A 374960-nucleotide genomic window follows, 5' to 3' on the forward strand; every position below is an offset into this window, starting at 1 on the left:
CCGATGTGCACGGCACGATCGGCAATGCGGCCGAGCGCACCGCGGCCTACCGTGCAGTGCTGGCTGAGCACGGCGTGCCGGTCGCGGATGACCTGCTCCTGTCCACGCAAGGCTGGACCGCGGCCGATGGGGCGGCGGCGCTGGAGGACGCGCTCGCGGAGGGGACGCGCTTCGACGGGCTCCTCGCTCTCAGCGATTCGCTCGCCCTCGGCGCGCTCTCGACGCTGCATCGTCGGCGCGTGGCCGTGCCCGATGAGGTGGCCGTGGTCGGCTTCGACGGGATCGACGACTCCCGGTTCGCGGTCCCGCCCCTGACCACCGTCGGCGTCGATCGACGCCGCACGGCGCGCGCCGCGGTCGAGCTGCTGCTGCGACGCCTCGACACGGGCGGCGCCGATGCTCCCCCGGCCGCGGTGGAGATCGAGACCGAGCTGATCGTCCGCGGCTCCACGTGTCCGGCGAGCTGACTCGCCGGCCGGTCCGCGGCCTCGATCACCTGCTCTGCGCCTCCGGCGCGGTCACCGCCTTCTCGAGCGCCGCGAGGGACTCCTCGATGAAGCTGGGCGGGAAGGGCGGCAGCCCGAACTCCTCCCGCAGCGGGACCGGCACCGCGCTCCAGTCGTAGGTGATGGTGACGCGGGTGCCCTCGCCGGCGGGGGCGAGGTCGTAGCGCCAGGTCCAGCCGCCGGTGCCGAGCTCGCCGTCGGGGCCGTACTGCCCGGGCTCCCAGGCGATCACGCGCTCGGGCTCGAAGGCGATGACCCGGTTGTGCATGTCGTAGCGGCCGCCGGCGTTCTCGTGGAACATCTCGATGCCGAACACCTGCCCCACGGCCGTCACGCGCGCCGGCTCGGCGTCCAGGGGGCCGCGCACCCAGTCCGTCGGCTCCGTCTCGTGGTGCCGTGACGGGTCCGTGAGCAGCGCGAACACGGCGTCCGGCGGGGCGGCGACGGTGCGGGTGACGACGTAGCGGGTCTCCTCGGTCCCGGCGCTCATGCCCGTGCCTCCGTCCCGTACAGTGCCGCGACCTCCTCGGAGCCCAGCCACTTCTCGTAGGTCGGCGACTGCGGCCAGCCTGCGGGGGAGTCCTGCCAGACCTCCTGGCGACCGTAGGGGAGGATGTCGACGAAGGGGAAGGTGTGGCTGAGCTGCTCGGTGCCGCGGCCGTTCGTGTGCCAGGTGCGGTAGGCCGTCTCTCCGTCGCGCAGGAAGACGTTCAGGGCGAAGCCGCCTCCGGGCGGGGCGCCGACGTCGGCCCCGAAGGCGGAGTCCGCGGTCGAGTACCAGTCCAGCTGGTTGCCGACCTTCTCGCGATAGGCGAGCGCCTCGTCGATCGGTCCCTGGGTGACGATCACGAAGCGGGCGTCGTACTTGCGCAGGAAGTCGGTGCGGGTGAATTGGGCGGTGTAGCCGGTGCAGCCGCCGCACTGCCATTCGGCGCCCGGGTGCCACATGTGGTGGTAGGTGATCAGCTGCGAGGCGCCGTCGAAGACGTCGATCAGGCGCACGGGGCCGTCCGCGCCCTGCAGCATGTAGTCGGGCAGCTCGACCATGGGCAGTCGCCGGCGCTGGGCGGCGATCGCGTCGAGCTCACGGGTGGCGGCCTTCTCCCGCACGCGCAGCGCGTCGAGCTCGCGCTGCCAGGTCTCGGGATCGGCGACGAGTGGGAGGGTGGAGGTGGTCATGACGTTCCTTCCGGGGGTGAGGCGGGTGCGGGGGCCCAGCGGGTGTAGGTGACGCCCGAGCTGAAGGCGCGCTGCTCGAGCAGGTGCAGCGGGGTGCGGTGGCCCTCCGGGAAGAGCCGGCGACCGCGCCCCTGGACGTACGGGTAGGTCCAGATCCGGTACTCGTCCACGAGGCCGGCGGCGATGAGGGTGTGGCACAGCGTGATGCTGCCGGTCAGGGAGATCTCCCGGCCCTCGGTGCCGGTCAGGGCGCGCACCGCCTCGACGGGATCGCCGGTCAGGATCGTGGAGTGCTGCCAGGCGGGGTCGGTCATGGTCGAGCTGACGACGTACTTCTCGAGCCGGTCCAGCTCCTCGCTGATGCCGGTGCGGTCGTCCTCCTGCAGCGGCCAGTAGCCGCGGAAGTCCTCGAAGGTCTGCCGCCCCACCAGCAGCGCGTCGCAGGCGGCGCTGTCGCGCTGGAGGATCTCGTGCTGGTCGGGCGGGGAGGCGGTGGGGTCGAACCAGTCGTCGAGCATCTCGATCGAGCCGTCCACCGTCATGTTCTGCGTGACCACCAGCGGTCGCATCGGCACTCCTCGAGCAGCTGGGCTATCGTGGATGTGAACACCGTCAACTTCGTCTCCACAACGTAGACCTCACCGCCCGGAGGGTCAAGAGTGCCGACCGCGTCCCGCCCCTACCATCACGGCGACCTGCGCTCCGCGCTCGTCGCCGCGGCCCTGGAGCTGGCGCGCACCGAGGGTCCCGGCGGCGTGTCCCTGCGCGAGGCGACGCGGCGGGCCGGTGTCTCCCCGTCGGCCGCCTACCGGCATTTCCGGGACCGCTCGCATCTCCTGGACGCCGTCGCCCGCGACATCCAGGAGCGCATGGCGCAGCGGATGCGGTCGGCGATGGAGGAGCTCGGGGCCGAGACCACCGCGATGATGCGGGACGGAGGCGCGGAGCTCAGCGAACCGGGTCGTCGCGTCGCGGACGCCGAGCGGGCCCTGCAGCGACTGCGTGGGGTGGGGCTGGGATACATCGGCTTCGCCCTCGACGAGCCCGGATGGTTCGAGACGGCCTTCTTCGGCCGGATCCCGGACGATCCGCCGAGGGCCGACGGGGCCGACGGGGCCGACGGGGCCGACGGAGTGGATCCCGGGGTCACGGACGGGCCGTCCACCCCGCCGCCCTTCGCCCTGCTGGCCGAGGCCCTGGACGACTGCCGGCGCACGGGCGTGCTCAGCCCCGCCCGTCGCGCGGGTGCGGAGTTCGTGTGCTGGTCCGCGGTGCACGGCTGCGCCGAGCTGGTGCTCCACGGCCCGCTCCGCGGCGCCGAGCGCGCCTTCGTCCAGCAGCTCGCCGCGCGCGTGGTCGAGGACATCGTCGCTGGGATCCGCTGACGTTGTGCCGTGGGGTAGTCACCGCGGACAAGGGGCATGGGGAGTTGTCCCCGGGCAGTCCGCCCCATCGCGTTTCTGGGCAGATGTTCGTAGATTCTCTGCCGAGGGTGCGGGCCCGCGAAGGGATGCGGGGCCGCGGCGCGGACTCCACGCGCCGCGGGAGCCGGCCGGGGCGGTGGGGGCCGCCCGGCCGGCGTCGGGGGAGCGAGGCTCCCGGCGCCGCCGCGGACCGATCGGCCCGGACCGCCCTCAGACCGTCCGGCGCAGCAGGCCCAGCACGGCGCTGGTCGCGGCCTCGGCGGCGATGGTCAGCGTGGGCTGGAGGTCCGGGGCGAAGCGGGGGCTGTGGTTGGGGAAGACCTCGCGCCCCTCGGCGAAACCGCCCACGCCCCAGTAGCAGTACGGGGCGCCGAAGGCGTCGGGCACGAGCGAGAAGTCCTCGGAACCGGTCGCGCGACCGAACTCCTCGACGTGCTCGGCGCCCAGCTGCTCGGTCAGCGCACGGCGTACCGCGGCGGTGACCTCCGGATCGTTGTCCGTCAGCGGGAAGCGGTCGCGGACCTCGATCTCCGGGGGCTGCGGGGAGCGGGAGGCCTCGCACTCGGCGCGCACGATCCGCTCCACCCCGCTGATCAGCTGCTCCATCACGCCCGAGTCGTAGGCGCGGAGGTTCAGCAGCAGCGTGGCGCGGTCCGGGATGATGTTCGCGGCGGATCCCGCCTGCAGTGAGCCGACGGTCACCACCGCCAGCTCGTCCGGAGAGGTCTCCCGGGCCACCAGGGTCTGGAGCCGGAGGACGATCGACGCGGCGAGCACCACGGGATCCACGCTCAGCTGGGGCATCGAGCCGTGGGAGCCGATCCCGTGCACCACCACCCGCATCGACGCGGCGGTGCTCATCACCGGCCCGGCGCTGACGGCGACCTTCCCCGCCGCGGGGGCGGGGAGCACGTGCTGGCCCAGGCACACGTCCGGGGCGGGGATCTTGTCCGTGAGCCCGTCCTCGACCATGGCGCGGGCCCCGGCGGCCTTCTCCTCCCCGGGCTGGAACAGCGCGACGTAGGTCCCGGACCAGTCCGCGCGGTGCTCGGCGAGCAGCCGTGCGGCGGTGAGTCCGGCGGTGATGTGGACGTCGTGACCGCAGGCGTGCATCGTCGGCTGCTCGGTGCCCTCGGCGTCGACCTGGGTGTGTGTCGAGGCATAGGGCAGTCCCGTGGCCTCCTGGACCGGGAGGCCGTCGATGTCGGCGCGGAAGAGGACCGTCGGCCCCGGACCGGCCTCGAGCACGCCCACCACCCCGCCGCCGATCTCCTGGACCGCGTAGCCGAAGCTCGTGAGCTGCTCGGCGATCCGGGTTCGGGTGCGCTGCTCCTGCATCGACAGCTCGGGATGGCGGTGGAGGTCGAGGTACAGCTCCTCCGCCCAGGCCCGGTGCTCCGCCAGGGACGCGGTCATCGCCTCGCTGAGAATCGTCATCGCACTCCTTCCCTCGGGGCTGCTGCGGGTCAGCGCCTGCTGCTCAACCTACTCCCGGAGGAGCGGCTCGCACCGGGGCTGACGACCTTCGGGCCGGGGCCGTGGCGAGGTCCGGATCCGCCGGTGTGATTCGCAGGGCACCGGGCCGGCGGCTCTTCCCCGCGGGGTCTCGGCGACCCTAGTCTGATCCCGAGCACGCCGGACGCGAGAGAACGACGTCTGATCAGGCGGTACATGCCCTGAGCGAGGTGCTCCCACCACGGCATGAAGGAGGGACACGGGATGGAGTCGCGCCCTGAGACGACCATCGGCCACGAGCTGCGAGACACGGCCGGAACAGAGACCGCCGGCACCACCCCGGAGGTCCCTCGCGGCCCCGAGCGCGGCGGGCAGGACGGCACCTGGCGCAGCAGCCTGGGAGTGGCCGCGGCCCTCCTCGCCGCTTTCGCGCTGGTCACGATCGCGAGCCTCTGAACCGGTCGGTTCAGCACGCGAGCCTGTCGGATGAGGCGATCAGCCCGGGCTCACCGAGTCATCCGACAGGCTCGCCTCGAGGGTGAGGTCACCGCCGCGCCGTGCGCGCGCTGAGCACCCACGCCAGCACCAGCGCCACCACGATCCCGTTCAGCGGCGCGATGCCGATCCCGAGCGCGTTCGAGCCCCATGCGGTCAGCGAGCCCAGCGCGTAGGGCACCAGCGCCTGCCACCGCACCTTCTCGGTGAGCGTCTCGAGCGGCGGCTGCCCGGCGCGCCAGCGGGCGATCCAGTCGCCGATCAGCACGCCGCCCAGCGGCGGGATGAAGATGCCCAGCAGGCTCAGGTAGCCCACGATGTGCTGCTCCACCCCGGCCAGCGCCAGCACGGTGCCGATCGCGACGCCGCCGATGATGAAGGGGGCCTTGCGGGTGGAGTTGGCGATCTCCGCCCCGGCCACGCCGAAGGCGTAGGCGGCGTCGGCGTTGGACTTCCACAGGTTGCCGAAGAGGAAGAACAGCCCCCAGCCGATCATCCCCATGCTCAGCAGCAGGGTGGTGAAGTCTCCCTCCCCGAAGGCCAGCGCCGCGACCGCGCCGAAGAACACCATCAGGCCGTTGCCGATCACGAAGCCCATGGCGCAGGCGATGACGGCGTCGCGACCGGTCCGCGCGAAGCGGGTCCAGTTCGCCGCCTGCGTGCCGGCGGAGGCGAAGGTGCCCACCACGGTGGTCACTGCGGCGGCCCAGCTCATGGTGGCCGTCGGCGCGATGTCGAACAGGCCGCTCACCCCGCCCACCTCGGTGAGGGCCTTCCCGGTGATCCAGAAGGCGAGGATCAGGATCAGCGGCGTGGAGATCAGGGAGACCCAGTACATGCCCTCGTAGCCGTACAGGGCCGTGAGCATCATGAGCACGGAGACGCCGATCATCACCAGCCCCGGCGCCCAGGCGCTCTCCCAGCCGAAGGCGAGGGCCGTCATCTGTCCGATGGAGCCGACGGCCACCCCGTACCAGCCCACCTGCGTGCCGCCCAGCAGCAGGGAGACCACCTTCGAGCCGGCGGTGCCGAAGCTGTAGCGGGACATGACCACGGTGGTCAGGCCCGTGCGGGCACCGAGGAATCCGATCGCGGCGACGTACGCGCCCAGCACCACGGAGCCCACCAGCAGCACCGCGAGGAACTCGGAGAAGGGGAAGGCCGCGCCGATGCTGGCGCCCGCCATGAGCGTGGGCGCGAAGACGGTGAAGCCCACGAGGACCACGCTGATGGAGACCACGCCGCGCCGCGCGGAGCGGGGGACCGGCGTGACCGGGTAGTCGGGGTCGACGGGGGCCTCGGCGACGTCGACGCTCGGGTCGGCGGCGGTCACCGCGCCCCGTCCTCGGTGCCCAGCTCCGCGGTCTCCACGCCGATGTCCTCGCTCCAGATCTCCGGGCGCTCGGCGATCATGCGCTCCATGAGGGCGATGCACTCGGGGTCGTCGAGCACGTCGAGCTTCACACCGCGGTCCAGCAGCAGGGCCTCGGCCATCTCGAAGGTGCGGTTCTCGCCGATCACGATCCGCGGGATCTCGTAGAGCAGGGCGGTGCCGGTGCACATGATGCAGGGGGAGAGGGTCGTGTAGAGCACGGACTCGCGGTAGACGCGTGCGGGCAGCCGGCCGGCGTTCTGGATCGCATCGGTCTCGCCGTGGAGGATCGGGGACCCGCTCTGGACGCGCCGGTTGTGGCCGGCGGCGAGCACCTTCCCGTCGTGGACGAGCACCGCGCCGATCGGCACGCCGCCCTCGTCCCAGCTCAGGCGCGCCTGCTCGATGGCGAGGTCGAGGAACCGGCGATCGTCCTCGGGGGTGGGTGTCCAGGTCATGGTGGCGCTCCTGCGATCGGCGGTGGGGTCGGAGGCATCGTAGGAGGAAACTCGCCACCAGCAGGCCCCGGTGCCGGCGGAGAGACCCTCATGTGACCAACCTTCCGCGGAGCGTGCGCCGATCGTCCGGGCCCAACGGTCAACCCCGGGTATCGATAGGGTCCTCATCCGGGAAAAGCGCTTGAGCTCACCTGCGAGAACAGGTTCCCTCGAGTCCATGACCCACATCACACGACGACATGTCCTCGGCGCCCTGACCGCCCTCCCGATCGTCATGGCACCCGCCGCCGCCCAGGCGGTGGGCAACGGCCCGGAGTGGGACGGGAACGGGAACATCACCACCGCCCACCTCTCCACCTACGAGGACGTCGCGGCGTTCCTGCAGAAGCAGGCGGAGAAGCAGCCGGCGATGGAGCTGAGCGTGATCGGTCAGTCCGTCAAGGGCAGGGACCTCTACCTCGCCTCCTGGATCAGCGACCCCGAGAACCCCACGATCCTGTTCCTCACCCAGCAGCACGGCAACGAGCAGCTCACCACCGAGGGGGCGCTCGAGTTCATCAAGCATCTCGGCACCGGCCGCAACAGCGGCGTGCTGGACGGCGTGAACGTGCTGGTGGTCCCGATGCTCAACCCCGACGGCGCGATGGGTGACGTCGACTTCTCCCTCGAGGGGTACATCGCCCACGGCGACCGCCACCTCACCCGCTACAACGCGGTCGAGGTGGACCTCAACCGCGACCACGTGGACCGCCTCCAGCCCGAGACGCAGGCCCTGCACGACAACGTGCTGGGCGCCTACGACATCGACTACATGATCGACCTCCACCATCAGGGCGCCTACAGCGCGATCGGCGACGAGTGGGTCTCCGGGTCGATCCTGCACCCCACCACGCCCAATGCCGATCCCGAGCTGGTCGAGCGCTCCAAGCGGCTGGGCGCGGTCGTCCACGACGCGGTCGACTCCACCGGCTGGGGGCTGATCGGGAAGTACGCGGGCGGCTCCGCGGAGACGATCAGCCGCAACGGGCTCGCGGTCGAGTACGGCATCGCCACGCTGCTGTTCGAGATGCGCGGGATGGCCGATCACTCCAACGAGGACTACGTGCTCGGGGCCCGCAGCAGCGGTTACCTGATCCGCCAGACGGTGATCACTCTCGAGGAGACGACCCGGGCCCTCGCCGACGGCTCGATCGACGCGGCGGACACCTCCCTGTGGGACACCCTCCCCACGCAGGAGTGGAATCCCGGCGAGTGACGCGAGCGGGCCCGCCCGCGCCGGTGGCGGCGGGCGGGCCCGGCGGCCTCGCCCCGGTCTGGGAGACTCGGTCCTGATGCCGCCCGCCCCGGGGCGGCCGGAGGAACAAGAGGTCGATGATGTCCATGCAGTACCGCACCCCGCAGCGCCTGGGCCGTCCGCTGTCCGTGATCGGTCAGGGCTGCTGGCAGATCGGCGCGGACTGGGGCGAGGTGAGCGATGACTCCGCCCGCGCCGTGCTCGACGCCGCCCTCGAAGCGGGGGTCACCTTCTTCGACACGGCCGACGTCTACGGCGACGGCCGCAGCGAGAACCTCGTGGGCGCGATGCGCGAACGCGTCGCGGCCGACGGGCCCCGGCCGCTCTTCCTGGCCACCAAGGCCTCCCGCCGCGCCGACCCCTTCGCCCCGGAGTCCTTCACGGAGGAGAACCTGCGCGCCTGGGTGGAGCGCTCCCGGGCGAACCTCGGGATGGACACCCTGGACCTGGTGCAGCTGCACTGCCCGCCGCCGGCGATCTACCGCGACGACCGCGTCTTCGACGTGCTCGACGCCCTGGTGGAGGAGAAGAAGCTCGCCGCCTGGGGCGTGAGCGTGGAGACCTGCGAGGAGGCCCTGATCAGCCTCGAGCGCGAGCACCTCGCCTCGATCCAGATCATCCTCAACCCCTTCCGGCTCAAGCCCCTGGACGAGGTGCTGCCGACGGCGCAGGAGCAGGGTGTCGCGATCATCGCGCGCGTCCCCCTCGCCTCCGGGCTGCTGACCGGCAAGTTCTCCCCGGACACCCGCTTCGCGGAGAACGACCACCGCCGCTTCAACCGCCACGGCGAGGCCTTCGACCAGGGCGAGACCTTCTCCGGCGTCGACTTCGCGACGGGCCTGAGCGCCGTGGCCCGGCTCGAGCAGGCGCTCGACGGCGCCATGACCCTGCCCGAGGCGAGCCTGCGCTGGATCCTCGGCCGGCCCGGCGTCACGGCCGCGATCCCCGGCGCGAGCTCGGGCGATCAGGCGCGGTCCAACGCCGCTGCGGGCAGCGCCCCCACGCCGGAGCAGGCCGCGATCCTGGAGCGCTTCGACCGCGCCGTCCACGAGACCTACGAGGAGCTGCTGCGCGCGGAGATCCACCCGCGCTGGTGACGCCGGGTCCGCCGGGCCAGGGGCGCCGCCGCCCCCGGCCCGGTCGTCACTGCGGCTGGTACCAGAACCCCTCGAAGCTGTCCTTGTAGACCCGGTAGGCCATCGACGGGGCGTCGTAGCGGTAGGTGCCCAGCACCGTGCCGTCGGCGGCATGCTCGGTGAACACGGCGGACATGCCCGCATTGGCCACGAAGGGGTCGGCGATGGTGCCCTCGCCCAGGCGCTGCACGTTCGAGACCACCGAGGAGTAGGCGAGGTCGACGCGGTCCGCCTCCGTGAAGGTGCCGGCGTTCTCGTCGACCAGGTAGCGCAGCGCATGGCTGACGCCGTTCTTCTCGGACATCGAGGTGCCCTCCGGCTGCAGCCCCTCCCAGTCCTCCGTGTCCCGGGTGGACAGGTGCCAGTAGTTGTTGTTGAACATCTCCAGGTAGTACTGCCCCTCGGGCAGCGCCTCGTCATCGATCCGGATGGCGCTGTGCTGACCGGCGTTGACGGTCGGGCTGCCCTCCGGGGCCAGGAACTGCTCCTCGTGGCCGGTGCCCTCCCACAGGCCCTCGACCCCGATCATCCAGCGCACCGTGGTCTCCTCGTCGGCCGAGAGCGCGCCGTCCAGGGCGATGACGGTGGAGGTCTCGCGCGCGGAGACGTACATGACCCCGTCCGTCACGTCCACCGAGTTCAGGTGGATCCAATCCTTGCCCTCGGCGGTGCTGCCGCCGCCCACCTCCTCCTGCTCGTGCGTGAGCTCGTGGTAGGCGGACAGGAGCTCGGTGAGGTTCACCGTCTCCTCCACCGCCCCAGAGGCCAGGTCCACGCGCGCCACCCGGTCCATCACCTGGTCCTCGCCGTCGCGGGAGGTGAGCACGTAGACGGCGTCGCCGTCGACCTCCAGGTCGTGATGGGCCAGGTGCTCGCCCAGGTCGATGATCGTCCCCGCATGGCCGAAGTGGTCGATCACGCTGATCTGACGGGCGCCCGTGGTGGTGACGATGCGCCCGTCCTCGACGACGAGATGATGGCTGGGGTGGTCGGTGGAGGCGATCTCCCCGCGCATCGCCCCGTGCTCGTCGTAGAGGAAGGTGTTGTTGGTGTGGGAGCTGACGCCGCTCAGGGCGAACAGGCCGGGGGAGATGGCGCCGGGATCGGGCACCTCGGCCGCCAGCTGCGAGCTGTAGTCGGCGGCGGTGACGGGGCTCCTGAGCGCCGAGGTGATCTCGCGCGGCGCGGCGCCGTCCGCGGTCCACTGCAGGACCAGCTCGTTGTGCGCCGCGGGGATCAGGGCCACGACCAGGGCCTCGAACGCGCCGTCCTCCCCGTGGTCGACGATCGCGCGGGTGAAGTCGGGAGTCGCGGCGGCGGTGGCCGTGGCGGTGAGGGTCCCGCCCTCCTCGGCCCCGGTGAAGTGGACGTACAGCCCGGTGCGGGTGGTGCCGTAGGGATCCAGCACCAGCAGCGGGTCCTCGAGGGTCCACTCCTGCTCGGCCTTCTTCGCCTGCAGCGCCTCGTGACGGGCGGCCTGTGTCGCGGCGCTGTACAGCGGAGGTGCCTCGGCGTCCTCGGGCAGGTCGTAGCGCACCGCCCAGACCGTCGGGCCCCGGGAGGTGCCGGAGTACTCGACGAGCTCGACGACCGGCGCGCCCTCGTCCTCGGTCGCGCCCCCGTCCTCGGGGGCGTCCTCCTCCGGTGGGGACTGGATGCCCTCCGGCGGGTCCTCGGTGCAGGCGGCGAGGCTCAGCGCCCCGAGGCCGGCGCCGGCCAGCAGGCTGCGCCGGGCGAGAGCGGGTCCGCGGGCGGTGCGGCGTGACGTCATGGGGTGGGTCCTTCTGATCGGCGGCGTCGTGAGTCTAGGCGACCGGACCATGGCGGGCACGGCAGGGCGCGGGCTACGCTCGAGCCACCCCACCGCCCAGGAGGAGCGTTCATGCGCCGCAGCATCGTCAACGACCCCGGTGATCTGGTCCCCGAGGCCCTCGAGGGGCTCGTGCTCAGCCATCCCCGATTGCTCGCGCTGCAGGAGACGCATCGCCTCGTCACGCGTCGGGAGCGGGCCCGGGACAAGGTGGGCCTGGTCTCCGGCGGCGGCTCCGGCCACGAACCGCTGCACGCCGGTTTCGTGGGTCGCGGGATGCTGGACGTCGCCGTGAGCGGTGCGGTGTTCGCGAGTCCCACGGCGCTGCAGGTCCTCGAGGGCACGAAGGCGGCCGATGCGGGCCGCGGCGTGGTCCAGATCGTCAAGAACTACACCGGCGACGTGCTGAACTTCCGCATCGCCGGCGAGATCAGCGGCGACGACGCGATCGAGACCGAGATCGTGCTGGTGGACGACGACCTCGCCACGGACACCGGGGACGAGCGCGGGCCCGGCCGGCGCGGCACCGCCGCCACCGTGGTCGTCGAGAAGGTCTGCGGCGCCGCCGCCGAGGAGGGGGCGGACCTGCAGCAGGTCGCCGCCGTCGGCCGACGGGTCGCCTCCGCCGCGCGCACCATGAGCCTCGCGCTCGAGGCCGGCACCCACCCCGGGGACTCCGCGCCGCAGTTCACCCTCGGCGAGGACGAGGTGGAGCTGGGGGTCGGCATCCACGGGGAGCGCGCGGCCCGCCGGGTGCCCTTCCGCGACGCCGACGCTCTCACCGACCTGCTGCTGGACCCGCTGTTGGCCGAGCTGGGACTCGCCCGCGGCGACCAGGTGCTCGCGATCGTCAACGGCCTCGGCTCCGCCTATCCGCTCGAGCTGCAGCTGGTGGCGCGGCGCCTCCACCATCGCCTCGCCGACGCCGGGATCGCGATCGACCGCTCGCTGGTGGGCAGCTACGTCACCAGCCTCGACATGCACGGTGTCTCCCTGACCCTCGTGCCGCTGGACGACGAGCTGCGCCGGCTCTGGGACGCCCCTGTCCGCACCCCTGCCCTGACCTGGTGAGGAGCACCGACATGACGGCCACCACCCCCTCCGCCCCGCTCGGCGACGACGTCGGGCGCGACCTCGTCCGCGGCGTGTGCGAGACCCTCGGCGCCGCCGCCGACACCCTCGGCGACCTCGACCGTCGCGCCGGGGACGGCGACTTCGGCACCAACATCCGCACCGCCCTCGCCCTCGTCGACGAGAACATCGCCGCCGACGACCCGCAGACCTACCGCCAGTGGCTCACGGCCCTGTTCATGGGCTGGCTCGGGGTGGGCGGGACCAGCGGCCCGCTGTTCGGCATGTTCTTCCGCGATCTCGCCCGCGCCGCCGACGACGCGCCGCCCACGGCGGCACAGCTCGCCGAGGCTCTCGCCGCCGGCCAGGCCACCGTGCAGAGGTACGGGGAGGCGGAGGTGGGGGACAAGACCATGATCGACGCCCTCGAGCCCGCCGTGACCGCACTCCGCGGCGCCCTCGAGGACGGACGGGAGGCGGCGGACGCGCTGCGGGCCGCGGAGGAGGCCGCTGTCCAGGGGGCGCGGTCCACCGCGCGGATCACCGCCCGGCGAGGGCGGGCGAGCTACGTCGGCGACGCCTCCCAGGGCGTCATCGACCCCGGTGCCGCGGCGGTCGCCCTCGTGATCGGCGCCGCGCGCGCGGCAGTCGCCGGAGGCGGGTCGCCGGACACCTCCTGGATCGCCTGACCGGCGCTCCCGCCCCGACCGGGCGGCGCTCCCGTCCGCCCCGGACCGGATCCCGTGCGCTCCGCGGCGCTGATAGGTTCCCGTCCATGCCCCAGGTCCTCGCGCAGCTCCCTGATCTGGGTCTCGTCCCCTGGCTGTTGGTGTGCGCGGGTGCGCTGGTCGTCGGCCTGTCCAAGACAGCCCTGCCCGGCGGCGGCACCATCGCCGTGGGCCTGTTCGCCCTGGCGCTGCCGGCGAAGGAGTCCACTGCCGCACTGCTGCTCCTGCTGATGGTGGGCGATGCGACCGCGCTGTGGGTCTACCGGCGCGAACCCGATGTGCGCACCCTGGTGCGGCTGATCCCCAGCGTGCTGGTCGGCGTGGTGCTGGGCACGATCTTCTTCGCCACGGCCGGCGGGGATGCCGTGCGCGGCACGATCGGCGTGATCCTGCTGGCGCTGGTCGGTGTGACCGTCTGGCGCCGTCGCGCGGCCCGCAGCGGCGCGGCGCGCAGCGCGGGCGCCGACGGGGACCTCGACGGCCCGCCCTCGGGGGTCGGCGCCCAGCTGGGACGTACCGGCTACGGCCTGCTGGGCGGATTCACCACCATGGTCGCCAACGCCGGCGGACCGGTGATGAGCATGTACTTCTACGCCATGCGGATGCCGGTGCTGACCTTCCTGGGCACCTCCGCCTGGTTCTTCGCCGTCGTCAACGTGCTCAAGCTGCCGTTCTCCGCGGGCCTGGGCCTGATCACGCGGGACACCCTGGTCATGGACGCGGTGCTGGTGCCGCTGGTGCTGATCGGCGCCGCCCTCGGGGCGCGGGTCGCGCGGCGGCTCCCGCAGGGCGTCTTCGAGAACGCGGTGCTCGTGCTCACGGTGGTCTCGGCGCTGGCCCTGCTGGTGCTGTGACGGCCCGCGGTGCCGCGGAGGCCCTGCGAGTCAGGGGCCGACCTGCTGGCCCTCGTCGAACTGCTCGAGGTCGGTGCCGTCGATCCTGCCGTCGACCGTGATCGTGCCCGGCTCCGCGGCGACGTTCCAGTACCAGGCGGTGCTCGGGGTGTTGCCGCCGGTGCTGGCGATCGCGACCGGCGCCCGCAGCACGACGCGGGTGGGCGTCTCCTCGAGGGGCACCCAGTCGTTGAGCCCCGGCTGGTCGTCGGCCCGGTCGATGAGGGAGAAGGCGGGGTCGTCCCCGATGTAGGAGATCGTGATCTCGATCCAGTAGGTGTCGTCGGTGAATATCTCCGGATAGGACCAGGCGCGGGGATTGGCCTCGACGTCGTTGGGGTGGATGCCGGTGTTCGCGTTGAGCCCGTAGTTCGTCGGGGTGCCGTTCGAGGCGGCGACAGCGGGGGCCGAGGTCGCGACGACGGCGACCGGTGCAGCCCAGGCGGCGGTCAGGAGGGTCCTGCGGGTCGATCGGGACGACGGGGAAGACATCCTTCGACCGTACAAAGGCGAGCTGATCGCGTCCTACAAGGATGTGAGGTGGGCTACCCGTGATCGGGGGATGTCACACCCCGGGCCGCGCCTCCTGCGCCCAGGCGCCGATCGCCCGGATCTCCTCGAGCAGCTGCGGCGGGTCGATCACCTCGATCGGCGCTCCCAGCAGGGCCAGGTGCACCGCGAGCCAGCGCAGGTTCTCGGCGCCGGCGTGCAGGAGGCAGGCGTCCTCGCCGTCCGGTTCGATGCGCGCCGTGCGGCTGGACAGCTGGCCGGCGACCTCCTGGGCGGGGCGCAGGACGCGCACCGTCGCCGCGATCGGATACCCGGCCACCGTGATCGACTCGCGCACGGCCCGCTCGATGTCCGGGGTGGGCCGGGGCGTGATCGGGAAGGTGCTGGGGTGCACCGCGTGCATGCGGTCCAGGCGGAAGGTGCGCCAGTCCTCGCGGCCCAGGTCCCAGGCGAACAGGTACCAGTGCCCCTCGACGCTCAGCACTCGGCGCGGTTCGAGGCGACGCTCGGAGCGCTCGCCGTCGCGCCGCTCGTAGTCGACCCGGATCCGCAGCCCGTCCCGCACCGCCGTGGCCAGGGCCAGCAGCACCTCGGAGCGGGCACCGGGAACGGGCCGGGCCACCACCCCCATCGCCTCGCTCACGGCCGAGACCTCGGAGCGCACCGACGGGGGCAGGATCCGGTCCAGGGCCGCGAGAGCACGCAGCGCCTCGGCGTCCAGGCCCTCGATGCCCGAGCCCGCGGTCAGGCGCAGGCCCACGGCGACCGCGACGGCCTCGTGCGGGCCCAGCAGCAGGGGCGGCAGCTCCCGTCCCGCGCCGAGCTGGTAGCCGCCGCCGTGTCCTGCCGAGGTGAGCACGGGGTAGCCCATCTGCCGCAGCCGATCGACATCCCGGCGCACCGTCCGCACCGTGACCTCCAGCTCCTCCGCCAGCTCCGGTCCCGTCCACACGGTGCGCGACTGCAGCAGCGCCAGCAGTCGCAGGGCCCTCGTGGTCACGTCGCTCATGGTCACAGTCTGCCGGAGTTCGAGGACAGGAACTGTCCTCGTAGGGCGGAAGAGTGTGGTCCGAGCGCAGAGCTCGCCCCCACCACCGCCAGGAGAGTCCGATGCCGTTCCTGACCGCCGAGACCACCGACGAGCGCGATGCGCTGGCCACCTTCGCGTCCCAGCAGATCCGCCAGACCGCGACCGCCCTGCACGGGCTCACGCCCGAGCAGATCCGTGAGGTGCCCAGCGCCTCGGCCATGAGCCTGGGCATGCTCGCCCGCCACGTGCTCCTCATGGCCGAGGGCGGGGCGCTGACGATCGCCGCGGCTCCGGAGGCCGCGCCGCCCGCGCAGCGCACGCCGGAGCAGCTCCAGGCCGAGGGCGCCATCACCCCCGAGGCGGTCCGCGCGGAGGACACGGCGGAGTCCCTCGTCGCCGCGCTGCACGCCGCCGCCGACGCCCTCGAGGCCGCGATCCGCGCCGCGGACCCGGACGAGCGGGGGCCGGTCCCGGACGCGCCCTGGTTCGAGGGCAGGTCCACCTGGACGATGCGCTGGTACGCGATGCACCAGGCCGAGGAGCACGCCCGCCACGCCGGTCACGCGGACATCCTCCGCGAGAGCATCGACGGCAAGGGCACCTACGAGCTGAACGTCCTGGCCGAGGGCGGCACCTGGCCGCCGGAGGGCTGGTGAGCGATCACGCCCCCGTGAGGTGCCCCCGCAGGGTGGAGGCCGTGTACTCCCGGCGGAACCGGCCGCGCTCCTGCAGGATCGGCACCACCTGGTCGATGACGTCCTCGAGGCTCTCCGGGAGGGCCGGCGGCATGAGGTTGAAGCCGTCGGCCGCTCCGGCGTCCACCCAGGCGATCATCTGCTCGGCGACCTGCTCGGCGGTGCCGATCATCGTGGCGTGCCCGCCGCCGGCGGCGAGCAGTCCCAGTAGCTCGCGGACCGTCGGCCGCACGGACTGGGACTCCAGGATCCGCAGCACCGTCGCGTACCGCCCCTGCGGGCCCGTGAACTCCGCGAGCGGGGGCAGCGGCGGGACGGGGGCGTCCAGCGCCCAGGCGCCCGCGTCCTGCCCGGTGAAGAAGGACAGCATGCCCAGCGCCTGCTCGGTGTCCAGCAGCGCGTCCAGCGCCGCCTTCTTCTCCCGCGCCTCCTCCTCCGTGCGGCCCACGTAGGTCACCAGCCCCGGCATCACCACGATCCCGTCGGGATCCCGGCCGGCCCGCGCGGCGCGTGCCCGCACATCGGTCCGGAACTCGCGGGCCATCTCCCGGTCCCAGGCCACGGCGTAGATCCCCTCGGCGTGCCGGGCGGCCAGCTCGCGCCCGGGCCCGGAGCTGCCGGCCTGGAAGATCACGGGTCGGCCCTGCGGCGGGGAGGGGATGTTCAGCGGCCCCGCGACCTCGAAGTCGGCGCCGCGGTGGTCGATCGGGAGGATCCGGGAGACGTCCGCGTACTCGCCCGTGCCGGGCAGGAGCGCGTCCGCGGGGAAGGAGTCCCACAGGGCGGTGAGCACCTCGGTGAACTCCTCGGCCCGCGCGTAGCGCTCGGCGTGGGCGGGCAGGGCGGGCAGCGAGTGGTTGCGCGCCTCCTCGTCGGTCATGGAGGTGACGACGTTGATCCCCGCGCGACCGCCGCTGATGTGGTCGAGGCTCGCCAGCATCCTCGCCGCGTGGAAGGGATCCCAGAAGGTGCTCGAGATCGTGGTGACCAGGCCCAGGTGCGCCGTCGCCCGGGCCATCGCGGTCAATGCCGTGACCGGCTCGAGGAACCAGCGGGGGGAGCCGGCGATCCCGGGCACCCCGGCGGACTGGCCGTCGGCGAGGAAGAGCGCGTCGAGCCGTCCGCGCTCGGCGAGGCGGGCGAGCTCCTCCCAGCGGGTGATGTCGCCCAGGCGCTCGACATCGGAGCCGGGCCGCCGCCACGCGGCGGAGTGATGCCCGCAGGCGTGGGCGAAGAGGTTCAGGTGGATCGGGCGTCCGGTGCCGGTCATCAGTCCTTCACCAGCCCGCCGTCGACCACCAGGTTCTGCCCGGTGATGGCGCGCGCCCAGGGCGAGGCGAGCAGCAGCACGGCGTCGGCGAACTCCTCCGGGGTGGTCACGCTGCCCAGCGGGGTGCCCGCGGCGATCGCGTCGAAGACGGCCTCCGGGGTGGCGGCGCTCGCGTCCGTGGTGCGCAGCAACCCGCCGCTGAGCATGTTCACACGCACCCCCAGCGGCCCCAGATCGACGGAGAACGTCCTGGTCAGGGAGAGGAGGGCGGCCTTCGCGGCGGTGTAGTCGTGGTAGGGGACCACGGGGTTCTGGAAGAGGTTGGTGCCGATGGTGAGCACCTGACCGCCGCCGGCGTCCCGGAAGTGGGGGAGCGCGGCCTGCACCAGGTTGAGGGTGCCCTGCACGGAGCCGGCGAACTGGGCGGTGAAGTCCTCGTAGCCGATGTCCGGGGCGGCGGCGCGGCCGTCGCCGTCGAAGGAGAAGTCCGCCAGGGCGTTGGAGACCACGGTGGTCACCGGCGCGCCGAAATGCCGACGGGCCTGCTCGAGGAGCGCGTCGAGGGCGGCGCGGTCGCGGACGTCGGCCTCGATCGCCAGGGCCCGCTCGCCCAGCTGCTCGGACAGGGTGCGGGCGGCCTCGGTGCTGCGGTGGTAGTCGATGACCACGCGAGCACCCTCGCGGTGGAACGCCTCGGTGATCGCACGGCCGAGCCCGCGGGCTCCGCCGGTGACGACGACGACCTGCTCGGACAGGGAGGGTGTGGTGTGCATCAGTGCCTCTCGAGCGGTGGCGCGAGGGCAGGGCGGCACGCGGCCGCGGTGACATTCCCTCCGCCAGCATGAACTGGATCAGGTGCGACGGGTGTTCTCTCAGCCGCGTGAGGCGGCACCCCGTGTCACGGCGCACCCTACCCGACCGGCGCCGCTCCGTCCGTCGTCATCCACCGGCCTTCGCGGACAGGATCTGTCCTCACCGGGCGGAAGAGTGAGGGTCGAGCACGGAGCTCGACACCGAGCAGAGCACGCCGACCGACGAAGGAGAGCGCCATGCCGTTCCTGACCCCCGACATCACCGACGAGCGCGACGGCCTGGCCGTCTTCGCCCAGCAGCAGATCCGCCAGGTCGCCACCACCCTGCAGGACCTGAGCCCAGAGCAGCTCGCCGGGAGACCCACCGTCTCCGCGTTCTGCCTGGGGGATCTCTCCCGTCACGTCATCGCCGTGGCGGGCGGGATCGCGGGGGAGATCCGCGGGGCCACCGCGGTCGCCGGCGGCGGCGCGGCGGTCGCCGAGGAGGCGGCGGAGGTGCTGCGCGGCGAGGGGGCGGAGGTCCTGCAGCCCGAGGACACCGCCGAGTCCCTGATCGCCGAGCTCGAGGCCGCCGGCGCCGAGCTCGCCGCCGCGATCCGCACCGGTGCGCTCGAAGCCCCCGTGCCCGTCCCGGAGGCTCCGTGGTTCAGCGGCGAGGAGCGCTGGACCGTGCGGTGGATCGCGCTGCATGCCGTCGAGGAGGTGGCCCGGCACGCCGGGCACGCGGACCTCCTGCGCGAGAGCATCGACGGCCAGTTCGCCTACGCCCTCAACGCCCGCGCCGACGGCGAGACCTGGCCCCCGCCGGGCTGGTGAGGTCCAGCCGTCCGCTCCGACCCCGCGGGCCCCGATCTCCCTGACGCTCCTGTGACCCTGACGTTCCGATCGAACCCTGGAGGACTGCGATGACCAGCAACGACACCACTCCCGCTCCCGCCCTGGACGGACAGGGCGGCGATCTGTCCGCCGTCCTGCACGAGCAGATCGACTACCACGTGCGCGAGTTCCTGCGCCCGCGCCTCGAGGGCCTCACCGACGAGGAGTACGTCTTCGACCCTGGCGCCACCGGCCGGGCCTGGACCGTCCACCCCCGGGTGCCCGAGGGGACGGAGCCGCCCACGGCGATGCAGGGCGGCTCCGGGGAGATGGTCATCGACTTCGCGTACCCCGAGCCCGATCCCGCGCCGCTGACCACGATCGCCTGGCGGCTGGGCCACCTCGTCGTCGGGGTGCTCGCGGTGCGCAGCCACTCGCACTTCGGTGGACCGCCTGCGGACTACATGACCTGGAACTACGCCGCCACGGCGCAGGGGGCCCTGGAGCAGTTCGACCGGGAGTACGCGCGCTGGATGCGCGGCGTGGAGCAGTGGTCGGCGGAGGACCTCCAGGTCGCCGTGGGCGAGGCCGAGGGGCCGTGGGCGCAGCACTCCCGCGCCACCCTCGTCGCCCACATCAATCGCGAGCTGATCCACCACCTCGCCGAGATCGCCCTGCTGCGCGACCTCTGGGCGCACCGGGGCTGACGCAGCCGTGCGGCGCACCGGGTCGCCCCTGCGTCCCCCTCGCGCCCACGCCGACCGCCCCGTCGGCACGGAGGCCGGAGCGGTCGCGCGGTGCTGAGGTCGCGTATCGCGGTTGGGGCGTTCGCGAATGTGCGTATCCGCAAATACGCGAACGCCCCGACACCACACCGTCGCCCGCGTGCAGGTGCACGACATCGGTGACCTGACCGCTGCCGGGTCGGGCGGTCGGGCAGCCAAGAGCGCTGTCGTTCCTCGCCGCCGCACGGGAGCGCGGACGGGATCGCGGTGCTCCCCGGTCGCGCCGTGTCACCCGGCGGCGGGCTCCGTCGGCCGACGGTCCGTCCAGCGCGCCACGACCAGGTGCAGCGGAATGGTCAGCGCCAGCACGGCGGCCGCGAGCAGCGGCAGCCGCTCCGGCATCGCGCCCGTGGACAGCACCAGTCCGCCCAGCGCCCCACCGAGCGCGCTGCCCAGGGAGATCGCGCTCGCGTTCAGCGCCATCACCACGGACACGGACCCCGGCGCCAGCAGCGCGAGACGGGCCTGCTGGGGCACGGCGTGGCCGCCGTTGCCGACCCCCGCCACCAGGAACCACACCAGACTCAGCACCACGAGCGCCGCGGGAGCGGCCACGGCGAGGGCCAGGGCCCCGAACAGGGCGTCGACCAGCAGCACCGCGAGGACCACGGTGAGCACCCGCACCGGGGAGAAGCGGTCCACGAGCCGTCCCGTCACCGCATTGCCCGCCATGCTCGCCAGGCCGTAGGCGCACATGATCGCGATGATCATCCACGGGGCCTCGTGGATCGGGGCGAGGATGAGCACTGCGTAGGTGAAGCAGGCGTAGCTCGCGCACAGCACCCCGGTGGAGACCAGCAGGCCGGCCACCAGCTGCGGCCGGGCGAGTGGGCGCAGGCGCTCGCGCAGGGTCTGGGTGGGGAAGCGCAGCGGGGGCAGGCTCCGCCAGATCCCCAGCAGCGCGATCGTCCCCACCACCGCGACCATGATCAGCGGCACGCGCCAGCTGGACTGGCCCAGGATCAGGCCCACGGGGACTCCCAGCGCCGTCGCGGTCATCCACCCGCCCAGCACGAAGGACAGCGCCCGCCCGCGGTGCCGCGGGGAGACCAGGTGGACCGTGTAGCCGGTGACCGCCGCTCCGAGCAGGCACGCGCCGAGGGCGGCGACCACTCGTCCGCCCAGGGCCAGCGCGTAGCTCGGGGCGAGCGCGGTGAGCAGGTTGCCCACCACGAAGGTGCCCAGCGCGGCGACGATGGTGCGCCGCTGCTCGCCGCCGCTGGTCGCCGCGCCCAGCAGCGGCCCGGCCAGTGCCGAGGTGAGCGCGAAGACCGTCACCAGCTGGCCCGCCAGCGCCGCGGTGACGTCGAGGTCCGCGGCGATGTCCGGCAGCAGCCCCGCCAGCACGTATCCGTCGATGCCGGTGGTGAAGGTGGCGACCGCCAGCCAGATCAGCGTGCGATAGGGGACACCGCTGGTCATGGAGGCTCCTCGGGGATCGGGGACGGAGCGCGAGGGGCTCGGGATCCGGCCGGACCGCGTCGGTGCGGTCGGGGCGGAGGGAGTCCTCGCGATCCAGGGCGGCGAGCGACGGGCGCGCAGGGCGGACGGCCGCAGATCGACTGCCGGCCAGCCTATCGAGGATCGGCGCCGACGGGTCAGCCTGCTGCGGCGGAGCCGGTGTCCATGAGCCGGCGCAGGGCGAGCACGGCGGCGCCGACGGACCCGGGGTGCGGCTGGATCTGCGAGATGAGCACGGAGAGATCGGGGCCGGCCCCGGTCGCGCGCGCGGTCAGCTGCTCCTCGAGGGTGGTCCGCGCGAGGCCGGGCGCGGCCTGGAGGAAGGCCCCGGAGAAGACGACCGTCCCGATGCCGAGCCCGGCGATCACCGTCCCGCTGACCTGGGCGAGCGCCCGCAGAGCGGTGTCGAGGATCGCCTGGGCCCCGTCGTCGCCGCGGGCCGCGGCCAGGGCCACCACCACGGCGTCGGCGCCCTCCGAGCGCGCCGCGGGGTCCAGGCCCAGCCGGTCGGCGAGATCGCCGGCGTCGTGGGCGGCGCGGACGATCGCCCGTGGTGAGGCGTAGAGCTGCAGGCAGCCCCGGGCGCCGCAGGGGCAGGGCGGACCGGCGGGGTCCACGCAGGCGTGGTCGAGGGTGGCGCGGGGGGAGGTGGGCAGCGGCTCGCCGTCCGCGAGCAGGGCGATCCCGGCGCCGGTGTCGAGGTGCACGGTGGCGGTCAGCCCGCGCTCCGGCTGCTCACCGCTCCAGAAGCTGCCCAGCGCCGCGCAGACGGTGGACCCGGCGCTGACCGTCGGGAACGGCAGGGCGGCGCGCACCTCCTCGAGCAGGTCGGTGGTGGCGGCGTCGGCCCCTTGCGGGATCGCCATGCCCACCTCGGTGGCGCTGTGGCGGTTCCGGTCCGGCTCCATCCGCGCCAGCGCCTCGCCGATCGTCGCGGTGATCGCCGCGGCGTCCGCCCCGGGAGCGAGCGGGAGCACGGCGCGCGAGCGCAGGGCGCCGGTCATGTCGACGCCCACCAGGGAGATCCGGTCCGCGTCGACGGTGCAGCCGATCGCCCAGCGGGCCTCGTCGACCAGCCGCAGCAGCGAGGCCCGCTTGCCGCCCGTGGAACGGGCGAAGCCGTTCTCGGCCAGCAGGCCGGCCGCCATCAGACGCTTGACGGAATAGGTGACGGTCGCGGCGGTGACCCCCAGCTCGCGGGCGAGGTCCACGCGGGTGGTCTCGCCCCGCCGGCGCACGGTCTCCAGGACGGCGGCGTCGGTCGCGGAGGCGCGTCGGGGCCCGGTGCCGGCCATGGTCCACCTCCCGTCCCGTTCTCGCTCGCGGTGCCGACTGTGCCCGGAGACGCCGGCCGGCGCGAGCGTTCGTGATCGTTTCGTCATCCGCGGGAGCTCGGCGCGCTCTTGACGGGCCGTCCCCGGATCAGGAGACTACTCCTACTTCATTAATGCAATGAAGTAAGTTCGCCGAGGGAGGCGAACCCACTGCGCGATGACGCGTGACCAAGGAGAGCAACGATGCACCTCAGCCGCCGTGACCTGTACAAGCTGTCCGCCCTCGGAGCTGCCCCGCTGGCTCTCGCCGCCTGCAGCCGGGCCTCCAACCTCGACACCGGATCGGGGGAGGGCGGCGACGAGCGTCCGATCGCCACCACCTTCACCGGCTCCGGGGAGTTCACCGCGAACTTCAACCCGCACTCGCCCTCGGTGGTGTCCCTGGTCCAGGGCGTGCTCTTCGAGCCGCTGTTCTACTTCAACCCGCTCGAGGCGATCGACCAGGAGCCCAAGCCCCTGCTCGGCGAGACCTTCGCGTGGAACGAGGACGGCACCGTCCTCACCGTCACCGTCCGCGGCGGCGTCACCTGGCACGACGGCGAGCCGTTCACGGCGAAGGACGTCGCCTTCACCTTCATGAAGATCCGCGACACCGAGGCACTGAACCCCGCCGGGACCGCCCCGTCGGCCGAGGCCCCCGACGACACGTCGGTCGTGATCACCTACGACAAGCCCTCCTACACCGAGGGTCCCAACGCCCTGGGGCGCACCTGGATCATCCCCGAGCACCTCTTCACCGACGTCGAGGATCTCTCGACGTACGCCAACGAGGAGCCGATCGGCACCGGCCCCTTCCGCTTCGACTCCTACTCGACCGAGTCCTATCTCAGCGTCGCCAATGACGACTACTGGGAGGAGGGCGTGCCCGCCATCGGCGGTGTCCGCGCGATCGCGCTGACCGGCAATCAAGCCGCGACCGACAAGTGGCTCGCCGACGAGATCGACTACATGTCCGTCGCGATCCCCGACCTCGAGACCCACGTCGAGGCGAACGAGCACCTCAGCTTCACGAACACCGGCATCTCCCAGGCCGCACTGATGGCCGCGAGCAATCCGGATCTCGGCTGCGAGGGGCCCCAGACCGATCCCGCCGTGCGCAAGGCGCTCTACTACGGCATGGATCGCGAGCAGCTCTCCACGCTCGCCTTCTTCGGTCTGGGCACGGACATCTCGCCGTCCTTCGCGCTGCCCGAGCGCGACGCCGACTTCATCGACCCCTCCATCGAGAACGCCCCGTGGAATGCCGATCCCGACATGGCGCGGACGGTGCTCGAGGACGCCGGCTACGCCGAGGGTGAGGACGGCATCTATGCCAAGGGCGACGTCAAGGTCTCGATGACCGTCAGCTGCCCCACCGGCTGGTCGGACTTCGTCACCGCGCTGGACACCCTCGCCGAGCAGTACCGCGGGATCGGCATCGAGCTGATCCCCCAGCAGGTCTCCGTCAACGAGTGGAACGACGCGAAGGCCAAGGGCACCTACCAGCTGGTGATCGACTCCATCGGCCAGGGCCCGGCGCCGGACCCCTACTACGCCTATTCCAACCACTTCTCGACCGACACCACCGTTCCGGTGGGGGAGAACGGCAACCCGTACCAGAACGTCACCCGCTTCTCCGATCCCGACGTCGATGCGGCGCTGCTGGCCGCCGCAGCGACCGATGATCCCGAGGAGAAGAAGGAGCAGTACTTCATCATCCAGCAGCGTCTGGTCGAGGTGATGCCCGCGATCCCGCTGCTCATCGGTTCGAGCCTCACCGAGTACAGCGACACGAGGATCACCGGTTGGCCCTCCCAGGAGGACCTCTACGTCTACCCGATGTCGTGGTCCGCCCCGGACAACGCCGAGGTGCTCAAGACCGTGGTCCCTGCGGACTCCTGAGACCTGACGTCCCCGCGCCCCCGGGCGCGGGGGCGCCCGAGCCTCCGTCCCGTCCCCGGAAGGATCCATCGCTGTGCACCTGGTGCGAAAACTCGGCTTCTACCTCGTCGCCCTCTGGGCCGCCGTCACCCTGAACTTCTTCATCCCCCGGGCCCTGCCCGGCTCCCCGGTGGATGCCGTGCTCGCCAAGCTCGCCCTGCGCGGACCGGTCCCGCCGGAGACACGCGACGCCATCGCGATCATGTTGGGCGCCGACACCGACCAGCCCCTTCTCCAGCAGTACGTCGCGTACCTCCAGGGGCTCTTCGCCGGTGACCTGGGCATCTCGGTCACCTACTTCCCGCAGCCGGTGACCGAGGTGATCGCCCAGTCGCTGCCCTGGACGCTGGTCCTGGTGGGGATGTCCACGGCGTTCACCTTCCTGCTGGGCGTCTCGCTGGGCATGGTCGCCGGGTGGCGGCGCGGGACCTGGCTGGACTCTCTGATCCCCTCCACCACGATCCTGCAGGCGGTGCCGTACTTCTGGCTCGCCCTGCTGTTCATCTACGTGTTCTCGGTGAACCTGGGCTGGTTCCCCGTCTCCGGGGGCTACGACGTGACCCTGGTGCGGCCCGCCCTCGACTACGCCTTCCTCTCCGATGCGCTCTACCACGCCTTCCTGCCGGCGCTCACGATCGTGCTGAGCTCCCTGGGCGGCTGGCTGCTGGGGATGCGCAACATGATGGTCTCGACCCTCAGCGAGGACTACATCCTCACCGCCGAGGCGAAGGGGCTCTCCCCGCGGCGCGTCATGCTCATGTACGCCGCGCGCAACGCGGTGTTGCCCAGCGTCTCCGGCTTCGCCATCTCGCTCGGCTTCGTGGTCTCCGGCTCGATCGTCGTCGAGACGGTGTTCTCCTATCCCGGGATGGGCTTCACGATGCTGCAGGCCGTCAACAACAACGACTACGCCCTCATGCAGGGTCTGTTCCTCATCATCACGGTGTCCGTCCTCGCGGCGAACCTCGTGGTGGATCTCCTGTACGGCGTGATCGATCCGCGGACCAGGGTCCGGGGCTGAGGAGGCGACATGTCCACCATCGAACCCACCGCAGAGCGGGTCGCTCCCGAGCGCGCCGTCCCGGCGGCCCGCCCGCGCCCGTCCCGCCGACCCGCCGTGCTGACCCCCTCGCTGCTCGTCGGCGGCGGCCTGGTCCTCGTCATCACGCTGTTCGGCCTGATCGCCCCCTTCTTCGTCCAGGATCCGCTCGCGATCTCGGACATCGGCATGGCTCCGCCCAGCGCCGAGCACCTGCTGGGCACCACGCAGACCGGCCAGGACGTGCTCGCCCAGCTGGCCTACGCCACGCGCGGCTCCCTGCTGGTCGGCATCATCGTCGCCTCCCTCGCCCTGTTCCTCTCCGCCTTCTTCGGCATCCTCGGCGGATACCTGGGCGGCTGGCTCGACGAGGTGTTCTCGCTGTTCACGAACGTGGTGCTGATCCTCCCGGGGCTGCCGCTGATGATCGTCATCGGCTCCTACGTCCAGCAGCGCGGCCTGCTGCTGATCTCCTTCATCCTCGCGATCACCTCGTGGGCGGCCGCGGCGCGGGTGCTGCGCTCGCAGACCCTCTCGATCCGCACCCGCGACTACGTCCACGCCGCTCGCATCGCGGGGGAGAAGGCGCATCGGATCATCGCCGTGGAGATCCTGCCCAACCTGCTGCCGGTGATGTCCAGCGGCTTCGTCTTCGCGCTGATCACCGCGATCCTCGGCGAGGCGGGGCTGAGCTTCATCGGCCTCGGCGTGGTGGGCACCCAGACCTGGGGCTCGATGCTCTTCTACGCGCAGAACGCACAGGCCCTGACCCTCGGGGCCTGGTGGTGGTTCGTCCCGCCGGGGCTGCTGATCGCCCTGCTGGGCGGCGGTCTCTCGCTCATCAACTTCTCGATCGACGGCATCATCAACCCTCGCCTGCGCTCCGCCCCCAAGGCCGCGCGGCAGGTGCGACGGGCCGAGGCCGCCCACGCCCACGACGCCCCCGAGAGCTCCGAGAGCGCGGAGGGCACCGATGGCCCCGACGGCACCGACCCCGAGACCGCAGCGACCCGTCAGGAGCAGTCCGCATGAGCGACCCCACGACGAACAGGGACCCCGAGGATCTGCAGGAGATCCTGCACGACACGCTCGAGGCGGACCGCACCGGCGGCGGCTCCCCGGTCCGCGACGAGCCGGTGCTCACCGTGGAGGGGCTGAACGTCGTCTACGAGGTCGAGCAGCCCGTCCACGCCGTCAAGGACGCCTCCTTCGAGCTGCGGCGCGGAGAGGTCCTGGGCCTGGCCGGGGAATCCGGCTGCGGGAAGACCACGCTGGCCTACGGTCTGAACCAGCTGCACCGCCCGCCGGCCCGCATCTCCTCCGGCACGGTCACCTTCCACGACCACGTGACCGGCGAGCACGTGGACGTGCTCGCCCTCGAGGGGGACCGGCTGCGCAGCTTCCGCTGGTCGAAGGTCGCGATGGTGTTCCAGGGGGCGATGAACTCCCTGAACCCGGTGCTGAACGTGCGCACCCAGCTCGGGGACGTGTTCACCACCCATCTGCCGCACCTCGGTCGCGAGGAGCGCGCGCGGCGCGGCGCCGAGCTGCTCGAGCTGGTGGGCGTGGACCCCTCCCGGCTGGACGCCTTCCCGCACGAGCTCTCCGGCGGCATGCGTCAGCGCGTCATGATCGCCATGGCGCTCTCCCTCGACCCGCAGCTGATGATCATGGACGAGCCGACCACGGCCCTGGACGTCGTGGTCCAGCGGGAGATCCTCCAGGAGGTGCTCCGGCTGCGCCGCGAGCTCGGCTTCGCGGTCGTGTTCATCACCCACGACCTGCCGATGCTGCTGGAGATCGCCGACCGCATCGCCGTCATGAAGGCAGGGAGGATCGTGGAGCTCGAGACCGCGGAGGACCTCTACTTCGCGCCACGGCACGCCTACACCCGCACGCTCCTGGGCTCCTTCCCGTCGCTGACCGGTGAGGCCGGGGACTTCGTGCGGGCGGGCTTCGACCAGGATCCGACGAGGAGCTGACCCGATGACCGCACTCTCCGTCCGCGAGCTGACCAAGACCTACACCCTCCGCAGCGGCCTGAAGTTCTCGACGCTGCAGGCCGTCAAGGGGGTCGACTTCGACCTCACCCCCGGCCGGACCGTCGCCCTGGTGGGGCAGTCCGGCTCCGGCAAGTCCACCATCGCCAAGCTCATCGCGCAGCTCGAGCGGCCCACCTCGGGGACGATCACCCTCGACGGCGCGCCGATCGGTCGCCGCGGTGCCGCGCTCGCCCGCTACCGGGACGAGGTGCAGATGGTCTTCCAGGACCCCTTCGCCTCGCTGAATCCGTACCACAGCATCGGCCACCACATCGAGCGACCGCTGCTGCTGCACGGGAAGGCGACGCGCTCGACCGTGCGCGAGAAGGTCCTCGAGCTGCTCTCGCGCGTCAATCTCACCCCCGCCGAGGACTACGTCGACCGCAAGCCCCACGAGCTCTCCGGCGGCCAGCGCCAGCGGGTCGCGATCGCCCGGGCGCTGGCCCCGGGGCCCAGCATCCTCATCGCCGACGAACCGGTCTCGATGCTCGACGTCTCGGTGCGCCTGGGCGTGCTGAACCTCCTGGCCCGCTTGCAGCGCGAGGAGAACCTGGCGATGCTCTACATCACGCACGACCTCGCCACCGCCCGGCACTTCTCCGACGAGATCCTCGTGATGTACCGCGGGGACGTGGTCGAGCAGGGACCGGCCGACGACGTCATCCTCCGCCCCCAGGCGGAGTTCACCCGGCAGCTCCTCGTGGCCGCCCCCGAACCCGGCACCAACCCCCGTTTCCTCGCCGAGGCGAAGCGGCGGGGCGTGCCGATGCCCGACCACCTCGCCCCCTCGGAGGACACCCCGTGACACCTTCCCCCGCCGCCCCCGGCCCGCTCCGCCGCGACCTCCACGAGGACTGGACGCTGAGCATCGTCGACGGCCCCGCGCCGCTGAGCGCCCAGGACATCCCCGCCGAGGTGCCCGGCACGCTGATCACGGATCTGCTGGCCGCGGGCCTCATCGAGGATCCGTACCTCGACCGGAACGAGCACGATCTGGCCTGGACGGGGGAGTGCGACGTCGTCTATCGCACCCGCTTCACCGCCGAGGACCCCGGCGGGGACCGGGTGGACCTGGTGGCCGCGAGCCTGGACACCGCGGCGACCGTGGTGCTCAACGGGCAGAGGGTCGCCACGGTCCAGAACCAGCACCGCTCCTGGCGCTTCGACGTCACGGACCTGGTGCGCGCGGGCACGAACGACCTCGAGATCCGCTTCGCCTCCCCGCTGCGCACCGCGCGGGAGAACCAGGCGGTGCTGGGCGATCTGCCGGTGGTCGGCAATGACCTGCCGTACAACGCGATCCGCAAGATGGCCTGCAACTTCGGCTGGGACTGGGGGCCGGTACTGGTCACCAGCGGGATCGCCGGCCCGATCGGGCTCGAGCAGTGGTCCGTGGCGCGGATCGAGCAGCTGCGCCCCCGGGTCACCGTCGACGACGGCCGGGGCGCTGTGGCGCTCCACGCCCGGATCGAGCGCGCGGAGGCATCGGCCGAGGTCCCGCTCGAGCTCGCGGCCCGCGTGCTGGACCCCGCCGGGACCGAGGTCGCCGCCGCCCGCGTCACCGATGCGCGCGATGCCCTCGACCTCGCCCTCGCGGTCGAGGATCCGCAGCGGTGGTGGCCGCGCGGCTACGGGGAGCAGCCGCTCTACACCGTCGAGGTCACGCTGCGCGAGGCCGACGGCACGGTGCGCGACCGCCGCGAGCACCGGATCGCGTTCCGCACCGCGGGCGTGGTCGAGGAGGCCGACGAGATCGGCACCTCCTTCACCGTCGTCGTCAACGACCGCCCGATCCTCGCCAAGGGCGCCAACTGGATCCCCGACGACTGCTTCCCCACCCGCCTCGGCGCCGCGGACTACGCCGCGAGCGTCGCCGATGCGGTCGACGCCGGGATGAACATGCTGCGCATCTGGGGCGGCGGGCTGTACGAGTCCGATCTCCTCTACGACCTGTGCGACGAGCTGGGTCTGCTGGTCTGGCAGGACTTCACCACCGCCTGCGCCGCCTACTCCGAGCTCGAGCCGCTGAGGAGCGAGTTCGAGGCCGAGGCACGGGAGAACATCGTCCGCCTGGCCTGGCATCCCTCCCTCGTCCACTGGAACGGCAGCAACGAGAACGTCGAGGGCTACTACCACTGGGGCTGGAAGGAGACGATCGAGGAGGGCACCGGCTGGGGGCTCGGCTACTACACCGAGCTGTTCCCCGCCCTGCTGGCCGAGCTCGATCCCACCCGCAGCTACACGCCCACCAGCCCCTACTCCCGGCCGCTGCCCGAGGACCCCCGCAACCCCGATCACGGCACCGTGCACAACTGGGTGGCCTGGGCCTCGGAGGGGGACAACGACTACGAGCGCTATCGCGACACCGTCCCGCGCTTCTCCGCCGAGTTCGGCTACCAGGGCCCCGCGAACCACGCGACCCTCGCCCGCGCCGTCACCGAGCGGCCCCTGGACCCGGACTCGCCCACGATGCTCTCGCACCAGAAGGCGGTGGGCGGTCAGGACAAGCTGCGCCGGGGTTTCGCCCGCCACCTCCCGGCGCCGGAGGGCTTCGACGACTTCCACGCCACCACCCAGCTCAACCAGGCCCGGGCCCTGATCTGCGGGATCGGCCACTACCGCTCCCACTGGCCGGTCTGCGGCGGCACCATCGTGTGGCAGCTCAACGACTGCTGGCCCGTGGTCTCCTGGGCCGCGGTGGACGGCGACGGTCGCCGCAAGCTGCTCTGGTACGCGCTGCGCGACCTCTACGCCCCCGTGCTGCTGACCGTCCAGCCCCGTCCGGACGGCCCCGCCATCAGCCTCGGCAACGACACCGACGAGGAGATCACGGGCCGGGCGCTGCTGCGCCGCCAGGACCACGCCGGGACGGTGCTGGCCGAGACGGCGCTGGAGGTGCACGCGGCCCCGCGCACCGCGGTGACGATCCCCGTGCCCGCCGCGCTCGCCGAGCCGGCCGATCCCGCGGACGAGGTGCTCGTCGTCGCGCTCGAGGGACGGCCGGAGCGGACCGTGCACTTCTTCGCCGAGGACGTCGACTCGCACCTCCCGGACGGCGCGCTCACCGCCACTGCGCGGGCGTGCGAGGACGGCGTCGAGCTCGGACTCGCCGCGAGCGCGACGGTGCGCGACCTGTGCGTGCACGCCGACCGGGTCGCGCCCGACGCCGTCAGCGATCGGCAGCTGGTGACCCTGCTGCCGGGGGAGCGGACCACCGTGCGGGTGCGCACCGCCGCCGCCGTCGACCCGGCCGCCTTCCTCGACCCCACCGTCCTGGTCAGCGCCAACGACCTGCTCGCGCGGGCGCAGGCGCGGGCCGGCTGACCGGGAGCGGTGGGCATGGGCACGATCGGCGTCGCGATCCCGGAGTCGGTGTGGTCGGCGCGCTCGGAGCAGTTCTACACCCAGGTGCTCCACGGCCTCGAGGACACCGTGGTCCCGCGCGGGCACGGCGTGCTCAGCCACGTCGCCCGGGGCGTCCAGGAGGAGGTCGAGGTGCTGCACCGCTGGGCCGAGCGGGGTGCGGCGGACATCGTCATCCTCAAGGACCTGCGCGAGGGGGACCCGCGGCCCCTCGCCGTGCGCGAGCTGGGCCTGAGCTGCCTGGTGATCGGGGACGTGCGGCAGCCCAGGATCGGCTCCAGCGTGAGCATCGACAACGCCGGCACCATGCGCAGCGTCCTGGAGGACCTGCACCGCCGCGGGCACGAGCGGATCGCGCACGTCGGCGGGCCCGTCGAGCTGCTGCACAGCACCTGGCGCCGCCGCGCCTACGAGGAGTTCCAGCGCGAGCACGGGTTCCCGGTGCTGGTCGCGGAGGGGGACTACGGCGCCCCGAGCGGGGCCGAGGCCACCCGGCGGCTGCTCGCGGCCCCGGTGCGGCCCACCGTCGCGGTCTACGACAACGACGCGATGGCGATCGCGGGCTACGGGGCCGCCGTCGAGGCCGGACTGGACATGCCCGCCGAGCTCTCGATCCTCGCCTGGGACGACTCCCCGGCCTGCCAGATGCATGCCCCGCCGCTGGCCGTGATCGATCGTCAGCCCCATCAGCTGGGGGTGGATCTGGGCCGGGCGGCGCTGACGATGCTCGCGGACGCCGGCTGCGAGGTCAGCGTCGCCCAGGCGCTGCCCCGCCTGCTGCCCCGCGGGACGCTCATCTCCCCGCCGACCGGTGCGCGCGGGACCGCAGGTCCCGCATCGGTCCCGATCCGCTGAACTCCTCGCCGGGGAGCCTCGGTTCGGGTGACCATGGAGCATGTCCTTCGATCTCGAGCCCGTCGAACTCCTCGCCTGTGCGCTCACGGCCGTGATGCTGGCGATCCCGGTCGCCTTCCCGCTCGCCGCGGGCGTGATCGCCGCCCCGCGCCGGTCATGGAGCGCTCCGGGGCTGGCCACCGGCCTGGGACTGCTGCTGGGCGTCGTGCTCGCCGCGGCCGGCTATCTCGCCGTGGGTCCCGGCACGGTGGCGACCTTCTCCGCCGTGGCGATGCTGCTGGGGCTGCTCGGGGCGCTCGGTGCCGCGGTGCTGGTCATCGTGCAGTCCGAGGGCAGCACCCTGAGCACCGCCGTCGGCGTCGTGTCCTGTGCGCTGATCGGGCTCGCCGAGCCCGGTCTGACGCTGCCGGCGATGCTGGGTCTCAGCCGATCCGTGCTCGTGGTGCTCTCCGCCGTGGTGATCGAGGCCGTCACGATCGCCGTGCTCGTGGCCTTCCTCGTCGCCGCCGGCGGCCGGGTGCGGGCGCTGCAGATCGGCGTGGCCGTGGCCGGGTTCGTCACAGCCGTGCTGCTCGGCGTCGGGGTGCTCGCCCGCGCCGCGGCGAGCGCCGACCCGCCCTCGGCGTCCCAGCCCGCCCTGCTCATCACGGTGCTGGTGGCCCTGGCGCTCGGGAGCATCGTGGGCGGCGTGCTCGAGGTGATGCGCGAGCGCCGGCGGGCCCGGGGCGGGAGCCCCACCACGAGGCGCTGAGGGGCGGGGCGCCGAGGGCCGGCGCCGCAGGTCTCAGGGCAGGGGAGCGAGCGAGAAGCCCGCGGGCGCCAGGTGGCCGAGCTCGGCGCGCAGCAGCTCGCCGACCTCCGCGCGGCGGTCCTCGTCCATCCGCTCGATCGGTCCGGTGACGCTCACCGCGACCGAGCGGCCGCCGGGGCGGGTCAGCGCGATGCCCACGCAGGCGATGCCGGCCTCGTTCTCCTCGACCTCCGTGGACCAGCCGCGCCGCGCGGTCTCCTCGACCACCCGCTCGAGCCGATCCGCCGTGACCACCGCGCCGGGCTCGACGACCTCCCCGACGGTGGCCCGGGCGTACGCCGCGAGCGCGGCGCCGCGCACCCCGTCGGCGGCGAGGAGCGCCCGGCCCATCGCCGTGCGCGCGGCCGGTGCCCGCTTGCCCACCCGGGACCAGACCCGCACGGTGCGCTCGGGCTCCACCTTGTCCAGGTAGAGCACGCCGGTGCCGTCGAGGCGGCCCAGATGCACCAGCTCCTGGGTCCGCTGCGAGACCGCCGCGAGCGCCGGGGCGAAGAGCAGGGCGAGGTTCTCGGTCCCCTCGAGGCGCCGCGCCAGCTCCGGCACCGCCCCGCCCAGCCGGTAGCGCTGGTCGTCGGGCAGCTGCTCCGCGAAGCGGCGATGCATGAGGGCACGCAGCAACCGGTGCACCGAGGCCTTGTTCAGCCCGCTGGCCTCGGCGATCTCCCGCAGAGCGAGCCCCTCGGGGCCGGCCTCGGCGAGCACCTCCAGCAGCGCCAGCGCCTTGTCGACGCTGCCGACGGGGGAGGCGGCGGGTTCCGGATGCGGCGGGCTCGTGGTCATGGCGTCCATTCTCTCCGAGGCGTGCGTGCCGGGGCTGCGTTGCCCCGCGGACCGATCGGGTCTACTCTAATCGCGCATTGCGAAACATGCGTTTCGACAGGCAAAACTTCAGACCGTCGGGCCGACCACCCGACACCGCTTGCAGTCCGCCCCCGCGGTCCGCGACGTCGCGCGAAGGAGCACGATGACCACGCACACGACGACCGACGCCCGGGACGAGGGATCCCCGGGCACCGCCTCGGCCCAGCCCACGCGCAGCGTGGGGGACCTGGTCCGCGCCTCCGTCTCCGGCTGGCTCGGCACCGCGCTGGAGTTCATGGACTTCCAGCTGTACTCGCTCGCCGCGGCGCTCGTCTTCAGCGAGATCTTCTTCGCCTCGGAGGACGCCGGCATGGCCGTCATCGGGGCGATGGCGACCTATGGCGTCGGGTACGTCGCCCGGCCCGTCGGCGCCTGGTACTTCGGACGCATGGGCGACCGCATCGGGCGCAAGAAGGTCCTCTTCTACACGATCGTCCTCATGGGCCTGGCCACGACGCTCATCGGCGTGCTGCCCACCTACGAGCAGGTCGGGCTCCTCGCCCCGGCCCTGCTGGTCGCTCTGCGGATGGCCCAGGGATTCGGCGCGGGCGCGGAGATCTCCGGCGCCGGCGTCATGCTCGCCGAGTACGCCCCCGTGTCCCGCCGCGGCCTGGTCGCCTCCCTGGTGGCGCTGGGCACCAACTGCGGCACCCTCTTCGCCTCGGCGATCTGGGCCGTCCTGCTGGTCGCGGTCACGGAGCAGCAGCTGTACGACTGGGCATGGCGCATCCCCTTCATCGCCAGCGCGCTGGTCATGGTCTTCGCGGTGTGGGTGCGGCTGAACCTCAAGGAGAGCCCCGTCTTCGAGGCCCGCCAGGACGTCGTCGACGGCCAGGTCGTCGACGCCGAGGAGCTCACGGACGGCGCCGCGCCCGCCGCGACCGAGGAGTTCCAGGAGGCGCCCTCGTGGACCGTGAAGTCGGTCGCGGTCGCCTTCCTGCTCCGTTTCGGCCAGGCGGGCAACTCCGGAATGATCCAGACCTACCTGATCACCTTCATGACGGTCTTCCTGATGCTCGACAAGCAGCTGTCCACCGAGGTCGTCATCATCTCCTCGCTGGTCGCCTTCCTGACCGTCCCCGTGGTGGGTCTGCTGGGCGACCGCTTCGGACGCAGGACGATGTACGCCGTGATGAGCACGGCCGGCCTCGTCGTCGCCCTGCCCTGCATCCTCCTGATCGTCTCGGGCGGCACCGCGCAGGTCATCCTCGGCTACGTGGTGCTGCACAACATCGGCGTGATGTCCCTGGCCTCGATGGAGAACCTGACGCTGCCCGAGATCTTCGGGGCGAAGAACCGCTACCAGGCCACGGGCGTGGTCCGCGAGGTCGCCGCCATCGTCGCCACCGGTGCGACCCCGGTGATCGCCGCCGCCCTGGTCGCCGCCACCGGGTCCTGGATCCCGGTGGCCGTGATCATCATGTTCTTCAGCGGCTGTGCGCTCTTCGCCGCCCTGTGGATGAAGGAGGTCGCCGGGCGCGATCTCACCGATCCGAACCCGGCGATGTGACCTCCGGGCCTGTGCCACGCTCAGCGGTACGGGCCCGAGCAGCGCTCGTCGTCCTCTCCTGCGACACCCCGACCCGCTCCTACTCCCCTGGAGGACCTCCCCATGGCCATCGACCGCGTCGACGTGAACGTCACCAGCCCGGGCCGCAACTTCGTCACCGTCAAGATCACCACCTCCGACGGGGCCGTGGGATGGGGCGACGGCACGCTCAACGGCCGCGAGCTCGCCGTCGTCTCCTACCTGCGCGACCATGTCGCCCCCACCCTCATCGGCCGGGACGAGTCCGCGATCGAGGCGACCTGGCAGTACCTCTACCGCAGCCCCTACTGGCGCCGCGGGCCGGTGACCATGGCCGCGGTCGCCGCGATCGACATGGCGCTGTGGGACATCGCCGCGAAGAAGGCCGGAGTCCCCCTCTACCAGCTGCTCGGCGGCGCCTCGCGCACCGGCCTGCTCGCCTACGTCCACGCCTCCGGCACCACGATCGAGCGGCTCAACGAGGCGGTCCACGGATACGTCGAGCAGGGCTTCCAGGCGGTGCGCGTCCAGGCCGGCGTCCCGGGGCTCGACCATATCTACGGCGTGCACGACGCCGCCCCGGGCGGGAAGTACGAGTACGAGCCCGCCGGCCGCCCGGCCGCGGGGGCGCCGCTGCGGCCGACGGAGGAGACCTGGGACACCCGCGCCTACCTCCGCCACCTGCCCGCCGTCTTCGAGGGCGTGCGCGAGGAGTTCGGCCCCGAGCTGCGCCTCCTCCACGACGGCCACCACCGCATGACCCCCATCGAGGCGGCACGGCTGGCACGGTCGCTCGAGCCCTACGACCCGTTCTGGCTCGAGGACTGCACGCCCGGCGAGGACCAGTCCGTGCTGCGCCTGGTGCGCCAGCACTCGGTGACCCCGCTGGCCATCGGGGAGGTCTTCAACTCGGTGCACGACTACCAGACGCTGATCACCGAGCGGCTGATCGACTACGTGCGCTCCTCCGCCACCCACGCCGGGGGCATCACCGGGCTGCGCCAGATCATGACCTTCGCGGGGATCTACGGGATCCGCTCCGGCTTCCACGGCCCCACCGACGTCTCGCCGGTGGGCATGGCCGCGCATCTCCACCTGGGCCTGGCGATCCACAACTTCGGCATCCAGGAGTACATGCCGCACTCGGAGCAGGCGCTGCAGGTGTTCCGCACCGGCTACCGTGTCGAGGACGGCCTCCTCCACCCGGGCGAGGCCCCGGGCCTCGGCGTCGAGCTCGACGAGGAGGCCGCCGCCGCCCACGAGTACGCTCCCGCCTACCTGCCCGTGAACCGCCTCCGCGACGGCACCGTGCACGACTGGTGAGAGCGGGGGCCCGCGCCCCGCCCCGTGCCCTCGAAGGAGATCACCGATGACCGCCTCCGCGCCCGCCGGCCCGTCGTTCCTCGTCCCGCCCGGACCGACGACGCGACCCACCCTCGAGGGCACCTTCGGGATGTCCGCCTCCACCCATTGGATCGCGACCGCCACCATGCAGAGCGTGCTCGAGCGCGGCGGGAACGCCTTCGACGCCGCCGCGGCGGGAGCCTTCGTCCTGCACGTGGTCGAGCCGCATCTCAACGGCCCCGGCGGCGACGTGACCGCGGTGCTCGCGACCGGCGAGGACCCCACGCCCCGGGTGCTGATGGGGCAGGGGCCCGCGCCGGCCGGCGCCACCATCGAGCACTACCGGTCCGAGGGGCTGGACCGGGTGCCGGGCACCGGGGCGCTCGCCGCCGCCGTCCCGTTCGCGGTGGACGCCTGGCTGCTCCTGCTGGCGGAGCACGGCACCTGGGAGCTCGCCGACGTCCTGGAGCACGCGATCGACGGCGCCGAGAACGGTCACCCCGTCCTCGAGCGGGTGTGCGCGCAGATCGCGACGGTCTCGGAGACCTTCACCGAGCACTGGCCCAGCTCCGCCACCCTGTGGATGCCGGACGGCCGCCCGCCGACTCCCGGCGCGTTGCTGCGCAATCCCGAGTACGCGGCCGTGCTGCGGGACCTCGTCGCGGCCGGCGAGGGCATCGGGGCCGACGGGCAGGAGGGCCGCGTGGCCCGCATCGAGGTGGCCCGCACCCGGTGGCGCACCGGCCCGGTCGCGCAGGCGATCGCCGACTTCCTCCGCACCCCGCATCGCCATTCCGACGGCGCGGACCATGCGGGGGTGATGACCCTCGAGGACCTCGCCGCGGCCTCCGCCTGCTTCGAGCCCGCCGCCACCGCCTCCTTCCGCGGCGTCACGGTCGCGAAGACCGGGCCCTGGGGGCAGGGCGCCGCCCTGCTGCAGGCCCTGCGCCACCTCGACGGCCTCGAGGACGACCGGCTGGACCCGTCCACCGAGCGCGGGGCGCACACGATCCTCGAGACCCTGAAGCTGGTGCTCGCCGACCGCGACACCCATTTCGGGGACGGGTCCGTCGCCCTCGACGACCTGCTCTCCGAGGAGTACCTCGCCGCGCGCCGGGCGCTGGTCACGGACACGGCCTCCCGGGAGTTCCGGCCCGGCCTCCTCGGGGACGCGTCGCCGGTGCATCCCCCGCTGCGCACCGACGACGATCACGCGGCCTCCTCCGGCGGCGCGGCCGCCACCGCGCACGGCTCCGGGGAGCCGACGGTCCGCGCCACCGGCGAGGCGCGCGGGGACACCTGCCACCTCGACGTCGTGGACCGGTGGGGGAACATCATCAGCGCCACCCCCTCGGGCGGCTGGCTGCAGTCCTCGCCCGCGATCCCCGGGCTCGGCTTCTGCCTGGGGACCCGGCTGCAGATGATGTGGCTGGACGAGGCGCTGCCCTCCGCCCTGCGGCCCGGGGCGCGACCCCGCACCACCCTCACCCCGACGCTCGTGCTGCGCGCGGGCGAGCCGGTGCTCGCCTGCGGCTCCCCGGGCGGGGACCAGCAGGACCAGTGGCAGCTGCTGTTCCTGCTGCGGGTGCTGGTGGGCGGGCTCTCGCTCCAGGAGGCGATCGACGCGCCCGCCCTGCACACCCTGTCCGCGCCCAGCTCGTTCTGGCCGCGCACGTGGTCCCCGGGGTCGGCGGTGCTCGAGGATCGGATCGGAGAGGACGTGATCGCCGGTCTTGAGGCGCGGGGCCACCGGGTGACCCGCGCCGGCGACTGGTCCCTCGGGAGACTCTCCGCCGTGATGCGGGATCCCGACACCGGGGTCCTCCGCGCGGCCGCGAACTCCCGCGGGGCACAGGGGTACGCCGCGGGGCGCTGATCGCCCGGGGGGAGGAGAATCCCAGGCCGCTGCGGAGACAATGGTCCCGTGGATGATTCCTCCGTGACCGTCGATTCCGTCCTCGCTCTGCTGCGCACGTCGCCGCTGGACGAGGCGCAGCTCGAGCAGCTCTCCCGCGAGGCCCATCAGCTGCCGAGGGCGGAGCTGGTGTACCTGGTCGGGACCCGGCCGGCGACCGAGGCCGCGCTGCTGTTCCGCGTGCTCGAGAAGGACGCCGCCCTGGCGGTCTTCGAGGCGCTGCCCGCGCACCACCAGGCCGAGCTGATCTCCGCGCTGCGCACGCAGCAGGTCGCCGACTTCATCGGGGATCTCGACCCCGACGACCGGGCTCTGCTGTTCGACGAGCTCCCGGCGACGGTCGCCGAGCGGCTCATGAGCGGCCTGGGCGCCGCGGAGCGCGCCATGACCACCGCCGTGCTGGGCTATCCGCGCCACGCGATCGGCCGCTACATGTCCCCGGAGGTGCTCGCCCTGCGCCCGGGATGGACGGCCGGCGAGGCCCTCGCGCACGTGCGCGCCCACGCCGACGAGCCCGAGACCATCTACCTGCTGCCGGTGGTCGACGGATCCCGGCGGCTGCTCGGAGTGGTGGGGCTGCGCCGCCTCCTGGTCGCCGACGCCGGTGACCGGGTCGAGGACCTCGCCCACGAGGCTGTCCGGGCCACGGCGACCGAGGACCGGGAGGAAGCGGTGCGCCGCTTCTTCGAGGCGAAGCTGCTGGCGATGCCGATCGTGGACCACGAGGGCCGCCTGGTCGGGATCCTCACGGTGGATGACGCCGTGGCCATCATGGAGAAGGAGAACGCGGAGGACTCCGCCCGCACCAGCGGCTCCGAGCCGCTGCCGCGCGCCTACCTCTCCACCCCGATCCTGGGGGTGGTGCGCAGCCGCATCGTCTGGCTGCTGGTGCTCGCGGTCTCCGCGGTCCTCACCGTGCACGTGCTCGAGATCTTCGAGGACCGGCTCGACCAGGTGGTGATCCTGGCTCTGTTCATCCCGCTGCTGACGGGGACCGGCGGCAACACCGGCAACCAGGCGGCGACCACCGTCACCAGAGCGCTCGCCGTGGGGGAGGTGAGGTTCCGGGACCTCCCGCGGGTGCTCTGGCGGGAGCTGCGGGTGGGGGCGACTCTCGGGGTGGTGCTCGGCGCGCTGGGCCTCGTCGTCGCCGGTCTCGTCTACGGCCTGGCGATCGGAGCGGTCATCGGGCTCACGCTGCTGTCGATCTGCACCATGGCCGCGATGGTGGGCGGCCTGATGCCGCTGCTCGCCAAGAAGCTCGGGGCGGACCCGGCGGTGTTCTCCAACCCCTTCATCTCGACTTTCTGCGACGCCACCGGCCTCATCATCTACTTCACGATCGCCACCGCCGTGCTGGGGCTGTGAGCGGCGGGCCGGGATGCCGCCCGGCCAGCTCCTGCGGGGCTCAGCCCTCGTCGCCGACGGTGATCGCCTGGGCCTCCTGCGCCGCGGAGAGGTGGTGCTGCCCGACCGCGGAGAGGTGGCGCCGGCCGGACACCAGCACCACCATGCCCACGACGATCGAGGCGGCCGCCAGCAGGTACGGCGCCCCGGCGGAGGTGGCCGCGGCCAGCGGACCGGCGACGGCCGGGGCGATGGCGCCGCCCAGGAAGCGCACGCCGGAGTACGCGGAGCTGGCCACGCCCCGGGGCAGGTCGGTGGCCTCCATGACGGTCTCGGTGAGCGCGGTGTTCATGATGCCCAGCAGCAGCCCGCCGATCACGATCAGGACGATCAGGGCGGTCATCGAGGAGTGGACGGCGGCCAGGGCCAGCATCAGCACCGTGAGCAGACCCAGCGTCCCCAGCAGGGTGGGGATCAGGCCCAGGCGCCGCGTGAGGACCGGGGCGACGAGCACCGAGGTGATCGCCAGGCCGATGCCCCAGCCGAAGAACACCCCGCCGATGCCCAGTGCGCCGAACTCCAGGCCGTGCGCGGCGGCGGCCGCCTCGAGCGGGAACGGGGAGTAGGCCAGCAGGATGAAGAAGGCGACGTTGTAGAAGACCGCGGTGAGCGCGAGGGTGCGCAGCGCCGGATGGGCCAGCGCGCGCAGCGCGGCCGTCGGCGCGACGGGCGCGGGGCGCGGCTCCTTCTGCAGCAGCACCGCGATCGCGAGGAAGCCGATGCCCATCAGCACCGCCGTGCCCGCGAAGGGAGCGCGCCAGGAGACCGAGCCCAGCAGCCCGCCCAGCAGCGGGCCCAGCGCCATGCCGATCCCGAGCGCCGTCTCGTAGAGGATGATCGCGCCGCCGCTGGGGCCCGCGGTGGCGCCGACGATCGCGGCCAGCGCGGTGGAGATGAACAGGGCGTTGCCCAGCCCCCACCCGGCGCGCAGTCCGATGATCTCGGTGACCGAGCCGGCCGTGGCGGCGAGCGCCGCGAACAGGACCACGAGCGCGAGCCCCACCAGCAGGGTGCGCTTGACGCCCACGCGCGCGGCGAGCCAGCTGGTGAAGAACATGGCGATCGCCGTGACGACGAGGTAGCTGGTGAACAGGAGCATCGCCTGGGAGGGCGTGGCCTCCAGCTGCGTGCTGATCGCGGGGAGGATCGGGTCCACCAGGCCGATGCCCATGAAGGACACGGTCGCGGCGAAGGCGATCGCCCACACCGCCTTCGGCTGGTGGAAGGCCTCGCGGAGCGTGGGCGCTGCGGGGGCCGACGGGGCGGCGAGCTCGGTGGCAGGAGCGGTCATGCGGAGGGGACCTCGGATCATGCAGGGGGTGGGATGGTGGTGGGCGGGGGCGGGTCACCCGTCGTGGGCGTCGACGATCCCGGCGAGGATCTGCGCGGCGGCCTCGAGGGTCTCGAGGTCGCGGGCGGGGAGCTGCTCGAGGAGTCCGCCCACGCCCACGGCCAGCTGTTCGCGCCAGAGCGCGAGCTGCGCGGAGCCCTCCGGCGTGGTGCTCACCAGGGCGGAGCGCGCATCGCTCGGATCGGGAGCGCGGCGCACCAGGCCCTCGTCCTCGAGCCGGGTGATCACCGTGGTGGCCGTGGGGCGGGAGACCCGCTCGCGGTCGGCGATCTCGCTGAGGCGCAGCGGGCCCAGCCGGTCGATGGTGGCGACCACCCGCCAGGACACCGAGCCGACGCCCACCTCGGAGCGCCGTGCGGCGAGCCGCGAGAACTGGCTGCACACGAGGGCGAGCTGCTGCGGGAGCTCGCTGGGGGAGGGGTCGGTGGGCGTCATGCCGGCCCACAGTAGTGAGCAATGCGAACTATTTCAAGCGAGGGTGGCCCGGGCCGCGGGGCCGCACCGCTCACGGGAGCGGGAAGCGCACCCCCGTGAGCTCCTCCGAGACGTCCCAGAGCCGCCGCGCCGTCTCGACGTCGCGGGCCCGGCGGGAGCGGCTCACGAGCGCCGGCGCACCGCGCATCTCGAGCAGCCCGCCGGGGCCCACATAGCTGTCGCCGGGCAGGTCCGCGGCGGCCGCGGCCAGCGTGGGCTGGGCGCCGACCTCCGCGGGCTGCGCGATGAGGGGCGCGAACCGCGCCGAGAGCGTCGGGCGCTGTCCGCGGTGGAACAGCGCCGTCGAGGAGACGCCGGGATGGGCGGCGAGGGCGCGCACCGGGGACCCGGCTGCGCCGAGGCGCCGCTGCAGCTCGGCGGTGAACAGGAGGTTGGCGAGCTTGGACTGCGCGTAGGCGGGCATCGCGCGGTACGGGCGCCGCCGCCAGTTCAGGTCCTCGAGGTCGATCCGGCCCATCCGATGGCCGATGGAGGAGAGCGTGACCACCCGATCCCGGAGGCGGGGCAGCAGGAGGCCCGTCAGGGCGAAGTGCCCCAGGTGGTTGGTGCCCATCTGCAGCTCGAAGCCGTCGGCCGTGCGGCCCAGCGGCGGCACCATGAGGCCCGCGTTGTTGACGAGCACGTCGACCGGGCCCTCGAGCTCCTCGGCGAAGGCGCGGACCGAGGTGAGGTCCGCGAGGTCGAGCCGGCGCACCTCCACCGTGCCGGGCATGCTCGCCGCGGCCTGCTCGCCCGTGGCCGGGGTGCGGACGGCGAGGACCACGTGCGCGCCGGCGTCGGCCAGGGCGCGCGCGGTCACCAGGCCGAGGCCGCTGTTGGCGCCGGTGACGACGACGGTGCGTCCGGCGAGGCGGGAGAGGTCGATGTGCAGCGGGGTGCTCATGACGCCCAACGTAGTCGGCGGCGCCCGGAGAGGGCGGGTCAGCGGCTGACGGGGTCCCCGCCCTCGCCGGCCAGGAGAGTCGCGATCTCCGCGAGGCGCGGCGCGCCCTCCCAGTCCCCGGGCGTGGTGCAGGCCAGGGCGCCGCAGGCGTTCGCCCGCGCCAGGCGCTCTCGCACCTCGCGGCCCTCGAGGAGCGCGCTGAGGTAGCCGGCCACGAAGGCGTCGCCCGCGCCCACGGTGTCCACCACGTCGACGCGGTGCCCCGGCGCGGTGACGACCTCGTCCCCGGACAGGGCGGCGGCACCCTCGGCGCCGAGCTTGACGACCACCTCGCGGCGGCCGCCGTCCGCGAGCGCCCGCAGCAGCGCCTCGGGATCGTCCTCGGCGACGCCGGGGGCCAGGATCGAGAGCTCCTCCGGCCCGCCGAAGAGCACGTCGACGTGCTCGAGGATCTCGCCGAGGCGCTCGGCCAGCAGCTCCCGCGAGCCCAGGCGGGAGCGGTAGTTCACGTCCAGGCTGATCCGCACCCCGGCCCCGGCCGCGCGCCGGGCCGCGGCGACGTTGGTGGCGTGGGCGGACTCCGAGAGCAGCGGGGTGATGCCGCTGAGGTGCAGGATCTCCGCCTGCTCGATGAGGTCCTCGGGGAGGTCCTGCGGGGTGATCGCGGCGGCCGCGGAGCCGGCGCGGTAGTAGTCCACGCGGGTGGTGGTGCCGCTGGGGCGGGACTTGATCATCAGGCCCGTGGGCCGCTCCGGATCGACGTCGCAGCGCACCTCGACGCCCTCGGCGCGGATCTCCCGCGTCACGCGCACGCCCAGCGGGTCGTCGCCCACCCGGCTCACCCAGGCCACCGGCACGCCCAGCCGGCGCAGCCCGATCGCGAGGTTCGACTCCGCCCCGCCCAGGGAGATGTCCACGCTCGGCAGGTGCGCGAGGGAGCCGATCGCGCCGCTGCGCAGCATCGCCATGGTCTCGCCCACGGCGACCACACGGGGGCGGGCGGTGCTCGTGGAGCTCATGCCCCCGCCTCGCGCGCGGCGACGCCCACGAACGCCCGGGCCCGCTCGGCGAGCTGCTCGAGGCTGCCGCCGCGCAGGGCGTCGCCCAACAGCGGACCGCCCACGGAGACCGCCTCGGCGCCGGCGCGCAGCCACGCCTCGGCGGCCTCGAGGTCGACTCCGCCGGAAGGGATCACGCGGATCCCCGGGAAGGGCCCGCGCAGGTCCTTGACGTAGCCGGGGCCCACCACGCTCGCGGGGAACACCTTCACCGCGGCGGCGCCCGCCGCCCAGCCGGCGTGCAGCTCGCTGGGGGTGAGGCCCCCGGGGACGATCGCGACGCCGGTGGTGGTGGCGGTCGCGAGCAGGTCGGCGCGGGTGATCGGGGTGACGATGTAGTGCGCGCCGCGCTCGGCGGCGGTGCGCAGGTCCGCGGGGTCGGTGACGGTGCCGACCCCGATGTCGAGCCGGTCCTCGAAGCGCTCGCGCAGCGCGGGCAGCTCCTCGAGGGTGCCGGGGGTGGACAGCGTCAGCTCGACCGAGCGGATGCCGGCGCCGGCGAGGGTCTCGAGCACGGGAGCGTACTGATCGGCGCGCTCGCCGCGGATGACGACGATGAGGCGCGAGGCGGCGGTGCGCTCGGGCAGCGCGGGGCGGTCGATGGCGGTCATGGGGGCCTCCTGGGTGAGGGGACGGGATGGGGGTGTCGACGGCGCCTCAGAGCGCGAGCAGCACCTTCGCGGAGCGGGAGGCGGCCTTCGCGGTCGCGAAGGCCTCCGTCGCCTCGGAGGCGTCGATGACCTGGGTGATCACGCTGTCGAAGCGTTCGTCCTGAGCGAGCAGCTCGATCGCCTCGTCGATCTCGCCGTCGAAGCGCTGGGTGCCGCGCAGCTGGACCTCCTTGGCCACGAGCGCCGCGAGGTTCACCGGGATCTCGGTGTCCGGCAGGATCGCCACCTGCACGATGATCCCCGCCGGACGCACCGCGCGCACGGCGGAGGACAGGGAGACGGGCGCGGAGGAGCACTCGAGCACCACGTCGTAGGCGCTGTCGTCGAGGTCCTGCTCGGTCACCAGCACCGTCCGGTCCGCGCCCAGCGCGCGGGCGCGCTCGAGGGGCTCGGGCCGCACGTCGGTGACGTCCACGCTCGCCGCGCCGCGGTGCAGCAGCGCCGCGACGGCCAGCAGGCCGATCGGGCCCGCGCCCAGCACCAGGCAGCGCTTCCCGGCCACGTCCCCGGCGATGGTCACCGCGTGCAGGGACACCGCGAGCGGCTCGGCGAGGGCGCCGCGGCGCAGCGGCAGCGAGGCGGGCAGCACGCGGACGCTCTCGCGCGGGACCACCAGCTGCTCGGCCGCGGCGCCCTGGCGGTGCGGTATGACGCTCGCGCTGCCCAGGTAGTCGCCACCGGGCCACAGGTGCGGACGGTCCTCGAGGCCGGGGGTGCTGCGGCCGTAGCGGGCCGGGTGCACGGTGACCGGGGTACCGGGGGCGAGCTCGCCGCGAGGGTCGAGGTCGATCACGGCGGAGAGCTCGTGGCCGGGGACCAGCGGCTCGCGGATCACGAAGGCACCGTTCGCGCCGTGGAAGTAGTAGTGCAGGTCGGAGCCGCAGATGCCGACGTAGGCGATGCGCAGGCGCACCTCGTCCGCGGCGGGCTCGACCGCGGGGACGTCCTCGTAGCGGATGTCGCCTGCGGCATGGATGGTCAGGGCCTTCATCAGTGGTTCTCCTTCAGGGACGCGGCGACGGCATCGGCGGCCGCGGCGCGCGGACCCGAGCGGACGATGGTGGTCAGCAGCTGCCCGACGGCCTCGATGAACTCCGCGCGCTCGGCCAGCGGCGCGGAGAGGCAGCCGCTCTCGAGCAGCGCCCGGGCGTGCTCGGCGGGCGTCGTGGCACCGGAGGTGGCCCGGACCAGCTGCTCCTGCGCAGGGTCGGTCATGGCGCGGGCCTGCTCGCCGGGCTCGAATCCGCGCGGCGGCACCACGCAGGCGAACCAGGCCGCGACGGTCAGCGCCAGCAGGGCCGGCATCCGTCCCCGGTCGAGGTGGTGCAGCGCCGGGGCGGGGATCCGCTGGGGCAGGCGCATCGACCCGTCGGATCCCACCTGGCGGGTGCGGTGGCCGAGGTCGTGGTTGCGCCAGCGGTGGGTGAGGTCCTCGAGGTAGCCCTCGACGTCGAATCCCTCGGGCAGGTCGATGGTGGGCAGGTTCTCCTGCCGGATCAGCGTGAGCGTCGCCTCCGCGATCCAGTCCCGGGAGAAGGACTCGGGGATGGTGACGGCGCCGTCGAGGGCGCCGAGGTAGGCGATCAGCGAGTGCGGGCCGTTGAGGATCCGCAGCTTGACCTGCTCGTACTTCTCGACCTCGGCGGCATCGGCGGGCATGATCGCCCCGCCGCGGTCCCAGGCGGGGCGGCCGGCGGGGAAGTCGTCCTCGATCACCCACATGGAGAAGCGCTCGGTGCGGACCGGGGCGCGGTCGGTCACGCCCAGCAGCTCGGCGACCTGCGCGGAGGTCGCGGGAGTGGTCGCCGGGACGATCCGATCCACCATCGCGTCCGGGAAGGAGACCTGCTCGCGGAGGTAGGAGAGGACGTCGTCCTCGGCGCCGGAGAGCTCGAGGAACTCCGTGACCATGGCGCGTGCGGTCCGTCCTGCGGCGGAGACGTTGTCGCAGGGCAGCACGGTGAACGGCTCGCCGTCGCGAGAGCGCTCGGTGAGGCCGCGGGCCAGCAGTCCGATGACGCTGCGGGCCGCGGCGGGATGGTCGAGGTCCCCGCGGATCGCCGCGGAGTCGACGTCGAGCCGGCCCGTGCGCGGCGAGACCGCGTAGCCGCCCTCGGAGACCGTCAGGGTGAGGATCCGGCGTCGCGGGTCGGCGATCTCGCGGACCACGCGCTCCGGCTCCTCGGCCATGACGCCCATCCCGCGGTGGACGTCGACGACGTCGGCCCGGGAGCCCTCGTCGGAGAGCTCGAGCACGCTGTACAGGCCGTCCTGTGCGGCGAGGGGGTCCACCACGGCCCGGGAGCGGTGGGCGAAGCCGATGATCCCCCAGTCGCCCTCCTCGGCCGCGAGCGCGCGGGCCGTGTGGACGGCGGTATGGGCCCGATGGAAGGCGCCGAGGCCCAGGTGGATGATCCCGGCGCGGGCGGGGTCCGCGGGAGCGGGAGCCCCCAGTCGCGGCAGGGATCCGGCAGTGCCCCGCGCGAGGTCGGGATGAGGGGACGACGGCACCGGGGCCTCCTGACGAGACGGGCGTTTCGGGTTGCGGAACGGCAGTTCCGCTTTCCGGTACAGCCTAGCAAGGCCCTGTCGCGTCGCAGGGCTGTGTCCGAGAGGTCACGCGCTAGAGGTCCGACCATAGGGGCGTGTGGCGCACGGGAGGTACGCGGCATTTCCACAGTGGCACGGCAGCTGCCCGCCGCTCCGGCCACGCACCCCCTTGACTCATCGGATGTCTCGGCGGCACAGTGGCATCCACCGCCCCCGGAGGAGGAACTCCGGCGGCCGACGGAACGGCATGGCCCACCCTCGCGATCCGCTCGCGCAAGGAGACGATATGACGGCCTGGACGGCGAAGTCCCCGCACCCCCGACGCAGATCCGTCCTCGGCGCCGGTGTCGTGCTCCCGCTGGCGTCGCTCACCGCCTGCGGGACGCCCGCCAGCCCTCCCGAGACGACCCTTTACACCTGGATCTCCAACGAGAACGACCGGGCCCAGTGGGAGGCTTTCATCGCCGCGGCGCAGGAAGCCGATCCCGACTTCGAGCTCACTCTCGAGGGGCCCAGCTTCGAGGACTACTGGACCAAGGTGAAGACCCGGATGTCCTCCCGCGGCACGCCCGCCCTCCTCACCACGCAGGCCGCCCGCGCGCAGGAGCTCTCGGCGCTGCTGCTCCCGCTGGACGAGCTGGCCGCCGAGGCCGGCGTCTACCTCGGGGCCTTCAACGCCCCGATGATCGCCGGCATGACCGTGGAGGGGACCGTGCGCGGGATCCCGTACGACGCGGAGCCCATGGCCCTGTTCTACAACCGGGCCCACTTCCGGGACGCCGGCCGCGAGGTGCCCGGGCCGACGTACACGCTGGACCGGTTCCTGGACGACGCGCAGGCACTCACCACCGCCGAGCGCTACGGCGTGGCGCTGACCTCCGGGCTCGTCGGCCTCGGGATGGCGATCGGTGTGGCCGAGGGCGGGGCCGCCGTTCGGGACGAGGAGCTCACGCTCACCGATCCGGCACTGGTGGACGCCATCCAGTTCACCTTCGACCTCTCGGCCGAGCACCAGGTGGCGGCGCCGCCTCCGGCCGTCGACGCCGACCCCGCTGCCCAGCAGGCCCTGATGAACGGGCAGGTCGCCATGCATCTGGACGGCCCGTGGATGTACCAGGCCTACGCCGATGCCCTCGGCGAGGACCTGGGGGTGGCGATCGTCCCCTCGACCGGCGGCGAGGCACGCGGGATGCTCCAGGGCTCCGGCTTCGGGATCGCCTCGAACGCCGAGGACCCGTCGGCGGCATTCGCGACGCTCTCGGCGATCATCACCCCCGAGGTGATCGGGGAGGTCGCACGGACCCGAGGCACCTTCCCCTCGCTCGCGGGCCAGGAGGAGCGGTGGACGGAGGGCAAGAACCCGGACAACGCGAGGGCCATCACGGCTCTCGCCCACGACGGGGACCCGCTGATCACGACGCCCAGCTGGAACGAGGTGCTCGCCCAGTTCGGACAGTACGCCCCCGAGGGCTTCCGCGGTCATCGCACGGCGCAGGACATCCTCGCGCAGGTGCAGAAGGTGGGTGCCTGATGGCCACCGTCGCACCCACCGGCAGCGGCTCCACGATCGCCTCCCCGACCACCGCGCGCACGGCTCCCGGCGCCGCCCGGCGCCGGCGCCCCCGCTGGCCCCTTGCCCTGTATCTGGGGCCGGGGATGCTCGGATTCTCCGTCTTCATCGTCCTGCCGCTGCTGTTCTCCCTGGTGATGAGTCTGTACGACTGGCCCTTGTTCGGACAGGCCGAGTTCGTCGGTCTCGAGAACTACCGACGGATGCTCACCGGCGACCCGGCGTTCTGGGCCAGCCTCTTCACCACGGTCCTCTTCGCGATCGTGTACACCGCCGCGAACCTCGCGGTGTGCCTGGGACTGAGCTACTGGCTGATGTCCCTGGGCAGGCGCTGGGCCTCGTCCTTCCGGGTCCTCTTCTTCATCCCCGTGGTCACCCCCATGATCGGCAATGCGCTGATCTTCCGGCTGATGCTCAACGACGACGGGGTCGTCAACCAGATGCTCGCCCGCCTCGGCATCTCCGGTCCCTCGTGGCTCAGCACCCCGGGCTGGGCGATGGTCTCGCTCGTGCTGATGTCGCTGTGGCAGGGCATCGGCTACAACATCATCGTGCTCGGCGCCGGTATCGCCGGGATCAGCCCGAGCGTCCTGGAGGCCTCGCGCATCGACGGTGCGGGACCGATCCTCCGCTTCACCCGGGTCATCTTCCCGATGCTCTCGCCCACCGTCTTCTTCTGCACGGTGATGACCGTCATCGGGGCCTTCAAGGTGTTCGCCCAGCCCTACGCCCTCACCGAGGGCGGGCCGGCGAACTCCACCACCACGCTCGTGCTGCTGCTGTACCGCAACGGCTTCTCCTACGACCGCCTGGGCTATGCCTCAGCCCTCGCCTGGGCGCTGTTCGTGGTGGTCATGCTGATCACCGCCTTCCAGTTCAGCCAGCAGAAGAGGTGGGTCTCCTATGACAGCTGACACGCTCCCCCGCACCACCGCGCGCCGCGCCTCCGGTGGAGGCCAGCTGCTCTCCAAGGTGCTGCTGGTCGTGGTCGGCGTGGTCTTCGCCTTCCCGTTCCTGTGGATGCTGGCGACCTCGCTGAAGCCCACCGACGAGGTCTTCGCGACCGGCACCAGCCTGATCGGGTCCCGGATCGCCTGGGACAACTACCAGATCGCCTGGACGGCCGTGCCCTTCGGTCGGATCCTCCTCAACAGCCTTCTGGTCGCGCTGCTGGGTGCGGGCCTGACGGTGACGGTCTCGGTGCTCAGCGCCTACGCCTTCACCCGCTTCACGTTCCGGGGCCGGGCCGCCCTGTTCGGCGGCTTCCTCGCCACCATGGTGCTGCCCCAGGAGATCCTGGTGATCCCGCTGTTCTTCATGATGCAGCAGCTGCAGCTGGTGAACTCCTTCCCGGCGCTGATCCTCCCCTTCGCCTTCGGCGCCTTCGGCACCTTCCTCATCCGGCAGTTCCTGCTCAGCCTGCCTCCGGACTACGAGGAGGCCGCCACGATCGACGGCGCCGGCCGGCTGCGAACCCTGGTCAGCGTGATCGTGCCCCTGCTGCGCGCCCCGATCGCCGTGGTCTTCGTGTTCTCCTTCATCGAGTACTGGGGCAGCTTCCTGTGGCCGCTGATCATCGTCAACGACGCGTCCATGGCCACCGTGCCGATCGGGCTCCAGATGTTCTCCGGCGAGCGGGGCACCGACTGGGGGCCGATGATGGCCGCCGTGACACTGGTGGTGATCCCCAGCCTGGTGATCGTCGTGCTGCTGCAGAAGCAGCTGCGGCAGGGCGTCGCCATGAGCGGCTTCGGGGGCCGATGAGCACCGATCCCACGCACCGTCCCGTCGACCGACCCCGATCCCCGATCCCCGATCCACCCACCACCTGAGGAGCACCACCGACGATGACCGAGCCCGCACAGGCCACCGCCCCCACGCGCTTCGACGAGCTGCCGCAGCGGTTGCCCGACTGGTACCGACACGCACCGCTGGGGATCTTCATCCACTGGGGCGCCTACTCCGTGCCCGCGTGGGCCGAGCCCACCGCCGAGCTCGGAGCCATCGACAACGACCTCGGCTGGTTCGCGCACAATCCGTATGCCGAGTGGTACTTCAACACCATCCGCATCGACGGCTCTCCCGCACAGCGTCACCACCGGGAGGCGCACGGCGACGCCCCCTACGACGACTTCCTGGACCGATGGGACGCCTCCGCCTTCGACCCCGACGCCTGGGCGGCGCTCTTCGCCCGCGCCGGCGCCGACTACGTCATCCCGACCACCAAGCACCACGACGGCATCGCGCTCTGGGACGCCCCCGGCACCGGGGACCGCAACACGGTCCGCCGCGGCCCCAGGCGCGACCTCGTCGGCGACATCGCCCGCGCCACCACCGCGGCCGGCCTGCGGTTCGGCGTCTACTACTCCGGCGGCATCGACTGGCACGTGCGTCCCACCGACCCCATCACCTCCGGCGAGGCGATGCATCTGCCGCACGACGAGGAGTACGGCCAGTACTGCTCCGCGCACATGCGCGACCTCATCGACCGCTATGCCCCCGACGTCTTCTGGAACGACATCGCCTGGCCCGAGGAGAACCACCACTTCGGCCCCGGCGGGCTCGGCGACCTCCTGGACCACTTCTACACGCAGCGCCCCGAGGGCCTGATCAACGACCGCTTCAGCGGCGCACACCGGGACTACACGACGCTCGAGTACCAGGCCGGCGAGATCCCCGAGCACGGCGCCTGGGAGCACAACCGCGGCATCGGCCTCTCCTTCGGGTACAACCGCGTCGAGGGTCCCAAGCAGTACCTCAGCGGTGGACAGCTCGCCCGGCTCGTCGTGGCCGCAGTGAGCCGCGGCGGGCGGGCCCTGATCAACGTGGGGCCCGCGGCCGACGGCACGATCCCAGCGATGCAGGTCGCCGCGCTCGAGGAGCTCGGCACCTTCATGGCCGCGCACAAGGCGCACCTCGCGGGTGCCGAGGGGCTCGGCGAGCTCGAGATCCCCGGCGTGTCGTGGGCGCGGGCCGTGGCCCAGGGTGACGAGTGCCGGGTGTACCTCGCGGGCGAGGGCTCCGGGGACGAGGTCGAGGTGGCGGCGGAGCATCTGCCGTCCGGCTTCGCCTGGCCGGAGCGGACGACCGTGCGCCTGCCGGGGGAGCGGGAGGCGCCGATCGCCGTCGGCGCACCGCGCGCCTGAACGCGCCCCGGCCCCGGGGCGCGCGTCCCCGGGGCCGGCGCGGACTACTTGCTGAAGCCCGCGGTCAGCCCGCTGATCAGCTGGCGGCGACCCAGGATGTAGAGCGCGAGGATCGGCAGCGCGGAGAGCATCACCGCGGCGAGCACGGCCGGGATGTTGGTCGTGAACTCGCCCTGGTACGCCCACAGCGACAGCGGCAGCACGCGCTTCTCCGAGCTCTGGGTGAGCACCAGCGGGAACAGGAAGCCGTTCCACACCTGGAGGGCGTCGTAGATGCCGACCGTGACCACTGCGGGCTTGGCCAGCGGGAGCACCAGCGAGCGGAACATCTGCCAGTCGCTCGCGCCGTCCACGGTCATCGACTCGTACAGCTCACCGGGCACGTCCCGCAGGAAGTTCGTCAGGATCAGCACCGTGATCGGGATGGCGAAGGCGACCGAGGGCAGGATCAGCGCCCACAGGGTGTCGTACAGGCCCATCTGCACGATGAGGTAGTAGATCGGGATGATCGTGGCCTGCAGCGGGATCGCGATGCCCAGCAGGAACAGCTTCTGGCTGAAGCGCGCCAGGCGGGTCCGGCTGCGGACGATCACGTAGCTGGCCAGCAGCGAGGAGGTCACGACGGCGATGACGGTCACCACCGTCACGACGGTGCTGTTGGCGAAGTAGCGCAGGAAGTCGTTCTCCAGCACGTAGCGGAACGGCTCGAGGGTGAGCTCCGAGGGCAGCGACAGCGGGTTGGAGCTGAAGTAGTCCTCGCGGGGGCGCACGCTGGTGATCACGATGTAGTAGATCGGCACCAGGATGACGAGCAGCCACAGCGTGCCCAGGACGCCGCCGAGGAGGTTGGGATTGCGGTGTCTCATCTCAGGCGCCCTCCATCTGGCTGTCCATCGTGTCCGAGCCCGAGATCTTGTTCAGCCCGAGGGACAGCAGCAGTCCCACCGCGATGAGGAGCACCGCGATCACGCTGGCCGGTCCCATCTGATAAGAGCGGAATCCGGTGAGGTACATGTCCAGCGGCAGCACGCGGGTGGCGTTGCCGGGTCCTCCTCCGGTGAGGATGAAGATCAGGTCGAAATAGGTCAGCGATCCCACCAGCATCAGCGTGGAGCTGGTGACGATCGTGTACTTCAGCTGGGGCAGGGTCACGGTGAAGAACTGCCGCACCCTCCCGGCGCCGTCGAGCATGGCCGCCTCGTACATCGAGCGCGGGATCTGCCGCACCCCGGCCTGGTAGAGCAGGGAGTGGAAGGGCACGAAGGACCAGGAGATCACCATGATCAGCGTGTAGAACGCCAGGTTCGGCGAGCCCAGCCAGTCCAGCCGCAGCCAGTCGACGCCCACGGCGCGGGAGATGCCGAAGTTCGGGTCCAGCAGCGCCTTGAAGGCGATGCCGGTGGCGGCGGCGGAGAACAGCAGCGGCAGGAAGTACAGCACCGAGTACGCCTCGCGGTAGCGCTGGTGGCCCGCCATGAAGGTGCCCAGCAGCAGGCTGAGCGGGAACTGCACGGCGAAGCTCAGCGCCGTCATCGCCAGGGTCAGCCACATCGCGTGGAGCGTGACGGGGTTCTGGAACACCGAGATCCAGGCGTCGATCCCGGCGAACCGGGGCGTGCCCAGGCCGTCCCAGGCGAAGAAGGTCAGGACCACCACGCCGCCCAGGGGCAGGAGGGCGAAGACGCCGAAGAAGGACAGCGCGGGGGCCAGCAGCCAGTTGCTCGGGGCGGTGCGCAGGCGGGAGTGTCGAGCAGTCGTCATGAGGCGAGCGTGGCGTTCATGGCCGCGACGAAGTCCGCGGGCGTCGTCTCGCCGAGGAAGATCTGCGAGAGGTTCGTCAGCAGCTCCTGCGCGGGTGCCGCGGGCAGCGCCTGGTCCCAGGAGAGCTGGAAGTGCGGCGCGGCCAGCACCATGTCATAGGCGAAGGAGAGGAACTCGCCGTCGTCGAGCGCGGCCAGCTGGTCCTCGAGGCCGGTGACGGCGGGGATCGCGCCCATGGCCAGGAAGTCGCCGACCATCTCCTCGTTGAGGTTGAACTCGTTGAGATAGCGGATCGCCAGCTCCTGGACCTCCTCCTCGGCGTCCGCGGAGACGGACCAGAAGTTCGCGGGGTTGCCGACGACGTTGGCGGGGTCTCCCGTGCCGCCGTCGACCGCCGGGAAGTTCAGGAACCCCAGCGAGCCCTCGGCCACGAAGTCCGGGGCGTCCTGCTTGAACGTCCCGTAGACCCAGCTGCCCTGCAGGATCATGGCGGCCTGGCCGGTGTGCACGAGGGCGACGTCGGCCCCGGCGTCCGCGGAGACGGAGCCGAAGGCGTCGCCGAAGGCGCCGGCGTCCACGAGCTCGACGATCCGCTCGAGCGCCGTGGTGAAGGCCGGGTCCGACCAGGCGTCGGCCTCGCCGTCGAGCACCTTCTGGAAGGCGCCCTCGCCGCCGATGCGGTCGGTGAGGTACTGGATGTACATCAGCTCCGGCCAGACGCTCTGCCCGGCCAGGGACAGCGGGGTGATGCCCGCGGCCGAGAAGGTCTCCACCGCGGTCATCAGCTCGTCCCAGGTGGTGGGCGGGGTGACGCCGTGCTCCTCGAAGAGGCCGGTGTGGTAGTAGAGGATCACCGGCTGGGTGTCGTTGTTGGGGACGGCGTACTGCGCCCCGTCGACCTGGCCGACGGAGTTGATCGACTCGATGGAGCGCGACAGCGTGTCGTCGACCCTGCCGCTGAGGTCCACCACGGAGTCGTTGTCGACGTAGTCCGCCAGGGTGCCGCCGGCCCAGCTGAAGATCAGCGTGGGGGCGCTGCCGGAGCCGATCGCGGTGCGGATCTTCTCCTTGTAGGAGTCGTTGGCGAAGAACTCGACGGCGAAGGGGTCCTCCGGGTTGGCCTCCTCCCAGGCGTCGAAGGAGGCCTGGTAGGTGTCCTGCTTGGCGCCCGTGAGCGCCCAGACGGAGAGGCTCGAGGGGGAGCCGCCGCCCCCGGTGGGCTGGGTGCCGCCGCCGCAGGCGCTGAGGGTGCCGAGCGCGGGGGCGGAGAGTCCGAGGGCGGCGAGCGTGGCACGGCGGGTGACGGGCTTCATGGCGGGGCTCCAATGCACGCGGTCGGCTACTTTGCCGAAACTTTTCTGAAAGACCAGAGGGTGATGCCACGGTAGATCTCGTCAGCCGGATCGTCAAGCCCAGGTGGGCGCGCGTCAACGTGGTCGAAACCAGCGGGAGAGGTTCCGACGAGCGGTGGGGGAGCGGTGACGCGGCGGGCGGCGTCGCGTCAGCGGTCCGCGGGCCCGCCGCCCCGCGCTGTCGCGGCGAGGTCCGAGGACGGAGCGGGCACGGGCACAAGGGCGTTCTGCACGCCGGCGATCAGGCCCTCGAGCGGACCGCGGGACCAGGCGGCGGTCGCGGGCCGGGCGGCGACCGGGGGCCGACGGCGCGGGAGGAGGCCGGCCAGCGCCCGCCAGGCCAGGGGCACCACGAGGCCGAGCGCCAGCAGGAGCGCGAGCATCCACCAGTGGTCGTCGCGGGTGAAGGGGTGGCGCACCTGGTACCCGTGCAGCACCAGGACCTGCAGCGAGTACAGCGTCAGGGCCATCGCGCCGGGCGCCGCGAGCGCCTCCACGAGGCCCGTCGGCAGCGCGCGTCCCGGCGGGGAGGACAGCAGGGCCCACAGCGCCAGCAGCACGCCGAGCGCCCCGAGCGCCACCCCGAGCTGCTCCGAGGGGGTGCCGTCGTAGGCGTGGACCCCGTACAGCCCCAGCAGGTTCGGGGCGACGAGCAGGGCGAGCATCCCCGCCAGGGACAGCCCTGCGCACGCCGCGACCCGCGGCCATCGCCGTGGCGGGGCTCCGCGCAGCGCCCGGATCGCGAGCATCCCCAGCAGTGCGCACAGCAGGAATCCGGTCAGGCGGTAGCTGCCGGTGCCGCCCACCAGGCCGAGCACCCGCAGCCCGAGCTCCTCGTCGCCGGGCGCGGTGCGGCCGGCCAGCTGGGCGTGGGCCGCCGGGACCAGCACGGCGAGGCCCGCCGCGAGGGCGGCGGCCAGGGCGAGGTGCCGGGTGCGCAGGCGCGCCAGCGGCAGGCACAGGACCATCAGCACCGCCAGAGGCACCAGGACGATCAGCACCTGGGCCTGGGAGCGGGCCAGCAGCAGCCCGAGGCCGAGGACCAGGACCGCCCGGATCAGCTCGCGCAGCACGAAGCGCCGGCCCGTCTCCCGTGCGCGGTCCCGGGCCAGCTGCGCCCCCGCCCCGACCAGCAGGGCGAACAGCGGCGCGGTGAGGAACTCGCTGACCAGCAGGATCCGTGCCGGGCCGTCGCTCGGAGCGACGTGGGCGATCACCATCAGCACGTAGGCGGCGCCGCGCGCCCAGTCCACGAACGGCAGACGCGCCGCACCGTCCCCGGAGCGGTCCGGGACGGGGCGGCGCATCGGGGGCTCCTCCGCGATCAGGCCGGCGGGGCGGCGGCGAGCACCCGTGCCTGCTCCTGGGCGCGCACCGCGAGCTCGGCCGCCTTGAAGGCGTGCGCCTGGGTCATCGCGTTCTCGGTCCGGTGCAGCACGTCGAGGATGAGGTCGCCGAAGAAGGGATAGCCCACCTGCCCGGAGGCGTTGATGCGGTGCTCGCCCTCCCCGTCCACGAGCAGCACCTGGCCGCCGCCGTTGTCGGTGGTGACGTCGATGTACTTGCGCAGCTCGATGTAGCCCTCGGTGCCGAGGATGAAGGTGCGGCCGTCGCCCCAGGTGCGCAGCCCCGGGGGCGTGAACCAGTCCACCCGCACGTAGCCGGAGGCGCCCGAGCTCAGCGCGATGTGGGCGTCACCGAAGTCGTCGAGCTCGGGATAGGCGGGGTGGCCGAAGTTGCCGATCGCGCTGGAGAGGATCTCCGCATCGGTGGAGCCGGTGAAGGCGAGCATCTGCTCGAAGTTGTGGCTGCCGATGTCGGTGAGGATGCCGCCGTAGCGGCTGCGCTCGTAGAACCAGTCCGGACGGGTGGTGGGGTCGCCGATGCGATGCGGGCCCATGCCCATCACCTGGATGACCTCGCCGATCGCGCCGCGGTCGATGAACTGGCCGGCGAGCACCGCGGCCTCGACGTGGATCCGCTCGGAGTAGTACACGGCGTACTTCTTCCCCGTGCGCTCGACGGCGTCCTTCGCCGCGGCCAGCTGGTCCAGGGTGGTCAGCGGGGTCTTGTCGGTGAAGTAGTCCTTGCCGGCCTCCATCACGCGGATGCCGAGCGCCGCGCGGTCGGCGGGGACCGCGGCGGCGGCGACCAGGTGCACTGCAGGATCGGCGAGCACCTCCTCCTCGCTCGCGGCGACCTTCACCTGCGGGAACTTCTCGGCGAAGGCCGCGGCGCGCTCGGGCTGCGGGTCGTAGACCCACTTCAGCGTGCCGCCGGCGCCCAGCAGGCCCTGGGTCATCCCGCCGATGTGCCCGTGGTCCAGGTGCATCGCGGCGAAGACGAACTCGCCGGGTTCGACCACGGGCTGCGGCATCGGGGCGGGGGCGTAGTCGGCGCCTTCGGAGACGGCCATGGGGTGTCCTTTCGACAGAGGGGAGGGGAACGCGGGGGTGTCTCAGGCGCCGGCGGCGCCGCCGACGGTGATCGGGCCCTCGAGCCCGCCCACCGACGCGGTCTTCTCGAAGAAGTGCGGGGCGCGTTCGACGAGGGTCCCGGTGCGGTAGTACGGGTCCTCGGGCGTGAGCGGGAGGTCGACGGTGCGGCGCTCGATCGCGGCCTGGTAGATCGCCGTGACCAGCTCGACGGCGGCCCGGCCGTCCTCGCCGGCGATCAGGGGCCGGGCGCCGGTGCGGACCGCGGTGATCACGTCGCGCAGCTGGGCGGCGTGGCCGGTGTGCTCGAGGGAGGGCAGGGTCGAGACGAAGTCCTCGAGGTCCTGGCGCACCGCGGCCTCGCCCTCCGCGGTGGGGAAGCCGTTGGGGCGCGAGGACTCGGCGAGCACCTCCCAGGGCTGGGAGACACGGGCGTGCTGGCCCTGCACCTCGATCTGCTGGCGCTGGCCGTGGTGGACCACGGAGCTGGTCAGCTCGGCGAGGCCGCGCTCGTACTGCAGGATCGCCACCGAGAGGTCCTCCACCTCGGCGTTGTCGTGCTGGGCGTTTGTCATCATCGCGACCACGGCCTGCGGGGAGCCGAGCAGCCACAGCAGCAGGTCGATGTGGTGGATGGCGTGGTTGAGGGTGCAGCCGCCGCCCTCCGAGGCCCAGGTGCCGCGCCACCACAGGTCGTAGTAGGACAGTCCGCGCCACCACTCCGAGGCGATGCGCGTGTGGGAGATGGTGCCGAGCTTCCCGGAGTCCAGCACCGCCTTGAGGCGCATCATCTCGTCGCGGAAGCGGTTCTGCGCGATGACCGAGAGGATCTTCCCGCTGCGGCGCTGCGCGTCGATCATCGCGTCGCAGTCCTCGAGCGAGGGTGCCATGGGCTTCTCGACGATGACGTGCACGCCCGCGTCGAGCACCTGGACGGCGTTCGGGCGGTGGGCCGACGGGGGCGTCGTGATCGAGACCAGGTCCAGGTCCTCGGCCTCGAGCATCCGGGTCACGTCGTCGTACACGCGCACGCCGTCCAGGCCGAAGGCCTCCCGCTTCGCCTCCGCCGTCTCGAGGTCGAGGTCGGCGAGCGCGACCAGCCGCACCTCCTCCCCGGCGTCGAGATATGCGGACAGATGCTGGTCGGAGATGGCGCCGGTGCCGATCACCGCGACGTTGAGCATGGGTGCCTTTCGAGCTGGAGGAGGGACGGAGGGGTGGGATGCATCGACGACGACGGACCGCGTCCTCGCGGGTCGGGCGCTCCGGGCCCGGGCGGGGCCACGTGGCCCCCGGTGCCGGGTCCAGGGGGATGCCCTGGAGCCCTAGAAGTGTCCTGCACCACGCTCATGGTGGCAGGGGAGTGCCGCCTGTTGCCAGGCTGCCCAGCAGATGGGCGGTCCCGGGCGCGGGACGCGGGTTGCTAGCGTGAGCGCGTGGACCTGTTCGCGCTGACCTGGTCGGCCCTGCGCTCCGCGGTGGCCGCGTTGCCCGACTCCGCCTTCGCCGAGCCCTCCGGATGCCGGGGCTGGCTGGTGCGGGACCTCGTCGCGCACCTGGTCATCGACGCCCAGGACGTGCTGATCACGCTGGCCACACCCGCGGAGACCGCCCCCACGGACGACGCCCTCAGCTACTGGCGACCGACGCCCGAGCCCCCGGACGGCCAGGATCCGCACGATGCGCTGACCGTGCGCCTCGCCGCGGCCTACGAGGACCCCGGCCTCCTGCGCGACCACCTCGAGGACCTGGGAGCGGCCGCCGAGCGCGCCGCCCGCCTCGCCCACCCGGACCTGCCCGTGACCACCCGCGGCATGACCCTCACGGTCCGCGACTACCTGGGCGCCTATGTGCTCGAGTGGACGTTGCACCACCTCGACCTCGTCGCGCACCTCCCGGCGGGGCTCCGCGCCGAGGCCCCCGAGCCGCCCGCCGAGGGGCTCGCCGCCGCCCGGGACCTGGTCGAGCGGCGCCTGCGGGTGCGCCTGCCCGCCGCCTGGGCCGACGCCGACGCGCTGCGCGTGGCGACCGGCCGCCGCGCCGCCACGGCGGCCGAGCGTGCCGAGCTCGATGCCCTGGGCGTCCGGGGCCGGATGCTCCCCCTGTCCTTCGGCTGAGCGCCGCGGCCCCGGCGCCCGCCTCGAGGTCGGATGTGCCGGGATGCGTGCAGAGAGCGGCACATCCGACATCGGTGCCCCTCGCCCCATCGCCGGGAGCGCCTGCCGCCGTGACCTCGGACAACTCCGCGACCGCACCGCCGGTCCCGGGACTATCGTGGAGCCACGTTCCACACCGCGGTGCCCGCGCTCGATGCGCGCCAGCACGGTGCGAGGTCGCGGGCCCGGGAAAGGCTGAGAGTGATCGACGTCCTCGAGGGGAGCCCTCTGCTCACGCTGTTCCTGGTGGTGGCCACCGGGGCGGTGCTGGGAGCGATCCCCTTCGGCCGGGTCCGCTTCGGTGCCGCCGGGGCGCTGTTCACCGGTCTCGCGCTCTCGGCCCTCGCGCCCGGTCTCGGCGCCGGCATGGACTTCGTGCAGACGCTGGGTCTGGCCCTGTTCGTCTACACCGTCGGCGTCTCCGCCGGAGCGGCGTTCTTCGGCTCCCTGAACCGCCACCTGCCGCTGCTGCTCGCCGCCACGGCGGGGACGGTGGTCGCGGCGATCACCTCCATCATGCTGGGCCACGCGCTGGGTCTGGCCGAGGACCTCACGCTGGGTCTATTCACCGGCGCGCTCACCGCGGCACCGGCCCTGGACGCCGCGGGCCGCCTGACCGGCACCTCCGCCCCCTCGGTGGGCTACGCCTTCGCCTACCCGATCGGCGTGATCATCGGGATCGTGCTGGTCTCCGCCGTGGTGAACCGCCGCTGGCCGGGGCGCCGCGACACCCCCGCGCTCGCCGGGCGGAGCCTGTCCTCGCGCACCGTGCACGTGCTGGATGCCGTGAACCTGCGGGACGTGCCGCCCTGGCACGAGCAGAGGGTGCGCTTCTCCTATCTCCGCCGCGACGGCCGGGTGCGGGTGATCGTGCCCGGAGAGGACCTCCTGGCCGGGGACGAGGTGGTCGCCGTCGGGATGCCGGAGGACGTCGACGCCGTGACCGAGGAGCTCGGCGAGCGCAGCGAGCACCACATCGCCCATGACCGCTCACTGGTGGAGTTCACCCGGCTCACGGTCTCCAACCCGGATCTCGCCTCCCGGTCGATCGCCGAGCTGAACCTCCCGGTGCGCTTCGGCGCGGTCGCCACCCGCGTGCGGCGCGGCGACCTCGAGCTGCTGGCCCGCGACGACCTCGTGCTCGAGCCGGGCGACCGGCTCGCGGTGGTGGTGGACCGGGCGCAGCTCGATGCCGTCCACGACTTCCTCGGCGACTCCGACCGCAAGGCGAGCGAGCTCGACGTCCTCTCCCTGGGCCTCGGGCTGGTGCTGGGTCTGGCCCTGGGCCTGGTCACCGTGCCCATGCCGGGCGGCGGCAGCTTCTCCCTGGGCCCGGCGGCCGGACCGCTGCTGATGGGCATGATGCTGGGCGCGCTGCGCCGCACGGGGCCGGTGGTGTGGGCGCTGCCGGGCACCGCCACCGTGACGCTGCGCCAGCTGGGCCTGCTGCTCTTCCTCGCCGGGCTGGGCCTCACCGCGGGCCCGGATGTCGCCTCCGTGCTCGCCTCTCCGGTTGCGTGGCGCGCGGCGGTGCTCTCCGCGACGGTCGCGGTGCTGGGCTGCGTGACGGTGCTGCTGGCCGCGCGCTGGGCGCTGAACCTCTCCGCCCCGCGCGCGGCCGGCGCCGTCGCCGGCTTCCTCGGGCAGCCCGCCGTCCTCGACGCCGCGAACTCCAAGCGCGCCGACGAGCGCATCGAGGCCGCCTACGCGACCCTCTTCGCCTTCTCCATCGTCGTCAAGATCGTGCTGGTCCCGGTCATCTGGACCCTGTGACGGGCTCGCCCTCGTGGGCCCCGCCACCAGCACGAGGAACGCGACCACCGGCTAGGACTTCTCGCTCGTCGGGCACGGCCGAAGCGAAACAGAGCCAATATTTGAGCCGATGAGGCTTCTCCGAGGTCCACCTGCACGAATATTGGCTCTGAACACCCTGAGCCCGCGCCCCACCGCGGTGAGAACGGTCGTCGCTGTCCCCTGGAGGAGTGCCGTTGCACGGCCGCGGAGGACGACACCACCGCGGGAGGGCCGACAAGACGCCGCGCCGGCGCGAACGCCCCGGCGCGGCCCCCGGAGAGGTCGCTCAGCCCTGCGCGGGCACGCCCTCGGCGGCGACGGCCTCGGGCCGCTCCACCGTGCTCGCGATCTCCACGCGGTGGCCGCTGCGGGCGGAGTCGAGCACCGCATTCATCACCTCGAGCACGTGCTGGCCCAGCTCGCCGCTGGCCCGCAGGCCCTCTCCGCGCGTGGCCATGTCCTGCAGGCCGATGCCGCGTCCGGCCTCGCGGTAGCCGCCGGTCACCGGCAGCGTCTCCCAGTCGGCGCCGCTCAGGCGCCGCACCGCGACGTCGCCGTCGAAGCGGTTGGGGTCCGGGACCGCGAGGGTGCCCTCGGTGCCGTGGACCTCGATCGGGTGCGCCGAGGAGGCGACCGCGTCGAAGCTCATGACGAGGGTGGAGAGGGCACCGCTCTCGTGCACCAGCACCCCGGTGACGTGGGTGTCGGTGGTGACCGGGATGGTCTCGCCCTCGCGGGGACCGGAGCCGATGGTGCGCTCGGAGCGCAGGCGGCTGCCCGCGCCGATCACGGCGGAGACCGGGCCCAGGAGCGTGACCAGGGCGTGGATGTAGTACGGGCCCATGTCCAGCAGGGGCCCGCCGCCGGGCACGTAGTAGAAGTCCGGCTGCGGGTGCCAGCGCTCGTGGCCGGGCGTGACCATGGTGGCCATGGCGGCGACGGGGGCGCCGATGACGCCCTGGTCGATCGCGGTGCGGGCGGTCTGGGTGCCGGTGCCGAGCACGGTGTCCGGGGCGCTGCCGACGAGCACCCCCGCCTCCCGCGCAGCGGCGAGCACCTGCGCGCCCTCCTCGGTGGTCACGGCGAAGGGCTTCTCCGAGTACACGTTCTTGCCCGCCGCGATGGCCTTCAGGTCCACCTCGGCGTGCGCGGCGGGGATGGTGAGGTTCAGGACGGTGTCCACCTCGGGATCCACCAGCAGCTCCTCGACGCTCAGCACCCGCACGCCCTCCCGCCCCTCGACCGCGGCCTCGGCGCGGGAGCGGTCCAGGTCCGCGACCGCGACGAGCTGCACGTCCGGCAGCACGTCGAAGCTGGCCAGGTACTGCTTCGAGATGACGCCGCATCCGATCATGCCGATCCTCATCGGGTCACCCCCTGCGCGGTCGCGGCGTGACCCGGCGCGCGGTGGTCGCCGTAGGGCTGCTCGCTGCCGCGAGCGGCCCACAGCAGTCCCCGCTCGATGATGGTGCGGACGTTCGGATCCTCGAGCACCTCGACGCGGTGGCCGGGGGTCGCGACGAACAGGCGCCCCTTGCCCCACTGGCGGGTCCAGATCGCCGGGGAGGTGATCTCCCGGTCCCAGGCGTCCCAGTCGCGGACCTTCTGCGTGGTGGTGGCGAGCACGTCGATGTAGTCGTCGCACAGCACCCAGTACTGCTCGGTGACCAGGTCGAAGTCGCCGATCCCGGCCGTGATGGGGTGCTCCGCCGCGGCGGGCAGCATGGTCACGGTGTAGGGGACGTAGTTGTCCGACTGCTCCCCGGTGCGCTCGTCCGGGTGCTTGCCCGGGTGGCAGCCGAACTGCCCGCCGATGAGGGTGAGGTAGTCGGAGTTGTTGCGGTAGGAGTCCGCGATGCCGCCGTGCCAGCCAGCCAGGCCGGTTCCGGCCTCGACGGCCGCGCGCAGCCCCTCGAACTCCTCACGCTCGATGGTGTTCATGGTGTTGCACTGGAGGATCAGGTCGACGGTCGCCATGTACTCCGCGTCGGCGTAGATCGCGGGCGACTCCTCGACGCGGACGGTGAAGCCGCTGCTCTCGAGGAAGGGGATGAAGAGGTCCGTGGCCTCGACGGGCTGGTGCCCGTCCCAGCCGCCGCGGACGACGAGTGCGGTGCGGGAGGTGGTCATCGGGTGGCCTCCTGGGAGTCGGTGGTGGTCCATCGGGAGCCGTCGGACGCGGAGGACTCGACGGCGGCGAGGACGCGCTGGACCTGCAGCGCCTCCTCGAAGGAGGGGGAGGGGTCGGTGCCCTCGCCGATCGCGGTGACGAGGTCCGCGATCTGGTGGGTGAAGGTGTGCTCGTAGCCCAGGCCGTGGCCGGTCGGCCACCAGTTGGCGGCGTAGGGGTGCTCCGGCTCGGTGGTGAGGACCCGGGTGAAGCCCTGCCGGCCGGGTGCGGCGGTCGCGTCGTAGACCTCGAGCTCGTTCATCCGCTCGAAGTCGAAGGCGATCGACCCGTCGGAGCCGTTGATCTCCACGCGCATGGCGTTCTTGCGACCCTGCGCCACGCGGGTCGCCTCGAAGGAGCCCAGCACGCCCGACTCGAAGCGGGCCGTGAACAGGGCGACGTCGTCGACCGTGACCGCCTGGCGCTCGCCGGAGGCGTCGCCCTTGCCGCCGAGTCCCTGCGCGGTGCCCGCCGCGGGGCGGGTGGGGACGACGGTCTCCAGCGTGCCGGAGACCTGGGCGATCCGCTGGCCGGAGAGCCACTGCGTGAGGTCGATGATGTGGGCGCCGATGTCTCCCAGCGCCCCCGAGCCGGCCAGCTCCTTGTCCAGGCGCCAGGTCATCGGAGCATCGGCGTCGGAGAGCCAGTCCTGCAGGTACTGGGCGCGGATCTGCCGGATCTCGCCCACGGCGCCCTCGGCCACCAGCTGGCGCGCGTAGGCGAGCGCGGGCGTGCGGCGATAGGAGAACCCGCACAGCGAGCGTGCTCCCCGGGCGCTGGCCGCGGCGGCGGCCTCCGTCATCCGCGCCGAGTCCTCGACGGAGTTCGCCAGCGGCTTCTCGCACAGCACGTGCTTGCCGGCCGCGAGGGCGGCCAGGGCGATCTCGACGTGGGTGTCGCCGGGGGTGCAGATGTCGACCACGTCGATCTCCGGGTCCTCGACGAGGTCCTGCCAGCGGGTGGTGGACTGCGCGAAGCCGTAGCGCTGCGCGGCGTCCTGGACGGCCGAGGCGGTGCGGCCGGCGATCGTGCGCAGCTCGGGCGTGAGCGGCAGGTCGAAGAAGCGGTGGGCGGTGCGCCAGGCATGGGAGTGGGCGGCGCCCATGAAGCCGTAGCCGACCATGCCGATCCGCAGCGGACCGGAGGGAGGATGCGTCGTGGTCATCGGTGAAGCACTGCTCCTGAGAGAAAGTTTCGGTAGAGGGGTCGGGGCGGGCCTCATCGTCCGGGCTGTGGTATCCCTGCTCTCGCGGTCGCCTCATGCCTCCCCGACCAGCAGGTGAGCGCGCGGGGCACCGCTTTCCGGCAGTCCCCGACGATGCGGCGTGCCTCCGGTGCCCACCCTATCGGACCGGATCGGTTGACCACGTCATCCCCGTATCGTACGCTCCCACCACCGAAAGTAGTCGAAAAGATTGCTGAAACTGATCTGGCCCAGCTGCTGCGGAGTGCCGTCGCGAGCGGTCCCGACGTCGTCGTCGGCACCGCTCGCACCGCCGGTCTGGGCCCGCGCGAAGGAGCATCATGACCCTTCCCCTGTGGAACGACCGGGGCCGCAGCACCGACGAGCGCGTCGAGGCGCTGCTCGCCGCGATGACGCTCGAGGAGAAGACCGCCCAGCTGGGCAGCTACTGGAAGCGCCCTGCTCTCAGGGACGCCGAGGGCTTCGCTCCGATGCAGTCCACCTTCGAGGAGGGCCGTGATCCCTTCGAGGCGGCGGTGACCACCGGGCTGGGGCACCTCACCCGTCCCTACGGGAGCGCGCCGATGACCCCGGAGGAGGGGGTGGCGAACCTGCGCGGCATGCAGCAGGCAGTGGTCGACGGCTCCCCGCACGGCGTGCCCGCGCTGGTCCACGAGGAGTGCCTGACCGGGCTCATGGCCCACGGCGCGACCACCTATCCCGCCGCGATCGCCTGGGGCGCCAGCTTCGACCCCGCCCTGATCGGGGAGATGGCGCGGCGGATCGGGGCCGACATGCGGGCGATCGGCGCCCACATGGGGCTCGCGCCGGTCCTGGACGTGGTGCGCGACTACCGCTGGGGACGCATCGAGGAGACGATGGGGGAGGACCCCTATCTCACCGGCACGCTGGCGACCGAGTACGTGCGCGGGCTGCAGTCCGAGGGCGTCATCGCCACGCTCAAGCACTTCGCCGGCCACGCCGCCTCCCGCGCGGGCCGGAACCACGCCCCGGTCTCCATCGGGCAGCGCGAGCTGCAGGACGTGGACCTGGTGCCCTTCGAGATGGCCGTGCGCCACGGCGAGGTGGGCGCGGTGATGAACTCCTACGCGGACCTCGACGGCGTCCCGCCCGCCGCGAATCGCTGGCTGCTCACCGAGCTGCTCCGGGAGGCCTGGGGCTTCGAGGGCACCGTGGTCGCCGACTACTGGGCGGTGAGCTTCCTGCAGTCGATGCACCGCGTGGTCGAGGACGATCGGGCCGCGGCGATCGCCGCGCTGAGCGCGGGCCTGGACATCGAGCTGCCCGAGGCGACGGCCTTCCCCCACCTCGTCGAGGCCGTCCGGGACGGGGGTCTCGACGAGGCGCTGCTCGACACCGCCGTGCGCCGGATCCTGCGCCAGAAGGTGGAGCTGGGACTGCTGGACCCGGAGTTCGACGCCTCCCGGACCGGCGAGGCGATCGACCTCGATCCCGCCGACGCTCGCGCGCTCGCGCGCCGCATGGCGGAGGAGTCGATCATCCTGCTGGACAATCCCCACGGCCTGCTCCCGCTGGGAGATCCATCGGCCGACGGGCGGGCGCCGTCCTCGATCGCCCTGATCGGCCCGGCCGCCGTGCAGCCGCGGAGCTTCCTGGGCTGCTACAGCTTCACCAACCACGTGCTCTCGCGCCTCGAGGACGCCGGCACCTCCGTCGCCGTGCCCTCCCTGGCCGAGGCGCTCGCCGCCGAGTTCCCCGGGACCCGTCTGGCCACCGTCGCCGGCACCGGCTTCACCGACCCCGGCACCGAGGGCATCGCCGAGGCGGTGGAGGCGGCCCGCGGCGCCGAGCTCGCCGTGCTCGGGGTCGGCGATCTCGCCGGCCTGTTCGGCGCCGGCACCTCCGGGGAGGGCTGCGATGTCGAGAGTCTCGCCCTGCCCGGGGCCCAGCACGAGCTCGTCGAGGCCGTCCTCGCGACCGGTACGCCGGTGGTGCTCGTCGTCCTCAGCGGACGGCCGTACGCGCTGGGCGCGTACCACGGCCGAGCCCGCGCGATCCTCCAGGCCTTCATGCCGGGGGAGGAGGGCGCGAGCGCCCTGGCCGGAGTGCTCTCCGGCCGCGTGAACCCCTCGGGGCGCCTCCCCGTCGGCATCCCGGACGGGGTGGGCGGCCAGCCGGGCACCTATCTCTCCCCCGTGCTGGCCTGGGAGAGCGACGGCATCTCGGCCCTCGACCCCAAGCCGCTGTTCCCCTTCGGCCACGGGCTCGGCTACGCCCGCATCGAGTGCTCCGACCTGCAGCTCTCCGCGACCTCGATCCCCGCCGACGGGACGGTCGAGGTCTCGGCGACCGTCACCAACCACTCCGCCCGCGGCGGCAAGGAGGTCGTCCAGCTCTACCTCAGCGACCCCGTGGCCAGCGTGGTGCGGCCGCTGAAGCGACTGGTCGGCTTCGCCAAGGTGGATCTGCCCGCCGGCGCGAGCGCGCGCGTGACCTTCTCGCTGCACGCCGATCGCACCTCCTTCACGGGCGCGGACCTCCGGCGCATCGTCGAGCCGGGGGAGCTGCGCGTGCGCGTGGGCACCTCGAGCGAGGACACGCGGCTGGAGGGGGTCTTCCATGTCCAGGGGCCGACGCGGACGATCCCGCCGGGCGGTGCCGAGCTGCGGACCCCGGTGCAGGTCGCCCCGATCGATGCCCCGGCGCCGGCCGCGCCGCAGGGGGCGACCGTGGGCGCCACGCCGAGCGGGAGGCCCTGACCACGGATCGACGTGGAGCGCCCGGCCGGAGGACCCTCCGGCCGGGCGCTCAGCGCTGCGTGCGGGGAGCCTCGGCGTCGGCGCTCGCGGCCACGACAGCGGTGGCATCGCTTTCGGCCCCGCCCGGAGCGGCGACGAACTGCTCGGTGATCAGCTGGGCGACAGGCCGCTCGGAGGCCCACAGGGCGAGCGCCAGCAGGGACGCCGCGACCGGGAGCAGGAACTCCCCGACGACGAGGAGGATCCCCAGGGTCAGCACGCCCAGAGAGAGCAGGGCGAGGGTGCTCAGCGGTCGCGTGAGCAGTGTGAAGACGGTCAGACGGTAGACGTCGCGGACGCGGAAGGTGAAGCGGGAGACGATCGACAGTCCACGGAGCAGGATCAGCAGGCTCAGGCCCCCCAGGACGAGGAGCGTCGCGCGGAGCGCTCCGGCGCCGGCGGGCTCCCACGAGGCGAGCTGGAGGGAGACGAGCGCGAGGAGGGCGAGGAGCGGGCCCCCGACGCGCAGGCTCTCGAGCACCGTGGCCCGATACCCGCGGAGGTACTGCCGGGCGGGCTCCAGCTCGCCCTCGGGCTCGGCGCGCCAGCGGTGCACGGCGTGCAGGGCGGCCGTGGCCGCCGGCAGCAGCGGCAGCGCGGCGAGGACGAACAGCACCGGGCTCAGGGGTCCGGGCTGCAGCAGCAGCCACACCACGACCGTCGGCGTCGCGCTCAGCGCGATCATCACGTCGACCACCAGGAACCAGTACAGGCCCTCGGCGATCTCGAGGAAGAAGCCGCGGCGGCGAGAGGCGGGCGTCATAGGTCCTCCTGGGGTGATGCCGGGCAGGAGCCGGCCGGCGGTGACACCCATCCTGGCCGAAAGTTTCGAGCTCTGTCCAGGGGATGTTGCAGGACTGTGACCTCTCCGGAGGAGGTCGCATGGTGGCAGGCGTGACGACCCGGGCAGGGTATTGCCAGGTCAGACACGAGAACGAGTATCGCGGTCGGTTCTCTGGCGTTGCTCAGGGGAATGCTTGACCCGGACCACAGTGCCCGCTAGGTTGAGCGACAGAACGAAAGCTTGACGAAAATTGCGGCAACTCGAGCAGCACAGTCGCTCGCTCGAGAGCCGCGGTGGACTCCCGTCCTCGGGAGCCCCGGGCCGTCGGCGTCACAGGGTGAGCGCCGGGGGCCGCGGCCTTCCCGGAGGGTCTCCTCGACCGAGGGGACGCCGAGCTCCCTCGGCTCCCGGAGGCCCCTGCAGCACCGATTCCCCCGCTTCGCCCTTCGCCGCACCATCCGGTCCGGCACCGAACTCGATGAGGAGACGGCCATGTCGATGCCCCGCCCCTTCCCCTTCACCACCACCCGACGGAGCTTCGTCGGCCTGTCCGCCGCCGCCTTCAGCACCGTGGCGCTGGCCTCCTGCAGCTCCGGCGGGGCCTCCGGCTCCGGCGAGGACGTGGACCTGGAGACGCAGAACGTCGGCGCGATGGAGGACTACGCGGCCGATACCCAGTTCACGGCCACCGAGCCCATGGAGGTCGGCATCCTGTGGACCGACTGGCCCGACGTCCCGGTCGAGGACACCTGGCGGATCTTCGAGCACATCAAGGAGCTGACGAACGTCGAGCTGACGCTCACGCACATCCCGTTCAGCGATCACACGGAGAAGCGCAGCCTCCTCATCAGCGCCGGCGACGCCCCCACCCTCATCCCGCTGGTCTACACCGGGGAGGACTCGCCCTTCGTCTCCTCCGGGGCGGTGGTGCCCATGAGCGACTACGTCGAGCACATGCCGAACTTCCAGAAGTACGTCGAGGAGTGGGAGCTCGGCGAGATGATCGACAACATCAAGCAGGCCGACGGCAAGTACTACATGCTGCCGGGCCTGCAGGAGGTCTCCGTCCCCGTCTTCAGCCTCGTGGTCCGCAAGGACGTCTTCGACGACGTCGCCGGCGGCGTGCCCACCACCTGGGAGGAGCTGCACGACGCGCTCCTGCTCATCAAGGAGGAGTACCCCGACTCCACGCCGCTGGCGGACGGCTTCGAGGCCCAGTCGATGCTCAACTACGCCGCCCACGGCTTCGGCACGATCGCCGGCTGGGGCTTCGGTGACGGTCGGATCGACGGCGACGGCGACGAGCTCGTCTACGCCGCGACCACCGACGGGTACAAGCAGCTGGTCGAGTACTTCCGCACCCTCGTCGAGGAGGGCCTGCTGGACCGCGAGTCCCTCACCGCCTCGAACGACGGCAGCGGTGCCGCGGGGGTCGACGAGAAGTTCGCGAACGAGCTCTGCTTCGCCGCCTCCGGCTCCTCCGGCACCGCGATCGAGTTCGCCCAGGCGCTGAACGAGACCGTCGGTGAGGGGAACTTCGAGGTGACCCTCATCCCGCCGCCGGCGGGCATCGCCGGCGAGGTGGTCGAGCCGCGGAACTTCTGGCACGGCTTCATGCTCAGCTCCTCGATCCTGGAGTCGGAGAACTTCCTGGCCACGCTGCAGTTCGTCGACTGGCTCTACTTCAACCCCGAGGCGCGCGAGATGCTGCGCTGGGGCGAGAGGGACGTGAACTACACCAAGGCCGAGGACGGCACCATCGAGCTGATGGACGAGTTCTCGCTGGACGACATGTCGATCAACTCCGGCGCGGAGACCGATATCAAGATCGACCTGGGGTTCTCCACCTTCCCGTCGGAGTCCACCGAGTCCCGCGCGCTCAAGGAGTCCTACAACACCCCCGCCTTCGTCCAGTACATCGACGACGTGCTCACCACGCGCACCCCGCGCGACCCGATCCCCCCGGCACCGCTGGACCAGACGGAGCTCGAGCAGGCCTCGCTCATGGCGACGCCGCTCAAGGATGCCGTGGACACGGCGACGCTGCAGTTCATCATGGGCGAGCGCGACATGGAGGAGTGGGACGCCTTCCTCGGCGAGCTCGACGCCGCCGGCCTGCCCCGCTACATGGAGCTGATCAACGGCGCCCGCCAGCGCTTCGTCGAGGCGAACGGATGAGCGCCCACCCCGCGGCGCCCGGGAGGGAGGTGCGCCCATGACCACGACGGAGACGACGCCGACCCCCGCGGCGACGTCACGCTCGCGGCCGGCCCTGACGCGCCGGCCAGGCGGGTGGCGACGTGCCCTCAAGCGCGACTGGCCGCTGTACTCCCTGGCCGTCGCGCCGCTGATCTTCCTCGCGATCTTCCGCTACATCCCCATGCTCGGGAATGTCATCGCGTTCCGGCGCTTCCAGCCGGGCGGGAGCATCTTCGGCGAGGAATGGGTGGGGATGCTCTACGTGGACATGTTCATCCACGACCCCGCCTTCTGGCACGTGTTCGCGAACACCGCGATCATCGGCGGGCTGACCCTGGTGGTCTGCTTCCCGCTGCCGATCATCCTCGCGCTCATGCTCAACGAGGTGCGCCGCACCCACTTCAAGCGGGTCGTCCAGTCGATCAGCTATCTGCCGCACTTCCTGTCGGTCGTGATCGTGGTGGGCATGGTCTATCAGCTGCTCTCCCTGCACGGCACGGTGAACCAGATCGTCGAGGCCTTCGGCGGGGACCCCGTCCTCTTCCTCCAGCGCCCCGAATGGTTCCGCTTCATCTATGTGGCCTCCGAGGCCTGGCAGACGGTGGGCTGGGGCACGATCCTGTACCTCGCGGCGCTCACCGCGGTGGACGACGCCCTCTACGAGGCGGCGCGGATCGACGGGGCGAACCGCTGGCAGCAGACCTGGCACGTGACGATCCCGGGGATCCGGCCCACGATGGTCACCCTGCTGATCCTCAACATCGGCAACTTCCTCAACGTCGGGTTCGAGAAGGTCCTGCTGCTGTACAACCCCATGACCTATGAGACGGCGGACGTCATCTCGACCTACCTGTACCGGGTGGGCCTGGTGTCGAACAATCTCAGCTATGCGGCGGCCATCGGCCTCTTCCAGGCGATCATCGGATTCGCCATGGTCATGACCGCCAACTACATCTCGAAGCGATTGGTGGGGACGAGCCTGTGGTGATCGATGCGATGGCGCAGGACGCGCCCCGGCGGGCGCCGGTGACGCCCAAGGGCTCCAGGATCAAGGACTCCACCGCGTACAAGGTGTTCACGGTGGTCAACACCGTCGCGCTGCTGCTGCTGTGCGCGACGATGCTCTACCCGTTCCTCATGCTGCTCGCGCAGTCCTTCAGCTCGGCGGCGGCGATCAACGCCGGCCAGGTGAACCTCCTGCCGGTGGATGTCAACCTGGACACCTATCGGGCGGTCGCGAACAACGGGGCCTTCTGGCGCAGCTACGGCAACACCGTGGTGTACACGGTCATCGGCACCGCGATCGCGATGACGCTGACCACGACCTACGCCTTCGTGCTGTCGAAGAAGCACCTGCGGGGGCGCGGTCTCCTCATCGGGATCGCGGTGTTCACGATGTTCTTCAACGGCGGCATCGTGCCCAACTACGTACTCATCTCCTCGCTGGGGATGAAGAACACGATGTGGGCGGTGATCCTGCCGCCGGCGCTGTCGGTGTTCAACCTGCTGGTCATGAAGGCCTTCTTCGAGAACCTCCCGACGGAGCTCGAGGAGGCGGCGCACATCGACGGGCTCACCTGGTTCGGCATCTTCTTCCGGATCGTGCTGCCGCTGTCCAAGGCGGTCATCGCGACGATGGTGCTCTTCTACTCGGTGCAGTACTGGAACGACTGGTTCGGGGCGTTCCTCTATCTCACCGAGACGGACCTGTTCCCGGTGACGCTGTTCCTGCGGAACCTCATCGCGGGCGCCTCGACGGCGGCCTCCGAGGGGGCGGCGGCCTCCGGCGGCAGCGCCGCCGATCTCAACGCGAACATCCAGTCCGTGACGATGATCCTGATCCTGATCCCCATCCTGTGCGTGTATCCGTTCGTGCAGCGGTACTTCGTCTCGGGGATCATGCTCGGCTCGGTCAAGGGCTGAACCGGCTGACGCGACCGACGGTCGGTCACGAAAGTTTCTGGACTAGGCTGGAGCGCGACCGGACGTGCGCTCCGGCCGTGCCCTCGTGCGCGTGCCGAGGGCGGGAGGACGAGGTGAGGTGATGGCGATGAGCGAGCCGGGTGGGACGCAGAACCGCGTCACCCTCAAGGACGTCGCGGAGCGGGCCGGGGTCTCCATGGCCACCGCGTCCAAGGTGATGAACGGGCGGGCCGACGTCCGCGACAGCACGCGAGCCACCGTCTCCGAGGCGGCCAGCGAGCTGGGATACCAGCCCAAGCGCCGGGAGGAGGACCGGCGGCGTGCCGTGCTCATCCACTTCGACACCCTCACCAGCCCCTACTCCCTGCAGGTGCTCGAAGGGGCGGAGAAGGCGGCGCACCGGGCGGACGTGGACCTCGTCGTCGTCAGCGGCGACCAGACCTCCGAGGGCGTCTCGCGGGCGTGGATGGTGGAGGCCGCCTCCCGCGGCGTCGAGGGGGTCGTCCTCGTCACCACCCCGATCAACGCCCGCCATGCCCGCTGGAGCCGCGACCTCTCGCTGCCGCTGATCGCCATCGACCCCGTCACCGTCGAGCCGGACGTCCAGGGCATCGTCACGATCTCCGCCACCAACTGGGAGGGCGGCAGCACCGCCGTCCAGCACCTGGTGGACCTGGGGCACCGCCGGATCGGGGTGCTCGCAGGGCCGGACGACTCCGTCCCCGCCCGGCAGCGCCTCCACGGATACCACTCCGCCCTCGGCCAGGCCGGGATCCGCCCCGAGCGGGCCCTCATCGAGCACGGCAACTTCTCCTACGAGGACGGTCAGAGCGGTGCCGAGCGCCTGCTGGCGCTGCCCGAGCCGCCCACGGCGATCTTCGCCGTCGCGGACACCCTCGCCGTCGGCGCGCTGCGCGCCGCCCGGCAGCGCCGGATCGAGATCCCCGAGCAGCTCAGCGTGGTCAGCTTCGACGACACGATGATCGCGCAGTGGACGCACCCGCAGCTCACGGCCGTGCGGCAGCCGCTGTTCTCCATGGGGCAGGTCGCCATCGAGCGGGTCCTGGCCCTGTCCTCGGACGCGGGGCTGTTCGCCCATCCCTTCAAGCTCGAGACCCACCTCATCGAGCGCGAGTCGACGGCCCCGCCGGCCTGATCCGCGTGATGGCCCGCCGCGCTCAGCGCAGGCGCGGGATCCAGGCGCCGGGATCCTCGAACACCGGCTGCAGGGCGGCGCGCGCCGCCCCGTGCAGGGCCGGGTCCGCGAGGCCGTCGGAGCGTTCGATCGCGATCGGTCCGATGTCCGCCGCGAGGGCGTGGGCCTCGACGGTCTCCCGGACCACCGGGGCGATCTCCTCGGCGATCGGGGAGAGGTAGCCCGAGAGCACCACGGTGGACAGGTCCAGGACGTTCAGCGCGTTCGCGATCGCGATCCCGAGGCTGCGGCCGATGGTGCCGATCACCTCGGTGCGCGAGGCGCTGCGGGCCAGGGCGTCCACGAGGCCCTCGAGGGGGACCTCGGGGCCCAGCCCGGCCTGGCTGCGCAGGGCGTGCGCGGAGATATAGGCCTCGAGGCAGCCGCGCCGGCCGCAGCGGCACAGCGCACCCCCGGGGGCGACCACCGTGTGCCCGAACTCGCCCGCCCAGCCGTGCAGGCCGTCCAGGAGCGTGCCGCCCAGCACCACGGCGCCGCCCACGCCCGTCGAGCCGCGCACGTAGACGAAGGACTCGCCGGGCCGGTGGTCGATCTCGGTGAGCACCGAGAGCCGGTTGTCGTTCTGGGCGCGGACGCCCACTCCGGCCAGCTCCTCACGCTCCGCGAGCGCGCGCAGGAAGGGGACGTCGACCCAGCCCAGGTTCGGTGCCGAGAGCACCCGCCCGTCCCCGGGGGAGATACGGCCGGGCACCGCGGCGACCACCCCGGTCAGGGGCAGGCGGGGCACCTGGGCGCGCAGCGCGGCCACGAGCTCGGCGCACTGCGCGACGACCTCCGCGGGGCGCTGCGCGGCGACATCCGCCCGGACCTCGCGCCGGGCGATCTCCCGGCCGGCCAGGTCGGTGCCCAGGCAGGAGAGGCGGTCGGCGGCGATCTCGAGCCCGATCGCGAGCAGGGTCCCCTCGGCCGGCTGCAGCGGGACCATCGGCCGTCCGGTGCCTCCGGAGAGGGGCGTGCCCTCCTGGACGAGCTCGGCGTCGATGAGCTCCTCGACCAGCTTCGACACGGTGGGTTTGGTGAGCCCGGTGAGCTTCGCCAGGCCTGCGCGGGAGGTGGGCGCCGAGGAGGTCGCGAGGGCGCGGAGGATCGCGGAGAGGTTGTGCTCTCGCAGATGGGTGGACTGCATCGGGACTCCTGACGCCGAGGGGGATCGACCCGTCGGGCTGTGCAGGACAGGGTGGCACGTCCCGGTTAGTAACGGAAACTTACTAAGGGTGCTAGGCTCGGTGGCGACCCTGGCACACCACCAGCCGCGGGCACCGCCCGCGCGATCCTCCGACGAAGGAGTGCACACCATGACCGCACCCACCCCCACCCGCGACGACAAGTTCTCCTTCGGCCTGTGGACCACCGGCTGGGAGGCCCGTGACCAGTTCGGCCTCGCCACCCGCCCGCCGCTCGAGCTCTCCGCCCACATCCGCCGCCTCGCCGAGCTGGGCGCCTGGGGCTTCACCTTCCACGACAACGACGTGGTGCCCTTCGACGCGACCCCCGCGGAGCGCCAGCAGATCATCGACCAGCTGAAGAAGGTCACCGAGGAGACCGGTCTGGTGATCGAGATGGTCACCACCGACACCTTCGCCCACCCCGTCTTCAAGGACGGCGCCTTCACCTCCAACGACCGCTCGGTGCGCCGCTTCGGCCTGCGCAAGGTGCTCGCCAACGTCGACCTCGCCGCGGAGCTCGGCGCCTCGACCTTCGTCATGTGGGGCGGCCGCGAGGGCTCGGAGTACGACGGCTCCAAGGACCTCCACGCCGCCCTCGAGCGCTACCGCGAGGGCCTGGACACCGTGGCCGGCTACATCAAGGACCAGGGCTACGACCTGAAGATCGGCCTGGAGCCCAAGCCCAACGAGCCCCGCGGCAACATCTTCCTGCCCACCGTCGGCCACGCCCTGGCCTTCATCGAGCAGCTCGAGCACGGCGACATCGTCGGCATCAACCCCGAGACCGGGCACGAGCAGATGGCCACGCTGAACTACACCCACGGCCTCGCCCAGGCGCTGTGGAGCGACAAGCTCTTCCACATCGACCTCAACGGCCAGCACGGCCCGATGTACGACCAGGACCTCGTCTTCGGCCACGGCGATCTCATCAGCGCCTTCTTCACCGTCGACCTGCTCGAGAACGGCTTCCCGTCCAAGCCCGGCGCCTACGAGGGCGCTCGCCACTTCGACTTCAAGCCCTCGCGCACCGAGCACGAGCAGGGCCAGTACGACTCCGCGGCCGCGAACATGGAGATGTACCTGATGCTCAAGGAGCGCGCGCTCGCGTTCCGCCAGGACGCCGAGGTCCAGGAGGCGCTGAAGTACTCGGGCATCGACGAGCTCTCCCAGCCCACCATCGCCGAGGGCGAGTCCCTCGCAGACCTGCTCGCCGACCGCTCCGCCTTCGAGGACTTCGACGCGGACACGGCCGGGGAGCGCAACTACGGCTTCGTGAAGCTCCAGCAGCTGGCCATGCAGCACCTGCTCGGCTTCCGCGCCTGAGTCACCCCGGGGAGGCGGGGCCCTGCTCCGCCTCCCCTCCCGTGGTCGGGGCGCGTTCGCTGTGGTATTCCTCGGAGTGCCCACGGTGAGCGCGCCCCGACCGTCGGCCGCCCCCTTCTCGACGCAAAGGACCCCGCCATGGCCCCCACGGTTCTCGGAATCGACTCCTCCACCCAGTCCACCAAGGCCCTGCTCGTCGATGCCGAGACGGGACAGGTCCTCGACGAGCGCCGCGCCGCGCACCCCGACGGCACCGAGGTGGACCCCCGCGCCTGGCTCGCGGCGGCCGACGAGGCCGCCGGGCCGCTGCTCGAGCAGGCCGACGCCGTGGCCGTCGGCGGCCAGCAGCACGGCATGGTGCTGCTGGACCGGGCCGGCGAGGTGGTGCGCGACGCGCTGCTGTGGAACGACACCCGCTCCGCCCCGCAGGCCGCGGCGCTGATCGAGGAGATGGGCGGGGCGGAGGCCTCGGTGGCGGAGATCGGCAGCCTCATGGTCGCCTCCTTCACCGCCTCCAAGCTGCGCTGGGTGCGCGACGAGGAGCCGGAGAACGCGAAGCGCGCCGCGAGCGTGCTGCTGCCCCACGACTACGTCTCCCGGCACCTGGCCGGCGGGGGCGAGGCCTTCACCGACCGCGGCGACGCCTCGGGCACCGCGTACTACTCCACCGCCACCGAGGAGTGGAAGCCGGAGCTGGTGCAGCTGGCGCTCGGCACGGAGCTCGAGCTGCCCCGCCTGCCCGGCAGGGCGCAGGAGATCATGGCCCGCACCCCCGCCGGCGCCGCGATCGCCGCCGGCACGGGCGACAACATGGGGGCGGCGCTGGGCCTCTCGCAGGGTCCCGGGGACGTCTCGGTCTCCATCGGCACCTCCGGCGTGTGCGCGATGGTCAGCGAGGCGCGCCCGAACGACGCCTCCGGCACCGTCACCGGCTTCGCGGACGCCACCGGTCGCTTCCTGCCGATGACCACCACCATCAACGCCGCCCGCATCCTCGAGGCCGGCCGCGCCCTGCTGGGCGTCACCCACGAGGAGATGGCACAGCTGGCGCTCGCGAGCGTGCCCGGCGCGCACGGCGTGACGCTGCTGCCGTACTTCGACGGCGAGCGCACCCCCAACCGTCCCGACGCCCGCGCCACCCTCACCGGCATGAGCACCTCCACCACCCGCGAGGACGTGGCCCGCGCCTACGTCGAGGGGTTGCTGTGCTCGCTGGCCGACGGCATCACCGCCCTCGAGGAGCGCACCGGCACCACCGCCGCACGGATCACCCTGATCGGCGGCGCCGCCCGCAGCGAGGCGGTCCGGCAGCTGGCCCCGGGGATCTTCGGCCGCGAGGTCACCCTCGCCCCGCCGGCGGAGTACGTGGCGCTCGGCGCCGCCCGCCAGGCCGCCTGGGCGCTCGCCGGCACCGAGGAGCCGCCGGCCTGGGAGCTGACCGGCTCGCGGACCGTCGGCGCGGAACCGACGCCGCAGGTGCTGGGTGCCTACCGCGAGCTCAAGGAGCGCACCGAGGGCTGGTGAGGCGCGGCACCTCCGCCGCGCCGGCAGCGGGACGTTCGGTCGAAGAAAGCACCGCCTGGCGGGGGCGTTCTCCGACCGAGCTCAGGGTGCGGGGGACACGGTGAGCCGCAGCTTCAGTGGCGCGGCCGTCGAGGCGGGGATCAGGAGGACGGGCCCAGCGGGCTCGTCGGTCGCGCCGAGGAAGGTGTACGCCTCGCCGGGGTCGTAGAACGCCCGCCCGCCCAGCGCGCCGGAGGCCTCGACGCTCAGCGCCTCCCCGTGACCGGTGAGGACGCAGCGCGCGCTCCGCCGTGGACCCTCGGTGGCTGCCGGCGGGCCCAGCACGTACCGGCCGGCCGCGTCGCGCCGCAGGTCGGGCTGGCCCTCGAGACCGTCCAGAGCGAGCAGGAGGCAGATCGCGGTCTCGGGCCCGTCGAACGCCCAGGTCAGTGTGAGCTCCCCCGGGGAGAGGTCCGCACGCTGGGTGGTGCGCAGTCTCGTGACCTGGGCAGGGCGGCGGGAGAAGTCCATGGCGGCGGCGAAGCGGCCGTTGAACTCCAGTGCGTAGCGGCCCTCGGGGTCCCGATCCTCAGCGGCGAGCGGGTGGAAGTACTCCGCGCTGACCTCCTCCTCGCTCACGACGCTCAGGGTCCCCGGCTGGTCGGCGCGGGGGCGGCCCGGCCGCATCGGCCCGAGGGAGAAGAAGTCGCGGGAGAGCCGCAGCTCCCGCACCCCCAGCTCCCGGCCGCGGAAGCGGGCGAGCACGGGCTGCGAGGACGCGCCGGAGGTGATGCGGCCCAGGTGTGCCGTGTCGGTGCCGCCGAAGAGCACGGTCGAGGACACGCCGTGGTCCGCACGCACCAGACCCGACTCCGCCAGATCGATGACCTCCGGGCGCTCCGGTGCGGGACCGTTGGCCGCCGGGGGGAGGGGCCCGAGCGCAGAGGGCTCCTCCGAGCCCAGGGCCAGCAGGGTCAGCACGGCGTCCGCGTCCGCGCGCGGCTCCGTGCGCCGGGCGGCCCGGGCGCTGACCGGATCGCCGGTGCGGGCCGCGTGGGCACGGAACCACGGGAACAGCGCCCCGCCGTCGAAGGGCGCGAACTGGTCCTGGCGGCGGGAGGCGAGAGTCTCGACCAGGCCGCGGGCATCGGTGAGCTCCGCCTGCCGACGGGTCGCGACATCCGCGGCGCTGATCAGGTCCGCCCGCTGCAGGATGCGGCCCATGGCGAGCAGGGCCGGCACCGAGACGTGGGCGGCGTAGTTGGCGCTGCGCTCGGAGAACAGGCCGTCGGCCTGGAGGTCCACGCCCTCGGCCAGCCACTGCTCGGCGCGGCGCCGGGTGGCATCGTCCCCACGCGCCTCCCACAGCCGGGCCAGCGCCGAGGCGATCTCCCAGCGGTGGTTGGGGGTGTGGACGCCGCCGTGGAGGAGGGCGGGCGCGACGGTGTCGAGCAGGCCGTCGAGGCGGGTCGACAGCTCCGGCACGGGGTCACCGGAGCGCTGCAGCGCCGTCCGCGCCCAGGCCAGATCGTTGATCGTGAAGGCGGTATCGGGCGGGGAGTCGACGTTGTCCCCGCCGCGGAAGGTGCCCGAGGGGTGCTGCAGCGAGGCGAGCAGCTCGAGCGCGTCCGCCGCGGCAGCGACCAGGGAGTCCGCGGGGGTGTCGTGGGCGGGGCGTCCGGGCAGCAGGAACAGCACCGCATCGCGCACCACGCGGCCCGCGGCCCGGTGCGTCGGCCGCTCGAGGAGGCTGCGGGTGCGGGCGGGGAGGTCGGCAACTGCCCGAGAGGGCTTGCAGGAGAGAGCCAGAGGGAGGGGATGTGCGGCGTCGGTCGACGACGAGCGGAAGATGGCGGGCACAGCGGTCCTCTCAGGGGGCGGCTCGGCACGAGGGGCCGGAGCCCCGATGGGGCTCACAGCACACCACACGGAGGCCCTGCGCGAGGATCCCGCGGCACGGAGCTGCGCCGCCCGTCCGGCTCGCAGAGCGAGCAGGCTCCCCGAGCCGCGCACCCCGACCGGATAGGCTCGCGATCGGAGCGCCGCACGACGGCGTCACGGCGCTCCGGAGCGCACCCGAGGTCGTGTGCGCGCGCCGCGACGACGCAGGCGCCTCCATGACGACGCCGAGGATCACCAGGGGATCACCCATGAAGAGACGGACACTGCTGGCCATGTCGGGAACCGGTTTCTTGGGGTCGGTGCTGGCCACAGCGCCGGCCCAGGCGGCAGGTGTCGGCACCGCCCCCGCGCCGGCCGCGCCCGCCGGCGCCGCGGGGGAGCCCGTGGCGAGCACCTGGTTCGAGACCGCGCATGCCACCTGGAGCGGCGACGTGGACGCGGAGTTCGCAGTCCACGTCCGTGGCCGCGACATCGTGGACTGGCGGGACGGCAGCGCGATCACCGGCTGGCTCGAGGACTGGACGCTGGTCAACGACGCGCAGAACGCGCCGCTGGTCCGCGTGGTCGACCCCGCCCGCGGGACCTGGCGGGCCGATGTCCTGGGCCTGCCGCAGGGCACCTACGAGATCCAGGTCCGCGATGCGGGCGGCTCGGTCCTGCACACCGTCACCGGGCTGCGCACCACCGCCTTCCCCCGCCTCGGCGCCGCCTTCCTGCCCTCGGACGAGGGCTACGGCTTCGCCGGCAGCACGGACGTCGCGCTCGAGGGGACGGTGGGCGGGTACCTGCCCGACGGGCGCCTCGACCCGTCGGCCGACGTCGTCTACGTGACCCACGAGAGCATGGACCAGGCTCTGGCCGGTCCCTCTCGCGGCGAGCCGGACGTGGTCTCCTCCCGCGAGGGCGCCGCAGGGCACAGGACCCCGCTGGTGATCCGCTTCCTGGGGACCGTCGGCTCCTTCGAGACCGTGGACCGCAACATCGAGCGCTCCGGCTCCGTGGTGCCCCCGGTCTGCGATTCCAACAACCGCATGCTGAAGCTGGGCTCCGGCAGCGGCAACATCACCTTCGAGGGCGTGGGCCCGGACGCGGTGATCAACGGCTGGGGCCTCAACACCGGCGGCGCCTCGAACCTCGTCATCCGGAACCTGAGGTTCGACAACAACTACGGCAAGGCGCTCGAGATCAACGGCGGCGGCTTCGACCTGCGGGCCTCGAACCTGTGGATCGACCACAACACCTTCGGCGTGGGCCAGAACCGCCATCTCTTCCTGGGCCACGACCCGGACAACGCCAAGGGCGACGGCTCGACCGACATCGGCAACAGCGCCCGGCACTACACGGTCTCCGCCAACCACTACGCCGGCAGCAGCAAGGCGATGCTGATCGGCGGCAACGCGGCGGAGATGGACCCGCACTACGGCACCATCACGGGCAACTGGTTCCACGGCTCCGAGGAGCGGACGCCGCGGGTCCGCGGCGGCCGGATCCACGTGGCGGGCAACCTCTACCAGGACATCCAGGGGCACGCGAACCACAACTCCCTCCTGGAGCGGAACACGGGCTACGGCATCGGCGCCGGCCACAATGCGACCATCTGGGCCGAGGGCAACATCTTCGACAACGTCAACTTCCCCTTCCTGCGCAGCCGCCAGGGCCATGCGCGCGGCTTCCAGGCCATCGATTACCAGCCGGGACCGGAGGAGACCGAGAGCGCCAATGCGGGCCTGAACCAGTTCTTCGGCGACCAGCCCGGCTTCGTCCTCACCCGAGAGGTCGTCACCGACGGCGACTTCCCGGACTCCGTCGAAGGGTTCCGCCGACCCTCGGACGTCATGACCGACGGCTCCGCGTCGATCACGGAGGAGTCGCTCGAGCAGCTGCGGCAGGCTCTGCTCGCCCTCCAGCCCAACATCATCCACGACACCGGCAGCACGCACTTCGACCCGCAGCTCGACATCGGTGCGGTGGTGGCCGAGGGGTCCACCACGACGAACCCGGAGATGACCCCGACGGGCGGTGACGTCCTGCCCGCCCAGCTGGACTGGGTCTTCCGCCCCTCGGTGGAGCATGCCGTCGATCCCACGGAGTCCCCGGAGGCGGTCGAGGAGCTGCGCGCCCGGATCGAGGGGACCGCAGGCCGCCAGGCCGCCGGTGCCCCGGGCGAGGCCCCCGTGGCCCCCACGATCACCGGGCTCGCCGTCAACGAGGAGGTGCTGGGCGCCAACGCGCTGATCGCCGTCCACGGCGGCACCTTCACCCTCGAGTGGCAGGACGACGACGCCCTGACCGGAGAGCACGAGCTGCAGGTCGATCGGGGCGACGGGGAGTGGAGCGCCCTTGCCACGATCCCGCGCGGCGCCGACCCCACCCGCTTCGTCACCCAGGCAATCGACCAGTTCGCCCGCGTGAAGGAGGGGGAGCCGGCCTGGGTGCGGGCCACCAACGGTCTGATCTACCGCTTCCGGGTGCGGGCGGTGAACACCGCGGGGGCCAGCCCCTGGTCCGAGGCGCATCGCTACGACACGGTCGCCGCGGCCACGGCGACCGCGACCGTCGAGCAGCTGGCCGGGAAGGAGAACGCCCTGACCATCACGGTGACCGAGGAGTACGTCGACGGCACCAGTGGCGAGCGGACCGAGACCGTTCGGATCCGCAACAACGCCGAGGGCACCTACCGGGTGGGCAGCAACGACGTCTTCGTGGACACCGAGGACAACACCGCCGTGGTCGCGATCGAGGTGACGCGCGGCTGAGGGGCCGAGGCGCGGCGGCCCGCTCAGCCCGCGACCAGCGGCAGCGTCTCCCGCAGCCAGGCGATCTGCCGCATCTGCTGCAGCGCGCCGCCGCCCTCGTGGCCGTTGAAGGGGTAGACCTCGATCTCCGTGGCGGGGCTCGCGCCGCCGGCCCCGGCCCAGTGGTTGTAGGCCGCGAAGATCGTCGAGGGCGGGCAGACCATGTCCCGCAGCGCCACGGAGAACAGCGCATCGGCGGTGGCGCGCCGGCCCAGGTGCATCCCGTCCACGTAGCGCAGGGTGTTCTCCGCAGCCGCCACCTGCTCGCGGTTCACCGACAGGTAGCGGACGATCTCCTGGTACGGGTCCGCGTCGGTGATGTCGAGGGCGCGGCGGATGTGGCAGAGGAAGGGCACGTTGGCCATCACCGCGTCCACCTCCGGCACCAGGCCGGCCGCGGCGATCGCGAGGCCGCCGCCCTGGCTGCCGCCGTTCACCGCCACGCGCCCGTCGCCGCCGGGCAGGGCCCGGGCCGCGTCGACGGCGCGCGCCGCATCGGTCATCAGCCGGGTCAGGTAGGAGGTCTCCGGGGAGGTGATGCCGCGGGTCATGACACCGCTGGCCGCGGGCCCGGAGCCGACGGGATCCGGCGTCTGGCCGCCCGCGCCCCACCCGCTGCCCTGACCGCGGGAGTCCATGACCAGGTGGTTGTACCCGGCGGACGGCCACTGCAGGTGGTCGACGGGCAGGGAGCGCCCGCCGCCGTAGCCGACGTACTCGACCACGGTGGGCAGGTCGCCCGCGACCCCGGCCGGGCGCTGGTACCAGGCGCGGATCGAGGCGCCGTCGTGCCCGGCGAAGGTCACGTCCCAGGTGTCCACCCGGGACAGGCCGGTCTCCACCGGCTCCGCCGCGATCAGCACCTCGTGGCGGCGGGCGCGGGAGAGGGTCCCGGCCCAGAAGACGTCGAAGTCCGCCGGCTCGTCGAGCTCGGGGCGGTACTCGCGCAGCGCGGGCAGGGGCAGGTCGAACAGAGCCATGGAAGGGCCTTTCAGCGAGTGGGAGGGGGCGGAGAGTGCCGGGGGAGAGGGGCGCCCACGGGCCGGTCGCAGGTCACCTCACCGTGGAATCGGGGGCGTATTCCACGGTGAAGTGACCTGCATTGCTGACTGCCGAGGCGGCGCTCAGCCCCCGGCCGGCATGGCCGCGGGCCCCGTGGCCAGCGACGCCTCGGCATCCGGCGCGAGGGCCAGCACGGCGACGCCGCCCGCGGCGATGACCAGACCCTCCGCGGCAGAGACACCGGTGAGCAGATCCGTCCCCTCGGCGCGGACGGTCACCTCCTTGTCCCCGTGGTGCAGCAGGAACAGGTGATCCGCTCCGGCGCCCCGTCGGCGCACGGCCTCGAGACCCCGCTCCGCGGCACCGGCCACGGTGGCCGCGATGCCGAGCCGGGTGCAGAGATCGGCGAGGAAGCGGTCCCGGGAGTCCTGCCGCAGCCGCGCCGAGAGGTACACCGCATGCCCCGCGCCGCGCGCCGAACGGGTGATCGCCGGGCGTCCGCGCAGGTCACCATGGGTGTAGGCGGCGAGGACCTCGGCGCCCGGCGCCTCGAGCAGCTCGGCCCACTCCTCGATGACCGAGCCGTCGTCCAGTCCCTCCTGGACGCCGGCGGGCAGCGGCCGCATCTCCTCGACCCGCACGCCCAGCAGCTCCCGCAGCGCGCCCGGGTAGCCGCCCGGAACGATCCGCAGCGAGGGATCGGAGAGGCCGCTGAGGAAGGTGACGACCAGCTCGCCTCCACCGGCCACGTACTCCTCCAGCCAGCTCACCTCCTCCTCGGACAGCGGGTACAGGCAGGGCACCACCAGCAGACGGTACCCGCTGACGTCGCTGCCGGGCCGCGCGAAGTCCGTGGGGATCCCGGCGCGCCAGAAGGAGCGATGGATGGCCCGGACCTCCTCGGCGTAGCGGATCCCGTCGTGGGGCAGGTGCGGGGTCTCCAGCGCCCACCAGCCGTCCGCGTGCCAGGCGATGGCGACCTCCGCCGCGACCAGCGGCCCGTCGGCCGGGAGCGCCGTCACCGGCGCCAGGCGCTCGAGCGTCTCCCCGAGCGCGCAGACGGCACGGAAGTGCTCGGTGTCGTCGCCGGCGTGGGGGACCAGACCGCTGTGCCACTGCTCGGAGCCGCCCAGGGAGGCCCGCCATTGGAAGAACAGCGAGGACTGCGACCCCCGGGCGATGTACCCGATCGAGTTCCGCAGCATCCGCTGGGCAGACTTCACGACCGTGCGATCACCCAGGGAGATGCCCCGCGCGTTCTGCTCCATGAGCACCCACGACCCGCCCGCCCAGGAGCGCGTGAGGTCCGCGCCGTAGGCCACGTGCGTCTCCGCATCGGGCGCCGTGGTGTCCAGGTAGTGGTCGATCGAGACCACGTCCTGCTGCTGGGCCCAGGACCACTGCTCGAGGTGGTTCCAGGTGGGCAGCATGAAGTTCGTGGTGATCGGGGCCCTCGAGCCCGTCGCCCGGATCGCCTCGCGCTGCTCGACCATCGCCGCGAGCATCTCGTCGCTCGAGAAGCGGCGGAAGTCGATGAGCTGCGCGGGATTGTGCAGGTACTGCGTGTCCTGCGGCGGGGTGATCTCCTCCCAGTCCCCGTAGCGCTGGGACCAGAACGCGGTGGACCATTGCGCGTTGAGCGTCTCGAGGTCGCCGTAGCGGGCCTGCAGCCAGGTGCGGAAGGCGCGCGCCGCATGCGGGCCGTGGTCCAGCGTCCCGTACTCGTTGTGCAGGTGCCAGCCGCGCAGCCCCGCGCGGCCCCCGAAGTGCTCACCGAGCACGGCGGCGATCCGCCGGGAGGCCTCCCGGTAGGCGGGGGCGGAGATCGCATAGGTGTCCCGCGAGCCGTGCGTGAGTCGCACCCCGTCGGGCCGCACCGGCATCGCCTCGGGATGAGCGCGGGTGAACCACGGCGGCGGGGAGGCGGTGGGAGTGGCGAGGAAGTAGCCGATCCCGGCCTCCTCGAGCAGGTCGATCACCTCGTCGAGCCAGGCGAGGTCGTACTCGCCCTCGCGCGGCTCCAGGCAGGCCCAGGAGAACACCCCGAGGGTCACGGTGTTCACGCGGGCGCGGCGCATGAGCTCCACGTCCTCGCGCCAGGTGGCGCGGTCCCACTGCTCGGGGCTCCAGTCGCCGCCGAAGAGGAGCTGCTCGGGGGTGAACGGGACCGGCGCCCCGCGCTCGGGCAGCGGGGCACCGGGGACGATGCCGCCGCTCACGCCGCACCCCCGCGGGCCAGCTCGAGGGCGCGCGAGCCCGCCCGCGCGAAGACGCCCAGGGAGTGCACGTCGTAGGTGCGGTCCAGGAAGCGGCCGCCGCGCGCCTCCTCGCCGTCGATCAGGTGCACCCAGTCCCCCGCGGGGAGGTAGAACTCGACCCGGCCGGAATCCCGGAAGACCGGCGCGACCAGCACGTCCGGGCCCAGCATGTACTGGGTGTCCAGCGGCCGGCAGGCCGGGTCCTCGGGGAACTGCAGGGCCATCGAGCGCATCAGCGGGGCGCCGGTGCGGGTGGCGTCCTCCGCCGCGGACAGCAGATAGGGCAGCAGACGCTGCTTGAGCTGCGTGAACTCGCGCATCACGTCCACCGCCTCCTCGTCGAACAGCCACGGCACCCGGTAGGAGTTCGAGCCGTGCAGGCGCGAGTGGGAGCTGAGCAGGCCGAAGGCCACCCAGCGCTTGAAGACGGTGGGATCCGGGGTGCCCTCGAAGCCGCCGATGTCATGGCTCCAGAAGCCGAAGCCCGAGGAGGTCAGCGACAGCCCGCCGCGCAGGGACTGCGCCATGGCGACGTAGGTGGACTCGCAGTCGCCGCCCCAGTGCAGCGGGAAGCGCTGACCGCCGGCGGTCGCGGAGCGGGCGAAGACGACCGCCTCGCCGGCGCCGCGGCGTCGCTCGAGCAGCTCGAAGACGGCCTGGTTGAACTGTGAGGCGTAGTAGTTGTGCTCGCGCAGCGGGTCGGAGCCGTCGTGCCACACCACCCCATCGGTGGGGATGCGCTCGCCGAAGTCGGTCTTGAAGGCGTCCACGCCGTCGTCCAGCAGCGCCTCGAGCTTCTCCTGGTACCAGGCCGTGGCCTCGGGGTTCGTGAAGTCGACCAGGCCCATCCCGGCCTGCCACAGGTCTGTCTGCCACACCGAGCCGTCCTCGGTGCGCAGCAGGTAGCCCTTCTCCGCGCCCTCGGCGAACAGCGCCGAGCGCTGGGCGATGTACGGATTGATCCACACGCAGACCTTCAGCCCGCGCTCGTGGAGCTTGGCGAGCAGACCGCGGGGGTCCGGGAAGGTCGCCGGATCCCACACGAAGTCCGACCAGTGGAAGCCGCGCATCCAGAAGCAGTCGAAGTGGAAGACGGTCAACGGGATGTCCCGCTCGGCCATGCCGTCCACGAAGGACAGCACCGTCTCCTCGTCGTAGTCGGTGGTGAAGGAGGTGGACAGCCACAGTCCGTAGGACCACTCCGGCAGCGCCGGCGGGCGGCCCGAGCGGCCGGTGTAGCGCTCGATCACCTCGAGCGGCGTCCCGCCGCCGAAGACCTCGTAGCGCAGCCGCTCACCGGGCACCGAGAACTGGGTGGCCGAGACGTTCTCGCTGCCCACCTCGAAGGACACCGGCCCGGCGTCGTCCACCAGCACGCCGTAGCCGCGGGAGGAGAGGTAGAAGGGGACGTTCTTGTAGGCCTGCTCGGAGTTGGTGCCGCCGTCGGCGTTCCAGATGTCCACGCTCTGGCCGTTCTTCACGAAGGCGCCGAAGCGCTCGCCGAGGCCGTAGATGTGCTCGCCCACATCCAGCGAGAGCTGCTCGTGGACGTACGGGTCCTCGCCCTCGACCTGCGCGTAGCCGATCGAGCGGGCGGTGGAGGAGGTGAGCACCTCCCCGTCCCACAGGTAGTCCACGTGCCACGGCCCGCGCAGGGCAGCGCGCGCGGTGAGGCGGCCGGAGGTGAACTCCGCGCTCTGCCCGTCCTCGCTGATGGTGATCTGCGGCGTGACCTGCTCCGAGAACAGCTCGTAGCGGGGCAGCGACTGCTTCGCCCCGGCAAAGTGCTCGATCTGCACGGCGATCACATCGGGCCGCGGCGCGGTGAAGGTGATGGTGATGACGGGCTTGTTGAGGGTGTCGCCGCGGGAGAGGATCCGCGTGACCGGCGCGTGGAGGACCAGGGAGCCCTCCCGGATCTCGGCGTCGTGGACCTCGGCGGGGCGCTGCAGCGTGACGCCGTCGCGGACCAGCCAGTAGCCGTTGGTGAACTTCACGGGGTTCCTCCTGGGGTGGGGATGGGGATCAGGGGCGCTCGACCCGGACGCCGGTGAGCGCGATCGGGCCGGTCATGCGCACGCGCACGCGGCCGGTGGGCCGCTCGCCCTCGGCGGCGACGGTGTGGGGCAGGGGGAGCGCGGGGGCGGCCGACGGGTCGGCGGCCCCCGGATCGATGAGCGCGGCCGTCCCGGCCGGGACCTCGAGCGCGCCGAGGTCGATCGCACGGGTGAGCAGCTCCGTGACCTCGGTGCCCGCGGGCAGCACCAGGTCCGCCGTGCCGGGCGCGCCTGAGGTGGGGCGCAGCTCGGTGCCCTCGAGCAGGGTCGCTGCGGCGTAGGAGAGGCCGCGCAGGTCCTCTGCGCGGTGGGCGGGGATCTCGCGCGCGTCGGGTCCGGTGGGAGTCTCCCGGGCCGACGGGGGCACGTGCACGGTGGCGCTCGCGACGGTCTCGGTGGCCGAGCGGGCCAGACGCACCGTGACGGGGCCGTCGGGCAGCTCCCACGCCTCGAGGTCCGGGGCGTACAGCGCCAGGCGCCGCCAGGGGATCTCCAGCGCGGCCCGCGTCCCGCCGGCGGGGACCTCGAGGGTCGTGAAGCCGATCAGCCGGGTCTCGGGCACTCGGTAGGGCCGACGGGAGAAGGAGGTGGCCGGGACATCGGCGTAGACCTGCACCACCTCGTGCAGCGGGCCCGCGGTGCGGCGCCGCGCGGGCGGTGCGAGCGAGAGCTCGACCTGGAGCCCGCTCTCGACGGCCTCGATGCGGACCCCGGACCATGCCGGGGCATCGAGCGCCAGCCCATGCCCGAGGGGGAACCGCGCGCCCTGCCCGTAGAGGTAGGTGGAGCCCGCGGTGATCACGTCGTAGTCCAGCACCGAGGGCAGCGGTGAGGAGTCCGGCCAGGTCTGCGCCAGGCGCCCCGAGAAGTCCCGGGCCCCGGTGAGGAGGTCCGCGAGTGCCTCGCCCTCCGCCTCCCCGGCGTGGGAGGACCAGACCACAGCCCCCACGCGCTCCTCGAGCCCCTCGAGGTCATAGGGATAGGAGGAGGTGATGACGAGGACCGTCGCGACCTCCGCGCCGAGCCCGGCCAGGCGCTCGGCGGCCTCCTGGTCCGGTCCCATCAGCCGCACGTGCGGCCGGTCCTCGGTCTCGCGGCCGTGGACGTGGGGCTCGTTGCCGATCACCAGCACCACCGCCGCGGCGCCCTCGGTGGCGCGGGCGAAGGCCTCCTGCGCGCCGGTCAGGACCCGGGGGCGGAAGCGGGCGGCGCCCGGCACGGTGCCGTCGGCCGACGGAGTCGCCGCGCGCAGCACCAGCGCACCGGTGTGGTGCTCGAGCCCCACCACCCGGCCGCTGCCCAGGTGGCGCAGCTGCCAGGTGCCGTCCCCGCCGGCCACGCGGTGGAAGGTCTCCTGGACGATCCAGCCGCCCACCCGCTCCGCGGAGGCGACGAGCTGTCCGCGGTCATCGACCGTGACCAGGAGCTGCGTCGAGGTCTCGCGCAGCGCGACGACGTCCTCGCCGAGGTCCAGCACCTCGAAGGCCGCCGCGCCGGGGAGGGCGGAGCGGGGGACGTCCGCCGCCGGCCGGGAGCAGCGCAGCGAGGCATCGGTGGCCAGCAGCACCGGGTCCGGGGCGACCTCGCGCCCCGGCACACCGGGGACCGCGCCGGTGCTGACGAGGTCCAGGGCCACGGTCTCCAGCAGCGAGGAGGTGCGCACGCGCTCGCCGGACTCGTCGCGCTCGGCCAGGGCGCGGGCGAGCGGCACGGGATCGTGGAGCTCGCCGCTGTACCAGTCGCGCAGCACCGTGTGCGCCTGCTCGCCGAGCACCGCGATCGGCCCGTCGGGCAGCGGAAGGGCGGCGTCGTCGCGCCGGGCGAGCAGCACCGCGGAGCGCGTGGCGACCTCGCGGGACAGCGCCCGCCGCTGCGCGCGGGTGGCCGGGACGGCGGGCGGCGGGGCGACGGGCGTGGAGCCGTCGGCGGCGTCGGGTCCGAAGCCCGGCAGGGCGTCGAGCTCGCCGGTGCGCGCACGGGCCACCAGCTGGCGCACCGCCGCGCGGTCGACGTGGGAGGCCTCGATCAGACCGCGCTCGAGCGCCTCGGTGACGGCCCGGACGGTCTCGCTCGCGTCCTCGCCGTGGTCGGTGAAGGAGTCGGCGCCCGCGCGCAGCATGGCCGCGTGCGCGCTCGCCGCGTCCGGCACCACCTTCTCGGCGCGGAACAGGTTCGAGGGGGCGCCGGCATCGGTGACCACGAACAGCAGGTCCGGATCCGGCAGCCGGGAGCGCAGCTGCGAGGCGAGCAGGTCCGTGATGTGCGCGGGCCGGCCGCCCACCAGGTTGTAGGAGAGCATCACCGAGGCCGCGAGGCCGCGCGCGACGGGCTCCACGAAGCCCGGCAGCTCGTACTCGTGCAGCACGCGGGACGAGAGCTGGGAGTCGGTCACACAGCGGTCGGTCTCGTTCGAGTAGGCGAGGAAGTGCTTGAGCGTGGGCAGGACCTGCCAGGTGTCGCCCTCGCCGCGCAGCCCGCGGGAGAAGCCGCTGGCCAGCTCCGCGTTCAGCAGCGGGTCCTCGGTGTAGGCCTCCTCGGTGCGGCCCCACAGGGGATGGCGCAGGGTGTTGACCACCGGGGCCCACACGCTGAGGCTCACCGCGGGGTCCGCGGCGTGCCGCTCCCGCACCTCGGCGGCGGTGACGGCCGCGGCCGCACCCAGCAGTGCGGGGTCCCAGGACGCCGCCATGCCCACGGGCTGCGGGAACTGGGTGGCGAGGCCCTTCCAGGCCACGCCGTGCACCCCCTCGGTGCCGGTGACGAAGGGGCCCACTCCGAGGCGCGCGACGCCCGGGGAGCGCTGGTGGAGCAGGGCGATCCGCTCGGGGAGGTCCATCCGCGCCACGAGGGCGCGCGCGGCGTCGAGGCGTCGCTGATCGGCGGGGGAGGGACGCCCGACGGCGGTGGGGGCGTGCGGTGACGAGCTCATGGGTCCTTCATCCTGCATCGTCGGCGGTGAGGTCATGCATGGTGGGGCGCCACGAGCGCCGGGCGTCAGTGCCCGCACGGCCCCGGAGCGTCAGCGCCCTGGCGGAGCGGCCCCGCGGAGCCTGGCCGCGACCCTATCGAACCGATTCGACGAAATCCAGGACGCTCCGAGCCCTGTCGTTCCGTCCTGCCTCTCACCCGCGGGTCGTCGCGCGGGGGGTGAAGCTGGGGCTGAGCAGGCGCGAATGCGCAGGCAGATCGGGGGAGGCGACCCGATCGAGGGCCATGGCGACCCCGGTGCGGCCGATGGCGGGGACGGGGAGGTCCACGGAGGAGAGCTCCCAGGGGCCGCTCATCGCGGCATCGGTCGGGGCGAGGGCGACGACCTGCAGGTCGTCGGGGCAGCCGACGCCGTGGGCGAGCAGCGCGCGGCCCAGCATCGCGAGCGCCGGCTCGTGGTGCACGAACAGGGCGTCGACGGACTGCTTCTCCACCAGCTCCTCGCGGACCAGGGCGGAGATCGCCTCCGTCTCCGGGGGCACCTCGAGGATCCGGTGCTCGATGCCGAGCTCCGCGCAGGCCATGGTGTAGCCGAGGCGCGCGCGCCGGGCGTAGGTGGGCACGGGACCCTCGGGGCCGGCCGACGGCGGCTTGAGCATGCCGATCCGCGTGCAGCCGCGCCGGTGGAGCTCGCGGACGGCGAGCATGGCCCCGGCCATGAAGTCGAAGTCCACGCAGGCCAGGCCGCCGGCGTCCTGCGGGTTGCCGATGAGGACCACGGGGCGGGGGAGCCGGGCGAGGGCGGGGATGCGGTCGTCGTCCTCGACGATGTCCATCACCATGAGGGCATCGACCTTCCCCTCCTCGACGATCCGCAGCGTGCGCTCGCGGTCCTCGGCGGTCACCAGCACGACCTCGTAGTCCTGCTCGTGGGCGGCGGTGAGGATGGAGCCGACGAAGTCCATGATCACGTGATTGTCGATGTCGGGCCGCTGGGGGACCGCCAGCCCCAGCAGGGAGGTGCGCTGCAGGGCCAGGGCGCGCGCGCTGGCCGTGGGGTGGTACTCGAGCTTCGCGACGGCACGCTCGATCCGGTCACGCGTGGCGCTCGAGATCGGACGCTTCCCGCTGAGGGCGTAGCTGACGGTGCTCAGCGAGACGCCGGCCTCCTTCGCGATGTCGATCATCGTCGCCATGTCCGCTCCTGTCCGCCGCATCGCCGTGCGCCGAGGAGGCGCCGGCTTCCCTGCCGTCTGCGGAGCTGCTCCGCAGGCGGTCCATTGTCCCGTCTCGCGGCGCCCGGGGGAACAGATTCGACGAATTCTCGCAGAAGCGCTTCGACGAGGGTGCCCCGTTCACCGAGTCCTGTGGCGTCAGCGCCGGGCGGGGCAAGATATCGATGCGGGACGGCGAGGTCAAGGGGTTTAGTGCCGCCGGCGCCACCGTTCTCCGAGATAACGATCCAAAAAGCATCGGCGCAGGTCAGATTGTCGTTTCGGACAAGATCGAGACGGCGGATCTTGACGGTGCGCGGTGGTTTCTGTAGCTTTCTCGACATTGTCGACGACGCCGAAGTGCCGGACGGCGGCGTCGACCGTCCCGGAGGGCACGCCTCCTTCCGTCGACGGTCCCGTCCCGCCGCTCCTCATCGTCGAGGGCGGAGCGTCGGGCACCCCGCTCCGGCGCTCGCGGCACCACCGACGGAGGCTCCCCGTGATCTCTCGACGACACCTCCTCGGCGGGTCCGCCGCGGCGGGACTGGCCCTGTCCTCCTGCGCCCGCGCTCCCGCCGCCGGGGATCACGTCGTCCGCTACTGGGGGATGGGGGCCGCGGACGCGGACAAGGACGAGGCGGTCCGTGACGCGTTCCTGAGGACCGAGGCCGGCAAGGACGCCCGGATCCACATCGACCAGGTGCCCTCGAACGGCGCCGCGGACATGAGCCCCATCATCACCGCGGTCCGCGGCAACACCGCCCCGGACGTGTGGTGGATGGGACGCTTCACCGCCGTCCAGTCGGCGTCCATCGGACTGCTCGAGCCCCTCGATCCGCTGATCGAGGAGTTCGAGGGCGTCTCGCCGGAGGAGTTCATGAGTCAGTGGGTGCAGTTCGCCGTCGACGAGGTGACCTACGACGGCGGGATCTACGGGCTGCCGACGGACACCGACGCGCGTGCGCTCATGTACAACGAGGACGTGATGATCGACGCCGGCGTCGATCTCGACATGCTCGATCCCGATCAGCACGTGATGACCTGGGGCGAGCTGCGGGAGGCGGCGCGGAAGGTCATGACGGTGGACGGCCGCGGCAACTACACCCGCTTCGGCTTCGCGCCCTGGCTCGATGAGGGGTGGCCCTACACCTGGGGGTTCGGCCTCGGCGCGGAGGTCTACGACAACGACACGGCGACGGTGACCCTCGATTCTCCGGAATGGGCCGCGGTCTACGAGCTGTACGCGGACTGGGCGGAGGAGTTCCCCTACGCCTCGGTCGACACCTTCTTCGCGACGTACCAGCCGCCGAACTCCCCGCCCAGCCAGTCCGCGATGTTCAGCGGCCGTCTGGGATTCACCACGACGGGCCCGTGGTCGATTCAGGGGAACGAGAAGTACGCCCCGGACCTCCCGCTGAAGTTCACCTGGCTGCCGGTGACCTCGAGCGGCGACGAGACCTACACCTGGTCCGGCGGATTCTCCCTCGCGATCCCGAAGGGAGCCAACATCACCAGGACCCTGTGGGAGTACATGACATTCCATGCCGGGTTCGAGGGGCAGTCGATCATCCAGCCGGCGATGGGCAATCTCCCCACCCACCTGCGGGCGATCGAGGAGAAGAAGTACAACCCTGCGGCGGAGATCTTCCGGCAGATGCTCCCGACCTCCATCGCCCGACCGCCGCTCCCGGCGGGCCAGGCCATCTGGGACACCCTCGACCGCACTCGCGTGGCCGTCCCGATCGGCTCCGAGACGCCCGCGGGAGCGGCCGAGGTCAACCAGGACTACGTCGAGCCGAAGATGGACCTGTTCTCCGGATACCGAATGCCGGATTCCTACGGTCAGCCCAACGAGATCCCCGGCTGATCCCGGTCGGAGCTGACCGCGCTCCGGGTCACCACCACCACGCCGGGGGACGAGCGCCAGGAGTGGGTCGTCGACGGCGAGCTGTGGCTGGAGGAGCGGGGCGACGGTCCTGAGCGGAGCGGGCACATCCAGCCCGAGGAGTTCGCGAGCAGCTGGGACTGGGCCCAGGTGCTCGAGGACCTCGCCGACGCGGCGAGCTCGCTCGAGGAGGTCGGCTCCCGCGAGATCGACGGAGCCTCGACGGATGGCTACGAGCTCACCTCCGAGGAACGGACCGAGACGTGGTGGATCGACGGCGACGGCCGACTGCGCGCGTTCGAGTTCGTCTATGCCGACGGCTCCACCGGCGGCGGGACGCTCTTCGGCTACGGCGAGGAGTCCCGCGTCGACGCTCCCTGACCTGACGGGGATCGCTCAGGAAGGCCTCGTCGGAGCGCTTTTCGGCGGCTCTCGATGCATCGCCATGCAGTCGGGCCGCTGGGTGCTCGAAAACGGGTTGTCCGACAATCAGGAGAAGCTCTGTGCTCTGCAGGGATGAGCAGCCTCGCCGACGGTCGATTGGTCAACCGGTGCAGAGTATGCAAGCATCACTCCGGCTCCCTGTGCGATGACGCCGCGGACCGACTGCTCCGGTCGGACGTCCGCGGCCGCCGTCCCGTCCCCCGGAGCAGGTGCGAGGCACCGCTCGGGTCGACGGCGACAGGCCTGCGTCACGGGAGCACGGATCCGGTCGGCCCGAGGACGGGCGCAGCCCTGCGCGGGGTGCGCCCTGTGCAGCGCGCGCAGGACCGGATCGACACGATCGGTCAGTCCGCGACGAAAGGAAGTCCAGTGCCGCCAGCAGGCGAGATCGCCCAGCTCGGAATCATCGGAGTGCTCCTGCTCCTGCTCCTGTTCTACGGGGGCACGATGTGGATGTCGGTCGTGATCTCCCGCCGGAAGGAGAACGCCGACGGCTACATGACCGCCGGCAACACCATCGGCTTCGGCATCTCCGCGGCCTCGATGACCGCCACCTGGATCTGGGCGTCCTCCCTGTACGCCTCGGTGACCGCGGGCTACACCTACGGCGTCTCCGGCCCCATCCACTACGGGCTGTGGGGCGCCCTGATGATCCTGTTCATCTACCCCTTCGGCAAGCGGATCCGCGCCGTGGCGCCCAAGGCGCACACCCTCGCCGAGGTCATGTACGCCCGGCACGGGCGCTCCTCGCAGCTGATGCTGGCAGGCTCCAACGTGCTGGGCTCGGTCATCTCGCTGACCTCGAACTTCATCGCGGGCGGCGCGATCATCGCGATGCTCTCCCCGCTCTCCTTCGGCGCCGGCATCCTCATCATCGCCGGCGGCGTGCTGATGTACACCCTGTGGTCCGGCTTCCGCGCCTCCGTGCTGACGGACTTCGCCCAGGTCGTCGCGATGCTGGGTGCGGCCGTCGTCATCATCCCGGCGGTGTTCTTCCTCGCGGGCGGCCCCTCGATGTTCACCGCCGGCGTCGAGGCCGGCAACGTCACCCCGGAGCAGGAGAGCTTCTTCTCCTCGGACGCCTTCATGAACCAGGGCGCGCCGTACATCGCCGCGGTGCTCGCCTACGCGATCGGCAACCAGACCATCGCCCAGCGTCTCTTCGCCGTGCGCGAGGACCTCATCAAGCCCACCTTCGTCACCGCGACCGTCGGCTACGGCGCGACCGTGATCGGCGTGGGCATGCTCGGCGTGATGGCGCTCTACCTGGGGGTCGAGCCCGCCGGCGGCGACGTCAACAACCTCATGCCGCAGATGGTGGGCACCTACCTGCCCGTCGTGCTGGTGGCGCTCGCCTTCATCATGATCGTCGGCTCGCTGTCCTCCACCGCGGACTCCGACCTCTCGGCGCTCAGCTCCATCGTCATGACCGACATCTACGGCCAGTCCGTGGGCCGGGAGAAGGCGAACCCGAGGGTCATGGTGCTCATCGGCCGGATCACGATGATCGTGGCCACCGCCGCGGCGCTGTTCTTCGCCACCGCGCAGTTCAACATCCTCGACCTGCTCGTGTTCGTCGGCGCCCTCTGGGGCTGCCTGGTGTTCCCGGTCATCGCCTCCTTCTACTGGAAGAAGGTCACCAATGCGGCGTTCACCGTCTCCGTGCTCGCCGCGCTCGCGGTGTTCCTGCCCGTCCGCTTCACCCTGTTCCCGCTGACCGGCGCCTGGGGTCTGGTCGTCGAGCTGCTCTCCGTCGTGGGCATCGGCGTGGTGCTCGGCATCATGGCCTTCGGGTTCTTCGGTCTGCGTCCCGCGGTGATCGTCGGGGCGATCGCCACGGTCGCCGCGCTGCCCCTGGGTCTGGGGTACCTGCGGGACTTCGAGACGCTCTCCGGCTCCCTCGTGGCCTACGCGGTCTCCTTCCTCGTCTGCTACCTGATGAGCGTCCGCTCGCGCCAGGACTTCGACTTCGCCGTGATCCAGCAGGTCACCGGCGACTTCGAGGGCGACGACGAGGCCGTCGGGGCCGCCGACGAGATCCCGCCGACCGGGGCCGCCGAGCCCGCGCCCGCCGGCCGCTGACGAGCCCGCCGCCACCGACCGGGCACCGCCCGGCCCGACCACCACACACCCCTCCAGGAGGAATCCCATGACCGCACTGCTGACCGCCTACGTCCTGATGTGGCCCGTGCTCGTGCTCGGCGTCCTGGTCACGATCACCGGCGCCTTCGTCAAGGACGTCAGGAAGGCCCGCGCGGAGGGCCGCCCGGTCATCTGACCGCCGCCGTCCGTCGCTCTCCTCCGATGCCGCCGGGCAGAGTGGGGTGCGATTCCGAGCCGGAAACCGCCCGCGGACGGTTCGGATCCGCACCCAACTCGTCGGGAGGCGCCGGGTGAGCGCCGGGCGCGCGACGCGCCCGGCGCTCGCGGGCTCAGGGCACGATCCACCCGGCCGCGCGGAACCGTGCAGGCGGCAGCGGTCGAGGATCCCGCCGCCTCGGGATCCTGTGCCCGTGCCTCGTGGCCTGCTTCCCGACCCGCGGGACGGGAATGACCCGACCTCTGCCGCCTGCCTAGCATGGACCCGGTGACCACGCCCTTCCCCGCCTCCCATGTCCCGACCCTCCCGGAGCGACCCCGCAGGGCCGGCGCCCGGATCACGATCACCCTCGCCTCGCTCGCGATGATCGGGCCGTTCACGATCGACACCGTGTTCCCGGCCTTCACCCGCATCGGCGAGGAGTTCGCGAGCGACGAGGTCGCCCTCCAGCAGCTGGTCTCCGCCTATCTCGCCGCCTTCGCGGTGATGTCGATCTTCCACGGCCCGCTCTCCGACGCGCTGGGGCGCAAGAAGGTCATGATCGGCGGTCTGATCATCTACCTGATCGGGATGTTCGGCTGCGTGCTGGCCCCCAGCCTGGGCAGCCTGATCCTGCTGCGGGTGCTGCAGGGCATGAGCGCCGGCGCGGCCACCATCGTCTCCCGCGTGGTCATCCGCGACATGTTCTCCGGCTCCGAGGCGCAGCGGCTGATGGCGCAGGTCATGATGATCTTCTCGGTCGCGCCGGCGATCGCCCCGATCCTCGGCGGCTGGCTGCTGCTGCTCGGCGACTGGCGCTGGGTGTTCGCGGGCGTGGGGGTGTACGGCCTGGTGGTCCTCGCGCTCACCGTCCGGCTGCCCGAGACCCTCCCGCCCGAGGAGCGCACGCCGCTGCAGGTGCGCTCCCTGCTGGGCTCGCTGGTGCACGTGGGCCGGTCCCCGGTGATGCTGCGGATCGCCGCGGCCTCCGCCTTCGGCTTCGCCGCCCAGTTCCTCTTCATCGCCGCCGCCTCGATCTACGTGGTGCGCCTGCTGGGCCTGGGGGAGCAGGACTTCTGGGTGCTCTTCGTGCCCCTGATCATCGGCATGATGTCCGGCGCCTGGGTGGTGGGGCGCGCCGCGGACCTCATGGACCGCGCCCGGTTGATCACGATCGGCTTCGCCGGCACGGTGCTCGCGGCCGGTCTGAACATCGTGCTGGTCTCCCTCGCCCCCGAGTTCACCGGCGCCATCACCTGGTCGCTGCTGCTCGCGGTCATCGGACCGATGGTCATCGCCTTCACGGTCGCGCTGGTGTTCGCCCCGATCCAGCTGGAGGTGCTGGACCTGTTCCCGCACGAGCGCGGCGCCGCCGCCTCGCTGGGCACCTTCTTCGCGCTCGTGCTCAACGCGCTGCTGGCCGGGGCGATCGCCCCGATGGTCGCGACCAGCCTGCTCTCCCTGGCCCTGACCTCCCTGGCCTTCGCGGTGCTGGGCGGGGCCTTCTGGGCCTGGCACCTGCACGCGCTGCGCTCCCGCGCCTGAGACCGGTGGCGGGAACGGGCCCCCTCCCGCGGCGGCGCCGGTAGAGTCGCCAGTGCACGTCAGGCGATGATCGGCCTGTCGCTCCGGCAGCCGAGCTCCGTCGCCCCCAGCCGCGCACGACGAGGGAGCCTTCCATGACCGCATCTGCCCCCACCTCCTCCGCCCCCGACCGCAACCTGGCCCTCGAGCTGGTCCGCGTCACCGAGGCCGCCGCCATCGCCGGCGGCCGCTGGGTGGGCGCGGGAGACAAGATCCGGGCCGACGGCGCGGCGGTCGACGCCATGCGCTCCTTCATGGACACCGTCCGCATGGACGGCACCGTGGTGATCGGCGAGGGGGAGAAGGACGAGGCCCCGATGCTGTTCAACGGGGAGCAGGTGGGGGACGGCACCGGTCCGCGGGTCGACGTCGCCGTGGACCCGATCGACGGCACCCGCCTGACGGCGCTCGGGTACAACAACGCGCTGGCGGTCTTCGCCGTCGCGGAGCAGGGGAGCATGTACGACCCCTCCGCGGTGTTCTACATGGAGAAGATGGTGGTGGGACCCGAGGCCGCGGAGTTCGTGGACCTGCGCCTGCCGATCGAGCAGAACGTCAAGCTGGTGGCGAGGGCGCTGGACAAGCCGGTCAACCAGGTCACCGTGTGCGTGCTCGAGCGGGCCCGCCATGAGGGCCTGGTCCGCGAGATCCGAGCGGCCGGGGCGCGGGTCAAGTTCATCATGGACGGTGACGTGGCCGGGGCGATCGCCGCCGCCCGCGGCGCCGGCGTGGACATGCTGCTGGGCACCGGCGGCACCCCCGAGGGGATCATCGCCGCCTGCGCGGTCAAGGCCACCGGCGGCATGATCCAGGGCCGGCTGGCCCCCACCGACGAGGCGGAGCGGCAGCGGGCGGTGGACGCCGGCCACGACCTCGAGCGCGTGCTGACCACCGATGACCTGGTCACCTCCGACAACTGCTATTTCGCCGCCACGGGGATCACCGACGGCGACCTGCTGCGCGGGGTGCGCTACCAGAGCCACCGGATCGTCACCGAGTCGATCGTCATGCGCTCGACCTCCGGGACGGTGCGGATCGTCGAGGCGGAGCACCGGGCGGAGAAGTGGGGGCGCTGGATCTCCGAGTGAGGGGCGAGGGGATCGGCGCTAACCTGGAGATATGGCCAGCTCCGCGCCCGCGATCCACGTCGCCGTCGATCTCACCGTCCTCACCCTGCGCGAGGGCCGGCTCAGCGTCCTGCTGATCCGTCGCGAGGAGGATCCGCACCGCGGCGCCTGGGCGCTGCCCGGCGGCTTCATCGCGGTCGGCGAGGACCTCGAGGACGCCGCGTACCGGGTGCTGGCCGACGAGGCCTCGCTGGGCAGCGGGGCGGTCCACCTCGAGCAGGTCCGCACCTTCGGCGCCCCCGGGCGCGATCCCCGCGGCCACGTGGTCTCGGTGTCCTTCATGGCCCTGGGTGCGGACCTCCCGGACCCCCAGCGCGGCGACGACGTGGCCGATGCCCGCTGGTGGGCGCTCGGCGACCTGGCCGCGGTGCCGCTCGCCTTCGACCACGCCGCGGTGCTCGAGTGCTCCCTCGAGCGGGCCCGCAGCAAGCTCGAGTACACGACCCTCGCGATCACCTTCCTGCCCGCGGAGTTCACGATCTCGCAGCTGCGCGGGGTCTACGAGAGCGTCTGGGGCGCGAACCTGGACGCCGGCAACTTCCACCGCAAGGCCACGCGCACCGAGGGCTTCCTCGTCGAGCTCGACCGGCACGCCCCCACCACCGGGGGCCGGCCCGCCCGCCTCTACCGGGCGGGCCCGGGCACCTCCCTGGTCCCGCCGCTGCTGCGCGTGGGCGACGGGGAGGCCGGGGGCCGGTGAGCGTGGCAGGATCGTCCCGTGACCACTGATCCTGCAGCACCCGCCGCCCCCTCAGCACCCGCAGCCTTCGCCGACGACGCCCGCGCGGCCCTCGCCGCCGCGTACGCCGCGGCGCGCACGAGGGTCCACGCCCTCGCCGACGCGCTCCACGCCGATCCCGAGATCGCCTTCGAGGAGCACCGCGCCCACGACCGCTGCGCCGCCCTGCTCGAGGGCGCGGGCTTCGTGCTCGAGCGCGGGATCGCGGAGCTGCCCACCGCCTTCCGCGCCCGGATCGGCTCCGGGTCCCTGGTGGCGGCCCTGTGCGTGGAGTACGACGCCCTGCCCGGGATCGGCCATGGCTGCGGGCACGACCTCATCGCCGGCGCCTCCCTCGGCGCGGCGCTCGCGCTCGCCGGCGCGGTCGACGAGCTCGACCTGACGCTGCTGGTCATCGGCACGCCGGCGGAGGAGCACGGCGGCGGCAAGCAGCTGCTGCTGGACCGCGGGGTGTTCGACGGGGTGGACCTGGCGCTGATGGCCCATCCCACCGGGCACACCGACACCTACGACGTGCTGGGCTCGACCAGCCAGGCCGTCGGCCGCTGGCGAGCCACCTACACAGGCCGCGGCGCGCACGCCGCCGCCAACCCCACCGAGGGGGTCAACGCCAACGACGCCGCCGTCATCGCGCAGGTCGCCGCCGGGCTGCTGCGCCAGCGGGTCGAGGACGGCCAGCGTCTCGCGCTGGTGCCCCAGCAGACCGGTCTCACCAACATCGTGCCCGAGCGGGCGGTGGTGGACTTCGAGTGCCGGGCCCTGACGATGCCCGCGTTCGAGCAGCTGCGGGACCTGCTGATGGCCTGCTTCGAGGCCGGCGCGGTCGCCACCGGCGCGCGCCTCGAGATCGAGGCCACCGAGCCCGTCTACGAGCCGCTGCTCCAGGACGAGGTGCTCGGCGCGGCCTGGAACGCGGCCATGGAGCGCCTGGGCCGACCGCTGAACGGCTCCCTCGGCGTCATGGCCGCCTCGACGGACATGGGCAACGTGACCCAGCGCGTGCCGGGTCTGCACCCCTTCGTCGGCATCACCGGCGCGGACGCCGCCCTGCACACCCCGGCCTTCGCCGAGCACTCCGCGAGCGCGGAGGGCCGCCGCCTGCTGGACGACGCCGCGGTGGCGATGGCCTGGGTGATCCGGGACGTCGCCGCGGACCCCGCCGCCCGCGCCGCAGTGCGCGAGCAGGCTGCCCGCCTCGCGGCCGCCGGCGGGTTCGCGGCCGGCGGCGCCGTGCCCGCGCCGCGCTGACCTCGCGGCGCCGGATCCGCGCCGACGAACGGTCGCGGGACCGCCCGCTCCGCTCCACCGCGGGGTCACCCGCCCGTCACCTGGGAGCGGGAGGCTGGGGCCACTGTCCGAGCCCCCGCGGGGTTCGTCGGCCGATCCGGTGATCCTCCCGGGGCAGCGCGAGAAAGCTGGTCCACGATGAAGCTCTCCGTCATCGGTGTGGGATACCTCGGCGCGGTGCACGCCGCGAGCATGGCCGAGCTCGGCCACGAGGTGATCGGCCTGGACGTCGACGCCGCCCGCATCGCGAGCCTCTCCGCCGGGGAGCCGCCCTTCCACGAGCCCGGCTTCGCCGAGCTCCTCCGCCGCGGCCTGGACTCCGGCCGGCTCCGCTTCACCACCGAGCACGCGGAGATCGCCGGCGCCGAGATCCACTTCCTGGGCCTGGGCACGCCGCAGCGCGCCGACGGCTTCGGCGCCGACCTGCGCGCCCTGCACGCCGCGGTCGAGGCGCTCGCCGCGGTGCTGCCGGCCCGCGAGGGGGCGCCGACCCTGGTGGTCGGCAAGTCCACCGTCCCCGCCGGCACCGCCCGGGAGCTCGCCGCGCGGATCGAGCGGATCCCCGGCGCCCGTCTGATGTGGAATCCCGAGTTCCTCCGCGAGGGCTTCGCGGTGCAGGACACCCTTGCCCCGGACCGGCTCGTCTACGGGGTGCGGGACCCGGAGGCCGAGCCGGCGGGCATGGAGGTGCGGATGCTCGATGCGGCCTACGCCCGCATCCTCGAGCGCGAGGTGCCGCGCCTGGTGATGGGCTTCGAGACCGCCGAGCTCGTGAAGGTCTCCGCCAACGCCTTCCTGGCCACCAAGATCTCCTTCATCAACGCGATCTCCGAGCTGTGCGAGGCCACCGGCGCGGACGTCACCGACGTCTCCCGCGCGCTGGGCCTGGACGAGCGCATCGGCGGCCGGTTCCTGCGCGCGGGCGTCGGCTTCGGCGGCGGCTGCCTGCCCAAGGACATCCGCGCCTTCATCGCCAGCGCCGAGGACCTGGGCGTGGGGCAGGCGCTCGGGTTCCTGCGCGAGGTCGATGCCATCAACCAGCGCCGACGGGTGCGCGCGGTGGACCTGGCCCGCGAGATGCTCGGCAGCCTGCGGGGCCGGCGCATCACCGTGCTCGGCGCCGCCTTCAAGCCCGACAGCGACGACACCCGGGACTCGCCCGCCCTCGAGGTCGCCACCCGCCTGATGGCCGCCGGAGCCCACATCACGGTCACCGATCCCGAGGCGCTCGCGACCGCGCGCCGGCGCTTCGAGGGCCTGACCACCGTCGAGGACACGGCGGAGGCGCTGCGCGGCGCCGAGCTGGTGCTGCTGCTCACCGAATGGGAGGAGTACCGCCACCTCGATCCCGTCGCCACGGCGCGCCTGGTCGATGCCCCGCGGATGATCGACGGCCGCAACGTGCTCTCCCCGCCGCGCTGGCGCGAGGCGGGCTGGGAGATCCGCTCCCTGGGCCGGGCGGATCCCGCGGGCCGCCCGCAGGCCCCTGCGGCCCGGGCGGGCTTCGCCTCGGCCTGAGGCGCGACGCCCCGTCCGGCCACGGCGAGTCCACCCCGGCGCCTCAGATCGTGCGTCCCTCCGCGAGCGCCCGGCGCCGCGCCGCGGCGGCGCCGCCCAGCCCCAGCGCGACCCCCACCGCCAGCCAGGCGAGCAGCCACAGCAGGTCCTGGCGCGGATCCACCCAGCCGCCGCCGATCGCCCCGCGGAAGGCGTCCACCGCGTGGGTCATCGGCAGGAACTCGTGGATCGCCCGGAAGAACCCCGGCAGGGTGGCGGTGGGATAGGTGCCGCCGGCGCCCGAGATCTGCAGGGCCACCAGCACGAGGGCCACGAACTTCCCGACCGGCCCGAACAGCGCCCCGAAGCCGTGGTTCAGGGCCACGAACACGAGGCTGGTCAGCCCCGCCAGCCCCAGCATCAGCGGCAGGTCGTCGATCCGGATCCCGACCGCCCGGTGCAGGGCGCCGACGGCGATCGCGGCCTGCACCAGGCCCAGGGCGGCGGCGGGCAGCAGGCCGCCGGCGAGCAGGCCCAGCGGGCGGCGGCCGCGGGCGACGGCCTGCGCCGAGAACGGCGGCATCATGAGGAAGATGGCCATGCCGCCCACCCACAGGCTGATGGCGAGGAACAGCGGGGCCAGGCCCTCGCCGAAGCGGCTCAGCTCGTTGTCGCGCTGGAAGGTCATCTGCACGGGGTCGGAGGCGGTCCGCGCGAGCGCCCCGGCCTCGTCGTCGGTGTAGGCGGGGACCTGCTCCCGGGCGTCCTCGAGGCCGTCCCGCAGCTCGGTGGAGCCGTCCGCGAGCTGCCCGGCGCCGTCGTCCAGCGCGGTGGCGCCGTCCGCGAGCTGCCCGGCGCCCTCGTCGACCTGCCGGGCGCCGTCGGCCAGCTGCGCCGAGCCGCCGGCGAGCTCCCCGGCACCGCCGGCGAGCTGCTCCGCGCCGCTCCGGGCCTGCGTGGTGCCGCCGGCGAGCCGCTCGGCACCGGTGGCGAGATCACCGGAGCCGCGGGCCAGCTCGACCGCCCCGTCGCGGGCGGTGCTCACCCCCTCGGTGTACCGGACGACGCCGGTGGACAGGTCCTGCGCGCCCTGGTCGGCCGCGTCCGCTCCGGTGGCGAGGTCCTCCGCTCCGGTGGCGAGGTCCTGCGCGCCGGTGGCGAGGGTGTGGATGTCCTCGGCGCCGGTGGCGAGGCTGCCGTACGCCTCGGGCAGGGCGACCGCCGCGGTGCGGGCCTGCTCGGAGAGCTCGCCCGCGAGCTCCGCGGCCGTGGGCTCCCCGGAGCCTCCCGATTCCGAGGAGGGGGCCGCGGCGTCGCCGCGCAGGGTCTCGAGGTCCTCGCCGAGGGTCGAGGCGTCGCTCGCCAGGCTCGAGCTGGAGCCGCTCAGGGTGGAGGTGTCCTCGGCCAGCGCCCCGGTGGTCTCCGAGAGCCCCTCGAGGTACGGGGTCAGGGAATCCGCGGCCCCGGTGACGGACTCGGCGGTCTCGGCGATGTCGGTGGAGACCCCGGTGGCGTCCGTCGCGGCCTCGTGGGCGCCGATCGCGTCGGTCGCGGCCTGCGCGGCGGAGTCCCGGGTGGTCCCCGAGGTCTCCGCGACGGCGCTGAGCTCCTCGCAGAAGGCGGCATCGGCCCCGGAGTCGGCGCAGCGAGCGGCGAGGTCGTCGACCGCGGAGGTGTAGTTCTCCACGTCCTGGGAGGCGGTGGAGGCGCTGGTCTCGGCCGTCCCGGCCGCGGTCTCGGTGTCCTGGGCCGCGGTGTCCAGGGCGCTCGCGTCCTCGCCGAGGCCGGCGGTCCCGTCCCGCACCGTGCGGGCATCCTCGGCGCGGTCCTCGGTGGTGGCGGCGAGGTCCTGGGCGTCCTGGTCCACGGCGGTGGCGGTGCCCTCGAGGGAGGAGGCGTCCTCGGCGAGGGTGCCGGCGGCCTGCGCCGGCTGCTCGAGGCGCTCGCCGATCTCGCCGCTGACCTGCTCGAGATCGTCGATGGCGGTGACCAGGTCCTCGCTCGTGGTCCGGACGCTCTCTTCGGTGACGCCGAGCTCCTCCGCCGTCTCCTGGGCGTCCGTGACGGTCTCGTCGAGCTGCGCGGTGCCCTCGGCGATCTGACCCGCGCCCTCGGAGAGCTCAGCGGCCCCGGCGGACAGGGTCGAGGTGCCCTCGGCGAGCTGCTCGGCGCCCTCGCGCAGGGGGACGCCCTGCTCGTCGAGGGTGGTGAGCCCGTCGCCCAGCCGCTCGGCGCCGGTGTGGAGGGTGGCGGTGCCGCCCTGCAGCTCGACCGCACCGTCGTTGAGGTCCCGCAGCCCCACGACCAGGTCGAGGCTGCCGTCATGGAGGGTGGAGGCGCCGGCGGCGAGCTCGCCGCTGCCGCTCGCGAGCTCTCCCGTGCCCGCGGTGAGCTCGCCGGACCCGTCGACCAGCTCTCCGGTGCCGTCGGCGAGCTCGGAGGCGCCGCCGGCGAGGTCGGTGGCGCCGTCGGCCGCGTCGCCGATCCCGTCGTGGATGCTCGTGAAGCCCACGTAGACGGAGTCGAGGTACTCCTCGAGCACGGAGGCCCGCAGGGAGTCGGTCAGCGCGGTGCCCACCGACTTCGTGAAGTTGCCGCCCACGTAGTTGATGGAGTCGTTGGTGGTGACGGTGAGCATCGCCGGGGCGGTCTCGGCGGCCGCCTCGCCCTCGTCGGCGAGGGAGGCGATGTGCGCGGAGAAGTCCGCGGGCACCTCGACGGCGGCCCCGTAGGTGCCGTCCTCGAGCCCCGCGCGCGCCTCGTCCGCGGAGACCTCGACGAAACTGAAGACGTTGTCCTCCTCGGTCTCGAGCAGGGTGTCGGTGAACTCGCGACCCACGTCGATCCGGCGCTCCTCGCCGGTGGGGGAGCTCGCGATCGCGCCCTCGTCCTCGTCGACCACGGCGGCGGTGATCTCGTGGAGCTGGTGGGAGGGGTCGCGGAACGACCAGGTCATGTTGCCGGAGTAGATGACCGGAACCAGGGCCAGGCCCACCACGAACAGCGCCGCGATCGGCTTCTTCCACTCGGCGGGCAGCAGGGAGAGGGCCACCGAGCCGGTGGTGGCCAGGCCGCGGCCGACGGCGCGCACGGCGCCGCCCGCGGCGGCGAGCAGGGCGTGGAGCGCGGACTGGAGGGCGGCGAGGAGCGCACGGAGGATTCCCATCACGCCGCACACGATACGCTCGTGTATCGAGATTGGTTACCCATGGGTAACAAGTGTGGTGCAGGGAATAGCTCAGCCGGGCAGGTCCACGACCCAGGGATCGGCGGGCAGGGTCGCCGGGTTCCAGCGCCGCAGCAGGTCCGCGGCGGTGCGGCAGCCGGCCACGCCGAGCGAGTCCCCGAGGCGCCCGACGACGTCCTCGGCGCTCTCCCCGTGCGCGAGCCGGTCCCGCAGGGTCACCGCGCCGTCGCGCTTGGCGAGCCGCGCCCCCTCCCGGTTCACCGCGAGGGGGACGTGCGCGTACCCGGGCTCGGGCAGGCCCAGCAGGTGGGCGAGATGGGCCTGGCGGGGCGCGGAGCTCAGGAGGTCGTCGGCCCGCACCACCTGGTCCACCCCGGCGGCGGCGTCGTCGACGACCACGGCGAGGTTGTAGGCGATCACGCCGTCGCCGCGGCGCAGCACCAGGTCGTCGACGCTCCCGCGCACCTCGCCGGCCCACAGGTCGTGCACGCTCCAGGTGGCGACCTCGGCGCGCAGGCGCAGCGCGGGCTCCCGGCGCAGCTCCCGGCAGCGCGCCCGGCCCGCCGCACGCTCGGCGGGCGAGAGGTCGCGGCAGGTCCCGGGATACGCCCCGGGCGGGGCGTGCGGAGCGCTGGGCGCCTCGAGGATCTCGCGGCGGGTGCAGTAGCACTCGAAGACGGCGCCGGCCTCCTGCAGGTGCTCGATCGCCCGGCCGTGCGCCGTGCCGCGCTCCGACTGGCGGACCACCTCGCCGTCCCAGTCCAGGCCCAGGGCCGCGAGGTCCTCGAGCTGGCGCTGCTCGGCCCCGCGGCGCACCCGGTCGAGGTCCTCGACGCGGAGGTGGAAGGTGCGCCCCGTGCGCCGGGCCAGGACCCAGGCCAGCAGTGCCGTGCGCAGGTTCCCCAGGTGCAGGTCGCCGCTCGGGGAGGGGGCGTAGCGGCCGGCCCCGGCGGGGGCGGGAGGTGCGGGGGTGTCCATGGCGGGGCAGTCTACGGACGGCCCGTCGCGCCGGGAGGGAGCACCAGCAGCACGTCCCCGTCCCTGTCACCGGGCACGGGGCGGTCCACCGGGGCGGGGAGGAAGCCGAGCCGGGCGGCGAGCGCGCGGGAGGGTGTGTTGCGCGCGGCCGTCACCGCGAGCACCTCCTGACCGCGCGGTCCGTGCAGGGGGTCGGCGAGGACCGCGCGCATCGCCTCGCTCGCCACGCCCCGTCCCGTCGCCGCCGGGTCCAGCCGCCAGTACGCGCTGAGGGCCGGAGCCTGCTCGGTCTCCAGCTCCATGAGGCCCACGACCCCCAGCAGCCCGGGCGGCAGCGCGGCCCCCGGGGCTGCGCGGAGGGTGAGGTAGCCCCGGCCGGTCCGCTCCCGCCGCTCGATCCAGTGCGCGAGCACCCGGCGCATCTGCTCGGGCTCGGTGAGAGGCTCGGTGAGGTCCTGTGCGAAGGCGCGCGGGTCGCTGTGCAGGGCGAACAGCGCCTCCAGGTCCGGAGGGCCGACGGGGCGCAGGAGCAGCCGCGCGGTGCGCACGGCATCGGACGCGACGACGGCGCGGCGATCATCGTCCGGGGACATGATCGCCGCGCCGTCGGGCACCAGCCGGTGCGGTGCGCCGTCGTTCTCAGGCGTCGCCGCGGTGGCTCCCGCGCTTCTCGTCGTCGGAGCCGGTGGCCTCCGGGGTGGCGGAGGTGCCCTCGGCCGCGGTGGTGTCCTCCTCGCCCTTGAGGGCGGAGGCGACGTCACCGGCATCGGCCGCGCCGACGGTGTCCGAGACGGCCGAGGAGTCGTCCTCGGTCGCGGCGGAGGCGGGGTAGTGCGCGCGGGCGAAGTCCGCCGGCGGGGCCCACGGGTCCTCGACCGGACGGGTCTTCTGCCACACCACGTAGCCCGCGGCGGCACCGGCGGCGGCCAGGCTCAGCAGGAGCAGGACGCGACCGGCGCGCCCCTTCTTCTTCGGGCGTGCGGTGGGCTCGAGGATCGCGGCACGGATGAGGACCTGGCCCTTGTCGAGCTCCTCGTAGGCGGCGTCCGCGGCGGACCGCACTACGGTGCCGGTGGTCGAGGCGGTCTTGCGGGCGCGCGGGAGGTAGTCCTCCTGCACGTCCGTCCGGAGCTTCTCCGCACGGGGGCCGACGGTCGAGGAGAGCCGGTCGGACTGCTCGCGCAGCCGCTGCTGGGCCTCGGGCACGTACTGGTCGTACAGATCAGCGGCCCGGCTGCGCACCTCGCGGGCGCTCTCCGAGATCACGGGGCCCACGGTGGCCGCGACCTTCTGCAGCTCCTCGACGGCCTTCTCGGCCTTGCGGGAGATCGACGTCTCCGCCTGGGCGGCGGCCTCGGCCGCGGCCTGCTCCGCGGCCCTCTTGGCCTTTCGGGTGGTGATCAGCGCCATCTGGTTCCCCTTTCGGTGGTATCCGCCGGGTCGGGCCGACGGTGGTCCCTGGGCCGGGACGTCCGGGCGGACGTCGGGACCCGTGTGGCACAACTCTAACGCGAGCCGGTGACAGGAGCCCCGGGGGAACGTTCAGGGGAGCGACGGACCTGTCCGCTGTGGGCGGACGCGAGGGGCGCGGGGGTCTGTGCGAGGATGTCGCCATGTTCGCAACTCTGCACACCAACCACGGGGACATCCGCCTCGAGCTGTTCCCCGACCACGCCCCCACGACCGTCGAGAACTTCGTGGGCCTCGCCGAGGGCACCCGGGAGTTCTCCGACCCCGAGAGCGGGGAGAAGGTCACCCGTCCGTTCTACGACGGCGTCGTCTTCCACCGCATCATCTCCGGCTTCATGATCCAGGGCGGCGACCCGCTGGGCACCGGCACCGGCGGCCCGGGCTACACCTTCGACGACGAGATCTCGGAGAAGAACTTCAACGAGCCCTACGTCCTGGCCATGGCCAACGCGGGCACCCGCCGCAACGCCCTGACCGGCCGCCCCGCGGGCACCAACGGCTCGCAGTTCTTCATCACCGTCGGCCCCACCCCGCACCTGCAGGGCAAGCACACCGTCTTCGGCGCCGTCGCGGACGAGGAGTCGAAGAAGGTCGTCGACCAGCTCGGCGCCGTGAAGACCGACATGCGCGACCGCCCCCTCGAGGACGTCGTCATCGAGTCGGTGACCATCGAGCGCTGAGGACCGGGGCGCCCCGCCCCCTCAGCGACCGAGCGCCGTCGGCGCCGCCGCAGCCCCCGGGCTGCCGCGGCACCGGCGGCGCTCCGCTGTGCACGGGGCCGGGCGGGGAGGGGTCAGACCGTCGCGAGGCCCAGTGCGGTGCCGATCCCGTAGGTGACCAGGAGGGCGAGCATCCCGCCCGCGATGGTGCGCGCGGTGGCCCGGCCGGCCTGCGCCTGACCGAGTCCGGCGCTCGCCACGCCCAGCAGCGCCAGCGCGGCCACCACCGCGACCATCGTCGCCGGCAGGCGCAGCATCGGCGGCGAGAGCAGGATCGCGGCCATCGGGATGAGGCCGCCGAGGGCGAAGGAGAGCAGGGACGTGACCGCGGCGCCCCACGGGGAGACCACGGCCTCGTCCTCGACGCCGTGGCGGAAGCGGGTGTGCGCCGCGAGCGCGTCGTGCCGCTCCAGCGAGTCCGCGACGGACTCCACCACCTCGTCCGGGATCCCGGCCTCGCCGAGGGCGTCGACCAGATGGTCGTGCTCGGCCTCGGGGTGCGCGGCGAGGGCGCTGCGGGTGCGGGCGATCAGCGCGCGGTCGGTGTCGCGCTGGGTCGAGACCGAGACGTACTCGCCCATCGCCATCGAGAGGGCGCCGGCGATCAGCGCCGCGAGCGAGGTGATCAGCAGCCAGCGGGTGTCGGTGGTGGCGCCGGCGACGCCGACGGCGAGGCCCGCGACCGAGACGATGCCGTCGTTCGCGCCGAGCACGCCGGCGCGCAGGCGGTTGACCCGCTCGGAGCGGGAGGAGCGATCGTCCTCGACGGGCGCCGGGGCCGGGAGTCGGGACGGGGAGGAGAGGGGGGAGTCGAGGAGTGCCATGCCCTGAGAGTATTATCTGGAAATAGTCCAGACAAGCGAGGTGAGGCTTCGCTGACCTGCAGTGATGGCAGCCTTACCTGACTTCGGGGCCCCGGCGCCGTACGCTCCGTGCATGACGCCCCGCCATCTCGCCGGTGCCCGGATCCGCGCCCAGGGCCTCGCCGGCCCCGTCGGCGCCACCCCCGTCGAGGTGGCACGCTCCTTCGTCGCCCATCAGGGCCAGGACGCCCCGGGCGTGATGGCCTCCCTCGCCCTGCGCAGCGCGGGGGGTCTCGAGGAGGTGCTCGCCGCCGTGGACCGCGGCGAGGTGGTGCGCGGCTACCCGATGCGCGGCACCGTCTTCGCCGTCGCCGCGGACACGGTCGCCTGGCTCACCGACCTCTGCGCGGCGGGGCCGCTGCGCGCGGCGATCGCCCGCCGCGGCGCCCTCGGGATCGAGGAGCGCGACGTGGACCGCGCCGCCGAGGTGCTCGCGGAGCTCGCGGCCCCGCACTCGGAGCGTGGCCGCGGGCGGGGCGTGCTGCGCCGGGACCTGCTCGCGGCGTGGGAGGAGGCGGGGATCGCGACCGGGCAGGGGCGCGGATACCACCTGCTGGTCGAGCTGATCATGCTCGGGCACGCCGTCTACGGCCCGTGGCGCGAGCAGGAGACGGCGGTGGTCCTGGCCGACGCCTGGCTCCCGCCCGGGACGGACCTCGAGGGCGCCTTCGGCGGGGACCGCACCGCTGCCGCCGCCGAGCTCGCACTGCGCTATCTCACCAGCCACGGCCCGGCCTCGGTGCAGGACCTGGCCTGGTGGTCCAAGCTGCCGCTGCGCACACTGCGCCCCGCGATCGAGCAGGTCCGGGGGCGGCTCGAGAGCGGCTACGCCGGGCGCGACGGGCGCCTCCACGCCACGGCGGACCGGGCCCGCGGAGGCGACGGTGAGCAGCTCTGGTGGCGACCGGGCCTGCTCGAGGAGTACGCCGCGGCGGAGAAGGAGAGCATGCGCGAGCTGCTCCTGCCGGGCTTCGACGAGCTCGTGCTCGGCTACCGCGACCGGCTCTACCTGATGGACCCGGAGCGCCATCGGGCACTCGTGCCCGGCAACAACGGCGTGTTCCAGCGCGCCGCCCTCCGCCGCGGCGAGGTGGTGGGGACCTGGACGCGCACGGGCCGGCCCGGTCGGCGCTCCGTCGCGCTGACGCCCCTGCGGCCGATCAGCGAGCGGCAGCACGCACGCTTCGAGGCGCTGTTCGCGGCCTTCCCGTACACCGCGCCCTGAGCCCCGCCGACCCGGTCCCCGGTGGGGCGCAGGCGGCCGTGATGGAATGGCGGACATGGAACGCCCCAGCTACGGCTACAGCGCCGAGGACGGCCACGACCCCCAGGGGTCGCCGGGCCCCCAGAGTCCGCCCGTCTGCCCCCGCCATCCCGACCGGGTGAGCTACGTGCGCTGCAAGCGCTGCGACCGCCCGGCCTGCCCGGAGTGCCAGCGCCCCACCTCGGTGGGCGTGCTCTGCGTGGACTGCGAGCGCGAGATCTCGCGGCAGCAGGCCTCCGCCCGCCCCCGCAATGCCATGGGCGGCGGCGTGGGGAGCCGCACCCCCTACGTCACCTACACGATCATCGCGCTGTGCGTGCTGGGCTATCTGGGGCAGATGGTCGCCCCCGGCATCGTCGAGCAGCTGGGGCTCTTCGCGCCCTTCCGCGCGCTGGCCATGCCGTGGACCTTCTTCACCGCCGCCTTCCTCCACGGCGGGATCCTGCACCTGGGGCTGAACATGTACGCCCTGTGGATCGTGGGCCAGTACCTCGAGCCCACCCTCGGCCGCGCCCGCTACGCGGGCATCTACTTCGCCTCGGTCCTGGGCGGGCACACCGCGGTGTACGTGCTGGCCGATCCGATGAGCCAGGCCTGGGTGACCGGGACGCTCGGGGCGAGCGGCGGCGTGTTCGGCCTCTTCGCCGCGATGCTCATCGTGAACCGGCACATGAACCGGGACACCGCGCAGATCGCCGTCCTCATCGCGATCAACATCGTCATCACCTTCACCGTCCCCAACATCTCCTGGCAGGGGCACCTGGGCGGCCTCGTGGTGGGCGCCGCCGTGACCGCGGCGATGTTCGCGCTGCGCCCCCGGGCCACGCCCGGGGCGGACCGTCAGGCGCTCGCCCGGCGCTCGGCGCTGCTGCACGCCGCGGTGATCGCGGCGGCCTTCGGGCTGTGCATCGTGCTGATCACGCTGAAGGCGCTGAGCGTGCTGGCCCTCTGAGGGAGGGCCGATCAGGGGACGGGCCGGGGCGGCGGGAGCTGCCCCGGCCCGTTCGTCGTCGGGGGTGGAGCGCCACGGCGCGAACTACACGGCTGTGCTTTTCCCCAGATGTGGACGGAGATGGGGATAACTCGTGGCCCTGATGGGGATAGTGCCATCTCGCTGTGGACAACCGGGCGTCCGATGTGGACGGACGGTGGGGACAGCGAGAGGGTGAGGGTCGGGTCGACGGCGACGCGCTCCCCGCGCGGATCTCGCTCCAGCCAGCGGGTTCTTCGGACTGCGGAGGCATCGACGACGGCGCGCCGTGTCTGCGCAGGCCGCTGACCTGCAGTGATGCCTGGCGCGTCGGGGAGCCTTCGGCGCGCGGCGACCCGCCGCGGCGGACGGCCGGGATCACGGGGAGGTCACGACGACACGCCCGGGACGAGCCTCGCACCTGCGGAACTACACGGCTGTGATTCCTCCACCGATGTGGAGTGCGTTGTGGATAACTTCTGTGGACGGAGCGCCGGCACCCCTGCCGGGCCGCCCGCAGGCCGGTTGTGGACCGCGCTTGTGCACAGCGCGATGCGGCGCGGCACCGGCATGCCTCAGCGGGAGATGCGGGCCGGTGCCGCGCGGCGATCGATCAGCGGATCAGGGTCGCGAGATCGCGGGCCGCGCCGGGTTGTCCACCGACGGGCCGGCGATGCGCACGGACCCGTCCTCGACGGTGACCGGGCTCAGCCAGATCTGACGGCCCGGGTCCTCGCCGATGTGGTCCGGGTGCCAGGCGTGGTAGACGTACCAGATGCCGTCCTCCGCGCGCACGGGCATGCCGTGGCCGGGTCCGGCGGCGACGTCGTTCACCGAGAGCACGGGCTGGTCCGAGAGCTTCACCCAGGGGCCCTCCACGGCGTCCGCGACGGCGACGCCCACCCCGTAGGTCTCGTTCCAGTACTCCCCGGCGGAGTAGAACAGGTAGTAGCGCCCCTCGTGCGCGATGATCGCGGGGCCCTCGATCGTGTAGATCTCCCAGTCCTGGTCGCGCTCGAGGACCTGCGTGCGCTCGCCCTGCAGCGAGAGGCCGTCCTCGGTGAGGCGCTGGGCGAACAGGAACGAGTCCTGGTCCGCGGCGTTGCCGTCGTTCTTCCACAGCAGCCAGAGTGTGCCCTCGTCGTCGCGGAAGGGGGAGGCGTCGATGCAACCGCCCTCCTCCGGGGTGGACAGCAGCGGGGTCTCCGCCGTGTCGACGAAGGGGCCCTCGGGTCGCTCCGCGACGGCGACGCCGATGGACTGCCGATCGGTGGCCCGCTCCCAGGCCGTGTAGTAGGCGTGGAAGCGCCCGTCCACCTCGATGACCTCGGGCGCCCAGTGCCGACCGCTCCGGGACCAGGGCGCGATCACGGGCTGTCCGTCGCCCGCCAGTCTCCAGTGGACGAGGTCGGGCGAGACCTGGACGGGCATGTTCCCCGCTGCGCCGGCGGTGGAGTAGAGGTAGTAGCGCTGGCCGACGCGCAGGATCCCCGGATCGGGGTGGTTGGCGGCGATCACCGGGTTGCGGAAGCCGGCCTGGGCGTGTGCGGGCGCGAGGCCGGCACCACCCGCGAGGCAGAGGGCGCCGCCGGCGATCGCGGCGCGGCGGGAGGGGCGGAACGGCAGAGGGGACATCATCATCCTGAGGGTCGTCGACATCGAGCGGCTCTGCCCGACCTGTGCATTCCACGTGAGAATTCTGGACGTGTCAACGGTGTCCCACGGGGCCGGGGAGCCCGCGGCGTCAGTGCTCGGCGCCGCCGGCGAGCACGGCATCGACCTCGGTGCGCAGCGCCACCTCGACCAGGCCCGCGAGCGCGGCGGCGGTCACGGGGACCTCGATCTGCGCGGCCGCGGGGACGTGGACGAAGCCGCCCCGGATCCCCGCTCCGGCGAGCGACGGGTCCGTCGCCAGCAGATGCTGCAGGCGGTAGAAGACGTCATTGCACACGTAGGTGCCCGCGGTCTGCGAGACCGCGCCCGGCACCCCGTCGGCCGCGAGGGCGGCGACCATCGCCTTGAGCGGCAGGGTCGAGAAGTAGCCGACCGGGCCGCCCGGCACCACCGGCTCGTCGACGGGGCTCGCCCCCGCCTCGTCCGGGATCCGCGCATCGCGGAGGTTGATCGCGACCCGCTCCGGGGTGATGGCCGTGCGCCCCGCGGCCAGGCCCGTCGCCAGCACCACGGCGGGGCGCAGCGAGCGCACCGCCTCGGCCAGGGCATCACCCGCGGCGCCGAAGACCACGGGCAGCTCGAGCACCTCGACCCGGGTCCCGCGCTCCCGCAGCGCGGGCGCGGCGCGGGAGACCGCCTCCCAGGACTCGTTGCGCTCCGCGCCGTCGAAGGGGGAGAAGCCGGTCAGCAGCACGTCGGTGGTCATGGGGACAGCCTAGGGAGCGAGCGTCTACCCTGGGGCGATGTCGTCACGCCTCGACCTCGCCCCCGACCTCGCCGCGGTCTATCCGCCCTTCGGGCTCGCGGTCCGCGCCGGTGATCTCACCCTGCGGGTGATCGCCGACGCGGACCTGCCCGAGTACGCCGAGCTGCTGCGTCGGCCGATCTTCGAGGACCCCGCGTCCCCGCAGGTCTTCGGCTGGTACGGCACCGATGCGGAGGCCCGCGTGCAGGGGGCGCTGCAGTTCCAGTGGCGGCTGCGCAGCGCCCTGGGGCCCGAGTCCTGGTCGATGCCCCTCGGGGTGTGGGCGCACGGGCGGATGATCGGCTGCCAGGACGTCAGCGCCGACCGCTTCGCGGAGCTCCGCACCGTGCGCTCGGGCTCCTGGCTCACGCTGGACGCGCACGGCCACGGCTACGGGAAGCTCATGCGCCAGGCGATGCTGGTCCTCGCCTTCGACCACCTCGGGGCGACGCGCGCGGAGTCCGCGGCGGTGATGGGCAATGCCCCGTCCTTCGGTGTCTCGCGGGCCTGCGGCTACGTCGAGAACGGCACCCAGATGTCCACGGAGCGCGGTCAGGTGGTCCCGGAGCAGCGCTTCCTGGCCACCCCGGAGACCTTCCGCCGGCCGGAGGTGCCCGTCGAGGTCGAGGGGCTCACCCCGGCGCTGCGGGCGATGCTCGGCGCCTGAGCGCGTCTCACATCGAGTCCTGCCACGCCTGGTACAGCGCGGCGAAGCGGCCGCCGGCGGCGACCAGCTCGGTGGGCGAGCCGTCCTCGACCACCTCGCCGCCGTGGACCACCAGCACCCGGTCCGCGATCATCACGGTGGTCAGGCGGTGGGCGATGATCAGCGAGGTGCGCTGGCCCAGCAGGCGGGTCAGGCCCTCCTGGACCATGCGCTCGGAGGGGATGTCGAGCGAGCTCGTGGCCTCGTCGAGGATCAGCACCCGCGGATCGGCGAGGAAGGCGCGCGCGAAGGAGATCAGCTGGCGCTGACCGGCGCTGACCCGGCCGCCGCGCTTGTTGACGTCCGTGTCGTAGCCGTAGGGCAGCTTCTCGATGAACTCGTCGGCCCCGATCGCGCGGGCGGCCCGCTCGATCTCCTCACGGCTCGCCCCGGGCTTGCCCAGCGCGATGTTGTCCGCGACGGTCCCGGAGAAGAGGTACGCCTCCTGGGTGACCATGACGATGTTGCGGGTCAGGTCCTCCATCGAGAGGTCCCGCAGGTCCACGCCGTCCAGCGTCACCCGGCCCTCGGTGGCGTCGTAGAAGCGCGCGATGAGCTTGGCGACCGTGGACTTCCCGGCACCCGTCTGGCCCACCAGGGCGATCGTCTGCCCCGCCGGGATGTGCAGATCCATCGGCTGCAGGACCAGCGGGCCGTCCTCGGTGTAGCGGAAGGAGACGTCCTCGAAGTCGACCTGCCCGTCCGAGGAGGGCAGCGCCGTGGGCTGCTTGGCCTCCTTGACCGTGGGCTGCACGGCCAGCAGGTTCGCGATCTTCTCGAGCGCGGCCACCGCGGACTGGAAGGCGTTGTAGAAGTTCGCGATCTCGTCGATCGGCTGGAAGAAGCGCCGGGAGTAGAGCACCAGCGCCACCAGCACGCCCACCTGCAGGTCCCCGTTCAGCACGCGGAATCCGCCGACGACGAGCACCGCCGCGATGGTCACGTTCGCCAGCACGCGCAGCGCGGGCTGGTAGATGCCGAAGACGTTGATCGAGCGCATCGAGGCGTCGCGGTAGTCCTGGGCGAGGGTGTCGAACTCGGCCTGGTTGCGCTCCTCCTTGCGGAAGGCCTTGACCGCGCGGATGCCGGCCATCGCCTCGACGAAGTGCACGATGAGCCGCGCCGAGTGGGTGCGGATCGCGCGGTACTCGATGCGCGAGCGCTTCTGGAACCACATGGTCAGCACCACGCAGGGGATCAGCATCGCGAGCATGACGAGGCCCGTGACCGGGTCCATGGACACGATCAGCACGATGGTGAACACCATCGAGAGCGAGGCGCCCACCATGACGTTCACGCCCGAGTCCAGCAGCTCCCGCAGCGCCTCCATGTCCGAGGTCTGCCGCGAGACGATGCGGCCCGAGGTGTAGGACTCGTGGAACTCGAGGTCCTGGCGCTGGGTGAAGCGGAAGACCTTCCGGCGCAGCGCGAGCAGCATCCGCTGGCCCACCACGACCGACTGGCGCACGTACCCGAAGGTCAGCACACCGCCGACGATCGCCGCGCCCACCGCGAGCGCGGAGGCCTGGATCGCCTTGGAGGGGTCCCCGTCCTCGAGCGCGGGGAGCCCGACGTCGATGCCCCAGGCGATGATCGCGGGACCGGCGACGACGGCGAGCTGGGCGATGACGACCATGATCGCCATCAGCACGAACTGGCCCTTGACCGGTGAGATCAGCTCGCCGAGCAGCGCCATGGAGCGCTTCGAGGAGGCCTTGTTGTCCGCCGCGGTGTAGGTCTCGTCCTCGGGGTCGTTCTGTGCCGGCTGGGCGGTGACGGTGCTCATCGGCCCTCCTCCTGGATCGCGCGCAGCTCGAGCTCGCCGGTGAGCGTCTCGATGTCCTGGTCGCGGCGCTTCTCCTCCTCCTGGTTGGCGATCACCCAGCGATAGCGGGCGGAGGTCCGCATCAGCTCCGGATGGGTGCCGACGGCGACCACGCGCCCGTCCTCGAGCAGCGCGACGCGGTCCGCGAGGGCCACGGTCGAGGTGCGGTGGGCGACGATCAGCGTGGTGGTGCCGGCGAGCACCTCGCGCAGACGGGCGGTGACGGTCTCCTCCGTCTTGGTGTCCAGCGCGGAGAGCGGATCGTCCAGCAGCAGCACGGCGGGTCGCGCCGCGATCGCCCGCGCCAGGGCCAGGCGCTGGCGCTGGCCGCCGGAGAGGCTCATGCCCTCCTCGCCGATGCGGGTGTCGACCCCCTCGGGCAGGTCGTAGGCATAGGTCGCGTCCGCCGTGCGCAGCGCGAGGTGCAGCAGCTCCTCGGCGTCCTCGGCGGGCAGGGACTGATCGGCGCCCAGCAGCACGTTGTCCCGCACCGAGTCGGAGAACAGGGTGGCGTCCTCGAAGGCGACCGCGGTGAGGGTGCGCAGGGCGATGAGGTCCATGTCGCGCACGTCGACGCCGTCGATGGTGATCGAGCCGCCGGTGACCTCGTACAGCCGGGGCAGCAGCTGCAGCATCGTGGACTTGCCGCTGCCGGTCACGCCCACCAGGGCCATGGTCTCGCCCGGGCGGATCTCGAGGTCCACGCCGTCGAGCACGTCGGGGACGTGGTCGGGGGCGTCCTCGTAGCGGAAGTGCACCCCGCTGAGGCTCACGGCGCCGCGGGACGCGGCGGGAGACACCTCGACGGGGCTCTCCGGCGAGGTGATGCTGTTCGCGTCGTCCATCACCTCGTAGTGGCGGTCCAGCGCGGTGGTGGCGTTGACGGCCTGGCCGAACAGCATGCCGAGCATGCGCACGGGGCCCACCACGAGCGTGGCGGTCGCGAAGTAGGAGGCGAGCTGGCCGGTGGTGATCTGGTCGTTGGCCGTCAGGTTCAGGCCCACCAGCAGGGCCACGCCGAGCGCGAGCTCGGGCAGCATGAACATGAACATGTCGAAGCGGGCGATGGAGGTGGCCTTGCGGACCTCGGTCTGCCGCAGCTCCTCGGCCTGTTCGGTGAAGCCCTCGAGCGCCGTGGGGCCGCGGCCGAAGGCCTTGAGCACGCGGATGCCCTGCACGGACTGCTCGATGGTGGTGGCCAGGTCGCCGTTCTGGTCCTGGGAACGACGCGAGAGCACGGAGAACTCGCGGTTGAAGCGGTAGGCGATGATCGAGACCGGCACCGCGGCGACGAAGAAGATCAGCGCCAGGATCGCGGAGGAGCGCACCAGCAGCACCATGCCCACGATGATGGTGACGGAGCTGGTCACCGCCATGATCATGCCGAAGGCGATCCAGCGGCGGATCTGGTTGATGTCGCTCATCATGCGCGAGAGCAGCTGCCCGGAGCCCCATCCGTCGTGGAAGGAGACGGGCATGTTCTGGACCTTCTCGTAGAAGCTCACGCGGATCTGCTTCTCCACCATCGTGGAGGGCGCGACCGCGAAGGTGCGGCGCAGCCAGATGAGCGTGGCCTCGACGATGCCCAGGGCGAGCACCACCGCGCCGCCGGTCCAGATGGTGGCGGCGGTGGCATCGGTCTCGAGGCGGTTGACGATGAACTCGAGGACCTGCGGGATCATCAGCGCCACGATCGACGCGGTGAGGGCGCTGAGCAGGCCGAGGTAGAGACGGAAGCGGATCGGACGGACCGTCTGCCAGAGACGGCGCATGGTGCCGAGCATGGGGAGTGGACCTCAGGGGATGAAGGGGGCCCCGACGTTCGGGGCCGAACCCTTAGCCTAGTCAACTCATCGGACGATTCCTACGGATATCGCGGAAACCGCGTGCCGCTCTCCGGCGCGCGGCCCGGCGTCAGCCCTCCGCGTCGGCCGGGGACCAGTCGTCGTAGGCGGCGTCGGAGAGCAGCGCGGCGGCGCCGGCGGCCGCGGCGGTGACCGTGAGGACCGCCGGCCAGGGGCCGATCCGCTTCGCCAGCGGATGCGAGAGGCCGAAGCCCAGCACGTAGGTGGCGCCCAGCGCCGCCGTGGTGGCCGGCCCGCGCCGGGCCAGCCAGGTGCGTCCCGCGTAGAGCCCGGCCGCCGCCAGCACCACGCCGCCGAGGGGCCGCACGCCGGTCTCGCGGGCGGTCAGCCACCCGCCGATCAGCCCGGCGGCGACGACGGGGGCGGTGCTGACGGACTCGGCGGGCTTGATCGCGATGCTCATGCCCCCGAGCCTACGACGAGGGCCGCGCCGTGCGCGGGGACCGTCCCGGGCTGCGCGGGGCCGACGCCGTCGAGCAGGTCCGCGCCGCTGACCGCCTCGAGCACCTCGCCCGGAGCCGGCCGTGCCTGGTCGGAGAGGTTCAGCACCAGGATCAGCGCCGCCGCGTCCTCGCCGTCCGAGGGGCTCAGCACGACCTGCGCCCAGGTGTTCTCGAGCGCATCCTCGTCCACGTGCACCGCGGCGGTGGCCAGCCACGGCAGGCGACGGCGCAGGCCCAGCAGGCGCCGATGCGCCTCGAGGATGCGGGGCGCGGCGGAGGGCGCGAGGAGGGTCAGGTGGTGGGGATGTGCCGCGTCGTCGTCGGCGGCGAGCACCTCCTCTGGGCTGCCGGGGAACCAGGGGCGCACGGCGTCGTCGCCGCCGGGGCGCTCCTCCTTGACGCCGATGGCGCCGAACTCGTCCCCGGCGTAGACGGTCGGCACGCCGGGCAGCAGGGCGAGCAGGGCGTACGCGACGGCCAGGTCGCGGCCGTCGGACAGCTGGGAGGCGATGCGGGTGGTGTCGTGATTGCCCACGAAGGTGAGCGGATGGGCGCCGCCCGGAGCCGCGAGGGCGTCCTGGTGGCGGCGCAGCGCGTGGGCGAGCTCGAAGAGGTTGTGATCGTGCAGGGAGGACCAGATCGCCTTCCACAGCTCGTACTGGGTGATCGAGTCCGCCCCGGAGGCGGCGGCGAAGGCCGGGCGGTCGCCGTGGATGACCTCCCCCAGGATCCAGGCCTCGGGATGCGCGGCCCGCACCCGCTGGAGGATCGGCGCCCAGGCCTCGGCCCCGGCGGCGTACATCGCGTCCAGCCTCCAGCCGTCGACCCCGCGGTCCAGCCAGAGCGACATCACCTCCACGATCCGGTCCTGCACGACCGGGTCGGCGAGGTTCAGCTCCACCAGGTCCTCGTTGCCCTCGAAGCCGTAGGGACTGCGGCCCGCCCAGCGCAGGCGAGCGCCCTCCTCGCTGTCGGGCCCGGCGGCGATCGCGCGCCGCGCCACCGGGTGCAGCGGGGAGATGTGGTTGAACACCCCGTCCAGCACCAGGCGGATGCCGCGCTCGTGGCAGGCGGCGATCAGCGCGTCGACGTCCTCCTCGTCGCCGAGCCGCGGGTCCGGCCGGCGGTGGTCGAGGGTGTCGTAGCCGTGGGAGACGGAGTCGAAGATCGGGTTCAGCAGCAGAACGTTCGCGCCGAGGCTCAGCAGATGGTCGAGCCAGCCCTCGAGGCGGCGCAGCCGGTGCACCACGTTCTCCCCGTCGGCCCCGCCGTAGCCCTCGCCGCCCAGGTCCTCGCGGTGCCGTGGCGCGCCGCAGAACCCCAGCGGGTAGACCTGCCAGCAGATCGCATCGCGGATCCAGGACGGGGCGGCGTGGTGGTTCATGCCGTCATCGTAGGGGCGACGGTGTTGAATGGGCCCGAGATGTCCCGTCGCACCCCAGGAGTGATCGCCGATGATCCGCATGCGCACCGACCTGTTCGCCGAGTCCCTCGGGATGGGCATCTCGATGGTGGTGCTGATGCCCCAGGCCGCCGCCGGGATCGGGATGGAGGGCGCGCCCGCGGCGCCGTCGGACGGGGTGCCCGTGCTCTACCTGCTGCACGGCCTCAGCGACGACTGCACGATCTGGGAGCGCCGCACCTCCATCGAGCGCTACGCCGCCCAGAAGGGGATCGCCGTGGTGATGCCGGAGGTGCGGCGCTCCTTCTACAGCGACGAGGCGGTGGGCGAGGACTACTGGACCTTCCTCTCCGAGGAGCTCCCGCAGCTGGTCACGCGCACCTTCCACGTCTCCTCGACGCCCGAGGACACCTTCGTGGCGGGACTGTCGATGGGCGGCTTCGGCGCGTTCAAGCTGGCCCTGCACCACCCGGACCGCTTCGCGGCCGCCGCGAGCCTGTCCGGCGCGATCGACCTGACCTCGATGGACATCGAGTGGACGGGCACCCTGGGCCGCCGGGTCTGGGGTGGTGAGGAGATCGCCGGATCGGGCGATGACCTGGTGGGGCTGCTCGCCGCGGCCGATGCCGAGCAGCTGCCCGCGCTGTTCCTGGACTGCGGCACGGAGGACCAGCTGCTGGCGCAGAACCGCCGCTTCCTCGACGTGGCCGAGGAGCACGGCGTGGAGGTCACCGCGCGGTTCCGGCCGGGCGCCCACGAGTGGGGCTTCTGGGACGAGGGCATCCAGGACGTCCTGGACTGGCTGCCGCTGCGCGCTCAGCGGGAGGCGTCGGCGTAGACCCGCTGGGCACGCTCGCGCGTCACGGGCCGGGCGAGCGCCACGATCGCCATGATGACGCAGGTCAGCGGCCCGGCGACGACCACCCAGACGGCCAGCGGCACCATGAGCGCCGCGCTCCACGCGGAGGAGTCGGCGATGACCCCCGCGTCGATCAGCGCCGGGGCGATCACGAAGATCATGAGGAAGAAGAACACCGTCACGAGCAGCGACAGCGCGCCGAACACCGCCGCGCGCCGCCCGACGGCACGGGCCACCGGGTTCTTGCCCTGCTGGAGGATGCCGAGGACGAGCATCGCGGCGGACGCGGCGATGATCGCGAGCCCGGGGAAGCCGATCGCGGCCGCGAAGCCCACCACCCAGGCCACCCGCCCGTCCCGTCCGATGCTCGTCGGGAAGTGCTCGGGCCGCATCTGCTGCGCCGGCGGGAGGGGCGGCGGAGCGTGGCCGGGGGGAGTGGTCATGGCGTCAGCGTAGAGCCGCGGACCGCACTCGGGCACTCCCCGCGGATGAGGCACGATGTGGGCAGCACCGCGGGCACCCGCCCGTTCCACCGCACCCGCCAGGAGAGACCGTGGCCGAGTCCGTCTTCGCCGTCCAGTACACCTACACCGACGATGTCGATCGCGTCGCGACCTTCCGGCCCGAGCACCGCGCGCATCTCGCCGAGCTCCATGCCGAGGGGACGCTGCTGCTCTCCGGCCCGCTCAGCGGGGGCCCCGCGGCGCTGCTGGTGGTCCGCGCGGAGTCCGAGGAGGCCGCGCTCGCCGCGCTCGAGGGCGATCCCTTCCTCCGCGAGCGCGTCATCGTGGACCGCGAGGCGCGGGAGTGGACCGTCGTGATCGGCGAGCTGCCCGGGGCCTGAGCCCAGCGGCCGTCAGGCGCCCTCGTCGTCGGCGCGGCGCCGGGCCTGCTCCTGCAGGTCCATCAGCGCGCCCGCAGAGGCGACGGTCGTCGCGTCCTCGCCGAGGACCACCAGCGGCAGCGCCGCGGTGCCGCCGTGGGCCTCGAGCAGCTCCCCGGCGGACGGGTCACGGTAGACGTTGACCCAGATCAGGTCCTCGCGCGGAGAGCGGAAGGCGGTCTGGAGGCGGGCGGAGACGGGATCGCCCGGCGCCCACAGCACGATCGCATCCGCGCCGCCGGCGCGCTCGCGAGCCTCGGCCAGCGAGGTGTGCGGCCCGGAGCGCAGCGGGCTGGTCCAGTACGCCATGAACACGGTGAACAGCGCGAGGGCGATGGCGCCGATGCGCTGCTCGACCAGCAGCAGCACGACGGTGAGCACCGCGCCGCCCAGCAGGAGGAGCAGCGGGCGCATCCAGGCGCGGGCCGGGGCGTTCAGATCATCACCGCCGTGGCCAGGCGGTCGTTCGTCTCGGCGACGAGCGCGTCCCGCAGTGCCTTGACGGCGGGGATCGCCAGGGCCCCGCGCCGGTTGAGCAGCCCGATCATGCGGTCGTCGAGGTCCGGGATCTCCCGCACCACGACGTCGGCCGACGGCGCGGCCTCGAGCGCCGTCTCCGGCATCAGCGCGACGCCCCCACCGTGCATGATCAGCTTCTGGACCACGATCGTGTCGTCGGTCGAGTGGCGGATCGTCGGCGAGAAGCCGGCGCGGCGCGCGCTGGAGAGCAGGTTCGCGCGACAGCGCTCGCAGCCCGCGATCCACGGGTCCTCGGCGAGGTCGCCGAGGGTCAGGTCGGGATCCGCGGCGCGGGGATGGTCCCGGGGCAGGACCGCCATCACGCGATCCTCCATGAGCGGGGTCCACTCCAGGGTGCCCTCGTCGCCGATGTCGCTGCAGGGGTAGCGGAAGACCAGCGCGAGGTCGAGCTCGCCCTCGCGCAGCGCGACGACAGCATCCGGCGGCTCGAGCTCGTCGAAGGTGACGTCGAGATCGGGGGCCGTGGTGGCGAGGTGCTCGAGCACCGGCGGCAGCAGCATCGCCGCGGCCGACGGGAAGGTCCCGAACTTGACCGAACCGCGGCGCAGCGCCGTGATGTCCGCGAGCTCCTCCTCCGCGGCGTGCAGCTGTGCCGCGATGGCCTCGGCGTGCGCGGCCAGGCGCGCTCCCGCCTCGGTGGGGGTGATCCCGGCGGAGGAGCGCAGCAGCAGCTGGGTGCCCACCTCCTTCTCCAGCGCCGCCAGGTGCTGGGAGACGGCGGGCTGGGTCCAGCCCAGCTCGCGCGCGCCGGCGCCGATCGAGCCGTTGCGCACCACGGTGCGGAAGATGAGCAGCCTGCGGGGGTCCATGGCCTCCATGGTAGGCGCCGAACGCAAGCTGTGCTTATGGGGTTGTGCACGTCGAGGTCGATCCGCAATGGCGTGGGGAGCCGGCTGGTGGGGCGGTGATGAGGGAATTCGTCGGTCGCACAGGAATGCGCGACCGGGAATTCTCGCGGAGTGTTCGTGGGTCCGCGCGGTCCACCGTTCCTCCCCACAGGCTGGTCGTCCACAGGCTCCTCGCCGTCCTGTTCGATTGTCGGGCCCCTTCATAGGGTGGTGGGTATGGACGAGAATCCCACGGCGAGCAGCGGACGCCCCGGACCGGATGCCTCCGGTGCCGGGGGTCCCGCGCCGCGGGATGCGCTGGGCGCCGCCGCGGAGCGGATCACGGCGCTCGAGGCCGGGCCCGCGGCGCGGGACGTTCTCGCGGGGTTCCTCACCGCGGTCCTGGCCGCGTTCACCGCCACCCGCTCGGTGCGGGACCCGTTGCCGGACACGGCACCGGGCAGCGTGGAGGAGTCCCTGGCCGTCCTCGCGGGCATCGAGCAGCTGCGCGCGAGCCTCACGGCGGTGGATGCGGCCTGGCAGGTCGCCGCGCAGCAGCGGATCCGCCGCAGCGAGGCGGAGGGTGACCTCCCGGACCGGCACCAGGGCCGGGCCGCGGCGCAGGAGATCGCGCTCGCCCGCCGTGTCTCGCCCCAATCCTCCTCGCAGTCCCTGGCGGCCTCGCGGCGGATGATCGAGCACCTGCCCGCGACCCTGGCCGCGCTCGAGCGCGGGACGGTCACCGCGCAGCAGGCCACCACCATCGCCACCGCCCTGGACGGCGCCCGGCCCGAGACCTGCCGGAGCATCGACGGGATGATCGCCGAGAACCCCGAGATCCTGGAGGGCGCGGGAGCCCGCCACGTGCGCTCGCGGGTCCGGCAGATGGTCCAGCACCTCGAACCCGGCACCTCCCGTGACAGGGCGGAGCGCGCCGCCCGGGCCCGGCACGTGACGATGACGCCGCTGGAGGACGGCATGGCCCGCCTCACCGGGGTGCTGCGGGCCATCGACGCCGCCGGTGTGCTGGGGACCCTCCGCACCAGGGCTGAGTCCCAGCGCGCCGCCGGGGCGAAGGACCCGGTCTCCGCGCTCGAGGCCGACGCCCTGGTCGCCGCGATCCTCCACCCCGGGACCACGGAGAACACATCGACCACCGGCGCGCGACTGCGCACCACGCCGGGCCTGGACGTCGGGATCGTCTTCACGGACACCGCCCTCCTGGACGGCGACGAGGGCGAGAGCGCGACGCTCGAGGGCTACGGGACGCTGCCGGCGCACATCGTGACCGACACGCTGCTGGGCACCCCGCCCGGGCGCCTCCGTCGGCACGACGAGGACCGCCACCCCGACGAGGAGGTCGGTGCGCTGTTCCGTCGCCTCTACACCCATCCCACCACGGGACAGCTGGTGGGGATGGAGTCCCGGTCCCGGGTCTTCCCGACGGGCTTGGCGCGGATGATCCGATGGCGCGACGAGACCTGCCGGACCCCGTGGTGCAACGCGAGGATCCGCCACATCGACCACGTGATCCCCGCTCACCAGGGCGGACCCACCAGCTACGCCTCCGGCCAGGGACTCTGCGCCCGCTGCAACTACCTCAAGGAGCACGGCTGGACCCTCACCGAGGCCGGCATCACCACGGGACCGGCGAGGTCCTCGCCGCGCCTCCCGCCCAGGGCCTGGCAGTGGACGAGCCCTCATGGAGCCCGCGGAACCTCCGTCACCCCGCGCCTGCTCGGCCCTCGGCCCCGCCGCGCGGCCGGCCCCGGGAGCAGCGATGGCCCGCCGACGCCCGGCGCACATCCCGGAGAGCCCGGCGACGAGCCGCCGTGAACGGGGTGAGACGATGCGCCGATGACCGCCGCTCTCGTCGATCGTCTGCTGCCCGCCCTCGGCGAGAACGGGGTGCTGGGCCTCGGCGAGCCGACCCATGGCAGCGCCGAGGCCGTCGCGTGGAAGTTCGAGATCATCCACGATCTGGCGCGCCGGGGACTGCTCGCGACGCTCGCCGTCGAGGAGTCCTATGCGGTCGGGCGCCGTGTCGATGCGGCGCTGCGCGGTGAGGGCGATCTCGACGCCGCCTGGGATCTGGGCAGCTCGCTGTGGAACACCACCACGATCCGCAAGGGGATGCGGAGGCTGCGGCGCATCGGAGGGGGAGTCGGCTTCGTCGGGTTCGACGTCTCCAAGCCCTACCTCACGGCCCGTGCCCTCCTCGCGCTGGGGCACGAGGGTCCGGTGCTCCGAGCAGTCGCCGCGCGCACCATGCTCGGTGGCGAGGACGTCGCGGCGCTGGAGAACCTCTGCCGGGCCATCGAGGCCGACGAGGACCGTTGCTCCGCCCCGCTGGCGCGCCAGCTGCGCCGCTATGCCGACGCGTACCTCGCCGCCCCGGATCTCGCCCGGCTGCACCGGCGAGACGTCCACATGGCCCGCACCCTGCTCGAGAACCTCCCCGCGCAGGGGATCACCGTGGTCTGGGCCCACAACGAGCACCTCGCCCGCACGCCCGACAGCTTCGGCGGGCCCGCGATGGGGTACGTGCTCCACGACGTGCTGGGGGATCGCTATGTCCCCGTCGGCGTGCTCTGCGGCGAGGGCGAGTGCCGGGCGGTCGATCCCTCCACGGGAAGCGACGACTACTCCGCGGTTCCCCTGCCGTCGATCCGACCCGGCACCACCGAGGATGCGCTGCGTGCGCTCGGCACCGGATTCGTCACCACCGAGGAGTTCACTCATCCCGGCCCTCGCCGGTTCCTGGGCTGGGCCATCGACACCTCGCTCTTCGACCAGCCGGAGGCGTCGCGGGCGACCTTCGAGGTGAACCGTCCCTCGACGGACTTCGCCGCCCTCGCGTACCTCCCGTGGAGCACGGCGGATGTCACGGCGCCCGCGAGTGCCTAGAGTGTCCGCATGGGGATCTTCGGAGGGCGCAGCGAGCGGGGGCCGGGCGGCGACCCGTCCTGGCTGGGCGGCAAGGATCGGGACCGGCCGGAACCACCGGTCGCGGGCTCGGGGGACATGCCCGCCTTCGAGGCGCCGCCCTCGGAGCAGAATCAGCAGGTGAGCTGGGCGCCCTCCTTCGGCGAGCCGGACGGCGAGGCCGCGGAGAGTGCGGAGAGCACGCCACGGACACTCTCGACGGCGCAGGTCCTGCGGCGGATCGCCTTCGCGGTGATCCCGATGGTCATCATCATCGTGGTCGCCGTCCGGATGGATGTCAGCTGGTGGTGGGTCCTCGTGGTCATGGGCGCCCCGTTCATCCGCCGGGGGAAGCGTCTGCTCGAGGAGGTCCTGCGGCGCTGACGTCCGCGGGTCGGTGTCTCAGGGACGCGGCGCGAGCCGGTATTCGGCGCCGTCGGCCGAACGCAGCAGCACCCCTGCGTCCACGGCGTCTCTCCGCACCAGCGCGACGTCCTCGGCGACCATCGCGATCGCCGCGTTGAGCTCCGGCTCGCTGAGCGTGCGCTCCGCGCCGAGGCGCTCGAACACCGTGCGGGCGATCCGGCCGCACACCGCGCGCGACTCCTCGGCCCGGGCCGGGATGCCGTCCAGCCGGCCCACCTCGAGGATCACCTGGTCCGAGCGCAGCAGGGACAGTGCCTCGGCGATCTCTCGGACGGCCGCGGTCTCCTCGGGCCCGTCGGCCCCGTCCGCCGGCAGCCAGTCCAGGCGCGCGAGCGGCCCGCGGACGCTCGGATCCTCCGGCAGGTCCTCACCCGCGAGCACCGCGGCGACGCCGCGGCGGAGCTTCGGGACGGCCAGCAGTGAGAAGAGCATGCGGGCACGGCTTAGGGGAGTGTCGAGGTCGTGATCAGGGGAGGAGGGCACGGGTATCGGTGCTTTCGTCGGGGTCGGCTCGATGGCCAGAATGGCATGGTCCGTCTGATCATGCCGTCGCCGGCGGGATCCGCACGCTGATCTGCAGGGTGCCGGCCTCCGGGTCGTGGCGGGCCCGGGCCCGGCCGCCCAGCTGCCCGGTCAGCACCTCGACGATCGACAGTCCCAGACCGCTGGTGCGGCCCGAGCGGGATCGGTCCGCGGTGTAGAAGCGCTCGAACACCCGCGCGGCGTCGATCTCCGCGCCCGGCGCCACACCGTTGGTCACGCGGAGCTCGACCCCGCCCGTCCCGTCCTCCGTGACCTCCACCGCGAGGGTGTCGCGGCCGTGCTGGACGGCGTTGCGCAGCAGATTCTGCACGATCCGGGTGAGCTTCTCGCGATCCGTGGCCAGGCGCAGACCCGTCGGCGGCGCGGCCTCGACCGCGAGGCCCGCTCCCTCGATCGGGCCGGTCATCCCCAGCAGGCATTCGGCCACGAGCACGCCGACGTCGACGGGCTCCACCGTGAGGCTCTCGTCCACCTCGAGCAGGTACGCGTACTCGTACAGCCGGTCCACCAGGACGCCCAGCTCCTCGGCCTGCCGCTGCGCCGCCTCCAGCTGCTCGCGCTGGGAGTCGTCCAGTGCGGTCCGCTCGAGCAGCTGCAGGTAGCCGCGCACGGTGGTCAGCGGGGTGCGCAGGTCATGGGAGATGTCTGCGATGAAGGAACGGATCCGGCGCTCCTCCCGCCGGGTGCGCGTCGACGCCTCCTGCGCCCGGCGCACGGCGTCGTTGACCCGCGCGGCGAGCTGCTCGAGAGGAGGGACCACGAGCGCGAGGGTGACGGGGCGGTGGGCATCCCCGTCCAGCTGCTGCTCGAGCTGCCGCCGCATGGCCGTGATCTGCCGCAGGACGACCACCAGATATCCGGTGACCACCAGCAGCAGCACGGCCAGCGCGAGGGCGAGAGGGCTCACGGGCGGAGGCTACTTCACGTCGGCCCGCCGGAACAGCAGCCAGGAGACCACGCCCATCAGGGCGATGAACACCGCGGAGACCGCGAGGGTGGTCCACAGCTCCGCAGCGGAGGACTCCACGCCCGGCAGGCGCTCCGCGGAGAAGGGCGTCAGGCGCAGCAGCGCCTCGAGACCCGGGATGTCGTCCAGGGCGCCGGCGAGCAGGTCCGCGACGAAGGACCACAGGAAGCCGGCAGCCATCACCACCAGGGGGCGCTTGACGAGGATCGCCAGCGGCAGGCACACCGCCAGTTTCGCGGCCATCAGCAGCGCGCTGGCCAGGGTCACCGCGATGATGGTTCCGGCCCCGGCGCTCTCCGCGGCGAGCAGCTGCGAGAAGGCGGTGGGCAGCGCCGCGGCGAACTCGGCGCCCGTGGCCCGGCCGATCAGCACCGCGACTCCGTAGGGCAGCGACAGCGCCGTGACCAGCAGTGCGCCGATCAGCGTGGTCGAGGCGATGAAGGCGCCCCGCCCGGAGGACAGCAGCGCGTCGTGCACGGACCGGGTCTCGAAGGGCTGGGAGACCACCACGCCGTACAGCAGCGGCCCCAGCAGCGAGACCAGCAGGATGTCGCTGAGCCCCTGCACGCCGCTGGCAGCGTTGGCGCTGAGATCGCCGACGGCCAGGCTGTGCTGCAGGGCGGTGTATCCCGTGGCGGCGAGCACGGCGGCCAGCAGGCACAGCGCCGCGGTGCCGCTGTGCCGCAGGACGTAGAGATCAGCACGCAGCTGGTTGATCATGACCGGTCACCTCCGACGACGGACAGGAAGAAGGACTCGAGGCTCTCGCCCTCGCGGGCCAGGCGGGTGGGCCAGACCTCGGCGCCGACGAGAGCGCGCAGCACCTGCTCGGCGCGGTCGGCGTGATGGGGGAGCCGCACGGTGCCGTCCGGCATCAGCCGGGCGTCGGCCCCGGGGAAGGTCTGCTCGAGGACGGTCAGCAGGCGTGCCGAGTCCTCGGCGGCGACCTCGAGGTACTGCTGGGTCCGCGCCTCCAGCTCCTCGAGCGTGAGGGTGGCCCGGACCTCGCCGGCCTCGACGATCAGGTAGTCGGTCGCGGTCTGGAACAGCTCGGGCAGGTTGTGGCTCGAGATCAGCACGGTCATGCCGTGCTCGGCGGCGAGCTCGCGCACCAGCGTGCGGACCTCGACCACGCCGAGGGGGTCCAGGCCGTTGACCGGCTCGTCGAGGACCAGCAGCTCGGGCCCCGCCAGCAGCGCCAGTGCGATGCCGAGCCGCTGCCGCATGCCCAGCGAGAAGTTCCGGACCTTCTTGGTGCCGGTGTCGCCGAGTCCCACCTGCTCCAGCAGTCGCTGCTCGATCCCCGCGTCGGGCACCCCGCGCAGCAGCCGATGCAGGTGCATGTTCTGCCGGGCGGTCATCGCGCCGTGGAGGCTGGGGGACTCGATGAGAGTGCCGATGCGGGCGAGATCCTGCTGGCGGGGGGCGTCGGCCCCGGAGCCGAACAGCGCGATGCGGCCGGACGTGGGGATCGAGAGCCCGGAGATCAGCCGCATGAGCGTCGTCTTGCCGGCGCCGTTGCGGCCGATCAGCCCGTAGATCCGCCCGCGCTGCAGGCGGAGGCTCATCGAGCGCACCGCGGCGTGGCCGCCGTAGCGCTTGGTGAGATCCTCTGTGACCAGGATGTCCTCGTTCATGACCCTGACGCTACGGGCCGATGGTCCAGCACCGGTCAAGGGTGGGCGGGGAGAGGTCAGGAAAGTGTGGAGATCACGGGACCTTCGGTGCGCGCAGCCGATAGCCCAGCCCCCACACGGTCTCCACCACGTCCTGCTCCGGCGCGGCCTCGCGCAGCTTGGCGCGCAGGTTGGACAGGTGGGTCTTGACCGCCGCGTCGTCGCCGACGAAGGGCTCCTCCCACACCTCCTCGTAGATCCGCGGGCGGGAGAACACCTGGCCGGGCCGCTGCAGGAGCAGCTGCAGGATGCGCAGCTCGGTCGCGGTGAGCGGCACCTCCTGCCCGGCCAGGACGACGCGCGCGCTCGCCGGCTCGAGGGTCAGGTCGCCATGGGTGAGCACCGCCGGAGCCGCGGCCGCGGGGGCGGAGCGGCGCAGCAGCGCCTCGACGCGGGCGGTGAGCTCGGTGAGGTCGAAGGGCTTGGTGACGTAGTCGTCGGCGCCCAGACGCAGCAGGTCGACCTTCGTGAACACCGCATCCTTCGCTGAGAGCACCACCACCGGGACCTGGCTGGTCCGGCGCAGCTCCGCCAGCAGCACCGAGCCGTCGACATGGGGGAGCATCAGGTCCAGCACCACCAGGTCCGCGTCCAGCTGCGGATCGGCGAGCAGCCGTCGCCCCTCGATCCCGTCGTGGGCACCGGTCACCGTGTGCCCCTCGGCCTGCAGGGTCTCGCGCAGCAGGGCATGGACGTCCGGGGAGTCCTCGATGACCAGGAGGTGCGCCATGGGTCAGGCTCTCGCGCGCAGCAGGTGCCGGGTGGAGTGGGCGACGAAGGAGCCCTCGCGCCGGATCAGCGCGTCCATCGCCAGCAGCTCCTCGCTGTACCGCTCGACGGAGAAGTCCGGGACCCACCACACGCACTTGCGCAGGATCCACACCACGGCGCCCACGTCGAAGAACTCCATCCGCAGCCGGGCGGTGCGCAGCTCGACGATCTCGAGCCCCGCGGCCCGGGCACCCTCGGCCTCGTCCTCGGGATGGCGGCCGCGCCGCTGCGCCGCGGTGGTGGGGCCGATGAAGTGCTCGATGAGCTCGAAGGCGGAGGCGGGGCCGACGTGCTGGCCCAGGTACTCCCCGCCCGGGGCGAGCACCCGCGCGATCTCCGGCCAGTCCGGGGCGACAGGATGCCGGGAGGTCACCAGGTCCGCGGTGCCGTCCTCCACGGGGATCCGGGCGCCGGGCGCGACCTCGTGCACGATGACGCCGCGAGGACCGAGCCGCTCCCGGGCGCGGGCGGCGTTGGGCGCCCAGCCCTCGGTGACGTGCTGCTGGGCGGCCAGGCGCGGGCACCGATCGAGCACCTCGCCGCCGCCGGTGTCGAGGTCGATGGCGACCTGTGCCGCGGCGACGGCGCCGGCGAGCAGGCGGGAGTAGCCCCACGGCGGGCGCTCCTCGGTGGCCCGGCCCTCGAGCCAGCCGAAGCCCCAGCCGTCCACATCGGCCGCCGCGGCCTCGGCCATGAGCTGCTGCGCCGGGACGCGGCGGCGGTCCGCCTGCTCCAGCCGTTCGCGCAGCGTGTTCCTCTCCGCGGCCGGCCAGGGGCCCGATTCCGTCAGCGGGATCTCGGTGAGGAAGCGCCGCTGATGCTCGGGGATCGTGGCGACGAAGAGGTCGGGGGAGCGCTCGGCCATCGCGTAGAGGTTCGGGCCGTCGGCGTAGAAGGGGTCGATGAGCACCAGGTGCCCGTCGGCGGCGCGCATGACGTTGGACGGATTGGTGTCCAGCGGCCCGCACCAGGGCAGCTCGCGCAGCGCCGCGTCGTGGACGTGCCGGACCACCTCGGCGAGCGGGGCCAGGGCGGGATCGGGACGGGAGAGGCTCTCCAGGAAGGCCTCCGCCTCCTTCGGTGGGGCCTCCGTCAATCGCTCCATGACCTGCAGGTCCCCGCCACCGGCGAGGCGCCGATGGGCGAGCAGTCGGGGCACCGGATCGCTGGGGGCGGCGAGGTCGTACAGGCGCGCGGTGAAGGGGCCCACGGGATCGAAGGGGCTGATCCGCGCCGCGAGCTCGCCATCGGGGGAGGCCAGGGCGATCGCCCAGTCACCCGCGCCGCAGCGGCTCCACCCCGCCGCGAGCAGCAGCTCCTCGACCTCGCGATGCGTGGCCTCGGGGTCGAGCGTCGCGAGCACCGGGGGCAGGGGAGGGGCGGACATGCTGGGACCGTACCGCGGAGCCGGCAACGGGGCCACGGGATATGCCCGGCCGGCCGTGATCACCGCCGCGCCCGCGGGAGCACGGCACGGATCCGGCGGACGCTCTCGTCGATCGGCGTGGCGGTGGTGTCGAGGTCGAGGTCGACGGGCAGGTGGGACCGTTCCGCGCGCCATGCCTCGTGGGCGCTGCGGAGGAATCCCTCGTCGCGGGAGAGCCCGCGCGTGGGGTCCGCCAGCGCGCGCTCGAGCGCGACCTCGACGTCGCAGGCGAGTGCGACGGTGAGGACGGGCGTTCCCGCGGGAACGCCGCGGAGGACCAGGTCCAGCTCCGCCCGGCCGCTCACGGACTCGGCGATCACCAGGTCCAGATCCGCGTGCAGCCACTGAGCGGTGACCTGGGCGAAGATCCGGTGGGCTGCCGCCCAGTCGGGCAGCGTGGGGCGGGCCATGTCGGCGATGGCGTCGAGCTCCACCAGCGCCAGCTGGATGCCGTCGGCGCGCAGCTGTTCGGCGAGGGCGCGCGTCACGGCGCTCTTCCCGGCCGCGAGAGGGCCGGTGATCAGCACCAGCGCGGTCAGATGCGGTGCCATCGCTCAGCCGCCCAGCTCGAGCACGCGGATCGCCAGCTGCACCCGGTTGCCGACCTGCAGCTTGTGGTAGAGCCTGCCCAGGTGGGTCTTCACCGTCGCCACGGACATGAACAGCGCCTCGCCGATCTCGGGATTCGCGAGGCCCTGCGCGACGAGCCGTCCCACCTCCCACTCGCGCTCGGTGATGCCCGCGGGGGCGGCCGACGGGGCGGCGTGGGGTTCCTCGGCGACCTCGGCGCCGGCGGGACCGGCCGCGGCGAGGGCGACCAGGCGGGTGAGCACGTCGGGCGAGAAGCGGGGACGGTCCTCCGCCGCATCGAGCACGGCCTGGACCACCTCCTGAGGCGGGGCGTCCTTGAGCAGGAAGCCCACCGCCCCGGCCCGCAGGGCGTCGAGCAGGAACTCCTCGGTGTCGAAGGCGGTCAGCACCACCACTCGCGCGGGAAGGCCCTCCTCCTGCAGCGCGCGCAGGGCCTCGAGGCCGGTCATGCGCGGCATGCGGATGTCCAGCAGCACCACATCCGGGGCCAGGGCCCGGATCTGCTCCAGCGCGGCCCGGCCGTCGGCCGCCTCGCCCACCACCTCGATGCCGTGCGCGCCGTCGATCATCAGCGCGAGCCCGGCGCGCATCAGCGCCTCGTCGTCGACCAGCAGCACCCTCACCATGGCATCCATGCTGTCACCTCGAAGGCGTCCCCGTCGCGGCCGTGGACGGCGTCCCCGCCCAGCAGCCGCGCCCGCTCCTGCACGCCGATCAGGCCGTGCCCGGTCGAGGTGGGCGTGGTGGTCTGCTCGGGCAGCGGGTTCCGGGCCCGCAGCTCGACCCGGTCCCCGGCGCGGGCGAGGCGGACCCGCAGCGGCTCGCCCGGGGCGTGCTTGGCGGCGTTGGTGGTCACCTCGGCGAGGATGCGGGCGAGCGTCACGACGGTCGAGCGGTCGCGCTCGGCGAGCTGCGCGGCGTCGAGCCCGTCCCACACGAGCTCCACCTCCTGGCCCTCCTCCTGGCAGCGCTCGACGATCGCCCCCAGAGTGGGGGCCGTGGCCAGCGGGGCGTCGCCGTCCCCGGTGCGCAGGGTGACCAGCACCGTGCGCAGCTCGCGATTGGCCTGCTGGGCCGCGTCGCGCACGATGCCGGCGCTGCGCCGCAGCGTCTCGGGCGGGAGATCCTCCCGGTAGGTCATCGCCCCGGCGTGCATGGCGATCGTGGCCAGGTGATGGGAGATGCTGTCGTGCATGTCGCGGGCCAGCGCCGCGCGCTCCTCGGCCCGAGCCCGGGCCGCCTCCGCGCCCCGCTCCCGCATCAGCGCCGAGGCCTCCCGCTCGGCGGAGGCGGCCCGCCCGCGCAGCGTCTCGACCAGCTGATGGCGGGTCCCCACGACATGGCCCATGAGCAGCGGGATCAGGCCGCCGGCGGCCGTCACGGCGAGGGCCGCGGCCAGCTCCCACTCCCACACCGTGCCGGTGATCGTCGCCTCGACGGCCATGGCGGCGGTGGACGTGGCGAGGAGCAGGGCGATCGCGAGGACGTCGAGCGGGACCCGACGCCGCAGTCCCAGTCGGTACAGGGCGATCGCCCCAGCGGGCAGCGACCAGACGCTGCCGCCCCCGACGGCTGCGATCAGCAGATGCGCGGCGCTGCTCACGCGGCCGGGCCGCAGGAAGCGCAGCGGGCCGATGGCCGTGGTCGCGGCGATCCCCAGCAGGGCGTCGAGACCGAACATCGCGACGGTCAGGTCAGGAGGGTCGTCGGCGTGCTCCTCGAGCGTGAAGCCGAAGACGATGAGGAACAGCAGCAGTCCCACGGCGAGGCAGGCGAGGGACTGCCCCGCCGCGATCGCCCACTGCCGGAGGCTGCGCACGGAGGGCGGAGCGACGGCGACGGGAGCGGGGGCGGTCATGGGGTCAGCGTAGGGACGCGGCGCGGATCCCGGATCGTCCGTGCGGTTGACCTCCGGATGCTGTGCATCGTCCGCGCGATGGGGGCGGGACTCTATGGCGCGTGACGGTGCCGGTCCGGTGATGGGGGCGATCCGCAGAGTCCACGGAGGACGAACGCCGTCCGGCGGTCGTAGTCCTCCCGGGGTGGCCGGCCCCCGTGCTTGAGGACGAGCGCAGTGTCGATGGTCAGAGCGTGGAGATCCTCCGGCGTGACGTCCCGGGCGAGGACGCCGGCAGCGCGTCCGTCCTCGATCAGCTCCGCGTGGATGGCCTCTCCGCGGTGGCACAGGGCCATGAGCTGCTTCGAGTCCGGGAACTCCTGGAGCAGGACGTCGTTGACCGCGGGGATCCGGTACTGCAGATCGCGGAGGGCACAGACGTAGTCGGTGATCCGCTCGAACGGGTCGGGAACGGATCGCGTGGACTCGATGACGTCCAGCAGCTCCGCCGCGACGACCTCGTCGACCACGGCGTCGATCAGCCCGATCCGTCCCCCGAACCGGTTGAAGATGGTCGCTTTGCTCACCTGGGCGGCGGCGGCCACCGTCTCCAGGGATGCCGAGAGGCCCTGTGCGCGGAACACCTCCACCGCGGCGGCACGGATCCGGTCGACGTTCCGCCGCGCGTCCGTGCGCAGTCTCGGCGCAGTCCCGGCCTCGGACACCATCTCTCCTCCGTGCTCGACGAAAAACTTGACCACCCGGGTCAGCTTAGTGCAGGCTGGCGCCCTCGAGAAGTTGACCATCGGGGTCAAGTTCTGGCCGGGGGTCTCCCGTCAGCGCAGAAGGCCCTGGCCGCCGCGACGAAAGGGCAGCACCATGATCATCGTGACCGGAGCGACCGGTGTGCTCAACGGAGCCACCGTCGACCACCTCCTCGCGCGCGTCCCGCCATCCCGCATCGGTGTCAGCGTCCGCGACCCCGCACGCGCCGAGCACCTGGCCGCCCGAGGGGTCCGCGTGCGCCAGGGCAGCTACGACGACCCGGAGGCGCTGCGGCACTCGTTCGAGGGCGCCGAGCAGGTGCTCCTGGTCTCCTCCAACGACGTCACCGCCGACGTCGTCGCGCAGCACCGGACCGCCATCGACGCGGCGGTCCAGGCCGGGGCCGGGCGGATCTTGTACACCAGCGCCCACGGGGCCGGCGTCGACACGCCGTATCCGCCGCTGGCGATCCATGCCGCCACCGAGCAGCACCTCGCGGAAGCCGACGTCGCCTGGACCGCCCTGCGCAACGGCTTCTACGGGGACCTCGGCCAGCTGCTCGGATTGTGGCAGGAGACGGGGGTGATCGCGAAGCCCGCCGATGGTCCCTTCTCCTGGATCGACCGCCGCGACGCCGCCGAGGCGGCCGCGGTGATCCTCACCGGTGAGTCGCCCGTCGACGGCCCGGTCGACATGACGCTGGCGTCCCCGGTCACGCTGGCCGACATCGCCGCGGCGGCCTCGGCGCTCACCGGGCGCCGCATCGACCGCGTCGTCGTCGACGACGAGGAATGGGTGGCCTCCGAGGTGGCGCACGGCATGCCCGAGGCGGTCGCACGCTTCACCCTCTCGATGTTCCGGGCGACGCGGAGCGGCCACTTCGCGGGGACCGATCCCGCACTGTCCGAGCTGCTGGGACGCGAGCCCCGCAGCGTTGCCGATCAGCTCGCGGACCACGTCGCCGGTTCGGCGAGGGCCCGCGGCTGACCAGCCTGCTCAGGCAGGGCTCACGTCGACCTGGAAGAGGACGCCGAAGCGATCCTTGACCTGGCCGTAGTGGCTGCCCCAGGGCGAGGGCTCGAAGGGCATCTCGACGCTCCCGCCGGACGCGGTGATCTTCTCGATCAGCGCCTTCGCCTCCTCGACCGTGCCGGGCATGACCAGGAGCGAGTAGGCGGTGCCGTCCAGCGACTGCGGGGACTCGCCGATGTCGTCCCCGCCGGCGAGGGTGAGCAGACCGCCGTCGAGCTGGGCATGGGCGACGGCCTCCGGCGGCGGCGTGAAGGGCATGCCCTCCATGGGGTTGTCCCCGTAGGTCATGAGGTCGAGCGTGCCGCCGAAGACGTCCCGGTAGTACTCGAGGGCTTCCTTGGCGTTGCCGGGGAACGAGATGTAGGGGGTGGAGCCGGTCATGATTCCTCCTGGGGGGTGGGGGCCCGGTGCCGGGCCCTGTGTCGCCCATCATGGCGGCGGGTGCCGACAGACGAGGCGCGGTTCTGGGGGGGGGGGCGGGGGTCTCAGGCGGTGCCGGGCGGGACCTCGACGGCCCAGAGCACGCCGAAGCGGTCCCGGACCGCGCCGTGGAGGTGGCCCTCGGGCGTCGCCCGGAGCGTCCGCTCCGCGGTGCCGCCCTCCTCGAGCAGGCGGTCCATGAGGGTGTCGGCCTCGTCGGGGGTGTCCAGGGTGAGGACGAGGTGAAAGGGGGCGTCGTCCAGGGGGCGGGGTGGATCGGCCCGTTCGTCGCCGCCGTGGAGGGCGACGTAGCCGCCGCTCAGCTCGGCGTGCGCGACAGAGCCCGGAGGGATGTCCGCGGGGAGGTCCTCGAGGACGGGCGGGGAGACCTGTCCATGGCTCCAGAGCATCAGCTCGCCGCCGAAGATCTGCTGGTACAGCGTGAAGGCTTCCGGGGTGCAGCCCGGGAAGGTCAGGTACGCAGAGAATCCGGCCATGGAGGTCCTCTCGACGGGGAGCGCGGCCGCGCCCGCCCGAGCGCCATGCTTCCACGCCCACGGCGTGAGGGGAACAGCCCGGGCGCTCTAGAGTGGGGGTGCCATGCCACGACGCTCTGCCCTCCCCACCCCGTACCACCGCCTCGCGACGCTCCGGCCCGCCTGGTCGGCCTGGTCGAAGCCGCTGCTCACCCTGGGGTCGGCGTTCGTCGCCTACGTGCTCCTCGCCTCGGTGCTGCTGGTCCTGGTGATCCTCGTCCTCGCCCTGCTGCCCGGGGTGAACATCGCCCTGGGCGTGACCAGCGGTGACCCCCGCAGCGGGCTCGACGTGCTGCTCGCCCTCGCGATGGGCGCCCTCTGGCTGCCGGCCGGGATGGTCGGCGTGCGCGTGGGCGGTTGGCGGCCGCTCGGACCCACCTGGTCCGTCGCCGCCCGTCTCCGCCGTGAGCTGCTGCGGCCGGCGGGGCTCCGGGGCGCCGCGGCCGGCGGCATCGTCGTGGTCGCGGCGAGCCTCGCCGGCGCGATCGCCGGCGGTGGGGCCGACGGGGCCGGGGCGGGCGCCACGCTCCCACAGCTCCTGCTCATCGCGCTGATCGTGGTGGTGCTCGCGCCGTTGCAGGCCGCAGGCCTCGAGCTCGCACTGCGCGGGGTGGTGCTGCAGGCGCTGGGCACCTGGCTGCGCCGGCCGCTCGTGCCCGTGCTGAGTGCGACGGCCCTCGCGCTGGTGGGGCGCGAGCTCAGCGCCCCGGTGCTGCTCCCCGCCCTCGCGCTCGCGCTGTGCGCGGCAGTGCTCGCCTGGAAGAGCGGCGGGCTCGAGCTCCCGATCACTCTGACCTTCATGATCACGGCGCTGACGGCCCTGGTCTCCGCGGCCGGCGCGGGGACGGGAGCAGGGGCCGGGGCGGCCGCGCTGAATGCCGGGGCCGCCGCCCCCGGTACCTCCGCGGCCGCACTCGCCGCCACCGCAGCCGGGGCCGAGCAGGCGGCGCTCGCCGGGGGGATCGCGGCGGCCGTCGCTCTGCTGCTGGTCACAGCGGCGCTCTGCGCGCTGATCGGTCGGCGCGAGGGCGTCCGGCCGCTCGAGGCCGTCGGCCGCCCGGCGAACGCGCCCGTCCCCGAGGCCGTGCCCTTCTAGCGGTCGCCGTCCGGCCGCCCCGCGACCAGGGCGTCGCGCACCGCGAAGTAGGCGGGCTTGCGGGTGTACTCCGCATCCAGCAGGGTGGCCGCGCCCTCGCCGGGGAACTGGTGGGAGATCCAGGAGTGGGCGTCGGTGAAGCCCCACATGGTCAGCGACTCGCAGCCCGGGACCGACAGCGCCGCCTCGGTCACGCGGCGGTAGTACTCGGCCTGCTGCGCGAGCTGCTCCTCGGTGGGCTCCGCGCCGCCGGGCAGCTCGATGCGCACGTCCAGCTCGGTGATCGCCGTCGCCAACCCCAGGTCCGCGAAGCGCTGCAGGTTCTCCGCCAGGGAATCGGGGAAGGGGTGCGCGGTCGAGAGGTGCGCCTGCGTGGAGAAGCCGTCCACGGGGACGCCGTCGGCGAGCAGGTCCTGGACGAGCTGGTAGTAGGCATCGGACTTGGGGCCGAGGGCGTCGACGTTGAAGTCGTTGAGGAACAGCTGGGCCTGCGGGTCCGCCGCGCGCGCCCAGCGGAAGGCGTCGGCGACGATCTTGATCCCCAGCTCCCGGATCCAGAGGTTCTGCTCGGCGCGCAGCGAGCCGTCCTCCTCGAGGATCTCGTTGGCGACGTCCCACTGGTGGATGCGTCCGGCATAGCGGCCGACGACGGTCTCGATGTGCTCGCGGAGGATCGCCCGCAGCTCCTCGGCGCTGAAGCTCCCCTGCTCGAGCCAGTCCGGGTTCTGGTTGTGCCAGAGCAGGGTGTGCCCGCGCACCACCTGGCCGTTCGCCGCGGCGAAGTCCATCACCGCGTCCGCGCCCTCGACGTCGAAGGTCTCGCGGTCCGGCCGCAGCAGGAGCCACTTCATGTGGTTCTCCGCGGTGAGGGAGCTGAACTCGGAGGCGGCCGACTCCCGGTAGGGACCGGCGGCGAGGAAGGGCGCCGGGGTGGACGCCCCTGCGCCGTTCCCGCCGCCGCTCACCGCCGTGCCGATGCGGATCCTCGGACCGGCGGCGCGGGCCAGGGTGTCACGATGCTCCATGCTGTCTCCTCAGAAGGGGCGGGGACGACGCCCACCGTCGCCGAAAGTTTCCGGGAATCTCGATCCTCGGTGTCAGTGCGTCAGTGCGTCAGTGCGTCAGTGCGTCAGCGCGTCAGGGCGGGATGGCCGGCGCGGCCGCTCGCCGCCGCGCACTGCGTAGTACGCGGGCTTGCGCCGGTACTCCTCGTCCAGCAGGGTGGCCGCCCCCTCGCCGGGGAACGTATCGGGGACCCAGGAGTAGGCGTCCGTGAACCCCCAGACCGTCAGGGACTCGCAGCCCTCCACCGCCAGCGCGGCCTCGGTCGCGCGGCGGTAGTACTCGGCCTGCTGCGCGAGCTGCTCCTCGGTGGGGGCGGCGCCGTCGGGCAGATCCATGCGCACGTCCAGCTCGGTGATCGCGGTCCTCAGCCCCAGGTCCGCGAAGCGCTGGAGGTTCTCGGCCAGATCGCCGGGGAACCCGTAGCGGGTCGAGAGGTGCCCCTGGGTCGAGAAGCCGTCGACGGGCACGCCGTCGGCGAGCAGGTCCTGGATCAGTGCGTGGTAGGCATCGGACTTGGGATTGATGCCGTCGACGTTGTAGTCGTTGAAGAACAGCTGGGCCTGCGGGTCCGCCGCGCGCGCCCAGTGGAAGGCCTCGGCGACGATCCCGATCCCCAGCTCGCGGATCCAGAGATTCTCCTGCGCCCGCAGCGCGCCGTCCTCGTGGAAGATCTCGTTGGCGACGTCCCACTGGTGGATCCGCCCCGCGTACCGGCCCACCACGGTCTCGATGTGCTCGCGGAGGATCGCCCGCAGCTCCTCGGCGCTGAAGCTCCCCTCCTCCAACCAGTCCGGGTTCTGGCTGTGCCAGAGCAGGGTGTGCCCCCGGGCGACCTGCCCGTTGGCGGCGGCGAAGTCCATCATGGAGTCCGCCTCGGTGAAGTCGAAGGTGTCGCGGTCCGGGCGCAGCGGCTGCCACTTCATGTGGTTCTCCGCGGTGAGCGAGGTGAACTCGCCGCCGGCGATGTCGCGGTACGGGCCCTCCTGGAGGTAGGGCGATGTCTCGGGAGCCCAGGCGCCGCTCAGCGCCGTGCCGATCCGGATCTCGGAGCCGGCGGCGAAGGCCAGCGTGTCCTTCTTCGCGAGGCCGGGAGCCGCCGGCGGGCGACCCGCCGCCGGCGCCGCCGTGGCCGTCCCGGTGCCCAGCGTCAGTCCGGCGATCGCTCCGCCGGTCGTCATCGCTGCGGTGAGGATCTCGCGTCGCTTCATGTCGTCTCCTGTGACGGGAAGTCGACCACGACGTCCACGATGACGTCGCGCCTCGACTCCGGTGCGAAAGATTTCGGGAATCTTGCGGTTCGCTCGGAGCCTAGAGTGGTGCGTCTCACGCGTCAAGCAGGCGCTGGCCCTGTCGATGCCCGCCAGATCACCCGCGAGAGCGCCCGCTCCTCGGGCAGCGGCTCCGATCGCAGCGCCGCGATCAGCCGGCTCATCGCGGTACGGCCCAGCTGTCGACGGTCGTCCTTGACGGTGGTGAGCGTCGGCTGCAGGAACGACCCCAGGGACAGATCGTCCCAGCCCGTCAGGCTCAGATCCTCCGGGATCCGCCACCCCCGCTCCCTCGCCCCGTTCAGTACGCCGGCCGCGAGGGCATCGCTGGCGGCGATCACCGCCGTGGGGCGGTCCCGCTCGGTCAGTGCGAGGACGGCCCGGTATCCCGATGACGGGGACCAGTCCCCGTCATGGATGTCAGCGCGGGGGAGGGCGAGCCGCTCGGCCGTCTCGAGGAAGACCCGGCGGCGGTTGCGGGCGGAGGCGTAGGTCTGGTCGCCCGCGACGTGCAGGAAGCGCCGATGCCCCAGTGCGTGCAGGCCCTCCATGAGGTCCGCGATGCAGGAGCCGTCGGCCATCGCGCCGATGGATCGCGCGTCCTCGTCGTAGTCCGCCGAGGCCACGATCGCCGCTCGGCCCGGGTAGCTGTTCTCGGTCTCCGGCGGCAGCGGGGCCAGTGCCAGGATGCCGTCCACCTGGCCGGAATCGGCGAGCTGGTGCACCTTCTCGAAGCTCGCCCGTGCGCCGCCGTCGACGCTGAACACCTCCACGGCGTAGCCCTCCGCGGTGGCGACATCGATCGCGCCGCTGAGGGCGGAGGCCTGGAAGGCGCTGTCGGCGGGCAGCAGCACGCCGATGCGCTGGGTGCGTCGAGTGCGCATCGAGCGCGCGGAGAGGTTGGGCTGGTAGCCGAGCTCCGCGACGGCGGCGGACACCTTCTGCTTGGTCACCGGTTTCATGCCCGGGTCGCCGCGCAGGAAGCGGGAGACCGTCTGGTGCGAGACCCCGGCCCGCTCCGCCACCTGCCAGATGGTGGCTCGACGCTCTCCGGCGGCGGGCGTCGGCGGCATCGGCGGCTCCTGTCGTCGGCGGGGCGGGCACGTCCCGTGCTCCGGCTGATCCTGGCACAGTTCCGCTCCGCCGGGAGCGGAGCGGGGCAACGATCGGATGACGGGGACCCCTTGCATAGTGATCGATCACCATCTAGCGTCTCCCTTCGAGTGATCGATCACAAAGTTGTGGACATCGGCACGAGGTCTGGGACCTCCGGCCCGCACCGACGCACCGCAGCGTCCCTCCGCCCCCTCCTGTCCGAGAGGACCCCTCCCATGGCAGTCATCGAGGCGTCGCCGCGCGCCGCCGAGAACACTCCGCGGCTCGCACGACGACAAAGACCCTCCCTCTGGCGACGCATCCTGCGCGATCGCACGGTCCTGCTGCTCGCCCTGCCCGGCATGCTGGTGCTCATCGGCTTCCAGTACTACCCGCTGCTGGGCAACGTCATCGCCTTCCAGGACTTCCAGCCCTATCTCGGGATCAAGGAGAGCCTGTGGGTGGGGTTCGAGAACTTCTCCATCCTGGTCACCGGCGATCCCGAGTTCCTCAACGCCCTGAAGAACACGCTGATCCTCACGCTGATCCAGGCCGTGCTCGTGTTCCCGCTGCCCATCATCCTGGCGCTCATCCTCAACAGCCTGATGTCGAATCGGATGCGGCAGATCGTCCAATCGGTCCTCTACCTGCCGCACTTCCTCTCGTGGGTGATCGTGGTGGCCGTCTTCCAGCAGATGCTGGGCGGATCGGGCCTCGTCAACAACTTCCTGCGCTCCCATGACATGGCGACCCTGGACATCATCGGCAATGCCGAGGTGTTCCGGGCGCTGCTGACCAGCCAGGTGATCTGGAAGGACACCGGCTGGGCCACGATCCTGTTCCTCGCCGTGCTCGCCGGGATCGACAAGTCCCTGTACGAGGCCGCCGCGGTCGACGGCGCCACGCGGTTCCGTCAGATGTGGCACGTGACGCTGCCGGGCATGCGCCCCATCATCATCCTGCTGTTCATCCTGCAGCTGGGCAGCTCCCTGACCGTCGGCTTCGAGCAGATCATCCTCCAGCAGCAGGCCGTCGGGATCGAGGCCAGCGAGGTGCTGGACACCTACGTCTACAACGAGGGCATCTCCGGCGGCCAATGGGGCACGGCGGCCGCCGTGGGCCTGGTCAAGAGCGTCGTCGGACTGGTGCTCGTCCTCACCGCGAACAAGATCGCTCACGCCTTCGGTGAGCAGGGGGTGTACAAGGCATGACCGCGACCACCGACCGCGCCGCCCGCCCGTCCCGCAGCGCCCGCGCCGCCAGCCTCGGCGACACCGCAGGACCCTTCGAGAGGGCATTCAAGGGCATCGTCCTGACGATCGCCTGCGCGCTGGTGATCATCCCGTTCATCGGGATCGTCTCGACCAGCCTGGCTCCCGCGGACCAGGTCAACAGCGCCGGCGGCTTCGTCCTGTTCCCGCGCGAGATCGACCTGACCGCCTACCGCTCGATCCTCTCCGGCGGCGTCGTCGCCCGTGCTCTGCTCATCAGCATCGGTGTCACCGCTGTCGGCACCGCGCTGAGCCTCGCGCTGACCACCACTCTCGCCTGGGCGCTGTCCCGCCGCGGCACCGTGGGCAACAGGCAGATGCTCCTCCTGGTGCTCATCAGCCTGCTCTTCGCCCCGGGTCTGATCCCGACGTATCTGGTGGTGAAGCAGTTCGACCTCATCGACAGCCTCTGGGCGCTGATCATCCCCACCTCGGTGAGCGCCTTCAACGTGATCGTGGTCCGGGCCTTCTTCGCGAACATCCCCGCGGAGCTCATCGACGCCGCGAGCATCGACGGCGCCACGGAGTGGCAGATCTTCCGGCGCATCGGGCTCCCGCTGTCGAAGGCGGTGCTCGCGGTGGTCGGGCTGTTCTACGGCGTCGGCTACTGGAACGCCTTCTTCAACGCGCTGCTCTACCTCAACGACGCCGCGAAGTGGCCGCTGCAGATGGTGCTGCGCACCTACGTCGTCAACGGCACCGAGATGGGCGCTGCGGACATGGGGCAGGTCGTCGAGGCGGCGCCGCCGCAGTCGACGATCCAGATGGCGATCCTCGTCATCTCCATCATCCCGATCCTCGTGGTCTACCCGTTCCTCCAGAAGCACTTCGCCAAGGGGATGCTCACCGGGGCGGTGAAGGGATGACCCGCTCCCTGCCCTCCGTCCCCGCCCCGACGTCCCACCTCCCGGAGGCCCACCGATGAGCCCGAAGCACCTCCTCTCCCGTCGATCCGCCCTCGCCGCCGGTGCCGCCGGCTCCGCGGCCCTCCTGGCCGCCTGCAGCAACGAGGGGCGAGGGGGCGTCCCGGCCGAGTTCGCGAACGCCCCGGTCGAGCTGCCCGAATACCTGCCCTACGAGGGCGTCGCCCCGGATCTACCCGGGGACCCCGAGACGGGGCTGATGGACGCCTTCTTCGAGTACCCGGCGGAGCCGGTCGCGGCGACGTCCTCGGCCCCCGGCGACGGGAAGGAGATCGTCTCCCTGGTGCGCACCGACTCCCCGGTCCCGCCGGGCGAGCGGCGCAACAGCTTCTGGCAGGAGCTGAACCGCCGGCTCGGCTCGGACCTGCGGATCAACATCGTCCCCGGTGCCGACTGGGGGCAGAAGTTCGCGACCACCGTCGCCGGGGACGTGCTCCCGGAGCTGTTCTGCGTGGACGGCGGCATGCCGCAGCTGCCGCAGTTCATGGACGCATCGGCGCTGGATCTGACGCCCTACCTCTCCGGCTCCCGGATCGCGGACTACCCGTTCCTGGCGAACATCCCCACCGAGACCTGGGGCCCCACCGCCCTGAACGGCAAGATCATGGGGGTCCCGATCCCCCGCGGCGTCATGAGCACGTCCCTCTTCTACAAGCGGGTGGACCTGCTGGAGGCGAAGGGCATCACCGAGGATCCGTCCAGCTTCGAGGAGTTCCTCGACCTCTGCAAGGAGCTCACGTCACCGCGAGAGAACGTCTTCGCCCTGGGGTCGCTGCCGCTGGACTTCATGCGCCAGATGCTCGGCATCCCCAACGGCTGGGTGGAGAAGGACGGCTCCCTGACCCGGAACTTCGAGCTCGACGAGCAGACCGAGGCGCTCGAGGCCGCCCGGCGGCTCGTGGAGGCCGAGGTGCTCAACCCCGACACCTTCGCGGCCAAGGGCAACGACGTGAAGAACTGGTTCGGCGCGGGCCGTTCCTACTTCACCTTCGACACCTTCTCCGCCTGGCCGCAGTTCCACCGCGAGCAGTCATCGGGCGAGGATTTCGCGATGGCGATGATGCGCACGCCGGACTTCGACGGCACCGCGGGGACAGCCTGCTCCTGGCTCGGCAACCCCACCTACGGGATCTCCGCGATCCGGCAGGACGCCGAGGACCGGGCCGAGGCGCTGCTGCAGGTCCTCAACTGGCTCGCCGCCCCCTTCGGGACCGAGGAGTACCTGTTCCGCGTCTACGGGAACGAAGGGGTCCACTACGACCTCGCCGGCACGGACCCGGTGCCCACCGACCGCGGCGTCAGCGAGACCCCGCTGGGCTTCCGCTACCTCACCGACGCCCCGTGGCCGATCTACGTCCCCGGCAATCCGGACTCCACCCGGGCCTGGTACGACGGGCAGAAGATCGCCGTCGAGTACGGCAGCGCCGATCCCACCCTCGGGCTCTACTCCGAGACGAAGTCGCAGGTGGGCGGAAGCATCGACGGGAGGATCGACGACCTCACCAACGACATCCTGCAGGGCCGAGCGCCGGTCTCCGACTGGCCGGCCGGGGTGGCCCGGTGGAAGGCCGACGGCGGCGACCGGATCCGCGACGAGCTGGAGCAGGCGCTCGCGGACCGCGAGGGGTCGCTCACCTGAGGTCCGCCGCGGCGACGAGGTCCTGATGCAGCGGTGACGCGTGGCCAGGAGGCTCGAGGAGCTCCAGCAGACGGCTCGCCGAGGCGTCGGCGTCGTGGGCGGTGACGGCGGAGACCACCCATTCGGGGGTGGTCTCGCGCGGGAGCCGGATCGTGGCGAGGCCCGCGGCCTGCGGCTTCTCGGCGACGTGCTGGGGGACGAGGGCGATGCCGAGCCTGCGGTGGATGAGGTCGAGCAGGGTGTGGATGTCGTCGACGGTGCAGCGCACGCGCCGCGATGCTCCGCGCGCCGAGCAGGCCGCCTCGTTGAGCGATCGCACGCCCCAGGAGTCCCGGAAGTCGATGAACTCGTGATCCCGCAGCTCCGCCCACTCCACGGTCGGTCCCGCCGCGAGCGGATGGCCGGGCGGGGCGAGCAGCACGACCGGCCGCCGGCCGAGCTCCCTGCTGTGCACGGTCGAGAGATGCTCGGTGGTGGCGACGAACGCGACGTCGAGCGCGCCCGCGTGGATCTGCGTGACGAGGTCGTGCGATCCGGCCTGGGTGAAGTGGATGTCGACGAGCGGGTAGCGGCGGTGGAACCGTTCCAGCAGCGGCGGCACGTCCACGACGCCGAGGCACTGCTCCGCCCCGACATGGAGGCGGCCCGACAGCGAGGCGGTGGCACGGACCACCGCGTCTCGGCCCGCCGCCGCCTGGGCGAGAGACGCCCGCGCGAAGGGGAGCAGGGCGAGCCCGGCGTCGGTGAGGTCCACCCGGCGGGTGGTGCGGGTGAACAGCGGCGTGCCGAGCTCGTCCTCGAGGCTGCGGATCGCGGCGGAGAGCCCGGACTGCGAGACGCGGCAGACGGCGGCCGCGCGGGTGAACTGCTGCTCGTCCGCGAGGGCGACCACGTACTCCATCTGTCGCAGATCCATTGATCGACCTCATTTCTCAATCGCATGACGGGCAGTTGTTTTACTTATAGCACGCCCGTGTCTAGCGTGACGGCACGTCCCCGAGAGCCCTGGAAAGGACCATCCCCCATGAAGACCTTCACCCTGCCCGGAACCCAGATCCTCGCCCCGAACGTCGTGCTCGGCCTGATGCGCATCGCCGAGAAGACCGACGACGAGGTGCGCGAGCTGGTCCGCACCGCCCGCGATGCCGGCATCGACTTCGTCGACCACGCGGACGTCTACGGCGCGGACCTGCACGGCTGTGAGCGCCGCTTCGCCGAGGCGATGCAGCTGACCCCTGCGCAGCGCGACGAGATCACGATCCAGACCAAGGCGGGGATCGTGGGGGACGGCCCGTACTTCGACTTCTCCTACGAGCACCTCATCGAGTCCGTCGAGGGGTCTCTCGCGGCCCTGGGGACGGACCGCATCGACATCCTGCTGCTGCACCGCCCCGATGCGCTCGTCGAGCCCGAGGAGGTCGCCCGTGCCTTCGACGAGCTCGAGGCCTCCGGCAAGGTCCGCGCCTTCGGCGTCTCGAACCACACGCCGTACCAGATCGAGCTGCTGCGCAAGCACGTGCGGCAGCCGATCGTCGCCAACCAGCTGCAGCTGTCCGTCACCCATCAGCCGATCATCGCCCAGGGCGTCGCGGCGAACATGCTCGACCAGCAGCAGTCCATCACCCGTGACGGCGGCGGGATCCTCGACTACTGCCGCCTGCACGACATCACCGTGCAGGCCTGGTCCCCGTTCCAGGCCGGGTTCTTCAACGGCACCTTCCTGGGATCCCCCGACCATGTGGAGCTCAACGCGGTGATCGACCGCCTCGCCGCGAAGTACGACGTCCCCGCGATCGCGATCGCCACCGCCTGGATCACGCGCCATCCGGCCCAGATGCAGGTCGTGCTCGGCACGACGACCCCCGAGCGGGTCGCCGGCGCGGCCCTCGGATCCGAGGTGCCGCTCACCCGCCCCGAGTGGTACGAGCTCTTCCGCGCCGCCGGGCACCTCGTGCCCTGACCCCGTCCCCGCCCACCCCTCCCAGGAGAACCCCTCATGACCCAGCACACCCTCACCCACCGCACCCTCGGCCGCAGCGGCGCCGTGGTGTCCACCCTGGCTCTCGGCACGATGACCTTCGGGTCCGAGGCCGATGAAGCCACCTCCCACGCCCTCCTGGATGCGTACGTCGGCGCGGGCGGCACCTTCCTCGACACCGCCGACGTCTACAGCGGAGGCGCCAGCGAGGAGATCATCGGACGCTGGCTGGCCGCGCATCCCGCCGAGGCCCAGCAGATCGTCCTCGCCACGAAGGGCCGCTTCCCGATGGGGGACGGTCCCAATGACCTCGGCACCTCGCGCCGCCACCTGCGCACGGCCCTCGACGCCTCGCTGCGACGGCTCGGGGTCGAGCACATCGACCTCTACCAGCTCCATGCCTGGGACGCCTTCACCCCGCTGGAGGAGACCCTGCGCTTCCTCGACGACGCCGTCTCCGCCGGGAAGATCGGCTACTACGGCTTCTCGAACTTCACGGGATGGCAGCTCACCAAGGCGGTCCACGTCGCGCAGCAGCACGGCTGGGAGCTGCCGGTGACCCTGCAGCCCCAGTACAACCTCCTCGTGCGCGGGATCGAGCACGAGATCGTCCCGGCGTCCCGCGACGCCGGGATCGGCCTGCTGCCCTGGTCGCCGCTGGGCGGCGGCTGGCTCAGCGGGAAGTACCGCCGCGATCAGCGACCCACCGGGGCGACCCGCCTGGGGGAGAACCCGGAGCGCGGCATGGAGGCGTGGGCCGGGCGCAACGCGGACGAGCGCACCTGGCGGGTCCTCGACGCCGTCGCCGCGGTCGCGGAGCAGCAGGAGGCCAGCTTCTCGCAGGTGGCCCTGGCCTGGCTGACCGCGCAGCCGGCCGTCACCTCCGTCATCCTCGGGGTCCGGACCCTCGAGCAGCTCAGCGACAACCTGGGCGCCGCCGGCCTCACGCTGACCCCGGAGCAGCTGGAGCTGCTGACGACCGCGAGCGAGCCGGTGGTCGAGGACTACCCCTACGGCCCCGGCGGCGTGCAGCAGCGCCACCGCAGGCTCTCCGGGGGTCGCTGAGCTCGCCGGGCGGACCGGGCGGGAGGCGGCGGGCGGTGCGCGCTACGGTCGGCGCATGAGCACCGTCGCCCCCGCCGCCGTCCCGGACCACCTCCTCCTGCTCCCGCTGCGCCAGCGGATCCTCGAGAAGGACCTCGGCGTGCGGGCGCTGCACCTGCACCGCCGCGGTCACGAGGAGATCAGCCACCGCTTCGTCGACGACACGACGGAGAACGTCTGGTCGGTCTCCAAGACGGTGACCGCGCTCGCCGTCGGCATCGCCGCGAGCGAGGGACTGCTGGACGTCGAGGACCGCGTGGTCGACCACCTGAGCGCCCCCGAGGGCGGCTACGGGCAGGGCGTCGACCAGGTGCGCCTGCGGCACCTGCTGACCATGACCTCCGGCTCCCCGGTGCTCGGCTTCCTCGACGAGGAGCGCGATCACGAGGACCTCACCGCCCTGATCCTGAGCACCGACCTCACCGCTGCGCCGGGAGAGCGGTGGGAGTACTCCAACGGTTCGATCTTCCTGCTCTCCCGGATCATCGCCGAGCGCACCGGGCAGTCGATGCGCGACTGGCTCCTGCCCCGTCTGTTCGAGCCGCTGGGGATCCTCAATCCCCAGTGGCACACCACCCGCGACGGGCACACCTGGGGCGCGACCGGCCTGCACCTCAGGAGCGGGCAGCTCGCGCGCATCGGTCGGCTGCTGCTGGACCGCGGCGAGCACGAGGGCGACCAGCTGGTGCCCGCGACCTGGGTCGATGCCCTGCACGCGGACAGCACCTGGATCGCGACCGGGGACGGCGAGCCCGAGGGCGCCCGGTACGGGTACGGCGTGTGGCGGTGCACCCCCGAGGGTGCCTGGCGGGCCGACGGCGCCTACGGCCAGCTCCTGCTGGTCCTGCCCGAGCAGGAGGCGGTGCTCACCGTGACCTCGCGTCTCGAGGGCCGCTCCGCCGCGGAGATCATGCGGGCCGTGTGGGAGGAGCTGCTGCCGCTGCTGTGACAGCGGTGCCGTAGCGTAGGTCCATGGACTGGACCGCGCTCGCCAATCTCGCCCTGGTGCTGCTGTTCGTGCTGATCGGAGGCCTGTTCGCCGGCACGGAGATGGCGATCGTGAACCTGCGCGAGGCGCAGATCCGGCAGCTGGAGGAGTCCGGCAGCAGCGGCGAGAAGACCGCCCGCCTGGTGCGCGACCCCAATCAGTTCCTCTCCGCCGTGCAGATCGGGGTGACGGTCGCGGGCTTCTTCTCCTCCGCCTACGGCGCCTCGACGATCGCGCCGTCCCTGGTCCCCGTGCTGGTCGGGGCGGGAGTGCCGGAGAGCTCGGCGTCCACCGTCGCCCTGATCGGCATGACGCTGGTGATCGCCTATCTCTCCCTGGTGCTCGGCGAGCTGGTCCCCAAACGGCTGGCGATGCAGAACGCCCTGGGCATGACGAGGATCGTGGGCCCGCCGCTGCGCCTGTTCGGCGCGCTCATGCGGCCCGCGATCTGGCTGCTGTCGACCTCCACCAACCTGGTGGTGCGCCTGCTGGGCGGGGATCCCCACGCCAACACGGAGGCGGTCTCCGCGGAGGAGATCAAGTCGATGGTGCGCCATTCCGAGGCGCTCGACCAGGCCGAGTCCCGGGTGCTCGCCGACGTCTTCGACGCCTCCGAGCGCACCGTCGTCGAGGTCATGCAGCCCCGCCACCAGGTGCTCTTCCTCGCCGGCGACCAGACGGTGGTCGGCGCCCGCGAGCAGATCCGCGACTCCGGCTTCTCCCGCTATCCGGTCATCGGCGAGGATGTCGACGACGTGCTGGGGTTCGTCCACGTGCGGGACCTGCTGCTGGTCGAGGAGCCGGGCACCACGCCCCTGTCCGCCCTGGTGCGGTCCATCGAGCACATCCCCGGCACCGTCCAGGTGCTGCAGGCGCTGAACCGGATGCGCGCCCATGCGGACCAGATCGCGGTGGTCGTCGACGAGTACGGGGGCACCGACGGCATCGTCACCCTCGAGGACCTGCTCGAGGAGCTGGTGGGCGAGATCTACGACGAGTTCGACCGCGACACCGTGCGCGAGCCCGGCGACCTGGACCGGATCGTCGAGGACGACGGCACCGTCGACGGCGGCCTCATCCTCCAGGAGTTCGAGGCCGCCACGGGCATCGCCCTGCCGGACACGGGTGGCTACGAGACGGTGGGCGGCTTCCTCATGGCGCACCTGGCCCGGATCCCGGAGGCGGGGGACGCGGTCGAGGTCGAGGGGGCGCGCCTCGAGGTGGTGGAGGTCGACGAGCGCCGTGTGCAGCGGGTCCGTCTGGTGCCGGCCCTCGACCAGGAGACCGCGGAGGCGCCGGCCGAGGGGTCGCGGGAGGCGTAGCCGGCGGAGAGGAGCACGGCCACGGCCACGCTCGACGACTGAGGGCCGCAGGACTCCCGCACCTCACCTCCCGGGGCTAGGCTCGGAGGGACGCCCCGCGCCGGGACCGCGCTCCCGGCGCTCCACATCCCCCGGGAGGCACACCGATGGCCCGCACCAGCTTCGCCCAGCTCCTCGTCACCCAGCTCCGCGACCTCGGCGTCGAGCGCATCTACGGCGTGGTCGGCGACTCGCTCAACCCCGTCGTCGACGCCATCCGCACCACCGAGGGCATCGAGTGGGTGCACGTGCGCAACGAGGAGGCCGCCGCCTTCGCCGCCGGCGCCGAGGCCCGCCTGACCGGGAAGCTCGCCGTCTGCGCCGGTTCCTGCGGCCCGGGCAACACCCACCTGATCCAGGGCCTGTTCGACGCCCACCGCGACAACGCGCCCGTGCTCGCGATCGCCTCCCACATCCCCTCGGGGAACATCGGCACCGGCTTCTTCCAGGAGACCCATCCCGAGATCCTGTTCCGCGAGTGCTCGCACTTCTGCGAGATGGTCACCTCCGGCGACCACGGCGCGCGGCTGCTCCACATCGCCGTGCAGACCGCGATCGCCCGGCAGGGCGTCTCCGTGCTCGTGCTGCCCGGCGACGTCGCCGACGAGCAGGCCGACGGCCCGCTGACCCGCGATCTCGCCACCGACCTGGGTCGCGTGCAGCCCGCCGCGGCGCCCGTCGGCCGCCTCGCCGAGCTGCTCGACGAGGCGGGCACCGTCATGCTGTTCGCCGGCGCCGGGGTGCGCGACGCCCGCGAGGAGGTGCTCCAGCTCGCCGAACGGGTCAAGGCACCGGTGGGCCACGCCTTCGGCGGCAAGGAGTGGATCCAGTACGACAACCCCTACGACGTGGGCATGAGCGGCCTGCTGGGCTACGGCGCCTGCTACGACGCGATGCACGAGGCGGACCTCGTGGTGCTGCTGGGCACCGACTTCCCGTACACCGATTTCCTGCCCACCGGCGGCAAGCGGCCCCCGAAGATCGTGCAGATCGACGCCGACGCCGCGCGGCTGGGTCGCCGCATCCCGCTGGACCTCGCGATCCACGGCGACGTCGCCCTCACCCTGCAGGCCGTGCTGCCGCTGCTGAGCAGCACGAAGAGCCACCGCTTCCTGCACCGCATGCTCAAGGCGCACCACAAGGCGCTCTCCGGCGTGGTCGCCGCCTACACCCGCAATGTCGAGCGGATGACGCCCATCCATCCGGAGTTCGTGGCCGCCACCCTCGACGAGCTCGCCGACGACGACGCCGTATTCACCGTGGACACCGGCATGTGCAACGTGTGGGGCGCCCGCTACATCACGCCCAACGGCTCACGGCGCGTGTTCGGCTCCTGGCACCACGGCACCATGGCCAACGCCCTCCCGCAGGCCATCGGCGCCTCGATGGCCCACCCGGAGCGCCAGGTGATCGCGATGAGCGGCGACGGCGGGCTGGGGATGCTGATGGGCGAGCTGCTCACCGTGAAGCTCCACGACCTCAACGCGAAGATCCTCGTCTTCAACAACTCCAGCCTGGGCATGGTCAAGCTCGAGATGCTCGTCGAGGGCCTGCCGGACCACGGCACCGACCACGAGCAGGTGGACTTCGCGGCGATCGCGGAGGGCGTGGGCCTCCCGGCGGTGCGGATCACGGATCCCAAGCGGCTGCGCAAGGACCTCGAGAAGGCCCTGGCCGCCCCGGGCCCGATGCTCATCGACGTCGTCACCGATCCCGATGCGCTCTCGATGCCGCCGCACATCAGCGGCGAGCAGATCCGCGGTTTCGCGTCCGCCTCGACCAAGATCGTCCTCGACGGCGGCGTCGGGAAGATGCTCGACATGGCGGCCTCGAACCTGCGCAACATGCCCCGCTGAGACCTGCCCTCACCGTCCCGGCCGGCCGCGCTCGCCTAGGATGAGCGAGCCCCTCGGACCGACATGATTGGTGACCCTTCGTGACGATCGAAGACTTCCTCAGGATGCTCCTGCGCCACCTGCTCCTGCTGGTGGTGGTCACAGCGGCGGGGGCCGGCGGCGGGTACGGCCTGTCCTACACCCAGCCGGAGGTCTACGCCGCGGACGCCCTGGGCTACGTCTCCTCCACCGGGCAGAGCGACGAGGACGGCAACCCCATCGCCCAGGCGAACGGCAACATGGAGCTGCAGTACACCAAGGCGCAGAGCTACCTGCCGCTGTTCAGCACCCGCGCGGTCGGGCAGCGGGTGGTGGACGATCTGGGGCTCGAGGCCGCCCCCGACGACGTGGCCGGATCCCTCCAGGCCTCCCTGGACCCCAACGCCCCGATCATCACCGTCACCGCGCAGGCGGGGAGTCCGCAGGAGGCCTCGGACATCGCGAACGCGGCCGTGGCCGCCGTCGCGGAGGAGGCCGCCTCGCTCGAGACCGGCGGCACCGAGGGCGCCACCCCGCCCGTGCAGCTGGTGCCGTACCAGAGCGCGCTGGTGCCCAGCGGTCCGGTCTCCCCGGACCGCATGAAGTACCTCGCCGCCGGCGGCGCGGCAGGCCTGCTCATCGCGCTCGCGCTGGCCTGGATGCGCGATCGCAACGACTCCCGGATCCGGACGGCGCAGGACGTCGCCGCCGCCGCGGACACCGCGCTGCTGGGCACCCTGCCGGACCACAAGCAGCTGGTGCGGCGCAAGGACGGCACGCTCCCGGAGCCGCGGGCCTTCGCCCCCCGCGAGGGCTTCCGCACGCTGCGCACCAACCTGCGCTACGCCGACGTCGACAGCCCGCCGCGCTCGATCGTGGTCACCTCGAGCGCGCCCGGCGAGGGCAAGACCACCGTGGCCTCGAACCTCGCGCGGGTCATGGCCCGTGCCGGACAGCCCACGATCCTCATCGACGCGGACCTGCGCCGCCCGATGATCGCCGGCGAGTTCGCCGTCGACGGCGAGGTGGGCCTCTCCCAGCTGCTCGCCGCGGCGGTGAGCCTCGAGGACGCCCTCCAGCCCACCGACATCCCGCACCTGACGCTGCTGCCCTCGGGCCAGGTGCCGCCGAACCCCTCGGAGCTGCTGGGCTCGCGGCGGATGCAGGAGCTCGTCGAGGAGCTCTCGCGCACCCACTTCCTGCTCATCGACGCCCCGCCGGTGCTCGCCGTGACCGACGCCCAGCTGCTGGCCCGCCACGCCGACGGGGCGCTGCTGGTGATCCGCGCCGGCGCCACGCGCCGCCTCGCGCTCTCCCGCGCGGTCGACGCGCTGCGCGGCGTGGGCGCGACGCTCTACGGCGCCGTGATGAACGGCGTCTCCGGCAGCCGCTTCACCCGCCTGGCCTACGGCGATGGGGCCTACGGCTACGGGGCCTACGGCTATGGGGCCTCGACCGAGTACCGGGCGGCGGTGGAGCGGGCGCTGGGCGAGGAGGTCGACGTGGACGACGCCGGCGGCCCCGCCGAGGTCCACACCGGGCACGAGACGGATCGCCCCGGGAGCGGGCCGTCCCCCGACGGCGGACGCGGACGTCGCGCCGGCCCGTCGCAGGGCGAGGGATGAGGCGCCGGCGGCTGGGCGCGATCGTCCCGGTCCATGGCGGGATCACCCCGGTGCTGCCGCTGCTGGAGATGCTCTGCGGCGACGAGGACGGGGCGCCCGCACGGGTGATCGTGGTCGACGACGCGAGCCCGCGGCCGGTCCCGGCCCCCGCCCTCCCCGCCGGTGTCGAGCTGCTGCGCCGCGAGCGCAACGGCGGCTTCGGGGCCGCCGTGAACACGGGCCTGGCCGCGCTCGCCGGGGACGGGGAGATCGACCTGGCCCTGGTGCTGAACTCGGACCTCGAGATCCCGCCGGGCCTCTGCCGGGACCTCGTGGAGCACGCCGCGCCCTGGATGCCGGCGGTGGTGGGCTGTCGCAGCGTCGGGGCGGACGGTGCCTCCGGCCACGCCGCGCGGCGCTTCCCGACCATCGGCCACCAGGTCGTCGAATGGCTCGTCCCGCTGGCCTCCCAGCGGCACCGGGACCTGCTGCACCGCGCCGTCGGCCACGATCTCGCCGCCGAGCGCGGCACGGGGATGATCCCCGTGGACTGGGTCTCCGGGGCGGTGCTGCTCCTGCCCCTGGCCGCGGTGCGCGCCGCCGGCGGCTTCGACGAGGGGTACTTCATGTACACCGAGGAGGTGGACCTGCAGCGGCGCCTGCGCCGGGCCGGCATCCCCTCCCTGCTCGACGCCGACCTCACGGTCCGTCACGCCGGCGGCGGCTCCGCCGGCTCGGAGGCCCGACGGCGCCGCTGGCTGGTGGGCGCCCGGATGCGCTACGCCCGCCGGCACGGCCACGTGCACCTGCTGCGCGCCGCGATGACCGCCGCGACGGGCGCGAACCTGGTGTGGAACACCGGCCGTCGCGCCGCCGGCCGGGAGGTGCACCCCCTGGCCGTGGCCCGCGAGGAGCTGCACCTCATCCACCGCGCCGGGGCGGAGCTGCCGCGATGAGCGCGCGGACCGAGACCCTGCTGCTGGTCACCCCGGCGTTCCACGGCTACTGGCGGAGCATCGCCGACGCCCTCGAGCGGCGCGGCTACACGGTGCGCACCATCCGCTACGACGCCTACGACACCCTGCCCCGGAAGGCGTGGCTCAAGGCGCGGGTGGAGCTCCCCGAGCGTCTGCACCTTCCGGGCGACCCCCGGGCGGGGGAGCGGGCGCGCCTGACCGATCGGTTGCTCGCACAGATGCGCGAGATCCGGCCCGACCGGGTGATCGTCATCAAGGGCGACGGACTGGACGCCCGGTTCTGGGAGGCGCTGGGGGCACGGCCGCGGATCCTCTGGCTCTACGACGACCTGCACCGTCACGACTACACCGACGACTTCCTGCGCGCGGTGGGGCCGGTGGTCGACTACTCCCGCACGGAGACCGCGGCGCTGCGCGCGCGCGGCGTGGACGCCCACTTCGTGCCCAACGCCTTCGATCCGCACCGGGCCGTGCCCACCGGACGGCGCCGTGACGAGCTGGTCTTCATCGGCGCCGGCTATCCGGAGCGGTCCGCGACCCTGATGGAGCTCGCCCGGCGCGGTCTGCCCGTCCATGCCTGGGGCCGGGACTTCTCCCGGCACCCGGTGGACCGCGCCCGCACCTTCTCCTGGCGTCGCCCTCCGATCGCCGCCTCCCGCGAGGTCCCCCTCGAGCGCGCGTACCAGATCCACGCCGAGGGAGCGGCGGCGATCTCCCTGCACGGCCGGCAGAATGGCCTGGCCATGCGCACCTTCGAGATCCCCGGGATGGGCGGCGTGCAGCTCGTGGACCGGGAGGACGTGGCATCGTTCTACGAGGTGGGCACCGAGGTGGCCCACTTCCGCGATCTCGACGAGCTCGAGGATCTCGCGCGCCGTGCCCTCGTCGACCCCGCCTGGGGCGAGAGGATGAGGGAGGCGGGCCGGGCCCGCACCCTGGCCGAGCACACCTTCGATCATCGCCTCGAGGAGGTCGACGCACTGTGGCACTGATCCACCCCCGCAGCCTGGAGCGCTGGCAGCACTGGCAGAACTCCCGCCACCGGCCCCGGCAGGTGAAGCAGGCGGTCGCCGGTGCCGTGCGCTCGCGGCGCGGCGGCGAGGAGCCCGGTGCCGATCTGGTCCTCCACGCGCGGGAGGGGGAGGGGCCCCGCCTGCTGGTCGCCCTCGACACCGCGACCCCCACCTCCCGGGCGGCGCTGCTCACCGCGCTGCCGTACCTGCGCATCGGCGTGGACGTGCTCGCCCCCGCCGGCCTCGCCCCGCCGGAGCTCGCCGGCGCCGAGTGGGAGCGCGAGGACGTCGAGGACCTCCCGGCGACCCTCGACGGCCGCGGCATCACCTCGGTGATCAGCGCGGGCTGGCACCTGCGGGTGGGACGCCGCGTGCACGACTGGGCGCACGAGGCCGACGTCGCGGCCGCGGTGGTCCAGCACGGGGCCCTGACCCCCTACGCACCCCCGCTGCCGCCGGACACCACGCTGCTGGCCTGGAGCGACGCCGACGCCGCGTTCTACCGCTCCGGGCGGGAGGACGTGGTCACCCGCACCGTCGGCTCCCAGCTGCTGTGGCAGGCCGCCCACGACGCCGCCGGCCCCGAGGACGACGGCCGGCCCGTCGTCGAGCCCGGCGCCGGACCCGTCTTCCTCGGCCAGATGCACGGCGCCGAGCTGCCGCGCCGGACCAGCGCCCGCACCGCCTACCGCTTCTGCCGCGAGCAGGGGGCGCAGTACCGGCCCCACCCCGCGGAGACCGATGCCCTCTCGCGCGCCGCCCATGCGCTGATGCGGCGCCGCGGCATCACCCTCGCGGATCCCGCGCTGCCGCTGCGGGACCTGCGCGCCCCGGTGGTGGGGATCTTCTCCACCGGGGTGCTCGAGGCCGCCGTCCGCGGGTTGCCGGCCTACGTGTACGGCCCCTCGGTCCCGGCCTGGGTCCACGAGCTGTGGGACCGCTACGACCTCCGGCGCTGGGGCGGGGATCCGACGCCCGCTCCTGCCATGCGGCCCGACGAGCCGGCCCGCCTGCTGGCCCAGATCCTCGAGGGCGCCTCATGAGCGTGCTCGCCGTGATCCCCGCCCGCGGCGGCTCCAAGGGGATCCCCCGCAAGAACCTGCTGCCCGTCGGCGGCAAGCCGCTGATCGCCTGGACCATCGCCCAGGCCCTCGCCGCCCGCGGCACGGAGGACGTGCTGGTCACGGTCTCCACCGAGGATCCGGAGATCGCGGCCGTGGCCCGCGAGCACGGCGCCCGCGTCATCGAGCGCCCCGCCGAGCTCGCCACCGACACCGCCCCCACGGAGCCCACGGTGCTGCACGCGATGGACGTGCTCGAGGCCGAGGGCGCCCGCCTCGACGCCGTGGTGCTGCTGCAGGCCACCTCCCCGGTGCGTCGTCCCGGGACCATCGCGCGCGCGATCGCGCAGTTCCGGGAGGGCGGGGCGGACTCCCTGGTGGGCGTGGTGCCCCTCGCGCCCTTCCTGTGGCGCCTGCCCGCGGCGCCGGGGGAGAGCGCGGCCGCCGACTACGACGTCGCCGCCCGGCCCCGCCGCCAGGAGCTGCGGCCCGAGCAGCGCCGCTACTTCGAGAACGGCTCCCTGTACGTCACGGCCCCGCACGTCTACCGCGCCCTGGGCAACCGCCTGGGCGGGAGAACGGACCTCTTCGTGCTCGACGAGGTGGAGGGCGTGGACATCGACACCCTCACCGATGTCTCCCGCGCCGAGTCCATGCTCGCGACGCTCGCGGCGACCGAGGAGGGCGGCGCATGAGCCCCGAGGCCGGCACGCTGAGCATCGGCCGCCGCACCGTGGGCGCGGGGCACCCGGCCCTGATCGTCGGCGAGATCGGGAACAACCACCAGGGGGACGTGGAGCTCGCGCGGCAGCTGGTCGACCACTGCGTCGAGGCCGGGGTGGACGCCGTGAAGTTCCAGCTGCGCGACCTCGGGGCGCTGTACCGCTCCGGCGGCGCTGCCTCCGCCGCCGAGGACCTCGGCCCCCAGTACACGATGGCGCTGCTGGCCAAGTACTCGCTCTCGGTCCCGGACATGTTCCGGGTGTTCGACCACTGCGCCGCCCGCGGCGTCGACGTGCTGTGCACCCCCTGGGACCTGCCCAGCGCGGACGCCCTGCACCGCTACGGCCTGGTGGGCTACAAGATCGCCTCCGCGGACCTCACCCATCACGACCTGCTCGCGCACGTGGCCGGCTTCGGCGCGCCGATGATCGTCTCCACCGGGATGAGCACCGAGCAGGAGATCGTCTCCGCCGTCCGGGTGCTGCGCGAGCACGAGGCGCGCTTCGCGCTGCTGCAGACCCAGTCCACCTACCCGGCGCCCTACAAGGACCTCCACCTCGCCCAGATGGACCGCCTCGCGGCGCTCGGCGACTGCCCCGTGGGGTACTCCGGGCACGAGCGCGGCTGGCACGTGCCGATCGCGGCGGTGGCCCGCGGTGCCTCGATCATCGAGAAGCACGTCACCGTGGACCGGACGCTCGAGGGCAACGACCACCCCGTCTCTCTGCTGCCCGAGGAGCTGGCCGCCATGGTGCGCCAGATCCGGGAGGTGGAGGAGGCCCTGGGCGGCGACGGCCCCCGCGAGCTGTCCACGGGCGAGCGGATGAACCGGGTGAACCTCGCCCCTTCGCTGGTGGCGACCCGCGCCCTGCACGTCGGGGACCGGGTGGCGCCCGAGGACGTCGAGATCAGGAGCCCCGGCCGCGGCCTGCAGCCGGACCGGCGCGACGAGCTGCTGGGCGCGGTGCTGACCCGCGACGTGCCCGCCGGGGACTTCTTCTATCCCGGCGACCTCGAGGAGCGCACCCGTCGCCGCCGCGCGTACCGCTTCCGCCGCCCCTGGGGCCTGCCGGTGCGCTTCCACGACGCCGCCGCCCTGGTGGAGGCCTCCGGGGCGGAGCCGGACTTCCTCGAGTTCCACCAGTCCGCGCAGGACATGGACCTCGACCCCGCGGACTTCCTCGACACCGGCCGCCGCCTGCCGCAGTTCCACACCGTCCACGCCCCGGACCTCTACCCGGGGGACTTCCTCATCGACCTCGCGGCGGAGGATCCGGCGATCTGGGAGCGCTCGATCCACGAGGTCCAGCGGGTGGTGGACCTCGCCCGCCGCCTGCGCGAGCACTGCACCACCGAGCAGGACCCGATCGTGGTGGTCACCTTGGGCGGATTCCTCGCCGAGGGGCACCTGCGCCCCGAGCAGCGCTACCCGCTGTACGAGCGCGTCCAGCAGGGCCTCGAGCGCGTCGACGAGGAGGGGGTGCGCCTGACCGCCCAGACCCTCCCGCCCTTCCCCTGGCTGAAGGGCGGTCAGCACCACCACAACCTGTTCGTGGACCCCGAGGACACGGTGTGGTTCTGCGAGCAGACCGGACGCCGCCTGACCTTCGACGTGTCCCACACGCAGCTCGCCGCGACCTTCGCGGGCCGTCCCCTCTCCGAGTACGTCGAGGCGATGGGCCCGCACATCGAGCACCTCCACCTGGTGGACGCCACGGGCGTGGACGGCGAGGGCGTGCAGATCGGTGAGGGGGACGTGGACTTCGCGGATCTCGCCGCGCGCCTGGACCGCCTCGCCCCCGAGGCCCCGTTCATCCCGGAGATCTGGATGGGGCACGTGGACCGCGGCGCCGGCTTCCTCACCGCGCTCGACCGGCTCCAGGAATGGTTCTGAGCCCGCCCGCGGCACCCGCCGTCCTGCCCGCGGCGCCGCTCGCGCTGTGGGCGGTGCCGGTCGCGGAGCTCGGCGGCGTCGCCCGCCACGTGCTCGACGCGACCGCTGCGGGGGTGCCCGGCTGGCGGGTGGCGGTGCTGTGCCCGCCCGGCCCTCTCGCCGAGCGCCTGCGCGAGCGCGGCGTCCCGGTCGTCGTCGGCCCCGTCTCCCCGGCCGACGGCGCGGCCGTCGCGCGGTCCGCCCTCCGGCGCACCCTCCGGGCGCTGCGCGCGGACCTGCTGCACACCCATCTCGCCTTCGCCGACCTCACCGGCGTCGCCGCGGCGGCCGGCCTGCGGTCGGCCCGCGGGGCGCGGCTGCGGGTGGTCTCCACCGAGCACGGCATCTCCGGCGTCCGCGGCCTCTACCGCTCCGGCGCCCTCGAGCAGCGGGCGCTCGCCGCCGCGCACCGCGCCCGGCTGGGGCGCACCGACCGCGTCATCGCGGTCAGCGCGTCCACCGCCGGGCAGGTCGCCGCGCAGTGGGGGAGCCGGGAGCGGATCACCGTGGTCCGCAACGGCGTGGACCGTCCCGAGCCGGCGCCCGACCCGCGCGCGGGGCTGCGGATCCTGTCCCTGTCCCGCCTCGCCCCGGAGAAGCGGATCGACCGGGTGCTGCGCGCCTTCGCGGAGGTGGCCGCCGCGCACCCCGCGGCCCATCTGACCCTCGCCGGCACCGGCCCCGAGGAGCCGGCCCTGCGGCACCTGCGCGCCGCGCTGGAGCTCGAGGACCGGGTGAGCCTGCCCGGCCATCTCGAGCCCGAGCAGGCGCTGCGCGCGCACGACGTGGTGGTCCAGCTCTCCGCCTGGGAGAACCTCTCCTACACCCTGCTCGACGCCGTCGCCCACGGGCTCGGGGCGGTCGCCACCGACGTGGGCGGCACGCCGGAGATCCTCCCGCCGCGCTGCCTGGTGGACCCCGAGGACCTGCCGGCCGTCGCCGCCGCGATGGTGGCCCAGGGCACCTCGCTGCCGGCTCGACCGCTCCCGGCGGCGCAGGGAGAATCGGTCGCGTCGATGTGCCAGGGCATCGCGCGGGTCTACGGGGAGGTCATGAGGTGAGCACGCACGGACTGCGCGCGCCCGCGCCCGGCGGGGTCGGCGGGAGCGCCCACGCGGCCGTCCGCACCGTCGGCGCGCTCCGCCTCCCGGAGTTCGTGCTCTTCGCGCTGCTGATCATGGAGGGCTCCTGGTTCTCGCTCCCGCTGCCGCTGAACCAGGTGGCGATGATGGGGATCATCGCGCTGGCGGTGACGCGCCGCCCGCAGGTGCGGCCGGTGGGGATGGAGCTGCTGGTCCCCGCGCTGGCCATCGGGCTGTTCTACCTCGGCATGATCTCGATGTTCACCGACACCAGCGAGTTCGCCTCGGACTGGACGCGGCGGCTGATCCGGCTGGCCCTGACCTCGCTGCTGATCCTCGTGCTCGCCTCCGGCCGCATCGACTGGCGCTCCGGTCTCGCAGGGCTCGGCACGGCGATGATCGGCAATGCCGTCGCGTTCTACGCCGGGCTCGCGCCGGACACCTACGGCGGCGCGCTGTCGGGATTCTTCGAGGACAAGAACGTCGCCGGGCTGACGTACTCCGTGATCGGCGTGCTGATGATCGGGGCGGTGGATCGGCGGTGGCTGAAGGTCGCGCTGGTGATCACCTTCGCCGCGCTCGTGTGGCTGACGGGATCACGCACCTCCATCACCGCCTTCGCCGCCGGGGTGCTGTGGCTGGTGGCGGCCCCGCGTCTGGCGGTGCTGGGGCGCATCGTCCTGGGGCTCCTCATCTACTTCGGGGTGGGCCTGCTCGCCGAGGACTACGCCCGGATCGGGACCTTCTCCGACCGGGAGGGCTCGGACCTGCTCCGCCACCGGATCGATGCCGCCTCGCAGCTCAAGGTCGAGGAGGCCGGCTTCTTCGGCACCGGTCTCGGTGAGGCGTACGTGGTCTTCGAGGACCAGCCCGGCCGGATCTGGTACTTCCACAACTCCTTCTGGACCGCGCTGGTCGAGGGCGGCTGGCCGTGGCTGCTCCTGGTGCTGGGCATCACGGTGATCGTCGCCCTCCGCCCCCTGACCCGGACCCTGGGGAGCCGGGAGATCGCCGCCCAGGCCGCGGCGGTCGCGCTGCTCATCTGCGCCTGGCGGCTCGGCGAGGTGCTGTTCACGATCCAGTGGGCGCTGGTCATCGCCTTCGCCCTGTACGCCAGGGCGCGCGCGGAGGCCCCGCCGGGAGGGTCCGGATGAGCGGGCCGACGATCGCGATCGCGACGAATCAGGGCACCCTCGGCGGCGGCGAGGTGATGCTCCTGAGCATCGCCGCGGCCCTCGAGGAGCTGGGCCACGAGGTGCTGGTCATCGGCCCGGCCGTCCCCGGCGACCTGCTCGATCAGGCCCGCTCGCGCGGGCTGCGCATCCTCGCGCTGCCCGGAGCGTCCCGTCGCCGCTACGCCGCCGCGCTGCTGGCCTGGCGGCTGCGGCACCGGGGAATCCCCCTGTGGTGCAACGGGCTGCTGCCGTCCCTGGCGACCGCCGGGCTCGGACCGCGCATCGTCCACCTGCACCGCCGGCCGACCGGCGCCGGCTCCGCCGCGGCGCGTCTCGCCGGTCGGGGCGCGCGGTGGGTCCTGGTGCCCTCCGAGGACCTCGCCCGGGCCGTCCCCGGCGCGAGGGTGCTGCCGAACTGGACGGAGGAGATCCCCCGCCGCGCGCCCCGCGACGCGGGCGACGGCCCGCTCCGGGTGGGGTTCCTGGGCCGCCTCACCCGGGAGAAGGGGGCGGATCTCCTGCTGCGCGCGATGGCGCCCGTCATCGCCCGGTCCGAGCGCGGGATCACCGTGGTCCTGGCGGGGGAGAACCGCTTCGGCCGGGCCCGGGACGACGCGGCGCTCGCGGCGGCGCTCGCGCCCGTCGCCGCGCACGTCGAGCGTCCGGGGTGGATCGCCCGCGACGCCTTCCTCGCCGATGTCGACCTGGTGGTGGTCCCCTCGCGGGGCCCGGAATCCTTCGGCCTGGTCGTCGCCGAGGCGATGGCCGCAGGGGTGCCCGTCGTGGTGACCGATGCGGGGGCGCTCGGTGAGGTGGTCGGGCCCGAGCACCCATGGATCGCCCGCCGGGACGACGCCGCGGACCTCGCCGCCGTGATCGAGCGGGCGCTGTCCGAGATCGCCGCGGGGGACGAGCAGCGCGCGGCGCGGGCCCGCCGCCGCTGGGAGGCCGAGTACTCTCCCGCCGCGGGCTCCGGGCGGGTCGCGGCGCTGCTGGGCAGCGCCCCGGCCGTCGCCCGACCCACCGGCGAAGAGGCGCCATGATCCCGGCGGCGAGCATCGTCGTGCCCTCCTACCGGGGCGCGGCGCGCCTTCCCGCCCTGCTCGACTCCCTCGCCGCGCAGGAGGCGGGCGGGCCGGAGTTCGAGGTGATCGTGGTGCTGGACGGCGAGGACGACGGCTCCGGCGCGCTGCTCGCCGCGGAGGACCGCGTCCCGGTCCGCATTCTGACGCTGCCGGAGAACCGCGGGCGCGCCGGGGCGCTCAACGCCGGCTTCGCGCAGGCGCGCGGGCGCGTGCTCATGCGCTGCGACGACGACCTGGTGCTGCCCGCCGTCGCGGTCCGTGCACAGGTCGCAGCCCACGCGGGGGAGCAGCCGGTGGGGGTCGTGGCGCCCACCCGGGACGTCCACACCCCGAGCCCCTATGCCCGGGCCTACGGCGAGGACGCCGCGGCCCGCTCGCTCGCCCACGCGCTCAGCCGACCCGCCGCACAGCGCTGGCGGCTGTGGGCGGCCTGCTGCTCGATCACCCGGGACACCTGGGAGCGGATCGGCCCCTACGACACCCGCTACCGCGGCTACGGCTGGGAGGACGTCGACTACGGGTACCGCCTCCACGCCGCCGGGATCGACCTCGTGGTCCTCGCCGAGGCGGTCGCCGAGCACCACGGGCCCGCCCGCTCCGCTCGGGAACGGGCCCGCCGGGCCTATGCCTCGGGCGCGGCCCGCGCCCGCTTCCGCCGCCTCCACCCCCGCGCCCCGCTGCCGGAGACCACCCCGGGGACGGGACCCTGGGGCACCGCGGTCGGCGCGGCCGCGCGGGCGATGCGCTCGCCGGACGCGGCGGCGCGCCTCGGCGGCGCCGCCGACGCGCTGCTGCCGCGGGTGCCGCGGCCCGTCGGCCGCAAGCTCGTGGCGCTCGCCGTCGAGGGCGCCGGGATCGCCGGTGACCGCGCCGCCGCGCGGGACGGGGCGGACGGATGAGAGAGCCCCGCATCGCGATCGCCCACGACTACCTCACCCAGCGCGGCGGGGCCGAGCGGGTGGTGCTCTCCCTGGCCCGCGCCTTCCCGGAGGCGGAGATCCACACCCTCGTCCACGCCCCCGAGCAGACCTACCCGGAGTTCGGGGACCGCACGATCCGCACCAGCCCGCTGCAGCGGATCGGTCCCTTCCGGCGCGATCCGCGGCTCGCCCTGCCCCTGCTCGCCGCCGCCGCCTCGCGGATGCGGATCGAGGCGGACGTGGTCCTCGCCTCCTCCTCCGGCTGGGCCCACGCCGTCCCCACCACCGGGCGGAAGATCGTCTACTGCCATTCCCCGGCACGCTGGCTGTACCTCCCGGACGACTACCTCGGCGAGGCCGGGCCGCTCTCCCCGCAGCGCCTCGCGCTCGCCGTGCTGGGACCCTCCCTGCGGCGTTGGGACCGCCGGGCGGCCGCCACCGCCCAGCAGTACCTCGCGAACTCGACGGTGGTGCGCGAGCGGATCGAGCAGGTCTACGGGATCGACGCGCCCACCCTGTTCCCCCCGTTCAGCCCCGATCTCGCCCACGGGCCGCAGGCACCGATCCCCGCCCTCGCCGGCTGGGCGGGGTCCGACGGCACCGACGGCGGCCACCACCTGGTGGTCTCCCGCCTGCAGCCCTACAAGCACGTGGACCGTGTCATCGAGGCCTTCCGCGACCTGCCCGAGGAGCGCCTGCTGGTGGTGGGCCGCGGGCCCGAAAGGGAGCGGCTGCGCACCCTGGCCGGACCGAACGTGCGCCTGGTCGAGGGGCTCGACGACGCCCAGATGCGCTGGGCCTACGGCCATGCGCGCGCCCTCGTCGCCGCCAGCCACGAGGACTTCGGGCTCACCCCGCTCGAGGCCGGTGCGCACGGCGTCCCGACCCTCGCGCTGCGGGCCGGCGGGTACCTCGATACCGTCAGCGAGGGCGTGAACGGGCTGTTCTTCGCGGCGCCGACCGCCGCCGCGATCCGTGACGGCGTCGCGCAGAACCGACGCGCGACCTGGGATGCCGCCGCGATCCGGGGCCACGTCCAGGCGTTCTCCGAGGAGCGGTTCATCGCGCAGCTGCACCAGGTGGTCGAGGACGCCCGGCCCCGCTGAGCTCCTCGCGCTCAGCTGCGGAAGCCGCGGCGCCGGCGGTCGCGGATCCGGGTGATCGTCCCCCGCAGCTCCCGCCAGGTCGCCCGCGGGGCGCGCAGCGCCGATCCCAGCAGGCCGAAGCCGCGGTAGGACGGGACGCGTCCCACCAGCAGGCGGGTGCCCAGGAGGCGGCCGAGGAGCAGGCGGCGGCGGGCGCTCTGGTACGGCTGCCGCGCGACCGCGGAGCGTGCGCTCACGGGCTCGAGGGCGATCACGCCGGCGGCCGCGGCGCGCAGGACGATGTCCCGTCCCCGGGCGGTCCGGGCGACGAGCACGCTGCGCCCCGGGCGCTCCGCGAAGTCCGGGTCGCCCTGTGCGTCGAGCTCCCAGTAGTCGCCGGCGGAGATGTCGGCGGACTCGCCCACACCGTCGGCGCAGACCCGGCAGCGCCACTGGACGGTGGGACCGAGCGCGGCGCCCCAGGAGGCGCTGTAGCCCGTGCGGACCCGCCGGCCGTCCCGGGCGACGGCCGTGAACTCTCCCGGCCAGCCGCGACCGCGGTACCACAGGTCCTCCAACGGGGCCCCCTCCGGCAGACCCAGCTCCTCGACGAGGGCGTCCGTGGCCCCCTGCTGCGGGGTGCCGGCGCAGAAGAAGCTCAGGATCACGGGGGCGTCCGTGCCGGCAGCCCGGGCATGCGCCCGCAGCGCCGAGGCCTCGCAGGGCTTCCCGGTCACGGCCTGATCGGCGCGCAGCGGCGCCGCCTGCGCCGAGAGGGTCGCGGTGGGTCCGTAGCGGGACCCCGCCGCCTGCAGCGCCTGCTCGCGGGACATGATCGTCACCGGCACCGTGCGCCGGGGGTCAGCGGCATCGGCCCGGGCTCCGAGCACGCTCGTGGCCTCGCCCTCGGCGAGCAAGAAGGTGTTCAGCGCGGTCAGCACCCCGCCGCTGCTGCCGCGGAAGCGGGTCGCGGGATCCGTCGCGTGCGCGGCCCAGAGGCCCTGGACCGGCCCCAGCGTCGCATCGCGGTGGGAGCCGGCGGGCCGCTGGGCCCGCACCTGCACACCCGGGCAGGCGGCATGGAACTGCCGCGCGAGCTCGCGGTCCCGCGCCGGGGGCAGCGGCTCGTCCGTGACGCGGACCGGGCGCTGGAAGCCGTTCACCTCGCGCATCCGCAGACGCGGGTCCATCGCGGCGCACAGCCCGCACCCCGAGCACATCTGGGCCCGCACCACCGCGTCCACGGCACCCAGGAAGCGCTCCCCGTCCTGCCCCGTCCTGTTCACCCGGTGCACGGTACAGGCCGCGCCGCGACCGGGGTGCCCCGGTACCCTGGCGGAGCGCCGGTCCGGGACACCCGGCGGCCCCGTCCCGAGGAGAGAGCGTCGATGCGTGCACTGGTGCTGTGGGCCCGGCCCGATCACCCCAATCTGGGGGTCGCCGCTCTCGCGACCGGCTCCGCGGCACTGCTGCGCCGGGCCTTCGGCGAGGATCTCGACGTGCGCTTCCACGCGACCGGCGGCGCCGATCTGCCCGGGAACGACGGGCCGGTCAACCTCTCCCATGCCGGACCGCTGCTGCGGACCCGGATCCGCGATCCGCGGCCGCTGCGCGAGTGGCTGCGTGGCTTCGACCTCGTCCTGGACACCCGGGCGGGGGACAGCTTCACCGACATCTACACCCTCAAGCAGCTGGCCAAGATGACGCAGGCGGGCCTCTATGCGCGGCAGTGGGGCGTCCCCCTCGTGCTCGGCCCGCAGACCGTCGGCCCCTTCGGCACGCGCCGTGGTCGGGCGCTGGCGAGACTCTCGCTGCGCGCCGCGACGGGTCTGATGGTCCGTGACACGGCCAGCGCGGACGCCGCCCGGGCGCTGGGACGACCGGCCGACGTGGTCTCCACCGACGTCGTCTTCGCGCTCGCCGAGGTGCCCCGCGAGCAGCGGCACGACGTGCTGCTCAACGTCTCCGGACTCCTCTGGCACCCGAACCCCCACGTCGACCACCGGCACTATCGCGACGTGGTGCACGGCCTGCTCGACGGTCTCGCCGCGCAGGGGAGGACCGTCTCGCTGCTGGCACACGTGGCGCGCGGCAGCGGCCGCGGGACGGACAGCGACGCGGCCGTCGTCGCCGCGCTCGCCGATCGCGTCTCCGGCGAGGCGGTGATCCCGGACGATCTCACCGAGGTCCGCGCAGCGGTGGCCGCATCGCGCCTGGTCATCGGGTCGCGGATGCACGCCTGCCTCAACGCGCTCTCGACCGGGACCCCGGCGGTGGCCCTCGCCTACTCGCGGAAGTTCGCACCCCTCCTGGAGCAGGTGGGGTGGCGGCACACGATCGATCTGCGCCCCGGCGACGTCCGGCCCGCCGATCTGCTCGCCCTCGCCGAGCAGCAGGACCTGCTCACGTCCGAGGCGACGGCGGTCCGCGCGCGGGCGGACGTGCTCGTCGAGCGGGCCGTGCGCGGTCTGCGCGGGATGCCGTGACCGAGCCGGAGGCACCGCAGGAGGAGCTCGCGCCGGACGGGCTGGGAGCACGCGGCGGGCGCGGGGCGCTGCTGGGGGTGGCCGGGAAGCTTGCGAAGCTCGCGGTCAACCTGCTTTCGCTGATCGTCTTCGCGCGACTGCTCACCCCGGCGGACTTCGGCCTGGTCGCCATGATCACCGCGGTGGTCGGCGCGGCCGAGCTCGTGCGGGACCTGGGACTCTCGACCGCCGCGGTGCGGGCACCGTCCCTGTCCCGTGCCCAGCGGGACAACCTCTGGTGGGTCAACACGGCTCTCGGCGCCGGAGCCGCCGCCGTGGTCTGCGCCCTGGCGCCCCTGCTCGCATGGTTCTACGGCGATCCCCGGCTGGTGGCGCTGACCCTCGTGTACTCCACGGTGTTCCTCCTCAGCGGCATGGCGACCCAGTACTCGGCGGACCTCATGCGCTCGATGCGGTTCGGGCGGCTGGCCCTCGCGCAGATCGTGGCCGCACTCGCCGCCTTCGGCGTCGCGCTGCTCGCCGCGCTCGGCGGCTGGGGGTACTGGGCGCTCGCCCTGCAGCAGGTCCTCGGCGGCGCGCTGACCCTGATCCTGCTGGCGGCCGTCGCGGGCTGGCTGCCGCGGCGGTTCCGGCGCGGTGTCCCGCTGCGGGAGTTCTTCCGCTTCGGCCTGCCGCTGTTCGGGTCCCAGCTGCTGACCTACGCGAGCGGGAACCTCGACCAGGTGCTCGTCGGCCGGTTCTTCGGAGCCGCCGACCTCGGCCACTACAGCCGCGGCATCCAGCTGGTGAGGATGCCGATGAACCAGGTGCGCGGTCCGCTGTCGAACGCGGCCCTCAGCACGCTGGCGAAGGTCCGGGAGGACCGGGAGAGCTATGCCCGACTGCTGGCGAAGGCACAGCTGGGGATGCTGTATCCCCTCGCGATCCTCTCCACCGCCGTCGCGGTCGTGGCCCCTGACCTCGTGCCCTTCCTGCTGGGCCCCGAGTGGACGGCGGTCGCGGCGTTCGTGACGATCTTCGCGCTCGGCGACATGATCTCCTCGCTCGCGGCCGCGGGCGGATGGCTGTACCTGTCCGAGGGGAAGAGCGCCGCGCTGCTGCGCTACACCGCGCTCTCGGCGGCCGTGCGGATCGTGATGTTCCTCGTCGCGGTGCCGCTCGGGATCCACGCGGTGGCCGCGGTGTACGTCCTCGCTCCGCTGCTGCTGTGGCCGTTCTCGCTCTGGTACTGCCAGCGCGCGACGGGGCGGCCCACCCTGCCGCTGCTGCGCGGATCGCTGCGGGTGTTCGTGGTGACCATGCTCAGCTTCGTCGCCGGGTACGGCGTCCAGCTGGCGATGGACGCGCCGGGACCGGGACGACTCTTCGCCTCGGCGGGAGCGTACCTGGTGGTCCTCGGCCTGCTCGCGCTGATCCCGGCGATCCGCCGCGATCTGCGGGAGGTGCTCGGCATGGTCCGCACGGTGCTGGGCCGACGCCCGGCTGCTTCAGGCGCCGGGACCGGCCAGGAGGCCTAGCTCCGCCTCGAGCGCGGGGAACGGGCCGGCCTCCAGCACCTCCGCGATCCCCGCGATCCGATGGCGCCAGTCCAGCCGCTCGCGCGCCAGGGCGCGGTGACGCGCCGCCGTCGCAGGGCGCCACGCCGCCACGTGCTCCTGCAGCTGCGTCAGTCCCGCCCTCAGGTCCTCGGGGTCCAGGTCCACCGTCGCCCCGGGCCAGAGGATCTGCGCGGCAGAGGGCGGGGCGACCCCGGCGACGGTGGCGCCCTGGGCGAGGGCGTCGGTCCAGCGCCCCGTGAGGTACTCGCGCGTGGGATGGGTGTACGGGGCGGGGGAGACCCGGTTGGTGAAGGCGAGGGCGAACTTGGAGCGCCCCAGGGCGCGGCGCACGGCGGCCTGGTTCTGCGCCGGATCCCGTGCCAGGGGCGGTCGCCCCTCGACGACCAGGCCGAGCTCCGCGGCCGCGGCACGGGTGTCGGCGTCGTCGGCCCAGGCCGCGGGCTGGCGGCCGATCCGCACCAGATCCGTGGGTCGCTCGGCCGTCGGAGCGGTCGCGGCGAGGGTGTCGGCGCCCCACGGCGCCCAGTGCACCGGCGCGCCGGTGAGCGCGGACCATTCCTCGATCAGCTCGGGGTCGGTGATGAAGACGTGGTCGAAGTGCCCGCGGTGCGCCGCCATCCCCGAGAGGCGATCGGTCCAGAAGGAGTCGATCACCCAGGCCGCGGTGCGGTGATAGCCGGGCATCCAGTGCGCGCGCCGCGCGGCGTAGGCGAGATGCGCCGGGCTGGGGGCCAGCACCAGGAGGGCGCGCCGCCGTGCCCGTCGCCGCGGCGCGCGGCCGGCGAGCTTGCGCGGCAGCGACACCTCGCCGCGGTCGTCGACGGTGAGCAGCCGAGCTCCCAGCAGGCGGGCGCAGAGCGTGGCGAGCTCGTCGATCGGGCCCCATCCGAGGCCTGCGGCGCGCACGTGGAGGAGATCGACAGCGGTCACCGGTCCAGACTAGGCGCCGAGGGAGCCCCGGGGATCCCTAGGATGAGGGCCGGCCCGCGCGGAGGCCGGGACAGCGGACGGGGGAGCGCGGTGCTGCAGTCGGTGGACGTCGCCGGGGTCGAGGTCCTGCACTGGAACCCTCGCACGCCCCTCCCGCTGCGGCCGCGCCGCGCCTTCCGCTGGACGCGGCACCTGCCGCTGGCGCCGCGCGTCGACAACGTCGGCGACCTGCTGGGGCCGGAGGTCGTCCGGCAGCAGGTCCGCGCGCGCGGCCTGCGCGCCGCTGACGGCTCGTCCGTCGCACCCCTGGGCGCCGTCGGCTCCGTGCTGCACATGCTCCCGCCCGGTGCGGTGGTGTGGGGAGCCGGGGTGAACGGCAAGCACCGGGACCTCGAGCTGCCGGCGGACCTCGACCTGCGTGCCGTGCGCGGGCCGCTGACCGGTCGGTATCTCACGGAGAACGGCCGCACCGATCCGGGCGTCTACGGCGATCCCGCCCTGCTCCTCGACCTCGGCCCCCTGCGAGGGCGCGGCGCGCCGGGACCGGCCGCGCCGGGGGAGCGCAGCGGCGTCCTGTGGATCGACAACCTCAACGAGAGGCGTCCCGGGGTGCCGCCTCCCGGCGTCCGGAGCCGATCCCCGAGGGAGCGCATCGCAACGCTGATCGAGGCCATCGACCGCAGCGAGCTGGTGATCGGCTCGAGCCTCCACGCCCTCGTCCTCGCCGAGGTCCTCGGCGTGCCGGCGCGCGGGATCCTCTCGGAGGCGGAGCCGCCCCTGAAATACCTCGACTACTACGAGGGGTCCGGACGTGCCGGGGTGCGACTCGCGCACGACGTCGAGGAGGCGCTCTCGCTGGGCGGCGTCCCACGCGGCCCGACGATCGATCCTGCGCTGCGGGAGAGCTTCCCGGCGGATCTGTGGCGTCGGTGAGGCCGTCGCGACGGCGGAGCTCGGCGACGGACGCTACGGTGTGATCAGCACCCGCTGCGCCGAGGCCGGGCGCGGGAACTCCCGCCGCGCGCGACGCGCGGGTCGACCATCGAGGAGCAGATGTCGCTGTCAGAGGAAGCGAGGCAGGCCCGCCGGGACGCGGCCGGGCACGGGACCGCCGTGCCCCGGGACCTGCCCGCGGGCGGCATCGGCATCAGGAGACTGCGGCATCTCGGCGTCGCGGCGATGGTGGCCGGGGACATGCTCGCGGTCGGGCTGGCCATGCTCGGCGCCTACCTCTTCCGACAGTCGGTCCTGAGCGCCGCCGGTGACCTCAGCGGCTACGTCCTGGACGCCGCCTGGATCATCGCGATCGGGTGGATCCTCGCGATCTACCTGTGGGGCGGATACAACCCGCGCCTGCTGCCTGCCGGCACCGAGCTCTACAGCAACCTGCTGCACGCCTCCGTCGCGGCGGCGGGCATCGTGGGCACCGTCGTGTACCTCGTGGACATCGAGCTCTCCCGTGCCTTCTTCCTCGCCTTCTTCCTGCTGGGGCCCCCACTGCTGCTGGGGGTCCGCCTGCTGCTGCGGCGGTCCCTCGGCGCCGCCCGGCTGCGCGGGCATCTGCGCGAGGGCGTGATCGCGATCGGGTCCCTCGCCTCCGTGGAGGGCATCGCCCGGACCCTGCACCGCGAGCGCTGGCTGGGCTACGACGTCATCGGCGCGGTGACCCCACCGGGCAGCGGGGCCACGGAGACCGCGGACGGGATCCCCGTGCTGGGCACCGAGGAGGAGCTGCTGCGGATCGCGGCGGAGGTGCGGCCGGCGGTGCTGCTGTTCACCGCCGGCGCCTCCGCCAGCGCGGAGGAGTTCCGCCGCACCGCCTGGAAGCTCGAGCAGGAGGACGTCCACGTGATCGTGGTGCCCGCGCTCACCGAGATCTCCGCGGATCGGGTGGAGATGCGTCCCGTCGCCGGGCTGCCGCTGGTCCACATGGACCTGCCCCGCTCCCGCGGGGCGCTGCGCTGGACGAAGCGGGCCTTCGATCTCGTCGCCTCGGCGCTCGCCCTGGTCCTGCTCGCCCCGGTGCTCGCCGCCATCGCCCTGCGCATCCGGCTCCACGACGGCGGCCCCGTGATCTTCCGTCAGCAGCGGATCGGCCGTGACGAGCGCCCCTTCGAGTTCCTGAAGTTCCGCTCCATGGTGACCGACGCGGAGGCGGAGTCCGTGGAGCTGGTCGAGCGGGCCGTCCAGGACCGCGGCAACGACGTCATGTTCAAGATGCGCGACGACCCGCGCATCACCCGCCCCGGACGGTTCCTGCGCCGCTACTCCCTCGACGAGCTGCCGCAGCTGTGGAACGTGCTGCGCGGCGACATGAGCCTGGTGGGACCGCGCCCCGCCCTGCCCCGTGAGGCGGCGCGGTACGACGAGGACGCCCGGCGCCGGCTCAGCGTGCGCCCCGGCATCACGGGCCTGTGGCAGGTCTCCGGGCGCAGCGACCTGGCCTGGGAGGACACCGTCCGCCTGGATCTCTACTACGTCGACAACTGGTCCTTCCTCCGGGACCTCCAGATCCTGCTGCGTACCGTCCGCGCCGTCCTGGCCGCCTCCGGGGCGTACTGAGGATGGCGCCTCGACCCTCGGAGCGCGCCGAGCGCCTGCCGTGGCCGCTGACCGTGCTCGCCGCCGTGGTGCTGGTGGGGATGCCGATCGCGGCCGGTGCCCTGCTGCTGACGGCCGACGGCTGGTCCGTCAACCGTGCCAACGTGCTGGTCTGGAACGCGGTCGCGGGAACGCTCGGCCTGCGCGGCGCGATCACGCCGGAGCAGTTCGCGGTGGTCGCGAACGTGCTGCTGTTCGTCCCCTTCTTCGCCGCCCTCGCCCTGCTGGTGCCCCGCTGGTGGTGGGTGGTGCTGGGGGCGGCGCTGTCCGCGGCGGTGGAGCTCCACCAGGGCACCCTGGGCTCGCGGGAGGCGTCCCTCGGCGACGTCGCCGCGAACACCGCGGGGGCCGCGATCGGGGTGGCGCTGGGCCTCGGGGTGCGGCGGCGCGCGCTCAGGGCCGCAGCAGCCGGCCCCAGCGCGCGAACCACTCCCGGCGGAGCTCTCGACGGGTCGGCGTCCGGCCCAGGCGGAGGCTCAGATGATCGCGATTGACCGCCGCGGCCTCCGCGAGGATCCGCACCCGCGCCCGCGGCGAGCGGGCGTCGCGCCAGCGGGCTCGCCACACCTGCCGCGGCGGGGCACCGGCGTGCAGCGCGCGCCACAGATGCTCGTCCGGACCGCCGCGGGCGCGCTCGGGCCGGCCCGCGACGAGCGCCAGCGGCACCGTCCCTCCGAGCTCGCCGGCGAGGTCCTCCAGCCGCGCCCGCTCGGCGGCGTCGGCCCGGGTCCAGGACTCGCGGACGTCGTGCGCCGCGCGCGCCGAGCGATCCCGGGCGGCGTGGACCAGGAGCAGCAGGCGCTGGCCCAGCAGGTCCGGCACCGGGCAGGGGACGCCGCCCAGCACCCGCTCCTCCCGCGCCCGCCACAGCCGCGCGAAGGTGGTCTCCGGCGAGCGGTCCACGCCCGGGAACGCGCGGTGGACGTCGGCCGTCCCCCAGCGGGGGTGGTGGAAGGCCGCCGCGTGACCGAACACGCTGCCGCGATCGAAGGTGGTGATCTGCTCCCAGCCGTGCGCAGCCAGCACCTCCCGCAGCTCCTCCACCTGGTCGGGGGCCACCAGCAGGTCGCAGTCGCTCGAGCCGCCGCGCCCCGCGGCGAGCCGCGGGTCCAGGGCGACGCCCTTGAGATGCAGGATCCGCAGCCCGGCACCCTCGGCCAGGAGCTGCAGGCACCCGTGGGCCATCCGCAGTCGGACCGCGGTCGGCACCTGCACGGGGGAGTCCATAGGGTGGAGTCTAGGAGAGCGCCCCTGGTCGGGGCCCGACGGCGAGGAAGGATGCGGCATGTGGCAGCTCGATAGCCGGATCCACCACTACGGCTGGGGGTCCGAGACCGCCCTGCCGGCGTTCCTGGGCCGCGAGGCCGACGGCCGTCCCTGGGCCGAGGCCTGGTACGGCGCGCACCCGCTGGCCCCCTCCACGCTGGAGACCGGGCAGGGTCTCGACGCGGCGATCGCCGCGGATCCCCGGGCCCTGCTGGGCGACGCGGTGGCGCGCACCTTCGAGGGCCGCCTGCCGTACCTGCTGAAGGTCATCGCCCCGCAGCGGCCGCTCTCCCTGCAGGTGCACCCCACCCGGGAGCACGCCCGCGAGTCCTTCGCGGCGGAGGACGCCGCCGGCCTCGCGCTGGACTCGCCGCTGCGCAACTACCGCGACGACAACCACAAGCCGGAGATGCTCATCGCGCTGACGCGGTTCACCGCGCTGTGCGGCTTCCGCACGCCCCGGCGCGCGGCCGGGCTGCTCGAGGGGCTGGGCACGGATCTCACCGACCGCCTCCACCACCTGCTGGTCCACAACCCCACCGCGCACGGCATGCGCGCCGCCTTCCGCACCCTGGTCTCCTCCTCGATGCGGCCCTCCGCCGGCGCGGTCGCCGAGGTGGTCGCCGCCTGCCGGGCCCGCGGGGACTCCGGCGCCTCCCCGTCCCCGCGCATCGACCACATCGTCACCCTGCTCGCCGACCATCACCCCGCGGATCCGGGCGTGGTGGCCGCGCTGCTGCTGAACCCCGTCACCCTGCAGCCGGGGGAGGCGATGTTCGTCCCCGCGGGGGCGCTGCACGCCTACCTCCACGGGGTGGGGCTGGAGGTCATGGCCTCGAGCGACAACGTGCTGCGCGCCGGGCTGACGGACAAGCGCATCGACGCCGAGGAGATGCTCCAGTGCGTCAGCGTCGCGGCAGCCCCGCCGCTGCGGGTGGCGCCCGAGCACCAGAGCACCGCCACCGTCGCCTACTACGCCCCGGTGGACGACTTCGAGCTGTCGATCACCACTCTCGAGGACCGTCCCGGCATCCCGCCGCGTCACCGCCTGCGCGGCGGCGGACCGCGCACCCTGCTGGGCCTGTCCGGCGAGGTCCGGGTCGAGAGCGAGAGGAGCCGGCACCTGCTTCCCGCCGGGAGGGCGCTCTTCGTCCCGGCGTCCGACGGGCAGCTCCGCGCCGGCGGGACCGGGCGCTTCGCCCAGGCGAGCGTCCCGTGACGCGCCTCCGCCTCGCCCGCATCGTCCGCGAGGTCGACGGGGACGACCTCTGGATCGGCGCGGTGCCCCACGGGCCGATCCTGCACGTGGAGGGCGCCGGCGCGATGGTGCTCGCCGTGCTCGAGGGAAGGGATCCGCTGACCGTGACGGACCCCGCCGTCGGGGCGCTCCGGGAGGCACCCCTGCCCGCTCCCGGGGACCGTCCCGTCCTGACCGCCGCGCAGATCGTGGACGCGCTGGCGGCCGACATCCCCGACCTGCCCGAGGAGGCGGACGCGTCGATCCGGGACTTCCTCGCCCAGCTCCGCGCCGCCGGGATCCTCGAGGTGCTCGTCGAGGCCGACGGCGGCCGCGCATGAGCGGCGGCCACCGGCCCCGTCCCCTGGTGCTCGAGCTCCCCGGGGTGGGCCTCGAGCTGAGCTTCGGGCCCGGCCACGAGGCGCTCGCCGCGGAGGCCGCCGCCCTCTGGGCGCATCGCGCGGATCCCGCGGCGACGGTCACCGCCCGCCGCGCGGTGCGCGTCCCGGGGGACACGCCGGACCCGGGCGCGCTGGTGATCCCACCCGGCCCGTCGGCCGCCTACCAGCTGTCCGGGCGGATCACCCGCGTGGTCATCGAGGCGCTGATCGGCACGCGGGTGCTGCTGCACGCCGGGGCGGTCGACCACGAGGAGCTCGGTCCGGTGCTGCTGGTGGGGCCCAGCGGGGCCGGGAAGTCCACGGCGGTCGCGGTGCTCGGCCACGGGGGTGGCTACCTCTCCGACGAGCTCGCGATCATCGACCCGACCTCCCGGGCCGTCACCGGATTCCCCAAGCCCGTCTCCCGCATCGGGCCGGACGGCGTGAAGCGGGACGCGGCGCCGGCCGCGCTCGGCCTCCGCCCCACGGTCTCCGCGGACGCCCCGGAGCGGATCGTGCTGCTGGACCGCGGGCCGACGGCGACCGGGACCGTCCGGCGGCTGCCGCTGGGGGAGGCGATGCCGCGCCTCATCGAGCAGACCTCCTCGCTGTGCCGGGTCCCCGGAGGCCTGGCCGCCCTCGCCGCGCTCGTCACCCGCAGCGGCGGCGCGCTGCAGGTGGGCTACCGCGAGGCCGAGGAGCTCCCCGCTCTGCTGGCCGACCCGCCCGCCGCGCACGACGAGGACTGGGAGGAGCTCCCCGCGGGGCCGGCGCGCCCGGCGGCGGAGCCGGCGGGGGCCCTCACGGCCGCCCCGTACGACCAGGCGCTCGTGCTGGAGAACGGGGTGCTGGTCCTCGCCAGCACCCGCGCCGGCCACCTGCCCGGACTGGCCGGGCTGGTGTGGGAGCGACTGCGGGACGCCGGCGGGCTGGATCCGGACCAGCTCGAGAGCGTTGTCGCCGCCGAGCTCGGCGCGCACCCGCAGAGTCGCACGCTGCTGGCCAGCACCGTGGACGCGCTGGTGCGCGGGGGATGGGTGGTCAGCGCTCCCCGGTCGCCGTGAGCAGCACCGCGAGCTGGTCCACGAGGCTCTCGATCCGCCGCGCCGTGGCCGCGGCGACCTCCGGCGGCCGGCGGTAGGGGTCCGGCACGTCCCGCCCCGGCGGCAGGGCCTGCCGCGTCCACCGGTCGACGGCGCCGGAGTCCAGCCCCGGACCCTGCCGGGCCGCGATCGCCGCCAGCTCGGGGACGTGACCCAGCAGCCCCAGCCGGCGGACCACGGAGGGATCCTCCTCGCGGAGATGGCTGCGCTGGCGCTCGGACATCACCAGGACGAGATCCGCCGCGAGGTCCTCGCCCCTCACCTGCCGCGCCCGGAAGCCCGCCGGGTCCGCACCGCGCCGCCGGGCCTCCTCGGCCATCCGGTGCTCCATGGGATCTCCCCCCAGCGCGTCGATGCCGGCGCTGGCCACGGTGATCCCCGGGACGCGGGTGCGCAGCAGCAGCTCGGCGAAGGGGGAGCGGCACACATTGCCCGTGCACACCAGCAGCACCGAGGAGACGGGCCGCGTCATGGCGCCTCCGGCAGCTCGCCCTCGGCGCGGGCGATCCGCAGCTGCTCCTGGATCTCCTCGACGAATCCGATCACGGCATCGCCGCCGGTGACCGGCCCGCCCGCGAGCAGCCCGTCGGCCCCCAGCAGCACCGCCGAGGGTGCGCCCCGGCCGCCGAGCGCGGAGCGGGCCACGAACTGCAGGTCGTGCAGGGCGCTGTCGCCCACCCGGGCGATGGTGCGCTCGCGCAGCTGATCCAGCGGGCGGGAGAAGACCGGTATGACCTGCAGGGAGGGGGAGAGCGTCTCGAGCCAGCCGGGGATCTCGTCGAGCACCCGCTCGCACGGTCCGCAGCCCTCGGTGACGAAGATCAGCAGCGCCGCCTGCTGGGCGGTCAGCTGGTTCAGCGTGATCAGGCGGCCGCCCGGCCGCTGCAGCACCGCCCCCGGGATCGGGTCCCGCTCGTAGTCCAGCAGCTCCTCGTCCTCGGCGGAGTCGGCCTCGGAGGGGAGGCCGGGGACGCCCTCCCCGTCGGCGGGATTCGGGGTCGCCGTCGAGGCACCGCCGAGCGTGAGCACCGTCAGCACGATCGTCAGCCCCAGCGCGATCCCGAGCCCCACCAGGGCCAGCGGGGTCAGCTCGAGCGTCCTGGCCAGCAGCCCGGCGCTCGCGGCGGGCACCGTCAGCAGGGCGAGCAGGGCGAGCACGAGGTTGCGGGCCAGGGTGCGGCGGGAGACCGTCGGCGAGGCGAGGGAGCCGAAGCAGGAGCATTCCACCGGCTCCTCGAAGGTCAGGGCGCGGGCGATGATCACCAGGTACACGATCATCAGGGCCGCGATCAGAGCGGACACCGCGACCTGCAGGGGCACCACGGGCACCCACAGCACCAGGGCCAGGACGATCTCGAGCACGGGCAGAGCGTTCGCGACGGCGCGATGCAGACCGCGGCCGGGCAGGCGCAGCGAGGTCATCGCGTCCACCGTTCCCCGGCGCGCACCGAGCTTCGCGAGCCCGGAGACCAGCAGCGTCAGCGACAGCAGGATCGGGGCGGTCAGCAGCACCATCATCGCGCGGCGGCCTCCGGGCCGGCGCCGGCCCTCGCGCGCGGGGCCGTCCGGTCGGGGAGATGCGCTGTGTCCATGCCCCGAGAGTAGTCACCGCGACGAGATGGTGGGCGACAGCGGCCGCGACGGGGACCGGGCGCGGGACCTACGCTGGGCGCATGCCGACCCCTCCCGCCGACGACGCGCTGCGCGCGCACCTCCAGGCCGACGTCTCCGCACTCCGCGACTCCTTCGACGCCGGCACCACCCGCGGCCTCGACGCGCGCCGCGCCCAGCTCGAGGCGCTCCGGCGCGGCCTGCGGCACGAGGAGCCGGCCCTGGTCCGCGCCCTCGCCGAGGACCTCGGCAAATCCCGCACCGAGAGCCTGCTGACCGAGATCGGCGTGGCGCGCCAGGAGATCACCGAGGCCCTGAAGCACCTGCGGTCCTGGCTGCGCCCGCAGCCGCTGCGCCTGGGTCCCCTGCTCGCCCCGTCCACCGGTCGCCTGCACCGCGAGCCCCTGGGCACCACGCTGATCATCGCGCCCTGGAACTACCCGGTGAACCTCACCCTCGCCCCGCTCGTCGCCGCGATCGCCGGCGGCAACACCGCGGTGCTGAAGCCCAGCGAGGTGGCGCCGGCGACCTCCGCGGCGCTCGCCCACCTGGTGCGCACCCACCTCGACCCCGCCTGGGTGCGGGTGGTCGAGGGCGGCGTGGAGGAGACCACGATCCTCCTCGAGCAGCGCTTCGACCTGATCTTCTACACCGGCAGCGCCCGGGTGGGGCGGATCGTGGCGCGCGCCGCCGCCGAGCACCTCACGCCGACGATCCTCGAGCTGGGCGGGAAGTCCCCCGTGTTCGTCGACGACGGGGTGGACCTCGCCGCGGCCGCTCGCCGGATCGTCTGGGGGAAGTTCACCAACGCCGGGCAGACCTGCATCGCGCCGGACTACCTCATGGCCACCCCGGAGACGGCGAGGGCGCTGGTCCCGCACCTGCTGCGCGCCGTGCGCTCGCTGTACGGCCGGTCCCCGCGGCGCGCGGCCGACTACGGGCGGATGGTGTCCCGGCGGCACCTCGAGCGGGTGCTCGCCCTGATCGACGACGAGCGGTGCGTGCTGGGCGGCACCGCCGAGGCCGATCCCGACGCGCGGTACCTCCCGCCGACGATCATGACCGACGTGGACTGGGATGATCCGGTGATGGCCGAGGAGATCTTCGGCCCCGTGCTGCCGATCCTCACCGTCGACGGCCCCGACGAGGCGATCGCCCGGATCCGCGCGGGGGATCAGCCCCTGACTCTGTACCTGTTCTCGCGGGACGCCGACCTCGAGGAGCGCTTCGCCGCGGAGACCTCCTCCGGGTCCCTCGCGCTGGGCCTGACCCTCGCGCACATCGGGACCCCGGGGATGCCCTTCGGCGGAGTGGGGGAGTCCGGGACGGGCGCCTATCACGGCCGCGCGGGCCTCGAGGCCTTCACCCATGCCAAGCCCGTGGTGCGCAAGCCGCTGCGGCCGGACACGCTGCGCCTGGTCTACCCGCCGTACACCCGTCCCCGCAGCGCCCTGCTGCGGCGCCTGCTGCGCTGAGGCCGGGGCGCCGCGCTACCGCGGCGCCGAGGCCGGGACGGAGCCGTCCGCGCTCGGGGTGCTCGCCCCGCGGCGCATCAGCTGCCCCGCGGCCAGCGGGAAGATCAGCACCGTGACCGCACCGGCGGTGACCAGCACCGAGGCGATGGTCTCGGAGATCAGCTCCGAGGAGACGGCGATCTGGGTGACGGCGACGATCATCGGCAGTCCGGTGGCGGCGTAGAGACCCAGTGCCGCGCGCTCGGGCCTCGTGGCGAGCCCCGAGTCCGTGGAGGTCCACTGCTCGCGGAGGAACACCGGCAGACCCCGCACCAGGAGGATCGTCGCGGTGAAGGCCAGCAGCATCGGCCACCGGGCGAGGACCGCGGCGACGTCGATCTCCATCCCGCTGGTCACGAAGAACACGGGGATCAGCAGGCTGAAGCCCACCACCTCGATCTTGTGCATGACCTCCTGGGCGTGCTCGGGGTTCTTCGCCCGCAGCACGGAGCTGACCAGCAGCCCGGCGGTGAAGGCGCCGAGGGCGACGTCGAGCTCGAGCACCGCCGTGAGCATCATGAGCGTCACGAGGATCAGGAAGGTCACCCGGACGGTGGTCTGCATCGTCGTGTTCGCCGCCGCGGCGAAGGAGCGCCCCAGCAATGGCACGTGCCGGAAGAAGCGGGAGGGGATCGCCACGGTCGCCACGGCGGCGACGGCGAAGACGATCAGCACGATCGCCGCCTGCCACGATCCGCGGGTCGAGAGCAGCAGGGACATCGCGACGATCGGCAGCAGCTCGCCGAAGGCCCCGTGCACCATCACCGAGCGTCCCAGCGGTGACTCGATGACGCCGGAGTCCTTGAGGATCGGCAGCAGGGTCCCCAGCGCCGTCGAGGTGGAGGCGATCGCGAGGACCACCGCGATCTGCACGTCCCCTCCCACGAAGAGCATCGCCGCGCCGAACCCTAGGGCGGCGCAGAGCAGCCAGGTCAGCGCCGCCTGACGGCCCTGCCGCGAGCGCATGTCCCGGGGGTTCACCTCGAAGCCGGCCAACAGGAACAGCAGTCCCAGTCCCAGCTCGCGGAGGAACTCCACCGACTCGGTGGGCTCGGCGAGGCCCAGGGCGTGCGGGCCGATGAGGGCGCCGAAGGCGAGCAGCCACACCGCGTCCGGCACGGTGCGACGGGTGACCAGGGCGAGGATCGGGGCGAGGACGGCGACCAGCGTGATCCACCACATCGAGATCAGGTTCTCCAGCAGCATGCCGTCTCCGTCGTCCCCGGGACCCCGCGCCGGACGGTGCGGGGGAGGGCGGCCCGCTCGCGGGCTCCCGCACGGAAGATACCAAGACGTCGCGTCCGCGCCCTCGGCTCCCTCGTCCACCGCCGGGACGGGATGAGACGCGGGACACCCTGCAGGGATATCCTCTGCGGAGGCCCGATCCCGGCTGATGGACTCAAGGAGCGCACGACATGGCCCAACCGCCCTCAGGACCCCCGCAGTTCCCCGGCTCCCCGCCGTCGGGCGGTCTCCCCTCCGGGCCGGGCTCGCCCGCTCCCGGCGCCCAGCCCGGCGGCGGGCCGAACCCCGCGGGCATGCAGGGACCGACCCTGGTCAACGGTGCCACCACCCACGGCATCATGGGCCGCAAGGGCATCCGGCACCCGTGGGAGCTGCCGCTGCTGTGGACCGGCGTGGTGCTGACGATCCTCGCCTACATCGCCTGGGCCGTGCTGATGATCTCCACCCTGGTGCTGCGCATCGTCGAGGGTCAGGAGACCGTCGACAGCCTCTACCAGTACGTGGGCATCATCCCGCTGTTCATCCAGCTGGTGCTCATCCTGCCGGCGTTCCCGCTGCTCGCCTTCTGGGCGCGCGCCATGATGTACGCGCAGCTGCGCGCCACGTCGGTGCGGATGAGCCCCACCCAGTTTCCCGAGGGCTACCGGATGGTCGCGGAGGCCGCCCAGCAGTACGGACTGCGGCGCGTTCCCGACGCCTACGTGCAGATGGGCAGCGGCTCGGTCAACGCCTTCGCCGCCGGCCACGGATTCCGCCGCTTCGTCGTCGTCTACTCGGACCTCTTCGAGGCCGGCGGCGAGAACCGGGATCGCGAGGCGCTGCGGTTCGTCATCGGCCACGAGGTCGGCCACATCGCCGCCGGCCACGTCTCCTACTTCCGCCTGGTGTTCACCAACGTGCTGAGCTATGTGCCGATCCTCGGGTCGGCGCTCTCCCGCGCCCAGGAGTACACCGCGGACAACTTCGGCTACACCGTCGCCCCAGGCGGAGCCGCCGGGACGATGGGTCTGCTCTCCGGCGGGAAGTACCTCAACGCCGAGGTCAACGTCAACGAGCTGGCCGATCGTGCCGCGACCGACCCGAGCTTCTTCGTGCACGTCGTCAACTGGTTCTCCTCCCACCCGGTGACCACCTGGCGCGCCCATGCCCTGCGTGACCGCTCCAAGCCCGGTGCCCTGTGGATCCGCCCGCAGGGTGCGCTGTTCACCTCGCCCCTGCCCCCGGGCAGCGCCTGGTCCTCCCAGTACCCGACCCCGAGCGACGCCCTGGCGATGCTCGGTGCGGCGGACCGGATCCGTCCCGCCGGGTTCGCGAACCAGTTCGGGCGCTTCGCCGGCGCCGACTACAGCGCCCGCCCGGCCACGCGCGAGGTCCAGCTGGCGGCGCCGCTGCTGGCCGAGCGGACGTCCTACGTCATCCCCACCGGTCCGTATCGCGACGACGCCCGCGGTCCCCTGACCGGGGCCGGGATCAGCCCCTTCGGCGGGCCCCAGCAGCCCCCGCCCCCGCCGCAGAGCTGAGCCCGTCGGGCGCGGCCCGGCGTGCCCACCGGCACACCGGCGCCGCGCCCGAACTCTGCAGTCCGTGCATATCCTGCTGAGGTGATCCCCGACCCCAGCGCGCCCGCCCCCCAGGTGCGGCGCCGACCCCTGCTCGCCGTCCTCCTCGCCCCGCTGTTCATGGCGCTCATCGCCGTGAGCGTGATCAACGTGGCGCTCACCGCCATCGGCGAGGGCCTCGAGGCGGACACCGGCTCCCTGCAGTGGGTGATCTCCGGCTACGCGCTCGCCTTCGGGATGCTGCTGGTGCCCGCAGGGCGGGCCGGAGATGCCACGGGGCGGCGCCGGATGCTGATCGTGGGCGTCGCCGTGTTCACGGCCGGCTCCCTGCTCAGCGGTCTCGCGCCGAGCGTGGAGGTGCTCAACGTGGCGCGGATCCTGCAGGGCATCGGCTCGGGGCTGCTGAATCCGCAGACCGTGGCGCTCATCCAGCAGCACTTCCGCGGCCAGGACCGCGCCCGCGCCTTCGCGCTGCTCGCCACCACCGTCGCCGTCGCCACCGCGATCGGGCCCGTGATCGGTGGCGCCCTGATCCAGATCCTGGGTCCGGACCAGGGCTGGCGCTGGATGTTCCTCATGAACGTCCCGATCGGCGTGGCCGCGATCGTCGGCGCGCTGAAGTACATCCCCGACGACCGGGCGCGCGGGCGCAGCCGGCCCGATCTGGACCCCGTGGGCACGCTCCTGCTGTGCCTGGCCATCCTCGGGATCATGCTGCCGTTCCTCGAGCGCGGCGCGAGCGCGCTGGTGTGGCTGTCCTTCCCCGCGGGCCTGCTGGTGCTCGGCGCGTGGTGGGCCTGGGAGCAGCGCTACAAGCGCCACGGCCGCCCGCCGATGGTGGACACCGCCATCTTCACCAACCAGGCGTTCCGCAACGGCATCCTCATCGTCTCGGTGTACTTCCTCGGGGCCACCAGCGTGTGGATCATCATCCCGCTGTTCCTGCAGATGCACCTGCACCACACGGCCTTCGAGGCCTCGCTGATGGGCCTGCCCTCCTCGGTCGCCGCCGCGATCACCTCCCAGGTCGCCGGCCGCTACGTGCTGACCATGGGGCGCCGTATGGTGATCATCGGCTTCGGGGTCTCCTTCGTGGGCCTCGGGGCCACGGGGGTGCTGGCCGGATTCGTGGAGACCGGGGCGGTGCCCTTCTGGCTGCTCGCGGTGCCCCTGACCCTGATGGGCATCAGCCAGGGCATGACGATCTCCCCGAACCAGACCCTCACCCTGAACTCCGTGGACCCCCGTTTCGGCGGGGTGGCCGGCGGCATCCTGCAGCTGGGCCAGCGCACCGGCGCGGCGATCGGCACGGCGATGATCCCGGGCATCATCTTCTCCCTCACCGAGGGCGGCCACGCCTGGTACGAGGCGTTCATCATCGCGATCACCATCATCATGGCGCTCACCCTGGTCGCGATGGGCGTGAGCGTCGCCGACCGCGCGCGGGAGCGGTCCGCGCCGGGCGCGCGCTGAGGGCGGGCGCCCGGCGCCTGCCGCTCCGAAGGGCTATGGCCCCCGTCGGCCGACGGCGGTAGCCTGGTTCCACGGGGCCGCGACGGCGCATCGCCCCTCGGTCCCGCGCCACCATGAGCCCGTCCCCGCGCAGCCAGGCCGCACGGACCCTCCCCCGGGGATGGTCCGCGGCGCAGCCCGGCACCGCCGAGCTGAGGGCGCCCCTGGCCGAGCCCCCGCCCGCCGCCGCCGGCCGATCGCGTGCCGCGCGGCCCGCGATCGCGCTCTTGGGGAGCCTCGCCCTGCTCCTGGCGCTGGTGACGATCCTGCCCCGGGTGCTCATGACCGGCGGCGGCCCCGAGCAGGCGGTGCGCGACTACCTCGACGCGCTCGTCGCCGGCGACGCGCAGGTGGTGCGCGCGCACCTCGAGGCGCGGGACCGGGCCAGCAGCGCCGCGATCACCGACGAGATCCTCGCCGGAGCCACCGAGCGGGTCATCGACTACCGCATCACCGCGGTGGAGCGCAGCGGCGACGCGGCCGTCGTCACCGCTCTGCTCGAGACCGGCACCGCCGCCCGGACCAGCACCTTCACCCTCACCGCGCGCTCGGCGGGCTCCTTCTCCCCGGTGACCTGGGAGCTCGATCCCGTCATCATGCCCCTGCAGGTGGTGCTCACCCCCACCGCCCCCGAGGAGCTGATCATCAACGGCGTGACCCTTCCGGTGGCGGACCTGGCCGGATTCGGCAGCGGCTACGGGCGCTCGGGGGTGCTCCTGCAGCTTCCCCCGGGCGCCTACGTGCTGTCCCTGCCGGAGGCGGACGCCCTGCGCACCCCGGTGCCGGCACGCCTCGAGGTCCCCCCGACGCTCGAGCACGGCCGCCACGTCGAGACCACGCTGTCCTACGACCTCAGCGCCTCCGGGCGGAAGGAGGTGATCGCGGACCTCGAGGCCCAGCTCGAGGAGTGCGCCCGCAGCACCTCGCCGCAGCCCGTCGGCTGCCCCTTCGGCGTGGTGGACGAGCAGGGGGCGGTGATCCGGGCGGGCGAGGGGACCTGGACGGTCACGCCGCCCGACACCTACCGGTTCACCCCCTGGGTGGCCGATGCGTGGTCCGTCGCCGGCGAGGACGGTCGCGCCGTGTTCACCCCGAAGTCCGCCTCCGCGGGGGAGGAGGTCGAGGCCCGGATCGTCACCTTCCCGATCGGGGCCGTCAGCCGGCCGGACGGCGGCGGCGCGCTGCGGACCGAGCTGCTGCACGTGGGCCGCGGCGCGGGCAGCGGCTGCCACGGCACGGTGATCGAGGTCGAGGACCCGCAGTCCGACGGCACGATCAGCGTCTGCGAGATCGCCCGCTGACCCGGCGGCGCAGGGCCACCGGGAGCCTCTCGAGCGGCAGGAACGCCGCCCAGCACACGACCGTGGGCAGGAAGTGGATGCCCAGCAGCACGAGGGTCGCCAGGTGGAAGCCGAGGTACAGGGCGACCGCGACGTACAGCGCCCGGCCCCGCAGCAGCAGCACCACGGGCGAGAGCAGCTCGAGAGCCAGGCCCGCCCATTGCGCCGGCACGAAGATCCAGGGCATCGTCTCGACCAGCCAATGCGCCACCACGCTGCCGCGACGGATCGACGCCCAGGTGAGGATCGCGCTGTTCCCCCAGGCCGCGAGCGAGCCCGAGTAGAGGATCTTGGGGATCACGGAGAAGAAGTAGGTGCAGACCACCGCGATCTGGATCGCCCGCAGCGCCCATCCGGCCGCCTCGCTGGATGCGTCCGGACCGTCGCCGCGGCCGTCGGTGCGGGGGAGGGGGACCGTCGGCAGCACCGCGACCGCGACCATCAGCGCCAGGTGGTCGTGGGCGACGTAGCCGTAGGAGTTGCTGTAGAGCATCCAGAGCGTGAAGGCGACCGCGACCACCGCGCCGGCGGCGCGCGGCCGGCGTCCCGCGAGGGCGACGGCGCAGCCGCCGAGGATCAGCGCCAGCAGCGTGTACGCCACCAGCGGGGTCACCGCCGGCAGGTGCAGCCACCGTGCGAACAGCACCGGGGCGTAGTACCCGGGATTGCGGGCATGGGAGAGGACGTCGGAGGACAGCGTCAGCACGTCCAGGGCGACCATCGCGTACACGATCACCCGCATCACCTGCACCCGGGCGAGCGGGAGGGCCGGGAAGAGGAGCGCCCTCACGGCGCGCTCCAGCGGACGACCACCACGAACTCCTCCTCGCCGGTCGCGGTGCCGTCCTCGAGCGAGGTGATGCGCTGGCACAGGACGAGCTCGGTGAGCGGCTCCTGTCCGGCGTGGCGGCGGTCGTACTCGGCGGCGAGCGGGGCGAGCAGCTCCGGGTCCTCGCGGATCTGCTCGAGGGTGTTCTCCACCTCGGCCCGGCCGATGCCCACGCTGCGCGAGCCGAAGGGAATGTCGAACCACTCGCCGGTCCCGCGCCGGCCCTGCAGGCAGGTGTTGACCACCTCGCCGGCCGGATCGGTGCCCTTGGAGAACTGGTCGAGCACGCCGAGCGGGAAGAGGTCGTTGGAGCGCGTCAGGGCACCGGTCAGCAGAACCCCCAGGCAGAGCAGCACCGCGAGCGTCCGCCAGAGGACGGGGAGGGCGCCGAGGCGACGGGGGGTGGGCACCTGGGAAGGATAGCGTCGGCACCGGCGACCTCCGGGCCGCGGCGCGGGAGAGGATTGTCCTCAGTAGTTCCGCGGATGTCATTCATGGGCTCACCGTTTCCGGTAAAGATTCCCCCAAATCGCGGGTCCGAACTGGTATTGCGACCTGGCCCGCACGGCGCAGGCACGGCACGGTGGAACCGTGACCTGCGCAGGCGCGCAGGTCATCGTCCTGTTCCGAGGCGCCGGGCCCGACCGCCGGCGCATCGTCCTCCTCCGCTCGTCCCGGGCCTGCCCGTGCACGTCCCCCGTGCGCACCGTGCTCGTCGATGTCCGTCCCTTCCTCCAGGAGTTCCCCGATGTCTGCATCCCGTCGAACCCCCACCCACCGTGCCGAGGGCACGGCCACCTACTTCCGCGGTGCCCGCATGGCCCCCAAGATGGCCGCTGCGACCGGCGGTGCCGCGCTCGCCGCGGGCCTCAGCGTCGCCGGCGGCGGCGTCGCGAGCGCCGAGGGCACCGTGTGGGACCGGGTCGCGCAGTGCGAGTCCGGCGGCAACTGGTCGATCAACACCGGCAACGGCTACTACGGCGGCCTGCAGTTCTCGCGCTCCACCTGGGCGGCCTTCGGCGGCACCTCCTACGCCTCCACCGCGGACAAGGCCTCCAAGTCCGAGCAGATCGCCGTCGCGAAGCGCACCCTGGCCCAGCAGGGCCCCGGCGCCTGGCCCACGTGCGGGAAGCGTGCGGGCCTCACCCGGGACAACGGCGGTGCGGACAGCAGCGCCCAGCCCGGAGGCTCCACCGCGGGCGGCGCGGCCTCGCGCGACGACGATCGCACCAGCGCCCCCTCGAGCCTCGTGGTCGACGGCAAGTTCGGCCCCAAGACCGCCGCCTCCCTCCAGCGCTGGGTGGGCGTGAGCGAGGACGGCTCGCTGTCCACGAGCGACATCAAGGCCCTGCAGACGAAGGTCGGCGCCGTGGCCGACGGCAAGATCGGCGCGGAGACCACCGGCAAGCTGCGTCAGGCCATCGGGCTGAGCAGCAACGGCACCTGGGACTTCCGCAGCAGCTACTCGACGGTCAAGGCGCTGCAGCAGTTCCTCAACAGCGGCGCCCCGGCCGCCCCGGCCCCGGGTGCGAGCTCCTCGGGCTCCTCGAGCTCCGCCGCCCTGGTGGTCGACGGCAAGTTCGGCCCCAAGACCACCCGCGCCCTCCAGGCCTGGGTGGGGGTGAACCAGGACGGCTCGCTGTCCACGAGCGACATCAAGGCCCTGCAGGCCAAGGTCGGCGCCGAGACCGACGGCAAGATCGGTGCGGAGACCACCGGCAAGCTGCGCGAGGCCATCGGGCTCAGCAGCAACGGCACCTGGGACTTCCGCACCTCCTACGGCACGGTCAAGGCGCTCCAGGAGCACCTCAACGCCCGCTGACCCACCGCTTCTCCGCAGCACTCCACGACGCGTCGGCCCTTCGGGGCCGGCGCGTCGTCGCGTGTGGGCGCCGCCCCGGCGACACGGCACTCTTTCTAAGCGGGCATATCGTGTGTATAGTCCCAAAGCGTACAGAACGTGCAAAACGGACATACAGGACGCAAGGCCCGGTCGTCGGGCCGCGCGGCGCCGGGGAAGGACGCCATGACCATCTTCTCGCTGCGGGACTCCTCCCGCGCGGCGAGGCCGGCACCTCCGGCCCAGGCCCCGTCCCCGCCCGCCGCGCCCCGACGGGAGCTGCAGCCGGTGACGCTGCCCTTCGCCCTGTTCGACGCGCTGCTGTGGTGCTTCGGCCTGTGGATCGCCTCCGGGCTGCGCCTGGAGACCCCGGCGCTCACCGCAGGCCGCACCCTCGAGGCCGGCGGCACCCCGATCCTCGGCCTGCTGCTCTGCGCCGCCATCGCCGCCGGGGTCCATGTCCTCGTCGCGCGGCTGTTCGGGCTCCACCAGGGCCGCCATCTGGTGGGCAGCTTCGACGAGCTGCTGCCGCTCGCGCTCGTCGTGGGAGCCACCGCCCTGGTCCTCACCGCGCTGGGCGCCGTGGCGGGGGAGCGGATGCTCCCGCTCACCGCGCCGCTCATCGCCGCCCCCGTGGTGCTGGTCCTCGCCGGCATGCTCCGGTACGCGGTGCGCCGGGCGGCGACCCGCGCGGTGCCGGACCCCCGTTCCGCGTGCACGGCCCGGGCGCTGATCGTCGGCGCCGGCGAGGTGGGCCGCTCCCTCGCGGACTCCATGCGCCACGACCCGAGCTCGCGCTGGGAGCCGGCGGCCTTCCTCGACGACGACCCGCGCAAGCGGAACCTCCGCCACGCCGGCGCCCCCGTGCTGGGCGCCACGGGCGACATGCGGGCCGCCGCGATCGCCTCCCGCGCCGACGTCGTCGTGATCGCCACGACGGTCATCAGCGCCGAGGCCCTGAGCGCCCTGACCGCCCGTGCCGGGGAGATCGGGCTGCCGGTGAGGATCGTCCCGGCCCTCCCCGAGATGCTCGACGGGGATCGCCGCACCATCCATGACCTGCGCGAGATCCAGCCGCAGGACCTGCTGGGCCGGCGGGCCGTCGCCACCGACCTCAGCACCATCTCCGCGATGTTGGCCGGGAGGACTGTCCTGGTGACCGGGGCGGGAGGGTCCATCGGCGCCGAGCTGTGCCGGCAGATCTCGACCTTCGCGCCGCGGGAGCTGGTGATGCTGGACCGCGACGAATCGGCTCTGCACGCGCTGCTGCTGAGCATGGGCGGCACCGCTGATCTGGGCCGCGAGAACATGGAGCTCGCGGACATCCGCGACGCCGAGCGGCTCGAGGCGGTCTTCGCCGCCCACCGCCCCGAGGTGGTCTTCCACGCCGCCGCGCTCAAGCACGTCAACATGCTCGAGAGATCCCCGGACGAGGCCTACAAGACCAACGTGCTGGGCACGCACAACGTGCTCGCCGCGGCCCGGCGCCACGGCGTGGAGCGCTTCGTGAACATCTCGACCGACAAGGCCGCCGATCCCCACAACGTGCTGGGCCTGAGCAAGCGGATCGCCGAGGGGCTCACGGCCCGGACGGCGCTGACCGCCCCGGGCGGCTCCTGGGTCAGCGTGCGCTTCGGCAACGTGCTCGCCACGCGCGGCTCGGTGCTGCACACCTTCATCGCGCAGATCGAGCGCGGCGGCCCGGTCACCGTCACCGACCCCGAGGTCACGCGGTACTTCATGACCGTCTCGGAGGCCGTGCAGCTGGTGCTGCAGGCCGCGGTCGTGGGCCGCAGCGGCACGGCGATGGTGCTGGACATGGGGGAGCCCGTGCCCATCGCCCAGCTGGCCCGGCAGCTCATCGAGGCCTCGGGCCGCACGGTCGAGATCGTCTACACGGGGCTGCGGCCCGGCGAGAAGCTCCACGAGGTGCTCTTCGCCCCCGGCGAGGACAGCGCCGCCACGGGGCATCCGCTGATCTCCGGGGTCCCGGTGGCGCCGGTGGACCTCCGGGACGTCCCGGCGCCCGTCGCGCCTCGCCGCGCCTCGGAGTACCTGACGGCGATGTCCCGCGTCTGCGACGCGATGGACCTCCCCGTGGCCGTGGGGCTCTGAGCCATGGCATCGATCCTCCTGTCCGGACCCGACGTGACCGCGCTCGAGCGCTCGGCGATCTCCGAGGCCTTCGACTCCGGCTGGATCGCGCCTCTCGGCCCTGCCGTGGACGCCTTCGAGCAGGAGATGGCCGCGCGCCTGGGCCGGCGGCGCGCGGTCGCCCTCAGCTCGGGGACCGCGGCGCTCCACCTGGGCCTGCTGGCCTGGGGCGTCGGTCCCGGGGACGTCGTCCCCACCGCGACCATGACCTTCGCGGCGACCGCCAATGCGATCACCTACACCGGGGCCACCCCGTACTTCGTCGACGTCGACCCGGCCACCGGCCAGATGGACCCGGCGCTGCTCGAGGAGGTCCTCCTCGAGCTCGCGGACGCGGGCCGCTCCGTCCCGGCGATCGTGCCCGTGGACCTGCTGGGGCGCTGCTCCGACCACGGACGCCTGCGGGAGCTCGCCCGCCACGCCGGGGCCCGTGTGCTCGTCGATTCCGCCGAGTCGCTCGGCGCGCACCATCGCGGCGTCCCGGCCGGGAAGCTGGGCGACGCCGCGATCCTCTCCTTCAACGGCAACAAGGTGATGACGACCTCCGGGGGCGGCATGTACCTGACCGACGACGAGGCCGCCGCGGACCGCGTGCGCTTCCTCGCCACCCAGGCCCGCGAGAGCGTCGCCCACTACGAGCATCGCGAGGTCGGGTACAACTACCGGCTCTCGAACCTGCTGGCGGCCGTCGGCCGGGCGCAGCTCTCGCGGCTGGACGGGATGCTCGAGCGGCGCCGTGCGCGCCGCACCGCCTACGCCGCGATCGTGGCGCCCGTGCCGGGGATCGAGGTGTTCCAGCGCGCCGGGGACGAGCAGGACAACTGCTGGCTCACGGCCGTCGTCGTCGACGCGCCCATGGCGGGCTTCACCGCCGCGGAGCTCGGCGCCGCCCTGACCGGCGCCGGCATCGAGTGCCGGCCGCTGTGGAAGCCGATGCATCTCCAGCCCGCCTTCTCCGGCGTCCCGGCACGCGTCACGGGCGCGGCCGAGCAGCTCTTCGCGACCGGTCTCGCGCTGCCCAGCGGCTCGGTGCTGACCGCGGAGGAGTGCGCTCGGGTGGATGCGACGCTGGCCGATGCGCTCGAGCGCCTCGGCGGCAGGGGCGCGGGCGCGGGTCCCGTCCCCTCACGACGGGATCAGCGATGAGCGGGGCGTGCCCGGTGCAGATCGCCCGCGCCTGGATCGAGGACTATCTGACGCGGGAGCATCCGAGCATGCCGCGACCGGGAGCCGTCTGCCCCTTCGTGCGACCCGCTCTGGCCGCGGACGCGATCGAGGTGCGCGCCGTGCCCGTCGTCGGCACCGATCCGGTGGCGGAGGTGCTCGAGGTGGCGCGGCAGGGACTGGCCGACTTCGCCGCGAGCACCACCACCTCGCGGGCGGACTCCCTGCGTGCGCTGGTCCTCGTCATCCCCTCGGCGACGGGCCGGGTCATCGACGATGCGCACGCGCTGGTGAAGTCCGAGGCGGTGGACGCGGGCCTGATGATCGGCCAGTTCCACGAGATGTGCGAGGAGGCCTCGGCGCGCAACGAGGGATTCCCGGTCAACCGTTCGCCGGTGCCGCTGCTGGCCATCCGGCGGATGACCGTCCACGACATCCTCTTCCTCCACGGAGACGACACCTGGTTCCGTGCCTACGCGGAGCGCTTCGGGCACCTCTACGAGTGCCGCCGCCGGATCGATCCCGCGTTCCGGGAGCTGTACGCCGCCGCCATCGCACGCCGGCACCCCGTCGTGCCGCTCGGCGCCGGCTCCTGAGGGCGTCCTCAGCGGCCGGGAGCGCGCAGCAGGGCGTCCGGGTCGGGGATCTCATTGAGGAAGAAGCGAGCCTTCCCCGACTGGGAGAGGGGCACCTCGGGGACGAACTCGACCTGGCAACGGCGGATGTCTCCGATCTCCTCGGCGAGGAGGCGCCGGACAGAGGCTTCGATCTCTGCCGTGGGCTGCGCGTTGAGCACCCAGGTGAACTCGCCGATCGCGTGCTGGCGCAGCTGGAACTGCCGGATGCCCTCGAGGCGGTCCACCTGCATGAACAGGCGGTAGCACGAGGCGCGCACCGGCGCCTCGGGAGTTCCGCCCAGGGGGATGTCGCTGCGCCGGCCCACGAGCTCGGCCAGCACGTTCGGCACGGCGCTCCCGGACGCGTCCCGCGCCAGGCGCCCGAGGTCGCCGGTGTCGTAGCGGAGGAAGGGCATGGCGCGGTTGTGCAGGTCCGTGACCACGATCCGGCCCACGGCGCCGGGGGCGGCGGGCGCATCGGAGTCCGTCTCCAGGATCTCCACGTGATAGGTGCTGGTGTCCAGGTGATAGTGCTCGTCGGCGCCGCGAGCCAGGCCCATGATCCCCAGCTCCATGCTCGAGTAGCGCCGCGAGAGGGGGACCCCGGTGGCGCGCGGAGCTCGGTGCAGGAGGTAGCGGGACGCGGGCTCCCCGACGCCGAGCACCGCGCCGACAGACCCGTCGGGAATCTCGATCTCCTCCTCCTCGAGGGCGCGCAGGAGGATCTCGACGAACGAGGAGAGGCCGACGACGAGCGCGCCGCGCGCGCGGGAGAGGCGACGGACCAGCCGGCGCAGCGTCGCCTCCTCCCGCTCTCCGGCATAGAGGATCTGGCCGCGCAGGGAGGAGGAGAGCCTCTGGCTCCGGGTGGCGTGGATCCAGGGGCGGCAGTGGACGACCGGCCCGAACGGATCGATGCCGAGGTGGCGGTACCCACCCACCAGCTGCGACCGGTGCCGTGCCAGGCGATCGGGATCGAGGTAGGAGGTGAAGGGGATTCCCGAGCTCCCCGAGGACATCCGGGACGGAAGGCGGCCGGGACGGGCGCCGGTGGCGAGGAAGTCCTCGGGGCTGCGGACCATCATCGTCTTGTCCACGACGGGCAGCTCGAGCAGCGGCCGGTTCCCGAGGCGACGATAGAAGGGGACGGTGGCCGCGGCGCCGTCGATGATGCCCTCGATCCGGGCGGGTTCGGCGGACGCTCGGGAGGCGGCGAAAGCTCCCCGCACCTCGGCGGAGGTCGTCTCGGAGACGCCATGGGGCATGGCGCGGGCGGCGAGTCGTCGAGCGGTGCTGAGAGTCATGACCGGTCGGCCGTCGCCAGCAGCTGCTCCACATCCGGCATCTCGTTGACGAAGGTCTGCCGCTTGCCGGCACCGGAGTGGAGCTCCCCGTCGGTGTACACGACGTCGCAGCGGACGATGTCGCCGATCTCCTCGTCGAGGATCCTGCGCAGGCGGGCTTCGAGGCCGTTGGATCGGGGTGCGGTGAGGATCCAGCTGAACTCCCCGAGAGCGTGCTGACGCAGCTGGAACTGGGTGATCTCACGGATCTGCTCGACCGGCTCGAGGATCGTGAAATGCGTGGCCCGACGGGGGGATGCCGCGGTGCCGGCGAGCGGGAAGTCCCGGACCCTGCCGGCGAGCTCGCCGAGGGTCCCGGGCAGGACCCGGCCCGCCCCGTCGAGCGCGAAGCGGCCGAGGTCGCCCGTGTCGTAGCGCAGGAACGGCATCGCGCGGTTGTGCAGGTCGGTCACCACGATCCGTCCGAGCGCGCCGGGCGCCGCCGGCCGATCGGCATCCTGATCGAGGATCTCGATGTGGAAGGCGCTGGTGTTGAGGGAGTACGTCGTCGAGCCGGCGCGCGTGAAGCCCAGCAGGCCGTTCTCGGTGTTCGAGTAGCGCATGCTCAGATCGACCCCGAGCTGGCGGCGGCTCGCCGTCCGGAGGGCCTCGGTGGCGGGTTCTCCCACGCCGAGGACCACCGAGACGGTGCCGACGGGAACGGTGATGCCGAGGTCATCGAATCGCGCCAGCAGCGTCTCCAGGTAGGAGCACAGGCCGATGAGGACGGTTCCGCGGCGACGGCGCAGCCAGGCCGCCGTGCGGCGGATGGTGGGCTCGTCGACCGCGGCGGCGTAGAGGCGCTGCCCGCGCAGGGCATGAGCGGCGCGGTCGCGGCGGGTGACCTGGAACCACTCCCGGCAGTGCAGGTAGGTGCCGAAGGGGTCGGCGCCCAGGTAGCGGTAGGCGCCGACGAGCTCTGCGCGATGACGGGAGATCCGGCGCCGGTCGAAGGTGGAGCGGAAGACGATCCCGGAGGTCCCCGAGGAGAGCCGAGAGGGGAGACGGTCCACGTCGGCGCCGTCGGCCAGGAAGTCGGCGAGGGACCGGACCATCATCGGCTTCGAGACCACGGGCAGGTCCTCGTGCTCGAGAGGGCCGCGGCGGCGGTAGAAGGGGACGGTGCGCGCCGCGTGCTCGACGATCCGCTCGAGATCCCGGGGGGAGGCCGGATCGGAGGCGGACTCCAGTGACCGCTGGACATCGGCGGCGAGGCGCAGAGAGGCCCCGTCGGGCAGGGTGCGGGCGGCGATGCTGCGGAGGGTCGAGAGCATGGCGGGTCACTCGTCTCGTCGTCGGGGCGGTTGGGATGTACTATATGTCCGAAATGACCGCATGTCGCGACTCGGGGTCACCGAGATCGCGCGGACGGTCCGGGGCGAAGGGGTGGAGCATGGTGCGGAGGCACGCGGGGGCCCGGCAGGGCTACCTGATCGTCAAGCGGATCGGTGACGTCGTGGTCACCGGGGCCGCGCTCGTCCTGCTCTCCCCGGTGCTGCTCGCGACCGCCCTGGTGGTGCGCGTCGGCCTGGGCAGCCCGGTGCTCTTCCGCCAGGAGCGGCCGGGGCGGGGCGGGGAGACCTTCGTCCTGCTCAAGTTCCGCACCCTGCGTGACGTGGATCCGGCGCGCGGGCTGGTCAGCGACGAGCAGCGGATCACGCCGCTCGGAGCCCGGCTGCGTGCCAGCAGCCTCGACGAGCTCCCCAGCCTCCTCAACGTGCTCCGTGGGGAGATGAGCCTGGTCGGCCCACGGCCGCTGCGCACGCGCTATCTCGAGCGCTACTCGGCGGAGCAGGCCCGTCGCCACGACGTGCGACCGGGCCTGACGGGAGCGGCGCAGGTGGCGGGGCGCAATGCCCTCTCGTGGGACGACCGCTTCGCGCTGGACCTCGAGTACGTGCGCACCTGCGGCGTCGCGACGGACCTGAGGATCCTGCTGGCCACCGTGCCGAAGGTCCTGGGGCGGGAGGGGATCGCCGAGGAGGGGCGGGTCACGATGAGCGACTTCTTCGGTCCACGGCGGATCGGCGGGGACGTGATCCGGGAGGCGGGCGGGGGCCCCGAGGGCGCCGCCTGGTGGGTCGTCGGTCGAGAGGGAGGCGAGCTCCGCGCCCGAGCCCACCTCGCGCTGGACGGCGAGGGAGTCGCCGGGATCGACCTCGAGGTCGAGGCGGGGGTCGAGGAGCCGGCGCGGGTACGGGCACGCGGTGTCGAGATGCTGCTCGGGATCGCGCGGGAGCAGGGCGCCCGCCGTGTCCGCCTCCCGTCCCGGCCCGGTGACGAGGTGCTCGCGGCGCGCCTCGGCCTCCGTCGCGAGCCGGTGCCGGCCGGTGGCCCCGGGAGCGTCCTCGTGCGCGACCTGCCGGAGGTCCGCGGATGACCGACGCGGCGACCATCGTGATCGGCTCCGCGGGCCGGCGTCTGTATCTCGTCGACTGGTTCCGCGACGCGCTCGCCGCGCTCGGCCTCGAGGGACGGATCGTGGTCACCGAGAACGACCCCACCAGCGCCGCCGCGTCCTACGGCGATCTCGCGCGTGCGATGCCGCGGTACGGCGACCCCGCCTACGGCGAGGCGCTGATCGCCCTGGTCGAGGAGCTGAGGCCGTGTCTGTTCCTCACGGTCAACGACTACGAGCTGACCCACCTCCACGTCGAGACCGATCTGGCGGAGCAGCTGCGGGCGCGGGGCGTCCTGGTCCCCGGCGTCTCGCGGGCCTGGCAGCACGGGTGCGCCGACAAGCTCCGGATGGCCCGCCTGCTGGACTCGCTCGGCGTGCCCACGCCTGCCACGGTCCTCGGCGACGACGCCGAGGGGATCGCTGCACTGGCCGGATGCGCCGAAGAGCTCGTCGTCAAGCACCGCCTCGGCAGCGGATCCTCGGGACTGGCGATCGTCGCCCCGGAGGCCGCCGTCGCTGCTGTCGCGGCAGCCGCCGAGAGCGCGCCGGGACGCCGGAGCGGAGCACCGACGCGCCGGGACGTGGTGGTCCAGCCGCGCCTGCCCGGCATCGAGCACGGCGTGGACATCGTCGGCGACCTCGTGCGGCCCGGGCGCTTGAGCGCCGTCCTCGCCCGGCGCAAGGTACGGATGCGCGCCGGCGAGACCGACCAGGCCGTCACGGTCGACGCCTCGCCGTTCCGGCACAGCGCCCAGCTCATCGCCGACGCCGCGGAGCTCACCGGTCTGATCGATGTCGACATGTTCCTCGACGAGCACGGGGAGGCCTCCGTCCTCGACATCAATCCCCGGTTCGGCGGCGGGTACCCGTTCGCGCACCTCGCCGGCGCCGATGTCCCGCGGTTCTACGTGGCGCGGGCCCTCGGGATCGAGATCGCCGAGGACTGGGGCGACTACGCCACCGGAGTCACCGCGGCCAAGTACGAGAGCGTGCGGGTCACCGCGCGGGGGTCGTGAGGCGCGAGGGCGTCGCCGTCACCGGCGCAGCGGTCGCGTCGGCGCCGCTCCGGGTGACCCACAGCAGCGCCGCGAGCGCCTCCGCGACCGCTGCGGACCAGATCACCGCGCCCGGCCCGAGGACGAGCACCCCGGAGGCGGTGACCCCGAGCACCACGGCGGTGTTCGCGATCCGTCGGCCGAGGAGCCGCCGTCCGCTGAGGCTCCCGCGCCCGACGAACTGCAGGAAGGACGAGACCGCCATGGTGGACAGCCAGGCGCCGACGGCGACGGCATGCGGGGAGAGGGCCTCCACGATCGTCCCGTCCACCATCGGTGTCCAGGCGGTGAGGAGTCGGAGTCCCGTCGCCACCGCCGCGCCGGCGAGCAGTCCGATCGCCCCGATCGCGAGCACCTGTCGCACGCCGCCACCGATCGCGCCGCTGATGATGCGCGAGCGGAGCACCTCGACGGCGAGACGGACCGGGTAGGTCAGCGAGGAGGCCGCGCGGTGCAGGGCGAGCGGCAGCGCGCCGCTGACCGCGCCCACGAGGAACGGCGTGCCCACGGTCTCGAGCGTCTTGATGGCCGCCTCCGCCGAGAGCAGGCCGATGTCGCGGCGGTGGTCGCGGAACCAGGCGGCCGCGGCGCGCGGGCTCACGACCACGCCGATCCCTGCGGCGAGCGCCGCGCACAGGGCGCCGAGGCTCCAGCTCATCAGGGCTGCCGAGGTGGTGAAGCCACCCGTGGCCAGGAAGGCGGCGGCTGCTGAGCCGGCGACCGCCGCCCCCAGCAGCTCCGACACCCCGGCCCGCCGGATCCGGCCGGAGGCGACCAGGCGATAGGTGAGCCCCGAGCGATACATGGCCAGGGTCGTGGCAGCTCCCCCGGTGAGCCCGAGGAGCGCGTGGCCGGAGATCGCCAGGACGAGGAGGCCGACCACCGTCCCGCCACCGAGGGCCAGGGCCGTGAGCGCCGCCTGGAAGGAGTGGAGGTGCTCGCCGGGGACCTCGGAGCGGCGCAGCATCCGCGCCCAGACGTCGCACACGGTCGCGTACTGGAGCGCGAGGAGCGCGGCGAAAGCCAGGTAGACGACCGCATAGACCGCGTAGTCGCGCACCGGGAGCGCGACCATGGGGATCACCTGGATGGCGAGGGTCGAGGCGATCTGGCCGACGGCGACCCAGAGGTACTCCGTGGATCTCATGAGGCCCTCGCCACGCCCGGATCCGGCAGAGAGACGGCGGGGAGATCGATGCCCCGCTGTGCGGCGGCGTCCTGGTAGAAGGCGAGGTGGAGAGCGCGGACGACGGATCGGTCGAACTCCCGTAGCGCCCTCTGACGCCCGGCCTCGCCCATCGCGGCCAGGCGCAGCGGATCGGAGAGCAGCTCGATGAGGCCGTTCGCGAGCGCCCGGTCGTCGTGAAGAGGGACGAGCGCCCCGGTGACCCCGTCCACCACGGCGTCGCGCACGCCGGGGACGTCGCTGCCCACGACCGGCACCCGCATCGCCGATCCCTCGAGGAGCGTCTGGGGGAAGCCCTCGCGCGCCGAGGGCAGGACCAGCACCGAGAAGGCGGCGTAGCAGGCGCGGATGTCGCCGCGGAAGCCCAGGAGGTGGACCCGGGGGTCCTGCTCGAGCTGGGACATGGCCCCGGGGTCCACCGGATCGTTCTCCTCGGTGGAGCCGACCAGGACCAGGTGCGCGTCCGGGCGGGCGGTGCGGACCCGGGCCCAGGCGCGCGCCAGGTCGGCGACTCCCTTGTCCGCGGCGAGCCGGCCCACGAAGCCGATGACGGGAGCGCCGGGCGCGATGCCCAGCTCGGCGCGCAGGGCGCGGCCCTTCTCGCCGAAGGCCGCGGGATCGAAGGCCTCCAGGTCCACGCCGTTGATCGTGCCCGAGCCCAGCACCGCGCCCTTCCCGCGGGCGATGACGTGCTCCTCCTCGGCCAGGGCCAGCACCGAGGGGCTCACGCACAGCACGCGGTGCGCGCTCGCCGTCGAGACCCGCTCCGTGAGCTTGAGGATCCGGCGCTGAAGGCCGTGCGTGGTGAGGAAGCGCAGGCCGTGGATCTGATAGATGCACAGCGGCACCCCGGCGAGGCGGCCGGCGAGCGTGACCAGAAGGCCCGCCTTCGGCGTGTGGGCGTGGAGGATGTCCGGGCGCTCCCGGCGCAGGATCGTGACCAGGCGCCGCAGCGTGGCGAGGTCGGCCCTCACGGAGAAGCCCCGGTGCATCGGCACCGCGATCGCCCGGACCTCCTCCGTGGCCGCGAAGCGCTCGAGCTCCTCGCCGGGGGAGGAGAGCACCACCACCTCGATGCCGTGCGCCGCGAGATGGGCGGGCTGGGTGCGCAGGAAGTTCAGGGTCGACGGGACGGTGGTGGCATGCAGGAGCTTCATGACGGGCCTCCTCGGCGCGTGGTGGACAGCAGATGGGCGGCGGCCGTCATCCCCAGGAGGATCCAGAGCAGACGCGAGTTGTTCAGCGACAGGCCCATCGAGCCCACCAGCATCACGAGCAGGGCCGTCGAGGCGGCGGCCCACAGGGGGCGCAGCGCAGGGTTCTCGGGACGGCGCATCGTCACCCGCGCGGTCCAGACGAGGAACACGAGGGCGAGCGGGAGCCCCCACTCCGCCATCACCTGCAGATACGTGTTGTGCGCGAGCACGGGCACCCCCGTGATCTCCACGGCGACGTCGAGGTACGTGCCCACCCCCACGCCGAGGATCGGGGAGAACCAGATCAGGGAGAGCGCCGTGGCCCAGGCGCTCTCCCGCTCCGAGCCGCTGCCGGCGATCGCCGTGTCGAAGCTCGTCAGCAGCGTCGAGGTCCGCTCGAGGGCCGGGAAGCGGGCCACGAGCTCGGACAGGGTGCCGCCGACCCCCGTCGCCGGCGCGATCAGCAGGACCAGGGCGGAGAGAGCCAGGACGCAGGTCACCGCCAGCAGGTGACGCCCGCGCGAGGACTCCTCCTCGCCGTGGGGAGAGCGCAGGCCGAACCCGCGCCAGATCACGAGCAGCAGCAGGGCGATCGCCCCGGTCTTGGAGGCTGAGAGCAGGATGCCGATGATCAGGAGGGTGGAGGCGGCGATCCGCAGCGGAGGGCGGGCCCCTCGGTCGTACCACAGCGCCGCGAGCGCGGCGACGGAGAGGACGGCGAAGTTGTTCGGATCGTTCGTCAGCCCCTGGAAGCGGAAGCCGCCCAGGAACAGCGTCCCGGCGCCGTGCAGTGCCGGGACCACGATCGAGAGCGCGCCGATCGCGCTGACCACCACCGCGCCGGCGACAAAGGCCCGCAGCAGCAGCTCGGCACGGCCCAGGCGCACCACCTGCACCCCGAGCAGGAAGCAGAGGAAGGAGACCACCAGCTTGGCGTACTCCTGTCCCGTCCCGGCCACGGGGAGGGGGACGGACGTCCAGGTGGGCACGAGCAGCGTGGTCACGGCCAGCAGCTGCACGGACAGCAGCAGGAAGAACACCAGCGCGCCGACGGGGATCCACAGCCGTCCCCGCACCAGCAGGACGATGATGAGCACCGCCACCACCGGGTCCGCGAGGGAGAGGTTCAGCCCCAGGATCACGCTGGAGTGGTTCAGGGCCAGGCCCAGCAGCACCAGCAGCACCAGCGTCAGGAGCTCCGGCAGCTCGATCACGGGGACGGGGCGCCCGGCCGAGAGCTGATACGTGCCCTGCGGCCGGAGGGCCGCGGCCCGCGGGGCGGGGGGCGCTGCACTCATGGAGGTCTCCGTTCGTGGTCCGGGCCCCGGAGCGGGGTCGGGCGGGCGGTGGACCACCGCCGCGACGCGAGACCGAGTCGACGAAGCCGACAGAAAGGGCGAATCGGACATAGACTATCGGTCGGAACGGGATCACGGAACCACCGTCGCCGGTCCGAGATGTCCGTTTTGAGTAGTTCGGTGTACGGTGGGCTTCCACCGCGGACGTCCCGCCGAACCGGATCGAGGTCTCGTGGATCTTCAGCACATCCTTCACAGCCTGCGCGAGCGCTGGCGCTCCGGGCTCCTGTCCGCCCTGCTCGTGCTGGGCACCGTCGCGGCTCTCGCCCTGACGCAGACACCCGACTATCGCGCGACCAGTCAGGTCTACGTCCAGGTGCGCACGGGCGAGGGCATCGCCGATCTCAACAGCGGTGCCAGCTTCGCCAGCCAGCAGATCTCCAGCTATGCGGAACTGGCCACAACCCCCTTCGTCCTCGACGAGGTCATCGAGGAGCTCGGACTCGAGGCGACGGCCTCGGAGCTCGCACGCGACCTCACCGTGACAGCGGAGGAGGGCTCCTTCCTCCTCGAGATCACCGCGACGTCCCCGGACCCTGAGGGCGCCGCGGCCGTCGCCGATGCCACCGCCATCCACCTGCAGGAAGCCGTCGCCTCGCTGGACGGCGGCACCGGGGCCTCGAGCGTGGAGCTCCGGGTCGTCACGCCCGCCGCGGTGCCGGCGGAGCCGTACTCCCCCGACCACGTGCGCATCGGAGTCCTCGGTCTCCTGCTGGCGCTGCTCGCGGGGGTCGCCACGGCGCTGATCCGTGCGCTGCTGAACACCCGCGTGCGCGGCGTCGACGATCTCCGGACGGGGGAGGGCCGGATCGTGCTGGGCACGATCCCCGCCGTCCGCGGCGCGGAGAGCGCCGCGCGGGTGCTGCTGGAGCATCCCCACGGCGCCGCGGCGGAGGCCTATCGGGAGCTGCGCACCAACCTGCAGTTCGTCGAGCTCGTCGAAGGGCGGCGGAGCATCCTGGTGACCTCGTCCCTCATGGGTGAGGGCAAGTCCACCTGCACGGTGAACCTCGCCCACGCGCTGGCGAGCTCCGGCTCGCGCGTCCTGCTGATCGACGCCGATCTGCGATCCCCCTCCGTGCACGAGCTGCTCGGGATCGAGGGCGAGGTGGGGCTGACCACGCTGCTCATCGGCCGCGCCGCACTGGCCGAGGTCACCCAGCCCGGAAGCACCGGCGGGCTCGACGTCATCACCTCCGGGACCATCCCTCCCAATCCCTCCGAGCTCCTCGGCAGCGCGGCGATGGAGAAGCTGCTGCATGAGGCGTATCGGCGTTACGACGTCGTCCTGATCGACGTGCCGCCGGTGCTCCCGGTGGCCGATGCGGCCGTCCTCTCCCGGATCGTCGGCGGTGTCCTCGTCGTCGCGCAGAACGAGCGCGTGCGCCGCGCGGAGCTCGAGAGGGCGATGGCGAAGCTGCAGGCCGTCGACGCGCCCGTGGTCGGCATGATCCTCAACCGGGTGCGCGGCGCCGGGCAGGGCGCGTACGCGGCCTACGGGAGCTACGGGGCCCCTGGGGCCGAGGCGGGAGCCGAGCTGCCCGCTGGGGAGGGCGACACCCTCGGCGCGCCCTGGGCGGTGACGCCTCGGCAGGAGCCGCCCGAGACGGCGACCGAGGGCGAGAGCGCCCGTGACCGGGATCGCGGGCTCGCCCGGGCCGGCTCCCGCCGCGGCCACCGGTGAGCGGGCGCCCCGCCCCGACGCCGGATCGGGCAGCGAGGATCCTGGTGGTCTGCACCGCGAACATCTGCCGCTCACCGGTCGCCGCCGCGCTTCTCGGGGACGCCCTGACCGGCTCGGGCCTGACCGTCACGAGTGCCGGCACGAGGGCGCTGGCCGGCGCCCCCACCGTGCCCGAGGCGCTCGAGTACGTGGCCCGCCGCACCGATGTCGCACCCTCGCTCCGCGCGACCCCGCTCACGGCCGCCCGCACCCTGGGCGTCGGCCTGGTGCTGACCATGACCGGTGCGCAGCGGGCCGAGGTGGTGCGGACCGCCCCGGCGATGCTGCGGCGGGTCCTCACCCTGCGCCAGCTCGTCCGCGTCGCGCCGCATCTCCCGTCCGACGCCCGCTTCGGGTCGGTGCAGGAGTGCGCCGAGGCGCTGGCGCGCTGCCGGCCCCTGGCCCCGCCCGCGGCCCCCGGCGAGGACGACATCGCCGATCCCTTCGGAGGGCCGCCCGCCGGCTATGCGCAGAGCTTCGACCTCATCGCGCGGTCCTGCTCGCTCGCGGCGGAGGTCCTGCTCAGCACGGTCTCGGCGGGGACCCATGGGTCCGGCCGCGGCTAGCCGGCGCAGGACCATGCGGGGGGACGGAGGCGGGGACCGATCCACGCGCACCCCGTGGGGGAGCGCGTGGGGAGATCGTGCGCTGCTGGTCGTGCTCGGGCTCTGGATGCTCTGGGTCGCGCTCGCCGCGGTGCGGCACGGCCATCTGGACCCCGCGGGAGGGCACTACCTCCTGATGCCGGCGGTCCTCCTGCTGGGCGTCCTCCTCGGTCGGCGCGGCGGGGGCGGGATCACGGTGGTGGCCTCGGCCGGTGCGCTCGGAACGATCCTGCTCGTCCTCGACCCGATCTACGCCAACGCCCAGGCGGCCTGCGGGGTGCAGATGGTGGCGCTCGCCGGGCTGCTCCTCGTCCAGGACGCGGACGAGGAGCGTGTGTCCCGGAGCAGGACCGTCGTCGCCGTCGTGACCGGCGCGCTCGGCCTGCTGCTCGCCGCCGGCGCGCAGGCGGCGTCCGTTCTCGCCCTCGTCGTCGCCGCCGCGGTCGCCCTCGCGGTCACGGCAGCCCCCGCGCGGCCCGTCGTCGCGCGCCCGGTCGTCCTCGTCGTCGGCCTGGCGAGCATCGGCACGGCCCTGCTCGCCGTGCTCGTGCTCGCGGCCCTCCCGACGTGGCCGGAGGCGCTCAGCAGCCCCGAGAGCCTCAGCGGGGCGCGCCACGACCTGTGGCGCGACGCCGGTGAGCTCTGGCGCCGCCACCCGATCGCGGGTGGAGGGCCGGGGTCCTTCCTCGAGGCCTCGGGCACGGCCCGCTCGGCCCCTCACCTCTATGCGGCGCACTCCTCGATCCTGCAGGTCGCCTCCGAGCTCGGCACCGTCGGGGCGCTGCTCCTCGCAGGCCTCCTCGCCGCCGGCGCCCTCGCCGCGCACCGGGCGGGTTCCTCGCGCGGCCTGATCGGAGTCACCGCGTGGTGCGCGCTCGCCGTGCACTCGATGATCGACCACCTCTACGAGTTCCCGGCCGTCGTGCTCCTCGCAGGAGCAGTGATCGGAAGCGCCGGGGTGGCAGGGCGCGGCCGTGCTCCGGCGGAAGGACGGGGTGTCCCGGCGCCCTCGCCGCATGACCCCCTGTGAACCCCCGCGACCCCGCCCCGGTCTCCCCGTCGCACGGGTTCATCCACGAACACGATCCTTCCGCCGGGCGCGGCCCGGTGCGTAGCTTGCGGGCCATGTCCACCACCACGACGCTGCCCGAGCTCGAGCGCTCCGCGCCGGTCCGTCATCGTCCCGCGCTCAGCTACGAGCTCTTCCCGGCGCGCTCGGACGTCTCCTTCGACCGGCTGCGGGAGACGGTCCGGCACCTCGAGGCGACCGGCCCCGACTACGTCTCGGTGACCAGCCGCACCGGGCACGGGAACCTGGACCGCGTCCTCGAGCTCACCGAGCACGTGCTCGCCGAGACGAGCCTGCGCCCTCTGGTGCACCTGACCTCCGTGGGCTCCACCCGCGCCCAGCTGGTCACGATCATCCACGCGCTCCTGGACCGTGGCGTGCGCGGCCTGCTCGCGCTGCGCGGCGACCTGCCCGAGGGGCACCGGCTCGAGGACGACGAGATCCCCTTCGCGCGTCCGCTCGTGGAGCTCATCCGGGACATCGAGCGCGAGCGCACCGCCACCCTCGCCGGCGGCCGCGTCAGCATCGGGGTGGCCGCCTACCCGCATCGCCACCCCGAGTCCCCCACCACCAGCCACGACACCGAGGTGCTGGTCGCCAAGGAGCGCGCGGGAGCGGACTTCGCGATCACCCAGGTGTTCTTCGACGCCCCCGTCTACTGCGGCCTGCTCGAGCGGGCCCGCGCCGCCGGGGTGCGCCTGCCGCTGGTGCCCGGCTTCGTGCCCGCCACCAACCCGCGCCGCCTCGCGCGTCTGGCCGCCCTGAGCGGCGTCGCCCCGCCGCGCGATCTGCTCCACCGTCTCGAGATCGCCGCGGACGACGTCGAACGGCGCCGGATCGGTGTGCGCTTCACCGTGGACCTCGCCACCCGCGTCCTCGACGCCGGCGCCCCCGGACTGCACCTGTTCACCTTCAACTCGCACGCCGAGGCCCTCGACGTGCTCGACCACCTCGACCTGGACCGCTGGTCCACCGCCTCCCAAGGAGAGACCCGATGACCACGCAGACCACCCCGCACGCGCTCGCCTCCCTCCCGGCCGCGACGCCCGTCGGCTATCCCCGCATCGGGCCGGCGCGCGAGCTGAAGAAGGCGGAGGAGGCCTACTGGGCCGGCCGCATCGACCACGAGGAGTTCGCCTCCCGCACCCGCGCCCTGCGCCGCGCCACGCGGCAGCGCCTCGCCGCGCTGGGCCTCGACGCCGCGGCCGCCGCGCCGGAGTCCTTCTCCCTCTACGACCAGGTGCTCGACGCGGCGCTCGCCACCGGCATCATCCCCGACCGCTTCGCCGGCGTGCTGGACCAGGACGGCACGGTCGACGACGACGGCCTGTTCGCCCTCGCCCGCGGCACCGCCGAGCAGCCCCCGCTCGAGATGACCAAGTGGTTCGACACCAACTACCACTACCTGGTGCCAGAGATCGGCCCGGGGACGGACCTCCACCTCGCCTCGCGTCGCGTCATCGAGCTCTACACCGAATCCCTCGAGGACGGCGCGGGCACCCGTCCCGTGCTCGTCGGCCCCCTGACCCTGCTGCTGCTCGCCAAGGCGCAGGACGGCGCCCCGGAGGGCTTCGACCCCCTGGACCGCCTCGACGAGCTCGTGGACGTCTACGCCCAGCTGCTGGCCGAGCTCGCCGCCGCGGGCGCTCCCTGGGTGCAGCTGGACGAGCCCGCGCTCGCCGCGGACCAGCGCGTGGACGCCGCCGCGCTCACCAGCGCCCTGGACCGCTCCCTCGGCGTGCTCGCCGCCCGGACGGACCGTCCGCGGATCCTCGTCACCACCCCTTACGGCGGGATCGGCGACCTGCTCCCGGCCCTGCTGGCCACCGGCGCGGAGGCCGTCCACCTCGATCTCACGCGCGGCGAGCTGCCCACCATCGAGCAGCTCGCGGGCATCGGCACCACCCAGGTCGTGGCGGGCCTCGTGGAGGGCCGCTCCGTGTGGCGCACCGCGCTGCCCACCGCCGCGGCCCGCCTGGCGGTGCTGCGCGACCGCGTGGCCGCCGCCGGCGGGGACGCGGACTCCGTGGTCGTCTCCACCTCCGTCTCCCTCCAGCACGTGCCCCACACCCTGGAGCTCGAGACCTCCCTGCCCGCCGCGCTCGTGGCCACCCTCGCCTTCGCGGACGAGAAGATCGCCGAGCTCGTGGAGCTCGCGAGCGGGAGCATCACCCCCGGTGCGGCCGACGGGCCGCGCTCGGTGCCCCGCGACTTCGCCGGCGTCCGCGACCAGGCGGTGCGCTCCCGCGCCGCCGCGACCACGCCCGCCGACGCGCAGCGCTCCGACTACGCGACCCGCGCCGCGGCGCAGCGGGCGGCGCTGGGCCTTCCGGACCTGCCCACCACCACCATCGGCTCCTTCCCGCAGGTCCCCGAGGTGCGCGCGGCCCGCGCCGCCCACCGCCGCGGTGCGCTGGACGACGCCGGCTACGAGCAGGCGATGAAGGACGAGATCGCCCGTGTCATCGCCCTCCAGGAGGAGCTGGGCCTGGACGTGCTGGTCCACGGCGAGCCCGAGCGCAACGACATGGTCCAGTACTTCGCGGAGAACCTCGACGGCTTCGCGACCACCGAGCACGGCTGGGTCCAGTCCTACGGCTCCCGCTGCACCCGCCCCTCGATCCTCTTCGGCGACGTCTCCCGTCCCGCCCCGATCACCGTGGGCTGGGCGACCCACGCCCAGTCGCTGACGCCCCACCCGGTCAAGGGCATGCTCACCGGTCCGGTCACCATCCTGGCCTGGTCCTTCGTGCGCGACGACCAGCCCCTCGGCGAGACCGCCGCTCAGGTGGGCCTGGCCCTGCGCGACGAGGTCGCCGACCTCGAGGCCGCCGGGATCCGCATCGTCCAGGTTGACGAGCCGGCCCTGCGGGAGCTGCTGCCGCTGCGCGAGGCCGACCACGAGGACTACCTCGACTGGTCCGTGCGCTCCTTCCGCCTGGCCACCAGCGGGGTCGAGGACGCCACCCAGATCCACACCCACCTCTGCTACAGCGAGTTCAACGTGGTCGTGGGCGCGATCGACGCCCTGGACGCGGACGTCACCTCGATCGAGTCCGCCCGCTCCCGCGGCGAGATCCTCGAGGCGATCGACCCGGACGCCTTCCCCCGCGGCATCGGCCCGGGCGTGTGGGACATCCACTCCCCGCGCGTCCCCGCCGGGGAGGAGATCTCCGAGCAGCTGCGCCGGGCCCGCGCGATCGTGGACCCGCAGCGGCTGTGGGTGAACCCCGACTGCGGGCTGAAGACCCGCGGCTACGCAGAGACCGAGGAGTCCCTGCGCCGCCTGGTCGCCGCGGCCCGGGAGGTCCGTGCCGAGGCGGAGGTCCCCGCCGGGGCGTGAGCCACCGGCCGCGGCGCCCGGCCCGGCACCCTGCAGCAAGGGCGCCGGGCCGGGCGCTTCGCGGTCTGGACGGTGGTGTCCTCCACGCCGCGCCCGCCCACCCGCGCTGCAGGCACCTCTGCCGGGATGCTCCACCCCGGTGACACGGCGGCGACGCCTGCCCCGCCCGCACTCCGCCGAGAACGGGAGCGGGAGGTGCTCCCCTGTGTAAGGCTAGGCTCTGAACAAATCCCTGACACGGTGGACGAGGAGCTGAGATGCGCGCACTGCGCAAGGTCGCGCCCCGCGCGGGCCTGGAGTGGACCACCGTCCCCGAGCCCGACTGCGGTCCGTTCGAGGTGAAGATCCGGGTGCTGCGCACGGGGCTGTGCGGCACCGACCTGCACCTGCACGCCTGGGACGCCGCGGCGCGCGCCATGACCGACGCCGTCCCCTTCACCCCCGGCCACGAGTTCTACGGCGAGGTCGTAGAGGTCGGGGCGGAGGTCAGCGACGTCCGGGTGGCCGACCGCGTCTCCGGGGAGGGGCACGTGGTGTGCGGGACCTGCCGTAACTGCCGCGCCGGCCGGCGCCAGATGTGCATCCGCACCCGCTCCGTGGGCGTCCAGCGCGACGGCGCCTTCGCCGAGTACGTGACCCTCCCGCACGAGAACGTCTGGGTGCACGAGCACGACGGCGCCACGGCGCTGATCAGCCCCGAGCTCGGCGCCGTCTTCGACCCGCTGGGCAATGCCGTGCACACGGCGCTGAGGTTCCCGCTGGTGGGTGAGGACGTGCTGATCACCGGCGCGGGCCCGATCGGCCAGATGGCCGCCGCGGTGGCCCGCCATGCCGGCGCCCGGTACATCACCATCACCGACATCTCCCCGCAGCGCCTGGAGATGGCGGAGGGCTCCGGGGCCGACGTCGTGCTGGACGTCTCGAACCAGAGGGTGCGCGAGGCTCAGCAGCAGCTGGAGATGCGCGAGGGCTTCGACGTGGGACTGGAGATCTCCGGCCAGGCCCGCGCCCTGCAGGAGATGATCGAGAACATGAACCACGGCGGGAAGATCGCGCTGCTGGGCCTGCCGGCGGAGTCCTTCGCGATCGACTGGACCGCGGTCGTCACCCACATGCTCACCCTGCAGGGCATCTACGGCCGCGAGATGTACGAGACCTGGAACGCGATGTCCTCGATGCTCAGCACCTCCGAGGTGCTGCGCGCGGCGATCGCCCGCACCATCACCGACGTGCTCCCCGCGACCGAGTGGGAGCAGGGCTTCGCCCGCGCCGCGGCCGGCGCCGCCGGCAAGGTGGTGCTGGACTGGAGCGTGGTGGAATGACCCCCATGGACACCGCCCTGAGGACCCAGCTGACCGCCGAGCTCGCCGCGATCGAGGAGGCCGGCACCTTCAAGCGCGAGCGCGTCATCTCCACCGCGCAGAGCAGCCGCATCACCGCCGGCCCCGTCGGACGCGAGGGCGCCGAGGTGCTGAACTTCTGCGCCAACAACTACCTGGGCCTGGCCGACCACCCCGAGCTCGTCGCCGCCGCGAAGGACGCCCTGGACCAGCGCGGGTTCGGGATGGCCTCGGTGCGCTTCATCTGCGGCACCCAGGACCTCCACCTCGAGCTCGAGCGCGCGCTGTCCGCCTTCCTGGGCACCGAGGACACGATCCTGTTCTCCTCCTGCTTCGACGCCAACGGCGCCGTCTTCGAGCCGCTGTTCGGCCCGGAGGACGCGATCATCTCCGACGCGCTGAACCACGCCTCCCTCATCGACGGCATCCGCCTGTCCAAGGCCGCCCGCTTCCGCTACCGCAATGCGGACCTGGACGACCTGCGCACCCAGCTGGAGGCGGCCGCGGCGCTGCGCGAGGGGCGCGGGGCGCGCCGCATCATCATCGTCACCGACGGCGTGTTCTCCATGGACGGCTATCTCGCCCCGCTGCCGGGCATCTGCGACCTCGCCGAGGAGTTCGGGGCGCTGGTGCTGGTGGACGACTCCCACGCCGTGGGCTTCCTGGGGGAGAGCGGGGCCGGCACCCCGGAGCACTTCGGGGTCGCGGACCGGGTGGACCTGTACACGGGCACCTTCGGCAAGGCGCTCGGCGGCGCGAGCGGCGGCTACGTCTCCGGCCGTGGCGAGATCGTCGCGCTGCTGCGACAGAAGGGCCGCCCCTACCTGTTCTCCAACTCGCTGGCCCCCTCGATCGCCGCAGCCACCCTGCGGGCGCTCGAGCTGGTCGCCGGCAGCGGGGAGCTGCGCGCTGCGCTGCAGCGCAATGCGGCGCTGTTCCGCCGGCGCATGGGAGAGGAGGGCTTCGACCTGCTCCCGGGCGAGCACCCGATCGTGCCCGTCATGCTCGGCGACGCCGCGCTCGCGGGGCGGATGGCCGATGCCATGCTCGAGCGCGGCGTGTTCGTGACCGCCTTCTCCTACCCGGTGGTCCCGCGGGGGAAGGCGCGGATCCGCGTCCAGCTCTCCGCCGCTCACTCCGAGGCCGATGTCGAGGCTGCGGTACAGGCCTTCGTCGGCGCCCGCGCCGCCGTCGGCGACTGAACGGCTGAGCGGCTCAGCCGCCGAGGCGCATCCAGGCGTCGATCCGCACCCGCAGCCCCAGGCTGACCGCGCGCAGCACCATGAACCAGAAGGTGCAGGCCAGCCACAGCAGCGCGAGCCCCAGCGGCCCCGGCGGCGCCGTCCACGCGACGAGCGCCGCACCGGGGAGCACGGCGAGCGCGACGATCACGCCCGCCTTCGCGAGGTACGGGGCGTCGCCGGCCCCCATGAGCACGCCGTCGAGCACGAAGACGTATCCGGCGATCGGCTGGGTGACCACGAGCGCCCAGAGCGCCGCGCGCAGGCTCTCCTGCACGGCGACATCGGGCGTGAACAGCTCCGGCACCACGTAGCTCGCCCCCAGCAGGGCGAGGGCGACGACCGTGCCGCCGCCCACGCCCCAGACCATCAGCCGCCGCGTCACCGCCCGCACCGTGGTGGGGTCCGAGGCGCCGAGGTAGCGGCCGGTCAGCGCCTGGCCGGCGATCGCGAGCGAGTCCAGTGCGAGCGCGAGGACGCTGAAGACGGTGGTCGCGAGCTGGTGCGCGGCCAGCTGCACCTCGCCGAGCTGCGTGGCCACCACGGTCCCGGTGATCACCACCGCCCGCAGGCTCAGGGTGCGCACGAACATCGGCACCGCGTCCCGTCCCACCGCCACCAGGTTCCGCGGCGTCAGGGCGAGGGCGATCCGCTCCCGCCGGGCGCGGCGCACGATGACGCCCAGCAGCACCAGGGCCATCGCCCACTGACACACCACCGTCCCGATCGCGCTGCCGGCGATCCCCAGGTCCATCCCGAAGATCAGCACCGCGTTGAGGGGGATGTTCGTGAGCGCCCCGCCGGCGGCCACCGCGAGCGGCAGCGTCGCGTTCTGCATCCCGCGCACCAGCCCGGTCGCCGCCTGCACGGCGAGCATCGCCGGCAGACCCAGGGCGCTGAGTCGCAGGTAAGTGGTCGCCTCGGCGAGCACCTCCTCCGAGGGACCGAAGGCGGCCAGCAGCGGTTCTCCGGCGACCACCAGCACGGCCGTCGCGAGCGCCCCCACCACCAGCGCGAGCCAGCAGGCGTCGACCCCGCGGGAGATCGCCTCGCGGGTGCGGCCGGCGCCGAAGGACCTCGCGACCGCGGCGGTGGTCGAGTAGGCGAGGAACACCGAAAGGCCGACGACGGTGGTGAGCACCGTCGAGGCGAGGCCCAGGCCGGCCAGCGAGGTGGTCGAGACGCGGGCGATGAAGCCGGAGTCGACCAGGACGAACACCGGCTCGGCGATGAGCGCCCCCAGGCTGGGGATCGCCAGGCGCAGGATGTCGCGGTCGACGGTGCGCCGGGCGCGCTCCTCGCGCGGACCCTCGGCGGCGCTCATCGAGGGACGCGCGCGGTGAGCGGGGTCACGGGGCGCGGGGAGAAGGGGTCGTGCACTCCTCCATTGTGCGGTGGGGCCCTCGACCTTTGTCGGGTCCGTCCGCGCAGCTTCGCGTGAGAGAGTTCCCGCGGGGCAAGCGCGGACGCGGCCTCCCGGCTCGGCGGGCGTCCGTGCCGGAACCCGTCGGACCGTCTTCCCGAGGAGCACGATGCATCGCCTCGCCACCCTGAGCCTGAACAACCGCTCCTTCATCGCGCTGGTCTGCATCGCGGTGTCGATCATCGGCGTGTTCACGATGACGACCATGCGTCAGGAGCTCATCCCCTCGGTCTCGCTGCCGCAGATCCAGGTGGTGACCTCCTCCCCGGGCTCCTCCTCCGAGCAGGTGCGCGAGCGGATCACCGCCCCGGTCGAGCAGTCCCTCAGCGGGCTCGAGAACGTCGAGGGCACCTCCTCCAGCACCTCGGCGGGGCTCTCGATGGTCACCGTCGAGCTCGACTACGGCACCGACGTGGCCCGCGCCTCGAACCAGGTGGACGCCGCGCTCACCCGCATCGAGGACCAGCTGCCCGAGGACGCGGACCCGCAGGTCATCTCCGGTGGCACGAGCGACCTGCCCGCCGTCGTGCTCTCCGTCTCCTCCGATCTCGAGCCCTCCGAGCTCGCCGCCCGGCTCGAGGCCTCGGTGACCCCCGAGCTCGAGCGCGTCGACGGCGTCTCCTCCGTCGCGGTGATCGGCGCCCCCGAGGAGATCGTGCAGATCACCCCCGACGAGGACGCCCTGGCCGAGAACGGCCTCACCGACGCCGACATCACCACCGCCCTGGACGCGAGCGGACTCTCCCTGCCCGGCGGCTCCGTCACCGACGACGACCGCACCCTGGACGTGGTGCTGGGCCAGAGCATCGACAGCATCGAGAGCCTCGAGTCGATGATGCTCCTGCCCTCCGAGGAGGACGCGGGCGCCGAGGAGGGTCAGCAGGCCGCGCCGCCCGCCACCCCCGTGGCCCTCTCCGAGGTCGCGACCGTCGAGCGCACCACCGAGGAGCCCACCTCGATCTCCCGCACCGACGGGCGCGAGTCGCTGGTCGTCATGGTCACCGCGACCGTCGACGGCAACGTCGTGGACATCTCCGAGGACGTCGAGAGCGTGCTCGCCGACGCCCTGCCCGGCGTCGGCGGCGGTGCCGAGAGCGCCGTCGTCTTCGACCAGGCGCCCTTCATCGAGGAGTCGATCCTCGCGCTCGCCGAGGAGGGCCTGCTGGGTCTGCTCTTCGCCGTCGGCGTCATCCTGCTGTTCCTGCGCCGGGTGCGGCCGACGGTCGTCACCGCGATCTCGATCCCCACCTCGCTGCTCATCGCCTTCATCGGCATGTACGTCACCGGGTACACGCTGAACATGCTGACCCTGGCCGCGCTGACGATCTCCATCGGCCGCGTGGTCGACGACTCGATCGTGGTCATCGAGAACATCACCCGCCACATGGCCTACGGGAAGACCAAGCGGCGCGCGATCCTCGACGGCGTCCGCGAGGTGGCCGGCGCCATCACCGCCTCGACCCTGGCGACCGTGGTCGTGTTCCTGCCCATCGCCGTGGTGGCGGGCATGGCCGGGGAGCTGTTCCGGCCCTTCGCGCTGACCGTCGGCATCGCGATGCTGAGCTCCCTGCTGGTCGCGCTGACGATCGTCCCGGTGCTCGCCTACTGGTTCCTCAAGCCCCCGAAGGGCCAGGAGGAGGTGGACCCCGACGACGTCGCCCAGGTCCAGCAGATCCGCGAGGCCGCCGAGGAGAAGGAGGAGCGCGGCTGGATGCACCGCGTCTACGCGCCGCTGCTCCACGCCGCGCTGGACACCCTGCCGCGCCGCCTGATCACCGTGGGCGCCTCGGTGCTCGTCCTGGTGGGCACGGTCTTCCTCATCCCGCTGGTGAACATCAGCTTCCTGGGCGACACCGGACAGAACATCGCCTCGCTCAGCCAGTCCCTCCCCGCGGGCACCAGCCTCCAGCAGTCCTCCGAGAAGGCGGCCGCCTCCGAGGAGGCGCTGATGGAGATCGAGGGCGTCCAGACCGTCCAGACCACCATCGGCGGCGACCAGTTCGGCGCCGGCGGCGGGGAGAACGAGGTCAGCTACTCGATCACCACCGACCCCGACGCCGATCAGGAGGCGCTGACCGAGGAGATGGTCGCCGCACTCGAGGAGCTGCCGGAGCCGGGCACCGTCGAGGCCGCGGACATCGCCTCGCCCACGGGGTCCAGCTCCGTGGACGTCCTCCTCACCGGCCCCACCGCCGAGGACCGTCAGGCCGCCAACGACGCGCTGCTGGCCGAGCTGGACCCGCTGCCCGAGGGCGTCTCCGAGGTCACCAGCGATCTGCAGGCGGACCAGCCCACCGCGGTGGTCACGGTCGATCGCGAGGACGCCGCCGCGCTGGGGCTGACCGAGGAGGCCGTGATCGGCATGGTCGCGCAGCAGCTGTACCCCGGTGCCATCGGCACCGTCACGCTCGAGGACGACGAGCTCGACATCTACGTCGAGACCGGCGAGAGCATCGGGACCCTCGAGGAGCTGCAGGACATCACCCTGATGGGCGGCATCCCGCTGCAGGACGTGGCCACCGTCTCCGAGGAGCTCTCGCGCCCCTCGATCGCCACCCGGGACGGCCTCGAGACCGTCACCGTCTCCCTCACCCCGGCGGGCGAGGACGTCTCCGTGGCCACCCGCGCCGCGAACGACGCGATCGAGGCGGCGGACCTGCCCGAGGGCGTCCAGGCGACCGTGGGCGGCACCGCCGCGGACATCGACGAGACCTTCGGCCAGCTCGGCATCGCCATGCTCGCCGCGATCCTGCTGGTGTACGTGCTGCTGGTGTGGATCTTCAAGTCCCTGATCCAGCCGCTGATCCTGCTGGTCTCGATCCCCTTCGCCGCGGTCGGCGCACTGGGCCTGCTGATCATCACCCGGGTCCCGCTGGGCCTGCCCTCGATGATCGGTCTGCTCATGCTGGTGGGCATCGTGGTCACCAACGCGATCGTGCTCATCGACCTGGTCAACCAGTACCGGCGTCAGGGCATGGCGCTCGAGGAGGCACTGCACGAGGGCGCCGCCAAGCGTCTGCGACCCATCGTCATGACCGCCGCCGCGACCATCTTCGCGCTGTTCCCGATGGCGCTGGGCATCACCGGCAACGGCGGCTTCATCGCGCAGCCGCTGGCCGTGGTGGTCATCGGCGGCCTCGTCTCCTCGACCCTGCTGACCCTGGTCATCGTCCCGGTGCTGTACCGCATCGCGGAGGGCCCGGGGGAGCGGCGCCGGCTGCGCGAGGAGGCCCGCGTGGCCGAGCAGCGCGAGGCCCGCGAGAGGGCGCTCGCCGAGCAGCGGGAGCAGGAGGCGGCCGAGCGGCGCCGCCAGGAGGCCGTGGAGCGCGAGCGGGAGCTCGCCGCGCAGCGCGAGATGGAGCTGCGGCGCGAGCAGGAGCTCGCCGCGCAGCGCGAGACGGTGCGGCGGTCGGCGCAGGACGCCGCGGGCCGGGCCGTCGCGGAGCACCCCGAGGCCCCGTCCGTGCCGGACCACGGGAGCCGTCGCTCCCTCAGGGAGCGCGGCGGCATCGTGGGCATGATCCGGCGTCGCCTCGGCCGGGACTGACGCGCGCCCGGTCCGGCGCCATCGGGCTCGAGGGTGCCCCCGGGGTCCGCGGCTGCGCGGGGCGCCCTCAGCGGGCGGGGCGTCTCACGACGGCGGGGCGCCGCAGGCCCGGGCGATGGCCGCGTGGAACCGGTCCGGGTCGTGCCGGCGCCGGGCGCGGTCACGGCTCGCCGGCAGCTCCGCGATGATCTCGGGCCAGTGCTCGAGGAGATGCTCGAGCGCGCGCGCGATCTCCGCGGCGTCGTCGGGCCGCACCAGGCGGGCCGTCCGGTGCTCGCCCACCGCCTCGCGCAGCGCCGCGGTGTCGCTGGCGATCACGGGGCGCAGGGAGAGGACCCCCTCGACGGCGGCGAGGTCCTCCTCCCCGTGCCGGGTGGGGACCAGCAGCACATCGGCCCGGGCCAGGTGGTCCCAGCGCTCGCGCGCCGCCTCGGCCCCCGCGTCGAGGAGCTCGACCTCCACCTCGGCCTCGGCGGCCTGGTCGCGGAGCTGCTCCGCGAACCATCCCTGGTCGGTGCCGATCCTGCCCACCAGCGTGACCTGCGCGCGCCTCCCGCCGCGGCACAGCAGGGCGGCCGCCTCGATCGTGAGATCGGCGCCGCGCCGCGGGGTGATGGGCCCCAGATAGAGGATCCGCAGGGCGCCCTCGAGCGGTTCGCGGGGCGGGAGCGGGCTCGGCGGGGAGGGCACGGCCGCGGGGACGATCTCGGCGCGGCGCGCCAGGGCCGGGAGCATGTCGCGGAGCAACTCCAGATCGGCCCCGCCGCCGACCAGCGTGTGCCGGGAGGCGAGGTGCGCCCGCAGGGTCAGCCGTCCGACCATCCGGCTCGCCGTCGGCTGCGGAGCGCGCAGATGACTGACGGTGGGGATCCGGCGCAGCCGGGCGACGAGGGGCCACTGGGGGATCGCCGCGGTGGAGACGTACACGGTGTCCGGCCGCACCCGGGTCACGGTCCGCCAGGCGCCGACGAAGCCCCAGGGCGCTCCGCCCACGAGCGCCGACCAGCGCAGCTCCCGGCGCAGCAGGACCATGGGCACGATCAGCACCTCGGCGCCGGTCCGGCGCAACCCCGCCACCAGCGGGCCCGCCGACGGGAGGGCGACGACCACGCGGCAGCGCGCCGCGCGCAGGGCGAGGACGCTGTGGAGGAGCCCGGCGGCGAGGTCGCCGAGCTCGGCGTCGGGGTGCGCCACCAGCACCGTCCGCACGGGGATCGTCATCTGCCCAGTATGTCCAGTTTATACCGCATTGTCCAAAATTTCGCGGCGGGGGATGCCGCGGCCCCGGCCCGGACCCTCCGCCGCCGCGCCGAGGAGCCGGCGCAGGTCCGTCCCCTACGATGCGCTCCATGAGGACGGCAGAGCGCGGCGAGCGTGCGGGCACCGCGCGGGGGCGCACCGTCCGCACCCGGATGCTCGCCACGATGCTCGCCTTCATGGCCGTGGGTCTGGCCGTCACCGGGGTGCTCACCTATGCGGTGCAGTTCCGCGCTCTCGAGCAGCGGGTGGACGCCGAGCTCCTCCAGGAGTACGACGAGCTCGACCTCATCGCCCAGAGCACCGAGGACGACGGCTCCCTCACCCACACCACCGTCGACGCCCTGCTGCTGCGGGCCACGGAGTCCGCGGCCCCCTCCGACTACGAGGCCGTGGTCGCGATCATCGACGGCGAGAGGGGGTACAAGCCCACCCAGCAGGACTTCGAGCTGCTCCCCGAGGGCTCCGCGGAGGCCGAGGCGCTGCTCGAGGAGATCCTCGCGGTCCATCAGCCGGGCGGCACGGTCACCGTCACGATGGACGCCTACGGCCGGGAGCTGAGGGTCCTGATCGCTTCCGTCGCCGTCGCCGACGACGACACCGAGGGCATCTTCGTGGTCGCCAACGACATCGGGGCCCAGAAGCGGGACATCTGGCGCAGCGCCCTCACCTTCGCGGTGCTCTCGATGGTCACGCTGCTGGTCGCGGGCTGGGTGGGGTACGTGGTCACGGGGCGACTGCTGCGCCCGCTCGAGGACCTCCGCGTCGCGACCGCGCAGATCACCGCCGCGGACCTCGAGCGACGGGTGCCGGTCCCCGCCGGGAAGGACGACATCGCGGCGCTGGCCCAGAACTTCAACCGCATGCTGGCCCGGATCCAGGAGGGCTTCGCGGAGCAGCGCCGCTTCATGAGCGACGTCGGCCACGAGCTGCGCACCCCGCTGACCATCGTGCGCGGCACCCTGGAGACCACCGATGTCGAGGACCCCGAGGACGTGCGGGAGTCCCGGGACATCGCGGTCGACGAGCTGGACCGGATGGGGCGCGTCGTCGGCGACCTCTCCGAGCTCGCCGCGTCCACCCGCCCCGACTACGTGCGCCGCCGGCCGCTGGAGCTCGAGGAGTTCGCGCGCTCGGCCTTCGCGCGCCTGACCCACATCGCCGAGCGCGAGTGGATCCTGGACCGCACGGTGGACGCCGTCGCCGACGCCGACGAGCAGCGCCTCACGCAGGCCGTGGTCCAGCTCGCGGCGAACGCCGTGCGCTACAGCGACGAGGGCAGCGTCATCCGCATGGGCGTGGACCGGGTCTCCGGCCCCGACGGTCCGGAGATCCACGTGAGCGTCCAGGACGAGGGGGTGGGCATCGCGATCGAGGACCAGCGCCGCATCTTCGAGCGCTTCACCCGCGTCGACGGGGACCGCGGCTCCGGCTCGGGGCTGGGCCTGCCCATCGTGCTCGCGATCGCCGAGGGCCACGGCGGCGTGGTCCGCGTGCTCTCGGCGCCGGGGCGCGGCTCCACCTTCACGATCGTGTTCCCGCAGTCCAGCACCGCGTCGTCGGCCGACGACGAGGCCAGCGACGCTGCGGACGATGCCTCCGGGCGCGGCACGGCAGGACATACTGGAGGGGGTCGGGACGGACACGGCACCAGGACGGGGAGAGGCGACGGATGAGGATCCTCATCGCGGAGGACGAGGCGCGGATCGCGCGGTTCATGGAGCGGGGGCTCAAGGCCCATGGGTACGCGTCGACCGTCGTCGAGGACGGCATCGGGGCCCTCGACCTGGCCTCGAGCGGCGAGTTCGATCTGCTGATCCTCGACGTGGGGCTGCCCCGCATGGACGGCTTCCAGGTGCTCCGGACCCTGCGGTCGATGGATGTCCAGATCCCGATCCTCATGGTCACCGCCCGCACGGGCGTGGAGGACACCGTGCAGGGGCTCGAGGGCGGCGCCAACGACTACATCGCCAAGCCCTTCCGCTTCGAGGAGCTGCTGGCCCGGGTCAAGCTGCGCGCCCGCGAGGCCTCCTCCGGCGCCGGCACCGTGAGCAGCGACGTGCTCGAGCTGGGCGATCTCTCCCTGGACCTGCGCACCCGCGTGGCGACCTGCACGGGGGAGGAGCAGGAGCGCCAGGTGGAGCTCTCGGGCCGAGAGTTCACCATGGCCCGCGTGTTCCTGGAGAACCCCGGGCAGATCCTCACCCGGGACCTGCTGCTGTCCAAGGTGTGGGGCTACGACTACGACGGCGCCTCGAACGTGGTCGACGTCTACGTGGGCTACCTCCGCTCCAAGCTCGGCGCGGCCCGCATCGTCACCGTCCGCGGGGCGGGCTACAAGATGGTCGATCCGGCCTCCTGAGTGGCATCTGCACAGGTCGCGGCGTTCATGAGAGGCCTCTCATGAATGGTTCACCGGCATCTCATCGCCCCCGTCGAGGATGCCCGGCATGAAGACGATGAGGACCCTGGTGATCATCGTGGCGGTCGCGCTCGCCGCGGTGGGCCTCGCCCTGCTCCCCACCGTCGAGGACGTTCCCACGGTTCAGCCGGGCATCACCGTGGGCGGACCGTCCGACGCCGGCGGCGAGGCCGCCGCGCGAGGCGGCGCCGGGAGAGCTGTGCCGCCGGCAGATGCCTCCGGGGCCGGAGCGGCCGAGGAGGGGACAGCCGTCGCGCTGCCCGAGCACACCGCGGCCGCGGACGCCGGGGCCGGCCTCGACTCCGACTCCGGCGCCGCCGCCATGCGGACGGTCCCGTCGCCCACGCCCACTCCCACCCCCGAGCCTGCCGCGGACCCGGCCCCGCGCGCCGCGAGCGGCGGCTCGGGATCGTCCTCCGGCGACTCCTCGGGGGGTTCCTCGTCCGGCGGGTCGTCGTCCGGCGGATCGTCCTCGGGCGGGTCGTCCTCCGGTGGATCCTCGTCGGGAGGGTCCTCGTCGGGCGGATCCTCTTCGGGTGAGTCCTCCGGCGGGGGATCCGGCTCCACCCCGCCCCAGCCTGCCGGCGCCTGCGAATGGGACGACGACGGCTGGGAGTGCGATGACGACGATGACGACGATGACGACGGCGATGACGATGACGACGACTGAGGCGGCCAGCCGTCGCTGAGTCGGCCCCCGACGCCCCGCGCCCCCCCCGCCACGAGTGTGCTCACCTCGGGGTGGGCCCCGCGCACCCCGCCCGCTCTGTCTCGAGGCGCTGAGGTCAGGTGTGTCGGTATGGGGCCTGATAGCGGCACGGGTGACGTCCGTGGTTTTGTCCTTGGCCTGCCCGGTGTTGCTCCGGTGGGGCGCTGAGGTCAGGTGTGTCGGTATGAGCCCGGATATCGGCACAGGTGACGTCCGTGGTTCTGCCCTTGGCCTGCCCGGTGTTGCTCCGGTGGGGCGCTGATGTCAGGCGTGTCGGTATGAGCTCGGATAGCGGCGCGGGTGACGCCCGAGGCTCTGCCCGCGGCCAGCCCAGCGCCGCCCCGGTGGGGATGCGGAGGTCAGGTGTGCCGCGGAGACGTGCCTGCGCGATCCGGGGAGATGCAGCGGTTCGATGCCTGCCGCGTTCCCGGACCGGGTCACTCGTCGTCGGCGTCCTCGCGGACCCGCGCACTGCGACGGGCCAGGGCGCCGGAGCCGACCGTCACGGACAGGTCCTGGGCGTCCTCCGCGGACGGGGCGGGGAGCACGTGCTCGCGGGCACCGATCCGGGCGGCGAGATCGGCGGAGCCCACCATGACGACCACTCCGGGATACGTGTCCAGCACCCGCTCGAGCATCCGTCGGCCCCCGTCGTCGAGGTCTCCCTCGAGGCCGTCCAGGAGCAGCAGCGGTGGGGTGCCGTACAGCGCGCGAGCCAGGGCCAGGCGCGCCCGCTCCGAACGGCTCAGCGGATCGCCGCCCCGGCGGAGGGTGGTGCGCGCACCGCGCGGCAGCGTCGTGAGGTCCAGGCCCACCAGATCCAGGATCTCCTGGTCGTGCGCGGCGTCGAGGTCAGGTCGCCGGTAGTGGAGCGCGCGGGCGACGGTGCCTCGCTCGAAGACGGTCCCGGCGCTCGCGGAGCCCACCAGCACCCGGCCGCGCTTGGAGGAGACGGCCCGCAGGTTCTCCCCGGCGATCCACAGCGCATCGGGCTCCCGGACGGACGGGCCCGGGGAGAGCTCCAGCACGCGCCGCAGCAGCTCCTGGGGGGCCAGCGGATCATCGCAGCTCACGCGCACGCGCTCCCGGGGACGCAGACGCAGTGGTGCGGCGGGATCGGTGAGCCCGGGAAGGGCCAGATGCACGGCCACGGATCCGTCGGCCACCTCGCGCGGGGCCGGCGCCGCGGCGGAGAGACGGCGACGCTCCTTCGCCTCGCGGCGGCGCTGCTGGGCGCCCGCGATCGCGGGGCCCAGCACCATCCGGGCGGAGCGGTAGGTCTGGCGGTACTCGACGATCCGGCCGATCTCCAGCACCGGGGTGGAGGCGATCCCGGCCACGGCCATCGCGGCCATGATCAGACCCGCATCGAGCCCCAGATAGGTGCCGGTGGCGGCGACCAGGAGGGTGGTCAGAGTGGAGGCGACGATGCCGCCGGCGCGGATGGTGCCCACGGTCTCGGCGCGGTCCACGGCGATCTCCACCAGGGAGTCGGAGGCCTCGGCGATGTTGCGCAGCTCGCGCTTGGTGCCGCCGGAGGCGAGGATGCCGTCCGAGGCGGTGACGGTGTCCGCGATGCGGGAGGCGAGCTTGCCGCGGGTGCGGCGCATCCGGCGCGTCTTGATCAGCGCGGTGCGCGCCCAGAACAGCAGGCACAGCCCCAGCACCAGCAGCGGCAGCGCCATCGCGAGGGCCAGGAAGGGGCTGAGCACCGCGAGGGTGACCAGGCTGCCGCCGATCAGCGGCACCGCGACGGTCAGCGGGGCGATGCCCTGGGAGACCCAGTTGCGCACCCCGGAGAGGTCGTTGGTGGTGCGGGCGACGGTCACCCCCAGCGAGGTGGAGTGCCCGGGCGTGAGCGCATCGCCCAGCAGCGTCAGACGCAGCTGGTGGACGTAGTCCTGGCCCAGCTTCTCGGCGATCACCCGCTCGTGGATCTTCAGCGCCCCGATCGCGAGCGCGGCGAGGACCAGCAGCAGCAGGGCGCGCAGCAGGAGCTCGGAGGCACCGGCCGGCGCGGCGCGCAGCTGGACCAGGGCCCAGGCGGAGAGCGCGCCCAGGCCGGCCTGTCCGAGGCCCAGCAGGACCAGCAGTCCCAGCCAGACCCGCCGCTTCCCGCGCAGCAGCGGGGGGAGCGGCGGGGCGTTCTTCAGCAGACCGTTGGCCAGCTGGACCGGCTCGCGATCACGCGGCATCGGTCACCGACCTCTCCAGCAGAGCGGTCACCAGCTCCCGGGCCACCTCGGCGGTGCCGAGCTCGTCGGTCGGCACGACGGGCACCTCGAGGGCACGGCGGGCCTCGGCAGTGGCCAGCGGCGAGCTGGTGAGCACCCCGGAGACCGCGGCGGGCTCCCGGCCCAGCGCGCCCAGGGCGCCCACGCCCCCGACGGCCCCGAGGGCGTCGCCCGCGGCGAACAGGATGCCGTCCACCACGCGGCCGAACTCCGCCTCGCCGAGCAGACGGGAGGTCTCGCCCTGGTAGAGGCCGTCGGCGACCTCGAGCAGGACCACGTCGGGCCGCTCCGCACCGCCGGCGAGCTCATCGGCCATCGAGAGGAACAGGTCGCGCACCTCCTCGAACCCGACCTGGAAGGTCGAGGAGTAGCCGAAGTCGGTGAAGTCCAGCACGCGGTGCGCGCCGGCGTCGAGGAAGAGGTTGTAGTCATTGCCCGCGCCGGTGCCGGTGGCCTTGCCGGCGGCCACGCGCAGCCCTGCCGCGGCCAGGCCGTGGGCGAGGTGCGCGAGGACCGTGGACTTGCCGGAGTTCATGGAGGTGCCGAGCACGGCGATCACGGGGACCTCGTGCGCGGGGCGGTGCGCTCGGGCGGTGATCCCGGTGACCACGGGGTGCGCGGCGGCGCGGGCGAGGGTCACGGGGCCCTGCTCGTCGCGGAGCACCCCGATCACCTCGAGGGCGGTGGGGGAGGAGACCGCGGCGTGCTGGTCGACCACCCGGGAGGCGAGGCCGCCGGCGGCCGCGAGGTGGAGAGGGCCGAGGTCCTCGGGGATCATCGCGAGGAACTGGTCGGCGGCGTAGCGGCTGCCGTAGGCGACGACGATCTCGTCGCCCTCGAAGAGGATCTGCCGGCGCGAGACGGGGCTCTCGAGCCGCTTGTGCTGGCCGATCGAGGTGACCCGCGCCAGCAGCACCTCGCCGGGCTGCGGGGTGTGGTCCTCGGTGATGAGGTCCACGCCCTCGGCGCGGCGCAGGAAGGCGCCGACGGTGCGGGTCGAGAAGGCGTGCTTGGCCCGCTCGAGGCGGGAGCGGACCTCGCGGCTGCGGGCCGCATCGACGGCGGGGGCGGGGGCGGCGACGGCGGCGGGTTCGCGGTTCACGATCGTCATCGGGGGACTCCTCGGGAGTGTCTGTCTCGGGCAGGACCGGGGCGGTCCGTGCCGTACGAGAAGCAGTGAACTCCGTGGGGATGAAGTCGCGATGAGCCGTCGATGAGGGGATTCTCAGAGAGGTGAACCCCAGGTCAGGGAGGCGTCAGGCGGGCACCCCGAGGCGGGCGAAGGCATTGCGGAAGATGGTCAGGCCGTCCAGCCCGGGCAGCTTCTGGACCCGCTTGTCGAGCTTGTCCAGCTCCCCGGCCTTCCCGGCGAAGAGGTGGCTCATGACGTGGAGGACCTCGGACTCCTCCATCATCCCGCTGCCCACGGGCTTCCACACCCGGGACATGACCAGCCGCACGATCTTCTGGGCGGCCTCGGAGGCCTCGAGCCGCTCGCGGCCCTGGGTGGTGTAGAAGGCGACGTGCCGGGTCTCCTGCTGGGCGATGCGCCGCAGCAGCGGCGAGAGCACCGGGTGATCGGTCATCGCGGAGAGCCGACGGTAGGCCGCGACCGCGGAGAGCTCGTTGGCGGCGCCCCACACCATGTGCACGGCCACGAAGTCCTTGCCGGCGAGGTTGGAGAGCACGGACTGCTTGAGCGGGCCGAGCGCCCCCACCCAGCCCAGCTTGAGGCGCTTGGCCTTGATCTCGTCGTAGTCGACGATGATCCCGTGCCGGGCCAGCACGGCCGCGAGCGCCTCGCCGTGCCAGAACTCCTCGCGGTTCCACATGGTCATGAACCCGCCGGCGCTCTCCTCGCGATGGGAGGGGGTGACCAGCAGGTCCCGCAGGAAGCAGGAGGTGTGGTACTCGACGTCGCACATGTAGCGCAGCGAGCGCAGGGTCTGGGCGTCCAGCGGCTGGGACTCGAAGACGTCGAAGTCGAGGTCCTCGTACTGGACGGGGACCGAGGTCTGCGCGAACTGGTCGAGGTCGAAGGCCATGTCACACTCCTGGGCCGGGAAGGGCGAGCAGGTACGGGTCCGGGAGATCGGGGCCGGGCAGCAGCCTCGTGATCTCGTACCGGGCCCGCCGGAGCGCCGCGCGGTCGCGGACGTCGGCGCCGAGGACCGCGAGCGCGGGGCGCAGGTCGGCGTCGACGATGCCGCCGCCGTCCAGCGGCGAGTCCAGCGAGAGCAGGAGGCGGGCGGTGGCGGCCTCCCGCCGCGAGCGCGTGATGCGACCGATCGCCTCGGCGGTGAAGAACCGGGTCGCGGCGTCGTGGCGGGCGACGACGCGGTGCACGGCGTGCGCGGCCTCCCCGTCCAGCCGGCGGGCGAGGGCGCGGAGCATGATCTGCAGGGAGGCCTCCTGGATCGCCATGCGGGCCATGTGGCCCGCCGCGACGGCCTCGCCGGCCAGACCGATCCACAGCGGGGTCACCAGCGGCTGGACGCGATCCACGTGGATCCGGCGCAAGGTGCCCAGGGGGCCGACGCGATGGCGGGGGAGCGGGCGGGACTCGGGGTGGTCGCCGGTGAGCACGTCCCGCAGGGCGCGGGCCTGCCAGTAGCGGTCCACCATCCAGGTCGCGAGGAAGGCGGTGATGCGGGCCTCGTTGCCGGTGGGGGTGGCGAGCATCGCCCGCGACTCCGCGAGGGCCGAGGACTCCAGGCGCTGCAGCACGCCGAGGGCGAGGAGCACGTCCTCGGCCGGTTGCTCCTGGGCGGCCAGGCGCGCGGTGTCCACGGCCAGGCGCGAGCTGCCGCGGCGCACGTAGGCGGCGACGTCGACCTCGGTGCGCAGCACCGGCGTGATCGTCGCGTCGAGGTGGAGGTGCCCGGCGAAGCGCTCACCGGCCGGGCTCGGGGTCCCGGCGTCCCCGGGTGCGGGGTCGCGAACAGCGGAGCAGTGGCTCCCTGCCAGGTCCGCGGTCACCTCTCACCTCTTCTTCCGGGATCGTCGTCCGGTCCGGGGCCGTGCGGCCGGGAGGGGCGCCGTTCGTGCGCCGCCCGGGCGGGCCCTCGCCATTGTACGGAGCCACGGCGGTCGTGAGGTGCTCAGGCGGCGCTTGATACGTTCTCGCGTGTGATCTTCTCCGGCGCCGCCTCGCTCCCGGAGGCTCGGGGCGCTGCCGACGGGGCCGATCTGCCGGATCTCGACCGGCTCCGCGTGGTGCTGCGCCCGGCGGAGCTGCCCCTTCGCCGCCCCCGCGACGTGCGCGAGGCCGCCGGCAGGGTGAGGGATCTCGTGCACTCCGGGCGGCACCGCGAGGCGCGAGCGCTCGCCGAGGCGTTCCGCACGCTGCCCGCGGACCCGCCTGATCGCCTCGCCCTGCTGCGCGCCGCCCTGCACGGCGCGCTCCTGCTCGCCGAGGAGGACGGGGTCCGGCACGACGCGGCGGACATCGTCTCCCTGCTCCGCCGCAGCGGCCGCCCCGAGCAGGCGGCCGCCGTCGTCGAGGTGCTCCTGGCCGATCGTCCGCCCGCGGGCGGACCGTCGGCGGAGGCGGCGCAGGGACGACGCCGGGGCCGCGCCCCGCAGGCCGGTCCCGAGATGCTCCTGGTGACCCGTGCCCTCGAGCAGATCTGGCTGCTGGGGAGCGAGGGGAGCGGGCAGGCCGCGACGGATCTGCGCGGCGTCGTGGCCCGCCTGCGGGCCGCGCTGGCCGCCCTGCCCGCCGTGCGTGGGGCCCTGCTGGTGGACCCGGAGGCGGAGCTGCTGCTGCGCCTCGCCCAGTCGCTCGAGGGCCTCGGCGACGGCACGGGGGCCACCACGGCGGCCCTGGACGCCCTCGAGCGGATCGAGCAGCAGGGGGCGGAGGCCGGCGCACCCGGCGAGGACCCGGCCCGGATCGAGCTCGCCGCCCATGCGGTGCTGGCCCGCGCCCTGGGCGCCGAGCATCCGCACCAGGCCGTCCAGCACGCCCTCGCGGCGCTCGACGCCCTGCCCGGGATCGAGGACCCGCCGCTGAGGGTCGGCCTGATCACCGCGCTGCTGCAGGCCCTGGTGACGGCCGGTGCTCATGAGCAGGCCAGGTACACCGCGGACCGCCTCGCGTCCCTCCAGCGCACGGTGGAGAGGGACGATCTGCGCACGGCGCCGCTGCTGGCCGTCGCCGCGCAGCGTGTCCACGCCGGACGCGTCGAGGCCGCGCAGGGCCCGCTCGAGCAGGCTCGCGCGCTCGCGCGTGCCCAGCGCGACCACCGGGCGCTGATGGAGGCCGCACGGCTGGGGGCGGGACTGCACGAGCGCACCGGGGACCGCGCCGCCGCGCTCGTGGAGCTGCGGCGCCTGGCCGCGGAGGCTCGGCATCTCGTGGACGACCTCGCGACCCCCGCCGCCGCGCTGGGACCGCTCATGCGGACCGAGCTGGAGGCGAACGCGCTGGCGATGCGCCGCGCCCTGGACCTGGGCCGGCTGGACACCGTGGCGGCGTCCGTGCGGGCGATCGAGCGCCGGACCCGGCGGGACGTCGGCCGCCCCCGCCTGCCCGTGGAGTTCCTCTGGGATCACCGGGTCGATGCCCGGGTGGGGCTGTTCATCGCCACGGGGGACGCGCTGCTCCGGGGTGTCGAGGGGGTGGACGAGGCGCTGTGGGAGGCGCGTCGCCGGTCCGCGCAGCAGGCCGTGGAGGAGAGCCCGCCCGGTCACGCGGCGCGGGCCCGCTACTGGACCGCCTATCTCGAGGACCGTCATGCCCATCAGCTCGCCGAGCACGGGCTGGTCGAGGAGGCGCGGGCGGCCGCGCTGCGGGCCCGCGAGGGGTGGCGGGGCCTGGGGCGCGGAGACGACCTCGCGCGCACTGAGGCCCTGCTGCGGCGTCTCGCGGCCGGCTGACGGCACCTGCGCCGGGTCCTGACAGGGGTGCCGGGGCTGCCGTACGGTGGCTCCAGCGGCCGGAAGGAGCCCCGGGATGTCCCCCGACGTCGACGAGCACGTGCACGGCCCCGAGGAGCGGATCGCCGTCCGGGACAACACGGTCGCCGGACGCTACGAGGCCGTCCGGTCCGGGCAGGTCGTCGGCATCGTGATCTACGAGCGCGGCCGTCGGCGGATCGAGCTCGTCCACACGGTCACCGATCCCGAGCATCGCGGCGAGGGCGTCGCCTCGGTGCTGGTGCGCACCGTGCTCGCCGAGGCCCGTGCGGCCTCTCTGCAGGTGCTCGTGATCTGCCCCTTCGTCGAGAGCTGGCTCCAGCGCCACCCCGAGCAGGCCGAGGGCGTGATCATCGACGACTGAGCGGGTAGCGTCGGCCGCATGGATGCTCCTGATCTGCTCCTCGACCTCGCCTCCCGCCCTCGCGACGCGGCCGCGCGGCTGCGCGGCCGGCTCGATCCCGCGACCCTCCGGGCTCATCCCGGCGGCCACGACAACTCCCCGGCCTGGCTGCTCTGGCACACCGGGCGGGAGGTCGACGTCCAGCTCGCCGCGCTGAGCGACGCCGAGGAGGTGTGGACCGCACAGGGCCACCGCGACCTCCTCGCGCTCGGGGAGGCGGGGGACGAGGTGGGCTACGGCCACACTTCCGCCCAGGCACGCCGCCTCGTCGTGGAGGACGGCGACGCCCTGCTGGACTACGTCGACGCCGCGCTGGCGGCCCTCGAGGACTACCTGGGCACCCTCACCGCGGCCGATCTCGCCGAGGTCGTCGACTCCCAGTGGGACCCGCCGGTCACCCGCGGCGTGCGCCTGGTGAGCATCGTCGACGACGCCGTCCAGCACCTCGCCCAGGCCGCCTACGTGCTCGGGATGCCGCAGCCGGTCTGACCCGGCTGCCGGCGCTCAGCTCGTCGCGGCGCGGCGGCCGGCGGACCTCCGGCCGAAGAGGGCGCGGTCCACCGACCAGCTCCCGGCGCCGACGGCGGCCAGGGCGAGCGCGCCCGCGCCGAGGGCGCCCACCAGCTCCCAGCCGCCGGCGTCGATGAACAGGCCCTGCGGCAGGTGGACGAGGAGCGCCGCACCGAACATGTCGATCGCCAGCGCGATCCCGACGATCGCGGTGAACGCCCCGAGGATCAGCAGGATCCCGCCCACCAGCTCGAGATAGGCCACGACGGGGGCGACGATCTCCGGCGCGGGCACGCCCATGCCGCGGAAGCTCTCGGTGACACCGTCGAGGCCGAACTGGACCACCTTCTGATAGCCGTGGGCCGTGAAGATCACGCCGAGCACGACGCGGGCGATGAGCAGTCCGAGGTCTCGGACGGGTCCGGTGGAGCGCGCGGGGGCCATGATGGTCCTTCCGACAGGGGAACGGTGCCGCCACGGTAGGTGAAACGTCAATCAGCATGCAAGGGCGGGGCATCACGTCGCGACCGTCAGGTGCGGTTCCTACACTGGTTCGGTGACATCCACCGAAGCCTACGAAGCCGGACCCGACCGCGGCCTGGAGCGCACCCCTCCCCAGGACCTCGCCGCCGAGCGCGGCGCGCTGGGCGGCATGATGCTGTCCAAGGACGCCATCGCCGATGTCGTCGAGACCCTCCAGGGCAACGACTTCTATCGCCCCGCGCACGAGATGATCTTCGAGGCGATCATCGACCTCTACGGCCGCGGTGAGCCCGCTGACCTGGTCACGGTCTCCGACGAGCTCTCCAAGCGCGGCGAGCTGGCCCGGGTGGGCGGCGGCGCCTATCTCGCGGACCTCATCGACATGGTCCCCACCGCCGCCAACGCCGGCTTCTACGCCGAGATCGTGGTCGAGCGCGCCCAGCTGCGCCGCCTGGTCGAGGCCGGCACCCGCATCGTCCAGCTCGGCTACGCGGCCGACGGCGGCGAGGTCGACGAGGTCATCAACGAGGCGCAGGCACAGGTCTACGCGGTCACCGAGCGCGGCGCGAGCGAGGACTTCGTCCCGCTGGGGGAGGTCATCGACGAGACCCTCAACACCATCGAGGCCACCCAGAACCGTGGCGGCCAGGTCACCGGCGTCCCCACCGGCTTCGCCGAGTTCGACGACCTCACCCAGGGACTCCACGGCGGCCAGATGATCATCTTCGCCGGCCGCCCCGCCATGGGCAAGACGACCCTGGGCATGGACGTGCTGCGCTCCGCCTCGATCCACAACGGCATGGCCAGCGTCATCTTCTCTCTGGAGATGGACAAGACCGAGATCACCATGCGCCTGCTCTCCGCGGAGTCGCAGGTGCCGATGAACCGCATGCGCGACGGCTCGATGGACGATCGCGACTGGCAGGCGATGGCGCGCGCCATGAGCCGCATCGCGGATGCGCCGCTGTTCATGGACGACAGCGCCAACATGTCCCTGATGGAGATCCGGGCGAAGTGCCGCCGCCTCAAGCAGAAGCACGACCTCAAGCTCGTGGTGATCGACTACCTGCAGCTGATGAGCTCGGGCAAGAAGGTCGAGTCCCGCCAGCAGGAGGTCTCGGAGTTCTCGCGCGCGCTGAAGCTGCTGGCCAAGGAGATCGAGGTGCCGGTGATCGCGATCTCGCAGCTGAACCGTGGCAGCGAGCAGCGCACCGACAAGACGCCGATGATGAGCGACCTGCGCGAGTCCGGCTCGATCGAGCAGGACGCGGACCTCATCCTCCTCATCCACCGCGAGGACTACTACGAGAAGGAGTCCGCCCGTGCCGGCGAGGCGGACCTGATCATCGCCAAGCACCGCAACGGCGCCACCAAGACGATCCCGGTCGCCTTCGAGGGGCACTACTCGCGGTTCAAGGACATGGCCGGCTCCGGAGGGTTCAGCGGCTGAGCGGTCGGCGGCGGCCGGGGCTCACCGGTACTCCGTGACGTCGAGCTCCGCGGCCGGGGTGGTCTCCATCGCCGTGATGAAGCTCCAGGCATCGGGGCGGGATCCGTCGAGGTCCGTGACGTCGTAGTGCTCGGCCAGCTCGAAGGAGCTGGTCGATCGTGTGTTCCAGCGCGATCGCTCCGGATCCGCCGCGAGCGCGACGAGGCCGCGGGCGAGCATCGTCGGCGTCTCGGAGATCACGAACTCGTAGGGCGGCATCGCATCGGCCGTCCCGCGGTTCGCGGCGGCGGCCTCGCGCCAGGTCTCCTCGGAGACGCCGAAGGCATCCAGCATCATCTCCGAGCGCAGCCACCCGGGGGAGACCGAGAGCGCCGTCCCGCCGTGGGGTGCGAGCTCATGGCCCTGGGCGTAGGCGAGTCGGTCCACGGCCGTCTTCGTGAGATCGAGGAAGACCGTCTCGCGGTAGTGAGTGCGGTTGTACTCCCGGGTCCCGTCGGTCACCTCGATCACGAGGCCGCCGGGGCGGCGGATCAGCAGAGGCAGCGCGCTGTGGCTGGTGTGCAGGTGAGTGGTGAACCCGGTGTCGAAGAGCTTCGCACCCTCGGCGAGGTCGTACTCCCACAGGGGGATCCCGAAGCGGACGTAGGCCTCCCCGCCGATGTCGTTGACGAGGATGTCGAGCGCCCCCTGCTCGCGGTCGATCCGCTCGACCAGGGCGCGGACGGCACCGACGTCGAGGTGGTCCACGACCACCGCATGGGCGCGTCCGCCGGCGTCCGCGATGAGCCGGGCCGTCTCCTCGACCGTCTCGCGGCGGTCGTAGTCCGAGGGGGAGTCGTCGGTCGAGCGTCCGGTGCAGTACACCTCGGCGCCGGCACCGGCGAGCTCGCGGGCGATCGCCCGGCCCGCGCCGCGCGTGGCTCCGGTGACCAGGGCGATCCTGCCCTCCAGCGGCTGTTCGTGCGACATGCGTGCTCCTCCTGCGGGTGCGGCGTGATGATCGATGACCCCGAGCCTCCCAGGGATCGGCGACAGATCATGTCGCCGATTCGATACGCTCTCGCTGTGCGCACCTCGCGGATGCTGATGCTCCTCATGGAGCTCGGCCGTGCCCCGCGCACCAGCGTGGCCGCGCTGGCGGAGCGGCACGGTGTCACCGCCCGCACGATCCAGCGAGACATCGCCGCACTGCACGAGATGGGAGTGCCGGTCTGGACGCGCTCGGGCCCCGGCGGGGGCGTGGGGCTGGTCGACGGCTGGAGGTCCCCGATCACCGGCATGACCGCCACCGAGCTCCAGGCGCTGCTGCTCGGCGAGACCGGCGCCCACGGCATGGGCCTGCTCACGGAGTACGAGACCGCGCGCCTGAAGATGCTCAGCGTGCCCACCGCCGATCGGGCCGGGACGGATCTCCTCCACGAGCGGTTCGTCCTGGACAACGAACGGTGGTTCAGCGATCCGGAGCGTCCGGCGGCGCTCCCCGACGTGGCTCGTGCGGTGCGATCGGGACGTCGCCTCGCGATCCGGTATGCACGCTCGGATCTCGAGCGTCCTCCCCGCCGGCGACTCGTCGATCCCCTCGGACTCGTGCTGAAGACCGACACCTGGTATCTGGTCGCCGCCCACCGCGGGCGTCCGCGCACCTACCGTCTCTCCCGCATCGTCGGGGCCCAGGTGCTTGAGGAGCAGGCCCACCGCCCTGCGGAGTTCTCCCTCCGGGAGCACTGGCATCGCTCCCGCGCGGAGTTCGAGTCCTCGGTGAGGACGCTGCCGGTGCGCCTGTCGATCCCGGAGGGCTCCCTCGCTCCGCTGAGGGCCGCTCTTCCCGGGGTCGATGTCCAGGGCGCGCTCGAGACCGCGGCCCGCCGTGGGCAGCGCCTGGAGCTCGCACTGCGCGCGGAGAACCTGGAGATCACCGCCGCACAGCTGCTCGCGGTCGACGGCGTGGAGGTGATCGAGCCTCCGGAGCTGCGCCGGAGGCTCCACGAGCGAGGCCGGGATCTCGCCGCCCGCCATGCGCCGCGGCAGGATCCCACCGTGGCCCCCTGAGGCCCTCCGTCGCGACGCGCCGACAGGAGGCCACGGCTCCCGGAATCGCCCGTATGGCCGCCGTCACTCCTGCTACCGTCGGCGGAGTCCCGGGGCCACCCTTCCCGGGTCGACAGGCCAGAACGAAGGAGTTGTGCCCGTGACCTCCCCTCCTCAGGGAGCGCCCGGACCCGCGCCGGATGCCGTCCCCACCCACCGCGAACCCACCCCCGAGCAGTTCCTCGCCGTCCAGCGGTCCGAGGAGTTCCAGGGCCTGCGCCGCGCCTTCCGCGGCTTCGCGATCCCCATGACCGTCGCCTTCCTGGTCTGGTACCTCGCCTACGTGCTGCTGTCGACCTTCGCCGAGGGCTTCATGTCCATCCCCGTCATCGGCTATCTGAACGTCGGGATCCTCCTCGGTCTCAGCCAGTTCCTCATGACCTTCCTCATCACCTGGGCGTACATCCGCCACGCGAACCGGTCCCTGGACCCGATCGCGGAGAAGCTCCGCCACGACCTGGAGGGTGATCTCTGATGGAGTTCGGCAACCCGGTCCTGAACATCGCGATCTTCCTCGCCTTCGTCATCGTCACCCTCGTGGTGGTGATCCGCGTGTCGCGCACCACCACCAGCGCGAGCGACTTCTACCACGGCGGGCGCGTCTTCTCCGGGCGCCAGAACGGCATCGCCATCGCCGGCGACTACCTCTCCGCCGCCTCGTTCCTCGGCATCGTCGGCGCGGTCGCGCTGTACGGCTACGACGGGCTGCTGTACTCCGTCGGCTTCCTCGTGGCCTGGCTGGTGGCGCTGCTGCTGGTCGCCGAGCCGCTGCGCAACACCGGCAAGTACACGATGGCCGACGTCCTGAGCTTCCGCATGCGCCAGCGCCCCGTGCGCACCGCCGCCGCGACCTCCACGCTCGCGGTCACCTTCTTCTACCTGCTCGCCCAGATGGCCGGCGCCGGGGCCCTGGTCTCCCTGCTGATCGGGATCGAGGGCCGTGTCAGCCAGTCGATCGTCATCGCGGTGGTGGGCGTGGTGATGATCGCCTACGTCATGATCGGCGGGATGAAGGGCACCACCTGGGTGCAGATCATCAAGGCGGTCCTGCTGATCACCGCCGTGGGCGTCACCACGATCTGGATCCTCGCCCTGAACGGCTTCAGCGTCTCCGCGGTGCTCGGCCAGGCGGTCGCCTCCCACCCGGAGGGCGAGGCCATCCTCGAGCCGATGCTCCAGTACGGCACCTCCGGCGCCACCAAGCTGGGCTTCGTCTCCCTTGCGATCGCGCTCGTCTTCGGCGCGGCGGGGCTGCCGCACGTGCTGATGCGCTTCTACACGGTGCCCACCGCGAAGGAGGCGCGCCGCTCGGTGGTCTGGGCGATCGCCCTGATCGGCTTCTTCTACCTGTGCACCCTGGTGCTCGGCTTCGGCGCCGCATACCTGGTGGGGGTGGACACCATCGCGACCCTGCCGGGCGGCTCGAACTCGGCGGCGCCCGCGCTCGCCTACGCCGTCGGCGGCACCGTGCTGATGGGCATCATCTCCGCGGTCGCCTTCGCGACCATCCTCGCGGTGGTCGCGGGGCTGACCATCACCGCCTCCGCCTCCTTCGCCCACGACATCTACAATGGCGTCATCAAGCGTGGCGAGGCGGATCCGAAGAAGGAGGTCGCCGTCGCGCGGCGCACCGCGCTCGTGATCGGCGGCGTCTCGATCGTCGGCGGCATCCTCGCCGCGGAGCAGAACGTGGCCTTCCTCGTCTCGCTCGCCTTCGCGATCGCGGCCAGCGCCAACCTGCCCTCGATCCTGTACTCCCTGTACTGGAAGCGGTTCAACACCCGCGGCTCCGTGTGGAGCATCTACGGCGGCCTGGCCAGCGCCCTGATCCTCATCACCTTCTCCCCGGTGGTCTCCGGCTCCGAGACCGCGATGATCCCCGGCGCGGACTTCGCCTGGTTCCCGCTGACCAACCCCGCGATCATCTCGGTGCCGCTGGGCTTCTTCCTCGGCTGGCTCGGCTCGGTGACCTCCTCGGAGCACGATGAGCTCAAACAGGCGGAGATGGAGGTGCGCTCGATGACGGGAGCCGGGTCCGAGAAGTCGACCGTCGCACACTGAGAGACCGCACCGACGGCCGGCGACCGGCCTGCGAGAGACTGGAGCCATGACCTTCTGGGAGGAACTGTGGTGGCAGATCGGGATCTCGTGGGCCGGAGTGCTCGGCGTGCTGATCTCCTGCGTGGTGCTCTACCTGCTGTTCACCGTCATCCTGCGGGTCGCCGGGCCACGCCTCAGCGGCAGCCCGTCGGTGCTCAGCGTCGCGGTGATGGCGCTGCTGGCGGCGCTCATCGCCCGGTCGATCCTCGGCAACTCGCCCACCCTCCTGGGCGGACTGGTCGCGATCGGCACCCTGATGGTCCTCGAGCACACGCTGGGTGGCCGCCACATCACCGCCGCCCGCCGCGTCCTGCGGGGCCCGCGGCCGACGGTCGTGATGGTCCACGGCCACGTGCTCGCCTGGCAGCTGCGGCACCTGGGGATGCACGAGGAGCTGCTGCTCACGCAGCTGCGACGCGAGGGCGTGCACCACGTGGTCGACGCGGACCTGGTGATCCTCGAGGCCCGCGGCGGGCTGACGATCGTGCGGCGGGGTGAGCGGATCGACCGGCGCCTGGTGGGGGACGTCCGGGGTGCCGGGATGATCCCGGACTCGGTGCTCCTCTGACCCGCCTCAGCTCACTGCAGGGACTCGAACTTCCGCGCCCAGGCGGAGCCGACCGGGTTGGCGTCGGCCACCATGATCCCGAAGCGGTCGCCCGCGATCTCCACCACCTCGCCGAGCGCCACGCGGCGCTCCTGCGCGACGGAGTGGTCCAGGCGCCGCACCCCGTCCTCGATGATCTGCCGGAACGAGTCGGTGCGGCCCAGGAAGGCGACGAAGGGGAGGCCGAACCGCTCGGCGTAGCGCGCCGAGAGCTCCCGGATCTCCTCGACGTCCCCGTCGGTGAGGTTCTCCAGGGCGAAGGAGCCCACGTCCTGGCTGATCGCGCCGGCCTGCGCCTCGTCGGCGGTGAGCAGCGTGGCCATGTCGGGGTAGGCGGCCACCAGCGCATCCTGTGCGGTGGGCTCGGCCGCGAGCACCGCGTCCTCGATCGCGGCGCGGAGCGCGGGGGCGTCGGCGAAGGGGCGGGACTCCCAGGCGTGATCGAGCGGCCAGCTCGCCCCGTTGAACAGCGAGCCGAAGGTGGTCACGAAGGTCTCCCGGTCCATCGCGTTCACCTCCTCGATGCCGATCCGCTCGCCGGCGGTGGTGGTGGCGACCTTCGCCCCGTGCTGGCGGCCGATGTGGAAGAACACGAGGTTCAGCACGATCGCGGTGATCGCGCCGACGGTCACGCCCGAGGAGACGAAGACCTGCGCCCAGGAGGGGAAGACCGCGGCGATGTCCGGCTTGAAGCTCACCAGCATCGCCAGCCCCAGCGAGGTGCCGACGATGACCGAGTTGCGGTTGTCGGTGAGGTCCACCCGGGAGAGGGTCTGGATGCCCACCAGGGCGACCGAGGCGAACAGCGCCAGGGACGCACCGCCCAGCACCGGGGCCGGGATCGCGGCGACCACGGCGCCCGCCTTGGGCAGCAGCCCCAGCACGATCATCAGCGCACCGGCGCCGGCGACCACCCAGCGGGACTGCACGCGGGTCAGCCGCACCAGGCCGATGTTCTGCGCGAAGCAGGTGTAGGGGAAGGAGTTGAGGACCCCGCCCAGCAGGGTCGAGAGGCCGTCGGCCCGGATCGCCTCGGAGATGTTCCTCCGCCGGATCCGCTTGCCGACGATCTCGCCGGCGGCGAAGACGTCTCCGGTGGTCTCGACCATCGTGATCAGCATGACGATGATCATCGAGAGGCAGGCGGTGAGGGAGAAGGTGGGGATGCCGAAGTAGAAGGGCGTGGTCACGCCGATCGCGGAGGCCTCGGAGACGCCGGAGAAGGAGGTGTCGCCCAGCAGCACGGCGACCCCGGTGCCGACCACGAGGCCCAGCAGCACGGCGATGGTGCCGAGGAATCCGCGGAAGAAGCGCTGGACCACCACGATGATGCCGAGGGTGCCCAGCGCGTAGGCGATGTCGCGGGTCGCGGGGGCGCCCTCGGCGTAGTTCGTGATGTCCCCGGCGGAGACCCCGAGCAGCGTGATGCCCATGGTGGTCAGCACCGTCCCGATCACGACCGGCGGGAAGAACCGCAGGAACCTCGCGAAATAGGGGGCGACCAGGAAGGTGAACAGGCCGGCGACGATCACCGATCCGTAGATCATCGGCAGGCCCTCGCGCCCGCCCTCGCCGCCGGTCGCGGCCAGGCCGATCGCGATGATCGGGCTCACCGCCGTGGTGGTCACGCCCTGGATGATCGGCAGGCGCACGCCCACCTTCCAGAAGCCGACGGACTGGATCAGCGTGGCGATGCCGCAGGTGAACAGATCCGCGTTGATGAGGTGGATGGTGTCCTCGGCGGACAGCCCCAGCCCCGAGGCGATGAGCAGCGGGACGATCACCGCACCGGCGTAGAAGGCCAGGACGTGCTGGACCGAGAGCACCGTGAGACGGCCGGGTGGGGGAACCTGGTCGACGGGATGCGTCCGGGGGGCGGGCGCGTCGAGCGCCGGGGCGGCGGAGGTCATGGTCGTCCTTCGTGGATCCGTCGTGGTCAGGGGGGGCACGGGCCGCGACAAGAGTAGGCCCCCGGACGGAGGCGCGGGACGCCCGCCGCGGCGCCCGGGGCGACCCACCACCCCGCGGCCTGCACGGGAGCGTGAGATCCCCGGCATGGGCTGGCGAACATCACACGGCGAGGAGTAGAAGGGAGAGGTGAGCGCCTCCTCCTCCCCGGGCACCGCCGTGCCCGCCACCGATCCCACTGCCGGCCCGGCTCGTCCCGCTGCGGTCGGCGGGGTCCTCGCGCTGATCGCGATCGCGGCGGTCGCCCTGAACCTCCGCCCCGGTGCCACCAGCCTGGGCCCCGTCATGGAGCCCCTGGTGGACTCCTACGGCCAGGGCGCGATCGCCTCCGGTCTGCTCACCGCGCTGCCGTGCCTGGCCTTCGGCGTGCTGGGCCTGCTCGCGGTCCCGATCTCCCGGCGCCTGGGCCTGACCGGCACCGTGGTGGCCTCCTTCGTGCTGGTCGTCGCCGGGCTGCTGCTGCGCCCGATGACCGGGTCGTTCGGGATGTTCCTGGCGCTGTCGGTGCTGGCCCTCATCGGCCCGGCCCTGGGCAACGTGGTGGTGCCGGCCTGGATCAAGCAGCACGGGGGCGTGCGGACCGTCGGCCTGATGACGCTGTACAGCGTGACCCTGGCGATCGGCGGTTCCCTCGGCTCGGCGCTCGCGGTGCCGCTCTCCGGCTCCGGGGCCGACGGGTGGCGGGACTCCCTGCAGTTCTGGGGCATGGTCGCCGTGGTCCCGGTGATCGTCTGGGCGGTGGTGCTGACCCGCACCGGCCACGACTTCCCGCCGGCGCCGCCCGCGGGACGCCTGCGCGGCTCCCTGCTCCGCTCGCCCACTGCGATCGCCCTGACCATCGCCTTCGCCCTGCAGTCCCTGAACGCCTACACGCAGTTCGGGATGCTCCCGCAGATCCTCACCGACGCCGGCGTCCCGCCGGCCCGGGCCGGCCTGCTGGTCGCCGTGATCGCCGGCTGGGGCATGGTGGGCGGCCTGATCATGCCCACCGTCATCGCCCGGGCGCCGCGCCTGCCGTGGATCGTCGGCGGCTTCGGCGTGCTGACCACCATCGGCTATCTGGGACTCCTCCTCGCCCCCGGCGCGAGTCCCGTGCTCTGGGCCTGCGTCCTGGGCATCGGCGGCTTCGCCTTCCCGACCGCGGTGGCGCTGATCCCGGCGCGGAGCCGCTCGCCGCTGATCACCGCCCGGCTCTCGGGGATGGCGCAGCCCGTCGGCTACCTGCTGGCGGCGATCGGCCCCGTGGTCGCCGGTGCGCTGCTGGGCGTGACCGGCTCGGCGACGACGGTGCTGTGGTTCCTCGCGCTGACGGGTCTGGGGCTCGCGGTCGCGGGGTTCCGGGCCGCGCTCCCGCGGATGGTCGACGACGAGATCTCCGACTGACCTCCGTCCCCGCCGGAGCGAGGACCCCTCGGACGGGGAGGGGATCCGTGGGAAGATGCCCCCATGAGCATCGTCCGCACGCTGCGCATCCTGGCCTCCCAGCGCCCGTCCCGTCCTCCGAGCTCCCTCGCCGCCCCGGCCCGCGTGGCCCGGCACCGGCACGGCCAGGTTCCTGTGACCTGGATCGACGAGGAGCTCGCCCGTGAGGCGACGATCGTGCACCTGCACGGCGGCGCCTACGTCGCCGGGGAGTCCCGCGCCCACTGGAACTGGCTCGAGGAGGTCGCGCGGCGCTCCGGCGCGGCGGGCGCGATGGTCCACTACCGGCTCGCACCCCGCCATCGCTTCCCGGTCGCGGTGGACGACGTCCTGCACGCCGTCGACGCACTCGTCACCGGGGCGGTCGTCCGCCCCGGGCGCTGGGTGCTCTCGGGGGACAGCGCCGGCGGAGGGCTCGCCCTGGCCGTCGCGCAGATGCTCGCCGGGAGCGGTGCCGGCTCCCCGGCCGCGCTGCTGCTGGAGTCCCCGTGGACGGACCTGCGGCGGCGGGACGGCGCCGTGCGCGCGACGGATCACGACGAGCACGGTCTGAGGATCGCTGCCGAGCTCTACGCCGGGGCGTTCCCGCGCGAGGACCCGCGACTGAGCCCGATCCTCGGGGACCTCGCCGCTCTGCCGCCCGTGCATCTGGTCAACGGGTCGCAGGACGTGCTGGTCGAGGGCTCCCGAGCCCTGGCGGCGGCACTGGAGGCGGCGGGCACCGAGCACGAGTACCTCGAGGTCCCCGACGCCGGTCACGACGTCGCGGTCGCCGGCGAGGGGCCCGCGGCCCAGGAGGCGCGTCGCAGCCAGATCGTCGCGATCCGGAGGGCCACGGGCAGGGACCGGACCCCACTCAACCGGTAAACGTTGTACAGGTCTCAATCGGACTTCTTCGACAGGCGTCAGACGGCCTGCATAGGGTTACTCTATGCCGCATGACCAGTTGTGACCGATCGGTCGACATGCCCGTGACCTGGACCGGCAGTCCCCGAACCGTCCAGGCCATCCGCGATCTGCTCATCGTGCACGCCTCCCCGGGAGTGCTGCGGCTGGTGCTCCAGCAGCTGACCCTGCGCGAGGACGGACGGGCGGTGGGGCGTCACGAGATCATCGACGCGGTCTCCGACGTCGGCGGGAACCTGGTCTCGATCCCGATCGTGGCCGCCGTGCGCGCGGACCCGACGGCCTCGTCGCAGCTCGATGCCGCCCTCGCCGCGCTCCGCGCCGACATCGCCGCGCAGATCGGCTCCGAGGTCGACTCCCTCGAGGTGATCACGACCGCGGACGGCCGCCGCGAGGCGCGCTTCACCGCCTGCGTGGAGGTCAGCCCCGAGGACCTCGAGCGGCGCCCCGCGCACCCGGCCCTCCACGGCGGGCCCCACCAGATCACCCACCAGGCCCCCGAGCTCGACGCGCTGCGCGACCTCCTCGCCGAGCCGGAGCACGGCCGACTGCGGCGGACGTGGGACGGGACGTGCGAGCGCGTCCGGCGCCTGCTGTTCCCGGGTGACTGACCCTCAGGCGCGCCCGAGGGGCGCTGCGCGGTGCATGCCCTGCGCCGTCGCGCCGGACAGCTCGAGGTCCAGGGCATGGGCGAGGGTGACCCCGAGATCGGCCCAGGACCCCTCGACCGGTGAGGACGGCAGGCCGGGTCCCCGCACCAGAGCCGCGGCGGGGGCGGACGGGTCGCTGACCGCGCGAGGGCCCGCATAGTACGGATCATCGCCGTCGACCAGCGGGCGATGGGTGGGGGAGAGGCCGACGACGGTGCCCGGCGTGCCCTCGAGCACGGCGATCACGTCGGTCGCCTCCGTCGCGCCGACCCCGTCGTCCACCGTGCGCAGCTGCAGCCGGGAGTGCGCGGCGATCTCGGCGAGAGCCTCCAGGGCCGCCGTCCTCAGGGCGTCCCCCTCCTCCCGCCGCACGTGAAGCACCCCGCGCGGGCCATCGGGCCAGACCAGGGCGCGGAAGCCGTCCAGGCGCGTGCCGTCGGTGCGGAGCAGGCCGGCCGCGGCGAGCGCGGCATTGGGGTGGACCAGCAGCGCGGCGGGGACCAGGCGGCGGCCCGGGACCAGCAGCACCCGATCCTCCGCATCGGGGGCGAAGGCGCACTGGATCTGCCGCAGGGCGTCGGCCGTGTCGAGCAGGGCGCGCTCGGCGGCGGCGCCCGGACCGGACTCGCGCCGCACGATCCCCAGTCCCGTCAGGCGCGCGGCGAGGAGCTGGACGGGGCCGCGGATGAGGGCCTCGGCGGCGATCTCGGCGACCAGGTCGTCGGAAGGGACCTGCGAGAGCTGCACCCCGGCCTCGCGGCGGGGGACGAGGTGCTCGGCGACCATGCGCGGCGAGCTGGTCCGCTCGGCCATGTCCCAGCGAGTGCGATAGCGGCGCAGGTCCTCGACCAGCGGCAGGCACAGATCGATCTCGGCGCCGGCGGTCGCCGGCCAGTGCAGGGCCGCGGTGGTCAGCCCGCGCTCCCGCGCCGCCTCGAACAGGGTGGGGGCGGTCACCGAGGAGGCGTACCAGGTCGAGCGGCTGTCCGGGAGGTCGGGGCGGAAGGGGACCTGGGTGGCGACCCCGGTGTGGGCGACGGAGGCTCCCGTGACCAGGCTCGCGAGCGCCGGGGCGGGCTCCGAAGGACCTCCGGCCCGGATCTGCAGCGCGGTCAGGTCTCCGCTCAGCGCTCCCTCCCGTCGGAGCGTGGCGAGGTCCTGCTCGTCCAGTCCGTCGACGGCGAGGAGCAGGGTGCGGCCGATGGTCATGGGGTCCCCTCCTCCGTGCACGGTGTCCCGGCACCCTAGGGGCACCGTCTGGCCGGGGGGCGAGGCGAGGGTGAGCGGAGAGCTTCCGCGAGGTGAACAGGGTGTGCGCGGCGGTCCTGACCGCCGTCAGCGGAGCTCGGGCTCGGAGGGGTCGGCCCGGCCGGCATCGGCCTCCAGGCGCCGGCGGACCGTGTCCGCCCGGCGGCGGTCCCGGCCCGTGGCCCGCTCCACGAGGGCGCGGGAGCGGGAGCCGGTCTCGGGCTCGTCGGGCTGGACGACCAGCCACACCACCACGGCGATCGTCAGCAGGGCGCACACCGCCAGCAGGATCAGCGCGACGGGCCAGGAGAAGGGGATCGGGTTCCAGAACGCGCTGTCCTCGAAGGGGGCGGCGCTCCCCGCGACGATGCCCATCGGCTCCCCTCCCTCGAGGCTCTCGGATGGCGCCCAGCATAACGCTGTACCGGCCGCCCCCGTATGCTGGGAGAATCATGGCAGACGTACTAGTGGGACGCTTCGCGCTCATCGACCTGATCGCCAAGGGCGGCTCCGGGTCCGTGTGGCGCGCCTGGGACTCCAAGACCAAGGAGCTCTGTGCCGCGAAGGTCCTGCGCCAGCGCGATTCCGCGGATCTCATGCGCTTCGTGCGGGAGAAGGGCGTCAGCTTCGATCATCCGCATCTGCTGACCCCCTACGGCTGGGGCGCGGAGGACGAGCACGTCGTCATCGCGATGCCGCTGGCCTCCGGCGGCACCCTGGAATCGGTCGTCAAGACGCGGGGGAAGCTCGCCGAGCCCGCCGCGGTGGTGATCCTCGACCAGCTGCTGGACGGACTCGCGCACGTCCATGCCGAGGGCTGGATCCACCGCGACGTGAAGCCGGCGAACATCATGTTCGAGCCGCGGGGTCGGGCCTTCCCGGTCTCCCGGCTCGCCGATTTCGGCATCGCGGTCCATGAATCCGACGTCCGCTTCACGCATGTCGGGATGGTCAACGGGACCCCCGGCTACATGGCCCCGGAGCTGTTCGCCATGGCCGAGCCGGCGCCCTCCCACGACCTCTACGCCGCCGGGGTGGTCGCGCTGGTGGCGCTCAACGGGAAGATCGCCCTGCACGACGGCGCCTTCCGGCCCGATGAGCTCAGCCAGCACCTGCGCGGTGTCACCCCCAAGCTCTCCGCCGTGATCCGCAAGCTGGTCGCCCCGCAGCCCGAGGACCGCTACCAGAGCGCGGAGGAGGTGCGGCGCGACCTGCCGCGCGTCCCGCAGGGCTACCCGCTGACGCATGCCGACGGCGCCCCGCTGGACTTCCAGGACACCCTGGATCCGCTGCCGCCGGACGCCCCCGGGGCGGAGCGGCCGGAGCGCCCGGCGCCGCAGGTGGCCTCCGCCTCGATGGAGGCGATCCGGGCCGGCCAGGTGCAGCAGGGCTACACCGCCGGGTCCCCGTCCCCGCACACGGGACCGCAGTGGGCCGGACAGACCACGCCGGGCTCGCCGCCGCCGCAGTACACGCCCTCGACCTATCCCGTCACCACGACCCAGTCCGGTCCGGGCGGCCCGGGGCCCGGCGGCGGGGGGCGGGGCTCCAGCGGCACCCTCATCGCCGTGGGGCTCGGGATCGGCGCCGCCGTGGTGCTCGGAGCGATCGTCGCGATCGTGCTGGTGATCGTGTTCAACCAGAACCCCGCCTCCGCGAGCGACCTCGGCGCGACGCTCACCGCCCTCGAGGCGGCACCGCCCGGCGCGCCGCCGGCCGACGCCGCCCCCTGACGACCCGTCGCCGGATCAGGCCCGCCGGGCGACCGCCGTGGTCTCGAGCGCCTGGATCCGGGCCGTGCGGCGCGGATCCATGAGCAGGTCGATCCGCAGCGCCGGGGCGCCGTCCCCGTCCCCCGGCACCGTCCAGCGCAGCTGCGCCGGTGAGAGCACCTGCGCGTCCTCGGGCCGCAGGGCGTCCAGCGCTCCGGCGGGCAGGCCCGTCGCGGCGAGCGCCGCCTCCAGCCGGCGCCGTCGCTCCGATCGCGGGGTGTCAGGATCCATGTTGCCGGCGAACCATGCCGTCTCGGGGGATTCCTCCGGAGCCCCGGCACGCAGCCAGGCCAGCGCCGCTCCGGCCGCCTCGAGGGTGCGCGGGGCCGCGGCGGGGGCGCGCCGGGCCAGCAGCTCGGGCCGCTCGCTGCGCAGGATCCGCAGCGCCTGCATCGACAGGGCGGTGGCGGGGGCGTACTTCGAGTTCGCGAGCGCCACCACCCCCACGCCGGAGTCGCGGTGCCAGACCATGAAGGAGCCGTAGCCGGGGTAGCCGCCGGAGTGGGAGACGACCTCGCCGAGGTCCGGGAACTGCTCGACGACCAGGCCCAGGCCGTAGCCGCGCACGCGGTCGAAGCCGGGGGAGCGTCCGTCCTCGCCGGCGGGCAGGGCAGGCATCGGGTGGTGGCGGTGCAGCTGCTGCATCTCGCGACGGGAGGCGGTGGACAGCCCGCCCACCTCGCGCTGCGCGGCGTCGGGGGCATCGGCCGCGGCGAGGAAGCGCACCCAGGCGGCCACGTCCTCGACCGTCGAGAACAGCCCGGCCATCGCGCCGTACACGCCCGGGGCGTCCAGCGGCACGGCCTCGAAGCGGGTGGCGTCGGCGCGGTCGGCCAGCCGGTGCCCGGTCGCCAGGCGCGAGGCGTCGATCTCCTCGATGCGGAAGCCCGTCGACGCAAGACCCAGCGGGGTGAGGAAGCGGCGGCGGATCTCCTCGGGGTAGCTGCTGCCGGTGACCTCGTCGATGACCCGGCCCAGCAGCGCGTAGCCGGTGTTGGAGTACTCGAAGCCGGACCCGGGACGGTGCACGCGGCCGAGGCCGCCGCGCAGGACCTGCGCGAACTGCTCGCGGGTCAGGGACTCCTGGCGATCGCCCCAGGGGTTGTCGGTCACCAGGCCGCCGCTCATCGTGAGCAGGCTGCGCAGGGTGGGCTCGCGGTCGTCGGCCTCGAGCGCGAAGGCGCCGGCGGCCTCGGGGACGTGGACGGAGACCGAGTCGTCCAGGCGCAGCCGGCCCTCGTCGCGCAGGGCCAGGATCGTGGCGGCCGTGAAGGACTTCGTCATCGAGGCGATGCGCGAGACGGTGCCGCGGTCCATGGGGGCGGAGCCGGGGACCGGCCGGCCCTCCTGGAGAGCGCGGTGCCCGGCGGCGCCGTGGGCGAGGATCGCCTGCTCCTGCGCATGACCGCCGATGACCGCCCAGGTCACGCCGGCGGTCCGGTGGGCGGTGACGGCGTCCTCGAAGAGCGCGGTCAGCGCGGCGGCGGTGGAGGTCTCGGACAGGGGAGCGAGTGTGCTGGTGGTGGGCATGATCCTCACTCTAGGACGTCCTCGGGCCGGGTCCCGCCCGCACGGCGCGCGCCCGTCACTGCGGCGTCGGCGGCTCCGGCGTCCCCGTCGGAGCGCCCCGCGAGCCGTAGAAGCTCGCGATGATCCCCGCCGGGCCGTCGCCGATCACCTCGGCGAGCAGGTCCGGGTTCGTCAGGGTCGCGTCAAAGGCCTCGGAGCGCGGGGCGGCGTCCTCGGTCTCCGCCGGAGGGGCCACGAGGTCCTCGAGGGCCAGCCCGCGCAGCTGCAGCAGCAGCACCGGCTCCGCGTCCACGGCCTCCACCAGGACGTAGACGAGTGCGGCGACATGGCGGCAGGGCCCCGGCCAGTCCAGGCACGAGCAGTCGTGGGTGAGCTCGGAGGCCTCGCGCGGCAGCAGGGAGAGCGCGGAGCGGGCCAGCTCTGTCTCGACGTCCCGCGGGTACTCCCCGCTCGCCAGGCGAGCGGGCAGCTCCGGATGCGCATGGGCGACGCGCAGCAGGTCGCGGCGCTCGTCGGCGCGCAGGACGGGCAGCTCGAGGCGCGCGTGGTACAGCGCGCCGTCGGCATCCAGGACGTCCCCGCGCGCGAGACCGGCGGCGACGTCGAGCCACTGCACGCGGCCGGCGCGGGCGTCGGCCCTGCCTCCGCCGGCGCGTCCGGTCCCCAGCAGGGCCTCGGCCGCCTCCCGCAGCGCGACGGCGTGCCAGGCCACCCCGATCGGCCCTCGGCGCGAGCGCAACGTGATGCTCATGCGCGCTCCCCTCCGTCCTCGTCGAGCGTGAGCAGGTTCAGCAGGTCGTCGTCCTCGAGAGTGGCCAGCCAGTCCTCGCCGGGGCCCACGGCGAGGTCCGCGAGCGCCTGCTTGTCCCCGAGCACGGTGTCGATCTTCTCCTCGACGCTCCCGGCGCTGACCAGCTTGTTCACGAGGACGTCGCGGCGCTGGCCGATGCGGAAGGCGCGGTCGGTGGCCTGGTTCTCGACCGCCGGGTTCCACCAGCGGTCGAGGTGGACGACGTGGTTGGCCGCGGTGAGGGTGAGGCCGGTGCCGCCCGCGCGCAGGCTCAGCAGCATCAGTCCGGGCCGGTCGCGGTGCTCCTGGAACTCGGCGACCATCTGGTCGCGGTCGTGCTTGGAGACGCCGCCGTGCAGGAAGGGGACGCTGAGCCCCAGGGAGGCGAACTTCTCCTCCCAGTAAGGCACCAGCAGGCGCCCGAACGCCGTGAACTGGGTGAACAGCAGCGCCTTCTGTCCCTCTGCGAAGGCGGTCTCCAGCAGGTCGTCGACCAGCTCGAGCTTCCCGGAGCGGTGCTGCCCCTCGCGCACCAGGGGCGAGCCGTCGCCCAGATAGTGCGCGGGGTGGTTGCACACCTGCTTCAGGCGCGTGATGGCCGAGACCACCAGGGTGCGGCGGGCGCTGCGGTCCGCCTCGGCGAGCTGGCCCTTCAGCTCCTCGACGATCGCCTCGTACAGCCCCGCCTGCTCCGGGGTCAGGTTCACCACGCGGGTGAGCTCGATCTTCTCCGGCAGGTCCGCGATGATCGAGCGGTCCGTCTTCAGCCGTCGCAGGATGAAGGGCGAGGTGACGAGCTTGAGACGGCGGAGCGCGGTCTCGTCGCCCGCGTCCTCGATGGGCGATGCCACCCGGTCCTCGAAGGTCGTGGCGCTGCCCAGCAGCCCGGGATTGACCACCTCCATGAGGGAGTGCAGGTCCGCCAGGCGGTTCTCCACCGGGGTGCCGGTCAGGGCCAGCTGGTGCGGGGCGTGGAGGGAGCGGGCGGCACCGGTGACCTGGGTGCCGGGGGTCTTCACGTGCTGCGCCTCGTCGAAGACCAGGCGGTGCCAGGGCACGGCGGAGAGCACTCCGAGGTCCCGCGAGAGCAGCGAGTAGGTGGTGATCACGAGGTCGAGGTCGGCGGCGCCGGCCACGAAGGACTCGTCCCGCAGCCGGCTGCCGCCGTGGTGGACGTGCACGGCGAGGTGCGGGGCGAAGGTCGCGGCCTCGCGCTGCCAGGCGCCCACCACGGACATCGGGCAGACCAGCAGGGTCGGGCCGACCCCGCCGTCCTGCTCCCGCTCACGGCACAGCAGGGCGAGCACCTGCATGGTCTTGCCGAGCCCCATGTCGTCGGCGAGGATCCCGCCGAGGTTCTGCCGGTCCAGCGCCCACAGCCAGCTCAGGCCCTCGAGCTGGTAGGGGCGGAGGGTGGCCTGCAGGGTGCTGGGCGACGGCAGCGGGTCCGGGCCCTCGGCGCCGGGCAGCAGCCGCGCCAGGCCGTTGCGCCCTCCGGCGGTCAGGGCGGCGACCCCGAAGTCCACGTCGGCGGCCTCGGGGGAGAGGATGAGGGAGAACATCTCCAGCCAGGGCGCCCGTCCCGTGACCTCGACCGGCAGCGGTGCGGGCTCGAGCGGCGCCGGGCCGGGCCGGGGGAGAGGACGGGCCGGCGGGCGCGCGCCGGGCTGCTCCCGGGTCCGGCGGCCGAAGGCGTCGAGGAACTTCTCGGCGGCGCGCAGGGTGGTCGCATCCAGCCGGACCCATTGCCCGCGCAGCTGCACCAGCTCGGACTGGGCCTCGCGGATCTGCTCCATCTCCTCCTCGGTGAGCTCGGTCTCGCCCACGGCGACGCGCCAGCGGAAGGAGACCATCGCCCCGAGCCCCACCGCGGAGCCCGTGCGCTCCGCGGAGGGATCCTCCTCGACCTCCTGGGGGCGCAGGGTGGTCCGCTGCTTCGTCCAGTCGCGGGGGAGCAGGACGGTGACCCCGGCCTCCTCGAGCGCGGGGGTGTCATGGCTGAGGAAGGCGGAGGCCTCGGCCGTGCTCAGCAGCCAGTCGGTGCCGGTGTCGTCCACGGCCGCGCCGCGCACGGTGGGGGCCAGGCGGAGCACCGCGGCGGAGGCCTCGGCGGCGCCGGCGGCGGTGAGGTCGCCGACGGCCCGCAGGTCGGCGACCGGATGGACCGCCCCGTCGGCCTCCCGCAGGCAGGTCTGGAGCGGCCAGGCGGTGCCCAGCGGGGGCTCGAACAGTCGCACCACCAGCTCGGAGCGCGTGGAGGTGAGCTGCACTCCGGGCCGGCCGGAGTCCACGAAGGCGTCGAAGGCGGCGGTGAGGCGGCGGCGGACGGGCAGCTCGGCATGGAGCTCGCCCTCGTCGGCCAGCGCCCACAGCACCCCGAGCCTGTCCTCGGCCGGCGGGTCCGCCTGGCGCAGGTGCGCGGCGAAGGCGGCCCGGGCATGCGCATCGACCAGGGCGTGCAGCAGCTCCGGGGCGTCCCGCTGCGGGGCGCGCCACTGCATCACCGGACGGCCGTACCGCTCGCCGGCCCGGGCGCGCAGGTGCCGCTGCTCGACGAGCTCGAGGGCCCTCAGATCCAGCACGGTCGCGGCCACGAGGTCCGGCATGGCGATGAGGTCCTCGTCCAGGCGTGCGGCGGCGCCCTCGCCGATCAAGGTCGTGACCTGCTCGGCGAAGGCGTCGCCGAAACGCTCCTGGAGGCGGTCGGTCACCGCTCCCACCAGCGCGGTCAGGGCCGTGCCCTCGAGCGGCAGGGCGGGGACGCGCCGGGTGCCCTCGCGGCCGGGGACGCGCACACGGTGCCGGAGACGATCCGGTGCCTCCTCCAGGGCACGGGCGAGGCCCGGCGGGGCCGCGCGGCGCAGGTCAGCAAGCTCCTCGAGCGCGCGCGAGCGGCCGGGAGCGGTCTGCTCCCGGACCCACAGCGCGGGGCCCAGGTCCTCGTCGAGGACGAGGTGGAGACGGCGTGCGGGCATGGGCCCCAGACTAGGCCCCGGCGCCGACATCCGCCCGGGAGGGGCCGGGCCTGTGGACGGCCGGGCGGGGGCTCAGAGCCCGTCGACGATCAGCGCCGTCGCGTCGAGCCAGGCCTCCTTGGTGGCCGGGGAGACGCGCGACCAGTCCAGGTGGGAGCCGTCGACGAACTGGGGCTCGTAGGGCACCTCGGTGACCGCCCGGGTGTGCGCGCCGAAGTGGGCGAGCAGGCGGCTGCGCAGGGACTCGTCGAACCTGCCCTTCGCACCGTGCGACAGGATCGTCACCGCGTGCTCGACCTGATCTGCCAGACCCGTCGCCCGCAGCTCGTCGATCATCCAGGCCGCGGCGTTGAAGGTGTCCTCCCGGACGGTGGAGACGATCACGAGCTGGTCCGCGCTCCGCACGGCCGCCAGCCAGTTCGAGGCGCGCACGTTGTTGCCGGTGTCGATGACCTTGATTCGGTAGAAGCGCGAGAGCGCGTCGTCGAGGCCCGCGAAGGCCTCGCCGTCGATCGAGGCGGCGGAGCCCGGGTCCTCGTCGGAGGCGAGGATGTCGAAGCGCATCTCGCCCTGCGGGCGCACGTACGGGTCGAGGTCAGCGCTGCTGGCCTCCGGGGCGCGCAGACGGTCGATGTCGTGCAGCAGGTCCACCGCGGTGCGATGGTGATCGGTGGGGATGCCCCGCCATCCGAGCGTTCCCCGTGTCTCGTTGTTGTCCCAGGCCAGCACGTTGCCGCCGCGGGTCACGCCGAGTGTGGCGCCGACCATCAGCGAGGCCGTGGTCTTGTGGGCGCCGCCCTTGAGGTTCACCACGGCGATGTTCCGCGGGCCGTCCAGCGGCCGACGGATCCGCTCCAGGCGCTCCGTGTCCGAGCGCTCCTTGCGGCCCGGCGGCGGGGAGATCAGGCCGCGCGTGAGGCGGGTGAGGACTCCCTGCCATCCGCGGGTGGCCCGCACCGACGTCGGACGCGCGGTGGACCTCTGCAGGTCCTGCAGGGTGGGCCGGCCGTCGTCGGCGGCGGCGGGCGCGGTGCGCGCGGGCAGCGGGCGCTTCGGCGGAGCCGCGTCGCTCTCGGCCTCCTCGGCCGGGGCCGGGGAGGCGGACGATGCCGACGGCGCCGAGGACGCCGAGGGTCCCGAGGGGGCCGACCGCGCGGACCCGGAGGAGGCGGCGGCCCAGGCGCTCCCGGAGACGGGGGCGGGAGCGTCGGTGCTGCCTGCACCCCCGGGATCCGGCATCGCGGCCGCCCGTCGGCGGTGGGTGCGGGCGGGGCGCAGCCCCGTGATCTCCCCGGTGGCGGTCCCGATCGCCTCCTGCTCCGCGGTGCTGTCGGCGGAGGCGGGCGAGAGCGGGTCCTCGAGCGCCGGGCCGAAGGGCGGGCGGTCGTCGCCGGTGCGGCCCGTGATCCGACCGGAGGGCTCGACGCGCAGGTGGTGGTGGACGTCGGGCTCCACGATCACCACGTCGATGGCGTGCTCGACCTCTTTCGCGGAGGCGATGAACGCCTGCTTCACCTGATCCCGGATCTCCGCCAGATCGGCCCCGGTGATCTCGAGGGTCTCGTCGGCGAGGTGCACTGCGGCCGTGGTGTCGGAGGTGATCCGCGCCTGGGCGATCATCGGTGGTGTCCCTTCCGCATCCTGAGCGCCGCCGACGTCCGGGGAGGCCGACGGCAAGGTCGGCCCCACTCTACGGGGAGCTCGGCGCCGTCTGCGTACAGTGGCGCCGTGCACACCACCCTGCTGAGCGACCCTGCGATCCCCGGCGCCGACGAGGACGCCGGCGGCGTCCTGGGAGAGGTCGCCGTGGTGCTCGACGGCGCGGGCGTGCCCCGGCGATACCGCGCCGGCTGCCATCACTCGGTGGCCTGGTTCTCCCACACCCTGGCCGCGCATCTGCTGGCCGGGGCCCAGGACCCGCAGACCCCCCTCGCCACGGCGCTCGCCGGGGCGATCACGACGGTGCGCGCGCTGCACGCGGGGGAGTGCGATCTCGAGGCCGGCGGGCCCTCGGCGACGGTCGTGGCGGTGCGGCGTCGGGAGGACCGCCTCGAGCATCTCGTGCTGTGCGACTCCTCGCTGCTGCTCGAGCGGCGCGACGGTGGCGTCGTGCGGCTCACCGATCCTCGGGTCGAGCAGGTGGTGCGCTCCGAGCGCAGGGCCGAGGCGATCGAGGCCCGGCGCAACGTCCCGGGCGGCTTCTGGGTGGCGCGGCACGAGCCGGAGGCGGCCCAGCAGGCGATCGTCGGTCACACCCCGCTCGCGGAGCTCGCCCGTGCGCACCTCGTCTCCGACGGCGTCACCCGGGCCGTCGATCTGCTCGGGATCACCGACGAGGAGGGGCTGGTCGCGGCGCTGGCCACGGACCCGTGCGCGCTGCTGAACACGCTGCGCGCGGCCGAGCGGGCGCTGCCCGAGGACCGGCGCCCGAGGAAGCCGCACGACGATGCGACGGTGCTCACACTTTCGCCGACCGTTCCCTGACGGGGCGGTCCGACGCTGGGAGACGCCTGCACGGCGGCGCGGCGGGATGAGGGTGCGACGGCCGTCGCGGGCCCGATGGGGAAGCGGTTGTCTCCTCGTGTTTTGGTGTGCGGATGACGAAGCCTTGGGGCCGCGACAACCGAGTGCCTCCTCCCAGAACCCTGCATGTCACCTGCGAGAACACGCCAACGGCCTCGTTTACAGAGGGACGGGGAGGGCCTAGACTCGACCGCATCAGGACGTGCTCCCGACGGGGTCCGATTCTGGTGATAGTCTCCGAGCAGTCGGAGAACGTTGAAAACTTTATAGATGTGTCGCTTCCCAAGACCCCCCTCCTGGGGAGCGGCCAGACGGGCACAACGCCAGGTTCCCCCACCTATGGCAGCCCGTCCCGCCTGCTCGCCCGCACCCACCCCTGACGGACGACAGGCCTGATGAGCGGTCCGTGAGCCCCCGACACCGTCGAGGAGAGCTCCGGGCCGCTCATCGCTTTCCCTGCCCCCTTCGCGCCGCACGCCGACGCGCGGGGAGAGCGCGTCCGTCCACGGTGCAGGCACCTTCACCGTGGAATCCGGCGGTATTCCACGGTGAAGGTGCCTGCGCGCGCCGCGAGGTCCTCGCAGCTCAGGCGGTGTTCTCTGGCTGATCTCCTGCCGCTCGTTCCTCGCAGCTCGTCGATCAGCCGAGGATCGCGACGTCGCTGCCCGGGTCCAGGCGGTAGCCGGCGCCGCGGACGGTCGAGATGAGGCGGCGGTAGCGGCCCAGCTTGGTCCGCACCCGGCGCACGTGCACGTCGACGGTGCGCTCGCCGGTGTCCTCGGGCGCCTCGGCCCACACCGTCTCCATGAGATCCGTGCGCGAGAGGGTGCGACGCGAGTTGCCGGCCAGCTGGGCGAGCAGCTCGAACTCCTTGTAGGTGAAGTCCACATCCTGTCCGTCGATGCGCACGCGGCGCCCGAACAGGTCGATCACCAGGCTGTCCTCCGGGGCGGAGGAGGGGCTGGAGGGGCTGACCGCGGTCGCCTGGAGGGCGCGGCGGCGAGCCGCCTCGGCGTCCCGGCGCGCCGGCGAGTTCGGGGAGACGACTCCGCCCCGGCGCGGGCGCAGCGGGCTCACCGCGGCGGCGCCCTGGGTGCGCGGGGGCAGCGTGCGGGACCCCGGGCGGGCGGTGCTCGCGAAGGCGCTGGGGCTGTTGACCGAGACGGTCGTGCGCCCGTCGCGGGCGGCGACCAGGCGGGTGGCGTGGGTGCGCAGCTCGTCGGCGACCAAGGCGGCCTCGACGTCCCCGGTGCCGGCGGGGAGGGTGACGGACACGGTGACGGTGACGGCGTCGTCCGCGACCCGGGGGCGGGGTCGGGGCGCAGCGCCTCCCACCCGGTACAGCGGGCGGGCGGGGGTGTGATCGGCGTGGGGGGCGGTGGGGCGATCCAGGGCGATGGTCATGATGCGAGTTCTCCGAGGGGCGGCGCGTTCTGCGCGGCGGCTGGTGGACCCGGGATCCCTGGGAGATCGACGCCGTGCGGCGGATCGTTCAGGGGTGTGCTCCCGGTAGCACCTGGAGCCCGCGCCTTCCGGCCGGCTCCTGTCAGCCGACCTCGGTGGAGTCGTGAGCGCTCAGAGGCTCGGCTGACGATGCATCATCGGCATCATCATCATGGACATCATCGAGCACATCACGGAGCGGAGCACCCGGCGGGTGCTCTGGCTGCGCGTGGCGATCGACGTCATGGCCGAGATCCTGCCCTGCCGCGCCCCGCGGGACAAGAGCGGGTTCGCATTCTGAGACGTGCGGGGCTGTCCGTGCAGGTCACAGCGATCCGGCAGGGGTTCGAGCCACATCGTGCCCGTCATCCGGCGCGGTGAGCGCCATCTCGTCGGCCCGACCGGGTGATGCCGTCCTGCCCGATCTCCTGCCGCTCGCGCCCCGCAGCGCGTCGATCAGATGATCAGTCGACGACGCCGAAGAGCCGATCGCCGGCGTCTCCGAGGCCCGGAACGATGTAGCCCTTCTCGTTGAGCTTCTCGTCGACCGCGGCGGTGACGACGGTGAGGTCGATCGCCGCGTCGATCTGCTCCTCCAGGGCCTTCAGGCCCTCGGGTGCGCACAGCAGCGTCACGCAGGTGATGTCCCGGGCGCCGCGCTCGTGCAGGTACTCGACGGAGGCGATGAGGGTGTGCCCGGTGGCCAGCATCGGGTCCAGCACGAAGCACTGGCGGCCCGAGAGGTCGTCGGGCAGGCGGTTGGCGTAGGTGGTGACCTCGAGGGTCTCGTCGTTGCGGACCATGCCCAGGAAGCCCACCTCGGCGGTGGGCAGCAGCCGGGTGAGCCCGTCGAGCATCCCGAGACCGGCGCGCAGGATCGGCACCACGAGCGGCGCGGGCTTGGTCAGGCGCGTGCCGGTCATCGTGGTCACCGGGGTGTCGATCTGCACCGGGGCGACGGCGACGTTGCGGGTGGCCTCGTAGGCCAGGAGGGTCACCAGCTCGTCGGCGAGCTGGCGGAACACCGAGGAATGGGTGGCGCTGTTGCGCAGCACCGTCAGCTTGTGGGCCACGAGGGGGTGATCGATCTCCAGGACGCGCATGGGGCGAATCTACCGGACGCCACCGGTGCGCCCGGTCGCGCAGGGGGTGCCCGGTCCCGTGAGTTCCGTGAGATCGAGCAAGATCCGTCCAGAGCGCCCTGCCCGGAGGTGCCGACGGCGGCCTGCTCGAGGCGCGTCGCGCCGTGCTCGGCGAGAGGCTCCGAGCGGAGCGGGCGAGAATGGGCCCATGACCCACCCCCTCACCGACGACGCGCTGATGGGCCTCGCGCTCGAGCAGGCCCGCGCCGCCGCGGACCGCGATCCCGCCGACGTCCCGATCGGCGCCGTGGTCCTCGCCGCCGACGGACAGGTGCTGGCCGCGGCCGGGAACCGCCGGGAGGTCGACGAGGACCCCACCGCCCACGCCGAGATCCTCGCCCTGCGCGAGGCCGCCCGCGTCACCGGCCGGTGGAACCTCTCGGGCGTGACGCTCGCGGTCACGCTCGAGCCGTGCACCATGTGCGCCGGGGCGATCGTCCTGGCCCGGGTGCAGCGGCTGGTCGTCGGCGCCGCCGACCCCAAGGCCGGCGCCGCCGGCTCCCTCTACGACCTGGTCCGCGAGCCGCGGCTGAACCATCGCGTGCAGCTCACCACCGGGGTGCGCGCCCCGGAGTGCGGTGACCTCCTGCGGGAGTTCTTCCGCGCCCGCCGGCGGCGCTGAGGCCGTCCGCTCCGCGGGCGCGGCCGGTGGTGCGGTGCCGCTCTGCCTACAGTGGTGGGTCTGCCCGAACCCGAGGAGTTGCCCATGAACGCCGCTGCGCCCCCTCCGGCGCCCGCCGAGCAGGCGGCCGTCGTCGCCGAGGACGTCTCGAAGGTCTTCTTCGCCGGGGGCGAGGCCGTCTGGGCCCTCGAGGACTTCTCGCTGACCCTCGAGCCGGGCTCCTTCACCTGCATCGTGGGCCCCTCGGGCTGCGGGAAGTCCACCTTCCTGCGGATCCTCGGGGGGCTCGAGGAGCGCACCGTGGGCACCGTCTCCCTCACCGACGACGGGCAGCGGATCCCCGCCGCCTTCGTCTTCCAGGAGCACGGGGTCTTCCCCTGGATGACCGTGCTGGACAACGTCGCCTTCGGGCTGCGGATGAGCGGCGCCGGGAAGGCCGAGCGCGAGGCCACCGCGCGCGACTGGCTGGCCCGCGTGCGCCTGACCGATTTCGCGGGCTCCTACCCCCATCAGCTCTCCGGCGGCATGCGCCAGCGCGTCGCGATCGCCCGCGCCTTCGCGACCGGCTCGCCGGTGCTGCTCATGGACGAGCCGCTGGGGGCGCTGGACGCCCAGACCCGCATGCTCATGCAGGAGGAGCTCATCGCCCTGTGGGAGCAGGAGCGCAAGACGGTCCTCATGGTCACCCACGACATCGACGAGGCGATCCTGCTCAGCGACCGGGTGATCGTCATGTCCGGCCGGCCCGGCACCCTGCGGGAGGACATCACCGTCCCCTTCGAGCGCCCCCGCTCCTTCGACATCGAGCGCAGCCCCGCCTTCGGCGAGCTGCGCGCCCGCATCTGGAACCTGCTGCGCGACGACGCCCGCACTGCCGAGGAGAGAGCATGACCGCCCCATCGCCCGACGTCGCCGCGGCCGACGCCGCGACCGAGCGCGAGCAGCGCACCCTCGCGGCCGCCTCCGCGCATCGCGCCCGTGAGAACCGCCTGCGCACCCGTGACCTGGTGCTCTCGATCGGCACCCCGGTGGTGCTGGTGCTGGCCTGGGAGATCTGCGCCCGCGCGCTCATCATCGACCCGCGGTTCTTCCCGCCGCCCACCACCATCCTCGCCGCCGGCTGGGAGATGGCCCTCAGCGGTGAGCTGTGGGAGCACACCGGGCCCACGCTCCTGCGTCTGCTGGTCGGCGGTGGGCTGGGCGCCCTGGGCGGCATCGTCATGGGCCTGCTGATGGGGTCCTCGCGGGCCCTCAACGCGGCGCTGGGCCCGCTGTTCAGCGCGCTGTACCCGCTGCCCAAGATCGCGATCTTCCCGATCCTGCTGATGATCTTCGGGCCCACCGAGCTGCCCAAGCTCATCGCCGTGTTCATCACGACCTTCTTCGTCATGCAGATCGCGACCGTCTCCGGCGTGTGGGCGATCGACCGCAAGCTCCTCGAGGCCGGCTCCGCCTACGGAGCCAGCGGATTCTCCCGCTTCCGCCACGTGGTGCTGCCCGGGGCGATGCCCTTCGTCTTCTCGGGTCTGAAGACCGCCACCGGCACCGCCGTCGTGGTGGTCACGGCGGTGGAGTTCACCGGCGCCTCGACCACCGGGCTCGGCTACCTGATCTGGAACTCCTGGCAGTTGTTCATCCCGGAGAAGCTGTACGTGGGCCTGCTGGTGATCGGCATCATCGGCGCCACTCTGACCGCCCTGCTCAGCCGCAGCGAGAAGCTGCTGCTGCCCTGGCGCCGCTCCTGATCCCCCTCCCCACCCCGCACCCCAAGGAATCCCCCATGCGACGACGCACCCTCCTCTCCCTCGCCTCCGCCACCGCGGCCGGTGGCGCCCTGGCCGCCTGCGGCCCCGCCGTGACCGGCGAGGACTCCGGCTCCGGTGCCGGTGACGCCTCGGGCACCGTCCGGGTGGGCCACCTGCCCTCGGCGCTGTTCGCGCCCCTCTACGTCGCCGACGCGATGGGCTTCTTCGAGGACGCCGGCATCACCGTCGAGCTGACCCCGCTGAAGTCCGGCCAGGACGGCATCCCGATGCTCTCCAACGACCAGCTCGACGTCATGGTCGCCGGATTCAGCGCCGGCATGTTCAACGCCCTCGACCAGGGGCTGGCCTTCAAGATCGTCGGCTCGATGGGCATCTCGCCGGGCGACCTCGAGAACTCGCCCACCGCGCTCGAGGTCGAGCAGTCCCTCCTCGACGACGGCACCGTGACCTCCGTGGCGGACCTGAAGGGGCGCGCCATCGGCGTCGCCGGCGGCCCGGGCGCCACCGGCGGCTACCTGCTGGCGGCCATGCTCGAGGAGGGAGGCCTGACCCTGAACGACGTCGAGGTCTCCAACCTCGCCACCCCCGATCAGCAGGCCGCGCTCGAGAACGGCTCGGTGGCCGCGGCCACCCCGTCGGCCCCCTTCTCGACCGCGATCGAGGAGGCGGGGATCGCCTCGCCGCTCGCCGTGCCCGCCCAGGGCACGACCGGCACCGGCGTCATCTACTCGGAGACCTTCCAGGGCGGGGACCTCGCCCAGCCCTTCTTCACCGCGCTCGCCCAGGGAGCGCAGGAGCTCTCCGCCGACGGCACGCAGACCGACGAGGTCTACGAGATCCTCGCCGAGACCCTGGGCCAGGAGATCGACGTCCTCAAGGCCTCGCCGATGTACTCCTACCTCGAGGACCTCGCCCCGCAGCCCGACCAGCTGGAGAGCATGCAGGCGGTCTGGATCGAGGCGGGGCAGATCACCTACGCCGAGCCGATCGACGTGGCCACCGTCGTCGACGCGAGCTTCGCCGAGGGAGCCTCCTCCTGAGTCAGATCCAGCCCTGCGCCCGCGCGATGGACACGGCCTCGTGCCGATTGGCGGCCTGCAGCTTCGCCTGAGCGCTCGAGAGGTAGTTGCGCACCGTGCCCTCCGCGAGGTGGGCACGGCGCGCGATCTGCTCGATCGGGGCGCCGTCGGCCGCGTACTCGAGCACGTCGGCCTCCCGCGGCGTCAGCGGCGAATCGCCGGAGGCGATGGTGTCCGCGGCGAGCTCCGGGTCGATGGCCCGCCGGCCGGCGGCGACCGAGCGCACCGCCGCCGCGAGCGCCTCGGCGCTGACGGTCTTGGGCAGGAAGCCGAGCACACCCTGGGCGAGCGCCCGCTTGAGGTAGCCCGGGCGGGCGTGCGAGGTGAGGATCAGGCAGCGGGTGGCGGGGGAGACCTCGCCGATCCGCGTGCACACCTCGAGGCCGTCGCCGTCCGGGAGCTGCAGGTCCACGATCGCGACCGTGGGCTGCTCCGCGCCGGCCAGGCGCACGCCCTCGGCGGCGGTGCCCGCCTCGCCGCGCACCGCCAGGTCCTCCTCGAGCGAGAGCATCGTGGCCAGCGCCGAGCGGATGAGGTGCTCGTCGTCGATGAGGATCACGGACAGCGGGGACGGCGAGGGGACGGCGGCGGTCATCGGGGGTCTCCAGAGGTATCGAAGCGGACATCGAGGGTGAAGCGGCCGTCCTCACGGCGCGTGGTGAGCGACGATCCCGGGCCGAGGCGCTCGCGCATGCCGGTCAGGCCCGCGCCCTCGTGCACCGCGCCGTCCTCGTGGACGCCGTCGTTGACCAGGCGCAGGCCCTCGGCGCCCAGGGCGATGCTCGCCTGGCGCGGCGCCGCGTGGCGGAGCATGTTCGTCCCGCCCTCCCGCAGCACCCAGGCGGCCTGCTCGGCGCGGTCTGCCGGCACGACCTGCGCGCCCCCGTGCACCTCGACCTCGACCTGGGCGGAGCGCAGCAGGGAGACGGTGCCGCGCAGCTCGGCCGCGAGATCCGCCTCCCGATAGCCGCGCACCAGCGCGCGGATCTCGGCGAGGGAGCCGCGGGCGATCTGGGCGACCTCGCGGCCGTGCTCGACCGCCCGGGGGTCCCCGCGCTCGGCGAGCTGGGCGACGAGCTCGGACTTCACGGCGATGACGGAGAGATCCCGACCGGTGACGTCGTGCAGATCGCGCGCGAAGCGCAGCCGCTCCTCGGCGACGGCGAGCTGCGTCTGGGCCGCGCGGGCGTCGTCGAGCTCGCGCACCACGGCGGCGAGCCACAGGGTGGCGCGGATCGTCGTCACCGCGGCGACCCCGACGGCCACGCCCACGGCGACGAGCGGCGCCGGAGCGCCCAGGCGGATGGCAGCGATGCCGACGGCGAGCGCTGCGGCGGAGCTGATCCACCACGGGGCGCAGATTCCCACGGTGCCCATCACCACGGTGGTCGCGGAGGCCAGCAGAAGGGCGTCGGATCCCGCCGTGAACGTGGCCACCGCGATGGCGGCACCGAGGGCGAGGACGATCACCACGCTGCGATCGGGCGCGATGCGGCCCAGCTGGGGCAGGTCCCAGCGTCCGTGCCGGAAACCTGCCGCTCCGGTGGACCAGGAGCGCATGGTGCGCCAGGTGGACCATGCCCCCGCGGCGATCTGGGCCACGAGCATCGCCGTGACGACCGGATCGGAGGACGCGAGCCCGGGAAGGCGGGCGCCCAGGAGCAGCAGGACCCCCAGCGGGGCCATGACCACCATCGTGAGCACGGAGTAGGCCGTGTAGGCGAAGAAGATGCCCCACTGACGGCCGCTGGTGGTGGTCACTGGTTCCCTTCCCGTCGGTCCTGGCGAGCTTAGCGGAGCCCGCCCCTCACTCTCTCCGACCAGCGGCACCGACCAGCAGGGCCGCAGCTCACCGAGCGCCCATGAGAAATGTCAGGGTCCGGAAATCCCATGACGGCGTGCCGCGGCGGGCCTAGCCTGCGGGCATGGCGGAGCAGATCACGGGAGCGGAGCTGGCGCGGAGCCTCTACGAGGAGGTGATCGCGCCCGTGGTCGAGGTCCCGCATGCGGCCTGTCTGATCGGCGAGGGCTCCGAGGTGCAGGGATTCGACGACGCGCGCTCCCGGGACCACGAGTGGGGGCCGCGGCTGCAGCTGTTCGTGGACGCTGACGACGTCGACCGCACCGCCCGCACGGTCCGCTCCGCGCTGCCCGTCCGGCACCGCGGATACCCGACGCGCTGGTTCTCCCTCGAGGCGGGGGAGGTGGCCGACCACCTCGAGATCATGACGCTCGCCCAGTGGATGGCGGCCCGCCTGCCGACGATCCCCATGGCCCCGGCGGACGCCGCGGACTGGCTCGCCATGCCCCAGCAGCACCTCCGTCAGCTCCTCGCCGGGCCCGTGCTCCACGACGACATCGGCGAGCTGACCGCGCTGCGCGGCGCCCTGGCCTGGTACCCGACCGACGTCTGGCGATGGATGCTGGCATGCCAGTGGCACCTCATGGGACAGGCGCACGCGCTGCTGGGGCGCACCCTCGAGACCGGGGACCGCCGCGGCGCCGCGCTGCTCTCCGCGCGGCTGGACGAGCTGATGATGGAGATGGCCTTCCTCCAGGAGAAGGTGCACCGGCCGTACGCGAAGTGGTTCGGCCGCGCGTTCGACGAGCTCGAGGTCGCCGCCGAGCTCGGTGCGCTGCTCGACGAGGGGGCCGGCGGCAGAGAGGCGGCGCTGCTGCTGCTCGCCCGGCGCCACGACGCGCTGGGCCTGGCAGAGCCCGTCGGCGGACGCATCGAGCACTTCGCCGTCGGTGTGAACGACGCCGTGCGCCCCTACCGGGTGCTCAACAGCGGCGAGCACATCGAGGCGCTGCTCGCGGCGATCGAGGATCCCGCCCTGCGCGCCCTGCCGCGCGTGGGATCGATCGACCAGCTCACCCACGTCGACGACACCCTCATCACCTTCACCACCTGGCCCGCCGCGCTCGCCGCGGACTATCGCCGCCAGCTCTAGCGGGGATCGTCGGCCATCACGTAGGCGCCCGCTTCGAGCCTCCCGATCAGTCCCTGCGTCCAGGCGATGGCCTCATCGGCCGACTGCGCCCAGAAGCGGATCGCCTCGATGTGGTGGGCCCAGTCCTCCTCCGGATGGCGCTCGTACTCACCGACCACCCGGGAGCGGCGCGCACGGTACGCCTCGATGCGCCGGTGCAGCAGCTCCACGGCGCGAGCCCGGGTGAGCACGGGCAGGAACCCGATGCCGGCCATGGTCTCGGCCATGTCGCGGCCGTCCGCGGACAGGGCCTGCTCGAGCAGCTCGACGAAGGCCGCGCGTCCCGCCGGGGTGGGGGAGTACTCGGTCCGCGTGGGCCCGGACGCTCCCGGGACGGGATCGGCGGTGACGATCAGGGCGTCAGCCTGCAGACGGCGCAGCGCGTGGTAGACGGAGCCCTGACCGAGGTTCCCCCACAGATCGGCGCTCCAGGACTCGAGGTCCTTGCGGATCTGATAGCCGTGCGCGGTCCCTCGCTCGATGATCGCGCCGAGGATCAGCAGTTTCGTGGCGGACATGCGGGCCTTCTCCCTCTCCGGCGGTGGGCGGCAGAGCGTTGACGTCGGTCTCCGAGTACCTTATGGTCTTCGTACAACTGTACTACCACGGGGAGCGTCCATGCATATCGTCGTCGCCGGGGCCACCGGGGCCACCGGCTCCCTCGTGCTCGAACGGGCCCTCACCGCCGGTCACCGCGTGACCGCGCTGGTCCGGGACGCCTCCGCCGCTCAGCTGCCACCCGGCGTCGAGGTCCAGCAGGCACAGGTGGTCACGGACCCCGACCTCACGCTCCCCGCCGACACCGACGCGGTGATCTCCGCGCTCGGCTCGCGCACCCCGAAGGATCCTCAGCCGGTCTGCGCGCCGGGCACGGCGCATCTCGTCGAGGCCCTGGGACGCCTGGGCGGCCGTCGCCGCCTCGTGGTCGTCTCCGCCTCGCCCGTGCACACGACGGGGGCGGGGGAGCCGTGGTGGTTCCGGTACATCGCCCGCCCGCTGGTGCGCCGGGTGGGCGGACCGCTGTACGACGACATCGCCGCGATGGAGGACGTGGTCCGCGCCGCGGGGCCGGACTGCGCCTGGACCATCGTGCGGCCCGGATATCTCGTCGACGCGGGGCCGACGTCGTACGAGCTGCTCCCGGAGCGGAACGCGAGCACGAGCGCCTGCCGGATCGATCTCGCCGACGCCCTGGTGACGCTCGCCGCCGACGACGGCGCAGCGGGTCGCTCCTTCGGTCTGACGCGGGGGACGGCCCGATGAGCGCCGGAGGGCCGGGAATCCTCCGTCTCGGCTTTCTGGCCGACGGTGCCTTCAAGCTCCTGGTGGCCGCGGCCCACCTGCTGCTGCTCCCGACGCTCGTCGACCTCCTGGGTGCTCCCGCCGGGATGATCGCCCTCACCGCGGCGATGGTCGCCCTGAGCGCGATCGCCGAGATCGTCTTCGCGCTCCGCAGCGGCGAGGGGACCCACACGAAGTACCTCATCGCCTACGACAGCGGATGGGTGCTCGCGACTGTGCTCGCGCTGATGCTCGGTTCGGGACCGGGAGGGTGGGTCTGGCTGGCCTTCCAGGCGGCGGCCTCCCCGGTGCTCGCCCTTGCCTTCCTCCGCGGCCGCGAGCAGCTCGTGACCTCGTCCACATCTCTGTGAGGTTTGTTGCCCCGGATGAACCAATGCTTCGGTCCGGGCGGGCCCGGGTGCTTGACTGCCGGGGTGATCACTCTCGACGGCCTCACGAAGGTCTTCCCCGCACCCGGCGGGGGAGACCCCGTCACCGCGCTCGAGGGCATCGACCTCCATCTCGACGAGGGGCGCGTGCACGGGATCGTGGGCCGTTCCGGCGCCGGGAAGTCCACCCTCATCCGCTGCCTCACCGGGCTCGAGAAGCCCACCGCGGGGCGCGTCGAGGTGGACGGCACGGACATCGCGGCCCTGGACGGCGCCGCCCTGCGCGCCGCCCGCCGCAACATCGGCATGGTGTTCCAGCACGCGAACCTGCTGGACTCCCGCACCGCGGCGCAGAACATCTCCCACCCGCTCGAGATCGCCGGCGTCCCGCGCGCGCAGCGGGAGGCCCGTGTCGCTGAGCTGGTGGAGCTCGTGGGGCTCAGCGGGCGCGAGCACAACCATCCCGCCCAGCTCTCCGGCGGCCAGATCCAGCGCGTGGGCATCGCCCGCGGCCTCGCCGCGGAGCCCAAGGTGCTGCTGTGCGACGAGCCCACCAGCGCGCTCGACGGCTCCACCACGCGCCAGATCCTGCGCCTCATCGCGGACCTGCGCGAGCGGCTGGGCATCACGGTCGTGATCATCACCCACGAGATGGGCGTGGTCCGCGAGGTCTGCGACACCGTGACCCTCCTGCAGGACGGGCGGATCGCCCAGAGCGGTGACCTGCTCGAGGTGGCCGGCGACCCGCACGGGCCGCTCTCCGGCGAGCTGATCCCGCTGCCGCCGGCGCCCACCGGCATCGACGCGGTGCTCGTCAACTGCGACTACGGCAGGACCGGCCGCTTCCGCACCAGCGAGGACCTGGTGCGCCTGGCCGACGAGCACGGCGCCGAGGCGCACATCGTCGCCGGCATCATCGAGACCATCAGCGGCACCCAGGTGGGGCGCGTCCAGCTGGCGCTGCAGAACCGCACCGGGGAGCCGATCAGCCGGGAGGGCCTGGCGGCCTTCCTGCACGAGCTCGACGCCGAGGGCGTCGTGGCGACGGAGGTGAGCGCCTGATGGAGTGGCTCCAGAACCCCGTGTTCACCACCTGGGACTCCAACACCAGCCTGTGGTCCAACGCGCTGATCACCCTGTACATGACCGCGGGCACGATGCTGTTCGGGACGCTGGTGGGCCTGCCCCTGGGCGTGCTGCTGTTCGAGACCGAGAAGGCCCAGGGGCGACTCGCCGGCTGGATCAACCGCACCGTCGGCTTCGCCGTGAACGTGGGGCGCTCCTTCCCCTTCATCATCCTCATCATCGCCCTGATCCCCCTCACCCGCCTGGTGGTGGGTCGAGTGACCGGGCCCAATGCGGCGATGTTCGCGCTGACGATCTCCGCGATCCCCTTCCTCGCCCGGCTCATCGAGATCAACCTCCGGGAGATCGCCGCCGGCAAGATCGAGGCGGCGGAGATGATGGGCGCCTCGCGCTGGCAGATCATCCGCCAGGTGCTCATCCCCGAGGCACTGCCCGGCATCATCGGCTCCCTGACCACCACCACGATCACGGTGATGGGCTACACCGCCATGGCCGGGGTGGTGGGCGGCAAGGGCCTCGGTGACCTCGCCACCCGCATGGGCTACCAGAGCTACGACAATGTGGTCATGGTCGCGACCGTCGTGCTGCTGGTGGTCATGGTGATCGCCGTCCAGGCGCTCGGCTCCGCCCTCGCGCGCTCGGTCGACCACCGCGCCCGTCAGTCCTGATCCCCGTCCCTCACATCCCTGGAGACTCCTCATGACCGCATTCCCCCGCCGCACCCTGCTGTCCGCCTCCGGCGCTGGTCTCGGCGCCCTCGCCCTCGCCGCCTGCGGCGGGGGCGCTCCCGAGGGCCCCGAGGAGGTGGACGGCGTCACCGAGATCACGGTGGGCGCGTCCCCCGCCCCGCACGCGCAGATCCTGCAGTTCGTGCAGGACAACCTCGCCGCCGATGCCGGCCTCGACCTGACGATCACGGAGTTCACCGACTACCAGATCCCCAACCAGGCGCTCAACGACGGCGACCTCGACGCGAACTTCTACCAGACCCCGAACTTCCTGGAGTCCCAGGAGGCGGAGAAGGGCTACGAGTTCCACGGCTTCGCGGGCGTGCACATCGAGCCGATGGGCCTGTACTCGGACAAGATCGCGAGCCTGGACGAGCTCAAGAACGGCGACGAGATCGCGATCGCGAGCGATCCGGCCAACCGCGGTCGTGGACTGAGCCTGCTGGCGGACAACGAGCTGATCGTCCTCGCCGAGGGCGTGGAGTCCGTCGACGCGACCACCGCGGACATCGACTCCAACCCGATGAACCTCCGCTTCACGGAGCTCGAGGCCGCGCAGATCCCCCGCTCCCTCGCGGACTTCGCCGCCGGCGTCGTCAACGGCAACTACGCGCTCGAGGCGGGGCTGAACCCCTCCGAGGAGGCCCTCGTGCTCGAGGCCGGCTCCGACAGCCCGTACTCGAACATGCTGGTGTGCCGCGAGGCGGACAAGGAGAACGCCGGCATCGTGGCGCTCGACGAGCTGCTCCACAGCGACGAGGTGCGTGCGTTCATCGAGGAGACCTACACCGACGGCTCCGTCCTCCCCGCGTTCTGATGGCTCCGAGCAGCGAGCAGCCGGCCTCCCGCCCGCTCGCGGGCCGTCGCGCGCTGATCACCGGGGCCAGCCGGGGGATCGGGGCGGACCTCGCCCGCGCCTTCGCGGCAGCCGGCGCCGATCTGGTGCTCACCGCCCGGGACGCCTCCGCCCTCGAGGACCCGGCGCGGCGCCTCGGCGAGGAGCACGGGGTGGCCGTCGAGACGCTCGCCGCGGACCTCGCCGACCCGGACGTCCCGGACCGGCTGTGGGAGCGGGCCTCGGGACTGCTGGATGGCCCGGGGACGCTGGACGTGCTGGTCAACAACGCCGGCATCTCCCACCCGGAGACCGTCGCCCAGCTGCGCACCGACCGCTTCGACGAGACGCTGCGGGTGAACCTCCGCGCCCCGAGCCTGCTCGCGGCGCGCGCCGGGGCGGCGATGGCGGAGCACGGCGGCGGGGCGATCCTCACGATCGCCTCCGCCGCCGCCCTGCGCCCCCTGGCCGAGCACTACGCCTACTCCGTGGCCAAGGCCGGCCTGGTCATGGCCACCCGCACCCTCGCCCTCGAGCTGGGGGCGAGCGGCGTGCGGGCCAACTCCATCTGCCCCACCGTGGTGCTCACCGACATGGGTCAGCAGGTGTGGGGCGATCATCCGGAGAAGTCCGCGCCGATGCTCGCCCGCATCCCGGCCGACCGCTTCGCGCAGCCGCGCGAGGTCTCCGACGTCGCCGTCTGGCTCGCCTCCGATGCCGCCTCCATGGTCAACGGCGCGGAGATCCCCGTGGACGGCGGGTACCTGATCAGCTGAGACGGCCGCTCAGATCCGCTCGGTCGCCCCCAGCTGGTCCAGCAGCCAGGCGAGCTCGTCGGCCCGCTGCTCCCACTTGCGGTAGCGGCCCGAGCGGCCGCCGTGGCCGGCCACCATCTCGCAGCGGAACAGGATCGGACGCTCGGCCTGGTCGGAGGCGACCTGCTCCCGCAGCCGCGCGATCCACTTCGCCGGCTCGACGAAGAACACGCGGGTGTCGTTCAACGAGGTCGAGGCGAAGATCGCGGGGTACTCCACGGAACGCACGTTCTCGTAGGGCGAGTACTCCTTCATGTACGCGTAGACCGCGGGGTCGTGCAGCGGATCGCCCCACTCCTCCCACTCGCCGACGGTCAGCGGCAGCGAGGGGTCCAGGATCGTGGTCAGCGCGTCGACGAAGGGCACCCCGGCGATGATCGCCCGGAAACGCTCCGGAGCGAGGTTCGCGACGCCGCCCATCAGCAGCCCGCCGGCGCTGCGGCCCTCGGCGGAGAGCCGGTCCGGGGCCACCTGGCCGGTGGTCACCAGGTGCTCCGCGGCGGCCACGAAGTCGCTGAAGGAGTTCTTCTTCTCCATCAGCCGGCCCTGCTCGTACCAGTCGCGGCCCATCTCTCCGCCGCCGCGCACGTGCGCGATCGCGACCACCACGCCGCGGTCCAGGAGCGAGAGGCGGGTGGGGACGAAGGAGGGATCGATCGAGATCTCGTAGGAGCCGTAGCCGTAGAGATAGCCGGGGGCGGTGCCGTCGGCGGCGACCTCGCGCCGGGCGACCACGCTGAGGGGGATCGCGGTGCCGTCTTCGGCGCGCGCCCACTCCCGCCGCTCCACGTACAGCGAGGGGTCGTAGTGCGGCACCGGCGTGACGCGGAGGACCTCCGTGGTGCCGGCGGCGACGTCGCGCTCGGCGACGGTGGGCGGTCTGAGCAGGCTGGTGAGCTGGTAGCGGACCGTGGTCTGGTCCCAGTTCGGATTGGTGTCCAGCTCGACGGTGTCGAGGTCACCGCCGTGGCCGAGGTCGTGGGCCTGCTCGAGCAGCAGCGAACCGTCGGCCCCGCGGGGGATGATCCGCACGCTCGCGAGCCCGCCGCTGCGCAGCTCGAGCGCCACGAAGTCCCGGAAGGCCTCCACGGCGAGCAGCCGTTCGCCCTCCCCGGCCACCAGCAGGTCCTCCCAGTCCTCGGGGGCGGACAGCGGCGCCTGGGCGAGCGCGAAGCCGGCGGCGCCGTCGTTGTGGACCACCAGCAGGCGGTCCCCGGCGTGCTCGAGCGCGTAGTCCACGCCGTCGCGCCGCCCGCCCGCGCCGACGGGGGCGGAGGTGGGATCGGTGAGGTCCAGCAGCCACGCCTCGGTGGTGCTCGTCGAGCCGGCCTGGATGATCAGGGCCCGACCGTCGCGGGAGCGGTCGATGCCGATCATGAAGCGCTCGTCGGCCTCTTCGAGGACCAGCTCGTCGCTCGCGGCGGGGGAGCCCAGGCGGTGCCGCCAGATCTGGTGCTGCCGCCAGGCCTCGTCCACCCGGGCGTAGAACAGCCACTGCCCGTCGGCGGAGAAGACCAGGCCGTAGCCGGTGCCGGTCACCGCCTCGTCGACGATCTCCCCGCTGGCCAGGTCCTTGACCCGGATCGTGAAGCGCTCGTCGCCCGCGGTGTCCACGGCGTAGGCGTACCGGGAATGGTCGGGGGACAGGGCGATGCCGCCCAGGGAGTAGAACTCGGAGCCGGCCGCCTCGGCCTGTGCGTCCAGCAGCACCTGCTCGCCCTCGAGCAGCACCCCGGGCTCCACCTCCGGGCGCCGCCCGGTGTCCGCGACGCGGGTGAAGCGGGGATAGTCGTCGCCCGCGGTGGTGCGCACGATGTACCACCAGCCGTCGCGGCGCACGGGCACGCTGAGGTCGGTCTCCTGGGTGTGGCCGACGAACTCCTCGACCAGTGCGGAGCGCAGCGTCCCGAGGTGCGCGGTGCGCGCGTCCGCGTAGGCGTTCTCCGACTCCAGGTGGGCGATCACGGCGGGGTCGGTCTTGTCGCGCAGCCACTCGAAGGGATCCTGGACGATGTCGCCGTGGAACCTCCGCTCGACAGGGCGGCGATCGGGGACGGGGGCGGTGGGAAGGGCGCTGGTCATCCCCCGAGACTAGCGGCGCCCACCTGGTCGAGGAGCCAGACCACGCCCTCGAGGCGCGGATCGTCGGGCCCGCCCAGGGTCGGTGTGCAGCGCAGCAGGATCGGACGCTCGGCGGGGTCGGAGGTGGCGCGTTCGCGCAGTGTCGCGACCCAGATCGCGGCGCAGGCGGCAGGGACGTCGGTGCCCCGGTGGGCGGTCCAGGCGTAGACCGCCGGGTAGGGCGCCGCACGGACGTTCTCCGCCGGGCTCAGAGCCTTCAGGCTCCGGTAGGCCGCCTCGTCTCCGGCCGGATCGCCCCACTCCGCCCACTCGTCAAGAGTGCGCAGGACCTCCGGGTCCAGCATGGTCTCCAGCAGGTCGGTCAGCGGGGTGCCGGCCAGGACCGCCCGGAACCGCTCGGGGACGCGGTTCGCGGCCGCGCCGACGAGGAGGCCGCCGGCCCCGGACCCGACGCTCCCGAGGCGGTCCGCGTCCACCCAGCCACCGGCGACCAGGTGATCGGCGCAGGCCACGAAGTCGTCGACGGAGCTGCTCTTGGCGTGCAGCCGTCCCTGCTCGTGCCAGCTCGGCCCCATCTCGCCGCCGCCGCGCACGTGGGCGATCGCGACCACCACCCCGCGCTCGGCCACGGCCAGGGTCTCGGGGGCGAACAGGGGATCGGTCGCGGCGCCGTAGGCGCCGTCCCCGTACAGGAGGCCCGGGGCGGTGCCGTCGAGCGGCACGTCGCGCCGCTTCAGGAGCGAGATCGGCACCTGTGTGCCGTCGGCCGAATCCGCCCACAGTCGGAGCTCCTGGAACTGCTCCAGGTCGATTCCCTCGACGCTGGGATGCGCGAGCACAGCGGAGGCGCCGGTGGTCACCGCGACGTCGATGATCGCGGTGGGGCTGAGGAAGCGGTCCAGGCGGCAGCGGACCGCGGTCTGGGACCAGTCCGGGTTCGCGTCCAGGTGCACTGCGGTCAGCTCTCCCTCGCTCGCCACCCCGTGCATGCCCAGGAGATCCAGCGAGCCGTCCGGCCGGCGCGGGATCAGCTGCACGGCCTGGAGGGCGCCGATCCGCACCTGGAGGGCGACGAAGGAGGCGAAGGCCTCGACGGACTCGAACACCTCACCGGCCCCGGCGGTCAGCAGCTCCGCCTCTTCCCCCGGCGCGCCGCCGGGGTGCAGGGGCCGCTCCGACAGCACGCTGCGCCCGTCCCGATCGCGGCGGAGCACCAGCAGACGGTCGCCTGCGTGCTCCACGAGGGGATGCTGGCCGGGATGGTGCCCGGTCACCGAGCGCGGGGTCCCGTCGCAGCTCGAGAGATCCAGGGTCCACACCTCGCTGGCGATCGGCGAGATCGAGCGGATCAGCAGAGCGGCACCGCAGCGCGGGCGTGTCAGGTCCAGGTCCGCCCAATGATCGCTCTCCTCGAACAGCAGCACGTCCTCGTCGACGGGGGCGCCGAGGGCGTGGCGCCGCACCTGGTGACGCCGCCCCAGATCGTCTAGCACGGTGTAGATCAGGCAGGCTGCGTCCAGGGAGAAGGCCAGATCGGGTCCGACCTCGTGCAGCGAGCGGTCCAGGACGGCGCCGGTGGCGATGTCGGTGACGATGATGGTGCAGCCCTCGGCGGCGGCCTCCGCGCGGGCGAGCAGGCGGTGATCGGCCGAGAGGGCGATGCCGACCACGTCCCGCTGGTCGTCGAGGAGGACCTGCTCGCCCGCGAGCGGCTCCTCCCCGTCGAGGACGGGGATTCCGTCGGGTCCTAGCAGGTCCTCACGGTGCGGGACCCGGGTCAGCGACCCCGTGCCGTCCACACCGGCCCGATCGAGGTACCACCACGCCCCGGCGCGCACCGGGAGGGTCGGCGCGGGGTCGCTCGGCAGCTGCGCGATCCGGGCTGCGAGGGCCGCGGCCGCCGGAGCCAGATGCGCGGTGGCGCCGTCCGTGAAGGCGTTCTCCGCCGCGAAGTGCGCCGCGACCTCGGGAGACCGCAGATCGCGCAGCCAGCGGTAGCGGGCGACGACGGTGTCGCCGTGCAGCGTCCGCTCGATCGGCCGGGGCATCGCCGCGGGAGCTGCTGGATGTGCGGCGCCCCCGTGCTCCGCGAGGGATCCGCTGAGGGAGACGGTGTGTTGAGTCATGGGGACGGCTTTCTTCTCGTGGCAGTCGACGGTTCCGCGCAGGCAGGGCGCGGGCCGGCCGGAGGAACCAGGCGGCGGTGCAGGGGTCGAGGAACGGTGGGGTCGAGGAGAGGCGAAGCGGTGTCCAGGTCACGATGGGCTTACGGATCGACGACGGAGCGCGGACGGGCGATGCAGGTGACACGATGGCGGGCACGGCCCCGTGCTCGACATCGCTGTCGGACCACGAGGGCCGGCGCTGGGCCGAGGCTACGCCCGAGTATTCAGACGATCGACCTAAAGGGTGAACGGTCGGGGCTCCGGCCCCGGGAGCGGCGGCGATCCGTACGCTGTACTGCAGGGACGTGGCGCCGTGGGTGCCGGCGGAAGGAGGGCGATGGCCGACGAGGGGCTCTTCGCGCCGGAGCTGCGCGCCGCCATCGAGCGCAGCGGACTGTCCCTCACCGCGATCTCCCAGCGGCTGCGGGCCCGCCGCCGCCCGGTCAGCGTCGGCACCCTGAGCAACTGGCAGTCGGGCCGCAGCATGCCCGGCGGGGAGCAGTCGCTCGGCGTGGTCGCGGCGCTCGAGGACCTGCTGGGCCGGCCGCCCGATTCGCTCGCCGACCTCGTGGGAGCGCCGCGGCTGCGGGGCCGGTCGATGCGTCCCACGTCCTTCGTGGGCCGGCGCAGCAGCAAGGAGGTGTTCCGCGATGCGCTCGACGCCCTGGGCTTCGAAGCGCCCGAGCAGTACGCGCACGAGAGAGTCTTCCACCAGCTGGCGGTCATCGACTCCTCCACGACGGTCCAGCGCTTCGACTACCGGCTGACGGTGCGCGCCCTCGAGTCCGGGATCTGCCGCCTTCCCGCCGTGCACGTCCTCGAGCCCACCGAGCCCAATGTGGCCCCGTCCTACATCCCGCTGGAGGGCTGTTCGGTGGGGCGGAGGGTGGTGTGGCCGGAGCGGCGCGCCTACGGCGTGGAGCTGAGGATCGACGGATGGCTCGACGCGGGACAGGTCGCGGTCTTCGCCTACCGGGTGGAGATGCATGCGGCGGCCTCGGAGGTGACCGGGTCGCTCTACAGCCTGCCCCGCCGCGCGAACGACGTCCTGCTCGAGGTCGAGTTCCGCGGCGGACGCCGCCCGGTGGACGTCGAGCGCTACCGGCGCACGGAGGCGGGGGAGATCGTCACGCCCGTGCGCCTCGATCAGCGCGACCGCGTGCAGCTCAGCGAGTCCCGTTTCGGCCCGGGGACCTTCGGCCTGCGCTGGGACTGGGGCGAGGAGGACGAGGACGACGACGCGGAGCTGGGAGAGCCCCTCGGCGGGTGGTGAGACGCGGTGCCCCCTGCCCTCGTCAGGGCCGACCCGACCGCGTATCCTCGAAGGACGCAGCAGGGTCGCACGGGAGGTGTGGGCCATGGACATCGCCGGAGGGGACATCGTCGTCGGCTACGACGACACGACGGCCTCGATCGCGGCCGTGCGCTGGGCCGCCGAGCTCGCCCGCTGCACCGGGTCCGAGCTGCACCTCGTCCATGCCTGGAGCTGGCCCCTGCTGGGCCAGGGGGTGAGCGGGATCCCCGTCATCGACCCTGCCGGACCTCGCAATCAGGCCAGCCGGCTGCTCGATGATGCCGCGGAGGAGGTCGGCCGCCGCTTCCCCGACGTCGCCGTGACCACCGAGCTGCGTCCCGGACTGCCGCGCGACGTGCTCGAGGAGATCTCCGAGCGGACGGCGCTGCTGGTCGTGGGCACGCGTGGCCTGGGCGCCGTGCTCGGCACGCTGCTCGGCTCCGTCTCCCGCGGGATCCTCCACGACGCCGGCTGCCCCGTCGCCGTGATCCGCTCCGCCGAGCACCGGGCCGGTCCGGTGCTGGCCGGCTTCGACGGCTCCCCCTCGGCGCGTGAGGCGATCGACGTGGCCGCGGACCTCGCGGCCGCCTGGGACGTGCCGCTCCGGGTGGTGCACGTCCGCTCCGATGCGCACGCGCCCTACGGGACCGGCGCGGAGGCTTGGAGCGCGGGCAGCCGCTCGCGGGAGGTCCTCGACGAGGGCGTGGCACGGGCGCTCGCGCGGCACGAGGGGCTCGCCGTCCAGTCGCGCATGCTCGAGGCGCGCAGCGCCGTGGAGGGCCTGCTGGCGGCGGCGGTGGGCGCGAGGATGCTGGTGATCGGGCATCGCGGACTGAGCAGGGGGCGTTTCGGCTCCACCGCGCACGCGACGGTGCTGCACGCCACCGGGAACGTCACGGTGGTCCGGCGCGCCTCGCCGGAGTGACGTGACTCGCGTCGACGCCCGTCCGGTTTGGACCCCGACCGAGGCGGTGGGTAAGCTGTTCGGCGGTAGCGTGTCCGAGCGGCCGAAGGTGCATCACTCGAAATGATGTGTACGGTAACCCCGTACCGCGGGTTCAAATCCCGCCGCTACCGCTCTTGACCAGGGATGACGCCCAGGTCGCCGAAGGCCCCCGCCGATCGTGGCGGGGGCCTTCGCGCATCGGCGGTCGCCGAGGGTCAGCTCGTCTCGAACTCCTCGTCGAGGTTCTTCTCGAGCACCGCGGCGAGGGCGTCGAGCGCCTCGTCGGCAGCGTCCCCCTCGGCGCGGAGCGTGACCTCCTCGCCGTGGCCGACGTCCAGCGTGAGCAGCATGAGGATGCTCGACGCCTTCACGGGCGCGGCCTCCGCCGTCTCGATGGTGACGAGGACGGGCTGCTCGCTGGCGGCCTGGGAGAAGATCGCGGCCGGGCGGGCATGGAGCCCGCTGGTGCTCGCGACCGTCACGGTACGTGCTGGCATCTCGTACGCCTTTCTGGACCTGGGGGTCTCAGCGTAACCTCGTGCGGCCGACGGCGGGAATCCGGCCGCCGCGGGCGGGGGCGGCCCCTCCCGCGGCGACGCCGATCAGCGGAAACCGCCGACCACACCGGGGCTGTCATAGCCCGCCATGCCCGGGGGCATGGCCTGGAGGCTCGTGGGACCCAGCGCGCCGCGCCCGGCATCGGTCAGCGCGAACCAGGCGATCATGTCCGGGCCCGGTGTCCGCCCACCGATGGCCGTCCAGGTGGTGCCGATGTGCTCGACCACCGTCTCCAGCCCCAGGTCCCAGGGGGTGAAGCGGCCCTCCGCGACGAATCCCGCCTGCAGCTCACCGCGCGCCAGCATCCGGGCCAGCAGCGCCGGCCCCCGCCGTTCGAACTCGGCGTCCTCGAGCGCGCCGTCCTGGGCGAGCAGCGTCACCACGTGCCCCGGATGCAGACACTGGTCCCGGCCCAGCTCGAGCAGGCGCTGCTCGATCCGGCTGGGAGCGGAGCCGGCGTGCTCGGCCAGGGCCTCGGGGGTCGCGTGCCGCAGCGGGCCGGCGGGCTGATCGGAGACCTCGCCGTCGGCGGCGAGCTGCAGCATCGCGCCGCGGGGACCCGAGAGCACCCAGCGGGGGTCGGTGCTCAGCTGCAGCGGCCCCCGGGACGAGGCCAGCGTCAGCACGAGCCGGCCGTCCGCCTCCGCCGCGGCGGCGGTGATGCGCGCCGCCACCACGCGCTCGTCGCGCAGGCCGACGGCGTCGGCCCCGTCGGCCGCGGGCGGGGGACCGCCGGGCCGTCGGAGCTCCTGGATCCGCGAGTGCAGCACCCAGCCGCGCGCCGTCACGGTCCACGTGCCGCGGGAGGCGACCCGCGTGTGGACGACGGTCTGCCCGCGCAGGGCGGCGAGCATCGGATGGTCGCCGAGCGGTGGGCGCGCGGTCAGCCCGGTCAGGAACGAGCGCATGCCGCCATCCTGCCGCACGGCACGGAGGGCGCGTGGCTACGATGGCGCAATGTCTACGACGTCGCACCGTGCCCCGGACCCGCGCCCCGCGAGGACTCGGGCGGCGATCTTCGCCGCCGCCCGTGAGCTGAGCGCTTCCGACGGCGAGGTGACGGTCCACGCCCTCGCCCAGCGCGCGGGGGTGAGCCGGGCGGCGTTCTACACCCACTTCTCCGGCCTCGACGAGCTGGCCGGGGCGATGTTCCAGCGACTGTTCGACGCCGTGCACGTGCAGAGCCGGGAGGCGAACGAGCAGGGGCAGAGCACGCCGGAGATGATCCGCTTCGGCTTCGGGGCGATGGTCGCGTACGTCGAGCAGCACCACGCCTTCCTGCGCGGCGCCCAGGACTGGAAGTTCTCGCACCGCACCTACATGACCCTCGTGGACACCCTCACGGACCTCCATGCCCAGGCGCTGTCCGCGATCGGCGAGGCGATGCCCGCGCACCTGGACCGCCCGGCGGCCGCGCGCTGGATCACCGGCGGAGAGCTGGCCCTGATCGACCACTGGCTGAGGGAGACCGAGCAGGCCGCGCGCGACGGGCAGGCCCTGGACGCGACGCCGCTGCTGCGCTCGATGCTCGAGACCGCCCCGCCCTGGTACACGGGCCTGGACCCGGAGGATCCCTTGGACGTCGCGCAGCTGATGGAGGCCAGCCGGGCACTCAGGACCGACGGCTGACCGGTCGGTCGTCCCCGCCGTTCAGCAGCTGCCCACCAGGCGCAGCAGGACCCGGGCCCCGAAGCGGACCGCCTCGACGGGCACCCGCTCGTCCACCCCGTGGAAGAGCGGCGCGAAGTCGAGATCGGCGGGCAGCTGCAGCGGGGCGAAGCCGTAGCCGGAGATGCCCAGGCTGCTGAGGGGCTTGTTGTCGGTGCCGGCGCTGAGGCAGTAGGGGAGCACGCGGGCGCCCGGGTCCTCCGCCTCGATCGCCCCGGTCATGGCGTCGACCAGCGCCCCCTCGCGCGGGGAGTCCACCGAGACGCCGAGGTGGTCGACGATCACCTCGACCTGCTCGCCGCTGAGCTCGTCCAGCAGGGCGAGCAGCGCGTCCTGGTGGCCCGGGAGGAAGCGGCAGTCGAAGCCGGCCTCCGCGGTCTGGGGGATGACGTTGACCTTGTAGCCGCCGTCGAGCATGGTCAGGTTCGCGGAGTCGCGCAGGGTCCCGGCCACGAAGTGGCGGGCGCCGCCGGCGAGCGGCAGGAAGGACGCGATGTCCTCCTCGTCCCAGCCCTGCCCGGTGATCTCGGTGATGCCGTCGAACAGGGCGCGCACGCTGGCGATGTACTCGGTGGGGAAGTCGTGCTCGTCGATCGCGGTGATCGCGCGGGCCAGGCGCACGATGGCGTTCTCGTCGTTGGGCACTGAGCCGTGCCCGGCGCGGCCGGTGGCGCGCAGCCGGCCCCAGGCCAGGCCCTTCTCCGCGGTCTGGACGAGATAGGCGCGCACGTCCTCGCCGGTGTCCTTCTCCGGCAGCGTGATCGAGTAGCCGCCCACCTCGCTGATCGCCTCGGTGAACCCGTCGAAGACCTCCGGATGGTGCTCGACGATCCACTGGGCGCCCCACACGCTGCCGTTCTCCTCGTCGGCGAAGAAGCCGAACAGCAGGTCCCGCGGCGGGACCTGGCCGGTCCGGGCGAGATGCCGGGCGAGCGCCAGGATCATCCCCACCATGTCCTTCATGTCCACGGCGCCGCGCCCGTGGATCATCCCGTCGATGATCTCCGCGCCGAAGGGGTCCACGGACCAGTCCTCGGCGCGGGCGGGGACCACGTCGAGGTGGCCGTGGAGGATGAGGCCGCCGCGCTCGCGATCCGCCCCGGGGATCCGGGCCAGGACGCTGGGGCGGCCCGGGGCGGACTCGATCACCTGCGGCGAGAGGCCCACCTCCTGCAGCCGTGCCACCACGTACTGGGCCGCCTCCGTCTCCCCGCGGCCCCAGGTGGCGGGATCGTTGCCGCCGAAGTTCGTGGTGTCGATGCGGATCAGCTCGCGCGTGAAGCGCACCGCCTCGTCCTGCAGCAGGGCGAGCTCCTCGGCGGTGGGGGCGGCGACGGGCATGCGGGGTCCTCCTGGTGGGTCGGCGGCCCTCACCGTACCCCGGCCCCGGAGAGGCAGGTCAGGACGAGGAACCCTCGAGATGCGCGCGCATGAACCACTGGAACTTCTCGAGACCGCGGGTCTGCTCGATGAGGATGTCCTCGGTGAGCGGATCCAGCTCGCCGGCGAGGGTGATCGCCTTGCGGTTCGAGGCGATCACGCCGTCGTAGACCTGATCGAGGGCGCGCAGATGATCCTGGGTATCGGCCTTGCCCAGGTCGTAGTCCTGCCAGCCGCGCTCGGCGACGAGCCGACCGGGGGTGCCCACGGGCGAGCCGCCGAGCTGCGCGATCCGCTCGGCGAGGTCGTCGGCGTCGCCGCGGACCTCCTCGACCTGCGGGTCGAGCATCTCGTGGACCGCGATGAAGCGCGGGCCGGTGACGTTCCAATGAGCGTGCTTGAGGGTGAGCTGGAGGTCGTTCATCGCGTGCAGACGCTCCTGCAGCGCCTCGACGAGGCGGCGGGAGTCGTCGGCGCCGAGTCCGGGGATGGTGTAGGCGAGGTCGGCCATGTCTTCTCCTCCTGAGATCGGTCGTGCCCCGATGCTTGCACTTCTCCGTCCGGACCGGAAGGGTCCCGCGGCCCGCTCGTCCGTACGATGGAGGGGTCGCCCACCCCGCAGGAGGCAGGACCATGAAGCCGATCGCCACGCTCCGGGAGCAGATCGCGTCCGTTCCCGCTCTCGCCCGCCGCCGCTCGGCCGCGGCGACCGCTCGGTCGAGGGTGGTGTCCGACGCCCGCGCGGTCGCGCCGGAGATCCCGCGCGACGCCGATGCCGGTCACCTGCTGCGCGCCGCCCGGCGGCTCATGCGCCGCGCCGCGCAGGACGAGTTCGCCCGCGAGGGCATCGAGCAGGTGCGGCTGCCGGAGGACTCCGGGCGCACCGCGCTGCGCCGCGCGGACGTCCCCGGGGAGGCGAGCTTCCAGGCCTTCGTCGAGGACGTGCTGAGCGCCGTGGTGATCGCCCCCAGCACCCTGGAGCGGGACGACGCCGCGGATCTGCGCCGGGCGCGCAGCTCCTCGGACGCCTACGGTCTCTCGCCCGAGGTCGCCGCGGATCTGGCCTCCTTCCTGCTGGGGCGGGCCTACGCCCTGGACGCGCTCGATGCGCCGGAGGAGATCGAGGCGCTGGAGCAGAGCGCGGGGGACCTCGAGCGCTTCCTCGAGCAGCAGGCGGAGATCATCCGCGAGGACGTCCGCACGACGCTGGTGCGGCAGGTGCGGGTGCCCCTCGAGCTCCGGGCCGCCCGCGAGCGCCATGCGCGGATCGGCCGCGGGGAGTCGCCGGAGCCGGAGGGCGCCTCGCCCCAGGGCGGGCCGACGGACCGTGACGCCACCGAGGCGGACCGGGCGGGCTTCTCCCAGCGCGCCCAGGCCGCCTTCGACTTCGCCCAGTCCGAGGCCGGTCGGGCGGCCTTCAGCGTGCTGCGCTCCGGCGCGGGGAAGGCCTACGGGAAGTACGGCCACCGGGAGGGCGAGGGGCGGTCCGGCGGCTCGGGGTCCTCGGCCCCGCGCACCCCGCCGCCGTCCTGAGGACCGGTCAGAGCCCGGCCTTCGCCGCGAGCTGGCGCTTGATGCGCACGAGCATGCCGGCCATGCCGTTCAGGCGCAGCGGGCTGACCACCTCGGCGAGGCCCAGGGATCCCGTCACGGACTCCGGGGTCTCGAGCACCTCGCCGACGGTGCGGCCGTCGAGGGCCTCGGCGAGGATCGCGGCGAAGCCGCGGGTGGTCGGCGCCTCCTGCGGCGCGGAGAAGAACAGACGCGCCGTCGCCCCGCGGCCCTCGCCGTCCACCTCGGTGATCAGGAAGATCGGCGACTGGCACTCGGGCACCGGCTCGAGCAGCTCGGGGTGCTCCGCGTAGCGCTCCGGGAGCTCGGGCAGGGACTGGGAGAACTCCAGCAGCAGCTGGAGACGGTCCCGTCCCCCCAGGGCGTGGAAGTCCTCGGCGATCTCGGTGAACGCCGGAGGCAGTGCGGTCTCCTCGCTCATCGGGCGGGGACCTCGCCGGGCTCGGTGCCCACGGCGATCGGCAGGCGCACGCCGTTGCCCCACTCGGTCCAGGAGCCGTCGTAGTTGCGCACGTTCTCGAAGCCCAGCAGGTGGGTGAGCACGAACCAGGTGTGGGCGGAGCGCTCGCCGATGCGGCAGTACACGATGGTCGGCTCGGCGGCCTCGAAGCCGAGCTCCTCGCGGTAGATCGCCTCCAGCTCCGCACGGGAGCGGAAGCGGCCGTCCTCGGCGGCGGCGCGCGCCCAGGGGACGGAGCGGGCGGTGGGGATGTGCCCGCCGCGGATGGTTCCCTCCTGGGGGTAGTCCGGCATGTGGGTGCGCTCGCCGGAGTACTCCTGCGGGGAGCGCACGTCGATCAGAGGCCCGCCCAGGGTGGTCAGCACATCCTCGCGGAAGGCGCGCAGCGGGGCGTCCTCGCGGGCGATCACGGGGTATCCGCTGGTGGGGGTCGGGCGGCCCGCGTCCGCGGTGGTCATCGCGCGGCCCTCGGCCTGCCACGCGGCGCGGCCGCCGTCGAGCAGGCGCACATCGGCGTGGCCGAACAGCGCGAAGACCCACAGGGCGTAGGCGGCCCACCAGTTGGACTTGTCGCCGTAAAGCACCACGGTGGTCTCGGGCGTGATGCCGGAGGCGTCCATGAGGCGGGCGAAGCCCTCGCCGTCGACGTAGTCGCGGGTGACGGGATCGTTGAGGTCCAGGTGCCAGTCGATCTTCACCGCCCCGGGGATGTGGCCGGTCTCGTAGAGCAGCACGTCCTCGTCGGACTCGACGACGACCAGGCCGTCGGTGCCGAGGTGGTCCTCGAGCCACTGCGTGGTCACGAGCTTCTCGGGATGGGCGTACTCCTGCAGGGCAGGGCTCGGGTCAGCAGGAATGGTCATCGGTTCACCTCTCGACGGTCGGGGCGCGCGGCGTGCCCCTCCAGTCTGTCACCGCGGCGCGGCCGATGCCCGCCCGCTTCGCCCCGGGCGAAGCCGGAGTGGGTCGCGAGTCCGGGCTGGGCGAGGGCGTGTCGATGACGATCACTGTCGGAATATGGACAGGCGGGGCGTATAGGGGCCTGCCTGGCCGCATTCCGACAGTGATCGTGAAGGACGGGCGCCGAAGGCGCCGCGGGGTCCGCGCGCCGAGGCGTCGACGGCGCGAGGGACCGCACGGCGCGCCTCTTCCCTCTGTGACGCAGGACTCCTACCGTGGCCCCATGGACACCACGGAGCTGGACCCCGTCATCCCCACTCTCGATCTCATCGTCCTGGACTGCCCCGATGCCCTCGCTCTCGCGACCTTCTACGCGAAGCTGCTGACCTGGCGCGTGGAGGAGGGCAGCGACGCCGACTGGGCGCAGCTGGTCCCGCCGCGCGGCGGGCACACCCCCGAGAACCCCGAGGGCGAGGCCACCCTCGCCTTCCAGCGCATCGACGACTACCGGGCGCCCACCTGGCCCGCCGGCGCGCACCCGCAGCAGTTCCACCTCGACCTCGCCGTCTCGGACATCGACGGGGCGGAGCCCCGTGCCCTCGCCCTCGGCGCCGTGGTCCACGAGCACCAACCCTCCGCCTCGGGCAGCTTCCGGGTCTACCTCGACCCGGCCGGTCACCCCTTCTGCCTCTGCCGCGCCGCCTGATCGACGTGCTGGCGAGGGACGAGCCGGTAGGAGATCAGGCAGTGGACACCGCCTGAGAGGGCGCCGACCGGACGATGAACAGCACGCCGCGCGCTGTTCGTCGGTCGGTCATCCCCTCGTCCCCGGCTCGTGGCACGGGCTCCCTAGCGTGGGAGCGCTTCCACACCACGCCCACCCGAGGAGTCCTCCGTGACCGACGCCGCCGCGCGCCGCCGCCTGCTGGTGCTGTCCATCGACGCCATGAGCGTCGTGGACGTGCCCTTCGCCCGCACCCTGCCCCACTTCGCGCGGATCCTCTCCGGTGCCTGGGGCAGTGCGGAGGCGATCTACCCGACGGTGACCTACCCCAATCACACCGCGCAGACCACCGCGCGCACCGCCGCCGGCCACGGGATCTACGCGAACGAGAAGGTCAGCCCCGGGGTGCGGACGCCGGACTGGTTCTGGGACGCCCGGGACATCACCTGCCCCACGATCTTCGACCTCGCCCGTGAGGCGGGTCTGACCTCGGCGAGCGTCGGCTGGCCGGTGACCGGGTGGTCGCCGTCGATCGACATCGCGGTCCCCGAGATCTGGGACCGTGCCGGGCTCGAGCCCACCCGCGAGCGGCTGCGCGCGGCCTCGAGCCCGCGCGGCCGGGTGTACGCGGAGCGGCACGCGGGGGAGATCGGCTGGGACCGCAAGCACCGCTTCGGCCGCTTCAACACCGCCGTCGCGGCGGACATCCTGCGCACCGACGCGCCGGAGGTCATGTTCGTGCACATCGTGGACGTGGACTCCGCCCGCCACACCACCGGCCGCTTCACGCCCCAGGTGCGGGAGGCCTTCGAGCGGGTCGACGGCTGGATCGGGGAGATCCTCGCCGCCCTCGAGGAGGCCGGGACCGCGGAGGACACCAACGTCGCGATCGTCTCCGACCACGGGCACGTCGAGGTGGGGCGCTGCTTCCGCGCCAACCACGTCCTCGCCCAGGAGGGGCTGGTGCAGCTCGACGAGGCCGGCGAGGTCAGCTCCTTCGACGCCTGGGTGCACGGCTGCGGGCTCACCGGCCAGCTGCACCTGCACCCGGAGGCCGGGGAGGAGGTGCGGCAGCGGGTGCTGTCCCTGGTGGAGGAGTGGGTCGCCGATCCCGGGATCCCCGTCCAGGCCTTCCACCCGCTGGAGAGCATGCGCGAGGGCTACGGCTACTCCGGTCCCTTCCTCGGGGTGCTCGAGGGCACCAGCGGCACGAACTTCCAGAACACCTGGGAGGGGCGTGCGCTGTACGGCCGCTTCGATCCGGACTACACCTTCCTGCTCTCCCAGCACGGCCACCTGCCCGAGCAGGACATCCAGGCCGTGTTCGCGATGACCGGCCCGGACATCGAGCCCGGGGTGCGCATCACGCGCTGCACCGTCACCGACGAGGCCGCGACCTTCGCGCATCTGCTGGGGCTCGAGTTCCCGGAGGCGGACGGGACCCCGGTCACGCAGATCCTGCGCGCCGAGGTCTGACCCCGCCGGGGCTCAGCCGCTGATCGCGACGTTCCCCCGGACCCGGTCCGCCGGATCCCAGTGCTCCTTCAGCGCCCGCAGGCGCGCCACGGACCGGGGCGGCAGCGCGTCCTCGATCCGCTTGCTCGGGTCGAGGAAGACCAGGGGCGCACGCCCCGTGAGGGGGAGCGGCGCGACCAGCTCGGCCTGCCGGCGCACCACGGCCTCCTGTGCCTCCGGGGTGGGGGCCAGGCCGAAGGCGTAGAGCACGAAGGGCTCGAGCAGCGGGCCGTGCGGGCTGTCGCTCGGGTGGGCGAAGGCCCCGCCGAGATGCCGGATCTGCGCCGTGAGCAGCGGCGCGATCGGCGCGGCGAGCAGAGCTTCGAGCGCGGCGGCGTCGACTCCGCCGAGCAGCTCGGCGCGGGAGGCGCCGGGGGTCGGGTCGGTGGGCTCACCGGTGATGGTCCCCATCTCCGCGGTGCTCATCGGCGCGCGTGTGTCCGACAGCGGTGCCGGCAGGAGGTCGGCCGGGGCGAGCAGCTCCCGCGCCTCCGCCTCTTGCCCGAGGTACGCCGCGTCCAGCGCCACGAGCGGCGCGCCGCCGGGCGGGGTCAGCAGTGAGAACCAGGTGGTCAGCTGGTCGGGGGCGGCGGCGGTGATCTCCTCGAAGGCGGCGGCGACCTCGCGGGCGTGCTCGGCCGGCCACAGCATGCGCCCGCCCACCACGGCCGGGGCGGGATGGAGGCGCAGCTCGAGCGCGGTGAGCACCGCCAGATCGCCCCCGCCGCCGCGCAGCGCCCAGAGCAGCTCGGGATCGGAGTCCGGGTCCACGCGGCGCAGGGCGCCGTCGGCCGTGACCACCTCGGCGGCCAGCAGGCTGTCCGCCGCCCAGCCCAGCGCGCGGCCGAACCAGCTCAGCCCGCCGCCGAGCACCACCCCGGCGACGCTCACCACCGGCGAGCTCCCGGGCAGGCCGGTCAGGCCGTGCACGGCGGCGGCCCGCTGCAGCGCGCCGGAGAGGACCCCGGCGCCGATCCGGGCGACGCGGCGGTGCGGATCGATCGTGATCTCGTCCAGGCGGCCCGTGCGCAGCAGGATCGCTCCGGCGGCGCGACCGCTGGCCCCGTGCCCCGTGGGCTGGGCGGCGACCGGCACACGGTGCCGCGCCGCGAGAGTGAGGACGGCGCGGACGTCCTCGGCGTCCCTCGCCTCGACGACGGCGGGGACGTCCTGGGCGACGGCGAGGTTCCAGGGGCGGTGGACGACCGCGAAGCCCGGGTCGCCGGGAGCGTGGACGGGGCCGCGGACGGCGGTGCGCAGCTGGTCGACGAGGGAGTGCGGACGTAGGCTCATGACGGCTCCTCGGTGTGGATGCGGGGACGGGGCGGCTGCACCGTCCTGCCCCTCAGTCGTCCGCGGGCGCCCGGGTGTGACAGCGAGGACGGGGAGGATCCGATGACGGCCGACGGGCCCGACCACGGGAGCAGGCTCGAGGAGCTCGCCGCGCGCTTCGACGAGCACCGCCCCCGCCTGACCGCGATCGCTCAGCGCGCGCTCGGCTCACCCTGGGCGGCCGACGACGCCGTCCAGGAGACCTGGCTGCGTCTGCACCGTGCCGATGCCGCCGTGATCGGGAACCTCCAGGCGTGGCTGACCACGGTCGTCTCCCGGGTCTGCATCGACCTGATCCGCCAGCGGGAGCGCCGGCACGAGGACGCCCCGCTCGAGGAGGTCCCGGATCCCGAGGACGCCGCCGAGGGCCCCGACGACCAGGCGCTGCGGCACGAGGAGCTGGGACTCGCGCTGTCGGTGATGCTGGAGCGGCTGGGGCCCCGCGAGCGGCTCGCGCTGGTGCTGCACGACGTCTTCGCCCTGCCCTTCGACGAGATCGCGCCCATGCTCGAGCGCAGCCCCACGGCGACCCGGCAGCTCGCCTCCCGCGCGCGTTCTCGGCTGCGCACGGTCGACGTCGCGGCAGCCCGCGCGCAGCGGGAGGGAGCGATCGAGGCGTTCCTCGCCGCCTCCCGCGAGGGCGACTTCGGCGCCCTGCTGCAGCTGCTGGACCCCGAGATCGAGGTGCGCGGCGACGAGGCCGCGCTGGCGCTCACCGCCGCCGGGGCCGAGCACGGCGCACCGCTGATCGAGGATCGGATGCGCGGACGCGACGCCGTGGCCCGGGCCTTCGCCGGACGGGCGGCGCTCGCGGCGCCGATGCGGCTGCGGGACGGGGTGCCCGTGGCCGCCTACGTCCCCGGTGGTGCGGTCCGTGCCGTGTACCTGCCCCGGTGGCGGGACGGGCTGCTCACGGGACTCGACGTGCTCGCCGATCCCGCGCACCTCGCCCCGCTGCTCGCGGAGCCCGCGGCTCAGGAGGCGTAGTCCGCGAAGGCCGCGCGGATCCGCTCCCTTCCCGCGCCGTCGGCGAGCAGGGCCTGCAGCAGCAGGCGCGACTTGGCCGGCGGCAGCAGCCCGGCCATGACGGCGCCGGACTCCAGCAGGTCCACCTCGCTGCCCGGATAGGCGTAGTGGTGGGTGGAGGTGCCGCCGGAGGGGATGCGGGTCGCGACCACCACGGGGGTGCCCTCGTCGATCAGCCGGCGCAGGCGCGGCATCGCGGCGGGGGAGACGTGCCCCATCCCCACCCCGGCGACGACCAGGCCGATGCGCTCACCCGGCGGCAGGTGGTCCAGCAGCGAGAGGTCCTCGTCCATCCCGGCGGTGAGCAGCGGCACCCGGGGGAGCGCGGCCGCCGGGGCACCCGGCAGCGGGGCGGGACGGGGGAGCGGCCGGTGCAGCAGGCGGAGGTCCTGCGCCTCGACGATCGCGAGCGGGCCCGACGGCGCGGAGGCGAAGGCCGCGACGGACCGTGAGGAGACCTTCGCGACCTCGCCGGCGCGGTGCGCGTGGCCGTCGAGGACGACGAGCACCCCCAGCCCTCGGGCCGAGGGCGCACGCGCCGTGCGGACCGCGTCGCGGAGGTTCGCCGGACCGTCGGCCCCGAGCTCGCTCGCCGGGCGCATCGCGCCGGTGACCACGAGCGGCTCCTCCCGGTCCCAGTAGCGGTCCAGCAGGAAGGCGGACTCCTCGAGGGTGTCGGTGCCATGGGTGAGGACCACGCCGGGAGCGCCCTCGTCGACCGCGCGGCGGGCGGCCTCGAGCGCGTCGCGCAGGTGGTGGGGGCGGATGTCGGAGGAAGAGGTGTTCGCGAGCGCGCGGGACGCGATCGGCGTACCCCCGAGGGCCGCGGCGAGCAGGCGGGCGCCGGCGTCGTCGTCGGGAGCCGCCCGCTGTCCCGCGGCGTCCTGGGTCATGAAGATCGTGCCGCCCAGCGACAGCACGGTGACGACGCCGCTCACGACAGGTCGGGCTCCTCGCCGAGGTAGAACGCGGCGGTCCGCACCGAGGCCTTGCGGGCGGGCTTGCGGTCCGCACCGGAGGCGACGTGCGCCGTGCACCAGGCATCGGCCGTGGCGCGGGTGAACTCGGCGCCCTCGGGGGAGATGGCGAAGGGGCCGAGCTGCGCGAGGACGTCGGCCGACGGGTCCTCGAGATGGAGGGCGAGGCCGTAGAGCGCGGCGTCCCAGCCGCAGCCCGTCGCCGCCGGGCCGAAGGCCGCCCAGTGGGCGTCCGCGGGCACCTCGTGGCGGAGGGTGAGGCGCGTGGCGCCGGTCTCCTCGGCGGGCTCGAGCAGCAGCTCCATCACACTCCGGGAGCCGGCGGATTCCCAGGTCAGCTGCAGGCGCCGGGCGTCCTCGAGCGCGGTCACGGTGCCGGTGGTCTCCATGTCCGGCAGCTCGTAGCGGCCGCCCTCGGCCAGCTCGCCGCTCGCGCGGCCGAACCAGCGGGCCAGGCGGTCCGCCGTGGTGAGGGCCGCCCACAGCTCCGCGGCGGGGACCGGGAAGATCTGGGAGAGGACGACGGCGTTCCCGGGCCGCGCCGGGGACACCGTGCGCGTGACGTCGGACAGCTGGGAGGTGGGGGAGGCGCTCATGGGGCCTCACGGTACAGGCGCACGATGACCTCGGCGTGCTCGGTGTGGGGGAACATGTCCACGTACCTCCCCGCCGTGACACGGAGCGAGGGCATGGCCGCGAGATCGGCGGCGAGCGTGGCCGGATTGCAGCTCGAATAGACCACGTGCGGCACGCCCGAGCGCTCGATCCAGGAGGCCAGTCGCTCGCCGAGGCCGCGGCGCGGCGGGTTCACGATCACCAGGTCCGGAGGGCCGTCGGGGCCGCCGGCCTCCTCGATCGCCCAGGTGGTCGCATCGCCGACGAGGAATCGGGCTCCGTCGATCCCTGCGGCGTCCGCGGCCTCGCGGGCACCCTCGATGGCCTGCGCGGACACCTCCACGCCGGTGAGCCGGGCGGCGGGCAGCGCGCGGGCGGTGTGCAGGGCGAAGCCGCCCAGGCCGCAGTACAGGTCCCACACCCGCGGTGACCCGAGGCCCTCCACGGCCGCCGCGGCCCAGGCGGCTCCCTGCCGGTACAGCTGAGCGGCGACCTCGGTGTGGGTCTGGAGGAAGGACTGCGGCCGGGAGCGCAGGGTCACGTCCCCGGTGCGCACCGGGAGGACGTCGGTGCCGGCCAGCGGGATCTCGCGCTCGCCCTCGACGGCGGTGGTGTGCGCGGGGTGGATGTTCGCGCTGACGCCCACCACCGACGGGTGCGCGTCCAGCAGGCGCGGCAGGTGCTCGCGGATCCTCTCCAGCGCGCTCTCGCTGCGCAACACCAGGCGCAGCAGATGCTGCCCCTCCGGGGAGGTGGTGACCAGCACGTTCTTGATCTCTCCGCGGCGGCGGCCCACATCGTAGGGCGGCACCTGGGCGCGGCGGATCAGCTCCCGGACGCCGCCCAGCACCTCCTCGACGCCCGCGGGGTACAGCGGGCAGTCGCAGAGGTCCGCGCCGGCTGCCTGGCCGGGCAGGGTGAGGACGGGGGACTGCGCGGTGCCGCCCACCGCCATCTTCCCGCGGGCGCGGAAGCCGGCCTCGGCACCGACGATCGGCCCGTCCCAGGACACGCCCGGTGCGAGGTGCGGATCCAGCAGGGCCTCGACGCGCTCGCGGCCCGCGGCGAGCTGCCGGGGGCGGGGGAGGTCCAGGAGGGTGCAGGAGCGGCACTCCCCGGCGTCGAAATGGTGGCAGCGCACCCCGGGAGTCTACGGCCGTGATCGACGAAGGTCGGACGGGGAGAGGGGACTTTCCGGGGTGCCGCGCAGGCGGCGAGCCGGGCAGACTTCCCCCATGGCCACCACGACGATCCCCGGAGAGCTGTTCCTGCTGCTGACCAACGATGCCGGCCGGCAGGACTCGACCCAGTTCCGCCGGCAGGCGCTCGCCGCCGCCGCGGTCACCGAGCTGACGCTGCGAGAGAAGGTGGAGCTGAGCACCGATCGCCGCCCCCGCGTACAGGTGCAGGACACCGCCTCGCTCGGCATCCCGGTGCTCGACCAGGCGCTCGGTGCGCTCACCGAGCTCGACGGCAAGCCCCTGACGTCCGTGATCTCCCATCGCTCGATGGATCTCACCGAGGTGATCGGCGAGAGCCTCGTGGCCGCGGGCGCCGTACAGCGTCGCGACGGCTGGTTCACCACCACCTGGCCCGCCCATGACGACACCCTCGAGCGGGCGCTGCGCTCCCGGGTCGCGCTCGCGGTCGCCGACCCTCGGGACGCGAGCCTGCAGGACGGGATCCTGATGGAGCTGCTGCGGGCGCTCGGCATCGCCCACCGCATCCTGCGCACCGATCTGCCCGGCCTCTCGCGCCGCGAGCTCGATCAGCGGATCCAGGCGCTGGAGATCGACCACCCCGCGGCGGCGGCCATGAAGCGGGTCGTGCAGGACATGACCGCGGCGATGATGGCGGCCGCCACGGCGGGCGGCGCCGCCGCCGCGGCCGGGGGCTGATCCTCAGCGCCGCGCGGCCCGCGTGGTCCGAGCCGTCGCCGGGGCGGTCCACGGATCCTCCGGCCAGGGATGCTTGGGGTAGCGCCCGCGCATCTCCTTGCGCACCTCCCGGTAGGGACCGTCCCAGAAGGAGCGCAGATCGTCGGTGACGGCGAGGGGCCGACGGGCCGGGGACAACAGGTGGAAGAGCACCGGCACCCGGCCACGGACCAGGCGCGGTGTCTCGGCCAGCCCGAACAGCTCCTGCAGCTTGACCGCGACCACCGGCCGTCCGTCCTCCGCATCCGGCGCGGGATAGGCGATGCGGGCGCTGCCGCCGGAGGGGACCGCGAGCCGCTCGGGCACCAGTGCGTCGAGCTCCGCGGCCTCGGGCCAGGGCAGCAGGTGCCGCAGACCGCCGGCGACGTCGATCCTCTCCAGGCGGGTGGTGCGCGCCGAGAGCTGCGGGGCGAGCCATGTCTCGAGCCCGTCCAGCAGGGAGACCTCGTCCATCGCCGGCCATGGCGCGCCGAGCTCGCGACGGACCAGGGCGAGGCGTGACCGCAGCTCCCGAGCTCCCTCGGTGGGGGAGAGCGCGTCCAGGCCGCGGTCGCGGACGTGGGCGAGGATCGCGGGCACCGTGTCCTGGGCGGTGGCGGCGACCGGCGTGGAGGACAGCTCGATCGCGCCGAGCGCGCGACGGCGCCGTGCCCGCACCGCCCCGCCCTCGAGCACGGCCGTGCGCTCCTCGACCAGCAGCCCCCCGCCCAGCAGCAGCGCGTCCTCCTCGGTGAGCGGGGCCGCGGTGCGCAGCACCGCCCCGGTGCCGTCGGCCGCACGGCCCTCCGCGCGCTGCACCTCCCAGACCGCGAGCCACTCCGCGCCCAGCAGGGAGCTGCCCTCGGGGAGCGCGGCGCGGGTGCCGGAGGCCAGGAGATAGGAGCGGGAGCCCGCTCCGGTGCGCCGCGCGATCCGCTCGGGGCGGGCGAGGGCGAGGACCGCACCGGCCTGCTCGGCGGGTCCGGGCGCGGCGACGGGGGCGGGGCGGGGACCGGCGGGCGCCTCCCGGGCGATCCGTGTCAGGCGTCGGCTCTCCCGCCGCCAGCGCTCGACGCCCGGGGCCCGGCCGGAGCGCAGCTCCTGCAGCAGACGGGGGAGATCGGCGCCGACGGCGCGATGGTCGTCGGAGATCGCGGCGACCACCTCGGCCGCGGCGCGGGCGGCCTCCGGGCCGGGCAGGCGCGCGGCGCCGTCCCGCAGCGCCCGTGCCTCCCGCACGCCGATCGGCAGGGCGGCGACCTCGGTGCCGGTCGCCGTGGGCCGCCCGCCCGAGTCCACCAGACCCATCGCGTGCAGCGTCCGCTCCGCCGCGGCGATCTCCGTGCGCGGCGGTGGCGTGAGCAGCGGCAGGCCCTCGCCGCGGGGCGTGCCCCAGCAGGCCAGCCACAGCGCGGCATCGGTGAGGTCCGCGGCGGTGATCTCCGGCGGGGACTGCGCGGGCATGCCCGCGAGGTCGGACTCGGCGTAGACGCGCACGGCCGCCCCGGGCCCCTGGCGGGCGGCGCGGCCGGCGCGCTGCTCGGCCGCGGCGCGCGAGGCGCTGAGCGTGACCAGGCCCGTCATGTCCCGGCCGCGGTCCCGCCGCACCTCCCGGGACAGTCCCGCATCGATCACGAGATGCACCCCCGGGACGGTCAGGGAGCTCTCGGCGAGCGCCGTCGAGACCACGATCCGCGCCCGCTCGCCGGGGCGTCGGCCGCCGGTGGCGCGGTCCTGCTCCGCTGCGGGCAGCCGCCCGTGCAGGGGCAGCACCTCGACCTCCTCGCCGACGAGGGAGCGCAGGCGCGCCACCGTCTCGTCGACCTCCCGGGCGCCGGGCACGAAGACGAGGGCGTCGGTGGCGTGCTCGCGCTGGGCACGGGCGGCGGTGCGGGCGAGGTGGTCGAGGTACTCGCGGGTCACCCCGCGCGCGTCGAGCCGCGGCGCGGGGGAGGGGGCGTGGGAGATGCTCAGCGGGTGCAGGGCGCTGGGGACCTCGACGATCGCCGCGCCGTCCAGCACACCGGCCACGGCATGCGCGTCGAGGGTCGCGGACATCGCCCCCACCAGCAGGTCCTCCCGCAGCTGCCGGGCCTCGGCGAGCATCCCCAGCAGCAGGTCCGTCTCCAGGGAGCGCTCGTGGACCTCGTCGAGCAGCACGGCGCCGACGCCCGGCAGGGACGGGTCCCGCAGCAGGCGCCGCAGCAGCACCCCCGGGGTGAGCATCTCCAGCCGCGTCGCGGACCCGACCTCCCGCTGCCCCCGCACCGTGAAGCCCACCGGCCCGCCCAGCGCGCTGCCGTCGAGCTGGGCGACGCGGCGCGCCGCCGCCCGCACGGCGACCCGCCGCGGCTGGGTGACGAGCGTGAGCCCTTCGGCGAGGTTCGCGACCAGCGGCGGGACCAGGGTGGTCTTGCCGGTGCCGGGCGGCGCGGTGATCACCATGGCGCCCGTCGCGGCCGCCGTCTCGAGCTCCGCGCGGGCGGCGGCGACGGGCAGGCCGGTGCCGAGAGCGGCGAGATCGAAGCGGTGCGGGGCAGGCGGGGCGGGCATCCTCCCATCATGCCGCGTGCCTCGGGCCCCGGATCGCCACCTGGTGTTCATGCCCGGATCCCCGGCTGTTCGCCGGTCGATGCTGTGATGCGCCCGTCCCTCCCGCGATCCCCAGGAGTCCCCGTGCGCCCCGATGCCGTCCCCTGCCGCCTGGCAGCTCTCACCGGGGCGTTCGTCCTCGCCCTGCCGCTGGTCGGTCTCGCCGTGCTGGCCCCGTCGGCCCCCGCCCTCGCCGCGGACGCCGACGTGCGGATCTCCGAGGTCGAGTCCGACGACCCCGCCGGTGGCGAGGACTGGGTGGAGCTGGTCAACACCGGCGCCGAGGAGGTGGACCTCTCCGGCTGGTTCCTCACGGACGACGACTCCCGGACCTGGACCATCCCCGCGGGCACCGTCATCGCCCCCGGCGAGCTGCTGGTGCTCGACCACGCCGACGCCGCCGCGGGCGGCTTCGACTTCGGGCTCGGGAAGGATGATGCGGCGCGGCTGATCGCGGCCGACGGCACCACCGTCATCGACGAGCTCGCCTGGACCGAGCACGCGTCCACCACCTACATCGTGATTGACGACGAGGTGGTCGCCGCGCAGGAGCCCACCAAGGGCACCGAGAACTCCGGCGCATACGTCCCGCCGCCGGCCCCCGAGGAGCACGAGGACGCCGACCGGGTCCGGATCACCGAGGTCACCTCGCGCGAGGACTGGGTCGAGCTCACCAACGTCTCGGACGTCGCGGTGGACCTCACCGGCTGGTACCTGCTGGACGAGAAGGACATCCCGGCGGAGATCCCCTTCGAGATCCCCGCCGGCACCGTCCTCGCCCCCGGGGAGCGGTTCGTCGCCGAGGGCATGGCCTTCGGTCTGGGCAAGGGCGACCAGGCCCGGCTGTTCGCCCCGAACGGCGTCGAGGCCGACGTCGCCGCCTGGCCGGCGGACTCCCACGCGGACCCGACCTGGCAGCTGTGCGGCACCGGGGACGGCGAGCACTCGATGAGCCACCTGCCCACGAAGGGCGCCGCCAACGCCTGCGGCGACGTGGTGATCCACGAGATCGCCTCCTCCGGGGACGACTTCGTGGAGCTCGCGAACCTCGGCGAGGAGGCCGTGGACCTCTCCGGCCACGGGATCCTCGACGCTCAGGACGACCACGTCCACACCCTTCCCGAGGGCACCGTCCTCGCCCCCGGAGAGCTGCTCCTGATCACCGGGGACCAGCTGGGCTTCGGCCTGGGCGGCGAGGACGCCGTGCGCCTCCAGGATCCCGCCGGCGCCGTGCTCGGGGAGCTGACCTGGACCGAGCACGCGGAGGCCTCGCTCGCGCTGTGCGCGGGCGAGCACCTGGTCGCGGCGACGGCGACGCCCGGGGAGGCCAACGACTGCGGTCCCGACGAGGAGCCGATCGCCGAGACGCCGCTGCCCACCGACGGGGAGCTGGTCGTGCTCGATGCGGAGAGCGACCACGGTGAGGATCTCTCGGGCCTGGATCTGCAGATCCTCCCGGACGGCGACCGGGTGCTGTGGGCCGTGAACAACGACGCCGGGCAGATCTCCCGTCTGCAGGAGGGAGAGGACGGGCTCTGGGCCGCGAGCGAGGGATGGCCCGCCGGCGGGAAGGCGACCCGCTTCGCCGACGACACCGGCACCCCCGACGGCGAGGGCATCTCCGTGGGCGCCGACGGCCGCCTCTACGTCGCCGCCGAGCGGGACAACGACGCCAAGGGCACCTCCCGCAGCACCGTGCTCGCCTACGATCCCTCGGCCGATGGCGAGGTCCTCACGGCGTCCTCGGAATGGGACCTGACCGCGCTGCTGCCCGCCACCAGCGCGAACGGGGGAGCGGAGGGCATCGAGATGGTGCCCGCGAACGCGCTCGCCGGACTGGGCGTCGAGATCCCGGCCGCGGAGGCCTACGGGTTCGTCGCCCTCGAGGACACCGGCGACGTGTACGCCCTCGCCCTCCACACCGGCGGCGAGGCGACGCTGCTGGCCACGCTGGAGTCCCCGCTGGACGGCCTGATGGCGCTGGACCACGACCCGTCCACGAACACCCTGTGGGCCTTCGCCGACGAGGGCCTGGGCGGCGCGTCGGTGCGCTACGACCTCGACGCCGGGGCCGAGGCCCCGGAGGTCCTCGCCCGGGCCGACGGCATTCCCGCCTCCCTCGCGAACGAGGGCGTGGCGCTCGAGCCCATCGAGGTCTGCACCGACGGGGTCCGCGGCGCCTGGTTCGCCGACGACGCCGACACCGACGGCCATGCCCTGCGCGGCATCGGCCTGCTGGACGCCTCGTGCGATGCCGAGCTGATCGCTCCGACGCCGGGCGAGGAGGAGACCACGGATCCCGAGGAGGGAGTGATCCCCGACGACGGCGGGCCGCCGGCGGTGGAGGAGGACGAGGAGCTGGCCACGGGAGGCAGGGACCCGGTCGGCGACGACGAGAGCCCGGCGGGGGAGGATCCCGCGGGTGAGCTGCCCGCACCGGGCGACGGTCAGGACGAGGCAGCAGAGAAGGAGGCTCCGTCGGCCGGTGACGAGGAGACCCCGGCGGTGCAGGGCAGGGGCCCGGACGGCGAGGAGTCCCCGGCGGTCGGTGCGGCCCCGTCACCGGAGGAGGGGAGCGGCACCGGGACCGATGATGCGGGCACGGTGCAGGTCCCGGCGGGCGGCGCGCAGCCCATCGTCGTCGACGACGGCTCCGTCACCACCGGGTCCGAGGACGCGAGCGAGCTCGCCCGTACCGGAGTGGGCGCCGAGGGGCCGGCCGCCGCGGCCCTGGTGCTGCTCACCGCGGGAGCCTGGCTGGTGCGCCGCGCCGCCCGGCGCTGAGCCGGCCGCGTCCCGGGGCTCACCGCCGCCCTACGCGCCGGCCCGGCGTCGAGGCGGCCTCGAGCTGGTGATCTGGTCGCGTTCGGCCGTTCAGACGGGACCGTATGACCAGCTCGGCGACTCCACCGGGCGGGCCCGGTCAGTCGATGAGGTCGAACTCGACCTGTTCGGTGTCGCCGCAGACGCTGGTCACGGAGATCGTCCAGAGATCGATCGTGACGCTCTCGCCGATCGTGACGGGCTCCACCGATCGCGGCGCGCCGTCGCCGATCGTGGCGACCAGCTCGGCGCTCTCGCCGTCGATCGCCTCCAGCTCGACGGTGAGGGTCTCCCCGGCGCGCTCGGGCAGCGCAGGGTTCGCCGGTGCCCCGGCCTCGAGGAAGTAGGCGCCCTCACCGGTGCAGGAGGGCGGTGGAGTGAAGCCCTCGGGCGCGGGCGTGGCCGGGTAGGGGTCCTGCGGAACCGCGGCGGCCGTGGCGCCGCCCGCGTCGGAGGCGCCGCCGCCGTCGGAGCTCGCGGTGCCGCCGCCGTCGGACGCCTCGAGCGCGGAGCTCTCCGGTGCGGGGTCGTCGCCGCCGCTGCACCCGGCGAGCAGGGTCAGCGCGAGCAGCGCACCGGCCAGACCGGCGCGGGACGGACGGGGGCGGAGGCCTCGAGGGGACACGCGGTTCCTCACGATCAGAGGGATGACGACGGTGGCCACGGTACTGGACCGCGGTCGCATGCCACCATCGGAGGCGGCGGACCGACGAGCAGGGAGGCGGCAGCGATGGCGGAGACGACGGACGGGCGCGGGGCGCCGCGCCCCACGCCGCGGGCGCTGAAGGGCCGCACCGATCCGGCCCGCGCCGTGCGGCCGGTCGACTGGAGCGCGACCGGGAAGCGGCCCGTCCCGCCGCCCTCGACGCCGAGCGCGGGCCCGTCGGCCCGCCTGCCGCGCCGCCGTGCCGAGAGCATCGAGCCGCCGCGGCCGCTGCCGGCGCCCCCTCCCGATGCGGTGCACACGCTGCGCGCCGAGGATCCGCGCCCCCTGCCGCGTCCGCTGCGGATCGCGGACGCGGACATCCGGACCGTGGGCGTGAGCGGGCTCGGCACGGAGCAGATCGTGCAGGCCGTCGCCGACCCGGAGGACGCCTGGACCGCCGATGCCGGCGCCAGCGACCATTTCCTGCGCGGCGAGGTCGTGGTGCAGGTGCGCCGCGCGGACAACGCCGTGATCGGTCTGTTCTCCGCCCGTTACGCGCTCTCGGTGCGACCGGAGGAGTACGAGCCGGCCCTGGACATCGCCGAGGACGCCGCCGGGCCGAGCGTCCGCGGTGGGCGTGGCACTCGTCACCCCACCACGCGACGGGAGCTGCTGCGGCGCATGGAGGTGGCCGGATTCGTCCTCACCCCCGGCGCCGGGCACGGGAAGGTCACGCATCCGGACCATCCCGGACTCGTGCTGGCCTTCGCCTCGACGCCCTCGGAGCGGCGGTTCACCCGGCATGCGGTGGCACAGATCCGGCGTGTCTTCGGGATCGATCTGCGGCGCTGACCAGCATCGTCGTGGTGCAGACAGAAAAGTGCCCCGGCCCGTCCCCACGAGCCGGGGCCATCCCTTTCCCCCGCGTCCCGGATCTGCGGACTCCGCCTCCTCCTCAGTCAGCGGATCCTCCGGTAACGCGTTGAGACGAGTCTGCACACCTTTGCCTGGAATGCACTGCGCCGGCGCTGTCCATTCCCTGTGAAGGCGTCCTCCGCGGGCCTCAGCCGACGGGGATGACCATCTCCTCGCCGCCGGTGCCGACCTCGTCGGTGTAGCTCACGGACTCCAGCTCCATGTCCTCCGGGACGTCCGCGTACAGCAGCGCCGTGGCCTCCTCGCCGGGGGCGATCTCCGGGCCGGAGGTGGAGAAGGAGCCGAACACCAGGCGGTGCTGCTGGCCGTCGGTGTCGTAGAAGCGGAACAGGTCGCTGGAGAGCCCCACCTCCTCGTCCCCCTCGTTGGTGATCGTCACGGCGACCCCGATGAACTTGCCGTTCTCGGTCTCGATGGTCTCGTCGGTGGTCTCGAGGGTGGTGCCCTCCTCGGGCGTGGAGACCGAGATGGAGACGGTCGCGCCACCGGTGGGGTCCTCCGTCGGGTCATCGCTCGGATCGTCGGTGGGCGTCTCGATCGGGCCGTCGGTCGGCTCGTCCTCGGTCGGCTCGTCCTCGGTCGGCTCGTCCTCCGTCGGCTCCTCGTCGGTGGTGACGCTCGTCGTGCTCGTGGGCTCCGAGCCTCCGCGGTCGGACAGGACGAAGAAGCCGACGCCGACGGCCGCCACCACCACGGCGATGAGGAGCAGGCAGCCGCAGGCCAGGCCGATGTACAGGGGGGTCCTGTTCTTCGCCGGCGGCGCGGGCGGCGCGGGCTGCGCAGGCGGCGCGGACGGCCCGCCGAGGCCGTAGGGGTTGCTCATGGTCTCCTCCGAGGTGACGTCGAACTCGTGTGCTCACGCTATCGGTCACGCCCCGGCGGCGCGAACGTCGATGCCGACGGAGGGGCGGGAGACCTCACCCGGTGCGGTCGGCGGCGTCCCGCACGCTCAGCGACAGATGCCCCAGGGCGCGCAGGACCTGCATCAGCCGGTCGAAGGCGATCGTGCCGGCCACCACCCGCAGGACCACGACGTCATCCGAGGGCGCGGACTCCTCCGTCCCCTGCTCGCCCCGGAGGGAGGCGAGGTCCCGCCGGGCGATCCGGGCGACCGGCTCGGCATAGGTCATCAGCAGGTCGGGATCGGTGGGCATCTCCCAGCGCTCGAGCGCGGCCAGCAGGTCGTCGAGCGCGCGGCGCGGGACGGAGTCGATGTCGGGCCAGTCCAGGCGCTCCAGGAGCACCGCGACCGAAGGGTGCTCGGGCCGGCCGGTCCCGGCCCCGGTGCCGTCCACCTCCGCGTGCAGGGCGATCGCCTGCGCCTCCTCGAGGGCGCGCAGCACCGGCTGCTCCGGATCGTCGAGCAGCGCCGTGAGCCGGCCGATGCGCGCGATCGGGGCGTCGGCGATCTCGCGCAGCACCTGGATCAGCTGGAGGCGCTCGAGGTGGCGCGCCCCGTACTCCTGGCGGGTCGCCGTCAGTCGCTCGCCGGGCGGCAGCAGGCCCTCGCGCCGGTAGTACTTGATCGACGCCGTGCTGCAGCCGCTCGCCGCGGCCAGCTCGCTCAGCAGCATGCTCCTCCTCCGGGCTCTCCGTGGCCGTGGTGGATAGTGCGGCGACCAGCCACTATCTTGATGGCGCCGCGGGGGATAGCGTCACTATCGTAGGCCTCGTGGACACCTTCACGCCGGTCATCGCCGCGCATGCGATCTGCGCCCTGTACGTGCTTCTCCTGGGGCCCGTGCAGATCCTCCGCCGCCGCCGCGACCGCGCGCACCGACTCCTGGGGACCAGCTGGGTCGCGGCGATGGTGCTGGTGTGCGCCACGAGCTTCGCGATCATGCCGGACGGCTTCTCCTGGCTGCACGGGCTGTCGATCTGGACCCTGGTGTGCCTGGTGCTGGCGATCACCGCGATCCGCCGCGGCAGCGTCCCGGTCCACCGCGGCTTCATGGTCGGCTCCTATCTCGGCACCCTGGCCGCCTTCTCCTTCGCGGCCTTGGTGCCCGCGCGGCTGATCCCGCGCCTGCTGCAGAGCGATCCGCTGATCGCCGCGGCGACGGTGCTCGCCGTCGGCGCGGCCGTGGCCGTCGCCGTCCTGCTCGCCCTCCGCCCCGCCCCGGCGGAGGCGGCCGCCGAGGCGCCGGCGCGCCGCTCCTGAGCGGCTCCGGGCACCCGGCCGCAGGCCGACGACCTGCCCTTCAGCCCCGCGCAGGGCGCGTCGGGACTTGGGCACGGGCAGAATCTGTGGCACCGTTCTGAGCACTTGTACAACCATCGGACGGACCAGCGCACCGAGAAGCAGGCCTCACCGGCGCACCCCAGGGGTGTCGATCGTCGTTCGGTGACGGGTCGCCAACGAGGAGTCGAGACCACCATGCTGAACCGATTGCACGATGCCCTTCACCTGCGCACCTCGCCGGTGATCTTCTTCGGGTCGGCGGCGATCATCCTCGCCTTCGTCATCGGGACGATCGTCTTCACCGACCCCCTGAACGCCGCGGTGTCCGTCGCCTCCGACTGGCTGCTGACGAACCTCGGCTGGTTCTACATCCTGGGCGTCACCGTCTTCCTCGCCTTCCTCGTCGTGATCGCGGTCGGGCGCTTCGGGCGGGTGAAACTGGGGCCCGACGACGAGCCGCCGGAGCACTCCAACATGGCGTGGTTCGCGATGCTCTTCGCCGCCGGGATCGGCTCGATCCTCATGTTCTGGGGCGTCGCGGAGCCGATCAGCCACTTCGGCGCCCCGCCGCGCGGCGCGGACCTCGGCATCGAGGCCGGCACGGTGGAGGCGGCGAAGGACGCCATGAACTTCACCTATTACCACTTCACGCTGCACACCTGGACGATCTTCACGCTCCCGGCGCTGTGCTTCGCGTACTTCATCCACAAGCGCAACCTGCCGCCGCGCGTCAGCTCGATCTTCCAGCCGATCCTCGGCGAGGGCATCCACGGCCCGGTCGGCAAGATGATCGACATCATCGCGATCATCGGCACCGTGTTCGGCATCGCCGTCTCCGTGGGCCTGGGGACGCTGCAGATCAACGGCGGTCTCAACCAGCTGTTCGGGGTGCCGGAGAACGCGGGCTGGAACCTCATCATCATCGGCGTGGTCAGCGGCCTGGCCCTGATCTCCGTGTCGCTGGGCCTGGACAAGGGCATCAAGCTGCTCTCGAACATCAACATCGTCACGGCGGTGCTGCTGCTGATCTTCGTGCTGGTGACCGGCGGTGCCACGCTGTTCGTGGTCAAGGGGACCTTCGAGTCCCTGGGGAGCTACCTCCTCAACCTGCCCGAGCTCGCGCTGTGGAACGACACCTTCTCCGATACCGGCTGGCAGAACACCTGGACCGTCTTCTACTGGGCGTGGACGATCACCTGGTCGCCGTTCGTGGGCATCTTCATCGCCCGCATCTCCCGCGGCCGCACCATCCGCGAGTTCGTCGCCGGCGTGCTCGCGATCCCCTCGGCCTTCTCCATCATCTGGTTCGGCGTCTTCGCCTACTCGAGCTTCGACATCGAGATGAACGGCGAGGGCGGTCTCGTCGATCAGGTGGTGGGTCAGGAGGACATCCCCGGGGCGCTGTTCGCCTTCCTCGAGCACTATCCGGGGGCCACCGTCGTCTCCGTGATCGCCATCATCCTCGTGGTCATCTTCTTCGTGACCTCGGTGGACTCCGCCGCCCTGGTGACCGACTCGATGGCCAACGGCCATGAGGACTACAACCCGCTGGGGCAGCGTCTCTTCTGGGGGGTGGCGATCGCGCTGGTGACCGCCTCGCTGCTGGTCTTCTCCGGCTCCGACGGCCTGACGGCCCTGCAGTCCACGATCATCCTGGTGGGCCTGCCGTTCTTCGTCATGGGCTTCTTCCAGATGTACGCGCTGGTGCGGGCGCTGAAGGAGGACGCCGGCGAGCTGCCCCAGGTGCGCACCCGCGAATGGGCACAGGTGCTGCCCCCGGAGGAGTACGAGCGGCGCGAGGAGGACGACGAGTTCGACACCGAGGACTACGTGGTCGAGCCGACCTACACCACCGAGGTGCCGGTGCTCAGCGATCCCTACGAGGAGGTCGCGGACATCGACTTCGACTTCGATCCCGATGCCGAGGCCGAGCACGGCACGCTGCCCGCGCGCACCGGCAGCCACCGCGCCGACCTCCCCGAGGGCGGCCGGGACCAGTCCCGCTGACCCCGGGACGACGACAAGGGCCGACGCCCGCCGCGGCGGTGCGTCGGCCCTCGCGGTGCCGGGGCGGTGGATCAGGTGAGGTCCGCCGGGTGCCGGTGCGCGGTGCGGCGGAAGTACACGGCGAGCATCGCGCCGGAGAGGTTGTGCCAGATCGAGAAGATCGCGGCCGGCAGCGCCGCGGCGGGGGAGAAGGCGCTCGCGGCGAGGGTCGCCGCCAGGCCCGAGTTCTGCATGCCCACCTCGACCGAGGTGGTGCGGGCGGCGCGCTCCCCCTGGCGGAGCAGGCGCGCGGCCCAGTAGCCGATCAGGTAGCCCAGGCCGTTGTGCAGGATCACGGCCAGCAGCACCAGAGCGCCGGCGCTGACGATCGCCTCGCGGGAGCCGGAGACCACGGCGATGACCACCAGCGAGATGCCGGCGACGCTCACCCACGGCAGGGCGGGCAGCACGCGGTCGATGATCCGGCCCAGCGCCAGGCGCACCAGCAGGCCGCCGATCACGGGCACGAGCACCATCTTCACGATCGACATCGCCATCGAGCCCGCGTCCACCGGGAGCAGCGAGCCGGCCAGCCACAGGGTCAGGGCCGGGGTGAGCAGGGGAGCCAGCAGAGTGGAGACCGACGTGATCGTCACCGAGAGGGCGGTGTCTCCCTTGGCGAGGTAGGTGATCACGTTGGAGCTGGTGCCGCCCGGGGCGCAGCCCACCAGGATCACGCCGACGGCCAGCTCCGGCGGGAGCTGGAGCACCCAGCTCACGGCCACGGCGACGAGCGGCATGACCGTGTACTGGGCGACCACGCCGATGAGGACGGGCAGAGGGCGCCGTGCGACCAGGGCGAAGTCCGGGATCGTGAGGGTCAGGCCCATCCCGAACATGATGATGCCCAGGTAGATGGCCGTGTACGGCGCGAGGGCCTGGCCGATCCCGGGGGCGAGGAAGCCGGCCGCGGCGGCCAGCAGGATCAGGGCGGGGAAGATGGTGACCGCGAGGCGCGCGGAGCGGTCCTCGGAGGACGAGGCGGGGCGATGGCCGGGGGAGGCCCCCTCGGTCGTGGGGGACGGGGAGTTCGTGCTCATGCCGCGGAGCGTACTGCGGTGTGAGACGGCATCCCAATATACGGAACACCGCTCGTCATGTGAGACGGTGCGCCGTCATCCCCGCTGTCGGGCCGGGACCGGCCAGGCGTGCACGGGATCGCCGCTGTCCACCCCGGCGCGGTACAGCCGCGTCATCTCCGCGAGCGCCCCCGGCCGGTCCGCCCCGCGCAGCTCGAGCGAGGTGACCGTGTCGATCTGCCAGCGGGCCCCGTTGCGGCCCGAGCGGGCGCGCTCGGTGAGGATGTCGCCGTAACGCCGAATCGGCTCGGGATCGGCGCCGAGCTCGCGCAGGCCGTCCATGGCCTGCGGGATCAGCTGCTCCAGCAGCAGATCCGCGACGCGCACCCGGCCCACCTTCGGCCAGCGCACCCGCGCCTCGAGCCCCCAGCGGGCGCACTGCTGGAAGGCTTCGTCGGCCTGCTCGAAGCTCATCCGCGACCACAGCGGCCGGCGCTCCTGGACGAGCGACTGCAGCAGCCCGTAGAAGAAGGCGGCATTGGCGGACATGTCCGCGGGCGTGGGGCCGGCCGGCAGCAGGCGGTTCTCCAGGCGCAGGTGCGGCACGTCGGTGCCGGGGTCGTAGATCGGCCGATTCCACCGCCAGACGGTGCCGTTGTGGAGCATCAGCTCGTGCAGGCGCGGGGCGGAGCCTTCGGTGAGCAGCGGCTCCTCCGCCATCTCCCGCGACTCGGGGATCAGGGCCGGGAACAGGCGCACGTTCTCCTCGAAGAGATCGAACATCGAGGTGATCCAGCGCTCACCGAACCACACCCGCGGGCGTACGCCCTGGGTGGCGTACTCGGGGGGCCGGGTGTCCAGGGACTGCACGAAGGTGGGGATGCGGGTCTCGTGCCAGAGCCGCTTGCCGAGCAGGAAGGGCGAGTTCGCGGCGAGCGCCACCTGGGGCCCGGCGATCGCCTGGGCGGCGTTCCAGGTCGCGGCGAACTGCTCGGGCGGGACCTGCAGGTGCAGCTGCATCGAGGTGCAGGCGGACTCCGGCGCGATCGAGTCGAAGGTGGCGGCGATCCCCCGGCCCTCGCCCTCGATGCGCAGGTCGATCTCCTCGCCGCGCGCCTCCAGCACCGACTTCTCGAGCGCCTCGTAGCGGGCCCCGGGGGCGCGCCAGGCGTCCGAGGTGAACAGCTCCTCGCCGATGGTGGGCAGGTGGCCGACGGGCACCACCCGGGCGCCGTGGCGGCGGGCGGCGGCGTCGGCCCGGTCGATCGCCGTGCCCAGGGCCTGCTCGAGGTCCCGCAGCCCGGCGCCGTGCGGGGCGGTCACCGGGAGGTTCGCCTCGAGGTTGAAGCGCCCGATCTCGTGGACGTAGTCCTCGTCGTCGAGATCCTCCAGCACGGTGTCGACCAGCAGCGCCGGGGCCATGGTGTCGCTGTCGGCGAGGTTCATCTCGAGCTCCACGCCCACGGTGCCCTCGTCGATGAACTCGGCGGTGTCCAGGAAGGTCTCGAACAGGTCGAGGTTGCGGCGCAGCTCCCGGCGGTACCGGGTGCGCTGGCTGCGGGTGTAGTCGGTGCTGCCGATCTCGCGTCCCATGGTGATCTCCCGGCCGAGGATGGAAGCTGCGGTTCCTCCGAGCTGCGCTCATCCAAGCACGCCCGGGAGCCGACGGGCCAGGTTGCCCGAGCCGAGCGGTCAGCCGAGGAACAGGCCCGCGGCGCGGATCGCGGTCTCGACCAGCCCGTAGCCCAGGGCGATCACGACGATCACGGCGAGCACGAGTGCGGCGACGGTCTCCGTGCGGGAGGCGGTCTCGGCGGCGGGGGTGCCTCCGGTGCCCTCCTGCGTCGCGGAGGCGCCCTCACGATCGGCCGCCGCCCGCCGGGCCACGACCGCCTCGTCCTCGTGGTGCGCGGAGTCCACCGCACGGATCAGCAGGTTCGCGACGAAGCCGACCACCAGGATGCCGGCCATCACCCACATGGACAGGCGGTACAGATCCATGCCGTCCTGGCCCGCGGCCTCCTGCGACTCGACAATGCTGTTGACGATGAGCGGGCCGGCGATGCCCGCAGCGGACCACGCCGTGAGCAGGCGGCCGTGGATCGCGCCCACCTGGTAGACCCCGAACAGGTCCTTCAGGTAGGCCGGGACGGTCGCGAAGCCGCCGCCGTAGAAGGAGATGATGATCAGCGCGGAGATCACGAACAGGGCGAGCGAGGTGGAGCCGACGGTCGCGATGACCACGTAGAGCGCCGCGCCGACGGACAGGTACATCGCGTAGTTGACCTTGCGGCCCAGGTAGTCCGAGGTGGTGGACCAGATGAAGCGTCCGGCCATGTTCGCGATCGAGAGCAGGCCCACGAAGCCGGCGGCGGCCGCGGCGGTCACACCGAAGCCGCTGGAGATCATCGGGGCGCCGTTCTCGAGGATCCCGATGCCGGCGGTGACGTTGGTGAACAGCACGATCCACAGCAGCCAGAACTGCGGGGTGCGGATCGCCTCCTTGGCGGAGACCGCCCCCGCGGTCTGCTCCGCATGGGCGGTGGCCTGCTCCGGGGTCCAGCCCGAGGGCTTCCAGTCGGGGTGGGGCAGGCGGATCACCGAGGCGCCGAGAGCGATCGCGATGCCGTAGCAGAGCGCGAGGGTGAGGAAGGTGGGGGTCAGGCCGCTGACCAGCTGCTCCGGGTCCTGCCCGCCGCCGTAGAGGGCCATGAGCTTGTTCGAGGCGGGGCTCGCGATGAGCGCCCCGCCGCCGAAGCCCATGATCGCGAGGCCGGTGGCGAGTCCGGGGCGGTCCGGGAACCACTTCATGAGGGTGGAGACCGGGGCGATGTAGCCGATGCCCAGGCCGATGCCCCCGATCACGCCGTAGCCGAGGTAGACCAGCCACAGCTGGCCGGTGGCGATGCCGAGCGAGGCGACGAGGAAGCCGATCACCCACAGCCCGCCCGCGGCGACCATCGCCGTCCGCGGCCCCGCGCGCTCCACCCAGGTGCCCAGCACGGCCGAGGAGATGCCGAGCATCGCGATGGCCAGGGAGAAGATCCATCCGATGGCCACCTCGCCCACCGCGAAGTGGGTCTGGAAGGGCACCTTGAAGACGCTGAAGGCATACACCTGGCCGATGCACAGGTGGATGGCGAGCGCGGCCGGCGGGATCAGCCAGCGGTTGAACCTCACCGGCGCGATGATGGCCTGGCGGTCGAGCACGGACATGGGTCCCCCCGGGGTCGGTGCGGCATCGGCCGTGATGCCTCGGGGCGACCTTAGAGCGCCGCCTTCCTCGCCCCCAAACCTTCCGGCGCGTCGACCGCCGTCGACCGTGCCGGGGCGTCGCCGCCGCGGGACGGACTTAGAGTCACCCGACGCGTGACGCCGATCACAGGTTCCCGCCGGGGCGTGCGCTTCTGGTCACCGTGAGCCTAATGTCTCGTCACCAGTAAAGGTGCTCGCGACTTTAACAGGAGGTGTCGTCATGGCGGAGTCCCGCACGGCTCTGGCCGTCTCGACGGTCATCTTCGCCCTGCGCCCGCACCCCACCACGCGCCGCCTGGCCCTGTGGGTGCCGCTCGTGCGCCGGATCCGGGCGCCCCACCAGGGACGCTGGGCCCTGCCGGGGGGCCCGCTGGCCCCCGATGAGGGGCTCGCGGCCTCGGCCGGGCGGAACCTGCGCGAGACCACGGGATTGACCCCGCAGTACCTCGAGCAGCTCTACGCCTTCGGCGGTCTGGACCGTGGGCCGACCGCCGCCGAGCGCACCGTCTCGATCGTCTATTGGGCGCTGGTGCGGCCCGAGGAGGCCGAGGCGGGGGCGGCCGGGGTCAATGTGCAGTGGTTCGTGGCCGATGAGCTCCCCGAGCTCGCCTTCGACCATTCCTTGATCGTCGAGTACGCCCTGTGGCGCCTGCGCAACAAGGTCGAGTACTCCCGCATCACCGCGGCCTTCCTCGGGGAGACCTTCACCCTCGCGGAGCTGCGCGGGGTCCACGAGGCCGTGCTGCAGCGCACCCTCGATCCCGCGAACTTCCGCCGCCAGATGGAGTCCTCCGGCCATCTCGTGGCGACCGAGGCCTTCCGCACCGGCGGGCGGCACCGACCCGCCCGTCTGTTCCGCTACGACACCTCCGTCCACCTCGCCGACAACGGCCCCCTCACGGGGCGATGACCCGCCCGGCGGCACCCCGCCGCCCCACCCCTCGACACCCACCCTCGATGGAGTCCACACCATGACCACCACCGCCTCGGTCGACCTGACCCTCCGCGACATCAGCGCCGGCACCGCCCCCGGCAGCACCTGCTCGACGGAGCTGCTGGACGCCCCCTGGGACGTCGATGCGCGCGATGCGGGCTACGGCCCCGGCGCCTCGATGGCCGATCCGATCCCCGCCGCCGCCCCGCGCCAGGGCGAGATCCCGGCGGAGTACCGCGAGGCGAGCGCCGAGGAGCTCGATGCGCGCATCCGCGCGGCGAAGGCGGAGCTCGGCGACCGCGTGGTGGTGCTCGGGCACTTCTACCAGCGCGACGAGGTCGTGCAGTACGCCGACTACGTGGGCGACTCCTTCCAGCTCGCGACCGCCGCGACCGCCCGCACCGAGGCCGAGGCGATCATCTTCTGCGGCGTGCACTTCATGGCCGAGACCGCGGACATCCTCTCCCGCCCCGAGCAGGCCGTGATCCTCCCCAACCTCGCCGCGGGCTGCTCGATGGCCGACATGGCCGACATCGACCAGGTCGAGGAATGCTGGGAGCAGCTGATGGAGGTCTACGGGGGCGAGGAGCGGGACGAGGACGGGCTGCTCCCGATCATCCCCGTGACCTACATGAACTCCTCCGCCGCGATCAAGGGCTTCGTGGGCCGCCACGGCGGCATCGTGTGCACCTCCTCGAACGCCTCGACGGTGCTGCGCTGGGCCTTCGAGCGCGGCCGTCGGGTGCTCTTCTTCCCGGACCAGCACCTGGGGCGCAACACCGCCAAGGCCATGGGCATCTCGCTGGACCGGATGCCGATGTGGAACCCCCGCCGGCCCCTGGGCGGGAACGACGAGCAGAGCCTGCAGGAGGCCAAGGTGGTGCTCTGGCACGGGTTCTGCTCGGTCCACAAGCGCTTCACCACCGCACAGATCGACAAGGCCCGCGCCGAGCACCCCGGGGTGCGCGTCATCGTCCACCCCGAATGCCCGATGCCCGTGGTGGACGCGGCGGACGAGTCCGGCTCCACCGACGTGATCCGCCGCGCCATCGAGGGGGCCCAGGAGCCCACCACCTTCGCGATCGGCACCGAGATCAACCTGGTCCAGCGCCTGGCCGCCCAGCACCCCCAGCACACGATCTTCTGCCTGGATCCCGTGGTCTGCCCCTGCTCGACGATGTACCGCATCCACCCCGGCTACCTCGCCTGGGCGCTCGAGGCGCTGCTGCGCGGCGAGGTCATCAACCGCATCACCGTGGGCGAGGACGTCGCCGAGCCCGCGCGGGTCGCGCTCGAGCGCATGCTCGCCGCCCGCCCGGCCCCCGTCGGCGCATGAGCGCCGAGGTCGCCGATCTGCTGGTGATCGGCTCCGGGATCGCCGGACTCACGGCGGCGCTGCGGGCAGCGGGCCGCGGCACCGTGCAGCTCGTGACCAAGGCGTCGCTGGACGCGGGCGCGACCGGCTGCGCACAGGGCGGCATCGCCGCGGCCGTCGGCGCAGGGGACAGCCCCGCCGCCCATGCCCGCGACACCCTGGCCGCCGGGGCGGGCCTCGGCGAGGAGGCGGCCGTGCAGGCGCTGTGCGCCCAGGGGCCCGCCGCGGTGCGCTCGCTCATCGCGCGCGGGGTCCGCTTCGACCGGGCGGCGCCCGGCGGGGCCGCGACCGACGGCGGTCACGCGCTGTGCCTCGAGGGCGCCCACTCCCGGCCGCGCATCCTCCACGCCGGCGGCGACGCCACCGGACGCGCCATCCAGGACGCCCTGGTCGCCGCGGTGCGGGAGCGGCCGGGCGAGATCGCGGTGCGCGAGCACAGCGCACTGCTCGATCTGCTGGTCGAGGACGGGAGGGTGGTCGGCGCCGAGCTGCTCGACGCCGAGGGGCGCCGGCACCGGATCCGCGCCCGCGCGGTGCTGCTCGCCACCGGAGGAGCGGGACAGCTCTTCGCGCACACCACGAACCCGCCGGTCGCCACCGGGGACGGGATCGCCGCCGCCTGGCGGGCGGGAGCCGCGGTGGAGGACCTCGAGTTCTACCAGTTCCATCCCACGGCGCTCGCGGCCCCGGGCTCCTTCCTGCTCTCCGAGGCGGTGCGGGGCGAGGGCGCCGTGCTGCGCGACGAGCGGGGCCGGCGCTTCCTGTCCGCGGTGGATCCCCGCGCCGAGCTCGCCCCGCGGGACGTCGTGGCCCGGGCGATCGCCCGGGTCATGGCCGCGCAGGACGGACGGCCCGTGCTGCTGGACGCGACGGGCATCGGCGAGCAGCGCCTGCGCGAGCGGTTCCCGACCCTCGACGCGGTGGTGCGGGAGGCCGGGTACGACTGGGCGCGCGAGGGCGTGCCCGTGACCCCCGCCGCGCACTACTGGATGGGCGGGATCCGCACCGATCCGGACGGGCGCACCACCCTGCCGGGGCTGTTCGCGGCCGGGGAGTGCGCGCGCACCGGTGTGCACGGCGCGAACCGGCTCGCCTCGAACTCCCTGCTCGAGGGCGCGGTCTTCGCCGAGCGCGCGGCGGAGGCGATGCTCGCTGACCCCGCGCGCCCCGTCGGCCCGTCGGCCGCGCCCGCCCCGGCGCCCCGCGTCACCGCCCCCGCGACCGCGCCGGGCTCCGTCTCCCGCGCGGCGCTGCAGAAGGCGATGTGGTCCGGCGCCGGGCTGCTGCGCACCGGCGAGCAGCTCGACGCGCTCGCCGGACAGCTCGCGGCATGGCAGGGGCCGGACCCGGCCGCGCTGACCACCCACCGCGCGCTCGAGGACCGCAACCTCCTGGACCTCGCCCGCCTGCTCACCGCCCACGCCCTGGCGCGCCCCGGCTCCGTGGGCGCCCATCACCGACTCGACACCCCCGCAGAGGCCCTCGCATGCTGACCACCATCCAGATCGACACCGTCGTCTCCGCCGCCCTCCGGGAGGACGCCCCCTGGGGGGACCTCACCGGCGAGGTGTTCCTGCCCGCCGCCGCCACCGCCACCGCCTCCCTGCGCGCCCGCGAGGCGGGCGTGCTCTCCGGGATCGACGTCTTCGCCGCCGCCTTCCGCCTCACCGATCCGTCCGTGGAGGTCACCGCGCTCGCCGAGGACGGGGACCGGTTCGAGACCGGGCAGGAGCTGGCGGTCGTCTCCGGGCCCGCCCGCGCCGTGGTGCAGGCGGAGCGGATCGCCCTGAACCTCACGCAGCGGATGTCCGGGATCGCGACGCTGACCCGCGCCCTCGTCGACGCCGTGGAGGGGACGGGCGCGCGCATCACCGACACCCGCAAGACCACCCCCGGGCTACGGGCGCTGGAGCGGCACGCGGTGCGCTGCGGCGGCGGCGTGAACCACCGCTTCTCGCTCTCGGACGCGGTGATGGCCAAGGACAACCATCTGGCGATCCTGCAGCAGCAGGGCCTGGACCTCACCGCGGCGATCCGCGCCGCCCGCGCCCGGCTGGGCCACACCACCGCTCTCGAGGTGGAGGTGGACCGCCTCGAGCAGATCGAGCCGGTGATCGCCGGCGGCGTGGACATCATCATGCTGGACAACTTCACCCCCGAGCAGCTGGTGCGCGGCGTCGAGATCGTGGCCGGGCGCGCGATCGTCGAGGCCAGCGGCACCGTGAACCTCGAGACCGTCGGCGAGATCGCCCGCACCGGGGTCGACGTGATCTCCTCCGGCGCCCTCACCCACAGCGCACGCCACCTCGACCTGGGGCTGGACATCGCCCTCACCGCCGGGGCTGAGCGGTGATCCACCTCGACACCGCCGCCACCACCCCGGTGCGCCGCGAGGCCCTCGAGGCCGCCTGGCCCTACCTCACCGGCACCTTCGGCAACCCCTCGAGCCACCATGCGGTGGGGGAGGCGGCTGCCGCGGGCCTCGAGGACGCCCGGGCACGGGTGGCCCGCGTGCTCGGCGCGCGGCGCAGCGACATCGTCTTCACCGCCGGCGGCACCGAGGCCGCGAACCTCGCGCTGAAGGGCCTCGCCCTCGCCTCCCCACGCGGGAAGCACCTGGTCACCTCGCCGCTCGAGCACGAGGCGGTGCTGGCGAGCGTCGAGCATCTTCAGCGCGTGCACGGCTTCGAGGTCTCCTTCGTGGAGGTCGCGCCCGACGGTGCCGTCACCCCCGAGGCGCTGCGGGCCGTGCTCCGCGAGGACACCACGCTGGTCTCCCTGGCGCTGGCGAACAACGAGATCGGCACGGTGGCCGACGTGCGGACCCTCGCCGAGGTCGCCCACGCGGTGGGCGCCCTGATCCACACCGACGCCGTCCAGGCCGCCGGCTGGCTCCCGCTGACCGGCCTCGGCGCGGATGCCCTGACCCTGTCCGGCCACAAGATCGGCGCCCCCAAGGGCATCGGCGTCGCCGCGATCCGGGGGCGGCTCCCGCTCGAGCCGCTCGTGCACGGCGGCGGTCAGGAGGGCGGCCGGCGCTCCGGCACCGAGAACGTGGCCTTCGCCGTCGCGCTCGCCGTCGCCCTCGAGCGCGCCGAGGCGGAGCGGGAGGCGCGGACGGCACGGGTCGCCCCGCTGCGCGACGCCTTCCTCGAGCGGGTGCTCGCCGCCCGCGAGGGCGTGCTGCTGACCGGCGCCTCCCCGCACGGCCCGGGGGAGCGCCTGCCCGGCCACGCCTCCGTCTGCATCCCCGGCCTCAGCGGGGAATCGGTGCTGCTGGACCTCGCCGAGCGCGGGGTGATCGCCTCGAGCGGCTCCGCCTGCGCCGCCGGCAGCGACGAGCCCAGCCACGTCCTGACCGCCCTCGGGATCCCGCGCGAGGTGGCGCAGACCGCGGTGCGCTTCACCCTGGGCGGGGACGTGGAAGAGGAGCAGCTGGAGGCGGCCGCCGCCGCGGTCGAGCAGGTGCTCGCGCTCCGCTGAGGCGCTCCTCCCCTACACTGCTCGCGTGAGCGAACACAACGTGAACGAATCCACCGTCCGCCGTGCCGTCATCCTCGCCCGCGGTCTCGGCACCCGCATGCGCAAGGCCGACGACACTGCCCGGCTCGACGAGAAGCAGGCCGCCGTCGCCAGCAGCGGGGTGAAGGCCCTGATCGACGTCGGCCGGCCCTTCCTCGACTACGTGATCTCCGCCCTCGCCGACATCGGCATCACCGAGGTGTGCCTGGTCATCGGCCCCGAGCACGACATGCTGCGGGAGTACGCCGCCGCCGTCACCGGGGGGCGGGTCACCGTCACCACCGCCGTGCAGGCCGAGCCGCGGGGCACCGCCGATGCCGTCGCCGCGGCCGCCGACTTCGCCGGCGACCAGCGCGTGATCGTCCTGAACTCCGACAACTACTACCCGCGCGAGGCACTCGCCGCGCTCGCCGACGCTCCCGGCACCGCCCTGGTGGGCTTCGACCGCGACGCCCTCGTGGCCGGCTCCACCATCCCCGCCGACCGCGTGCGCGCCTTCGCGCTGATCTCCGTCGACGACGCCGGCCACCTGCGCGACATCGTCGAGAAGCCCGATGCGCAGACCCTGTCCGCCTACGGTGCGGACGCTCCCGTCTCCATGAACGCCTGGCTGTTCACCCCCGCGATCTTCGCGGCCTGCGCCCGTGTCGAGCCCTCCGTGCGCGGCGAGCTCGAGATCATCGACGCCGTGCGCCTGCTGCAGGCCGAGGGCGAGGAGATCACGGTGGTGCCCGCGGCCGTGGGCGTGCTGGACATGTCCTCGCGCGGTGACGTCGCCGCCGTCGCCGAGGCGCTCGCCGGCATCGAGGTGCGCCTGTGAGCGACCCCCTGGAGCAGCTGCTCGAGAGCACGGGCGCGGAGACGGTGCGCTGGTTCGTGCCCGGCCGCATCGAGGTCCTCGGCAAGCACACCGACTACGCCGGAGGGCGCTCCCTGCTCGCCGCCGTCGACGCCGGCCACACCCTCACCGCGACCGCGCGGGCGGACCGCCTGCTGCAGGTGCGCTCCGCGGGGGCCGAGGGGGTCGTCGTCCTCGACCTCGACCACCCCGCGGAGCCGTCGGCGGATGCGGCCGACGGCCACTGGGGCGGCTACGTCCGCACCGTCGCCCGGCGCCTGGAGACGAACTTCCCCGGCCGCCTGCGCGGCGCGGACGTCACCGTCACCTCGACCCTGCCGCTCGCGGCGGGGATGTCCAGCTCCTCCGCGCTCGTGGTGGGCCTGGCGCTGACGCTGATCGATCTCTCCGGCGTGGCCGCCGACCCGGCCTTCGCCCGTGAGATCACGACCGTCGAGCAGCTCTCGGAGTACCTCGGCACCGTCGAGAACGGGCAGAGCTTCGGGAGCCTCGCCGGTGAGCGCGGCGTGGGCACCTTCGGCGGCAGCGAGGACCACACCGCGATGCTGTGCGGCGCACCGGGCGCCCTGGTCCAGTACTCCTTCTGCCCCGTGCGGCACGAACGGACGATCCCCCTGGGCGCGGAGCTCGCGCTCGTGGTCGCCGTCAGCGGCGTCGAGGCGGCCAAGACCGGCGCCGCCCGCGCGGACTACAACCGCGTCTCCCTCGCGGTGGCCGAGATCCTGCGCCGCTGGCGCGAGGACTCCGGTCGCACCGAGCCCTCCCTCGCCGCGGCCGTCGCCTCCGGGCCCGGGGCCGTGCGGCGGCTGCGCGAGCTCGCGGCCGACGACGAGTACCTGCGCGGCCGCCTCGAGCAGTTCCTCGCCGAGTCCGAGCGACTGGTCCCCGCCGCGGCGCTCGCGCTCGCGGAGGGCGATCTCGCGGAGCTGGGCCCGCTGGTCGACGCCTCTCAGCGCGGTGCCGAGGAGGGCCTGCGCAACCAGGTGCCCGAGACCGTCGCCCTGCAGCGCCTCGCCCGGGAGCTCGGCGCCCACGCCGCGAGCGCCTTCGGAGCGGGGTTCGGCGGCAGCGTCTGGGCGCTGGTGCCGGCCGATGCCGCGGAGGACTTCGCCGGCCGGTGGCGCGCGGCCTACCTCGCCGCTCACCCCGAGCGCTCCGGCGCCACCACCGCGGTCGTGCATCCCGGGGGTCCCGCCCGCCGTCTGCCCTGAACGGCGGCGCCGTGCGTGACACACTGGCGGCGTGAGCACGCCGATGAACAACTCCCTGCCCTGGCCGACCGAGGCCGAGGTGCTGCCGATCGCCTCCGTGCGACCGGTCCTGGACCGCCTGGCCTCCCTGGTCACCACCCACGCGGACGACGCCGCCCTGATCCCGGGCCTCGCCGTCACCGAGGAGGAGGTGGCCGCGGACCCGCCGCCCGCCCTCGAGCAGGTCGTCGACGAGCTCGGCGGGATCACCGTGGCCGGGGCGAGCCTGCTGACCCTGCTCATCGAGGACCGCACCGATGTGGGCCCCTACACGCTGATGGGGGAGTCGACCAGCTACTACCCCCTGTACGAGACCTCCGACGCCGCCGTGGTCCTCACCCTCGACGAGGACGGCGCCCCCGGCGCGGTCTACGGCATCGGGGAGGACCTCGCCCTGCAGCTCGCCGCCCCGGACCTGGGCGCCTACCTCGAGCGCGTCGCCGATGCCCTCGAGGCGGTGCTCGCCGACCTCGCGCAGCGCGGCCCGGCGGACGACGAGTCCCCCGCCTCCCGCACCGAGGCCGCCGAGCAGCTCCTGGACGAGCACCTCTTCGCCGATCTGCTGGGGCTGCGGGACGGGGACGAGGCGGCCGCGGCGGAGACCGTGCCGCTGCAGGACCCCGCCGCCGCGGGCCTGGAGGGCCTGCCCGCGGGGGTGCTCGCGGTCGCCGACCTGCGCACGGCCCCCGTCGGCGCCCGCGTCGACCTCATGGACGTCGAGATCGGGGACGACCCGCTCGCGCTGCGAGTGCTCTGGCGCGAGCGCGGCCGCGTGCTCGCCCTGCGCGAGGACTAGACACCGTCCGCGCGGCGAGCATCACGTCCTCGCATCGTCGCTGGTCGGAGCATGGGGAATCCTCCCCATTCCCTCGCCTGCCCGGCCTCGCTACGGTGAGGTCGACATCAGGGGCGCCCGGACGGACCGGGATCGGAGACGAGGGACGTGCGGTCGATGAGCGGATTCTGGGGAGCCGACACCGAGGCGCTGCGCACCCTCGGCATGGCCTGCGCTCGCCGTGCCACCGTCCTCGAGGATCTCGCCTCCGCGCTGTCCTCGACGATCGACGGGACGGAATGGATCGGTGAGGACGCCGAGCGCTTCCGTGCCGACTGGACCGGGAAGGTGCGCCCGGGCCTGCAGGACCACGGCGTCGAGCTGCGCCAGCGAGCGCGCCGGCTCGCCCTGCACGCCGACGAGCAGGACGCGGCCTCCGCCCCCGACTCCCCGGGCGGGAGCGGCGCCGGCGGCTCCGGCGGTGGGGGCCGCGGGGGTCCCGGCGGGGCCGGCGGCAGCGGGTCGCGCTCGGGCACGGGATCCGTGGCGGAGGCGGGGGATCCGCTCGCGGCGCTCCTGGCGGGCGCGGGCGACGGAGGGCCCTCGGGGGCGCTCGGCGACCTGCTCCGTGAGGTGCTCAGCACCCCAGAGGGCCGTGCGGGGCTGCTCGGAGGTCTGCTCGGCGGTGCGCTCGGCGGTCTGCTGGCGGACATGATCGACCGCGCCCTGGGCGCCGGGATGGGGATCGAGGACCTGCTCAGCGGGATGGGAGCCGGCGCGGGACTCAGCGACCTGCTCGGCGAGGAAGGCCGGATGGTCGGGGCGGCCGCCGACGGTGACGCGTCCTCGGCCTCCGCGGAGCCGGGCACAGTGGGCTCTGGCTCGGGTGGCGGCGAGGGCGGCGACTCCGCCTCCGGCCCGGAGTCCGGGGCCGCGGAATCCGGCGGCGCGGGCTCCGGCTCCGCGGCCGCCACGACGGAGGGTCCCGGGCAGAGCAGCGGCACCGCCTCTGCCGGCCGGATCGGGATCACCGAGGAGACCGCACCGCAGTCCCTGCTGGAGCGGCTGCTGGCGATGCTCGGGGACGCCCGGGGCGCAGCCGGCGCCCCGGCGATCGGCGAGGGCCTCGGGCACGGCGTCACCCCGCGCTGAGCGGCGGGTCTACCCTGGAGAGGTGGCCTCCGCCCCGGTGAGGCCGTCCCAGCAGGAGCATCCCCATGACCAGCACCCAGCCCGCCCCGGTCCTCGTCCTCGTCCCCGGCGCGGCCGGCGCCCCCGCCGACGGCGGGCCCCGCTTCCACCTCGCGGACGCCGACGCCCCGCAGCTCTCGGTCATCGACCTGGTCGTCACCCGCGGCGACGGGGTCTTCGAGACGATCGGCGCCTTCGACGGCACGGCGGTGAACGTCGGCCCCCACCTCGAGCGGCTCGCCCGCAGCGCCGCCCAGCTCGAGCTGCCGGCGCCCGAACAGGCCACGATCGCCGAGGCGGTCGAGGCCGCCATCACGGCCCATGAGGCCGTCGCCGAGCTCAGCGTGCGGGTGATGTACACCCGCGGCCTCGAGGGCGGCTCCGCTCCCACCTGCTGGATCCATGCCCGCGTCTCCGACGACTGGTCCGCGCACCGGGAGGGGATCCGGGTCGCCGCCCTGGACCGCGGCCTGCCCACCACCGCGGCGCAGACCAGCCCGTGGCTGCTGCAGGGCGCCAAGACTCTCAGCTACGCGGTGAACATGGCCGCTGGGCGGGAGGCGAGGCGCCGCGGCGCCGCCGACGTCCTGTTCGTCGCGAGCGACGGCTACGTCCTCGAGGGCCCCACCTCCACCCTGCTGGTGCGGCGCGGCGAGGAGTTCCTCACCACCCCCGTCAGCGCTGGGGTGCTGCCGGGCACCAGCGTGAACACCCTGTTCGCGCGCCTGCAGGCGGAGGGCGTCACCGTCCGGGAGCAGCTGATGACCCCGGCGGAGGTGCAGGGCTCCGACGCCGCCTGGCTGCTGTCCTCGACCCGCCTCGCAGCGCCGATCACGCATCTCGACGACGTCGAGCTGCCGGTGGACAGCGCGCTCACCGACCGCTTCGGTCGGATCCTCGCCGGCCGCGACTGAGGTCCTCCCGGCGCCCCCCGGCCCGCGGGCGCGCCGGTGGCCGTCGGCCGCTCGCGGCCGGCGGCTCAGGCGCCGGCGAGCACCTCGCGGGCGAGCTCCACGTCGAGCACCGCGGTGTCGATCGCGCCGCTGCGCAGCACCCCGAGCACGCCGGGGGCCTTCTCCACCCCGGCCGCGACGCCCAGCACCTCCGGGATGCGCAGCAGCTCGGAGAAGGTCACCGCGAGCACCCGCTGATCCGTCGGCGCCACCAGCGGTGTGCCCTGCGCATCGACGAAGCGCCCGCACACGTCCCCCACAGGGCGCTGGGCCTCGAAGGCCGCCCGCTCCGCCTCGCTCAGCCGCATCAGGCTCACCACGCGCGGGGAGGAGTGCACGCCCGTCGAGCCGATCCCCACCACCGCGAGCTCGACCTGCGCGGCCGCCGCCAGCACCTCGCCGATGCTCGACTCCCCGCGCAGGGTCGCCAACGCCGTCGCGGACTCCAGCACCGCCGGGGCGTACAGGGTGCGGGGGCGGGCGCCCAGGCGCGAGGCGAGCACCCGCAGCACCGATTCGCCGGAGTCGAACTGGTCCAGCGCGCTGTGGCCGCCCACGAGCGGCAGCACCTGCGGGGCGGGCCGCACCGAGACCGACTCGAGCTCGGCGACCACGCTCTGCACCGTCTGCCCCCAGGACACCCCGATGCTGCTCACCGAGGCGGTGCGGGCCGCGATCACCGCCGCGCCCTCGCGGGCGACCGCCTCCATGGCGGAGGTGCGCGGGGCGGAGACCACATGCGCCTCGCGCAGGGAGAAGGCGGCCCGCAGCGCCGCCTCCAGCGCGTCGTCGCGGCGCGGCGGCCCCTCCGGGTCGTGGATGGAGATCTCCACGATGCCCCGGTCCCGCGCCTGGGTGAGGATCCGCGAGACGTTCGAGCGCGACAGCCCCAGCTCCTGCGCGACCTCCGTCTGCGACCTGCCCTGCTCGTAGTAGAGCCGGGCCGCGCGCACGATGACGGCGGTGTCGCGAGGTGCGGGCATGGGGTCTCCTGCTCGAGGGATCCGGGCGGTCCCGCGGGACGCGCCGGGACCGATGTGTCCAGCGTACGCAGTGCCGCGGCCGGCAGGTGCCAGAATCGGTGCAGCGACCAGGGAGGCACCATGAGCACAGATCCGCGACCGTCCGATGCCGGCGAGCGCGCCGCACCGCTGGTGCTGCGCCTGGCCGTGGCCCGTCTGGACGCGGCCGACGCGGAGGACGTGCTGCGCGCGCTCTCGGGCCGGCTGCTCGCAGCCGGCGTCGTCACCGCCGAGTTCCCGGACGCCCTGCTCGACCGCGAGCGGAGGTTCCCCACGGGCCTGCCCACACCGATCCCCACCGCGATCCCGCACGCCGAGCCCGGGCACGTGCTCTCCCCGGGGCTCGTGCTCGCGACCCTGCGCCGGCCCCTGCCCTTCGGCGAGATGGGCGGCAGCGGCGGCACCGTCGGGGTGTCCCTGGTCGCGATGCCGCTGCTGACCGACGCGCGCGAGCATCTGCGCGCCCTGCGGCGCCTGATGGGTCTGCTGCGCGACGAGGCCGCCGTCGACCACCTGCTCGGGGCCGAGGACGACTCCGCGCTGCGCGAGCGCGCCGCCGCGTTCCTGGACGCCGCCCCCGCCGAGAGCGCCGAGGAGGCCGGAGCATGAGAACCCCGCGTCTGGGGGTGAAGGCCCTCATCATCCGCGACCAGCGGGTGCTGATGAACCGCTACCTCGACCCGGACGGCCGCGAGGTCTTCGCGCTGCCGGGCGGCGGCCAGGAGCACGGCGAGGACCAGGTCTCCGCCATGATCCGCGAGTGCCGCGAGGAGATCGGGGCGCGGGTCGAGGTGCACCAGGTGGCCTGCCTGTTCGAGGTCATGATGGAGACCCGGATGGTCGACGGCTCCCCGATCCCGCCCTTCCACCAGGTCAACGTCGCCTACTGGTGCGGCCTCGCCGAGGGGGAGGAGCCCGGGGAGGGCACCGAGCCGGACCCCGGGCAGGCCGGGACCGCGTGGCTGCCGCTCGGCCGGCTCGCCGAGCATCGCATCCACCCGCCCGAGCTCGCGCTCTGGCTCGAGGCCGATCCCAGCTCGCGGCCGCTCTCCCTCGGAGTCACCGCGGGCTGAACGCCCGGCCGCGGGTGGTGCCGCAGCACGTAGCATGCACCCGATCCGCAGGTCACAATGCCGTCTCGGGGAATGGAAGCAGCAATGGAGCTCCGCAGCAGCCAGTGGTACGCGGGCGAGGACCGCAACGGGTACATCCACCGCGCCTGGATGCGCCGCGGCGTGCCCGACGACGCCTTCCGGGGACGGCCCCAGATCGCGATCGCCAACACCGCCGGCGACCTCACCCCCTGCAACGCCCACCTCACCGGGGTCGCGCAGTTCGTGAAGAACGGGATCCTCGAGGCCGGCGGCGTCCCGCTCGAGCTGCCCGTGATGTCCCTGGGCGAGACCAATGTGCGCCCCACCGCGATGCTCTGGCGGAACCTGGCGGCGATGGGCGTCGAGGAGATGCTGCGCGCCAACCCCGTCGACGGCGTGGTGCTGCTGGGCGGCTGCGACAAGACCATCCCCTCCCTGCTGATGGGCGCCGCGAGCGTCGACATCCCCGCCGTGGTGGTGCCCGGCGGGCCGATGCTGAACGGCAGCTTCCGCGGCGAACGGCTGGGCTGCGGCACAGGGGTGTGGAGGCTCAGCGAGGAGGTGCGCGCCGGGACCCTCTCCCAGGAGGACTTCACGCGCTCCGAAGCGGCGATGATCCGCAGCGCCGGGCACTGCAACACGATGGGCACCGCCTCCACCATGGCCCTGGTCGCCGAGGCGCTGGGCACCGTCGTCCCCGGCGTCGCGGGCACCCCCGCGGCCGATGCCCGGCTGAACGAGGCCGCCCAGCTCACCGGTCGTCTGGTGGTCGACCTCGTCGCCGCGGGCCGCACCCCGTCCTCGTACCTCACCGCGGGCTCGTTCCACAACGCCATCGTCGCGCTCGCCGCGATCGGCGGCTCCACCAACGCCGTCGTGCACCTGCTGGCGATCGCCGGCCGCCTGGGCATCGACCTGAGCGTGGAGGACTTCGACCGCATCGGTGCGCAGGTGCCGCTGCTGGTGGACCTCCAGCCCGCCGGGCGCCACCTCATGGAGGACCTCCACCGCGCCGGCGGCCTGCTCGCCGTGCTGCGCGAGGTCGAGGACCTGCTGGACCCCACCGCGCTCACCGTCACCGGCCGTCCGCTCGTGGAGCACCTCGAGCCGGCCCGGATCTGGGACCCGGAGGTCATCACGCCCCGGCGGGCGCCGCTGCAGGAGGACGCCGGCATCGCGCTGCTGCGCGGCAACCTCGCGCCGGACGGCGCCATCATCAAGCCGGCCGCCGCCTCCCCGGAGCTGCTGCAGCACCGCGGCCGGGCGCTCGTCTTCGACAGCATCGAGGACTTCCACGCCCGCATCGACGACCCCGCTCTCGAGGTCGACGCCTCCACCGTCCTGATCCTGCGCGGCTGCGGCCCCCGGGGATACCCGGGCATGCCCGAGGTCTCCAACATGCCGCTGCCCCCGAAGCTGCTCGCCCAGGGCGTGCGCGACATGGTCCGCATCTGCGACGGCCGCATGTCCGGCACCGCCTACGGCACCGTGGTCCTGCACGTCGCCCCCGAGGCCGCCGCCGGCGGGCCCCTGGGGCTGGTGCGCACCGGGGACATGATCGTGCTGGACGTGCCCGGCCGCCGCCTCGAGGTGGAGCTGGACGCGGAGGAGCTCGCCGCGCGGACGCCGCCGGCCGCGATGACCGAGGCCCTCGCCGCGCCGCGGCGCGGCTGGGAGCGGCTCTACATCGACCACGTCCAGCAGGCCGATACCGGCGCCGATCTGGACTTCCTCGTCGGCTCCAGCGGCTCCGAGGTGCCGCGGGAATCCCACTGAGGCGGTCGGGGCGCGCGGCGGGAAGGCGCTAGCCTGGTGGGGTCCGTCCCGTGCGGCGCAGCGTCGCACCCGATCACGAGGAGCATCATGCCCGTCTCTCCCTCTGTCAGCTTCCACGACGGCCGATCCATCCCGCAGCTCGGCTACGGCGTGTGGCAGGTCGAGAACGCCGTCGCGGCCGACGTCGTCGTCCAGGCCCTCGAGGCCGGCTACCGCCACGTCGACACCGCCCGCGGGTACAACAACGAGGCCGGCGTGGGCCGGGCCCTCGCCGCCGCCGGGATCGACCGCGACGAGGTCTTCGTGACCTCCAAGGTCCCCAACCAGGACCAGGGCCGCGAGAAGACCCTCGCCTCCTTCGACGCGACGATGGAGGACCTGGGCCTCGAGGAGCTGGACCTCTACCTCATCCACTGGCCCGCGCCCTCGAAGGGGCTCGCGGTGGAGACCTGGAAGGCCCTGGTCGAGCTGAAGGAGCAGGGCCGCATCCGCTCCATCGGCGTCTCCAACTTCCGCGTCGAGGACCTCGAGAAGCTCGAGACGGAGACCGGCGTGCTGCCCGTGCTCAACCAGATCGAGCTGCACCCCTACTTCAACCAGCCCGAGCTGCGGGAGTTCCACGCCTCCAAGAACATCGTCACCGAGTCCTGGTCCCCGCTGGGCCAGGGCGGCGGCGAGCTCACCGATCCGGTCGTCCAGGCGATCGCCGCGGCGCACGGTGCCTCCACGGCCCAGGTGGTCATCGCCTGGAACCTCGCGCTGGGCAACGTGGTGATCCCCAAGTCCGTCACGCCCGAGCGGATCGCCTCGAACTTCGCCTCCCTCGAGCTGGAGCTCACCGCGGACGAGATCGCGCAGATCACCGCCCTGCACAAGGGCGAGGAGGGCCGCCAGGGCGCGAACCCGGACAGCTTCGCGAACCACCAGGGCGCCTGAGCTCCCCACGGCACCGACCCGACGGGCCCGGCCCCTCCCGCCCGGGAGGAGCCGGGCCCGTCGGCGGTCCGTTGACCGCGTGGTAGGGCTGACGTAGCGTCGATCCATGATCAGGATCGGTGCGATCGTCCTGAACGTCTCGGACTCCGCCCGGGCCGCTGAGTTCTGGGGAGCGGCGCTGGGATACCAGCCTGCCGGGAACCCGGACTTCCTGGTGCCGGCGTCGGGGGAGGCACCACGGGTGCATCTCGACGAGGACGACCGCACCCACCTCGACCTCTGGACCGACAGCGCGGCGGAGCAGCGCGCCGAGGTCGACCGGCTCGTCGCCCTCGGGGCCACCCGCGTCGAGTGGGACTACCCGGAGGGCGCGGACTTCATCGTCCTCGCCGACCCCGACGGCACCCTGTTCTGCGTGATCGACACGAGCGCGTAGCGACCAGGTGTTCGCCGGCGGCCGGCGCCCCGGATCAGCAGGCCGTGACGGTCCGTCCCTGTCCCCGCGGCCCCTGGCGTCGTAGGGTCGAGGCAGCGACGTCAGGAGGTTCACCATGAGCGAGACCCCGTACGATCCCGAGCTCGACACGGACGAGACCGGCCCCACCGGCCCGGACGGCGTCGAGAGCGCCGACCGGCTCTTCGAGCTCGAGCGCGAGCGCGATGCCCTCTCCCGGTCCGAGGACGCCGCGGACTTCCCCCGCGACCTGGGCGAGGAGGACATGGCGGCCGCGGAGCAGGGCAACCGCGACGGGGACGAGATGGTCTCCGACGGCGAGGAGCCGGACGAGCTCGCGGAGCTCGCCGAGCGCGAGGTCGACGCCCCGAGCATCGACCTGCTCGGCGAGGGCGAGGAGGACCGCGAGGGCGAGCAGTAGGCAGCGCGGCGCGTCGGCAGGGGGTTCGCCGTGCACGGCAGGTCCCGCTGTTGTGGCGTTCGCGGAATTGCGTATCCGCAAACTCGTGAACGCTCGCGCCCCTCTCCCGATGCTGCGGTCGGTGTCGACACGAGAGCGCGGTGCCTGTGCGCCGTGGGGCCGTCCCGCTATGCTCGAGGCGGCGTGTCCGACGCCGAACCTCGACGGCCCGTCCCCGGCACGGGCCCGCACCCCGAGTGCACCCCCGAGGCAAAGGGACCCGGTCTCCGGTCGCTGCCAGCGCACACCCGCGCCTCGGGTCGTCGCGGCCGGGGAGCCGATGCGAGGCCTGCGGGAGTACGGATGACAGCCGACCGAGCACTCAAGAAGCGCGTGCGCGCCCGCATGGCGCGCACGGGCGAGTCCTACACGGCCGCCCTCCGGCACCTCCGCCCCACCCCAGGAGGCACCGTGCCGCACCAGACCACCGCCGAGGCGACCCCGCTCCTGCGCCTCGCGACTGCCCAGACCACCACCCACCAGGACTCCGCCGATGCCGCGGCGATCCAGCGCTCCGGCGACGAGGTCCGCGCGCTCATGCGCCGGGCGCAGGAGCTCGGCGCCCACCTCGTCCAGTTCCCCGAGGCGACGCTCTGCTTTCCCGACAAGCGGGCCCTGTCCTCCTCGAGGACCGAGATCGCCGAGGCGGACTGGAGCCGCTTCGCCTGGGACGCTCTCGACGCCGAGATCGCCACGATCCGGGAGGAGACCCGGCACCTCGGGATGTGGACCGTCCTCGGCGCCCCGGTCCGGACCGAGGACGGCGGCCGGCCGCGCAACAGCCTGCTGGTCTTCGATCCGCAGGGACGGACCCGTGCCCGCTACGACGAGCGGCGGCTGTCGCGCTCCAAGGCGGCCTTCCTCTACGAGCGCGGGGACGGCCCGGTGACGATCACCGTGCGCGGCATCGTGCTGGGCCTCGCCACAGGTCTCGAGGTGCTCTTCGAGGACATCTTCCTGGGCTACGAGGATGCCGGCGCCGATGCCGTCCTGCTCAGCTCCCAGGGACCCGGCGACCCCTCCGAGGCCGACGCCTTCGCCATCTCCGCCCGCGCCGCCGCCCGTCACCACGGGCTGACCCTCGGCTACAGCGTGCCCACGACCAACGCGCCGTACGCCCCCGCGGGCGTGATCGGCCCGGACGGCCGCTTCGCGGCGACCTGCCCGGCGGCTCCGGAGCCGGCCGTCGTGGTCCACGAGGTGACGCCGCGACCGGACGGCGCCCCGCGCGACTGGCGCCGGTCGATGGTGGGCGCCGACTGACGGCCCCGGCGCGGGCGGCGGAGAACACCGGACGCCGACGCCCGCGCCCGGCCGGCACGCCTACAGTCGAGCCATGCCGATCCCCACCGCTGCCGCTCCCGCGGAGACGTCGCTCTCGTACGCCCTGGTCGACGCGAGGGGGACGGAGCTCGCCGCCGCCGATGCCGGCCGCCCCTACTACGCGGCCAGCACCATCAAGCTCCATGTGCTGCGGGCCGCGCTGCGCGCCGCGGCGGCCGGCGCCCTCGACCTCGACGCCCGGGTGCCGGCGACCCGCACCTTCGTGGGGGCCGACTGGGCGTCCTTCCTCCTCGAGGGGGACCACGTCGACCCCACGCACCCCGTCGCGGGCACGCCGATCGCGGTGCGCGAGCTGCTGGTGCGGATGATCGACCGCTCGAGCAACGAGGCCACGAACCATGTCATCGACCTGATCGGCCTGGACGCCGTCGCGGCGACCGTCGCGGACCTGGGACTGGCCGCCACCCGGGTGGAGCGGAGGATCGGCGACGCCGCCGCCCTCGCGGGCGGCGCCACCAACGAGACCAGCGCGGAGGACCTGGCCAGGACGATGCACGCGATCGTCGCGCCGGGAGCGTCCGGCCGGGACCTCGCCCTCGCCGCGCTGCGCGCTCAGCAGATCCCCGTGATCGCGACGGCTCTGCGCCCCGGCGTGGAGTGGGGCTCGAAATCCGGCTGGGTGGAGGGGTACCGGCACGACGTCGCCGTCCTGGGCGACCCCGACAGCGAGGACCTGCAGGTCCTCGCCGTCATGACGGCCGGGCTCGCCCAGGGCGAGGCCGACCGGCGGATCGCGGGGATCGTGCGGGAGCTGGTGCCGGACCTCGCCGCCTGAGCACCGCCCTCGACGCCGGCGCTCAGCTCGCCAGCGGCGCCCGGCGGGCCCCGGCGTACTCGTCGTCGACGTCGTACTCGGTCAGCGACATGATCTCCACGCTCCGCGCCGCGTTCGGCGCCTGCATGATGAGGTCGTCCCCGACGTACAGCGCGACGTGCCGGATCGAGTCGCTGCCCGGCCCGGAGGAGAAGAACACCAGGTCGCCGCGCTGCAGATCCTCCCGCTCGACAGGCTCGAGGCCCGAGTGGTCCCGCTGGGCGCCGGCATCGCGGTCGATCCGGATCCCGTGGTGGCGCAGCAGCGTGGAGGTGTAGCCGGAGCAGTCGAAGCCGTAGGCGCTCACGCCCGCCCACAGATAGCGCAGGCCCAGGAAGCGCTCGCCGGTGGCGATGATGTCCTCCGCGGTGGGCAGCGGCGGCATCTCGCCCTGCTCGCGCACCACCACGTCCGCGGCCGGGAGGTGGGCGCGGCCCGCGCCCGGCACGGCCACGGCGACCGAGCGGGCGGTCCGTCCGAGCACCGGCAGGACGGTGTCGAAGCTGACCGGGATGCCCGGGTGCTCACCGGAGGGGGTTCCGGTCAGCGTGCTGGTGAGCGCGGTGACGGTCGCCGTCGGGGCGGAGGCGGCACGGCGCGCGAAGCGCTCGTCGGCCACCAGGTGGATCTTCGGCACCCAGCCGGGATAGCCGCGCTCGTCGCGCGGGGTGCCCTGGGAGGTGACCACGATGCGCGCCCAGTCGCCGTCGATCTCGTCGACGATGACCTCGCTGCCCAGCACGGCCTGCGTCTCGAGCTTCCCGGTCAGCCAGCGCCGGGTCTCGGTGTCCTGCATGTTCGCGTTCCAGGCGTCGAGGTCCACGGGGGCGGACAGCGCGGGGTCGTCGATCCCGGGGCGGTTCAGGCCCGGCTCCACCCACAGGGTGGTCGCGGTGACGGCCACGTGCGCGACGCCGCCCGGAGTCAGACCGGCGCCGGGCGCCGGGCGGCCGGCGGGGAGCGGACCGGTGTCCGCCGACGCGGCGGGGGCGAGGGAGGAGAGGCCGGCGACAGCGAGGCCGGCGGTGCCGGCGGCGGCCAGGCGCAGCCCGTCACGACGGGTCAGGGAGGGGCGGGACATGGATGTCTCCTTCGACGATCAGTGCCTCCGTGCGGTGACGGCGGCTGGGGTCAGCAGTGTCTCGGACGGATGGGACGTCGGCCTGTCGGCCCGGTCATCGATCACCCCCGTCGGCCGCATCGGCGAGGGCCGGCATCGGCTCGAGGCCCAGCCCCGGCCCACCGGTCAGGCGCAGCCGGGGACCGTCCTGCGCGTAGCCGCCGCGGGGGAGGCCGGAGGCGAACCAGGCCGGGGGATCGAGGTCGATCATCGTGATCGCAGGGTGGGCGACGGCCAGGTGCGCGGCCGCGGTGATCGAGATGCGCGGCTCCATCATGGCCCCGAGCATGCACTCGATCCCGGCCGTGCGGGCCACCTCCGCGATCTCCAGGGCGCCGCGCAGCCCGCCGGTCTTGGCCAGCTTGATGTTCAGCAGGTCGCAGGCGCCCGCATCGACCAGGCGGCGGGCGTCCTCGGCGTCCCAGACCGACTCGTCGGCCATGATCGGCAGCGACACCGCCGCGCGCACGCGCGCCAGCCCCGCGAGATCGGCGGCCGCGACGGGCTGCTCGACCAGGTCGATCGGGAGGGCATCGGCCTCGAAGCCGGCGATGATCTCCACGGCCTGCTCCGGGGTCCAGCCCTGGTTGGCGTCCAGGCGCAGCCGGGCGCCCGGCGCGGCCTCGACCACGGCGGCCAGACGCTCGCGGTCCTCGGTGATGTCGTGGCCCAGCTTGATCTTCAGGATCTGCTCGCCGCGCTCCCGCGCCGCGCGGGCGTGCCCGGCCATCACCGCGGGATCCTCGAGGGAGATCGTCATGTCGTTGAGCAGCGTGTCCTCGAGACGCCCGCCCAGCAGCTCGACCAGGGGGCGGCCCGCCCGCCGCGCCCACGCGTCGTGCAGGGCCACCTCGAGCGCCGCCTTCGCGCTGGTCGCCCCGGGCACGGCGCCGGTGATCCGGCGGGACAGCTCGGTGATCGTGCCGCGGCGACCCAGGATCGCCTCCCGCAGCGGGCCCGCGAGGGACGCGGCGATGGAATCCGCGGACTCCCCGGTGACCGCCACCGTCTCCGCCGCCGAGCCCTGACCGGTCGCGCCGCCGGCGAGCTCCACCTCGGCCACGACGTACTCGACGGCCTCCGTGCGGCGGGCCGCGGTGACGAAGGGGCGCAGCAGCGGGGCGCGGTGGCGATGCGCGCGCACCGCCACCACCTGCAGCTCCTGGGCGTCCTGCCCGTCGAGGGCGCTCACAGCGCCGCCATGACCTGGGAGGCGGCGAGCCCCACGAAGGTGCCCGCGAAGGCGCCGATCAGGGCGAACAGCACGCCGATCGGCACCAGCTGGCGGTTGAACGCCGAGGCGACGACGGGGGCGGAGGCGATGCCGCCGATGTTCGCGGTCGAGGCGACGGCCAGGGAGAACAGCTCGACCTTCGCGATCTTCGCGTAGATCACCATGATGGCGGCGTGGATCGCGAGCACCAGCACGCCGATCAGCAGGTACAGCGGGGCCTGGGTGAGGGCGGAGAAGTCGGAGCCGGAGGCGATCTGGCCGATGATGACGAAGAGCATCAGCGTGGCCACCTCGCTCGAACCCGCGGTGCGGCCCAGCGGGGTCAGCGCGACCAGCAGGCCCAGCACGGAGACGATGAGGATCGTCCAGGTGGTGCCGTTGACGACGGTGCCCCACTCGGGCAGCAGTCCGCCCGCCCAGATCGCGACGGTGGAGACGGCCACGGCTCCCAGCAGCACGATCGCGAGGGAGGCGGCGGTGATCGGTCGAGCCTGCTCCTCCGCGGCGCCGGTGTGCGCGTCGAGATAGGAGGTGTCCGCCTTGGTCCAGCGGTTGAAGCGCGGTGAGGCGGCGACCGAGGCGAACATCGCCATCAGCCACACCGAGTACATGATCGTGTCGGTGATCAGCGCGTACCCGAAGATCGACTCGGGCGCCTGCAGGATGTCCTGCACCGCCACCATGTTGGCGCTGCCGCCGGTCCAGGAGGCCAGCAGGGCGCCCATCACCTTCCACGCCTCGGTGTGCAGGGCGCCCTGGAACACGGCGTACACGCCGATCATCGCGACGAACAGGGAGACGGTCGCGACCGCGTAGGTCAGCAGCAGCTTCGGGCCCAGCGAGATGATCCTGCGCAGGTCGCAGCTGAACAGGAACAGGAAGATCATCGCCGGCAGCAGCACGTCCTTGACCTGGGCGATGGGCTCGCGCGTGGCCTCGTCGGGGCCGAAGACGCCCAGCGAGTTGAGGGTCGCGCACAGCAGATACATCAGCACCATGCCGGGCACGAAGCGGAACAGCTTCCAGCCGGTGGTGCGCTCGAGCACGATCAACGCGCAGGACAGTCCCAGCAGGACGCCCAGCATCAGCACTCCGTCGGTGATCACGGGAGGTCTCCTCGGTCAGGGGGGAAGGGAACCGCCCGAGACGCAAAAAACGGAAGCACCGGGGACCGACGCCTCGGGCGAGGCGCGATCACGGTGCTTCCGTCGGGATCCGGTTCGGTGAGGTTCCGGGCGGGCGGCAGCGGGTGGCGGGGTCAGCCGACGGAGCCGGCCGCCAGGTCGCGGTACTTCACGGCGGCGCTGCGCACCGAGGCGGCGAGCGCGCGCTGCGAGGATCCGTGATACCTGTCGGTGATCGTCTCCACCAGCGCGTCATCCTCGAGGAGCGAACGGCCCACCAGCAGCTCGCGCACGAACTCCGTCGTGAGGGCGAGCGTGGCCGTGCAGTCCGCGGCGCGGATGACGTGCGACTCAGTATCGACGACGAGGCCCACGAAGAAAAGTCCCCACTGCTCCGTGATCGGATTGTTGCTCGGAGCCTTGGACTCGCCGGTGAGGTAGATGGTGGTGCCCATGGGGGAAGCTTATGCGGCGGTCGGCCGCGGTCAGCTGCAGGTGATGCGCGGGAGCTCGTAGTAGTGATCGTCCTGCGACGTCTCGGTGCCCTCGCGGGAGGGCATGACGAAGAGGAACTCGAGGGGGACGGTGCCGGTGGCGGTGGCCGTATAGCTGATGCTCTGCTCCGCCCAACTGCCGTCCATGGGGATCTGCGTCCCCGGGTAGACCTCGGAGCGCGTGGTGTAGGTGGCCTGCGTCATGCCGTCGACCGAGAGGGTGCTGTAGGAGGCCTGCGACACCGCGGGGTTGTTGCTGCCGTACGTGCCGCGGGCGAAGAAGTCGAAGGTGTAGGTCGTTCCGGCGACCACATCGAGCTGGGTGGTCCAGCGCACCTCGGCGTCGAGGCCGGAGTTGTTCGCCGTGTTGTTCTCGGTCTGCACGGTGATAACGTCGCGCGTGGAGCCCTGCACCGTCGCGGGGCCGATCGAGGTCTGTCCCGTGACGGCGTACTCGTTCTGGGACAACGTCCACTGGTCGGGGGCGTCGATGCTGGGGCAGGTGACCGGGGATGCTGCGACGGCCGGCGCTGCAACGGCGGTGGCGAGGACGGGCACCGCCCAGGTCGCGCCCTTGACGAGGGCACGACGCGTGGAGATGCCCGATGTGGACCTGTCGGTGCGATCGATGCTGTTCATCCGTACCTCTCAAGCAGACCTCGCGGAGTCACCACTCGTCCGTCGTCGCACCGGGCCGACCCCTCCGGCGCCCGGCGCTCGTGTGGGCCAGGATACCGCCCTGGGTGCTCACAGCGGCAGGCGGAGGTAGGTCGTCTCGAGGTACGCCGCGAGCCCCTCGTGGGAGCCCTCGCGGCCCAGGCCCGACTCCTTGACCCCGCCGAAGGGGGCCGCCGGATCCGAGGCGACGCCGAGGTTGATCGCCACCATCCCGGACTCGAGCCGGCTCGCGGCCTCGGTCACCTCCCCGAGATCCTCGCCCATCGCGTACGCCATGAGACCGAACTCGGTGTCGTTGGCCGCGGCGATCATCTCCTCGACCTCATCCAACACGATGATCGGTGCGACGGGCCCGAAGATCTCCTCGCGGTTCACACGGGCCTCGCGGGGCACGTCGCCCAGGACCGTCGGCGCATGGAAGAAGCCCTCGCGCTCCAGCCGGCCACCGCCGGTGAGAACCGTCGCCCCGCACGCGACGGCATCGGCCACGAGCTCCTCGACCTTCGCGATCCCGTCCTCGTCGATCAGCGGGCCGAGGGTGGTGCCCTCCTCGATGCCGGGGCCCACCACCAGCTTCTCGGTCTCCTCGACGAGGCGACGCGTGAACTCCTCGGCGCGGGAGGCATGGACGTAGAAGCGGTTCGCCGCGGTGCAGGCCTCGCCGTTGTTGCGGTACTTCCCGAGCATCGCCGCGGTGACCGCGACCTCCACGTCCGCCGAGGGCAGGACCAGGAAGGGGGCGTTGCCGCCCAGCTCCATCGAGGTGGCCAGCACGTGCTCGGAGGCCTGGGAGAGCAGCACCCGGCCCACGGCGGTGGAGCCGGTGAAGGACACCTTCCGCAGCCGCGGATCGGCCATCAGCGTGGAGCTCAGGCCCTTGGAGTCCGAGGTGACCACGCAGCTGACCACCCCGGCGGGCACCCCCGCCTCGGCGAGGATCTCCATCAGCAGCAGCGAGGTCAGCGGCGTCTTCTGCGCGGGCTTGAGGACCACCGTGCAGCCGGCCGCCAGGGCCGGGCCGATCTTCCGGGCCCCCATCGAGAGCGGGAAGTTCCAGGGGGTGATCAGCAGGCTGGGGCCGACGGGCCGGGGCACGGCGAGGATCGCGGCGTCCGCGGCCGGGGCGTGCCGGGCGAGGCCGGGGGCGCGCACCGCCTCCTCGCCGAACCAGCGCAGGAACTCCGCGCCGTAGGTGACCTCTCCGTACGCCTCCGCGAGCGGCTTGCCCATCTCGAGGGTCATCGCGAGGGCGAGGTCGTCCCTCCGCTCGTGGCACAGCGCGAAGGCGCGGCGCAGGATCTCGGCGCGCTCGCGCGGGAGCGTCGCGGCCCAGTCCGCCTGCGCGGCGTCCGCGGCATCGAGCGCCCGGGCGCCGACGGCGGCGGCGTCGGCGTCGACCACGCGGGTCAGCTCCCGCCCGGTCGCGGGGTCGAGGACCGGGAGCGACGGGGTGCCTCCGAGGAAGCCGCCGTCGACGAAGGAGCTGCGCGGGACGCGCTCCAGCAGGTCGGCGATGCGGGCAGGGGTGATCTCGGGCAGCTCGGGCATGGCTCCTCCTCCGTCGTCGGATTCGCGTCCAGTCTGCACCCGCGGGCCGCGTCAGGGAGCGGACCGCGCCTCCGCCAGGGCGTCGACCGCCCGGACCAGCCCCAGGTGGCTGAACGCCTGAGGGAAGTTCCCGGCCATCCGCCCGCTGCTCCCGTCGTACTCCTCCGCCAGCAGGTGCAGGTCGTTCGCGCTCTCGAGCAGCTGGTCCATGAGCACCGCGGCCTCCTCGACGCGGCCGCTCGCGGCGTACTGCTCGACCAGCCAGAAGCAGCAGACCAGAAAGGGGTGCTCATCGCCCGGCAGCCCGTCCTGGCCCTTCGTGCGGTATCGCAGGATGAGGCCGTCGGGCCCACGCAGGTCCTGCTCGATCCGGGCGACGGTGGCGAGCATCCGGGGGTCGCGGGCCGGCAGGAATCCGGTGTGCGGGATCTGCAGCAGGGAGGCATCCACCTCCCGGGAACCGTAGGTCTGGGTGAAGGAGCCGTCCTCGTCGACGCCGCGGGCGAGGATCTCCTCGCGCATCTGCTCGCGGAGTCGGCGCCAGAGCGCGAGCTCCTCCGCGGTGGCCGGGAGCCCGTGCTCCTCGGCCCCGCGCAGCGCCCGGTCGAAGGTCGCCCACACCATCACGCGGCCGTGGGTGAAGAAGGCCGGTTCGCCGCGCATCTCCCAGATCCCGTGGTCGGGGACGTCCAGGCGGTGGATCGTGTAGCGGACCAGGGCCTTCTGCAGCGACCAGGACCAGGAGCCGTCCTCGAGGCCCGCCTCGCGCATCATCGACAGCGCGATCATCACCTCGCCCACCACATCGGCCTGGTACTGGGCCGCGGCGGCGTTGCCGACCCGCACCGGCAGCGAGCCCTCGTAGCCGGGCAGATGCGGCAGCTCCCGCTCGGGCAGCGTCCGTTCGCCGGTGATCGTGTACATGATCTGCAGCTGCTCGGGGTCCCCGGCGATCGCGCGCAGCAGCCAGTCCCGCCAGGAGGAGGCGGCCTCGACGTGCCCGTGGGAGAGCAGCGCCTCGAGCGAGAGCGCCGCGTCGCGCAGCCAGCAGAAGCGGTAGTCCCAGTTGCGCACCCCGCCGAAGTCCTCGGGCAGGCTGGTGGTGGGCGCGGCGACGATCCCGCCGGTGTGCCGGTGGGTGAGGGACTTCAGCACCAGCAGGGAGCGTCGGAGCGGCTCGGCGTGCTCGGCCGGGACGGCGGGGGCCTCCGCCTTCCCCAGCCAGTGGGACCAGCTCGCGACGGTGCGCTCGAGCTCCTGCTCCGCATCGCGGCCCCGGGGCACCTCGAGCCAGGACGGGAACCAGGTCAGCACCCAGTGGGCGGTCTCGTCCGCGCGGAGCCGATGGCGCCCCCGATGGGCACGGACGTCGGCCGACGCGCTCAGCGCCGGGCCGTGCAGCACGAGCCCGTCGCCGCCCGCCACGGCGATGAGGACCTCGGCGCCGTCGGGGTCCTCGCCGCGTCGCACCCAGGGCACGACGCTGCCGTACTCGAAGCGGACCCGCAGCTCCTGCACCACCTCGATCTCGCCTCCGGTGCAGGTCACCGAGCGGACCAGGTCCGCGTGGTCCTCGCCGTCGCCGCGCAGCGACGGCGCATCGTCGTGATCCGGCGCGATCGGCATGAACTCGGTGACGGTCGCGGTGCCGGTGGGGGAGCGCCACAGCGTCTCGAGCACCATCGTCGAGGGCAGGTAGCGGCGCGAGAGCACCTCGCCGTCGGCGATCCTCAGCGACCAGTGCCCGTGCGACTCGTCCCCCAGCAGGGAGCAGAACATGGCCCCGGAGTCGAACCGGGGCAGGCACAGCCAGTCGACGTCACCCTCCCGGGTCACGAGCGCGGCGGCGCGCTGGTCAGAGAGCAGGGCATGGTCCTCGATGAGTGCACCGGGCATGGCCCCAGTCCATCATGCCGGCGCCGGCTCCGGGGGCAGATCGACGGCGACGAGTGCCAGGGGTCCTCAGAGGAGCTCGGGGGAGCTGCCGTCCCCGAGGTCCGGATCGGGCAGCACCGCCCGGGGATCGCGCAGGGCCACGGACCGCTCCTCGAGGCGGAGGCGCCGCAGGCCCTCCAGGGTCATCCGCCGGCCGACGTCGGTGAAGGAGTGCACGGCGGAGACGTCCAGCTCCACCGTGCTCGTCCTCGCGCTCCCCGCCATCAGGTCCAGCAGCTCCGCCGCGGCGGTGAACTGCACGATGCCCTGCGCGGAGAGGACCAGACGGTCGCCCTCCGTGCGGGCGGAGACGGAGTCCGGGGGCCCCTGACCGGCGGCGAACAGATGCATGCCCATGTCGCGGGAGAGACGAGCGAAGACCGCACCGCCGCGGTGGCTGTTGCCGACGGCGTCCAACCGCGGGGAGAACACGCCGATCCCCACCTGGTCGGGCAGCACCCCCACCATGCCGCCGGCCACCCCGCTCTTCGCGGGGATCCCGATCCGGCTGAGCCAGTCGCCGGCGGCGTCGTACATCCCGGCGGCCGCCATCACGGCCATCACCTGGCGGGCGACGTCGGGGGTCATCACCTGCTCCCCGGTGAGCGGCTGGCGACCTCCGGTGGCGAGCGTCGCCGACATCATCGACAGGTCGCGCACGTCCACCAGGATCGAGCACTGGCGGGTGTAGCCCTCGACCACCGCGTGGGGGTCCCCGTCGAGCACGCCGTAGGTGCGCAGCATGTGTGCGATCGCGAGGTTCCGATCGGCCTCCTCGAGCTCGGAGGCGCAGACCGTCTCGTCGACCTGCAGCGGCCGGCCCGCGAGGCGGGAGAAGAGGTCCAGCACCCTCTCGACGCGGGCCTCCGGGGCGGCGTCGGGCCCCACCAGCAGGCCGTGCGTCGCGATGGCGCCCGCGTTGATCATCGGGTTCCGGGGACGGTGCGTGTCCCCCTCGAGCGAGAGCTCGTCGAACGCCTCCCCGCTGGGCTCGACGCCGACGGACCCCAGCACCGTCTCCGGCCCGCGGTCGAGGAGGGCGGCGGCGTAGGCGAAGGGCTTGGAGATCGACTGGATCGAGAACTCCACGGCGGCATCGCCCGCCGCGTAGGTCGCGCCGGTGGTCGAGGTGACCGCGGCCCCGAACAGATCGGGATCCGCCGCCGCGAGCTCCGGGATGTACTGGGCGGTGCTGCCCGCGGTGTCGCCGCGGAGGTCCTCCAGGACCTCGTCGAGGTAGTCGAGGATCGGTGTCCGCATGGTGCCGCCTGTCGTCTCGGGGACCGGGTCGTGGGATCGGGCGATCAGTGTGGGCGGAGGGGTCCCGCTCAGCGCAGCGCCTCGAGGTGCTGCGGGCGGACGGGGTCCAGGGAGTCGTCGAACTCGTGGTGGGTGGAGACCCATTTCTTCACGTAGGGGCACACCGCCACGATCCGCCGACCGGCCGCGACGCTGTCCTCCAGCGCGCGACGGGTCAGGGTGCCGGCCAGGCCGCGACCGCCGAACTCGTCGAACACGACCGTGTGGTGGAAGATCCGCTGTGCGGTGCCGGTGACGTCGTCGAGATCGTGGTACACCGAGAAGCCGGCGTGGCGGCCCTCGGCGTGGATCTCGAAGCGGTGCTGCTCGGGAGCGTCGCGGACCTGGACGTCCTGGTTCTCCGGGGTGGGGGCGGGGTGCTGATCGGTCATCGCGGGTGTCCTCCGAGGAGTCGTCGGGCGGGATGGGCGGGCGGGACCTGCGGGCCGCTCGGCGGCGGTCAGGACGGGTCCGGCACCGGGTGGTGGGAGGCGATCGACAGGCGGTTGTAGGTGTTCATCAGGATCGCCGCCCACTCCAGGACGGCGAACGCCTCCTCCCCGAGCACGTCACGGGCCAGCATCAGGTCGCGGTCGCGCACGGCGGGCTCGGGCAGGAGCGTGAGCGTCTCGCCGAGCAGGAGGGCGGCGCGCTCGACCGCGTCGAAGGAGGGGGAGTCGCGCCAGACCGGCAGCTGCGCCAGCCGGTCCTGCGCGACGCCGGCCCGGAGTGCCTTGCGCGAATGCACGTGAAGGCAGAAGGCGCAGCCGTTGAGCTGGGAGATGCGGAGGTTCATGAGCTCGGTCGTGGACCGGGCGACCCCGGCCCGGCCCGCCGCCTCGCCGATGCCGGCCGCCACCTGGCCCAGCTGCTGCCAGGCCTGAGGATGGGAGCGGTCGAGGAACGGCAGCGAGCTCATACCGGTCAGAGTAGGGGGTCGTCCCCGCGCGTGGTGCGGATCGGCACCGGTCGCTGACCGGACGCCCGTCACGGTGCAATCTTCCGGCACGCACGGCATCGTCGCCATCGGCGGCATCAGCACCGTCGCCCACGAGAGCGCCATGGACCGGATGGTCGGCGCGGGCGCGCGCCCCGTCACCGCGATCTCCTTCGGTGGGGAGCTGATGCGGAACTGGGCGCGCGAGGACGCCGACCGTCTGCGGGAGATCATGCGCTGGTACTTCCCGCGCAAGCACGAGCTCGACGTCGCCGAGGGGATCGTCCCGGGCCTCCGCTGAGCCGGAGTCCGCCGCCGGTGGGACGGGCAGGGGACGGGTCTCAGTCCTGCGCCGGAGCGTCTGCCTCCGCGCCCGCCACGAACTCCGCCAGGTGCTGCGAGAGGGCGAGGCGACTGGGCTCGTGGCAGTACATCATGTGCCCCGCCTCGTAGTACTCGATGCGCAGCCGCTCCGCGTAGTCCTCGCGCGGGATCGCGAGCTGCGCGAGGACGTGCTCGCTGGCGTGGAAGGGCGTCGCGGCGTCGTGGTACCCGTGGGAGACCAGCACCCGGGTGTGCGGGGACTTCCGCAGCAGGCGCGAGAGGTCCGAGGCGACCTCGACGGAGCGGTTCTCGAAGTCGCCGTAGCTCCACGGATGCACCCGGCCGGACATGATCTCGTAGACCACGTCGGAGGAGAACTCCAGCTCGGTGCGCAGGTACTGGTTGATCGTCGCGGTGTAGGACGGCGCGAGCTGATCGATCGAGGGGTCGGTCTCCATGCGCGGCGCATTGCCGTTCCCGGCCGGAGCCGTGAAGCGCCCGTCGATGCGGCCGGCCAGCATCCCCTCCTCCCGCAGCAGCTCGGCGAGGAAGGCCTGGTGCTCCACGCGCAGGTCCGCCCGCTCCACCCAGCCCGGATCCACCCCGATGAGGGCGCCGATCCGTGCCGCGGCCTCCGCGCGCTGCTCCGGGGACAGCCGCAGGCCCGCCGCGAGCAGCGCGGGGTACTCCTGCTCCGCGAAGGCCTCGGCCTCGTCGACCACGTCCTGCAGCAGGCGGTCTTCGTGGCGGCCGTGCGCGTGGGCGATCGCGGCGTAGGTGGGCAGGTAGTGAACGTAGGGGCGGTCGTTGCCCGCGTCGAAGCGGATGGTGCCGAAGTCCAGCACCGGCGAGATCAGGGCGAGGCCGGCGACGGCCACGTAGTAGCGGTCCATGAGGCGCGCGGCGACGGCGGCGGCGCGGGTGGTGCCGTAGGACTCGCCCGCGAGGTGGATCGGGGAGGTCCAGCGCTGGTTCCGGGTCAGCCAGTCCACGACGAAGGACGCCATGAGGTCGCGGTCCGCGGCCAGGCCGTGATGCCGATCGGGCTTCTGCCCGGGCGCCGGACGCGAGTAGCCGGTGGTCATCGCATCGACCACCACGAGATCGGCGTGACGCAGGATCGTCTCGTGGTTGTCCAGCAGCCGGTGCGGGGGAGCGGCCGGCGCGCCGGCGTCCCCGGAGTCCACCCGGCGCGGGCCCAGCAGCCCCAGGTGGAGCCACACGGTCGAGGCACCCGGACCGCCGTTGAAGGCGAACACCACCGGACGCGCCGCGTCCCGGCCGCCGGCGACGTAGGAGACCGAGAACAGCTCGGCCACGGCGCTGGCGCGGTCGTACTCCTCGCCCTCGGGCTCCTCCCGGATCACCACGGTGCCGGCGGTCGCCGTGTAGTCGAGCGGTCCCTCCGGCAGGGACAGCGAGTGCAACGTGGTGACCAGGGAGTCCGTCGGCTTCGCCGGGCCCGAGGTGCCCTCCGGCGTCTCCGGGGCGGGCGTCTCCGGGGCGGGCGCCCCCGGGGTTGCTGCGGGCGAGGTCTGCTCGGCGTTCACTCGTGCTCCTTCGCGTCGGGGGCGTCGGCTCCGATGCTACGTGGGGCGGGGCTCCGGCCGTCGTGACGGCGCGCTCGCCGCGGCCCGTCGGCGGATCGCTCTCCACATGGTTCGAGCGGAAGCACAGGGCGATGATGGCGATCACCGTCGGAATGCGGCCAGGCAGGCCGATATGCACGTTGCGTGGCCGTATCCCGACGGTGATCGCCACGGGCCCTGATTCGTCCCGTACAGCTCACCCCGGAGGCAGGCCGCCTCGGTCCGCTCTCGTCGGCGAGCAGGCGGCGCGCCGTTCCCGCCGGCAGGTCCCCGCGGTCGGCCTCGTGACCCGTCGGCGCCGGCCGTCCTCCGTCCGGGCCCGTCGGCCCGCACCGCGAGCGAGATCACGAGGGAGAGGATCGCCACAAACGCAGGCGTGCGTGGCCCGGGCTCTCCCGGGCTCAGCAGTAGCCTCACAGCCCGTCCAGCCCGGACACCGACCTCGATGACGAGAAGAGGAGCTCCTTCCCCATGAGCAGATTCACGCGGCGCTCAGCGCTCGCCGGATCAGGTGCGGCGCTGGCCGCCGGGTTGGCCGCGTGCGGGCCGCCCAGCCCCGGCAGCGTCAACGCCGACCCCACGATCCCGGCCGATGACGGCCCGGTCACCCTGACCTACTGGGCCTGGCTCAAGGACCTCCAGAAGGTCGCGGACGTCTACAACGCCTCCCAGGACCGGATCCGCGTGGAGACCACCTGGATCCCCGGCGGCAACTCCGGCGGCTACGCGAAGATCCTCTCCGCGGTCGCCGCCGGCGGCGGGCCGGACATCGCCCAGGTCGAGCTGCGCCAGGTCCCCGAGTTCGCGCTCGCCGGCGCGCTCGTGGATCTCACCCGCTACGGCTTCGCCGAGCGCGAGAGCCTGTTCGACCCCGGCGCCGTCGCCCAGGTGAAGGTGGGCGACTCCTACTGGGCCGTCCCCCAGGACACCGGCCCCGTCGCCACCTTCTACAACCGTGAGGTGCTCGAGGGCGAGCTGGGGCTCGAGGCCCCGGCCACCTGGGAGGACTTCCACGAGGTCGCGGGCATCGTCTCCGAGGCCGGCAAATCACTGATCAGCCTCGACCCCAGCGACGGCTCCCACCCCATCGCCTGGGTCATGCAGTCCGGCGCCCAGTGGTTCCGTCCCGAGGGCGACGGCTGGATCGTGGACATGACCGGCGACGCCTCGATGCGGGTCGCCGAGTTCTGGGACGGGATCTTCGCCGAGGGGATCATCGGCACCGGCTACGGCTCCTACACGACTCCCTGGTACGCGGCGGCGGCCGACGGCAACGTGCTCGCCTCCATCTCCGGCTCCTGGTCCGACGCGCTGAACGAGACCGTGCCCGGCGGTGAGGGCAAGTGGGCCGTCGCCCCCATGCCCACCTGGCCGGACGGCTACGCCTCGGGTGCGCACGGCGGCTCCTCCGCCGCGGTGCTGTCCACCTCCCAGCACCCGGCGGAGGCGCTCGAGTTCCTCACCTGGATGTGCACCGACCCCGTCGGCGTCGACGCGATGATCGAGTACTCCGGCATCGGCTGGTCCCCTGCCGCCGACTACATCGGCGAGGTCCGCGAGCAGCCCTCGGACTTCTTCTCCGGGCAGAACTACAACGAGGAGGTCATCGTGCCGATGGCCCAAGGTCAGAACCTCGACTGGACCTGGGCCCCGCTCATGCAGCGCATCCAGGCCATGATCGGCGACGGCATGACCACCGCCGTCAACGGCGAGATCCCGCTGGCGGACATGTTCGCCGAGACGCAGACCGAGATCGTCTCGATCATGCAGGACATGGGACTGAACGCGGAGGAGGCACGATGAGGTCCAAGAGCGCACCCTGGATCCTGCTGGCACCGTTCCTGCTGCTGTTCACCACCACCATGGTGGTGCCGATCGTCATGGCGATCGGCTACAGCTTCACCAAGGTCGAGCGATCCGGCCTGCTGGGCGAGTCCGGCATGCAGAACGTCTTCGCCGGCCTCGACAACTACATCGCGGCGCTGACGAACGTGAACTTCGTCGAGTCGATCGGCCGCATGATCATCTTCGGCCTGGTGCAGGTGACGGTCATGATCGTGGCCGCCACGGCCCTTGCGCTGCTGCTCGAGACGGCGTCCGCGAAGTGGCCGGCGTTCTTCCGCGCCACCTACTTCCTGCCCTACGGGATCCCCGGCGTGATCGCCACGATCCTGTGGTCGTTCCTCTACATCCCCGGGCTCAGCCCCATCGTGGACGTGCTGTCGCTGGTGGGCATCGACATCGACTTCCTGGCGCCGGAGATGGTGCTGTGGTCGATCGCGAACATCGTGACCTGGACGTACACCGGCTACAACATGCTCATCATCATCGCCCAGCTGAAGGCGATCCCCGGTGAGCTCTACGAGGCCGCCCGGCTCGACGGCGCCGGCTCCTGGCGGGTGGCGCGCTCGATCCAGCTGCCGCTCATCCGCCCGGCCCTGATGCTGACGATCATCTTCTCGATCATCGGCACCCTGCAGCTGTTCGCCGAGCCGCGGCTGCTGCAGACCATGAGCTCCGGGATCACCTCGGAGTACACCCCGAACATGTCCGCCTACGCCTACGCCTTCCAGTACAACGACATCGGCATGGCCGCCGCCCAGGCCGTGATCATCGCGATCTCCGCCTTCCTCCTCTCGGCCGTCGCCCTGGGCATCAACTCGTGGATGGAGAAGCGCCGATGAGCCCCACCGACACCGCCCCCGCCGGCGACGCGCGCCCCACCGGGCGCCGCCGCGCCGGAGGTCCGCCCGCCGCCCCGCGCAGCGACGACCGCTCCGGTCTGCGCTCCGCGGGCCGCAAGCCCACCACCACCATCCTGGTCACCGCGATCCTCGTGATCGTCGCGATGTACTTCCTGGTGCCGGTGTACTGGGTGGTCATCAACGCCACCAAGTCCACCGAGGACCTGTTCGGCACCAGCGGCTTCTGGTTCGGGGAGAGCTTCCAGCTCTTCGAGAACCTGAGAGCCGTGCTCACCGCGAACAACGGCATCTTCCCGCGCTGGGCCCTGAACTCGGTGATCTACTCGGGCATCGGCTCCGTGGTGGCCACCTACTTCGCGGTCGCCGCGGGCTATGCCCTGGCCAAGTACCGCTTCCCCGGCCGGCGCGTGGTGTACGCCTTCGTCCTCGGCGGCGTGCTGGTGCCCGGCACCGCCGTCGCGCTGCCGCTGTTCTTCCTGTTCAGCTCGATCGGCCTGACCAACACCTACTGGGCGGTGCTGATCCCGCAGCTGGTGAGCCCCTTCGGGCTGTTCCTGTCCTCGATCTACGCGAGCGCCGCGGTGCCCGACGAGCTGCTCGAGGCCGGCCGCATCGACGGCCTGGGGGAGATGGGACTGTTCCACCGACTCGCCCTGCCCCAGCTGGTGCCGGCGATCGTCACCGTGGTGCTGTTCCAGTTCGTCGCGATCTGGAACAACTACTTCCTGCCGCTGGTGATGCTCGCGGACGAGAAGCTGTACCCGATCACGCTGGGCCTGGACAACTGGCGCGCCCAGACCGACCGGCTGCCCGAGTTCTACCAGCTCACCGTGGGCGGCGCCCTGCTCTCGGTGATCCCGCTGGCGATCCTCATCCTGGTGCTGCAGCGCTTCTGGCGCGGCGGCCTCACCGAGGGCTCGATCAAGGGCTGAGTCCGGGCGGCGGGGCGGGATTCGTCGGGGATCCCGGATCACGTGCTCACCGGGCGTCCGGGCCGCCAGGTCCGGCGTCCCGGGTGCCTGACCCGTCGGATGCCCGGGCCCGTCCCTCGTGGCCGCCCTCCCCGGCACCGTCTCCGCCCTCACTGCAGGTCACTTCACCGTGGAATCCCACCCGGATTCCACGGTGAAGTGACCTACATCGTGGCGCGTGGCGCGGAGGCCGCGACGGATCCGCGCCGCCTCCGCCCGTCACCGGGCCCGCTCTCGCTGCAGGCAGGTTCACCGTGGAACACCGCTCGAGTTCCACGGTGAACCTACCTGCATCAGGGCGCGGAAGCCCGGGACCGGGACCGATCTGCAACGCGGCATCCCTTGTTCGGGGCCCGGCCGGGGGCTGTGATGGATCCATGCCCACGACCACACTCCGATCCGGTGCCGCGCCCCGCTCCGCCGTCCCGCGCCGCTCAGTGCTGACCGCCGGGGCCTCGGTCCCGCTCGCCGCAGCTGGGCTCGCGGCCTGCACCGACGGCGAGAACCCGGAGCCGGCCGAGGAGCCGGATCTCGCCGCTGAGGTGCCCCGGGCCGAGCCCGGCCCCATCGAGGGCGCAGGCTCCCTCGCGGTCCCGTTCACCGCGCGGCTGCTGGGCGCCGTGAATCGCTCCGCCGTCAACGTGGTCTGCTCACCGCTGTCCGCGCAGATCGCCCTGACCATGGCCGGGCTCGGCGCGGCAGGGGACACCCGCGCGCAGATGGAGGACGTGCTCGGCGGGACCGTCGAGGACCTGGCCCAGCACGCCAACACCCTCTCCGCGGTGCTCGCCGGCGTCGGGGACGAGGAGCGGGAGGAGCCCGACGAGGACGCCCCCGAACCACCCGTCGCCTCCCTGGTCAATGGCACCTGGCTGCAGGAGGGCCTGGAGGTGGAGGAGGCGTACCTCGAGGGCCTGGCCACCTTCTTCGGCAGCGGTGTCCGCACCATCGACTTCGAGGACGACGCCGCCCGGGAGGAGGGCCGCGAGGCCATCAACACGTGGGTCGCGGACTCCACCGCGGACCTCATCGAGGAGCTCGTCCCCGAGGGCGTGCTGCGCGCGGTCACCCGCCTGGTCCTCGTCAACGCCCTGCACCTGAAGGCGGCATGGCCCCAGGAGCTGACGCCGGTCGACGGCACCTTCACCACCGCGGCCGGGGAGGAGGTCGCCGTCCCGATGCTCAGCGGTATCACGCACCGCTGGTACGAGGACGAGCTGTGCCGCGCCACCGCGCTGAACACCTACGGCGACGATCTCGCCCTCGCTGTCGTCCAGCCCGCCGCGGACGTCGGCACGGTGCTCGACGCCTGGGCGCAGAGCGCCGAGGACCCCGCGGCCGGGCTCGGCGCCCTCCTCGCGGGGCTCTCCGCGACCGGCAGCACCACACAGCTCACCCTGCCCGGCGTCGACATCGGCTGGAATGCGGAGTTGAACGAGCTGCTGCAGGGACTCGGGATGACCGACGCGTTCACCGGCGAGGCCGACTTCTCCGGGATCACCGAGCAGATCGACCTGGTCATCTCGTCCGTGCTGCAGAAGGCCGTGCTCACCGTCGACCAGGAGGGGATGGAGGCCGCGGCGGCGACTGCCGTGGCGGTGAACGCGGTCTCGGGGGTGATCGGCGAGCACGAGCTGGTCCTCGATGCCCCGTTCCTCGTGGTCGCCTTCGAGACCTCGACGCTCGCCCCGCTGGTGGTGGGTTGGGTGGGGGACCCCACGCAGACGCGATAGCGCGCCGTGCCCCGCGCGCCGCCCCCGGCCTCGCCCCGCCCCCGCCCGGCTCCCGACTACCCTGTGGGGAAGCGATTCCCGCGCGTTCTCACGATGGAGGAGACATGACTGCATCCCGCCCCTGGCCCGTCGGCGTCGAAGGGATCGTCTACGGCGGCGACTACAACCCGGAGCAGTGGCCGCGGGAGGTGCGCCTCGAGGACGTGGAGCTCATGCGCGAGGCCGGGGTGAACCTGGTCAGCGTCGCGATCTTCGCCTGGGCGACCCTCGAGCCGCGCGAGGGCGAGTACGACTTCGCCTGGCTCGACGAGGTCATGGACCGCCTGGGGGAGGCCGGCATCAAGGTCGCGCTCGCCACCGCCACCGCCTCCCCGCCGCCGTGGCTGACCCGCCACCACCCCGAGATCCTTCCCGTCACCGAGGACGGCACGGTGCTGGGACAGGGCGGCCGCCAGTCCTATGCGGTCTCCTCGCCCCTGTTCCGCGAGTACGCGCTGCGGATGACGCGCGTGATGGCCGAGCGCTACGGCGAGCATCCCGCGCTTGCGCTGTGGCACGTGGACAACGAGCTGGGCTGCCACGTCCCGCACGACTACTCCGATCATGCCGCCGTCGCCTTCCGCACCTGGCTCGAGCGCCGCTACGGCACCATCGAGGCGCTCAACGAGGCCTGGGGCACCGCCTTCTGGTCCCAGCGCTACGACACCTTCCACGAGATCCTCCCGCCGCGGGCGGCGCCCACCTACCCCAATCCCTCCCAGCAGCTCGACTTCGCCCGCTTCTCCAGCGACGAGCTGCTCACCCACTACCGCGCGCTGCGGGACGTGCTGCGCGAGGTCACCCCGCAGATCCCCACCACCACCAACCTCATGCTCTCGAGCGCGACGAAGTGGATGGACTACTTCTCCTGGGCGGATGACCTGGACCTGGTCGCCAACGACCACTACCTGATCGCCGCCGATCCCCGCGGCCAGATCGAGCTCGCCATGGCCGCGGACCTCGCGCGCGGCGTCGCCGGCGGCGACCCGTGGATCCTCATGGAGCACTCCACCTCCGCGGTGAACTGGCAGCCGCGCAACCGCGCCAAGGGCCCCGGGGAGATGCTGCGCAACTCGCTCTCGCACGTCGCCCGCGGGGCCGACGGGATCATGTTCTTCCAGTGGCGCCAGTCGAAGGCCGGCGCCGAGAAGTTCCACTCGGCGATGGTGCCCCACGGCGGGCGCGACACCGACGTCTGGCAGAACACGGTCGCGCTGGGTCGGACGCTCGAGGCGCTCGCCCCGGTGCACGGCAGCCGCGTCCTGAGCCGCGTGGCGATCGTGGTCGACTATCCCTCCTGGTGGGGCAGTGAGCTGGATTCCCACCCCACCCAGTCCCTGCGCTACAACGAGGAGCTGCTGCGCTGGTACACGGCGTTCTGGGACCTCGGCATCGGCGTGGACATGGTCCCGGTGGACGCCGATCTCAGCGGCTACGAGCTGATCCTCGCGCCCACTCTGTACACCGTGCGCGACGAGGATGCCGAGCGCCTGGCCGCGGCCGCCCGCGACGGCGCCCAGGTGGTCATCACCTTCTTCTCCGGCATCGTCGACGAGAACGACCATGTGCGCCTCGGCGGCTACCCCGGGGCGTTCCGGGACCTGCTGGAGGTGCGCACCGAGGAGTTCTACGCGCTGCAGGAGGACGAGGTCCGCCATCTCGACGACGGCAGCCCCGCGGACCTCTGGAGCGAGAAGACGCATCTCGAGGGCGCGGAGGCGGTCCGCACCTGGGCCGACGGGCCGCTGCGCGGCTGGCCCGCGGTCACCCGCGCCGTGACCGGGGAGGGCGCCGCCTGGTACGTCGCGACGCGTCCCTCGGCCGAGGCCCTGGAGTCCCTGGTCGAGGAGATCGCCGCCGCGGCGGGGGTGGAGCCGTCCGTGCCGGGTCTGCACCGCGACGTCGAGGCCGTGCGCCGCTTCGCCGAGGATGGCACCACCTACCTGTTCGTCCTGAACCACTCCGATCGCGACCAGGTGGTGCAGGTCAGCGGCCAGGAGCTGCTCAGCGGCACCGACGCCGGCGGCGCCTTCACCGTCCATGCCGGCGCCGCCGCCGTGATCCGCGAGAGCTGAGCCCGCCGGAACCGCGCTCCGCGGTGTGCTCTCGGACGGCGCACCGCGGCGCGCGCCGTCGAACCGCGGTGTGCCGTCGGGCCGCGGATCGGCCCCCCGCGGAGCGCGCCCGTCACCGCCACCCCGAGAGGACCTCACCCATGACCGCCCTGCTGACTCCCACCCCGGACGGCTTCCTCCGTGCCGGCGAGCCCCACCTCGTGATCTCCGGGGCGCTCCACTACTTCCGCGTGCACCCCGAGCAGTGGCGCGACCGCCTGCGCCGCCTGGTGGTGATGGGCTGCAACACCGTGGAGACCTATGTGGCCTGGAACGTCCACCAGCCGTCCCCGGAGACGGTCGACTTCACCGGCATTGCGGACCTGGGCCGCTTCCTCGACCTCGCCGCGGAGGAGGGGCTGGATGCGATCGTGCGCCCGGGGCCGTACATCTGCGCAGAGTGGGAGAACGGCGGCTTCCCCGGCTGGATCCTCGCCGATCGCAGCCTCCGCCTGCGCAACCGCAACCCGGCCTACCTCCGGCTCGTGGACGCCTGGTTCGACCAGCTCATCCCGGTCATCGCCGAGCGCCAGGCCGGCCGCGGCGGCACCGTGGTGATGGTGCAGGTGGAGAACGAGTACGGCAGCTACGGCGATGACACGGCCTATCTCGCGCACCTGCGCGACGGGCTGATCGCGCGCGGGATCGAGGAGCTGCTGGTGACCTCCGACGGTCCGGGGCGGCAGTGGCTGACCGGCGGCACCGTCGAGGGCGCGCTGGGGACGGTGAACTTCGGCTCTCGCACCCTCGAGGTGCTCGCGATGGCCCGGGAGGAGCTGCCCGATCAGCCGCAGATGTGCATGGAGTTCTGGAACGGCTGGTTCGACCACTGGGGCGAGGAGCATCACGAGCGGACCGGCGAGCACGCTGCCTCCGAGCTCGCGGACATGCTGAGCCGCCGCATGAGCGTGAACGTCTACATGGCCCACGGCGGCACCAACTTCGGCCTGCGCGCCGGCGCCAATCACGACGGGGCCCTGCAGCCCACCACCACCAGCTACGACTACGACGCGCCGATCGCGGAGAACGGCGCACTCACGCCCAAGTTCCGCGCCTTCCGCGAGGTCATCGCCCGCCACCGCGACCTGCCCCCGCTCGCGGAGCATCTCGACGCGCTGGGCCTGGAGGCGGTGCCCACGACCCTGCCCGCGGAGGAGCTCTCGATCGAGAGGACCCTCGCGCTGCGCGGCACCGAGCGGTTCACCCGACGCGCACCGGTGCACCCCGTGCCGCCCTCCTTCGAGGAGGTGGGTCTGGAGCGCGGGCTGCTGCGCCTGAGCCGGGAGATCGAGATCGCCGTCGACGTGCGCGGGGGCCGGACCGAGATCGCCCCGTTGAAGCTCTATGACCTGCACGATCGAGCCTGGGCCTATGTCGACGGGGTGTACGTGGGCGCCGTCGGCGTGGTGGGGAACGAGCAGTGCGAGACCGACCCGGCCACGATCGAGCTGAGCGGCTTTGCCGACCGTCTGCTGCCGGGCGGCGGCCGACGGACCGTGCGCGTGGATCTGCTGGTCGAGAATCTGGGCCGCGTGAACTTCGGACCGCGGCTGGGGGAGCGCAAGGGCATCCTCGGCGGCGTCTGGCAGAGCGTCCGCTTCCTCAACGGCTGGGAGGTCGATCCCTGGCCGCTCGAGGACATGGGCGCCGAGCTCGCGCAGCTCCTCGCCGAGGCCCCGGCGCCGGCGGCGCAGGATGGACGGGCGGTGGAGGCCGCCGAATCAGGCACCGCCACGGTTCTCGATGATGCGCTGCCGGTTCTGGTCGGCTCCTCCTTCGCGGCCGACGGGCCGCAGGACACCTTTCTCGATGTCTCCGGGGCCGGGCACGGCGTCGTCTACGTGAACGGCTACTGCGTGGGGCGCTACTGGAACATCGGTCCCCAGCAGTCGCTCTACGTCCCCGCACCGCTGGTGCGCGCGGGCCGCAACGAGGTGCTGCTGCTGGACCTCGAGAAGCAGCCGGATCGTCTCGCGCTCGCCACGGGGCACCGCTTCGGCGGTGCTGCGTAGGGGAGGCCCCGTCGGACGTGCCGGCCGGCGTCAGCCCGTGCCGTCGTCGCCGGCTCGGAACGACAGTCCCTGCTCGGCGAGCGCCGCTGCCAGGAGCCGAATGGCCTTGGGGCCCACGCCGTGGAGGGCGAGGAGCTCCTTCTCCGTGCAGGTGCTGACCTTCGCGAGCGAGTCGATCCCCGCGGACTGCAGCTCCCGCGGGGCAGTCTTCCCCAGCTCGTTCGGCAGGTCGCCGACGGGTCGGACGTCTGGTGTGCTCATGGCGTCGCCTCCTGCGGAGCAGTCTGGCAGGAAGCCGGGCGGAGTTCCAGAGGGCTCCGGACGACCCCCTCGAGTCATCGGATGTCTTGGTTGTGCTTCAGGTCACTCCGGCTTAGGGTGAAGGCGACCCACGAGAAGAAGAGGCGGCTGATCGACGATGATCGAGCAAAACCATTCACACCCCGCGGAGCCCGGACATGCTGGGGCGAGGAGCGCCGAGGGCGGCGGTCCACCGTCGGTGACCCGGCGAGGGCTGCTCCGGGGAGCGGCCGCGGTTACCGGGGTCGGGCTCGCGGGGGCCGCGATCGCCCCGGCTCTGGCGGCGAGCCGTCCGACCCCTGCGCGGATGCAGACCGTGCAGGCCTTCCCGCGAGCCCGGGAGGTCGGCGACACCCGCACCTATCAGGCGCTCTCGGCCAGCGACCTGAACCCGAGCGGCTTCTACCTGGCGCCGGACACCGCGCTGACGATCGCGGTCAAGGAGGCCACGGCGGAGGAGAACCTCCTGGTGGTGGGGGCGCCGGATGCCGAGAACGATCCGGACCAGCGCACGCCGCGGGAGTACCCGCTGCGCGAGGGCGAGAACACCGTGAACGACCCCTACGGCGGCCCGGTGTACTGGAAGGTCATCGGGGAGGGTGGGCAGCTGCGGGCGCGCCTCGGGCAGGCGGCTCAGCACATGCCCTACTACCTCCACGGCCGCACCACGGAGGCGGAGTTCCAGGAGCAGCTCGACGCTCGGCCCACCCCCTATGTCGAGATGGTCAGCGACCATGCCCTGGTCACGCTGCAGCGCTCGGCCGCGCTGCGATTCCGCGAGGAGGACCATGTCGCGCTGCTCGACACGCTCGAGCAGGTCATCGCCATCGAGGACGACATCGCGGGGCTCGACGGCTCCTCGCCCCTGCATGCCCGCCTCGACCACCGGTTCCACCTCGTCACCCGCGCCGCCAGCATCGAGGGCATCGGCGCGTACGCGACCCACGGCCACACCCTCTACCCGGAGCCGATCCAGGACCGTCTCCTCGAGGTCAGCACGCTGCGCCTGAACGGCTGGGGCGTCTACCACGAGCTCGGCCATCAGCATCAGCAGACCCCCTACAAGCCCACCGCCCTCACCGAGTCGACGGTCAACTGGTACTCCCTCGCGGTGAACCGGGAGTTCGCGATCCAGTACGGGCAGCCGCCCCGCCTGCACGTGCCCGAGAGCAACGGCCAGACGGTCTGGGAGAGTGCGATCCCCAAGGTCGGCACCCCCGGGGTCGACTTCCTCGAGAGCTTCTCCGTGATGGAGCACCTCGTGATGTACGAGCAGCTCCGCCTGGCCTACGGCCTGCAGTTCTTCCGGGACGTGCATCGGCTGGTCCGGGAGGAGAAGCCCGACTCCGGGCACTACGGCGACAACGACCACCGGCTCGCGATGCTCGTGCTGTATTTCTCGAAAGCGGCGCAGCGCGATCTGCGCGGGTACACCTCGGCATGGGGGATCCGCTACGGCGAGGAGTTCGACGCGATGATCGATGCCCTCGGCCTGCCCGAGCCGGAGCAGGACCTCACCGCGATCCGCGACGAGGAGGGCGCCGAGCGCCTGGCCGAGCTCCGGGGCTGAGCGGGAGCGGGGACGGGCGGCGCCCACGCGGAGGGTGCCGCCCGCTCCCGTCTACGATGCCCCCATGACGTCGCTGAGCTGGTCCACGCCGGCGCCCGGGGGTGGGAGGCGTCCCCAGGGGGCGCCGATGGGTCACGCCGCGATGCGCTCGGCCAACATGAGCCTCCTGCTGCGGGTCCTGCGGTCGCGGGGCGGCAGCTCGAGGGCGGCGCTCGCCCAGGAGACCGGGCTCTCGAAGGCCGCGGTGACGACCTTGGTGGGAGAGCTGGCCGAGCGCGGGCTGGTCCAGGAGGGCCGGGTCGAGCGGCGCGGCACCGTCGGGCGGCCGGGCACGGAGGTGCGCCTGGACGGGCGGCGCGTGGCCGGGGTTGGGGTCGAGCTCAACGTCGACTACCTCGCCGTGTGCCTCCGGGACCTCGCCGGCGAGGTGCGCTTCACCTCGTCGATCCCGATGCCCTCGCAGGCGGGCCCCGGCCCGGACGGGGCGCGGAGCCATCCCCCCGCGCTGGTCATCGACCGGGCGGCGCGGCAGGTCCAGGAGGCCCTTGACGTCGCCGCGGCCGAGTCCCTGTGGATCGCCGGGATCACCGTCGCTCCGCCCGGCCCGATCGACTACGCGGCGTCGACCGTGCGTTTCGCCTCCACCCTGGGGTGGGAGGCGGTGCCCCTCGGCGAGGAGCTCGCGCGGCGCCTGGGCCCGGATCACCCGGAGCTCGCCCTCGAGAACGACGCGAAGCTCTCGGCGCTCGCCGAGGCGCCGCGACTGGCGCAGCGCGGCATCGAGGACCTGGTCTATCTCACCGGCGACAACGGTGTGGGCGCGGGCATCATCGCCGAGGGTCGGCTGATCCGCGGCTGGTCCGGCTTCTCCGGCGAGGTGGGGCACATCGGCGTGGAGCCGGGCGGGGAGCCGTGCCGCTGCGGCCGCCGCGGCTGCTGGGAGACCCTGGTCGGTCTCGACCGCGTCCTGGCCGTCCTGGACCCGCAGGATCCGGCCCTCTCCGCACTGGTCCCGATGCAGGAGCGGCTCGCGCGGCTGCGCACGCTGCTGGAGGAGGGCGATCCGCGTCTCCTGCAGCGCTTCTCCGCCCTCGCGGAGGACCTGGTGCGCGGCGCCGGGGTCCTGATGGACGTGCTGAATCCCCGGGCGCTCGTGCTCGGGGGGTACTTCGGGTACTTCGCGGACGTCCTGGTCGGCCCGGTGCAGGCGGCGCTCGATGCGCGGCTGCTGGCCGACGGGGGCCGGGTCGAGGTGAGCGGGTCCTCGCACGGGCTGTTCGCGGCGGCCGTCGGGGGAGCCGCGGTCGCGGTCGAGAGAGTGCTCGAGAACCCGATGCTCGCGCCGACGGTCCCTCGCTGAGCGCGTGTCGTCGGCGGGCGCCGGAGTCCGCGGAACCCGACGCCGGCGACGGCCGGGCGCGGCGCCGCCGCACAGCCCTTCGCTCCGAAGAGCATCGCGACCCCTTGACAGCCGGTGCCTCGTTGCCTAGTTTGTTCGCATTGTGAACGTATATCGGGCGCGGGCGATGCGGCCACGGGTCACGATGCCTCCGCCACGGACGAAGGAGCGACCATGATCAGGTTCGGCACCGGTGGCTGGCGAGCCATCATCGGCGACGAGTTCACCCGGGAGAACGTCCGGCTCCTCGCGCAGGGGCTCGCGGACCGCATGCACGCCGAGGGCGTCGTCGAACGCGGGCTGGTGATCAGCTACGACCGCCGCTTCCTCTCCGACGTCGCCGCCTGGTGGGCGATCGAGGTGCTCGCCGGCAACGACGTCCCGGTCACCGTCATCACCCGTCCCGTGCCCACCCCGATGTGCATGTGGACGGTGCAGCAGAAGGGGAGCGCGTACGGCATCGCGGTCACCGCCTCCCACAACCCCGCCCTGTACAACGGGCTGAAGATCTTCACCGAGGGCGGCCGGGACGCCGAGCTCGAGGTCACCGACGAGCTCTCCGCGCACGTGGCGACCCTCGAGGCCGCCGACGTCCGCTCCGTGCCCCCGCACGAGGTGCGCGCCAGCGAGTTCGTCACCGAGCAGGCCTCCATCAACTGGTACCTCGACGCGATCATCGCCCAGCTCGACCTCGAGACCATCCGCCACGCCCACCTGAGCATCGTGCTGGACCCGATGTTCGGCGTCTCCCAGACCAGCCTGCAGACGATCCTCGTCAGCGCCCGCTGTCAGGTCGAGGTGATCAACGCCCGCCACGATCCGCTGTTCGGCGGCCGCATGCCCTCGCCGGCGGAGGGGAGCCTCGCCCCGCTGCGCCAGGCGGTCCTCGACCAGGGCGCGGACCTCGGCATCGCCACCGACGGCGACGCGGACCGGCTCGGCATCATCGACGACCGGGGCGACTACCTCAGTCCGAACCAGGTGCTGGTGCTGCTGTACGAGTACCTGCTGGCGGAGAAGGGCTGGACCGGGCCGGTGGTGCGCAACCTCTCGACGACGCACCTGCTGGACCGGGTCGCCGCCGCCCATGGGGAGACCTGCCACGAGGTGCCCGTCGGCTTCAAGTGGATCAGCGCGAAGATGGCGGAGACCGACGCCGTCATCGGCGGCGAGTCCTCCGGCGGCCTCACCGTGCGCGGGCACATCCCCGGCAAGGACGGCATCCAGGCCGCCGGGCTGCTGGTGGAGATGGTCGCCCGCTCCGGCAAGAAGCTCTCCCAGCTGTACGCGGAGCTCGTGGACCGGCACGGCGCGCTGGTGATGGAGGAGGCGGCCTACGGGTACACCCCCGCACGGCGGGAGGAGCTGCAGCGTCGGCTCTTCGTCGAGCACGAGCTGCCGGCCTTCGAGCGCGGGATCGACCGGATCTCCTGGGAGGACGGCTGCAAGGTCTACTTCACGGACGATGCGTGGCTGACCATCCGCTTCTCCGGCACCGAGCCGGTGATCCGCGTGTTCTCCGAGGCGGGGACCGCCGCGGCGGCCCAGGAGCTCTCCCGCACCGTCGCCGAGCACTTCGGGCTCGGCTGAGCCGAGGCGAGAGCTCCTCCCCGCCTGGTCCGTGAGAAAGGTGCAGTTCCGTACCGTCCGATGCTCGGATCTGGTTCGGAACTGCACCTCTTCTCTCGGCCCGACGGGCCGACGGGCCGACGGGCCGACGGGCCGACGGGCCGCTGGCTCGCCGGCCGGTCGGCGCGACCGGCCGGTTCCGCGCCTTCGGGACGCGGGGTCAGCTCACAGCGACGTGCTGGGCGTGACGGGCACGTCCTCCGGGAGGACCTCGGCGAACTCCTCGAGCATCGCCAGCCCGCCGCCCTCCTCCCAGTCCTTGACCGCGGACTGGAAGTCGTCGATCGACTTGCGGCCCTGGATGACGTCGCTGATCACGTCGTTCAGGCGGGCCGAGATCTCTGCCCCCTTCTCCGAGCTGGTGTCCGAGTAGAGGCCGTTGGTGGGACGGCGCATCATCAGCTCCAGCAGCTCCTGCTCCTTGCCGTAGATGTACTCGGAGTCCGAGGGGATGGGGTTGTAGATGACCCCCTCGCCGGCCGTCATGATCTCCAGCGCGCTGCGCAGGCCCGGGACGTCCGCCGCGGCGCTCTCGGTGGCGACGTAGTTGCCGTCCTCGAGCCTGTAGTCCTCGCCCTCGGTGCCGAAGGTCTTCTGCATGTACTCGACGGTGCCGAAGGGGGCGGAGAGGTAGTTGACCAGGCTGAGCAGCTCGCGGATGCGGCCTTCGTCGTCCGTCTGCCGGAAGGGCGTGAAGCCCACGGTGCCGTACCCCATGTCGTACACCGGGCGCCGGCCCTCGACCGCGGAGAACGGGACCAGGATCTCGGCGAGGAGCTCGTCGTTGTACCGCCGGTACTCCGAGGCGCCCCGGGGGCCCACGGAGACCAGCGAGGCGATGGTGCCGTTGGAGAAGTCCTGCGCGGTCTCCGCGTGGTTGAGATCGGGGTAGAAGACGCCCGCGGCGAACACCGTCGCGGCGTACTCGAGGGCCTCGAGGTACTCGTCGGTCTGGTACATCGAGGTGAGGGTGCGGTCCTCGTTGACCCGGTACTGGTTGGGCACCCCGAACCACTCGCCGAACATGTGCAGGGCATTGGGGAGGAACGGCTCGAGCGCCCAGCGCTGGCCCGGGATCGTGATCTCCTGGCACTTCTCGAGGAACTCCGCGGCGCTGGAGGACTGGAACCCGTCCACCTCCTCCCACACCGTGGGATTGCCGAGGTAGACCTGGCCGAAGGGGGTCGAGGGGATCGGGGCGCCCCAGATCCGTCCGTTGACCACCGCGGTGCGCCACGAGCTGGGGGTGAGCGCGGCGAGGTTCGGGTACTCCAGCACCGCATCGCCCGAGAGGTACTCGGTGAGATCCGTGAACTGCGCCTCGAGCATGGGGCCGATGTTCGGGATGCCCTGGTTCGGCGGCACCCACATGAGATCCGGCAGATCGCCGGAGGCGAGGATGGTCGCGAACTTCTCCGGGTAGGAGTCGATGACGATGTCGAGATCGAGCGTGCCGCCCAGCGCCTCGTTCAGCCGCTGCCACATGCCGTTGTCGGCCATCGGGGTGGGCGGGGTGGCGAAGGTCTGGGTCAGCGCGGTGATCGTCCCGGACGTGATCGGCGGGGCGTCCGTGGTGGTCAGGAGGGACTCGGGGGCCTTGAGGTAGACGTTGTGCAGTCCGTCCTCGTTGCCCTCGAGGTCCGGGGTGAGTCCCTCGAGGGGCTGATAGGTGGGCAGCGTGAGCTCGGCGGAGGCGCCGGCGCCCCCGTCGGCCCGGCTGCTGTCGCCGCCGCAGGACGCGGCGCCGGCGGCGACCGCCGCGGCGCCGGTGAGGGTGAGGAGGTCTCGTCGACGGATCTCGAAGCGCATCCGGGGGTCCTTTCGTGGTGTGCGCACCGCTGCGCACGGGGAGGGGAGGACGGGCGCGTCAGCCCTTGATGGCGCCGGTGATGACGCCCTTGGAGAAGTACTTCTGGAGGAACGGGTAGATCGCCACGATCGGCGCCAGTGCCACGACGACGACGGCCATCTTGATCGACTGCGGCGGCGCGGACTGCTGGACGCCGAGCTGGTCGGCCGTGAGCGAGGTGCCCTGGATGACGTAGCTGCGCAGGATCATCTGGATCGGCCACAGCGACTGGTCGTTGATGTAGAGCATCGCGTTGAAGAACGAGTTCCAGAACCCGACGGCGTAGAACAGGCCCACCACCGCGATGACCGCCTTCGACAGCGGCAGCACGATCGAGCGCAGGATCCGGAAGTCGCTCGCGCCGTCGATCCGAGCGGCCTCGGTGAGCTCCGTGGGGATCCCCATGAAGAAGGAGCGCATCACGATGAAGTTGAATCCCGCGAAGACGCCCGGGAGGATCAGCGACCACACCGAGTCGAGCAGGCCCAGCTGCTTGACCATGAGGAACATGGGGATCAGGCCCGGGGTGAAGAACAGGGTCAGGATGATCGCCATGAGCATGACCTTCCCGCCCAGCACGGGGCGGCTCAACGCATAGGCCATGCAGATCGTCACGAACAGCGCGAGCAGGGTGCCCACCACGGTGATGAACACGCTGACGCCCAGGGCGCGGAAGACCAGCGGGCTCGCGAAGATCGTGCGGTAGGCCTCGAGCGAGGGGTCGGTCGGGAACAGCACGTATCCGCCGGCCTCCCGGATCTGCTCGCCGGAGGCGAAGGAGGTGGAGACCACCACGAGCATCGGCACCAGGACGGCCAGGCTGATCGTGACGATGACGATGCCCTTGGCGATGGCCAGCGGGCGGCTCGGCGCCTCCATCCACGCGGGTCGCTCGGAGTGCCCGGCGACGGTGCCCCAGAGCCGGCGGTGGAGGCTCTGACGCCGCGACGTCGCGGCCGACGGACGGGCTGGGCGCTCGCCGGGGGGCTCGGCGGCCCCGCTCCTGACGGCCCCGTGCCGGGGATCGGTCGAGGTGCTCACTGGGGCCTCCCGCGGTAGATGCCGTCCTCGCCGAGCATGTGCGCGACCTTGTTGGCGACGAGGATGAGGATGGTGCCGACGACGCCCTTGGCCAGGCCGGCGGCGGCGCCCATCGACCAGTCGCCGCCGATGACGCCCGTGTAGTAGGCGTAGGTGTCCAGGACCTCGGCGGTGTCCGCCCCCACCGCATCGCGCTGCAGGATGAACTGCTCGAAGCCCACGGTGAGGATCGATCCCAGGTTGAGGATCAGCAGCAGCACGATGACCGGCCGCATGCCCGGCAGGGTGATGTGCCAGGCGCGGCGGACGCGGCCGGCGCCGTCGACCGCGGCGGACTCGTAGAGCGACTGGTCGATCGCCGCGAGGGCCGCGAGGAAGATGATCATCCCCCAGCCGGCGTCCTTCCAGGCGATCTCGGCGACGATCAGCAGCGGGAAGGTGTCCGCGCTGGTCATGAAGGGGACTGGGTCGATCCCGGCGCGGCCCAGGAACTGGTTGATCAGACCCGCCCCGCCCAGCATCTGCTGGAACAGGGCGATGACGAGCACCCACGAGAGGAAGTGCGGCAGGTACACGATCGACTGGAAGGCTCGGCGCAGTCGCAGGCTCATCATCGAATCGACGACCAGGGCCAGCAGGATCGGCAGCGGGAAGAACAGCACCAGCTGGAACGCCGCGTAGACCAGCGTGTTGCGCAGGGCCAGGAGGAACCGTGGGTCCTCGAACAGCTCGACGAACTTCTCGAACCCCACGAACGGGGCCTCGGCGATCGTGTAGTAGGGCTGGTAGTCCTGGAAGGCGATGACGTTGCCGAGGATCGGGATGTAGAAGAACAGCAGCAGCGCGAGGCCGCCGGGGATCATCAGCACGAGCATCTGCCAGTCCCGCCGCAGGCGGGAGCGCAGCGAGTTGCGGCGACGGCGGCGTGCCGTCGCCTCGGAACTGCTGGTCATCGCCCGGGGCGGCGGCGCCGGCGGCGACGCGGTGGATGAGGTGGTCACGCGGTCGGTCCTCTCGGTCTGGCGCGCGGCAGAGCGCCTCGGTGCGCTCCCCGGGGCTCGGCGCCTTGACAGGGTGCGACCGACAGTAAATGCTTTCACCAGTGATGTACAGCATGTCCGCCACGCGGCACGCCGCCCCCCATCTCGCCGTCCCGCGCGATGATCGGCCGTGCACCCGCCCCCTCGTCGAAAGTGGTCCTCCCCATGACTGACCTGAAGATCGGAGTGATCGGCTTCGGTGCCCGCGGCGGTCTCGCCCGTCACGCCCACACCCCCGGGGAGGGATCGCGCGTCACGGTGGTCGCGGATCCGACGCCGCGCAGCAAGGACACGGCGCGCGAGCTCTTCGGCGAGGACGTCGCCACGGTCGACGGCGTCGACCAGCTGCTGGCCGAGCACGAGGTCGACGCGGTGATGATCCTGACCCCCGACTTCGCCCACGCGGAGGTCGCGCTGAAGACGCTCGGCGCCGGGGTCCCCACCTTCTCGGAGAAGCCGATGGCGATCTCCGTGGAGGACACCGATGCGATGCTCGCGCTCGCGATGGAGAAGCGCACCCGGCTGTTCGTCGGCCACAACATGCGCCACATGCCGGTGATCCGCCAGATGAAGGAGATCGTCGACTCCGGGCGGATCGGCCGTGTCCGCGCGATCTGGTGCCGCCATTTCGTGGGCACCGGCGGCGACTTCTACTTCAAGGACTGGCACGCCGAGCGCGCGAAGGCCATGAGCCTGCTGCTGCAGAAGGGCGCCCACGACATCGACGTCATCCACTGGCTGGCCGGCGGCTACACGCGCCGCGTCTCCGGGATCGGGGACCTCGCCGTCTACGGCGACATCACCGATCGGCGCGACAACTCCGATCGCCGGATGGGTGACTGGTACGACGCCGACATCTGGCCGCCGACGGCGCAGAAGGAGCTCAACCCCGTCATCGACGTCGAGGACATCTCGATGCTGAACATGACGCTGGACAACGGTGTGCTCGCCTCCTACGAGCAGTGCCACTTCACACCGGACTACTGGCGCAACTACACCGTCATCGGTGACGCGGGCCGGATCGAGAACATGAGCGACGGCGCCGGCGGCCAGATCCATCTCTGGGAGTCCCGGCGCTCCGGCCCCGGCGCGCCCGACGCGGTCGAGGTCATCGCCCGCGCGAGCGGCGGCCACGGCGGCGCCGATCCCAGCCTGGTCGGGGAGTTCCTGCGCTTCGTCCGCGAGGGCGGCGCCACGGACGTCTCGGTGATCGCGGCCCGCGAGGCCGTCGCGACCGGCGTCTACGGCGCCGAATCGATCCGCCACGGCGGCATTCCCTACGACGTCCCGCCGGTCCCCACCGCGGTCCGGGAGTACTTCGACGGCGGGCAGGCCTGAGCGATGGGTGGCGTGCGCAACGGTGCGCCGGCGGAGCCGGCTCGTCGGCCGAACATCGTGCTGCTGGTCTCCGACGACCACGGCTTCGGGGACCTCGGGATCCGGGGCACGGACCCGGCGGTGCGCACCCCGCACCTCGACGCCCTCGCGGCCGACGGCCGGGTCTACGACCAGGCATACGTCAGCGCCCCGATCTGCTCTCCCTCGCGGGCGGGGCTGATCACCGGCGCGCACCAGGCCCGCTGGGGCGCGCACTGGTTCACCGACTCGCAGATGGCGCCCGAGGCGGTCCCGACCATCGCCGAGCAGCTGCGTGACCAGGGGTATCGCACCGGCTACTTCGGGAAGGTCCACTACGGTCCCGACGAGGAGGGCGGCCGCGCCTGCCCGCCCCATCACGGCTTCGAGACCTCCTTCTACGGGCTGGCCGCACACTCCATGGGGCGCCTGCACTACCTCCACCACTCCCGGGCCCACGAGGAGGCCTACGGGGAGGCGGCCCGGGTGCACGGGGTCTCCCCGATGTGGGAGGGCACCGAGCAGGTGGACTGCGAGCGCCACCTGACCGAGGAGTTCATCGAGCGGACCATCGCCTTCGCGGACGCCCCCGACGAGCGGCCCTTCTTCGCCATGGTCGCCTTCAACGCGGTCCACAACTTCACCTGGCAGCTGCCCCGGCACGAGCTCGACGCCCGCGGGCTCCCGCAGCACCCGGACTTCGACCCGGACACCTCCGAGTACCTCGACTGGTACGACGGCGCGGTGGAGCCGAACCTCGAGCACGGGCGCGAGTACTACCTGGCCCAGCTCGAGATCATGGACCGCGAGATCGGGCGCCTGCGCGCCCACCTCGAGGCCTCCGGCCTCGCCGAGGACACGATCATCGTCTACATGACCGACAACGGCGGCTCGCACTGTAACTACGGGAGCAACGCGCCGCTGCTGGGCTCGAAGTACACCCTGTTCGAGGGCGGCGTCCGCACCCCGATGATCCTCTCCTGGCCGGGCGTCACCACACCGGGATCGACCTCGCAGGCGCTGGTCAGCTCACTGGACCTGGCGCCGACGTTCCTCGCCGCCGCCGGCGCGGAGCGCGCGGAGGGCGCCGTGTGCGACGGGATCGACCTGCGCCCCTCCCTCGAGGACCCCGCGCGGCCCGTCCACGACGTCCTGCACTTCGACACGGGGTTCCAGTGGGCCGTGCGCACGCCGGAGTGGAAGCTGCGCTGGGCGGACCCCGGCGCACCGCAGCGGGCGAGCCTGCTGCAGGTCGAGCACACCGACATCGGGCAGGGGCTCCGGCTCAGCCCGGCCTCGCCGTCCCTCGCCGGGGTGGACGAGGCGGACGACCTGGCCGGTCAGCATCCGGAGATCGTCGAGGAGCTGACGGCCGTGCACGAGCAGTGGCTCGCGCAGATGCGGGAATCGGCCCGGGCCCTGAGGTCCTGAGCCCTCAGCCGGTGACGATGCCCTGGACGGCGAGCGCTGCGGCGACGTCGTGCCGCGTGGCGACGCCGGCGTGCAGCGGGAAGGAGGCGGCGACGAAGCCGTCGGGGCGCACCAGGTACAGGCGGTCCTCGCGCAGGTGCCCCTGCGGGTCGGGTGGGAAGGGGAGCGGTCCCTCGACCCAGTCGGGGACGGCCGGTCGTTCGGCCGAGGAGCCATAGGTGTGCAGCTGCCAGGTCATCGAGCGCAGAGCATCGGCGCTCCCGCGGTGCGGCGGGAGGCGCAGGCCGACGGCCCGGTCCGCGGCCCACGGTGGAGGGCGGTCGCCGCTCGGCGCCGAGGGGTACCGGATCCGGTACTGCCCCAGCAGCCCACCGGCATAGGTCCCCAGCCGCGTCGACAGGATCCGCGGCGCGAGCACGGCGATCACGGACCGGGCCCGGCGGCGCAGGACGGCGGTGCCGCGGCCGGGACGGGCGATCACCCCGAAGGCCCGGTCCGTCGCAGCCAGCAGGGTGAGCGCCACCGGCCGGCGCTCGGCCTCATAGCGATCCAGCGCGGAGTCCTCACGGTGCCCGGCGGCGACGTCGGCCAGCAGATGGGCGAGGTGATGGGCATCCTGCAGGCCGGTGTTCATGCCCTGGCCGCCCACCGGGGAGTGCACGTGCCCGGCATCCCCGGCGAGGAAGACGCGGCCGCGCCGGAAGCGCTCGGCGACGCGATGGTGGACCCGGTACGCGGAGAACCAGTCCACCCGCTCGTACGTGATCCCCAGGTCCTCTCGGACACCGGCGAGCGCGTCCTCCTGCTCGGGGTGCCCCGCGCCGTGCAGCCAGATCAGCCGGACATGGCCGCCCGGCCCCAGCGGGAAGGTGAGGGCGAAGCGCTCGTCCCCGACCTGGGCGGTGAGCGTGTGGTCGGGGACGCCTGCGACACCATGGAGGTCCGCGACGCAGAACGTCGCGTCGTCGGTGACGCCCTCGAAGGGCAGGCCGAGCCGATGGCGCACGGGGGAGCCGGCGCCGTCGGCCCCGATGCACCAGCGCGCCCGGATCCGCACGGGACCGTCGGGTCCGATGGCCAGCGCTTCCACCGCGTCGTCCGCGGGCTGCGCGCCGAGGGTCAGGGTGTCGAAGGAGTGCCCCCAGAGCACGGGGTGCCCCTCCTCTGCCAGGGTGCGGGACAGCAGCTCCTCGTTCCGGGACTGCTCGAAGATCTGGGCGCCGGGGAACGGGGTGGACCCCGTCTGCATCCGGGCGATGTCCACCAGGGCGGGCGCCTGCCGGGCGCTCCCGGTCCCCGCACCGCGCTCGCCCCGGATCTGGATCCGTACGGCGGAGGTGGCGCGGTCGAGCACCGCGTGAGCGAGTCCGAGCTGGTCGAAGATCTCCATGCTCCGCGCCTGCACCACCAGCGCGCGGGATTCGCGCGTCGGCCCGGACTTGCCGTCGATCACCAGGGCGCGCACGCCGCGGCGGGCCAGCACCAGTGCGGCCATCAGCCCGGTGGGTCCGGCGCCGACGACGAGCACGTCCGTCTCGAGCAGGGGTGGGACACGGGCTGTGGTCATCGCGGCACCTCGAGGACGTGGATCGACCCTGTGCGGGCCGTGGCTCCACGGTAGCCCTGTCCGACGGGGCGCGCCGGCGGGCCGCACGTCCCACCTGGCATGGGTCGGGAGTCGCGGACCGTCAGTCCCGGTCCGCTGCTCTCTCCGTCGTCCGCCCGTAGCGGCGACGGAACTTCTCGACGCGGCCGGCGGTGTCGAGCACGGTGGCCCTGCCGGTGTAGAAGGGGTGGGAGGCCGAGGAGACCTCGATGTCGATCACGGGGTACTCGCGACCGTCCTCCCAGGTCACCGTCCGCTCCGAGGTGCGGGTGGAGCGGGTGAGGAAGGAGAATCCGGCGCTCGCGTCCCGGAAGACGACGGGGTGGTAGTCGGGGTGGATGCCGTGCTTCATGGGTGCTCCTTGCGGGGTGGGTGGGTCACCAGCTGGACTTCCGGACGCCGGGCAGCTCGCCGCGGTGGGCGGTGTCGCGGACGCGGATCCGGGAGAGCCCGAAGGTTCTCAGGTGGCCGCGGGGGCGGCCGTCGATCGCGTCGCGATTCCGCAGCCGGGTGGGGCTGGCGTCGCGGGGCTGGCGCTGGAGAGCGCGCTGGGCGATCAGCTTCTCGGTCACGGGTGCGTGCGGATCCTTGATCGTGCGCTTCAGCGCCGCGCGCTGTTCGGCATGCCGGGCGACGATCTCGCGCCGACGGCGATCCGCGGCGATCTTCGAGGTCTTCGCCATCAGCGCTCCTCGCGGAACTCGACGACGGCCCGCGCGACGGGGTCGTACTTGCGCATGACCAGCCGGTCCGGAGTGTTCCGTCGGTTCTTGCTGGTCATGTAGGTGAAGCCGGTGCCGGCCGTGGAGCGCATCGTCACGATGCCGCGCACGGCGTTCTTGGTGGACATGGTGGAGGTCCTCTCAGATCTTCTCGCCGCGGGCGCGGATCTCGGCGATGACGGAGTCGATGCCGCGGCGGTCGATGATCCGGATGCCGCGAGCGGAGACCCTCAGTCGCACTCTGCGGCCGAGGGACGGGACGAGGTACGTCTTCGTCTGGATGTTGGGGTCGAAGCGGCGCGACGTGCGCCGGTGGGAGTGGGAGACGGATCGTCCGAAGCTCGGGGCAGATCCGGTGACTTGACAGTGCGAGGGCATGGAGCGGGATACTAGCTACTGAGAATCATTATCGTCAAGGGGATGCCCGGACGGGCGCCCAGTGGGAAGGAGCGGCATCGGCATGGAGGATGTCCCGGAGTTCGATCACGCGCACCCTCACGAGCGAGGGCGGCGCTCGATGCCCGTCGTCGTGCTGACCGCGGTGGACCCCGTCCTGGGGAACGCGCTGACCACGAGCCTGCTGCTGGATGCCGAGGAGGCCGTCGCCCTGCGCTACGAGCTGGTGCCCGAGTCCACCGTGCTGCGCCGCCTCGTGGTGGCGGCCGGGGGCGTGATCGAGGACGAGCGGGTGGACCTCGATCACCCCTGCGTCTCCTGCGCCATGCGCGAGGACGCGACGGCGGTGCTGGCCCGCCTCGCGCGCACACCCGGGATCGGCGCCGCGCTCCTGGCACCGCCCGGCAGCGCGGACCCCGCGGTCGTCGTCGGAGCCCTCCGCCCGCACCAGGATCTCTGGCACCTCGCCGGCGCCACCGTGGTGGTCGACGCGGACGCCGCCGTCGAGGATCTGCTCGGGGACGACACCCTCGCCGAGCGCGGCCTCAGGTGGGGCGCGGGGGATGGGCGCAGCGTCGGAGAGGCGCTCGCCGCCCAGATCGAGTTCTCGGACCGGATCGTCCTCGAGGGCGACCCCGCCGGTCCCGGCGCCGAGCTGCTCGAGCATCTTCGCGCTCCCGACCAGCACCGGGTCGAGGGTCTCTACGCGCTGGAGGCCGCGGCGCTGTTCGGCGGAGCGCTCGACCACGCCCGCGCCCTGCGCCGGCGCGACGCGCGCTGCGTCGAGCCCCACGACGGACCCGCCGTGCACGGCACCTGGACCCTCGACCTGAGCTCGCCGCGCCCCTTCCACCCGGACCGCCTGCTCGAGAACATCGAGGCGCTGGGCGGGGGCCGGCTGCGCGGCCGCGGCCGCTTCTGGGTGCCGGACCGGCCGGACAGCATCTGCCAGTGGGACGGCGCCGGCGGGCAGGTCTCGATCGGGGCGGTGTGGCGCACGGGCACCGAGCTGCCCACCACCCGCCTCGTGGTCACCGGGATCGACCCTGCGGACCGGCGCCGGGTGGCCCGCGCCTTCGAGCGCAGCCTGCTCAGCGAGCGGGAATGGGCCGACGGTCTCGCGCCGTGGCTCGGGGCGGAGGACCGCCTCGCGCCGTGGCTGGGGGAGCGCCACGGGGAGCGGCGTCCCGGCTAGGCGCCGACCGGCTCACATCGCCGCGTCCATCAGGTCCCGGGCACGGGCGTCGGGCGCGGCGAGGTCGATCTCCACGACGAAGGCGCCCTCGACGTTCCCGGCGGACGGGAGCGCGATGTCGTAGTAGGTCATCGGATCGAGGTCGTAGCCGATGTCCTGCCAGGTGACGGCGAGCGGTGCGCCGCCGGCGAGCAGGCGGGCCGCGATCGGCACCCGCTCCGCGTCCCGCGGGACGGCCAGGCGCGCGGCGCCCGTCACGGGGACGCTGAGCACGGTGAGGTAGAGCGTGTCGTCGGCGCCCGTGAGGAGCCCGCAGCGCGGCTCGGGCAGGTCGACGTGCCTCGCGTCGTAGATCGCCGCGGCGTTCTCGCGGGCGAACGCGCCCACCTCCGCCAGCACGCGGTTCTCGTGCGCGCTGAGGGCACCGTCGCCGTCGGGGCCGACGTTGATCACGAGGTTCCCGTTCATCGACCGCGCGCGCATGAGCAGCTCGATGAGGTCGTCCCCGGTCTTGAGGTACAGCCCCTCGGTGTCCCGGATGTGGCCCCAGCCGTTGGGCGGCAGCGGCATGACGCAGTCCCAGTCGTGCCCGTCCAGCATCTCGAGGTTCGGCGGCATCTTGCGCTCCCAGCCCTGCTCGTAGTCGCCCAGCAGCGCACCGGTGGAGTCGACGTGCCGGCTGCCGTGCTCGTCGCCTCGGAAGCGGGAGCCGATGATCAGCCCCGGTGCCGCGGCGCGCAGCTCCTGCTCGAGGCGATGGGTGAACTCGTGCGCGGCGACCCAGGAGGGGTCCCAGGTGCCGTCGAACCACAGCCCCTTCACGCCGGGATAGCGATCGAGCAGCTCCAGCAGCTGCGCGCGCGTGTACTGCTCGAAGCGCGCCCAGCGCTCCCGCTCCTCCTCGGTGCGCGGGACGTGGCGGACGTAATCGGGGTGGTTCCACTCCAGGACCGAGAAGTAGAGGAAGACGTCGATCCCCTCCGCCTGGTAGGCCCCGACCACCTCGCCCACGATGTCGCCGGGGTAGGGGGAGCGGGCGATCGTGGTCCCGGAGTGCTCGCTGGGCCACAGGGCGAAGCCGTCGTGATGCTTGGTGGTGAAGATGACGTAGCGCGCTCCCATCTCCTTCGCCTGCCGTGCCCACGCCCGCGCGTCGAATCCCTGCGGATCGAACTGATCGGCCAGCGCGTCGTAGACCTCGGGCCAGCCCTCGGGGGCGGTCTCGGGGTTCCACTGGCGGATCCACTCGGAGGCCGGGGCGTGCCCACGGGCGCTGCGCCCCTCCCATTCGTCGCCGAGCATCGAGTACAGGCCCCAGTGGATGAACTGCCCCAGACCGTAGGAGCGGAAGGCGCGCATCGCCTCGTCGTCGCGGCGCCCCACCAGCGGTCCGAAGCGGACGGGCTCCGTGCTGGAGGGCAGCTGTCGGTCCGCGGTCCACAGGCTGCGGGCAGAGGTCATCGTCGACTCCACTCCTCGAGGTCGGGGCGTCTGCACCGCTGGGCCTCCGGGCGGCGCCGGCGCTGATGCGAGCACTGTACGTGGCCCCGGGGCGGTGCGGGCTCCTCTGCAGCCCGCGACACGATGGCCGCAGGCAACTTCACCGTGTTATGGCCCCTCGATTCCACGGTGAAGTCGCCTGCAGCGAAGCCGGCCGGGTCGCCACGGCGTTCGCGCCCTGCTCAGCCGCGCGGCGGGGTGTCCGCCTCGTCGGGGGCGGTCTCTCGGTGGCCGCGGCGGGCCTCGCGGTCCACGATCATCAGCACGTCCGCCGGTGCGCCCTCGGCGCCGAAGGCGTGGGGGAGCATGGTGGGGAACTCCGCGCTCTGGTTCGTGGTGATGCGGTAGCGATGCTCGCCCAGCAGCAGGGTGACCGTGCCCGAGAGCACGACCATCCATTCATGCCCCGGGTGCGCGCGCATCCGTGAGAGGGCCGGCGGCGGCTCGGTGAGGCGGCGGCGCAGGACGAGGAGATCGGGGTCGTGGCGCGGCTGCCAGCGCAGCGAGTCGAGGCCGTGGTCCATCACGGGATTGGCGACCACCTCCTCGGTGTCCGTCTCGACCAGCTCGTCGAGCCCGGTGTCCAGTGCTCGGGCGAGGGTGACCAGCTGGTCCAGGGCCAGGCGCCGCTGGCCGTTCTCGATCCGGGAGAGGGTGGACTGGCTGAGGTGGGCACGGGTGGCGAGGTCCGCGAGCGAGAGGCCCTGGGCGAGTCGCAGCGCACGGATCCGCTGGCGCACCAGGCCGTCGACGGAACCAGATTCTTGCGTCATGGGCAATAGTCTATGCGCGGTGGGCATTCGGTGGCTACCGTCGTGGACATGCCTCCTCCTGGAGGCCCGCCACCACCGGAAAGGACCGAGAGATGACCTCGATCGACCACGCCCCGACCCAGTCGTCGGCCGCCCCCGTCGGCGCCGACGACGCCCTGCCCACCGACCTCGTCGATGTCGCCGTCCTCGGCGGCGGCGCCGCCGGTCTGAACGGCGCGCTCATGCTGTCCCGCTCACGCCGCTCGGTCGTGGTGATCGACAGCGGCACGCCCCGCAACGCCCCGGCCGAGGGCATCCACGGCCTGCTCGGCAACGAGGGCACGCCCCCGGCGGAGTTCCTCGCGCGCGGCCGGGCCGAGGTGCGCCAGTACGGCGGCCTCGTCGTCACCGGTGAGGTGGCCGCCGCCCGCGCCGCGGCTCCCGCGCCGGATGGCGACCTGCGCTTCGCCGTCGAGCTCACGGACGGCCGCGCTCTCACCGCACGCCGCCTCCTGATCGCGACCGGGCTGCGCGATGAGCTGCCGGACATCCCCGGCCTCGCCCAGCACTGGGGCCACGGCCTCGTCCATTGCCCCTACTGCCACGGCTGGGAGGTGCGGGACGAGCCGATCGGCGTGATCGCGACCCGCGCGGCCTCCCTCCACCAGGCGCTCATGTTCCGCCAGCTCAGCGCCGACGTCACCGTGTTCACCCACGGCTTCGCCCCGGACGAGGAGAGCCGCGGGCGCCTGGCCGCGCGCGGCGTCGCTCTGCGCGAGGAGGGGATCGAGGAGATCGTCGCCGCGGCGGGTGGCGGCATCGCAGGCGTCCGCCTCACCGGCGGCGAGCTCGTGCCGCGCGCGGTCCTGACCGTCGCGACCGTCATGGCGCCCCGCACCGACGGCCTCCAGGAGCTGGGCCTGACGATCGAGGAGATCGGCGGCGGCATGGGCACCAAGATCGCCAGCGGCTTCGCGGGGGTCACCGAGGTGCCGGGCGTGTGGGTCGCGGGCAATGCGGCGGACCCGAGCGCGCAGGTGGGCCCGTCGGCCGCCGGCGGCGCGCTCGCCGGGGGGCACATCAACGGCATGCTCGTGATGGCGGACACCGACGCGGCGGTGGCCGCGCGCCGGGCCGAGGCCGCCTAGGTCCACCCCGCCGCGCGGCGGACATCGGGACAGCACCGGGCCGCCCCCTCCGAGGTCTCGGAGAGGGCGGCCCGGTGATGTGCGGTCCGGCTCAGCGCCGACCGGCTCCCACCGTCTCGCGCTCGGCCTGGCGCGCATGGTGCGCGGCGGAGGACAGATCCACCTCGATGACCGGGTAGATGTTGCCGTCCTCCCAGGTGGTCGAGAGGTGCGAGGTGCGGGTGGAGCGGGACAGGTACCTCACGCCGGCGCTCTGGTCGCGGAAGACGACCGGGTGGGGCGTGGGACGGGTGGAATGCTTCGTACGGTTCTTCATGGTTCTCCTTCGGCGCCGACCGGGGGTCGGCGCATGGCGTCGCCGGCAGGGCCGACGAGGTGTCGTGGGTGCTGGACTCTCACCAGCGAGGTGTCGTGTCTCGGGGACGCAGCCCGGATGGGCGGGTCCCCGGAAGCGCACATGCACCCGGCGGTCTGTCCGCGTGTGGTCGCGGAACGAGGGCCGTTCGATGCACGGTCGCGCGACCGGGAGGGTCTCGCGCGTCGCTTCGGCACCGGCTCCGGCGGCGTCCGAGCGATCCCGTCAGCGGGTCGTTCTCCGCGGTGGTCTCACCGCGTCTCGCCGTGGCACCGGAGCAGTGCCATCACCACAGTCCCCTACAACGATGCGGAGCGCAAGAGAATTCCCGTCGAGGGTGACCTGGTCGTGGCGGGGCGGCAGCTGTCAGCCGTCGCGCGCCGGATCCCAGGGACGCAGCGGCGAGACGGCGTCGATGCGGTCGCGGTGGTGCTCGCCGGTCGCCGTGCGCACGACGTTCGAGGCCAGGGGGATCTGGTGCGAGGCGCTCTCGAGGATGTGCATCAGGTAGCCGGCGGTGTTCGGCAGCGCGATCACGTCCCCGATCGCCACACCTCCGGGGAAGCGCACGCGCCGGCGCTGGATGAGCTCGGCCTCGATGCAGTAGGCGCCGACGAGGAAGGCGTCGAAGGGCTCCGAGGGTGTGCCGCCGGTGCGGACCAGCAGCGGGTCGACGAGGAAGTCGTCCGAGGTGGAGCGGCACTGGGTACGGTTCATCTCGAGTCCCACCAGCGCCTGTCCGTCGCTCGTGGCCGTGCGCTGGACGACCCGGGCCAGGGTCATCCCGCAGCCGTCGAGCACCGACCGCCCCGGCTCGCAGCGCAGCTCCAGGCCCCGTTCCCGCAGGGCCTCCGCGACCGAGCTCCCGGAGGAGGTCCGCTCCGCGAGCAGCCGGCGCAGCCACGATCCGCGCACGAGCTGCTGGTGATACGGGTAGACCTGCCGCAGCGGCTCCCCGCGCCAGGTGGGCCCGGTGGCGCCGGGGGCGTCATGGGCCTCCCAGAAGGCCGCCCACTGCTCCGCGTCCTCGAGATAGGACATGGGGATGCCCCCGCCGATGTCGAGGAAACGGGGGTGGTGCCCCTGCCCGCGGAGGGCGTCGACGAGCTCGAGGGCCTCGTCGAGGGCCGCCGCGCGCGTGCGCACGTCGTATCCGTGCAGGTGGAAGTGGACTCCGTCGATCCGCAGCGGGTCCTGGGCGGCGTCACGGCGGGCGGCCCAGTCCCGCCAGGTGGCGGCCGATTCGCCGAAGCGGGTGGGCGCCAGGGCCTGGTCCGGACGAGGCGCCAGACGCACCGCGACCGGGTGCTGCGGCGCGGCGGTCCCGGCGACGAGGGCGTCCACGGCCGCGGCCTCGTCGAGGTTGTCGAGGACGAGGAGGGACCCGGACCCCAGTGCGCGCTGCAGCAGCGGGCGGGGCTTGATGGCCGCGGTGACCACGACCTCCTCGGCCGGGACCCCGAGGTCGAGGACCTGGTCGAGCTCGCGGTGGCTGCCCACGTCGATCCCGTGCCCCGCCTCCCGGGCCGAGGAGACCAGCTCGAGGGTCTTGTTGGCCTTGCGGGCCACGAAGATCCGCAGGTCCACCCCGGCCTCGGTCGCGGCGGCCGTCAGCTCGGCCGCGTTGCGGGCCAGCGCGGAGAACTCGTGCACGTTCAGAGGGCTGCCGTAGGTCTCGAGCAGCCCCGCGCAGGTGGCCGGATCGGCGAGCAGCTCGCGCATCCAGGGCTCGAGCCGCGCCGTCAGCGGAGGTGCTCCGGCGCACCCGGAGCGGAGGGCGGCATCGTCCGGCGTCGGGGTGTCGTCGGCGGGGAGGGGGGTCGTCATGGGGTCTCGTCCTTCGGTCCGGCGGCGTGCGCCGCCTGGCGGTCGCGGGCTGGTCGAGGTGTCCCGTCACCTCCGGCGGACCGCCGTGCCAGACGGTCGGCCCAGTGCTCGATCTCGGTGTGGAGATGCCGGTTCAGGGTGTCGTGGCCGATCACGTGGTCCTCGGTGGCGCGGCCGATCACGGCCAGTCCTTCTGCCCGGGTGCCCTGGGCCGTGATCGCCGTGCCGTCGGGATCGACGACGGCGCCGCGCCTTCCGGGGCGCAGGCTGAGCACCCCGGTGCCGTGGAGTCGGCGCAGCAGCGGGTCGGTGATGCCGCGGATCCCCGGTGGGGTGAGCACGGCATCGAGCACCACCGCGGGCTCCGGGGAGCCGGCGGGCAGATCCCGCGGCCCTCGCGGCGTGATCGTGGTGCCGGCATCGAGCCAGCTGAGGTCCACGGCGCCGGAGTCGACCATCGCGAGCAGCTTCCGGGCGCTGACCAGGGGTGGACCGAAGGCGAAGCGCTCGAGCACCTGTGCCGCGTCCCGGAAGCGCCGCCACTGCTCCTCGGCCTCGTCGTTGCCGCGCAGCGCGGCGGTGAGCTGCGGGTACAGCAGCGCCCAGCTGCGGCCGAGCGCCCAGGCCGGCCCCGGCGGCCGGAGTCCCCGCGCCACGGCGACGCTGCGCCGTAGGGCCTGCTCCGCCCGACCGGGTCCGGGCGGCAGATCGGGTTCGGCGCCGGTGGTCAGGGTGTGCTCGACCGCCCGGCGGAGCGGATCCTCCTCCGGGCCGGCGCCCCCGGCGACGCCGCGTGCGGCGTCGCCGCCGTCCAGGGTTCTCACCGCCGTGGTCGCGACCACGGCGAGGGCGGTCTGCAGGGTGAGGGCGCCCCGGCCGTCCTGCGCCGCGGCGAGCTGTCGCCGCCCCTCCGCGACCGCCTGCTCGAGCTGCGGGGGCGGCGGCACGGCAGGGTCGGGCTTGGCGTCGAGCAGCAGGCCGTGGCGAGCGGTCGGCAGGATCGTCGCGGGTTCCTCGGGGGCGCGCCGGTGGCGGTCGGCTCCGTCGCACCCCTCCGCGAGCTCGAAGCAGCCGCCTCGCCCTTCGGTGAGCGTGAGCGCCGCGTCGAGGAAGGTCAGCGCCGCACCGCGCATCGCCACGCGGGAACCGGGCGGGACCCGCTCGGGCCCGAGCCAGCGCGTGACGGGCAGCACGGCCGGCTGCAGGGGCATCGGGCCGTCCCAGCTGGCGGCGAGCGCCCCTGCGTGGCCTCGAGCATGCCCGGTGGCGAGGAGCACCTCGTCGACGGGGCCGACGACCACCGGGCCGACGGCGGCCGGGCCGGCGCCGGGGGCGGAGTACCGCACCCGCCAGCACGTGCCCGCGCGCTCCAGCGAGACGACCTGCCCGCGCAGATGACGGCAGGTGGCCACGCGCTCGAGGGCGCCGCGCATCGCCGCCCAGCGCTCGCGCAGGTAGGTCCCGACGACGGCTCGGGGCGGGAACGGGTCCTCCGCCAGATCCGGGCGGACGGTGCGCACCCACTGGACGAAGGACGGCATGTCCCCCGTGCGGGGAGCATCGAGGATCCGGGCGGAGACGTTCAGGCGGAGGTGCTCGGGCTGCGCCGGATCGTAGGCCGCACCGGTGCCGGGCTGCGCGTGGGGGTCGATGACGGTCACCGCGAGCCGAGGGCCGTGCTCGCGCTCGCGCAGGCGTGCGGTCAGGGCCTCCAGGGCGAACAGGGCCTTCGGGCCGGCTCCCACCACGACGAGACGCCGGGACTCGGGCGGTCCGGCCGCGGGAGGGCCCGGCACGGCAGGGCGGACCGGCGTGCTCGTCCCGTCCCGCCGGGCGGGGGCCGGGCTCTCAGCCACGCCGCGCGGAGGCCTGCAGGGCGGCGGTCGCCGCGGCCAGGGCGTCGGCGTCGACCCCGAGGGTCTCCTCCACCCAGGCGTCGTCGTACACGGTCTCGAGATAGGGGACGCCGCCGTCGTGGACGATGACGACCACCCGCGCGCCGGGCGCCAGCTCCGGCATCAGCGTGCCGAGCGCATGGATGATGCCGCCGGTGGAGGCGCCGGCGAGGATGCCCTCGCGGCGCGCCAGCAGGCGCGCTCCGACCACGCAGTCGATGCCGCGGACGCGCACCACCCGATCGGGGTCGACGGTGCGGGAGATGTCGGTGACGACGCCGGCGCCCAGGCCCGGCAGCGGCCGCGGCGCCGCGGTGCCGCCGAACAGGACGCTGCCCTCGGCGTCGACCGCGATCGTGCCTGTGTCCAGGGCGTGCTCGCGGAGGTAGGCCGTGCAGCCGGCGATCGTCCCGGTCGTGCTCACGGCGGCCATCAGCACGTCGAGCCGGTGGTCGGTGGCCTCGGCGATCTCGCGCATGGTGCCCTCGGCGTGCGCGCGGGGGTTGGCGGGATTGCCGTACTGGTAGAGGTTCACGGCGTCCGGGATGCGCTCGAGGATCTCCTCGACGCGGCGGAACCGTGCGGCGAGAAGGTCGCCGGTCTCGGGATCGGGCTCCGTGACCAGCTCGATCTCCCCGCCCAGGGCGCGAATGGTGGCGACCGTCGTCGCATTGGTGCGTGCATCGACGACGCACACGAAGCGCACTCCCTCCGCCGTGCACACCCGCGCCAGGGCCACGCCGAGGTTTCCGGAGCTGGATTCGACCACCGTGCCGCCGGGGGCGAGACGGCCCCGATCGATCGCGTCGCGCACCATCGCGAGCGCCGGCCGGTCCTTGGTGCTGCCGCCGGGGTTGACGGACTCGAGCTTGGCGAGGATCTCGATCCCGGAGTGCGGGAAGAGGCGGTCGAGACGGACGAGCGGAGTGCGGCCGACGGCCGCGGAGATGCCGTCGGCGATGACGGGGGTGCCGGTGCCCTGCTCCGCAGCAGGTGGCATGGTGTGTGGGGTCACGTCGCTCAAGGTACGACACCGCACCGTCCGTGGCGTGCCGGGGACCGAACGGTCGGTCCGGCGCCCGGAGGGTGCGGTGTCTGAGGGGCGAGCAGGGAGAGCGCCGCTCAGCGGACGCGGTCGCGACTCGCCTTGCGCCAGCCGTCGACGATGTCCCACACCGAGATGATGATGATCCCGGCCGTCATCGCGGTCGCGAGCACGCGCGGCAGCTCTTCGTCGGTCCCCGGGTCGCTGAGGACATGGTCCATGAACGCGGGGTTCAGCAGCAGGTCGTTGCCGATCAGCGTCAGCGACCAGCTCATGAACAGCACGGACAGGGCGGTGTTGACCACGGCGAGGGCGGTGCTCCAGCGCCCCTGGGCGTAGACCGCCACCGCCAGGGCGGCCTCGAGCAGGATCAGGGCGATCAGGCCCAGCATGGCCCAGGGCCACAGGTCCGGGTTGAGGATCGCGAGCCCCTGCCCGTCCACGTGCACGTAGCCGCGCAGCTGGTCCCATGCCAGGGCGCCCAGGAGGAGCGCGGCGAACACCAGCGAGGCGATGAGGTCGGAGCGGCCGGCCCCGGTCTCCCGCGCCTCCGGGAGCTGGTCGAGCGACCATTCCGAGCAGGTCTCGGAGCCGGCGCGCTCGAGGACGACGAACACCAGCGTGGTCCAGAAGACCAGGTGCACCGTTGCGCTGAGGGAGGTTGCGATCGCCTCGCCGATGATCGTGCCCACGTCGGCACCCATGAGGGCCTGGGCGAGCCCCACCCCGAACAGCGCACAGGCCGGGACGATCCACAGCAGCAGCTTCAGCAGGCGCCACCAGGTGAGGAAGTAGCGCGGGCCCAGCAGGTGGAGGGGGCGGTCGGCGTACCCGGCGGCGAGGATCGCGGGGTCGCCCAGCTCGGTGAGCACGGCCTTCTCGGCGCCGTCGGGGTCCTCGCCCTGGTCGGTGCGCGCCGCGACGGCATCGGCGATGGAGCCCTCGAGTTCGTCGCGGACATCGGACTGCAGGTCCGGCGGCAGGGAGGAGACGGTCGCGTCGATGTAGCGCTGCGTCAGCGTGGTGGTCATGTCAGTGCTCCTCGGGGGAGGTGGGGGCGTCGGCGAGGGAGGTGATGGCCGCGGTCAGCGCGCGCCATTCGGCGTGGAGGACGTCCGCGAGGCGGATGCCGTCCGCGGAGGTGCGGTAGAACTTGCGCGGCCGGGCGTCCTCGGTGTTCCACGCGCTGGTCAGGTAGCCCTGCTTCTCGAGGCGGCGAAGCAGGGGGTAGAGCGTGTTGGCGTCGGTCGCGAAGCCGTGGCGCTCGAGGCTCTCGAGCAGGCCGTAGCCGTACCCGGGAGTGCGCAGCAGCTGCAGGCACGCCAGCACGATGGTGCCGCGGCGCAGCTCCTGGAGGTGAGGGTCGAACTCTTCGCTCATGACGGACACGATAGTGTGTGACGCACAGTGTCGTCAACGGCGCAGCATTGTGATGCGTGTGGGTCCGCGACCGTCGGTCGGCGACCGGGCGCTCCTGGCACACTCTCCGTGGGGGGCGCCGCCGCCTCCTCCGCCACGACGAAGGGACCTCCCATGGCACGCACGCTCGCCCCCGGCCAGCGCTCGGTGATCACGACCATCGACGTCGACAGCGGGGAGCAGCGCGTCCTGCACACCTCGACCACGACCCTCTACGAGGCGCCGAACTGGTCGCTCGACGGCGCGGCGCTGTATCTCAACGGCGACGGCGACCTGTTCCGGCTCCCGCTCGCGGAGCCCACCCCGCAGCGCATCGACCTCGGCGAGCTGCCGGAGCTGAACAACGACCACCTGCTGGACCCCGACGGCGAGCACATCGTCCTCTCCGCGGCCGATGGGCACATCCACCGCGCCCCGCTCACGGGCGGCGAGGCGGTGCGGGTCACGAACGAGGACGGCCTGGTGCACTTCCTGCACGGCATCAGCCCCGACGGCGCGACGCTCGCGTACGTCGGCGTGGTCGTGGGCGACGACGGCACCTGGAGCCCGCCGAACCTCTTCACGATCCCCACCTCGGGCGGCGAGGACGTGCAGCTCACCGACGACGAGTTCCCCGACGACGGCCCCGAGTACTCGCCCGACGGCGCCTGGATCTACTTCAACTCCGAGCGCGCCGCCACCGCGCCCGGCCACGCCCAGCTGTTCCGGATGCGTCCGGACGGCACCGGCATCGAGCAGCTCACCGACGACGAGCGGGTCAACTGGTTCCCCCACCTCTCCCCGGACGGCACCCGCCTGGCCTACGTCAGCTTCCCGCCCGGCACCCAGGGGCACCCCGCGGACCGTGAGGTCGTCGTGCGCCTGTGCCGGCCCGACGGCACGGGGATCCGCGACCTCGTGCGCCTCTTCGGCGGCCAGGGCACCATGAACGTGCCCAGCTGGTCGCCCGACGGACGACAGGTCGCGTACGTCGCCTACCCGATCGGGGAGGACGGGCCGTCGGCGCCGTGAGCGGCCCCGCCGTCGACGGCCTCAGCCCGGACGGCGGGCGCTGAGGCGGTACTGGAGCTGCGGGGCGTGGCCCGGCGCCACGCCGTGCGCCCGATCCAGGGCGAGCACCTCGGGCAGAGGATCGGCGCGGACGTCGACGAAGCCGGCCGCCGTCCACTGCCGCGCGATCTCCTCGACCCCCGCGCGACCGAAGGGCAGGCGCGCGAAGGCGTCCGCGTCGTAGGCCGCGGCGAAGTGGTCCTGGCGCGCGGTGCCGCGGGGGAGCTCCTCCTCGTGCGCGAACCACGGGCCGTCCACCGCGACGAGCACCCCGCCGGGACGCAGCAGGGCGTGCCAGCGCGCGAGCGCGGCGGGCGCGTCCCGCAGGGTCCACAGCAGGTACCGCGAGACGATCGCGTCGACGCTCCCGGGAGGCAGCGGCGGATCCACGGCATCGCCGAGCACGAAGTGGGGAGGGCACGGATGATCCTCCGCCTTGGCGCGGGCCCGGGCGAGCATGCCGCCGGAGAGGTCCACGCCCGTGACCGCGAGTCCCGGGCGCGCCAGCGACAGCGCCACGTTCCCGCTGCCGGTCCCGACGTCGAGCAGGTCCCGGGCGTGCTCGGGCAGCACCTCCCACCACACCCGCTCCCAGACCGCGCGCTCCTCCTGCCGGGCCAGGCGGCCCATCTGGTGACCGTCGTACTCCGCGGCCCAGCGGTCCCAGTAGGCGGTCAGGCGCATCTGGACGGGATCAGGGGTGATGGACACGGGCGGGCTCCTCGGGGGTGGGGGTGACGGTGGGCGCGGCGTGTCCGAACAGGAACTGCGGGACCCCGTCGGCCGCGGTGACGGGCTGGGCCCCGATGCCGTAGGTCGCGTGCACCAGCGGCGCGGTGAGCACGCGATCCGGCGGGCCGTCGGCCACCACGCGGCCCTCCGCGAGCACGATCACCCGGTCGCAGTAGCGGGCGGCGAGATTGAGGTCGTGCAGCACGACCAGCGTGGCCAGGCCGAGGTGACGCACCAGCTCGAGCACCTGGTGCTGGGAGCCGATGTCCAGGTGGTTGGTGGGCTCGTCCATCAGCAGCAGGCGCGGCCGCTGCGCGAGCGCCCGGGCGATGAGCACCCGCTGGCGCTCGCCGCCGGACAGGGTGCTCATCGCCTGCCGGGCCAGGTGCAGGGCGCCGGTCCGTCGCAGCGCGTCGGTGGCGATCTCGAGATCCGCGGCGGTGGTGGTGGGGAACAGACCGGCATGGGGGATGCGACCCAGCAGGACCGCGTCGGCCACCGTCAGAGGCATCTCCCCGGTCGCCTCCTGGCCCAGGACGGCGATCCGCCGGGCGCGCTCCCGCGCCGGCAGCGCGGCGAGATCGTCCCCCTCGAGCAGGACGCGGCCCTGTGCCGGGACCAGGGCGCGGTGCAGGAGGCGCAGGGCGGTGCTCTTCCCGCTCCCGTTGCGTCCGACGAGCCCGACGATCTCGCCCGGCCCCACGGTGATGTCCACCTCGTGCAGGATCGTGCGGGGCCCCACGGCGTGGTGCAGCCCGCGGGCCTCCAGGATCATCGCTCTCCCGCCTGGTCCAGCCAGCCGCCGAGCTGCTCGAGGCCGTCCACCACCAGCGGGGAGGCGGGCTCGGCGAGGTTGAACCGCAGCGGCAGGACCCGCTCGCCGGCCACGGCGCGCAGGCCGGAGAGCTGGGCGTCCTCGCGGATCCGTGCCAGCGCGCCGGCGCCGTCGTCCTCGCCCTGGTGGAGGACGATCAGCACCTCGGGGTCGGCCTCGATCAGGGACTCCGCGCCCACCTCGAGCACACGGTCCGGGACGTCCCCGAAGGAGTTCTCGATCCCGAGCGCGTCCAGCTGGGCGGTCACCATGCTGCCGGCGCCGTAGGCGTACAGCGGACCGGCGCCGATCGAGGGGTAGAGCGCCGCCGCGGTGCCCACGTCGGTGGGGTGAGCGGTGCGCACGCTCTCGATGCGCCGGGCGAGGGCGGCGCTGAGCTCCTCGGCCTCCGCGGCGCGGTCGAAGATCAGCCCGCAGCGACGGATCTCGGCGTGGAGGGCCTCGAAGCTCGCGCGCTCCCCGCCCCCGGCGCAGTACAGCGACTGGACCATCACCTCGGCGCCGGCGTCCCGCAGGCCCTCCCGGGTGAGGCCGTCGGGCAGGCCGAAGACGATGTCCGGCCGCTGGGCGATCACGACCTCCTGCGAGATGAGCAGGTGACCGGAGGCGTCGAGGTCCTCGGAGAGCTCCGGGATCCCCTCGATCCGCGCCGTGAGCTCGCGGGAGTAGTCCTCCATCGGGAAGGCACCGGCGCGCGCCACGACCCGGTCCAGCACCCCGATCCCGTCCAGGGTGGTCACCGGTGCGCTCTCGAGCAGCACGATCCGCTGGGGCGGCGCGTCGAAGTGCAGCTCGGCCCCGCAGCTGCTCAGCCGCACGGGGAAGGCGCCGTTCCCGCCGGCGGATCCGTCGACGTCCCCGGCACCGCCTCCGAGCTCCTCGCGCCCGCAGGCCGCCGCGGTCAGCGCGAGGATCCCGGCGAGACCGGTGGCCGTGAGGCGCCGACGGCTCAGCGGGCGCGCCGCGACGGTGGCGGCGGGATGGTCGGTCATGAGCCCTCCCGGGCGTGGAGACGACGGATGAGCACCAGCAGGAAGGGAGCGCCGACGGCCGCGGTGATCACGCCGATGGGCAGCTCCCGCGGAGCCATCGCCAGGCGCGCGAGGACGTCGGCCCAGATCAGGAACACCGCGCCCAGCAGGGCGCTCGCCGGGATCGCCAGGTGGTGCCGAGCGCCGACCAGGCGCCGGGCCAGGTGCGGGACCACGAGGCCCACGAAGCCGATCGATCCGGCCCCGGCGACCGCCGCCGCGGTGCACACCGAGACGATGACGAGGATGCCCAGGCGGGCGCGGTCCGGAGAGATGCCCAGGCCGTGGGCCAGGTCGTCGCCACCGCTCAGCGCGTCCAGCAGGTGCGAGCGCGCCGTCAGCAGGAGCGTCCCGAGACCGGCGGCGAGCAGGGCGATCAGCAGGAAAAGGTTCCAGCGGGCCAGGGACAGCGAGCCCAGCATCCAGAACATCACCGAGCGGGACCCCTCTGCGGAGTCCGAGGAGAAGATCAGCAGGCTGGTCGTGGCCGAGAGCGCGTAGCCCACCGCGACGCCGGACAGCAGCAGCCGCAGCGAGGTCACCCGCCCGTTCGCCCGCGAGATGACCACCACCAGCAGCGCCGCGGAGAGCGCTCCGACGATGGCGAGCACCGACTGCGCGTACTCGCCGAGCACCGCCCCGACGCCGAAGAGGATGGCCGCGGCGGCGCCGGTCGAGGCGCCGCCGGAGACTCCGAGGATGTACGGATCGGCGAGCAGGTTGCGGACGATCGCCTGGAGCGCCGCTCCCGAGATCGCGAGGCAGGCGCCGACGGCGGCCCCCATGAGCACCCGGGGCACGCGCACGTCCCAGACGATCGCGTCGAGCGCGGGGTCCGCGGGCGTGGAGCGCGCGGCGCCGAGGTGCTCGGCGAGGATGCGCAGGGTGCTGCCCGGGGAGATGGGCACGGGCCCGATGCCCAGGCACAGCAGCACGCTGAGCAGCAGAGACGCACCCAGGCCCGCGAGGATCAGGCGGGAGCGCCGGCGGTGTGCGCGCACCCCGAGCGCATCCTCGGGCGGTGGGTCGGTCGTGAGCCGAGCGACGGGGAGCGGAGCCAGGGGCGCGGCGGGGGAGTCCTCCCGGTCGGCGCGCTGCTCCCTGATCACCTGCAGGACTCTACAAGTATCCGGGAACGTGTGCCGCCCCGGTCAGTCCTCCGCGAGCTGTGCGTCCCCGGAGGCGGTGCCGGGGCGCTCGCCGTGGTGCACCCCGGGCAGGTGATCGGAGCCGAGGTCGTGCAGGAGGTCGTGGACGAAGCCGTCGGCCAGGACGTACCGGACCTCGCGGCCCGCGCGCTCCGCCCGCACCCAGCCGGCGTCCCGCAGCAGCGCGAGCGCATGGGAGGTGGTCGAGTCGTGGGCGCCCAGCGTGCGGGCGATGTCCGAGCTGCGCACGCCGGGCAGGGCATGGATGCAGAACAGGATGCGCAGGCGGCGCGGGTCCGAGAGCAGCGCCATCCGGGCGGCGAGCTCGTCGAACCCCTCGGCCTGTGACAGCAGGGCGGAGAGCTCCTCGACCAGGCTCTGCTCCGCGGTCGTCGCCTCGTCCCCGCCGAGCACATGGACGGGGGCATCCGCGTCCTGTGCGCGGGCGGGGCGGCGCGACGAGAGGCTCATGGCGCCAACCTACGTGTCCCGCCGGTGCCGCGCTGCGATCTGCTCGTAAGCTCGTGCGATGGCCCTTCCCACCCTCGTGCTGCTGGCGACGATCATCGCCACCGGGGCCGCCTTCCAGCGCCTGACCGGCATGGGATTCGCCCTGCTGGCCTCGCCGTTCCTGGTCCTGGCGCTGGGCCCGTTCGAGGGGATCCTGGTGACGAACCTCTGCGGCCTGGTCTCCTCCCTGCTCAACCTCTCGCTGGTCCACCGCGACGTGGAGTGGAGGCGCCTGGCGCGCTTCACGCCCTTCTCGATCGTGGGGATCGGCGCGGGGACGGTGCTGCTGCGGATCCTGCCCGCGGACCCGCTCGCGATCCTGGTGGGCGTCTCGATCCTGCTGGCCATCGCGCTGACCGTCTTCTTCCGCTCCGACGGGATCCCGGACTCCCTGCCCCTCAGCGCCGGCTGCGGGGCCGCCTCTGGGATCATGAACGTCACCGCCGGGGTGGGCGGACCGGCGCTGGCCGTCTACGCCGCGGCCACGCGGTGGCCGCATCGGGGCTTCGCGGCCTCCGCCCAGGTGCACTTCGCGGCCGTCTGCCTGCTCTCCCTGGCCGCCAAGGCCACCCTGCCCTCCTTCGCCGCCACCGGCTGGGTGGTGACCGTCGCGGCGATCCTGGCCGGCACGGTCGTGGGGCAGCGCCTGGCAGGCCGCTTCTCGGACCCGGCGCTGCGACGCCTGGTGATCCTGCTGTCCACCGCGGGGGCGGTGGTCACGATCGTCGAGGCGCTGGTCTGAGCCGCCCGCCGGATCTCCCGGTGCGCGGGCCTCGCTGCAGCGCCCCGCCGGCTCTACACTGGCGCGGACCGGTGCTTCCTGTTCCCCAACCGCGATGAGGTGAGTGCGATGGTCGACCTGCTCTGGGGCCTCGGAGGGATGGCCGGTCTGCTCCTGATCGCCGTCGCCCTCTCCAGCAACCGCCGTGCGATCCGGCTGCGCACCGTGATCGCGGCCCTCGCGCTCCAGCTGGGGCTGGGGGTGATCGTCCTGTACTGGGGGCCCGGCCAGTGGGCGCTGAGCAAGGTCTCGCAGGGCTTCCAGGCCGTCATCGACACCTCGAGCGAAGGCATCTCCTTCCTCTTCGGGCCGCTGCTGCCCGCCGAGGGCGAGGGCAGCATCTTCGCGCTCCAGGTGCTCCCGGTGATCGTGTTCTTCGCGTCGCTGACCGCGGTGCTCTACCACTGGAAGATCCTGCCGAAGATCGTCGAATGGCTCGGCGGCGCCCTCGGGAAGGTCCTGGGCACCAGCTACGCCGAGTCCGTGAACACGGCCGCGAACATCTTCGTGGGACAGACCGAGGCGCCCCTGGTGATCCGCCCCTACATCAAGCGGCTCTCCCGCTCGGGGCTGTTCGCGGTGATGGTGGGCGGGCTCTCCACCGTGGCCGGCTCCGTGCTGGTGGGCTACTCGCTGCTGGGCGCGCCGCTCGAGTACCTCATCGCGGCGAGCTTCATGGCCGCCCCCGGCGCGCTCCTCATGGCGAAGATCCTCCTGCCCGAGGACGACCCCGAGGCCGTGGCCCGCGAGGCCGCCCTGGTCGAGGCCAGCAGCCGCGCCAAGCGGCGGGCGCGGGCGGGCGCCCTGGCCGGTGGCGCGGCCGGCGCGACGGGCACGGCGGGCGCGGCCGACGGTGCCGTGCCGGCGCGGGACGCGCAGGACACCGAGACCGCGGCCGTCGGCCCCGAGGGGGCGGACGGCGCGGAGGACGGCGAGGATCCCGAGGAGGAGGACCTCGCGGAGCTGTCCTACGCCAACGTCATCGACGCGGCGGCCGGCGGTGCGGCCGACGGCATGCGGCTGGCCCTGAACGTGGGCGCGATGCTGCTGGCCTTCATCTCGCTGATCGCGCTGATCAACCTGCTGATCGGGACCGTCGGCGGCTGGTTCGGCGCCGGGGACCTCACCTTCGAGCAGATCCTGGGCTGGGTGTTCGCGCCGGTGATGCTGATGATCGGCGTGCCGTGGGACGAGGCCGTGGCCGCCGGCAGCTTCGTGGGGCAGAAGATCGTGGTCAACGAGTTCGTCGCCTTCGCCGACTTCGGCCCGCAGATCGACTCCTTCAGCCCCAAGACCGCGGCCATCACCAGCTTCGCCCTGACCGGCTTCGCGAACCTCAGCTCGCTGGGGATCCTGCTGGGAGGCCTCGGCGGCCTGGCCCCGGAGCGGCGGCCCGAGATCGCGCAGCTGGGGCTGAAGGCCATCCTGGGCGGCACCCTCGCGAACCTCATGAGTGCCGCGATCGCGGGCATCATGCTCGGCTGATCGACGTACTGCGAGCTCGCGAGCGGTAGGAGATCAGCCGGGGAGGACGGCTGATCGACGTGCTGCGAGCTGGCGAGCGGTAGGAGATCAGCCAGGGGGACCGTTGATCCCCGGCCCGGTGCGCCGAGGCCCTGCCCATCGACGAGGAGCCGCCGCCGCCACGATCACTCGTGGCCGCGGCGGCT

331 protein-coding genes, 1 tRNA gene and 1 riboswitch (1 of these 333 only partly in view) are annotated in these 374960 nt (G+C 73.2%); of the genes, 178 read left to right on the forward strand and 154 right to left on the reverse strand.

The features are described from left to right. Window positions 1-467, forward strand: partial view of a LacI family DNA-binding transcriptional regulator gene (locus CXH06_RS00230; protein WP_114853146.1) — the 3' end only. 553 nt of this gene lie to the left of the window's left edge; 467 of the gene's 1020 nt are visible here — the last part of the coding sequence; its start codon lies beyond the left edge, outside the window; it ends in the stop codon at window positions 465-467. A 25-nt stretch (window positions 468-492) separates the two neighbouring features. Here CXH06_RS00230 and CXH06_RS00235 read toward each other — a convergent pair whose 3' ends face one another. From CXH06_RS00235 to CXH06_RS00245, 3 genes are read right to left on the reverse strand one after another with little or no spacing between them, the layout of a single operon-like run. Next, on the reverse strand, window positions 493-996 hold the full coding sequence (locus tag CXH06_RS00235; protein WP_114853147.1) for an SRPBCC family protein: 504 nt from the start codon (window positions 994-996) through the stop codon (window positions 493-495). Further along, window positions 993-1685, reverse strand: coding sequence for a DUF899 family protein (locus tag CXH06_RS00240; RefSeq protein ID WP_114853148.1), 693 nt, complete (start codon window positions 1683-1685; stop codon window positions 993-995). Before CXH06_RS00240 ends, CXH06_RS00235 begins: the two co-directional genes overlap by 4 nt. Beyond that, window positions 1682-2254, reverse strand: coding sequence for a dihydrofolate reductase family protein (locus CXH06_RS00245; protein WP_114853149.1), 573 nt, complete (start codon window positions 2252-2254; stop codon window positions 1682-1684). The genes CXH06_RS00240 and CXH06_RS00245 overlap by 4 nt, the downstream gene beginning before the upstream one ends. Before the next feature lie 90 nt (window positions 2255-2344). On the opposite strand from CXH06_RS00245, the gene CXH06_RS00250 reads away from it, so the two are divergent. Next, the gene (locus tag CXH06_RS00250; protein ID WP_114853150.1) at window positions 2345-3070 is read left to right on the forward strand and encodes a TetR/AcrR family transcriptional regulator; all 726 of its coding nucleotides are present in this window, start codon (window positions 2345-2347) and stop codon (window positions 3068-3070) included. A 249-nt stretch (window positions 3071-3319) separates the two neighbouring features. Here CXH06_RS00250 and CXH06_RS00255 read toward each other — a convergent pair whose 3' ends face one another. Further along, window positions 3320-4546, reverse strand: a complete 1227-nt coding sequence (locus CXH06_RS00255) for an amidohydrolase (RefSeq protein ID WP_198683972.1) — start codon at window positions 4544-4546, stop codon at window positions 3320-3322. A 282-nt stretch (window positions 4547-4828) separates the two neighbouring features. Between CXH06_RS00255 and CXH06_RS00260 the strand changes: the two genes are divergently transcribed. Further along, window positions 4829-5020 (forward strand): hypothetical protein, encoded by a 192-nt coding sequence (locus CXH06_RS00260; RefSeq protein ID WP_114853151.1) that lies wholly within the window; start codon window positions 4829-4831, stop codon window positions 5018-5020. Window positions 5021-5108: 88 nt separating this feature from the next. Here the strand turns inward: CXH06_RS00260 and codB are convergent, their stop codons facing one another. Beyond that, window positions 5109-6392, reverse strand: coding sequence for a cytosine permease (gene codB / locus CXH06_RS00265; protein ID WP_114853152.1), 1284 nt, complete (start codon window positions 6390-6392; stop codon window positions 5109-5111). Beyond that, window positions 6389-6889 (reverse strand): nucleoside deaminase, encoded by a 501-nt coding sequence (locus CXH06_RS00270; protein ID WP_114853153.1) that lies wholly within the window; start codon window positions 6887-6889, stop codon window positions 6389-6391. Before CXH06_RS00270 ends, codB begins: the two co-directional genes overlap by 4 nt. A gap of 217 nt (window positions 6890-7106) precedes the next feature. On the opposite strand from CXH06_RS00270, the gene CXH06_RS00275 reads away from it, so the two are divergent. Next, a complete protein-coding gene (locus CXH06_RS00275; protein WP_114853154.1) occupies window positions 7107-8144 on the forward strand; it encodes a M14 family zinc carboxypeptidase in 1038 nt (345 codons plus the stop codon). 125 nt (window positions 8145-8269) lie between these two features. After that, a complete protein-coding gene (locus CXH06_RS00280) occupies window positions 8270-9280 on the forward strand; it encodes an aldo/keto reductase (RefSeq protein WP_157975553.1) in 1011 nt (336 codons plus the stop codon). Window positions 9281-9326: 46 nt separating this feature from the next. On the opposite strand, the gene CXH06_RS18255 is transcribed toward CXH06_RS00280, so the two are convergent. Then, window positions 9327-11090, reverse strand: coding sequence for an aryl-sulfate sulfotransferase (locus CXH06_RS18255; protein ID WP_157975529.1), 1764 nt, complete (start codon window positions 11088-11090; stop codon window positions 9327-9329). A 111-nt stretch (window positions 11091-11201) separates the two neighbouring features. On the opposite strand from CXH06_RS18255, the gene CXH06_RS18260 reads away from it, so the two are divergent. The 3 genes from CXH06_RS18260 (at window position 11202) to CXH06_RS00295 (ending at window position 13782) form a co-directional block, all read left to right on the forward strand. Further along, the gene (locus tag CXH06_RS18260) at window positions 11202-12200 is read left to right on the forward strand and encodes a dihydroxyacetone kinase subunit DhaK (RefSeq protein ID WP_157975530.1); all 999 of its coding nucleotides are present in this window, start codon (window positions 11202-11204) and stop codon (window positions 12198-12200) included. Window positions 12201-12211: 11 nt separating this feature from the next. Then, a complete protein-coding gene (gene dhaL, locus CXH06_RS00290) occupies window positions 12212-12889 on the forward strand; it encodes a dihydroxyacetone kinase subunit DhaL (protein WP_114853156.1) in 678 nt (225 codons plus the stop codon). Between the two features lie 86 nt (window positions 12890-12975). Then, window positions 12976-13782, forward strand: coding sequence for a sulfite exporter TauE/SafE family protein (locus CXH06_RS00295; protein ID WP_114853157.1), 807 nt, complete (start codon window positions 12976-12978; stop codon window positions 13780-13782). Between the two features lie 30 nt (window positions 13783-13812). Here the strand turns inward: CXH06_RS00295 and CXH06_RS00300 are convergent, their stop codons facing one another. Then, window positions 13813-14313: a hypothetical protein gene (locus CXH06_RS00300; RefSeq protein ID WP_114853158.1), complete on the reverse strand. Its 501-nt coding sequence runs from the start codon at window positions 14311-14313 to the stop codon at window positions 13813-13815. 73 nt (window positions 14314-14386) lie between these two features. Beyond that, on the reverse strand, window positions 14387-15340 hold the full coding sequence (locus CXH06_RS00305; protein WP_114853159.1) for a YafY family protein: 954 nt from the start codon (window positions 15338-15340) through the stop codon (window positions 14387-14389). A 101-nt stretch (window positions 15341-15441) separates the two neighbouring features. Between CXH06_RS00305 and CXH06_RS00310 the strand changes: the two genes are divergently transcribed. After that, a complete protein-coding gene (locus CXH06_RS00310) occupies window positions 15442-16017 on the forward strand; it encodes a DUF664 domain-containing protein (RefSeq protein ID WP_114853160.1) in 576 nt (191 codons plus the stop codon). Between the two features lie 4 nt (window positions 16018-16021). Here the strand turns inward: CXH06_RS00310 and CXH06_RS00315 are convergent, their stop codons facing one another. Continuing rightward, window positions 16022-17326 (reverse strand): LLM class flavin-dependent oxidoreductase, encoded by a 1305-nt coding sequence (locus CXH06_RS00315; protein WP_114853161.1) that lies wholly within the window; start codon window positions 17324-17326, stop codon window positions 16022-16024. Next, entirely contained in the window at window positions 17326-18099 is a 774-nt protein-coding gene (locus CXH06_RS00320) for a 3-oxoacyl-ACP reductase (RefSeq protein ID WP_114853162.1), read from the reverse strand. The genes CXH06_RS00315 and CXH06_RS00320 overlap by 1 nt, the downstream gene beginning before the upstream one ends. 37 nt (window positions 18100-18136) lie before the next feature. Further along, a riboswitch (TPP riboswitch) is annotated at window positions 18137-18232 on the reverse strand. Between the two features lie 143 nt (window positions 18233-18375). Between CXH06_RS00320 and CXH06_RS00325 the strand changes: the two genes are divergently transcribed. Beyond that, window positions 18376-18954 carry a DUF664 domain-containing protein gene (locus CXH06_RS00325; protein ID WP_114853163.1) on the forward strand — a complete coding sequence of 193 codons (579 nt, stop codon included), beginning with the start codon at window positions 18376-18378 and terminating at the stop codon, window positions 18952-18954. An 89-nt stretch (window positions 18955-19043) separates the two neighbouring features. Continuing rightward, on the forward strand, window positions 19044-19661 hold the full coding sequence (locus tag CXH06_RS00330) for a DinB family protein (RefSeq protein ID WP_114853164.1): 618 nt from the start codon (window positions 19044-19046) through the stop codon (window positions 19659-19661). Window positions 19662-19967: 306 nt separating this feature from the next. Here the strand turns inward: CXH06_RS00330 and CXH06_RS00335 are convergent, their stop codons facing one another. Continuing rightward, the gene (locus CXH06_RS00335; protein WP_114853165.1) at window positions 19968-21161 is read right to left on the reverse strand and encodes an MFS transporter; all 1194 of its coding nucleotides are present in this window, start codon (window positions 21159-21161) and stop codon (window positions 19968-19970) included. Window positions 21162-21337: 176 nt separating this feature from the next. Continuing rightward, complete coding sequence (locus tag CXH06_RS00340; RefSeq protein ID WP_198683973.1) at window positions 21338-22495, reverse strand: ROK family transcriptional regulator; 1158 nt, start codon at window positions 22493-22495, stop codon at window positions 21338-21340. A gap of 222 nt (window positions 22496-22717) precedes the next feature. Here CXH06_RS00340 and CXH06_RS00345 point away from each other — a divergent pair, with 222 nt between their 5' ends. The 8 genes from CXH06_RS00345 to CXH06_RS00380 all read left to right on the forward strand — a co-directional run bounded on the left by CXH06_RS00345 (window position 22718) and on the right by CXH06_RS00380 (window position 32504). After that, window positions 22718-24415 (forward strand): ABC transporter substrate-binding protein, encoded by a 1698-nt coding sequence (locus CXH06_RS00345; protein ID WP_114853167.1) that lies wholly within the window; start codon window positions 22718-22720, stop codon window positions 24413-24415. A gap of 73 nt (window positions 24416-24488) precedes the next feature. Further along, complete coding sequence (locus CXH06_RS00350; RefSeq protein WP_114853168.1) at window positions 24489-25475, forward strand: ABC transporter permease; 987 nt, start codon at window positions 24489-24491, stop codon at window positions 25473-25475. A 9-nt stretch (window positions 25476-25484) separates the two neighbouring features. Continuing rightward, window positions 25485-26525 (forward strand): ABC transporter permease, encoded by a 1041-nt coding sequence (locus CXH06_RS00355; RefSeq protein ID WP_114853169.1) that lies wholly within the window; start codon window positions 25485-25487, stop codon window positions 26523-26525. After that, window positions 26522-27475, forward strand: a complete 954-nt coding sequence (locus CXH06_RS00360) for an ABC transporter ATP-binding protein (protein ID WP_114853170.1) — start codon at window positions 26522-26524, stop codon at window positions 27473-27475. The genes CXH06_RS00355 and CXH06_RS00360 overlap by 4 nt, the downstream gene beginning before the upstream one ends. Before the next feature lie 4 nt (window positions 27476-27479). After that, the gene (locus CXH06_RS00365; protein ID WP_114853171.1) at window positions 27480-28340 is read left to right on the forward strand and encodes an ABC transporter ATP-binding protein; all 861 of its coding nucleotides are present in this window, start codon (window positions 27480-27482) and stop codon (window positions 28338-28340) included. Then, window positions 28337-30859, forward strand: a complete 2523-nt coding sequence (locus CXH06_RS00370; RefSeq protein ID WP_114853172.1) for a glycoside hydrolase family 2 protein — start codon at window positions 28337-28339, stop codon at window positions 30857-30859. The genes CXH06_RS00365 and CXH06_RS00370 overlap by 4 nt, the downstream gene beginning before the upstream one ends. Before the next feature lie 15 nt (window positions 30860-30874). Next, window positions 30875-31753, forward strand: a complete 879-nt coding sequence (locus tag CXH06_RS00375) for a LacI family DNA-binding transcriptional regulator (protein WP_114853173.1) — start codon at window positions 30875-30877, stop codon at window positions 31751-31753. Between the two features lie 40 nt (window positions 31754-31793). Next, window positions 31794-32504, forward strand: a complete 711-nt coding sequence (locus CXH06_RS00380) for a hypothetical protein (RefSeq protein ID WP_114853174.1) — start codon at window positions 31794-31796, stop codon at window positions 32502-32504. A 33-nt stretch (window positions 32505-32537) separates the two neighbouring features. Here CXH06_RS00380 and CXH06_RS00385 read toward each other — a convergent pair whose 3' ends face one another. Then, window positions 32538-33344, reverse strand: a complete 807-nt coding sequence (locus CXH06_RS00385; RefSeq protein ID WP_114853445.1) for an IclR family transcriptional regulator — start codon at window positions 33342-33344, stop codon at window positions 32538-32540. Between the two features lie 184 nt (window positions 33345-33528). Between CXH06_RS00385 and CXH06_RS00390 the strand changes: the two genes are divergently transcribed. The 4 genes from CXH06_RS00390 to mgtE all read left to right on the forward strand — a co-directional run bounded on the left by CXH06_RS00390 (window position 33529) and on the right by mgtE (window position 39580). Beyond that, window positions 33529-34935 carry an MFS transporter gene (locus CXH06_RS00390; RefSeq protein WP_114853175.1) on the forward strand — a complete coding sequence of 469 codons (1407 nt, stop codon included), beginning with the start codon at window positions 33529-33531 and terminating at the stop codon, window positions 34933-34935. Window positions 34936-35037: 102 nt separating this feature from the next. Further along, window positions 35038-36276 carry a D-mannonate dehydratase ManD gene (manD, locus tag CXH06_RS00395; protein ID WP_114853176.1) on the forward strand — a complete coding sequence of 413 codons (1239 nt, stop codon included), beginning with the start codon at window positions 35038-35040 and terminating at the stop codon, window positions 36274-36276. A 46-nt stretch (window positions 36277-36322) separates the two neighbouring features. Further along, window positions 36323-38173: a gamma-glutamyltransferase family protein gene (locus CXH06_RS00400; protein WP_114853177.1), complete on the forward strand. Its 1851-nt coding sequence runs from the start codon at window positions 36323-36325 to the stop codon at window positions 38171-38173. Window positions 38174-38221: 48 nt separating this feature from the next. Next, window positions 38222-39580, forward strand: a complete 1359-nt coding sequence (gene mgtE, locus CXH06_RS00405) for a magnesium transporter (protein ID WP_114853178.1) — start codon at window positions 38222-38224, stop codon at window positions 39578-39580. A 40-nt stretch (window positions 39581-39620) separates the two neighbouring features. On the opposite strand, the gene CXH06_RS00410 is transcribed toward mgtE, so the two are convergent. The 7 genes from CXH06_RS00410 to CXH06_RS00440 form a co-directional block, all read right to left on the reverse strand. Then, a complete protein-coding gene (locus tag CXH06_RS00410; RefSeq protein ID WP_114853179.1) occupies window positions 39621-40910 on the reverse strand; it encodes an MFS transporter in 1290 nt (429 codons plus the stop codon). Between the two features lie 54 nt (window positions 40911-40964). Continuing rightward, a complete protein-coding gene (locus CXH06_RS00415; RefSeq protein ID WP_114853180.1) occupies window positions 40965-41405 on the reverse strand; it encodes a MarR family winged helix-turn-helix transcriptional regulator in 441 nt (146 codons plus the stop codon). Between the two features lie 70 nt (window positions 41406-41475). Beyond that, a complete protein-coding gene (locus CXH06_RS00420; RefSeq protein ID WP_114853181.1) occupies window positions 41476-42348 on the reverse strand; it encodes an oxidoreductase in 873 nt (290 codons plus the stop codon). A 38-nt stretch (window positions 42349-42386) separates the two neighbouring features. Continuing rightward, on the reverse strand, window positions 42387-43367 hold the full coding sequence (locus CXH06_RS00425; RefSeq protein WP_157975531.1) for a sugar kinase: 981 nt from the start codon (window positions 43365-43367) through the stop codon (window positions 42387-42389). Further along, entirely contained in the window at window positions 43364-44017 is a 654-nt protein-coding gene (locus CXH06_RS00430) for a bifunctional 4-hydroxy-2-oxoglutarate aldolase/2-dehydro-3-deoxy-phosphogluconate aldolase (protein ID WP_114853182.1), read from the reverse strand. Before CXH06_RS00430 ends, CXH06_RS00425 begins: the two co-directional genes overlap by 4 nt. A gap of 46 nt (window positions 44018-44063) precedes the next feature. Further along, window positions 44064-45068, reverse strand: coding sequence for an L-idonate 5-dehydrogenase (locus tag CXH06_RS00435; protein ID WP_114853183.1), 1005 nt, complete (start codon window positions 45066-45068; stop codon window positions 44064-44066). After that, window positions 45068-46588 (reverse strand): mannitol dehydrogenase family protein, encoded by a 1521-nt coding sequence (locus CXH06_RS00440; RefSeq protein WP_198683974.1) that lies wholly within the window; start codon window positions 46586-46588, stop codon window positions 45068-45070. The genes CXH06_RS00435 and CXH06_RS00440 overlap by 1 nt, the downstream gene beginning before the upstream one ends. 325 nt (window positions 46589-46913) lie before the next feature. On the opposite strand from CXH06_RS00440, the gene CXH06_RS00445 reads away from it, so the two are divergent. The 4 genes from CXH06_RS00445 (at window position 46914) to CXH06_RS00460 (ending at window position 51343) form a co-directional block, all read left to right on the forward strand. Further along, on the forward strand, window positions 46914-48158 hold the full coding sequence (locus CXH06_RS00445) for an ABC transporter substrate-binding protein (protein WP_157975532.1): 1245 nt from the start codon (window positions 46914-46916) through the stop codon (window positions 48156-48158). Then, window positions 48158-49111, forward strand: a complete 954-nt coding sequence (locus CXH06_RS00450) for a carbohydrate ABC transporter permease (protein ID WP_232820133.1) — start codon at window positions 48158-48160, stop codon at window positions 49109-49111. The genes CXH06_RS00445 and CXH06_RS00450 overlap by 1 nt, the downstream gene beginning before the upstream one ends. Continuing rightward, complete coding sequence (locus tag CXH06_RS00455) at window positions 49101-49961, forward strand: carbohydrate ABC transporter permease (protein ID WP_198683975.1); 861 nt, start codon at window positions 49101-49103, stop codon at window positions 49959-49961. The genes CXH06_RS00450 and CXH06_RS00455 overlap by 11 nt, the downstream gene beginning before the upstream one ends. 83 nt (window positions 49962-50044) lie before the next feature. Further along, on the forward strand, window positions 50045-51343 hold the full coding sequence (locus tag CXH06_RS00460; protein ID WP_114853185.1) for an alpha-L-fucosidase: 1299 nt from the start codon (window positions 50045-50047) through the stop codon (window positions 51341-51343). Between the two features lie 44 nt (window positions 51344-51387). Here CXH06_RS00460 and CXH06_RS00465 read toward each other — a convergent pair whose 3' ends face one another. The 6 genes from CXH06_RS00465 to CXH06_RS00490 all read right to left on the reverse strand — a co-directional run bounded on the left by CXH06_RS00465 (window position 51388) and on the right by CXH06_RS00490 (window position 58075). After that, window positions 51388-52209 (reverse strand): carbohydrate ABC transporter permease, encoded by an 822-nt coding sequence (locus tag CXH06_RS00465; protein ID WP_114853186.1) that lies wholly within the window; start codon window positions 52207-52209, stop codon window positions 51388-51390. A gap of 1 nt (window position 52210) precedes the next feature. Further along, window positions 52211-53104, reverse strand: coding sequence for a carbohydrate ABC transporter permease (locus tag CXH06_RS00470; protein WP_114853187.1), 894 nt, complete (start codon window positions 53102-53104; stop codon window positions 52211-52213). After that, on the reverse strand, window positions 53101-54417 hold the full coding sequence (locus CXH06_RS00475; RefSeq protein WP_114853188.1) for an extracellular solute-binding protein: 1317 nt from the start codon (window positions 54415-54417) through the stop codon (window positions 53101-53103). The genes CXH06_RS00470 and CXH06_RS00475 overlap by 4 nt, the downstream gene beginning before the upstream one ends. A 188-nt stretch (window positions 54418-54605) precedes the next feature. After that, a complete protein-coding gene (locus CXH06_RS00480) occupies window positions 54606-55763 on the reverse strand; it encodes a hypothetical protein (RefSeq protein ID WP_114853189.1) in 1158 nt (385 codons plus the stop codon). 17 nt (window positions 55764-55780) lie between these two features. After that, on the reverse strand, window positions 55781-56872 hold the full coding sequence (locus CXH06_RS00485; protein ID WP_114853190.1) for a Gfo/Idh/MocA family protein: 1092 nt from the start codon (window positions 56870-56872) through the stop codon (window positions 55781-55783). A 42-nt stretch (window positions 56873-56914) separates the two neighbouring features. Further along, a complete protein-coding gene (locus CXH06_RS00490; protein WP_114853191.1) occupies window positions 56915-58075 on the reverse strand; it encodes a Gfo/Idh/MocA family protein in 1161 nt (386 codons plus the stop codon). Window positions 58076-58327: 252 nt separating this feature from the next. Between CXH06_RS00490 and CXH06_RS00495 the strand changes: the two genes are divergently transcribed. After that, entirely contained in the window at window positions 58328-59008 is a 681-nt protein-coding gene (locus CXH06_RS00495; protein ID WP_114853192.1) for a maleylpyruvate isomerase N-terminal domain-containing protein, read from the forward strand. A 240-nt stretch (window positions 59009-59248) separates the two neighbouring features. Beyond that, on the forward strand, window positions 59249-60820 hold the full coding sequence (locus tag CXH06_RS00500) for an aspartate:alanine exchanger family transporter (RefSeq protein WP_114853193.1): 1572 nt from the start codon (window positions 59249-59251) through the stop codon (window positions 60818-60820). Window positions 60821-61127: 307 nt separating this feature from the next. On the opposite strand, the gene CXH06_RS00505 is transcribed toward CXH06_RS00500, so the two are convergent. Genes CXH06_RS00505 through CXH06_RS00515 form a run of 3 tightly spaced genes read right to left on the reverse strand, consistent with a single transcriptional unit; the run spans window position 61128 to window position 64176 of the window. After that, on the reverse strand, window positions 61128-62207 hold the full coding sequence (locus CXH06_RS00505) for a Gfo/Idh/MocA family protein (RefSeq protein WP_114853194.1): 1080 nt from the start codon (window positions 62205-62207) through the stop codon (window positions 61128-61130). After that, the gene (locus CXH06_RS00510; protein ID WP_114853195.1) at window positions 62204-62971 is read right to left on the reverse strand and encodes a ThuA domain-containing protein; all 768 of its coding nucleotides are present in this window, start codon (window positions 62969-62971) and stop codon (window positions 62204-62206) included. Before CXH06_RS00510 ends, CXH06_RS00505 begins: the two co-directional genes overlap by 4 nt. Then, window positions 62968-64176, reverse strand: coding sequence for a Gfo/Idh/MocA family protein (locus tag CXH06_RS00515; protein ID WP_114853196.1), 1209 nt, complete (start codon window positions 64174-64176; stop codon window positions 62968-62970). Before CXH06_RS00515 ends, CXH06_RS00510 begins: the two co-directional genes overlap by 4 nt. A gap of 359 nt (window positions 64177-64535) precedes the next feature. Here CXH06_RS00515 and CXH06_RS00520 point away from each other — a divergent pair, with 359 nt between their 5' ends. Further along, a complete protein-coding gene (locus CXH06_RS00520; RefSeq protein ID WP_114853197.1) occupies window positions 64536-66935 on the forward strand; it encodes a glycoside hydrolase family 3 N-terminal domain-containing protein in 2400 nt (799 codons plus the stop codon). 49 nt (window positions 66936-66984) lie between these two features. On the opposite strand, the gene CXH06_RS00525 is transcribed toward CXH06_RS00520, so the two are convergent. Beyond that, window positions 66985-67737 carry a hypothetical protein gene (locus CXH06_RS00525; protein WP_198683976.1) on the reverse strand — a complete coding sequence of 251 codons (753 nt, stop codon included), beginning with the start codon at window positions 67735-67737 and terminating at the stop codon, window positions 66985-66987. A gap of 513 nt (window positions 67738-68250) precedes the next feature. On the opposite strand from CXH06_RS00525, the gene CXH06_RS00530 reads away from it, so the two are divergent. The 4 genes from CXH06_RS00530 to CXH06_RS00545 all read left to right on the forward strand — a co-directional run bounded on the left by CXH06_RS00530 (window position 68251) and on the right by CXH06_RS00545 (window position 73036). Beyond that, the gene (locus tag CXH06_RS00530) at window positions 68251-69936 is read left to right on the forward strand and encodes an extracellular solute-binding protein (RefSeq protein ID WP_114853198.1); all 1686 of its coding nucleotides are present in this window, start codon (window positions 68251-68253) and stop codon (window positions 69934-69936) included. A 37-nt stretch (window positions 69937-69973) separates the two neighbouring features. After that, a complete protein-coding gene (locus CXH06_RS00535) occupies window positions 69974-70945 on the forward strand; it encodes a sugar ABC transporter permease (protein WP_157975533.1) in 972 nt (323 codons plus the stop codon). Window positions 70946-70953: 8 nt separating this feature from the next. Beyond that, complete coding sequence (locus tag CXH06_RS00540) at window positions 70954-71880, forward strand: carbohydrate ABC transporter permease (protein WP_114853450.1); 927 nt, start codon at window positions 70954-70956, stop codon at window positions 71878-71880. A gap of 127 nt (window positions 71881-72007) precedes the next feature. Continuing rightward, a complete protein-coding gene (locus CXH06_RS00545; RefSeq protein ID WP_114853451.1) occupies window positions 72008-73036 on the forward strand; it encodes a LacI family DNA-binding transcriptional regulator in 1029 nt (342 codons plus the stop codon). Between the two features lie 22 nt (window positions 73037-73058). Here the strand turns inward: CXH06_RS00545 and CXH06_RS00550 are convergent, their stop codons facing one another. After that, the gene (locus tag CXH06_RS00550; RefSeq protein ID WP_114853199.1) at window positions 73059-74222 is read right to left on the reverse strand and encodes an ROK family transcriptional regulator; all 1164 of its coding nucleotides are present in this window, start codon (window positions 74220-74222) and stop codon (window positions 73059-73061) included. A gap of 169 nt (window positions 74223-74391) precedes the next feature. Between CXH06_RS00550 and xylA the strand changes: the two genes are divergently transcribed. Together xylA and xylB are read left to right on the forward strand one after the other, a co-directional pair. Further along, the gene (gene xylA, locus CXH06_RS00555) at window positions 74392-75585 is read left to right on the forward strand and encodes a xylose isomerase (protein ID WP_114853200.1); all 1194 of its coding nucleotides are present in this window, start codon (window positions 74392-74394) and stop codon (window positions 75583-75585) included. Between the two features lie 138 nt (window positions 75586-75723). Beyond that, window positions 75724-77109, forward strand: coding sequence for a xylulokinase (xylB, locus tag CXH06_RS00560; protein ID WP_114853201.1), 1386 nt, complete (start codon window positions 75724-75726; stop codon window positions 77107-77109). 81 nt (window positions 77110-77190) lie between these two features. Here the strand turns inward: xylB and CXH06_RS00565 are convergent, their stop codons facing one another. After that, window positions 77191-78948 carry a hypothetical protein gene (locus CXH06_RS00565; RefSeq protein ID WP_114853202.1) on the reverse strand — a complete coding sequence of 586 codons (1758 nt, stop codon included), beginning with the start codon at window positions 78946-78948 and terminating at the stop codon, window positions 77191-77193. A gap of 314 nt (window positions 78949-79262) precedes the next feature. On the opposite strand from CXH06_RS00565, the gene CXH06_RS00570 reads away from it, so the two are divergent. After that, entirely contained in the window at window positions 79263-81746 is a 2484-nt protein-coding gene (locus CXH06_RS00570) for a hypothetical protein (RefSeq protein WP_157975534.1), read from the forward strand. Between the two features lie 23 nt (window positions 81747-81769). On the opposite strand, the gene CXH06_RS00575 is transcribed toward CXH06_RS00570, so the two are convergent. The 5 genes from CXH06_RS00575 to CXH06_RS00595 form a co-directional block, all read right to left on the reverse strand. Continuing rightward, the gene (locus CXH06_RS00575; RefSeq protein WP_114853204.1) at window positions 81770-82765 is read right to left on the reverse strand and encodes an acetylxylan esterase; all 996 of its coding nucleotides are present in this window, start codon (window positions 82763-82765) and stop codon (window positions 81770-81772) included. Between the two features lie 144 nt (window positions 82766-82909). Further along, a complete protein-coding gene (locus CXH06_RS00580) occupies window positions 82910-85006 on the reverse strand; it encodes a beta-galactosidase (RefSeq protein ID WP_232820134.1) in 2097 nt (698 codons plus the stop codon). Beyond that, window positions 85003-87042 (reverse strand): alpha-xylosidase, encoded by a 2040-nt coding sequence (gene yicI, locus CXH06_RS00585; protein ID WP_114853205.1) that lies wholly within the window; start codon window positions 87040-87042, stop codon window positions 85003-85005. Before yicI ends, CXH06_RS00580 begins: the two co-directional genes overlap by 4 nt. Before the next feature lie 28 nt (window positions 87043-87070). Next, complete coding sequence (locus CXH06_RS00590; protein ID WP_198683977.1) at window positions 87071-90031, reverse strand: glycoside hydrolase family 3 protein; 2961 nt, start codon at window positions 90029-90031, stop codon at window positions 87071-87073. Between the two features lie 193 nt (window positions 90032-90224). Next, complete coding sequence (locus CXH06_RS00595) at window positions 90225-91226, reverse strand: LacI family DNA-binding transcriptional regulator (RefSeq protein WP_114853207.1); 1002 nt, start codon at window positions 91224-91226, stop codon at window positions 90225-90227. Window positions 91227-91743: 517 nt separating this feature from the next. Here CXH06_RS00595 and CXH06_RS00600 point away from each other — a divergent pair. The 9 genes from CXH06_RS00600 (at window position 91744) to CXH06_RS00640 (ending at window position 102127) form a co-directional block, all read left to right on the forward strand. After that, entirely contained in the window at window positions 91744-93111 is a 1368-nt protein-coding gene (locus tag CXH06_RS00600) for an extracellular solute-binding protein (RefSeq protein WP_114853208.1), read from the forward strand. A 168-nt stretch (window positions 93112-93279) separates the two neighbouring features. Further along, complete coding sequence (locus tag CXH06_RS00605; RefSeq protein ID WP_114853209.1) at window positions 93280-93510, forward strand: hypothetical protein; 231 nt, start codon at window positions 93280-93282, stop codon at window positions 93508-93510. Window positions 93511-94020: 510 nt separating this feature from the next. After that, on the forward strand, window positions 94021-95655 hold the full coding sequence (locus CXH06_RS00610) for a sodium:solute symporter family protein (RefSeq protein WP_232820150.1): 1635 nt from the start codon (window positions 94021-94023) through the stop codon (window positions 95653-95655). A 67-nt stretch (window positions 95656-95722) separates the two neighbouring features. Continuing rightward, on the forward strand, window positions 95723-95851 hold the full coding sequence (locus CXH06_RS18475; protein WP_114853210.1) for a putative transporter small subunit: 129 nt from the start codon (window positions 95723-95725) through the stop codon (window positions 95849-95851). 300 nt (window positions 95852-96151) lie between these two features. Continuing rightward, entirely contained in the window at window positions 96152-97417 is a 1266-nt protein-coding gene (locus tag CXH06_RS00620) for an MFS transporter (RefSeq protein ID WP_114853211.1), read from the forward strand. 134 nt (window positions 97418-97551) lie between these two features. Then, window positions 97552-98544: a class II fructose-bisphosphatase gene (gene glpX, locus CXH06_RS00625; RefSeq protein ID WP_114853212.1), complete on the forward strand. Its 993-nt coding sequence runs from the start codon at window positions 97552-97554 to the stop codon at window positions 98542-98544. Between the two features lie 31 nt (window positions 98545-98575). After that, entirely contained in the window at window positions 98576-99283 is a 708-nt protein-coding gene (locus CXH06_RS00630; RefSeq protein ID WP_114853213.1) for an NUDIX domain-containing protein, read from the forward strand. A gap of 18 nt (window positions 99284-99301) precedes the next feature. Beyond that, window positions 99302-100570, forward strand: a complete 1269-nt coding sequence (locus CXH06_RS00635; protein WP_114853214.1) for an amidohydrolase — start codon at window positions 99302-99304, stop codon at window positions 100568-100570. A 177-nt stretch (window positions 100571-100747) separates the two neighbouring features. After that, complete coding sequence (locus CXH06_RS00640) at window positions 100748-102127, forward strand: UDP-glucose/GDP-mannose dehydrogenase family protein (protein WP_114853215.1); 1380 nt, start codon at window positions 100748-100750, stop codon at window positions 102125-102127. A gap of 43 nt (window positions 102128-102170) precedes the next feature. Here CXH06_RS00640 and CXH06_RS00645 read toward each other — a convergent pair whose 3' ends face one another. The 4 genes from CXH06_RS00645 to CXH06_RS00660 all read right to left on the reverse strand — a co-directional run bounded on the left by CXH06_RS00645 (window position 102171) and on the right by CXH06_RS00660 (window position 107681). Further along, window positions 102171-105272: a YhgE/Pip domain-containing protein gene (locus CXH06_RS00645; protein ID WP_114853453.1), complete on the reverse strand. Its 3102-nt coding sequence runs from the start codon at window positions 105270-105272 to the stop codon at window positions 102171-102173. 72 nt (window positions 105273-105344) lie between these two features. Further along, the gene (gene gluQRS / locus CXH06_RS00650; protein ID WP_114853216.1) at window positions 105345-106271 is read right to left on the reverse strand and encodes a tRNA glutamyl-Q(34) synthetase GluQRS; all 927 of its coding nucleotides are present in this window, start codon (window positions 106269-106271) and stop codon (window positions 105345-105347) included. Window positions 106272-106282: 11 nt separating this feature from the next. Further along, entirely contained in the window at window positions 106283-106864 is a 582-nt protein-coding gene (locus CXH06_RS00655) for a GNAT family N-acetyltransferase (RefSeq protein WP_157975536.1), read from the reverse strand. Window positions 106865-106910: 46 nt separating this feature from the next. Next, window positions 106911-107681: a hypothetical protein gene (locus CXH06_RS00660; protein WP_114853218.1), complete on the reverse strand. Its 771-nt coding sequence runs from the start codon at window positions 107679-107681 to the stop codon at window positions 106911-106913. Window positions 107682-107884: 203 nt separating this feature from the next. Here CXH06_RS00660 and CXH06_RS00665 point away from each other — a divergent pair, with 203 nt between their 5' ends. Further along, window positions 107885-108421 carry a peptidylprolyl isomerase gene (locus CXH06_RS00665; protein ID WP_157975537.1) on the forward strand — a complete coding sequence of 179 codons (537 nt, stop codon included), beginning with the start codon at window positions 107885-107887 and terminating at the stop codon, window positions 108419-108421. Window positions 108422-108534: 113 nt separating this feature from the next. On the opposite strand, the gene CXH06_RS00670 is transcribed toward CXH06_RS00665, so the two are convergent. Then, the gene (locus CXH06_RS00670) at window positions 108535-109284 is read right to left on the reverse strand and encodes a VIT family protein (RefSeq protein WP_114853219.1); all 750 of its coding nucleotides are present in this window, start codon (window positions 109282-109284) and stop codon (window positions 108535-108537) included. 112 nt (window positions 109285-109396) lie between these two features. Here CXH06_RS00670 and CXH06_RS00675 point away from each other — a divergent pair, with 112 nt between their 5' ends. Next, window positions 109397-110548 (forward strand): winged helix DNA-binding domain-containing protein, encoded by a 1152-nt coding sequence (locus tag CXH06_RS00675; RefSeq protein WP_114853220.1) that lies wholly within the window; start codon window positions 109397-109399, stop codon window positions 110546-110548. A gap of 55 nt (window positions 110549-110603) precedes the next feature. Then, window positions 110604-111539, forward strand: coding sequence for a rhomboid family intramembrane serine protease (locus CXH06_RS00680; protein ID WP_114853221.1), 936 nt, complete (start codon window positions 110604-110606; stop codon window positions 111537-111539). A gap of 639 nt (window positions 111540-112178) precedes the next feature. Here the strand turns inward: CXH06_RS00680 and CXH06_RS00685 are convergent. Further along, on the reverse strand, window positions 112179-113198 hold the full coding sequence (locus tag CXH06_RS00685; RefSeq protein WP_157975538.1) for a glycoside hydrolase family 43 protein: 1020 nt from the start codon (window positions 113196-113198) through the stop codon (window positions 112179-112181). A 103-nt stretch (window positions 113199-113301) separates the two neighbouring features. Beyond that, entirely contained in the window at window positions 113302-113937 is a 636-nt protein-coding gene (locus CXH06_RS00690; RefSeq protein WP_114853223.1) for a pyroglutamyl-peptidase I, read from the reverse strand. Window positions 113938-113974: 37 nt separating this feature from the next. Between CXH06_RS00690 and CXH06_RS00695 the strand changes: the two genes are divergently transcribed. Continuing rightward, window positions 113975-114643: a GNAT family N-acetyltransferase gene (locus tag CXH06_RS00695; RefSeq protein WP_114853224.1), complete on the forward strand. Its 669-nt coding sequence runs from the start codon at window positions 113975-113977 to the stop codon at window positions 114641-114643. 7 nt (window positions 114644-114650) lie between these two features. Here the strand turns inward: CXH06_RS00695 and CXH06_RS00700 are convergent, their stop codons facing one another. The 4 genes from CXH06_RS00700 to CXH06_RS00715 all read right to left on the reverse strand — a co-directional run bounded on the left by CXH06_RS00700 (window position 114651) and on the right by CXH06_RS00715 (window position 120199). Beyond that, window positions 114651-116468 carry an ABC transporter ATP-binding protein gene (locus tag CXH06_RS00700; RefSeq protein ID WP_114853225.1) on the reverse strand — a complete coding sequence of 606 codons (1818 nt, stop codon included), beginning with the start codon at window positions 116466-116468 and terminating at the stop codon, window positions 114651-114653. Beyond that, complete coding sequence (locus CXH06_RS00705) at window positions 116465-118291, reverse strand: ABC transporter ATP-binding protein (protein WP_114853226.1); 1827 nt, start codon at window positions 118289-118291, stop codon at window positions 116465-116467. Before CXH06_RS00705 ends, CXH06_RS00700 begins: the two co-directional genes overlap by 4 nt. Window positions 118292-118421: 130 nt before the next feature. Continuing rightward, on the reverse strand, window positions 118422-118775 hold the full coding sequence (locus tag CXH06_RS00710) for a hypothetical protein (RefSeq protein WP_114853227.1): 354 nt from the start codon (window positions 118773-118775) through the stop codon (window positions 118422-118424). After that, window positions 118772-120199: an alpha-amylase family glycosyl hydrolase gene (locus CXH06_RS00715; protein WP_114853228.1), complete on the reverse strand. Its 1428-nt coding sequence runs from the start codon at window positions 120197-120199 to the stop codon at window positions 118772-118774. The genes CXH06_RS00710 and CXH06_RS00715 overlap by 4 nt, the downstream gene beginning before the upstream one ends. A gap of 70 nt (window positions 120200-120269) precedes the next feature. On the opposite strand from CXH06_RS00715, the gene CXH06_RS00720 reads away from it, so the two are divergent. Next, on the forward strand, window positions 120270-121055 hold the full coding sequence (locus CXH06_RS00720) for an alpha/beta hydrolase family protein (protein WP_114853229.1): 786 nt from the start codon (window positions 120270-120272) through the stop codon (window positions 121053-121055). Here CXH06_RS00720 and CXH06_RS00725 read toward each other — a convergent pair. Beyond that, the gene (locus CXH06_RS00725) at window positions 121034-121519 is read right to left on the reverse strand and encodes a hypothetical protein (protein WP_114853230.1); all 486 of its coding nucleotides are present in this window, start codon (window positions 121517-121519) and stop codon (window positions 121034-121036) included. The genes CXH06_RS00720 and CXH06_RS00725 overlap by 22 nt on opposite strands. Window positions 121520-121629: 110 nt before the next feature. Here CXH06_RS00725 and CXH06_RS00730 point away from each other — a divergent pair, with 110 nt between their 5' ends. Beyond that, a complete protein-coding gene (locus tag CXH06_RS00730; RefSeq protein WP_114853231.1) occupies window positions 121630-121920 on the forward strand; it encodes a YciI family protein in 291 nt (96 codons plus the stop codon). A gap of 12 nt (window positions 121921-121932) precedes the next feature. On the opposite strand, the gene CXH06_RS00735 is transcribed toward CXH06_RS00730, so the two are convergent. Together CXH06_RS00735 and CXH06_RS00740 are read right to left on the reverse strand one after the other, a co-directional pair. After that, window positions 121933-122373: a hypothetical protein gene (locus CXH06_RS00735; RefSeq protein ID WP_232820135.1), complete on the reverse strand. Its 441-nt coding sequence runs from the start codon at window positions 122371-122373 to the stop codon at window positions 121933-121935. 20 nt (window positions 122374-122393) lie between these two features. After that, on the reverse strand, window positions 122394-123308 hold the full coding sequence (locus CXH06_RS00740) for a LysR family transcriptional regulator (protein ID WP_114853232.1): 915 nt from the start codon (window positions 123306-123308) through the stop codon (window positions 122394-122396). Between the two features lie 255 nt (window positions 123309-123563). Here CXH06_RS00740 and CXH06_RS00745 point away from each other — a divergent pair, with 255 nt between their 5' ends. Genes CXH06_RS00745 through CXH06_RS00755 form a run of 3 tightly spaced genes read left to right on the forward strand, consistent with a single transcriptional unit; the run spans window position 123564 to window position 126635 of the window. Next, entirely contained in the window at window positions 123564-125162 is a 1599-nt protein-coding gene (locus CXH06_RS00745; protein WP_114853233.1) for an HNH endonuclease signature motif containing protein, read from the forward strand. 21 nt (window positions 125163-125183) lie between these two features. After that, window positions 125184-126233 (forward strand): erythromycin esterase family protein, encoded by a 1050-nt coding sequence (locus CXH06_RS00750; RefSeq protein WP_114853234.1) that lies wholly within the window; start codon window positions 125184-125186, stop codon window positions 126231-126233. 9 nt (window positions 126234-126242) lie between these two features. Next, the gene (locus CXH06_RS00755) at window positions 126243-126635 is read left to right on the forward strand and encodes a hypothetical protein (protein ID WP_114853235.1); all 393 of its coding nucleotides are present in this window, start codon (window positions 126243-126245) and stop codon (window positions 126633-126635) included. An 18-nt stretch (window positions 126636-126653) separates the two neighbouring features. Here the strand turns inward: CXH06_RS00755 and CXH06_RS00760 are convergent, their stop codons facing one another. From CXH06_RS00760 to CXH06_RS00805, 10 genes are all read right to left on the reverse strand, one after another. Then, window positions 126654-127109 (reverse strand): DUF2087 domain-containing protein, encoded by a 456-nt coding sequence (locus tag CXH06_RS00760; protein WP_114853236.1) that lies wholly within the window; start codon window positions 127107-127109, stop codon window positions 126654-126656. Window positions 127110-127218: 109 nt separating this feature from the next. Continuing rightward, window positions 127219-128127 (reverse strand): HAMP domain-containing sensor histidine kinase, encoded by a 909-nt coding sequence (locus CXH06_RS00765; RefSeq protein WP_114853237.1) that lies wholly within the window; start codon window positions 128125-128127, stop codon window positions 127219-127221. 9 nt (window positions 128128-128136) lie between these two features. Further along, complete coding sequence (locus CXH06_RS00770) at window positions 128137-128907, reverse strand: hypothetical protein (protein ID WP_114853238.1); 771 nt, start codon at window positions 128905-128907, stop codon at window positions 128137-128139. Then, window positions 128904-129824 carry an ABC transporter ATP-binding protein gene (locus CXH06_RS00775; protein ID WP_114853239.1) on the reverse strand — a complete coding sequence of 307 codons (921 nt, stop codon included), beginning with the start codon at window positions 129822-129824 and terminating at the stop codon, window positions 128904-128906. Before CXH06_RS00775 ends, CXH06_RS00770 begins: the two co-directional genes overlap by 4 nt. A 73-nt stretch (window positions 129825-129897) precedes the next feature. After that, the gene (locus CXH06_RS00780) at window positions 129898-130593 is read right to left on the reverse strand and encodes a response regulator transcription factor (RefSeq protein ID WP_114853240.1); all 696 of its coding nucleotides are present in this window, start codon (window positions 130591-130593) and stop codon (window positions 129898-129900) included. 3 nt (window positions 130594-130596) lie between these two features. Further along, window positions 130597-132021 carry a methyltransferase domain-containing protein gene (locus CXH06_RS18785; RefSeq protein WP_369832960.1) on the reverse strand — a complete coding sequence of 475 codons (1425 nt, stop codon included), beginning with the start codon at window positions 132019-132021 and terminating at the stop codon, window positions 130597-130599. Between the two features lie 59 nt (window positions 132022-132080). Beyond that, the gene (locus CXH06_RS00790) at window positions 132081-132611 is read right to left on the reverse strand and encodes a chloramphenicol phosphotransferase CPT family protein (protein WP_232820136.1); all 531 of its coding nucleotides are present in this window, start codon (window positions 132609-132611) and stop codon (window positions 132081-132083) included. A 3-nt stretch (window positions 132612-132614) separates the two neighbouring features. Continuing rightward, the gene (locus CXH06_RS00795) at window positions 132615-133286 is read right to left on the reverse strand and encodes a response regulator transcription factor (RefSeq protein WP_114853241.1); all 672 of its coding nucleotides are present in this window, start codon (window positions 133284-133286) and stop codon (window positions 132615-132617) included. After that, window positions 133271-134509 (reverse strand): sensor histidine kinase, encoded by a 1239-nt coding sequence (locus CXH06_RS00800; protein WP_114853242.1) that lies wholly within the window; start codon window positions 134507-134509, stop codon window positions 133271-133273. The genes CXH06_RS00795 and CXH06_RS00800 overlap by 16 nt, the downstream gene beginning before the upstream one ends. 92 nt (window positions 134510-134601) lie before the next feature. Next, a complete protein-coding gene (locus CXH06_RS00805) occupies window positions 134602-135249 on the reverse strand; it encodes a TetR/AcrR family transcriptional regulator (RefSeq protein WP_232820137.1) in 648 nt (215 codons plus the stop codon). A gap of 118 nt (window positions 135250-135367) precedes the next feature. On the opposite strand from CXH06_RS00805, the gene CXH06_RS00810 reads away from it, so the two are divergent. After that, window positions 135368-136240 carry an NAD(P)H-binding protein gene (locus tag CXH06_RS00810; RefSeq protein ID WP_114853244.1) on the forward strand — a complete coding sequence of 291 codons (873 nt, stop codon included), beginning with the start codon at window positions 135368-135370 and terminating at the stop codon, window positions 136238-136240. A 9-nt stretch (window positions 136241-136249) separates the two neighbouring features. On the opposite strand, the gene CXH06_RS00815 is transcribed toward CXH06_RS00810, so the two are convergent. Further along, the gene (locus tag CXH06_RS00815; protein WP_114853245.1) at window positions 136250-136666 is read right to left on the reverse strand and encodes a VOC family protein; all 417 of its coding nucleotides are present in this window, start codon (window positions 136664-136666) and stop codon (window positions 136250-136252) included. Window positions 136667-136770: 104 nt separating this feature from the next. Then, window positions 136771-137202, reverse strand: a complete 432-nt coding sequence (locus tag CXH06_RS00820; RefSeq protein WP_114853246.1) for a glyoxalase/bleomycin resistance/extradiol dioxygenase family protein — start codon at window positions 137200-137202, stop codon at window positions 136771-136773. A gap of 103 nt (window positions 137203-137305) precedes the next feature. Between CXH06_RS00820 and CXH06_RS00825 the strand changes: the two genes are divergently transcribed. Beyond that, on the forward strand, window positions 137306-138337 hold the full coding sequence (locus CXH06_RS00825) for a CAAX protease (protein ID WP_114853247.1): 1032 nt from the start codon (window positions 137306-137308) through the stop codon (window positions 138335-138337). On the opposite strand, the gene CXH06_RS00830 is transcribed toward CXH06_RS00825, so the two are convergent. The 3 genes from CXH06_RS00830 to CXH06_RS00840 form a co-directional block, all read right to left on the reverse strand. Further along, on the reverse strand, window positions 138334-139362 hold the full coding sequence (locus tag CXH06_RS00830) for an endo-1,4-beta-xylanase (protein ID WP_114853248.1): 1029 nt from the start codon (window positions 139360-139362) through the stop codon (window positions 138334-138336). The two genes, CXH06_RS00825 and CXH06_RS00830, sit on opposite strands and share 4 nt — an antisense overlap. Window positions 139363-139458: 96 nt before the next feature. Next, entirely contained in the window at window positions 139459-140610 is a 1152-nt protein-coding gene (locus tag CXH06_RS00835; protein ID WP_114853249.1) for an endo-1,4-beta-xylanase, read from the reverse strand. A 122-nt stretch (window positions 140611-140732) separates the two neighbouring features. After that, complete coding sequence (locus CXH06_RS00840; RefSeq protein ID WP_114853250.1) at window positions 140733-141743, reverse strand: LacI family DNA-binding transcriptional regulator; 1011 nt, start codon at window positions 141741-141743, stop codon at window positions 140733-140735. Window positions 141744-142001: 258 nt separating this feature from the next. Here CXH06_RS00840 and CXH06_RS00845 point away from each other — a divergent pair, with 258 nt between their 5' ends. The 3 genes from CXH06_RS00845 to CXH06_RS00855 are packed head-to-tail and all read left to right on the forward strand — an operon-like array spanning window position 142002 to window position 145598. Next, window positions 142002-142976 (forward strand): sugar ABC transporter permease, encoded by a 975-nt coding sequence (locus CXH06_RS00845; protein ID WP_198683978.1) that lies wholly within the window; start codon window positions 142002-142004, stop codon window positions 142974-142976. Beyond that, window positions 142973-143902 (forward strand): carbohydrate ABC transporter permease, encoded by a 930-nt coding sequence (locus CXH06_RS00850; protein WP_114853251.1) that lies wholly within the window; start codon window positions 142973-142975, stop codon window positions 143900-143902. The genes CXH06_RS00845 and CXH06_RS00850 overlap by 4 nt, the downstream gene beginning before the upstream one ends. 55 nt (window positions 143903-143957) lie before the next feature. Beyond that, window positions 143958-145598, forward strand: a complete 1641-nt coding sequence (locus CXH06_RS00855; RefSeq protein WP_114853252.1) for an extracellular solute-binding protein — start codon at window positions 143958-143960, stop codon at window positions 145596-145598. Here the strand turns inward: CXH06_RS00855 and CXH06_RS00860 are convergent. Further along, complete coding sequence (locus CXH06_RS00860) at window positions 145591-146514, reverse strand: LysR family transcriptional regulator (RefSeq protein ID WP_114853253.1); 924 nt, start codon at window positions 146512-146514, stop codon at window positions 145591-145593. The genes CXH06_RS00855 and CXH06_RS00860 overlap by 8 nt on opposite strands. 108 nt (window positions 146515-146622) lie before the next feature. Here CXH06_RS00860 and CXH06_RS00865 point away from each other — a divergent pair, with 108 nt between their 5' ends. The 16 genes from CXH06_RS00865 (at window position 146623) to CXH06_RS00940 (ending at window position 165582) form a co-directional block, all read left to right on the forward strand. Next, the gene (locus CXH06_RS00865) at window positions 146623-147558 is read left to right on the forward strand and encodes an aldo/keto reductase family oxidoreductase (RefSeq protein ID WP_114853254.1); all 936 of its coding nucleotides are present in this window, start codon (window positions 146623-146625) and stop codon (window positions 147556-147558) included. A gap of 36 nt (window positions 147559-147594) precedes the next feature. After that, the gene (locus CXH06_RS00870; RefSeq protein ID WP_114853255.1) at window positions 147595-148641 is read left to right on the forward strand and encodes an aldo/keto reductase; all 1047 of its coding nucleotides are present in this window, start codon (window positions 147595-147597) and stop codon (window positions 148639-148641) included. Window positions 148642-148696: 55 nt separating this feature from the next. Continuing rightward, window positions 148697-149629, forward strand: coding sequence for a serine hydrolase (locus CXH06_RS00875; protein WP_114853256.1), 933 nt, complete (start codon window positions 148697-148699; stop codon window positions 149627-149629). Between the two features lie 23 nt (window positions 149630-149652). Beyond that, window positions 149653-150990, forward strand: a complete 1338-nt coding sequence (locus CXH06_RS00880; protein ID WP_114853257.1) for a hemolysin family protein — start codon at window positions 149653-149655, stop codon at window positions 150988-150990. 146 nt (window positions 150991-151136) lie between these two features. Beyond that, window positions 151137-152885 (forward strand): pyruvate dehydrogenase, encoded by a 1749-nt coding sequence (locus tag CXH06_RS00885; protein ID WP_114853258.1) that lies wholly within the window; start codon window positions 151137-151139, stop codon window positions 152883-152885. A gap of 80 nt (window positions 152886-152965) precedes the next feature. Beyond that, window positions 152966-154528 (forward strand): polysaccharide biosynthesis tyrosine autokinase, encoded by a 1563-nt coding sequence (locus CXH06_RS00890; RefSeq protein ID WP_114853259.1) that lies wholly within the window; start codon window positions 152966-152968, stop codon window positions 154526-154528. Continuing rightward, a complete protein-coding gene (locus tag CXH06_RS00895; RefSeq protein WP_114853260.1) occupies window positions 154525-155463 on the forward strand; it encodes a glycosyltransferase family 2 protein in 939 nt (312 codons plus the stop codon). The genes CXH06_RS00890 and CXH06_RS00895 overlap by 4 nt, the downstream gene beginning before the upstream one ends. Continuing rightward, a complete protein-coding gene (locus CXH06_RS00900) occupies window positions 155460-156476 on the forward strand; it encodes a glycosyltransferase (protein WP_114853261.1) in 1017 nt (338 codons plus the stop codon). Before CXH06_RS00895 ends, CXH06_RS00900 begins: the two co-directional genes overlap by 4 nt. Continuing rightward, a complete protein-coding gene (locus CXH06_RS00905; RefSeq protein WP_114853262.1) occupies window positions 156467-157540 on the forward strand; it encodes a hypothetical protein in 1074 nt (357 codons plus the stop codon). The genes CXH06_RS00900 and CXH06_RS00905 overlap by 10 nt, the downstream gene beginning before the upstream one ends. Then, on the forward strand, window positions 157537-158253 hold the full coding sequence (locus tag CXH06_RS00910) for a cytidylyltransferase domain-containing protein (protein WP_114853263.1): 717 nt from the start codon (window positions 157537-157539) through the stop codon (window positions 158251-158253). Before CXH06_RS00905 ends, CXH06_RS00910 begins: the two co-directional genes overlap by 4 nt. Beyond that, window positions 158250-160175, forward strand: coding sequence for an N-acetylneuraminate synthase family protein (locus tag CXH06_RS00915; protein WP_114853264.1), 1926 nt, complete (start codon window positions 158250-158252; stop codon window positions 160173-160175). Before CXH06_RS00910 ends, CXH06_RS00915 begins: the two co-directional genes overlap by 4 nt. After that, on the forward strand, window positions 160166-161275 hold the full coding sequence (locus tag CXH06_RS00920) for a glycosyltransferase family 4 protein (RefSeq protein ID WP_114853265.1): 1110 nt from the start codon (window positions 160166-160168) through the stop codon (window positions 161273-161275). The genes CXH06_RS00915 and CXH06_RS00920 overlap by 10 nt, the downstream gene beginning before the upstream one ends. Then, window positions 161272-162450 carry an ABC transporter permease gene (locus CXH06_RS00925; protein ID WP_114853266.1) on the forward strand — a complete coding sequence of 393 codons (1179 nt, stop codon included), beginning with the start codon at window positions 161272-161274 and terminating at the stop codon, window positions 162448-162450. Before CXH06_RS00920 ends, CXH06_RS00925 begins: the two co-directional genes overlap by 4 nt. Continuing rightward, complete coding sequence (locus tag CXH06_RS00930; protein ID WP_114853267.1) at window positions 162447-163514, forward strand: glycosyltransferase family 4 protein; 1068 nt, start codon at window positions 162447-162449, stop codon at window positions 163512-163514. Before CXH06_RS00925 ends, CXH06_RS00930 begins: the two co-directional genes overlap by 4 nt. After that, the gene (locus CXH06_RS00935) at window positions 163511-164455 is read left to right on the forward strand and encodes a glycosyltransferase family 2 protein (protein ID WP_114853268.1); all 945 of its coding nucleotides are present in this window, start codon (window positions 163511-163513) and stop codon (window positions 164453-164455) included. Before CXH06_RS00930 ends, CXH06_RS00935 begins: the two co-directional genes overlap by 4 nt. Beyond that, complete coding sequence (locus CXH06_RS00940) at window positions 164452-165582, forward strand: glycosyltransferase (protein ID WP_114853269.1); 1131 nt, start codon at window positions 164452-164454, stop codon at window positions 165580-165582. The genes CXH06_RS00935 and CXH06_RS00940 overlap by 4 nt, the downstream gene beginning before the upstream one ends. 11 nt (window positions 165583-165593) lie before the next feature. Here CXH06_RS00940 and CXH06_RS00945 read toward each other — a convergent pair whose 3' ends face one another. Next, on the reverse strand, window positions 165594-166847 hold the full coding sequence (locus CXH06_RS00945; protein WP_198683979.1) for a Coenzyme F420 hydrogenase/dehydrogenase, beta subunit C-terminal domain: 1254 nt from the start codon (window positions 166845-166847) through the stop codon (window positions 165594-165596). Between the two features lie 102 nt (window positions 166848-166949). Here CXH06_RS00945 and CXH06_RS00950 point away from each other — a divergent pair, with 102 nt between their 5' ends. Together CXH06_RS00950 and CXH06_RS00955 are read left to right on the forward strand one after the other, a co-directional pair. Further along, window positions 166950-168047, forward strand: a complete 1098-nt coding sequence (locus tag CXH06_RS00950) for a polysaccharide pyruvyl transferase family protein (RefSeq protein ID WP_114853270.1) — start codon at window positions 166950-166952, stop codon at window positions 168045-168047. After that, the gene (locus tag CXH06_RS00955) at window positions 168044-169564 is read left to right on the forward strand and encodes a lipopolysaccharide biosynthesis protein (RefSeq protein ID WP_157975540.1); all 1521 of its coding nucleotides are present in this window, start codon (window positions 168044-168046) and stop codon (window positions 169562-169564) included. Before CXH06_RS00950 ends, CXH06_RS00955 begins: the two co-directional genes overlap by 4 nt. Here the strand turns inward: CXH06_RS00955 and CXH06_RS00960 are convergent. Next, complete coding sequence (locus tag CXH06_RS00960; RefSeq protein ID WP_114853272.1) at window positions 169535-170536, reverse strand: glycosyltransferase; 1002 nt, start codon at window positions 170534-170536, stop codon at window positions 169535-169537. The genes CXH06_RS00955 and CXH06_RS00960 overlap by 30 nt on opposite strands. A 42-nt stretch (window positions 170537-170578) precedes the next feature. Here CXH06_RS00960 and CXH06_RS18265 point away from each other — a divergent pair, with 42 nt between their 5' ends. The 3 genes from CXH06_RS18265 to CXH06_RS00975 all read left to right on the forward strand — a co-directional run bounded on the left by CXH06_RS18265 (window position 170579) and on the right by CXH06_RS00975 (window position 173631). Next, a complete protein-coding gene (locus CXH06_RS18265) occupies window positions 170579-171469 on the forward strand; it encodes a polysaccharide pyruvyl transferase family protein (RefSeq protein WP_198683980.1) in 891 nt (296 codons plus the stop codon). A 120-nt stretch (window positions 171470-171589) separates the two neighbouring features. Then, the gene (locus tag CXH06_RS00970; protein WP_114853273.1) at window positions 171590-173098 is read left to right on the forward strand and encodes a sugar transferase; all 1509 of its coding nucleotides are present in this window, start codon (window positions 171590-171592) and stop codon (window positions 173096-173098) included. 2 nt (window positions 173099-173100) lie between these two features. Next, window positions 173101-173631: a VanZ family protein gene (locus tag CXH06_RS00975; protein ID WP_114853274.1), complete on the forward strand. Its 531-nt coding sequence runs from the start codon at window positions 173101-173103 to the stop codon at window positions 173629-173631. Here the strand turns inward: CXH06_RS00975 and CXH06_RS00980 are convergent. Then, the gene (locus tag CXH06_RS00980) at window positions 173531-174364 is read right to left on the reverse strand and encodes a nucleotidyltransferase family protein (RefSeq protein WP_114853275.1); all 834 of its coding nucleotides are present in this window, start codon (window positions 174362-174364) and stop codon (window positions 173531-173533) included. The genes CXH06_RS00975 and CXH06_RS00980 overlap by 101 nt on opposite strands. A 58-nt stretch (window positions 174365-174422) precedes the next feature. Here CXH06_RS00980 and manA point away from each other — a divergent pair, with 58 nt between their 5' ends. The 3 genes from manA to CXH06_RS00995 are packed head-to-tail and all read left to right on the forward strand — an operon-like array spanning window position 174423 to window position 177084. Beyond that, a complete protein-coding gene (gene manA, locus CXH06_RS00985) occupies window positions 174423-175622 on the forward strand; it encodes a mannose-6-phosphate isomerase, class I (protein ID WP_114853276.1) in 1200 nt (399 codons plus the stop codon). Then, window positions 175619-175981 (forward strand): PqqD family peptide modification chaperone, encoded by a 363-nt coding sequence (locus CXH06_RS00990; protein WP_114853277.1) that lies wholly within the window; start codon window positions 175619-175621, stop codon window positions 175979-175981. The genes manA and CXH06_RS00990 overlap by 4 nt, the downstream gene beginning before the upstream one ends. Beyond that, a complete protein-coding gene (locus CXH06_RS00995; protein ID WP_198683981.1) occupies window positions 175978-177084 on the forward strand; it encodes a hypothetical protein in 1107 nt (368 codons plus the stop codon). Before CXH06_RS00990 ends, CXH06_RS00995 begins: the two co-directional genes overlap by 4 nt. Here CXH06_RS00995 and CXH06_RS01000 read toward each other — a convergent pair. Both CXH06_RS01000 and CXH06_RS01005 read right to left on the reverse strand, forming a co-directional pair. Further along, window positions 177062-177595, reverse strand: a complete 534-nt coding sequence (locus tag CXH06_RS01000; RefSeq protein ID WP_114853278.1) for a hypothetical protein — start codon at window positions 177593-177595, stop codon at window positions 177062-177064. The two genes, CXH06_RS00995 and CXH06_RS01000, sit on opposite strands and share 23 nt — an antisense overlap. Next, entirely contained in the window at window positions 177592-178641 is a 1050-nt protein-coding gene (locus CXH06_RS01005) for a MauE/DoxX family redox-associated membrane protein (protein WP_114853279.1), read from the reverse strand. Before CXH06_RS01005 ends, CXH06_RS01000 begins: the two co-directional genes overlap by 4 nt. Before the next feature lie 155 nt (window positions 178642-178796). On the opposite strand from CXH06_RS01005, the gene CXH06_RS01010 reads away from it, so the two are divergent. Next, window positions 178797-180209 carry an aldehyde dehydrogenase family protein gene (locus tag CXH06_RS01010; protein WP_114853280.1) on the forward strand — a complete coding sequence of 471 codons (1413 nt, stop codon included), beginning with the start codon at window positions 178797-178799 and terminating at the stop codon, window positions 180207-180209. A gap of 15 nt (window positions 180210-180224) precedes the next feature. Here CXH06_RS01010 and CXH06_RS01015 read toward each other — a convergent pair whose 3' ends face one another. Then, window positions 180225-181454 carry a cation:proton antiporter gene (locus CXH06_RS01015; RefSeq protein ID WP_114853281.1) on the reverse strand — a complete coding sequence of 410 codons (1230 nt, stop codon included), beginning with the start codon at window positions 181452-181454 and terminating at the stop codon, window positions 180225-180227. Between the two features lie 209 nt (window positions 181455-181663). Between CXH06_RS01015 and CXH06_RS01020 the strand changes: the two genes are divergently transcribed. The 3 genes from CXH06_RS01020 (at window position 181664) to CXH06_RS01030 (ending at window position 185865) form a co-directional block, all read left to right on the forward strand. Beyond that, on the forward strand, window positions 181664-183013 hold the full coding sequence (locus CXH06_RS01020; RefSeq protein ID WP_114853282.1) for a M48 family metallopeptidase: 1350 nt from the start codon (window positions 181664-181666) through the stop codon (window positions 183011-183013). A gap of 81 nt (window positions 183014-183094) precedes the next feature. Continuing rightward, on the forward strand, window positions 183095-184525 hold the full coding sequence (locus CXH06_RS01025; RefSeq protein ID WP_114853283.1) for an MFS transporter: 1431 nt from the start codon (window positions 183095-183097) through the stop codon (window positions 184523-184525). A gap of 113 nt (window positions 184526-184638) precedes the next feature. Further along, a complete protein-coding gene (locus tag CXH06_RS01030) occupies window positions 184639-185865 on the forward strand; it encodes a hypothetical protein (RefSeq protein WP_114853284.1) in 1227 nt (408 codons plus the stop codon). Here the strand turns inward: CXH06_RS01030 and CXH06_RS01035 are convergent. Both CXH06_RS01035 and CXH06_RS01040 read right to left on the reverse strand, forming a co-directional pair. Beyond that, the gene (locus CXH06_RS01035; protein ID WP_232820138.1) at window positions 185840-186694 is read right to left on the reverse strand and encodes a hypothetical protein; all 855 of its coding nucleotides are present in this window, start codon (window positions 186692-186694) and stop codon (window positions 185840-185842) included. The two genes, CXH06_RS01030 and CXH06_RS01035, sit on opposite strands and share 26 nt — an antisense overlap. Further along, on the reverse strand, window positions 186691-187143 hold the full coding sequence (locus tag CXH06_RS01040) for a hypothetical protein (RefSeq protein ID WP_114853285.1): 453 nt from the start codon (window positions 187141-187143) through the stop codon (window positions 186691-186693). Before CXH06_RS01040 ends, CXH06_RS01035 begins: the two co-directional genes overlap by 4 nt. Window positions 187144-187481: 338 nt before the next feature. On the opposite strand from CXH06_RS01040, the gene CXH06_RS01045 reads away from it, so the two are divergent. The 4 genes from CXH06_RS01045 to CXH06_RS01060 all read left to right on the forward strand — a co-directional run bounded on the left by CXH06_RS01045 (window position 187482) and on the right by CXH06_RS01060 (window position 192487). Continuing rightward, window positions 187482-188555, forward strand: coding sequence for a transglycosylase family protein (locus tag CXH06_RS01045; protein WP_114853286.1), 1074 nt, complete (start codon window positions 187482-187484; stop codon window positions 188553-188555). 204 nt (window positions 188556-188759) lie between these two features. Further along, the gene (locus CXH06_RS01050; protein ID WP_114853287.1) at window positions 188760-190688 is read left to right on the forward strand and encodes a nucleoside-diphosphate sugar epimerase/dehydratase; all 1929 of its coding nucleotides are present in this window, start codon (window positions 188760-188762) and stop codon (window positions 190686-190688) included. Between the two features lie 3 nt (window positions 190689-190691). After that, window positions 190692-191873 (forward strand): DegT/DnrJ/EryC1/StrS aminotransferase family protein, encoded by a 1182-nt coding sequence (locus CXH06_RS01055; protein WP_114853288.1) that lies wholly within the window; start codon window positions 190692-190694, stop codon window positions 191871-191873. Beyond that, complete coding sequence (locus CXH06_RS01060; RefSeq protein WP_157975542.1) at window positions 191870-192487, forward strand: DUF6875 domain-containing protein; 618 nt, start codon at window positions 191870-191872, stop codon at window positions 192485-192487. Before CXH06_RS01055 ends, CXH06_RS01060 begins: the two co-directional genes overlap by 4 nt. An 8-nt stretch (window positions 192488-192495) precedes the next feature. On the opposite strand, the gene CXH06_RS01065 is transcribed toward CXH06_RS01060, so the two are convergent. Together CXH06_RS01065 and CXH06_RS01070 are read right to left on the reverse strand one after the other, a co-directional pair. After that, window positions 192496-193812: a hypothetical protein gene (locus tag CXH06_RS01065; RefSeq protein WP_157975543.1), complete on the reverse strand. Its 1317-nt coding sequence runs from the start codon at window positions 193810-193812 to the stop codon at window positions 192496-192498. Continuing rightward, window positions 193809-195125: a hypothetical protein gene (locus CXH06_RS01070; protein ID WP_114853291.1), complete on the reverse strand. Its 1317-nt coding sequence runs from the start codon at window positions 195123-195125 to the stop codon at window positions 193809-193811. Before CXH06_RS01070 ends, CXH06_RS01065 begins: the two co-directional genes overlap by 4 nt. A gap of 119 nt (window positions 195126-195244) precedes the next feature. Between CXH06_RS01070 and CXH06_RS18740 the strand changes: the two genes are divergently transcribed. After that, a complete protein-coding gene (locus tag CXH06_RS18740) occupies window positions 195245-196231 on the forward strand; it encodes a sugar transferase (RefSeq protein ID WP_114853292.1) in 987 nt (328 codons plus the stop codon). After that, window positions 196228-197268 (forward strand): ATP-grasp domain-containing protein, encoded by a 1041-nt coding sequence (locus CXH06_RS01080; RefSeq protein ID WP_114853293.1) that lies wholly within the window; start codon window positions 196228-196230, stop codon window positions 197266-197268. Before CXH06_RS18740 ends, CXH06_RS01080 begins: the two co-directional genes overlap by 4 nt. Here the strand turns inward: CXH06_RS01080 and CXH06_RS01085 are convergent. The 3 genes from CXH06_RS01085 to CXH06_RS01095 are packed head-to-tail and all read right to left on the reverse strand — an operon-like array spanning window position 197249 to window position 200987. Continuing rightward, window positions 197249-198454, reverse strand: coding sequence for a hypothetical protein (locus tag CXH06_RS01085; RefSeq protein WP_114853294.1), 1206 nt, complete (start codon window positions 198452-198454; stop codon window positions 197249-197251). The two genes, CXH06_RS01080 and CXH06_RS01085, sit on opposite strands and share 20 nt — an antisense overlap. Further along, entirely contained in the window at window positions 198451-199650 is a 1200-nt protein-coding gene (locus CXH06_RS01090; protein ID WP_114853295.1) for a glycosyltransferase family 4 protein, read from the reverse strand. Before CXH06_RS01090 ends, CXH06_RS01085 begins: the two co-directional genes overlap by 4 nt. Next, complete coding sequence (locus CXH06_RS01095) at window positions 199647-200987, reverse strand: O-antigen ligase (RefSeq protein ID WP_114853296.1); 1341 nt, start codon at window positions 200985-200987, stop codon at window positions 199647-199649. Before CXH06_RS01095 ends, CXH06_RS01090 begins: the two co-directional genes overlap by 4 nt. Window positions 200988-201219: 232 nt before the next feature. Here CXH06_RS01095 and CXH06_RS01100 point away from each other — a divergent pair, with 232 nt between their 5' ends. The 7 genes from CXH06_RS01100 to CXH06_RS01130 all read left to right on the forward strand — a co-directional run bounded on the left by CXH06_RS01100 (window position 201220) and on the right by CXH06_RS01130 (window position 210329). Next, window positions 201220-202731 (forward strand): polysaccharide biosynthesis tyrosine autokinase, encoded by a 1512-nt coding sequence (locus CXH06_RS01100; RefSeq protein ID WP_198683982.1) that lies wholly within the window; start codon window positions 201220-201222, stop codon window positions 202729-202731. Between the two features lie 44 nt (window positions 202732-202775). Continuing rightward, window positions 202776-203336 carry a low molecular weight phosphatase family protein gene (locus tag CXH06_RS01105; RefSeq protein WP_157975544.1) on the forward strand — a complete coding sequence of 187 codons (561 nt, stop codon included), beginning with the start codon at window positions 202776-202778 and terminating at the stop codon, window positions 203334-203336. Between the two features lie 91 nt (window positions 203337-203427). Then, window positions 203428-204405: an O-antigen ligase family protein gene (locus CXH06_RS01110; RefSeq protein ID WP_157975545.1), complete on the forward strand. Its 978-nt coding sequence runs from the start codon at window positions 203428-203430 to the stop codon at window positions 204403-204405. A 95-nt stretch (window positions 204406-204500) separates the two neighbouring features. Next, entirely contained in the window at window positions 204501-205442 is a 942-nt protein-coding gene (locus CXH06_RS01115) for a methylenetetrahydrofolate reductase (protein WP_114853300.1), read from the forward strand. Continuing rightward, a complete protein-coding gene (gene metE, locus CXH06_RS01120; protein WP_114853301.1) occupies window positions 205439-207787 on the forward strand; it encodes a 5-methyltetrahydropteroyltriglutamate--homocysteine S-methyltransferase in 2349 nt (782 codons plus the stop codon). The genes CXH06_RS01115 and metE overlap by 4 nt, the downstream gene beginning before the upstream one ends. Before the next feature lie 257 nt (window positions 207788-208044). Then, the gene (tdh, locus tag CXH06_RS01125) at window positions 208045-209109 is read left to right on the forward strand and encodes an L-threonine 3-dehydrogenase (protein ID WP_114853302.1); all 1065 of its coding nucleotides are present in this window, start codon (window positions 208045-208047) and stop codon (window positions 209107-209109) included. A 5-nt stretch (window positions 209110-209114) separates the two neighbouring features. After that, window positions 209115-210329: a glycine C-acetyltransferase gene (locus tag CXH06_RS01130; RefSeq protein ID WP_114853303.1), complete on the forward strand. Its 1215-nt coding sequence runs from the start codon at window positions 209115-209117 to the stop codon at window positions 210327-210329. A gap of 13 nt (window positions 210330-210342) precedes the next feature. Here CXH06_RS01130 and CXH06_RS01135 read toward each other — a convergent pair whose 3' ends face one another. Then, window positions 210343-211692: an MATE family efflux transporter gene (locus tag CXH06_RS01135; protein WP_114853304.1), complete on the reverse strand. Its 1350-nt coding sequence runs from the start codon at window positions 211690-211692 to the stop codon at window positions 210343-210345. A 208-nt stretch (window positions 211693-211900) separates the two neighbouring features. Between CXH06_RS01135 and CXH06_RS01140 the strand changes: the two genes are divergently transcribed. Then, complete coding sequence (locus CXH06_RS01140; RefSeq protein ID WP_114853305.1) at window positions 211901-215338, forward strand: efflux RND transporter permease subunit; 3438 nt, start codon at window positions 211901-211903, stop codon at window positions 215336-215338. Window positions 215339-215422: 84 nt separating this feature from the next. On the opposite strand, the gene CXH06_RS01145 is transcribed toward CXH06_RS01140, so the two are convergent. Continuing rightward, window positions 215423-216559, reverse strand: a complete 1137-nt coding sequence (locus tag CXH06_RS01145; protein WP_114853306.1) for a glycosyltransferase family 4 protein — start codon at window positions 216557-216559, stop codon at window positions 215423-215425. Window positions 216560-216687: 128 nt separating this feature from the next. On the opposite strand from CXH06_RS01145, the gene CXH06_RS01150 reads away from it, so the two are divergent. From CXH06_RS01150 to CXH06_RS01160, 3 genes are all read left to right on the forward strand, one after another. Then, window positions 216688-218271 carry a cell wall metabolism sensor histidine kinase WalK gene (locus CXH06_RS01150; protein WP_114853462.1) on the forward strand — a complete coding sequence of 528 codons (1584 nt, stop codon included), beginning with the start codon at window positions 216688-216690 and terminating at the stop codon, window positions 218269-218271. After that, window positions 218268-218957 (forward strand): response regulator transcription factor, encoded by a 690-nt coding sequence (locus CXH06_RS01155; RefSeq protein WP_114853307.1) that lies wholly within the window; start codon window positions 218268-218270, stop codon window positions 218955-218957. Before CXH06_RS01150 ends, CXH06_RS01155 begins: the two co-directional genes overlap by 4 nt. An 88-nt stretch (window positions 218958-219045) precedes the next feature. Beyond that, complete coding sequence (locus CXH06_RS01160; RefSeq protein WP_114853308.1) at window positions 219046-219687, forward strand: hypothetical protein; 642 nt, start codon at window positions 219046-219048, stop codon at window positions 219685-219687. 476 nt (window positions 219688-220163) lie between these two features. Here CXH06_RS01160 and CXH06_RS01165 read toward each other — a convergent pair whose 3' ends face one another. From CXH06_RS01165 to CXH06_RS01180, 4 genes are all read right to left on the reverse strand, one after another. Further along, the gene (locus tag CXH06_RS01165; RefSeq protein WP_114853309.1) at window positions 220164-221921 is read right to left on the reverse strand and encodes an ABC transporter transmembrane domain-containing protein; all 1758 of its coding nucleotides are present in this window, start codon (window positions 221919-221921) and stop codon (window positions 220164-220166) included. Next, complete coding sequence (locus CXH06_RS01170) at window positions 221911-223071, reverse strand: DUF1611 domain-containing protein (protein ID WP_114853310.1); 1161 nt, start codon at window positions 223069-223071, stop codon at window positions 221911-221913. The genes CXH06_RS01165 and CXH06_RS01170 overlap by 11 nt, the downstream gene beginning before the upstream one ends. Window positions 223072-223216: 145 nt before the next feature. Beyond that, entirely contained in the window at window positions 223217-224005 is a 789-nt protein-coding gene (locus CXH06_RS01175) for a ferritin-like domain-containing protein (protein WP_114853311.1), read from the reverse strand. 1 nt (window position 224006) lies between these two features. After that, window positions 224007-224939: a hypothetical protein gene (locus CXH06_RS01180; RefSeq protein WP_232820139.1), complete on the reverse strand. Its 933-nt coding sequence runs from the start codon at window positions 224937-224939 to the stop codon at window positions 224007-224009. A 150-nt stretch (window positions 224940-225089) separates the two neighbouring features. On the opposite strand from CXH06_RS01180, the gene CXH06_RS01185 reads away from it, so the two are divergent. From CXH06_RS01185 to CXH06_RS01195, 3 genes are all read left to right on the forward strand, one after another. Further along, window positions 225090-226841, forward strand: coding sequence for a hypothetical protein (locus CXH06_RS01185; RefSeq protein ID WP_232820140.1), 1752 nt, complete (start codon window positions 225090-225092; stop codon window positions 226839-226841). A gap of 76 nt (window positions 226842-226917) precedes the next feature. Then, window positions 226918-227244: a GNAT family N-acetyltransferase gene (locus tag CXH06_RS01190; protein WP_114853312.1), complete on the forward strand. Its 327-nt coding sequence runs from the start codon at window positions 226918-226920 to the stop codon at window positions 227242-227244. Between the two features lie 18 nt (window positions 227245-227262). Beyond that, window positions 227263-227772, forward strand: coding sequence for a DinB family protein (locus tag CXH06_RS01195; protein WP_114853313.1), 510 nt, complete (start codon window positions 227263-227265; stop codon window positions 227770-227772). Window positions 227773-227787: 15 nt separating this feature from the next. On the opposite strand, the gene CXH06_RS01200 is transcribed toward CXH06_RS01195, so the two are convergent. After that, window positions 227788-228237 (reverse strand): DoxX family protein, encoded by a 450-nt coding sequence (locus tag CXH06_RS01200; protein ID WP_114853314.1) that lies wholly within the window; start codon window positions 228235-228237, stop codon window positions 227788-227790. A gap of 112 nt (window positions 228238-228349) precedes the next feature. Here CXH06_RS01200 and dnaB point away from each other — a divergent pair, with 112 nt between their 5' ends. Beyond that, window positions 228350-229726: a replicative DNA helicase gene (dnaB, locus tag CXH06_RS01205; protein ID WP_114853315.1), complete on the forward strand. Its 1377-nt coding sequence runs from the start codon at window positions 228350-228352 to the stop codon at window positions 229724-229726. 21 nt (window positions 229727-229747) lie between these two features. Here dnaB and CXH06_RS01210 read toward each other — a convergent pair whose 3' ends face one another. Then, window positions 229748-230695, reverse strand: a complete 948-nt coding sequence (locus tag CXH06_RS01210; RefSeq protein WP_114853316.1) for an SDR family oxidoreductase — start codon at window positions 230693-230695, stop codon at window positions 229748-229750. 96 nt (window positions 230696-230791) lie between these two features. Between CXH06_RS01210 and CXH06_RS01215 the strand changes: the two genes are divergently transcribed. From CXH06_RS01215 to CXH06_RS01230, 4 genes are all read left to right on the forward strand, one after another. Continuing rightward, window positions 230792-231775, forward strand: a complete 984-nt coding sequence (locus CXH06_RS01215; RefSeq protein ID WP_198683983.1) for a YafY family protein — start codon at window positions 230792-230794, stop codon at window positions 231773-231775. Between the two features lie 139 nt (window positions 231776-231914). Then, a complete protein-coding gene (locus tag CXH06_RS01220) occupies window positions 231915-232289 on the forward strand; it encodes a DUF485 domain-containing protein (RefSeq protein ID WP_114853318.1) in 375 nt (124 codons plus the stop codon). Further along, entirely contained in the window at window positions 232289-233875 is a 1587-nt protein-coding gene (locus CXH06_RS01225) for a cation acetate symporter (protein ID WP_114853319.1), read from the forward strand. The genes CXH06_RS01220 and CXH06_RS01225 overlap by 1 nt, the downstream gene beginning before the upstream one ends. Window positions 233876-233921: 46 nt before the next feature. Beyond that, window positions 233922-234482: a DUF421 domain-containing protein gene (locus CXH06_RS01230; protein ID WP_114853320.1), complete on the forward strand. Its 561-nt coding sequence runs from the start codon at window positions 233922-233924 to the stop codon at window positions 234480-234482. A gap of 11 nt (window positions 234483-234493) precedes the next feature. Here CXH06_RS01230 and CXH06_RS01235 read toward each other — a convergent pair whose 3' ends face one another. Then, window positions 234494-236431 carry a solute carrier family 23 protein gene (locus CXH06_RS01235; protein ID WP_114853321.1) on the reverse strand — a complete coding sequence of 646 codons (1938 nt, stop codon included), beginning with the start codon at window positions 236429-236431 and terminating at the stop codon, window positions 234494-234496. Window positions 236432-236618: 187 nt separating this feature from the next. On the opposite strand from CXH06_RS01235, the gene CXH06_RS01240 reads away from it, so the two are divergent. The 3 genes from CXH06_RS01240 (at window position 236619) to CXH06_RS01250 (ending at window position 239428) form a co-directional block, all read left to right on the forward strand. Beyond that, the gene (locus CXH06_RS01240; RefSeq protein WP_114853322.1) at window positions 236619-237872 is read left to right on the forward strand and encodes an MFS transporter; all 1254 of its coding nucleotides are present in this window, start codon (window positions 236619-236621) and stop codon (window positions 237870-237872) included. A gap of 63 nt (window positions 237873-237935) precedes the next feature. Then, window positions 237936-238778: an alpha/beta hydrolase fold domain-containing protein gene (locus CXH06_RS01245; protein ID WP_114853323.1), complete on the forward strand. Its 843-nt coding sequence runs from the start codon at window positions 237936-237938 to the stop codon at window positions 238776-238778. A gap of 71 nt (window positions 238779-238849) precedes the next feature. Further along, window positions 238850-239428, forward strand: coding sequence for a hypothetical protein (locus tag CXH06_RS01250; RefSeq protein ID WP_157975546.1), 579 nt, complete (start codon window positions 238850-238852; stop codon window positions 239426-239428). A 3-nt stretch (window positions 239429-239431) separates the two neighbouring features. On the opposite strand, the gene CXH06_RS01255 is transcribed toward CXH06_RS01250, so the two are convergent. Both CXH06_RS01255 and CXH06_RS01260 read right to left on the reverse strand, forming a co-directional pair. Then, a complete protein-coding gene (locus tag CXH06_RS01255) occupies window positions 239432-240676 on the reverse strand; it encodes an alkaline phosphatase family protein (protein WP_114853325.1) in 1245 nt (414 codons plus the stop codon). A 126-nt stretch (window positions 240677-240802) separates the two neighbouring features. Further along, window positions 240803-241090, reverse strand: a complete 288-nt coding sequence (locus CXH06_RS01260) for a hypothetical protein (protein ID WP_114853326.1) — start codon at window positions 241088-241090, stop codon at window positions 240803-240805. A gap of 77 nt (window positions 241091-241167) precedes the next feature. On the opposite strand from CXH06_RS01260, the gene CXH06_RS01265 reads away from it, so the two are divergent. Then, complete coding sequence (locus CXH06_RS01265; RefSeq protein ID WP_114853327.1) at window positions 241168-242448, forward strand: serine/threonine-protein kinase; 1281 nt, start codon at window positions 241168-241170, stop codon at window positions 242446-242448. A gap of 15 nt (window positions 242449-242463) precedes the next feature. Here the strand turns inward: CXH06_RS01265 and CXH06_RS01270 are convergent, their stop codons facing one another. The 4 genes from CXH06_RS01270 to CXH06_RS01285 all read right to left on the reverse strand — a co-directional run bounded on the left by CXH06_RS01270 (window position 242464) and on the right by CXH06_RS01285 (window position 249402). Further along, a complete protein-coding gene (locus tag CXH06_RS01270; protein ID WP_114853328.1) occupies window positions 242464-244017 on the reverse strand; it encodes a serine hydrolase in 1554 nt (517 codons plus the stop codon). 55 nt (window positions 244018-244072) lie between these two features. Next, the gene (locus CXH06_RS01275) at window positions 244073-244768 is read right to left on the reverse strand and encodes an SWIM zinc finger family protein (protein ID WP_114853329.1); all 696 of its coding nucleotides are present in this window, start codon (window positions 244766-244768) and stop codon (window positions 244073-244075) included. Beyond that, window positions 244765-247782, reverse strand: a complete 3018-nt coding sequence (locus CXH06_RS01280; protein WP_114853330.1) for a DEAD/DEAH box helicase — start codon at window positions 247780-247782, stop codon at window positions 244765-244767. Before CXH06_RS01280 ends, CXH06_RS01275 begins: the two co-directional genes overlap by 4 nt. A gap of 72 nt (window positions 247783-247854) precedes the next feature. After that, window positions 247855-249402: a chromosome partitioning protein gene (locus CXH06_RS01285; protein WP_114853331.1), complete on the reverse strand. Its 1548-nt coding sequence runs from the start codon at window positions 249400-249402 to the stop codon at window positions 247855-247857. 108 nt (window positions 249403-249510) lie between these two features. Between CXH06_RS01285 and CXH06_RS01290 the strand changes: the two genes are divergently transcribed. Then, window positions 249511-250266, forward strand: a complete 756-nt coding sequence (locus CXH06_RS01290; RefSeq protein WP_114853332.1) for a protein phosphatase 2C domain-containing protein — start codon at window positions 249511-249513, stop codon at window positions 250264-250266. A gap of 678 nt (window positions 250267-250944) precedes the next feature. Here CXH06_RS01290 and CXH06_RS01295 read toward each other — a convergent pair. Then, window positions 250945-251709, reverse strand: a complete 765-nt coding sequence (locus tag CXH06_RS01295; protein ID WP_114853333.1) for a winged helix-turn-helix domain-containing protein — start codon at window positions 251707-251709, stop codon at window positions 250945-250947. A 211-nt stretch (window positions 251710-251920) separates the two neighbouring features. Here CXH06_RS01295 and CXH06_RS18695 point away from each other — a divergent pair, with 211 nt between their 5' ends. Beyond that, entirely contained in the window at window positions 251921-252049 is a 129-nt protein-coding gene (locus CXH06_RS18695) for a hypothetical protein (RefSeq protein ID WP_255411406.1), read from the forward strand. Between the two features lie 163 nt (window positions 252050-252212). Here the strand turns inward: CXH06_RS18695 and upp are convergent, their stop codons facing one another. Continuing rightward, window positions 252213-252851, reverse strand: coding sequence for a uracil phosphoribosyltransferase (upp, locus tag CXH06_RS01300; RefSeq protein ID WP_114853334.1), 639 nt, complete (start codon window positions 252849-252851; stop codon window positions 252213-252215). A 187-nt stretch (window positions 252852-253038) separates the two neighbouring features. Here upp and tadA point away from each other — a divergent pair, with 187 nt between their 5' ends. The 4 genes from tadA (at window position 253039) to CXH06_RS01320 (ending at window position 256318) form a co-directional block, all read left to right on the forward strand. Further along, a complete protein-coding gene (gene tadA / locus CXH06_RS01305; protein ID WP_114853335.1) occupies window positions 253039-253512 on the forward strand; it encodes a tRNA adenosine(34) deaminase TadA in 474 nt (157 codons plus the stop codon). 84 nt (window positions 253513-253596) lie between these two features. After that, complete coding sequence (locus CXH06_RS01310) at window positions 253597-254403, forward strand: ABC transporter ATP-binding protein (RefSeq protein ID WP_114853336.1); 807 nt, start codon at window positions 253597-253599, stop codon at window positions 254401-254403. Beyond that, window positions 254400-255257 (forward strand): ABC transporter permease, encoded by an 858-nt coding sequence (locus tag CXH06_RS01315; RefSeq protein ID WP_114853337.1) that lies wholly within the window; start codon window positions 254400-254402, stop codon window positions 255255-255257. Before CXH06_RS01310 ends, CXH06_RS01315 begins: the two co-directional genes overlap by 4 nt. 35 nt (window positions 255258-255292) lie before the next feature. Then, a complete protein-coding gene (locus CXH06_RS01320; protein ID WP_114853338.1) occupies window positions 255293-256318 on the forward strand; it encodes an ABC transporter substrate-binding protein in 1026 nt (341 codons plus the stop codon). A 1-nt stretch (window position 256319) separates the two neighbouring features. Here CXH06_RS01320 and CXH06_RS01325 read toward each other — a convergent pair whose 3' ends face one another. Both CXH06_RS01325 and CXH06_RS01330 read right to left on the reverse strand, forming a co-directional pair. Then, entirely contained in the window at window positions 256320-256952 is a 633-nt protein-coding gene (locus CXH06_RS01325) for a response regulator transcription factor (RefSeq protein WP_114853339.1), read from the reverse strand. Next, window positions 256949-258118 carry a sensor histidine kinase gene (locus CXH06_RS01330; RefSeq protein ID WP_114853340.1) on the reverse strand — a complete coding sequence of 390 codons (1170 nt, stop codon included), beginning with the start codon at window positions 258116-258118 and terminating at the stop codon, window positions 256949-256951. The genes CXH06_RS01325 and CXH06_RS01330 overlap by 4 nt, the downstream gene beginning before the upstream one ends. 164 nt (window positions 258119-258282) lie before the next feature. Here CXH06_RS01330 and CXH06_RS01335 point away from each other — a divergent pair, with 164 nt between their 5' ends. After that, window positions 258283-259311 carry a DUF4037 domain-containing protein gene (locus CXH06_RS01335; RefSeq protein WP_114853341.1) on the forward strand — a complete coding sequence of 343 codons (1029 nt, stop codon included), beginning with the start codon at window positions 258283-258285 and terminating at the stop codon, window positions 259309-259311. Here CXH06_RS01335 and CXH06_RS01340 read toward each other — a convergent pair. Then, window positions 259308-259868, reverse strand: a complete 561-nt coding sequence (locus CXH06_RS01340; protein WP_114853342.1) for a PadR family transcriptional regulator — start codon at window positions 259866-259868, stop codon at window positions 259308-259310. The genes CXH06_RS01335 and CXH06_RS01340 overlap by 4 nt on opposite strands. Before the next feature lie 100 nt (window positions 259869-259968). Here CXH06_RS01340 and CXH06_RS01345 point away from each other — a divergent pair, with 100 nt between their 5' ends. From CXH06_RS01345 to CXH06_RS01370, 6 genes are all read left to right on the forward strand, one after another. Then, the gene (locus CXH06_RS01345) at window positions 259969-260613 is read left to right on the forward strand and encodes an NAD(P)-dependent oxidoreductase (protein WP_157975547.1); all 645 of its coding nucleotides are present in this window, start codon (window positions 259969-259971) and stop codon (window positions 260611-260613) included. Beyond that, on the forward strand, window positions 260610-261002 hold the full coding sequence (locus CXH06_RS01350) for a hypothetical protein (RefSeq protein WP_114853344.1): 393 nt from the start codon (window positions 260610-260612) through the stop codon (window positions 261000-261002). Before CXH06_RS01345 ends, CXH06_RS01350 begins: the two co-directional genes overlap by 4 nt. 63 nt (window positions 261003-261065) lie before the next feature. Next, window positions 261066-262082, forward strand: coding sequence for a methionine ABC transporter ATP-binding protein (locus tag CXH06_RS01355; RefSeq protein ID WP_157975548.1), 1017 nt, complete (start codon window positions 261066-261068; stop codon window positions 262080-262082). Then, a complete protein-coding gene (locus CXH06_RS01360; protein WP_114853346.1) occupies window positions 262082-262774 on the forward strand; it encodes a methionine ABC transporter permease in 693 nt (230 codons plus the stop codon). Before CXH06_RS01355 ends, CXH06_RS01360 begins: the two co-directional genes overlap by 1 nt. Window positions 262775-262805: 31 nt before the next feature. Then, on the forward strand, window positions 262806-263651 hold the full coding sequence (locus CXH06_RS01365; RefSeq protein WP_114853347.1) for a MetQ/NlpA family ABC transporter substrate-binding protein: 846 nt from the start codon (window positions 262806-262808) through the stop codon (window positions 263649-263651). After that, window positions 263651-264445 carry an SDR family NAD(P)-dependent oxidoreductase gene (locus CXH06_RS01370; RefSeq protein ID WP_114853348.1) on the forward strand — a complete coding sequence of 265 codons (795 nt, stop codon included), beginning with the start codon at window positions 263651-263653 and terminating at the stop codon, window positions 264443-264445. Before CXH06_RS01365 ends, CXH06_RS01370 begins: the two co-directional genes overlap by 1 nt. A gap of 9 nt (window positions 264446-264454) precedes the next feature. On the opposite strand, the gene CXH06_RS01375 is transcribed toward CXH06_RS01370, so the two are convergent. Both CXH06_RS01375 and CXH06_RS01380 read right to left on the reverse strand, forming a co-directional pair. Beyond that, window positions 264455-266566 carry a S9 family peptidase gene (locus tag CXH06_RS01375; RefSeq protein ID WP_114853349.1) on the reverse strand — a complete coding sequence of 704 codons (2112 nt, stop codon included), beginning with the start codon at window positions 266564-266566 and terminating at the stop codon, window positions 264455-264457. Continuing rightward, a complete protein-coding gene (locus CXH06_RS01380) occupies window positions 266563-268692 on the reverse strand; it encodes a prolyl oligopeptidase family serine peptidase (protein WP_114853350.1) in 2130 nt (709 codons plus the stop codon). Before CXH06_RS01380 ends, CXH06_RS01375 begins: the two co-directional genes overlap by 4 nt. 376 nt (window positions 268693-269068) lie before the next feature. Between CXH06_RS01380 and CXH06_RS01385 the strand changes: the two genes are divergently transcribed. The 3 genes from CXH06_RS01385 (at window position 269069) to CXH06_RS01395 (ending at window position 271102) form a co-directional block, all read left to right on the forward strand. Then, entirely contained in the window at window positions 269069-270004 is a 936-nt protein-coding gene (locus tag CXH06_RS01385; RefSeq protein ID WP_114853351.1) for a DNA-binding transcriptional regulator, read from the forward strand. 85 nt (window positions 270005-270089) lie between these two features. Then, complete coding sequence (locus CXH06_RS01390; RefSeq protein ID WP_114853352.1) at window positions 270090-270950, forward strand: universal stress protein; 861 nt, start codon at window positions 270090-270092, stop codon at window positions 270948-270950. Window positions 270951-271014: 64 nt separating this feature from the next. Then, a tRNA-Ser gene (locus tag CXH06_RS01395) sits at window positions 271015-271102 on the forward strand. Window positions 271103-271186: 84 nt separating this feature from the next. Here CXH06_RS01395 and CXH06_RS01400 read toward each other — a convergent pair. Further along, window positions 271187-271468, reverse strand: a complete 282-nt coding sequence (locus CXH06_RS01400; RefSeq protein WP_114853353.1) for an HPr family phosphocarrier protein — start codon at window positions 271466-271468, stop codon at window positions 271187-271189. 105 nt (window positions 271469-271573) lie between these two features. After that, entirely contained in the window at window positions 271574-272437 is an 864-nt protein-coding gene (locus CXH06_RS01405; RefSeq protein ID WP_114853354.1) for a hypothetical protein, read from the reverse strand. 49 nt (window positions 272438-272486) lie between these two features. Here CXH06_RS01405 and CXH06_RS01410 point away from each other — a divergent pair, with 49 nt between their 5' ends. After that, complete coding sequence (locus tag CXH06_RS01410) at window positions 272487-273158, forward strand: TetR/AcrR family transcriptional regulator (RefSeq protein WP_232820141.1); 672 nt, start codon at window positions 272487-272489, stop codon at window positions 273156-273158. A 21-nt stretch (window positions 273159-273179) separates the two neighbouring features. On the opposite strand, the gene CXH06_RS01415 is transcribed toward CXH06_RS01410, so the two are convergent. Then, window positions 273180-274538 carry a M20/M25/M40 family metallo-hydrolase gene (locus CXH06_RS01415; protein WP_114853356.1) on the reverse strand — a complete coding sequence of 453 codons (1359 nt, stop codon included), beginning with the start codon at window positions 274536-274538 and terminating at the stop codon, window positions 273180-273182. A gap of 58 nt (window positions 274539-274596) precedes the next feature. Beyond that, complete coding sequence (gene dps / locus CXH06_RS01420; RefSeq protein ID WP_114853357.1) at window positions 274597-275088, reverse strand: DNA starvation/stationary phase protection protein Dps; 492 nt, start codon at window positions 275086-275088, stop codon at window positions 274597-274599. 122 nt (window positions 275089-275210) lie between these two features. On the opposite strand from dps, the gene CXH06_RS01425 reads away from it, so the two are divergent. Beyond that, the gene (locus CXH06_RS01425) at window positions 275211-276110 is read left to right on the forward strand and encodes a hypothetical protein (protein WP_198683984.1); all 900 of its coding nucleotides are present in this window, start codon (window positions 275211-275213) and stop codon (window positions 276108-276110) included. A 7-nt stretch (window positions 276111-276117) separates the two neighbouring features. Here the strand turns inward: CXH06_RS01425 and CXH06_RS01430 are convergent, their stop codons facing one another. Both CXH06_RS01430 and CXH06_RS01435 read right to left on the reverse strand, forming a co-directional pair. Beyond that, on the reverse strand, window positions 276118-276570 hold the full coding sequence (locus tag CXH06_RS01430) for a SufE family protein (protein WP_114853358.1): 453 nt from the start codon (window positions 276568-276570) through the stop codon (window positions 276118-276120). Beyond that, a complete protein-coding gene (locus tag CXH06_RS01435) occupies window positions 276567-277472 on the reverse strand; it encodes a sulfurtransferase (protein ID WP_114853359.1) in 906 nt (301 codons plus the stop codon). Before CXH06_RS01435 ends, CXH06_RS01430 begins: the two co-directional genes overlap by 4 nt. Before the next feature lie 320 nt (window positions 277473-277792). Between CXH06_RS01435 and CXH06_RS01440 the strand changes: the two genes are divergently transcribed. Together CXH06_RS01440 and CXH06_RS01445 are read left to right on the forward strand one after the other, a co-directional pair. Beyond that, on the forward strand, window positions 277793-278215 hold the full coding sequence (locus CXH06_RS01440; protein WP_114853360.1) for a VOC family protein: 423 nt from the start codon (window positions 277793-277795) through the stop codon (window positions 278213-278215). Window positions 278216-278404: 189 nt separating this feature from the next. Beyond that, complete coding sequence (locus tag CXH06_RS01445; RefSeq protein WP_114853361.1) at window positions 278405-279709, forward strand: alkaline phosphatase family protein; 1305 nt, start codon at window positions 278405-278407, stop codon at window positions 279707-279709. 12 nt (window positions 279710-279721) lie between these two features. On the opposite strand, the gene CXH06_RS01450 is transcribed toward CXH06_RS01445, so the two are convergent. Then, the gene (locus CXH06_RS01450) at window positions 279722-281041 is read right to left on the reverse strand and encodes an FAD-binding oxidoreductase (RefSeq protein WP_114853362.1); all 1320 of its coding nucleotides are present in this window, start codon (window positions 281039-281041) and stop codon (window positions 279722-279724) included. A 102-nt stretch (window positions 281042-281143) separates the two neighbouring features. Here CXH06_RS01450 and CXH06_RS01455 point away from each other — a divergent pair, with 102 nt between their 5' ends. Beyond that, a complete protein-coding gene (locus CXH06_RS01455; RefSeq protein WP_114853363.1) occupies window positions 281144-282067 on the forward strand; it encodes a sigma-70 family RNA polymerase sigma factor in 924 nt (307 codons plus the stop codon). Here the strand turns inward: CXH06_RS01455 and CXH06_RS01460 are convergent. The 3 genes from CXH06_RS01460 to CXH06_RS01470 are packed head-to-tail and all read right to left on the reverse strand — an operon-like array spanning window position 282055 to window position 284839. After that, the gene (locus CXH06_RS01460) at window positions 282055-283044 is read right to left on the reverse strand and encodes an asparaginase (protein ID WP_114853364.1); all 990 of its coding nucleotides are present in this window, start codon (window positions 283042-283044) and stop codon (window positions 282055-282057) included. The genes CXH06_RS01455 and CXH06_RS01460 overlap by 13 nt on opposite strands. Next, complete coding sequence (locus CXH06_RS01465) at window positions 283041-283679, reverse strand: SRPBCC domain-containing protein (protein ID WP_114853365.1); 639 nt, start codon at window positions 283677-283679, stop codon at window positions 283041-283043. Before CXH06_RS01465 ends, CXH06_RS01460 begins: the two co-directional genes overlap by 4 nt. Then, a complete protein-coding gene (locus CXH06_RS01470) occupies window positions 283676-284839 on the reverse strand; it encodes a methyltransferase domain-containing protein (RefSeq protein ID WP_114853366.1) in 1164 nt (387 codons plus the stop codon). The genes CXH06_RS01465 and CXH06_RS01470 overlap by 4 nt, the downstream gene beginning before the upstream one ends. Window positions 284840-284933: 94 nt before the next feature. Between CXH06_RS01470 and CXH06_RS01475 the strand changes: the two genes are divergently transcribed. Continuing rightward, on the forward strand, window positions 284934-285596 hold the full coding sequence (locus CXH06_RS01475) for a GPP34 family phosphoprotein (protein WP_114853367.1): 663 nt from the start codon (window positions 284934-284936) through the stop codon (window positions 285594-285596). A 3-nt stretch (window positions 285597-285599) separates the two neighbouring features. Here the strand turns inward: CXH06_RS01475 and hrpB are convergent, their stop codons facing one another. Beyond that, window positions 285600-288167, reverse strand: a complete 2568-nt coding sequence (hrpB, locus tag CXH06_RS01480) for an ATP-dependent helicase HrpB (RefSeq protein WP_114853368.1) — start codon at window positions 288165-288167, stop codon at window positions 285600-285602. Between the two features lie 123 nt (window positions 288168-288290). Between hrpB and CXH06_RS01485 the strand changes: the two genes are divergently transcribed. Then, the gene (locus tag CXH06_RS01485; RefSeq protein ID WP_198683985.1) at window positions 288291-290990 is read left to right on the forward strand and encodes a lamin tail domain-containing protein; all 2700 of its coding nucleotides are present in this window, start codon (window positions 288291-288293) and stop codon (window positions 290988-290990) included. Between the two features lie 139 nt (window positions 290991-291129). On the opposite strand, the gene CXH06_RS01490 is transcribed toward CXH06_RS01485, so the two are convergent. Further along, window positions 291130-291654, reverse strand: a complete 525-nt coding sequence (locus tag CXH06_RS01490; protein ID WP_114853465.1) for a hypothetical protein — start codon at window positions 291652-291654, stop codon at window positions 291130-291132. Window positions 291655-291759: 105 nt separating this feature from the next. Here CXH06_RS01490 and CXH06_RS01495 point away from each other — a divergent pair, with 105 nt between their 5' ends. Continuing rightward, entirely contained in the window at window positions 291760-292527 is a 768-nt protein-coding gene (locus CXH06_RS01495; RefSeq protein WP_114853370.1) for a hypothetical protein, read from the forward strand. A 211-nt stretch (window positions 292528-292738) separates the two neighbouring features. On the opposite strand, the gene CXH06_RS01500 is transcribed toward CXH06_RS01495, so the two are convergent. Together CXH06_RS01500 and CXH06_RS01505 are read right to left on the reverse strand one after the other, a co-directional pair. After that, on the reverse strand, window positions 292739-293434 hold the full coding sequence (locus CXH06_RS01500) for a DUF4352 domain-containing protein (RefSeq protein ID WP_114853371.1): 696 nt from the start codon (window positions 293432-293434) through the stop codon (window positions 292739-292741). A gap of 94 nt (window positions 293435-293528) precedes the next feature. After that, on the reverse strand, window positions 293529-294185 hold the full coding sequence (locus tag CXH06_RS01505) for a MerR family transcriptional regulator (protein ID WP_114853372.1): 657 nt from the start codon (window positions 294183-294185) through the stop codon (window positions 293529-293531). A 98-nt stretch (window positions 294186-294283) separates the two neighbouring features. Between CXH06_RS01505 and CXH06_RS01510 the strand changes: the two genes are divergently transcribed. Then, window positions 294284-294772, forward strand: a complete 489-nt coding sequence (locus CXH06_RS01510) for a DUF2306 domain-containing protein (protein ID WP_114853373.1) — start codon at window positions 294284-294286, stop codon at window positions 294770-294772. Between the two features lie 216 nt (window positions 294773-294988). Further along, the gene (locus tag CXH06_RS01515; protein ID WP_114853374.1) at window positions 294989-296800 is read left to right on the forward strand and encodes a BCCT family transporter; all 1812 of its coding nucleotides are present in this window, start codon (window positions 294989-294991) and stop codon (window positions 296798-296800) included. A gap of 71 nt (window positions 296801-296871) precedes the next feature. Here CXH06_RS01515 and CXH06_RS01520 read toward each other — a convergent pair whose 3' ends face one another. The 3 genes from CXH06_RS01520 to CXH06_RS01530 all read right to left on the reverse strand — a co-directional run bounded on the left by CXH06_RS01520 (window position 296872) and on the right by CXH06_RS01530 (window position 301074). Continuing rightward, window positions 296872-297879 (reverse strand): bile acid:sodium symporter family protein, encoded by a 1008-nt coding sequence (locus tag CXH06_RS01520; protein ID WP_114853375.1) that lies wholly within the window; start codon window positions 297877-297879, stop codon window positions 296872-296874. A 75-nt stretch (window positions 297880-297954) separates the two neighbouring features. Further along, complete coding sequence (locus CXH06_RS01525; protein WP_114853376.1) at window positions 297955-299451, reverse strand: glutamate--cysteine ligase; 1497 nt, start codon at window positions 299449-299451, stop codon at window positions 297955-297957. A gap of 99 nt (window positions 299452-299550) precedes the next feature. Beyond that, window positions 299551-301074: an OFA family MFS transporter gene (locus tag CXH06_RS01530; protein ID WP_114853377.1), complete on the reverse strand. Its 1524-nt coding sequence runs from the start codon at window positions 301072-301074 to the stop codon at window positions 299551-299553. 259 nt (window positions 301075-301333) lie between these two features. On the opposite strand from CXH06_RS01530, the gene CXH06_RS01535 reads away from it, so the two are divergent. From CXH06_RS01535 to CXH06_RS01580, 10 genes are all read left to right on the forward strand, one after another. Next, the gene (locus tag CXH06_RS01535; RefSeq protein WP_114853378.1) at window positions 301334-302023 is read left to right on the forward strand and encodes an NUDIX domain-containing protein; all 690 of its coding nucleotides are present in this window, start codon (window positions 301334-301336) and stop codon (window positions 302021-302023) included. A gap of 61 nt (window positions 302024-302084) precedes the next feature. Then, window positions 302085-303383, forward strand: a complete 1299-nt coding sequence (gene nadA / locus CXH06_RS01540; RefSeq protein WP_114853379.1) for a quinolinate synthase NadA — start codon at window positions 302085-302087, stop codon at window positions 303381-303383. After that, window positions 303380-304915 (forward strand): L-aspartate oxidase, encoded by a 1536-nt coding sequence (gene nadB / locus CXH06_RS01545; RefSeq protein ID WP_114853380.1) that lies wholly within the window; start codon window positions 303380-303382, stop codon window positions 304913-304915. Before nadA ends, nadB begins: the two co-directional genes overlap by 4 nt. Next, window positions 304909-305775 (forward strand): carboxylating nicotinate-nucleotide diphosphorylase, encoded by an 867-nt coding sequence (gene nadC / locus CXH06_RS01550; RefSeq protein ID WP_114853381.1) that lies wholly within the window; start codon window positions 304909-304911, stop codon window positions 305773-305775. The genes nadB and nadC overlap by 7 nt, the downstream gene beginning before the upstream one ends. Next, window positions 305772-306905, forward strand: a complete 1134-nt coding sequence (locus CXH06_RS01555; RefSeq protein WP_114853382.1) for a cysteine desulfurase family protein — start codon at window positions 305772-305774, stop codon at window positions 306903-306905. The genes nadC and CXH06_RS01555 overlap by 4 nt, the downstream gene beginning before the upstream one ends. Before the next feature lie 25 nt (window positions 306906-306930). After that, window positions 306931-307764 (forward strand): sugar phosphate nucleotidyltransferase, encoded by an 834-nt coding sequence (locus CXH06_RS01560; protein WP_232820142.1) that lies wholly within the window; start codon window positions 306931-306933, stop codon window positions 307762-307764. Next, window positions 307761-309014, forward strand: a complete 1254-nt coding sequence (locus tag CXH06_RS01565) for a galactokinase family protein (protein ID WP_198683986.1) — start codon at window positions 307761-307763, stop codon at window positions 309012-309014. Before CXH06_RS01560 ends, CXH06_RS01565 begins: the two co-directional genes overlap by 4 nt. Window positions 309015-309045: 31 nt before the next feature. Continuing rightward, window positions 309046-309849, forward strand: coding sequence for a hypothetical protein (locus CXH06_RS01570; RefSeq protein WP_232820143.1), 804 nt, complete (start codon window positions 309046-309048; stop codon window positions 309847-309849). Window positions 309850-310005: 156 nt separating this feature from the next. After that, window positions 310006-310980: a hypothetical protein gene (locus tag CXH06_RS01575; protein ID WP_114853384.1), complete on the forward strand. Its 975-nt coding sequence runs from the start codon at window positions 310006-310008 to the stop codon at window positions 310978-310980. Window positions 310981-311045: 65 nt separating this feature from the next. Beyond that, window positions 311046-311933: an aminodeoxychorismate lyase gene (locus tag CXH06_RS01580; RefSeq protein ID WP_114853385.1), complete on the forward strand. Its 888-nt coding sequence runs from the start codon at window positions 311046-311048 to the stop codon at window positions 311931-311933. A 65-nt stretch (window positions 311934-311998) separates the two neighbouring features. On the opposite strand, the gene CXH06_RS01585 is transcribed toward CXH06_RS01580, so the two are convergent. After that, the gene (locus CXH06_RS01585; protein WP_114853386.1) at window positions 311999-312955 is read right to left on the reverse strand and encodes a sugar-binding transcriptional regulator; all 957 of its coding nucleotides are present in this window, start codon (window positions 312953-312955) and stop codon (window positions 311999-312001) included. A gap of 120 nt (window positions 312956-313075) precedes the next feature. On the opposite strand from CXH06_RS01585, the gene CXH06_RS01590 reads away from it, so the two are divergent. From CXH06_RS01590 to CXH06_RS01625, 8 genes are all read left to right on the forward strand, one after another. Further along, entirely contained in the window at window positions 313076-313603 is a 528-nt protein-coding gene (locus CXH06_RS01590; protein ID WP_114853387.1) for a PTS sugar transporter subunit IIA, read from the forward strand. Beyond that, window positions 313600-314067, forward strand: coding sequence for an NUDIX domain-containing protein (locus CXH06_RS01595; RefSeq protein WP_114853388.1), 468 nt, complete (start codon window positions 313600-313602; stop codon window positions 314065-314067). The genes CXH06_RS01590 and CXH06_RS01595 overlap by 4 nt, the downstream gene beginning before the upstream one ends. 72 nt (window positions 314068-314139) lie before the next feature. Continuing rightward, window positions 314140-315864 (forward strand): IlvD/Edd family dehydratase, encoded by a 1725-nt coding sequence (locus tag CXH06_RS01600; RefSeq protein WP_232820144.1) that lies wholly within the window; start codon window positions 314140-314142, stop codon window positions 315862-315864. A gap of 87 nt (window positions 315865-315951) precedes the next feature. After that, complete coding sequence (locus CXH06_RS01605) at window positions 315952-316800, forward strand: aldo/keto reductase (RefSeq protein ID WP_114853390.1); 849 nt, start codon at window positions 315952-315954, stop codon at window positions 316798-316800. A gap of 106 nt (window positions 316801-316906) precedes the next feature. Continuing rightward, on the forward strand, window positions 316907-317236 hold the full coding sequence (locus CXH06_RS01610; protein WP_114853391.1) for a VOC family protein: 330 nt from the start codon (window positions 316907-316909) through the stop codon (window positions 317234-317236). 115 nt (window positions 317237-317351) lie between these two features. Then, window positions 317352-317675 (forward strand): hypothetical protein, encoded by a 324-nt coding sequence (locus CXH06_RS01615; RefSeq protein ID WP_114853392.1) that lies wholly within the window; start codon window positions 317352-317354, stop codon window positions 317673-317675. A 342-nt stretch (window positions 317676-318017) separates the two neighbouring features. Then, window positions 318018-318977, forward strand: coding sequence for a carbon-nitrogen hydrolase family protein (locus tag CXH06_RS01620; RefSeq protein WP_114853393.1), 960 nt, complete (start codon window positions 318018-318020; stop codon window positions 318975-318977). Between the two features lie 73 nt (window positions 318978-319050). Next, window positions 319051-319833, forward strand: a complete 783-nt coding sequence (locus CXH06_RS01625; protein ID WP_114853394.1) for a serine hydrolase — start codon at window positions 319051-319053, stop codon at window positions 319831-319833. Between the two features lie 22 nt (window positions 319834-319855). Here CXH06_RS01625 and CXH06_RS01630 read toward each other — a convergent pair whose 3' ends face one another. The 10 genes from CXH06_RS01630 to CXH06_RS01675 all read right to left on the reverse strand — a co-directional run bounded on the left by CXH06_RS01630 (window position 319856) and on the right by CXH06_RS01675 (window position 330223). Next, the gene (locus tag CXH06_RS01630) at window positions 319856-320953 is read right to left on the reverse strand and encodes a C40 family peptidase (RefSeq protein WP_114853395.1); all 1098 of its coding nucleotides are present in this window, start codon (window positions 320951-320953) and stop codon (window positions 319856-319858) included. Between the two features lie 94 nt (window positions 320954-321047). Beyond that, entirely contained in the window at window positions 321048-322184 is a 1137-nt protein-coding gene (locus CXH06_RS01635; protein WP_114853396.1) for a dipeptide epimerase, read from the reverse strand. Further along, entirely contained in the window at window positions 322181-323332 is a 1152-nt protein-coding gene (locus tag CXH06_RS01640) for a DUF819 domain-containing protein (protein ID WP_114853397.1), read from the reverse strand. Before CXH06_RS01640 ends, CXH06_RS01635 begins: the two co-directional genes overlap by 4 nt. Window positions 323333-323484: 152 nt before the next feature. Further along, entirely contained in the window at window positions 323485-323805 is a 321-nt protein-coding gene (locus CXH06_RS01645; RefSeq protein ID WP_114853398.1) for a DUF3870 domain-containing protein, read from the reverse strand. 30 nt (window positions 323806-323835) lie between these two features. Beyond that, window positions 323836-324483 carry a hypothetical protein gene (locus tag CXH06_RS01650; protein WP_114853399.1) on the reverse strand — a complete coding sequence of 216 codons (648 nt, stop codon included), beginning with the start codon at window positions 324481-324483 and terminating at the stop codon, window positions 323836-323838. Window positions 324484-324591: 108 nt separating this feature from the next. Then, window positions 324592-326070 (reverse strand): NAD-dependent succinate-semialdehyde dehydrogenase, encoded by a 1479-nt coding sequence (locus CXH06_RS01655; RefSeq protein WP_114853400.1) that lies wholly within the window; start codon window positions 326068-326070, stop codon window positions 324592-324594. Between the two features lie 51 nt (window positions 326071-326121). Beyond that, a complete protein-coding gene (locus tag CXH06_RS01660; RefSeq protein ID WP_114853401.1) occupies window positions 326122-327966 on the reverse strand; it encodes a glycoside hydrolase family 15 protein in 1845 nt (614 codons plus the stop codon). Between the two features lie 66 nt (window positions 327967-328032). Further along, window positions 328033-329265 (reverse strand): glutaminase, encoded by a 1233-nt coding sequence (locus CXH06_RS01665; protein ID WP_114853402.1) that lies wholly within the window; start codon window positions 329263-329265, stop codon window positions 328033-328035. 68 nt (window positions 329266-329333) lie between these two features. After that, window positions 329334-329696 (reverse strand): GNAT family N-acetyltransferase, encoded by a 363-nt coding sequence (locus CXH06_RS01670; RefSeq protein WP_114853403.1) that lies wholly within the window; start codon window positions 329694-329696, stop codon window positions 329334-329336. Between the two features lie 68 nt (window positions 329697-329764). Further along, window positions 329765-330223, reverse strand: a complete 459-nt coding sequence (locus CXH06_RS01675) for a carboxymuconolactone decarboxylase family protein (protein ID WP_114853404.1) — start codon at window positions 330221-330223, stop codon at window positions 329765-329767. Window positions 330224-330296: 73 nt separating this feature from the next. Here CXH06_RS01675 and CXH06_RS01680 point away from each other — a divergent pair, with 73 nt between their 5' ends. Beyond that, on the forward strand, window positions 330297-330542 hold the full coding sequence (locus tag CXH06_RS01680) for a hypothetical protein (protein ID WP_114853405.1): 246 nt from the start codon (window positions 330297-330299) through the stop codon (window positions 330540-330542). A 40-nt stretch (window positions 330543-330582) separates the two neighbouring features. Here CXH06_RS01680 and CXH06_RS01685 read toward each other — a convergent pair whose 3' ends face one another. Further along, entirely contained in the window at window positions 330583-332115 is a 1533-nt protein-coding gene (locus CXH06_RS01685) for a S10 family peptidase (protein ID WP_114853406.1), read from the reverse strand. A gap of 510 nt (window positions 332116-332625) precedes the next feature. Between CXH06_RS01685 and CXH06_RS01690 the strand changes: the two genes are divergently transcribed. The 6 genes from CXH06_RS01690 to CXH06_RS01715 all read left to right on the forward strand — a co-directional run bounded on the left by CXH06_RS01690 (window position 332626) and on the right by CXH06_RS01715 (window position 341728). Then, window positions 332626-333957 carry an ABC transporter substrate-binding protein gene (locus tag CXH06_RS01690; RefSeq protein WP_114853407.1) on the forward strand — a complete coding sequence of 444 codons (1332 nt, stop codon included), beginning with the start codon at window positions 332626-332628 and terminating at the stop codon, window positions 333955-333957. Beyond that, window positions 333954-334838, forward strand: a complete 885-nt coding sequence (locus CXH06_RS01695) for a carbohydrate ABC transporter permease (RefSeq protein ID WP_114853408.1) — start codon at window positions 333954-333956, stop codon at window positions 334836-334838. The genes CXH06_RS01690 and CXH06_RS01695 overlap by 4 nt, the downstream gene beginning before the upstream one ends. Continuing rightward, a complete protein-coding gene (locus tag CXH06_RS01700; protein ID WP_114853409.1) occupies window positions 334835-335791 on the forward strand; it encodes a carbohydrate ABC transporter permease in 957 nt (318 codons plus the stop codon). Before CXH06_RS01695 ends, CXH06_RS01700 begins: the two co-directional genes overlap by 4 nt. A 416-nt stretch (window positions 335792-336207) precedes the next feature. Next, window positions 336208-337563, forward strand: a complete 1356-nt coding sequence (locus tag CXH06_RS01705; RefSeq protein WP_114853410.1) for a serpin family protein — start codon at window positions 336208-336210, stop codon at window positions 337561-337563. A gap of 104 nt (window positions 337564-337667) precedes the next feature. Next, complete coding sequence (locus tag CXH06_RS01710; RefSeq protein WP_114853411.1) at window positions 337668-339677, forward strand: beta-galactosidase; 2010 nt, start codon at window positions 337668-337670, stop codon at window positions 339675-339677. A 140-nt stretch (window positions 339678-339817) separates the two neighbouring features. Then, window positions 339818-341728 carry a beta-galactosidase family protein gene (locus CXH06_RS01715; RefSeq protein ID WP_114853412.1) on the forward strand — a complete coding sequence of 637 codons (1911 nt, stop codon included), beginning with the start codon at window positions 339818-339820 and terminating at the stop codon, window positions 341726-341728. Between the two features lie 30 nt (window positions 341729-341758). Here the strand turns inward: CXH06_RS01715 and CXH06_RS01720 are convergent, their stop codons facing one another. Continuing rightward, the gene (locus CXH06_RS01720) at window positions 341759-341989 is read right to left on the reverse strand and encodes a hypothetical protein (RefSeq protein WP_114853413.1); all 231 of its coding nucleotides are present in this window, start codon (window positions 341987-341989) and stop codon (window positions 341759-341761) included. A gap of 346 nt (window positions 341990-342335) precedes the next feature. On the opposite strand from CXH06_RS01720, the gene CXH06_RS01725 reads away from it, so the two are divergent. From CXH06_RS01725 to CXH06_RS01735, 3 genes are all read left to right on the forward strand, one after another. Continuing rightward, window positions 342336-343598, forward strand: a complete 1263-nt coding sequence (locus tag CXH06_RS01725; protein WP_198683987.1) for a M60 family metallopeptidase — start codon at window positions 342336-342338, stop codon at window positions 343596-343598. Between the two features lie 64 nt (window positions 343599-343662). Continuing rightward, window positions 343663-344958 carry an ROK family transcriptional regulator gene (locus CXH06_RS01730; RefSeq protein WP_114853415.1) on the forward strand — a complete coding sequence of 432 codons (1296 nt, stop codon included), beginning with the start codon at window positions 343663-343665 and terminating at the stop codon, window positions 344956-344958. A 213-nt stretch (window positions 344959-345171) separates the two neighbouring features. Then, window positions 345172-346587, forward strand: coding sequence for a phosphoglucomutase/phosphomannomutase family protein (locus CXH06_RS01735; protein ID WP_114853416.1), 1416 nt, complete (start codon window positions 345172-345174; stop codon window positions 346585-346587). A gap of 204 nt (window positions 346588-346791) precedes the next feature. Here the strand turns inward: CXH06_RS01735 and CXH06_RS01740 are convergent, their stop codons facing one another. The 3 genes from CXH06_RS01740 to CXH06_RS01750 form a co-directional block, all read right to left on the reverse strand. Continuing rightward, window positions 346792-348435 carry a sugar ABC transporter substrate-binding protein gene (locus tag CXH06_RS01740; RefSeq protein ID WP_114853417.1) on the reverse strand — a complete coding sequence of 548 codons (1644 nt, stop codon included), beginning with the start codon at window positions 348433-348435 and terminating at the stop codon, window positions 346792-346794. 58 nt (window positions 348436-348493) lie between these two features. Further along, window positions 348494-349354, reverse strand: a complete 861-nt coding sequence (locus CXH06_RS01745) for a carbohydrate ABC transporter permease (protein ID WP_157975558.1) — start codon at window positions 349352-349354, stop codon at window positions 348494-348496. A 158-nt stretch (window positions 349355-349512) separates the two neighbouring features. Next, complete coding sequence (locus CXH06_RS01750) at window positions 349513-350469, reverse strand: sugar ABC transporter permease (RefSeq protein ID WP_114853468.1); 957 nt, start codon at window positions 350467-350469, stop codon at window positions 349513-349515. Window positions 350470-350721: 252 nt separating this feature from the next. Here CXH06_RS01750 and CXH06_RS01755 point away from each other — a divergent pair, with 252 nt between their 5' ends. Together CXH06_RS01755 and CXH06_RS01760 are read left to right on the forward strand one after the other, a co-directional pair. Continuing rightward, window positions 350722-351894 carry a Gfo/Idh/MocA family protein gene (locus tag CXH06_RS01755; RefSeq protein ID WP_157975550.1) on the forward strand — a complete coding sequence of 391 codons (1173 nt, stop codon included), beginning with the start codon at window positions 350722-350724 and terminating at the stop codon, window positions 351892-351894. A 3-nt stretch (window positions 351895-351897) separates the two neighbouring features. Continuing rightward, entirely contained in the window at window positions 351898-353343 is a 1446-nt protein-coding gene (locus CXH06_RS01760) for a sulfatase (RefSeq protein ID WP_114853420.1), read from the forward strand. A gap of 4 nt (window positions 353344-353347) precedes the next feature. Here CXH06_RS01760 and CXH06_RS01765 read toward each other — a convergent pair whose 3' ends face one another. The 5 genes from CXH06_RS01765 to rpmB all read right to left on the reverse strand — a co-directional run bounded on the left by CXH06_RS01765 (window position 353348) and on the right by rpmB (window position 356049). Next, entirely contained in the window at window positions 353348-354910 is a 1563-nt protein-coding gene (locus tag CXH06_RS01765; RefSeq protein WP_114853421.1) for an FAD-dependent monooxygenase, read from the reverse strand. Window positions 354911-355031: 121 nt separating this feature from the next. After that, the gene (locus CXH06_RS01770) at window positions 355032-355301 is read right to left on the reverse strand and encodes a type B 50S ribosomal protein L31 (RefSeq protein ID WP_114853422.1); all 270 of its coding nucleotides are present in this window, start codon (window positions 355299-355301) and stop codon (window positions 355032-355034) included. Window positions 355302-355326: 25 nt separating this feature from the next. Then, the gene (rpsN, locus tag CXH06_RS01775) at window positions 355327-355632 is read right to left on the reverse strand and encodes a 30S ribosomal protein S14 (protein ID WP_114853423.1); all 306 of its coding nucleotides are present in this window, start codon (window positions 355630-355632) and stop codon (window positions 355327-355329) included. Beyond that, complete coding sequence (gene rpmG / locus CXH06_RS01780; RefSeq protein WP_114853424.1) at window positions 355632-355799, reverse strand: 50S ribosomal protein L33; 168 nt, start codon at window positions 355797-355799, stop codon at window positions 355632-355634. The genes rpsN and rpmG overlap by 1 nt, the downstream gene beginning before the upstream one ends. Window positions 355800-355812: 13 nt before the next feature. Then, window positions 355813-356049: a 50S ribosomal protein L28 gene (rpmB, locus tag CXH06_RS01785; RefSeq protein ID WP_114853425.1), complete on the reverse strand. Its 237-nt coding sequence runs from the start codon at window positions 356047-356049 to the stop codon at window positions 355813-355815. A gap of 82 nt (window positions 356050-356131) precedes the next feature. On the opposite strand from rpmB, the gene CXH06_RS01790 reads away from it, so the two are divergent. After that, on the forward strand, window positions 356132-357262 hold the full coding sequence (locus CXH06_RS01790) for a GTP-binding protein (RefSeq protein WP_232820145.1): 1131 nt from the start codon (window positions 356132-356134) through the stop codon (window positions 357260-357262). A 12-nt stretch (window positions 357263-357274) separates the two neighbouring features. On the opposite strand, the gene CXH06_RS01795 is transcribed toward CXH06_RS01790, so the two are convergent. Continuing rightward, complete coding sequence (locus CXH06_RS01795) at window positions 357275-358723, reverse strand: alpha-L-fucosidase (protein WP_232820146.1); 1449 nt, start codon at window positions 358721-358723, stop codon at window positions 357275-357277. Between the two features lie 221 nt (window positions 358724-358944). Continuing rightward, on the reverse strand, window positions 358945-359535 hold the full coding sequence (locus CXH06_RS01800) for a helix-turn-helix domain-containing protein (protein ID WP_114853426.1): 591 nt from the start codon (window positions 359533-359535) through the stop codon (window positions 358945-358947). Window positions 359536-359627: 92 nt separating this feature from the next. On the opposite strand from CXH06_RS01800, the gene CXH06_RS01805 reads away from it, so the two are divergent. Continuing rightward, entirely contained in the window at window positions 359628-360662 is a 1035-nt protein-coding gene (locus CXH06_RS01805; protein WP_114853427.1) for an NAD(P)/FAD-dependent oxidoreductase, read from the forward strand. A 91-nt stretch (window positions 360663-360753) separates the two neighbouring features. Here the strand turns inward: CXH06_RS01805 and CXH06_RS01810 are convergent, their stop codons facing one another. From CXH06_RS01810 to CXH06_RS01835, 6 genes are all read right to left on the reverse strand, one after another. Next, window positions 360754-360978 carry a 50S ribosomal protein L31 gene (locus CXH06_RS01810; RefSeq protein ID WP_114853428.1) on the reverse strand — a complete coding sequence of 75 codons (225 nt, stop codon included), beginning with the start codon at window positions 360976-360978 and terminating at the stop codon, window positions 360754-360756. Window positions 360979-361383: 405 nt separating this feature from the next. Next, complete coding sequence (locus CXH06_RS01815; RefSeq protein WP_114853429.1) at window positions 361384-362844, reverse strand: Y4yA family PLP-dependent enzyme; 1461 nt, start codon at window positions 362842-362844, stop codon at window positions 361384-361386. Continuing rightward, complete coding sequence (locus CXH06_RS01820) at window positions 362841-364700, reverse strand: FAD/NAD(P)-binding protein (RefSeq protein WP_157975551.1); 1860 nt, start codon at window positions 364698-364700, stop codon at window positions 362841-362843. The genes CXH06_RS01815 and CXH06_RS01820 overlap by 4 nt, the downstream gene beginning before the upstream one ends. Further along, a complete protein-coding gene (gene sbnA / locus CXH06_RS01825; protein ID WP_232820147.1) occupies window positions 364693-365754 on the reverse strand; it encodes a 2,3-diaminopropionate biosynthesis protein SbnA in 1062 nt (353 codons plus the stop codon). Before sbnA ends, CXH06_RS01820 begins: the two co-directional genes overlap by 8 nt. A gap of 107 nt (window positions 365755-365861) precedes the next feature. Next, window positions 365862-366815 carry a permease prefix domain 1-containing protein gene (locus CXH06_RS01830; RefSeq protein ID WP_114853432.1) on the reverse strand — a complete coding sequence of 318 codons (954 nt, stop codon included), beginning with the start codon at window positions 366813-366815 and terminating at the stop codon, window positions 365862-365864. A 1-nt stretch (window position 366816) separates the two neighbouring features. Continuing rightward, entirely contained in the window at window positions 366817-367164 is a 348-nt protein-coding gene (locus CXH06_RS01835) for a PadR family transcriptional regulator (RefSeq protein WP_114853433.1), read from the reverse strand. Window positions 367165-367317: 153 nt separating this feature from the next. On the opposite strand from CXH06_RS01835, the gene CXH06_RS01840 reads away from it, so the two are divergent. Further along, complete coding sequence (locus tag CXH06_RS01840; protein ID WP_114853434.1) at window positions 367318-368214, forward strand: PD40 domain-containing protein; 897 nt, start codon at window positions 367318-367320, stop codon at window positions 368212-368214. Window positions 368215-368235: 21 nt separating this feature from the next. On the opposite strand, the gene CXH06_RS01845 is transcribed toward CXH06_RS01840, so the two are convergent. The 5 genes from CXH06_RS01845 to CXH06_RS01865 are packed head-to-tail and all read right to left on the reverse strand — an operon-like array spanning window position 368236 to window position 372470. Beyond that, window positions 368236-368964 (reverse strand): class I SAM-dependent methyltransferase, encoded by a 729-nt coding sequence (locus tag CXH06_RS01845; RefSeq protein ID WP_232820148.1) that lies wholly within the window; start codon window positions 368962-368964, stop codon window positions 368236-368238. Further along, window positions 368948-369760 carry an ABC transporter ATP-binding protein gene (locus CXH06_RS01850; protein ID WP_114853435.1) on the reverse strand — a complete coding sequence of 271 codons (813 nt, stop codon included), beginning with the start codon at window positions 369758-369760 and terminating at the stop codon, window positions 368948-368950. Before CXH06_RS01850 ends, CXH06_RS01845 begins: the two co-directional genes overlap by 17 nt. Further along, window positions 369757-370812, reverse strand: a complete 1056-nt coding sequence (locus CXH06_RS01855; protein WP_114853436.1) for an ABC transporter substrate-binding protein — start codon at window positions 370810-370812, stop codon at window positions 369757-369759. The genes CXH06_RS01850 and CXH06_RS01855 overlap by 4 nt, the downstream gene beginning before the upstream one ends. After that, the gene (locus tag CXH06_RS01860) at window positions 370809-371960 is read right to left on the reverse strand and encodes a FecCD family ABC transporter permease (protein ID WP_369832961.1); all 1152 of its coding nucleotides are present in this window, start codon (window positions 371958-371960) and stop codon (window positions 370809-370811) included. The genes CXH06_RS01855 and CXH06_RS01860 overlap by 4 nt, the downstream gene beginning before the upstream one ends. A gap of 42 nt (window positions 371961-372002) precedes the next feature. Continuing rightward, window positions 372003-372470 (reverse strand): helix-turn-helix transcriptional regulator, encoded by a 468-nt coding sequence (locus tag CXH06_RS01865; protein ID WP_114853438.1) that lies wholly within the window; start codon window positions 372468-372470, stop codon window positions 372003-372005. A gap of 58 nt (window positions 372471-372528) precedes the next feature. Here CXH06_RS01865 and CXH06_RS01870 point away from each other — a divergent pair, with 58 nt between their 5' ends. Further along, on the forward strand, window positions 372529-373251 hold the full coding sequence (locus CXH06_RS01870) for a sulfite exporter TauE/SafE family protein (RefSeq protein ID WP_114853439.1): 723 nt from the start codon (window positions 372529-372531) through the stop codon (window positions 373249-373251). A 108-nt stretch (window positions 373252-373359) separates the two neighbouring features. Then, on the forward strand, window positions 373360-374775 hold the full coding sequence (locus tag CXH06_RS01875; protein ID WP_114853440.1) for a NupC/NupG family nucleoside CNT transporter: 1416 nt from the start codon (window positions 373360-373362) through the stop codon (window positions 374773-374775). Window positions 374776-374960 lie beyond the last annotated feature (185 nt).

It is taken from the genome of Brachybacterium sp. YJGR34 (assembly GCF_003347015.1).
Taxonomy (GTDB): domain Bacteria; phylum Actinomycetota; class Actinomycetes; order Actinomycetales; family Dermabacteraceae; genus Brachybacterium.

What these genes read in the sequence shown, in the direction of transcription:
- CXH06_RS01735 (WP_114853416.1), top strand. Translation starts at nt 345,172, where the DNA reads ATGATCAGGTTCGGCACCGGTGGCTGGCGAGCCATCATCGGCGACGAG.
- CXH06_RS00850 (WP_114853251.1), top strand. Translation starts at nt 142,973, where the DNA reads ATGACCGCGACCACCGACCGCGCCGCCCGCCCGTCCCGCAGCGCCCGC.
- CXH06_RS01195 (WP_114853313.1), top strand. Translation starts at nt 227,263, where the DNA reads ATGGATGCTCCTGATCTGCTCCTCGACCTCGCCTCCCGCCCTCGCGAC.
- CXH06_RS01670 (WP_114853403.1), bottom strand. Translation starts at nt 329,696, where the DNA reads ATGACCGATCAGCACCCCGCCCCCACCCCGGAGAACCAGGACGTCCAG.
- CXH06_RS01115 (WP_114853300.1), top strand. Translation starts at nt 204,501, where the DNA reads ATGTCCACCACCACGACGCTGCCCGAGCTCGAGCGCTCCGCGCCGGTC.
- CXH06_RS01065 (WP_157975543.1), bottom strand. Translation starts at nt 193,812, where the DNA reads ATGACTCTCAGCACCGCTCGACGACTCGCCGCCCGCGCCATGCCCCAT.
- CXH06_RS00750 (WP_114853234.1), top strand. Translation starts at nt 125,184, where the DNA reads ATGACCGCCGCTCTCGTCGATCGTCTGCTGCCCGCCCTCGGCGAGAAC.
- CXH06_RS00725 (WP_114853230.1), bottom strand. Translation starts at nt 121,519, where the DNA reads ATGACCACTCCCCCCGGCCACGCTCCGCCGCCCCTCCCGCCGGCGCAG.
- CXH06_RS01800 (WP_114853426.1), bottom strand. Translation starts at nt 359,535, where the DNA reads ATGACGCAAGAATCTGGTTCCGTCGACGGCCTGGTGCGCCAGCGGATC.
- xylB (WP_114853201.1), top strand. Translation starts at nt 75,724, where the DNA reads ATGGCCCCCACGGTTCTCGGAATCGACTCCTCCACCCAGTCCACCAAG.
- CXH06_RS01660 (WP_114853401.1), bottom strand. Translation starts at nt 327,966, where the DNA reads ATGCCCGGTGCACTCATCGAGGACCATGCCCTGCTCTCTGACCAGCGC.
- CXH06_RS01045 (WP_114853286.1), top strand. Translation starts at nt 187,482, where the DNA reads ATGTCTGCATCCCGTCGAACCCCCACCCACCGTGCCGAGGGCACGGCC.
- CXH06_RS00710 (WP_114853227.1), bottom strand. Translation starts at nt 118,775, where the DNA reads ATGAGCATCGCGATCAAGCCCGCCGAGTCCGTCAGCACCGCCCCCGTC.
- CXH06_RS00475 (WP_114853188.1), bottom strand. Translation starts at nt 54,417, where the DNA reads ATGAAGCCCGTCACCCGCCGTGCCACGCTCGCCGCCCTCGGACTCTCC.
- CXH06_RS01050 (WP_114853287.1), top strand. Translation starts at nt 188,760, where the DNA reads ATGACCATCTTCTCGCTGCGGGACTCCTCCCGCGCGGCGAGGCCGGCA.
- CXH06_RS01725 (WP_198683987.1), top strand. Translation starts at nt 342,336, where the DNA reads ATGCAGACCGTGCAGGCCTTCCCGCGAGCCCGGGAGGTCGGCGACACC.
- CXH06_RS01605 (WP_114853390.1), top strand. Translation starts at nt 315,952, where the DNA reads ATGCCCGTCTCTCCCTCTGTCAGCTTCCACGACGGCCGATCCATCCCG.
- CXH06_RS01225 (WP_114853319.1), top strand. Translation starts at nt 232,289, where the DNA reads ATGGAGTTCGGCAACCCGGTCCTGAACATCGCGATCTTCCTCGCCTTC.
- CXH06_RS01870 (WP_114853439.1), top strand. Translation starts at nt 372,529, where the DNA reads ATGGCCCTTCCCACCCTCGTGCTGCTGGCGACGATCATCGCCACCGGG.
- CXH06_RS01370 (WP_114853348.1), top strand. Translation starts at nt 263,651, where the DNA reads ATGGCTCCGAGCAGCGAGCAGCCGGCCTCCCGCCCGCTCGCGGGCCGT.
- CXH06_RS01155 (WP_114853307.1), top strand. Translation starts at nt 218,268, where the DNA reads ATGAGGATCCTCATCGCGGAGGACGAGGCGCGGATCGCGCGGTTCATG.
- CXH06_RS00660 (WP_114853218.1), bottom strand. Translation starts at nt 107,681, where the DNA reads ATGGCGCTGATCACCACCCGAAAGGCCAAGAGGGCCGCGGAGCAGGCC.
- CXH06_RS01000 (WP_114853278.1), bottom strand. Translation starts at nt 177,595, where the DNA reads ATGACGCGGCCCGTCTCCTCGGTGCTGCTGGTGTGCACGGGCAATGTG.
- CXH06_RS00435 (WP_114853183.1), bottom strand. Translation starts at nt 45,068, where the DNA reads ATGAAGGCCCTGACCATCCATGCCGCAGGCGACATCCGCTACGAGGAC.
- CXH06_RS00380 (WP_114853174.1), top strand. Translation starts at nt 31,794, where the DNA reads ATGTCCTTCGATCTCGAGCCCGTCGAACTCCTCGCCTGTGCGCTCACG.
- CXH06_RS00335 (WP_114853165.1), bottom strand. Translation starts at nt 21,161, where the DNA reads ATGACCAGCGGTGTCCCCTATCGCACGCTGATCTGGCTGGCGGTCGCC.
- CXH06_RS01320 (WP_114853338.1), top strand. Translation starts at nt 255,293, where the DNA reads ATGCGACGACGCACCCTCCTCTCCCTCGCCTCCGCCACCGCGGCCGGT.
- CXH06_RS00505 (WP_114853194.1), bottom strand. Translation starts at nt 62,207, where the DNA reads ATGAGGATCGGCATGATCGGATGCGGCGTCATCTCGAAGCAGTACCTG.
- CXH06_RS00855 (WP_114853252.1), top strand. Translation starts at nt 143,958, where the DNA reads ATGAGCCCGAAGCACCTCCTCTCCCGTCGATCCGCCCTCGCCGCCGGT.
- CXH06_RS00820 (WP_114853246.1), bottom strand. Translation starts at nt 137,202, where the DNA reads ATGGCCGGATTCTCTGCGTACCTGACCTTCCCGGGCTGCACCCCGGAA.
- CXH06_RS01385 (WP_114853351.1), top strand. Translation starts at nt 269,069, where the DNA reads ATGGCCGACGAGGGGCTCTTCGCGCCGGAGCTGCGCGCCGCCATCGAG.
- CXH06_RS01365 (WP_114853347.1), top strand. Translation starts at nt 262,806, where the DNA reads ATGACCGCATTCCCCCGCCGCACCCTGCTGTCCGCCTCCGGCGCTGGT.
- CXH06_RS01260 (WP_114853326.1), bottom strand. Translation starts at nt 241,090, where the DNA reads ATGGGCATCGTCGCGGGGAGCGCCGCCCCCTTCGAGGACAGCGCGTTC.
- CXH06_RS00240 (WP_114853148.1), bottom strand. Translation starts at nt 1,685, where the DNA reads ATGACCACCTCCACCCTCCCACTCGTCGCCGATCCCGAGACCTGGCAG.
- CXH06_RS01340 (WP_114853342.1), bottom strand. Translation starts at nt 259,868, where the DNA reads ATGTCCGCCACGAAACTGCTGATCCTCGGCGCGATCATCGAGCGAGGG.
- CXH06_RS01415 (WP_114853356.1), bottom strand. Translation starts at nt 274,538, where the DNA reads ATGCCCGTCGCCGCCCCCACCGCCGAGGAGCTCGCCCTGCTGCAGGAC.
- CXH06_RS01350 (WP_114853344.1), top strand. Translation starts at nt 260,610, where the DNA reads ATGAGCGCCGGAGGGCCGGGAATCCTCCGTCTCGGCTTTCTGGCCGAC.
- xylA (WP_114853200.1), top strand. Translation starts at nt 74,392, where the DNA reads ATGACCGCACCCACCCCCACCCGCGACGACAAGTTCTCCTTCGGCCTG.
- CXH06_RS00740 (WP_114853232.1), bottom strand. Translation starts at nt 123,308, where the DNA reads ATGGACCCCCGCAGGCTGCTCATCTTCCGCACCGTGGTGCGCAACGGC.
- CXH06_RS01315 (WP_114853337.1), top strand. Translation starts at nt 254,400, where the DNA reads ATGACCGCCCCATCGCCCGACGTCGCCGCGGCCGACGCCGCGACCGAG.
- CXH06_RS01710 (WP_114853411.1), top strand. Translation starts at nt 337,668, where the DNA reads ATGACTGCATCCCGCCCCTGGCCCGTCGGCGTCGAAGGGATCGTCTAC.
- CXH06_RS01190 (WP_114853312.1), top strand. Translation starts at nt 226,918, where the DNA reads ATGTCCCCCGACGTCGACGAGCACGTGCACGGCCCCGAGGAGCGGATC.
- CXH06_RS00840 (WP_114853250.1), bottom strand. Translation starts at nt 141,743, where the DNA reads ATGCCGCCGACGCCCGCCGCCGGAGAGCGTCGAGCCACCATCTGGCAG.
- CXH06_RS00645 (WP_114853453.1), bottom strand. Translation starts at nt 105,272, where the DNA reads ATGGGAATCCTCCGTGCGCTCCTCGCCGCCCTCCAGTCCGCGCTCCAC.
- CXH06_RS00470 (WP_114853187.1), bottom strand. Translation starts at nt 53,104, where the DNA reads ATGACGACTGCTCGACACTCCCGCCTGCGCACCGCCCCGAGCAACTGG.
- CXH06_RS00610 (WP_232820150.1), top strand. Translation starts at nt 94,021, where the DNA reads ATGTGGATGTCGGTCGTGATCTCCCGCCGGAAGGAGAACGCCGACGGC.
- CXH06_RS00695 (WP_114853224.1), top strand. Translation starts at nt 113,975, where the DNA reads ATGTCGTCACGCCTCGACCTCGCCCCCGACCTCGCCGCGGTCTATCCG.
- CXH06_RS00570 (WP_157975534.1), top strand. Translation starts at nt 79,263, where the DNA reads ATGTCGGGAACCGGTTTCTTGGGGTCGGTGCTGGCCACAGCGCCGGCC.
- CXH06_RS00910 (WP_114853263.1), top strand. Translation starts at nt 157,537, where the DNA reads ATGAGCGTGCTCGCCGTGATCCCCGCCCGCGGCGGCTCCAAGGGGATC.
- CXH06_RS01575 (WP_114853384.1), top strand. Translation starts at nt 310,006, where the DNA reads ATGAGCGGATTCTGGGGAGCCGACACCGAGGCGCTGCGCACCCTCGGC.
- CXH06_RS01060 (WP_157975542.1), top strand. Translation starts at nt 191,870, where the DNA reads ATGAGCGGGGCGTGCCCGGTGCAGATCGCCCGCGCCTGGATCGAGGAC.
- CXH06_RS00950 (WP_114853270.1), top strand. Translation starts at nt 166,950, where the DNA reads ATGCGTGCACTGGTGCTGTGGGCCCGGCCCGATCACCCCAATCTGGGG.
- CXH06_RS00835 (WP_114853249.1), bottom strand. Translation starts at nt 140,610, where the DNA reads ATGAAGCGACGCGAGATCCTCACCGCAGCGATGACGACCGGCGGAGCG.
- CXH06_RS18740 (WP_114853292.1), top strand. Translation starts at nt 195,245, where the DNA reads ATGGTGCGGAGGCACGCGGGGGCCCGGCAGGGCTACCTGATCGTCAAG.
- CXH06_RS01030 (WP_114853284.1), top strand. Translation starts at nt 184,639, where the DNA reads ATGAGCCCGTCCCCGCGCAGCCAGGCCGCACGGACCCTCCCCCGGGGA.
- CXH06_RS00845 (WP_198683978.1), top strand. Translation starts at nt 142,002, where the DNA reads ATGGCAGTCATCGAGGCGTCGCCGCGCGCCGCCGAGAACACTCCGCGG.
- CXH06_RS01700 (WP_114853409.1), top strand. Translation starts at nt 334,835, where the DNA reads ATGAGCCCCACCGACACCGCCCCCGCCGGCGACGCGCGCCCCACCGGG.
- CXH06_RS01175 (WP_114853311.1), bottom strand. Translation starts at nt 224,005, where the DNA reads ATGGCCTTCGACCTCGACCAGTTCGCGCAGACCTCGGTCCCCGTCCAG.
- CXH06_RS01625 (WP_114853394.1), top strand. Translation starts at nt 319,051, where the DNA reads ATGCCGATCCCCACCGCTGCCGCTCCCGCGGAGACGTCGCTCTCGTAC.
- CXH06_RS00830 (WP_114853248.1), bottom strand. Translation starts at nt 139,362, where the DNA reads ATGGAGCATCGTGACACCCTGGCCCGCGCCGCCGGTCCGAGGATCCGC.
- CXH06_RS01535 (WP_114853378.1), top strand. Translation starts at nt 301,334, where the DNA reads ATGGCGGAGTCCCGCACGGCTCTGGCCGTCTCGACGGTCATCTTCGCC.
- CXH06_RS00995 (WP_198683981.1), top strand. Translation starts at nt 175,978, where the DNA reads ATGAGCGGCGGCCACCGGCCCCGTCCCCTGGTGCTCGAGCTCCCCGGG.
- CXH06_RS00325 (WP_114853163.1), top strand. Translation starts at nt 18,376, where the DNA reads ATGCCGTTCCTGACCCCCGACATCACCGACGAGCGCGACGGCCTGGCC.
- CXH06_RS01245 (WP_114853323.1), top strand. Translation starts at nt 237,936, where the DNA reads ATGAGCATCGTCCGCACGCTGCGCATCCTGGCCTCCCAGCGCCCGTCC.
- CXH06_RS00485 (WP_114853190.1), bottom strand. Translation starts at nt 56,872, where the DNA reads ATGGCCGTCTCCGAAGGCGCCGACTACGCCCCCGCCCCGATGCCGCAG.
- CXH06_RS00455 (WP_198683975.1), top strand. Translation starts at nt 49,101, where the DNA reads ATGACAGCTGACACGCTCCCCCGCACCACCGCGCGCCGCGCCTCCGGT.
- CXH06_RS00330 (WP_114853164.1), top strand. Translation starts at nt 19,044, where the DNA reads ATGACCAGCAACGACACCACTCCCGCTCCCGCCCTGGACGGACAGGGC.
- CXH06_RS00360 (WP_114853170.1), top strand. Translation starts at nt 26,522, where the DNA reads ATGAGCGACCCCACGACGAACAGGGACCCCGAGGATCTGCAGGAGATC.
- CXH06_RS01135 (WP_114853304.1), bottom strand. Translation starts at nt 211,692, where the DNA reads ATGAGCGCCGCCGAGGGTCCGCGCGAGGAGCGCGCCCGGCGCACCGTC.
- nadA (WP_114853379.1), top strand. Translation starts at nt 302,085, where the DNA reads ATGACCACCACCGCCTCGGTCGACCTGACCCTCCGCGACATCAGCGCC.
- CXH06_RS01655 (WP_114853400.1), bottom strand. Translation starts at nt 326,070, where the DNA reads ATGCCCGAGCTGCCCGAGATCACCCCTGCCCGCATCGCCGACCTGCTG.
- CXH06_RS00300 (WP_114853158.1), bottom strand. Translation starts at nt 14,313, where the DNA reads ATGTCTTCCCCGTCGTCCCGATCGACCCGCAGGACCCTCCTGACCGCC.
- CXH06_RS01650 (WP_114853399.1), bottom strand. Translation starts at nt 324,483, where the DNA reads ATGAACAGCATCGATCGCACCGACAGGTCCACATCGGGCATCTCCACG.
- CXH06_RS01270 (WP_114853328.1), bottom strand. Translation starts at nt 244,017, where the DNA reads ATGCCCACCACCAGCACACTCGCTCCCCTGTCCGAGACCTCCACCGCC.
- CXH06_RS01005 (WP_114853279.1), bottom strand. Translation starts at nt 178,641, where the DNA reads ATGATGGTGCTGCTGACCGCCCCGATCCTGCTGTCGCTGACGCTGCTG.
- CXH06_RS00760 (WP_114853236.1), bottom strand. Translation starts at nt 127,109, where the DNA reads ATGCTCTTCTCACTGCTGGCCGTCCCGAAGCTCCGCCGCGGCGTCGCC.
- CXH06_RS18255 (WP_157975529.1), bottom strand. Translation starts at nt 11,090, where the DNA reads ATGACGTCACGCCGCACCGCCCGCGGACCCGCTCTCGCCCGGCGCAGC.
- CXH06_RS01170 (WP_114853310.1), bottom strand. Translation starts at nt 223,071, where the DNA reads ATGACGATCGTGAACCGCGAACCCGCCGCCGTCGCCGCCCCCGCCCCC.
- CXH06_RS00705 (WP_114853226.1), bottom strand. Translation starts at nt 118,291, where the DNA reads ATGCTCGGCACCATGCGCCGTCTCTGGCAGACGGTCCGTCCGATCCGC.
- CXH06_RS01505 (WP_114853372.1), bottom strand. Translation starts at nt 294,185, where the DNA reads ATGCTGCTGAGCGAGCTGGCCGCGGCGAGCGGCTGCAGCACGGCGTCG.
- CXH06_RS01745 (WP_157975558.1), bottom strand. Translation starts at nt 349,354, where the DNA reads ATGGAGGCGCCGAGCCGCCCGCTGGCCATCGCCAAGGGCATCGTCATC.
- CXH06_RS01015 (WP_114853281.1), bottom strand. Translation starts at nt 181,454, where the DNA reads ATGCTGCTGGAGAACCTGATCTCGATGTGGTGGATCACGCTGGTCGCC.
- CXH06_RS01620 (WP_114853393.1), top strand. Translation starts at nt 318,018, where the DNA reads ATGACAGCCGACCGAGCACTCAAGAAGCGCGTGCGCGCCCGCATGGCG.
- CXH06_RS00745 (WP_114853233.1), top strand. Translation starts at nt 123,564, where the DNA reads ATGGACGAGAATCCCACGGCGAGCAGCGGACGCCCCGGACCGGATGCC.
- CXH06_RS00935 (WP_114853268.1), top strand. Translation starts at nt 163,511, where the DNA reads ATGATCCCGGCGGCGAGCATCGTCGTGCCCTCCTACCGGGGCGCGGCG.
- manA (WP_114853276.1), top strand. Translation starts at nt 174,423, where the DNA reads ATGTGGCAGCTCGATAGCCGGATCCACCACTACGGCTGGGGGTCCGAG.
- CXH06_RS01475 (WP_114853367.1), top strand. Translation starts at nt 284,934, where the DNA reads ATGGCCACCACGACGATCCCCGGAGAGCTGTTCCTGCTGCTGACCAAC.
- CXH06_RS00445 (WP_157975532.1), top strand. Translation starts at nt 46,914, where the DNA reads ATGACGGCCTGGACGGCGAAGTCCCCGCACCCCCGACGCAGATCCGTC.
- CXH06_RS01815 (WP_114853429.1), bottom strand. Translation starts at nt 362,844, where the DNA reads ATGACGACCCCCCTCCCCGCCGACGACACCCCGACGCCGGACGATGCC.
- CXH06_RS01585 (WP_114853386.1), bottom strand. Translation starts at nt 312,955, where the DNA reads ATGCCCGCACCTCGCGACACCGCCGTCATCGTGCGCGCGGCCCGGCTC.
- CXH06_RS00800 (WP_114853242.1), bottom strand. Translation starts at nt 134,509, where the DNA reads ATGACCGCCCCCGCTCCCGTCGCCGTCGCTCCGCCCTCCGTGCGCAGC.
- dps (WP_114853357.1), bottom strand. Translation starts at nt 275,088, where the DNA reads ATGGCCGACCTCGCCTACACCATCCCCGGACTCGGCGCCGACGACTCC.
- CXH06_RS01090 (WP_114853295.1), bottom strand. Translation starts at nt 199,650, where the DNA reads ATGAAGCTCCTGCATGCCACCACCGTCCCGTCGACCCTGAACTTCCTG.
- CXH06_RS18475 (WP_114853210.1), top strand. Translation starts at nt 95,723, where the DNA reads ATGACCGCACTGCTGACCGCCTACGTCCTGATGTGGCCCGTGCTCGTG.
- metE (WP_114853301.1), top strand. Translation starts at nt 205,439, where the DNA reads ATGACCACGCAGACCACCCCGCACGCGCTCGCCTCCCTCCCGGCCGCG.
- CXH06_RS01715 (WP_114853412.1), top strand. Translation starts at nt 339,818, where the DNA reads ATGACCGCCCTGCTGACTCCCACCCCGGACGGCTTCCTCCGTGCCGGC.
- CXH06_RS00885 (WP_114853258.1), top strand. Translation starts at nt 151,137, where the DNA reads ATGGCCCGCACCAGCTTCGCCCAGCTCCTCGTCACCCAGCTCCGCGAC.
- CXH06_RS01405 (WP_114853354.1), bottom strand. Translation starts at nt 272,437, where the DNA reads ATGCGCTCGTTCCTGACCGGGCTGACCGCGCGCCCACCGCTCGGCGAC.
- CXH06_RS01400 (WP_114853353.1), bottom strand. Translation starts at nt 271,468, where the DNA reads ATGCCAGCACGTACCGTGACGGTCGCGAGCACCAGCGGGCTCCATGCC.
- CXH06_RS00235 (WP_114853147.1), bottom strand. Translation starts at nt 996, where the DNA reads ATGAGCGCCGGGACCGAGGAGACCCGCTACGTCGTCACCCGCACCGTC.
- CXH06_RS18265 (WP_198683980.1), top strand. Translation starts at nt 170,579, where the DNA reads ATGAGGGCCGGCCCGCGCGGAGGCCGGGACAGCGGACGGGGGAGCGCG.
- CXH06_RS00755 (WP_114853235.1), top strand. Translation starts at nt 126,243, where the DNA reads ATGGGGATCTTCGGAGGGCGCAGCGAGCGGGGGCCGGGCGGCGACCCG.
- CXH06_RS01210 (WP_114853316.1), bottom strand. Translation starts at nt 230,695, where the DNA reads ATGTCGCACGAACAGCCGCTGGAGGGCAGGATCGCCCTGGTCACCGGA.
- CXH06_RS00810 (WP_114853244.1), top strand. Translation starts at nt 135,368, where the DNA reads ATGATCATCGTGACCGGAGCGACCGGTGTGCTCAACGGAGCCACCGTC.
- CXH06_RS00775 (WP_114853239.1), bottom strand. Translation starts at nt 129,824, where the DNA reads ATGAACGAGGACATCCTGGTCACAGAGGATCTCACCAAGCGCTACGGC.
- CXH06_RS00550 (WP_114853199.1), bottom strand. Translation starts at nt 74,222, where the DNA reads ATGCAGTCCACCCATCTGCGAGAGCACAACCTCTCCGCGATCCTCCGC.
- CXH06_RS01630 (WP_114853395.1), bottom strand. Translation starts at nt 320,953, where the DNA reads ATGTCCCGCCCCTCCCTGACCCGTCGTGACGGGCTGCGCCTGGCCGCC.
- CXH06_RS00715 (WP_114853228.1), bottom strand. Translation starts at nt 120,199, where the DNA reads ATGAACCACCACGCCGCCCCGTCCTGGATCCGCGATGCGATCTGCTGG.
- CXH06_RS01285 (WP_114853331.1), bottom strand. Translation starts at nt 249,402, where the DNA reads ATGATCGCCCAGGCGCGGATCACCTCCGACACCACGGCCGCAGTGCAC.
- CXH06_RS00735 (WP_232820135.1), bottom strand. Translation starts at nt 122,373, where the DNA reads ATGCGCCCGCTGCTCCTCCTGCTGGGCGGCGCGGTGCTCACCGTCGTG.
- upp (WP_114853334.1), bottom strand. Translation starts at nt 252,851, where the DNA reads ATGCGCGTCCTGGAGATCGATCACCCCCTCGTGGCCCACAAGCTGACG.
- CXH06_RS01145 (WP_114853306.1), bottom strand. Translation starts at nt 216,559, where the DNA reads ATGACGATCCCCGTGCGGACGGTGCTGGTGGCGCACCCCGACGCCGAG.
- CXH06_RS01390 (WP_114853352.1), top strand. Translation starts at nt 270,090, where the DNA reads ATGGACATCGCCGGAGGGGACATCGTCGTCGGCTACGACGACACGACG.
- CXH06_RS00535 (WP_157975533.1), top strand. Translation starts at nt 69,974, where the DNA reads ATGACCACGACGGAGACGACGCCGACCCCCGCGGCGACGTCACGCTCG.
- CXH06_RS01740 (WP_114853417.1), bottom strand. Translation starts at nt 348,435, where the DNA reads ATGCGCTTCGAGATCCGTCGACGAGACCTCCTCACCCTCACCGGCGCC.
- CXH06_RS01280 (WP_114853330.1), bottom strand. Translation starts at nt 247,782, where the DNA reads ATGCCCGCACGCCGTCTCCACCTCGTCCTCGACGAGGACCTGGGCCCC.
- CXH06_RS00795 (WP_114853241.1), bottom strand. Translation starts at nt 133,286, where the DNA reads ATGGATGCCATGGTGAGGGTGCTGCTGGTCGACGACGAGGCGCTGATG.
- CXH06_RS01835 (WP_114853433.1), bottom strand. Translation starts at nt 367,164, where the DNA reads ATGAGCGAAGAGTTCGACCCTCACCTCCAGGAGCTGCGCCGCGGCACC.
- CXH06_RS00245 (WP_114853149.1), bottom strand. Translation starts at nt 2,254, where the DNA reads ATGCGACCGCTGGTGGTCACGCAGAACATGACGGTGGACGGCTCGATC.
- CXH06_RS00315 (WP_114853161.1), bottom strand. Translation starts at nt 17,326, where the DNA reads ATGACCGGCACCGGACGCCCGATCCACCTGAACCTCTTCGCCCACGCC.
- CXH06_RS00680 (WP_114853221.1), top strand. Translation starts at nt 110,604, where the DNA reads ATGGAACGCCCCAGCTACGGCTACAGCGCCGAGGACGGCCACGACCCC.
- CXH06_RS00595 (WP_114853207.1), bottom strand. Translation starts at nt 91,226, where the DNA reads ATGGCGACGATGATCGACATCGCGAAGGAGGCCGGCGTCTCGCTGAGC.
- hrpB (WP_114853368.1), bottom strand. Translation starts at nt 288,167, where the DNA reads ATGCCCGCCCCGCCTGCCCCGCACCGCTTCGATCTCGCCGCTCTCGGC.
- CXH06_RS00690 (WP_114853223.1), bottom strand. Translation starts at nt 113,937, where the DNA reads ATGACCACCGACGTGCTGCTGACCGGCTTCTCCCCCTTCGACGGCGCG.
- CXH06_RS18695 (WP_255411406.1), top strand. Translation starts at nt 251,921, where the DNA reads ATGGACATCATCGAGCACATCACGGAGCGGAGCACCCGGCGGGTGCTC.
- CXH06_RS00920 (WP_114853265.1), top strand. Translation starts at nt 160,166, where the DNA reads ATGGTTCTGAGCCCGCCCGCGGCACCCGCCGTCCTGCCCGCGGCGCCG.
- CXH06_RS18785 (WP_369832960.1), bottom strand. Translation starts at nt 132,021, where the DNA reads ATGTCCGCCCCTCCCCTGCCCCCGGTGCTCGCGACGCTCGACCCCGAG.
- CXH06_RS00720 (WP_114853229.1), top strand. Translation starts at nt 120,270, where the DNA reads ATGATCCGCATGCGCACCGACCTGTTCGCCGAGTCCCTCGGGATGGGC.
- CXH06_RS01440 (WP_114853360.1), top strand. Translation starts at nt 277,793, where the DNA reads ATGGACACCACGGAGCTGGACCCCGTCATCCCCACTCTCGATCTCATC.
- CXH06_RS01500 (WP_114853371.1), bottom strand. Translation starts at nt 293,434, where the DNA reads ATGAGCAACCCCTACGGCCTCGGCGGGCCGTCCGCGCCGCCTGCGCAG.
- CXH06_RS00305 (WP_114853159.1), bottom strand. Translation starts at nt 15,340, where the DNA reads ATGAGCGACGTGACCACGAGGGCCCTGCGACTGCTGGCGCTGCTGCAG.
- CXH06_RS01705 (WP_114853410.1), top strand. Translation starts at nt 336,208, where the DNA reads ATGCCCACGACCACACTCCGATCCGGTGCCGCGCCCCGCTCCGCCGTC.
- tdh (WP_114853302.1), top strand. Translation starts at nt 208,045, where the DNA reads ATGCGCGCACTGCGCAAGGTCGCGCCCCGCGCGGGCCTGGAGTGGACC.
- CXH06_RS01595 (WP_114853388.1), top strand. Translation starts at nt 313,600, where the DNA reads ATGAGAACCCCGCGTCTGGGGGTGAAGGCCCTCATCATCCGCGACCAG.
- CXH06_RS18260 (WP_157975530.1), top strand. Translation starts at nt 11,202, where the DNA reads ATGCGCCGCAGCATCGTCAACGACCCCGGTGATCTGGTCCCCGAGGCC.
- CXH06_RS00860 (WP_114853253.1), bottom strand. Translation starts at nt 146,514, where the DNA reads ATGGATCTGCGACAGATGGAGTACGTGGTCGCCCTCGCGGACGAGCAG.
- CXH06_RS00970 (WP_114853273.1), top strand. Translation starts at nt 171,590, where the DNA reads ATGTCGCTGTCAGAGGAAGCGAGGCAGGCCCGCCGGGACGCGGCCGGG.
- CXH06_RS00465 (WP_114853186.1), bottom strand. Translation starts at nt 52,209, where the DNA reads ATGAGACACCGCAATCCCAACCTCCTCGGCGGCGTCCTGGGCACGCTG.
- CXH06_RS00590 (WP_198683977.1), bottom strand. Translation starts at nt 90,031, where the DNA reads ATGAGCTCGTCACCGCACGCCCCCACCGCCGTCGGGCGTCCCTCCCCC.
- CXH06_RS00825 (WP_114853247.1), top strand. Translation starts at nt 137,306, where the DNA reads ATGCCACGACGCTCTGCCCTCCCCACCCCGTACCACCGCCTCGCGACG.
- CXH06_RS00375 (WP_114853173.1), top strand. Translation starts at nt 30,875, where the DNA reads ATGGGCACGATCGGCGTCGCGATCCCGGAGTCGGTGTGGTCGGCGCGC.
- CXH06_RS01750 (WP_114853468.1), bottom strand. Translation starts at nt 350,469, where the DNA reads ATGACCAGCAGTTCCGAGGCGACGGCACGCCGCCGTCGCCGCAACTCG.
- CXH06_RS01730 (WP_114853415.1), top strand. Translation starts at nt 343,663, where the DNA reads ATGACGTCGCTGAGCTGGTCCACGCCGGCGCCCGGGGGTGGGAGGCGT.
- CXH06_RS01645 (WP_114853398.1), bottom strand. Translation starts at nt 323,805, where the DNA reads ATGGGCACCACCATCTACCTCACCGGCGAGTCCAAGGCTCCGAGCAAC.
- CXH06_RS01200 (WP_114853314.1), bottom strand. Translation starts at nt 228,237, where the DNA reads ATGGCCCCCGCGCGCTCCACCGGACCCGTCCGAGACCTCGGACTGCTC.
- CXH06_RS01770 (WP_114853422.1), bottom strand. Translation starts at nt 355,301, where the DNA reads ATGAAGCACGGCATCCACCCCGACTACCACCCCGTCGTCTTCCGGGAC.
- CXH06_RS00275 (WP_114853154.1), top strand. Translation starts at nt 7,107, where the DNA reads ATGACCCACATCACACGACGACATGTCCTCGGCGCCCTGACCGCCCTC.
- rpmG (WP_114853424.1), bottom strand. Translation starts at nt 355,799, where the DNA reads ATGTCCACCAAGAACGCCGTGCGCGGCATCGTGACGATGCGCTCCACG.
- CXH06_RS01850 (WP_114853435.1), bottom strand. Translation starts at nt 369,760, where the DNA reads ATGATCCTGGAGGCCCGCGGGCTGCACCACGCCGTGGGGCCCCGCACG.
- CXH06_RS00490 (WP_114853191.1), bottom strand. Translation starts at nt 58,075, where the DNA reads ATGCTCAACGTCGCGGTGATCGGCACCGGCGCCATCTCCGACCAGCAT.
- CXH06_RS00980 (WP_114853275.1), bottom strand. Translation starts at nt 174,364, where the DNA reads ATGGACTCCCCCGTGCAGGTGCCGACCGCGGTCCGACTGCGGATGGCC.
- CXH06_RS00540 (WP_114853450.1), top strand. Translation starts at nt 70,954, where the DNA reads ATGGCGCAGGACGCGCCCCGGCGGGCGCCGGTGACGCCCAAGGGCTCC.
- CXH06_RS01790 (WP_232820145.1), top strand. Translation starts at nt 356,132, where the DNA reads ATGGAGGATGTCCCGGAGTTCGATCACGCGCACCCTCACGAGCGAGGG.
- CXH06_RS00255 (WP_198683972.1), bottom strand. Translation starts at nt 4,546, where the DNA reads ATGACGATTCTCAGCGAGGCGATGACCGCGTCCCTGGCGGAGCACCGG.
- CXH06_RS01375 (WP_114853349.1), bottom strand. Translation starts at nt 266,566, where the DNA reads ATGACCAGCGCCCTTCCCACCGCCCCCGTCCCCGATCGCCGCCCTGTC.
- CXH06_RS00675 (WP_114853220.1), top strand. Translation starts at nt 109,397, where the DNA reads ATGACGCCCCGCCATCTCGCCGGTGCCCGGATCCGCGCCCAGGGCCTC.
- CXH06_RS00930 (WP_114853267.1), top strand. Translation starts at nt 162,447, where the DNA reads ATGAGCGGGCCGACGATCGCGATCGCGACGAATCAGGGCACCCTCGGC.
- CXH06_RS01295 (WP_114853333.1), bottom strand. Translation starts at nt 251,709, where the DNA reads ATGACCATCGCCCTGGATCGCCCCACCGCCCCCCACGCCGATCACACC.
- CXH06_RS01165 (WP_114853309.1), bottom strand. Translation starts at nt 221,921, where the DNA reads ATGCCGCGTGATCGCGAGCCGGTCCAGCTGGCCAACGGTCTGCTGAAG.
- CXH06_RS00355 (WP_114853169.1), top strand. Translation starts at nt 25,485, where the DNA reads ATGTCCACCATCGAACCCACCGCAGAGCGGGTCGCTCCCGAGCGCGCC.
- CXH06_RS01760 (WP_114853420.1), top strand. Translation starts at nt 351,898, where the DNA reads ATGGGTGGCGTGCGCAACGGTGCGCCGGCGGAGCCGGCTCGTCGGCCG.
- CXH06_RS00940 (WP_114853269.1), top strand. Translation starts at nt 164,452, where the DNA reads ATGAGAGAGCCCCGCATCGCGATCGCCCACGACTACCTCACCCAGCGC.
- CXH06_RS00365 (WP_114853171.1), top strand. Translation starts at nt 27,480, where the DNA reads ATGACCGCACTCTCCGTCCGCGAGCTGACCAAGACCTACACCCTCCGC.
- CXH06_RS01580 (WP_114853385.1), top strand. Translation starts at nt 311,046, where the DNA reads ATGACCAGCACCCAGCCCGCCCCGGTCCTCGTCCTCGTCCCCGGCGCG.
- CXH06_RS00520 (WP_114853197.1), top strand. Translation starts at nt 64,536, where the DNA reads ATGACCCTTCCCCTGTGGAACGACCGGGGCCGCAGCACCGACGAGCGC.
- CXH06_RS00620 (WP_114853211.1), top strand. Translation starts at nt 96,152, where the DNA reads ATGGACCCGGTGACCACGCCCTTCCCCGCCTCCCATGTCCCGACCCTC.
- CXH06_RS00390 (WP_114853175.1), top strand. Translation starts at nt 33,529, where the DNA reads ATGACCACGCACACGACGACCGACGCCCGGGACGAGGGATCCCCGGGC.
- CXH06_RS01070 (WP_114853291.1), bottom strand. Translation starts at nt 195,125, where the DNA reads ATGCTCTCGACCCTCCGCAGCATCGCCGCCCGCACCCTGCCCGACGGG.
- CXH06_RS00320 (WP_114853162.1), bottom strand. Translation starts at nt 18,099, where the DNA reads ATGCACACCACACCCTCCCTGTCCGAGCAGGTCGTCGTCGTCACCGGC.
- nadB (WP_114853380.1), top strand. Translation starts at nt 303,380, where the DNA reads ATGAGCGCCGAGGTCGCCGATCTGCTGGTGATCGGCTCCGGGATCGCC.
- CXH06_RS00875 (WP_114853256.1), top strand. Translation starts at nt 148,697, where the DNA reads ATGAGCACCGTCGCCCCCGCCGCCGTCCCGGACCACCTCCTCCTGCTC.
- dhaL (WP_114853156.1), top strand. Translation starts at nt 12,212, where the DNA reads ATGACGGCCACCACCCCCTCCGCCCCGCTCGGCGACGACGTCGGGCGC.
- tadA (WP_114853335.1), top strand. Translation starts at nt 253,039, where the DNA reads ATGACCCACCCCCTCACCGACGACGCGCTGATGGGCCTCGCGCTCGAG.
- CXH06_RS01690 (WP_114853407.1), top strand. Translation starts at nt 332,626, where the DNA reads ATGAGCAGATTCACGCGGCGCTCAGCGCTCGCCGGATCAGGTGCGGCG.
- CXH06_RS01080 (WP_114853293.1), top strand. Translation starts at nt 196,228, where the DNA reads ATGACCGACGCGGCGACCATCGTGATCGGCTCCGCGGGCCGGCGTCTG.
- CXH06_RS00340 (WP_198683973.1), bottom strand. Translation starts at nt 22,495, where the DNA reads ATGGCCGGCACCGGGCCCCGACGCGCCTCCGCGACCGACGCCGCCGTC.
- CXH06_RS01255 (WP_114853325.1), bottom strand. Translation starts at nt 240,676, where the DNA reads ATGACCATCGGCCGCACCCTGCTCCTCGCCGTCGACGGACTGGACGAG.
- CXH06_RS00790 (WP_232820136.1), bottom strand. Translation starts at nt 132,611, where the DNA reads ATGGCACCGCATCTGACCGCGCTGGTGCTGATCACCGGCCCTCTCGCG.
- CXH06_RS01810 (WP_114853428.1), bottom strand. Translation starts at nt 360,978, where the DNA reads ATGAAGAACCGTACGAAGCATTCCACCCGTCCCACGCCCCACCCGGTC.
- CXH06_RS01695 (WP_114853408.1), top strand. Translation starts at nt 333,954, where the DNA reads ATGAGGTCCAAGAGCGCACCCTGGATCCTGCTGGCACCGTTCCTGCTG.
- CXH06_RS01425 (WP_198683984.1), top strand. Translation starts at nt 275,211, where the DNA reads ATGAAGCCGATCGCCACGCTCCGGGAGCAGATCGCGTCCGTTCCCGCT.
- CXH06_RS00685 (WP_157975538.1), bottom strand. Translation starts at nt 113,198, where the DNA reads ATGATGATGTCCCCTCTGCCGTTCCGCCCCTCCCGCCGCGCCGCGATC.
- CXH06_RS00480 (WP_114853189.1), bottom strand. Translation starts at nt 55,763, where the DNA reads ATGCGCCGCCCCGTCCCGGACCGCTCCGGGGACGGTGCGGCGCGTCTG.
- CXH06_RS01455 (WP_114853363.1), top strand. Translation starts at nt 281,144, where the DNA reads ATGACGGCCGACGGGCCCGACCACGGGAGCAGGCTCGAGGAGCTCGCC.
- CXH06_RS01095 (WP_114853296.1), bottom strand. Translation starts at nt 200,987, where the DNA reads ATGAGTGCAGCGCCCCCCGCCCCGCGGGCCGCGGCCCTCCGGCCGCAG.
- CXH06_RS00665 (WP_157975537.1), top strand. Translation starts at nt 107,885, where the DNA reads ATGTTCGCAACTCTGCACACCAACCACGGGGACATCCGCCTCGAGCTG.
- CXH06_RS00815 (WP_114853245.1), bottom strand. Translation starts at nt 136,666, where the DNA reads ATGACCGGCTCCACCCCCTACATCTCGTTCCCCGGCAACGCCAAGGAA.
- CXH06_RS00310 (WP_114853160.1), top strand. Translation starts at nt 15,442, where the DNA reads ATGCCGTTCCTGACCGCCGAGACCACCGACGAGCGCGATGCGCTGGCC.
- CXH06_RS01795 (WP_232820146.1), bottom strand. Translation starts at nt 358,723, where the DNA reads ATGACCTCTGCCCGCAGCCTGTGGACCGCGGACCGACAGCTGCCCTCC.
- CXH06_RS00640 (WP_114853215.1), top strand. Translation starts at nt 100,748, where the DNA reads ATGAAGCTCTCCGTCATCGGTGTGGGATACCTCGGCGCGGTGCACGCC.
- CXH06_RS00545 (WP_114853451.1), top strand. Translation starts at nt 72,008, where the DNA reads ATGAGCGAGCCGGGTGGGACGCAGAACCGCGTCACCCTCAAGGACGTC.
- CXH06_RS01360 (WP_114853346.1), top strand. Translation starts at nt 262,082, where the DNA reads ATGGAGTGGCTCCAGAACCCCGTGTTCACCACCTGGGACTCCAACACC.
- CXH06_RS00915 (WP_114853264.1), top strand. Translation starts at nt 158,250, where the DNA reads ATGAGCCCCGAGGCCGGCACGCTGAGCATCGGCCGCCGCACCGTGGGC.
- CXH06_RS01600 (WP_232820144.1), top strand. Translation starts at nt 314,140, where the DNA reads ATGGAAGCAGCAATGGAGCTCCGCAGCAGCCAGTGGTACGCGGGCGAG.
- CXH06_RS01435 (WP_114853359.1), bottom strand. Translation starts at nt 277,472, where the DNA reads ATGACCATTCCTGCTGACCCGAGCCCTGCCCTGCAGGAGTACGCCCAT.
- CXH06_RS00420 (WP_114853181.1), bottom strand. Translation starts at nt 42,348, where the DNA reads ATGAGCACCCCGCTGCACATCGACCTCTCCCGCCTCGCCGGACGCACC.
- CXH06_RS01335 (WP_114853341.1), top strand. Translation starts at nt 258,283, where the DNA reads ATGGCGGAGCAGATCACGGGAGCGGAGCTGGCGCGGAGCCTCTACGAG.
- CXH06_RS01865 (WP_114853438.1), bottom strand. Translation starts at nt 372,470, where the DNA reads ATGAGCCTCTCGTCGCGCCGCCCCGCCCGCGCACAGGACGCGGATGCC.
- CXH06_RS01250 (WP_157975546.1), top strand. Translation starts at nt 238,850, where the DNA reads ATGACCAGTTGTGACCGATCGGTCGACATGCCCGTGACCTGGACCGGC.
- CXH06_RS00865 (WP_114853254.1), top strand. Translation starts at nt 146,623, where the DNA reads ATGAAGACCTTCACCCTGCCCGGAACCCAGATCCTCGCCCCGAACGTC.
- CXH06_RS00900 (WP_114853261.1), top strand. Translation starts at nt 155,460, where the DNA reads ATGAGCGCGCGGACCGAGACCCTGCTGCTGGTCACCCCGGCGTTCCAC.
- CXH06_RS00630 (WP_114853213.1), top strand. Translation starts at nt 98,576, where the DNA reads ATGGCCAGCTCCGCGCCCGCGATCCACGTCGCCGTCGATCTCACCGTC.
- CXH06_RS00425 (WP_157975531.1), bottom strand. Translation starts at nt 43,367, where the DNA reads ATGAGCTCCACGAGCACCGCCCGCCCCCGTGTGGTCGCCGTGGGCGAG.
- CXH06_RS01450 (WP_114853362.1), bottom strand. Translation starts at nt 281,041, where the DNA reads ATGAGCCTACGTCCGCACTCCCTCGTCGACCAGCTGCGCACCGCCGTC.
- manD (WP_114853176.1), top strand. Translation starts at nt 35,038, where the DNA reads ATGGCCATCGACCGCGTCGACGTGAACGTCACCAGCCCGGGCCGCAAC.
- CXH06_RS01495 (WP_114853370.1), top strand. Translation starts at nt 291,760, where the DNA reads ATGGCGGAGACGACGGACGGGCGCGGGGCGCCGCGCCCCACGCCGCGG.
- CXH06_RS00415 (WP_114853180.1), bottom strand. Translation starts at nt 41,405, where the DNA reads ATGACGCCCACCGACCCCTCCCCCAGCGAGCTCCCGCAGCAGCTCGCC.
- CXH06_RS01665 (WP_114853402.1), bottom strand. Translation starts at nt 329,265, where the DNA reads ATGCGGACACCGATCCTCGACTACCTCGACGAGGTCCTGGAGGACCTC.
- CXH06_RS00510 (WP_114853195.1), bottom strand. Translation starts at nt 62,971, where the DNA reads ATGACCACCTCCCGCACCGCACTCGTCGTCCGCGGCGGCTGGGACGGG.
- CXH06_RS01720 (WP_114853413.1), bottom strand. Translation starts at nt 341,989, where the DNA reads ATGAGCACACCAGACGTCCGACCCGTCGGCGACCTGCCGAACGAGCTG.
- CXH06_RS01875 (WP_114853440.1), top strand. Translation starts at nt 373,360, where the DNA reads ATGGTCGACCTGCTCTGGGGCCTCGGAGGGATGGCCGGTCTGCTCCTG.
- CXH06_RS01085 (WP_114853294.1), bottom strand. Translation starts at nt 198,454, where the DNA reads ATGAGATCCACGGAGTACCTCTGGGTCGCCGTCGGCCAGATCGCCTCG.
- CXH06_RS01590 (WP_114853387.1), top strand. Translation starts at nt 313,076, where the DNA reads ATGAGCACAGATCCGCGACCGTCCGATGCCGGCGAGCGCGCCGCACCG.
- rpmB (WP_114853425.1), bottom strand. Translation starts at nt 356,049, where the DNA reads ATGCCCTCGCACTGTCAAGTCACCGGATCTGCCCCGAGCTTCGGACGA.
- CXH06_RS01610 (WP_114853391.1), top strand. Translation starts at nt 316,907, where the DNA reads ATGATCAGGATCGGTGCGATCGTCCTGAACGTCTCGGACTCCGCCCGG.
- CXH06_RS00280 (WP_157975553.1), top strand. Translation starts at nt 8,270, where the DNA reads ATGCAGTACCGCACCCCGCAGCGCCTGGGCCGTCCGCTGTCCGTGATC.
- CXH06_RS00770 (WP_114853238.1), bottom strand. Translation starts at nt 128,907, where the DNA reads ATGATCAACCAGCTGCGTGCTGATCTCTACGTCCTGCGGCACAGCGGC.
- CXH06_RS01160 (WP_114853308.1), top strand. Translation starts at nt 219,046, where the DNA reads ATGAAGACGATGAGGACCCTGGTGATCATCGTGGCGGTCGCGCTCGCC.
- CXH06_RS01265 (WP_114853327.1), top strand. Translation starts at nt 241,168, where the DNA reads ATGGCAGACGTACTAGTGGGACGCTTCGCGCTCATCGACCTGATCGCC.
- glpX (WP_114853212.1), top strand. Translation starts at nt 97,552, where the DNA reads ATGACCGCATCTGCCCCCACCTCCTCCGCCCCCGACCGCAACCTGGCC.
- CXH06_RS00450 (WP_232820133.1), top strand. Translation starts at nt 48,158, where the DNA reads ATGGCCACCGTCGCACCCACCGGCAGCGGCTCCACGATCGCCTCCCCG.
- CXH06_RS01010 (WP_114853280.1), top strand. Translation starts at nt 178,797, where the DNA reads ATGCCGACCCCTCCCGCCGACGACGCGCTGCGCGCGCACCTCCAGGCC.
- nadC (WP_114853381.1), top strand. Translation starts at nt 304,909, where the DNA reads ATGCTGACCACCATCCAGATCGACACCGTCGTCTCCGCCGCCCTCCGG.
- CXH06_RS01410 (WP_232820141.1), top strand. Translation starts at nt 272,487, where the DNA reads ATGTCTACGACGTCGCACCGTGCCCCGGACCCGCGCCCCGCGAGGACT.
- CXH06_RS00385 (WP_114853445.1), bottom strand. Translation starts at nt 33,344, where the DNA reads ATGACCACGAGCCCGCCGCATCCGGAACCCGCCGCCTCCCCCGTCGGC.
- CXH06_RS01755 (WP_157975550.1), top strand. Translation starts at nt 350,722, where the DNA reads ATGACTGACCTGAAGATCGGAGTGATCGGCTTCGGTGCCCGCGGCGGT.
- CXH06_RS01840 (WP_114853434.1), top strand. Translation starts at nt 367,318, where the DNA reads ATGGCACGCACGCTCGCCCCCGGCCAGCGCTCGGTGATCACGACCATC.
- CXH06_RS00525 (WP_198683976.1), bottom strand. Translation starts at nt 67,737, where the DNA reads ATGACGCCCGCCTCTCGCCGCCGCGGCTTCTTCCTCGAGATCGCCGAG.
- CXH06_RS01055 (WP_114853288.1), top strand. Translation starts at nt 190,692, where the DNA reads ATGGCATCGATCCTCCTGTCCGGACCCGACGTGACCGCGCTCGAGCGC.
- CXH06_RS01615 (WP_114853392.1), top strand. Translation starts at nt 317,352, where the DNA reads ATGAGCGAGACCCCGTACGATCCCGAGCTCGACACGGACGAGACCGGC.
- CXH06_RS00295 (WP_114853157.1), top strand. Translation starts at nt 12,976, where the DNA reads ATGCCCCAGGTCCTCGCGCAGCTCCCTGATCTGGGTCTCGTCCCCTGG.
- CXH06_RS01310 (WP_114853336.1), top strand. Translation starts at nt 253,597, where the DNA reads ATGAACGCCGCTGCGCCCCCTCCGGCGCCCGCCGAGCAGGCGGCCGTC.
- CXH06_RS00410 (WP_114853179.1), bottom strand. Translation starts at nt 40,910, where the DNA reads ATGACCGCTCCTGCCACCGAGCTCGCCGCCCCGTCGGCCCCCGCAGCG.
- CXH06_RS01430 (WP_114853358.1), bottom strand. Translation starts at nt 276,570, where the DNA reads ATGAGCGAGGAGACCGCACTGCCTCCGGCGTTCACCGAGATCGCCGAG.
- CXH06_RS01345 (WP_157975547.1), top strand. Translation starts at nt 259,969, where the DNA reads ATGCATATCGTCGTCGCCGGGGCCACCGGGGCCACCGGCTCCCTCGTG.
- CXH06_RS01325 (WP_114853339.1), bottom strand. Translation starts at nt 256,952, where the DNA reads ATGACCGCCGCCGTCCCCTCGCCGTCCCCGCTGTCCGTGATCCTCATC.
- CXH06_RS01020 (WP_114853282.1), top strand. Translation starts at nt 181,664, where the DNA reads ATGGCCCAACCGCCCTCAGGACCCCCGCAGTTCCCCGGCTCCCCGCCG.
- CXH06_RS01830 (WP_114853432.1), bottom strand. Translation starts at nt 366,815, where the DNA reads ATGACCACCACGCTGACGCAGCGCTACATCGACGCGACCGTCTCCTCC.
- CXH06_RS01765 (WP_114853421.1), bottom strand. Translation starts at nt 354,910, where the DNA reads ATGACCACAGCCCGTGTCCCACCCCTGCTCGAGACGGACGTGCTCGTC.
- gluQRS (WP_114853216.1), bottom strand. Translation starts at nt 106,271, where the DNA reads ATGGACACCCCCGCACCTCCCGCCCCCGCCGGGGCCGGCCGCTACGCC.
- CXH06_RS01275 (WP_114853329.1), bottom strand. Translation starts at nt 244,768, where the DNA reads ATGAGCATCACGTTGCGCTCGCGCCGAGGGCCGATCGGGGTGGCCTGG.
- CXH06_RS00530 (WP_114853198.1), top strand. Translation starts at nt 68,251, where the DNA reads ATGTCGATGCCCCGCCCCTTCCCCTTCACCACCACCCGACGGAGCTTC.
- CXH06_RS00515 (WP_114853196.1), bottom strand. Translation starts at nt 64,176, where the DNA reads ATGACCACGACGCATCCTCCCTCCGGTCCGCTGCGGATCGGCATGGTC.
- CXH06_RS01805 (WP_114853427.1), top strand. Translation starts at nt 359,628, where the DNA reads ATGACCTCGATCGACCACGCCCCGACCCAGTCGTCGGCCGCCCCCGTC.
- CXH06_RS01235 (WP_114853321.1), bottom strand. Translation starts at nt 236,431, where the DNA reads ATGACCTCCGCCGCCCCGGCGCTCGACGCGCCCGCCCCCCGGACGCAT.
- CXH06_RS01150 (WP_114853462.1), top strand. Translation starts at nt 216,688, where the DNA reads ATGAGGACGGCAGAGCGCGGCGAGCGTGCGGGCACCGCGCGGGGGCGC.
- CXH06_RS01380 (WP_114853350.1), bottom strand. Translation starts at nt 268,692, where the DNA reads ATGACTCAACACACCGTCTCCCTCAGCGGATCCCTCGCGGAGCACGGG.
- CXH06_RS01465 (WP_114853365.1), bottom strand. Translation starts at nt 283,679, where the DNA reads ATGAGCGCCTCCCCCACCTCCCAGCTGTCCGACGTCACGCGCACGGTG.
- CXH06_RS00400 (WP_114853177.1), top strand. Translation starts at nt 36,323, where the DNA reads ATGACCGCCTCCGCGCCCGCCGGCCCGTCGTTCCTCGTCCCGCCCGGA.
- CXH06_RS00270 (WP_114853153.1), bottom strand. Translation starts at nt 6,889, where the DNA reads ATGACCTGGACACCCACCCCCGAGGACGATCGCCGGTTCCTCGACCTC.
- CXH06_RS01530 (WP_114853377.1), bottom strand. Translation starts at nt 301,074, where the DNA reads ATGTCCGTGCTCGACCGCCAGGCCATCATCGCGCCGGTGAGGTTCAAC.
- CXH06_RS00670 (WP_114853219.1), bottom strand. Translation starts at nt 109,284, where the DNA reads ATGGCACTCCTCGACTCCCCCCTCTCCTCCCCGTCCCGACTCCCGGCC.
- rpsN (WP_114853423.1), bottom strand. Translation starts at nt 355,632, where the DNA reads ATGGCGAAGACCTCGAAGATCGCCGCGGATCGCCGTCGGCGCGAGATC.
- CXH06_RS00345 (WP_114853167.1), top strand. Translation starts at nt 22,718, where the DNA reads ATGCACCTCAGCCGCCGTGACCTGTACAAGCTGTCCGCCCTCGGAGCT.
- CXH06_RS01230 (WP_114853320.1), top strand. Translation starts at nt 233,922, where the DNA reads ATGACCTTCTGGGAGGAACTGTGGTGGCAGATCGGGATCTCGTGGGCC.
- CXH06_RS00975 (WP_114853274.1), top strand. Translation starts at nt 173,101, where the DNA reads ATGGCGCCTCGACCCTCGGAGCGCGCCGAGCGCCTGCCGTGGCCGCTG.
- CXH06_RS00460 (WP_114853185.1), top strand. Translation starts at nt 50,045, where the DNA reads ATGACCGAGCCCGCACAGGCCACCGCCCCCACGCGCTTCGACGAGCTG.
- CXH06_RS00895 (WP_114853260.1), top strand. Translation starts at nt 154,525, where the DNA reads ATGAGGCGCCGGCGGCTGGGCGCGATCGTCCCGGTCCATGGCGGGATC.
- CXH06_RS00700 (WP_114853225.1), bottom strand. Translation starts at nt 116,468, where the DNA reads ATGAGCACCGTCACCGCCCAGCCGGCACAGAACGACCCCGAGGACGAG.
- CXH06_RS00780 (WP_114853240.1), bottom strand. Translation starts at nt 130,593, where the DNA reads ATGGCGCACCTCCTGGTCATCGAGGACTCCCCGGACGTCCATGCCCTG.
- CXH06_RS01130 (WP_114853303.1), top strand. Translation starts at nt 209,115, where the DNA reads ATGGACACCGCCCTGAGGACCCAGCTGACCGCCGAGCTCGCCGCGATC.
- CXH06_RS00870 (WP_114853255.1), top strand. Translation starts at nt 147,595, where the DNA reads ATGACCCAGCACACCCTCACCCACCGCACCCTCGGCCGCAGCGGCGCC.
- CXH06_RS01520 (WP_114853375.1), bottom strand. Translation starts at nt 297,879, where the DNA reads ATGAGCACGAACTCCCCGTCCCCCACGACCGAGGGGGCCTCCCCCGGC.
- CXH06_RS00575 (WP_114853204.1), bottom strand. Translation starts at nt 82,765, where the DNA reads ATGGCTCTGTTCGACCTGCCCCTGCCCGCGCTGCGCGAGTACCGCCCC.
- CXH06_RS01525 (WP_114853376.1), bottom strand. Translation starts at nt 299,451, where the DNA reads ATGGGACGCGAGATCGGCAGCACCGACTACACCCGCAGCCAGCGCACC.
- CXH06_RS01855 (WP_114853436.1), bottom strand. Translation starts at nt 370,812, where the DNA reads ATGACCGACCATCCCGCCGCCACCGTCGCGGCGCGCCCGCTGAGCCGT.
- CXH06_RS01675 (WP_114853404.1), bottom strand. Translation starts at nt 330,223, where the DNA reads ATGAGCTCGCTGCCGTTCCTCGACCGCTCCCATCCTCAGGCCTGGCAG.
- CXH06_RS00430 (WP_114853182.1), bottom strand. Translation starts at nt 44,017, where the DNA reads ATGACCGCCATCGACCGCCCCGCGCTGCCCGAGCGCACCGCCGCCTCG.
- CXH06_RS00655 (WP_157975536.1), bottom strand. Translation starts at nt 106,864, where the DNA reads ATGTCCCCGGACGATGATCGCCGCGCCGTCGTCGCGTCCGATGCCGTG.
- CXH06_RS01515 (WP_114853374.1), top strand. Translation starts at nt 294,989, where the DNA reads ATGCTGAACCGATTGCACGATGCCCTTCACCTGCGCACCTCGCCGGTG.
- CXH06_RS00880 (WP_114853257.1), top strand. Translation starts at nt 149,653, where the DNA reads ATGGACTGGACCGCGCTCGCCAATCTCGCCCTGGTGCTGCTGTTCGTG.
- CXH06_RS00260 (WP_114853151.1), top strand. Translation starts at nt 4,829, where the DNA reads ATGGAGTCGCGCCCTGAGACGACCATCGGCCACGAGCTGCGAGACACG.
- CXH06_RS01140 (WP_114853305.1), top strand. Translation starts at nt 211,901, where the DNA reads ATGCATCGCCTCGCCACCCTGAGCCTGAACAACCGCTCCTTCATCGCG.